Consider the following 461,373-nt stretch of genomic DNA (forward strand, 5'->3'; position numbering starts at 1 on the left):
TAAACCTGTTGACCATCAAACGACTCTTGTGGTAAATTCGTCAGTAAGATGTGGTATTTCTTTTGTTCGAGGGTTTGGCGTGTCAGCGCCTTCCCTTTTCTTTTTTCCTTTTTTTGCACATCCGTTTTTGCCATTCTTCCGCCGTCAGACGGCGGAAAATCAACCGTGGAACAGACAAGCGCTCATGGCCGATGTATACGTGTTCCACTTCCATCGTCTCTCCTTCTCCTAATGGATGGCCCATAGACTCCGAATCCCATTCGAAAAATGCTCATCCACAGTAAATTAATTTAAATATTCATTTTCCCACTTTTCTTGTTTTTCCACAGGACTCATTTCTGAAAGATCGTCATATCCATAGTGGATTTTCATTCGGCCTGTGTTATCCAAAATGTAAGTTAAATTCGTCCATGGTTCTTGTTCTTTGAATTTTTCTCTTAATCTAGAAAAACAGCTATACAACTCATTTTCTAACCTATCAAATTCATTCTCATCAACATCAAATAAATCTGTTATATCAAGGCTATATACCGGCTCTCCTTCTTTTTCTGGATAGTAATAGAAAAAGATTTTTTTATAACCTTCTCTAAATTCGGCGTATAACAGGATTTTTCTCCATGCCTCAGGAATCATATTAACTAATATATCTGCAATTTGTTGGTATATATATTCCATTTTATACGTTTCCATCTTACTTACCTCCTGAATAGTTAATTAGTCTCTCGGAATATTTTTTACCATTTATGGAGTAGTCGATTTTAAATTCTTTCGGTCTAACCGATTGTCCCTCATATATAGGCTTCACCCTAATCGTTACCTCTTTCCCCTCTTCTAAAGCTTTTTTCCATGTATTCTCTAGAGTTTTATACTCACTCCTATTTAGAGGACTGGTGAAAAACGGTTGTTTCTCTAGAACATGGGGGAGCGTGTGAAAGGCGATCCGGATGCGACAGGGCTTTTCTATTTGAGAAACGAGGCTGGTAAGCGGCCTGTTTCCTTAAATCACCGGCCTTTTAGTGTAGCATTCATAGGTACTAAGTTATCAATATCGCCAGACCCTTTAAATATACTTGCTATTAAATGACCACCTTCATCGTTTGATAGTCTATCTTCCCTTCCTACTACTTTTTGAGCGTACGAATTTCGGTTGGCTTTTCCTAACTCTAATTTAGCTTCAACACTAGAAATACGTCCCCTATCATCAGTAGTATATCTATATCCTTCTTTTGTTGTATACCCTACATTTGGCTTTAAGGTTTTTTTACGATTAACCCTTGTGTATTGTTCACCATATTTAACATTCTCTATTTCCTTAACCGCTTTCTCCGAAACCCCTTCACCCCGGCTCATTCGCTGGTACAGTTCGTTCGCGTGTTGGGCGAAGTGGGAGCTTCCTGCTGTCGCTAAAGTGGCTCCATGGGCGGCTCCCATAGCCGCGATGGCAGTGGCGGGGACTCCGGATCGCCGCTCCTACTCCCGTCCGGCTGCGGCTAAAGGGATGGACCCGGCTGTTTCGACTACTCCGGCTACAGTCGATACCGCGTGTCCTGTCATTTGTCCCAATCCATGGGCGACAAGGGAGCTATTATGACAGCGTGAACCTCAAAATACAACTGAGATGCAGAAGTTTTGATATATTTTGACTCTCGAAAACAAAATAGCAAACAAGGCTATATATCTAGTTCAATGGTTTCTAATTTTCTAAATACTCGATTTAGACATAACTATATACATGCTCATTGAAAACTTAACATTTGACTTCTCCTGCAACGAGCTTCCTCCCCCATGGCGCAGCCTGCGGGTTGAGCCTACAAGATTTTTAGAGGAAATGATGCAGCGCTTAGGGTGTGCAGGATAACGGAGAGGTTAACTCTTCATGTTGCATGTATATAGCATGAGCTCTGAGGCTAATGTTTCGGCTAGCTTTAGACACAAAACACGAAAAACAAAAACCCTGAAAGGCATAAAGCCAATCAAGGTTTTACACATACTTCGCGACGAAAATACTACAAAAGGCACTAGAAAAAAATATGTTTTCGAAGACACGTTAGCTCTAATACTTGGACATAATTAAGTCCAATCCCTCAGCTTAATAGCTCTGTGCAACTCCAATAATTTTGTTGCAATGTAAGCACTTAAACACAAAAACTGCGGTGTAATTACCGATATCATTCCAAAAAACATCGATATCATCAATCCTACTTTTAGTTAAATCATCTAATATCGACACGATGTAATCTTTTCCGTTCCCGTTTTGCGAGGCGTTATTAAAATCCTCTTGTTTCCACTCACCAACATACTGCATAAAATCCCCATCGCATACAGGCCAATCATTATATTGAATCCACGGTACTGGTGGATTTTTTTCTAACTCACTAATAATAGATTCAAATAATTCGTTTAGTTCCTCGCTGTTTTTTTCCGTAAAAGTATTTTTTAAATGTGTATACAACCTGTCTTTAAGGTATTGGGGAATTTGTACCGTAGTTTCTCCCTTTACTAAGCAATCTAGACAAACAGACGTAATTTCATCTCCTCTGTCAAAGTACTCTCCTTCTAAGCAATTCTCTTCTGTTCCGCAAAATTGACAGTTCTCTTCTGTAAACTCCGCATTGGTTTCTGGATTCATAAAGTACTTGAATTTGTACTTGTTAGCGTTCATATCTTCCCACCTCATTTATCAAATCTTCCTCTATCCCATTCGGACTCCCAATACTTTCTAACGTCCTTTCTAAACTGCTTCCTGTCAATGCCAGATTTCTCATTATAGCATGGATGGTTCTTTTTATAGTTTTCGCCAAATCGATGATCTGAGGCGTGCATTTCATGAAAAGGACCATTAGGATTTTGCCCCTCGTGGTGTATCTCGATTGGTCGATTATCTTTTTTGCTAATAGGTGCATTTCCACGTTTATTAGGTGCAAAAATTTCATTGTTAGGAATTCTGGTTTTCATGTTATCAGAAATACTATTACCTGTCCCCTTAGCAAGCCTCTCAGCTTCGTCCGTCCCCTTAACCGCTTTCACCGAACCCCCTTCGTTCCGGCTCATTCGCTGGTACAGTTCGTTCGCGTGTTGGACGAAGTGGGAGCTTCCTGTTGTCGCTAAAGTGGCTCCATGAGCGGCTCCCATAGCCGCGATGGCAGTGGCGGGGACTCCGATCGCCGCTCCTACTCCGGTGCCGCTAAGGGCAATGCCACCTGCTTCTAAAGCCATGAATCTAGCTGTTTCGATTGCCCTCGCTACAGTTGACATAGCATGTCCCGCCATTCGCCCCAATCCATATACAACAAGGTACTGGTTAGAACGCATGAACGTCGAAACACAATATAAATTAGCACATTCTTTTCGAACCCGTCTAAAATCATTTGAAAAAGGGATTCTAAAATAATGCGCCAATTTACAACTACGTCCAATTCCTGTTTTTTGCAGGCTAACGCACTTTTATTATGCTGTACAGATGCTTCACGCTGTCATTCTTCCAAACGGCGAATGGCTTCGCCCGTCCTTTTTGCCAGCCAACTGTTTAAAGTATTCAGCTTGTTTGAGTAGTCTCCTTACTTTTAACGTCCCCTGTGCTTGTTGTTTTACCATTCTCCTTTTCATCTTTTGATTTTGGGCATGCCAAAAAGGCTCATTCCTACTTATGGTTCAAGTTGGAACAAGCCTTTGAAAGTTTATTAAGTTTTTTACTGTTGGGTTTATTGGTTGTATTGTACGCCCTTGCTACTAGAATTATAAGCTACAATTTTCCTCCCATTTCTTCAAACCACTCGTCAAAAACATGCCCTGCTGTTTTCACTGGATCATTTGTATATTTTATCTCATAACTGTATTGAACTTCTAATTTATTCTTATGCACATCATAAATTAATTTCATCTCTGTTGGCATTTCTCTGTTATATTTTTGGCACAAGTCCTTAATTTTACGTAAATTTTCATTACAAATGTTAAGCATTGCAATTTGTCTTTCTTTTGAGACGTCATAAATATGCTTTGACTGACCATTCCCTTTTTGAACTACACTATTTAACTTGTGTTTTTCAACAATACAACCGTTTATTTTATAGAATACATCTGAACTAAATTGTCCAAATTCGTTTGAAGCATATATAAAAATCATATCTGCTTTGTTATTTACATATTCCAGACAAATCGTGACCATATCCGCTTGCAATTCTGAAAGGTAATCTTCAAACACTTTTGTCATTTTCAGACCTCCCTTAGTTTACCAAATTAACAACTTTAATCCTTCCATCTATTTCATAAGTTATGTTAAAACCAGACGGTCGAGGTGAATCCCCATCATAGTTTACTTTTACCTCAACAGACACATGTTTTGGAGGGTCTGCCTTTAGTGCTCTTACCCATTCATTCTCTAATTTTTTGTACTCACTTAGATTTACCTTACTTGACTGAGATACTAGGTTATCAAGCTCCGGAGAACCACCGAACCTGTCTCCTGCCAGATGGCCTGCATGGTCTCCTGGCTGTTTACCAGGCGTATTAGAGGTATGCGGTAATCGTTCATCTCTTGTAGTTAATTTTAGATCATTAGCAATAAACTTTTCAATTCTACCAAGATGATCTGTTTCATAATCATAATGGTGCTCACCAGCTTTATACTTTACATTCGGCTTTAGGCTACCTGCATTATCAAATGGATTGTCAACAAAAGTCTTGTTAGGAGCTTTTGATGTCCTCTTAGCAAGCCTCTCAGCTTCGTCCGTCCCCTTAACCGCTTTCCCCGACTCCCCTTCGCTCCGGCTCATTCGCTGGTACAGTTCGTTCGCGTGTTGGACGAAGTGGGAGCTTCCTGTTGTCGCTAAAGTGGCTCCATGAGCGGCTCCCATAGCCGCGATGGCAGTGGCGGGGACTCCGACCGCCGCTCCTACTCCCGTGCTGCTAAGGGCAATGCCACCTACTTCTGAAGCCATGAATCTAGCTGTTTCGATTGCCCTCGCTACAGTTGACATAGCATGTCATGCCATTCGCCCCAATCCATATACAATAAGGTGCTGGTTAGATCGCATGAACGTCGACACACAATATCAATTAGCACATTCTTTCCGAACCCGTCTAAAATCATTTGAAAAAGGGATTCTAAAATAATGCGCCAATTTACAACTACGACCAATTCCTGTTTTTTGCAGGCTAACACACTTTTATTATGCTTTACAGATGCTTCACGCTGTCATTCTTCCAAAAGGCGAATGGCTTCGCCCGTCCTTTTTGCCAGCCAACTGTTTAAAGTATTCAGCTTGTTTGAGTAGTCTCCTTACTTCTAACGTTCCCCGTGCTTGTCTTACCATTCTCCTTTTCATCTTTTGATTTTGGACATGCCAAAAAGGCTCATTCCTACTTATGGTTCAAGTTGGAACAAGCCTTTGAAAGTTGGTCTAAGCGTGTTTGTCAAGTTTTTATTGGTTGTATTGTACGATCCTGCTTATGATAAGTAAACGCGTATTTACAGCTTTTTTAATCCATCAAAAAAATTTTGGAAACTATCCGAAATTTTATATAAATTATTTTCTTCATTGGATTGGTCAAAATGCCATGAGTGATCCCAATAATAAACCCCTCCCTCTTCATGATCATTTACCAAAACAATCATTCCTGACCCAGGGTCACTTCCGATTATTATACAATTTTCAATTAAATCATCACGGTATTCATCGTGCCACACCTTCAAATCTACTTGTTTTATATCTGTATTTAATCCGTATAATACATTTAACGGAATGCTTTCATTTAACTCCTCAACAAAAAAAGAATAGTATCTTTCCCGAGGTTTTCCCCCGTTATATTGCAATAGAAAGTGCTTATAGTCCTTAGGTAATGAAAAACCAATATATTGTTCAAATTCATCTATCATTTGTATTGTTGCTTTCCCATAGCCGATAAAATCCATATTAATCATCTCCTTGTTTGTTTCTTTTTTTAGTTTTGGACATTCCACCTCTATGCGTAAATCTGCTGTGCAATATCCTATCCATTTCTTGCATGGTCGTTTCATCCTGGTGGTGATGCCATGTACTAACATCACGATCTATAGGGCCGTTAGGAGCTAGTTTATCCGCCTTAGCAAAGTCTTTGTCATAGCTTTCAAACTTTCCAATTTGAACTTCCTGTTTCACCATTCCCGCTCCTTTGAAATCTGGATAGCCCCCTAGATATGTCACAGAGTTTCCTTCCCAATCATGATAAGTCCATGTACCATTCTCATCAATTGTAATCTTTCCACCTTTTTTCTGCCATTTGTCAGGGTCAGGTGAATTTTTTGGTTTAGTTGCTAACTCTTCCTTGGTAAACTTCCTAGCTTGTTCTGCCCCCTTAACCGCTTTCCCCGACTCCCCTTCGCTCCGGCTCATTCGCTGGTACAGTTCGTTCGCGTGTTGGACGAAGTGGGAGCTTCCTGTTGTCGCTAAAGTGGCTCCATGAGTGGCTCCGGCAACAGCGATGGCAGTGGCTGGAGCTCCGATCGCCGCTCCTACTCCCGTGCCGCTAAGGGCGATCCCGGCTGCGGCTAAAGGGATGGACCCGGCTGTTTCGACTACTCCGGCTACAGTCGATACCGCGTGTCCTGTCATTTGCCCCCATTCGTAGGCGACGGGATGCGGACTGTGATAAGGACGGTGTGCCAGATTGTATGTCACGTCCTGTAAAGCCGCCTCTCCCGCTCCTCTCACAAACTCCACTGTGCTTTCAATGGGGTGTTTGGTCAATCCATGCCATGATTTTTCTGCATTCTTCGCTACTTGCCGAGCCGTTTGTTCGACTTTTTCTCCTGCATGTATTATATCATGAACGGTTTGTTTCGCGATATGCTCTGCTTTCTGTTCTATTTTGTGTATGCCGCGATCAGCGGTTTTCGCTAAAGCTTTGATTTCGTGTCCGAGTTTGTGCTCTATGTGGTGAGCCGTTCGATGAATCGCCTTCTCGGCCTTTTTTACATCGTGGGCCACATGCTGTACAGCTTGTTCCGCTTTCTTTTCTGCATGCTGAAATACTTCCTTGGCCTTATGGCCGATATGCCCCGCGTCTTTCGCTACTTCTTTGGCTGCGCGTTCAACTCTCTTTTCAATCTGATGCACCGCTCGATGCACGGCCTTCTCGGCTTTTTTCACATGGTGCGTTGCATGTTTGACCACTTGTTCTGCTTTCTTTTCCGCGTGATGAAACGCTTCTCTCGCTTCGCGGCTGATGTGCACGACATCTTTCTTTACTTCCTTGGCCGCGTGCTCAACTCTCTTTTCAACCTGATGCACCGCTCGATACACGGCCTTCTCGGCTTTTTTCACATGGTGCGTTGCATGCTTGACCACTTGTTCTACTTTCTTTTCCGCGTGATGAAACGCTTCTTTCGCTTCGCGGCTGATGTGCACGACATCTTTCTTTACTTCTTTGGCCGCGTGCTCAACTCTCTTTTCAACTTGATGCACCGCTCGATGCATGGTCTTCTCGGCTTTTTTCAAGTCGCTGGCCACGTGTTTGGCTGTATTTTCTATTTTTTTCTCTACATAGTGGCTCGCCTTGCTGAACATGTTGCCGATGGATTTCAAAAAGGACATATTCATTCCACCTGCCTCTTATATCAAAAATGAATTGTCTCACTATGATGTATCGGCAGGTTTTATACAATTATTTAGTATTTTTGCTAAATTTCTTCGTACTTTGCCCCATCCCCATCAAGTTGAGAATTTTGGTCTTTGTGCATCGTCAAAAGCATGGTATCCTTTCTAACGAACACTCTACGTTTAGAAAAGGTTTCTTTCATGGAAAAACAAATGCAAGCATGGATTCCAACCATTCGCCAGCTCTTTTCTCCCAAAGGAATAACCCGTCTCGTACGGAAAACAAGATTGATCCGGCGACAGCGTTCGTTAACGGCGGAAGCCTGTCTGACTCTCTGTGCATGGGGGATGGTTTGCTGTCCAAACAGGTGCCTAAGCGGTTGTGTGCGGCCTTGACGCTCTGGCATGGCTGTTCCCTTTCAAGCGAGGGCTTGAATCAACGTTTTACCGATCGGGCTGTGGCGTTTTTGCGAGAAGTGTTTTTCCTTCTTCTCCTGCATCAACGTCCGTTGCTTTGGTCCACGATCCAAGCCTATCACACGAGTCTCGTCTTAAAATTTTTCTACCGGTAGCCTTGACGGGTATGGGGAACACTCCTTCTTCCACCGCCGCCATTTGCCGGTGTCTGGCCAAGCCACCCCGACATGCAGCTGGCCAGACGCTCAACTACAAACTAAATCCTTCTACGTGCTTCAACAATCTCCCGCAATTCTTCAATCGATAAATTCCCTCTATGCAACATGGCATGGCAATTCGGGCAGACCGGACGCAAATCGTCAAACGGGTTCACCGTATATTGCTCACCAATCTCGCTCAGCGGAATGAGATGATGAACTTCGATAAATCCTTTCCCGATTTCTCCATAAACTTGCTCAAAGTCAAATTGACAGACGGAACAACGGTAGCCGTGTTTTTGCAAACAAAGCCTCCGCGCCCTTACATTTCGTTCATACCGATTCACAGCAACCAGCTTTTTCCCGCCTTCGCGCAGCGAGACATCCTCCAACTCGCTCGGCAATAACGTATCGCTTTGATGATCCATGTCCGTTTGTTCGTATCGACGCACCGCCTCGCGTAATTCAGGGCGCAATTGCCAAATATACTTATCGCGATGCTCTTCTCCTAAAAAAGGAATATGCCAATACCGTATTTTCCCGTCCTCACGAATGGGAAACTGAACATCAGGGTATTTTCGAATAATGCGTTTTCCCAATCTTCCTACTTGAGCATTGAAAGGGGAATGGCTCACTTTGTTTAAAAAACGCGCCAGCTCTTTCCCCGATGCGCGACAATCCGGAAAATAATACAATGTTCGGATCAGCTCCACATCTTCTTCATGGAATACACTTCGATCGTTTAACATGTCCAACCATTGATCAGTGGATATGGCCAGCGGCTCAGCATAAATTTTCATTGTCATCCCCCAATGTGCATACATATGATCAACCATTTACCTCCAAAACTAATATTATTATGGGGGTAACATAAATTTAAAACACAGCCCTCGTCGCAAGCTGCACACGCCATTTCAAGGATGTGACTGATACGACGCACCTCCATCTCGCTACAGTAGGCAAGATCCGTTACCGTCTGCATCGCTACAAAGAGCCGTATTGCCTAGATAACGCGATGGTGGCGCTGACTTCAACATCTACGAGCGAAAAACTCCTTCTTCTTTCCTTAGTTTGTCAAGCCCGAGTTCGACAGTTTTGAGGTCATTTTAGGCAAATGGAAATGACCAAAATGCTGTTATATCAAGGGTTTCGTAATGCGGATCCTAGGAAAAAACGCCGAATTTCATAGGCACACTATTTATTAATTTTTCCTTTTAAAAATAAGGTTTATACGTTATAATATAGGCATGTACATACGACGAGTCACACGCAAAAATAAGGATGGAACAACCGTTGCTTATCTCCAGCTTGCTCACAATGAATGGGATCCAAAGGCCAAATATGCGAAAGCGAAGGTGATTTATTCATTCGGGCGCGAAGATGAAGTGGATCGCGCCGTCTTGGAACGTCTGGCCAAAAGCATTTCGCGATTCCTTTCTCCTGAGCAGGCTTGGGAAGTCGAAACGTTGACAGGAGAAGCTTCCGATGACTTTCAATTCCAGTCATGCAAACACCTCGGCGGCGTCTGGCTCTTGGATCAGCTCTGGAGACAACTGGGGTTGGGAGAGATTCTCCACTCCTTGTTTACCTCCCGACATCACCAGATTTCGCTGGAACGGCTGATTTTTGCCATGGTGGCGAATCGCGCCCTTCATCCGTCAAGCAAGTTGGCGATGGAGGAGTGGGTGGAGAAAGATGTGTATATCCCTCACCTTCCTCAAGCCGCCAGCCACCAGTTGTACCGGGCGATGGATGAACTGCTGGCCGTGCAGCCGGAATTGGAACGTCAAGTGTTCCATGCTGTGGCCGATTTATTGAATTTGGAAGTCGACTTGATTTACTTCGATACGACTTCGTCGTACTTCGAAGTGGATCCCTCTGAAACACCGGAAGGAGAATCGCTTCGAAAACAAGGATTCTCGAAAGACAAACGCCCAGACTTGGTTCAAATCGTCATTGGGCTGGCTGTCACCCGGGAAGGAATCCCGATTCGCGCTTGGGTATGGCCTGGCAATACGATGGACATGACGGTCATCAAACAGGTGAAACAAGACTTGATTGGCTGGAAGCTTGGACGTGTGATCAGCGTCATGGACCGCGGCTTTTCCTCTGAAGAGAATTTGCGAATCTTGCAACAGGCCGGCGGACACTACATTGTCGGCGAAAAAATGCGATCCGGCAAAGCCGCCGTCGAAGAGGCCTTAAGCCGTCGCGGACGTTATCATGAAGTGGACGAGAATTTGCACATCAAAGAAATCATCGTCGGCGACGGAGAAGCGCGTCAGCGCTATGTTCTCGTGTACAATCCCAGCGAAGCCGAACGCCAACGCAAGGAGCGAGAAACGCTGCTCGAATCGCTGAAAGAGGAGTTAGAAGGGCTTCGCCAACTCCCAAACGAAGCCCATCATAAGGCGACCTGCCGGTTGCGTTCCCATCCGTCCTACGGAAAATACTTGCGCCAGTTGAAGGACGGAACCCTTCGCATCGACAAGCAAGCGGTTCGTGACGCGGAAAAGTACGACGGCAAATATCTCATCCGGACATCCGATGACACCTTGTCTGCCGAAGATGTCGCCATCGGGTATAAGCAGCTGGTGGATATTGAGCAGGCCTTCCGAACATTGAAGTCCACATTGGAATTGCGGCCTATGTATCATCGCTTGGAAGACCGCATTCGGGCGCATGTGCTGCTCAGTTGGCTTGCTCTCTTGTTAGTTCGGATCGTCGAGATCCGAACCCATGAATCGTGGCCGAACGTAAGGGACGAATGCGAACGTCTCATGCTTGGACATTTTTCTTCAAAAAACGGTGACCTTTATCAACGAACCGAACTGACGGCCAAACAGGCTCAATTCTTTGCGGCTCTAGGGCTGGAGCCTCCTCCGAAGATTCTAGGCATTCATCCTCGCACCTAGATACACGCCCAACGTATGCCCCAATGCCTCTCGTCCCTTTGGTATCAAGGGATGAGAGGCATTTTGTTTGCCTAGTGACTGTCGAACTCGGGTCAAGGATTCATTCAACAATGGACACAAAAAATCCTCCCGATTTTCGTCGGAAGGGTGGAAATGGTAGTAAAAGAGAAAAAAGAGCTCACTCCATACTTGTTGAGTGAGCTTCTTACATAAATAGTTTATTTAGCTTTTGATTTTAGCACTTCTTTTAACAACTCAATGGCATGTTGATCGGTTGGATCGTTTGTACCCAGCTCGCCACGGAAGGCTTTGTTGAGAATAGCTTGCTTTAATAAATCAAGTTTTTGTTCGACTTCTAAAACTATTTCTTTTTCAGTCTCTAATTTACTTAATAAATTGTCTACCTTATCAGCAATGCGTTTTTGTTCGTGGACAGGTGGTAATGGAACACTAAGCTCCCCTATAATTTGGGCGTTCGCTCCCGGCTGCGCAATTCCTTTTTTTACAACGGTTATTTGTTTCCAATACATTGGAGTTTTTAGATAATTCCATAGATATGGTGAATTCAAATCATCATTCGTAGTTAATCTAATCAAATAAGAAGCAAAAACTGAACAAGAAGGTACATCATCTATCAAAAAACTTTTGCCAGTTGTTGCCCCTGTTCTTGCAATAACGATATCTCCTTTATTCAGTTTATATTTTTCTAACAAATCTTCATCGATCTTACAATAAGGGACTGTTCCCCAGTCTACACTATCATTTTGTATATCCGTTATACGTAGGTATTTCGGACCTTCCTCTAAAGTCGATGATGATGCCGTGTATCCATATTGTAATCTTTTCAGGCAGGATTTTAACTTTACCCACACCCAATTCTCCGGCACTTCATATGGTTGTTCTTCCTTCAGGATAAGGTCTTTTTCTTTTATAGTATCGGAAGCTTCAAGCATACTCTGTTCATTAGGATCATTTGTACCTAATTGTCCCTTAAACGCCTTATCCAAAATCGCCGCCCGTCGAAGTTCAAACGACTCCTTCACTTCTTCAATCAACCGCTTCGCTTCATCAATTTTCGCAAAAAGCCGCTCGACCTTCTCAGCAATGCGTTTTTGTTCATTGAAAGGAGGTAAGGCTATAGGATAGGTTTCAACTTCTTTAGGTTTTGCCCTTGTTAAAGAACCACCTACCCCTGATACATTTGAAGTAATTAGCTTTCTAAAGTATGGTGCTTTCAAAAGGAATAGCAAGTATTTTGGATAAGTTGCTTTATTCTCACTAATTACAATCCATTCAGTAGAAGCTAATTGTCTATACTTCCCTCTGTTATTCAATACTATCCATACCCTATTAATTCTAGGATTAATTTTACATAAAAGAATTTCGTTTTCTTTAACAACCTGCTTATTTGATCCTATTTCTTTTCCCTTAATATATTCTGGTTCACCTAGGTCATAACTTGGTACACTATATAGTTCAAAAACTTCCTCACTATAATCCTGAGGATCGATATTTCTTTTTTTATCTTTATTTATTGATTTTAGTCTAACCCACACCCAATTCCCCGGCACTTCATACGGCTGTTCTTCTTCCGGCACTAACGCTTCTTCTAGCAGTTCTTCCAGCGATTTTTGTTTCGTTTTGCTCATTTTTTAAGCACCTCAGATGTTTCTGCTACTTTCAGCACTTCGTTCGTTGCTTGGTAGCTATTAGGTTGTTCGACCGCTTTTAGCTCGGCGATGACTTCGTTTAGCAGCGAAATCGCCAATTCTAATTTTTCCACCGCTTCTTCGGCGGAGTCGATCGGGTCTGGCAAGTTTTCGTAGACGGATAGGGATTCATCAGCAATTAAGCCAATATCTAAGCTGTCGCCTTTTTTCGCAATGTCTTCCCTTGTAAACACATTCCAGCGCTCGTCTTTGACTTGACGGCGGTCTTCTGCCGTATAGGCCTTGATAAATCCTGCAAAATGTTCTTTCGTCAACGGATTCCGCTTGCCGAAAGACGGCATGTTCGTCCGTAAATCGTACACCCATACTTCTTTCGTGTTGCCGACGTCGGTTTTTCCGCGGGTGAAGAATAAGACGTTCGTTTTCACTCCTTGGGCGTAGAAAATCCCGGTCGGCAAGCGTAAAATCGTATGCAAGTTGCATTTGTCCATTAAGTCGCGACGAATGTCGGCGCCGACTCCGCCTTCGAACAAGACGTTGTCAGGGACAACGACAGCGGCTCGTGCTTTTCCATTCGGTTTCAAAGCTCGGTAAATGTGTTGCAAGAAGTTCAGCTGCTTGTTTGATGTTGTAAAGGTAAAGTCTGTTCGTGTCGCCCGTTCGCCGCCTTTTTTCGTCCCAAACGGCGGATTCGTTAAGATCACGTCATAATTTTTCAAACGCTCACCAAGTGATGAGAGGGTATCGCCTAACAAGATTTCACCATGTACATCATGAAGCAGCGCGTTCATGACCGCTAAGCGATGCGTATCTCTGACCAGCTCTACTCCGGAGAAGGCCTTGTATTTTTGAAATTCAATTTCTTCTTGGGATAAGTCAAAATAATCATCCGTCTGCTCACGCACATGACGATCGGCCGCGATCATAAAGCCGAAGGTTCCCGCGGCAGGGTCATGGCAGCGCTCGCCCGGCTGTGGATTTACGAGCTCGACAATGACATCAATAAGGACGCGAGGCGTAAAATATTGCCCCGCTCCTGATTTGACTTCACTCGCGTTCTTTTCTAACAGTCCTTCGTACAAATCGCCTAAACCTTCTTGCTTCGCGTTATACCAATCTAAGTTATTGATGGATTGAACAATTTTTTCTAGGTTCTTTGGTTCTCTAATGTTCGATGTCGCGTCCGTATAAATTTGTTTTAATAATTCATTTTCCTCTTTTCCTAAATCAAGCAACAACTGTTGGTAATGCTCTTTTAGTTCGATCCCGTCTCTTGCCACTAACGAATCCCAGCGATAGTTTTCGGGAATGATATATTCTTGGCCGGTTTCTTTCATCATTTTTAAAAATAACAGATAAGTTAGCTCTGTAACGTATTGATGATAGGTAATTCCATCATCGCGTAGAACATTACATAAGTTCCAAAGCTTTTGTACGATTTCTCTGTTGTTCATCTACGCTTGCTCCTTCTTCGAATAGTTGTATAAGTTGTGATTAATTTCGCGAACAATGTGAGCCAATTGTCCGTCGAAAATTTTATTTAATTGTTGGAAGCCTCCGTGGCTTTTAAACGGCTCATAGTCAAACGCTTTTTCCGGATCGGGATGAAGAACGGATTCTTGCAGCAATTGCTTTTCAATGCGTTCGAGCCATTTCTTTTGCACCGGCGGCCATGCCTTCATTTGGTAAATCTTTTTCATGGCGTTTTTAATCCGTTCTTCATGGCTAATGAGCGGATCGCCTAGTGCTTGTTGGCGAATGAAGGCGATGATGTCCGCCGCGATGTCTTCGTTTTTCGCCTCCCGCCACGCCGCTTGCAGTTTTTTCTCGGAAAAGCCTTTTTGGTCCAGCTCAAGCAGCAGCTTTTTCAGTTCTTCCCTCGTTAGCTCGGTCGGCCGCTGGCAAACGATCATTAAAGCCGGAATTTTGTTCATATTGTTGCGAATAAATTCGCCGAACGACTGCAAGTAGTCGTCTGGCTTTTCTGCGTTTCCGTAGCCGCGTTTGACCGCGATCAGTTGATCCTCATGTCTGGAAATATATTGCTTATTTTCCCGGTAGCGATTTTCATCCATATAGCGGAACATCGACTTGTACTCTTTTAATTGTACAGGTAATTCCTCTGGCGGCAAGGCTTTTACCCAATCGATAAACTCATCGACCGTTTTGCCGCCGGACAGCACTTGAAAGTCTTGGTGTTGCCGATCGGACCATTTCCACTTTTTCCGCTGGATCTTGGCGATAAGTTGTTCTTTTTGATAGTGAAGATGTTCCGTTTTTTCTAGTCCCTCTAGTTCTTCGACTAACTGGGTCAGCGAAACATTCGGGCGCGTTACGACTGGTTTCATGCTCGTATACGGCTTTAAAGATTCATAAATCCCAACCGCGTCAAAAATTTTAAAATGGTCTTTTTGGATTTCTTCGCATCTTCTCGTCGCGCGTCCTAACATTTGTTCATACAGAATGCGCGAGCGGACACGCCGCAAGAAGACGAGATTCGTAATCGCCGGCACGTCCACCCCCGTCGTCAGCAAATCAACGGTAACGACAATAGTTGGATATTTTTCGTTTTTAAAGCGGCGGATCGCCCCGGAAGGATCTTTAATCGAACCGGTAATTTTCATCACCGCGTTGTCTTCGACTTCGCCGTATAGAGTTTCGAACTCTTCTTTTAAAAGGCGAACGACTAAGTCAGCGTGATCATCCGTAACGGCAAAAATTAATGTTTTTCCTTCATCATCCGGAGAAATATAGTTCGTCAATTCGCGAATGATGACACGATTAAAGCTTTCGGTAATGACTTTGGTGTTAAATTGCGACACGTCAATGTTGACTTCGTCTTCTAAATACTCTTGCGAAATCGTTCCTGTCACCGTGTCATACACATCGACCGTTTCCCCCTTCGTCCACGTGATCCCTTCTTTTTTCAACACCGTTTCAAATTGATACGGGGGTTCATGGTCGACTAAATAGCCATCCACTACCGCTTCCCGGTAAGAATACGTGAAGACCGGCGGCCCAAAAATTTCTGTCGTATGAAGCGCCGGCGTCGCCGTCAATCCGATGCGAACGGCATCAAAATAATCGAGCACTTTGCGGTATTTGCTGACGTAGTCTTGATGATCGCGAAATTGCAGTTCGACCTCATCCATTTCTTTATCTAGCGTATAACCGCGATGGGCTTCGTCTACAATGATGCAATCATACTGATCCACCGGCGGGATGTCTTCCGAGCGGTCGTTATAAAAAATTCGTTTTAACATCCCTTGTACGGTCGCGATATGCACTTTCGTTTCGTCGTCTGGTTTTTGATCGTATAACGATTGTAAACTATAAATTTCGGTGAACGTATGGAAACTTTCCATCTTGCTTTCTTTAAACGCGCTTTCTGCTTGTTCCGCTAGCGCTTTTCGGTCGACAAGGAATAAGATGCGGTTAAAGCGTTTCGCTTTAAGCAATCGGTAAATGAGGCCAATCGCCATTCTCGTCTTCCCTGTTCCGGTTGCCATGGCGATTAAAATGCTGCGTCTTTTCTCTTCGAGTGCTTTTTCAACCGCTTGAATGGCTTTCACTTGGTAAGGTCTTAATTTCAAATAATCAAACTTTTCATCACGCAAAAATTGTTCCGAACGCTCAATGTCCTGTTCCAATAGCTTTTTCAGCCCACTAGGGGTATACCATCCTTGAAGCGGACGCGGATGATTGGTTGATTTACGAGCGTCTAAAAACCAAATGCCTGATTTTTGTTCGAGTTGTTTTAAATACGGCCGCCCATTCGTCGCAAAGAGAAACGGAACAAAATAGTCTCCCCACGGCTCATGGATCACTTCGTTGCCATGTCGAACGACTAATTGGGCATATTCTTTTGCTTGTTCAATGTCCGCTGGAATATCTTTACTGGCGCGTTTCGCCTCGATGATGCCCACCAGCTCAAGACCAATAAATAGCGCATAATCGGCGTAACCGCGTTTTAAAGGCCATTCGGCAATGGCCATGTTTCGCCCTTTTTCCGGGCGAACGCCTTTGGAGAACCGCAACTTTTCAGAGTCCGCCTCCCACCCGGCATCTCGTAATTGTTGGTCAATAAGAAGACGGGTTTCCGCCTCCGTCAATTCAAAGTTCGCGATGGCACGTTGAGAGAATTCACGTCGTTTTTGCTTCTCTTCACTGCTAATATATAGCTGTTCTTTCCGTATCTTTTCAAGCTCCGTTTCCAATCGAGCGAGCTTTTCTTCGTATGATTGAACGATCTGATCGAACTCATCTGTTGTGATAGAGGTTTGCGGTGTCGGTTCGATATACTCCGGAGCTTGGAATGACCAATCGCCATACACTTCCATAAACCAAACGGCGATGCGGAACGCCATATGCAATAAAGCCTTTGCTTCGTTTACTTCTCCATAACTCGGATTATGTACCGCTTCATTCCCTTTCAACCGAATGACCGTCAATAAGTCATAGATTTCTTTCGGGATAATTTGCTCGTAAAACAGAACTCTTAGACGTTCTTGCTGATCCGTTCCCCGCTCTTCCCGAATTTCTTCTAAAGCTAAAATATATTTTGTAATCGTTTCCGCAAATTTCCTCAGTTCACTCATCGCCACGTTTGGATTTTGATATACGTTTCGTTCCACTGTTTCCCCCACGCGAGCGAGAACTTCCCATTTTTCTTCTAAAAAACGGAAATTGTGCGCCATCTTCAATTTTTCCTCCATACGCGTTGGTCGTTTCCCGAATCACTCTAATCCCTGACAAATATTCAGAAGACTATGCAGTTCCATTGTACCATAAAACTTTACAGCATTTCACATTTCATCATATATTCAGTTTCATTAGGAATAAATTTAGACAAAATAACAAACAACGGCTTTTCCTGTTCAACAAGGATTCCTCGATTTCGACAGTGACGCGGCAAACAAAATGCCTCTCATCCCTTGATACTAAAGGGACGAGGGGCATTGGGGCATACGTTGGGCGTGTATCTAGGCGTGAGGATGGATGCCTAGGATCTCCGGAGGAGGCTCCAGCCCTAGGGCCGCAAAGAGTTGCACTCGTTTGGCCGTCAGTTTGGTTCGCTAATCAAGGACGCCGTTTTTTGAAGAAAAATGTCCAATTTCATTTGCCTAAAATGGCCTAAAAACTGTCGAACTCGGATTCTTGGCACTTAAATTTCTTGAAAAATTATTCGTTTTTTAAATAAAAAACGTCCTGCCTTTGCCGCAGAACGTGTTAATTCAATTTGTTGTTCATAGACTCAAACATCTCTTTTATTTCTATAACCTTTTTTGGCGGTAAATGTAATTTCTCAGATATCTCCTCAACTGTCTTTCCTTCAAGTAATAACTTCACAACAGCTAATGCGTTTTCTGTATTTTTTTTATAACTTTGCTCTAGCCCTGAAATCATCAAGGACACCTCCTCTTGATTCGAATTTTCAATGAGGCTTATTATTTCTTCAGACTGTTCTTCTGGGAACCTATTGATTAGTATATGTTTTACCCAATTTTTAAATACCAAGAAATCTTCCCGCGGGATATATTGGAGGACTCGTGAAATGGTGTTTAATCTTTCAAAGATCTCTTCTTCATTCTTGACGGTACGATCGAGATAAAATATAGACGATATCAAGTTCTCGTTATTTATTAATTCATCTTTTTCCATTCGATTGACGTCCAATAAGATATATTTGAAATCTAATACTTGTTCACCAAAGAGTTCACCTTGATGGAAGTAGTCTTTAAATGCTAATGGAGCAGTCCATTTGTTTTGACCATTATACAATACAATTTGGAACAATGACAGGAAGTTTAAATTTTTTGCTCTTGAACTCCCTTTGATCTGTATTTTTTATTATATCCCTCCATAGCTCATACATGAGTCAGTCAAGACTTTGTGGAGAACATTTTTTCGGTCCACTACGGGCGTTGTCAATCACCGGTTGATAGACCATTTTGAGGAATTGTTATCGCAAGCGCTTTCGGACTCTCATCCCTCATCTAGAGATGGGTTTTTCTATCCATTTTTTACATCCATCCACCGTCCCGAAGCGCCGACAACGCTCGATAGGTCGGCGTCCCCGATGACCGCTGAAGACACGGGATGTTCTGGCGCATCACCTCCGCCAACAACCGCCCTGCCTTCCGTTTGGCCTGTTTGATCCGCTCCAGCTTCGGCGGGGCCGAGGCTGCCCTCTGGGGCTCTTCCTCCTCCAACTGCCCTGTTCTCCACCCTATTCCGTCGATTTGGGCCACCATCGCCTTCAGAAACGCCCAAAGTCCTTGATCCTTCCAGCTGCGGCGGGATTTCACCCGGTACGCGAACCGGCTCATCACACTCTCGGCGTGGCCCATCGGACGCATGCCGGCCGTCTCCACCCCTTGACTTCCACCAACAGCACCCGGCCATACCGTTGGGAAACAGGGGGGGCAGCGAAACAGGGGCCACCAACAGGGGAGCAAACACGTTTTGAAGAGTTCTCAACAATGGTTCCTCCAGCTCTTTTCATAAAGGCCATTCTGTGGTAAGACGTTTCATGGACTCTCTTCTTCCTGTTTTCGGTTGATGTCAACAATCACTATCATAGCAGGGAGAGAGTCCTTTTTGCATGAGATCCGCTTTTTCCTACCGCGCTTCGCTTGGTGGCCTCGCGAACAAAGGGAGGAGTGAATATATTTTCGGACGGTTTTCCGATCGATTCCCCATTCTCTCGCAATATGGGAAATACTCACTCCCTTTTCATACATCTCTTTGATCATGAAAGATTTCCCTTTCGTAATCATGAACCATAGCTCCTCTCATTGACACTATGGTTCTATTGCAAGTGGGGAATTTTATTCCGGCTATATTGAAGGTTTTATCATTGGCTTTAACAGACATTCCCCCTAAAGTAAAAAAGGAATCATACCGATTCCCTTATGCTTGAACATTCGTATTATTATCCGATTCCACTTGTTGATTGCATTCGTTTTCTAAATCCAACAGTTTTTTATCGTACATTTTAAAGAACGGCAAATATAGTAGGAAGGATATAATCACGTTGATGATCACCAATAGGATTGCTCTCCAATCTCCGCCAGTGGCCAAGTAAGCACCGATCGGTGCGGGCAAAGTCCATGGCGCTTTAACATACATTGGTTTCACTAAACCTACGGAAGTTGCAAAGTATGCAATGGTGGAAGTAACGATAGGAGTTATAATAAACGGGATAATTAATGTCGGGTTCAAAACAATAGGGATACCAAAAATAATAGGTTCGTTTATGTTAAAAATGCTAGGTACCACAGCTGTTCTTGCTAAATTTTTCATATACTTTGATTTTGCAAATATTAACATTGTGATTACCAGTCCCAACGTTGCGCCGGAACCGCCAATCCAGATAAACCATTGATATAAAGGTTCGGTAGCAACATGGGGAATTTTGCTTGCTCCTTGTGCAACCGCTTCAGCATTTTCAGCCAAATACATTTCCCAAAAAGGACGAGCCACCGAACCAACAATAGAAACACCATGAATACCAAAAGACCAGAAGAAGGTAATAAGAAAAACAGGAACTAAAACACCAAATAAACTGTCACCAACCTTAACAAGCGGTGAAGTAATGGTTTGGACAATCTCATGGAGGTTAACCCCCATTGCCACAGTAATAGTGGACATTAATACAATAACAACCGCAACCGGAATCAGCGCTTCAAAAGATCTGCTAACAGATACAGGTACCTGTTTCGGCAATTTTATTGTGATGTTCCTTTGCTTGCAAAATCTAAAGATTTCAACCGAAACAATCGATACCAATATTGTCACAAACAAACCTTGTCCGCCGAGATACTGCATTGGCATGACAAAACCCAGCTTTTCAACGACAGTAGGAGTAATGGTTAACAACAAAGCCGAAACGGCAATCAATCCACCGGATAACGGATCCACTTTATAAGAATTTGCCAAATTATATCCAATCCCGAAAGCAATGTAGAAAGACATAATAAACATTGTCATCCGGTAAGGTATTAAAATCTCAGTCGCATGTGCTGTCAACCATTGAGTAACCTTCCATTTTTCAGGCAAAGGAGGAAACGCAAAAACCAAAAAAAATGAACCGACAATAATAAAAGGAAGAGCAGAAACAACACCATCGCGAATGGCTAAAAGATGTCTTTGCTCTGCTAATCTTGCCATTGGATTTGAAACCTTTTGTTCAAGAAAATCAGTAAATTTGCTCAAAATTATCCCCCCATTTTAAACCCTTCTTAATCGAAATATTATTTCATTTACTTAATCAATTCTTTTAATGCTTTGTATAACGCAGGTCCTCCTAAAGGCGTATACGCTTGAGGCGGAATCGGCCGGCACGGGATTCCCACTTCATCTGCTTGCTTTTTAATATTGTCAAACCTGTGCCTGATCTGTGGAGCAACCATGCATACATCCCAGCCCAATCCAATTTCTTGCTGCACCTCGTTTGATCCGATAGCCTTCACCTCTAAATGTAATCCGTGTTTTTTCGCTTCTTTTTTCAAGGCATCGACAACAATCGCGCTTGACATACCCCCGGAACATACAAATAACACTTTCATTTGATCATCTCCCCGCAAATAAATGAAAAGGCTTTCTTAATTTATCTTTATTATAAAAGATATGAAAAAAAAATTCAATAAATCTTTATAAAAACATAGAATTTAATTTCATGATCTGCTATTATAAATTTAGTAAAGAAATTACATTGGGGGGGTTTACATGAATCTTGAACCAGAAATATTTAGTATCATTTCAAATGGAGGCGATGCCCGTGCAATTGCTTATGAGGCATTGCAACTCGCCTATGAAAAAAAGTTTGATTTATCTAAGAAAAAAATGTGTGAGGCACACAATATCTTGAATAAAGCCCACAACACCCAAACAAAACTGATTCAGGCCGAATTAAACAACGAACAGATTGATATGTCACTATTATTGGTGCATGCCCAAGATCACCTCATGACTGCTATCAGCGAAATGAGCCTCATTGAGCAGATAATAAAAATATTGGAAAGAATAAACGATCTGGAACAAAGGATAAATCTAGAAGGCCGGTGAAAAACCGCTGATTCCTTTCATCAATGGGAGAATGAGCGAAAAGCAGGACCGATGTCACAAGGCTTTTCTAAATGAGAAATAACATTGTAAAGCGGTATCCACGATTAAATCACCAGCCTCCCAGGAGGAAAATAAATATGAAAAAATTAGGCATTTCTATTTATCCTAACCATTCGAACATTGATGACGATAAATCTTACATTAAAACGGCATATGAATACGGATTCCGGCGGATGTTCACTTGTCTTTTATCCATCGATGCAGATAGGGAATTGGTTTTATTAAATTTTAAAGAAACCATAAATTTCGCAAAAAATTTAGGCATGGAAGTAATTTGCGACATGAACCCGAGGATTTTTGATCAATTGAACATTTCTTATGACGACCTTTCCTTTTTCGCTGAATTGAATGTTGACGGCATTCGATTAGACCTTGGCTTTACTGGAAAAGAAGAAGCATTTATGACATATAACCCCTATAATTTAAACATTGAAATTAATATGAGTAATGATACAAAATACTTAGAAAATATTTTGAGCTATAAACCAAATAAAGAACGTTTAATTGGGTGTCACAATTTTTATCCCCATCGTTATTCCGGGCTTTCTTATGATTTCTTCATAAAATGCAGCAAAAAATTTAAAAGATACGGTTTAAGAACTGCCGCCTTTGTTTCATCGAATGAAGCAACATTCGGTCCATGGCCTATTGTAGAGGGATTACCTACTTTAGAAATGCACCGCGGTCTTCCTATTGACGTCCAAGCAAAACATTTATTTGCCACCGGAGCAATTGACGATGTTATCATCGGAAACGCATATGCTTCAGAGCAAGAACTGAAATTGTTAAGCAACATAAATAAAGACATGATCACTTTAAATATAAAAGTGGAAGATACCACCTCAGATTTAGAAAGAAAAATTCTATTTGAAGAACCCCATTTTTATCGCGGGGATGTTTCCGAATATATGATCCGTTCAACCCAAAGCAGAGTGAAATACCGGGGATATCCATTCCCGCCCCATAATACAAGAGATATCAAACGAGGAGATATAATTATTGAAAGCGATTTATATAAACAATATGCGGGTGAGTTACAAATTGCCTTAAAAGATATGAAAAATTCGGGAAGATCGAATGTTGTCGGGAGGATAAGGGAAGAAGAGATCTTTTTAATCGATTATATTCAACCTTGGGGAAAATTTGCTTTCACAGAATGGAAATAAGTGATGAATTGAACTGTTGCAATTCTCCAATCCAAATTATTTTATTTCAAAAAATGAATTCCTGAAGCAATCTTTCGCCAACGAATTGTAGAAAGAACACGATGTTTTATTGATCAACCATGAAACAAATGTAGAGATAAGAACGAAAATTGAGAAGGGAGGTAAACAATGCTTGTCGTTGGATTAATGTCTGGAACATCCCTAGATGGAATTGATGCCTCACTAGTAAAAATCGACGGCTTTGGCACATCAACAAAAATAAAAGTGATTAAAAGTACTTTTCTCCCCTATGAACAAACTTTAAAAGAAGAATTGTTATCAGCAATGGACAAAAAAAGATCAAATGTGGAACAGATATGCAGTTTAAATTTTAAATTGGGCTATTTGTTTGCTGATGGGGTAAAAAAAGTTTGCAGAGAAGCGGATATCCCGCTTAGCCAGATCGATTTAATTGGTTCCCACGGACAAACTATATACCACCTTCCAAACCCTTTGCCTCCTTTAACAAAATCTAGTTTACAAATCGGAGATCCTTCAGTTTTGGCGTATGAAACGAAAACACTGGTCGTTTCAAATTTCAGAGCCATGGATATTGCAGCCGGCGGTGAAGGGGCTCCATTGATTCCCTATATAGACTGGTTATTATTCAGGAGTAAGAGGAAAGGAAGAATTCTGCAAAATATCGGTGGTATCGGGAATTGCACTGTTTTAAAAAGAAATGCGAAAAAAGAAGACATTATCGCGTTTGATACAGGACCTGGAAATATGATCATTGACGAATTATGTAGGACTCTTTTAAATATCCCTTATGATGCAAACGGAGAAATTGCTTCCCAAGGGAAAGTTCCTCATGATGTGATTGCCAAATTAATGGATCATGACTTCTTTAAAAAATCTCCGCCAAAATCGACAGGCCGGGAAGAATTCGGAAGAGAATTTACTTTAAAGATGATAAAAAATTTTTCTGACCTTTCTCCGAAAGATTTAATCGCAACTGCGACCTATTTTACCGCGTACTCAATCGCGGAGGCGTACAAAAGATTCGTGTTCCCAGAGGCTAAAATCGACGAAATCGTCGTTAGCGGCGGTGGCGGAAATAACAAGACTTTATTAAAAATGATTCAATCTTTGTTACCGGATAAAAAATTGATAAAGATGGATGATTTAGGAGTTACCGTGTTTAGTGCAAAATGAAAGTACAGAGTTCTGCAACAAAAAAGTGCAGAGCTTCATGGCATAAAAAAAGGCTTGCCAGCTCCTAAAATTCCCTCTACTGTTAAGGTTGTGAAGAACAAAACAGTGGAGGTAAAGAAAGGATGCTAGCAATGCCTGAAATTCATCATATCAAACATTTGCGTGAAAAGAAAGGGTTATCGCTTTCCGAAATTGTCCGCAGGACGGGATTTAACTGGAGAACAGTCAAGAAATATGCGGATGGAGACATTTCGGTCAGACAAAAAATAAAGAGAAAACGGGGAATGATGGAGGAAGAAGGATACGGTCAAATCATTGATGACTGGCTGGAGGAGGACGCCAAACTGCCAAGAAAACAACGGCGGACAAGCAAGAAGATGTACGAACAATTAAAGCAGGAACATGGCTTTAAAGGGTCTTATCGAACGGTTTGCGCCTACGTTCAAAAACGAAGACCTCAGCTTAAGCTGGAGAAGGAACAACGTTACGAGAGGCTGGAACACCCTCCGGGGGAAGCGCAGGTGGATTTCGGCACCATGTCCGTTGTGACGAAGGAGGGAAAAGAGGAAGACCGATCAATTCTGATTTTGAGCTTTCCGTACAGCAACGCCGCGTATGCGTATCCATTGCCGGCGGAAAACAGCGAATGTTTTCTTCACGGGCTCACTCAGCTCTTTCGACAGGCCGGAGGCGTCCCGAGAAAACTGCGCATCGACAATTTGGCGGCGGCGGTGGTTTCGATTCGAAAAGGAGGCGAACGTCAATATACTGAAGCATTTGAGCGATTCCGGCTTCATTATGGGTTTGACGTACAGGCGTGCAATCCGTATAGCGGACACGAAAAAGGGAATGTCGAACGGAAAGTTTACTATACTCGTCAACACTGCTTTGTCCCTGCTCCGTTGATCGAGGGGGATGAAGAACTGGCGGAGTGGCTGCATCGCAAGATGATCGAAGATCGAGCCCGCCCCCACTATGAAAAAGGGAGAACCATTGAGGAATTATGGCAGGAAGAACAAAAGGAGTTGCTTGTCCTGCCGGAGAGAGATCTCCCGATCTTCTCCTTCCACCACGCTAATGTCAATAAATACGGGGAAGTAACGGTGGATGGGGAGGCGTTTGTGGTTCATGGGATCCCGGTTCCCAACCGTGTCCTTGTCAAAAAGGAATGGGATCGTTTCATGGTTTTGTCCCAGGAAGGGGAGGTGTACCTGGAAGCGCCAAGGCCGTACACGAAAAAGCGACGGGAGCTCCCTTGGAAGGACATTTTGGCGGAATGGGCGCAAAAGCCCCGGGTGGTGGAGTATTCGCGGTTTCGAGTTTACTTGCCGGAGGCCATTAGGAAATACTTCATGGAACAACCGAAACAGACGGCATCACGCATTCGAGGAGTGCAGAAGCTGCTGGAGCGGTACACCGTCTATGAGATCGCCCAGTGGCTTGACAAGTATCAACGGTGGGATTTGACGCCCCATGAGATCGGGGTGTTGATGGAGGCGAAGCGTTCGGAGTATCCCGCGAAATGGGAAGAAGCCTATACCCCTTCCGTTTTAGTCGACTATGAAACCGATTTACATGTGTATGATCAACGTCTTTGTCCGTCAAAGGAAGGGGGAAGCCGGGCATGAAGATGGATTTAAAAGAGATTTGTAAAGCCCTGCATTTGGCGTACATCGCGGATCGATTCGAGGAGGTGGCCTACGAGACCAAGGAACAGTTTTTGCGTGATGTGTTGGCGTTGGAGCTGTCGTTCCGTCAGAAAGCAAAACAGGCTCGATTGATCAAGAAGGCGAAGTTCCGGGAGTTGAAATGGCTCAAAGATTATGAATGGTCGGATCAGATTCATTGGCCGACCACGACCTCGAAGGAAGAACTTTGCGACCTTCGCTTTTTGGAGCAAAAACAGAACGTCCTGCTTTTAGGTTCGCCGGGAACAGGAAAAACCCATCTCGCCACCGCATTAGGATTAAAAGCGTGTGAACGGGGCCATGAAGTTCGGTTTTTCCGTGTCGCCGATCTTGTCGCCCAGCTCGAAGAGGCGTTAAAAGACGGCACCCTCGGACGGCTCAAACGGCAAATCGACACATGCGAGCTGTTGATTTTGGACGAACTTGGCTATGTACCTTTCCAAAAGCAGGGATCGGAACTGCTGTTTCACATCATTGCCGATTGTTATGAACGAAAAAGTGTCATCGTGACATCGAATTTAGAGTTTGGACAGTGGAATCGAGTGTTTGGGGACAACCGCCTGACGGCAGCGCTGGTGGATCGTTTGGTCCATCACGCCCACATTCTCGCGTTTACGGGAGAGAGCTACCGCTTACGGCACGCGCTTTCTGCCGTTCAGTCGCTCCCTTCTCACTCGGTTGAAAGGTAAATTCATTGAGCCGGCAAGCCTATGTATTTTTTCTTGCAATTCTCTGCACTTTTTGCTTGCAAAAAACAGTTACCGCTGATGAAAAAGAAGCCGTTGGCTTTGCAGTATTGGCAAATGAATATATTCATCAACAAAAAACTAATATGCCAAAGGCCACAGGAGCAAAAGAATTCGTTTTACTGGGACAATTAACGTTTCCCCCTTACGGCGATCAGAAAAAGTTATTAACAAAAACTTTACTAACATAAAATTATCTGATACATTCCTACGTGAAAAGTCTTGGTATGTCAGAGCGTCCTATTGGAACGGCCGGATGGACACATCGAACAAGCGTAAGGGAAGCCTATCATCCTTGACTTGATCAGTGAAGGATTCTGTAGGATAGAGTATTTCTGTGTAACCTCGTACGGAATGACGAGCAATGGTAAAAGGCTTGCATCACTCGTCATCGTGATCGAAATATTATTTCAAAAAAATAAAAACCCCTTTCTTATTTATCCTGTTAGGGGCGCAAAATGTGAGATACAAAATTCTTGATAATATCTATTTTTGCCGTCCCAAGCGCTCATCGAAGCCTGTTTGAAATCCGGTAAATCAAGCTCTTTTTTTTTAATAGAGAATGGAGTTCCTTAGCAGTCAGAGAATGGGGCCAATGGCTATTGGAGCTGTTTTTTTTCGCGCGTACTTCCAGCTCTTGAATGCGACCGCTGAGTCGTTCATTTTCTGTGTTCAAGTGCTTGTTTTTTCTAACGCAACTGTTCGTTTTCTTGGATGAGCTGATGAATGAACTGGTTTTGTTGTTGGATTTTGCCCATGAGGCTCTCCATTGTCAATATATTTTGGCACGGGATTGCCGTTAACATCAAGATAATAATCCCTTTTACCTGTACTATTTGGATTCTATACATGATAATGATCTTTGCCTTCAAAACCATTTGCTCCTAGTTTTCCGGGATCAAATCTAACCTTCATTCCAGTTTCAGGATCGATAAACTCTTGTGATTTGGTATTTTGTTATTCCTTCTGGTGTAACATCTTTCCATCTGTTGTTGATTAATTCCTTAGGATCCTTTGGTAAGTTATTTTTGAAAAATTTTTATTTACCTGTATCCTTAATGGAAGAATTACTTGGCTTGAGTATACGGATCAATGCCTTCGAATTACTATAATAAAAAACACTCATCCACAGTAAATTTATCCTAAATATTTCATCCCCCCCTCTATAAATGTTCCTTTTTTTATACACGATAGCGTCCTGAAGATAAAGATTCAACAGCGATTTTCATTTCCTTATCGCTTGTGGCCACGTACCTCCTAGTAGTATCTAAATCACTGTGGCCTGCAAGATCAGCAACATAAGTAATAGGAAAACCTTTGTCAATCAAATCATGGCAAAAAGTATGTCGTAGCACATGCGGTGTAAGTCCTTCCATTCTCAAGTCATGTCGAATCTTAGTAAATAAGTTATTTACGCCAGATATGGTTAGATGGCCGCCTTTCTGAGAGACAAAGACTTTATTTGTATTCGGGACTTTAGTGTTCCTTTCACTTATCCATAGACTTAGGGCATGTTTTAGATCACTGTTCATGGGAATACGTCTAGCCTTTCCACCTTTACCATCACGTATATTGATATAACCATTTTCGAAATCAATATCTTCTAATTCCAACTCTACAACCTCACTTACCCGCATTCCCGCGTGGAGCATACAGTAGATAATCGCTCGGTTTCTTGCATAGCGCCACAGATTTTTCTTTTGCTTTTCCTTATCGTCGATGTAATGCAAAAGTTTATTTTTTTCAACACGTTCAAGCCAACGCGGCGATAGTGGCATTTGTTGTTTTTGCACTGAAAGAGAAGAAGCCGGATTATCCTTAATAGCACCTGTATCATAAAGATACCGGAAATAAGCCTTTAAGCTCTCAATTTTGTTGTTAACAGTAGAAATCGCGAGCTTTTTCTCTCCTGTTTTTGGGTTTTCAATACGCGCAATGTTTATTAGATAGTTCTTCCAGTCTTGAAGATCGACAGCAGATACGTTTTGGGGATCGAAGGGAACTTCACCCGTCATTTCTTCGTACCATTGCTGAAATTCTTTTAGTACGGTTTTGTATCGGCGGATGGTATGTTCACTTTTTCCTTGTTGCTGTAACCAATGAATGTATTTTTCCAATTCCCCTTCTCCCTTTCAAATCAATAAGAATATTTGGTCTACATATACTTATTTTCTTTCCCTCGCTACGATGTCCTTGAACATGTCCACGAATCGGCCGACGGTATCCCATCCAGTTCCAGCAAGCCATCTGACTAATTTTTCTTCAGCCTCATTTCATTCATGCTTCAATGCAGTTTAGCGCCCTTTTCAAGTCGCTGAATGCCATTTGTTCGTCTGTGTATTTTTTCATTCGCGTTTCATTTTCACTGAGTGTTCTCCTATCTTTCTATTCCTCTTGCATTTTCAAACAACCTCATTAACTGTCTGTCAGGCTCTCTGTTTACAATGGCTTTCTTTAACACATTAACTAAAAGCTGAATGTCAGTAATGGATCGTATTGAAGCACTTAATAGTTCTTCACCATCAATTCTGTTCCATTCAAGAGAATATCCATTTTTAAGAGCTAAGGAACGAATGAACTCACGTTGTGTTCGTCCATTTCCTTCTCGAAAAGGATGCAATACGTTAATCTCGGCCAAATAGTATGCTGCACGTTCGGAAAATTTCTCGAAGTCGTAACCCTTCAAATACTTTTCATTGGCTAACTCCTTAAACAATTGTTTGGCCGATTCCTCAATAAACTGGGCATTAGCAAAAGAAAAACCACCTTTCGTAATGTTTTCATCCCTAATATTTCCAGCAAAAGGATAAAGGTCGCTAAAAAGAAATTTGTGTATTGCTTGTAAGTGTTTTAAATCAAAATTCCCATAAATGGGTTTTAGATATAGCTTTGCTAATCGTTCACCTGTAATAATACGCTCTAATGTTTCGAGTTTTTTGGGGTCACGAATATTGAAATTATTGATCAATACTTCGGTCCCTGGATACCAGTATTTCGATCGCTTCGACTGCATCATTGGTTTTCAGCCAACTCTCTTGCCTTTTTTAGAAAGGCCGATCGGCTAATATCTCCCATCAATGCAGCTTTGATTAGTTTTTCTTCTTCTTCAGTTATTTGCAGACCCTCAAAACTCAACGACGCTTTTACCTCCGACAAAATTTGTTCAACTTTTTGGTTCATTTTCATCACAAATTCTCCTTTCCAAAAATAACCGAATTATCTTTGGTTTTTATATTCTAGATTATACCTAATTATCTTTCGTTTTTCAATTATTTCTAAACAAAAAAAAACAAAAGATAATTCTTAAAGTTAACCCTTATCAACTTTCTCATCCTGCCATCCCCTATCGCTGGAACACAATATTGCTTCTAGGACGCACATAGTACCCACCGCCGACTTGATACACATTATTTTTAGTTGAACCCGTGGTGCTAGATAAAATCGAGTAAGCATAAAAATAGCCCTTACCTGCGGATTCCTTGTAGAATGAAATACATCATCAACTCCTTTCTAAAAAATTATTTTTGACGATGAGACCGAGTTGCAAAATGTTCGTATATACTACGGGCATCATGAAACTTTGTCATGTCTAACTCATTATTCTCAAAGCTTAGACCGTGTTTGGTTTCTAATTTGATCACTACTTGTATGAATATTTTACCATTCAATAGCATCCTGTACATAATTAATTTTCCAAATTAGTTTTATAAATTTTCAAAGGAATGAAAACAAAAATAAAAAATCCCTTGAAGCCTTGTGGCTCAAGGGATTTCGCTTGATGATTCCGACTGGGCTCGAACCAGCGACCTCCACCCTGTCAAGGTGGCGCTCTCCCAGCTGAGCTACGGAATCGTATATTGTTGTCCGCTATCGAACACATTTTTAATTATATAGACGAGCATACACGTTGTCAATAACTTTTTTTAAAAAATCGCTGTTCAGTTTGAGAAAGGGAAAGCGGCCTTCCCCTAAGAGGCTGGTGATTTAATCGTGGATACGGCTTTACCATGTCATTTCTCAATTAGAAAAACCTTGTTACATCGGTCCTGCTTTTCGCTCATTCTCCCATTGATGAAAGGAATCAGCGGTTTTTCACCGCCCTTCTAAAAGGTTGGTGAAAACCCGCTGTTTGCCTTAATCGGCGATGGAACGTGTGAACATAGAGGCTGATGCAGCCAGTTTTTTCTACTTGAGAAACGATCCGAAGAAGCGGTTGCGCGAGTAAATCACCGGCCTCCTAAACAAACAATCGGTGGCGGAACGGTTCAAGCAAGAGCGGGGCAACGGCGCTGGATGGTTTCGTATTGCCCAGTGGCGCGGCGGCGCTATTCTTCGGCGAAGGCTGCCGTTTTGCCGGGAGGCGCAGGGATGGGGTTACGGCCGATTGAAGGCGCTCCATGGCGGTTTCGTGCTGAGGGGGAATGGGCGTCAACCGCTGGCTGTACGCAGTGGTTTCCCCTCCGTTTTGCGATGACAACGTTGAACGATTGGAGCGCCCTCGGCATCGGTCAGCGGAAAAACGGCGGCACGGCGACGGGCGGGGCTTTGGTTCACCGTCTTTTCGCGCTTTGTGTGATGACCATGTTCACCACTTCCGGGCGCGGCCGGCGTTGGCACTGGCGCAGGGATAGATTTGCGTGATGACCATGTCCATCACTTCCCCCACGACAACGGAGCTTTCGTTCGCCGCCTTTTAGCGCGCCGAAATCGACGGCCGTTCTTTCACAAACGACAGCGCCTGCTCAACATCGGCGATCAGATCGTTGACATCCTCAAGCCCGACGCTCAGCCGCAGCAAGCCGTCGGTAATGCCGCGCCGCAGCCGCTCTTCCTTCGGCATGGCGGCGTGCGACATTTTTGCCGGGTGCGACAAAATCGATTCGACCGCCCCAAGGCTGACGGCGAACACCGGCAGGCGGACGTGGCGGACGAACGTCCGGGCCGCTTCTTCATCGGCCAAGCGGAACGACAGTACGGCGCCAAACCCCGCCGCTTGGCTGCGTTGAATGTCATGGCCCGGATGGTTCGCCAATCCCGGATAATACACCTCTTCCACTTTCGGATGGCGGAGCAAATACTCGGCGATGGCCATGGCCGATTCGGACGACTGTTTCAGCCGAACGTGAAGCGTTTTTAGCCCCCGAAGCACAAGCCACGCGTCTTGGACGCCGAGGACGGCGCCAAAGGCGTTTTGCCATTTGTACAGCTGTTTGCCGAGCTCCTCGTCTTTCACGACCGCCAGTCCGGCGACGACGTCGCTATGGCCGGCTAAAAACTTCGTCGCGCTGTGGAGGACAACGTCGACACCAAGATCCAACGGCCGCTGCAGCGCCGGGGTCATGAACGTATTATCCAAAAACGTCAAACAGCCGTGCGCTTTCGCCAGCTCGACGACAGCGCGAATGTCGGTCACTTTTAACAGCGGGTTGGACGGCGTTTCCATATAAATGACTTTCGTGTTCGGCCGGATGTTTTCCGCCACCGCCTTGCGATCGGTCATATCGACGAACGTATAGTCAATGCCAAACCGGCTCAGCACTTCGGTGACGATCCGGTACGTGCCGCCGTAGACGTCTTCGGTTACGAGCACATGGTCGCCTTTGGACAGGAGCAACAACGCCGTGGAGATGGCGGCCATGCCCGAGGCGAACGCGAACCCGCGCACACCGCCTTCCAAGGCGGCGATCGTCTCCTCAAGCGCCTCGCGCGTCGGGTTGCCGGAGCGGCTGTAGTCGTATTTGCCAAACGAGTCGAAATCGAACTGATGGAACGTGGAGGCGTGCTGGATCGGCACGCTCACCGCCCCGGTTGCGCGGTCGACTTTCCATTCGTTATGGAGCAGTTTTGTCGAAAACGACCATTCCCGTTCCATCGCTCACACCTCTTTCATGTTTTTGAACGCTTGCGCCAAGTCGGCGATCAAATCATCGGCGTGCTCAATGCCGACCGAGAAGCGGAGCAGCCGGTTGCAGACGCCGTTTCGGATGCGGATGTCTTCCGGAATGTCCGCGTGCGTCTGCGTCGCTGGGTACGTGATGAAGCTTTCAACCCCGCCTAGGCTTTCCGCGAACGTAATAAGGCGCAAGCTTTTTAAAAATCCGTTCACCCACTTTTCATCGGCAATCCGGAACGACAGCATCCCACCTCTTCCTGGATATAAGACGTCGGTCACGTCTTCCTGTTCGCGCAAAAAGGCGCTGATGCGCTTGGCGTTTTCTTCATGCTGGCGCATCCTTAGCGCCAACGTTTTCATCCCGCGGATCAATAGCCAAGAGTCAAACGGGGACAAGACGGCGCCGATGGCGTTATGGTACTCGGCCAAGCGTTGACAAAGCGCTTCTCCCTTGGCGACGACCAAGCCGGCCAACACATCGTTATGGCCGCCTAAATATTTCGTGGCGCTGTGGAGGACGATATCGGCTCCTTGTTCGATCGGGCGCTGGAGCACCGGGGTGTAAAACGTGTTATCCACGATCAACAATAGCCCGTGCCGTTGGGCAAGCTGGGCGACCGCGGAAATATCGGTCTCGTGCATCAGTGGGTTTGTCGGCGTTTCCAAGAAAATCGCCTTCGTTTTTTCGCTGATACACGCTTCCACCGCATCGAGATCGGAAAAATCGACATAATGGAACCGAAGACCGTACTTGCGCCAGCCGCGCTCAAACAGCCGGTACGTGCCGCCGTAAAGGTCGGCCGATACGAGAAACTCATCTCCGCTCTCAAACAAGGCGAGCACCGTCTGAATGGCGGCCATGCCGGAGCTGAACGCATAGCCTTGATCGCCGCCTTCCAGCTTTGCGATCGCCTCCTCAACAATTTTGCGCGTTGGATTGCCGGTGCGGATGTAGTCAAACCCGGTCGATTCCCCGATGCCGGCATGGCGGTAGGCGGTCGAAAAATAGACGGGCGGGTTGACCGTTCCTGTCACGGTTTCGCTCCGGTTGCCGATTTGCGCTAACAACGTCTCCAGTTTCTCCATCTCATCTCTCTCCTTCTGCAAAAAAATTCCTCTTGCCCAACGACCGGCGGCCGCAGCGCCCAAACGCTTCGCTGCCGCCCCGCCTCACAGGTCGGCAAAACGGCCGCCGAAACAAAGGAAAATAAAAAAAGTCTTCCAAGAAGAAGACTTTTCCATACACATGGTCATGCTTCTTCTTATCTGCCGAATTGAATGCTCAATTCGCTGGATTTAGCACCTGGCCGCCGGGCGGCTGGTTGCTGAAGCTTCATTGGGCCAGTTCCCTCCGCTTCTCTCGATAAGAACAGGATGGGTATTCAATTTTGTTGCAATTTTATTTATTAAGAAATGTAACGCATTCCAGCGGTTTTTGCAAGTCTTTTTTTCGCTGCGCATCACTCGGCAAATTCACAAAAAATTCGAGCCCTTGATTAACATTTTTTGTACAAATATGTTACAATAACAGATGAACTTGCGCTTTCACTGGAGGATGGTCATGACAGCAGGAACGATGCGCGATTACGCGCTATATAGCGGGGAGCTTCAGGAGAAAATCGAACTGCTCGTCTATTTGCCAAGCAATTTTTCCCCGCTTTACAAATATTCTTTATTAATCGCTCAAGACGGCAAAGATTACTTTATGTACGGAAAAATGAAAACGGCTGTCGAAACGTTAATGGCCAACGGCACGATTGACCGCACGATCGTCGTCGGTATTCCGTATCGGAATGTAAACGACCGCTATGAAAAGTATCATCCATCGGGAACGAAGCACGGAGCGTATCTCCGCTTTCTAGCCCATGAACTCGTGCCGTTTTTGGACCGCGAACTGCCGACGTATCAAATGGGCAAAGGCCGGGCGCTCATCGGTGATTCGCTCGGCGGGACCGTATCGTTGACCGCCGGACTGTTGTATCCGCATACATTCGGAAAAATCGCCATGCAGTCCCCCTACATCGATGATTCGCTCTTGGCGCTCATTCGCTCATTCCGCGATCCGTCGCTGCTCGCCATTTACCATTCCGTCGGCTCGGAAGAAACGGCTGTAAAAACGACAGACGGACAAGTGCGCGACTTTGTGACCCCGAATCGAAAGGCGCGAGATTTGTTGGTCGAAAAAGGGTTTGCCTATACGTACCATGAGTTTGCCGGCGGCCATGCGTGGACGCATTGGCAGCCCGATGTGCCTCGGGCGCTATCGACGATTTTGACGCTGTAGCCGTCCAACGCTAACCATCTCAAGGAGGGGAATTGAAATGAAATACGGCATTGTCATCTTTCCGTCCAAACGAATCCAAGATTTCGCCAACTCCTACCGGAAGCGGTATGACAGCCATTACGCCCTCATCCCGCCGCACATTACATTGAAATATCCATTTGAGGCGGACGAGGAGAAGTTGAAGGCGATGGCAAAGGAGCTGCATCGCATCGCAGCGAAAACGCCTCCAATTCCGATTAAAGTGACGAAATTCAGCTCGTTTTACCCGACCAGCAACGTCATTTATTTGAAAGTGGAGCCAAACGACGTGCTTGAACGCCTTCATGAGCAGCTGCACAGCGGCTTGTTTTCCGGGCAGCCGGAGTTTGTGTTCGTGCCGCACATTACGATCGGCCGGGACTTGCCGAGTGGCGAATATGCGGATGTATACAGCCAGCTGAAGCTGCAAGACGTCCATTTTGAGGAAACGGTCGATCGCTTCCATCTCCTTTATCAGCTGGACAACGGGTCGTGGACCGTCTACGAGACGTTTATCGTCGGAGGAAAGGAAACGGTGTAGCCGATGAACATCGCCATTGGAACGAGCAAAGACCGGCCCCTTTATGAAGACGCGTTGCGCGTCCGCCGCCTTGTCTTCATCGAGGAACAGCACGTGCCGGAGGAAGAAGAAATCGATCAGTTTGAAGATGACGCCTTCCATCTCGTTTTATATGATGGTGACATCCCGGTCGGTGCCGGACGTCTTCGTTTCATCGACGAAGGGGTCGGCAAAATCGAACGGATTTGCGTCTTGCCTTCCTACCGGGGGCGGGGAGCCGGCCGCATGGTCATGGAAGCCATCGAGCAGCTGGCGACATCAAAAGGGGCGAAAAAAGTGAAGCTAAACGCCCAGACGCACGCGGAACCGTTTTACCAACAGCTCGGCTATACAACCGTGTCCGATGTATTTCTAGATGCCGGCATTCCACACGTCGCCATGGTCAAGCCGCTCGAATAGCGAACGAAAGGGAGCTTGCACGCGCAGAGCTCCCTTTCGCTTATTTTTTGTTATTCAACATATTGGCAATCGTATTCAAATCGATTTGCTTGCCGTTATGGACGATCGTTTTCACAATTTGATCCTCAAGTTCCTTTGGCACTTTCCGATTGGCGATTTGCGCCACCCGTTTCACGACTTGACGAACCGTTTTTTCATCGCTGAAGTTGGCGTTTTGCAGCGAGTTGGCGAGCTCAAAAATCTCTTTCATGTTGACGCCTGTTTTCTTTTCGATGTTTTTGAAAAACTGCTGATCCATAGTTCCTCCCCCTTCTTCCTGCTATATCGTATGACAACGCTCCTTCGGCGTGCACGTGACCGAAAGAAAATACGAGCCGCTCCGTGGCGCCGAAACGGCCCGTATCGACTGCGCGCGTCTGTTAAGCGACAAATGCCGCACCGACAATGATCAGCAAGATGAACAACACAACAATCAACACAAAGCCACCGCCATAGCCAAAACCGCCATAGCCGTAGCCGTAATACGGAAAGCCGTAACCGCAGAAGCCCATTCGGATGCACCTCCTTCTCCGTTTACTGTATCGTATTCATGAGCGCGCGCCAGCGTATGGGCGCAACCGCCATTTTGTCAGCCAAATCGGCGGAACAGCTCGGCAAATTCCCGCTCCTTCTTAGTAAACCATCGCTCAATGTAGTCCAAGTTGCCTTGCACCTTTTGGAGAAACCCGTTGTTCAGCTTTTCGATTTCTTGCAGCTGTTTGGTAAAATCGCTTCCCCATTGTTCAAACAGGCGGATGAACGTTTCATGTCCTTCTTTGCGCGAGGCGACCCAGCCTTCCAACGCTTTTTCCAGTTCTTTGCTCACGATGTTTCCCCCCTTTTCTTTCTGTTGTATGCCAAATAGGGGGGAAGTGGTGAAGGCGTTGCGGTTCTTTTTTGGCCGTTTTTTATCGGTTTCCGACAGCAGCCCCCATTTCAATTTTGTGCAGGGCAGAAGGGAGTCTGGATTTTGTAACACCTATCATATGTTTCTCCTATTTCATTTTTGTACAGGCAGTGGGAAATGAATGTCGGTTGGCGATGGCCAAAACGCCTGTTTGTATGGTATCCTATTCCTGTCGATGTTCTTTGAAAACTCGATATATGGGGCTGTGACAGGAAAGGCTCTGTCATGGAAAATATCCAAGCATCCATTCGTCTACCACGCCCACCGAAGTTGCGAAAACCAAGCGAAAATAGGGGCGTGGCAAGTCCGATGTACAAGTTTGCCATACGTGCAGGAGGCTTACGCCATTGGTACTGCCAGCCGTCGGGGCGACGGGGATAGGCTGCTCAATCATTGAAGGATGCCTTGAAGGGCGGTGATTGAAGGAAACAAGTCGCTTACCAGCCTCGTTTCTCAAATCGAAAAGCCCTGTCGCAGCGAAAATCGGCTTGCAAACGTCCCCTATTGTTCAAGAGAAACAACCGTTTTTCACCCGCCTTCTTGGCGTTCGCAGGAATCTCTTCAAATTTTGTCAAGTAAGGTGGAGTAGTTCAAAACAGTGGCAGAAAGAGGAGGAGGAAAAACGATGAAACGCATTGAAACGCTGGAACAATTCGAGGCGGCCATTTCCGGCAGCCAACCAACGGTGATCAAATTTTATACGACGTGGTGTCCGGACTGTGTGCGCTTGAACATGTTCATCGATGAGATCATTCGCGAGTACGGGCAATACGATTGGCTGGAGATCGACCGCGATCAATTCCCCGAGCTTGGCGAAAAATATCAAGTGCTCGGCATTCCAAGCCTGCTTGTCTTCCGAAACGGGGAAAAAATCGCCCATTTGCACAGCGCGAATGCCAAAACACCGGAAGACGTGCGCGCCTTTTTGCAGTCGTTGCCGGCGTAAAACGGCGCTGGCGTTTAGCCAGAAACGAGGGTGTCCCGCTCCGTTTGGGACACCCTCTTTACCCGTCGCCACCCCTAACAATGTCATTTATTAGCCGTTAGTATTCGATTTCATCGTAGTCTTTTGGCTGCCGTGTTAGCTGCGGATTGTCAAACATAAACGAAATCGAAATCTCTTCATCGGTCGTCCGCGTCCGTTCAGAGCGGCCGTCCGTTTTCAGCTGAATCCGGATTTCCTCGTCCGTAGTTTTTGTCCGCTTCTTTTCCATGCTCGGATCCTCCTTGACATTAGTTTCGCAATAGTGGTCCGACTTTTTCGATGAGCTCGGTCATTTTCGCCGCATGGGCTTCATACAGCGCCTTTGCTTCTTCCGAATTCGTCTGCAGCGCGTATAGCTCGAAGTCGGCCTGCACTTTTTTCATTGCGGCGAGAAGCAGCTTTTTCTCCTGCGGCTCGGCCACTTGAATTTTGTCATCGTACAAATCAATCGTCAGCTGCCCGTACGAATCGACTTGGGCGAGAAAGACGTTTTCGACCGCTACTCCTTGCTTATCAAGCTGTTCTTTCAGCCAGCCGCGGCCGAGTCCCATCGTCGCGAGCGGCTCATCCAAAATCATGCCGTCCATAATGACGGTTTGCGGCTCTTTTTCCCGCGGCGGGTTCGGAAACACATCGCCGACGGTGAGCGGTTGCTTTTCCCGCTTCAGCAGCACGTTTAAATCCCCGTTCGGCTCCAGCACCGCAAACTCAACATCGGCGACGCGGAACACATCCTTCTTGCGCAGCTGCTCGAGCAGCTCATCCACCGTGTACTTTTCCCGCTTTAAGTTTTCCTCTAAAATTTTGCCGTTTTTGATGAAAACCGTCGAATTTCCTTCGACGAAATCGCGGAATTTTTTATTGCGCAAAGAGATGCGGGCGATCAGAACCGGAAACAATGACCAAATTAAAATGCTTGTGATTCCTTCTTGGAGGGAAATATCCAAATCGGAAGACATCGTTCCAGCGATATCTCCAACCGTAATGCCGACAATGTACTCAAAAAAAGACAGTTTGGACAATTGTTTTTTGCCAAGAATGCGGGTGATCACAAACAATCCGATTAAAATGCAGACAGAACGAATAGCCACTTCCAACCAGATAGGCATCGATCATGCTCCTTACTTTCCATGGTATTGCGGCTCTTCGAATTCGAGCCGGCCGATCCGGCCTTTCAGTTCGGCGATCATCCGTTCGGCCGTGAGCATCGCTTCATGAAACGTTCGCTGCGCCGTTTCATCTTGGGAGGTGAGCGCCAGCTGTTGCAGGCCGGCATGAATGGCTTTTAAGCTCGCCAACGTTTGTTTCACTTGCGAAGCAACGGTCATGAACGTCCCTCCTATCCTTTCGGGCGGAACAAGAGCGCTCCGATGAATCCAAAGACGATCGCGGCGGAAATGCCGGCGCTCGTCACTTCAAACATGCCAGTCAACACGCCGACGATGCCGTGTTTTTCCGCCTCTTGCATCGCCCCGTGGACGAGCGCGTTTCCAAAGCTTGTAATCGGAATCGTCGCCCCGGCGCCGGCAAAATCGATAAGCGGCTCATACAATCCCAATCCGTTCAAAATAGCCCCTGCAACGACAAGAATGGTCAGTGTATGAGCAGGGGTGAGCTTAAACACATCCATTAAAAGTTGGCCAATGACGCAAATCAACCCGCCGACGACAAACGCCCAAAAAAACATCGCCAGCACGCTACGCCTCACCTCCATACTCGATCGCCACCGCATGGGCGATGCACGGAATCGTTTCATTTTGCTGGAACGACAACGGCGACAATAACGCGCCGGTCGCTACGGCCAAAATGCGCTTCAACTCGCCGCGCCGCATGCGGTTGAGCAAATGGCCGTAAACGACCACAGCCGAGCAAGCCGCCCCGCTCGCCCCGGACAGCACCGGCTGTCCATCGCGGTAAATAAGGAGCCCGCAATCTTGGTAACGTTCCTCGTCGATCTCGATGCCGTGCTGACGCAACAAATCTAAGGAAACTTGACGCCCGATTCTCCCTAAGTCGCCAGTGACAATCAAGTCATAGTGAGAGGCGTCGACTTGCATATCGCGCAAATGCGCTTCAATCGTATCGACCGCCGCCGGCGCCATCGCACCGCCCATATTAAACGGATCGGCCATTCCCATATCGACGACCCGGCCGATCGTCGCTGCTGTCACGCGCGGCCCGTCCCCTTTTGGGCTGACGATGGCGACCCCGGCGCCAGTGACGGTCCACTGCGCCGTCGGCGGCTTTTGCCCGCCGTACTCTGTCGGATAGCGGAACTGTTTTTCGACGGCGGTGTTATGGCTCGATGCCCCGGTCACTATATAGTCTGCCCCGCCGTAGTTTGTAATAAAAGCGCTGAGCGCCAGCCCTTCCATTGACGTAGAGCAGGCGCCAAAAACGCCGAGATACGGTGCGCCGAGCGTCCGGGCGGCGAAGCTGGTCGGCGTCATTTGGTTAATTAAGTCGCCGGCAATGAAAAACTGCACCTGTTCCTTCTGCAAACCGGCCTTTTCCAACGCTTGAAACGCCGCTTCCTCAAGCAAAACGCGGTGCGCTTTCTCATACGACACCTCGCCAAGCCATAAATCTTCGTGAAGAAGATCAAACTCGTCGGCGAGGCGACCATTGGCCTCAAACGGCCCCCCGACGACTGCCGTAGCAATGATGGCCGGTTTGTTGGCAAACACCCATGTGCGATGCCCTTTCAGCATTACAATCCCCCCCACTGGGTCGCCACCGTTTTGACAAGAGCGATAACAAACGCTGCGAATGTGCCAAACAAAATAACCGACCCCGCGAGTTTGAACATGTTGGAGCCGACCCCAAGCACGAATCCTTCGGTCCGATGTTCAATCGCCGCGGAAATGACAGCGTTGCCAAACCCCGTCACCGGCACAGCGCTCCCCGCCCCGGCAAACTGGGCGATGCGGTCATAAACGCCAAGCCCGGTTAAAATCATGGACAAAAAAACCATGGTCGCCACCGTCGGGTTCCCCGCCGTCTGCTCGGTGAAGTCAAAGAAATACATATAAAAATAAGAAATCGCCTGTCCGATCGCACAAATGGTCCCGCCGACGAGAAAGGCGCAGGCACAGTTGCGAACGATCGGGCGCTTTGTTTCCCGTTCTTTTTCGAATAAGTGGTACTCTTGTTGAACTGGAGTTAATTTTTTCCTCTTTTCATTCGCCATACCGACACCTCTTCTCTTATGTCTGCTCTTTGCTTAGCTTTTCGATGCGCCCGATTTCCCGCTGGAGATCGCGCTCATCCCAACGTTTTTTCTCCATCTTCGTTTTGAGGTCTTTCGTTTTCCAAAAAATTTTCAAATCACTCGAAGAGACGACATCATACCCGGGAAACATGGCGCGCAATCGTTCAGCAATCTCTTTTTCAATTTTCTTCCGCTTCCATCGTTTCAGATGAGGAATTTGATAAGCGACGAGCAGCCGCTCTCCGCTGTTGACCGCCACCACCTCACGGACGTCATCGCGCTGGCGCAACGAAGCGACCGCCCGTTCCGCCGGTCCTTGATCCAACACAGCCCCTTTTGCCGTCCCGAACGTTTGGGCGCGCATCCAATCCGCCCCTTGCAGCGACTGTTTTTGCTCTGTCTCCTCTTTTGCGCAACCGCTAGCGGCGAGCCAAACAGCCACCGCTGCCAACCACCATCGTTTCATCGCTACTCACCCATTCATTTTATGTACATTCGTCTAGGAGGCTGGTGATGTAGTGCAAAACATTACTGAATTCCATCTATTTCTCAATTAGAGAAACTTTCTTTACTAAATGAAAATACCGCCGATTTGTGTGTGACAGCCGTTTTTCATCGCCCCTCTAGAGTGGCGGCGATTTAAGGAAACAGGCTGCTTACCAGCTCCGTTTCTCAAATCGAAAAGCCCTGTAGCATCAGGATCGCCTTTCACACGCTCCCCCATTGTCGAAAAGGAACAACCTGTTTTCACCAGCCATCTAGGCGGCGGAACGGTTGCCATAGCTTCAACTGTTCCGCCAAAAAACAGCTCACTTGACGAAAGTTATTGCTGTTTATATTGTGGCTCTTCGTTTTGAATTTCTTGCACGCGCGAGTTCACTAAATCAATGACCGCTTGCGTTTGTTGAGCGGCTTGTTGATAAAGCTGTTTCGCGGTTTGGTTTTCCGTTTGCAGGGCAAACGTTTCAAAGTTCGCTTGAGCCGCTTTTAACCCAGCCAATGTTTGTTTCACTTGTGTTACAACCGTCATGATAAATGTCCTCCTTTAGCGGTGAAAATTGACGCTGACAGTGATTAGAATGGGGTTTCGCCGCCAAATTATAATTGTAATTTTTTTGTAAAACCTTTGACCTCTTCACATCACTAACAGCCGGAAAAAGATAAAAGCAAGTGGAGAGAAACGAAAGGTTTTTCTCCACTTGCTTTTAGGGACTGATCGGACAGCCCCCTCTTGCTGTTTATGACTTGGGGTCGACTTTGTCGGAATAACCGCGGCCAAGCGATGGATTGTTTAAAATGCCGGCCATCACGAAAATGCTCAACAAGGCGTGATACAGCTGCTCGTATTTGCCGAGATCGATATCCACACCGAACGTTTCGAGCGCCAAGACGACAAACGACCCGATTCCTAGCCAGAGTCCGTAATTTTTAAAACGTTCCACCGCTTCTGTCCCCCATTTTCCTTATCGCTTAAATCCACGAGAACGGTCTCCGTTCCCCTTCGTCCCGGCCGTGTTCGCCTTCATCGTGCCCTTTCTCTTCCCGCACGTCCTCCATGGCTTCGACCGCGTCTGCCCGATGCGGGAACAACCATGGGTCACGGATGCGACCGCGCGGCACAATAATGACGTCATCGGCATGAATGATCAGCTTATCCACATGAATGACCTTCCCTTTTTTCCGATCCGACATCCCCATTCCCCCCTTCCTTTCGCCTAGTGGCATTGTTAGACTATGCACGGAAAGGCTCTGGAGTATGGGCATCTCTCACGGATCGGCTTCATTTCTTTACCATCGGCGGTCGGCCGCAGCCGCAGCCCCGCGGGCGCCGTACTGGCTGAGTGGTCGAGGAAAGCGCCCATGTCGTCGGTTTGGGCGATACGGGGTTCGTTCGAACAGGCTTCATCATGGCTTTCATCCCCCCATCTGGCAAAAATGTAAGGCTATTTTTAGTGTATGACCGTTTAAGCCAAGGGTGCTGCTTATTTTTCTTTGTCTTGCCCGCGGCGGGATGACATCGCTTTTTCTTGCCTTAACGTGCGGAAAAACCAGCTATCCAGCCGCTCCTCTTCGGGGTCGCCGGCCTTTTCCGGCTCGAGCAGCTGCTCCAACCGGCGGCGCAGCTCTTCATTTTCCTTTGTCAATTGTTTCACTTGTTCATAACGTTGTTCGCTTTGATGGGCCAACTCGCGCAAAACGATATTTTCCGCTTCTATCTCTTTCAACCGGCGCCACAACTTCATCCATTTTTTTTCACCTTTCTCCATGCTCGGTTTTCCTCTCTTTCCCTTCTTTTTCCTTGTCTGACATAGATGTCGTTCATCATTTGTGGATGCATAAGTAAGATGTGTGATAGAAGAATCAAGTACAACTTTTGGTGAAAAGCCATAGATGTTGACAAAATCCGCTTTTGTCCCAACACACTTACCTAGAGGGTTCATAGTATACAGTAGCCCCACCCAATCAAAGGAACGGGGAAAAACGATCGAAGGATAGGAGGATACCAAATGGGTCATTACCATCATCGTCACGACAAAGAACGGTTGTGCATTCGAACTCGCAAAGTCTATGACTGGGTCACTCGACAAATTGACGTTCCGTTGCGGAGCTTCAACGGGCCGGAACTGGAAGACATCTTTCCAACGAGCAAATGCCCGCGTCAAGGGCTGCTATGCGACTGCATCGCCGAGCGGGGGCTTGATCCGTCCGAATTAACGATTCGTTGCTTCCTTTCTGACGCTCAAGGAAATCGGATTGACCCGGTCGTTGACCAAGATGCGCTCATTTTCCAAGAAATTGTTCAGCCCCAAGGGCGCCAGCCGGTCAACATCACACTGCCATCCGGCGACACCGTCACATTGCAAAAGGTCAAAGCCCTTATCAAAGGCCATGTCGTCGTCCAAATTGTGAGTGGAAACGGCGTTGTCGTTTGCGAGTCGAAACCGATCCCGTTTGCGACAGCGCAAACGTTCATCCTTTGCGCTCCTGAAGGCACGGAACTGGTCGGACACATTTCCTTCTTCGAATGCGACTCCAGCCTCGTCTGCACCGACAACTTCTCGCAGCTCGACGTCTCCATCACGCTTTGCTTAGAAGTGCAAATGGAAGCAGACGTCAAAATCGAAGTCGAAGCCCGGCTGTGCCAACCGCGCGAAGAGCTGGCAGAAGCGACCCTTTGCCCGACAGCCAAGTTTCCGTCGCAATGCCCGGAAGTCTTCCCCGCTCATTAATAAACGGCTTTTCTGCCCCAGCGAGCCTTTCTCGCTTGGCTGGCAGAAAAGCTTTTTTTCTGCCTCATGGATTCGGAAGCTTGAACGGATCGCTTTTGATAAACTCTCCGGCAAAAAAGCTTTTTTCTGCCTCACGGATTCGAAAGCTTGAACGGATCGCTTTCGATAAACTCTCCGACCAAAAAGCTTTTTCTGCCTCACGGATGCCATACATGTTTCGCTGCCTTTTTACATATGCATGGTAACAACCCGCATCTTAGGAGTCCGGTGATTTCGTGTAAACTGCTGCTGATCGGTCCCGTTTCTCAATTAGAGAAACTTTGCACAATCAGCTTTCTTTTTGAAATAAAAATGCCTCCAATTGGTGTGCGGCAGCGATTTTTCACCGGCCTTCTAGCAAAGCGAACGATAAGGAGGGCAAACAAATGGCTCATCACCGTTCGGATCGAGAACTCCAGCTGCAGCAAAAACTCATTCATTATCGTTCGGAATTGATTCAGTGGGAACAACGCTGGACCGAGCTGCAACAACAGCTAGAAAAGGAACGGCTTCGCACCGAGTATTGGCGACAAAAAGCAAAAGAATGGAAAACTTCCGTCTTGAACGAGTACGAACAAACTATCGCTCTTCTCCAACAAGAGCTGTTGCGCTGTCAAGTCGCACTCGAGGAACAAGCGCACCAGCCTGCTTCTTTCACGACCGATGAACTTCGTCTCCATGCCTTTTTTCGCTTTTCCGTCATGCTCCCTTCGCATCTGGAAGAGCCGATTTGGATCATCGGCGATCTCATCATGGACAACATCGGGACGGCAGCTGCAGATATCGCCTCGATTTGCCTTACCGTCACTCCTAAGCAAGCTGGCTCCTTAAGCGGAAAAATCGCTTCTTCTTCGCTGAGTGATCCAGACCAGCAACCGGGATGGGTTTTCGTTCATTCCGATTGGCAACGTTTCATTCGTGAAAAGGGAGAATATTGGATTCGCCCTGCCGCCCATCGTTCCCTCGCGCCACGGGAATCACTTATATTTCCTTCGTTTCAAATTCGCGTGAACCATCCGCTGTCTGCACCGCTCCGTGTAGCAGCCACCGTGTATTGCGCGCAATCGGAACAAGGGATCGAAGCCGTCAATCCGCTGATCATTCAGCCGCTCTCCTAAAGGGACGGTGATGGAAGGAAACAGGCTGCTTACCAGCCTCGTTTCTCAAATCGAAAAGCCCTGTGGCATGAGGATCGCCTTTCAAACGATCCCCCATTGCTCAAAAGAAATAACCGTGTTTGGCCAGCCTTCTAGGCCGACAAGCTCTGGCCAAGAGGCAAAACTCCATATTTGTCCCTTTCCTTTCCGCCTCGCTGTTCATACAGTAGTAATGCCAAGATCTCTAAAAGGCTGGTGATGGAAGGGAACAGACCGCTTTCTCGCCTCGTTTCGCAAATAGAAACACCTGTAGCACCGGTACACACGTTCCCTAGCGGTCAAGGGAAACAGCCGTGTTTCACCAGCCTTCTCAGCTCCGGTGATGGAACATCTGCGACCCAAGCCGCTTCTCCGTTCAATCCCCTGTACGGCGGATTCGGCAGTGCGATCATCGCAAGAACGCGGCTGATCTTCACCGGTGGCCAAGAAAGCATCTCCCAAGAAAGGAGGGAGCTGGAAATGACGGAACCATCCTTCTCACCCGATCTTCCCCAACGGCAGCTGCTGCAACTGTTGGTCGAAAAGACATTGAAAAAACATGGCGTCACAGCGAAGCAAGTACAGCTGACAGCAGAAGAAAAAGAACAAATTCGGCAAATGGTCCAGCAATTGCAAGCCCAAGTGCAACAGTACTTGGAAAGCTTAGAACAGCGCGTCACAGAACATGATGTCGATCCGAACACCCATACCCCAACAAAGAAGCAAGGGAGAAAGACGAAAAAGTAACGACGGCATCCATGGAATCAAAAACGGGCCACTCCCCTTGTCTATTGGCCTACACACCGAATGCCACAAACCGTATGATATACTACAACGACTAAAGGAGGGACTGGACATGAGCCATGTGATGTATAACCGCGCCTATCCATTGATGGAGACAACTGTTCACGAACCGCGGCGCTGGTGCGCCACCGATCCCACGATGACTCATCCGGTTTTCAATTGTGAGGACGCGACGACTGGAGCAGACGCCGAACAAAAGGCAGCGGAATACCAATTGTCAGAAGAATGGATTTACATTAAAGATTCTTGCGAAGTGAAAGTATCCACTACCGATACGAAAGCGGCTGTCAACTTGCAAGTAGCGCTGCAGCTTGCCATCATCGTGTTGCTGCAAATCTCGATTGCTGACAGCGAAGTAGCGGAAGAAGTCGCCGCTGAACTGCTGCAAGCTGTGAAAGTCAAACAAGTGTCGCGCCAAAAAACGGTCATTGAAAATTCCCGCAATGTCACTGTTGAAACGACAGACACCCAGGCCGCGATCAATATCCAAATTATGCTGCAGCTGCTGTTGGCGTTGCTTGTCTTCGTCGACATTTTATAAAAGAAAACGGGCGTCCCGGCAACGCAATGGGACGCCCGTTTCACACCTTCCGTAACTTTTTTAACTTTGCCTCCTTTGTTCCCACTGATCCATTCCCCATTGCACCAGTCCCGCCAATGCCGCAACGGCCAAGATGGAACATACGGGCTGAAACAACGCTGGCCACCATACGTACCCCAGCCATAAAAAGCCGGCGCTCCAAATGCCTGTGCACCAATAGCAGGACAACAGCTCCCCGACAAATCGCCGGACCGGCTCCTTTCTCACATACCAGACGATTTCTTTCGCCCCATCGGGCCCCACTTCCTCTGCCGCTTCGTAAAAAGGGCGCCGCAACGGAGCGGTGATCTGATCATAAACGAGAAGGCGGGTGAGACGGAAAGCGGCGAACACGAGGAGAAACATATCCATCAAAGACACTCGTTACAGCTCCCCTTTCCGTGTAAATCCAATCAAAATAACTTGCCGCACGTCATCGGCGTTCAGTTGACGCTCCCCTTCGTTCGTGGCGATTTTTACCCGTCCTTCCTCCCATTCGGTGACAATTCCTTCGAGCGGTTGGGTCGATTTCGTTTCCAAAAGACATTTCACCGGCGGCAAGTGGCTAGGCAAGGAAGCCAAAAACGCCAATTGCTCCGGAACGGTCATTTGCGAAAACGACGGTTTCCATTCCAGTTCGAATGGCTGTTGTTCCTCTTCTTTCTCCACAAGAACGGACTCCCTTCCACGTCGAACAAAGGATTGCTGCATCGAAGCGGTTGGAGGACGAAGTTTCGGCTGCACGATGTAAAGCAAAGGCTCGGTCTCCATCAGTTTTTTCTCTCGGCTCAATGGCTCTCCCCCTTTCTCTCTGCTTGCCTTATATATGTATGCACGGGTTGGGCAAAAAATTGCTTAATCCCAAACAGAAAAGCCGCCCCTCGCATCGGGACGGCTGCCGTAATTAATATCCTAAAATGTGGTACCCTGAATCGACGTGGATAATTTCCCCGGTGATGCCGCGCGACAAGTCGCTGAACAAAAACAGCGCCGCATCGCCGACTTCCTCTTGGGTCGTCGTCCGGCGGAGCGGAGCGCGCTCCTCGATCTGTTTTAAAATCGAGTTGAAATCGCTCACCCCTTTGGCCGACAGCGTGCGAATCGGACCGGCAGAGATGGCGTTGACGCGGATGCCGTATTTGCCTAAATCGTTCGCCAAATATTTGACGCTCGCATCGAGCGCCGCTTTCGCCACGCCCATGATGTTGTAGTTTTGCACGACGCGTTCGCCGCCTAAATACGTAAGGGTGACGATGCTGCCGCCTTCTGTCATCAGCTCTTTCGCCTCGCGCGCCACCGCGGTGAGCGAATAGGCGCTGATGTTATGGGCGAGCAAAAAGCCGTCGCGGCTGACGTTCATATATTCGCCGCTCAAATCGTCTTTATTGGCATAGGCGATGCAATGAGCGAGACCATGGATGACCCCGACTTGCTCTTTGATTTGCGCAAAGCAGCGGACAATATCGTCATCGCTTGTCACGTCGCAAGGCAATAAAAGCGAGCGTTCATCTTCCAATGTGTCCACGAGCGCCCGCACTTCTTTTTCAAACCGCTCCCCGGCGTAGGTGAACACAAGCCGAGCTCCAGCCGCATGAAGGGAACGGGCGATTCCCCAGGCAATGCTCCGCTTGTTCGCCACCCCCATGACGACGTACGTGCGCCCTTCCAATGATAAAACCATTCGTCCATCCTCCCAATTATCATTTATTCTTAGCACCAAGTGTTAATTCTATTATAGGGGATGCCGGCGGTAATGTAAATGAGTGTTGCGTTTTCCGTTCTTTCTGAATGACGGCGGTTTTTCCCACTTTGCAAAACCGAACAGATTCGCTAATATGGTATATGGTACCTGCCTTCCTACGCTCCTGCTTCCCGTTGAGGCGGAGCGCGGGAGGCTCGCGAAAAAATATTGATTCCCTTCATCCAAGCGGACCCGACATGTGTGGGGGGCAGATCGAGAGACTGGTGACAACACCTGATTCCCTTCATCAATGGGAGGAACGCATGAAAAGCAAGACCGAGGCAAAAAGGTTTTTCCTGGTGAGAAATGACATGGCAAAGCCGTATCTAGAAGGCTGGTGAAAAACCGCTGCCGCACACCAATCAACGGCATTTTCATTCAAAAAAAGAAAGTTGATTCTGCAAAGTTTCTCTAATTGAGAAATGGGTGAAACTCAGCAGTATTTTGCACGAAATCACCGGTCTTCTAGGATGAAATCACCCGCCTCGCAGATCGGCAACGGGAAGCGGGCATCTTCAAACCCTTTTACGCTTCCCTCTTTTGCCTCTCTCTAGACGATCACCATGCCCGTTTTTTGAGAGGGGAGAGTTTTCTAGCAAATTTTGCTCATATGGAGAGGATCGTTCCATGGATCATGACCGTTTATCCCGTTCGAAACTTGATTACCATTTGTTGTTTCTTTTGTTCTTACTGGCCATTGTCAGCGCCATCGCCATTCATAGCGCTGAACCGATGCTGCCCGAAAAGCTGCAAAACGTCAATTTCGCTTCGAAACAGCTGCAGTGGTACGCCATTGGCGCCGTGGTGATCGCTTTGACGATGATTATCGATTACGACCGATTGTTTCAAATCGCCTGGTATTTATATGGCTTCGGGATGTTGCTGCTGCTTGGCTTGGAGTTGAACGTTCCCGGATCGGTGACCATCAAGGGGGCAACAAGTTGGTACAGATTACCAGGGGGAAACTTTCAGCCATCCGAGCTGATGAAAATTTTTATGATCATCGTCCTTGGCCGCATCATCGTCAACCATCGGGAAAAATATCCCGAACCGACGATCAAGGATGACTTCAAGTTGCTTGGCAAAATCGCCGCCGCGGTTTTGCCGCCGCTCTTTTTGCTTGCCAAACAGCCGGACATGGGGATGTCGATGGTATTTCTCGCCATTACTAGCACGTTGGTGCTCGTCTCCGGCATCCGCTGGCGCATCATTTTCGGCATCGTCTTCTCCGGTGTGGCGGTGGTAGCGTCTGTCGTATTCATTTACTTCTATTTCCCTGATTTTTTCCATCGCTATATTATTGAGGAAGACTATCAGCTCAACCGCTTTTACGGTTGGCTTGCGCCTTATGAGTACTCGACCGACCAAGGATTTCAGCTCATTCGCTCGCTGATGGCGATTGGATCGGGAGAACTGTATGGAAAAGGGCTTGGTCATTTGCAAGTGTATTTGCCGGAAGCGCATACCGACTTTATTTTCGGCGTCATCGCTGAACAATTTGGGTTTGTCGGCTCAAGCATTGTCATCTCGCTCTTTTTCCTGCTTATCTATCGATTTGTTCATATTGCGCTTGAAAGCAACGATTTGTACGGCAGCTATTTATGCGCCGGCGTAGCGGGCATGATTACGTTTCAAGTATTTCAAAACATTGGAATGACGATCGGGCTTTTGCCGATCACCGGGCTGCCGCTCCCGTTTATCAGCTATGGGGGAAGCTCGCTGGCGACTTATATGCTGGCGATCGGCCTCGTCTTAAACGTCCATTCGCGAACCAAAAAATTTATGTTCGCAAGCGAGGAATAACCGCTTGCCGCCGCTCGGCAGGCGGTTTTGTTTTATCCAAAGTCCGTCTGAAAGGCCGGTGAAAAACGACTGCCACGAGCAAATCCATGACATTTCGCCAAAAAAGAAGGCTGATTTCGTCGGTCTTTTCTAACTGAGCAATCGATCGAATCGCAGGATTTTGTCCGAAATCACCGCCCCTCTGAACTTAGCCGCGGTTTTGGCCAATCCAGCTCCTAGGTGGCCGGTGCTGATGCGACAGGGCTTTTCTATTTGAAAAACGAGCTGAATAAGCGGCTTGCACCCTTCAATCCCCCGTCCGAGGATTTCCGACGACAACGGATATACTAGTTTTATCTCCATCATCCATCGAAAGGGGGCCTTCCCATATGATGCTGGACATCATCGGTGACATTCATGGCTGTTTTCGTGAATTCGCAGCGCTCATCGAACGACTCGGCTACCGATGGGAGGAGGGAGTGCCGGTTCATCCCGGCGGACGAAAACTAGGGTTTGTCGGCGATATAACCGACCGCGGGCCGGAGTCGCTGAAAATGATCGAGGTCGTTTCAGCGCTTGTGGAACGAAACCTTGCGTATTATGTGCCGGGCAATCATTGCAACAAGCTGTACCGCTTTTTTCTGGGCCGAAACGTGCAAATCACCCACGGTTTAGAAACAACGGTCGCCGAATACCGCGCCTTGCCGCCAAGCGAGCAAGAGAGAATTCGCCGCACGTTCATCCGCTTATATGAAGGGGCGCCGCTTTATGCCGTGCTTGACGAAGGGCGGCTTGTCATCGCCCATGCCGGCATTCGTCATGATCATATCGGCCGGTTGGACAAAAAAGTGAAAACGTTTGTCCTTTACGGGGACATCACCGGCGAGACGAACGATGACGGAACACCGGTGCGCCGCGACTGGGCCAAGCGATACCGCGGCGATGCCTGGGTCGTTTATGGACACACGCCCGTTCCAGTCCCGCGCTTTGTCGGCCGAACGGTCAACATCGATACCGGCTGCGTATTCGGCGGCGCGTTGACCGCGTTTCGTTATCCGGAAATGAATACCGTCTCTGTGCCGTCATCCATGCCGTACGTGCCGGAGAAATTCCGGGCGTTCTCGTAACAGCCCCCGTTTGTTCATCCGCCCGCGCCTTTGATCAGACGAACGAGATCATCGGGAAGCGGAGCGGCGAACGTATACAGCTTTCCCTCGAGCGGATGAACAAACGACAACGCTCGGCTATGAAGCGCTTGGCGGCCGATCATTTCCCGACTTCCGCCGTACAGCTCATCGCCGGCCAGCGGATGGCCAAGATAGGCCATATGAACCCGGATTTGGTGGGTGCGCCCGGTCTCAAGCCGAAGGGCAACATGTGTATAGCCAAAGAGCCGCCGCAGCACGCGAAAGTGAGTAACGGCCCGTTTCCCGTCCTCCCGCACTTCGCGGGCGATGATGCTGTCGCTCCGCCGCCCGATCGGCGCGTCAATCGTCCCTTCTTCCTCGATGATGACGCCATGGCAGATGGCCTCATACGTGCGTGTCACTTGCCCTTTTTGTTGCAGCGCCGACAGCAAATGGTGCACATGGCGGTGTTTGGCCACCAGCACAAGCCCCGATGTGTCGCGATCAAGCCTCGTCACCACATGAACGGTCGACTCGAGCTGCTGCTGCCGATAGTGGTGAAGAATCCCGTTCGCCAGCGTCCCGCCTGGGTGATGGCGCGACGGAATCGTCGCCAATCCGGGCGGCTTGTTGACGACAAGGACGTAGTCATCTTCATACACGATGTCAAGCGGCATCGCCTCGGGCTCCATCCAATCGCTTGTCCGCTCCAGCGGAAAAACGACGGACAGCCTCTCGCCGGCGCGGAGCACATGGCGGACGGTCACCGGCTGTCCGTTCACAAGCAGCGCCCCGCCGTGAAATTTGATATCGGTAAGCGCGGTGCGCGAAATGTGGTTCTCTTGCAAAAACTGACGCAGCAGCTTTCCGTCATGCTGTTCATCGATCAAAAACGTCATCGTCAACGGCGGCACAGTTTGTCACCTTTCTGCTTCCAAAATCAGAAGATGGCTTGCTTTCAACTCCGTTATCAATGCTGGGCTTTCCCAGCCAACGTGACGCTGAAGCTACAAATCGACGCCAGCGGTTGGCCCCTTTCCTAAGCCTTACGCTGAAGGCTTCGACTCCGTTGTGAAGGAGTCGCGCCCTCCGCCTAGAAGGCTGGTGAAAAACCGCTGTCACACACCAATGATCGCACTTTCATTCAGAAAAGAAGCCTGTTTCTACGAGGTTTCTCTAATTGAGAAATAGGTGGAAGCAGTAGTATTTTGCACGAAATCACCAGCCTCCTAGGAACAGAAACGTTTCTACTCCGTGATAAATGAGTCGCGCACCCGGCGCCAAAACGGAAACGGGCGAAAGCGGGCGAAACGCACTTTTTCATCCGCCACCCGGCATTGAATCGATTTCACTTCTTTGTGCAACAGCGACAAATGGTCGATGGTAATTTGAAAATCGACATGATTGACCGGCTTGAGCAAGCACGTATGGTGCGCCGGCAGCACGAGCGGCGAGCCGATCGTGCGAAAGACGCGATTGTTGATCGACGCCATTTCCGTCACTTGAATCGCTTCAAGCGACGGATGCAAAATGGCACCGCCGAGCGCCTTGTTATAAGCCGTGCTGCCGGTCGGCGTGGAGATGCATAGCCCGTCACCGCGAAACCGTTCGAACCAATCGCCGCGAATCTCAACGTCCATGACGAGCGTCCCGCTGACGCATTTCACCGTGCATTCGTTAAGAGCAAGGTATTTCGTTTCCTTCTCGCCACTAATATGGCGCACGGTCACTTCAAGGAGCGGATACTCGACGACTTGATACGGCGTTTTAGCGATGGCGATGACCAGCTTTTCGATCTCCTCGGGCACCCAATCGGCGTAAAAACCGAGATGGCCTGTATGAACGCCGACGAACGCCGTCTGATCCAACCGATGGCAGTAGCGGTGGAACGCATACAGCAGCGTTCCATCCCCGCCGACGGAAATGACCAAATCAGGCTCCTCTTCGTCGCAGCGCAGATCAAAATCGAGCAAATACGTTTTCATCTTTTGCGCCAAGGCGTTCGAGACGTCATCGCCTTTGGACGTAATGGCAAACGCGAGCGGGGCGTCCGTTCTTGTCATTGTCCTTCTCCTTTTGCCTCTTGTTTTCTGGAAAATGCCGCCTGCGCCTCTTGAATCTCAAAACGGATTTTAGACATTTCCTCATCCAGACGGTAAGCGGCCTCGGCGGCCCGCTGCAGCCGGGCTTTAATATCTTCCGGAAAACGGCCGCTGTATTTATAGTTTAGCGAATGCTCAATCGTCGCCCAAAAGTTCATCGCCAGCGTGCGAATTTGGATTTCCGCCAAAATCTGTTTCTCACCGCGGATCGTCTGCACCGGATAGCGGATGACAATATGGTACGAACGGTAGCCGCTCTCCTTTTTCTGCGTAATGTAGTCGCGCTCCTCAACGATAGTAAAATCGTTTCGTTGGCGCAAAAGTTCAACGACCGTCTTGATGTCGTCGACAAACTGGCACATGATGCGCAGCCCTGCGATGTCTTGCATCTCCTCTTCAAGACGGTCAAGCGGGATGTTTTTCTTTTGCGCCTTATCCAAAATGCTGGCAATCGGTTTCACTCGCCCGGTGACAAATTCAATCGGCGAGTGCGCCTCGATCATCTCAAACTGGGCGCGAATGCCCCGCAGCTTCACTTTCAGCTCCTCGACAGCCTGCTTATACGGGGCTAAAAACAAATCCCAATGATTCACCATCGTACCACCTGCCTCTATACGTTTGCATTTCCCGCGGCTCGGTGCCAACCCACAAGGAACGCCGCTGTCGTCCTCTTTTCCAGCCAGACGAAGAGCCGCACTTCTTGTTCGGTAAACATCCCGAACTGACGCGAATTTTTCATCCCCGGATAGGGATAAAACGCCGCCCATGGAACGTTTCCGTGAAAGTCCCGAACTGACGCGCGATGTTCATCCCCGGGTGGAGGGCGGATCACTGCCCATGGAACTTCTCTACAAAAAATCCTGTCAGCAAGCGGTCACTTTCATCCCCGGGGCGATGTTACATCGCTTACCATGAAAATGCCGAACTGACGCGGATTTTCATTCCCGGGTCGAGGGCAGATCACTGTCCATGGATCTTTTCTGTAAAAAACACCTCTTGCACGGCCTGTTCCAGCTCTTCCCCATAATTGGCATTGCCGCGAATGTTATCGAGCAAATAAGCGAGTTCCTCGTCAAACTGTTCGAGTTCGACGGCTTCCTCTCCGCTTTGCAGCCAAACGGGCTCCTTGGCGGCTAGCATCGCTTTCAATTCCCGCCACCATTGTCGGGGAATGGCGACGTAAAGAAAGCGGTCATTCGTTTCCAAAAGGTAAACAAACGCCAACCCGTCGGAATCCACGAGCATATGGCGCTTCGGGGCCACATCGGCGAGCGAAACGGGAAGATCAGCGCGCAGCCAGAGCCGCCCCGCTTTCCGCTCCGCGTGATGAACGGTCACTTTCTCGTTCATGCTTTCTCTCCTTCCACCTCAACCAAACCTCCGCCCTTTATTTTACCATATTCACCCTCTGCAAACGAAATAATTGATATTCAGCGAAAAACAAACGATAATAGAAAGAGACGATGTCCGAAGAAGGAGAACAACGATGCACCAAGAAGTAGAGAGGGAATGGAAAAACTTGCTGACGCGGGAAGAGTTCGCTGCCATCCGGGCCGCTTTCGGCTTGGATGACGACGCTTTCCGCCGCCAAGAAAACTATTACTTCGACACCCCTTCGTTTGCTTTGAAACAACAAGGAGCGGCTCTGCGCATTCGCGCCAAAGACGGTCGCCTGATGTTGACGCTGAAACAAACGCAAACGGACGGGACGCTGCTGGAAACGCACGAGCCGCTGACGCCGTCTGAAGCGAGCGCGCTTCTCAACGGAGCCGCCCCGCGCGGCGGAATCGCATCGCTGCTAGTAAATTTGGGCATCGATCCGCATCGTTTGCGCTGTTTCGGCTCCCTCGTCACCGATCGCGCCGAATGGCCATACGAAGGCGGTACGTTATGCCTTGACCATAACCGCTACTTGCATTGTGAAGATTATGAACTCGAATATGAAACCGATGACGCCGTGGCGGGTGAGGACCGGTTTTTGCGCCTGCTCGCTGCGCTTGGCATTCCCCGCCGTCCGGCGCCGAACAAAATCGCCCGCTTTTATGCTCAAAAGGATGAAATGGGGGAAAAGGAATGACGATTTCACCGTTGCAATTGCTTGTGGAATGGCAGGCGCTCGCCTCGTTTTCGCCTAATCGTTCCAGCCTCTCGTCGCCCGTCCCTTCGCTGTTTTCGAGCCTCTTGGCCGAATATATGAAAAACCAAGCCGAGGCGGCGGAAACGCTTTCGACTCCGGATGCAGGGCGCGCCAATGCCAGCGCGCCGAACAAGGAAACGGTCCCGTTCTCCGGGGCATCTTCCATTGATCAGCTTATTGCGGCGGCCGCGGAAAAGTACGATGTCGATCCACATCTGATCCGCGCTGTGATTCACCAGGAGTCCGGCTTTCGTCCTGACGCGAAAAGTCGAGCGGGAGCGCTTGGATTGATGCAGCTGATGCCGAGCACCGCCAAAATGCTGGGCGTGGAGAATCCGCTTGATCCGGCGCAAAATATCGACGGCGGAGTGAAATACTTGCGCCAGCTTCTCGACCGATATAACGGTGATGTCACGCTCGCCTTAGCCGCGTACAACGCCGGCCCCGGAAACGTCGATCGTTACGGCGGAGTGCCGCCGTTTGCCGAAACACAAGCGTATGTTAGACGCGTGCTCGACCGCTGGCGCATCTAAACGGCGGTCAAGTCGCTTTGTTTGAGCTGGGCGGCCGTTGCTGATAAAATAGCAATCAAGCGACAACGTATGATCTTCAAGCAAAAGGAGCATCCGCGATGGGAGAGCAATGGCAAACTCTTTATGAGGCGATTGGTGGAGAGAAGACGGTCGCTAGGCTTGTCGAAGCGTTTTATCGGCGCGTAGCTGTGCACCCGGACTTAAAGCCGATCTTTCCTGACGATTTGACAGAAACCGCCCGGAAGCAAAAACAATTTTTAACGCAATACTTAGGCGGGCCACCGCTTTATACGGAGGAGCATGGCCACCCGATGTTGCGGGCGCGCCATCTCCGCTTTGAAATCACGCCAACGCGGGCACAAGCGTGGCTTGCTTGCATGCGGGCAGCGATGGATGAAATCGGCCTGTCCGGTCCAGCGCGCGAACAGTTCTACCATCGGCTTGTGCTCACGGCCCATCATATGGTCAACACTCCAGATTCTCAGGACAGAAAGGAGCATTCCCTTGAATGAGAAGTTCGCTGGGAAAACGGCGCCGGCCTGTGCCGATTCCCAGCCGCTAGGCAACACGAAGAAACCGCTTGAGCTGTATCTCTTTATCGATCCTTTATGCCCGGAATGCTGGGGGCTTGAGCCCATTGTAAAAAAGCTGACGATCGAATACGGCCGTTTTTTTACACTGCGGCACATATTGAGCGGAAAATGGGCGACATGGCGCGCGAAAGGGACGAAGGCCGAAGCGTTAGCAAAAGCGTGGGAATGGATAGCGAACCGATCTGGCATGTCATGTGATGGAAGCGTGTGGCTCGAAAACCGGATTTCCAGCCCGTTTGCCCCGTCGCTCGCCATTAAAGCGGCGGAAATGCAAGGAAAACGGGCCGGTCTCCGCTTTTTGCGCAAACTGCAAGAGCAGCTGTTTCTTGAAAAGCAAAACGTCGCCGATTTGGAAGTGTTGGCCGAATGCGCGGCAGAAGCCGGGCTTGACGTCGATGAATTTTTGCGCGATATGCACTCGCCCGGAGCGGCAAAAGCGTTCCAATGTGATTTAAAAATCACGTCGGAAATGGATGTGGAAGAAACCCCGACGCTCGTTTTGTTTAATGAAAATATCGAGGATGAAGGCATTAAAATTTCCGGATGCTACCCGTACGAGATTTACGCCGAGTTGATCGCCGAAATGCTCGGCTTCCATCCCGAGCCGTCCCCTCCCCCTCCGCTGGAATCATTTTTAGGTCATTTTAAATTCGTCGCCACAAAAGAAGTTGCCGTTGTGTACAATTGGACGATCCAAGAAGCGGAAACGGAAATGAAAAAACTGCAGTTGAAGCAAAAAGTCGAGCGGGTGCCTGTGAAGCACGGAACGTTTTGGCGTTATATCGAAGAGTCCGAACCTTAACTCAAACCATGACACAAAAGAGCCCGGCATTCGCCGGGCTCTTTTGTGTTGTCAAGACAACAAAGGGGATGGGAGAAATTGTTCACGGTCAAACAAAGGGGTATCAGGTTTTTGTCTTCCGTTCACGCTTTTATCTTACCAAATGGACGAATCGATTGACAACCCCTTTGCTCGTTTGTTCACATGATTGTCATAATTTCGGCCGCTTCCTTCGCTTCGAGGCCAGTGATTGAAGGGGAAATACTGCTCTCCAACAATGTTTCGCAAACGGAAAACCTTGCAATGTCATCATTTCATTCCTTGTGATTTCTCACCAATCGAGCGAATCGGTTGTTTTTCACCAGCCTGCCCCGTTTCCCCACTCAAATCAGCGAAGCCGCTCTTTTTTCATCCGCCGGCCTGCAACATAGATGGACAGCATATAATGAAGGAAGACAGCCTAACAAGGGGGGCGTCTTCATGAAAGGGCGAATCGCTTTTTTCTTTTGGACGGCGGCCGTCATCGTCGCATTCATCTTGAACTTGCTCGGATTCATGCGGCTCATTCCGCTCTGGACGACAATGCCGCTGCTGTTTTGCTGTCTCCTTGGGCTCGTATCGACTTGGAACCGCCGTCATCAGTTTAAGGGATTGCCATCGAAACGAATGCGGCTGTAGCCGCATTCGTTTCAGTTCCCAAGCAGCCGCTCGAATTCTTCCAGTTTTTCGGCGAACACTTGGCACGCTTGGCGGATCGGCTCGGCGCTCGTCATATCCACCCCGGCTTTTTTCAGCACTTCAATCGGATAATCGGAGCTGCCCGCTTTTAAAAAGTCGATGTACCGCTTCACCGCCGGTTCACCCTCTTCAAGAATTTGCCGGCTAAGCGCCGTCGCCGCGCTGAAACCAGTCGCATATTGATACACGTAGTAGTTGTAATAAAAATGCGGAATGCGCGCCCATTCCAAGCCGATTTCTTTGTCGACCACCATGTCGCTGCCGAAGTACTTTTGATTCAAGTCATAGTACAGCGATGTCAGCGTCTCTGCCGTCAGCGCCTCCCCTTGCTGCTCCTTCAAATGGATCAAATGCTCAAACTCGGCGAACATCGTCTGCCGAAAGACGGTGCCGCGGAATCCTTCAAGGTAATGGTTGAGCAAATACAGCCGCTTTTTGTCATCATCGATCGTTTTCAATAAATAATCATTCAACAGCGCTTCGTTGCACGTCGACGCCACTTCGGCGACAAAAATCGAATAATGGGCGTATGGATACGGCTGCGTTCGGCGTGTGTAGTAGCTGTGAACCGAATGGCCGAACTCATGAACGAGCGTAAACAAATTGTTGACGTTGTCCTGCCAGTTGAGCAAAATGTACGGGTGTGTGCCGTACGCTCCCGAGGAATAGGCCCCGCTCCGCTTTCCTCGGTTTTCGCGGACATCAACCCAGCGATTCTCAAGTCCTTCTTTGACAATGGCGATGTATTCCTCCCCGAGCGGCGCCAACCCTTCCAGCATATACTGCTTCGCTTCGTCATACGTCACTTCCATTTTTACCTCTTTGACTAGCGGCGTATATAAGTCGTACATGTGCAGCTCATCGAGCCCGAGCGCTCGTTTGCGCAGCCGCACGTAGCGATGCAGCAGCGGCAAATGCTCGTGGATGGTAGCGATCAAGTTGTCATATACGCTCTCAGGAATGTTGTTCGCATCCAACGCGGCCTGCCGGGCGGATTCATAGCGGCGGACGCGAGCAAAAAAGTTATCCTTTTTCACCGCGCCGGCTAACGTATTGGCAAAGGTGTGTTGGAATTGATCGTACGTCTGGTACACCGCGTAAAACGCATCGCGGCGAACACGGCGATCCGCGCTTTCCAAAAAGCGGATGAAACGCCCGTGCGTGACTTCCACTTCCTCACCGTTTTCATCGACGATGGCCGGAAAGGTCAAATCGGCGTTATTCAACGCGCTGAACGTGTTGGACGCTGACTGCATCACCTCGGCCGCCTGCGCCAACAGCGCCTCCTCCTCAGCCGAGAGAACGTGCGGGCGTTGGCGCGTAATCTCATCCAAGGCATGAGCATACAATCGAAGCGGCTCGTACTGTTCCAAAAAGGCGCGCAACGTCGCCTCATCGATGGCCAAAATTTCCGGAACGATGAACGCCATCGCGCTGGACGCTTCGCTGTATAAACTTTTCGCCCGAGCGTCAAGCCCTTGGTAAAAGGAGTTGGTTGTGTCTTGATCATAGCGCATATGGGCGTATGTATACAGCTTGCCAAGCCGCATCGATACTTCGTCTTGATATTGCAGCGCCTCATACAGCAGTTCCGGCGATTCGCCAAGCCGCCCTTTGTACTCCCCGAGCTTCGGGATCATGGCTTTCACTTGACGGAACTCCTGCTCCCACGCCTCATCAGTTGGAAAAATGTCTTCTAGCCTCCATGTCTCTTCAATCGGAATCTCGCTGCGCGACGGCAGCGACTTCTTTGTCTTTTTTTCCTCCACCATGTCATCGTCCTCCTTCATATGATTGATACATGTATTATTATTCTCCATTTCTTGTTTCTTTTCCTGTTTTTTGCTCATGTTTTCCGCTTGGCGCCAACTCGAGCGCCCGCCAATACGCCGCCAGTGCCGGCGTGTCGCGGATCGTTTCGAGAAGTCTCCCCTCTTGCCGCAGCATGTCTTCCACGGTGGCCGGAAACGTGAGCGGCTTGACGAGGCGAAGCCGTTCCCCAGCTTCGCGCTGAAGATAGCCGAGCAGCCGCAGCCAATGCACATACTCAGCGACAGCCTGCCGGTAGTTGTCGCGGCCGACAAGCGGCAAGCGGCGGGGGACAAGCCGTCCGGTGCGGATTTTTTCATCCATCCAGCGCAAGAGCTGGGCCATCGTCATCGTCTGTCCCGGCGCGCGAAGAAATGGAAGCAGCATGTACGTCTGCCAAATGAACGGAGACGTCTCCCATAAATAGCCGCGCGGCAGCGGCCAGCCCGCTTCGACCGGAAACAGCGCCGGCACGATCCCCAATTGGTAAAAGTCGGAACAAATCAAGCGAGTCGCCCGATTCGGGTAAAGCGGAAACGTCCGGCGCCACTGTTTTTTCTTTTCGAGCCATTGCTCCCAAAACAGCGGGGGAAGCGGTGGATGGCAAGCGGCGGTCAAAGCGGTGAAATCGAGCGAGGAAAGCGGAACAGAGTCAATCGTGGCCAACGCGCGGCGGACAGACAATGGCAAGGGGCGGACGAGACGGATGAATCGTTTCGTTTCGGTGCTGTAGTACCATATATGAGGAAGAGAGGAGGAGGAAAAGCGATGAGCAAACAGCCATTGAAAGCGGGAAAGCGCGACATCTCCCGCCGGCGTTGACAAGCGCCGCAAATGATGAGCGCCCAACACCCAAAGCGGGCGAATGCCGAGGCGGCGATAACCGTCATTGCGCTCGTAAAACACGGATTCCTCGATCGTCGAGCACTGATACTCGAGGGCATAGAGATGCCACTGATGGCGGAACAGCACATCGGGGCGTTGGCGAATCGCAGGCAAATACGGTTCTAGCTTCGCTTCGATGCCTTGGGTGGTAAGCCATACAAACCAGTCGCGTTTTCCGATCAAGTGCCGCTCCGATTCCGGTTCATGCTCAGCCGGACAAGCCGTTCCTTTCCGATGAGCAAAATGCGGCAAGCGACGGGGGCCGGACCGCAGCACGACTTCCTGGCGGCAGGCAGGGCAAAAAAACGGCGCGCGGCGCTTCCAACCAGCCAGCCGCTCCTCGCTCCACCGTTCCGCTCCGACAAGCGACAACACTGTTCCGTCCGCTAAAAGAGCAACGAACAACCGCATCACTCCTTTGTCCATCAAAACTAGATGGCTGGTGATTTCATCATGGATACAGCTTTACACTGTCATTTTTTAACTAGAAAAGCCTCGTTGCATCGGTCCTGCTTTTCGCTCATTCTCCTATTGATGAAGGGAATCAGCCGTTTTTCACCAAGCCTTCTAGACAGGGGGCGAACGCCAATCCGACACACCACGACGGACAGCACTCGTTCCCGTCAAGACAACGGTTCGTTCCCTTCCATTGCGGATGAAAAATGACAAGCTTCCCGTGCCACGCAACGAACGGATATGCCGAAAACGTCATTATGCCTTTCACGGTTGCTGGTTTACGTGTTTTGTATTCGCCAGCCCCTATCCTTTTTCCTGCCATAGCGCAGCAAAAAACCTGCCCGAATGAGCAGGTTTTCCTTACGGCACGTTACAAGAGCGGAGACAACAGCCGAGACACCGATTCAGCAAGGCGAACGCGAAACGGGCGCCGCTGAAACTGTTCATAATCGAGCACGGTCGCATGGCGGAAGTCTTCCAGAAAATCTTGGACGAGCTTTTGAATGCTGTCAGTATAATACAAAAACGCGTTCACTTCAAAATTTAAATGAAAGCTGCGCATATCCATGTTCGCGGTGCCGATCGACGCGAGCTCACCGTCAACGACAATGACTTTGCTGTGCAAAAATCCTTTTTCATACTCATAAATTTTCACCCCCGCTTCCAACAGCTCAGGAAAATAGGAGCGCGAGGCGTAAAAAACGATCTTTTTATCCGGCCGCTTCGGCGCCAAGAGGCGAACATCAATGCCGCTCAACGCCGCCACTTTCAGCGCTGTTAAAATGTCTTCATCCGGCACAAAATACGGCGAAGCCACCCAAATCGACTGCTTGGCGGAAGTGATCATGGCAAAATACAGCTGCTTGATGACCTCCCACTTCTGATCGGGACCGCCGGCAATCAGCTGCACCCCGCCTTGCCCTTCTTCGTCGATCAACGGCGGTGACAAGTAGTCTGGCGTCAACAGCCGCTCGCCCGTCATATAATACCAATCTTGCCAAAAGATCAACTGCAGCGTTCGGACAGCCTCCCCGCGGATGACTAAATGCGTATCGCGCCAAAACCCGAAATATTCGTTCTTCCCCAAATATTCATCCCCGATGTTCAGCCCGCCGACAAATCCGACGCTTCCGTCGATGACGATAATCTTGCGATGGTTGCGAAAGTTGATTTGATTGCTCAAAAACGGCAGGCGCACGGGGGAAAACGGGATCATCTCGACACCGGCGGCGCGCAGCTCCTCAATATAGTCGCTAGATAATTTCCAGCTTCCGACCGCATCGTATAAAAAGCGGATTCGCACCCCTTGGCGAGCCTTTTTAATCAACAATCGCTGCAATTGTTGACCGATCTCATCATGCCGGACGATATAATACTCCAAATGGATATGATGAGACGCTTTTTCCAGCTCCGCAAAAATGGCGGCAAACGTCTCGTCCCCATTGGTCAGCACCGCGGTTTGCGATGCGAGCGAAACCGGGTGCTGACCGATGCGATAGGCCAAGCGCAACAACGGCTGCTGATGAGACGCCATCGGCAGCCGCTCGATGGCAAACGGCGACGGCTCTTGAAACCGAAGCAGCACCGCTTCATCAAAGTCTGCTTTTCTCTTGAAACGGCGCTGCTGCCAATAGTTGCGCCCAAACAAAAGATAAAACAAAAAGCCGACGAGCGGGAAGCTGCCCAGCACGGCAAGCCAAGCGATCGTTTGCGCCGGCTGGCGATTTTCCAACGAAATGACAAACGCAATAAAGACAACCGAACAAGAGATGAGCACGCTGAAAATACCGAGCAGCTTTCCTTCCCAAAATCCGTGTGTCAAGGTCAGCAGCGCACCGACAACGACAACAAGAATGGCGACTCTAGATGAATTTCTCAAAAAGACCCCCCCACCTGCTTTTCATAAGCAGCCGCCTAATTTCTCTTTGTTTCCCCGCCCCGCGGGCTGACTTTGGCCATTGACGCAGAAAACGCCGATTTCTGGCGCGAAATCGGCGAAAGAACCTTATCGAGCAGGAAAATACGTTTTCAACGTTTCGAGCGCATTATCGCCCATGATTTCTGTTCCATACTCTTCAAGGCGGTAAATCGTCAGCTGCGAGTCGCTTCCGTATTCCAGCAGAAGGCTGAGCACATTGTCGACTTCGTGTTCAGAGTAATGGTCGCCAAATTCGACAAACAAGTAGTACCGCCCCTCAAATTGGAACAAACGGTTCGACAATCCAGAAAAGTCAGCGCGGTACGCCAGCGAAAGGATATCCTCAAAATCATTGAAGGAAAGGATAAATTGCAGGACATCTTGTTCACCGCCATCTTCCAGAGCCGCCTTGGCCCCGAAATGGAAATGATGGCCGAACAGCGATTCCATTTTCTCATCAGCGGACAGCGTAAACTCGCGCCATTTTTCTTCCGGAAGCGGCAACTCCAGCTTGCTTCCATCCTTGGACAGCTGCGCTTTCGTCACCACCACTTCCAGCCCTTTTTCCAATGCCTGCACTTGAATCCAAAGCGGGCCCTCGAGCGAAAAGTCGCTTTCCCCATGGACTTCATCCATCATTTCCCAAAACAATTCTTCGCTCCGTTCGCGATTGTACCAAATTTCCTCACGGTCAAAGCCGCGCTCTTCTATATCAACGTAAGAAATATAAAATTTCACGGTATGTTCGTTAATACGTTCCATTTCCATTTTTCTCAACTCTCCCTTCTACACAAGAGAAATAAAAAGGGAAGGGATCCAAACCCCCGAAGACTATGCCAAACTGCATATCTTGTACTTTTATTTTATGATAAAAAACAGAGGAAGGGAAATAAAAAAACGCGTTTTTAAAAATTGGTTATGAAACCGGCCATGTCCTACTATAATGATGATGAACACGGACGGAATGAGGGACGCGATGATGGACGAATATATCGTTTCGATTTTGCTCATTATCGGCATTGATGTCATTCTCGGTGGGGATAACGCTGTTGTGATCGCCTTGGCGAGCCGCAACTTGCCGGAACGAAAACGCAACGCCGCCATTATTCTCGGCACCGCTCTCGCCATCGCTGTTCGCATTGTCTTGACCGCAGCCGTTGTTTGGCTGTTGACCGTGCCGTTCTTGCAGCTGGCGGGCGGCATCGTTCTCTTTTGGATCGCGCTCAAGCTGATTGGGAAAAAAGAAGAAACATCGGCTGTCATCAAAGCCGAACCCTCTCTCTGGAAGGCCGTTCGAACCATCGTTGCCGCTGACGTGGCCATGGGCCTTGACAACGTCATCGCTATCGCCGGGGCTGCCCAAGGTCATATCGGGCTTGTCATCTTCGGCTTTCTCTGCTCGGTTCCTATCATCATTGTAGGCAGCAAACTCATCCTTTATGCCTTGGAGAGGTTCCCGTTTCTCATTTATGTCGGCGGCGCCTTGCTCGCATATACAGCCGGAAAAATGATCGCCGCCGAAGAACGGCTGCGCCCGTTTTATGACCCGCGCTGGGAACTCCTCTTCCCGCTTTCCGCGGCCGTTCTTGCCGTTTTGCTTGGCTTTGCGGCCAACCATCGATCGCGCGCCGCATAACCCGAAACGCTCCATGGGCAATCCCTTGCCCTCCAGCTAGGAAGGAAACTGACCGCTTGCCGGCGCGTGATTTTCACAAAACGATCCACGGGCAATGCCTTGCCCTTCACCCGAGGATGAAAATCATCGTTCGCCAAGGCGTACAGGCACGAAAGTTCCATGGGCAGCGACTTCACCTAGGAGGACGAAAACGATCGCTCACCGATGCGTATGTTCACGAAAGTTGCATGGGCCACAATCTGCCATTCACCCCAAGGGGAAGAAGCAGGCGCCAGTGCGACATGTTCACGGAACAGATTATGATAAAAAACTTCTACATGGCGAACCATGTAGAAGTTTTTTATCAGCCGTTGACGAGCCGCTGTGCTTCACGCAGCTGATACGCGCGCACTTTGCGCGGCAGAAAGCGGCGGATTTCATCTTCATTGTAACCGACTTGCAGCCGCTTTTCGTCAATGATGATCGGTCGGCGCAAAATGCCCGGATTTTTTTGAATGAGCTCATATAAATCTTGAAGCGGCAAAGTTTCCAAATTAATGTTCAACTTTTGGAACACTTTTGAACGAGTCGAAATGATTTCATCCGTCCCCGTTTCCGTCATCCGCAAAATTTCCTTAATCTCCTCAACCGTTAGCGGCTCGGAGAAAATATTGCGTTCGACATATGGAATCTCATGCTTCTCGAGCCACGCCTTCGCCTTCCGGCACGATGTGCAGCTCGGTGATGTGTATAGCTTGACCACTTTGATCACTCCTTTTCACAAGGAATCCCTTGCTCCATCTGTCCGCTTTACGCGAGGACAGGCATCATGCGAAGCATTCGATGGCATAGCGGTACGGCCTACACCCGCCGATGCGGCCGTCAGCAGGTTTGCCAATCGCTTGCAAATTGAAATGACTTTAACATGATATATTATACAATAAATCCACAAAGAAAGATATAGTTTTTCCATCAACCATGGAATTTTCTTTCGTTCTACTTTCCAGCGCTCTAAAAATCGTCTACAATGAAAGAAGAAGAGGAAAAGGGAGGAAAAACGAATGGCCGGCTATTTCCTCGATTTTGTCATCGTGGCGGCGCTGATCGTCGGGGGCACCGCATTGATGGGAAACATCAGCCGTACGATGGGAGAGCGTTTGTTTGGTCGAAACAAAAAAAGGGCACACATTGAGGCCTCCCGTCACATTCAGCAAGGCTGGAACGCTGTCGGCGGGAAAAAATAACTGTTCTCGAGGTAGCGCGCGCACATGCGCCGTCTCCCACCGCTTTCCTTGCGGCGCAGAGACGGCGCTTTTTTGGCGCTCGCCTGCCGGGCGACCGTTTAGGCGTACATCGCCCGGTATCGTTTGTATTCTTCTTCGGAGCAAAGCACAAAATGCCCCGGTGTAATTTCGCGAAATTCGAGCTCTTCACCGTCTTTGTAGCCATGCTGAGACGGATCATAAACGATCCGCCGGCGCGTTCGCTCCGTTTCCGGATCCGGAAGCGGAATGGCGGAAAGCAGCGCCTTGGTGTACGGATGGATCGGGTTGCGGTACAGCTCTTCTGATTCGGCCAGTTCGACCATTTTGCCGAAATACATGACCCCGATCCGGTCGCTGATGTATTTGACCATCGACAAGTCATGGGCGATAAACAAATACGTCAACCCTTTTTCGCGCTGCAGCCGCTTCAATAAGTTCACGACTTGCGCCTGGATCGAGACGTCAAGCGCGGAAATCGGCTCATCGGCGATGATGAACTCCGGTTCGACGGCCAGCGCCCGGGCGATGCCGATCCGCTGGCGTTGACCGCCGGAAAACTCGTGCGGGTAGCGGCTCGCGTGCTCGCGGTTTAAACCGACCGTCTCCAGCAGCTCATAGACGCGCTGCATTCGCTCTTCTTTCGTTTTCGCCAGTCCGTGAATGTCAATGCCTTCGGCGATAATATCGGCGACCGTCATCCGCGGATTGAGCGAGGCGTACGGGTCTTGGAAAATCATTTGCATTTTCCGGTTTAACTCTTTGAGCTCTTTTTTGGATTTCTTGCCGTGCACATTGACGCCGTTAAACAGCACTTCCCCTTCCGTCGCCTCATACAGCCGGATGATCGTCCGCCCGGTCGTCGACTTGCCGCAGCCTGACTCGCCGACCAACCCGAACGTTTCGCCTTTGTAAATATCGAATGTCACGCCGTCGACCGCTTTGACGACTTCACCGCGGCCAGCCGGGAAATATTGCTTTAAATTTTTCACTTCCAACAGCTTTTGTCTAGCCACGCGGGGTTCCTCCTTTCCGAGCGACGATCTCGGTGAACCGTTTCATCCGCTCGCGCACGATCGCCGGCGGCTCGACGTTCGGCGCCATCTCATGCAATAGCCATGTCGCCGCATAGTGCGTATCGGACACTTGGAACATCGGCGGCTCGAGCTCATAGTCAATTTTGAGCGCGTACGGATTGCGGGGCGCGAACGCATCGCCTTTGGGCGGATTTAACAAATCGGGCGGCGAACCCGGGATCGAATACAGCTCCGTATCTTTATGGTCAAGGCTCGGCATCGAGGCGAGCAGTCCCCATGTGTACGGGTGTTTCGGATTATAAAAAATTTCGTCGACCGTGCCGATTTCCACGATTTTGCCCGCGTACATGACCGCAACGCGATCGGCCATGTTGGCGACGACCCCTAAATCGTGGGTGATGAAAATAATCGACATGCCAAGTTTTTTCTGAATGTCTTTCATCAGCTCCAAAATTTGTGCCTGAATCGTCACATCCAGCGCGGTCGTCGGTTCATCGGCAATCAAAATTTTCGGATTGCACGCCAAGGCGATGGCGATCACCACGCGCTGGCGCATCCCGCCGGAAAATTGGTGCGGGTATTGCTTTATGCGCAGCTCGGCGTTTTTAATGCCGACCAGCTGCAACAGTTCGATCGCCCGTTTGCGCGCTTCGTCTTTTGACAGCTTTTGGTGCTTTAAAACCGCTTCCATAATTTGCTTTCCGATCGTCATCGTCGGATTGAGCGACGTCATCGGATCTTGGAAAATCATCGAAATTTTCGCACCGCGAATCGATTGCATGTCTTTCTCAGACAGCTTCGTCAAGTCTTTCCCTTCAAATAAAATTTCCCCTTGCTTGATTCGGCTCGGCGGCGTTGGCAACAGGCGCATGAGCGCTTTGGACGTCACTGATTTCCCAGACCCCGACTCGCCGACAATCGCCAACGTTTCCCCTTTATACAAGTCGAAGGTGACCCCGCGGACGGCTTGCACTTCGCCGGCGTGGATGTCGAAAGAAACATGCAAATCGTTTACCTGCAAAATTTTCTCCATCGGTTTCACCCCTTCCGTTCCTTATTTGCGCATTTTCGGGTCCAACGCATCGCGGATTCCGTCAGCCACCAAGTTGAAGCTCAAAATGAGCAAGCTGATGACGACCGCTGGAATGATCATCAAGTGCGGATACGTTTGAATCGACTTATACCCATCGTTGACAAGCGAACCGAGCGACGCTTCCGGCGGGCGGATACCAAGGCCGATAAAGCTCAAAAACGCCTCGGTGAAGATGGCTGATGGAATCGTGAACATCGTCGTGATGATAATCGGGCCGATGACGTTCGGAATCAAATGTTTGAAAATAAGCCGCGATGTCGGCGCCCCGAGCGTCCGTGCCGCCAACACATATTCCATGTTCTTTAATTTCAACACTTGCCCGCGCACGATCCGCGCCATCGTCGTCCAACCGGTAATGACCATCGCCAAAGTGATGGAAATGATTCCGGGTTCAAAAATCAAAATGAACAAAATGACCACGATCAAATACGGAATACCGTTTAAAATTTCGATAATTCGCTGCATCACATTGTCGACGCGGCCGCCATAGTAGCCGGAAATGCCGCCGTACGCAATCCCGATCAATAAGTCGATCAATGCGGCCAGCAAGCCGATATAAAGGGAGATGCGCGTGCCGTACCACGTTCTCACCCACAAGTCGCGCCCTAAGTCATCCGTGCCAAACCAATAATACTCTTTGACACCGCGCTGTTTATACACATCAACGCCGTTGGCATCCCGGCCGTCAAACGGAAGCCAATGAACATGTTCAAGCACCGGGATTTTCGGCGGAAGTTTCGCATGCCGCAAGTTTTGCTCCTTGTACGTCCGGTCGCTCGCCATCGGGGCGATGATCGCCATCAGCGCTAAAAGAAGGATCATCACAAGCCCGACGATCGCTGCTTTATTTTCGCGAAGGCGAAGCCAAGCATCCTGCCAAAACGTCAAACTCGGACGATTGATCTTCTCCTGCTCACCGACGTTCGGCGGGGCGGGCTGAAACCAATCCGATGAAAGTTGTTCATAGTTTTGTTTCGCCATTATTTTTTCCCTCCCGCTAACCGGATGCGTGGATCGACAATCCCATACAACACGTCAACGATAAAGACAGCCAAAATCAACAAAGCCGAATAAAACAACGTCGTGCCCATAATGACAGGATAATCGTTCAGTTCGATCGAGCGAACAAACTGCTCCCCAAGGCCAGGGACAGCAAACAATTTCTCAATCACCAACGTTCCAGTCATTAAATTGACCGTCAGCGGGCCTAAAATCGTAATGACAGGAATGAGCGAGTTGCGAATGGCATGTTTGAGAATAACCCCCGCTTGGCTGATCCCTTTCGCTCGAGCGGTCAAAATATAATCAGAGCTCAACACCTCAAGCATCTCGGTGCGCATAAAGCGGGCGATGCTGGCGATGACCCCGACAGACAGCGCCAAGGTCGGAAGAATGGTATATTTGAAGCCTTCCCAAAACGCTACCGGGAGCAACTGCCATTTCACAGCGATAAAGTATTGCAAAAATCCCCCAAGCACAAACGATGGAATCGAGGCGCCCAAGACGGCAATGACTGTCGCCGTATAATCTTCCCAGCGATTGTGGCGAATCGCCGCGACAATTCCGAGAATCAACCCGACGATCGTCCCAAAAACGATCGCCTGAAACCCGAGCTGGGCCGACGGGCCAATTCGGTCGCTGATCAGTTCCGTCACCGGACGGTTGTCATATTGGAACGATACGCCGAGATCGCCTTTGAGCAAATTCCCTAAATAGAGCATGTACTGAACAGGAACAGGCTTATCCAATCCGTATTCTTTTAAAATCAACGCCTTTTGCTCCGGCGTCAGCTTTTCTTGGTTTTGCAGCGGCGAGCCGGGCAGCAGCTTCATCAAAAAGAACGTCAGCGTGGCGATAATGAACAATGTAACGACCATATAAGCGAACCGTTGAAGCGTATATCGCGCCATGGACGCACCTCCTCTACTTTTCTTGGAAAATCCCCCACACAACGGTAATAAGGATGTTCGCTCCCGGGTTTGGGGCAGCACGCTGTCCATGGATCTTTCTGTGAAAATGCCGCACGGGCGCGGGATTTTCATCCCCCGGGTGGAGGGCAAAATGTTGCCCATGGGCCTTTTCTGTGAAAATCCCTTCGGCAAGCGTTGATTTTCATCCCCGGGTAGAGGGCAGATCACACTGCCCATGGAACGTTCTGCGAGAACCACCCATACCTTCATCAATCGTTTCGATGTTGGGGCAGGGCAAGACGTTGCCCATGAGACGTTTCTTTGACCTCCCCACGCCGTTTGTCATCATTTTCATGACCTGCGCGCTTTTTTCTATAATCTTCGCTGTTTTTCGACATTTTTCGCTTTGGCAGGCAAAAGGAGAGTATATGCCTTGTGCATATACTCTCCTCCGCATTTTCAAGAGAACAATGGATTACTTGACATACGCCCATTTCAAGCTGTAGTCGGCGCCGACTAGGTGCGTGACGAAATCTTTGACGTATTCACGTTGCACATACGCAGTGCTGCGTTGATACAGCGGAGCGATCGGCATTCCTTCAAAGACGATTTTCTCGGCTTTCAGCATAGCATCCCAACGAGCTTGTGGATCGTTGGCAATCGTTGTTTGCGCGTCTTTGATTAACTTGTCATACTCGGCATTCGACCAGCCGGTTTCATTGTGCGGGCTTGTCGATGTCCAGAGCTGCAGGAACGTCATCGGGTCTTGATAGTCCGGACCCCAAGCGGAGTACGACAAATCATATTGCATATTGCTTTCAAGCTTCAGCTTTTGCGCAAACGGTTGCTGTTTGATGTTGATCGTCAAGCCCGGCAAGTTTTTCTCGAGCTGTTCTTTTACATACTCACCGATTTTCTTCGCGTTGTCGGTGTCATAGTTCAGCAGCTCGACTGTGAATTTGTCTTTGCCCAGCTCTTTTTTCGCTTGCTCCCACAGTTTTTTCGCTTCATCCGGATTGTAATTGACCAAATCGCCGTTCACATCGCGGAAGTCTTTGCCATCCGGACCAGTGACGAAGTCTTTCGGGACGGCGAACTTCGCCGGGATCGAACCGTTGTTCAGCAGCGTATCAACCATCGCTTGCGTGTCGATGGCCATCGCGATCGCTTTGCGGGCGTTGAGGTTGGTCATCGGTTCTTTTTTCGTGTTCATGCGCAGCCAGTAGAGCGACGGATCCAATTTCGTGTGGAAGTTTTTGTCGTTTTTGTACTTGTCAACGAACTCCGCGGTCAGGACGACGCGGTCCGCTTGTTTCGTTTCATACAAGTTGACGGCTGTCGCTGTGTCTTTGACGACTTTGACATTGACTTTTTCGAGCTTCACTGTGTCTTTGTCCCAATAGTTCGGGTTTTTCGTGTAAACCCATCCTTGTTCGTGCTTCCACTCGCTCAACACGAACGGGCCGTTGTACAGCGTTGTGTTGGTTTCAAGACCGTATTTTTTGCCTTGTGCTTTCACAAACTTTTCGTTTTGCGGCATGAACGTGCCGAACGCTGTCAAGCTGACGAAATACGGAACGGCGTTTTTCAGCTCGACTTTGAGCGTGTAGTTATCAAGAGCTTTGACGCCGACTTGGTCAAGCGGCACTCTGCCTGTGTTGGCTTCTTCCGCGTTTTTAATGTTGTACATAATGTACGCGTATTCCGATTTCGTTTTCGGATCGAGCACGCGCTTCCAAGCGAATTCGAAGTCGTGCGCCGTCACCGGATCGCCGTTCGACCACTTCGCGTCTTTGCGAAGCTTGAACGTGTACGTTTTGCCGTCGTTGCTCACTTCATAGCTTTCCGCTACTCCCGGCACCGGTTTGTTGTCTTTGCCTAAGCGGTACAAGCCTTCCATGACGTTGTTCAAAACGATAAACGATACTTGGTCGGTAGCGAGCGCCGAATCAAGCGACGGGATCTCCTGATTTTCAAGCAAATTCAGCACTTGTTCCTTCTTTGCCGCCGGTTTTTCATCGCCCTTACCACTTTGGGCATTGTTGTTGTCCTTGCCGCCACACGCCGCTAAAAGCGTCGACAGCGCCAGAAGCAGGACGAGGAAGAATGAAAATCGCTTTTTCACTAAAACCCCCCCTTTAAAGGTTATGTATTGTATTACAAATCTTCTGAACGATTCGATTTCAGAAGATTGTACTTACATGCTTTATTATACCTCGTGTTAGTATACTTGAAAAGAATTTTTTTATTTTCTTAAATAAAAATTTTCGAATTACTTGTAATCCAAAAAGAAGCACCGCATCCTTACCAAGATGGATTGTACCTAGTTTTGTCCCCTTTGTAAATAAAAAATTTCTGTCAATGATTAGGAAATCGCTTACAATATAACTTTTCTCCGGCTGCCGCGAACGCTTGATTCAGACTGATTCGACCGTTTTTATTTTTCTTTCTGTTTTTTGATATAATTTTGTCAACCAAGTTGACCACCTTATTTCGAACGCGAACCAAACGAACGCGGGATATGATAAAATAAGGACAACGACTAACAAGGCGAGGGGAAGGATGGATGAAACAGACCGCGGTTCGAACCGGATGGCTCATCGCCGCCATGATGGCAACCGGTGCGCTCATCGTCGCTTGGCAAGGGGCATGGACGGCTGTCGCCTTCATTAACGTCACCTTTTTGCTCTCTTTGGTGCCGCTGTCATTGGGGGGACTTTTGTTTGTTTATGAACGCGGGTTTTTCAGCGGATTTGCGTATGGATTCCAAAAATGGCGCAAGAGCGCGGGGACAAAGGCGGAGCGGTATCTTGAAGAAGCGGCCGCGGAGCAGGAAGCCTCACAACCGCCCGGCCCACGGCGTTTTGCGGTCACTTATCCGCTTCTTTTGTCCGGACTCTTTCTGTTTCTCGCGATGATCGCCGCCGGATACGCCGTGCAATAAAGGTTGCAACAGCTGAATGGTTTCCGTATAATATAAAGCAAATCGAAAACCAATCGGGCGATGAGAAAGAAAAGTACATATGGCGATGCCTTCAGAGAGCTTGTGGACGGTGCGAACAAGCGGCTAGCCATATGGAATGGGCTTTCGAGCTTCCCGCCGAACCGGCGACGCAGTAGGCGAGGACGTTCCTCCGCGTTACAGGAGGCCATGCGTGAGGCATGGGCTAAGCGATTGCGCTACGGGCGCAATAAGTAGGGTGGCACCGCGGTCCTACCGTCCCTATCCATGGGAGGGAAAGGACCGTTTTTATTTTTGGTTTAAGGGAGTGAAAAGCGATGAAAACGATTTTTTCTGGCATTCAGCCAAGCGGCGTTATCACCCTTGGCAATTACATCGGGGCGCTGCGGCAATTTGTCGAGCTGCAGCATGAATACAACTGCTATTTTTGCATCGTTGATCAACACGCCATTACCGTTCCACAAGACCCCGACCAATTGCAGCAAAACATTCGCCGCCTCGCCGCCCTCTATTTGGCGGTTGGCATCGACCCTGCGCAGGCGACGCTGTTCATCCAGTCTGAAGTGCCGGCGCACGCTCAAGCGGCTTGGATGCTACAGTGCCTCGTTTATGTCGGCGAACTGGAACGGATGACGCAATTTAAAGAAAAATCGGCCGGCAAAGAGGCGGTCAGCGCCGGGCTGCTCACGTACCCGCCGCTGATGGCCGCCGACATTTTGCTTTATAACACCGACATCGTCCCGGTCGGCGATGACCAAAAACAGCATATTGAATTGACGCGCGATCTAGCCGAGCGCTTCAACAAACGGTACGGCGAGCTGTTCACGATTCCCGAGGCGCGCATTCCGAAAGTCGGCGCCCGCATTATGTCGCTCGTCGAGCCGACGAAAAAAATGAGCAAATCCGACCCGAACCCGAAAGCGTACATTACACTGCTTGACGACGCGAAAACGATCGAGAAGAAAATCAAAAGCGCCGTCACCGACTCGGAAGGGACGATCCGCTACGATAAGGAGGCAAAGCCGGGCATTTCGAACTTGCTCCATATTTATTCAACGTTATCCGGTCAGCCAATCGAGGAGTTGGAGCGGCAATACGAAGGAAAAGGGTACGGCGTCTTTAAAGCCGACCTCGCCCAAGTGGTCATCGAGACGCTCCGGCCGATTCAAGAGCGATATCACCAATGGATGGAAAGCGAGGAGCTTGACCGCGTGTTGGACGAAGGGGCGGAAAAAGCCAATCGGGTGGCAGCGGAAATGGTGCGCAAAATGGAGCAAGCCATGGGACTTGGGCGTCGGCGGTAACGCCGGACAAAAAACGGGCGGGCGCTAAGCGCCTTCGCCCGTTTTTAATTCACCTTTGGTTCTTGCTCCATTTCCCACAACTTTTCGAAAAACGGCTGTCCCTTGATCAAGTGTTCGCATAGCTGCTCGTGGCGCTTGGACCAACCGTGCTTCGTTTCTTCATACAGCCGCGCCCACGCTTCTTCAAACGACATTTTTTGAATATCGGCGTATTTTTCCGGCGCCCATTCCGTATACCAATACCGCACTTCGGCGCCATTTTTTGTCGAATACAGCTGATCAAGCGCCATAAACAGCAGCTGCTTCAGCTGTCGCTCCTTGCGCGTTAACCCCCACATCAGTTCCGGCGCGGGAGATAAAATATGGTATTCTTTGTTGTATTCGGGCAGCGGATAGTCCCGTTCTTCGGCCTCGGCCACCATCTCATAGACAAGCTGTTCCTGCCGGGGGATCAGGCGGCTTTTGCGAATCGGAATATGGTAGCCGATCGTATCCACCGCCAAAATGCCGGCCCCATCGGTCACAATGAAACAATAATCCAACGGAATGCGCTCATGGTTTTTGCGCACATACGCCTTTTGATACACATCATCTAGCAACGGTTTGGGAAGATCAGACAGACTGTTTTCGATATAATGGAACAGAGCCGGGGTCACTTTTAGCAGCGGCACTTGGTCGAGCAGCTCGATTTGATCGTCCTTGCGCCATTCGTGAAAATGGCAGACGTTGTATCCGTTCTCTTCGCCTTCAAACCAATTCACCCAGATGTCATGCAAGCAAAGCATGTGATACCCCTCACTTCCAGACGTGTTTGTCCATCAGTATAGGCAGAGGGGCAGAATTTTATTCCATTTCGCCCTCTTTTCCCCACTACGAGCCGCGGCTTGGAAACGACAAACTTCCCCAGATGAAAAGCAGGCCGATCGGCAGCAAATAACATTCGGGCCGCTTGGCAATGTAAACCCAATAGTCGTAAAAGCCGCGCTCAGGAGTGATGAGGTTTAAATAGGCGATCGCCATCATGCCGCCGACGACGGAAAAACCGAAGCCGACCAAATAAAAAAACAGGCGGACCATCGGGCTTCCCTTCCTTCTTGTCCACTTTCCTCGTTTTACATATATGTCGGCTTTGTGGACAACATGACTGTTCGTTTGCCGCTCCGATGGACAACCTGCTTATTCAGCGTCGGCAAAGCCAGCTAAGGCAGCGATTTACCTTGCTTCTATCCCCATTAACTCCGTCAACGAATGCCCTCGCTCAAGACAGCGGCGAACGATGGCGTACCCCACCGCATAGCCGCCCATGTTCGGATACGAACCAAGCCCGTACAAAAGCCGGGCGCTAAGCGGATGCGAGGCGGAAACGTCCCGGTTGGGGGCGATGTAGCGGCGCCAAAACTGTTCGATTTCGCGTTCGCTAACGGTGAAGGGGGCCGCCGTTCATTAGGCTTGGCAGTTCTGCTCCGTTCAGGCTCTCCGTTTCTCAATTACCGATAGTTTTTAAAAATCAATGTCGCGTTATGGCCGCCAAATCCAAACGAATTGCTTAACACCGCCCGCACCTCTTGTTTCCGCGCTTCATTCGGCACATAGTCGAGGTCGCATTCCGGATCGGGCGTTTCATAGTTGATTGTCGGCGGAATGACGCCGTCGCGGATCGCCAATACGGAGAAAATCGCCTCCACGGCGCCCGTCGCCCCGAGCAAATGACCGGTCATCGATTTAGTCGAGCTGACCGCCAGCCGATACGCATGATCGCCGAACACTTCCTTGATCGCCGCCGTCTCATATTTGTCATTGTACTCCGTGCTCGTGCCGTGGGCATTGATGTAATCGATGTCCTCGGGCTTCAAGCCGGCATCTTGCAGCGCCTGCCGCATCGCCCGCACGCCGCCTTCGCCGCCCGGCGCCGGCGCGGTGATATGGTACGCATCGGCCGTCGCGCCGTAGCCGACAATTTCCGCGTAAATCTTCGCACCGCGGCGCAGCGCGTGCTCCAATTCCTCAAGAACGACGATGCCAGCCCCCTCTCCCATGACGAACCCATCGCGATGTTTGTCAAACGGACGGCTCGCCGTTTTCGGGTCTGGATTGGTAGAGAGAGCCGTATTCGCGCAAAAGCCGGCGAATGACATTTTCGTAATCGGCGCTTCCGTCCCGCCGGCGATCATAACATCGGCGTCACCGCGCTGAATGACTTTAAACGCATCGCCGATCGAGTTGGCTCCGGTCGCACAAGCGGTGACCGTGCAGGAGTTGATCCCTTTCGTTCCCAAGAGGATCGACACTTGTCCGGCCGCCATATCCGGAATCATCATCGGCACGAAAAACGGGCTCACTCGCCGATAGCCGCGCTGCTGGAAAATTTCAAACTGCTGTTCAAACGTCTCCATGCCGCCGATGCCTGAACCGATCCAGACGCCGATTCGCTCAGCGTTTTGTTCGTTAATTTCCAGTTTGGCGTCTTTCACCGCCATAAGCGCCGCCGCGACGGCGAATTGGGTAAAGCGGTCCATCTTCCGCGCTTCCCGGCGATCGACGAACAACGACGGGTCAAAATCTTTCACTTCCGCTGCCACTTTGGCCGGAAAGTCATCCGGATTCACGCGAGTGACGATATCAATGCCCGACTGACCGGCAACAATGTTTTTCCATGTTGTTTCCACATCGTTTCCAAGCGGGGTAACCGCCCCGAGCCCGGTCACGACGACTCGTTTTTTTTCCATCGCTCCGTCTCTCCTTTGTGCAAAATGTCTGCGAGCTCAACGTTCGAGGAAGGGAAACCGTCCGACCGTTCCACTGTCCCTACGCAAAATGTCTGCGAGCTCACCGCCCCCAACGCAAGGCGATCGCGCCCCACGTTAGCCCGCCGCCGAAACCGACCATGACGATGACGTCATCATCATGAATGCGGCCTGCCTCGAGCTCCTCAACGAGCGAAATCGGAATCGAAGCCGCCGATGTGTTTCCATAGCGGCGTATCGTCGTCGATATTTTTTCTTCCGGCAGCTCCAAGCGCTGTCGAGCCGCTTCAACAATGCGAATATTCGCTTGATGCGGAATGAGAAAATCGACATCCTCTTTCGCCAGTCCCGCTTTCTCTAGGACGCGAACGCTCGATTCCCCCATTTGCCTGACCGCAAATTTAAACACTTCTCGGCCGTTCATGACAATATATTCGTCCTTGTATAAATATTTTCCTCCTGTCCCATCGGCCCCCAATTCAAACGACAGCATGCCGCGCCCCGACGACACCGGTCCCATGACAACTGCTCCAGCCCCGTCACCAAACAACACAGCGGTGTTGCGGTCGCTCCAGTCGGTAATTTTCGACAATTTGTCTGCTCCCACTATTAATATATACCGATACACTCCCGTGTCAATAAATTGAGCGGCCGTTACCATCCCGTACATAAATCCGGCGCAGGCGGCGCTCAAATCCATCGCTGCCGCCTTCACCGCTCCCAACCGCTCTTGGATCATGCAAGAAACAGACGGAAACGGCCGATCCGGTGTAACGGTCGCCACTATAATCAAATCGATGTCCTTCGCCTCAATGCCGGCGTTACGAAGCGCCCGCTCCGCGGCAAAATACGCCATATCGGACGTATCGATGTGATCCGGGGCAATGCGGCGCTCCTCAATCCCTGTACGCGTCCGAATCCATTCATCGGATGTATCCATCATTTGTTCAAGATCAAAGTTGGTCAACACCCGCTCCGGCACGTAACGGCCGACACCGATAATTCCTGCTCCCATACCATCCATCTCCTTTTTCTTTCCAAAATATCCCCCATTGCCGAACGAATGAGCATGTACGATCAATCCACATCACCAATTATTATTACTTGGTACTAATTTTAGCGGAAACAGGGCGGCAATGCAATAGGAAAAACACCGTCCGCCAAGGGAGGGAACCCGTTCGCCCCCTTCTGGCGCACGTTCTCCATGCGGAAACAGCCCGCCACCACGAACCAAAAAGCAGCGGCGGTTGGACACGACAGCTAGGAGGGCGGTGAAAAACGGCCGGCTCCCTTACTCAATGGGGGAATGGGCGAAAAGCAGGATCGATGCAACAAGGTTTTTTTAGTTGAGAAATGACGTGGTAAAGCCGCATCCATGATGAAATCACCAGCCTCCTAGAAGGCTGGTGAAAAACAGTGGTTTCCTTTGGTCGATGAATAAAAGTGTGCGGTGTTGCAAGGCTTTTCTATTTGAGAAACGATGCTAGGAAGCGGTGTGCACGCTTTCATCATCATCCCCCTAGGACAATGGTCCAAACCGTTTTCCCCGCTTTCCCATACGATAACGATAAGGCGATCATCAAAAAAGGAGGAGATACGCATGGCCGACAGCCCAGCGCCAAAACCATCCAACAAGGCGACCGATCGTTTTTCCCGCCTGATGTTTCAACCTTTTCCGCCGCGGCGAGCAGAACGGCAGGAAGAGACGGGGGAAAATGAAGCGCTCCCGCTGCCTGACATTGACTGGGTGAAGCTGTTTGATCAAGTTGGCGCGCTGACCGATTCGCTGCAGCAACTGAAACCGCTGATGAGAAAAATGACATCGCTTGTTGAGCTATTCAAAAAATAATTCAAAAGGTGCCCACTATTTGGCAGCGGGTCGCCCTTTTTCCCTTCCCGTTCCTCTCCCGTTTTCGGGGCCTTTCTCTTCTTTATAAAATGGACAGCCTTTCAGCCGGACTGGTTGCTATTCAAAAAGCGGCCCAACGTTGGCCGGCTGTTCTCCGCACCGGTCTCTGTTTTCCCATCCAGTGCGCTCTTTGATCACGGAAGCTCATTGTGCTGATGAAAAAAGCGAGCGATTTGCGCCGCAAGTTGGGGCCGCTTTTCCGGCAGTTCATCGATGATGCGCACATGGCGGTTGGTCGCTTTCATCCATTGCTCATATCTTCGGCCGTGCAAGGCAAATGGATACGGGCTCACACCGGAGAGTTGCCAAACGATCACAGGAACATCGTGCGGACTCAAGAACAGGGCGGGAACGGCCTCCGGCACTTCTTCTTCTTTCATGCCATACGCGAAGGCGATCTCTTTCACCATCCGCCGGTACATGAGCGGATGGTCCCGTTCATGATCAAGCTGGGCGCGAACATCAAGGCAAGGATTGATCATGGCGACCGCCCGCATTTGCCTTGGCATGACACTAAGCAGCTGCGAAGCGATGAGCGCGCCCATTCCTTCCGCGACGAGATAAATGCGCGAATTGACAATTTCACTTTTCAGCACGGAGTAAACGAGCTGGCGCGCCAGCCGAACCGCCTTTGGACTTCCCCAATGCCTTCCGTACAAATGGGACGAAAAGACCGTGTACCCGCGTTCGAGCCACTCCTCGAGCCATTGCCGCCGCGTCGGATGTTCCAGCCAAAAACTCGTCCGTTCGTTCACAAAATGGTCGCCATCGCCGATGACAAAAAGGGCAAATCCATTTGGGCGCTCCGGTATATGAACGATGCACCATTGCTCATCAAGTTGAAAAAACCGCTGTTGTCCTGCCATCGTTTCCATTCACCCTTGTTTTGGCAATGCATAATGGTACAGTATACGATATGTCAGGCGAAAAAAAAACGTCCGGGTATATGCCTATAGGAGTCATTTATGATAAGATAGAACAAGGAATGAGACAAAGATGGGAGGAGCAAAAAATGCGCCTATTCTGGACGTTTTTTTGGACGTTTTTGCTCATGCAAATGGCCACCTACGTCATGAGCTCGATGCAAGGCATCAGCTACGATTTCGCGACCGGCGCGCTGCTCGGCGTGATCGTGACAGTTCTGATCATCGTGGTGGCAGCGCTGATTCCGGATGAACCAGCCGGAAATCACCATCATTAACCTTATGGCTTGCAAACGCATAGGAGCAAAGGAGAGGGTATCCGAAAAGGATCGGGATACCCTCTTTTGTTGCTCTATATACGTGCTGACTGTTTCTGCTGCACGATCGGTTGTATCGATCTTGAAGGCAGACCACCTTTTCGTTCGACCCCTTGTTGGCGAATGGGCCCCTAACAGCCCATCCGCCTTCTTACATCCGAAGCCGAAAAATCTAACAGGAACCCGGTTTTTCCCTGCTTTCTTCATAGCCACATATTCGAACGCCCCGGTTTCCGTCTCCGACCGTTCCCTTCCTTTCTCGAGTTGGCGATGAAGCGAGCCGCCCGATTGAACAGGGTCAGAATCATCCGGATGGCTATAGCGAAACGCGCCGGATGATCAGCCATTTCCGGGCTGCGGACGTTCCGTGCGCTCCTTTTCCAACCAAACGATCAGCCCCGGCAGCAACATGCCGCGAATCAAAAACGTATCCAGCAAAATGCCGATGGCCACAAGAAAGCCAAACACGAACAACAGCTGAACCGGCTGCGTCATCAGCACAGCAAACGTCGCCGCCAAAATGAGGCCGGCCGACGAAATGACACCGCCAGTGTGGGCGACCGCTCGCTCAACCGCCCCCTTGACAGAATGGGTTCGCCACTCTTCTTGAAAGCGCGACACGAGTATGATGTTATAGTCAATGCCAAGCGCCACCAAAAAGACAAACGCATAAATGGGCACGCGGTCGCTGACGGCGTTGATGTCAAACAAGCCATCGGCGAGCCAAATGCCAAGACCGAGCGCGGACGCGAATGAGACAAGAATCGTGCCGATCATATACAGCGACCGCTTAACCGATTTTGTCAGCGCGAACAGCAAAAGGAAAATGAGCACCGTCTCCAGCGAAACGATGACAGCGGTATCGCGATGGTTCAGCGCCCGCTCATCCACCTTCGCCGCCGTCTCTCCGGCGAAATAGAGACGTCCGTCAAGCCCGCTTTCGTTGAGAATCGTTTCTTTCCGCTCGATGATCCGTTCTAGCGCATCGAGCGTTTTCGCCTCGTACGGGTTTTCCCGAAACGTCAGCGTAAACGAGACGACCCGCCCGTCATCCGCCGTGCCGGCCGGGCGCACCTCACTGACAAGCGGCTGCTTTCCGAGTTCGTCCTGCAGCCGGGCAAGCTGTTGCGGGGACAGCGCCTCTTTTCCTTCATACAACACCGTTGTCGGCGCCAACTCCCCTTTGGCAAAATGCTTCTCGAGCAACTCATATCCTTGGCGCGACGGCATATCTTGCGGGAACGATTTGATCAAATCATACTCATAACGCAAAAAAGGCGAATGGCTAGCGAGCACCACCAACAGCGCTCCAATGACCGCTACAGTCAGACGCGGCTTGGCGGCGACAAAGCGAGCGACTGTTTCCCAAAGCGTCCGTCTTCCCCTCGCTTTGTTCTCACCGACGCGCGGAATGTTCGGCCAAAACGCTTTGCGCCCAAACAACGTGAACAAGGCTGGAATCAACGTCACCGACGCGATCATAATGACGGCCATCGCCAGGGCGAACGTGGGGGCGAAATTGCGGTAATCGCCCAATTTCGCGAAAAACAACACGAGCATCGCCGCCAACACGGTGCCGCCGGAAAACAACACGGGCAGCCCGGTTTCGCGCATCGCCTGCCTCATCGCTTCCCGCTTGTCCTCATGCCGTTTCAGTTCCTCGCGGTAGCGGGAAAAGATAAACAGCGAATAATCGGTGACCGCCGCAAACAACAAAATGGACATGATCGACACCGTTTGTTTCGAGATGACGAGCCCCCCTCGCCCTAACAGCCCGAGCAGCTGCCCGACCACCCCGTACACCATCCCGGCGACGACAAGCGGAATCAGCGCCAAGAGCGGCGAGCGGTAAATGACGATCAGCAGCACTAAAATCAATCCGACCGTTGACAAGAGGAGGACGACATCCGCGCGCGAAAACAAGGCGAGCGTATCGGCCGCAATGCCGGCCGGTCCGGTAATATACAGTTTCATAGCGCTCTTGTTGTTGACCAGCTGCCGAATGTCTTTGTTCAACGCCTCGATCTCTTTCGATTCCAACGATCCTTTATACGTCACAGGAACGACAACGGTTTTCCCGTCCTTGGCGAAAAAGCTGGCGGCCGCTTGCGGCGGAAGAGAAGCGACCGGAACAAGCTTTTCAATCGCCTCTTGATGCTGCTGTTGAATTTGCATCAGCAAACGCTGCAGCGCGTCTTTGGAGACCGGTTCCTTTTCTGAGCGAAACACGAAAATAGCAGGAATGCCGTCATCGGCCTGAAAATACCGATCGACTTTCGCCTGCGCCACCATCGACTGCGCCTCTTTCGGCACCGTTTCGATGCTGGATGCTTCGTATTGCTTCACGTTGGGCGCCAATGCGGCTAATGCCCCGATCGCCGCCAGCCACAACGCCAACGTCCACCACATGCCTTTTGTTGTCGCCACCCAATCCGTGACAGCGCGCAGCCATCTGCTCATATCCATTCCCCCGTTTTTCCTAGTTTGCGCAAAGTGACACATTCGTCACTTTCAGCACAATTTCATGATAAGGGGAAAGTGACACTGTTGTCAATTTCTGTTCAACACACCGTGCATAATGATTTCGCGAATGCTTTCCGCCCATTCCGCCAACGAAATACCGGGAAAATGAGGGACCGCTGCAGACTGGAAAATATACCCTAGAACCACCCGATCAGGAAGATGCGGTTTCATTTTCCCTTCCCGTTTTCCTCGCTGAATCACCGGCTGCACTTCGTCATACATCCGCTCGTGAAATTGCGCGAGACGGCGTTTGTTTTCCTTCACTTTCGGGTGAGTCTCGGGAATTTTCTTTCCGATGGCAATCATCTCATGTAGGTCATCGTGGTATAAAATCAAATCGAGCAAAAAGCGAAATTGCTCTTCAAACGCTGGAAAATCGTGAATGCGGGTGAGCTTTTCAAACACTTGTTCCATTTCGTCGACCATATAGGCGGTGATCAATTCCTCTTTGTTCTCGAAATATTTGTAAATGGCGCTGCGCGCGACTCCGAGCCGATCAGCGAGCAGGCCGAACGTAAATCCTTCGTATCCGTGTTCGAGAAGAAGTTGTTTCGTTTGGGCAAACAGTTCTGTCAGCGAAATCTTCCGTTCCCGTGCCACCCGGAAGCCCTCCTTTCGCTCCCCATTATACGCCCACCGCCCGACGAAGAAAAGAAGCCCCCACCACCGTTGGGGCTTCTTTTTCTCCGGCAGGCACATGTTCCTCTTTTACTTGCAGAGCCGCAGCCGCGCTCACGAAGACGGCCGGATGATGATCGTGCCGTCTTCGACATCGACCGTCACGGCGCTATGTTCTTTCACCTTCCCAGCGATCAACGCTTTGGCGAGAGGCGTTTCGATTTGCTTTTGCATAAACCGTTTGAGCGGTCGGGCGCCGTATACCGGGTCGAAGCCCGCTTCGGCGATGTATTGCTTCGCCGCTTCGGTCAGCGCGAGCTCGATATGCCGATCGGCCAAACGGCCCGACAATTCGCGGGCGAATTTGTCGACGATGCCTTTTACTTCGTTCATCGACAACGGCTTGAACAAGACGATATCGTCGATGCGGTTTAAAAACTCGGGGCGGAAATGGGCGCGCAATTGGCCAAGCACTTCGTTGCGCGTGCCCTCATCGATGCCGCCCTCTTTGTTTTCCAACAACAGCGGCGAGCCGATGTTCGATGTCATGATGACGACCGTGTTTTTAAAATCGACCGTCCGCCCGTGCGAATCGGTGAGCCGTCCGTCATCGAGCAACTGCAGCAGGATGTTGAACACGTCCGGATGCGCTTTTTCGATTTCATCAAACAACAGAACGGAATATGGCTTGCGCCGCACCGCCTCGGTCAGCTGGCCGCCTTCCTCATAGCCGACATAGCCGGGCGGCGCTCCGATCAAGCGGGAGACAGCGTGTTTTTCCATATACTCGGACATGTCCAAACGAATGAGTTGCTCCTCGCTGTCAAACAGTGCTTCGGCGAGCGCTTTGGCCAGTTCCGTTTTGCCGACGCCGGTCGGTCCGAGGAACAAAAACGAACCGATCGGGCGGTGCGGATCTTTCAAGCCGGCGCGCGCCCGCAAGATGGCATCGGCGACGAGCCCGACCGCCTCCTCTTGACCGATGACCCGCCTGTGCAGCCATTCATGAAGGCGAAGCAGCTTTTCCCGCTCCCCTTCGACAAGGCGGGTGAGCGGAATGCCCGTCCAGCGCGACACGATTTCGGCAATCTCTTCTTCCGTCACTTCTTCACGCAGCAATTTCCCTTCACTTTGCTCACTGATTTCTTGCTCAAGCTGTTTGAGTTGCTTTTCCAGCTGCGGAATGCGGCCATGGCGAAGCTCGGCCGCCTTGTTTAAATCATAGTCGTTTTCCGCCTCTTCCAGTTCGCGTTTGGCCCGCTCGAGCGCCTCACGCAGACGGCGGACGCGGTCAAGCGCTTCTTTTTCCTGCTGCCATTTTGCTTTCATGGCGTTCGCTTTTTCGCGCAAATCAGCGAGTTCTTTTTGCAATGCCGCAAGCCGCGCGCGGCTCGCTTCATCCGTTTCTTTGCTTAAGGCCGCCTCTTCAATCTCGAGCTGCATGACGCGGCGCATCACTTCATCGAGTTCGGACGGCATCGAATCCATTTCCGTGCGGATCGTCGCGCACGCTTCATCGACCAAATCAATCGCTTTGTCAGGCAAAAAGCGGTCAGAGATGTAACGGTCGGACAACACCGCAGCCGCGACGAGCGCGCGATCGTGAATTTTCACGCCATGGTGCACTTCGTACCGCTCTTTCAGCCCGCGCAAAATCGAAATCGTGTCTTCGACGCTCGGCTCTTGGACCAATACTTGTTGGAAGCGGCGCTCGAGCGCCGGGTCTTTTTCGATGTATTGCCGGTACTCATCAAGCGTCGTCGCTCCAATGCAGCGCAGCTCGCCGCGGGCGAGCATCGGCTTTAACATATTGCCGGCGTCCATCGCCCCCTCGGCCCGGCCGGCGCCGACGATCGTATGCAGCTCGTCAATGAACAAAATGATGCGGCCGTCGCTTTTTTTGATTTCATTGAGCACCGCTTTCAGCCGCTCTTCAAATTCACCGCGAAACTTCGCTCCAGCAACAAGCGCACTCATATCAAGCGCGAAAATCGTTTTGTCTTTCAAGCCTTCCGGGACGTCTTTGCGCACGATGCGCTGGGCGAGCCCTTCCACAATGGCCGTTTTCCCCACGCCCGGCTCGCCGATCAACACCGGATTGTTTTTCGTTTTGCGCGACAAAATGCGGATGACACGGCGAATTTCACTGTCGCGGCCGATGACCGGGTCGATTTTCCCTGCTCTGGCTTCCGCCACTAAATCGCGGCCGTATTTGGTCAATGCCTCGTACGTCGCCTCTGGATTCGGACTTGTCACGCGTTGATTCCCCCTTACTTTTGTCAGTGCGGCCAACAGCGCTTCACGCGTCACCCCAAACGGCGCCAGCTGCCGGGCGACCGGCTCGGCGCCGCGAGGCAACGCGAGCAGCACATGTTCAACCGATATGTACTCGTCTTGCATCCGTTTTGCTTCCGCTTCGGCTTCCTCAAGCAGCCGCGCCAAGGCGGGCGCAACATACAGCTGCCCGTCCGCCCCATGCACTTCCGGTTTTTGACGAAGCTGGTGGCGCAGCCAGTCAGCGGCCTTTTCCTTGTCAGCGCCCGAAAGCTCCAACAACCGCGGCGCCAGGCCGCCTTCTTGTTCAAAGAGCGCCAACAGCAGGTGCTCGACATCGAGCTGTTGATGATGCCGTTCTTTGGCGAGCGATTGCGCCGCCATGAACGCCTCTTGCAGTTTTTCCGTCAAACGGCTTGCATCCATGCCGTTCCCTCCATTTGACCTTTTTTGACTATAAATGATTATAGCGGATCCACCGCCCGGTAAGCAAACCAAAAGCCACTCCGCGATGGGAATGGCTTTTCGTTTCATCGGCCTTACGGCTTGCGCAAATACGTCCAATGCCGGTTATGGTTCGACGTTTCCGGAAACGTATCGCCGGCTTTTAGTTTCAGCTTTTTTGGATGTTTCACATTGTCTCCCGTTTCGCCGATCTCAATGTAAATGCCGTTGTTCGGCGCTTTGTCTCCCGGTTTAAAATGGCGCGGTTGACCCATTGGTTTCATCCCCCTTGCTTCGATTGCATTTGTTAGCATTCCCGGTTTCGCCGCTGTTCATAAGAAGGGAAATGATGGGGCCGCCGCACACGGAGCGCCAAGCCTTTGACAAGGAAAAAGTGTTCCCCTCCGGAAATCCTTTTTCCTTAGTAAGAGCGAAAAAGGAACTCCCGAAGCGGGAATTCCTTTTTCTATAGGATCGACACTAAAATCGCTTTTTGAGCATGAAGCCGGTTGCCGGCCTGCTCAAAGACGAACGAGTTCGGTCCGTCTATAACGCCGGCGGTCACTTCCTCGCCGCGGTGGGCCGGCAGGCAGTGCAAAAAGAGGTAATCGGGTTTGGCCGCTTTGACGAGCTCTTCATTCACTTGGTACGGCTGAAACACGCGAAGCCGCTCGGCGCTTTCGCTCTCTTGGCCCATGCTCGTCCAGACATCGGTATAAATCGCATCAGCCCCCGCCACGGCCTCAAGCGGGTCGTGGGTCACCGTGACAGCGGCGCCCGTTTTTTCCCCTATTTGGCGCGCCGCCTCCACATAGGCGGCTTTCGGTTCATAGCCGGGCGGACAGGCGATGGCCACATCCATGCCCACTTTCGCCGCGGCTGCTAGGAGCGCGTTGGCGACGTTGTTGCCGTCGCCGACATAGGCGAGCTTGAGGCCTTGGAACGTTTTTTTCACTTCATAAATCGTCAGCAAATCCGCCAGCGCTTGGCACGGATGGTCGTCATCGGTCAAGCCGTTGATGACCGGAACCGACGCGTATTCCGCCAATTCTTCGACCTTTTCGTGGGCAAACGTCCGGATCATCATGACATCCACGTATTGCGATAAGACGCGCGCCGTATCGGCGATCGTTTCGCCGCGGCCGAGCTGCAGGTCGTTGCCATTCAAGTAGAGCGCTTGGCCGCCGAGCTGGATCATGCCGACTTCAAACGACACGCGCGTGCGCGTTGACGGCTTTTCAAAAATCATCGCCATCGTTTTGCCGACAAGCGGCGTATACGGAATCCCTGCTTTTTGTTTCGCCTTTAAGTCGGCGGCGAGCGCCAACAAATCGAAAATTTCATCTGTGGAAAAATCAAGCAGCGTTAACACATCTCTTCCTTTCAGTGACATGACTGCATTCATAAAATCACCGCCTGTTCTGCCTGTTTTTTCTTTTCCAGCCAGCTGTAAATCGGCTGCACATCGAGCTGATCGACAGCGAGCGCCTGCAAGAAGAGCTTCAACGTCTCGGGCTCTGTGAAGACGAGCAATTGTCGGGACAATGCAGCCATTCGTTTCGGCGCCTCGCCTTCCTCTTTGCCCAAGTCGATCACCGCCAGCGCCGTATCGCGTTTCACCCACTCAGCAAACGGGAGCTCGGATACCATCACCAGCTGTTTCGCTTCGATTTCCGCCGCCAGCGCTTCATCGATGCCGCCGATGACGTACATTTCATTGGCGTTCGCTTTCTTTTGCAAGTAGGCGTAAAACGCCTTGTACGCCGCTTCTTCCTTCGTCGCGGCGATGCTGATGCCTTCACCGGTCGATTTCATTTCCGGCCCAACGGTCGGGTCAACGCCCGGCAGTTTGTACGTGGAAAATACGGGGTACTTCAACACAACGTACGGCATGACCGCCAATTTACGCATGTTTTCATCGACCATGTCGACAAGCGATTTCCCAAGCAATAATTTTGTCGCAATTTGCGCCAGCGGCACGCCGGTCGTTTTGCTGACGATCGGCACCGTCCGGCTCGCGCGCGGATTGACTTCAAGCACATACACATGGCCATCGGCAATGACATATTGAATGTTCATGATTCCTTTGAAGCCGAGTTTGTTGGCAATCCGGCCCGCATAGTCGATGATTTTCGCTTTTTCTTCGTCTGTGAGCGTCTGCGCCGGCAGCCAAGCGTAGCTGTCGCCGGAGTGGACGCCGGCTTTTTCGACATGTTCGATGATCGTCGGCAGCAACAGGTCCGTTCCGTCTGTCACGATGTCTGCCTCCGCCTCTTTCCCGTCCAAATACGCATCGATCAAAATCGGATACGTCAACTCACCTTGTTCGATCAACGCGGCAAGCTGGATCTCGTTCCGGACGATGAACATGCCGCGGCCGCCGATCACATACGACGGGCGAAGCAGCACCGGATAGCCGATCGCGGCCGCTTTGGCGACGAGCTCTTCGGCGTTGTTCGCCATCAAGCCGGGGACGTGCGGAATGTCAAGCTCCTCAAGCAACTGGTAAAAACGGTCGCGATCTTCCAGCTGGTCAATGATCTCGTAGGTGACGCCAAGCAGCGGCACACCGGCTTCCTCGAGTCCTTTGACCAAATTGATCGCCGTCTGGCCGCCGAATTGAACAATGATATGCTTGATTTGTTCGGCTTCCATGACATCGAGGACGCTCTCTAAGGTCAATGGCTCAAAGTACAGGCGGTCAGCGACGGCAAAATCGGTCGACACCGTTTCCGGATTGTTGTTGATCATCACCGTCTCATACCCTTCTTGTTGCAACGCGAACACGCTGTGAACAGAGCTGTAATCAAACTCAATCCCTTGGCCGATGCGAATCGGTCCGGCGCCGATGATCAGCACTTTCTCCTTGCCGCTCGCTTTCTTCCGCTCGTCTTCGCCGAAATACGTCGAGTAGTAGTAATCCGTTTCCGAATGGAACTCGGCCGCACACGTGTCAACCATTTTGTACGACGGCACGATGCCAAGCTCTTTCCGCTTGCGGCGCACGTCAAGCTCGGTCACGCCCCACGTTTCGGCCAAAAAGGCGTCGCTGCATCCTTTTTCTTTCAAAAAGCGGAAGGTCGCTTCATCAATCGTATCGATTGACGCAGCTGTCGCCTGTTTTTCGAGCGCCACGAGCCGCTCAAACGAGCGAAGGAAAAAGCGGTCGATTTTCGTCCATGTGTGAATGTCTTCGACCGTCACCCCGCGGCGGAGCAATTCCAAGATAGCGAAAAAGCGGCGGTCGTCTTTGTCAACAAGCAGTTGTTTCAGCTCATCGTTCGTTTTCGCCGCAAGTTCCGGCCAAAACAGCCCGTTGTTTTTGCCTTCAAGCGACTGCACCGCTTTTTGGAACGCTCGCTCCATGTTGCGGTCGATCGCCATCACTTCTCCGGTCGCCTTCATCTGCGTGCCGAGCTTGCGGTCCGCATGCGGAAACTTGTCAAACGGCAAGCGCGGAAACTTGACGACGACATAATCCAAGGCTGGCTCGAAGCTGGCATACGTTGTTTTCGTCACCGGATTGACGAGTTCGGCCAGCGTATAGCCGACAGCCAGTTTGGCGGCGATGCGGGCGATCGGATAGCCGGTCGCTTTCGAGGCGAGCGCTGACGAACGGCTGACGCGCGGGTTGACTTCGATTAAGTAGTATTGCTTGCTGTTCGGATCAAGGGCGAATTGAATGTTGCAGCCGCCGATGATCCCTAAGGCCGAAATGATTTTCACCGCTGAAGAACGAAGCATTTGGTATTCCTCATCCGTCAGCGTCTGCGACGGCGCGACGACGATCGAATCGCCGGTGTGGATGCCGACGGGATCAACGTTTTCCATATTGCAAACCGTGATGCACGTATTCGATTGGTCGCGCATCACTTCATATTCAATCTCTTTAAATCCGGCGACGCTCCGCTCGATTAAACATTGGCGAATCGGGCTTTCGGCCAAGCCTTTTTCCACCAGCGCAATGAACTGCTCCATGTTGTCGGCAATGCCGCCGCCCGTCCCACCGAGCGTATAGGCAGGACGAATAATGATCGGAAAACCGATTTTTTCGGCAAACGCGACCGCTTCTTCGACGCTTGTGACAATTTCGCTCTCCGGCACCGGTTCGCCAAGCTCTTGCATCAGCGCGCGGAACGCTTCGCGGTCTTCTCCGCGCTGAATGGCTTCAATCGGTGTTCCGAGCAGTCTCACCCCGTATGTTTCCAGCACGCCGGCTTCATGCAGCTGAAACGCCAAGTTGAGCCCGGTTTGGCCGCCGAATGTGGCCAGCAGCCCATCCGGCCGTTCCTTGGCGATGATCGCTTCGACGGCGTCGACGGTGAGCGGTTCGAAATAGACGGCATCGGCGTGGACGTCATCGGTCATGATCGTCGCCGGATTGTTGTTCACTAAAATGACGCGGTATCCTTCTTCTTTTAAGGCGATGCACGCCTGCGTGCCGGAATAGTCAAACTCAGCCGCTTGGCCGATGACGATCGGCCCCGACCCGATCAGGAGAATCGATTGAAGCGAGGAATCTTTAGGCATAGACTTTCTCTCCCTTTGCGACGGTTTGCAAAAACTCATCGAAAATATAGCCGGTATCGTGCGGCCCCGGATGCGCCTCCGGATGGTATTGCACCGATAAAATCGGCTTATGGCGATGGATCATCCCTTCGATGGAGCCGTCGTTGACGTTGATGAAGCGAATGGCAAGCGGTGTGGCCGCCAAACTGTCCTCTTTGACAACATAGCTATGGTTTTGCGACGTCATGACGACGTTTTGTTTCACCGCGTCCCACACCGGCTGATTCGCTCCGCGATGACCGAAGCGGAGCTTTTCCGTATCCGCCCCGTACGCCAGGGCGACAAGCTGATGGCCAAGGCAGATGGCGAGCGTCGGATACCGATCGATCAGCTGGCGAATAACGGGAAGTTGATGGCGCAGCTGTTTCGGATCGCCAGGGCCGTTGGAGAGGACAAGCCCATCCGGCTTGAGCGCCTCAATCGCTTCCGGCGTCGTATCGTGCGGCACGACCGTCACCTGGCAGCCGCGCGCAACGAGCGAGCGCAAAATCGATTTTTTATAGCCGAAATCGAGAAGCACAATATGCGGCCCCCCGCGGCCATACGTCTCCATTCGTTTCGTCGACACAGCGCGCACCGGGAACGCTGCTTCTTCACGGAAGACAGAGGGAACGGACGACAAGCTTAACTCCGTCATCATCGTCCCTTCGGTGCGGATTTCTTTGACAAGGGCGCGCGTATCGACGTGGGTGAGCAGCGGAATGTTCCAATGCCGCAAATATTCTGCCAGGCTGTATTTCGCCCCGTAATGAAACCCTTCACGGCTCGCCTCGTAGACGATGACCGCCTCCACATGCGGGCGCTTGCTTTCAAAGTCTTCTTCATTGATGCCATAATTGCCGATGAGCGGATACGTAAAGACGATCATTTGATTTTTATACGACGGATCGGTCAGCACCTCTTGGTACCCGGTCATGCCGGTGAAAAAGACGATCTCCCCGCTCACCTTTTCCGCCAGCGGAACGGCGAGCTCGCCGCTGAACGTTTTTCCGCTGGCCAGATGCAAGTACGCTTTCATTGGCGCCACCTCATCGTTTGATTTTTATAACCGTTAGGGAATTTTTATGCATGAACAGGAATAAAAACGAGCCCCTTCAACCATCAGGTGACAACACGGCCGACGCCTCCGCGTTTTTCAACACCGCTGCCAACATCTCGACCGCTCGATCGATTTCCGCTTTCGTGACGACAAGCGGCGGCAGCAGGCGGATCACCTTCGGTCCGGCCGGCAAAACGAGCAAGTCGCTTTCATGAATCAAAGGCAACAGCGGCCCGACGTCCATTTGACATTCCACACCGACCAGCAGTCCGAGCCCGCGCACGTCCGTGACGATGTCAAGCGGGGAGAGCGCCTCGTTTAACCGTCCGAGCAAGTAGCTCCCCTTTTCTTGCACCTCTTGCAAAAACGCCGGATCGAACACGACCTCAAGCGTCGCCTTAGCGGCGGCCATCGCGATCGGGTTGCCGCCAAACGTCGATCCGTGCACCCCAAGACCGAACGACTCCTGCAAAAACGCTTTGCCGATCATCGCCCCCACCGGAATGCCGCTGCCAAGTCCTTTGGCGACCGTCATGATATCCGGCTCAATGCCAAAATGCTGGTAAGCAAACGGCTTCCCGGTCCGGCCGATGCCGGTTTGCACTTCGTCAATGATCAGGAGCGCGCCGTATGTTTGACACAGCTCGGCCGCCGTTTGCAAAAACGCCGGGTCCACCGGGCGGACGCCCCCTTCGCCTTGGACGACCTCAAGCATCACCGCCGCGATCTCATCGCTCATGGCTTCTTTCAGCGCAGCCACATCATTGAACGGCAAATGGATAAATTCCGGAAGGAGCGGTCCGAATCCGCTATGCACTTTCTCCTGCCCGGTCGCGGCCATCGTCGCAAACGTCCGGCCGTGAAACGATTGCTGGAACGTAATCACTTTGTGCCTTCCCGTATGTTTGCGCGCCAGCTTTAACGCCGCTTCGTTCGCCTCGGCCCCGCTGTTGCAGAAAAAGACGCAATCTCCGGCGCTATGAGCGACAAGCAAGGAAGCGACTTCTTCCTGAATCGGGATCGTAAACAGATTCGATACGTGCCAATATTGATTGAGTTGCTTTTCAATCGCCTGTTGGACGTGCGGATGACGATGGCCGAGGTTGCAAACAGCAATACCGGAGACAAAATCGAGATATCGTTTTCCGTTGACATCGGTCACCACCGTGCCTTCCGCCGATTGCACAGCAATCTTCCAGCGGTTGTATGTCGGAAACAGCGCGCTCATGATGAGTAGACCCCCACTTCGTTTTCTTTTCGAATCGTTGTCCCGTGCCATGTCCCTTGCTCATAAAACGGCGTTTTGCCGCTGACGATCACCACTTCCGGCAGCGCATCGGACAAGGCGGAGAGCGCTGCCTTCACTTTCGGGATCATCCCGCCGGTGATGACGCCGGCTTCGAGCAACTGCTCGACCATCTCCGCTGTCGCTTCCTCGACGAGCGCGCCGTCTTGCAAAATGCCAGGCACGTTCGTCACAAAGGCGAGCTGGCTCGCGCCGATGGCTGCTGCCACCGCCCCGGCCGCCGTGTCGGCGTTAATGTTGTACGTTTGCCCGCTTTGGTCGATGCCAAGCGGGGAAATAACCGGGATGTAGCCCGCTTCAAGCATCGTGCGCAAAAGACGGGAACGAACCGTTTTCACCCGGCCGACATAGCCAAGTTGATTCAAGTCAATCGGTTCCGCTTCGAGCAGCCCCCCGTCCACGCCCGAAACGCCGACAGCCGGCAAGCCGCGCTGGGTGAGCATGGCGACGAGCTGTTTGTTCACTTGGCCCGAGAGCACCATTTCTACAACGGCAAGCACGTCTTTGGTCGTTTTCCGCAAGCCGTTGACAAACTCGCTCGGCACCGCCAGTTTTTTCAACATTCGCCCTATTTCCGGGCCGCCGCCGTGGACGATGACGACATTCATCCCTTGTTCGCGCATCGTTTTCACGCTGGCAAAAAAGGCGGGAGACAGCTCATCAAGCACGCTGCCGCCGCATTTGATCACGACCGTGTTCCCCATTTCTCTCTCCCCTTATGTCCGGTAGCTGGCGTTAATTTTCACGTAATCGTACGTCAAGTCGCAGCCCCAAGCGATCCCAACGCCATCGCCGATATGAAGATCGACGTCAATGACGATCATGTCGTTTTTCAGGTAGGCGGCCGCTTCCTCTTCGGAAAACGGCTGCGGCTCGCTCCCTTTCAACATCACGATCGGCCCGATGGCAACATCGACGTTGTCCGGGTTCACGTCGGCATCCGCATAGCCGATCGCGCCGATGATTCGCCCCCAGTTGGCGTCTGCGCCGTAAACGGCCGTTTTCACCAAGTTGGAGCCGACGATTTGCTTGGCGATTTTTTTCGCTTCGTCATCCGTTTTCGCGCCGCGCACGCGCACTTCAATAAGCTTTGTCGCTCCCTCGCCGTCTCTCGCAATTTGTTTGGCCAAGTCCTCGCACGTTTTTCGCAGCGCTTCGTAAAAGTTCCCCCAATCCGGATGATCGGGCGTCAGCTCGTGATTCCCAGCCAAGCCGCTTGCCATGACGATGACCATATCGTTCGTCGACGTATCACCGTCGACCGTAATTTGGTTAAACGAAACGTCCGTAGCCGCTCGCAGCGCCGCCTGCAGCACCGGCGGCGAAATATTGGCATCGGTCGTAATGAACGCAAGCATCGTCGCCATGTTCGGGTGAATCATCCCCGACCCTTTCGCCGCCCCGCCGATCGTCACCGTTTTGCCGTCCACCGTCGTTTGGTAACAAGCGCGCTTCATCACCGTATCGGTCGTTAAAATGGCGGTTTGAAACGCTTCGGCATCCGCCATCGCCGCTCCCGGGACAAGCGTTTCGATGCCGGCGCGGATTTTCTCCATCGGCAAATATTCCCCGATCACGCCCGTTGAAGCGACGGCCACACGATGCGGCGCGAGGCCGAATTGTTTCGCGCACAGGTCGCGCATTTCATACGCGTCGCGAAGCCCTCGCGCACCGGTGCAGGCGTTCGCGCAGGCGCTGTTGACGATGACCGCCTGCAATGTTTGCTCGACCGCAAGGCTTTCCTGCGTCACTTTCAGCGGCGCGGCCTGAAAATGGCTTTGGGTATACACCGCGGCGGCCGAAGCTGGCACGTCGCAGATAATGACTCCTAAATCGTTTTTCGAATAGCGCAGCCCGGCTTGCACTCCGGCCGCTTGAAATCCTTTCGGCGTGACGATCGTTCCATCGGCAAGCGCCGTCACTTGCGCCGTTTGTTTCGTCATTGTCATCGTTCGTTCTCCTTCCTCACGGATAGATCGGCAAGGATGGGAGGCCCTCCGCCTCATCCCACCCCATCATCAAATTGAAGTTTTGCACCGCCTGCCCGGCAGCCCCTTTCATCAAGTTATCGATCACCGCCACGACCGTCACCCGTCCCGTCCGCTCATCATAGGCGAGGCCGATGTCGCAATAGTTCGAGCCGTACACTTCTTTCGTTGCCGGAAACTGCCCCGGCTTGCGAATGCGGACAAACGGCGAATCTTCGTAACTTGTTTTATATAAATCTAGTAAATCGCTAAGGGAAAGCGGCTGTTTCGCCTTCGCGTACATCGTCGCCATAATGCCTCTTGTCATCGGGATCAAATGGGTGCTGAACGTGATCGGCTCCATCGCCTCGTTCCATGTTCCGAGCATTTGTTCAATTTCCGGAATGTGCTGATGGGTATTCACTTTATAAATTTTCACGTTTTCGTTGACTTCGGAAAAATGCGTCCCGAGCCCTGCTTTCCGTCCCGCGCCCGACACGCCCGACTTCGCATCAACGATGACCGAGTCTTCGCTGACCCATCCTTCTCTGACAAGCGGAGCCAGACCAAGCAGCGTCGCCGTCGGATAGCAGCCCGGGTTGGATAAAAGCTCGGCCTCGCGGATCGCTTCCCGGTTCCACTCGGTCAATCCGTACACCGCCCGCTCCAAATACGCGGCCGGCGCCGCCTCACGCCCGTACCATTGTGCGTACAGCGCGCCGTCTTTCAAACGGAAATCACCCGATAAGTCAATCACTTTCACTCCACGGTCAACAAGCGCCGGCGCCCACTCCCCCGACACCCCGGGCGGCGTGGCGAAAAAGACCGCGTCATACTTGGCGAGCGCCTCAATGTCCAGTTTATGCAACACCACATCATCGATATCACCGATGTGCGGGAAGCTTTCCGACAAATGAATCCCATCTTGCGACGACGAATAGACGTCACAGCGGTCAACGTGCGGATGCCCGTGCAACAAGCGAAACAGCTCCGCACCGCTGTATCCCGTCGCCCCGATGATGGCCACTTTCATGACGTTCCCCCTCACCCGTATGTGCCTCATGTAGTACCCATTATAATACTGTATAAAAATAAAATCAAATGTATATTTAATAATTTTTGAGGAATTTTTTTCTTTCTCATTCACCTCCCAACGGAGCGGCCAAACCTGCCCTAACTGCACTGATAGAATCCATTCTTTTATCCATCCCCCATTGACTCCAGCGTACAGACGATCACGAAAGATTCAACCAATGTTCAACAAGTTTTCAATCTTTCCACTATCCTTATATTGACTTCCCTCTTTTTTCCTGTACACTGTTATATAGCGACACATTCTACGCAAGGTTGTGATCCGATGAACGAGGTTGAATCTCGTGAATGGCAGAAATGGCTTCCATCACTTGGACATGATCTTCGCCTTGAGAAAGGAACGTACTTGTTTCAAGAAGGGGAAAAGGCAGACGAGATTTACTATATTCAATCGGGGAAAATCCAAATCAGCAAAATGGACATGGACGGGCGAGAGCTGACGCTGCGCATTTGCAGCGAGGGCGATTTGATCGGCGAGCTGACGCTCTTTTGCCCCGGCGCCCGCTACATGTTGACGGCGAAAGTGCTGGAAGACGGCGTCGTTTCCGCCATTAAGCGCGAGACGCTCGAACAAGAGCTCGCCAACAACCCGAAGCTGGCCATCGAGTTCATGAAATGGATGAGCCTCCATTTCCGCAAAACGCAAACGAAATTCCGCGATTTGATTTTGCATGGCAAAAAAGGGGCGCTCTATTCCACGCTCATCCGCCTTTGCAACAGCTACGGCGTGATGAAAGAAGACGGCATTTTGATCGACCTGCCTCTTACGAACCAAGAGCTTGCCAACTTTTGCGGCACCGCCCGTGAAGTCGTCAACCGCATGCTCGGCGACTTGCGGAAAAAAGGCGTCATCTCCGTGCAAAAAGGAAAAATTCTTGTCCACCATTTGCAATACTTGCGCGATGAGATCGCCTGCGAAGGCTGCCCGCCCGAGCTGTGCAGCATTGACTGACGGTCGGGTGCGGCAAAAAAGAAGGGGCTGACCTCCAAAGATCGCCTTACGCCCTTTGGAGACAGCCTCTTGAAACTTCAATCATGGTTGTCTTCTCCAAACAATTTCTCTCTCCTCCGCCGCTTTTTCTTGTCTCAGGTTGTTTTTGGCTTGCAAAAAATAGCGGCGGCCGTCTTCATCGTATTGGTACGTCACAAACGGTGCGCTTTCGCCTTCTCGGGTGATCGCGACAAGCGGATCAGCGGCGCTCCGTTCATACCGATACTGGCCGTCTTGGAAGCGGTTGCCGTTCACATTGTGCGTGATCGTTTCATCGCCTTTATATATCTAAGAGGCCGGTGAAAAACGGCAATTTCCCTTGATCGATGGGAAGAACGTATGAAAAGCGATCCCAATGCTACAAAGCTTTTCGATTTAAGAAACGATGCTCGAGAGCATGATGTGCCCTTTCGTCACCGCCCGTCTACATCCAGCTTCCCCCATCGCTCCGCGTTACACATTACTTGATGCCGTTAGAATAATTTAGGAACAACGTATTAGCAATTTCTTGTGGAATTTGTTGATTTACAAAATTGAGTGCCACCCATGATAGAACTGTTTGATCAATAAAACGCCAAGTTTTTAAAATCGGCAATAAATCCGCACCATTGTTCTTATTTTGAAGCCCTAAAACACAAATCCCATAACTTCTTTCTCCCCATATTGCCCATTTCATTGAAAGAGGTAGCCAAATAATGGTATAAGAATTGTATAACAACGCATCCGCCGGACTTTCCTCAGGGCCTAATTCAAGAACATCTAAAGGGCCGGTGAAAAACGGCTGCCACGAGCAAATCAGCGACATATCGCCAAAAAAGAAGGCTGATTTCGCTAGGCTTTTCTAACTGACTGTAGATGAGCATTTTTCATTACAGTAATTTCCATTCCCTAAGAGACAAACAGGGGACCCCTTAGGCGACATGGAGCTGTTTTTTGATCACATCAATGGGAATATCTTGCTTTGCGGCGTCATAGATGAACTCGACGACGCTGTGCCCTTTCCGAGACCGAAGAAGCTCCAGGCCGGAAGAGAGGTCTTGTTGAGATTCCGCGATGCTGTATACGCAGGCGAACAGCACCACAACCCAATACCGTTTCACCGCCCGAACGTGGCGAACACGGTCCACCTGACTTCAGCTGGTCTTTGGCCTGCCGGAAAACGCATTCGATCGTCCAGCGCTGGGCATCGTAACGCAAGATGTCTTCGTCACTCAGCTCCCGGTCGGTGCTCAAGACAACATGGAGATGATCTGGCGTCATCGGTTCATCCGCCTTCCAAGCCAGCAGCACCACTGCGTCATCGAGACCATGGATCGCTCCCTCGTAGCGATACACGCGGTAACGCTCCTTCCCCACCGTGACGAGGCGGGTGTCGTTGGGCTCGATATAGCGGGCGAACTTCTTCGCTTGGATGGCGATGCCTTTCGGATAGAGAATCCGGTTCGTCTTGAGCATGGCGATGACATGGAATCCTTGTTTCAGGCAGGCTTCGATGAGCGCTTGGGACGGATACCACGAATCCATGAGCACATACACCGGCTGAGCCCGTTTCCCCTTGAGCGAGGAAAGCATCTCGATCGCTAGGTCGATTTTGCTTCTTCCCGCCGCCTTATCATAGAGACGAAACGCGAACGGAAACGCTTGCGAGAAAGTATGCACCATCAGCCAAACAAGCGAATGCCCCCAGACCAATTGATGATCGCTGTGAGAGAAATGCCAGTCACACCCTTGAATGGCGTGGGCGGCCCGTGACGAAGGCTTCGTTTTTTGACAAATCGTATCATCGATCGAAACAAAAAGGGGTTGATTCTCCTGTTTGGCTAGGCGTTCGATCTGGCGAAGGATCCATTCTTGCAGCTTCTCAAGCAGTTTTTCCTCGTTCCAAGGGCTTTTCGTGAAAAAGTGGCTCAGTGTCGTTCGATGATTCGGGTGAAAACTCCAGTACCGGACATCCGTCAATGTCCCCGAAAATCCCTTGGTCGTCAAGGCGTCGACAAGATGAACGAGATGCTTGATGACCGGCTTCGAGAAATAAAGCGCCAATCCCAGCGTCATGAAAAACTTGTGGATTCCTTGATGATGTGCTAATCGATTCATGAGACATGAACCTCCTTGTGGGTAGTTGGTGGTACATCTATTCTAACCAAGGAATCGGGTTCATGTCTCCTTTTTTGTTTAGTTGTCAATTTATGTTAGCAAATTTGCTCATCTACAGTTATTTACTTAGAAATGAAAGGATTGTTCGGAAGCAAAAAACGCACTATCCGAAATATCCCGGACTATAATATTGATTCAATAGTCAAAGCGATTCGTGATCGGATCAGTGAGCATAGCGTGAAGGCTTAAAAAGATCTTACTCAAAGCGATTAATAAAAATACAAAATAACAGTATTCGATTTGCAAATATTTGTTTATATTGAAAAGAAACAATTAATTGAATTATGATATATTACAAAAAAGGTAAATTATAGAGGGAGGTTTTTATTATGAAACAATTAATCGTTGCTTTTCTATCTTTAGGACTAATTCTTGGTTTTTCTTTTGATTCTTTCAACAATGCAGAGGCAGCATCGAAGGTTAAAACGTATAAAAACTGTTCAGCTTTAAACAAGGATTATCCAGGCGGCGTCGCTCGCTCTTCTTCTGTCAAAAACAAAGGAGGTAAAACCAAATACAAGCCTTATGTTTCAAAGGCACTCTATGATGCTAATAAAAAGTTGGATCGAGATAAAGACTTCATCGCTTGTGAACGATAAGCATTCGTTTTCTAGTGCATCATCAAATACTTATTGCAAAGACCTTACATATAAAAAGCCCTTCTCGAATGAGAAGGGCTTTTTGCGTATACCTCTATTAAACATTTGTACTTCCAAAGTATGCAGAGCATCTTCAGAAACACTGTATACAGGCATTTTTATCATCATATGAGATATGAATGTTCGATATTTAAAAAATACCGGTAATTTGAATTTGAGATACAATGTCTTTTAATTTTTCTTCACCAATCAACGCATTATTTATAAAATCACTTACATTTGTATATTCTTGATGATTTAAATTATAGTACTTTGTAAGGCAAATGCCTACTTGAGTATTAGTTATTGAATAACGTTCACCCTTATAGATAAATTCTATATCATGTCCAATCTCTATAAGCTCTATTAATTTTTCTAAACTCATATTTTATCTTCCTACTTTCTTCTACCTTTATTCATTGGTTCTGCTTTCCCTCTTTTAGGTTTTTTTCCATCCCATTTCCATTTATGTCGATGTGGTCCCCAAGGATGATGTTTCGGATTTCCGTGATCGCTATAGTCCATGTCTTTTTTCGCTCTTCCCGCACTATCATAATATCTTCGTTGTATAACTTTTCCTTTCTCATCCCTTAAAGTTAAGCTTCCTTTTCTAGGGCCTGTTAGAGGTAAAGAACCTTTACTAGTCAAACTTTTTACTTTCTTTCCTAAATACCACGCTCCATAGGCCCCGACAACAGCAGCAGTACCAATTAACATTACTTGTCCAACACCAGGAACAAAATAAAGCCCTACAGCATACGCAAACTTCCCATCCGGATCCACCAACATCACCGGATTGTTATTCGCATACGCATACCCATTCTGCGTGAGAATATCATCTGTATCCCCTGGATCTGGATCCATCGAAAGGAACACGCCATGCTCTGGGTGGTAGTACCGGGCAATCAGGTAATAAAAACCCGTTTCTTGGTCATATTGGTACCCCGCATATCGGTATGGGTTTTCGTCGGCCAAGGCTCCGGATTGGGATAGAATATTCCCCCACGCATCGTATTGATAGCGAGCGACGATATTTCCTTGTTCATCCGTCAGGGCGATGACATCCCCATGTACGTTATAGTGGTAAAAGTATGTCGCCGTGCCCTTTTTCATGGCAAGAAGCTGACCGTTTTCTCCGTATATATACGATCTTACCACATTTCCACTCGCATCGGTTTCGTATAGAACATTTAAGCTATCGCCTTGGTAATGGTAGTTCGTCACGACGCCATTGACGTTCTTTTGGATGCGCCGGCCGTCTTCATCATATTTGTACGTCACAAAAGGAGTGCTTTCTCCTTTTCTTGTAATGGAAACTAATTGGTCCGCTTCGTTCCATTCGTATTGATATTTTCCGTCTTCTAAGCGGTTGCCGTTGGCATCATACGTGATCGTCTCGGTCCCAAAACGAATGAGCTGATTGGCAGCATTATAATCGGCGTTGGTGGTCGTGGACTGCCCATCCTTGGTTTTCACGATTTGCTTCCGGTTTCCGAATCCGTCATAGGCATACTCGATTTTCGTGCCATCTGGAAGCTGCTCTTCCACTAATTGGTCTAGGGCATCGTAACGGTAGACGGTCGTTTCCCCCGTTGGGGATTCCACTTTCGTCCGGTTCCCGTTTTCATCGTAACGGTACGTTTCCGATAAAATTTCTGTTCCGTCCGCCGTACCGACCGAAACGCTTTCCACTAAGCCGCGGTCATCATACGTAAAGGTCGAGCCGGCTCGGTTTCCTGTCGTGAAGGTGCGAACGTTTCCTCTCTCGTCATAGTCAAAGCGGTACGTATACGTTCCATCTTGGACGACCGTATTTTGATCCAATTTATTATATTGGTAATTGATCGTTTGGCTAAAGGACCCATGAGAGAACATGAACTGCTGCAATTTATCCGATGTGGTTGGGTACAGCCATTTTTGCAGCCCACCGCGGTCTGACAGTTCCACGAGCCGATTCGCTTGATCAAATGTTCTTGTTTTGGTGGTGCCATCTTTTAGATATTGAACAGAAAGTTCGTTTCCGTTTTTGTCGTAACTAAATTCGTAATACGGAACGTTGTTGTAAGAAATCGTTTTGACCCTTTCCGTTCCGTCATACGTCCATTGAATCGTGTTTCCTTTCGGCAAAACCGTTTTGATTTTATTTCCGTTGGCATCATATTCATTCGTTGTCACATCATTCAACGGACCGACGGTTTTAATGAGTTTACCGGTCGCATCATAAGAATAGGCAAATGTTTGAGACTGGCCGCCGCTGGTTCGAATGACTTTTGAAGTCATATTGCCATTTAAGTCATAATCGTAGTTGACGGAAGTACCGTTTGCTAACAACAGCTGTTTTAAGCGATCCGATAAATCATACGTGTACTCTTTCTTGTTTCCTTTCTTATCGTACTCGCTTAACAGGTTTCCTACGGCATCATAATTCTTTTTCGCCACATAGCCTTCTTCATCCACTTCTTCCGTGACATAATTTCCGCTTGCATCATACTTGTTTTTCGTCACCACGTTTCCTTCCATTAAACGGATCGCGTCAAACCATACCGTTCCCGTGTAATTGCCACGGAAGACAGCGGATATGTCGATTTTATCAATTGGCTTGGAAGGTTGAATCGAAACGGCGGCACGGTTCCAATCTTGATTGCTAGTAGGGAAATCGGCGGTATACGTTTGGGTCGTTCCATCCACAAAGTATACTTTAGCCGTAATGGAATAATCGCTTGCGCTCACTGTGCCATTGGCTTTGACATCCTGCGCTTTGGAAAGACCTGTGAGTGTCAAACGAAGCGGCGCATCGATTGACGTTTGACCGACGATCACCGTCTGCTTATATTCACTAGCCGACTGCGTGGTGCTGGTTCTTGTTAGTTTAAGAGAGCAAGCCCCATCGAACGATTCTGTACCATCTATACTTCCGCCCATGCCGCTCCAGTTGGTCAAGCTTCCTTCAAAGCTGCTGTTGGCGACCGGGTTATAGCTCGAAGACACTTGGGCTTCTTCCAACTGAATCTGATCAAACCACGCTTCCCCGGATGCGGTTGGCGATCGATGATCCACTTCTAAATAGACGCGCACCTTGGCCGCATCGGAATGCGTGGTAAACGTCACTTGCCGCTCTGTCCAAGGCCTTATGCCGGATAATGAACTGTAGCGATTATCCACCCACGCCAGCCGGCGGTTTTGGCTGTCCAGTTGTTCGATGTTGAAAAACGCGTTCGCCTTGGTCAAATTCGTTTTGATCTTCCCGCTCAGCGTGTACGTCGTATTCGGTTTCACCGAAATGACTTGTGTTGCCGCCACGTAGCCAAGTTCGTTGCCAGGGGAAGTGGAGTTCACGGTCATTTTTAATGTCTTTCGCCCGGCCAATCCATGATCAACATTCGCATCCTCCCACCATTGCCCAGCATCATAGGTGCTGGTCAGACTCCAAGCAGTCATCCCCTGTTCAAAGCTGGGATTAACGATGAGATTCGCCGCACTGCCGAGCGCATCACTTTCTTCCATCAGATTTCCATATGCATCATACTTGGCAAAGGAAGCCGTTTTGGCCGCTTGATCGATTTCCGATACCGGGTTTAAGCCATCATAAGCAATGGTGGTCTTGTCATTTTCCGTATCGATGATGGAGACGACATTGTTATGTTGATTATACTGATAGGTTTCCGTCCCATAACGATCCGTCGCGGTCAGCACATTCCCGTTCGCATCGTACGTATACGACTCCGTCGGCGTTGTCGTTCCCGCATCATTCGGATCGTACGATTCCTTTAGGTTGTTCCCTTCATACACATAGTTGGTGGTAATATTCAAGCCGCCTGCATCATCGACGATTTGAATCGGATTGGCTGCCTCGTTAAAAGTGTATTGCGTTTTTCGACCATTTGGCTTCGTCACGACCAACTGCCGCTTTGTTGGGTCATAGTTCAATGCATACGCGTGGTGTTCAGGATCGATCGCTTGGCTGAGTCGGTCGCCATCGTACACGAACTGATAGACAACCGGTTTTTCCACCGTATGCGTCGGCTCGAATACGTTCACAAGACGGCCACGGTCATCATATTCATATCTTGTGACTTCCCCGCCCGTCTGGGTTACTTTTGTTAACAAGTCGTTGTTATACTCATACGTGATTGTCCGATTCATTGGGGCGGTAATTTTCTGGATTCTTCCGCTTGCGTTATACTCTATACTTAGTTTTCTGCCCGATGCATCGGTAATCGACACTAGCTTTTCGTTGGAATAACTGTAGATAGTGGCATTCCCATGTCCATCCACGATTTTCGTTAACTTGCCATCACTTTTTCGAAAATGGATTTTCGTTTGATCTTTTGTCGTCAGTATATATTCATTGGTTGTTTCGCTTAACTCCAAGTAAACACCTGTCGGGGCTTTATACGTGCCGTCGGATAATTTCGTGAATATATGGAGTGTGCCATCTTCATCCGTAAATCTTGCTTCATTTCCTTGGGCAACGATATTCATTTCCGCATCGCTATGCCATCCTTTTCCGAACAATCCAACCGATGTGGATAAACTATTGTAAGTTCTTGTGATTCCAAGCCCCGGTCCTCTTCCGGAAATAGAAACATCGTCTTCGTCTATAATCAGATTACCGGTAGCAGCATTCACGCTGCCATACGGAACATCAATGATGGACCAGTAATCTTCCTTTCCTAAATACTCATTCGCCTCCGGAATTTTCACCGTCAATGCATTGCTAGAAAATACTGTTTCCCCATCCGCATTGTATGCACTGAGTCGGAAGTAGTAATTGGTGCTTGTGGCGTATTTTGTCCCCATTTTCGCATACATTGGAGAAGGATCTTTCGGAAGTTCCAATCCTTGTCCATCATGATGCAATGTTAAGGTGCTGGAATCCCCCTGTTGAATTTCCTCCGGAGTTGGCCAAATTCCTTTATTTTGCGTCGTCCAATGGTCCACGTCTCCTACATCAAATGCTTCATAGTAAAGTCCATTAAAAATCCATACTTTGTATCCTGTTGCACCAGAGATTTTCTCCCAGTCTAACATGACATAACCCGAGTTGCTTCCTAATTGGTTGCTGTAAGCAAACCCCGAAGGCGCTGGCGGCACTCGCAAGTTCGGAATACTAGGCATATACGCATCCGAAAAGACGGTTTCCCCTTGAGAGTTATAGGCGCTTACTCGAATCCAGTAGTTGGTAGCCGTTGCGTATTTTGTTCCTGCATTGGCATAGACCGGGGACGGGTTAACAGCTAATTCCGTGCCGAGACCATCGTTTAAATGCAACTTATATCTACCTGCTTGAATTTCCGTAGATGTTGGCCAATACTTTTTGTTTTTCGTTGTCCAAGAAGTGACGTTCCCGACATCTAGCGATTCATAGTAGGAGCCATTAAAAATCCAGATTTTATATCCCGTCGCTCCACTCACAGGATTCCATTTGAAGTCAATATATCCTGTTCCGTTTCCGTTTGTATAACTTACCCCCGTCGGAGCAGATGGTTTCGCCAAATCCGGAATGGTCGGCATATACGCACCAGACATGGCGCTTTCGCCTTGAGGAAAAATCGCACTGACTCGGAACCAGTAGTTCTTGCTATTCGGATAGCTTCCGCCTGAATTTCGATAGACCGGGGAAGGATCGACAGCAAGCTCCGTCCCTAACTGATCTTGGTGCAGGTCATATCTTCCGGCACTAATTTCAGAAGCGGTCGGCCAGATTTTTTTCCCTTTTGTACTCCAAGAAGTGACATTTCCTACATTAAACGCCTCATATGATTTACCGTTATAAATCCAAACCTTATAACCCGTAGCGCCAGGAACCGGATCCCATGATAAATTGATATATCCTGTGCCATCCCCATTACTGTAGGCCGTTCCTGTCGGCGTATTGGGAACGGGGATCGTATACGTAACGGACAAATATGGTTTATAACTGCTGTTCGTAGTGGAAACAACTTTTTTCCAATACGTTTGTCCATTGCCATTCGTATGAAGTTTAAATCCGTAATTTGGCTTTGTCTCTGATGCCCATTCTTTTACTGTATTCGTGACATCAAACTGCGCCCATTGGTCTCTTGCAACATCCACCTTGCCAATGTTGGTGGAGGAAGGCTTATTATTCCACGTTAACGTGCTCGCGGACCATGAGCTGTCTACCGCATCGAGCCATAGCCCTGTTGGCGTTGTCGTATAATACGAATGGGTGACATAGACATGGAACGTGGCATTTGTCACATTCATATATTTGATGCTTGATAAATCCGGGTGCAAAAATCCATAGCAAGTGCCTGTTGTTCCATCATAATACCCCACCTTTAAAACGTATTGTCCCTGCGCCGAATCCCACTTACTTGATGAGGAACTATAGTTGGTTGTCGGATAGGCGCTCATTACAAATGCATCAGCAGACACCTGAACGGAAGTACTCGGGTCAATATAAACAGGGTATACACGTTTAGGGTCTTTCAGCCATTCGGGATCGGCTTTAACCGTTAAAATGTACCCTTCATCATCTTTTTGCAGTTCATAACTTACATTCTCCGACCGTTGAGCTTCTCCAGAATGCTCATCAACATGGGAATCCACCATAAAAGGTTTCGGCAACTCAAAAACCTTTTCATGTTCTTTATTTGTCAATAAAATGGATCCATCATCTTGGATGTCTGCTTGTAAATCTGTTTTCAGACGAAATTTGAAAATATGATAGCCAGTAAAAGAATGAAGAACTAAATCTTCTTTCGTTGACTCGTTAAATGTAATATTTTGTAGGTCTATACTTGGAAAAATGTTTTTGTGTAGAATTTTGTTGTCTTTTTTCTGATAGATAGCCTTTGCATCCTTCGCCTTGATCGGCTTCACTTCATTCCCAGATGCCTCTAAAATCGAATAAGAGATAAAATGTCCATTGTAACGAAACGTAGCGTATTCTCCATTGAACATTTTTTTGTAAAAGGTAGTTTCCAAAACGGTGTTCTCCGTCTCCACACCGTTCTCATCACTCGCGGAGTCCGTTAAATTCGAAGATGTTTCCTCAAATAGCGGCTCTCCCTTTTTCTTACGATGAATCGGTTCAAAGTAGATCTTCTTGGTAAACGTCCCATCACCGTTGTCGTACACTTTGGTGTTAGCGGTTCTCATCTCCACGATTTCCCCTGGCTTGTGTTGACGTTTCGGGGCTTCCGGCACCTTGGGTGGCTCTTCTTTTGGCACTATACGGCCAACTCCTGATTGGATCGTTTCGGCGAATCCCTTTATCGGGATGCTTGACACCATTAAAGCCCATACAACCATCCAAACTAACCATCGTCGCAAACAAATGTTTCTCATATGCTCCCCTTCCTTATTTCCATTATTTTTACAATAAAATTGTATCTTTCCTCCTCCCTGCCATCCACCGTTTTCGACAGACAAAATTCGACATGACTTAGGGTTGGAACGTCCACAATCCGATAAATGAATGTTGAAATGCTTCCCTTCTTTAATTGATTTGGGAACGAGCATGGAAGAAGAGGAGGTAGGCTTTTGAAACGATCCATTGCAACACCGTGACAAGGAATTCATGCCCATTTTGCATCATGCTTGTGCAATGAAAAAGCCATATCGCCTAACCAAACAAAAACCCCAAACGGTCATTGATGTCTCCCGTTTGGGGTTCGTTCAAGAGTAGAGCACGATCATGGCAATGAAAAAGTACGCCGCGTTGGCGATTTCCAAGATGCCTAGTTTCATGATCGGCAGCGATTTTCCGTATAAGTAGACGGCGCGAATGGCGCTCGGCGCGTAGGCCAAAACGGCGAACGGCTCGCCGATGGCGATGAGACCGGCAATCAACAAGGCATGGTATCCCCATGACAGCCATTTGTATCGCACGTTTTTCTTTTCGCGAATCATCGTTTTGACGTAAAACGTGCTGCCAATGAAAAAGAGGAAGGAAAACGCGGCCAATTCGAACGCTTCCACCGTCAATTCCCCGCGCCCGACATAAAAGGCGCCCAAGCCGCCGACGCAAAACGATGCGATGGCCGCAACATCATTCCAGAAAGCGCGCTCGTTCTTTTTCTTGCTGTAGTAGATGTTTACTAGGAAAAACGGAATCATCGCCAAGCCAAAGAGAACAAGGGCCGGCCGCTGCAAAAGGGAAACGGCTAGGGACGGCGCGGCGATGACGCCATAGCGAATGGCAGCGGGCACGTACGGCTCGTTCCGCTTCGTTTTGACCGCCATCAAGAGCGGATACGTCGCCAAGTAGAGGGCAAGCCAAGCGAGAAAGAGCGGCGCGTGAACCCACGTGAGTCCGCCGGCGTATGCCCCGAGCCAAAACGGGATGATGAGCATCGCCCAAGCGCCATGTTGTTTAGGCATCACCCATTTGCTTTTGTTTGCCATCGCTCTCACCCCCCGCTCACTGGCGGAATAAAAGCGACTGTATCGCCCGGTTGAAGCGGCGCGTCGTCGCGGGCGTACTCCTCATTGACCGCGGTCATGACGCGGTCAAGCGGCAAGCCGTAACGCGCTTCCACTTCTTCTTTCAGCTTTCCTACGGTGTCGGGGACGTGCGGCCATGTCACTTGCCGCTCGCCGACTTGTTCGCCCAAATGGGCAAAAAACAAGAGACGGATCATCATTCATTCACCTCCGGCTTTCCGGACGGATAAGCTTTTGTTTCCAGTTGATCGCCAATCCATGCACTGCCATCTTCCCATTGTTCTTTTTTCCAAATCGGTACGATTTGTTTGATCCGTTCGATGGCGTAGCGGTTCGCTTCATACGCTTCCGCGCGGTGTGGCGAGGAAACCGCGATGACGACGGCGATGTCGCCGATCTCAAGGCGCCCGATCCGATGGGTGATCGCCGTTTTCGCTCCCGGCCATTGTTCGGCGATTTCCGTTCCGATTTGCGCCAGCATTTTCTCCGCCATCGACACGTACGCTTCATATTGCAAAAAGAGCGTCCGCTTGCCGTTCGTCCATTCGCGCACCGTGCCGGCAAACACGGCAACCGCGCCGGCTTCCGGGCGCATCACTTTTTTCATCACATCCTCGACCGAAATCGGCTCGGACGTGATGACAAACAACGATTCCGTCATGTCCCTCTTCTCACCTCATTCATCAACCATGGGATATATGCGGCCTCATCAGCCAGCGAAAACAAAGGGTGCGGCAACGGCCGGGAAAGCGGTTCCCAGGCGATGACGGCGCGGATGTTGGCGAGGTGCTGAAGCGACGCCCAATCTTCCTCGGAGCGCACAAGCACGACTTTCGGATGGAGCGCCTTCTTATAGCCTTCGACCAGCACGAGATCCAGTCGAAGCGGCGCATAAAGCGCCAACACATCATCCAACCGCCACAACGGGCGGCGGAGATGCAGCTGCAACAGCCCGTCCCCTTCCACCGCTGTCGCCACCGCCCCGGCCCGCTCATGACGGACGGAATCGACGCCTTCCGGCCGTGCCGGCTCGCCGCCATGGCCGTGATGCTTCACCGTCCCGACGCGCCATCCTTCCCGGACGGCGGCCGCCACCCATTTTTCGACGAGCGTCGTCTTGCCCGTATGTTTATAGCCGACAACTTGCCAGACGTTCATTCGCTCGATCCCTCATCATCATCGAGCAGCCATACGTCCACCTCGTCACCCTTAGCGAATCCTCTCGTCCCGCCCGGCAGCACCATCAAGGCGTTGGCCGCCGCGAGCGAGGTGACGATGTTCGACTTATCCATGCCGACCGGTTTGACGATCAGCCGGCCGTCAATCGCTTCGATTCGGCTGCGCACGAAGCGGGTGAACGGATTCGGTTTGGGAAAATCGGCGCCGAGCGTGGCCTTCACTTTTTTCAAATACGGCTTGGGGGAAAACAAGCGCGTCCGCACGACCGGGCGGACAAACAGTTCATAGCCGACGTAGCACGCCGACGGATTGCCGGAGAGGCCAAACAGCAGCTTGCCATTCCACTCCGCGACGGTCGTCACGCTCCCCGGGCGCATGGCGATTTTGTTAAACAAAACGTTCGCCCCCAGCCGCTCGTAAATGGCGGGCAAATAGTCGTAATCGCCGACCGAGACGCCGCCGGTCGTCATAAGCATGTCCACTTGATCGAGCGCCTCGCGCACGGCGTGAAAGCACGCGTCAAAGTCGTCGGCCAGCTGGCCAAAATAGATCAGCTCAGCGCCGCTTTTGAGCGCCTGTGCTTCAATCATGTAGGCGTTGCTGTTGCGGATTTTTCCCGGAACGAGCGGTTCAGAAACGTCAAGCAGCTCGCTGCCGGTCGCAAACAAGCCGATCCGCGGCTTTTTCGCCACCTTCACTTCGGCGTAGCCAAACGTCGCCAACAGCGCCGCCACTCCCGGATTGATGCGCGTTCCTTTTTCGACGAGCGGTTGTCCCTTTTTGGCATCTTCTCCTTGAAACGAGATGTTGTCGCCGGGGCGGAACGGGCGCTTAATCGACATATACGTTTTTCCATCCCGTTCATACTGTTTGGCCAGCTCCAACATGACGACCGCATCGCACCCTTGTGGAATTTGCGCTCCGGTCATCAGGCGCACCGCTTGAAACGGGCCGACGGGCTGTTTCGCCACTTGTCCGGCGCCAATCGTTTCGATCACTTCAAACTCGACCGGACGATCCAACCCCGCTCCTTCCGAATCGGCGGCGCGAATGGCAAATCCGTCATACGGGGAGCGGTCAAACGGCGGCACATCATGGTCAGCGCGCAAATCTTCGGCCAAATAGCGGCCATACGACTGGCGAAGCGGCACCGTTTCCTCTTCTCCCACTCCGGCGTAACGCATCACCCGAGCGATCGCTTCCGCTACAGGAATCGGGGTTCGTCTTTCGACCATGTCTCTCTCTCCTTTCGACTATATGGCTGGCGGCTATGGTCTCGTCCTTTTCACGTGGTTGCAGCGGTTTGATGCCTCCCGCCAGCATTTCATCACCGACACTCACAGCGGCGATATGCGCCAACATCCTTTTCCTCGTCTAGGGGGCCGGTGATTTAAGGAAGCAGGCCGTTTACCGGCCTCGTTTCTCAAATAGAAAAGCCTTGTCGCATCGGTATCGCCTTTCACACGCTCCCCCCATCGTTCATAGAGAAACAACCGTTTTTCACCAGTCATCTAGGGGGCCGGTGATTTACTCACGCAACCGCTTCTCGGAATCGTTTCTCAAGTAGAAAAACTGGTTGTATCAGCTTCTATGTTCACGCGTTCCATCATCGATCAAGGCAAACAGCGGTTTTTCACCAACCTTCTAGAGGATGTTGACAAGGCGACCGAAGGCGGGACGCGAAGTGCGCCAACATCCTTTCCCGCGTCTCGCCGAACAAAGCGGCCGACGGTGCGAGCTCTTGCCTCACTTTATCCGCCTAGCGGTATTGTTCCTGACTATAGTTTAGCACGTCTTGAGCCCGATGTTCGACTCGGTCGACCGGCTCTTTTGTCTTGATTGTACATAAAAACGAAAAGTGCCGTTGTGATGTTGATCACATTCGTTCTCCGTCTTCATTTTTTCGCTGCTGTGAGATGAATCACAACGTGGCCGCGGAAAACACGGTATGCTGAAGCTGTAACGATTGGATCAATGGAGGGATGATGAATGGAACAGCGGTTTACTGAACAATCATTGATTGGCGATATTGTCACTCAATTTCCGAAAGCAGCTGATTTGTTGAAAGCGCGGCGCATCGATTTTTGCTGCGGCGGACAGCGTCCGTTAAAAGAAGCCATCGAAGAGCGCGGACTGGATGGCGAAGCGCTCCTTCGCGAGCTGAACACCCTTTATGCGGAGGCGCAAAACAAGCCGACCCGAAACTGGAGCGAAGCGACGCTGACCGACTTGGTCGATCATATTATCAACACGCACCACCGCTATTTGAACGAGGAACTGCCGCAGCTCAGCCCATATGTCACAAAAGTATTGCGCGTACACGGCATGCACCACCCGCACCTTTCCCGCGTGCATAAACTGTTTCACGAGTTAAAAGCGGAACTCGAGCAACACTTGATTACAGAAGAAACAGAAGCATTCCCGCTCATTTTCCAATTTACTGACAACCCCTCGCCGGAAAACCGGGAGGCGGTCGAACAGGCTGTTCGCGAACTGGTCAATGAGCATGAGATCGCTGGCGATTTGATCAAAGACATTCGCGACATCACCAACGACTTCACCCCGCCGGAAGACGCGTGCGGCACGTATCGGCTCGTTTACAGCCGACTCGCCGCGCTCGAAGAAGATTTGTTTACCCACATCCATTTAGAAAACAACGTCCTCTTCCCGCGCGTGCTGGCGGCGGTAAGAGCATAAGCAAGCAAACCCTTCCCCCATTTCTAAGGCAAAGGCAGGCGCAGCGAGCGATGAACAGGCCGCTCTTCGCCGGAAAGAGCGGCCCTTCTTCTTTGTCATCCGCCAATATACGACATTTCAATTTTCTTCCGTTGCTTCGCCGTTTCTTCCGTCCGTTCTTCTGAATAGCGATCTGTCCGCTGGTTCCAAACCGCGGTGATCAACGACTTCAGTTCCTCTTTCGTCGCCCCGGCGCGCAGGTTGTCTTTCAACGACACGCCCTTCGATGCAAACAAACACGTATACAGCTTCCCGTCCGCGGAAATGCGCGCCCGCGTGCAGCTGCGGCAAAACGTTTCCGTCACTGAGGCGATAAAGCCGACTTCCACCTCCGTGCCGACGTAGCGGTAGCGGCTCGCCACCTCGCCGAAATACGCTTTTTCGACCGGTTCGAGCGGATGCATGGCGTTGATTTGTTCATACATCTCTTTTTTCGTCACAACATGGGAGTAATCCCAGCCGTTCGTTGTGCCGACGTCCATAAATTCGATGAGGCGGAGCGGAATGCCTTGTTCTTTGAAATAGGCCGCCATCGGCACGATTTGCGAGTCGTTCCACCCTTTTTTGACGACCATGTTCACCTTGACGCCGAGCCCTGCCGCCCGGGCGGCTTCAATGCCTTTTAACACCGGGGCGACGCCGATGCCGATGCCGTTCATTTTGCGGAAAATGTCATCATCCAACGCATCCAAGCTGACGTTGACGCGCTTTAGTCCGGCTTCTTTCAGCCGCTGCGCCCATTTCACTAAATGAACGCCGTTGGTCGTCAAGCCAATATCGCGCAGGCCGGGAATCGCAGACAGCCGCGCCACAAGCGCATCCAAATCGCGCCTTAAGAGCGGCTCGCCGCCCGTCAAGCGGATTTTTTCGACGCCCAGCTCGACAAAACATTCCGAAAGAAGCGCCATTTCCTCGACCGTCAACAGCTCACCTTCCGCCAAAAAGCGAAAATTCGGCCCGAACACGTCGGCCGGCATGCAATAGACGCAGCGAAAATTGCATTGGTCGATCACTGATAACCGCAAATCGCGAAGCGGGCGGGACAGGCGGTCCATGACGTTCGTTCGGTTGCGCTCGCCCATCGCACTCCCTCCTTTCTGTTTCGTTCGCCGCACGATATTGACAGGCGGCTTTGTTTATCTTAATTAGGCGAGAAGACTCCCACTTCAATGAAGCGAAGCGGCGCATTAAACATCTTAAAGAAAAGTAAAGCTGTAGACCTGAGTGTCTTATGCTCTAAAGTGGACACGCCTCAAAGAATAAGGATTGCTTGAAGCAGTCAAACTTCTTTGGAAGCCTCCACTTCAAATTTTCGCTAGAAAATTAAGTGGGGGTCGTTCACTCCCGTAAACGACCGAGTTTCGTCGCAAAAGCCAATAAACTGAATGACAATCCGATCGTGACCGCCACCCATGCCCACGCGAACTCCATCCGCCCCGATTCCATGGCCATGTAGACGGCGGTCGGGATCGTTTGCGTTTTTCCCGGAATATTGCCGGCGAACATGAGCGTTGCGCCAAACTCCCCGAGGCTGCGGGCAAACGACAGCACCGCTCCGGATAATAACGCGTGTCTGGCAAGCGGCAGCGAAATATGCCAAAAGACTTGGCGCTCATTCGCCCCATCGATGCGCGCCGCCCCTTCAATGGTTGGATCGACCGCTTCAAGCCCGGCTTTGGCCGCCTGATACATGAGCGGGAATGACACGACCACGGCAGCCATCACCGCGGCACCGGGCGTAAACAGTACGGTCGTATGAAACGACGCTTCGATCCACCGGCCGATGGGGCTATGGCGGCCAAACAAGACGACGAGCAAAAAACCGACGACCGACGGCGGCAACACGAGCGGCAACATAAACACCGTCTCCACCACCGTCTTGCCGCGAAACCGGCGGCGCGCCATCCGCCTCGCCGCCGCTGTCCCTAAGACCGCGACAATCAAGCCGGCGAAAAGTGATACTTTAATCGATAACCAAACCGGTGACCAAAACGTTGTCATGGGTCAGCCTCTCTTTGTTCCATCTCCATCCTAACGATACGAAAACAAATAGATAAACGCTGTGATGCTGCTCACATTGATTGTATCATACGGGCGGGGAAATCCGGCTTAGAAAAATTTGTGACAACCTGCACAAAAAAAGTGACAAACGGTGATTTTTTTCACGCTGTCCCCACTGTGAGGTTTTTTACAATAGAAATAGCCGAACAAATGGAGGTGTCAATCATGCAACGGCTAAGCCAACCAGTGGAGAAACGCGATTTTTCCCTCTTGCGCTCATGGCTGCAATCGTCGAAAAAAGTGATTCCGCTCCGCAAACATTCGTTTTTGTTTCAAGAAGGAATGCCCGCCAATGAGCTGTATTTGATTCTTTCCGGCAAGGTGCAAGTAAGCAAAATTTGCCCCGATGGAAAAGAAATGTGTTTCCGCATTTGCGGAAGCGGAGAAATCGTCGGCGAGCTGACGCTGTTTACAAATGATGCCCGCTATTTATTGACCGCCAAAGTGATTGAACCGGGGGAAGCAGCGGTGATGAAGAAAAACGAACTTGAAGACCAGCTGCTGATCAATCCGACCCTTACCCTTGAATATATGCGCTGGATGAGCAAGCATGCCCGGCGGACGCAGACGAAGTTTCGCGACTTGATGATGAACGGCAAAAAAGGGGCGCTCTATTCGACGCTCATTCGCCTATGCAACAGCTATGGGGTCTCGCTTGGAGATGGAAGCATTTTCATTGATTTAACATTAAGAAACCAAGACTTAGCCAACTTTTGCGGCACGACACGCGAAAGCGTCAATCGGATGCTCAATGCATTAAAGCAAGAAGGGATCATTTCTATGAGGCGAGGGAAAATTACCGTCCACGACTTAAACTATTTAAAAACGGAAATCCAATGCGAAGACTGCCCACCGGATATTTGTTGCATTGAATGAGCACGGCGCTTTCATTTTAGAGCCAACTCCCCCGCTTCGCTAACGCTTGAAGTGGGGGCTCCTTACCAATATGTAACTACCCCTCAAACAAGCGGATTTTCTCGCCGACTTTCGCCAATAACGGCTTTTCTTTAAGGGTAAATGTGTCCCCGTTCGTATTCGGATCGCCAGGTTTAAGCGCCTTCGCTGAGAAAACGACATAGCTTGGCACGCCGTTTTGGAAGTCGTTCATGTCGTTGTATTTATACCATTCATTTTGGATGAGCACATATTCGCGATCCACTTCCTTATCGGTCGGATAACCGTTTTTCGGCTTGACGATGATCACGCCGTGCATGCCGTTGGCGATATGTTGCAAGACTGGCTTCGTGCCGCAATGATACATAAACACGCCCGGGTTGTTTGCGGGGTAAGTGAACGTTCCCGATTTGTTCGGCATCACGTCAATAAAGTCTTTTGACGGTGCAGCGTGGACAGCGTGAAAGTCCATGCTGTGCGGGATGACTGGGTCCATATTTTTCAGCGTAAAATGGATCGTATCCCCTTCATTGACAACGACGAGCGGCCCGGGCGCCTGGCCGTTAAACGTCCACGCTTTGTAGATTTTTCCTTTGTCAATTTCAATATCGGTAATTTGCGCCGTCATTTCGATGTGGACGTCATGCGGTCCGATCCGCTCCATTTTCAACGGCACCGGCGCTTGATTCACTCCTTTGTGCGCCGCTAAAACGTTCGTCGCCTGCTGTTGTGTGGCGGCCGTTTCACTTTTGCTTTCCACCTTCACCTGCTCTCCCCCGTTATTGCACGCCGCTAAAAGCGAGGCCGCCAACACGATCGATAACAACGCGGATCCATTTCGGTTCATCGTTCTTTCCTCCTCTTCTAACGGAATCGGTTTACACCTTCAGCGTACGCCATTTCGGCTTCCCCTCTAGTGATTTGTATCACCAAGGAACACGCATATTTGAAGGGTTTGTGAAACGTTGAACAATATGTTTATCGCTACTGTAAAAACGATAAAGAGCGTGCCCACGTTGGCTAACGGAAAACGGGCATTTCGTTTTCCGAATCGTCATCAGTCCCCCCTTCAGTCCATCATGCCTAGTGAACAATAAAAAGAGGCCAAAAGCGGATACTTTTGACCTCTTTCGATGGTTACGATGCGTACCGTTTCGCCGATTCGCCGGCTTTTTTGCCGAAGACGATTCGATTCAATAAGAAGCAGATCAAGGTAAACAGGCTGAGAAGCATAAACCCGAGCACGTAAGAACCAGTCACATCTTTGATGATGCCCATTAAAATCGGCGGAAAAAAGCCGCCCAGTCCGCCCCAGGCGCCGACAAGGCCGGTGACGGCGCCCGTTTCGGCTGGGAACAGCTGCGGCACGAGTTTGAACACCGCACCGTTGCCCAGCCCAGACATCACGGCCACAAACAAACAAGCCGCTGTCATCACCCAAATATTTTCCATTCCAAACGCGATCACCAACGCGCCGATTGTCATTCCAGCGTAGACGAACGTCAACACCCGTTCAGCACCGATTTTATCGCCAAGATAGCCGCCGACTGGCCGCGCAAGCGTAGCGAGTACAGTAAACCCAGCCGCGCGCATCCCAGCATCCACCGGCGTCAACCCATACAAGTCAACGAGCAGCGACGGCAAGTAAATGCCGAAAGCGACAAACGCCCCGAACGTAACGAAGTAAAAGAGCGACAACGTCCACGTATGTTTATATTTCAATACCGACAGCGATTCACGCACCGTTTTTTGTTGTTTCGGTTTCGGCATATCCGGTGTGAAAAACCAAACGAGAACGAGCATGACGACAACGGGGATGATCATTCCCCAAAACGCCCACGAAACGCCGAAAGCGGCAGCGATCGATGGAACCGAAAAACTGGCGACCGCTGTGCCGAAGTTGCCCATCGCGTTAATCCCGAGCGCTGTTCCTTGCTTTTCCGGCGGAGTCAAGCGCGACACGAACGTTAACGAGATCGCGAACGACGTCCCGGCCATCCCGATGAAAAACGCCCAAAACAGAAGCATCGCATACGAATCCGCAAACCCTGCGCCGATGAGCGGAACGATTAAAAACAGGAGCAGCAGCGAAAACAGCCTGCGCCCGCCGATCCGGTCCGTCCAAATGCCAAGCGGCAACCGCATCACCGAACCGAGCAAAACGGGAATGGCGACCAAAATGCTTTTTTGCGTCGATGTCAGCCCGTACATTTGTTGAAACGTACTCGCAAGCGGCGAAAACACGGCCCACACGGCGAATGAAAACATCATGGCGAACGTCGTAATCGGCAGCAGCGCCTTTTGTTTATTCATGAAAAGCCCCTCCCTCATCTTCTTCGAAAATATTTGGTTTTATTTGTACTTCCATCATACACAGGTGAAGGAAACGAATTTGTGAGGTTGATCACATGCTTGTCTGTTGTCACCATTTTGTCACCGTCGTTGCCACGGTTTTGTCACCAACAAAAAAGTCCGTCCCCTAAAAGGAACGGACATGATCGGGCAAAACGGTTTTCCCATACGAACGAGCAGAAACGCTGTTGGGGCGCACACACGTCTTTCCAAACAGCCTGTTCCCTCACCCGCTCGCCCGTATCTCTTGCCTCATAAACAACCAATAAGCGATCGCAAAGCAGACGAGAGCGGCGGCAATCAAGGCGGTCGCTTGCGGCCAAATGAGCAAGACACTTTGCGAGAACGGCAGCGGGGCGGCAACAGCGCCGGCCGTTTGTTCCACGGTGACGATCCCTAGCGTCCGAACGTCCAGCGAAAGCAAAGCGGTCGTGGATTCGTTGAACAAGTAGCTCGGCGACAATCTCATGAGACCAAGCACCAACTCTTGACGGCCGACCGCCTGCTCAACGGACGTAATCGCATCAGACTGCAAAAACGACTTCGCAACTACTTCCACGATCATCGCGTAAAAAAGGTTGAAAAACAGCCAAACGGCCAGCGCTGACAACGCGGATGTCGCCGCTTGGCGGAAGACGACGGAAAACAAAATGCCAACATTCAGCCAAAAGGCGATATACACAAGGCATAACAACAAAAAGCAGACCATGCGGGCAAACTCTTCGAAAGTAGGCGGAATCCCCAAGACCAAAATGCCTAATGCCGTCACAAGCAGGCCGAGGGAAAGAAACAACACCGCATTCAACAACAACGCCGCGACAAACTTGCCGTTGATGACGTAATCGCGTGGGATCGGCTGCGCCATGAGCCGGCTCAACGTCCCGCGATTCCGCTCCGAATTGATGGCATCAAATCCAAGCGCGATGCCGAGCAGCGCTCCGAGAAAACCGACAAACGTCACAAACGATGGCAGCGTTCCGTCCGAGACAGTGAATAATTTTAAAAACAAGTAGGCGCCTTTTGCGATTTCCTTGGCCTCTTCCGACGAATCGAGCGCGTCCCGAATCGTCGTCATCGCCGTATACAGCGACCCGAAGCAAGTGAGCAAGATGAGAGCGATCAAAATGATCATGCGCCAACTCGTCAAATAATCGGCCAGTTCTTTTTTGACAATGGCCGAAAAGGCGCTGCTTGCCCCTCTTGTCCGCTTCTTCTCATCAAGCGCCCCCGCCTTCAGCCGTTTTCCCCATCTTTTTGCAATTGACTGTAGATGAGCAAATTTGCTAACACAAATTGACAACTAAACAAAAAAGGAGACATGAACCCGATTCCTTGGTTAGAATCGATGTGCCACCAACTATCTACAAGGAGGTTCATGTCTTAGGAATCGATGAGCACATCATCAAGGAATCCACCAATTTTTCATGACGCTGGGATTGGCACTTGATTTCTCGAAACCGGTCATCAAGCCTCTCGTTTACCTTGTCGATGCCTTGACAACCAAGGGATGTTCAGGGACATTGACGGATGTCCAGTACTGGAGTTTTCACCCGAATCATCGAACCACGCTCAGCCATTTTTTCACGAAACGCCCTTGGAACGAGGAAAACCTGCTTGAGAAGCTGCAAGAATGGATCCTTCGCCAGATCGAACGCCTGGCCAAACGGGAGAATCAACCCCTTTTTGTTTCCATGGATGATCCCATTTGCCAAAAAACGAAGCCTGCGTCACGGGCTACCTGCGCCATTCAAGGGTGTGATTGGCACTACTCGCACAACGATCATCCATCCGTCTGGGGGCATTCGCTCGTTTGGCGGATGGTGTATACCCGTCTCTATGATAAGGTGGCGGGAAGAAGCAAAATCGACTTGGCGATCGAGAGGCTTCTTCGCTCAAAGAAAAGTGGACTCGGCCGATGTGCGTGGTATCCGTCCCAAGCGCTCATCGAAGCCTGCCTGAAACAAGGATTCCATGTCATCGCCATGCTCAAGACGAACCGGATTCTCTATCCGAAAGGCATCGCCGTCCAAGCGAAGGAGTTTGCCCGTTATATCGAGCCCAACGACACCCGCCTCGTCACGGTGGGGGAACGAGCGTTACCGCGTGTATCTCACAAGAAATAGATTTTGGTGGAAATGGCACATTCCATCCCCTCGTCGGCCTCCACATGGCTGGACGCGTTAGTGAAATCCCACACATTTGTGATAAAATCACTATCATCAAACAAGATTATTTCACTTTTTCAAGTGTAAAACGGTTGATTCTATATACTTAGTCACAAAGAACATCAATATCTTCTTGATTGTGACTAGTGAGCAAAATCGTCCTTCCCTCTTCCCTAAACTTTCGAAGCGAATTGCGGATCGTTTCGACGCTATCAGCATCTAAAGCATTGAATGGTTCATCTAAAATTAATGTTTGTTGATCTTCCATAATGGCTTGAGCAATGGCCAGCTTTTGTTTCATTCCAAGTGAATAATGTTTTACCTTTTGTGGTGATTCTGGATTTAATCCAACCATTCTCATCGTTTGCTTGATTTTGTCATCATCGATTTGGTTTCGAATGAGGGCTAACGCTTTTAAATTTTCAAATCCTGTCTTCCCCGCTATATATCCTGGCCGATCAATGATAATTCCAAAATTACTGGGAAAGCGCTTATTCGTGCCCAACACTTCCCCGTCCACAATCACGCTACCTTGATCAGGGAGTAGAAACCCACATATAAGTTTAAAGAATACGGACTTTCCCGAACCATTAGGGCCAATAATTCCATAAATTTTCCCTCTTTCCACCGAAAAATTCACATTTTCTAAAATCGTTTCCCCTTTAAATGATTTACTCACTTGATTGAGTTGAATATGCGCCAACATTCTCACTCCTTTTTAGAAATGAAGATCTTGCTTGCGAAAAACATACAGCAAGAAAACAATCATTAAAACATTCCATAACGCTAAAATCGCACTGATGCGATACACCGAGCTATCGGTAAGTAAATACGACATGCTATTTAATCCAGATGGAACGATCCCCCAATTGTTAAGATGCGGTAACATAAAAAATGAAAGTAAAGCGATCCCAACGAAACTATAAAACGTTTCTTTGCTTAACCAAGCAATAATAAACACAAAGAGCACATAAAATGATAGTTGAAGATAACCATTGACAAAAAAATGATAAACGATTTTAAGCACGGTGACCGAACGCTCAATAGAGACATAGAAATCAAAAGAGAACCCATTCAAAAAAGAAATGAATAAGGCTAGTAAAGCTAAGGCGAACAAATATACCCCAATATATAACATTATCTTGCAATACCAACCCCAAAACCATCGACTGGTAGACTGATAACGCAAAAGCTTGTAATATCCCATTTCTGACAATTCCTTCTGCAAATACAGTTGAACCCAATAAACCAGTCCAAAATAGAGAATCAAATAGCATAAAAATGGCTTAAAATAAAACGCCTGATTTGAACCGCCTATAAACATGAAAAGAAACTGATCCCAAATCGTTGTTCCTTCTTTTCCTCTCATACCCGCCCATAATGACATGACAATCAAAAGGATAGCCGCATAGTCATTCCAATTGTATAATTTTAAATTCAAATCTAATAGGTTAATAACCAAGATAAGTAGGATCATCCCCACTGTGACCACTACAATCGATATCCATATAGTTCCGAATTGCATAACTCCCGAATGCAAAATCAAGTAATTGCATAAATTGAGTAAGGAATGGGGAGGAAGAAGTTTAAATGACACACCAGCATAGACCCATATAAGAACGGCAGCGAATACGACTATCCTTTTGTACTGCCATTTCACATAAAGAATAGCCAACAGAAGGTGAAAACAACTCACACTCAAAACAAGCAACGCTAAATGCAGCAACAATGCCAAAAAAGGACTAGTTATCAATTTTTGTAATATTTGCGTTTCGCTCAAAAACGCGTCCATCTTACTAAACGGGCTCCAGCCAGCAAAATGAGGAGCACCAATTGACAAAACTCCGCTCACTGCTCCCCAGACGATGATGGATACGCCGACAATTTGTATAAATTGAGCTAATGTTGCATATACCCAACTTCTGTAAGAACCAAATCGTATGAAGATCGTATAATCAAAGTTAGATGTAATAATTACTAAAGAATGATAGAGAAAAAAAGGCAAAACAAAGTAAATGATTAGATAAATATTGCCAAAAGAACTATGCACCAGATCCCATTTATTCAACTGCAGTTTGCTTTGAAGGGAATGAATATACATCTGCTCTTTGGCTCTTACACCATATATGTAAATCATCACTCCAAAGAGAATCCACTTGACTTTTAGTAATTCATTAAAAAAATTGCTCCATTTATTGTTTATCATTCTAATCATGATACTGATGCAACCTTTCTTTTAGATAAACGATCAATATAACAACAATAAGGCATAAAACCCCGAAAGGCACGAATGCCGTCCATAAAGGTTGCTGTGATATGCTAAAAGGAAAAATAGCATAAGTCGGAGAAAATTGGTCATATCCAAGAACTTGAGCAATAAAGTTTCCCAGCAAATAATAGATGAATGGAATGGAAAGCGCTACAAACGCCTTTTCTAAAATCATGTCGAGCAACAACCCCATTGTCGCATACATCATCCCATTTAGACCAACCCATAATGAATAAAGGATCCCATATGGCAACGTCCCTAAGACCAGTAATTGCTCGAATGTGGTATGAGGAATTGGATTGCCATCGGTTGGATACAAACGAACGATCCCTAAATGAGGTTCAACATACATACAAAAAACAAATGGAAGAAATACAATGAAAAACGCGATCAAAAAGGACAAAATCGCATTGGCGATTAGTTTGCCAAAAAAGTAAGTTGTCAAAGAGGTACGGATCCGCACATAGGGAAGAAAATAATTTTTTTGTTCACTTGGAAAAGAAATCGCGTACACAAGAATCATGATAATGGGAAAAAGTAACGGCACAAAATTGGAATTTACACGCAGGAAAAGATCCAACTGTCTATAATAAACATAACCATCCTTTATCAACGCAAATTGAATGGAAGGCAGAACTAACACCAATGCAGCCCAAACTACCCATTGTCGCCAAGTAAAGGCTTTCAAAAATTCAACTTTCACTTGATGGCCTAACATGTTCGACACCCCTTCCCATATACTTCTATACGAGGAGAAACATGATCATGCACGTGTTCTGCAACTGTATTATATCACTTAGTACATATGAGAACAAGGGGGATTTTGGTATTTGCTAATTTCAGACAGTACGAACCCGTTACACACTCGAAACCGATCGAGCTTATGATCGGATCCCCTCTTATATATACATGCGACATGAAGAGCCAACCTCTCGGTTATTCTGCATATCAGTGAAATCGTTGAACAGTTGAACATTAGTAAACGAACTGTCGAACACCACGTATCATCCATTTTGCGAAAGCTGAACGTCAAATCACGGTCCGGAGCGGTAGGAAAAGCGTTTATGCTTGGATTGCTTCAGTAACCGCGGTTTTAGGGGAGAGTCGAAAAAAGAATACGTTTGATCAAGCACCACTCCTCCAATCAGCCAAATGGCTATCTCTAAACATCTTAAAGAGATTCGACAACGCTAGGCAGATAACGTTAAGAAAATGTGATCGGTAAAAATCGAACATTCTGACTATAATAAAGAAACCTTGAAAGAGTTTTGACTCATTCAAGGTCATTGACCATCTACTATTCTATTTTGTTTTTACAGCTTCCCTTAATTGTTCTACTACACTTTTTAGCCATTGGATTGGAGTCACTCCAAGGGCAGGAAAATATACCCCGTCTGCACAGTGTTGTATGTATTCATTCTTTTCATCATCTGAATACTCGCTATTAATGAATTCCGTTAAAAATGCAATCGCAGACTCAAGATATTCCTTACTTTCTTCTGTTAACAATTCTTGTAATGCTTCCTCAGGCGAATCAATGTCTTGATGAAACGTTCCAGCTAGAAACTGAAAAACTGGATCTCCCGGATTATTTTTGATCAGCAAGCATCTTACCCTCCATTCCGTTATTGAGTTGGATAACCAGTTAAAATAAAATTCCCTGCCCCATCTTTCTTTAATACTATCTTAGCATTTGTCATATTTTCAACTGTCGTCGAACCTCTTTGTACCCCGCGGCCAATAATTTCTGTACCTTGATAAGGCAGAACCAAAGTCGATTTCGCTTTTGGATTGCTTAACCATTCTTGGATCATTTTCTGGTTATTTGGATCGTTTAAAACTTCGCTGGCTACTCTTTCAGCCGTAGCTCGATCTTTGAAAGTCGATGCCCCTTTTATTTTAGGATTATCTTTTAAGCGTTGTAATAACTCTTCATCTGTCTTCCCAACATGTCTGGCAATTAGATGCCCGCCCCGAGCCTCATGTGCAGCTAATCCTCCTCCAGGAGCTAGAGGACTAAAATCTTTAGGTTTAACATTAGTCGTCCCCTTCTCAATCACATTATCGACTTTCTGAATCATATGGCGAGATACATCTTTCGCCTCATTCATCAACATCCGAGGCGCTGAACCCACTCCGGCATATACCGGCTGCATTGAAATGGAAGCGATGCTCTGCACTAATTGGTCCCATTGCGTCTTGAACAGGCGAGCGGTTTCCACCAATGGCGCTTTGATGACTTGATGGTAGATCCTTTGGAAGAACACTTTCACTTTATCATAACGCACGACATGCTTCACTTTCGACAGGGTAGAGGCGGTGTCGATCGCTTTCGCTCCCTTGGTCGCCGCTTTTCCTGCCATGCCGACTCCTTTTGCGGGAGGAGCAATCGACGCAATCAACATTCCTCCTGCCAACAGCCGATCACCAAACGATAGGCGCTCTCCAGTGACTGGGTCGTACTCCCCGAACACGCGTTGCAAGTCGTACCAACCAATCAGTTCTAATCCGAATTCCTTCATGTTGTCGGCCAGCGTTTGGTCGGCTTGACGCATCGCTGCGGCGGTGCGATACAACAGCTCTTCGGCTTCATTAAGCTTTTCTTCATAACGCCTCAGCCAATGAACGAGTTCATCCCTCAGCTCTTCGATTGCGGACGTGCTGACGCCGGGGAGATTCATCGCAAGGGAAGAGAGCTCCCACGATAACGTCATCCGCGCCCGCTGACACGCATCTTCCGCATCGGGAATATGTCCAGCGACTGTTTCTAGCTCATCTGGCTTTACATGAATCATTGCCCGCACTGCACCCTTTCATAATCATGATCCAACACGCTTGACATGTAAGACATTCTTTCTTCACTCTCCGCTTATGCTTTGTATAAATGGTAACATAAGCTAATATAGTGTAAATTATGATTTTATTGGCTCTTCACCACAAAATGTACTTGACAATCAAGTTGTTTTCTGATCAAGGGTACAAAAAATGCGAAATTTCCTGTATGGTAAAGGTAACCAAACCATCAACCATGGAGGAAATTTCGCATGCCATCTCCGTTTATCAAAGATTTGATCACTTTACCAAGCTTTCTTATTCAAGGAGAACGAAAAGAGGAAGAACGATGGATTTTTGAACGTTCCCTCCCTCCTCATTGTCCGATCTGCCCGACTTGCTTCGGACGAACCATCAACATGTCATCGAAACGGAAACAATGGATTCATGGCTATACCAATACGGTCGGTTTATTTTGGATTGAACTTCCCATCGAAAGACGGCGTTGCCAAGCCTGTTTTCTGACGTTCACCGTTTCTGATCCGGGACTTCCGTCTCACAGTATCGCGACGGAATCGTTTCAACATTGGGTCGCCCAGTTATGCATCGGAAAAACGATTCAAGAAGTCGCTCGCTTGTTACCACTCGCCTACACGACCGTAGAACGCTGGTTTTATCAATATACCCCGGCTCTTTTACCAACATCGAATCCTACCGTCGTATGTGTGGATGAATTCGCTTTCCGAAAGGGACATGATGACGGAGTAGCGGTGATGGACACACAGACTCGGAATGTCCTTTCCATTGCTTCTGGAAAAAATAAAGAAGCCATTGTGGAGGCGCTTCAACCCGTCGCCTCCAAAGTGAAGTATGTGGTCAGCGACTTGGCTCCTGCCATGAGAAAAGCCATGGAAAAGGTATGTCCAAAAGCCATCCATGTTCTTGACCACTTCCATGTGATTCAGTTATTCACCGATGCACTGGAACGTTGTCGCAAATCCCTTGCCAAAGGCGGAACCAAACACGGAAGCGTTCGCCGCGTGTGCCGATTGTTAAGCCAACGTCCAGAAAAATGAACAGAAGAAGAGAGACAGGAAGTTCGACAATGGTGCCAAGAAAGTGCTTATTTACGTGATGTCTATCAAGCCCTTCAACATTTCCGTTACGTATCCAAAAGCCAAACAAGAAAGCAAGCCGAAACTCGTTTGACCCAATGGTTTGACCGGTACCTTTTTAGCGACTGTGCCGCCGTACGCCGTATTGCCAAGGCACTCATCACCCGAAGAGACGCCGTGCTTTCTTGCATCGTTTTTTCTTACTCCAATGGTCCAATGGAAGGAATCAACAACAAAATAAAATGGATCAAAAGGCGAGGATATGGGTATCGAAATATCCAGCGTTTTACTTTGCGTGTCTGTCTAGAGACCTCTATCACATTTTAACGTAAAAATCAAGTACATCTTTTGGTGATGAACCGTTTTATTACCATTTTTTACAACGTGTCTAGTGATTATTTATACCTAACCTGTAGTGCTAATCGAGTGTCAGCGCTCAACCAGCCCAAGTGTGACCATGACAATTCGTTCATTCTTGGATAATGAATGTCTTTCTTTGTCAAGCGCAAAATCAAACATAAACAAAGCGGGTGCTCCCTTCGAAAAGAGAAAGACAACCTAACATCCAAATGTGATGTTGATCAATCGTTGGCCTAGCAACAATTTGTTCCTTTGTTTCGCAGCGCCTTCGGAATATAGATGCAGTACGGTTCGCTTTCCAAATAGTCGCCCGTTACGGCGTAAGCGCGTGAACGCGAGCCGCCGCACACGTGGCGAAATTCGCAGACGCCGCATTTTCCTTTGTATTTGTCCGGATTGCGCAAGTCTTGGAAAATCGGCGAATGCCGGTAAATGTCGGCCAGCGGCGTTTCCCGGATGTTCCCGGCTTTGACCGGCAACAGCCCGCTTGGATAAACGTCGCCAATATGGGAAATAAAGATGAAGCCGTTGCCGTCATTCACCCCTCTCGGCGCGCGGCCAAGCCCGTCGACTTGCCCAGTTAATCCTTTATTCAAGACATCTTCGTAGTGAATGCCGTTGTTCGCCGTTTTTCCTTCGCGCATTTTCGCCTGCAGCACAACGCGGCGGTAATGCTGGGCGGCCGTCGTTTTAATGTCAAACGGAACGCGTTTGCTCGTCTCATACAGCCAGCGGAACACTCGCTCATGCTCGACGGGGGAAATCATGTCCGATTCTTTTCCTCTTCCGGTCGGGACGAGGAAAAAGACGCTCCAAAGAACGCATTTCAGCTTCTCAACCAATTCCGCCATTTCATCAAGCACATGAACGTTGTACCGCGAAATGACGGTGTTGATTTGCACGGGAATGTCGAGCTCATGCAAGTATTGAATCGCACGGATCGTCAAAGCAAACGAGCCGCTCGTGCCGCGGAAATGGTCGTGAATCTCGGCGTTCGGTCCGTCAAGGCTGAACGCCCAGCGCGCCAAGCCGACTTCTTTCGCCTTGCGGATCGCCTCTTTCGTCACGTTAGGCGTCGCGCTTGGCGTCATTGACACGCGCAACCCTTTATCGATCGCATATTTCGCCAAATCGTACACATCCGGCCGCATGAGCGGATCACCGCCGGTAAAAACGAGCATCGGCTGATCCATATCGTAAATCTCGTCAATGAGCTTTTTCCCTTCCTCAAACGTCAACTCGCGCGGGTCGCGGTGATATTGTGCCTCGGCGCGGCAATGAAGGCATTTTAATTGACACGCCCTGGTCAATTCCCAAATCACAATAAACGGATTTTCATTGAAATCGCGCATCCCATTCCCTCCTTGGCCTCCATTGTACCGCAATGGCTGGACGCGTTATGTGATATCCATCACATCTACAGCCAACGGCGGTTCAGACAGGCTTCGATAAGCGCTTAGGACGGATACTAGGAATCCATGAGCACATACACTGGTGTTGAAAGTTTATTTTTAATAATTTATAATAAAATTGCAAAAAATGAGAAATGGGGGATAGGAAATGAAGAAAATGAAATTTTTTAAATTCGGACTTGCCACAGCCTTGTCCGCTTCTTTGATTTCTTTTTCTTCAGGAGGAGTTTTTGCAGAAGAGAATAAAGACAGTGTTTCAAAATTGTAGGAAAATGCCATCCATTATAGCAATGAAGCAAACTTGAAAGCAGTAGTAGAAACCGGAAAAGTGACGGCTCAAGGATCAATCTCTATATCCACAGTAGGGACAGGCTCCACGTATATTTATGTTTCAGAATCTTCGGCATCCTCGTCGATTAAAGGAATTTCTCCAAATGCGTATCCTGTTAGTGAAGTAAAGGCTGTTGGAAAAACGACGAGTAAAGTTACTCTTTCATCTCATGGAGTGACTACGACGTTAATGCTTAATGGAAACTCTCTAGGTACTAAGCAAGATACTGGGTTAGGAAAAACTACTGATACAGCAACAGTTTCTCATTATCCAGTAAGTATTCCTTCTGGATGGGAATATCGAGCTACTTCCCATCACACATTATCAACTTCTACTAATATTTATATGGCTGATACAGGAGATAGTATAAGATTTTAATAAAAAAACCAAAAGCTCAAAATGCTTTGACATTTTGAGCTTTTTCATCAAGGTGAAAAACGGAAGGTGGAAAATGACAAAATGAACCGAAAAAAAAGCTATTTCATTATAGCACTCATCATGCTTTCTGTATTACTGTTTTCAGGATGCAATAATTTTTTAAAAAAAGAAAAGAGACAACCCTTGCATACAAGTGATACTATCTCTTTCCATGAAAATGAGCATTTTATTATACCCAATAATGCGCAGGAACAGCTTGGATTTATTCCTGATACCGCAACTTCATTTACAGTTGATTCGAAACTGAAAAAAAAGTGGATGATTGATAATGAATCGGTTGATATTATTTCTTTACAATCTGGAATGAAACAATTCACGTTCAACTTTATCATTGATAGTCTAAAAGATAGAGATCGTCACTTTCGACTGTTTATTTTCCATAATCAAAAATTTACCGAATTTTTGATTAACAACAAAAAATATACGTATTATGATATTCATATGAAAGGAAACGGATCCTTAAAAATTCCGATTCGTGTTCAAGTATCAAATAATTATGATTTTAGTGAGTATTTGCCTATTTTAATTGATAAAGATCAAAAACGATTTTTTACGGAAAACATACCTGTAACGAAGGTATTAGTGAGTAAAAGAAATAAAAATGATTTCTCTGAAATATCATCACATATAAAATTGGATCATGTTCAAAAGATATTTAAGAAGGAACCCAGTAAAAGCAACAAGTTTGGTCTGCCATCTGTTGTTTTGTTAAATGATCGTTTCACTCCTTTAGAGGTAGAAGAGGCTAATAAAGCACGGTATGTTCGAATTGATCAAAGTCCCCACAACATGGTAGAGGAGATCATGTTTTTTGATATGGAAGGAAATATATATGGAGTAACAGGAAAACAATCTCGTTCTTATACGTTTGAACAACCAAAAGATCAGGATTTTATCATCCCTATTCCAAAAGAAATCATTTCATCTAGCAAAGAGCGGTCTTTCTTGTTAATTAACAACAATCCAAGGGAAGAGAGTTTCATTCATCTAAATGATATAAAAAAAGGCAAAAGCAATATTTTCCTAAACTTTGCCAATCTTTATGAAATACGATAAGGTTAGAAGAAAAGAGTGGATGAAAATGAATAAAGTTTTTCGTTTACTCGTAGAAGATCTAGAACAGGAAAAAGAGAAAGCGGTCAAACAAGCGGAAAAACAGAAAGCCATCGAAATCGCGAAAAACTTGCTTGACGTCCTGCCGATTCACGAAGTCGCGAAACGAACGGGGCTGACTGTCGCCGAAGTGGCAGAGTTGGCGAAGGAAATGGATCAAAACCAATCTCCAGTCCAATAACGCAAAAGAGCCGAGGTCGTTCGGCTCTTTTTTCGCACTGTTGCCGTTTCAGCATTGACCTTTTATTGACGACGATGGAACGCTATTGGACAGGCAAAATCATTTTTCATCATGAGCGTCTTTCTGTATCAAGTACATTGGGTGGTGAAGAGCCGGGTGGTCAAGGATCGCTCTTCCGATCAGCAAAAGATGGATCCTCCCATCTTATCGATACTCTTCCTCGGTATTGACATTGCGCCATACGGTTTCATCGGCGGCAAGCGGTTGGGCGTCAACATAGCGGACGCGGGCGCCGTCAAGAAGCGAACCCATCCGTCGTTCACCGGCATCAAGCAGCTTGGCGATCAGCGGGCGAAGCCGCCGGTGGTATAGGGCAACCAATGGCTCCGGGCGGCCGTCATGGAGCGGGACGACGGCGTCAAAGGACGGATCGGCATAGGCGGCGAGCCGTTCCGTTACGTCCTTATTCATATACGGCATGTCGCACGGCAGAATGAACACCCAATCGGATCGGCTCTGTTCCATGGCGGTGTAAATGCCGGCAAGCGGCCCAAAACCGCGGTAACGCTCCACATCGAGCAGCACCGGGATGTCCGTTCGCCGACGAAACTCGCCGACAAGCGCCGGATGGCTAATGAGATACAACTCATCGGCGATCGGAGCCAGCGCGGCGACAGACCAAGCGAAAAACGGCGCGCCTTGATGCAACGCGAACGCCTTTGGCCGCCCGAACCGGCGCGACTGGCCGCCGGCCAGCACCACTCCAGCAATCGTTTGTTTCATCACACTCCCCTTTCCGGAGCCTGCTATTGTCAAAAGTTGATCATTCATATCTTGCTGTTTTTTATGAAATGCAGATTAGGGAAGGAATTTTGCTGTTCCTGTTATTTACGGTCATCATTGAGATAACCATACTCTCCAGTGAGCAGCCGTCCAACGTCGCTGGCTCAAGTTTAGCATTGCGGATTGACGGGACTCCAGATAGATCGATAACCCTACAAAAGCTTGCATCCGTGAACAAAATTCTATTAGCAACGGATTTGAACGCTCATGATGCCGCAACTCCTTGGATGCCAAAACTTCCTTCGACAATGGATACCAAATATCCTTCTCATTTTTATGTAAGAATTCTCTTGAAAATAAAAAAAAATAGTATGTATAATTATAGAAGTATTATAGGAGGTAGTTGAATTTGAAAAAGAAATTAGCTTTATCCAGTTTATCGGTCGGTTTATTGGTGTTCGGTGGAGTAGTACAAGCAGGGACTAGGGAGTGAAAAACATGTTACATCATCAATTGATGGTCGAATTAAAAAGGGCACTTACAAAAAAAAATATATTGTTTTGGCTAGGTCTGATTGTTTTGCTGCCAACAGCTAGGTTTTATATGGTGAAAGACGGGTACCAGTTTTATAAACCTATCGAAGTATTTCATGAAACAGTGTCAGGTATTATTCCGTTGCTCTTTCCTGTTATCGCTATCATCATTTATTTACCTTCTTTTTTACAGGAACAAAGAAACAAGTTTATTACGTATACCCGTACTAGAGTTCCATTGCATACTTACATAATTAGCAAAGGGTTGATCAATGCTCTGCTAACAGGGCTTGTCATATTTTTGCTCATTTTTCTTCCGTTCGTTTTTATCGTGTATTTTGAACAGAAATTAGGAATCATTCATTATAGCTCTTCTAACGAACATATGCGAATACCTGCTGTAACTTTCTCACAGTTTTTATCGTACGGAGAGTTCACGTACGGGCTTGTTTATTCTTTATGGGTTGCCCTAAATGGCGTCGTTTATTCTACCATTGCTTTTCTGTTATTGTTAAATGTCAGCAATCCATTCGTCGCTTTATCCATCCCGTTTCTGTTCTATCAGCTTTTTAACTTTGTGACCGGTTTATTGAATTTCGCTGTTTTCTCGCCGCTTAGTACAATTTTTCCTTTCAATATTGAACAGCAACCTTTATGGACCGTGTTCGTTCCGTTTTCGTTGTTACTCATTATTTTAACTATAGTTTTGGTATTTTCGATACGAAATGAGAATGAATGGATGATCTAAGTTATGAAACGCGAGAATATGGAGAATATGATTAGTATAAAATGGATAGGTGTAGGTGCTGTCTTTTATTTTTATGGCGCAATGCTTAAAAGCGAGATCATTCAAACGGCACATCAACAGCGATTACACTTCAACAACTGGGATGTGTCTTTGCGCTTGTTAACTGATCCCTATCTCATTCTTTATTTCGTTGTTCCCATTGCATTATTGTTTTTCATAAAGTCGATTGTAATCGACTTTGATTATCAAATTTTAATTCGTTTAGGGTCGTTCAAGAAATGGATCTATTATTCCTTCAAAAATTTCTGGCGAATGGCTTTTCCATTGCTGTTTCTATGGGGGTTTATGTCTTTATTTATGGCAATTGGATTTCCCCATTCGTGGGAATGGAGTGAGGTTAGTAAGATAGCATCTTCTACTAATACACTTGACAAACTTGTGTATTTCTTTCACAAACCTATATTTGCCTTCATAGCACAATTGCTTTTGTTGCTCTTTACCTTTTCACTGTTACATATCGCTTTTGCGATCATATACGTATTAACGAAAAAAAAGAATTTGATTCTTTTTCTGTAACTATTCAGCCACATCATAAAGTGAGCTGAATATTTTTTGCTTTTCCTGTCCATGATGTGAATATTGATAGACAAGGAGGTGAATCGCATGTTGACGGTACAACAAGCTGTATTTACAGTTGAAAGCTTAATCAGCAAAGCCCAACAACAAAAGCAGCTCATTACTCACCAACAACAAGTCATTGAGCAACTGTTGAAAGAAAACAAACAGCTACGCAAAGAAAATGAACAACTGAAGTACCGTGTTCAAGAGCTGGAAGCACGCACGAAAAAAAACAGCTCCAATAGCCATTTGCCCCCATCTTCTGACCGTTTTGAGAAAAAGCGTTCCTCCCGCGAGCCGTCTGGCAAAAAGCTTGGTGGGCAAGAGGGACATGAGGGGAAGACGCTCCGTCAAGTGGAACATCCACATCATCGTGTCGTCCACCGTGTGCATACGTGTCAAGGATGTGGAGCTTCTTTGCGTGAAGTCAAACCGTTCAAAGTCGATATCCGTCAAGTGTTTGATGTCCCTCCTGTGGCGATCGAGGTGACACAACATGAACGTGAAGTGAAATCGTGTCCACATTGTCGATGCGTGCAACAAGCCGAATTCCCATCCCATGTCACGAATCATGTGCAATACGGTCCACGGCTCACGGCGCTCGTTGTTTATTTACATCATATCCAATTGATCCCGTACAAGCGTTTAAGTGATACAATCGAAGCGTTATATCAACACTCGATTAGTACGGGAACTCTTGCCAATATGGTGAAACGAGGACGCGAATCGTTGGAATCCAATATGGACATCATCGAAGACGCCTTACTTGAATCCAACATCCTGCATGTCGATGAAACGAGTTTGCGCATCAATGGGAAACTCGCATGGGTGCATGTCGCGTGTACATCGAGATATACATACTTGGCTCCTCACGCTTCTCGTGGAAAAAAAGCGACCGATGATATCGGGATTCTTCCCCGATATGAAGGGACGATGATGCACGATGCGTTCGGTACGTATCCGAAATACACACATGCCACCCATGCCCTTTGTCATGCCCACCATTTGCGTGAGTTAAAAGGATTCATCGAACAGGGGCATACGTGGGCGATGCGCATGACCACGTTTCTGTTAGCCGCCAAGCAAGCCGTCGAAGCCCATCACGGTGCACTTTCCGAAGAAGAAGCGAGACGGTGGGAACGAGTGTATGATCGCATCCTAGAAAGAGCACAACACCGATTAGAAACGATGACGCCTCTTCCGAAAAAAGCACTCGCTTTTGTTCGACGCCTTCAAAAACGAAAGGAAGAAGCGCTGCGTTTCTTACGTGAAGTACATGTTCCCTTTGATAACAACCAAGCCGAACGCGATCTTCGCATGGTCAAAGTCAAAGAGAACATTTCGGGTACGTTTCGCGAAGAAACATTCGCGCAGTCGTTTTGCATCGCAAGAAGCATCGTTTCCACACTGACGAAACACGAAAAAAACGTGTGGGATTCGTTATGTCTTCTGTTGGCAGGCGAAACGATCGATCGAGTTCTTTCCGCTACCTAGGGCATTTTCTATGACCGAAATGCCCTATTTGTGCTGGGCTTTTTTATACACTAGCACTGGGGTGAATAGTTACCTTTTTCTTAGTGTTTTCTTTTTCCTGTACAGCGGTATAGGGTTTAAGCTATTGCCGACTAAATTTGCTTTCTTGTCACCTGTTTGCTTTTTATCAATCACTAATGGGGTACGTGCTTTTCATTCTCCGCTCCCCATTTTTAGTATCGTGATCATTTTTTTGGTTGTTTGTATATGGTTTTTGAAATTTTTGGACTTAAATAAAAAAATATACATTCATTCTATCAAATCATCTATGCCCATTGTTGCTTATTTTTCTATTTGTGTCATGGGGATCGGAGCAACAGCTCGATCATTAGCTCAATCCTCTGCTGTGACAATTTGGGATGTCTTCGCGATGTCTTTTATTGGGGTTAGTGCTGATCGTTTTGCCTATATTCCGTTTTTCTTTTACTCAGTGGTATTTTTCGGATTGGTTTATTTAATTCAACTGCTTTTTCTAAGCAATGAGATTGAGCAGTTAGGATATTATAAAATTATTCGTTTCAAGAGCTTAAGGAAATGGTTTTGGAGCTGGATGACAAAGTTAATGGCAATAAGCGGTTACTTCTTATTCATACTGATTATTCTTTCGCTAGCATTAGCTGTTTGTTTTGGAGCCAACGTCGGTTTTTCGCTAACTCTGCTTCCCAATCCTCTACATGAAGTGATTTATCACTTCCTTGTTAATGGTTTTTTACAAGTCATTTTTTATATAAGTCTTGTCTTTATATTTTCTTGGATCAATAAAGAATCAATATATGGAGTTGTTCTGACCAGTATACTAATGCTTCTCATGTTGCCTGGGATTAATTCAAAAGGGATCATACCTGTAGGATTAAATAGCATTATTTATTTGGAGGACGATTCTCCTTATTATCTAACCCTTATTTTAGTTGCGGCGAATGTGATTTCATATTCTATTACTGTAGATGAGCATTTTTCATTACAATAATTTCCATGCCCTAAGAGACAAACAGGGGACCCCTTAGGCGACATGGAGCTGTTTTTTGATCACATCAATGGGAATATCTTGCTTCGCGGCATCGTAGATGAACTCGACGACGCTGTGCCCTTTCCGAGACCGAAGAAGCTCCAGGCCGGAAGAGAGGTCTTGCTGAGATTCGGCGATGCTGTATACGCAGGCGAACAGCACCACGGCCCAATACCGTTTCACCGCCCGAATGTGACGAACACGGTACCCATCGAGCTTCAGCTGGTCTTTGGCCTGCCGGAAAAAGCATTCGATCGTCCAGCGCTGGGCATAATAACGCAAGATCTCTTCATCGCCTAGCTCCCGGTCGGTGCTCAAGACGACATGGAGATGATCTGGCGTCATCGGTTCATCCGCCTTCCAAGCCAGCAGCACCACCGCGTCATCGAGGCCATGGATCGCTCCCTCGTAGCGATACACGCGGTAACGCTCCTTCCCCACCGTGACGAGGCGGGTGTCGTTGGGCTCGATATAGCGGGCGAACTTCTTCGCTTGGATGGCGATACCTTTCGGATAGAGAATCCGGTTCGTCTTGAGCATGGCGATGACATGGAATCCTTGTTTCAGGCAGGCTTCGATGAGCGCTTGGGACGGATACCACGAATCCATGAGCACATACACCGGCTGAGCCCGTTTCCCCTTGAGCGAGGAAAGCATCTCGATCGCTAGGTCGATCTTGCTTCTTCCCGCCGTCTTGTCATACAGACGAAAGGCGAACGGGAACGCTTGCGAGAAAGTATGCACCATCCGCCAAACGAGCGAATGCCCCCAAACGGATTGATGATCTTTGTGCGAGTAGTGCCAATCACACCCTTGAATGGCGCGGGCAGCCCGTGACGAAGGCTTCGTTTTTTGGCAAATCGTATCATCAATCGAAACAAAAAGGGGTTGATTCTCCTGTTTGGCGATTCGCTGGATGCGATGAAGGATCCATTGCTGGAGTTTGCGAAGCAACGTCTCTTCATCCCAAGGGCTTTTCGTGAAAAAATGGCTGAGCGTGGTTCGATGATTGGGATGAAAACTCCAGTGATGGACATCGGTCAATGTTCCCGAAAATCCCTTGGTAGTCAAGGCATCCACAATATGAACGAGATGCTTGATGACCGGTTTCGAGAAATAAAGCGCCAATCCCAGCGTCATGAAAAACTTGTGGATTCCTTGATGATGTGCTAATCTATTCATGAGACATGAACCTCCTTGCGGGTAGTTTGAGCACATCTATTTTACTCAAGGAGCTGGGTTCATGTCTCCTTTTTTGTTTAGCTGTCAATTTATGTTAGCAAATTTGCTCATCTACAGTCTATTATTGACTATTTATTGAAGCAAAGTGTAAAGATATAAAAACATCAATATGGGTGGGATGGAATATGTCAATGATGATTTCCTTAAAAAATGTAAGTAAATCTTATAAAGGATTAACACTGTTTCAAAACGTCAATTTGGAAATCGAAAAAGGAAGTATATGTGGGATTGTGGGCCCGAATGGCTCGGGTAAATCTGTTTTATTTAAAATGATTTGTGGATTTGTATTTCCAGATGAGGGGAGCATTGTTGTCGATGGAGTAGAAATCGGGAAGAGCAAAAGATTCCCAGATAATATCGGAATTATTATCGATCGTCCTAGATATATAGCTAATAAAACTGGTTTTCAAAATTTAAAGGAATTGGCCATGATCAGAGGAAAGATTAGTGATGAAAAAATAGCAGAAACAATGAAAAAAGTTGGATTGCAACCACAAGCAAAGCAAAAAGTGAAACATTACTCTTTAGGAATGAAGCAGAAGCTAGCAATTGCCCAAGCGATTATGGAAGACCAACAAATACTTATATTAGATGAACCATTCAATGCACTGGATGCTGAAAGTGTCAATACCATTCGCCATTTACTATTATCTTTCAAAAATGAAGGGCGTACCATTTTGTTGACAAGCCATAATCAAGAGGATATAGATATTTTATGTGATCGAGTTTTTCGTATCAATAGATACCGATTAGAACCTGTTGTTTCATAAAGCATAAATTATGAAATATGGTGAAGCTGACCCGAAAAGTTTGCTTTTTACCGTCCTTTTAACAAATTGGCTCATAACATTGGCCTTCTTTGTAATATAATAAATTATATACTTGCATCATAACTGCCATCGCCTTCGGCGGCGATGGCGAGCGTCGCCGCCCGCAGTTGAACATGTTCAATCCCCACGAAAGGAGAAATGGCGGTTGGAAGAGCTTGTTGGCTTTTGCGCGCAATGCGGCAAGCCGATCCATTGTTTGCATGGTTTTTTAAACGGAGTGGTCAGTCGCGAAACCGAGATGTTGTACTGCTTTCCATGCCATGACAAGCAAAAGGAAACCGAACACGCTACGCCAGATAAATGCCACCAGTGATTGAAAACGTTCACAAATGAAAGGGAGCTGACCCAAACATCTGCTAACAAGCGGACTTTTGGAGCCAGCTCTTTCTTTTTTTCATCGTATATTGATCATGAACGATTCCGACTAAATCTTAGAAGGCCGGCGAAAAACCGCTGTCACACACCAATCGGAGGCATTTTCATTCAGAAAAGAAAGCTGATGCTGCGAGGTGTCTCTCATTGAGAAATGGGTGGAACTCAGCGGTATTTTGCACGAAATCACCAGCCTTTTCGGTTTCTCCTTAATTACAAAGAAAGGAAGTTCGATTTTCGCCAAAACAATGCGGCTGTCGCGATTAACATGACCGTACGGACTATGCACTCCTTTTCCTAGACGGATGCAAAGGGACAATGACCCAAAACACTATGTTCAAATTTCTGTGAATCATTTATAATTATGAAAGGGGAACGATGATCCTCATGTGTTCTGCGCTACAATCCCATCCCTTTCCTCAACCACTTACTCTACACACTCGTTTCCCCAGTTCTCAAAAGAAAGGAGCGATTCACCACCACACGCTTTTGCAAGGCTACTATATATTAGAAGGGAGGATTTTCTTTGGAAGCGATATTGAACCAAATTTTGAACAAGCTCCAAGTAATCGAACATGAAGTAAGCGATATCAAAACAAACATGGCAACGAAACAGGAGCTTGAAGAAGTGAAGCATAGTTTCACCAAAGAGTTTGAAGACATTAGAGCCAACATGGCCACCAAACAGGAGCTTGAAGAAGTAAAACAAAGCTTCTCAAAAGAACTGGAAGATATTAAAGCTAACATGGCAACGAAACAAGAACTTGAAGAAGTGAAGCATAGTTTCACCAAAGAGTTTGAAGACATTAGAGCCAACATGGCCACCAAACAAGAACTTGAAGAAGTGAAGTATAGTTTCACAAAAGAGTTTGAAGACATTAGAGCCAACATGGCCACCAAACAAGAACTTGAAGAAGTGAAGCATAGTTTCACAAAAGAAATCGAAGACATTAAAGCCAATATGGCTACCAAACAGGAGCTTGAGGACATCAAAGCCAACATGGCTACCAAACAGGAGCTTGAGGACGTAAAGAACAACCTAATGAAAGAATTAGATCATGTCAAAGCCAATATGGTCACGAAGCAAGAGTTTGTTTTCGTCCAACAAGCAGTGCTTGAAACGAATCAAATCGTTAAGAAGATGGAACAAAACATGGAAAAGCACGAACGGATTTTAGATCTTCTTTCTAGGCGTTCGATTGAACAAGAAGCAGTAATTTCCAGCATTCGCCTGATTAAGACCACATGATCAAGGATGAAGCATCTCTCCTTGTCTTTTTGAGGCGCGGCCGCCTTTATAGTTTTAAGGAAGAAACGTCTCCATCGGAATGCACTCAACCATTTGGCGAACTACATGATCCATATTTATCCATAAGAATAATATCACTTGGCAATGTGAGATTATCTATGATACACTCTGCAAAAATATGATGATATGTCATAAAAGAATCGGCCTTTTTCGATGATAGTGGTTATGGCGACTTCTATTCTGTTAGAAAACGAACGATTCTATTTCGTGTCAAAAAGGGCTAATCCCAAAACGCATTCGCGTTTTGGGTCAGCCCCGTTTTTGTTATTCTTCCTCTGCCAAATTCGCCACCGGCAGCTCTTCCCCTTCACTGTGCGTAGGCTTGCGCAAATGGAACATCGCTTTGATGGCAAAGACAAGCAAGGCGACGACGCCGCTCAAAAAGATCGTATCCGGAACGGCTCGGAGCAGCAACAAGTTTTGTACAATGTCTTGCTGCAGGAACGAAGACGAGCGCGACGCCCAGTAACCGCGGGTAAACGCCTCTTTCATTTGCAAAATCCCGACTGGAAGGAGCGTGATAACAACCATGCCGGCGAGTCCGATGTTTAACATCCAACATGAGAACTTCAGCCATTTGTCATTCCATGCTTCCGGTTTGACGATGTTGCGCAGTGAGTAAAGAAGTACAGCAATGGCAAACATACCGTACACGCCCATCATCGCCGCGTGGCCGTGAGCCGGCGTTAAGAATTGTCCGTGTTCAAAGTAGCTAACCGCTGGCAAGTTGATCAAGAAACCAAACACACCCGCGCCGACTAAGTTCCAAATCGCTGTGGAAATCAAAAACCAAAACGCTGCTTTATACGGGAAGTTGACTCCGCCGTCACGCATCATTTTATATTGTTCGTACGCTTCCAAAATAAGGAGCGTAAGCGGAATGACTTCGAGCGCCGAGAACACCGCGCCAAGAGCGATCCATACTTCCGGCGAACCGTTATAATAATAGTGGTGACCGATGCCGATGACACCGCTGCCTAATAAAATCGTAAATTGGAAGTAAAGCGCCCGAACCGTCGAATGTTTCGTCACGAGCCGCAGTTGAACAAGCAAGAACCCGATGACGACAACGGCGAACACTTCGAAAATGCCCTCTACCCATAAATGGATGATCCACCAGCGCCAAAAGTCAGCCATCGTAAAGTTCGTATCTGGTTTCATAAAGAACGCGAAGATGTAAAAGAACGGAACGGCAATGGCTGAGTAAAACAGCAAGTGGATGAGCCCGCCTTTGTCGCTTTCCCGCTTCAGCTCGCGTTTGACGCCGCGGAAGACGATGAACAGCCAAAGGAGCATGCCGACCACCAAAATGATTTGCCAGATGCGGCCGAGCTCAATGTATTCCCAACCTTGATGGCCAAACAGGAACCATTCGTTTCCTAAATAGCCGTTGACGCCGAGCCATTGGCCGATCATGCTGCCGGCGACAAGGACAACAAGCGCCCAGAAGAGCAAATCAACGAGCAACCCTTGCTTTTTCGGTTCTTGTCCACCGACGAGCGGGGCGATGAAAATCCCCATGCCAAGCCATGCGGTCGCAATCCAGAAAATCGCCAGCTGCAAATGATACCCTTTGGCTATGTTAAATGGCAATACGTCGTGAATCCATTTGATACCAAAGAAGCTGTCCGGTTCTGTATAGTAGTGGGCAAGCAATGCCCCAAACATCGTTTGGACGAAAAAGAGCGCTGACACGATAACAAAATATTTGCCTGCTTTCACTTGCGACGGAGTCAGCGGGTGCCGCCGCAAATCGATGGTCGGAAACTTCCCTTCGGCATACGCTTCTTGCATGCTTAATTGGTAGCGATGGAATACGTACAAAATGATCCCGATAAACAAAATCAAAATCGTGACGCTCGCACCGCTCCACCATACCGCGGAAAACGACATCGTATTGCCGGCGTCCTCATAGTACGGCCAGTTGTTCGTATATGTGATCTCGTCGCCAAGTCTTGGTGTACTCGACAACCAGGCGGTCCAGAAGAAAAAGTCGGCAATCTGTCGGATTTGATCGCCATTCGCAACCCAAGCGCGATCCGCTTTTGGCATGTCGCTTTCTTTGATTAATCCTTTTTTCAATCCCCAACCATCGCCATTGGTGAAAACATCGCGGTAATAGTCGCGCACTTTTTCCAACCCGTAGACTTGCGCATCTGTCAGGACAAGCACATCGGTTACCGGGTTGTAACGGTTTTTCCGCATCTCTTTTATCACTTGTTCACGGATGATCGACTTCTCATCGTCCGTTAAATCAGCAAACGGTTTGTTATACCGCTCTTTCGCTTTGTAATCTTGCATGCCTTCCGTGTACACTTTCAACGCTTCCGCCGTATAGTCCGGCCCCATATACGATCCATGGCCAAGCACCGTGCCATAATCCATCAATCCGTATTTTTGGAAGACGGCTTGCCCGCCGACGATCGTTTCTTTCGTCATCAACACTTGGCCGCTTTCACTGCGCACCTCTTTCGGCCTTGGCGCCATTTCTTTAAAGATCCAATACCCGCCGACAAGCAGCACGGTAAAGCTGATCAAAATAGTGAAAATGAGAATTGATTTAAGAAAACTGTTTGTCGTTTGCCGCCTAGGCCAGATGTTAGGGCGGACCGTTCGGTTCACTTCCATGTGAGGCAACCTCCTTCTCGTTTGTTCGCCCCCATTGTAGCGCGCTGATCGTTTGGCGGTTTGTGAGCCGGGACAAATGTCAACGATGATTTATATCACAGCTTTTCGGTGTAGGAATTTATACAATGAAAGCAGAATGTGCTGAACGACGCAAGTTTTCAAACAGAGAACCGATCGAGTCCCCGCTTGGCCATTGTTATCATTTTGTCACATTTTTATGTAGGGAGAGAACGCCATGGCGCACCATTGGATGAAAGACCGCTTAAAAGCCGTTCCGTTGTTTCGTGAACTGTCGGATTACGAGCTCGATTCGCTTGTCGCCATTTCCCATGTGCGCGTCTACAAGCCGCGGACGTTTGTCTTTATGCAAGGCGACCCGTTAGAGCGCGTCTATTTCATTCATTCCGGCACAGTGAAAATTTACAAAACAGATGTAAGCGGAAAAGAACAAATCGTTTCGATTTTGCAGACAGGGGAAATGTTTCCGCACGCCGGCTTTTTCTTAAAAGGCGCCTACCCGGCTCACGCCGAAGTGATGGAAGAAGCGACATTGATCGCGATCTCCATCCATGATTTTGAACAAGTGCTGATGGCCAGCCCTGAGCTATGCATGAAGCTGTTTCGCGTCATGGGCGAAAAAATTGTTGACTTGCAAAACCGGCTCGAAGCGCAAGTGCTTCATAATACGTACGAACAAATCGTGCTGCTTTTGCTGCGGCTGACGCGGACGAATGCCGTCAAACAAGGGAAGTGGCACCGTCTCACCGCCCATGTGACAAACCGTGAGCTGGCCAATATGATCGGCACCGCCCGCGAAACGGTCAGCCGGACGTTGAGCCAGCTGAAACGGAAAGGGTTGATCCATGTCGACAAACACGGCTTTTATTTGATCGACCAAGAAGGGCTTGAGCAAGAAATCTTTTTCTAATCCCCTTTTGTCTAACATGCGGTTTATCGTGAAAATGGGGATGAATGCCACCCTTATCCTCAATTGAGAGTCAGATGGCAAGGAAATGACTGTACATCGCACGTTCGGAACAAACCATCTATCGTTTTCGAACCGGAGGCAGACATATCGTATTCCGACCGCGTAGTTGTGAGCTATATCACAACATTCCATAATGAAAATGATTATCATAATAGCAAAAAGGAGGGAATGTGGATGGCCACAACGATTGAACTCGATGTACGCGAAGATTTGCGGCAAAAGCGGGAACCGTTTGAAAAAATTATGAACGCCATCAAGCCGCTGCAGCCGGGCGATACGTTCATTTTACACGCCCCGTTCAAGCCGCTGCCGTTGTTTCCAATTATGAAAGCAAAAGGATTTACGTACGAAGTGGAACAAATCGAAAAAAAACATTGGAAAGTAACGTTTGTGAAGCAGGGGGAATGACCGATGATCCTCGATAACCGCGGACTCGAGCCGCCGCAGCCGATGATGCGGACGCTCGCTGCCCTCGCTAAGCTGAACCTTGGCGAGACGCTAACGATCATTAACGATCGCCGACCGATGTTTTTGTACGAGCAGCTTGACGAGCTTGGCTACCGGCACGAGACGCTCGCGCGTGAAGACGGCAGCTTTGAAATTCGGATTACGAAAGGATGAGCGCCATGTTTCCGGCCCGCACCGGAACGGAGACGGACATCCGCCTTCCGTTTTCCTTTATCATTTTCGCCGTGCTGGCGTTCGCCGCATCACAGCTTGTGCTGCTGGCGGCTGTTCCCGCAATGAGCGGCGGCGCGTTCCGACTGCCGCTCGTGTGGGCGGCGGCCCATTTGGCCTTGCTCGGCTTCGCCTTAATGGCGGCGATGGGGGCGATGTACCAGCTCGTTCCGGTCGCCTTTTTGACACCGATTTGGAGCGAGCGGCTCGGTTTTTGGCAGTTTGCGATCACCGCTCTCGGCATCGTCACCGTTGCCGCCAGCTTAGCATTGGCGCCAAACGAGACGTTCCTCCCTAGCTTGCTTCTGCTGTTCGGCATCGTGCTGTTTGTCTGGCAAATGGCGATGACATTAAAGCAGCAAAAAAACAAAACGATCATGACGCTGTTTGTCGCGACTTCCTTGTTGTTTTTGCTGTTGACGGGCGCCGCCGGGGCGTTGCTTGCCTTTCACTTTTTCGCCGCCACAGGCGCCAACAGTCATGAAACGGTGTTCGGCCTGCATGTGCTGTTTGGGCTATGCGGCTGGTTTACCCTGCTCATTATGGGCTTTTCGTATAAAATGGCGCCGATGTTTTCCCTCGCCCACGGCTTTTCGATGCGGCCGGCGCGCTACGTCTATGCACTGTATACGAGCGGAATTGCGGTGGGGCTGATCAGCCTGTTCCTGCCGGGCCAGACATGGCTAGCGGTCGGCTCCTCTTTGCTGGCGGCTGGATTCGCTCTTTTCGCTTGGCACATCTATGCGATTTTGCAAAAACGGATGAAAAAAGCGCTCGATCGCCCGTTTCGGTTTTCGTTATCCGCCATCGTCATCGGCCTTGGGCTGCACGTTGCCGCCTTCGCCGCCATCGTCATCGGCAGCGGACGGCTGCTTGGCATCATTGTTTATCTATTCATTGTCGGCTGGATCGTGTTTAGCATCATCGGCTATTTGTTCAAAATCGTGCCGTTTTTATGGTGGACCCATCGCTACAGTGAAAAAGTCGGTCAAGAAAATGTACCGACGTTAAAACAAATGATGAATGAACGGTTGATCACCGTTCAGTGTCTTCTGTTCGCTGTTGCCTTGGTGCTCGCCGCGGCGGCGCTTTTGTTCACCAACACTACGCTGTTTGCCGCCTTCCAAACGCTATTTGCTGGACTCAGCATCTTGTTTGCCGGCACGATTTTAGCGGTCTTGCGCAAATAACGACATCGGCCACCAGCGGCCCGGCGCATCGATGAGGGCGCTTTGACAGCCAATCGCCTCGTTTGAGAAACAGTCAGGCATCATGTCTTTTTGGCTAAGAACAAGTGCTGGAACATCGCGTCTTCCTAGCCTTTTGGAAATGACAATCAAGGAGGGAATCAACATGGATATTCTTGAACTCGCCATTCATCAGCTGAAAACGGTCATTGACCCGGAGCTTGGCATTAACGTAGTCGACTTAGGGCTGATTTACCGCTTGCAAATTCAAGACGGCCAAATCGATGTGCTCATGACGCTCACAACCCCCGGCTGCCCGCTTCATGACTCGATTGCCGGCGGCGTCAAGCGGGCGTTGGAACAAATCGACGGCATCCACGACGTGCGTGTCCAATTGACGTGGAACCCGCCGTGGACGCCGGAGCGAATGAGCGAAGAAGCGCTGCGGCAGCTTGGTTATTTTGCCTAAACCGCTTTACAGAAAAAGCAAGCGACAAAGGAAAAATCGACCTTCCCTTAACGATCGTAAGTTGAAGAAAGCGTAAGCCGCGATGCCTGCGCGTGACAACTTGAGAACGGATGAAAACAGCAGAAAACGAAAAAGACACGGAAGCGAAAGCCGTTCCGTGTCTTTTGCTTCTTCTTGTCCTGGTTCGCCAAGCCGGAGACTCCGGTTGGTCCTCACTGCCCATCTCCTTCTTCCTTCACCCGCAACAGGCGCATGCTGTTGAAGGTCACGAGCAATGTGGCGCCCATATCAGCGAACACCGCGAGCCAAAGGGTGAGCCAGCCGGGGATGGCGGCAATGAGCGCTAACGCTTTTAACCCTAAGGCAAAGGCAATGTTTTGCTTGATGATCGCAAGCGTCCGGCGACCGAGGCGAACGGTGTATGGCAATTGGCGCAAGTCGTCGGCCATCAGCACGACGTCCGCCGTTTCCAAAGCGGCATCCGTCCCCGCTCCGCCCATGGCCACGCCGATATCGGCTGCAGCCAAAGCGGGGGCGTCATTTACTCCGTCGCCGACCATGGCCGTTATGCCATAACGTTGTTTCAGCTCGCGGATCGCCGCCAGCTTCTGCTCGGGAAGCAGCCCGGCGCAAATGGCCGACACGCCCGCTTGGCGGCCGATGGCTTGGGCGGTTTGTTTATGGTCGCCGGTTACCATGGCGATCTCTTTGACCCCGAGACGCCGCAATGCCGCAACGGTCGCCGCGGCGGACGGCCGCGGTCGATCAGCCGCCGCGATCAATCCTAACAGCCGACGGGCCGTGCCGATCGCCATCACCGTTTTTCCTTCTTGGCGGAAGGTGGCGATTCGCTGTTCCGCTTCATCCGGCAAACGGCCGAGCACCTCGGCGAGCAAGGATGGGCGGCCAATGTAGTACGTTTCGTTTCCGACGACCGCCCTCACCCCTTGACCCGTCAACGACTGAAATTCATCTACCGGCACGTCAAAAAACGGCTCCCTATCTTCTTCCACCAAGCGGACGATGGCGGAAGCGAGCGGGTGCTGCGACCGTTTTTCGATGGCCGCCGCCACCGCCAGCAGTCGTTCACGCCTTCCGTCATACACGACGACATCGGTTACGGACGGTTTCCCTTCCGTTAACGTCCCGGTTTTATCAAAGGCAACCGCTCGCAGCCGGCCGATTTGTTCCAAATATCTCCCGCCTTTGATGAGCACGCCGCGCCGGGCTGCATGGCCGAGAGCGGTGACAATTGCCACCGGTGTCGAGATGACGAGCGCGCACGGGCAGCCGATGACGAGAACAGCGAGGCCGCGATACACCCAATCAAGCCAATTACCGCCCACGACAAGCGGTGGAATGACGGCGATAAGCAGGGCCACAATCATAATGAACGGTGTATAATAGCGGGCAAACCGATCGATGAACGCTTGTGATGGCGCCCGCTCCGCCTGCGCCTCTTCAACGAGATCGATCATTTTCGCCAACATCGTTTCATCGGCCCGCTTCGTCACTTGCACTTCTAGGAATCCTTCCCCGTTCAGCGTCCCGGCGAACACTGCATCGCCGACCGTTTTTTCCGCCGGCATGCTTTCACCGGTCATCGCCGCTTCATTGACCGTGGACGCCCCATTGACAACAACGCCATCCAAAGGAATTTTCGCCCCTGGTTTCACGATCATGACCTCTCCGAGGCGAACGTCTTCGACCGGAACGGTCACTTCCTCCGCACCGCGCCGGATCGTCGCTTGAGCGGGCGCCATTTCCAGCAGCGACGCGATCGACCGCCGTGCTCGATCCATCGAGTAGCGCTCGAGCGCTTCGCTTATGGCAAACAAAATGACAACGACCGCTCCCTCTTGCCATTCACCGATCGCCGCCGCACCGAGAATGGCGATCGTCATTAACGTGTTCATGTCCAACTGCCAGCGGGCCAAATTCCGCAGCCCCGTCCAAAACAAGGAATAGCCGCCGAGCGCGATCGCCGCCAAATACATCGCGACCGCCATTCCCGCGCTGTCCGCCGCATCGGCCACAATGCCAATCAGAAGCAATACAGCAGAGACGAGGACGTTTTGGTTCTCTTTCTTCTTCCAAAACGGCTCCCGCTGGATAGTGCGCTCGCGTGCTTCGCGAATTTTCAGGCGTTCAAACGCTCCGGCTTGTTCCAGTTCTTCCACCGTCGCCTCGCCCCAAACCGTGAGTTTGGCGGCGCCGAAGTTGACTTTCGCTTCTTTGACGCCGGGCAAAGCTTTGACGTTGCGCTCAAACTTGGCGGCGCAATTTGCGCACGTTAACCCTTGCACGCGGTATGTTTTGGCCTCGATCCGCTCCAATGTTTGTTCATTCGCCACGGTGATCCTCCTCTTTCTGATGGGCGAGCGCGACAAGCAACAGCTCGCGAATATGGTCGTCATCGAGCGAATAAAAGGCGAGTTTTCCCTCTTTCCGATATTTCACGATGCCTTGTTTATACAAAATGCGCAAATGATGCGACGTCGTTGCCACCGTCGCCCCGATGACGTTCGCTAAGTCGCAGACGCACAACTCTTCCTCGCCGCAAAGCGCATAGACGAGTTTCGCCCGGTTTTCGTCGGCCAACGCTTTGAAAAACGGCACAATCGACACCATGTTTTCCTCATTCAGCCGGCGCTGAATCCGCCTGACCTTCTCCTCGTCATAACAGTAAACGTCGCAGACGTCTTGGCGATGCATTCCGTTCCTCTCCTTGCCAACATTCAAATAGTTGCTTGAATATAGAATATCATATCCTCTTTTGATATTCAAATATTCATTTGAATGAAAAAAGTTCCCTTATGACAAAAATCCGCCTTCGTCGCAGCAAAAGGCGGATTTCGGCTGATGAACACACCGCAGCAATGAGGCCCATTGCCGTCGGTTTCAACTTATAGAGGCTTGGCGAAAAAACGCCGCCACGAGCAAATCAACGGCATTTCGCCAAAAAAGAAGGCTGATTTCGCAAGGCTTCTCTAACTGAGAAACAGATGGAATAGCCGTATTTTGTACGAAATCACCGCTTCTATAGGGGGCTGGTGATTTAATGGCGTATACAGCTTTACCATGTCATTTCTCAATTAGAAAAACCTTGTTGCATCGATCCTGCTTTTCGCCCATTCCCCCATTGAGTAAGGGAATCAGCGGCATTTTCAGTCAGAAAAGAAAGCTGATTCTACGAGGTTTCTCTCATTGAGAAATGGGTGGAATCAGCAGATTTGGCACGAAATCACCGGCCTCATACGTATTCGCGAAACCAACGCACCGTCTCCAAAAACGCTTCGCGCGTCACTTTATGGCCGGCGTGCGGGTCGGTGATGAATCGCAGCCGGTCCTCGTTCCCTTCATAAAGTGGTTTAATTTGCTGATAAAACTCATATGTATAAGCATACGGGACGACTTGGTCGGCTTTTCCGTGCCAGATGAAGAGCGGCCGCCCGGCGAGCTTTTCCGGTTGTTTCGATAAATCATAGCGGGCAAGCTTTTCTTTTTCCAACGCCAACAACGTCGGCGGCATCGGAATGTCGATGTGGCGTCGCTTCCCTTCTTCAATCATGGCATCAAAAAAGGCGCTAAAATTCGGGCAGCCCATCAGCGCCACTGCCGCCCTCACCCACGGATAGACGGCGAGCGCTCCGAACGTGACGATCCCGCCCATCGACGTTCCGGCAAGCCCAATTCGTCCCGAGTCAGCCAGCCCGCGGCTCACAAGGTCGTTTTTCATCTCATCGATTTCGCTGATCGTGCGCACCACAATGTCCCAAAACGACAACTGCAATTTCCGTTCGCTCAACCGTTCGTCCCGCTCGCCGTGAAACAGCGCATCGGGAAGCACGACCCGATAGCCCGCCTCCGCAAGCAAATAGCCGAAATGCAAATTATGTTCTTTGGCGCTCGTAAAGCCGTGAATAAAGAAAATGAGCGGAAGCGGTTCGTCCCGTTTTTCCGGCTGAACGACATGAAGAACAGGCACGCCGGCCAGCTGTTGTTGTTCAATGATCACCATCGCTACACAAACTCCTTTTCTTTTTCTATCGTTGTATAGTGTACCATATGGACAGCGATTTTGGAAAAGAGTTACACTAGGTAATGAGAAAACCAAAAGCAAAGGAGTCAGACATGAAGCCATATTTAATTGCTCTGGATTTGGATGGAACATTGTTGAGGGAAGATAAGACGATTTCCCCGCTGACCAAAGAGGTCATCCGCCGCGCCATTGACGCCGGCCATGTCGTCGTCATTGCCACCGGCCGGCCGTACCGGGCGAGCCGCATGTATTACGAGGAACTGAACCTCACGACACCGATCATCAATTTCAACGGCGCGTTTGTCCACCACCCGCGCCAACCGTCATGGGGAATCCGCCATGTTCCGCTGCCCTTGCCTGTTGTGAAAGACATCGTCGAACTTGGGGAAACGTATCGAATCAAAAACATTTTGGCGGAAGTGATGGATGACGTCTATTTTCACGAACATGACGAAGTGTTGCTCGACATCGTCCGCCTCGGCAACCCGACGGTGAAAATCGGCGATTTGCGCCGCTCGCTCAGCAAAGACCCGACGAGCGTGCTCGTGTATACAGAGAGTAGTCATGTCGAACAAATTCAATCATATCTGTCCGACGTATATGCCAACGTATTGCACCATCGGCGTTGGAATGAGCCATGGCATGTGATTGAAATCATCCGCCATGGGGTGCATAAAGCGGCCGGCTTACAACAAGTCGCCGATCACTTCGGCATCCCTCGGGAGCGAGTGATCGCCTTTGGCGACGAAGACAACGATTTGGAGATGATTGAGTGGGCCGGATTGGGCGTCGCCATGGGCAACGCCATCGAACCGCTGAAAACGATCGCCGATGATGTGACGAAAACGAATGAAGAAGACGGCATCGGCGTGTATTTGCAAGACATCTTGGACCTATAGCTCTCCGCCCTTTCGTCGCATTCAGCCGGCGTTGGGGACAGCGGTTGGTCCCATTTCCTAACTACCGTTCCGTGAAAATCGCGTTGGCAAGCGGTGATTTTGGAGGGCAGATCCCTTGCCATCGATCGTTTCCGTAAAAACACCGTGTCGATGGGTTCCGATTTTCATCCTTGGGCGATGGCCAAACCGTCGCCCGGGGACCTTTTTCCAAACAGACCGGACACGCTTGAAACGGCGCTTTTCGTTTGTAACGAATTTCCTTACTACTGTTCCCTGGCCGCGGTTACACTATACGTGACGCAACGTGCGTCTTCATTTTTTAAAGGGGGAATCCGTCATGGGCAAACGAAACAAATCAAAGCGTTTCGTCCAGCAAAGCGTCGATGCAGTCGAACGGCATGACAAACGAATCCCTTACCATTTGACGTACGCCGAGGCGGAAGCGCGCAAAGCGGAAAAAGCGGTGGAAACGTCGCTTGGGGGCGTGTAGCAATGGGCAATCGTCTATTTCAAGAGGCGCGCAAAGCGGTCGCCCAAGCGAAGCAAGCGGCCAGCGGCGAAATCGACATGAGCGTCGACCGCGCCATCGCCATTGCCAAAAACGCGTTGTCTTCAGCTTACGCGCATTCCAATACGGCGGAAAAAGCGCAGTTGCGTCAATTTCAAGCTGAGCTTGATGAGCTCACCCAATAACCGCTGCGGGCTTCCCGCAGCTTTTTTTCCCTCGTCCCCGATTTTCCGTTGTATTCCGAACCGAAACCGGCTACACTGAACATAGAAACATGAATCGCTGTTCACCTGCGGAAACGGTCGGTTCAGCCGATCGAGCCGCGAGGAACGCGGAAGGAGAAAAGAGGAGGACGAACGATGTCCATTCAAATCATCACCGACAGCGGCGCGGATTTGCCGCAATCGTACATCCGCGAACATCATATCGCCTTTTTGCCGCTCGTCGTCCATTGGAACGGCCAAGACTACGAAGATGGGGTGACGATCGAACCGAAACAAGTGTATGACGCTATGCGCCAAGGACAGGCGGTGAAAACGGCCCAACCGAGCCCGCTGGCGATGAAGGAGCTGTTTTTGCCGTACGCCAAAGAAAATCGGCCATGCGTGTATATCGCCTTTTCCTCGAAATTATCCGGTACATACCAGACCGCCATGGCCGTCCGCAGCGAACTGCTTGACGAATACCCTGAGTTTCGCCTGACGATCATCGACTCGAAATGCGCTTCGCTCGGCCAAGGGCTTGCCGTCATGAAAGCGGCCGAGTTGGCTGAACACAACCCCCCATACAACTTGCTTTGCGAAACGATCGAGGCGTACTGCCGCCATATGGAACATATCTTCACCGTCGACAATCTCGACTATTTGGCGCGCGGCGGCCGCATCAGCAAAACCGCCGCCGCCTTCGGGGGCTTGCTCAACATCAAACCGCTCCTCCATGTCGAAGACGGCGCCCTCGTTCCGCTGGAAAAGCTGCGCGGGCGGAAAAAAGTGTTGAAACGGATGGTCGAGTTGATGGGCGAACGCGGCAACGATCTTCAAAAACAAACGATTGGCATCAGCCATGCCGATGACGAAGAAACAGCGCTTGAACTGAAGCGGATGATCGAAGAAACGCACGGCTGCAAGCGCTTTTTCCTCTCCGACATCGGCAGTGCCATCGGCGCCCACGCCGGACCGGGGACGATCGCTCTGTTCTTTCTGAATCGATACATTGAAATCTGACGCGAAACGAAACAGAGGCGCCTGTCCAGAACAGGCGCCTCTCCCTTCTCATTGACGACAGCCCACGCTCGCCCTATCCTCCTGCGTCCCCCCATCGCTTAAAGCCTCTCCCTTCTCATCGATGACAGTCCTCTATTCATGATCCGCAAGCGAGCCAGTGATCAAGGGAAACCTTTCCATAATTTTTCCATCAACTCCCTCTATAGTTCCTGTGCATTTGCCCATACTAATCCTACACGATCGGAATGCAGGGAGGGCTGGTCCATGCCAAACACAAGCGACAACGACAAAAAAGCGCGCGACAACCAAGCGAAGCGCCATGAAAAAAACATGATGCGCGAGAAAAACCGGGAAGCCGGGAAGTTCGCGTATTCGAAGAAGACGGATCATCTATAAGCGAACTGACAAAAAGGCGGGCAAACGACCGCCTTTTTACCTTTGTCTTTCCATGTGCTTTTCCTCTTCGTTGACTTGAAACTGACTCATCGCCGCACGCAATTCATCTGTCAACTCGCGGAGCGTTGTTGCTTTTTCCTTCATCCGTTCAAATGCGGCAAGCTGTTCAGTCATCGATGCGGCGATTTGTTCACTGCCGGCAGCCGATTGTTGAACAACGGCACTAATACTTTCCACATTTTTGAACACTTGTTCCTCACGCCATTTTAAGTCGGAAAACGCATCGGCAAGTGCTTGGAGATCAGCGGAAATGCTTGTGACGGTCTCATCAATTTTCGCAAACGCCTTTGTTGTTACTTCGGCCGACTCCGATTGCTCACGCGCCATCTCCATCCCGTTGGTCACTGCATCGGTGACGGACGCAACACCGCGCTCAATCAATGAAACGGTCGCAAAAATTTGCTTCGTTGCTTGAGCCGATTGTTCGGCTAGCTTTCTCACCTCATCAGCCACAACGGCAAATCCTTTCCCCGCTTCACCGGCGCGGGCTGCTTCAATCGCCGCGTTGAGTGCCAACAAATTCGTCTGTTCAGCGATCTCAGCGACTGAGGCTGCCATTTGTTGAATGTGGCTCGCATATCCAGCCAATTGTTTTGTCGCCTGTTCAATCAAGCGAGTTGCTTCCACGCTTTGGTGAATAAGGCGCATTTGCTGATCCATGGCTGCCCGGCCGCTTTCGACCGCTTCTAACGCCGCGCTGCCATAACGGACCGTTTGCTCGGTCCTCTCTGCCGTTTTGGCAAACGTTTCATCCATTTTTTCGATTTGTTCCACCGCTTGCTGTAATTCTTCGGCGATATTTTGCGTCCCCGTGGACAGTTCATTGACCGACACCGTGACTTGTTCATGAAGGGAAGTGAGCGTTTGTTGCTCAGCTTCCATCTCTTGAGCAAACTGTTCGACTTGTTTACTTGCTTTCCCAACTGATCCTAGCAATTGCTTTAGTTGCTCCACCATTGCGGCAAACGCCTCGTTTAATGAGCCGAGCTCATCCTTGGCCCGATAATCGACACGAGCGACGATCAAGTTTCCGCTCGCAATTTCCCCCGCATTGGCCGCCAACTGTCGGAGCGGAGACGTAATCGAACGAGTAAGACGCCAGCTCGCCAATCCGGAGATCAGCATCAACAAGACGCTGCCGATCACAGCCGTCCCAATGACCGTTTGAATTTGTTGTTTCAAATCACGCTGGACGGCCTGATAATGGTCATTCGTCTCCCAGCCGAGAACAACGACATCGTTGATCGCCCCTTCAATGCGCATGGCTTGGCGCCGCACCTCTGCCGCATCCTTTTTCGCGAACGCTGTTCCGACCGCCTGTTTCACAGCGGCAAATTTCGTGCCCGCTTTCTCGACCAAAGAACGAAAACGCGGTTGTTCAACCGCTGTTTTGAGCTTCTCCAACCGTTGATCGACGATGTGAAGCTGCGCCAACGCCTGTTGTTTATTCCCTTCCGTCATATTGTAGGAAGCGCTGTTTAAGCTTTGCTTTGCCCCCTTCATATCAGCTTCCAACTGTCTTACTGAAAGCAGCACCGGAACGATATCCTCGTTTTTCTCCTGAATCGATAACATGGTGGCAATGATGTAACCGATGATGCCGATGGCGGCCACGAGTGCAACGAAAGCATGCAGCCATAGTTTTTGGCGAATCGTCATGGTCCTCCCCTTCTCTTTTTAGTTTGTTGCGATTTGTCCGTCGATGATTTTTTGCGCCCAACTGTCAACCAGACGTTGCTTTTGTTCATCCCACGGAATGACCCGGATCGGTGCCAAACCGACTCCGTCTTTGGCCAATCCTAACGTGACCGTACCCTCGGGCCATTGTTTTTCCTTCACATAATGCTTGATCACTTGATAAAGCGCAACATCAATATTTTTCACCATCGAGGTGATCACCGCTTTTTCCGCGTAAATATATTGATCGCTGTCGACACCGATCGCATACTTTCCACGCGCTTCGGCCTCGCGAAGCGCGCCAATGCCGGTAAACCCAGCCGCCGTATAGATGACATCGCACTGCTTAGCAAACAGCTTCTTCGCCCATTGTGCGCCAAGATCAGCATTGCCAAAATCACCTGCATAGACGGTTGTCACCTTTGCTTGCGGCTTGACAGACCGCACCCCTTTCTCAAATCCGTCAGCAAACTTCCGGATTAACGGCACATCGGCTCCGCCGATAAACCCGACATGATTTGTTTTCGTTGCCAACGCCGCTACCACTCCAGCCAAAAAACTTCCTTCTTCCTCTTTAAAGGTAATCGATGTCACATTAGGCAGCGTCGATTCCGCATCAATCAGAATAAACCGTTGTCTTGGGTATTGTTTCGCGACGTTTTCCAAATCGTTTTGCACCATAAATCCCAGCCCAATGACCACGTCATTGCCGGCGGCGACCAATTCTTTCAACCCTTGCTCATATGTCTTTGTTTCACTAAGCTCACGATAGTCAAACTGAACACCTAATTCGTCCCGCGCCTTGATCAAACCGCGAAACGCGGCATCGCTGAACGACTGATCCCCCAGTCCGACGTCTGACAACATAATACCGACTTTTACTCTTTTTTTCTGCACAGCTGGGGCATGATCGGAACAGCCAGCTAACAACACCACAAGTGCCAACAAGAAATGCCATAGTCGTCTGTAACGATTCATCTCCCTGTCTCCTTCCCATGATGTCCATTAACATATATCGGCGGAATTGGAGGATGTTTTAGCGTTTTAACCAAAAATGACTCATCACCACAACATGTACTTGACAGACGGTTCACTTCTCTGAACAAGTGTATGCAAAACATGATTGGTTTCCTGTTCTTTCTTGGTTGCATAAGTAAGGTACGTGATGAAAAAATCAAGTACAACTTTTGGTGAAGAGCCCCAAAAATCTTCTTATTGTTCTCTTCTTCCATTTGCTGATGGTTGTGTTCGCTGCCCCCTTTTTCTATAATGAAAGTACATCACACGCCCGGGAGGTTTCGTATGTCGAAGGAAAGTTCGTTTGATATCGTCTCGAAAGTCGATTTGGCTGAGGTGGCGAACGCTATCAACATCGCGATGAAAGAAATCAAAACGCGTTATGACTTTAAAGGAAGCAAAAGCGACATTTCGCTCGAGAAAGACGAGCTCGTTCTTATCTCCGACGATGAGTTTAAGCTGGAGCAGCTGAAGGACGTGCTCATCGGCAAGCTCATTAAACGCGGGGTGGCGACGAAAAACATCCAATACGGAAAAATCGAGCCGGCCTCAGGCGGCACGGTGCGCCAGCGCGCCAAGCTTGTCCAAGGAATCGACAAAGAAAACGCGAAAAAGATCAACACGATCATTAAAAACACAGGGCTGAAAGTGAAAAGCCAAGTGCAGGATGACCAAATCCGCGTCAGCGGCAAAAGCAAAGACGACTTGCAAAAGGTCATCGCCGCCATTCGCGAAGCGGATTTGCCAATTGAGGTGCAGTTTGTGAATTATCGTTAAGCGGATGAGGGAATCCTCGATCCGCTTTTTTGTTTTACAAGCATGATCGAAGGGCGTGATTTCAGAAAAAATGGGGGTCTTCCAATCCTTTCTTTTGGGAGAAATAAGAACCGCACCGTTTTCTGTGCTTACCGATCGCCGAACGAGCGATGGCTCAATGTTCAGAGGAACAGCTGTTCTATTGTTTTCATGAGGAGGCCAATAGCATCGCCATCATTGTCAAACATATGAGCGGAAATATGGTGTCGCGCTGGACAGACTTTTTGTCATCGGATGGGGAAAAACCGAACCGCAACCGCGATGATGAGTTTATCAACGATTTTCATACGCGCGAAGAAGTCATGGCCTGCTGGGAAAAGGGGTGGTCCGCTTTGTTTCAGACGCTCAGCGAACGGCAAGAAACGGATTTGTTGCGGACGGTCACGATCCGCGGTGAGCCCCATTCTGTCATCGAAGCGATTGAGCGACAAATGTACCATTATTCGTATCATATCGGACAAATCGTCTATATCGCGAAACAGCTGAACGCCGAGCGCTGGAAAGCGTTGACGATCCCGAGAAAAAGAAAACGCTAGCCTCCCCAGCAAAAAGCGGGGGCGTGTCAAGTTTTTTCAGACACGCCCTCGCTCATCCGGCAATGGTTTATTTTTGCTGCATCTTAAACTGCAAAAACAACTCATTATAGTAGGCGAGCATACGTTTCCCTAAGTTTTCGTACACTTCCAAGCGCCCTGCCGCATCCAAATCCGGGTAAAAGCGCCGGTCATTGGCGATGTCTTTTGGCAAATAGCGAAGCGCCGCGCGATTCGGCGTCGAGTAGCCGACATATTCGGCGTTTTGCGCCGCGTGTTTCGGGTCAAGCATAAAATTGATAAACGCGTGCGCGCCTTCGATGTTTTTCGCTGTTTTCGGAATGACCATGTTGTCAAACCATAAATTGGATCCTTCCTTGGGCACGACATAGTCCAACGCTTCGTTTTCGGAAATGATTTCCGCCGCATCGCCCGACCAGACGACACCGACCGCCGCCTCTTCGTTGGCAAGAAGCAGTTTGATTTCATCGCCGACAATGGCCTTTACATTCGGCATAAGCCGGTCGAGCTTTCGTTTCGCCTCTTGCAGATGCTGCTTGTTCGTATCGTTGAGCGAATAGCCGAGGCTGTTTAACGCCATCCCCATCACTTCGCGCGCCCCGTCAACAAGCAAAATTTGATTGCGCAAATCCGGGTCCCATAAGTCGTTCCAGCTGGTGATCGTTTTGCCGCCCAGCATCCCGCGGTTGTAGACGATGCCGACCGTCCCCCAAAAATACGGCACCGAATAGCGGTTATGCGGGTCAAACGACAAATCGAGAAACCGCGGTTCAATGTATTTCAAGTTCGGCAGTTTACTATGGTCGAGGGGCAAAAGCAAGTTTTCCTCGATCATCTTGCTGATGGCGTAATCGGACGGAACGGCGACATCAAACGTCGCGCCGCCTTGAGCGATTTTCGCCATCATCGCCTCGTTCGAATCGAACGTTTGGTAAACGACTTTCCAGCCGGTTTCTTTTTCAAACTTCCGGATCAGCGCCGGGTCGATGTAATCGCCCCAGTTGTACACGCTGACCGTCTTGTCGCCTCCATATCCTTCCGCTTCGTTGAGCCGATGGGTCATGAACATCAGGGCGAACGCGGCGATGAATATAGCGGCAAACCCTTGAACGAGCCGTTTCATCTACTTTCGCCCCCCTATTCCGTACATGCGGCCGCCTTTTTGGCTGAACACGTAATAGCCGACGACCAGCAACATCGTAAACAAAAACAACAGCGTTGACAGCGCGTTGATCGATAAGGAAATGCCTTGGCGCGCCCGTGAATAAATTTCGACCGACAACGTCGAGAACCCGTTTCCTGTCACAAAAAACGTCACGGCAAAATCATCGAGCGAATACGTGAGCGCCATAAAAAACCCGGCCCAGATGCTCGGCGTCAAAAACGGGAGGATCACCCGCGACAGCACTTGCCGCGATCCTGCCCCCAAATCGCGCGCCGCATCGATCCATGTCGGGCTCATCTCCTCAAGCTTGGGCAGCACCATCAGCACGACAATCGGCACGCTAAAGGCGATATGGGACAACAGCACGGACGCAAACCCCAGCTTGATGCCGGCCAGCGTAAACAACAATAAAAACGAAGCGCCGATGATGACGTCCGGGCTGACGATCAGCACATTGTTGAGAGCGAGCAGCGTATTTTTCATCCGCTGCCGCTTGACATAGTAAATGGCCAATGCCCCGATGACGCCCAAAATCGTGGCCACCGCCGCCGACAATAACGCGACGACCAGCGTATTGAGCACAATGATCAACAAACGGTCATCCGATAGCACCTCGCCATACCATTTCAACGTGAAGGATTGAAAATCGTGCATCGTCCCGCCGCTGTTGAACGAATAATACATCAAGTACCCAATCGGCGTGTACATGATGGCAAACACAAAAAGCAAATAGACGCGCCCCCACCGATGTGTGCGTTTCATCGACTTCCCTCTTTCCTTCCGCTTCCTGTCAAGAAGACAATGACCGCCATCGCGATCATGAGCACAACGGCAATCGTCGCCCCCATCCCCCAATCTTGGGTGACGAGAAAATGCTGCTCAATGGCCGTGCCAAGCGTAATGACGCGATTGCCCGCAATGAGGCGCGTAATCATAAACAGCGACAACGCCGGGATAAACACCGCTTGGCAGCCGGCCTTCACCCCACTGAGGGTGAGCGGGAACACGACGCGGCGGAACGTTGTCCACCCAGACGCGCCCAAATCGCGGGCCGCATCAATGAGTGACGGCGGCAATTCTTCCAGCGCATTAAAAATCGGCAGCACCATAAACGGAATAAAAATGTACACCGAGACGAACACAAAGCTGAAATCGGTGAACAACAGCTGCCGTGCCCCGACGCCGATCGCCTGCAAAAAAGCGTTGGCCAGTCCGTATGTGCCGAACAGCCCTAAAAACGCATACACCTTCAGCAGCAAATTCACCCACATCGGCAAAATGAGCAACAGCAGCCATAGCTGCTTATGCCGCGTTTTCGTCAGCCAATACGCGGTCGGATAGCCGATCAACAAGGAGGCGAGCGTAATCAGCAGCGCGTACCAAAACGAATACGCCATCATTTTCAAATAAATGGGCGTCAGCACCTTTTCATAATTGGCCAGCGTCCACTGTCCATCGATATCCAAAAACGACTCATACACGAGAAAGACGAGCGGCGCAATGACAAACAACACCAGCCATGCCGCATAGGGGATCAAATACCAGTTTCGCCATGCTCGTTCCATCCTTCGTCCCCTTTCCTGCGCTCGGCTCGCATGACATGAATCGCTTCTGGTTCAAAGCGAAGCCCGATCGTTTCCCCGACCTCCGCTTTTTTCGTTGAATGAACGAGCCATTCATTGCCGTTTTCATCATAGCCGCAAATTTCATAATGAACGCCGCGGAACAGCAGCGAATCGACGCGAATGACGATTTGGCTGTCTTCCGGTGCGGCGAGCTCCAAATCTTCCGGGCGAATGACAACATCAACCGGTTCGTTGGGCGCAAAGCCGCGGTCAACGCAGGCAAACTGTCGGCCGGCAAATTCGACGAGAAAGTCTGCGATCATGCGCCCCGACAAAATGTTCGATTCGCCGATGAAATCAGCGACAAACCGATTGACCGGCTCATCGTAAATCTCTTTTGGCGTCCCAAATTGCTGAATTTTCCCTTTATGGAGGACAAAAATATAGTCGGACATCGCCAGCGCTTCTTCTTGATCATGGGTGACGAAAATAAACGTGATCCCCAGCCGGCGCTGCAATTCGCGAAGCTCGTACTGCATTTCCGTGCGCAGCTTCAAATCCAGCGCCGAGAGCGGTTCATCAAGAAGCAGCACTTCCGGCTCGTTCACGATCGCCCGGGCAATCGCGACGCGCTGCCGCTGGCCGCCAGACATTTCCTGAATGCGGCGGCGTTCATACCCTTCCAAGTTGACAAACCGGAGCGCTTCCTTCACCTTTTGGCGAACGTCCGCTTCTTTCATTTTTTTCACCCGCAAACCAAAAGCGACATTTTCAAACACATCCAAATGCGGAAACAAGGCGTAATCTTGAAACACCGTATTGACTTGCCGCTTGTTGGGCGGGACGTGATTCATCGGCTTCCCGTGAAAATAAATCGTCCCTTGCGTCGGTTCAATAAACCCGGCGATCAGCCGCAAAATCGTCGTCTTCCCACATCCGGACGGACCTAGCAGCGTATAAAATTTGCCTCGCTCCATCTCAAAACTGACATCGTCCAATACCGCTGTCCCATCGTATTCCTTCGTCACATGGTCAAAGCGGATGATTGCTTGTCCGTTCACTTTCAGCCCCCCATCTTCATCATATCCATCATTCCTAATTAGAACACAGCAGGGATGAAAGCGCAACGGAAAACAATGTCGGATCCCTTGATTGGAAACACGCTTTTTGATCGTTCAGATTTCACGATGATTTCTCCGTTTCAGATCCGCCGCTTGGGCGTGTAAGCGATACGATGCGCGAGTCAGGAAATCGCTCTTGATGAACGTGGGAAGCGATCAAATAAGCCGCCTCGTGGTCCTGTTGGATCCATTCGGTCAACCGATCGCGGCTCACCATATCAAGAGAATTGAAGGGCTCATCCATCAGATACAATTCCACTGGACGTGCCAACGAAATCGCAACATGCAACTTTTGCCTTGTGCCTAGTGAATACTGGTCCACCGGAAGCGCCAGCATCTCCTCCATCTTCAACAAGCGGCACAATTCTTTGGCTTTATGAGTGTACTGTCGATCCAACTTCCATAAAAGGCGGAAGCATTCAATATTTTCATAGCCAGTCAACTTCGAAAACATCACGGTCTCCGAAGTCACATAAGACAAATGGGCGCGCATGTCGGAAAGCTGAATGGGACGGCCTTTATAAAAAGCTTCATAGTGCAGCTCGCCTTTAGTGAGCAATCCCGAAATAATATGCAAAAGCGTCGTTTTCCCCACTCCGTTTGGGCCTGTGAGGAGCACCTTCTCTCCCGGGAAAATGGAAAATGAAAATTGCTGAAAAATCGTTGTTCCCCCATCATAGCGATACGTCAAGTTTTGTAGCGAAAACAACGGATCCATCCTTTGTTCTCTCCCTTATTTTCTCTACTGTAGATGAGCATTTTTCATTACAATAATTTCCATGCCCTAAGAGACAAACAGGGGACCCCTTAGGCGACATGGAGCTGTTTTTTGATCACATCAATGGGAATATCTTGCTTCGCGGCATCGTAGATGAACTCGACGACGCTGTGCCCTTTCCGAGACCGAAGAAGCTCCAGGCCGGAAGAGAGGTCTTGCTGAGATTCGGCGATGCTGTATACGCAGGCGAACAGCACCACGGCCCAATACCGTTTCACCGCCCGAATGTGACGAACACGGTACCCATCGAGCTTCAGCTGGTCTTTGGCCTGCCGGAAAAAGCATTCGATCGTCCAGCGCTGGGCATAATAACGCAAGATCTCTTCATCGCCTAGCTCCCGGTCGGTGCTCAAGACGACATGGAGATGATCTGGCGTCATCGGTTCATCCGCCTTCCAAGCCAGCAGCACCACCGCGTCATCGAGGCCATGGATCGCTCCCTCGTAGCGATACACGCGGTAACGCTCCTTCCCCACCGTGACGAGGCGGGTGTCGTTGGGCTCGATATAGCGGGCGAACTTCTTCGCTTGGATGGCGATACCTTTCGGATAGAGAATCCGGTTCGTCTTGAGCATGGCGATGACATGGAATCCTTGTTTCAGGCAGGCTTCGATGAGCGCTTGGGACGGATACCACGAATCCATGAGCACATACACCGGCTGAGCCCGTTTCCCCTTGAGCGAGGAAAGCATCTCGATCGCTAGGTCGATCTTGCTTCTTCCCGCCGTCTTGTCATACAGACGAAAGGCGAACGGGAACGCTTGCGAGAAAGTATGCACCATCCGCCAAACGAGCGAATGCCCCCAAACGGATTGATGATCTTTGTGCGAGTAGTGCCAATCACACCCTTGAATGGCGCGGGCAGCCCGTGACGAAGGCTTCGTTTTTTGGCAAATCGTATCATCAATCGAAACAAAAAGGGGTTGATTCTCCTGTTTGGCGATTCGCTGGATGCGATGAAGGATCCATTGCTGGAGTTTGCGAAGCAACGTCTCTTCATCCCAAGGGCTTTTCGTGAAAAAATGGCTGAGCGTGGTTCGATGATTGGGATGAAAACTCCAGTGATGGACATCGGTCAATGTTCCCGAAAATCCCTTGGTAGTCAAGGCATCCACAATATGAACGAGATGCTTGATGACCGGTTTCGAGAAATCAAGCGCCAATCCCAGCGTCATGAAAAACTTGTGGATTCCTTGATGATGTGCTCATCGATTCATGAGACATGAACCTCCTTGCGGGTAGTTTGAGCACATCTATTTTACTCAAGGAGCTGGGTTCATGTCTCCTTTTTTGTTTAGCTGTCAATTTATGTTAGCAAATTTGCTCATCTACAGTTCTCTATTCTTTTTCCACTATGATTCAATCGCTTTGCATTTACACCTCTCACCCATGAGACACCGTTGCCTCCAAGCCGGCGGAGAGAATGAGCAGCACAACCGCCACCAAAAACAAAAAGAGGATATCGCGTATATAGAGCGGTTCCGTTTTTTCCCCCCTCGCTCTTTTCTTCACAATGTGAAGAAATCGCCATGTTTCATATCCTAATGTACAAAACAAAAGATGTCCCATTATTTCCGGAATGGCATGGGGGAAAACTCCTGTCATCAACGGATGCCAACCATAGCCTTTGGCGACTCCTTTCACGATCACTCCGAGCATCGCAGCATGATAACCAAGATAAAGAGTATTAGCCATTCCTAACGTCAGCCATCCGCCGACCATCAAAATGACCCCAACCATCAAGTTGTGCCCGAAAGTAGCCCAAAACGCCATCGAAGTCGGATGAATGACAAGTTTTTGCGAAAAAATCCCTGCCCCCAATGCAAAGCAGACAACATACACCCCTAGTGACAATAGAAAATACGGGAAATGAGTGTGAATGGCTCGCTTGATCATCATCAATGCCCCCTCACATGCGCCGCGCATATCGAGAACTGTGCCACAATACAAGGTAAAGCATCACGACAAACAAACCGCTGTACCACGCCCAACTCCAACCTTTCAAGAGCATAAAAAAGGCCGAAACGAGCGATGAAAAGATGGTGATGTAAATTAACAAGCGATGAAACGAATGATTTCCGGCTGCAATCAACATATACCCTGCATAATCACGCGGAGATGTCAATGCCGCTTGTTCACCGCTGGCTAAAACAAGGCAGAACACTTCATAATCGGTGCGCAAAATCCGTTTCACAACAAACGGATAGGCTGGCAGCATCAGTATCGCTCCGATTACCGCCCACACCCCTCGATGCACTCCCGATAATCCGATATATTCGATAAACAGCCATCCGCATGCGATTAGGCATGGGTAACTCCCTAATCGCTCAAGCAGCGTCCATTTCGCTTCAATTAACGATCCAAGGGGAGGCGGAGAAAGAAGCCGAAAAACAAGGAGACGCTCCATTTCGCTTTCAAACTGAAAAATGTCTGGAAAGGCATCGGTCATGGCTCGCAACGTCCCTGTCATGACCAAGTATACTTCGAACAGAAACAAAAACAAAAGGATCGCTCCGTTGTGAACGGCCGCCAACAGCGGCAAATTCGCTCCAGCAACCAAGAACAATTCCCCTGGCAGAAACAGCGTCCAAGGCGGCTTGGCCAACTCCTTTGCTTTGCGCATGAACAGACAAAGATCCTTATATAAAATCGCATTGTTCGTGCCGCGAACCGCTAATACCTCAATGGCACGCAGCTGCCATGAATACAGCTTATCCATCGCCTTGCTGGAATGAGAGGCACGAAGAAAAGGAAAACAAAGCAGAGCCAACAGTACAAACCCAGCTCCAACAAGTGATAAAGCAGTGCTTGAAAAGGACCATCCTTCCCCTAAGTGGGCCATGCGTTGATAAAATTGCTGTTGCCAGTGAGCAACGTAATCATCCATATGCGCAAGATAAGAAAGCGACAACCCATACATCCGAACCGCTTGGCGGGACAATTGCAACAGCGGCATTATCGCCGCAAGCACAGCATACCCGAGCGCCAATGAGGCCATGCGAAAGAACAAAGCTGAACATACACGCGCCGCTCTAGTTGTTGAACCGCGCATCATATGCGATATGACATACAGAAGCAGCATCATCGCTTGCCCAAGCCATACCCACACCGCTCCTACCACCCCAAACTTGGCGATCAAGCCGACAGAGGGAGGGAGAAACAACGGCGATAGACGCAGCAAAGACACCGCATAGTGAAGGCCTAGCAACCGCCTCCATACGTGATCATCCCGCACACTAGACAACCGCAAATAGTCAAAATGGTAGCGGCGCTCCAACGCCTCTTTTGACTCCAGCGAAACCCCGATTAGAGGACCGACCGATAAAAAGAAAAGAATCAACATCGTCACAACAGGACGAAACATCATTGTCGATCGAAAACAGATCACTGCAACGAGCGCCGACGAAATGAGCCATTTCGTCGCTTCCAACAACAACAGTGTCGTCCGCGGGGAAAACGGTGATTTTCGCTGTAAAGGGGCGATACTGCTTCGCTGTTTTTGGAGATACCATAGCCATACGAGTCTCACGGCTCTTCCCCCTTTCATCTCATAGGAACGGCAGGGGGCCTTTCTCCCCCTGCCGGTTTCCATGTTACCATGCAATAGCCGCTTTTTGTTCCCGCTCAGCCACTATTTTTTTCACCGTTGCTACAAACGCTGACCAGCCAATTTCCAAAATGGCATCGACTCCGCCTGACAAAATCGCAGTAATTCCAAGAATCATCGAAACGAGCGTGGAGCCGGTCAGCACGATCGAAACAACAGTTGTAGCAACTGCTTGCGACACGCCGAGCGTTCTGGCAATAAGCGTGAACTACTCGTATTTCAAATCCGATCGGACTTTATTTTATTTTCCGCAATAAACGCGAATAAACGATCCCATAAACAAGAACGGCCGCAATCAATGCGATTTTTCCCCACATTGGCATCTTAGCCGCTTTTAAACCAAAGGCAAGGACAATAAACAACACAAACGGCAGGCTAATGAGAATAAAATACGGCCACGACCATCGTTTCATCTATTTCACTCCTGTCTGTGACGCCATTTCTATTAAATTCCTTGTTAACATCATCCATTTTTTATTATACACTTTGACTCTTAAAAAAAAATTAAAAAAAAAGAGAAATGAGTTGACGTTTTTCGTCTTTTTTTAACATATTTCGACATTTTTTGTGCTATCGAAACAAAAGGCTCTTCACTAAAAGTTGTATTTCATGACATGCCTTAACTTATGCATCCACGAAAGAATAGGAACAAATCATTTTTTGCCTACACCTGTTCAGAGAAGTGCACGTTATGGTGATGAACTAAGCAAAAAAGCGATTGGTAAGAAATTGGTGTCAGCGCAAGGAGATGTTCAATAGCCAAAACACAATAGAGGTCGGTGGACTTAGTGCAACATACTACTGATTTCACCTATTTCTCAATTAGAGAGACTTAGTGGAATCCACTTTCTTTTCTGAATGAAAATGCCGGCCTGACGCGAGATTTTCATGCCTGGGTGGAGGGCAAGTCGCGCTGCTCATGGAACTTTTCTGAATGAAAATGCCTCTGATTGGTGTGTGACAACGGTTTTTCACCAGCCTCAATCGGAAAACAGCGCATGGCTTCGTTGAACATCGGCCACTGGAGAATGTCTTTCCCTGCTGAACGTTCGATTGGCAAGCAAAGAGAAAACACCGATTGCCCGCATGGCGGCAGGTGTTTGTAGCGCTATTTCCGATTTTTGCAATCATACAAGAGTTCCTTCTCCCTTGATCGGGCAAATCTTTGGCAAATTTCTTGCTTCACTGTATTGAATAATTTCAAAAAATACATTAAATTATATAGTAATCACCCAAACGGGACGATACAATTGGATACGAATTTTCTTATCAAGAGAGGGGGAGGGACTGGCCCGGTGAACCCTCAGCAACCTGGCGGGCGGCCAAGGTGCTAAATCCAGACAGGCAGCAGCCTGGAAGATAAGAAGAAGCGAACGGAAAGTCTTCTTCTTAGAAGGCTTTTTTCTTTTACTTGCCAAGAAACGGGGGAAATGGAACGTGGGATTGCTTGATGAGTTGAAACAACGCGTGCTGATCGCCGATGGGGCGATGGGGACGCTTCTCTATTCGCATGGCGTTGACCGTTGTTTTGAAGAATTGAATCTATCGAAACCGGAAGACATCGTCCATATTCACGAAGCCTATATCGCGGCAGGCGCCGACGTCATCCAGACGAATACCTACGGCGCCAACTATGTGAAACTCGCCCGCTACGGCTTGCAAGATGAGGTGCCGGCCATCAACCGGGCGGCGGTGCGGCTCGCTAGGCAAGCCGCCAACGGTCGGGCGTACGTGCTCGGGACCATTGGCGGGCTGCGCACGTTAAACAAAAGCGCCGTGCCGCTTGATGAAGTGAAGCGGACGTTCCGCGAGCAGCTGTTTGTCTTGCTGGCGGAGGGAGTGGACGGCGTGCTGCTCGAGACGTATTACGATTTAGAAGAGTTGGAGACGGTGCTCGCCATCGCCCGCAAAGAGACGGACTTGCCGGTCATCGCCCATGTGTCGCTCCATGAAGTGGGCGTCTTGCAAGACGGCACGCCGCTCGCTGACGCCCTCGCCCGCTTAGAAGCGCTTGGCGCCGATGTCGTCGGGCTCAACTGCCGGCTCGGGCCGTACTATATGCTTCAATCGCTCGAGGAAGTGCCGCTGCCAACGCGCGCCTTTTTATCGGCGTACCCGAACGCGAGCCTCCCCGACTATCGCGATGGCCGGCTCGTCTATGAGACGAATGCCGAATACTTCGAGGAAACGGCGAAAGCGTTTCGCGACCAAGGGGTGCGGCTGCTCGGCGGATGCTGCGGCACGACGCCGAACCATATTGAAGCGATGGCGCGGGCGCTGCAAGACCGGACGCCGGTAACGGAAAAAACGGTCAAACGACGCGCCGTGCCGGTGTCGGTCCAATCCGACATTCCATCATCAGCGACGCCGCTTCCCGAACTTGTCCGCGCCCGCCGCTCGGTGATCGTCGAGCTCGATCCCCCGAAAAAATTGGGCATTGACAAATTTCTCGCCGGGGCGAAAGCGCTCCATGACGCCGGCATTGACGCGCTGACGCTGGCCGACAACTCGCTCGCCACGCCGCGCATCAGCAACGCCGCCGTCGCGGCCATCATCAAAGAGCGGCTCGGCGTCCGCCCGCTCGTGCATATTACGTGCCGCGACCGCAACTTGATCGGCCTGCAGTCACACTTGATGGGCCTGCATACGCTCGGCATCACCGACGTGCTCGCCATTACCGGCGACCCGTCAAAAATCGGCGACTTTCCGGGAGCGACATCGGTGTACGATTTATCGTCGTTTGATTTAATCCGCTTGATCCGCCAGTTTAATGAGGGATTGTCGTATTCGGGCAAACCGCTCGGACAAAAAACGAACTTCTCGATCGGCGCGGCGTTCAATCCGAATGTCCGCCATTTGGATAAGGCCGTTGAGCGGATGGAGAAAAAAATTCAGTGCGGCGCCCATTATTTCTTGACTCAACCGGTTTACTCGGAAGAGAAAATCATGGCCGTGCACGAAGCGACGAAACATTTGAATGCGCCGATTTACATCGGCATTATGCCGCTTGTGAGCGCGCGCAACGCCGAGTTTTTGCATCATGAGGTGCCGGGCATTACGCTGTCCGACGATATTCGCGCCCGCATGGCCGCCTGCGGCGACGACCCGGTGCGGGCGGCGCGCGAAGGAATCGCCATCGCCAAAGCGCTCATTGATGCGGCGTTCGACTTGTTTCACGGCATTTATTTCATTACGCCGTTTTTGCGCTACGACATGACGGTGGAGCTCGTCCGCTACATTCACGAAAAAGAAGCGGCCGCGAAAGAAAGGAAGGTTGTGCATGGCTGACCTCATCTTCGAACAACAGCTGCAGCGAAAAATTCTTGTCATCGACGGCGCCATGGGCACCATGATCCAAAGCGCCAACTTATCAGCCGCCGACTTTGGCGGCGAGGCGTATGAAGGGTGCAACGAATACTTGACCATCACCGCCCCGCACGTCATCCGCCGCATTCATGAAGCGTACTTGGAAGCCGGCGCGGACATCATTGAAACGAACACGTTCGGGGCGACGCGCATCGTCCTTGATGAATACGGACTTGGCCATTTGGCGCTCGAGCTGAACATCGAAGCAGCGAAGCTCGCCAAACAAGCGGCCGAGGCGTTCGCGACGCCCGACTGGCCGCGCTTTGTCGCCGGTTCGATGGGGCCGACGACGAAAACTTTGTCGGTCACGGGCGGAGCGACGTTTGACGAACTCGTTGCCGCCTATGAAGAACAGGCGCGCGGACTGCTTTTGGGCGGCGTCGACCTTCTCCTTTTGGAAACGTGCCAAGATGCCTTGAATGTCAAAGCGGGATTCATCGGCATTTCCAAAGCGTTTGAAGCGGTCGGCCGCCGCGTGCCGCTCATGATTTCCGGCACGATCGAGCCGATGGGTACAACGCTTGCCGGGCAGGCGATCGATTCGTTTTTCATCTCGATCCGCCACATGAAGCCGATCGCCGTCGGCTTAAACTGCGCGACCGGCCCGGAGTTTATGACCGATCATTTGCGCACGCTCGCCTCGCTTGCCGACACGGCGGTCAGCTGCTACCCGAACGCCGGCCTGCCGGACGAAGAAGGGCATTACCATGAAACACCGGAGATGCTCGCGGAAAAAATCCGCCGCTTTGCCGAAAAAGGATGGATCAACATCGTCGGCGGGTGCTGCGGCACGACGCCGGACCATATCCGGGCCATCGCCGAAGCGGTGCGCCACATTCCGCCGCGGCCGATCCCGTCCTCGTTTGACACGCACGCCGTCTCCGGCATTGAAGCGCTCATCTACGATGAAACGATGCGCCCGCTTTTTGTCGGTGAGCGGACGAACGTCATCGGCTCGCGCAAATTTAAGCGCCTCATCGCCGAAGGCAAATACGAAGAAGCGGCGGAAATCGCCCGCGCCCAAGTGAAAAACGGCGCCCATGTCATCGACATTTGCCTCGCCGATCCGGACCGTGATGAGCTTTCCGACATGGAACAGTTCGTCCGCGAAGTCGTCAAAAAAGTAAAAGTGCCGCTCGTCATTGACTCGACCGACGAGCGTGTCATCGAGCGCGCCCTCACGTATTCACAAGGAAAGGCGATCATTAACTCGATCAACCTCGAAGACGGCGAAGAGCGCTTTGCCAACGTCGTGCCGCTGCTGCACCGCTACGGCGCCGCCGTTGTGGTCGGGACGATCGATGAACAAGGGATGGCGGTCACCGCCGAACGGAAGCTCGAGATCGCCTTGCGTTCGTATGACTTGCTCGTGAACCGCTACGGCGTGCCTGAGCGCGACATCATTTTCGATCCGCTCGTCTTCCCGGTCGGCACCGGCGATGAGCAATACATCGGCGCGGCGAAAGAAACGATCGAAGGAATCCGCCTCATTAAAGAGCGGCTTCCTCATTGTTTAACGATGCTCGGCATCAGCAACGTCTCGTTCGGCTTGCCGCCGGCCGGGCGCGAAGTGCTGAACTCGGTCTTTTTGTACCATTGCACGCAAGCCGGGCTCGATTACGCCATCGTCAACACCGAGAAGCTCGAGCGGTTCGCTTCGATTCCGGAAGAAGAAGTGCGGATGGCCGAGGCGCTTCTTTTTGCCACCAGCGACGAAACGTTAAACGCCTTTATTGAATTTTACCGAAGCAAAATCACCGCCGCCAAGCCGGTGCAGACGAACTTGAGCTTGGAAGAGCGGCTCGCCCGCTACGTCATTGAAGGATCAAAAGACGGGCTCATTCCCGATTTGGAACAGGCGCTGGAAACGTACTCCGATCCGCTCGCGATCATCAACGGCCCGCTCATGGCCGGCATGGACGAAGTCGGACGGCTGTTTAACAACAACCAGCTCATCGTCGCTGAAGTATTGCAAAGCGCAGAAGTAATGAAAGCGGCCGTCGCCTTTTTAGAACCATATATGGAAAAGAAAGAAGGAAGCACGAAAGGAAAAGTAATCCTGGCGACGGTGAAGGGCGATGTGCATGACATCGGCAAAAACTTGGTCGACATTATTTTAAGCAACAACGGCTATGAAGTGATCGACCTTGGCATCAAAGTCGCCCCCCAGCAGCTCATCGAAGCGGTGCGCGAGCATAAACCGGACATCATCGGCCTGTCGGGCCTGCTCGTCAAATCGGCGCAACAGATGGTCGTCACCGCGCAAGACTTGCGGCAAGCCGGTGTTTCGACCCCGATTTTAGTCGGCGGCGCCGCCTTGACGCGCAAGTTTACGGAAAACAAAATCGCGCCCGAATACGACGGCATCGTCTTGTACGCGAAGGACGCCATGGATGGGCTCGCCCTTGCCAACCAAATCCAGCAAGGCGAGATCGACTATCAAAAAAAAGAAACCGTTGGACACGAACCGGCGCGAACGGCGGCTGTCGCCGCGGCCGCCAAATCCAACGTTTCGACCGACGTCCCGGTCTACGTGCCGGCCGATCTCGACCGCCACGTGCTAAGGAATGTGCCGCTTGACCACGTGTTGCCGTACGTCAACTGGCAAATGGTGCTCGGCCATCATCTCGGCTTGAAAGGAAAAGTGAAGCGGCTGTTGGAAGAAAAAGACGAAAAAGCGCTCGCCTTAAAAGCGGTCGTCGATGAGCTGATCGCCGCCGCCAAAACACACGACTGGATTCAGCCGGCCGGCGTCTACCGCTTTTTCCCGGCGCAAAGCGACGGCAACCGCGTGTACATTTACGACCCGATCGACCGGCAAACCGTGCTTGAGACGTTTGACTTCCCGCGCCAGCCGCGGGCGCCGCACCTTTGCCTCGCCGATTACTTGAAATCGAAAGAGAGCGGGGAAATGGACTATGTCGGCTTTTTCGCCGTCACCGCTGGGCACGGCATCCGCGAACTCGCCCAACAGTGGAAAGACGAAGGCGAATTTTTGAAAAGCCACGCCATTCAGGCGTTGGCGCTCGAGATCGCCGAAGGGTTCGCCGAACGCATCCATCAAATTATGCGCGACCGCTGGGGCTTCCCAGACGACCCGGACTTCACGATGGAAGAGCGCTTCGCCGCCAAATACCAAGGCCAGCGCTACTCGTTCGGCTACCCGGCCTGTCCGAACTTGGAAGACCAAGAAAAGCTGTTCCGCCTCCTTCATCCGGAAGATGTCGGCATCCGCTTGACCGACGGCTACATGATGGAGCCGGAAGCCTCCGTCTCGGCGATCGTCGTCGCCCATCCGGAAGCGCGTTATTTCAATGTGCTGTAAAGAAAACGAGCTGGCTCAAACGAGTCAGCTCGTTTTCCTCTCTTCGTTTTTCACGCAACAAACCTCGGCCATGCCTTCGTCTCGGAACAAAAAATATTCATAAGCAAACCTTGTCCTCACCTCTAACACAAAAATGACAGATTAAGGAATATAGGTTCCAAAGAAAAGTTCCATGGACAGCGCGATCTGCCCTTCACCGGGAGATGAAACTCCGTGTCAGTTCGGCATTTTCACAAAAATGCTCCTAGGAGGCTGGTGATTTCGTGCAAAATACTGCTGAGTTCCACCCATTTCTCAATGAGAGAAACCTTGCAGAATCAGCTTTCTTTTCTGAATGAAAATGCCTCCAGTTGGTGTGTGACAGCGATTTTTCACCGGCCTTCTAGTAAAAAAATGAAAACATTTGTGATACGAGGGTTATTCTGTGGTAGTCAAGTAGCAATCGGACAAATATCTGTGAGAGTTTTTAATTCGTTTTAAAAATTGCAACACAGTCTCTTCATCTGCAGGATCATCTTCGAAATGGACAATCTCAATAATTTTTCGGCTGAACTCTTCGAACTTTGGTGGCTGATTGCCGTTTTCATTCGCTATCTTAATGGCTTGATTGAACTCTTTAGCTGTCTTCATTAAGCGATCCACCTGACTTTTGTTTAATTTACGAGAAATGACCCAATCCCAAATAGCAAATGTTTCCGGATCAACGGCAAAATCTCGTAATAGGTCAATATAAAATTCAAGCCGTTCTACTCTCTGTTCCAAAGATTCCTGTCTCAAGAATATCACTCCTCACTTCAGCTTTCGATGACATTAAAACACTACCAACACGAAGAAGTAAGCAATGGTTCGAGCAGCCGAGAGACGTGAGTTCTCATACGCGAGGGTGACTGGTCAACATGCGCGGTCCGGGGGCATCCCGAAGAGTCCCCCCACGATCCTACAATGAACGGAGGGGATCTCATGAAACTCTACGTCGGGATTGACGTGAGCTCGACAGATTTGTACACGTGGATCATGAATCAAGAAGGAAACACCTGCGCCCAATTCAAGGTGGACAACCATCTCCTTGGCACGACCTTCCTTCGCAATCAAATCCTCCTGTGGGCCAACCAGCGCCACCATTCTATCGGGATGGAAGCTACTTGGGTCTACAACTGGCATCCGGCGATGCTTTTCCACCAACTGGAGGAACTCAAGCGGTAGAATCTCAAGGTGTTTGCCATCAATCCAAAGCTTATTCGCAAATTCAAAGAGGCGTACACCGACTTGGATAAAACGGACGGCCTCGATACGCAGATCATTGCCGATCGGCTTCGCTTTGGCCGCTTGAACGTGACGGCTGTCATGCACGAGCCGTTCATTGCGCTGCAGCGACTGACACGCATGCGTTATCATCTCGTCCATCAGCTGACTCGAGAAAAGCAATACTTCCTCCAACACTTGTTTGACAAGTGCAGTTCGTTCAGTCAAGAAGTCGACAGCTCCGTGTTCGGACATACCATTTTAGAACTGCTTATCGAGTCGTTGAGCGTTGATGAAATCTCTCAGATGGACGTGCAACTGCTCGCTGGCTTCTTGTGCCAAAATACCGCAGGACTTTCCTCTTTGCTCATTATTTTATCTTTACTCAATCAAAAAGTAAAGGTCATCTCCCCCCAAAGACGTTTATGGCAAGAAACGAAAAAACGGAAGAGGAAAAGAGCATGTTCCGTAAATTCCCAGATGCTGAACAGCGCGGTCAACCGCCCGAAACAAAGCGCTTTCGGTCAGGACGCTTCCCCACCCCTTTGGCTGAAGGCGGCAGCGTTAGATGCCAGCCTCTGCCAAAATGATCCGTTTCATCACGCCAATCAACGAACAAGATTTGCCGCCTTGAACCCGTTCCTTCGGCTCAACGGCTATCGCCTCACCGCTTCAGAAAAAAGCATATACCATGCGTCGTGACCGGCAAACGATCTGGATGGAAACGTCGGCAAAAAAGTGATCACTGTCGACCCCTTCATCGCCTCGTTGCACATATTTCCGCCCCTCCGTTCCATACTAACGATGACAATACCCGCCAAGGAGGAGAACATATGGTCACAAAGCAACAAGCCACGCTGCCGCCGCAGCACCAGACGCGCCAGCCGGGCCTGCAAACGGAGATGAACCCGCAGCCGGTCACGATCAAAGACTCGTATCAAGGAAGCGGCAAATTGGCGAATAAAGTCGCCATCATCAGCGGCGGCGACAGCGGCATCGGCCGGGCGGTCGCGGTTCATTTCGCCAAAGAAGGAGCCGATGTCGTCATTTTGTATTTGAACGAACACGAGGACGCCGCGGAAACGAAACGGCTCGTCGAACAGGAAGGAAAACAGTGCTTGGCGATCGCCGGCGACGTCGGCGATGAAACGTTTTGCAAAGAGGCGGTGAAACAAACGATCGAGACGTTCGGCAAGCTGGACATCGTCATCAACAACGCCGCTGAACAGCACCCGCAGCCGAACGTTCTCAATATCACCGCGGCACAGCTGGAAAAAACGTTCCGCACGAACGTATTCGGCTACTTTTTCCTAACGAAAGCGGCGCTCCCGCACTTAAAAAACGGCAGCGTCATCATTAACACCGCTTCCATCACCGCCTATGAAGGCAATGAACAGCTGATTGACTATTCAGCAACAAAAGGAGCGATCGTCGCCTTTACCCGCTCGCTGGCCAAAGCGCTCGTCGGCCAAGGCATCCGCGTCAACGGCGTCGCCCCAGGTCCGATTTGGACACCGCTCATCCCGTCGACATTCCAAAGCAGCCAAGTCGCCACGTTCGGCGCCAACACCCCGATGAAACGGCCCGGCCAGCCGAGCGAAGTCGCCCCGTGCTACGTCTTTTTGGCGAGTGACGAATCATCATACATGACCGGGCAAATGCTTCATGTCGACGGCGGCCAATTCATTAGCGGCTGATGGCAGCCGCCGCTGACGACAAACCTTTTACAAAATCGCGTTACCTTTTCTTACAAAAATATGGCACGATGGGAAAACATCGCGTACGATAAAGCTACGATGTTCCCTACTTCTTGACAAGGTGCCCCTCTTCTCTCTGCCCGTCCCGGATGGGGCGGGTGTTTTCTTTGACCGTGAAAGGCGAACGGAGCATGCCCCTGACCGATCTTTGTGTGAATCGTGCCCATCTCTCTTTGGGCGTGCGTTGCCTATGGCAGAGGTTTTGTTTTTGAAAAGGAAGGGACTGAATAAAAGGACGTGCCGGCGGCTATCTCGTCGTAGCGCCGGATTGGAAACCGATTACATGGACTGAAGAAGAGAGAAGCCGAGGGCAGGCATGGGGAAACAAAACCGTCGAAACGTTCCATACTTACGGAACGCCGAATGTCCGAAACGAAGCAAAACAATAACCTGTTCAGCTCCTCTTCCCCCGACCGCCATCGGTGAAAGAGGAGCTTTGTTGTCTCCCTTCAATCTTCGGCCGCTGCCGACTGTCCCCCTTGTTTCACTGCTTTTACTTCGTAATGCCCTACTTCTACATGAAGAATAAACTCCGGTTTGGGCTCATTTCGTTTCGCTTTATGACCGGCGATGTGCGCGTCGCTTTTCTCCCACTTTTTCCAATGTTCTTCCGATTCCCATGTGATCAGAAGCACGACTTCCTCATCACCACGACGCGTTTTTTTTACTAAAATTTTTAAATCAACAAATCCTTCTTGCTGCTCGATGATTCCTGGTTTTTGAAAGCGTTCAACCACTTGGTCAGCGAATCCTTCCGCCACTGTAATTTTGCGCATTTGCACAAACATGAATCCTCTCTCCTTTTTTGGATGGTCATTCCTTTCCTACTTCGCCATTGCCTTCATCATCGCGTTCAGCGATTTGGGCATCATCGGACTTGTGGATCCCCAACATCATGTTCAACTCATCATCATGAATGTCAAACGACTGAATGAATTCGTTGATCACCATTTCGATCGCTTTCAATTCCCCCGTCAACACAGGATGAATCGATTGAAGCTCTGGCGACTGCAACTGCTGCTTTAAGGTCTCACGCTTGACGTATAACCTTTGTAAAAAATCGAGCACCCGTCCCCGTCGAAATGTTTTGGCGCCGCGATGAGGCCCCATGCGCATATGGGGGCCTTTCCAAGGGGGATGACCTTCGAATGAATGCCCATCCCCGGGGAAAAAATGTCCATGCATTTGCTCATCTTTCCTCCTTTCCCATCGTTTCTTTCACTCTCGCCACCGATCGTAAGACACTGGCAAGCACTTCATCTTGCGGAGCAAACTGTTCATTCAAGTAGCGGTTTCATTGCCGGACCAACTCCCATCCTTCATGGTGATCATATCGACGCCTCAGTTCCATCCTTCTCCCCTCCTTTCTGTATACAATTGTATATAAAAATATACAAAAGATCAAATTCTTCATCTCCTGACCGCTAGGAGGCTGGTGAAAAACGGTTGTTTCTCTTGAGCAATGGGGGAACGCTTGAAAGGCGATCCTGATGCGACAAGGCTTATCTATTTGAGAAACGGGCTTGATAAGCGACTTGTCCCCTTAAATCACCGGTCTCCTAGGCTTTATGATTTTCGTTTGCTCACCATGATCATCCGAGAGTACTGATTTTGGCAAACAAAAAAAGACAACGGTTATCTAACCGATGTCTGTAAGAACGAGAATATCATTGGTGTTTACGCACATCGTTTTGAAACGAGCCAATTTTGTTTTTAAGGTTGGCCGCATCAGTCGTAAACAAAATATAAGTATTCGCATGGGTGCGAATGACCAATCTATCGGTTTCCCCGTATGGCGTACCAATTCTGATCGCTGTCTTCTCCTCCCCAGCATAAGTATCGTCAAGTGTTACTTCTACAATATCAGAGAGAGGGATTTCTATGTCCGATAACAGCCAACGAATCACTAAATGATCATTCGATTGTTCTACTTGTATCCCTGCCATACTGTTCCCCTTCCTTTTGGTTCAAAAATGCTGCTTACCGATTGATTCCATTGTATAGTATAATGAATCTCCTATGCAAACATTCTTTAGCCTATCACAATGTTTCTGGTAGGTGAGCCTTAACCAATGCTTGCTTTACAACCAATACAAGATGATAATACAATGAGAATACTGAATGATTATTACTATGATATGTCAGTCCTTTTATAGATTTAAGACTGATTATTTAATAAAGGGAGAGAAGTCATGAGTCGCTCGCTTGTCATAAAAGGAATTGTGGCTGGCTTGGTGTCAGGCATATGGCTTGGCTTGTTTTTTAAAATGCTTGAGGCATATTGGAACATCAAACTGTATACACTGCTTCTAAATATCGATTATGTCCCCGTTTTCAATCGCTTTGCCTTTTCGGAAGCGGTCGAGTTTTCTTTTCATCTACTTATATCGATCGTATTGGCAGTAAGCCTTTTCTATGTTGCGGTCAAGCAACAGTGGACCACTCAGCAAATGTTCATCCGCCTTCCTATTGTTTGCTTTTTGCTTGGTCTTATCCTTTATCCGACAACCGCCCTGTCAGAGCGAACGCCGCCCTTGACCTCAGGCGTGGCGCTCCTTTGCTGGCAAATTGGGCATCTTTTCTACGGAGTCATAGTAAGTTTTTTTCGCTAGAAAATTAAGTGGGGGTAGTTCACCAATACTGAAAAAGAAGGTGACGGTCATGAAGGATCTTCACGAAACGCAAGCAACGGAGGAATATCCGAAAAAAGATAACGAGCAAATTTTTTCGCCCATTGAAGATTTTGAAAGAATCGTAACAGGCGGAGCATGGAAACGAGAGAGCTTGAAAGTAAAATCCGCACCCAAATGGCTTCGGTATTTCAGTTATCTTATATTAGGCTTTGTGATCGTCATCCCTTTGATTGTCTGGATCTTGAATGCATGGTGATGAGGCAAGGTTTCTCAAATGGAGAAAGGCAGATCGCGCGCTGATTGTCTTCACACATCACCGGCCTTCTAGAGGGCCGGTGATTTACTCGTGGGCCCAGCTTTTCCATCTCATTTCTCAACTAGAAAAACTTTGTTGCATCGGTCCTGCTTTTCACGCGTTCCCCCATTGATGAAGGGAATCAGCGGTTTTTCACTGGCCTTCTAAGCTCTATGTAGAAATAGAAAAAGATGCCCGCCCATGCGACGTGCGACGGACACCTTTCCCCAACAGCGCTTCCGTGATCTAGCGCCTTGCACACGACCCCCGCTCGACAAGCCGGTGCGGGATGATGATGCGCTTGATCGGTTCGGCTTCGTTTTCGATTTTTTCCATTAAACTTTTCGCCGCTTCGTAGCCGAGCTGGAAAATGCCGATGTCGATTGAGGTGAGCGGCGGGCGCGACATTTCGGCGAGCAAGGTGTTGTTAAAGCTGACGATCGACACGTCTTCGGGGACGCGCAGGCCGATTTCATCGAGCGTCTTCAGCATCCCGAGCGCCATGAGATCGTCGGCGACCACCAGCCCGGTCGGCGGCTCGGGCAAAGAAAGCAGCTCTTTCATCGCCTCTTGGCCGCCTTCTTGCAAAAACTCCTCATGGATGACGTATTCCGGCCGGTACGGCAGCCCCGCTTCACGAAGCGCCTCTTCATAGCCGGTTTGGCGGTCGATGGTCACCAAATATTGCGGATTGCCCCCGACAAAGGCGATGCGTTCATGGCCGTGGGCGATTAAATAGGTCGTGGCGTCCTTTCCCGCCTGCACGTTGTCGTTGTCGACATGGGTCACTTGTTCCGCCTTTTGGTGCGGCTTGCCGATGACGACGAATGGGAAGTCATGTTTTTGCAAGTATTTCATCAGCTTGTCGTTTTGCCTTGAATAAAGCAAAATGACGCCGTCCACGCGCCGCCCTTGCAGCATCTCGACGACCCGCTCGTAAATGTCGCTCTCTTTTTCCCCGGTCGACATTTGCAAGGCGTACCGCTTTTCATGGGCGGCTTTGCTGATGCCGCGGATCACTTCCGGGAAAAACGGGTTTTGCAGCGCTTGGTCCGCCGAGCTCGGCATGACGATGCCGATCACTTGCGTTGCTTGGCTGGCGAGGCTGCGGGCGATAAAATTTGGATGGTAGCCGAGCTCTTTCATCGCCTCGCGCACCCGCTGCTTCGTTTTCTCGCTGATGCGCGGGCTGTCGGCGATGACGCGCGATACGGTCGACGGCGCGACATTGGCCCGCTTGGCGACATCTTTAATCGTAACGGTCATAGACTCCCTCCTCTCTCGAAAGTTGGTGATTGAAGGAGCGTGTTGCCTCCCCCACTTATTTCTCAAATAGAGAAACCATGCGGCATCCGCTTCTTAGTTTCAAATCACCTGACGTCGGTTAGGGTTTTTTCGCCACCCTCCTAGGAGGCTGGTGATTTAGTGCAAAATACTACTGATTCCATCCGTTTCTCAATTAGAGAAGCTTTGCAAAATCAAGTTTCTTTTCTGAATGAAAATGCCGCCGATTCGTGTGTGACAGCGATTTTTCACCGGCCTTCTAGAAAGGTGAATGCATCGCGGCTTTCTTTATTCATCTGCCCGTTTGGCTCGTTTTTTCACCATGTATAAAAACAAGAGGAATAGCGCGTAAACCGCGACTAGCGCGGCGATAAACGGGATGTTGATTCCCGTTTTGTCCCGCAGTTTGTACACTTCCGCCGTTTCGCGGTCCAATACAAGATCGTAGCCGTCCTCATCGCCGCGGACGAGATCGTCCAATAAAAAGCCGCGCAACTCTTTGTTTTTCGGCAGCTGATCGTTCGTCAAATGAACGTGCTGCGTTTTGCCCGTATTGTTGATGGCGATGACAGTGGTTTCATCCCGGTAGCGCCGCTTGAACACCGCCATGCCGTCTTTTTCATACAAGAGCGTAAAATCGCCGCGCCGCAACGACGGCAGCTGCTGACGGAGCGGGCCGATTTTTTTCAAGTAATCGATGATTTCCGGGTCGGCGCGGAAGTCCATCAACCGGCGGTTGTCCGGATCGGGGCCGCCGTTCATCGCGATTTCCGTCCCATAATACATGATCGGGATGCCCGGGGCGGTGAACAAATACGTCATGGCCAGTTTGATACGCGAAATCGGGTTGTTGCGGTTGTCAATCGCTAGCTTCGTAAACCGCACGGTATCATGGTTGTCCAAAAACGTCCCGAGCCAATACGGGCGGTCGTAAAACGTTTTGTTGTATTCCCAGACATCATAGAGCGGGCGGAGCGAAGCATCGCGCCTCGCAAGCGACTGCTTCACCGCGCCATAGAGCGGGTAATCGACAAACCCGTCGATGCCGTACTTCCCGTAATCGGCGATATAGCGCGGATCGTCGCTCCACACTTCACCGAGAAGGAAAACGTCTTTTTTCACCGCCTTCACTTCTTTAGAAAATTCTTGCCAAAACGATTTCGGCACATGCCGCACCGTATCGAGCCGGTAGCCGTCAATGTCGGTCTCTTTGATCCACCATTTGGCGGCGTCAATGAGGTATTTTTTCACTTCCGGGTTTTCCTGCGCCAAATCGGGAAGCCCATACACCCAGCCGTTTTCTACTTGCTTTTGATTGTTCCAGTCAAAAATCTCTTTCTTCGGGTGGAACCAATCTTTTTTCGCCGGATCATGGAGCCACGGATGGTCGTAGCCAACATGGTTGGCAACAAAGTCCAAAATGACTTTCATGTCGCGCCGGTGCGCCTCTTTGACCAGCGTTTTCAAGTCATCGAGCGTGCCGAAATGCGGGTCGACGCGATAAAAATCTTTGATCCAATACCCATGATAGCCGCCCGGCATGTTTTCAAAAATTGGCGTCAGCCAAATGGCGGTAAACCCCATTTCCTTGATGTAATCGAGCTTCGCGGTCACTCCTTTTACATCCCCGCCAAAATATCCTTTTGGGTCGTTGACATTGACGTCTTGGTCGTTCGTCGGATCCATATTGTTGAAACGGTCGACCATGATGAAATAAATCGCTTCGTCTTGCCACGTCCGTTCTTCTTTTTCCGCCGCCGCAGCCGGCATGGCATAAAAAAGAAGGAACGGAAGGATGAACAGTACACCAAGACGGTTCCCCATTTCCGTTTCCCCCCTTTACTGTGAAAATGTCGAACTGACGCGGGATTTTCATCCCCGGGTGGAGGGCAGATCGCGCTGCCCATGGAACTTTTCTATCCGTTTAGCTGTGTGGAAACGGGTAAGCCCACTATTTATGATAGCGGTTCTTACCCTTTTGTGCCACCCGCTGTTAAGCCAGAAATCAAATATCGCTGCAAGAACAAAAAGACGATGGCAATCGGAGCGGCAATCAAAATCGAGCCGGCGGCGAAGCGAGTGAAGTTGTTGGCAAACCGGTCGCTGATGAAATTGAACAATCCGACCGCCAGCGTAAATTTGTCCGGATCGCGCAAGACGATCGACGGCAGCAAAAAGTCGGTAAACGGCGCCATGAAGTTAAACAAGGCGACAACGGCCAAAATCGGCTTGGCTAACGGGAGCATGATGCGGAAAAAGACGCCGAAATGACCGGCGCCATCGATGCGCGCCGCCTCGTCCAATTCGCGCGGAATCGTGTCAAAATAGCCTTTCACAAGCCAGGCGTTAAACGGAATTTGCCCGCCGACATAAATGAGAATAAGCCCCCAGAGCGAATCGAGCAAATGGAGCATGTCAAGCAAAATATACAGCGCCACCATCGCCATGAGCGAGGGGAACATTTGCAAGACTAAAAACAAGTACAGCCCCGTTTTCCGCCCGACGAATTTGTAACGCGAAAACGCATAAGCGATGAGCGCCGTGAAGAAAACGGACAGCGCTGCGTTCACCGCCGCGACAAACAGGCTGTTTTTATACCAAAGCAAATAATCGCTTTGCGGGCTGGTAAACAGCCATTTGTAATGCTCGAGCGTCCATTTTTCTGGAATGAGCGATGCCGAGTACAAACTTGTACCCGGATTGAGCGACATGCTGATGGTCCAAAGAAGCGGATAAGCGATGACGACAAACATGAACGCGATAAACAAGTAAATGAGCGTGACTTCGATATGCGATTTCCATTTGCGCTTCATTAAATGTTCCCCTCCTCTTTAAAGGAACGGGTGCGCCGGAACTGATAAACAGCAAACCCGCACACAATCAAGCCGATGATGAGCGAAATCGCAGCCGCCATATTGTAGTTGTTCGTCGTAAACGTCAAATCGTACACCCACGAAATAAGAATGTCCGTTCCGCCGGCGTTTTGCCCGCGCACGGCCGGACCGCCATGGTTGAACAAATAGATGATGTTGAAGTTATTGAAGTTCCCCGCGTATTGCATGATCAACAGCGGAGCCGTGGCGTACAGCACATGCGGCAAGGTGATCGATTTAAACTTTTGCCAGCGCGTCGCCCCGTCGATATCGGCCGCTTCGTACCAATCGCGGGAAATGCTTTGCAAAACGCCGGTAAATAACGCAAACACAAACGGGAAACCAAGCCATGTCTGAATCAAGATGAGCGCCACTCTCGTCCAAAACGGGTCGGTCATCCACGGAACCGACAACCCAAACAAACTCAGCACCTCACGGTTGATCGCCCCGAATTTATCGTTAAACATCGCGGCAAACACCAAAATCGTGACAAACGCCGGCACGGCCCACGGCAAAATGAGCACCGTGCGGATGAATCGTTTCAACTTAATGCGCGGATCGTTGACGAGCAGCGCCAAAAACAGCCCAAGCGCGATTTGCATCGTCGTCGCTACGACCGTCCAGACGATCGTCCACGCGAGGACGCTGAAAAACGTGCTTTTCCAAATCGGAATGGAGACTAAGTTTTTGAAGTTGTCAAATCCGACCCAATTCAACAAATGCCGCGGCGGTGAATGATACAAGTTGTAGTCCGTAAAGGCGAGCGACACCATGAACAGCAGCGGCAGCACAACGATAAACAAAAGCATGACAAGCCCAGGCGTGACAAAAATGTACGGAAATCCTCGGTCCCATGCGTTCCGGCACGACTCAACAAGCGAGGGAAACGGCTCGCCGCGCTGCCGCCGGCGGGCGTCGTTGCGGGCGTCAATGACGTTGGCAACGTGCAACGCAACGGCAAAAGCGATGATGATCACGGAAACAAGCCCTTGAATCAACAAGAAAATCGAATGATCGAGCATCGGGATTTCGCCGAGGGTCACCAGCCCCCACAGCCCGATATTCAAAAAGTTATAAAAGGTGATAAGGAACGCCGCTTCGATGATGAGGAACAAAATTCCTTTGATATAGCGGCGGTTGTACAATTGTCCAAGGCCGGCAAACAGCAATGACAGCGCCATCGCCACCGCCGGCCGATGACGGACGTTCGCTTCCGGCATCGGAACTCCCTCCTATCGATGGATAAGAACGGTGGATAGGGATGATCCTATCCACCGCCATATGACGTGTTATTTTCCAGCACCGCTGGCCGCGATTTTGTCTTGAATCGTTTTGACCGCTTCGCTGAGCACCGCTTTCGGGTTATCGCCTTTCGCGATGAATTGCAGCGCGTTGCCCATCGGCTCCCATACTTGCGACATTTCCGGCACGTTCGGCATCGGTTCGCCGTATTGGATTTGCTCAGCAAAGCCGGCGATCAGCGGGTCGTTCGTGATTTTTTCGTTCGTCAACGCTTTTTCGTTTGCTGGCATTTCGCCGGCCACTTCATAGTAGTGAAGCGAGTTTTCTTCGTTCGTCACAAATTTCATGAAATCGACTGCCCACGCTTTGTTTTTCGAATAAGCGGACAACATCCATGTTTTGACACCCACAAACGATTTCGGATGTTCGCCGTTGTCGAGCACCGGCAGCGGTGCCGTTGCCAGCTTGTCGCCTAACGCTTCCTTGTACGAAGCAATGTTCCACGGACCGGTGATGGCGACTGCCACCTTTCCTTTTGTAAACAGCCCGTTCATAATATCGCTGGTGATTTCTTTCGGGATGTAGCCGTTTTTAAACCACGATCGGACGAGCTCTGCTCCCTTGACGGCTCCGTCGTTGGCCAAACCGATGTCGCTCGTATCGTATTTGCCGTTTTCATTTTTGAACACATAGCCGCCGTAGCCGGCGAAGAACGGATAAACGAAGTAGAAGTTCGCCGCTTCCATTAAAAAGCCGTATTGGTCTTTCGCCGCATTCGTTTTTTCTTTAGCGATCTTCATCAACTCATCCATCGTTTTCGGCGCTTCCGGCACTAAATTTTTGTTATAGAACACGCCGTATGTTTCCACAACCGCCGGCACACCGTACGTTTGTCCGTCATACGTCACCGCATTGACAGCGGTCTCGCTGTACTCGCCTTTCGCATCGCCAAGATCAACCGGATCGGCCAGCCCTTGCAGCACAATGTCGCCGATGCGGTCATGCGGCTGGTAGAACACGTCCGGCCCTTTGCCGGCTGGACCGTCAAGCGCCAATTTTTTTGTTTGATCCAGCATTTTGACAGCAACCATTTGGATTTGGATGCCGGTTTTTTGTGTATACTTTTGAAAAATATCTTTCAACGCTTGTTTTTGTTTTTCATCGTCGTTCACCCAAACGACCAGCTTTTCCGGTTTCTTCGCTTCTTCGGTCCCATTGTTGGTCTGTTTTGGCTGCTCCGCATCCCGCTTCGGCCCGCAGGCGGAAAGCAGACCGACCAAGAGCACCGTCATGAGAAACAACGACAACGCTTTTCTCATAATCCCCCTCCTAAACAAGAAAGTTTGAGAACACGGCCACAGTGCAACCATCAGGAAATCGTTTGCACAAATAAACAACGACATTATCGATGAAAACGATTGCACCGCTCATTTCTATTATATCGCCTTTTTTCTATTTTACAAGCTCTTTTTCTATAAAATTTGACTTTTCTTCTCTTCTTGTTTTACTCTTTTTTTAAAGAGGAAATGATGCAAACGATTGCTTTTGTAAGGAGGATGCCCCGTGTTCAAAGAGGCTGTTTACCATCGTCCAACGGACAATTTCGCTTATGCTTATGACGAACGAACGCTTCATCTTCGGCTTCGGACCAAAAAAGGGGATGTCGACAAGGTGGAGCTGCTGCACGGCGACCCATACGAATGGCGGAACGGCGCTTGGCAATTCGAAACGATGCCGATGAAAAAAACAGGAAGCGATGAATGGTTTGACTACTGGCTGGCGGAAGTGCAGCCGCCATACCGACGGCTGCGCTACGGATTTGTGCTCCACGCCGGGGAGGAGACGCTCGTCTATACGGAAAAAGGGGTTTATCTGACGCCGCCTGCCGATGACACCGCTTACTACTTTTGTTTTCCGTTTCTCCATGAGGTCGATTTGTTCCATGCCCCCGAGTGGGTGAAAGACACCGTCTGGTATCAAATTTTTCCAGATCGATTCGCCAACGGCAACCCGGCCATCAACCCCGAGGGAGTACGGCCGTGGGGAAGTGAAGATCCGACGCCGACCAGCTTTTTTGGCGGCGACTTGCAAGGAATCATCGACCATCTCGATTACCTAGTTGACCTTGGCATCAGCGGCATTTACTTGACGCCGATTTTTCGCGCACCATCTAACCATAAATATGATACCGCTGACTATTTGGAAATCGATCCCCACTTTGGGGATAAAGAAACGTTGAAGACGCTTGTCCAACGTTGCCATGAAAAAGGCATCCGCGTCATGCTTGACGCCGTATTCAACCATTGCGGCTACGAGTTCGCGCCGTTTCAAGATGTGCTGAAAAACGGGGAATCGTCGCCGTATAAAGATTGGTTTCACATTCGCGACTTTCCGCTGCAAAGCGAGCCGCGGCCGAATTACGACACGTTCGCGTTCGTCCCGCAAATGCCGAAGCTCAACACCGCCCATCCGGACGTGAGACGCTACTTGCTTGATGTCGCGACATATTGGATTCGCGAATGCGATATTGATGGCTGGCGGTTGGATGTTGCCAATGAGATCGACCACGAGTTTTGGCGTGAATTTCGCCGCGCGGTGAAAGCTCAAAAACCGGACGTATACATCCTCGGAGAAATTTGGCATGATGCGATGCCGTGGCTGCGCGGCGACCAGTTTGACGCCGTGATGAATTATCCCGTTGCAGACGCGGCGCTTCGCTTTTTCGCCAAAGAAGAGATAAACGCCCGTGAGTTCGCCGAGCGATTGATGCGCGTGCTTCATTCGTATCCGGCCACCGTCAATGAGGCGGCTTTCAACTTGCTTGGCAGCCATGATACACCGAGAATCCTCACCGTTTGCGGCGAGGATGTCCGCAAGGCAAAGCTGTTGTTTCTGTTCCAGCTGACATTCACCGGCTCACCGTGCATTTATTACGGAGATGAAATCGGCATGACGGGCGGAAATGATCCCGGGTGCCGAAAATGCATGATCTGGGACGATGACAAGCAGCATCGCGGCCTGTATGAGCACGTCAAACAGCTGATTGCGCTCCGCCGCCAATACCGGGCTTTGCGTCGGGGCCATATCGCCGTTTTGCATGCCGATGAGCAAACAAATCAATTGGTTTATGAAAAAACAGACGGGGACGAAACCGTTGTCATTATCATCAACCGCAGCAACCAGGCAGCCGACATTCCACTCCCGTTCAACGCCAAAAAGAAACGGTTGGTCAACCTGCTCACCGGCGAACGGTGGGCGGCCGAAGCGGATGGCCTTTCCGTCTCGTTGCCGGCGTATGGGTTTGCGCTCTATGCCGTGGAGAAGTAGCCGTTTTACCGAGAAGATTCCCCCGAGATAAAGAAAACGAAACGATTGCCATAGTGAAAAAATCAAAGGGCGCCGAGTCTGACGCCCTCCTTGCACGCGCAGCCGCTATTCTTTAATGCTGATGATATTTTTCGGTCCGCAAGCTCTCGTCTAACCTAACAAGCAACAGTCATTCTGTAATCACAATGCCGTAATGTTCAAACCAAACATGCACTTGGCCAAGGTAAGCGAGCAGCTGCGGGCCGGTCATCAGCTGGCCGAACCATGGCACTTGGAACGATTTCCCTTCCGATTCAATGAGCGCAGTCAATTTTTCTCGGTCGAACAGCTCATGCAAAATGGAAGAGCGATCGCGGAGCAGCTGCTCCAGCCATTGTTTGACGAGTTTCGTATAGTAGGGATGATGCGTTTTCGGATACGGGCTTTTCTTCCGGTAGAGCACCTCCGTGGGCAACAGCCCTTCGAGCGCCTTGCGCAAAATGCCCTTTTCGCGGCCGCCATACATTTTCATCTCCCACGGGATGTTCCAGACATATTCAACGAGCCGATGATCGGCAAACGGCACGCGCACCTCAAGGCTCGCTCCCATGCTCATTCGATCTTTTCGGTCAAGAAGCGTCGTCATAAACCAAATCATATTTAAGTAAAACCACTCGCGCCGTTTGGCGTCTTCAGCGCTCTCCCCCTCAAGGCGCGGCACCTCGGCCATCGTTTCTTCATAGCGCATTTGCACGTAATCGTCGAGCCGAAGCTTTTGCCGCCATTCCTCTTTTAACAGGCCGATGCGCGCCTCAATCGATCGCATCCACGGGAATCCTTTGCGCGCTAAATCATCCGGGCGGTGAAACCACGGATAGCCGCCGAAAATTTCATCGGCACATTCCCCAGACAAACTGACGACAAATTGCTCACGAATTTGCTTGCAAAACCAAAGAAGCGACGAATCAATATCCGCCATGCCGGGAACATCGCGGACGATGACGGCATCCCGCAAATGGCTGAACAGTTCGTCTTGAGTGATCACACAACGATGATGAATCGTTTGAAATTGGCTTGATACTTGTTCAATAAACGGCGCATCCGTATTGGGCTGAAAATCGTTTGCTTGGAAATAGCGATCGTTTCCTTCGTAATCAATCGAGTACGTATGCAGCGGCCCCCGGCCATCGGCAGCAAACGCCGTCGCCGCGATGGCCGTAATGGCGCTCGAGTCGACACCGCCTGATAAAAACGTGCATACCGGCACATCGGAAACCAATTGGCGCTTGACCGCATCGGTCAATAAAAAACGAAGTTTCTCCACCGTTTCGGCAAACGAATCGCGGTGGATGTCGCTTTCGACGTTCCAATACCGCCAACGGCGAAGCCCGGAGCGAGAGAACGTGAGCGCGTGCGCCGGACGCAGTTCTTGAATGCCGCAAAACACCCCGTGCCCCGGCGTCCGCGACGGCCCGAGACCGAATACTTCCGCCAGCCCTTCGCCGTTGATTTCCGCTTTTACTTCCGGATGGGCCAAAATCGCCTTGATTTCCGATCCAAACAGCAGCCCCCCGTCTGCTTGGCGATAAAACAGCGGCTTGACGCCGAGTCGATCGCGCGCCATAAACAGCTGCTCGCGCTCCTCATCCCAAACGGCGAAGGCAAAAATGCCGTTGAGCCAGTCGACGCATTGCTCTTTCCATTCCATATAGGCAGCAAGCAGCACTTCGGTATCGGAATGGCCTTCAAACGTATAGCCTTTGCCCAGCAGTTCCCTGCGAATCTCTTCTGTATTATACAGCTCGCCGTTATAGACGATCGTATACCGGTGCCCACGTTGGTGCCGGGCCATCGGCTGCTTGCCGCCCGCCGGATCTACGACGACGAGCCGCTTGTGGCCAAAGGCGACATGAACATCCAACCAAATGTTGGTATCGTCCGGTCCGCGCTGAGCCAGCGTCTCGGTCATGTGAGCAATGACCGCCTGCTCGCGGCGCAAATCGCGGCCGAAATGGACCCAGCCAGTGATGCCACACATATGAATCAATCCTTTCCTGATCGAAAATGGCAAACAGGCGTTCCCCGCCTTCTCCATTTCCTTTCCCGTCTCGTTTTTCACGGCATTGGTCAGCGATCGCCCGTTTTGACGACACGACCGCCCATTTTCCATCGGCATGGTTTCATTTTATGCAGCGTCTTTTCGTTCGTTGAATTGTCCAATCATGGCCACCGCACGAATAAACAAACAAAAAAATGGAAAAAACGAACACAAGGAGGAGGAAACGCCGTGACGATCCAAGAACGACTGCAATCGATTGCTGAACAACCGCGGGCTTATGTGCATGGAACTGCCGAGTTGGTCAATGACGAATGGATCTTTTTTGATGACGAATCCGACGAAGCGTCTTTAGTGGAGGAAGTCGCGGAACAAGGGATCGAACTGTTCCGCGGCGGGCATTGGTTATCCGGTCAATGGCAGGAAAACGGCGCCGTCGCCACCGATCTTGGCGTTTTTCCTGTTCGCCATGGCGATCGCCTCCGTTTTCGCAAGCCATTGACCTATGCGTATCAACAGTGGCTTCTTTCCCTATCTGACCCATCCTTTTTCCAGTTCGTTCATTGGCTGAACGGCCTAGGTTTTTCTCTTTACGATTGTTTGTATTGCTATAATGGCTTGCTGTTCGGCCGCCCTATCGGTGTGAACTTTATCATTTATGATAACAGCGAGCAAATCGGCAGCGTCCACCATTATTATGAGCGCGGAAAACGGGCGAGCGACCGCTTTGAAATCACCTTCAACAGCGGAAAGCGGGCCATTTGCGCCCAGATGGGCTGACCGGCAGCCCGCCTTGGGAGCGTGCGAAACCTTCCGTTGCGCCGCTTTGCCCGATGAGCGGGCTTCGGCCGTTTGGGCGGCAGCATGACCGCTAGACGATTTATTTCCGAACTCCGGCCACATACGGAGTCGCCTCTTCCGCCATCAGCGGCGGGCATAGCGCGTACCCTTGCGCATACGTGCATTGCAAATCGCGGAGCCGATCGAGCTGTTCGGCCGTTTCCACCCCTTCCGCGATCGTCTCGAGCCCGAGCCCTCGTCCCATCGTGATCATCGCTTTGACAATCGCCTCATCCGACGCGTTCGTATGCAAGTGCTCAATAAACGCCCGGTCGATTTTCAAAATGGTGGCCGGCAGCTGTTTTAAATAATGAAACGACGAATATCCGCTGCCAAAATCGTCGACAGCGATCCCAACCCCTAGCCGCCTCAGTTCATCCATAGTTCGCAGCGTGCTGGGGAGATGGCGCAACATCGAATGTTCGGTCAGTTCAAGATGCAGGCAAGACGGCGGCAGCTGCGACTGTCTGAGCGCCTGTTTCACATCGCCGACAAACCGTTCGTGCTGAAACTGGACGGCGGAGACATTGACAAACACCGCTAGATCATCGTTGCCTGTCATCTTCTGCCATCGTTTCGTTTGCAGGCACGCCGTCCGCAACACCCAGCGGCCGATTTCATGAATGACCCCGGTTTCCTCGGCCAGCGGGATAAACTCATCCGGACGCACGAGACCGAGTTTCGGATGACGCCAGCGAACGAGCGCCTCCGTCGCCTTCACCGCCCCTGTATGTATGTCCACGATCGGCTGATAACAAAGAAACAGTTCATTTTCTTCCACCGCCTTGCGCAAATAGCTGTCCATTTCGAGCCGATGCAGCGCCTCCTCATTCATTTGGGCACTGTACCGCTCGACCCGGTTGCCGCCGACCTTTTTGGCCCGATTGACTGCGATGTCCGCGTGGCGCAACAGCGCCTGCTCATCCGCTCCATCGTCAGGAAAAACTGCGAGCCCGATGCTCGCGGTAATAAAAAATTCTTTTTCGCCATACACGGTCGGCTTCGCGACTTCCCGCACAACGCGGAGCGCCGTTTCCATCGCCCCTTCTTCCGTTTTGAGCGAAAAAAACAAGCAAAACTTGTCGCCGTGAAACCGGCCAAGCGCGGCGCCGACGGGCAAGACGCGTTGAATGCGCTCGACAAGCTGGCGCAAAACGCCATCACCGGCGTAATGGCCGATGCTGTCGTTGATCCATTTAAACCGATCCAAGTCGATCAACGCAACGGCTGTTTTTCGTTGCTTCCGCCTCGCTTTCTCAAGCTGCTCAGCCAGCAGCTCTTCCCACTTCGTCCGATTCGGCAAATTCGTATCGGGATCGTAATACGCCAAATAGGCGATTTTTTCTTCCGCTTTTTTTTGCTCCGTAATATTGTGCCCGATCCCATAAATGCCGACCTTTTTTCCATCGATGATGATCGGGATGTTTTTGATTTGAAAAAGAAGGCGCTCCCCTGCTTTCGTTGGGATTTCCAGCTGATACGTTTGCACCATCCCGCGCAGCGCCCGATAAAAATAACGGATGACGCGCGGGATGTCGCTCGGTTGAATATACTTGAGCGAGTTCGTATGCAAAATCTCCTCTTTCCGGTAGCCCAGCACGCGCTCAAAGGCTGGATTGACGCTCGTAAAATACCCATGCAAATCGGTCGAATAGACAATATCTGTATTATGTTCAAACAACGACTTATACCGTTGCTCCGACATTTGCAGGCGGGCATGGAGGCGCTCCATATCACGCGATGCGGTGGCCATCAACTGGGCCAAGGCCATCACCCCATCAGGCGGCGTCGGCAACGGCGCTGGCAGCCCACTGTCTGCCACTGCCGATGTTTCCGACAGCGAAACCGCAGCAAACACGGCCGGTCGCACCGGAGCATAAGCGTCTTTAACGATCACTTCCACCGCGGGGAATAATGCCGCTGGCTGCAGAGCCGCCGCCATGCCGTCAAACAAGGAACGTGTATACCCGCCCAGCGCCGCGCTATGATACAGCCACATTCCGCCGGTTGGCTGCTTGGCGGCTTGTCCAGCCAAATCGCGCCCACTCCAGTACAGCGACGGGGCATGCACATAAGAAAACCGCACTTTTTCCCCTTCACGGACGCGGCCGCGCACGACAACCGCCCCGTCTTGATCAACCGCCACAATCGGCAGGCAAACATCCTGCCCATTCCGTTCCACTAGAAACGGGAACTCCACTCCCGACAGCGGCAAACGGTCAATGAACTCTTTTCCCAAGTATCGTTCCAAATAAAGCGACGCCTTTTGTCCCTCCAGCTCCACAAGCCGCTGGCCGCGGCTTTTCGTCACGGTGAACGCCAACCCAACCGGCTCCCACAAAAACGGCGCAAAGCAGTGGCTGCGAAGCGCCGGGCCACTGAACGAAACAGCGACTCCCCCGCCCTCCAACCGGCCGTCACGCGAAACTAGCACGCTATGTTCCGGCAGCGCGCACCCAACGATGACCATCCGCTCATTCACCAGCGGCACATGGCGAAGCAAAGAAGGCAAATCCGCGCGGCGATCGGTCAGCAGCAGCAGCCAAGCGGTATCGTCACGAAGGATCGCCTCGGCCACCAACGCTGCCAGCTCTGTGGGACGGGCGAATTCACTCGCCGGCAGCTCCAGCATGGAAACGCTGGAAACGGCCAGTGAAGCGGCACCGATCGTGAGTGAAGCGTCCCCCACCATAGCCAGCGGGCTAGTCATCCCGATCACTTCGGATTGCGGCCAATGGTGAGCCAGCGCCTCAATCGCGCGGCGCACGTCCGTTTCATCATGGCCAGCAACTTGTACAAACGGAGGCTCGTCCGCTAAGAAGCGATGCTCCCTAAGCCAATCATGCAACTCCTCTACGCGGCGGCAGCCAAAAAACCGCATCAACGATCAGACCCCCTTTCATTGGACATCCGGAAAAGCCCGAGTGGAGCCGATCGAACAATCAGGCGAGCAAGCAGCCCCACCTCTCATGCCCCACGCTTCTCAACCAAGCAACCGCCAGAAGGCCACCATCCCAACCGTTCATTATGAAAAACCGCCCCCTCGTCCATTTCTCTGAAATAGTCGACTCGTAAGCGCCGGGCAGAGCAGTCAGCCGGGTCGCTTCGAACAAAAACCGCTTGAGAACCGCCGTTTTTCGTCACAGTTATTCGGACAGAAAAGATCCATGGTCAACGTTTTGCCCTCCACCCGGGGGAGGAAAATCCGCGTCAGTCCTGCATTTTTACAGAAAAGATCCACGAGCAAGGTTTTGCCCTCCATCCGGGGAGGAAAATCCGCGTCAGCTCGGCATGTTCACGGAAAGTTCCATGGGAGACGTTTTGCCCTCCATCCGGGGAGGAAAATCTCGCGTCAGTTCAATATGTTCACGGAAAGTTCCATGGAGAGCGCGACCTGCCCTCCACCCGAGGATGAAAAGGGCCGCTTGCCAACATTTTTTCACAGAAAATTAGGAAAATAAAAAGCAGCGTTCCCTTTCCCCCTTTCCGGCGCGGAAAGGCCGCTTCTCCCTCATCTTCATGGGCAGCCAAGCTGCAGCCGGCGGATCGTTTGGCGATCGCCGGCGGACAGGAGCGGGCTTTCTCGCCGTGAACAGAAGCCGCCGGTTGATCCCGGCGCGGCGAAAAAGCGGCTGACCGAAAAAGCGATCTCCCTTCAAGAAAGACGCAACATATCGTGTGGCAGAGAAGGAGCCGTTGTTTGTCTATGGCGATGAGAGAGGGCGTCCCGGCCTTTTGGGATACCCCCTTTGTTGCGCCTAAAACAAGTCAAAACCGAGCGGCAGCATCAACCCTAAAAACAGCGTGACCACGAGCGCAACGATCCATTGCGTCCATCCTGCCGCCGTGCGTTTTCCTTTTTTTTCTGCCGCTAATACCATTTCCATCGCCCCAATCACCCACAGTCCGGCGAGCGCCTTCAACCAATAAAGCGGTGAAATCGTCGTGATGCCATGCAACAGCATCAACCCTGTCGCCAGCGTAATAAGGTAAAACAGCCGCAACACCATTTGCACAACCTTCGCCTTGCCTGCTCCCCGCCGCACCATCGATACGGCGATGAGAAACAGCACGATCGTGATCAGCCAGCTCGTAATATGAGCATGCGTCAATGTCCATCCCTCCAACGTTTCCATGTTCATCCCCATCATAGCATGGGCGGCGGATCATTGACAAACACGATGACAGCCGAACGCGTCGTTTCCCGCTTCCCGAACCGCGAGCGGCGACTGGAAAGGGGCGGCTTTTTGCGGCCGTGGCAGCAGCACAGCCGGCGCTTGGTCGCCGTCGGCTGCCTACGCGCAAGTTACTCGCCCACTTGGTTGCGCAGCGTGCCGATTCCTTCAACCGTGACCTCAACGACATCGCCCGGTTGCAAAAACCGCGGCGGATTCATCCCTTTTCCGACTCCCGCCGGCGTGCCTGTGGCGATCACGTCGCCCGGTTCAAGGGTGATGCCTTTGGAAATCGTCTCAATGATCGCTTCCAGCGAAAAAATGAGTTGCGTAGTGCTCGCCTGCTGGCGCACTTCGCCGTTGACCCGCGTTTCAATCCGCAAGTCGTTCGCGTGTGGGAGCAGCGATTTAGGCACAATCCACGGCCCCATCGGACAAAACGTATCCAAACTTTTTCCGAGGAAATACTGTTGGTGCCGCTCTTGCAAATCTCTGGCGGTCACATCATTGATGATCGTGTATCCAAATACGTAATCGAGCGCTTCCTCGCGGCGGATCGCTCGCCCCCGTTTGCCAATGACCACCGCCAGCTCCCCTTCGTAATCAACTTCATCAGTGACATCGGCATGGCGCAAAATCGTTTCACCATGGCCAATCACCGTCGTCGGCGGTTTTGTAAACACAATCAAATGTTCGGGAATCGCGGAGCCGCCGAGCTCAAGGGCGTGATCAGCGTAGTTTTTCCCAATGCAAAAAATGTTTTTGGCCGGCCGTGGAATCGGGGCCAACAAACGAACGGCATCAAGGTGAAAGACGTAGTCGGGCTTCGGCTGGCGAAGCGCCCAATCAACGACCTCTTGCGCCCGCGCCAAAAATCGCTCTCCTTGCGCGATCGCAGCCAACATCGAAGCCGGTATCGTCTCCGTTCCGCTCATGGCCCGCTCCGCACCGCGCAAATGAATCACCGTCGTTTCCCCTTCTGACACGGCTCCAACAAACGATTCTCCGTTGACAACCGCTGTGACAAGCTTCATATCCTTCTTCCTTTCCATAATCCGTCTTCCGTTGCCCTAGCAAAAACGCGGGTCAGCGCCCTCGACCGTTTCTGCCTGTGGCAAAGCTTCCACGTTCTCCTATTCGCCATCGAAGCCAAAACTCCTGTCTCTTGTAGAATTTTGTCTAAATTAGGAAATTTATCACTTATTTTCTCGAATCTCTTTCTTTTTTCGTCGTTCTATGTATAATAATGTTTAACTTCCCCTCTCGCCGTCCGCAACTTTAGGAGGCTGATGATTGGCTGGCGCAACCGCCTCTCCGAATCGGTTCTCAAGTGAAAAAACTTGTGCCTCAGCCTCTATGTTCGCGTTCCAGCATCGATCAAGGCAAACAGCGATTTTTCACCAACCTTTTTCGGTGCGCGCTGGACGTTTTTTGTCTACGACGGCATGCCTTAACCGACATTCCAACGAATTGATGGTGAAGGAAATGGTTCTCCTGCTCATTGAAGAAAAGCGGCAACAGATGATCGAGCTCGCGCTCACCTACGGACTAACGGCAAAGGAAACGATCGAATGCAGCCAACAACTCGATCAGTTGATCAATGAATATTTGCGCCAGACCGGTGAGTCGAAGCAATCTTGTCCGCCCGTTCAATAACGGCGGGTTTTTTATTGGCTCGGCCGGCGGCGAAACGGCGGCCGTTTTCCGTACGTCGCCCATCGCCAAACCCATTCGGCGGGTCCAAAATAAAACGACTGAAACCAAGGGCGGCTCACCCACACTTGCAGTGCATACAATCCAACGGCCAGCAGCGCTCCTTGCCATTCCTCCACCCTTCCATACCACCCAAGCCCGTAGCTGTAAAACAACGATGTGCAGATGAGCGACTGAAGAAGATAATGGGTGAGCGACATTCTTCCCGCGTCTTGCAGCCAGCGCCACGCCGGCCGTCGATTGGCTTTCCCGCCAACCAACACGGCGGCCGCGGCGTAGAACCCCGCCAAAACCGTGCCGCCAACGTTGTCGTGGATATACATCGTCAACGCGTTGGCCCCAGCCCAATACGGAATCGTTTTTAACGTCAGACCGAGGCATAGCGACACGACCATGAAGCGGCGCAACGTCGCGGCCGGATAGCGTTCGGCCTCAAGCCAGCGCTCTTTGGCGGCATAGGCGCCGAGAAGGCAAAACGGCCATACCGCCAAAAGCGTAAATAGAAGCCCACCATCGCTATTGAGATACAACCAATCGTGCCATCGTTGCCAAAACACATCGCGAAACGTTCCGCTTTGGTAATGGCGAAGAGCAACGGACGCCTCCGCCGCGCGGTCATTGGCTGCCCCCATCCAACCGACCACCATACTTATGGCCAGCAACAAGGTCATGAAGCTGTGAAAAAGAAAAAAACTAACAAATGCTGTCGTCCGCCACCAGCGTGAAGGGACGTTCATGAACAACAGCAATATCAGCCCAACAAGCGCGTACGGAAGTAAAATGTCGCCAAACCATAGGCCGAACGCATGAATGGCGCCGAACGCCAACAAAAGAAGGAAGCGGCGCAGCAAAATCGGAAGCGGCCGCTTCCCGCGCTCGCGCAATCGGTGGTAAAGGACGACCGTGCCGAATCCGAATAAAAAGGCAAACAGCGGGTAGGTGCTCGCTTCAAACAAAAGATCAATCGCTGCGGCAACCGCGCGGTTGAGGGCGCCGTCGCCGACGTCTTCCACATATAACGCCGGCGACGAGAAATAGCGCATGTTGACAAGCAAAATGCCAAACAAGGCAAAGCCGCGCAAGATGTCAGCCGCCGCGATCCGTTCTGCCGATAAAGGTGTCACCAAATCCCTTCTTTCTATCTTTTCGCTATGCCGAAGGAGGCGGCTTACTGAGTGGGCAATCTCATGTGATCGCCAAACGTTTCGCCCTATTACGGAACAGTCGGCACCCTTGCACCGCCAAACCCTCCGCCACCTATCATGATCTCCTGCCGTTTTCTCTAAGGTTGGTGATTTAGGAAGCAGGCCGCTTATCAGCCTCGTTTCTCAAATCGAAAAGCCCATCGTCTTCCACACGCTCCCCCTCATTGCTTAAAAGAAACAACCGTATTTCGCCAGCCTTCGATCTCTGTTGTCAGAGCAGCCCGCGCACGTCACGCCATCAGTTGACATAACGTCCTGTTTTTCCCATCTAATCCCAATATTGACGGCGCAAATGCACTTTTTGAATTTTTCCAGACGCGGTCTTCGGCAGCTCATCCACAAACGTTACACCTGTGATCGCTTTAAAATGGGCCAACTTTTCCCGCGAAAAGGCGATCAACTCTTCTTCGCTCACCGTATGCCCCGGTCGAACGACGACGAACGCATGCGGCGTTTCCCCCCATTTTTCATGCGGCACGGCGATGACGGCCGCTTCAAGCACGGCCGGATGTTCATAAAGCGCCCCTTCGACTTCAATCGAGGAAATGTTTTCTCCTCCGCTAATAATAATATCCTTTTTCCGGTCGACGATATCAATATGCCCGTATTCATCGACTGTCGCCATATCCCCTGTATACAGCCAACTGTCACGAATCGTTGCAGCTGTCTAGTTGTTTCCTTTCACCCCGGCATCAAACACATCGGGATCTACCGTATTCGTGACGCTGCAAAACGTGTTTGTTTGCAAAAAGTCACCCGTATTGCCGCCGCCGGCACCGGAGTTGGTTTTCGCGGTACTTTTCGGAGCGATTTGCAGCACATCTCCCATGTTTACGGTGCCGTTGCCGCTGACGTTGGTCACTTTAATCCCGCCGATGACGATCGCTGGCATCGCCTTTCCCTTCCTTTCTGTCCCTTCCCTTTTTTTATTATATGCCGCAATGATACCGGCTCGTCGGACACCTGCCCGGCGCTGAACCGAATTTCCCTTCTTTACATACAATACGATAGCGATGCCATCGGAAGGAGGAAAGTGCTATGCCCTCATTTATCAGCGGACCGATTAAAATTACCCATGTGAGCGGAGATGGAACGGTCAACTTCGGGGACGTATTGCAAATTGCCCCCAAGAGCACAGCGAAAGCCCACACAGGTTCAGGTGGAAGCAACAACGGAGATTTTATGCAGACGAATACATTTATTAGTTTCACCAATACCGGCGATCCGGACGTCTCCGACTCGAACAATGCCGCAAACAATTGAGGGGAACGTTTTTCGGTGCGCGCCCATACATTATGGATAAGGACGCTGTGAAAGGAGCATGCCCCCATGCCGGCTTTTGTCGGGATCGTGAAACTGAACAGCATTGGAAGCAGCGGCGTGTTCCATATCGGCGATGTGTTTGCCATTTCTCCGCAAAGTGTGACCAAAACGTTTGCCGGTGCCGGTTCGTTCAATACGGGCGACGGGCTCCACGTTTACAACTATTACAGCAACACGAACACGAACGACGCAGATGTCGCTGACGAAAACGTCGTCGGAAACGTATAAGGAGGAAGAGGGGATGCGTTTTTACATCAGTCAAAGCATTTGCATCCACCAGCTGCGGATCGGCTCAGTGACCAATTCATCGGTTTTGCAAATCGGCAGCGCCGGAAGCATCCAAGCGCTGTCGACGCTCGCCAACACGGGGGGCTTCTCCGAGCCGGCGCCGCAGGCCATCGTGCCGCTAGGAACAGCGGTGCAGCCGTCCGCTCCGCTCGTTCCTCTCCATTCCGCCACCCGCTAAATTCAACACAAACAGTGATGATGGCAAAAGGCCGTCCATATATTGAAGTAAGAGGGGACTTGGAGAGGATGATGGCGCCCGATGAGTGTCTATGACTATTTCGCCCAGCTGCACCGCTATTTAGTATGGCAGACGAACAAGATGCGCGCGTTGGAACGCCGGCTTCGCACCCTTGAAGCCCGGCTGCAAGAAATCGAAGCCCAGCCGCGCACTTCGATCGAACGAATCGAATATAAATTTGATCAACTCAAAGTCGAAACGCTGGAAGGCACGCTGAACATCGGCATCGCACCGCCCGGGGCCGGCGGGACGATTGAGGACTTGGCTGTAGAGCCGGTTAAAACGGTCGTTCCTAAACCGGAACCCGTGCTGATGCGAGCGATTCAGGAGAGGGTGGCGGCGTACCTAGGCAAAGAAGCGCCGGAAACGCTAAAGCAGCTTGAGCAGCGATACGGCCGCCGCCTCGATGATCCGTACCGCCAATTTATTTTGCAAGACATCAGTCGGCAAACGGAAGAGCGCATTCGTTTTTATTTGCAGGAAAAAGCCGCCAGCGGCTATATCCCGACCGCCGACCGCGATGAGGCAACTGAAAACGAAATTTTTCAGAAAGTCAAAGCCGATATTGAACAGTCGCTCGATATGTTTTTGAAACATTTGCCTTCAGGAGGAGAACAGACATGAACTATACGGTCATCAACCGCGATGTACACGTCGGCGCAATCCGCCTCGTGGCTGTTACGAGCGCCTCGCTGTTTTTAATCGGCGATGCTGATACGATTCACTTGGCTTCGGCGTTTGACACGCCGCCGGAGTCGCTCATTATCGGCCCGTTCGTTCCGCTCGTGCCGGCTCGAGGGGAACAATCGTGAAACGGACATCGGTGGTGCAAACGTTTCACGCAGAAACCCTCATCATCAGTTCGGTACTGCAAATCGGCGATTCCGAGCGGATTTCCGCCCGTACACGCGCCTTGGCCGTTCAGCGTCAATATGAGTTGTTTTTCGGAGCAGAAGGAGAACAAGTATTCCCGATTTTCACTAAACCGATCCCGCGCTGGCTTTCACCGCCGCCGATCACTGTCCGCCAAACGATCCACGAATCCCCGGTTCTTTCTGTCCGTGATGTACGCATATTGGCGATTTCTTCATCCGCCGTCGTCCAGATTGGCTCCACTTCAACGGTTGAGGCGGAAGCAAGAATAAAACATATACGCGAGCTCGCCGCTCCGGAGCTAGGGGCGTAAACGAACGAGCCCGGAACGAACCGCCAGCCGCACGCTCCGGCACTAGGCGCCAACAGCGGGAACCGATTCCTTTTCGACGTCGCTATGCCTTGGCTGAGGAGGTTTGAACATGCCTTCATTCGTCGGTCCGATTAAAATTAACAGCGTCGGCAGCGGCGCTGTTGTCCAAGTGGGCGATTGTCTGTATATCGCACCGAAAGTCGCCACCAAAACGCAAGCAGGATCCGGTGGATTCAACACCGGCGACTTTGTGATGACGAATAACGCCATTAGCTTTACGAACGCCTTTGACCCGGACGTGGTGGATCAAACGGTCGCGGCCAACAACTAAAGAGGGGCTCGCCAGGCCCCCTTTCCATTTGTAACGTCCAGCCATGAACGATGCCGGCCAACGAGGCGCTATTGGCTGCCGCAACCATTACATCACTTCCAAACATACGCGCGTGCCGCGGCCGGATGGTTCGGCTGGCTCGACAATTAGCTTGCGCGGCAGACGGTGGCGGATTTCCGGAACATGGCTGATGACGCCGACAGCCAACCGCTCGGTATGCAGCTTTTCCAAGGCGGAGATTACAGTCTCCAGCCGTTCCGGATCGAGCGTTCCAAACCCTTCGTCCAAGAAAAAGAAGCGAAGCGGGTATTCGCCGCGCAGCTGAATTTGCGCCGATAGCGCCAAGGCCAGCGACAGCGAGGTCAAAAACGTCTCTCCGCCTGAGAGCGTCGTCACCGGCCGTTTGACGCCGCCGTTGGCATCATCGCGAATGAGAAATCCGCCTTGTGAATCAAGTTCCAGTGAGTAGCGGTGCTGCGTCAGCCGCTGCAACCGCTCGGCCGCCATGATGGTCACTTGCTCCAGCTGTTCCTCCGCCATGAATTCGACAAAGCTATTGCCGCGCAACAACGATTGCAGTTGCTGATACTTGGCGATTTGCCGGTCAAGTTCCGCCCGTTTCGCCTCAAGCTCGACAAACCGGGCATGCTTGCTCCTCAGCTCCGTCACCTTTCCCCGGATGGCGCCGAGCTGTTCGGTCAACGTTTCCATTTGCGCTTTCAGCTCGGCATAGATGAGCTGCATCATTTCCCATTGTTCCGCGCTCACCTCCACCCCGCCAATCGCCGCCTCCAGCTGGGCAAGGCGATGTTGAGCCTGTTCCATTTGCCGCCAATAGCGGCGAATCGCTTCTTCCCATTCCCGGCGTTGCTCCGCCGGCACCTTGGCCGCCTTCACTTCTTCGCGATCGGTGAAAACGGTATCGGCCAGCGCCTGCCGCCAACGGGCAAGCGCTTCTTCCACCCGCTTCGCTCCCTCTTCCGCCGCATGCTTGGCAGCGTTTCTCTCGCTTTCGAATGTTTGATATTGGCGCTGGGCATGCTGCCAAGCCTCATAAGCTTGCTGTTCTTTGCTCTTTAACCGCTGCCATTCCGCTTCCACCGCTTGCAACTGCATGTGGGCTGGATTCGAACCGGTCTTTTCTTTCCACTGTTGCTCGTATTCGTTCCACAGCTGCTGCTTGGCGTCAAGCAGCGACTCAAGGCGCACCCGCTCCGTTTCGAGCCGCCGCTGCTCTTGTGCCGCCGTCTCTTTTTCCCGCTGCTTTTCTTCCAAAAACGGCACGCTATCGTCCAATCGCTTTTGCACCTCACGCCATTGTTTCTCCCGCTCGCGCAAGCGTTCGTAGACGTCATCGATTTCCTCTAATGAAAACGACGGATAGGCGCGCCGCCACTGCCCGATCAGCCGCTCGTATTCCTCTTCGAGCCGCCGTTTCTCGGCTTGCAGCGCCTCGAGATCGGCGGCCAACCACCGGCACGCGTTTTCCGCTTCGCGCCGCGCCGCCTCCGCTTCATGCCATTTCGAGAGCGCTTGGTAAACGGATTCTTTGCCGGCGATCACATCTTGTTCAAGCGCGCGCACCTCGACAGAAAGATCTGCGACCTCATCCGCAGGGGCGCTTTCCGTCAAGGCCGGCGGTGCGCCCTGGCTAGCTGCAAGCTCAGCGAGCTGTTCCAACTGCGCCCTCAGCGACAGCAGCGTCTGTCGTTTTTGCTCGCACTGCCGCCATTCCTCCTCGAGATCTGGCAACCGGGTTGGTTTTCGATGAGGCATCACAGCCGGACGCGGGTGCTCGCACGACCCGCACACAGGACACGGTTCGCCCGGACGGAGGCCGTCGGCAAGCAAGGCGGCCAACTCCGCCGTCCGCGCCTCCTCCGCCTGCTTTCGCTCCATCTCGATCGCTTGCTGCAACCTATGCGCCCGCTTTTCTATCTCTTGTTGCCGCCAACAGACGGAGCGGTATGTGTTCTCCACGAAACGGAACAGCTCGCGAAGCTTCATTTCCGCCGCTCTAGCTCGCTGTTCTTTCTTCGCTTTTTCCTCCTCCGCTTGACGCCAAGCGGATTCTTTTTGCCGAAGCTGGGCGTCGAGGCGGGCAATGGCCGCGGCGGCTTGCTCGATTGGCTGCTTCTCGGCGTGCGCCCGCTCGACCTCGTCTTTGTCGGCCAGCGCTGCCGCCAGTCGCTTTGCCTCTTCCTTCAGCTCCTGTTGCCGCGTTAAGCCCCGCTCATACCATGCGGACGCTTCTTCGAACCGGCGTGCCGCCGCTTTCTCCTCAGCGAGCAGGCGCTCCCGTTTCTCGCGCAAGCTCGCCCATTCGCGCTTGAGCGCTTCCATTTGCCGTTCGAGCTCCTCAGCCTGCCGAAGCCGCTCCGTCTCCGCCAACAGCTGCGGCTCGCGCTGCGCTTTTTCCTGCCGCGCCTGTTCATAGGCGCGCGCCGCATCCTCATAATGGGTGCGGGCTTCTTCAAGGCGCCGCGCCAACTCTTGATCGCGGCGAAATGCCTCGGCCCGCAGTCGCTCCGCCTGTTCGCACTGTTCCCAATACGGCCAAATGCGCTCCGCTTGTTCGGCGCGCTCTTTTTTCTCTTCCAACTCGCGAATCCCGGCCTCGCGCCGTTTCCATTCGGAGAGCTCCCGTTCCACCGCTTCTTTTTCCTGTTGCCACGCCCATAAAAGTCTTGTTCGTTCAACCTCCGCTTCCACCTGGGCCAGCTCTTTTTTCCGCTTGGCAAACAGCGCCACCAGCTCGCGCTCTTTTGCTTCCGCCTGTTCAAGCGCCGCCTTGGAGGCGTCGCCAAGCCCCGCCTGTTCCGCCTCGATCTTTTCCCGCTCTTGTTCGGCAGCCGCAAGCCGCGTCTTCAACTTTTGGTTCAACCGATCGCCATACCGCTCAAGGTGAAACAAACGCTGCAGCATTTGCCGCCGCTCCACTCCTTTGAGCGACAAAAATTCGGCGAACTTCCCTTGCGGCAAAACGACCGCCCGCGTAAAATCATCCATCGTCAACCCAAGCAACCGTTCAATTTCTCGATCGACATCGGACAGTTTGTCAGCGAGGACGATCGGCTCCGCTTGATGTTCGATCAGTCGGCAAACAGCGCTGCGCGCCCGCCACTCGTCCACTTTTTTCAAGCTCCGCTCCACCGTATACCGCCTAGTCCCGTTGGCATTTTCCAGCTCGAAGGTAAATGAGACAAACAGCTCCTGCTCGGCATGGTTGATAATGGCCTGTGTGCGGTTGGCCGCTCGCTCAACACTGCCAAACAAGGCGAGCGTCATGGCATCCAAAATCGTGGACTTGCCGCTGCCGGTCGGCCCAAAAATACCGAATACCCCGCCCGCACACAGCGCGGTGAAATCAATCGTCTGTTTTTCACGAAAGCTATGAAGCCCAGCGATCGTCAGCGAGATCGGCTTCATTCTCCTTCACCTTCCTCTTCTTCTTCCACCGCCAGCTCCAAAAATAAGCGAACCAACTCGTCATCAGGAGAGTGCCCACCGGTTTGCCGTTCATAGAAGCGGCGAAACATTTCGGCGAGGGACAGCGGCTCACGGCTGACCGCGGACGCTTCGTTTTCGCGCGGCTCGTCTCGCAGTACCGGACGGATGTAGATCAATCCCGGGTGGAGCTTGCGCAGCCGCTGAATGTCTTCCATCGTCAACGGTTCCGTCACATAAAGCTCGAGATCGATCCACCCCGACCGGTCCCGCCCTTCCTCGCACCACCGGTACACTTGGGCCAGACCTTCTTTCGCCTGCCAGCGAACGAGCGGTTTTCCAGCAGACAAGGGAATTTCCGAGACATTGGCTTGGCCGCCCGGCTGGACATCCACAATTGTAACCGATTTCGCATGCCCTGCCTCGGAAAAGCTGTAAGCAAGCGGCGAGCCGGCGTAACGCGCCGACGTTCTCGCCCGCCTGACGTCCTGCGGCCGGTGGAGATGGCCAAGCGCCACGTACTGCGCAGAAGCCGGCAAGCTCTCCGCGGCCACCGTATAGGCGCCGCCGACTTCAATCGGCCGTTCCGAATCGGACGCATGGCCGCCGGCGACGTAAAGATGGCTCATGGCGACATTGACCGTTTCAGCGGTGAACGAAGCGGCCATGGCTTCGAACAAGGCGCGGACGCGGTCGTCGTACCGATCGCGCAGCGCCGTTTCGTCATGCTCCGTCGACAGCAGCTCAGCGAGGCGCGATTCGGACGGATACGCCAGAGGGGCAAGCACCATCGTTTCGCCGCAAGATGGAACGTCGATTCGGCAAACCGAAGCCTGCGGTCGTCCAAATAGGAAAATACGATGCTCTAGAAGAAGCGAACAAGCGGCGCTAATGCGCTCCGGGTGATCGTGATTGCCGCTGATGACCGCGATCGGCCGGCGGCCTTTATCCGACAGCCGGGCCAAGCTTTCATAAAACAGCTGCTCGGCGGCTGCCGGCGGGTTGACGGAGTCAAACACGTCCCCCGCCATCAACACCACATCGATTCGTTCGGCTGAAACGAGTTCCACAAGCTCATCAACGAACGCTTCTTGTTCGGCGAGCCGACTCCGCCCTTCAAGCGTTCGCCCGAAATGCCAATCGGCCGTATGCAAAATGCGCATCTTTCTCTCTCCCCCTTGGCTATGGCTTTTGGCCCGATCGACGCCACGTTTTCTTTCCGTCGCCGCGCTCTTTTCCCCGGTCGTTTCCGCCGTTAGTCAACAGCAATCGCACACCCGCCGGAAAATGAATACAAATAGCATTCCGAAACCGGCACCCGCCAGATTTGCTCAATCGCCCGACGATACAAGCGCATCTGCTCCCCGTAACGCCCGAGCAGAAATCGAGCCGCTTCTTCCAGTTGTCCGCCAAAGCGATCCACCACTTCGTCGGTCTTATAATCGAGCATCACATAACCGCGTTCATCCGCAAACACGCAGTCGATCACCCCTTGCACAAGCACGCGGCGGTCGCCCTCCATCCCTAGGCGCCCATAAAGCTCAGCCGCCGGAATTCCCAAACTGAACGGCACTTCGCGGTGCACTTCACGCGCTTCACGAAGGCGTCGGCCGATATCGGTGGCGAAAAAGGACAAGATCGCTTCGCTGTCCACCGCTTCCGCTTGTTCGGCGGCCAGCAGCTCGTTTTCCACGAGGCGGGCAATCTGGCTGCGGATCGCTCGCTCATCAAGCGGAGCGCGCCAATCGAGATGTCGCATCACGACATGAAGCGCCGTCCCTTTTTCAGCGGGCGTTAATGTTTTGGCCTGCATGAAGCGCGGACGGGAAAACACCGGCGCCGTCCCTTGGCGCGGCCGCCATTCGTCCGCCTGCTCCCCAAACAGCGCGCGCTGTTCTTTGAGCTCAGATACGGATTGTTTGGCGCGCACCGCTGTTTCTTTTTCGTAAGGATACGTCCACATGAAGCGCCGCTTGGCCTCTCCCTCCCACTCCTCGCCGGCTGGAACGGGAAGTCCTTCCTTTAGAGCCGGCAATAGGTGAAGCTCTGTCTCATCCGCTGTCGCTTCGCTGCCGTGAAGCTCGGCGGCCGGCACGATCACGATGCGCCAGACAGACGGGTGGGAAGCGATCTCCGCAGGCGCCGGTTCTCCCACAAGCTCGCAGCCGGCGCGGTGGCGGATGAGGGCGCGCCCGATCCAGTCCAAATACGAGCGAGCCGATGCCCGCATGTCGTCAGGAAGAAGCCAGCCGTCTTCCGCCATCGCCCCTCTCCACTTTTTCAGCTCCTTGTCCGCGTCAGGAACGGAAGCGATGAAATACAGCTTTTCTTTCGCTCGCGTCAGCGCGACGTATAAAATGCGCATCTCCTCCGCCAGCAGCTCGAGCCGCTTTTTTTGCTGAATGGCCATAAACGGCAACGTCGGGTAGCTGATGCGCAGCCGCGGATGGACATAGCGGGCGGCAAAACCAAGCTCTTTGTCGAGCAAATACGAATGATGCAAATCGCGCGTATAAAACGGCCGCGCGAGCCCGGCCAAAAAGACGACCGGAAACTCGAGCCCTTTGCTGCTGTGGATCGTCATGATCCGCACGACATCTTCCTGCTCGCCGAGCGGCCGGGCGGAGCCGAGATCGTCACCGCGCTCTTGCAGCCGTTCGATGAAGCGAAGAAAGCGAAACAGCCCGCGAAACGACGCCGATTCATACTGGCGAGCGCGATCATACAAGGCGCGCAAGTTGGCTTGGCGCTGTTTTCCACCCGGCAGCGCGCCGACAAAATCGTAATACTGTGTATCGCGGTACAGCTGCCAAATGAGGTCGGCCAATGAACGGCGGCGCGCCATCGTGCGCCAGCTTGCCAGCCGCTCGAGAAAAACCGCCGCCTTCCGCTTCGCTTGTTCCTCCTCATCCGTCTCGGCCGGCTTGTTTTGGAAAGACTGCAGCGCTTCATAAAACGTGCCTTTCGGAGCGGCCAAGCGGATCATCGCCAGCTCGTTTTCGTCAAAACGAAACAGCGGCGAACGGAGCACAGCCGCCAGCGGAATATCTTGATCCGGATTATCGATGACCCGTAACAGCGACAGCATGGTGGATACTTCCGTCGCCTGAAAATAGCCGGCAGACAGGTCAGCCGCCGCGGGAATGCCTTGCGCCTGCAACTGCTCGATCATCGGCGATGCATTGGTCATCGAGCGGACAAGAATGACGATATCGCGGTACATCACGCGCCGCGGTGCACCGGTAGAACGGTCGTACACCCAAAACGGCCGGGCAATGAGCTCTTTCACCTTTTTGGCGATCCAGCGCGCTTCCAGCTCGGCGGCCGCCAATTCAGCCGCTTCCTCTTCTTCCTCTTCCTCGGTCCGCTGCCGATTGATGACCACGACTTCCGGGACGGCATCGCTCCCGTCGGGGTAATCGGCGCCGTATTTCAGGCGCGCGGCTTCATCGTAAACGAGCTCCCCAACGGCTTCGCCCATGATTTGCGAAAAAAGAAAATTCGTTCCGTCCAATACTTCCCGGCGGCTGCGGAAGTTGCTCGCTAGATCGATTTTCATGCCCCCGGCTTCTCCGTCCGCCGTAAACCGTTTGTATTTATCCAAAAACAGCAGCGGTTCGGCCAGCCGAAATCGATAAATCGACTGTTTGACATCGCCGACCATAAACAAGTTGCCCGTCCGCTCGCTTCCTTTCTTGACCAATTGCAAAATAGCTTCTTGGACAAGGTTCGTATCTTGATATTCGTCGACAAGCACCTCATCAAACTGAGCTTGGTACTCGAGGGCGGCGGCGGTGGGCTGCCATTCGCCCGTCTCTGGATGGCGGTGCCGCAGAACGCGCAAGCAATAATGCTCCAAATCGGAGAAATCTACGACCCCTTTTTCCCGTTTGGCTTCCTGAAACCTAGCAGCAAAACGGCGAACGAGCGCGGCGATCGTTTCCACGATCGGTTTCATTTCCTGCATGTGGCGGAGCCAAGCGGACGGAGGAAGCGAAAATACATGGTCGCGCAGCGCTTCGATTTTCTTTTTCGCCTGCTCGCGCAACGCCTTCACTTCATCGATCAGGTGCGCTTCGTATCGTTTGCTGCTGCACGACGGCAAGCGTCCGAACGACAAGGATTGCAACGCCTCGTGCAGCTTGTCCCACGGTCCGGCCACCCTCATTTGCAGCCCGGAAACGAGCGCGGCGTCTTCGCGCAACCGTTCCGTGTACGGCTCGGGACCGCCCGGTGCTTCCGCCAGCTCCAGCGCCTTTCGGATCAATCGCAAAGCCGCCGTCAGCTCCATTTCTGCATGCTGAGCGAGATAGCGTGCCGGCGCCAACGTTCTCACGTCCGCTTCAGCATCAACATCATACATTGACGCCAAGCCGGCAAGCCATTCGTCCGGCTCAGGATGAGAGCGAGAAAACTCATAAAGCGAGAAAATCATTTCCTGTAGCTCTGCATCGCTCCGATCGCCCGTATACGCATCGACGACCGCCAAAAAGCGATCATTGTCCGCCTTTCCATATTCTTCTTCAAGCAGGTCTTCAAGGACGTCTTCCTTGAGCAGCTCGATCTCCGTTTCATCAGCGATGCGAAACGACGGGTCTAAATCAAGCAAATAGTAATATTTGCGAATGACATCCAAGCAAAATGAATGAAGCGTCGAAATCGAAGCGCGGGGAAGCAGGCTGAGCTGGCGCCGCAAGTGGAGAGAATGCGGGTGTTTCGCCAGCTCCCGTTCGAGCGCTTCGCCGATCCTTGCCTTCATCTCAGCCGCAGCGGCATTGGTAAACGTGACGACAAGCAGGCGGTCGATATCCACCGCTCCTTCTTCCGCCGTCACTTTTTGAATGATCCGTTCGACAAGAACGGCCGTTTTGCCAGAACCGGCCGCCGCGGCAACGAGAAGATCGCGGCCGCCGGCGGTGATCGCCTTCCATTGTTCTTCCGTCCATCGGCTTCCGGCCGGCTTCGGGCGAATCGCCATGTTCATCGCTCGTCCTCTCCTTCCGCTACTTTTTCCAAGACCGCTTCCTTCGTCTGCGGAACTAGTTTTCGATATTCATTGCCCGGAAGCGCCTCGTCAAACTGGCACACCGGCTTGAACGGGCAAAACTCGCACGCCGTTTTCTCTTTCAGCTTATATGGAGCAATCGATACAACGCCATCGGCGATTTGCCCGCCGATCTCGACAAACAAGCGGCGGATATGGCGACGAAGCGCCGTAAAATCCGATTCACTCGCCACCGATGAGCGCGAATGGATCGATCCGCTTTTGGTGATTTGCGCGGGTACAATCAGCGACCATTGCCCGTCTTCAAGCTTGCTGTCCATCAGCCGGATCGCTTCCACGTCCGCGAGCAGCAGTCCGCGCATCCGAAACGGTTCAAGCAACTTTTGCGCCAGCTTCACTTCGTCATCGACCCACTGTTTCGCTTGAACGATCGGATTGTGAATATGGAAATAAAGCACTCCCGCCGGAAGCGCCGGCTTTCCGACCAATTGTTCGGCATACGTCAATACAATGTCCAAATACGTGAACATTTGCAGCGCCAGCCCATAGTATACTTCCGCTATATCAAGCGCTTTGGCACTCGATTTGTAATCGATGATGCGAAGCAGCACCCCTTGGCCGCTTTCTGCTTTGTCAATGCGGTCGATCCGCCCGACGAGTTCCATCGTCGTTCCGTCGCGGAGCCGAAAGCGAAGCGGTGGCAAATCGCCGCCCGGTCCAAACGACAGCTCCATCCCAACCGGAACGAAGCCGCTCGCCCGCGCGTGCTCGCTTAGCACGTACGCCGTGCGGGCGACCACGTTTTGCAGTTTCCGTTTCATATATTGATAGCGAGATGAGCTTGCTAGCACTTGCCGCTGAATGAGCGGGGCAATCCGCTCAACAGCCTCGGCCGACAGCCGCTCGCATTCCAGCTTTGATAGTTTGCTCCATTCGACATGCCGTTCACGGAGCTGGTCGGCGATTTGCTTGATGGCAGCGTGAAACAACTGCCCGACATCGGGAGCCTCAAGCCGAAAAACATGGCGCTCTTTCAAACGCAGCCCGTGCGAGGCAAAGTGAGCGTACGGGCATTTTTGAAACTGTTCCATGCGCGAGACGCTCGCTTGAATCTTTGTTCCGTACAGCCGCTCGCTCCACCGTTTTTTCAGCGGCGCCGCTTTGTTCGTATAAAAGAGAGCGGAAATGGCATGCTGCACGTCTTTGCGCCACTCCGGATGGCGGACGAGCGCGTTATACACTCCCCACCACAACGGATCGATGCGATAATTCCGCTTCCACACCCGCAGTTGGCTGACCAAATACGTTTGCGTCGCCCTCCGGACGGTGACGAAGGATTCCGCCTCCTCCTTGGGGACATCGAACGGGTCGTTGCTGCATAACTTCACCGGCGCCAGCGGGAACAAATTCTTCAATTGTTGAATGAGCGGGGACGGCATCAGCGCCTTTCCTTCACCGTCAGCGAGCGGATAGGCGACGTACAGACGGCGGCGCGGGGCCACGAGCGCCAAGTAGACGAAAAACGGATCATAAAACAGCTGCTCCCGACTTCCGGGGGCTAGCGACACGCCGAGCGCGCGCAATTGTTCGCGCTCGATCTCGGCCATCAGCCCTTCTTCCTTCACTTTGGCCGGAATGACGCCCTCGTTGACGCCAATGACAAACGCGTACTTGATGTCAAACAGCCGCGAACGATCCAGTTGGGCGATAATCACTTGATCGAGCGCCGGCGGAACGAGCGAGAATTCGAGGCGATCGAGCCCGGCTTCAATGATTTTGGCAAACTCGGCGAGCGGAAGAGACTCGGTTCCAAGCATTTCCACATATTGATCGAGCAAGTCAACGACCGCGTTCCACGCTTGTTCGTGCTGACGCGCCTCGATTAAGCGCCCGGCCGCTTCGGCTTCGGCGCTCATTTTCTCGAGTTTTTTTGGAATCTGCAATTCTTCGAGAAAGAGATATAACGCCGTGCAAAGCCCGCGTCCATCCGCAGCCCGGCGCAAGCGGCGGTCAAGCCGGCGAAGCGGGGCGGTCAACACCTCGCGCCACCGGTTCAACTCATCTTCAAACTGCCGCTCTTCGTCAGTCTGCGGCACATTCAACCCGTCAAGCGCTTGATAGCGGCGGTACGTCCAACGTTCGCCGCTCGTCCACTGATCCCCTTTCACTCCATGGGCAAGCACGTAATTTTCCAGCTTGTCCGCCGCCTCGCGCCACAAGGCCGCGTCTTCGTCAGCCGGAAAAAGCAAATCGGTTTTCACCGCCCGAAACACCGCCTCGTAGCGCCAGCGCGTCACGACGGTTTCGAGCGCGGCGCGTACGAGCTCAATGAGCGGATGGTAGTGCATCGGCTCTTTCTCGTCCATGAAGGACGGGATGCCAAAGTCAAAAAATACCGTTTTGACCACATCGCGATATGATTCAAGATCGCGAATGATCAAGGCAATGTCGCGATAGCGCGCTCCCTCATCGCGGACGAGGCGAATGATTTCGCGGGCAACCGCCTCCACTTCCGCCCGCCGGTTGGCTGCTTCGTAAATGCAAACCGCATCGGTCTTTTCCTCATACGGAATCAACGGACGATGGTGAAATTGCCTTTCCAAATGGGCAAGCGCGCTGCTTTCATGCCGGCGGTTTTCCGTAAGCACGACCGGCTCTTCGATCAATACGCCGCTGCTGAGCGCGAGTGCGCGCAGCTGTTGATACGTTTGCGCCGGCAAATAAAACAGATCGAGCGCATCCGGCACGCCATCGTCATATGGCCGGTCAATGGTCAAAGAAACGGTGACGCGTCGGCAATGGCGGAGAAGCTGTTCGATGACCGCGTATTCCTGCGGCGCAAAATGATAGAATCCGTCGATATAAATCTCAGCGTCACGCAAATAAACGGAGTGCGGAATTTGTTCAGCGAGCAAGCGCAAATAATCTTCGGAATCGAGATAATGGCCGCTCAGGCTTCGTTCGAGCTCGCCATAGACGAGCGCGACATCGCTTAGTTTGTCGGCGAGCAGCCGCCGTCCCGGTTGATTCGACTCGGCCGTAAGCGCCTCGGCGTGGCGGCGGAGCTCCCCCGGCGTCAGGCAATATCGTTTGCATTCGGCGATCATGTCGTGCAGCTGCTCAATAAACCCTTGTTTGTCCGCCGCGCGTCCGAACAGTCTAAGCTCCTGCCGGCGCTGTTCAATAATGTTGCGGAGCATCATTTGCACGCCAACATCATGCACGTGATAGCGGTTCATGCCGCCGGTTTCTTGCAGCACGCGCCAAGCGAGGCGCGTGAAACTGAACACTTGGGCACGGATCATCCCGTCCGTCCCTTCTGTATGTATGAGGGCGTATTCGCATTGAAACGTCATTTGTTCCGGAACGAGGTAAACGATCGTTCGTCCTTGCGGGCTTTCTTTCAGCATGGTTTGTATTTCGCTCAGACAGGCGGCCGTTTTCCCGCTCCCCGACCGCCCGAGCAAAAACCGAAGCGACATGGCTCTTACCACCATCCGTTTCCTTTATTTTCTTTATTTTAGCACATACGTTCGCTTTTAGAAAGAAAAAAAGCGCAGCCTCATCCAGCGTGACATACTCCCGCCAGCTACGCTGACACTTTTTCAGGGCCTTTCTTTTTAAGATGGTCATCTCCCTTTCACTATTGTTTCGAAGTGAGAGACGTCTTCCGTTGGTTCGTTAAAACTGGAACGCGAACTCGTTCAGCGGCCAATAGCGAAGATCGACTTTGCCGACGATTCGGCTGATTTTCACGAAGCCGAAATGCCGACTGTCCCAACTGCCCAAACGATTATCGCCAAGGACAAACACACAGCCAGGCGGCACCCTCGTTTTTCCTGTCACTTCCTCAAGTGTAAAATCACCGGTCAGCTTGCCCCCAGCTAATCTTTGCTTATACGGGCGCAAATACGGCTCATCCATCCGTTTCCCATTGACATACAACACATCGTTTTTATACTCAATCCGGTCGCCCGGCAAGCCAATGACGCGCTTGACATAGTCTTCGTTTCTCGTGGCGTGAAAGACGATTACATCAAACCGATGAATCGGACCGATGTCATAAGACAGCTTGTTGACAACGAGCCAATTGCCGTTTTCTAACGTTGGCATCATCGATTTTCCTTCAACGATATAAGGACTGAACACAAACAAACGGAGCGCAACCGCAAGGCAGACGGCTGTCATCCACAGCCACCGGTGCCCTTGTTTCTCTTTCCGTTCTGTCACTCTCCGTCCCCCTCGCTTTCGCGTTTTTCCGTCAGTGAAAACCTCGCTTCGACCCGCTTTCCGGCATACCAAAGAAGGAAAACGGCTGCGGTGATCATCGCCGTCCGCAGCGGCTGGTGGACGAGCGCCACCAAGTCGTAGCCGATGAAACTGATCGTAAACACCATGATCATCTTTCCGAGGAGCACAGCCAGTATAAACTGCTGCCGACTGATGCGCGACAGCCCGGCGACAATGTTGACAAGCGCCGACGGAGTGAACGGAAAACAATACAGCAAAAACAGCGGCCCGAATCCGTGCCGTTCAATCCAATGCATAAATTGGCGCACCTTCGGATGACGGCGGACGAAATGAAAAAAGCGCTTCTGCCCCACTTTCCGCGTCAGCCAAAAAACGAGGAGCGACCCAAGCGAGGCGCCGAACCAAGAAATGAAAAATCCTTTCCACAACCCAAACGCCGCTGCATTGGCCATGACAAAAACAACCATCGGCAAAATCGGAAAAAATGATTCCAAAAGCGTCACCGCGATGCCGGGAAGCAAGCCGAAGGAGCGATACTGATCAAGCAAAGCAAGAATGTGATCGAGTGTGAACCATTGTTTGACGGTTTCCATGTCCATGTATCTTTCCCCATTCACATGCTGTTTATATGTCTATTTTACACCCCTAGGCGCCCAATTGGAACTCACCTTTGCAAAATTACGTCTGTTTTTCCTGCTGCATGCGGAATATGTACTGGAGCTTGCGTTCTCGCGCTTCCATCCGTTCGGATAACTTCGTCCGCAGTTGGGCGGTCCGGTGCAATTGATTGATAAACGACTTGCAGGAAACATCGAGGGAGACACTTTTTCCGTTGCGGAAATACACGATGGTCTGTTCATATTTGGCAGGCTCGTATCGATAAACGTGCATGTGCGAAAGCCAAACGCAGCGGAAATCTCGTGGAGAAGCGGTTGGGAATACGTAAATTTCATTGGACGGTTCGATGGCGATCGGCGCCTTATGGGTGATGCCGATAATGGCCTTGGTTCCCTCTTTCCTCCCCCGGTAGCTACTTCCATAATAATCACAACTCTGTTTGACGATATCGGTCGGCGTTTTTTTCACAATGTACTCACCATCTTCCTCGATGACTTTCGCATACACGTCGCTGTTCAAAAAGTAGGGGAGAATCGCCATCGTATATCGACTGACGATGAACTGTTCAAGGACAATGAACTCGTTGATCTTCATCGATCCATCTCCTTTCCTATTCGCTCGCTATTTTCTATCATAACACAAGTAGTTATATTTTTCTATATTTTGAAAAAAGTTAAGACTTTTCATCAAAAATTGTACTTGATTTTTTCATTACACATCTTAACTTATGCATCTACGAAAGAACAGGGGAAATCAATCATTTTTTGCCTACACCTGTTTAGAAGGCTGGTGAAAAATGGTTGTTTATTTTGAGCAATGGGGGGATCGTTTGAAAGGTGATCCTGATGCGACGAGGCTTTTCTATTTGATTGAAAAACGGGCTTGATCAGTGGCTTGCCCCCTTAAATCATCGGTCTCTTAGAGAAGTTCACTGTCTGTCAAGTACACGTTTTGATGACGAACCAAAGTTAATGAAAAAACCCATGACGCTGGTCATGGGTCGGTTTAGGCGTTTTCAAACGTTTGACCGATTTCTTTCATCGCCAAATATTCATTCGCTTGTTCCAGCGCCGTATGTTCGCCGACAGAGTCGCCCGCGTACGTTTCCTCATTCATTCCCCATTGTTCAAAATGGAGATCGGTGCTGACGCGGAATTCCGCCGGCATTACCTCCGGCAGCTCGCTTTTGTCCTTTTTCATCGCATCGCCTCCTACCTATATAACATGCGCCGTCTTTTTCCTTTTATGCGCTGCACTTGCAGCCAAACCAAAAAAATGAGGTTGTCCCGAAGGATCAGGACAACCTCTTTCGCAGTGATCGGCGCATCGCTTTGTGTTTCATGCGATGCTATCTTGAAGGCAGACAACCGTTTCGGTCAGTTTCATTCAAGCCTTTGTAAACTGTTCTTCCTCGGTCGATCCTTTCAACGCGACGGTCGACGACTGGCCGCCGGAGATGACTTGGGCGACTTCATCGAAATAGCCGGTGCCGACTTCGCGCTGATGGCGCGTAGCCGTATACCCGTACTTCTCAGCGGCAAACTCGGCTTGCTGCAGCTCAGCGTACGCCGCCATGCCGCGCTCCTTGTAACCGCGCGCCAGTTCGAACATGCTATAGTTGAGGGCATGGAACCCGGCCAAAGTGACGAACTGGAATTTGTATCCCATTTTCCCAAGCTCTTGCTGGAACTTCGCAATCGTTTCATCATCCAGCTTTTTCTTCCAGTTGAATGATGGCGAGCAGTTGTACGCCAACAGCTTGCCCGGGAACTTCTCGTGAATGGCTTCGGCAAACTGCCGTGCTTCCTCCAAGTTCGGTTCGCTCGTTTCGCACCAAATGAGATCCGCATACGGCGCATAGGCCAAACCGCGAGCGATGGCCTGATCGAGACCAGCTCTCGTGCGGTAAAACCCTTCCGTCGTCCGCTCGCCGGTAATAAATTCTTGATCGCGCGGGTCGATGTCGCTTGTGATCAAATCGGCGGCATTGGCATCGGTGCGGGCGATCAGCACCGTCGGGACACCCATGACGTCAGCGGCAAGCCGCGCCGCAATCAAGTTACGCACCGCCGTTTGCGTCGGCAACAGCACTTTGCCCCCTAAATGGCCGCATTTTTTCTCCGATGACAACTGATCCTCAAAGTGGACGCCAGCCGCTCCCGCCTCAATCATCGCTTTCATGAGCTCAAACACGTTCAGCTGGCCGCCGAACCCAGCCTCGGCATCGGCAACGATCGGCACGAAATAATCGATATCGCCGCTGCCTTCCAAATATTGAATTTGATCTGCGCGCTGCAATGCTTGGTTAATGCGTTTCACAACGTGCGGAACGCTGTTGGACGGATACAAGCTTTGGTCCGGATACATATGCCCGGCGAGGTTGGCATCGGCCGCCACCTGCCAGCCGCTTAAGTAAATGGCTTTCAGCCCCGCTTTCACCTGTTGCACCGCTTGATTGCCGGTCAGCGCGCCGAGCGCATGAACGTAATCTTCCGTATTTAACAGCTGCCATAACTTCTCCGCTCCGCGCCGAGCGAGCGTATGCTCAATATCAAGCGAGCCGCGCAACTTAATGACATCTTCCGCGCTGTACGGACGGACAATTCCTTTCCAGCGCTCCTCGTTTTTCCAGCTTTCCTCCAATTGACGAACACGTTCAGCAAATGACGCCATTTTCCTTTCCCCCATTCTTTTTGTTATAATACATATATTTATTTACAACATTATTATATAACAGAACTAGAAAAATGCAATCCTTTTTTGCAAAATTTTTTTCATTAGGAAAATAGACGCACAATGTTCATAAACATGGTGTTTTTGTCGCTCCTCGTTTTGGTATGATCGATCATGAAGGGAGGATCATGATGAAAAAACTATATATCATTGTCGCCAGCCTCTTGCTTATTGGCATCGGTGTTGGCATTATCTATTTCACGGTCTACCAACCAGCTTCAATAAGCCTGCCGAAGAACGTGACGATGGAAACGGCGTGGGGAGCTCCTTATTCCTTTGACGGCTTGCCGCCCAAAGTTCGACTCATCGAATTCATCTATACGAACTGCCCGGATATTTGCCCGAATACGACGATGCAAATGGCCAAACTGCGCGACCGGCTGCAAAAAGCCGGAGTGTTCGGGCGCGATGTGGAATTCGTCACGATCACTATCGACCCGGCGCGCGACACAAAAGAAAAACTGCAAGCATACGCAAATGCATTTGGCGTAACTGGCGATGGGCAAGGATGGGTGTTTTTGCGCGGCAGTGAAGCGACGACAAAAGCGACGGCGGACGCTTTCCACTTCCAATACCGTGACCCGGGAAACGGCATGATGGTGCATACGTCGCTCGCTTACTTGCTCAATCGCGACGGACGGGTCATCGAACAGATCGACATGGGGGGAGCGTCACGATTTCGTGTTGATGATGTGTACGAAACGATTATGGATGAATTGTCATAACGATTTTGTACAGGTATAAAAAAAAGAGGGCATTGTCTGCCCTTTTTTCATTGAACGCCGAACCTTTCACATCAACATCGAATAGCAACTAAGCACGACAACCGCCGCAAGCACGACAACAATAACATTCGCACCGAGCCAAGCGGCCGTCACCGCCGCCGCAAAACCGATCACCCCAAAAAGAACGTCGTCTTGAATGAAAAAAATATCAGGGATAATCAGCGCGCCAAGTGCAGCATACGGCACATTTTTCAGCACCCCTTGCCAAAACGGCGGCAGCTCGACGCGCCCAAACAGCACGAACGGCAACATGCGCGGCAAATACGTGACGATCCCCATGCCGAGAATCATCCAAACGATCGCGTTATTCATCCTCATTCTCCCCCTTCTTCGCCAGCCACTCGACGACGACTGCGGAAAGAAGCGTCGCCAGCACGATCGACCAGCCTTTAGACAGGTGAAAGACAAGCGTGCCGAGCGAGTTGAACACGGCCGCTAATCCTGCCAGCCATACCGTTTTCCGCTCCTTTTTCAGCGCTGGGACGAGCAAGCCGATAAACATGGCGTACAAAGCGACCGACATGCTCTCTTGTAAGCTTTCCGGCAAACTCGCCCCGACAGCATAACCGATGCCGGAGTTGACGACCCAGCTGCCGTACGCCATCATGATCAACCCAAACATATACGAAGCGCTGACCGTCCCCTCTTTCATGGCCGCAACGGAAAACGTTTCATCGGTGATGCCAAACGCATACAGCGCCTTTTTCCAAAGCGCATCCGCCTCCGCTTTTTCGTTGAGCGAAGCGGACATTAAAAAATGGCGAAGGTTTAAAACAAATGTTGTTAAAATGATTTCAAATATGCCGGTACCGACGGAAAGCAAGCTGAGGGCAATATATTGCGAGGCGCCGGCAAAAACAACGACGCTCATCAGCACCGTTTCTGCGAGCGTCAGCCCGGTCGTCTTAGCGAGCAGGCCAAATGTCAGCGCGATCGGCATATAGCCGATGGCGATCGCCACCCCCGCCTGCACCCCTTGGCGAAACGGCGCCATTTTCCCGGCCGTCCATGTCGTTTCCATCCATCCATTCCCCCGTTTCGCTAGTTTCATATGTTTATTGTCTAAAAATCGCTGTCATTTCGCAACCCGAACATAGGTCAATTCTTTTATCCTCTTAACTAGAAAGCCGGTGAAAAGCCGCTGTCACACCCCGATCGGCGGCATTTTCATTCAAAAAAGAAAGCGGATTCTACCAAGTTTCTCTAATTGAGAAATGAGTGGAATCAGTCGTTTTTGCACTAAATCACCAGCCTCCTAGGAAACTCCCGCTTTGGCACAAAGCGGGAGTAGGGGAGAAAATCCATCTATGATATAATCGAATTGGTTCATTATGTGCGCAATTGAAAAGGAGTGGGCTATTGTGTCAGTAAAACCGTACGTATTGACCGAACGCGGCGTTCTCCGCTATGAGCAGGTGACGTATCCGATGGAAGAGCGCGGCTTGCAGTTCGGCGATGGCGTCTACGAAGTCGTGCGCCTATACAATGGAACGTACATCTGGTTAGAAGAACATCTCGATCGTCTGTATCGTTCGGCGGCCGCTATTCGCCTGTCTGTCCCGTTCGCTCCCGAAGAGCTGGCCGCGCGGCTCGAGGAGCTCCGCCGCTTGAACGATGTGCACGAAGATGCCATTTTATATTTGCAAGTGACGCGCGGAAGCTTTCCCCGCGCCCATGCTTTTCCGGCGGAAAACCGTCCGAACTTGTATGCCTACATCGAGCCGATGGCGCGGAAAAGAAACGAAATGACGCGTGGCGTGCGCGTCATTGTGACCAAGGATGTCCGCTGGGAGTATTGCTATATTAAAAGCTTGAACTTGTTGCCAAACGTGCTGGCCAAGCAAGAAGCGGTCGAGCGCGGGGCATTCGAAGCGATTCTCCACCGCGATGGCATCGTCACGGAAGGAAGTTCGTCGAACATTTTTCTCGTCAAAGCTGGGACGGTATATACCCATCCTGCCACCGAGCGGATTTTAAACGGCATCGTCCGCACGAAAGTGAAGCAGTTTTGCGGAGAGCTTGGCATCCCGTTCATGGAAGAAGCGTTTTCGGTCCACGACCTCGCCCAAGCCGATGAGCTGTTTTTAACGAGCACCACCTCATCCATTATTCCGATTATCCAAGTGGACGACACCACGATCGGCAGCGGCCAGCCGGGAGCCGTCACCCAATCGTTGCAAGCCGCCTACCAAACGGCAACGCAGCCGGCCGCGCGCAACGCCTAGCGGGCCCACCAATGAAAAGCGAGGTGTCCCGCTCCTCTCGTTCGGGGCACCTCGCCTCGTCTATTGGCTGAGGACCGCGCGATCGCTCGCAAATTGACTGCCGCGAATGCGTTGAAATTCAGCAAGCAGCCGTTCGACGGTCAGCTCCTCCTTTTCCTTTCCTTCGGCGGCAAAGATGATTTGTCCGCCGTCCATCATAATGAGCCGGTTGCCAAGGCGAATCGCCTGCTCCATGTTATGCGTCACCATCAGCGTCGTCAAACGGTGTTTGGCGACGATTTCCTTCGTCAATTCAGTGACGAGCTCAGCGCGCGCCGGGTCGAGAGCAGCCGTATGTTCATCAAGAAGAAGCACATCAGGCTTAGTAAACGTCGCCATCAATAACGAGAGCGCCTGCCGCTCGCCGCCGGAAAGCAGTCCGACTTTCGCTGTCAGCCGATCCTCTAGCCCTAAATGAAGCGTTCGCAACGTCTCGCGAAACCACTCGCGCTTTTGCTTCGTCACCCCGAACCGGAGCGTGCGCCGCTTCGTCCGGTTGTAAGCGAGGGCAAGATTTTCCTCAATCGTCATATGCGGGGCGGTGCCGGCCATCGGGTCTTGGAAAACACGGCCGATATAACGGGCGCGCGCATGTTCCTTAAGCGATGTCACATTGCGGCCGTTGATCCATACTTCCCCCGTGTCGGGAGACAGCCGTCCGGAAATGATGTTCATCAGCGTCGATTTCCCGGCGCCGTTGCTGCCGATGACCGTGACGAAATCACCGGGGGAAAGCGTCAAGTCGATGCCGCCTAAAGCGATTTTTTCATCGGCCGTTCCTTCGTTAAACACTTTTGTAATTCGTTTCAGCTCCAGCAACAGCCTCCCCCCTCTCCAGCTGCTCGGCTTTTCGTCTTTTTCTCCGCTTTTCTTTTTGGGCCGCCCAGAGGTTGGGCACGATGAGGGCCGCCATGACAATGAGAGCGGTAATCAGCTTCACATCGCTCGTCTCCAAAAACTCGACCCGCAAAGCGAGCGCCAAAATCAGGCGATAGACGATGGCCCCGCCGATCACTGCCCACGTCGCCCGAACAACGGAGTGAGCGCCAAACAGCGCCTCGCCGATAATGACGGAAGCTAACCCGATGACAATCATGCCAATTCCCATGCCGATGTCGCTAAATCCTCCGTACTGGGCGACGAGCGCCCCGGAAAAAGCGACAAGCGCATTCGACAGCCCAAGCCCGAAGATGATGAGGCCGTCCGTATTGGCGGAAAAGCTCGCCACCATCGGCTGATTGTCCCCCGTGGCCCGCATGGCAATGCCCAACTCCGTTTTCAACAACCAGTCCACCATTCCTTTTACCACGACCGCCACCGCCGCCATCGCCACGAGCACCGCCCACGTTCGCGGCGCGAATCCTGTGAAGGAAACGGCTCGGTTGAGCACATCATCCCATCCGGCCTGCTGCCAAGCGGCTGTCATTTGCTTGATGACCGTCTCCTCTTGAAGGAGCGGAATATTTGATTTTCCCATGATGCGCAAATTGATCGAATACAACGCGATCATCATTAAAATACCTGACAAGAGCGGATTGATCTTCCCTTTTGTATGCAAAAGTCCTGTCACGACTCCGGCGGCAAATCCGGCCAATAGCGCCGCGGCCGAAGCGGCAAACGGATTCGCTCCGTTGACGATCATCACGGCGGCGACCGATGCGCCGGTGACAAAGCTGCCGTCAACCGTCAAATCGGGAAAGTCCAACACGCGAAACGACAAATAGACGCCAAGCGCCATCACAGCGTAAATCAAGCCGGCCTCCACCGAACTGAACATGGCCGTCCACACACCATTCACCCGCCTTTTGACGGCAATCCCCCTTCGTCGAAGGGGGAAGCCGCTCGTTTATTCAATGTATTCCGCGATCGAATCCCATTCCGGATTGAGTTTAATCCCCATTTCTTGGGCCGCTTTTTTGTTGATGACCAGCTTCAGCTTTTTCGGATACTGCACTGGAAGCTCGGACGGCTTTTTGCCGTCTTGCAAAATTTGCGCCGCCATTTCCCCGGCTTCATATCCGATGTCGTAATAGTCAAAGCCATAGGCGGCAAACCCACCGCGTTTGACAGAATCAAGCTCGCCGACGAACAGCGGGATGTCGTGTTCATTGGCGACTTGAATGACCGATTCGAGCGCCGACACAACCGTGTTATCCGTAATGATGTAAAAACAGTCGACCTTGCCGACCAGCGATTCAGCCGCCTGCTTCACTTCCGCGGACGTGGATACCGATGCGGGCACGATCTGCAAATCCGTCCCTTCCATCGCTTTTTTAACTTGCTCGACTTGGGCGACCGAATTTTGTTCGCCGGCGTTGTACACCATGCCGACGCGATGGCCTTGCACATACTTGTCAATAAACTGCACCGTTTTCGGAATCGCGTCAGGGTGGGTATCCGTCGTTCCTGTGACATTGCCGCCCGGCTGTTCCATCGATTGCACGAGCTGGGCGCCAACCGGATCGGATACCGATGTAAAGACGATGGGAATGTCTTTCGTCGCATTGAGCGCAGCCTGCGCGCTTGGGGTTGAGTTGGCAAAGATCAAGTCCACGCCATCGGAGACAAAATTGTTGGCGATCGTTTGGTTGGTGCTTTGATCGCCTTGGGCGATTTGCACGTCATACGTAACGGACAGCCCCTTGTCTTTTAACGCTTGCTGGAATCCTTTGCGCGCCGCATCGAGCGACGGATGCTCCACGATTTGCGTCACGCCGATTTTGTACGTTTTTTCCTTCTGTCCTCCGCCTTCCCCGTTTCCTTGGCCGCTCCCTGTTTCCTTTGCTCGGCCACAGCCGCCGAGCAGAAACAAGCCGGCTGCACAGACGATGGCGAACCGCCGAATACGCTTGCCCATATGATCTAGTCCCCCTATGTAAAATAATTCGAAACTATCACATATTTAAAATTATAAAAAATAATAAAATTATTTTCAATATACTATTGCCGGAAATGAAAAAAAGAGAGGCCCAGACGCGCGAGCCCCTTCTTTGCCGCGTCACGGACCTCCCGGCGCTTTCCGCGCCAACCGTCAAGCGCGAGAAGCGACGAATTGCTCCTTCAATATTCTGCGCAAAATTTTTCCAGTTGTGTTTTTCGGCAGTTCATTCAAAAACTCAATGGCGGTCGGCACCTTATATTTCGCCAGCCGTTCGCGACAATAGGCGATCAATTGCTCGGCGGTCAACTCCGGATTTTTCGTGACTACAAACGCCCTTACCGCCTCGCCGTAATCCGGGTCGGGAACGCCGATCACCGCCGCTTCGACCACATCCGGATGGCTGTACAGCACCTCCTCGACTTCACGCGGGTACACGTTATAGCCGCCGACAATGATCATCTCTTTTTTCCGGTCTACGATGTAAAAGTAGCCATCCTCGTCCATGCGCGCCAAATCACCGGTGTGCAACCAACCGTCGCGCAAGGCGATGGCTGTTTCCTCCGGCATTTTATAATACCCCTTCATGACGTTCGGGCCGCGGACGACAAGTTCGCCCACTTCGCCGACCGGCACTTCCTCACCGTATTCGTTCACCACTTTGTTGATCACGTTCTTAATGTTCGTCCCGATCGACCCCGGTTTGCGCGGCCGGTCGAGCGGGTTAAAGCAAGTGACCGGCGACGCTTCGGACAGCCCATACCCTTCGGAAATGATCACATTGAATTTTTCTTCGAAGTTTTTCAACAGCGCAACCGGCATGGAAGCGCCTCCTGAAATGCAAAGACGAAGCGTCCGCAGATCGTCGGCACTCCCCTCCTTATACTGGTAAAGAAAGTTATACATCGTCGGCACGCCGGCGAAAATCGTCGCCCGCTCTTCGCGAGCAAGCGCAAACAATTGCGCCGGACTGAACTTCGGCATGATGAGCACCGTTCCCCCGTTCATCAGCGGAGCATTGAGAGCGACGCTCAGACAAAACACATGGAACATCGGCAAAGCGGCAATGACGCGATCGTGCTCATTGATGCCTAAATAATCGGCTATATCTTGGGCGTTGCTGTATAAGTTTTTATGGGTGAGCATCGCCCCTTTCGGTTTTCCTGTCGTTCCCGACGTATACAAAATGACGGCCACTTCGTCATCGGCAAGCTCAGGGCCGGTGAATTCCGGGCTGCCGGCAGCCAATACGGCAGCAAACGTTTTCATCTCTTCGGTCAACGGAACTGCTTTTTCCTTTCCTTGCGGCGTTTCACAAACGATTGCATGGGAAAGCAGCGGCAGCCGCCGCTTTGCCTCGGCGAACAGCGGCGCGAGCAAATCAAGACCGATGACGGCTTTTACATCGCCGTTTTGCAAAATATAGCCGATTTCCTCCGGGGTGTAAATCGGGTTAATCGGGATGACGGTCGCGCCGAGTCGCAGCGCCCCGTACAAGCCGATGACAAACTGCGGCGAGTTGCCAAGCAGCAGGGCAACGTGATCGCCGCGGCGAATGCCAAGCTGTGCCAACCCATCAGCGAATTGTGAAACAGCGGCGTTAAGCTGCCGATAGGTGCAGCGCTCCCCTACAAACACATACGCTTCCTTGTCCGGCAATTGCTTTGCGATTTGCGCTAATCGTGCAGGTAAGTTCATGCGAAGCTCCTCCCCCAAAATGAATGAATGACCATTCATTTTACAAGTAAAAAAATTCGAACTATACCTATTATAAAAAAAAGAGCAGCAAAGGACAAGAGAAAGCGTTTCCTTTGCTGCTTCTCTAAAAGGCCGGTGATTGAAGGGAGCGAGCCGCTTATCAAACCTGTTTCGCAAATAGATAAACTTTGTCGCATCAGGAGCGCCTTGCAAACGTTCCCCATGACTCAAGAGAACCAACCGTTTTTCAATAGCCTCCTAAAACCGGCTTGGCTACGGTGCCCATACGAGCCCGGTGCGAGCTAGGCGAATGACGCCACCAAATAAGCGGGCAGCCTCCTCGACAAGCTGCTCATGACGGCCAACGTGCGGCAAATGCGTCAGCCACAATTCGCCGACTTCTGCCCCTTTGGCGATAGCCGCCGCCTCCTCGCTCGTCATGTGCCCGGCCGCTGCCGCATGTTGCCCAGCGTAAAAGTTGCACTCGCTGATCAGTAAATCGGCGCCTTGCGCAAACGGCACAAACTCCGGCAAATAGCTGGAATCAGCGGTATACACAACGTCCTTGCCGCCGGCGCTAATCCGCATCGCGTAGCACGGCACCGGATGGGCGGTTTTGAGAAACGACAGCGCAAACGGACCCACCGTTACCGTTTCTTGCGGATCATACGCTACGCCTTCGGTGATGCCGCTGTGGGTCAAGCGGACAAACGCCTCCTCGTCTTCCGCATGGCCATAGATCGGCAACACGGGCAAATCGGCGCCCAAATTTCGATGGATGAGGCGCGCGTATTGAAGCGGTCCAATATCGGCCACATGATCGTAATGATAGTGGGAAAGGACAACCGCATCCAACTGCCGGACATCGACCTCGTTTTGCAGTTTGGCAAGCGCTCCGCTTCCACAGTCAACAAGAAGGTGAAACCCATCATGTTCGAATAAATACGCTGATGTCGCTTCATTGGCAGCGGGAAATCCTCCCCAATAACCGATGACCGTCACTTTCATCGCCGTTCTCTCCTTTCTTTCGTTTTATTTCCATCATACACAACGAAGCCTATTTTTTCATCTTTCATATTTTGTTTTAAAACAACTATTGACATTCTAGGTTGTGTTATAATACAATAAAACCAACAAGACAACGGAGGGGATCGGAAATGTTGGCTAAAGTGTTGGAATTTTTCAGAAACTTACCACCAAAAAAATGTCTGCACTGCGGAAAAGAGATGGATGAGCAACATGAATGCTACGGCAACACGTGCTCGGACTGCCTTGGCGCCGCTTACCGCCAATAGGTGAGCGGACGCATCCCTTGCGTCACACATTGTGCCGGCTGCCCCGCCGGCAAACGGCTGTTCCCCGATACAGCCTGTCTTTTGCACACGCCTCCATCATAGAGGCGTCTTTTTTTTTGCATGATATCCCCCGACATGATGAGCATAAAAATCTCCAGCATCCGATAAAGAAGGGTTGATCCAAAAGGTGGTTTGCCTTCAAGATCGGCACAACCGATCCGTAGAAGCCCAACACGCAACGAAAGAGGGGTATCCCGCTCCTTGTGGGATACCCCTTCTTCACTTAGCAAATTTCGCTCGTGACCGAACAATGAATACGGTCGGTTCAATAGCAAAAAAGGATAGCATTTAAGAACAAATGAGAGAAACGAACTTCCCTCATCCTGCTGGTGCGAATCAAAGCACAGATCACACTCAGCCTTACATGGCAGGCTCCTCTGCAGCCGTCCGATAACGCCGCCGGTACAAAAAGTGAAAATAAAGCAACGTTCCAGCCGCAAAAATCACCGCCACAATTCCTAACTTCGTCGCTTCTTCCCACATCACCGCAAAATCGCCACTTGAAATGACCGCTCTTAGCCCGCGAATCGCATGGGTCATCGGCAGCCAAGGATGCAACGATTGCAATTTATACGGAACAAGCTCAATCGGATACGTTCCAGCGCTTCCGATCAGCTGGGCGATCAGCAGCAAAATAGCGAGAAAACGGCCGGGATTATCAAACAAGGTCACAAGAAATTGAATGATCATCATAAACGTCAGGCTGATGATCCACGTAAACAACAAAAAGCGCCCAACGCTTTGCACGTGCAAATCGAGTCCATACAGCAACCACACATCAGCCAAGAGTGACTGGAATACCGCGGCCACCACCAAGACTCCCCATTTTCCGAAAAACCATGCTATTCCAGAAGTCGGGCGATCGACTGGTTCACGCAGCGGAAAGACGATGGTCAACAGCAGGGCACCGACAAACAGCCCTAATGACAAGAAGTAGGGCGCAAATCCCGTTCCGTAATTAGGAACATGATGGAGCGGCTGCTTTTTCTTTTGCACAGGATCGGCGATCATATCATACACGCGGTCGTTCGCTTGAACGTGGGCGGCTTGTTTCGCCCCCTCGTTCAGGCGGTCTTCCATCTTTGCCGCTCCTTTTGTTAGTGAATCTAATCCGTTGGTAAGCGCTTGGCCCCCGTTAGAGAGCTTTTTCATTCCATGGTGAAGCGAATTCACTCCTTGGGCTAGCTCTTTTGTCCCATCATTCAGCCTCTTGGCCCCACCCGCCAACTGATGCGTACCAGATACAAGTTTGTCTGATCCGTTTGCAAGCGCTCCAACTCCTTGCGCCAATTGGTCTGTTCCGGCAGCCAATCGCGCAGCGCCGCGGTCAGCACGGCCAAGCTGCTTGGCGAGCTCTGTTGCTCCCGATCCTAATCGTTGATGAGCGGCCGATAATTGAGAGGCTCCGGACGCAAGTTTTTGCTGACCATCTACGAGCTTGTCGATCGCATCTTGCACAGCTTGTTGCCCGTTGACAAGCGATGCCGTTCCACCGGCAAGGCGAGCGGCCCCGTCTTGCAGCTGTCCAGCTGTATCAGCAAGTTTTCCTACACCGACCGCCACCGCTTTACTTCCCTCAACAAGCGGCTGCAACTGTTGTGACAGTGCCTGTAAAGCTGCCTTTTGATTCGGATCGACCGCTTTCTCAGACAACGCCTGCAGTGCCGCAGCATACTGCGCGAGCCCTTCGCTTACTCGGTCAGCACCAGCTGCTGCTTCTCCCGCTTTCTGCCCCCACTGCGCCATCCCTTGAGATAGTTGCTCGGCACCAGAACGCAGCTTCGTTGTTCCATCCGTCAGCGCCGGAAGACGAGATTGCAGTGTTTGTAACCCCGTTAATGATTGATTGAGCCCCTCGGCCAACCGGGTAGCACCGGCCTGAGCTTGCTGCTCTCCGTCAGCCAACCGGTTTGCGCCGGCCGCTAATTGGCCAAGACCAGCTTGGAGAGCGGATGCGCCATTTTTCACTTGCGAAGCGCCGCTACTAGCCGCCTGAAGGCCTTGATCAAACACGATCGATTTATCCGCTAACTCCGTTAAATATCTTGATAGACTTCCCGTTCCTTCTCGAAGCTTCTGCATTCCGGCTTCTAAACGTGCACTTCCTTGCTCGGCGGCGTCTACTCCTTTTGTCAGACGGCGGCTTCCTTGTTCTGCTGATTGCAAACCTTCATGCAGCCGCTCAGCGCCATCCGCCGCTTCTTTCAAACCTTTTCCCGCTTCTTTCATTTTCGTCAACATGGCTTCGGCATACGCTTTAGTGACATTTTTGCCGATCTCCCCTTTGATGGCTGAAACGGCAGAATCGCCGATTTTCCCGACGAGATAGTTCGCTCCTTCATTGACGATGTACTTAAGGCGAAGCGGTTGGGGCGCAGCATCTTGCACCGTCGTAGCGTGCTCAGAAAAATCAGCTGGAATCATTATCGCCATATAATAGTCGCCGTTTTGCAAACCGTTTAACGCCTTATCGCGATTGACAAAATGCCAAGAAAATGAATGGGTTTTTTTCAACCGCTTCACCACATCGTCACCGAGATGAAGAGAATGGCCATCGAGGTTCGCTCCCCGATCTTCATTGACGACCGCCACGGGCAAGCGGTCCAAATGACCATACGGGTCCCAAAACGCCCATAAAAACGACCCGCTGTAAAGAAGGGGGATAAACAAAACAGCAACAATGGGAATCAGCACTTTAGGACGAAACAAAATCGCCCGCCATTCTTTGGCCAGCATCGCACAAATCCCTCCTTTGTACAAATGACCAATTTGTCTATTTAGTCAAACACGAGAAATAAAGAATGGATCATCTATTTTGATAATCCTTGCAAAAAATACAGCGTGAACAATTCGGCAATTTGTTCTTTGCTCAGCGGCTCATGCTCCTTTTCCCAATCGACGATCAGGGCGATGTAAGTTTTCAGCATCACAAACGCCGTAATTTCCGAATCACAAGGGCGGATTTCGCCTTTTTCCACCGCCGCCTCGATTTTACATCGAATGAATCGGACCATCTCGCGATCAAACTTTGCCAATACTTCCTGCACCGCCGCCGTGCCGATGCTGCGCACTTCTTGAAGCAGCTTGGCGGTCAGCTGATGGCGTTGGCGAAATTTCAGAATGCGATACAAGGCGCGGGGAACATTTTCGGAAAACGGCAACGATGGATCCATCGCCTGCTCGGCTTCGGTTTTAATTTGAGCGATCAAGGAAGAAATAATTTCATCAAGAAGCTCCTCTTTGCTTTTAAAAAACGTATAAATCGTTCCTTTGCCGACGTTGGCGAGCCTAGCGATTTGTTCCATCGTCGTCGCTTTATAGCCAAAAGCGGAAAATGATTGGGCCGCTGCAGAAATGATTTGTCGTTTCCGGTCGCTTGCCATGAGCCTCATCCTTCAATATGACTAAATGAACATTTTGGTCAATTCGTATCCTTATCTTATCATAGCCAGCGTTTCCTGTAAAGGGGGAACGGATAGACAACGAGGGTGTCCCGAAAGGATCGAGACACCCTCTTTCGCTGCTCTATATAAGTGCTGACTGCTTCTGCCGCACGATCGGTTGTGCCGATCTTGAAAGCAGACAACCTTTTGAGTCAGCCCCTCTCTCATCGCTATATAAGCACCAAGCGCTTCTCGGACACACTATATGCTATATAAGCAGCAAACGTTTCTCGGCCGCACTATATATTGTGACGATCGTGAAAATACCTAAATAGGAAAATGGATCGAGGGATTTTCATCCTTCCAAAATGTGATGAATTTTTTCCGTCATGCGAGTTGATCTTCAAGAGCGCCTTTTCGATCAGCCCCGTTCCCGCTGCGAAGAAGCCGCCGAACGGCGCGGCTTCATCGGCTGCAAGAAGATCGTCCCCTCTCGCCTGCACACCGCTGAACGCTCCTTCTCTCCGGGGTCTAGAGGGCGAAGGCTTCTCGGTTCAAAGTGAGAAAACAGCGCCCCTCCCTAAACCGTTCGGCCCCGGTCCTCGATTACTCAGCGCGTTTGCTCCCCGCTTCCATCATTTGAACGGACTGCTGTTTTTCCCAATACTCAAGCACATCGCGGACGGCCTTCTCCGCTTGGTCAATGCAATCGGGCAGCCCGAGCCCCTCATAGGAACTGCCTGCTAAAAACACCCCCGGCAGCGCGGCGGCCATCTGCACTTTAATGTCCGCCAACCGCTCGCGATGACCGACCGTATACTGCGGCATCGCCCGCTTCCACCGCGAAATGACGGCAAACTGCGGCGGGCCGTCGATGTTCATCACTTTGTTTAAATCATCGAGCACAACGCGAACGATTTCATCATCGGGCTGATCGACGATCTCTTCGTCGCCCGGCCGTCCGACATAGCCGCGCAAAAGCGCTTGGCCGGGGGGCGCGGTATGCGGCCATTTTTTATGCGTCCACGTGCATGCGGTCAGCGTGTAATCGCTGCGGCGCGAAACGACAAACCCGGTGCCGTCAATGTCCCGACGAATCGCTTTTTCCGGAAAGGCGAGCGCGACCGTTGCCACCGATGTGAGCGGCACTGACCGGAACGGGGCAAAAAACGGGTAGTCGGCGAACAGATCCGGCACCGTGTGATGCGGGGTAGTGATGATGACGCTGCCCGCCTCCCACGTTTCACCCGTGCTCAACCGCAGCCGGTACGTCGAGCCGAGGCGGGTGATCCGCTCAACGCGCACCCCTTTGATGACACTGCCCGGCTCGAGCCGTTTTTCCACTTCTTCAACGAGCGATTGCAAGCCTGTTTTTAACGTCTGAAACGCCCCTTTTCGCTCTCTCTGCTCCTTCGGCGTCGTCCGTCTCGCTCCGCGAACGAGGCTCCCGTATTTTTGTTCAAGTTGGAAAAATTGCGGGAATGTCGCCATTAAGCTCATGTTGTCGATGTCGCCGGCATAAATCCCCGATAACAGCGGCTCGATCAAATGGTCGACCACTTCGTCGCCTAAACGGCGGCGGAAAAAGCGGCCGAGCGGCATATCGCCCTCGGTTTTCACCGGCGGCAGCACGAAATCAAGCGCGGCTCGCAGCTTGCCGAACGGAGAAAACAAGCCGGTCGTCAAAAACGGGGCGAGGCGCGTCGGAATGCCCATCACCGCCCCACCTGGGATCGGATACAGTTTGTCATTGACCAAAATATACGACGTTCCCGTCGCATTGTGAACGATCTCGCGCTCAAGCCCGACCTCTTGCACTAAGCGGAACGCGCTCGTTTTCCGCGCCAAAAACGAATCCGGCCCGCGCTCGATGACAAAGCCATCGCGAATGACCGTCTGCACTTTTCCGCCGAGCCGGTGCGTCGCTTCGACGAGCTTGCACGTCAGCGGGAGACGTTGGTTTTTGATCGCTTTTTGCAAGTAGTAGGCGGCGGCTAGGCCGGTAATGCCGCCGCCGACAATGACCACCGTCCGTTGTCCATCACTCATCGCGATCGCCTTCTTTGGCCAGCCGATTGAGCACGACCGTCGCCAACGCGTCGATAAATAGCGGATCGGTATTCGGCATTTTTGGACGATAATAGCGGGCCCCGATTTCCTCGGTCACCTGTTTACATTCAATGTCATTATCGTACAATACTTCCAAATGATCAGAAACAAAGCCGACCGGCGCATAGACGAATGAAGTATAACCGTAAGTTTGATGAAGCTCGCGCGTCAAATCCTGCACATCCGGACCGAGCCAAGGTTCCGGCGTTTGTCCAGCGCTTTGCCAGCCGACGGCGTAATGGGCGACCCCGGCTTGCTCGGCGATGCGTTTGGCCGTGTCTTCAAGCTGCGCAGGATACGGATCGCCGGCTTGAATGATTTTTTCCGGCAAGCTATGGGCGGATACGATCAGTACGGCCCGCTCGCGCTCATGCTCCGGCATGGCCGCAAAAATCGCCTCCACTTGCTCGGCCCAATATCGCAAAAACTTCGGTTCGTCATACCATTGATCAATCGTATAAATCGTCGGCCCGCCCAGCTGCTCGGCTGTTTGTTTCGCCCGCTCGTTGTACGAGCGAACGCTAAAGGTTGAATAATGCGGGGCTAAGACGATGCCAACCGCTTCGCTGATGCCGTCCTCATGCATGCGCCTGACGGCATCCTCGATGAACGGTTCAATATGTTTGAGACCCAAATACACGCGAAACTCGACATCATCCTGCACCTCGTTCAGCCGCTCTTCCAGCCGTTTCGCTTGCGCCTCTGTAATGGCAGCGAGCGGCGACAGCCCGCCGATCGCCCGATAGCGCGCTTTTAAATCATCGATCTGTTCCTGAGGCGGCTTGCGCCCATGGCGAATGTGCGTATAATACCGTTCGATATCGCTTTCTTGATACGGCGTGCCGTACGCCATCACCAACAGCCCAATCGTTTTGTTTGCCATCGTATTGCACCTCTTTTAGTTCCGTGAAGTATAGTCATGGATAAAAGCGGTCAGCCGCTTCAATGTCGCCGGCTCAACATCTGGAAAAATGCCGTGTCCTAAGTTGAAGACATAGCCTGGCCGCTCCATTCCTTCGTCCAAAATGCGCTTCACCCGCTCTTCAATCACATCCCACGGCGCGAGCAGCACGGCCGGATCCAAATTGCCTTGAATCGTTTTCGTCACCCCTTGACGACGCGCGTCGCGAATCGACAGCCGCCAGTCAAGACCGATGACATCCAATGGCAAATCATTCCACTCGCGCACCAAATGGCTGGCGCCGACGCCAAACATGATGAGCGGCACCCCTTCTTCGCGCAAAGCGGCAAAAATGCGCGCCATCGCCGGTTTGATGAACGTGCGGTAGTCATCCGCATTGACCGCCCCGACCCAAGAGTCGAAAATTTGCACGGCGCTCGCCCCGGCTCGAATTTGCGCTTTCACATAGCGGATCGTCATCGCCGCAAGCTTGTCCATCAAGGCAAACCACGCGTTTGGTTCAGCGTACATAAACGCCTTCGTTTTATGGTAGTTTTTCGACGGGCCGCCTTCAATCATGTAGCTGGCGAGCGTAAACGGCGCGCCGGCAAAGCCGATCAGCGGCACATCGAGCTGTTCGTTGACAAGCAGTCGAATCGTTTCTAAGACGTATGGCACATCGCGCTCCGGGTCGATCTCTCCAAGCCGCTCCACATCATGAAGCGAGCGGATCGGGTTGGAAATGACGGGACCAACGCCGCCGCGAATTTCCACGTCCACACCGATGGCCGGCAGCGGTGTCATAATATCTTTATATAAAATAGCGGCATCGACGCCGTATTGCTCCACCGGCAGCCTAGTGACATAAGCGCAAAGCTCCGGCTGGTGCGTAATCTCAAACAAGGAGTACTTTTCTTTCAGCGCCCGGTATTCCGGTTGCGATCGTCCAGCTTGCCGCATATACCAAACCGGCACATAGGCCGTTTTTTCGCCGCGGCAGGCGCGCAAAAATGTATCGTTCATTCGTCTCGTCATCTTCATCCGCCTTTCTTTCACCCAGTCCAATCAGCCGTTCCTTATCGTTTTTGCTCATTCGCATTGCGTATCTCTTTTTCACTATACCGCTTTCGATGTCCAATGTATAGAGAAGGAAACGAACTGTCAAAAAATCGACCGATTTTTCAACCTGTGCCTATTATAGCAAAACGCTGTTCCGACAGCACGGGACAGCGTTTTTCATTAGATGAGAACCATGGCGACAACGGTCGTGATCGCCAAACCGATAGCAACCGGCGGCAAGTTGCGGCGCGCCAGCTCAAACGGATCAACGCCGCAAATCGCGGCAGCCGGAATGAGCGCCCACGGAACGAGCGTACCACCGCCAACCCAAATGGCCGCGACTTGGCCGAGCGCGGTTAATGTCGCCGCTCCGCCGCCAATCGCCACCGAAAACAAGTGCGCGATCGAGCCGGCGAGCGAGATGCCGGACAAACGGCGACACCATCACATCGTTGATGCCGGTCACGGCCAGCACTTTACTCATCGCCACAATAGCCGACGCCAGCGCCAAAAACGCCAGCCGGTGGCGTCAAGCCCGCTTGGGAGCCGCGTGCCGCCTCGCCGTCCACAACGCGATGATGGTTCCTACAAGCCAAGTCGCCACCCAAAGCCCGCGCGGCGAAACGGCGGCGAGCACAAGGTGAAACACGGTGTTTTGTCCAAACAACAAAACGAACAACAACCGAACCGCCGCCGCGGCCGGCTGGGTCGATGGGACGGGATAAAGCCGCGGCCATAGCGAATGGCGATGACGATAAAACAGCGCCGCCAATTGCAGCGCGGTCGCATAAAGAAACAAATACACGATGGCCGCTTGGGCGTATTCGTTTCCAATGAACGCAAGAAGGACGCCGCCGATCGCGGTTAGACGGATATACAAACCGGCATATCCACCAGCGCGGAAGAACGTGCGCACGTATAAGTGAAAAAAGACGTGCGCCCTCCCGTACGGAATGAGGCGAAGCGCCGGATCAAGCCAGCGCCGCCGCTTCGCTTCCTCCTGCCATCCGGGAACATCGACAAACATACTGGCCAAGCGGTAAAATTTGTTTTTCGCCCGCTGTTCATCACGAATAAGCCGCTCCCACTTCCACCCTTTTCCCTTCGTCAGCCGCCAGACGTAGACAGAAACGCCGGCGATACACAAAGCGACCGCCACCAAAAATGGCCACGGCGCTGACGCCAGCACAAGACCGATCGCAACCGCCGCCAAGCTGAAGCGGACAAACGCACTCCAGCGCCCAAAAGACGGATCAGCGATTCGACTTCCTCTCCAGGCAGCCCACAAATTCCATAGTTTCAGCCCCGTGAGGATGAGCAAAAACAGCGGCCAAGGCAGCGGCGAAAAACGGGCATGAAGAGGTCCAGCCAGCAACAACAGCAGACAGAGGCCGTAAACGTGCCAGACTAAAGAAAACCAAAACGCCCGTTGAATATACGGGCGCAGCTGCCGTTCCGCTGGAAGCAAAAACACAAGATCGGCCTCGCAAAACAGCGTGCGCACCGTTCCAGACGAAGCCGCCCATCCAAACACCACGGCGGCGATGAGCGGATACGGAAACGAGCGCGGAAGTCCCGCCGCCCAACGCTCATACCCCACGGCCAAGCCCGCCAAAACGATCAGCAAGCCGACGAGCAAATGGCTGTTCAACATGTACCGCCAATAGCGACCCTTTTTTTGCCAATCAGCCCACAACCGCTGCCGCCAAAGCCGGCCGGCATCCATCATGATTCATCATCCTTTGTCAATTCGAGATACAGGTCATCGAGCGTCGCCTCATTCCGTCCGCATTGGCGGCGGATGTCGTCAAGCGTCCCTTTCGCCCGCACGCGGCCTTGATGCAAAATCACAAACGAATCACAATATCGCTCGGCGGTCGCCAAAATGTGTGTCGACAACAAAATGCCCGCTCCCTTCGCCTTTTCCCGCTTCATCCGTTCAAGCAGCGCATAAATGGCAAGCGGGTCGAGGCCGAGAAACGGCTCGTCGATAATGTACAGCGGCGGCTCAAGCAAAAACGCGCAAACGATCATCACTTTTTGCTTCATTCCTTTGGAAAAGTGCGCCGGGAACGAGGAAAGCCGGCGCTCGAGCCGGAACTCGCGAAGCAAGGGCGGAAGGCGGCGCTCATACTCGTCCTCGCTTAGCCCGTACGCCATCGCCGCGAGACGCAAATGCTCTTCAAGCGTCAACTCTTCATACAGCACGGGGGTTTCCGGAATAAACGCAAACTGTTTTCGATACGCTTCCGGTTCGGTTTCGAGCGTATAACCGTTGATGGAAATAGCGCCGCGGCGCGGATCGAGCAAACCGATCACATGTTTGATCGTCGTGCTTTTGCCGGCCCCGTTCAGCCCGATTAAGGCCACCATTTCGCCGGGCTTGACGGCAAACGTCACGTCTTCCAATACGTTTTGCGCTGTATAGCCTCCGTATAAATGCTCCACGTGCAAAAGCGTCATCGTCTCTCCCTTTCTGCTGTGATCATGGCTTTTGTCCCCATTGTACCAAACAACCGCCTTGTTTACCAAAAAAACCCCCGCATACATCCCCAGCTTTCAGACATGATAAAAAACGAAGAGGGGATGAGGCGAAGCCAAACGTAGATGAACCGATCCATAAGAAATGGGGTGTTCGTCAAAGACACCGCAGTGAGCCGAAAACGATGGTGACCGTTTTGCAGCCATGACTACCTGTTGCCAAATGCAAATGGCAGCGACCCTCTCAAAGGGGATGGTCACGTTGAACAAAGGAAAACGCTCACGCTGACACGAGTTTCGCCGCAAATGGGGTGTTCATCAAACGCACATCGGACCGATTTCCCTCTCCCCTTTTCACCGCCGGGATGTAGCCGTTTTCACGGGATTACATCCCGGTTTTTTTATGGTACAATGAGGGAAAAGGAAAGGGGGCCATTCCAGTGGATAATTGCATTTTTTGCCGCATTGTGAACGGCGAGCTGCCGGCGGCGAAAGTGTATGAAGATGAACACGTGCTCGCCTTTTTGGACATCAGCCAAGTGACGAAAGGGCATACGCTGGTTATTCCGAAAGTACATACGGAAAACGTATTTACGCTCACTTCGGACGTCGCTGGCCGTTTGTTCAGCGTCGTGCCGGCGATCGCTAACGCGCTCAAGCACGCATTTTCCCCCGTCGGGCTCAACGTGTTGAACAATAACGGCGAGCAAGCGGGCCAGACGGTGTTTCATTACCATCTCCATCTCATTCCGCGCTACGGCAAAGGCGACGGATTTGGGGCGGTTTGGAAATCGCACGCGAGCGATTACACCCCAGCCGATTTGCAGACGATCGCCGCCGCCATTCGCGAGCAGCTCGGCTGATTTTTCTGCCGGCTGTGGCGCACAAAAAAACGGAAGCAACACGCGGCTTCCGTTTTTATTTTCTCCCTTGTTCGATTACGTTTTGCAAGTCTTTATCTTTAATCTCGACATCAGCTTTTTTTACCAACTCATCGACCTTTGACTGCATCGTCGACGGATCGAGCTTGCTTCGCTTCACTTCAAAGGCGATTTCATCTTTCATCTCGGCAAATGATTTTTTCTTCTCTTTATCCGTCACTTTAATGATGTGATAGCCGTAATCCGTTTTGACCGGGTCGCTCACTTCGCCGACATCAAGCTTGTAGGCCGCTTCCTCAAATTCTTTCATCATTTTCCCCGGGCCAAACCAACCTAAATCGCCGCCGTTCGACGCTGATCCCGGGTCTTGCGAGTATTCTTTCGCCAGTTTGGCAAAATCTTCGCCTTTGTCTAGTTTGGCTTTCACTTCTTTCGCCGTTTTTTCATCTTTCACTAAAATATGGCTGGCGCGGATTTTCGGCTTATAGTTGTTGTAATAGTCCTTCAACTCTTTCTCCGTCACTTTTACATCTGCCACAGCCGCTTTGGCCCGCAGCAAGTCAAGTTTGACCATCTCACGGATCACTTTTTCGCCGTTTTGCTGCACGGCTAGATCGTACTGTGTGCCATAAGCGTCTTTAATCCGCTCGATTTCCCGATCAATTTCCTCATCGGTTACTTTGTATTTTTTGCTCAATACTTTTTCGTCGATTAAATCGCGGAGGACGGATTTTCCAACGCGTTCTTTCATTTCATTGTAAAATTCGTCTTTTGTAATATTGCCGTTTTTCGTCTCCACGACCACCTCAGAATCGCCGTTATTGCAGGCCGATAAAGCCATGACCGAAACGACGGCGGCCGTCATCATCCACTTTTTCATCCGCTTCACAACTCCCATTTCATTTTTCCGCCTTTCGCCTTTGCTGTTCGAGCCCGCAGCGGGCGAAACGGCTTGTTCGCTTTAGCCACGACAATTACTATACCATATTTCCAAAGAAAAAAAAACCTCTTTCCGGCTCCGTCATCCGCCCATAACATGCCCGTTTGCCATACATATGATGAGGGTGAAGCGCCGCGGCGGGCTCCCCCCTGCCGAAAGGAGGTGTTACGATGAGCGCACCTGCACCTTATGCTGGAGGCTTTGCGTTAATTGTTGTGCTGTTTATTTTGCTCATTATCGTCGGCTGCGCCTGCGTCATCTACTAAGCCAAAAGAGGGTGCTCCCCCGCTCGGGCACCCTCTTTTAGCGCGTTCCCCCTGTCAGTCGCAGAAACAGCCGTTTGGTTATGTAAACAACACTTCCAAATATGAGGAAATCAATAACATGGTGGTCAGCACATTGATCGTCCGAAACACGGCCGGCTGCTGCTCCTCGGGAATGTCGCGCTGCGCGCACAGCAAATAGGTGAACCGGTTCACGAAAAACAAAACGATGACTGCAAGAGGGAGAAAATAATAATCAAGCGTCAAAGCGAGTCCCCCTTTCTTTTTCGCCAAACGCCGCCCATGGCTTTAACTTTACATCGTTCGTCGCCCGAAATCAATCGTTTTCTGCTTCGCGGGCAGACGGATTTTTTGGTTGGTCCGTGCGCGCAAATCCGGTAAAATAAAGATAAACAAGCGTACGTTGATGTCTGTCAAAGGAGCGCGATGTATGGAATCGTTGGAAAAGCGAGTGGCCAAGCTGGAGTTTCACCAGTCACTGTTGATGGAAATGGTCGACGAAGCGAAAAAACCGTTTTACGCCTTGGTCATCCGCGCCGACTTAACGAAAGAAGAGGTCGACGCGTTCTTGGCCTTTTGCCAAGAGCTCGCCGACCAATACGAACAGCAGAAAGCGGAAGGATTAACGATCTTCACTCCCTTGCTCGTCCAGTTCGCCGGGATGCTGCCTCCCAACCTCCCGCTCGAACAAACGGTTGACGCTCTGCTGACCCAGCAACTGTTTGTGCCGCTAATGACGGAGCTGAAAGCGCTCATTCGCGCCGTCAGTTAGCTTGGCCGGCCAGCTCCTTCTCGCGCTCTTCTGCCTTTGCCTTACGTTTGACGAGCCTGCCGTCCTGCTCCTCAAAATCTTCTTTAATGTTTTCGAACGTCCGCTCAAAAATTTCCATAAAGTCATCGCCGTAAATGTGGCGGACGATGCACATCATTTCTAAAATTTCTGGAAACTTCCCGTACAATTCTCGCAACGGCAGCGCTCCGTTAAAGACGGCATTTCTGCTCGGATCATACGTCTCCATCAATCTCATCAGCACTTCTTCCCCCTTTTCCGTCAGCTCAACGTAGGTGTTGCGCTTGTCATCCTGTTTTTTCGAGAACGAAAGCAGCCCCTTCTCTTCCAGTTTTTTAGAAAAATTAAACGCGGTCGATACGTGCATCACGCCAAACTTGGCGATTTCGGAAATCGAAGCGCCCTTAAAATGATAAGCGATCCACAAAATGTGATGCTCGTTGATGTTCAAATCAAACGGCTTAATCCATTGTTGCCAATCTTTCTCAATCGACTTCCACAGCGCTTTGCTCAGCTGGGCGATCCGTTGGCTGAATAGCATCGCCTCTTTGACGGAATAATGCTGTTCTGTCCCTTTCATCGTTCCACCCACTCTTCCCTCATCATATTTTTATTACCTATTATATCAATAAAACAAAAAGGAATAAAGACAAAAATATTTATTTTTATGACTTTTTTTGCATATTTATAGTAGTAAAGCTTGAGGCATTTTCCGCACACAGGAGGAGAAAGCAATGGCGTATATACAATGGCTACTTTTCGCAACGGGGTTCTTATTTTTCTGTCTCTTTATAAACACGTTTGTCTCGCTATGGAAAGCGCGGGCGTACCCGCCAAAAGCGCTGTTGAAAGAGCAGGCGATGCGCTATATTGGAATAGCGTGCGCTTGTCTGCTCATGGCTTGGCTGCTTCGCCATGTTTGAGCTTTGTTCTCACCGTCTTCCATCGCCGTTTGTTCAGCAGGTTATCAAGAATTTGCGATCTCCATGTCGCGTCTTGATCACCTAGAAGGACGGTGATTTCGTGCAAAATACCGCTGAGTTCCGCCCATTTCTCAATGAGAGAAACCTCGCAGAATCCGCTTTCTTTTTCTGAACGAAAACGCCGCGCTGGCGCGGACTTTCATCCCCAGGTGGAGGACAGATCGCGCCGCCCATGGATCTTTTCTGAATGAAAATGCCGCCGATGGGTGTGTGACAGCGATTTTTCACCAGCCTTCTAAAGCTGACGCGGTGACAAAAAGAGCGAACAATGCCATGGAAAACAAACTCGCAACTTATATATAACTGTAGATGAGCAAATTTGCTAACATAAATTGACAACTAAACAAAAAAGGAGACATGAACCCGATTCCTTGGTTAGAATAGATGTACCACCAACTACCCACAAGGAGGTTCATGTCTCATGAATCGATTAGCACATCATCAAGGAATCCACAAGTTTTTCATGACGCTGGGATTGGCGCTTTATTTCTCGAAGCCGGTCATCAAGCATCTCGTTCATCTTGTCGACGCCTTGACGACCAAGGGATTTTCGGGGACATTGACGGATGTCCGGTACTGGAGTTTTCACCCGAATCATCGAACGACACTGAGCCACTTTTTCACGAAAAGCCCTTGGAACGAGGAAAAACTGCTTGAGAAGCTGCAAGAATGGATCCTTCGCCAGATCGAACGCCTAGCCAAACAGGAGAATCAACCCCTTTTTGTTTCGATCGATGATACGATTTGTCAAAAAACGAAGCCTTCGTCACGGGCCGCCCACGCCATTCAAGGGTGTGACTGGCATTTCTCTCACAGCGATCATCAATTGGTCTGGGGGCATTCGCTTGTTTGGCTGATGGTGCATACTTTCTCGCAAGCGTTTCCGTTCGCGTTTCGTCTCTATGATAAGGCGGCGGGAAGAAGCAAAATCGACCTAGCGATCGAGATGCTTTCCTCGCTCAAGGGGAAACGGGCTCAGCCGGTGTATGTGCTCATGGATTCGTGGTATCCGTCCCAAGCGCTCATCGAAGCCTGCCTGAAACAAGGATTCCATGTCATCGCCATGCTCAAGACGAACCGGATTCTCTATCCGAAAGGCATCGCCATCCAAGCGAAGAAGTTCGCCCGCTATATCGAGCCCAACGACACCCGCCTCGTCACGGTGGGGAAGGAGCGTTACCGCGTGTATCGCTACGAGGGAGCGATCCATGGTCTCGATGACGCAGTGGTGCTGCTGGCTTGGAAGGCGGATGAACCGATGACGCCAGATCATCTCCATGTTGTCTTGAGCACCGACCGGGAGCTGAGTGACGAAGACATCTTGCGTTACGATGCCCAGCGCTGGACGATCGAATGCGTTTTCCGGCAGGCCAAAGACCAGCTGAAGTCAGGTGGACCGTGTTCGCCACGTTCGGGCGGTGAAACGGTATTGGGTTGTGGTGCTGTTCGCCTGCGTATACAGCATCGCGGAATCTCAACAAGACCTCTCTTCCGGCCTGGAGCTTCTTCGGTCTCGGAAAGGGCACAGCGTCGTCGAGTTCATCTATGACGCCGCAAAGCAAGATATTCCCATTGATGTGATCAAAAAACAGCTCCATGTCGCCTAAGGGGTCCCCTGTTTGTCTCTTAGGGAATGGAAATTACTGTAATGAAAAATGCTCATCTACAGTATATAAGTTGAAATTTTGTTTTACATCCCACTGATTACTCTGATATTGGCTTGTATTTAGATGAAACCCACAACGAAAACTCGGAAATTCTTTATTGCAACTTATATAGCAAAAAACCCGACCAACGATGATCGGGTTTTTTTGCCGCTCACACGTGCGCTGTCACGTTCATCCGCCGGAAGATGGCCGCGGCGATCGGATAGACGATGGCCATCGCCGCCGCATTCAACGCCGCGGTCGGCAGCACAACGGCGACAAACAGCGCCGAGAACGCCGTTCCTCCCGGCAACCCGACAAGCAACAGCGCCGCCGTCAAAAACACGGTCCCGGAGATGACGGTGCCGACCGCCGCGAGCACGACGGCCCCGATCACCGTTTGACGATAGTTCCGAAGCACCGCCACCAAGGCGAAAACGACAAAGGCGGTGATGATTTTATCGATGATATTCGGAAGCTGTCCGCCCGGGAACGTTGTTGTCATGGCGGAAATGAAGCCGGTGGCGACGCCGACAAGGCCGACGGCTTTGGCGCTTGGAAACAACAAAATCGCCAAAAACATCATCGCCAGCATCATGTCCGGCTTCATGCCGGCAAACAGCCCGGGAATGACCGCGTGCAGGACAGCCCCGATTCCAACTAACAGCGCCATCGATACTAATGTTCTTACGTTCATGCTCATCTCTCCTCATCTCTCCTCGTCTATTTTCTTGCTTGAGAATGTTTCTATCATTATATCACTTTGCTGTGTAAAAGTGAAGAAGAAATTTTCAGGCAAAACGACGGCGGAAGTCGTTCATAAACGAGGCGAGCGCCTCGCACGCCTCGAGTGGCACCGCGTTGTAAATCGACGCCCGGCAGCCGCCGACCGACCGATGTCCGCCAAGGCCGATAAACCCGCGCTCCTTCGCTTCGGCGAGAAACGTGTTCGTCAACTCTTCGCTCGGAAGCGTAAACGTGACGTTCATGAGCGAGCGGCTTCCTTTTTCTGCATGCGGTTGATAAAAGCCGCCGCTTTCGTCAATGGCGTCATACAGCACGGCCGCTTTTTGCCGGCTGCGCGCTTCCATCGCTGGGACGCCGCCTTGTTCTTCGACCCATTCGAGCACGAGCGACAACATATAAATCGCAAACGTCGGCGGCGTGTTGTAAAGGGAGCGGCTCTTCTGGTGCGTGCGGTAATCGAGCATCGTCGGCAGCCCGTCGGGAATGCGATCGAGCAGATCGCGACGAAGAATGACGACCGTCACGCCGGAAGGGCCGAGATTTTTTTGCGCCCCGGCGTAAATCAAGGCAAATTTGCTGACATCAAACGGCCGGCTCAAAATGTCGCTCGACATATCGGCGATCAAATCAACGGGCACATCAGGAAATTCCTGCCATTGCGTGCCGAAAATCGTGTTGTTGGACGTAATATGGACATAGGCGGCCTGTTTGGGCCACTTGACTTCATCCAATGAAGGAATGTACGTATAGTTGGCGTCCTTGCTTGAGGCGACGACTGTCGTTGCCCCGATTTTTTGCGCCTCTTTCAGCGCTTTTTCCGACCACGCGCCCGTTAACACGTAGCAGCCGATTTGCCCTTCGGCGAGGAAATTCATCGGCACCATCGAAAATTGCAGGCTCGCCCCGCCTTGCAAAAATAGCACATCATAGTCGTCCGGAACGTCAAGAAGACGCTTGAGCCGTTCGCTTGCCGCTTGGTGAACCGCCTCATATTCCTTGCTTCGGTGGCTTAACTCCATCACCGACATGCCGGTGTCTTGGAAGTTGAGCAGCTCCCGCTGAGCCCGTTCAAGCACCGGCAGCGGCAGCGCTGACGGGCCGGCGTTAAAATTGTATGCGCGTTTCATCGTCATCCCCCACTTTGCCTCCTGGTAGTCCATCGATATTATTATCCTAACACGATTCGAAAAAAAAGAAAGGGAATTTTTCGAAAAAAGCGCTTTCAACATCATAAAAAAAGAAAGCCCTTGTCGATCACAAGGACTTGGCCTGCTTCCGCCGCTCCCGCTCTTGGCGGATGCGTTCCATATAAACTTCCCCTTCTTTTTCAATGAACGCTTCGTCCATTTCCCGCTCGCGCGCCGCTGTTTTGACGGTCATATAGCCGCTGAACAGAATGCCGGCCACCACGATATACATCCACCATGGCAGGCTAAGCATCTCCATCCCCCTTTTCGTATGCTTGTCTCACTAAACTATACGCACGAAGGAGCGGTCATATGCATAAAAAGAGGCGGACATGCCGCCTCTTTGGTTGGGACAACGCTTATGCTTCGGTTCGCTTTTTCTTTTTCTGCTTTGCTTTCCTCCATTGCTGTCGCAGCTCTTTCAGCTCTTCTTTCGCTTGCTCGTATTGGGTGACGGGGACGATTTCGATGATCGGTTCGATCAAACTCATCCCTCCTTTGCGTGTCGCTACTTCTCTTTACCCGCTTTTTCCGATGTTGAAACAGCCAAAAACGCCGGCTTGTAAAACGAACGGTTGTCAAGAGCGAAAATGCGCTCGGTAAATTCGCCCGGTTTCACTTTTTCCAGCGCCCGATCGATCATCATCATTTTCGCGTCCAAATTGTCAATATAATGAAGAACTTCCGCTTCTTTGACGAGCGGCGGCTTCGGGCTGCCCCACTCCGCTTTGCCATGGTGGGCCAAGACAAGGTGCTGCAAAATGACGACTTCCTCGCCTTGGATGCCGAGCTGCTCGGCCGCCTTGCTGATTTCGCTGACCATGATCGAAATATGGCCGAGCAAGTTGCCTTCAAGCGTATACGCCGCCGAGACCGGGCCGGACAGCTCGATCACTTTGCCAAGGTCGTGCAAAATTACCCCCGCATACAGCAAATCTTTATTCAGCGATGGATACAGACGGACGAGCGCCGCCGCAAGCTCGAGCATCGACACAACGTGATACGCGAGTCCGGAGATGAATTCGTGATGATTTTTGGTCGCCGCCGGATACTCAAAAAACGGCTTTTCGTATTTCTTCAGCAAATAACGCGTAATGCGCTGAATGTTTGGATTTTCCATCGCAAATATGTATTCCATTACTTTCGCTTTCATTTCCTCGCGGGCAAGCGGGGCGGTCTCTAAAAAATCGTCAACACGCACCGCATCGCCGGGATGAGCCGGGCGGATCGAGCGGATGCGAAGCTGCAGTTTGCCGCGGTAATTATGAATGTCGCCGACCACTTTGACAATGCATTCCGGCGCGTACCGCTCCTCATCATCGGGAGACACGTCCCAAAGTTTCGCTTCAATGTCGCCGCTTTTGTCTTGCAACATCAGCGTCAAAAACGGCTTGCCGCGTTGCTGGCAATTCCTTTTGTCGCTGATTTAATGAGCAAAAACAAGTCGACTTGTTCCCCGACTTCATAGTGAATAATCCCTTTCGCCACGTTCGTTCTCCTCCGTTTCTCTTTACGTATCCTTTAGTATACCATAACGGGGAAACGGCAAAAAAGAAAGCCTTGCCGGCCCGGCAAGGAACGATTCGATGTTTTTATGCCTTCTCCGATCGCTTACTTTTTCGTCAGCTGAATAGCCTGTTTCATATCCTTGAACACGTTCATTCGCCCATACATAAGCACGCCGCCGCGATACACTTTCGCGCCAACCAAAATAAGCAGCGCCATCGTCGCTACCAACAAGGCGAAGCTGAGCGCCACCTCCCACGCCGGTACTGAAACGAGGCCGATGCGTAAAAACATGAGCATCGGCGTGAAAAAAGGAATAAACGAGGCGCCGACAACAAACGGCGATTCCGGCATGTTCAGCCCAACCATGGCGATCATAAATGCGGCGACAACCATCAGCATGACCGGGGTAATCGCCGGCTGCACATCTTCAACGCGGCTGACAAGCGAACCGAGCACGGCAAACAGCACCGCATACAAAAGATACCCCAACAGGAAAAAGAGGAGTGCGTATCCCCATATGGACAGCGGCGTCTGATCCAGCCCGAGAAAGCGCCACACTTCTTGGCCGTTCGCTTTCAAAGCGGCGAACCCAACGGCGAAAAACACGAAAAACTGCGTCAAGCTAACAAGCGCCACGCCGATAATTTTGCCAAACAGCTGCTGAACCGGGTGAACGCTTGACACTAAAATTTCCATGACGCGCGACGATTTTTCCGTTGCGACCTCAGTGGCGATCATGCCTCCGTACATGAGAACAAACATATACATCGCGATCAGCAGAACGTAAACGAGCGAACGCGCCTCGTTCAGCTCCTTTTCACTTTTTGCGTTTTTTTCCAGCGCCACTTTTTGAAACGGAACGGGCTGATATAGAACGGCCAATTGTTCCTTTGTCAGGCCGATTTTGGAGGCGGCAAGCGCCGTTTTCAGCGCGTTTACCCCGCGTTCCAGCTCTTCAGACGTTCGATTGTCGGCGATCGTATTGGCATAATAAAACGCCTTCGGCAATCCTTTTTCATCCGTGGACAGTACGAGCAATCCGTCCCACTTTCCATCTTTCACTGCCTTTTTCGCTTCATCTTCCAGATTGGTAATTTTCGTTAACGTGATTTCTTTGTTATTCACTTGCTTTTCAAGCGCTTTGTACAGCGATGGTGTACGATCGATGACGGCGACATGGGCCGTTTCATCGCCGGTAAACGCCTCGCTGATCGTCTGCACATTGGCCAACCCGATGATCAACAGGCAAGTCAAAGCGGTGGTCACTAGAAACGCCTTTGCCCTCAGCTTCGTTACGTATGTATGCCCCATGACGAGCCAAAATTTATTCATACGCCGCACCTACCTTTTCGATAAAAATGTCATTCAACGACGGTTCCTCAAGCGCAAACAAACGCACGGCCACCTTCCCCGCTGCATGAGCAAAAATCGCTTGCGCTGTCTCCTCGCTGGCGATTTGCAGCCGCACTCCTTCGGCCGTCCGCTTGCACTGAAGCACGCCCGGGAACCGTTCCAACTCTTCCAACGGCCCTTCCCCATGAATGACAAGATTTTTCTTGCCAAAGGAACGTTTCAATTCGCGCAGCCGGCCGGCCACCACCGCCCGTCCGCGGTGCAAAATGCAAACATGTTCGCACAGCTCTTCGACGTGTTCCATTCGGTGGCTGGAAAACACGATGGTCGCACCGTTTGTTTTCAAATCGAGCACCGCTTCTTTCAACAGCTCGACGTTCACCGGATCGAGCCCACTGAACGGCTCGTCTAAGATGATAAGCTTCGGCCGGTGCAATACCGCGGCAATAAACTGGAGCTTTTGCTGGTTGCCTTTCGACAGTTCCCCGACCCGGCGATCGGCGTAATCGCGAATATGGAAACGCTCGAGCCAACGATCGATTTCAGAAAGCGCCTCCGCCTTTTTCATCCCGCGCAGCTGCCCTAAGTAAACGAGCTGTTCTTTCACCTTCAATTTCGGATAGAGCCCGCGCTCTTCAGGCAGATAGCCGATCAAATGGCTTTTGGAATAATCGATCGGCTCCCCTTGCCAGCGGATCGTGCCTTCTGTCGGAGCAAGGAGGCCCAATATCATGCGGAACGTCGTCGTTTTTCCGGCCCCGTTCGCCCCGAGCAACCCGAACATATTTCCTTCGGGAATCGCCAATGTCAACTGATCGACCGCCGTCGTCTCTCCAAAGCGTTTCGTCACTGCTGCAATCTCTAGCGTCATTTACACATTCCCCCTTTTGAAAAACAACCTTTGCTATTGAAGCTGGTGATTTCATTCATGGATATAACTTGTTTCATGGGTCCTGCTTTTCGCTGGTGCTCCCATCGATGAAAGGAATCAGCCTTTTTTCACCAACCTTCAATACTAAACGTCCCATCTTGATCACCTGACAAGCTGGCACGGCGACAAGAAAAGCAAACAATACCATGTAAAAAAATTGAAGCTTAATATATTTTCATACTATATAAGTTGAAATTTTGTTTTACATCCCGCTGATTCCTCTCATATCAACTTGCACTTAGATGAAAACCGCAACGAAAAATCGGAAATTCTTTATTGCAACTTATATACTACTCAAATATAAAAAAATTCTAAGAGGCCGGTGATTAAGTGAAAAATACTGCTGATTCCACCTATTTCTCAATTAGAGAAATCTGATAGAAACAGCTTTCTTTTCTGAAGAAAATGCCGGCCTGACGCGGGCTTTTCATCCCCAAGTGGAGGGCAAACCATTGCCCATGGAACTTTTTTGAAGAAAATGCCGCTGATTGGTGTGTGCCAGCGGTTTTTTCGCCAGCCTTCTAAAGCATATTGGTTTATCACCACAACGTGCACTTGACATGGGTGACTTCCTTTCGTGTCACTATGTATGAAAATCGTTCATTTACTGTTTTTTCTTTACAGGAGAAAGTATAGCATGTTTTTTTGAAACAGCCAAGCACAACTTTTGGTGAAGAACGAAACAATTGTTTTTGCTCAGCGCTGAAGAATATACTCAGTTTTATCCTTAAGGGATGAAATCATCAGTTATGACCTTGTTTTTTGTAGGAAAAACAAATTTTTTGGTGATACACTACTTATTGTTACGTTTACCAACGAAAAAAGTTTCACAGACAAGCAGGATTTTTCGCAGCCAAGCGCTAATGAAAAAAGTGAATCATCATTCATTGAAAGGGGGGGGAACGGATGCCGACATATACGTTGACCGCTTTTGAACGCGATGGAGAGAAGTTGCTCGATGAGACGTTTGAGGCCGCCAATGATGAAGAGGCGAAAAAAATCGGCGAGCAGAAGCTGCGCGAACGCGGCTGTTGGGAGAAAACCCACCGCTGCGTCAACGCAAGCGGCAAACTGATTTTGTTTCACCGCTAAATGAAGAGGCTGAGCCAAACGGTTGCCTGCTTGCAAGATCGACACAACCATCGTGCGATCGAAGCAGTCCGTACGGGATAGCCATAAAAGAGGGTGTCCCGATCCTTTTGGGACACCCTCTTTCATCGCTATATATAGGCACTAACCGCCCCGCCACACTATATGATGGTCTTTCCTGAGGGGAGATCGCCTTTTGGGCCAGCCCCTTTTTCGCTCAGCCAAACAAGGCGGCCATGATGGTCAATTTTTCTTCTGTATATTCCATAACATGTTCGTTGTACACTTTCGGCTCTTTCGGGTTCGCTTGGCGGGTGATTTTTCGCGTTTTCGGATCGACGAATTTGCTGGACGCCCCGCAGCCGAGCCCGATGATCGACTGCTGCTCTTCCATGATCATTATGTTGTAAATGCTCTCGTTTCCCGGCAACGCGTAGCCGACATTTTCGAGGTTGCCGAGAATGTTTTTTTGCCGGTACAAATAATACGGCAAATAGCCGTGCTGGCGCGTCCACTCTTCGGCCGCTTTCATCATCGCCTGTATTTCTTCGCGACCGGCGACTTTGTACTTTTGTTTGTTTTTCGTCATTTCCGAAGCGCGCTTAAACGACAGCGTATGAACGGTGAGCGACTCCGGCATGAGCCGTTCCGTCTCCGCGAGCGTATGCGTAAACTCCGGCAGCCCTTCACCCGGCAAGCCGATGATCAAATCCATATTGATGTTGTTCATCCCCATTTGCCGCGCCAAGTGAAATTTGTTGATCGTTTCCTCAACAGTATGATGGCGGCCGATCGCTTTTAACGTCTCTTGGATATACGACTGCGGATTGATGCTGATACGGTCGATCCGCCATTTTTTCAAGACGTCCAGCTTTTCTGGTGTAATCGTGTCCGGCCGCCCGGCTTCAACCGTGATTTCGCGGACGCGATCGACATCTGGAAATACGTTGTACATATGGGCGTACAGCCGGTCCATTTCCTCAGCCGTGATGCTTGTTGGCGTCCCGCCGCCGTAATAAATCGTCGTAATCCGGATGCCGCGTTCGCGCAAAAAGCGGCCGACCGCTTCCATTTCGTAATGAAGCCCGGCCAAAAAATCATCAACCGATCCTTGACGGCCGTTGATCGCATACGCCGGGAACGTGCAGTACGCACATTTCGTCGGGCAGAACGGAATGCCGATGTAAATGCTCACTTCATCGGCCAACTCGTACAAGTCCGGCACCACCGTGAGCTGGCGGTCAACGATCGCTTGCATGAGGTCAATTTTTTCTTTTGTTACTAAATAGTCTTCCACTAGTCTCCGATGCGCCTCTTCTTTCGTCATCCCGGAACGCAGCAGCTGATGAAGCAGCTTCACCGGACGGACACCGGTTAAAATGCCCCACGGCTGCACGATGCCCGTATAGCGTTCAAGAAGCGTTATATACACATGGAAAACCGCGTTTTTCACCTGTTTTTCGCGCGCTTTTCCATCGGCTTCGACCGGCGCCTCATGCTCATGCCTAGCCTCCTCGACGCGCCCGGACGTCCTGTCCGCCAGCGTTCCAGAAACGGTGATGCGGCCGTTCTCGTTCACAGTCAACGAAACGACAACATCCGCTTCCGGCAGCGGCGCAAACGAAAGCGCGGGCGCTTCGAAAAACAGCTCGGTCATCACTTCGAGCGGGCGCTGAAACCGTTCCGGGTTCGGCAGTCCTAGAATGTTGATGCGCACGTTCATCACCTTTTCCGTGAAAATCCCCACCACTGGGTGAGTGCTGTATACGCTCCTGATCCGTGCGGGTATACTGAAAATGGCCAAAGAAGGCAATAGGAAAGCAGAGGTGCCCGATTTTCGGACATCTCGTATGATCTGGCTGCCTGTTGGCTATACTAGATAAGTTGTGGTTGGCGGAACGACTCTTTGCGGGAGATCATGCAAAAGATGATCACCAACATTCGTCGAGCCGTGGCGATGAGGGCTTTTTTCTTCCCGCATCGGGCCGCCAACGACCAAAATTTTCGGGACAAGGGATGTGTCTTGGATCGAGCTGCTGACCATGCCGCCTCGCATAACGCTGATCGAAGATGGGGATTGCCTTTAGTCGTACGCGTGCTCTTTCGCTTTCCGGCGCTTTCATGGTTGCCGGGGGACAACCCCGTCCATGAAGCCACCCGTTCCGGCGTTTCAAAGACGCTCATGTCGGTTCCCATCTCGGCGATGATGACGGCGGCGGTTTGTTTTTTGATTCCAGGCATGGTCATCAGTAAGTCCACTTCCTCCCGATACGGCTCGAGCAGGCGGTCGATGTGCTGGTCGACTTCTTCGATTAACTGCTCCAATTCCTCCACGTGTTTCCACAAGAGGCGAAGGAGACGGAGCTCGTGTTCGGTCAAGGTGCCCAGCAGCGAATCATACACCGCCTGCTTTTTCGTTTTGAGCCTGCCGCGCAGGCATTGATCCAGCTCGTCCTTGTCCACGTATCCCTTCTCGAGCAGCCGGGCAAGGATGTTTCGTCCGGAAACGCCGAAGAGATCCGAGAGGACGGAGCCCAGTTTGACATTGGAAGACTCCAGCACTTTTTGAATCCGGTTTTTCTCTGAACTCAACTGTCCGACCCACTTTTTGCGGAGGCGGGTAAAATCCCGCAATTCGCGAATATCCGCTGGGGGGACGAAACTTTTTTCAATGAGTCCATGGCGGAGCAGCTTGGCGATCCACTCGGCGTCAGAGACATCGGTTTTTCTTCCCGGGACATTTTTGATCCGCTGCGGATTGGCCAGTGTCAAGTCGACATAGCCCTCGAGGAAGGCAAAGACCGGTTTCCAATACACGCCGGTGGATTCCATGGCGACATGGGTAACGCCATGTTCTTCGAGCCACTCAAGCAGGTCGCCAAGTCCTTTCGAGAACGTGGAGAAGGTTTGAATGTCCTTTTGAATGTGTCCATCTTCTTCCCATAGCGCGCAGGCGACGATGGTTTCGGCATGAACATCCAATCCTGCGCAGCGAGGATAGATGACATCCATGATGAAAATCCTCCTTTTCGATGATCGAGTGCGCAAACAGCGAATCCACGGGAGAAATGCGGCAGTTTTCCGTTCGTCGTCACCTTTCCTCTATCACAGGAAAGGGCGGACAATGGGTGGTGCACCCAGTGGATTCAAACACTTTTCCGTACAGGGTCTAAGCCACCATTAAGCATAACGTCCTGTTGAACTGTTTGCGCCTATTCTTCATTATGGGAAGAAAAGGGGGATTTTCATCCCTGGGTGGAGGGCAAAACGTTGCCCATGGATCTTTTCCGTGAAAATGCAGGCCTGACGCGGATTTTCATCCCCGGGTGGAGGACAGATCGCGCTGTCCATGGACCTTTTCTGTGAAAATGCTGAACTGACGCGGATTTTCATCCCCGGGTGGAGGGCAGATCGCTGCCCATGGAACTTTTCTGTGAAAATGCAGGACTGGCGCGAGATTTTCATCCCCGGGTGGAGGGCAGATCACGCTGTCCATGGACCTTTTCTGTCAAACTTCTTTCAGTGTAGCGAACCGCTGTTTCGTTCGTCAAGCGGAAGAATGCTCCTTTCCCGCCCGGCTGTTGCCAACGTTTCTGCCTGCGCAGCTCGCCAATAAACGCGGCCAGCTAAAAAAGTTCACATGTCGACGTCTTTCTTTCGCCATGTATGAACATCGTTGCGTTACGAAGGATAGTAGGTTTTCAAACCGGCAACTACAACTTTCGGAAAAGAGAAAAAACACGCCCCGAACCGACCGGGGCGCCTTGCTTTGCTTCTTCCTTGTTTTGTTTTTAGAGGGGCGGTGATTTCGTATAAAATCCTTAGATTCGCTCTATTTCTCAGTTAGAGAAGACTAGCCAAACCAACCTTCTTTTTTAGCAAAATGCCGCTGATTTGCTCGTGGCAGCCGTTTTTCACCGGCCTCTTAGAGGGACGGTGATTGAAGGAAACAGGCTGCTGACCAGCCTCGTTTCTCAAATCGAAAAGCCCTGTGACATCAGGATCGCCTTTCACACGCTCCCCCATTGATCAAGAGAAACAACCGTTTTTCACCGGCCTTTTAGCTTTTGCAAAAACTCGATCCGCTGCTGTTTGCGGAAATGCTCTTTCACCATGTAAGCGACGCCGAGCTGTTCGTTCGAGCGCGTCACCCAGTCAGCTACCCGCTTGACTTCAAGCGGCGCATTGCCCATCGCCACACCAAGCCCTGCGGCTTCAATGGCCGGCAAATCATCGAGGCCGTCGCCAATTACCACCGTTTCTTTCAACGAAATGCCGAGATGTTGGGTGAGCCGGCGCAGTCCAGCCAGCTTTGACACGCCTTGCGGGACAATTTCCATTTTGCCTTCAGACTGCATAATCATATCAATGGACGGAATGGCGGATGCAAGCAAGCGGGCTGCTTCCTCTCGCTCCGCATCGTCGGCAAAGTAAACATCGATTTTGGGCACGGCCATCGGTTCATCGATCAACACATCACCGAGCGAATCGACAAACTGGGTCGGATAGAAAAAGGGATCGCTCGAGGAAAGAACGGTCTGCACGACGAGATTCCGCTTCACTTTTTTCCGGTTGCCAAGCGAATACCGTTCGTGCATCAGGCGAATGTTGCAAGGGAAGTTTTCCAAAATCTGCACGATATTAAACGTCCGTTCTTCCGGGATGACGGCGGCAAACAGTCGATGATCGAGCGATTTGCCGATCAGCGCCCCTTGAAACGTGATCAGCATTCCATCGAGCCGCAACGCCTTCGCCACTTTGCGAGCGGAAAGAAAATTTCGGCTCGTCATCAGCGTCACGTAAACCCCTTTTTTTCGCACGTAGTCGACCGCCTCTTTCGTTTCCCGCGACAGGCGGCCGTTATTTTTTAAAATCGTTCCGTCAATGTTCAGCGCCAGCAGCTTATACACGGCTGTCTCCCCCTTTGTTCGTCCCTCTTTTCAGTCAGCCTAAAGCGGCGCCGCCCGTTGTCCGCTGCGGCGGCTTTGCCGTTCTGATCATTTTCATGACTATGATAAACCGGACAAAAAAAGAACACCCTGTAGGGTGTTTTTCAACCGTCATCTTTCTTCGCTTTGACCATATCTGTCTCCGCTTGAATGCCCTGTAGGGGGTTTTCAACCGCCCCGCCGTTTTTCTTTTCCCGTCATAGGAGGCTGGTGATCCCATCGTGGATACGGCTTTACACTGTCATTTCTCCTTCGAAAAACGTTGTGGCATCGGTCCTGCGTTTCGCTCATTCTCCCCTTTGCGTGAGGGAAGCAGCCGTTTTTCACCGTTCTCCATAGGCAGCGCGGGAGCGAAAACGAGGCGGGCCGATTCGTTTTTCCGTTCCGTCCGCTCAATCGCCTTCCATCATCGAGCGGTGCAATTCTTCGAGCGGTTTCATCGCGATGTGCTGAACTTCGGCGAGCGTCATGCTCATTTGCTGTTCGAGCGCCATCAGCCGGGCGAGCTTGGCGTTTTGTTGGACGAGCGCCATCGCCTTTTGCGCCTGCTCGATTTCATCGGGCAAAATGGCGGCCCCGCGCATTTGTTTTTCATGCAATCGAAGCTGAATGTCGCGGAAATTGGCAAACATCCGATAGGCGGCTTCATCACGGCGGATGTCTTCGTACGCCTGTTTCAGCTCCCGAAACGGTTCACTGTCGCGGATCGCCTGCTCAAGCTGTCGAGCGAGCGCCTGAAGAGATAGTGACATAAGCGAGCGCCTCCTACTTGAAGATCGGTTTCGTTTTAGCGTATGCACGAACCGGCGTTCATATGATTCTAGGGTTACCAGCCTCGATCGCGTTGACGCCGTTGATCGTCGCTGTCAACGGGGAGCGATAGACTTGAGCGGTTACAGCCATAAGCCGATGGCTCCTTGAACCGCGCCGATCAGCCCGCCGAGCAAGGCGCCTAGATAGGTGATCATGCTCAGCTCACGGCGGGCAATCGATAAAACGATTTCCTCAAGCCTTCTTAACGAAAAGGACTCCACTTGCTCGCGCACGATGTCCTCAAGCCCGAGCCGCGCCACCATTGCCTCGATTTGGCCGCTGAGCAGGCGAAGCGCCGTTTCCGTCGCTTGCGGAACAAGTTGTTGGAACAGCCGCTGCTCATACGGGGCGATGAGTTCAGCGATCGGACGATGCAGCCAGCCGCTGTTCAAGACGAGGCGGCGGGCAACCGTCCGCACCGCCTCATGAACGCGCTGGCGGCCGATCATTTCCTCCACCGCCTCTAGCGGCGTGTCCATCCATTTGTTCCATTCCGCAAAGAGAAGGCGGGCAAGCGCCTCTCTTGTCCCGGCATGCCGCAAAAATTTGCCGAGCTCCACCTGCGCTTTATCAACGAGCTGAACATTGCCAAGCAGCATTTGCAGCACGCCTCCCATCATGCCGCGCTCCTGAAAAAAGCGGCGGATCATGCCGGCGAGCTGCTGCTTTCCTTCCTCGCTCTGCATGTACTCAAGCACCCGGTCGGCCAAATAGTGTGCGAGGCCCTCGAGGCGCGCTTCCATCGTCTCCTTCAACTCTGGCGGCAGCCAATCGCGAATCGGCCGCCGTCTCCACGCTTCTGCCCACCGTTCATACGCGCGGTCCGCTTGCCCGGCAGCCCACTCGCCGAGCCGCTCGGCAGGCGAAGGAACGCCAAGGCGCTCAAGCCATTGAAGCGGCGTTTCTTGGCGTGAAAGCCATCGTCTCAGCCATGTCCGCCCCTGCTCCGCCACCTCGGTCGCGAAAGCAGGAGCGGTCAGTTTGCGCCGCAGCCCTTCCGGCGTCACCAAATGCTCCGCGACCGTCTTCCCTAGTTGTTCGGCGAGTTCCCGTCTTCGCTTTGGAATTAATCCGGGGGTGAACGGCAGCCGTCTTCCTAAGACGTACAGCGGTTCATACGGGCGAAATAACATCACAATGGCGATAAAATTGGTCATTCCGCCAATGAACGCCCCGATGGCGATCATCAGCACCCAGTACGCGAACGAACCCATCGTCTTCCCCTTTCTTCTCCGCCGTTGTCACCAAGCGGCGGCCGGCATCATACGATAGCGATATAAACGTTTGCCTATTTGTTCATTATAGAGCTTGCGTGATGAATGCGCAAATGAGGGACTGCAATGGAGAAACAACCGACGATGGCTGTCTTGACGGAAATCAAAGACAAAAATGAACAAGCCCGCTTTGGTTCCATTCATCGTTTTTGCGAGGAGCTCGAACAGTACGGAAGCGAACGCGGTCTCTTCGTTTACGTCACCTCGCCGTCGCTTTATTTGCAGCGCCTCGGCTATCAGCGAAGCAACGGCGCGTGGAGCAAACAAGACGTTCCTCCCGCCAACGTGATCTACAACCGCCTGCACTCGCGCTCGTCGGAGCATTCTCCGGCGTTTGCCGAACTGCTCACCCGGCTTGCGGAAGAAGGCGGGGTGATGTTCAACCGCCGCTTTCTGCATAAGTGGGAAGTGCATGGCTATATTGAACGACACCGCCATTTGCGCCCGTACTTGCCCAAAACCTCGCTATGGAACGATCCGGGAGAACTCGAAGCGTTTCTTTCCGCCTTCCCAGCGGTCTTTCTCAAACCGATCCACGGCAGCCAAGGACGGGGGATTTTGCGCCTTGAACGCCAAAACGGCGGAATAGGCCTGCGCCGTTCCACGGCGGCGGCCTCGGCAACGATTGACCAGCCGATCGATGTCTTCGTTTCCGCCTTATGGCAACAAACAACCGCGCCGATGATCATTCAGCAAGGGCTTGAGCTGCGCTCGCTGGACAGCCGCCCGGTCGATTTTCGCTTCCTTTGCCATCGAACCCGCCACAACGCTTGGCGCGTCACTTCCGCCGTCGCCCGCGCGGCATCGCCCGACCAGTTCGTCGCCAACCTCGCCCGCGGCGGAGAACTGCTGGCCGTCAATGCGGTCTTGCAGGAGTGGTATCCGAAATCTGTAGCCTTTCAACAAAAACAGCTCCTCAAAGAAATCGCCCTTGAGGCGGCGGCAGCGCTGGCGCTAGAAGCCGACGGGATGTACGGGGAGCTGGGCATCGATCTTGCTGTCGATATCCACGACCATCCTTGGATTATTGAAGTGAACAGCAAGCCGTCCAAGCACGTGGAAATGGTTCCCGCCGCGAAGACGATCCGGCCATCAGCCAAGGCGATCGTCAACTACAGTTTGACATTGATAGAAGAAAAGGAGTGAGCCGCTTTGCTTTCCCTCGGCTTTGTCGCCCTTGACAAGCAGCAAGACCGTCCCTACTGCACAGAACTGGCCAAGCGCGCCGGACGCTTCGGCATCTCCGTCTGCCGTTTTTCTCCGCTTGATATCGACCCGCAGACGGAACAAGTCCACGGCCTTGTTTTTCAGCCCGAAACGAACGAATGGACGCCCGCTATGTTCGCCATTCCGCCGTTTCTTTATGATCGTTGTTTTTACGGCTCTGACGACCGCTCCAAAAAAGCAAAGCCCATCATGCAATGGCTCAAGCAGCGGCCGGATGTCACGTTTTTAGGCTACGGACTTCCCGGAAAAGGAGAGGTGTATGAGGCGCTTGCCGCCCACCCGCTTCTCTCGGCGTACATTCCGCCGACCTCTCCCCTTGAAGGCGCCGAAGATGTGCTGCACTGTCTTCGACGCCAGCAGGCGATCATCGCCAAACCGGTGCATGGCTCCGGCGGGCGCGGCATTTTCGTGATGCGAAAACAAGGAGCCGCGTTGTCCAGCGAAGACGGCTGGGGACAACACCAAACGATCATCACCCGCCGAAACGAGCTTGAGCGGTTCGTCTCCTCGCTGAACCGCTGCGGCCGCTATGTGCTGCAACCGCTTCTTCGGCTGTCCACTCCGGCCGGTGAACCGTTTGATCTTCGCTTTCTTTTGCAAAAAAACGAAGCGGGAGAGTGGAGGGAACGGGCACGGGCGGTTCGGGTCGGCCGGGCGGGGGCGTGGGTGGCCAACGTCGGCGCAGGAGCAGACATCCGGCCCTTTTCCGATTGGCTTGACCGGCTTACGATTCCGAGGCGCGCCGTCGTGATGGATGGCATCGAAACGATCATTCGGGCGTTGCCGGCATATATGGAGGAGCGATTCGGCCCACTGTTTGAAATCGGTTTGGATCTCGGCGTCGATGACAAAGGGGCGGTTTGGATTTTGGACGTCAACTCAAAGCCGGGAAGAAAAATCATCAGCGTTCTTCCGCCGGAACAACAAGACTGTATTTATGAGGCCCCGCTTCGCTACTGTTTGTTTTTGGCCCGTGAGGTGAACAAGCGGTGACGTACACCTTGGTCATTGACGAACAGACAACCGGTACCGTCGTGCTTCCCGCTTCGCTTCCGCTCGCAGGACAAACGATGGCAGCGTTTGGCAGCCTGTTCGTACCATGCCGAATCGTCTCTTCGGCCTCGCTCACGAACGAAGCCGTCATCGCCCATGACGTCGCGCGGCGCTTACGGATCCCGTTTGCCGCCGAGGTCCATGTCTTTTTGACAGATGAGGCCGTTCATTTCGGCCCGCTTGTCGGCATTTTCACAGCCGGCTTCACCACATCGCCCAACCGCCCGGTCGGAACCCGCAGCCTCTTTTTCGCTAAACTGTTGGCGCAACAAAAACAAGTCGGGGGATTCGCGTTTTTGTTCGGCGCCCCTCATATCGACTGGAACAACGGCATGGTCAACGGCTACTTTTACACAGAGCGCGGTTGGGAACGTCATCTCGTGCCGCTGCCAACCGCCGTTTACAACCGGCTACCGAACCGGCGCATCGAAAACGCCCAACCGTTCCACACGATCACGGAAACGTTGCAAACACGGTATGGCATCCCTGTGTTTAACGGCCATTTTTTCAACAAAGCCGATATTTACCGGCGGCTGTCGACTCATCCGCAAGTCAAGCCGTATTTGCCGGCGACGGCGGCCCATATCACAGCCAAGACGATCGAGCAGTTCCTTCACCGATACGCCGAAGCTTATATCAAACCGGCCGACGGCAGTTTAGGGCGCGGCATCTATCATCTGGCGAAAAAAAGCGGAGCGTATGAGTGCCGCTTTCGCGAAGAGCACGGCGACGTCAAAACGTTGACCTTTCCTACCGCGATGGCGGTATGGCATCATTTGTTGGCCGCCGCTCCGCTTCATCGCTGCGTCATTCAGCAGGCCATCCCGCTCCTGACTGTGCGCGGTCGACCGGTCGATTTCCGCGTCCATACAAATAAAGACGGCCAAAACGCATGGCAAGTCAGCGCCATGGCCGCCAAAATCGCCGGAAAAGAAAGCTTGACCACCCACATCCGCAGCGGCGGCACTGTGAAAACGCTCGAGGAAATTTTCCCCGACCCCGGCGAACGGCAAGCGCTCATCAGCCGTCTATGCGACGCCGCCTTAACGCTCAGCCGCTGCCTTGAGGAAACGCTGGATGCCTTCATCGGCGAAATCGGCTTTGACTTTGGAATCGACCGCGACGGAAACGTGTGGATGTTTGAAGCCAACTCAAAACCGGGACGTTCGATTTTTCACCATCCGAAGCTTAAAGAAGCGGACGAACAAACGGTGCGGCTGCCGCTTGCCTACGCCATCCACTTGAGCAAAACCGCCATCACCGCCCCAGAGGCGCTTTGGCCATGATAACGATCGGCTATCAAAGCGATACCGGTGCATGGGTCGGCGAACGGCTGAGCGAGCCATATCGGTTTGGCAGCGGCCGCCTTGTTCCCGCCGCTTCCCTTCCCGACCTCACCTTTCCCGTTCGCGAACGGGCCGGGCGGGTCGGACCACTTGTTGGCGTTTTGGTGAGCGAATCGTCGATTCCCGCTTTGCTTGTCGGGAAAAAAAGATGGCTGGAAACGGTCGTCCGTTCTGTTCATGACGCCGGCGGCATTGCCATCGTCACGACCGCCGCTGGCGTGAAGGAAAACACCGTTTCCGGCTTTGTGCTCGTGCCGGCGTCCGGACGCTGGATCAAAGCATCCACCCCGCTTCCTGATGTCGTCTACAACCGGGTAAAAAGCCGAGCGGAAGAAAGCGACAAGCGGTTCCAAACGGCGGCCGCCCGGTTCGATGCGGGCGGAATTGCCTTGATCAACCGGTCGTTTTTCCGCAAGTCGGATGTGTATGACGCCCTGCGCGCTGATGGCCGGCTTTGGCCGCATTTACTGCCAACCGCGCCGGTCCGGACAGCCGATGACGTTCGCGCATGGCTGAACCGCTATAGCTGCGTTTACGTCAAAAAAGACGATGGCGCGAAAGGAAACGGGCTATTTCGCCTCACCGTCTTGCCGGACCGTTCCGTTTTATGCGAACATCCCGGTGGGCGAAAGCGGCTTCGTTCCCTCGAAGCGCTCGCCCCGTTGCTTGAATCGGGCGGCTACATCGCCCAAGCGGCGGCCCGAACGGACACGTGGAACGGCCAGCGCTACGACTTGCGCGTGCTCGCTCATTGGCGGCGCGGCCGCTATACAATGACCGGCGTCGGCGTCCGTTTAGCCGCGAGACGGGCGCTAACAACCCATGTTTTTCACGGCGGGACGATTCTTCCCTACGCCGAGGTCGAAAAGCGGATTGACGAGGCGTCGCTTGCCCAACTGATCGCCCTAAGCGGCGAGCGATTGAGCGAACGGTTCGGATTTGTCGGCGAATTTTCCGCCGACATCGGCGTCGGCCCGAACTATGAACTTTACGTGTATGAAATGAACGCCAAACCGATGTCCTTCGATGAACCAGACATTGAAAAACGGCGGCTTGAACGGCTTAATGAACTGTTTGCTTCATTCGCTCAGCTTGCACCATAGCTAACAACGCGCCGCTTTGCTGGAGCGCTTGGTGAAACAGGCGATCGGAGGCCTGCCGGGCCGCGCCGCTCAGGCGGCCGCAAACCCGCTGGCATAATTGCGCCTTTGTCCACTCCGCGGCGGCGAGGGCTTCCAGCAGCTCAAGGCGGCCGCTGTGATCCGCCTCCCCTTCCGCGCTCTTCACGGCGCATTCTTGGCCGGCGATGAGCCGGTACATGTATTCCCAAAATTGGCGCTGGCGCCTTGCCTCTTTCAAGTAAGCTTCCCATTCTGTTTCTTCCTTGTCCAAGTCAGCGAGCCGCTGGGCTGTTTCTTCGGCCGCGGCGATCGTTTGAAGCAATTGTCGGATGATCATCGTCATTTTCCATCACTCCTTCCCGCTTGTCCTCTACTATCCATATGAACGAAGCGGATAGACGATGACGACTTCGGACAAACTAGAAAAAACAAAAAGGAAGGAGAGAACGATGGAACGGAAAGAAACGGGGCGCCAAGATGCCTTATATGAAGGAAGAGATGAGTATGAGTGGGACATCGATCGCATGATCAATGAAGGAATGGCCGGCGGCATGGTCTACGGCCACGGTGAACAAGTCAACATCGAAGAAGCGCGCGATCTCGTCAAAGAGGAACCGCCTCACGAGGCCGGCGATTGACCGCTCCGACTTCCCCCAAGGGAAGTCGGATTTTGTTATAATGGATGCAAAACGACAGAAAGGATGGCGCGCGATGCTTAAAGAGCTCGAGTCGCTTTATGCTGGGGATATCATCATCAACGGCCAGACGGAGCAGCCGGAAGCGTATGACTGGTTTTATACGGCAGACGGGGATGAAATCGGCATTGCCAAACAGCGGTTGACCGACCGGGAGCGGCGGCTGCTGTCGCTCTTTTTCACACCGGCCAGCGGGCGGCGCACACCGGAAGGAGAAGCGGAACGGGCATGGAAGCGATGGATCGCCTGCGGTGACCCGGCGGCGCTCGTCCAACTCACCGCGCCGTACTGCCGGTTTATTCATTTCACTGCGAACCGGCCGATCGTCCCTAGAGACGATTTTGCCGATGCCCTGCGCGGCTTATTTTCCTCGCCGATCACGATCGTCTGGGAGCAAGATCATCGCGGGGTCATCGTCGAAGCGAAGCCGAAACGGACCGCTGAGCGGCCGCCGCTTGTCGATATGGCCGAAGCGCTCGCCGCCGATTTTTATGCCGCCATCCACGTGCTGATCGGCCCGATCCGCCCCGCCGATGGCCATCTGCGCGAATCGTTCCTTCTCGAAAAAGAATGTTTCGCCGCCGCTCGGCGCTTTTGGCCGAAACAAACGGTGTACGAATGGGAAGACGTCATCTTGCTTCCGCTCGTTGCAGGCGAAACGGACAGCGGAAACGTCGATCGCCTCTTTTCGTTTCTCAACGAGCTGGAGGAAGATGACCTCCAAGCGATCGAGACGTTTTTCCAGTGCAACTTAAACGTCTCGATGGCGGCGAAAGCCCTTTACATGCATCGCAACAGTTTGCAATATCGCATCGAGAAATGGACCGAGCAGACCGGTCTCGATATCAAGCGATGTAACTATTCACCCCAGTGCTAGTGTATAAAAAAGCCCAGCACAAATAGGGCATTTCGGTCATAGAAAATGCCCTAGGTAGCGGAAAGAACTCGATCGATCGTTTCGCCTGCCAACAGAAGACATAACGAATCCCACACGTTTTTTTCGTGTTTCGTCAGTGTGGAAACGATGCTTCTTGCGATGCAAAACGACTGCGCGAATGTTTCTTCGCGAAACGTACCCGAAATGTTCTCTTTGACTTTGACCATGCGAAGATCGCGTTCGGCTTGGTTGTTATCAAAGGGAACATGTACTTCACGTAAGAAACGCAGCGCTTCTTCCTTTCGTTTTTGAAGGCGTCGAACAAAAGCGAGTGCTTTTTTCGGAAGAGGCGTCATCGTTTCTAATCGGTGTTGTGCTCTTTCTAGGATGCGATCATACACTCGTTCCCACCGTCTCGCTTCTTCTTCGGAAAGTGCACCGTGATGGGCTTCGACGGCTTGCTTGGCGGCTAACAGAAACGTGGTCATGCGCATCGCCCACGTATGCCCCTGTTCGATGAATCCTTTTAACTCACGCAAATGGTGGGCATGACAAAGGGCATGGGTGGCATGTGTGTATTTCGGATACGTACCGAACGCATCGTGCATCATCGTCCCTTCATATCGGGGAAGAATCCCGATATCATCGGTCGCTTTTTTTCCACGAGAAGCGTGAGGAGCCAAGTATGTATATCTCGATGTACACGCGACATGCACCCATGCGAGTTTCCCATTGATGCGCAAACTCGTTTCATCGACATGCAGGATGTTGGATTCAAGTAAGGCGTCTTCGATGATGTCCATATTGGATTCCAACGATTCGCGTCCTCGTTTCACCATATTGGCAAGAGTTCCCGTACTAATCGAGTGTTGATATAACGCTTCGATTGTATCACTTAAACGCTTGTACGGGATCAATTGGATATGATGTAAATAAACAACGAGCGCCGTGAGCCGTGGACCGTATTGCACATGATTCGTGACATGGGATGGGAATTCGGCTTGTTGCACGCATCGACAATGTGGACACGATTTCACTTCACGTTCATGTTGTGTCACCTCGATCGCCACAGGAGGGACATCAAACACTTGACGGATATCGACTTTGAACGGTTTGACTTCACGCAAAGAAGCTCCACATCCTTGACACGTATGCACACGGTGGACGACACGATGATGTGGATGTTCCACTTGACGGAGCGTCTTCCCCTCATGTCCCTCTTGCCCACCAAGCTTTTTGCCAGACGGCTCGCGGGAGGAACGCTTTTTCTCAAAACGGTCAGAAGATGGGGGCAAATGGCTATTGGAGCTGTTTTTTTTCGTGCGTGCTTCCAGCTCTTGAACACGGTACTTCAGTTGTTCATTTTCTTTGCGTAGCTGTTTGTTTTCTTTCAACAGTTGCTCAATGACTTGTTGTTGGTGAGTAATGAGCTGCTTTTGTTGTTGGGCTTTGCTGATTAAGCTTTCAACTGTAAATACAGCTTGTTGTACCGTCAACATGCGATTCACCTCCTTGTCTATCAATATTCACATCATGGACAGGAAAAGCAAAAAATATTCAGCTCACTTTATGATGTGGCTGAATAGTTACCAAGCGATTTAAAGGGGCGGCGGCGATGTATCTCGCTATTTTGCATCGCCGCCGTCCGTAACGTTGGGCAGGCTGCCGAAAATGGGCCGCCGTTTTTTGTGCATGTTGTCCATTTACGAATGTTTCTATTTTTCTATACTCTAAAGCTAGAGGAAACCGATTTCAACAAGCGGGAGGATTGGCCATGGCAGAGCTCATTTTGGATCATATTTACAAAATTTACGACAACAACGTCACAGCTGTCAAAGACTTTAACTTGCATATCCAAGACAAAGAGTTTATTGTCTTCGTCGGCCCGTCCGGCTGCGGCAAATCGACGACATTGCGGATGATCGCCGGCCTTGAGGAAATTTCCAAAGGCGATCTTTACATCGATGGCAAACGAATGAACGACGTGCCGCCGAAAGACCGCGATATCGCGATGGTGTTCCAAAACTACGCGCTTTACCCGCATATGAGCGTTTATGACAATATGGCGTTCGGCTTAAAATTGCGCAAATTCCCGAAGGCGGAAATTGACAAACGCGTGCGCGAAGCCGCCCGCATTCTGGGGCTTGAACAATATTTGGACCGCAAACCAAAAGCGCTCTCCGGCGGGCAGCGGCAGCGCGTTGCGTTAGGGCGGGCCATCGTTCGCGATGCCAAAGTATTCTTAATGGACGAGCCGCTCTCGAACTTGGATGCCAAACTGCGTGTGCAAATGCGCTCGGAAATCGCGAAGCTCCATCAACGTTTGGAAACGACGACGATTTACGTCACTCACGACCAAACGGAAGCCATGACGATGGCCACTCGCCTTGTCGTCATGAAAGACGGCGTCATTCAGCAAGTCGGAACGCCGCGCGAAGTATATGAGAAACCGGAAAACATTTTTGTCGGCGGCTTTATCGGTTCGCCAGCCATGAACTTCCTGCGCGGAACGCTGCAAGACGGCAAGTTTGTCGTCGGCCAAACCTCGTTCGGCATTCCGGAAGGGAAAATGAAAGTGCTCCGTGAACAAGGATATGTCGGCAAAGAAGTCATTTTAGGGATCCGTCCGGAAGACATTCACGATGAGCCGCTCTTCTTGGAAGCCTCACCGGCCACGAAAGTAACAGCGCACGTGGAAGTCGCCGAGCTGCTTGGGGCCGAGTCGATGATTTACTTCAGCATCGATGGCCAAGAAATGGTCGCCCGTATTGACGCCCGCACGGAAATTAAGCCGGGGCACCGAATCGACTTGGCGCTCGATATGAACAAAGCGCACTTCTTTGATGTCGAAACCGAGCGGCGCATCCGGGCGGCGAACGAAAAGTAACCCCCTTTGTTTTCCTATACACTCGGGCGTTCCTCCAGCTGGGACGCCGTTTTTTTTTTTTTTGCCAGTCGGCGCTATGACATCACTCGACCGCTTATTCTTGAATAAATCGCACTTCCTCCGCCTGGCAGCGCGGACAATAAAACAGATGGACACATTCATGATTCGTGTATGTACGTGCGTAACCGTCGAATTGTTTCATCATATCCGCATCCATATACGGGCTGTAATCATCAAAATAATCGGTCACCTTTCCTTGATCCTCCATTGGCTGCCGGCAGCTGCTGCAATACACCGTTACTCGGCGCAGCCCGTTGCAAAGCGGACAAACGTTCATGCTGCTTCCTCCTCTAAAGGGTCGGTGATTTCGTACGAAATAATGCTGTTCCATTTGTTTCTCGATGAAAGAAGCCTAGCGAAATCAGCCTTCTTTTTGGCGACATGCCGCTGATTGGCTCGTGGCAGCCGTTTTTTCCCAAACTTCTAAGCTGTTCTTGGTCAAGGGGCCATCCCGCTTTCCCCCTGCCTAATGGGATGATCGGTGCGAAATTTCGATCACCCGTTTGACGCTACCAGCTGTTCCTTTAATAAGCTGCCATTTTGTTTTCCATGGCATGGTTCGCTCTTCTGTCACCGCACCAGCTTGTCAGGTAATCAAGACGGGACATGGAGATCGGAAATGGTTGATTACAACCTATCTATTCCCTAATCGCAGCGATGATAAAACGTAAAAAATTCCCATATCTTTTGAACGAATAACGAGACAAAAACGTCCCAAACTATGAGTACCGCCAGCGGAACAGCCAAATCCGTTGCAACGGGACAGCTGGCGAAACAACAGATGGGCGGTGGGTTCAGCCAAGCTTGGCAGCGCGCTTTACGGCGTGCAACGCTGGTGCAAATCCAGCCAACCCAGCCATCAAAATTCTTTCACGAGGAGATGATCTAACTATGGCACGCAACAATACCAACAACCAACTGTTAGTCGCTGGTGCTCAACAAGCGATCGATCAAATGAAGTATGAAATCGCCCAAGAATTCGGCGTAAACCTTGGGGCTGACACGACTTCTCGCGCGAACGGTTCGGTCGGCGGCGAAATTACGAAACGCCTTGTTGCCATGGCTCAACAACATCTTGGCGGCCAATTCGGCCACATTCAATAACAGCACGGCCAACAACTTGATATAGATGGCAAACGAGGGTGTCCCAAGATCGGGACACCCTCTTTCGTTGCTATGTTCCTTTATTGCAACCGATTCCGTTCCGGCTGGCGCGGTTCGTTGGCCTTATCTCGCTCGACGAAAAGAACCTTGCGAAAAACGGCGGATTAAACGCCTCCCGCTTGTTCGGCGAGCGGTGGGCTCATGGAGACGAGCACTTTGCGGATGCGCCGATTGTCCACCTGACGAACGGTGAACGTCAACGGCCCGTACTGCAGCGTTTCGCCAACGGACGGAATGCGCTCAAACATCTCGAAAATCCAACCGCCCAACGTATGGGATTCGCTTTCAGGCACCTCGATGTTCATTACCTCGCAAAATTCATCCAACGGCAGCTCAGCGTTGAACTCAAAGCTGTGCTCATCGATTTGGCGCACCGTTTTCACCGCTTCATCATGTTCATCCCATATTTCGCCGACGATTTGCTCGATGATATCTTCAAGCGTGATCAGGCCAGCCGTGCCGCCAAACTCATCAACGACGATGGCCATATGCACCTTGCTTTTTTGCAGCTCCGGCAACAAGTCGGACACTTTCATCGACTCAACGACAAACAACGGTTGACGGAGCAAATCGCGGATGCGCACTTCCCGCTTCCGCACCAGTTCGCCGAAAAAGTCGCTTTCCGACAAAATCCCGATCACATTGTCAATGTCGCCCTCGTACACCGGGATGCGCGAATATTTTTCCTCCAAAAACACGTCGCGAATTTCTTCAATCGACTGGTTCACTTCCACCGCGACCATATCGGCGCGCGGCGTAAAAATTTCTTCGACTAAAATTTCATCAAAATCGAGCGAACGTTGAATGAGCTCTTTTTCTTTATTGTCAATAACCCCTTCCTCTTCGCTCAACTCAACCATCACTTTAATATCTTCCTCCGTGACCGCTGGCACGGCGACCCCGTTGGCAAAGCGCCGAGCGATCCGCTCTTTTAAAACGTGAAAGGAAGCGGTAACCGGCGTCATCCATTTCATCAACCCGTAAGCGAGGCTCGCGTACCGAACCGCCAGCGATTCTGCCTGCTCTTTCGCCATCGATTTTGGCAAAATTTCACCGAAGACCACCGATAACACCGTCATTATCGCAATTCCACTAAGCAAACCGATCCGTTCCCCAAAAAGGGAAACGGCGATATCAAGAAACAACGCGATGGCTACTACACCCGTCAACCGGTTGGCAACGGCCAGCGCCAACAACACGCGGTCAAGTTGGCCAAACACCGCTTGCAAGCGCTTATTTTGCGGATTGTCTTCCACGTACTGGCGCAATCGGGCTTTGCTTGCTTGAGAAAACGCAGCTTCCGCTGAGGCAAACAGGACGTTTGCGAACAAGAACAGGAAAAACCATCCGAATAACCTTAACGGCCACTCTTCCAATGAATCTTCACACTCCTAACGGAAACATGACTATGTTCATTCATACCCATTTTTTGGCCGAAACATGCTTGCGCAAACACCATTCGCAGCGCTGAAGCAATCAAAAGACGCTTCCCTTTAAATATAACAAATTTTTTGCCAACTGACTATAGAGAGGGTACGAAACTTCCATGTCCATCCAAAACTAACGGGGCGGCTGACCAGTTGCCGCCCCTGTTCATCCTAAGTAGCGATAATAGATCGTTTTCGCCTCGTGCACGTCTTTCGTGCCATGCACGAGCGCGCGGCCGTCGGCGAACACGACAAGCCGTTTGCCGCCGCCAAGCGACACGGCCACAAGATACGGATTCGCTTCCGTCTGCAGCCCTTGGCGGCGAAACATCTCCGCCAGCTCATCGATCTCGTACTCGCGCTGGACAGGTGGGCGGATTTGTACCGAATCGCGTCCGCACAACACTGCCGCCTTTGTCCGCTGGTCGTAGGAAAGAAACGGGTACGATGGGTGGCGTCCGCATGTCGGACAATCCTCCTTTTTCACCGCGTCAATGCGAACGGCGGCGTATTCATTCGTCCAAAGGTCAAAGGAAACAAGTTTGCCGCGAAGCGCCGCCCAATCCTCCACCAACATTTTCAACGCTTCCGCCACTTGATAGCTGACCACCATTTGCACTGCTGGACCGATGATCCCCGCCGTGTCGCACGTCAATCCTCCTTGCGGCACCGTTTCAAGCAAACAGTACAGACAAGGGGTGCGGCCCGGGATGAACGCGCAACTGAGGCCATAGCTGCCGACGCAAGCGCCGTAAATCCACGGGATGCGATATTTATAAGCCACATCGTTGAGCACAAGGCGCGTATCAAAATTGTCGGTCGCGTCAATCCATACATCCGGGCGCTGTTCAGCCGCGATCGCTTCGAGCTCTTCCGGCCCGGCGTCGCCAACGATCGCCTCGATCTCGACCTCGCTGTTGATCTGTTCAAGCCTCCGCTTCGCGGCGATCGCCTTCGGCAGCCGTGCGATCGCATCGGCTTCACTGTAGAGCTGCTGGCGCTGCAAATTGCTCCATTCCACATAATCGCGGTCAATGATCGTCAATTTGCCGATGCCGGCGCGCACGAGCGCCTCGGCGTTGCCTGCCCCGAGCGCGCCGGCGCCGACTATTACCACATGCTTCCTCCGAATGTTGGTTTGCCCTTCCTCGCCGATGGGCGCAAACAACTGTTGTCGGGAATAGCGTCCATTCAAACAATGCTCATTCCTTCCATCGGGCTGCTTGCTGACGCGTATCGCTTTTTCGGGATGCGTCCGGCTTCATAGCCGAGCCGTCCCGCCTCCACCGCCAGCTTCATGGCCCTCGCCATTTTCACAGGATCCGCCGCGCCAGAAACGGCCGTATTGAGCAACACCCCATCCGCACCAAGCTCCATTGCCAGCGCCGCATCCGCCGGGCTGCCGATCCCGGCGTCAACGATCACCGGCACCGTCGCATGTTCGATAATGAAACTCAAGTTGAGCGGATTGACGATGCCTTGCCCTGACCCGATCGGCGACGCTCCCGGCATAATCGCATGGCAGCCGAGCTCCTCGAGCCGCCTAGCCAGCACGACGTCATCTGATGTGTACGGCAGCACGATAAACCCTTCTTCCAACAGCTTCTCTGCCGCCTTCAACGTTTCGACCGGATCAGGAAGCAACGTTTTGTCGCAGCCGATCACTTCCACCTTAATCATATCACATAACCCCGATGCTTTGGCCAGTCGCGCGATGCGCACCGCCTCTTCCGCCGTTTTTGCCCCAGCGGTATTCGGGAGCAGCTTGTAGCGGGTGACATCGAGCTGTTCCAATACATTCGGCTGCTCCGGAGAAAAAATGTTCATCCGCCGAACGGCGAACGTCAAAATTTCCGCTCCTGACGCTTCCACCGCCGCTTTTTGCACTTCCCAACTCGGATACTTGCCAGTGCCAAGCAATAGCCGCGAAGAAAACGAATATGGGCCAATGTTCAGCATCTCAACCGCCTCCTACAAAATGAACAATTTCGATGCGATCGCCATCGGCGAGCGCGGTTGTACCGTACTCATGTTTTTCAATGATGCGCACATTGACTTCGACAATCGCCAGCTTATTGGTAAGCTGGAAATAGGAGAGCAAATCGCTCACCGTTTTGACTTCATCGGGCACCGTGACCGTTTCCCCGTTGATCGTTAACGTCATTTGACCCCCTCCGTTTCTTCGGCATGACGCGTCAGCGCGAACGGCGACAAATCAAACGCCGGCTTCTTTCGCTCGACCAAGTCAGCCACAATCGCTCCGGTGACGGCGCTAAGCAAAATGCCGTTGCGGTAATGACCGGCAGCCACGAATACTCCTGGCCGCTCAGGATGTTCTCCAATATACGGCAATCCATCTTTCGTCTGCGGCCGAATTCCGCTCCATGCGTCGACCCATTCCGCTTGTTCAACGGCCGGAAGCAAATGAGCGGCTTGAAACAACAAGCGAGCCAGACCGCCAGCCAAGATGCGGCGATCATACGTGCCGGGGGTGGATGTGGCCCCGATCAGCAAGCGGTTCCCCGCCTTCGGGACGATATAACAGCCGTTTTTCGCAAACACTGTCGTTCGCAACAAAGGGACGTGCGCCCGCACCATGAGACACTCCCCCTTAACAGGGAACATGGAGAGCGAAAGCCCCGCCTTGGCGCCGAGCCGAGCCGCCCACGCTCCAGAAGCAATGACGACCGCCTCAGCGGCGAATGTGCCGACGGCCGTATCGACGAGATGACCGCCGCCTCCGGAGCGAATATCCAGCACTTCCGCATATTCATATAGATGAACGCCAGCGGAAACGGCCGCCGACACAAGGGCGGCGGCTAGGTTGGGAGCGCTCACCTGCCCATCGCCCGGAATCCACATCGCCCCTGTCAGCGCCTCGGCATGAAGCTGCGGCTCGATCTCCCGCACTTCCTCGTTGGTAAGCCAGTGCACCGGTTCGCCCCTCTCGCGCCAAAACGCGTAGTGACGGCGCAAATCGTCCGCCTCTTCCTCCGTTGTCGCCGCTTTGATCAACCCTTTTTCCACCAATTCAATGTCCATCCCGGTCCGCTCTTTCAGCTCGGCAGCCAATGACGGCATGAGCGCCCGGCTTTGTAAAGCGAGCGGGACGAGCGGGCTTGGCGCGGAAAATTCCGATTGCGCTCCGAGCATGCCAGCAGCGGCGCTTGATGCCTCTTTGCCCGCCTTCCCTATGTCAAATATGGCAACGCGATGCCGCCGCTTAGCGAGCTCCCATCCGACAGCGGCCCCAATCACTCCCCCGCCGATCACAATGACATCATACGAAGACGCTGTCACTCGATCCTCTCCCCCTTTACGATCTCAGCGAGCTGTTTCGCTTCCCGCACAGGATCTTCCGCCAAAAAAACCGCCGACAATACCGCCACTCCCGCCGCGCCGGCTTTCAGAACGGAACGCGCGTTGCCGGCATGAATGCCGCCGATCGCAATGATCGGAATTTGCACAGCCCGAACGACGTCCGCCACCCCATCCAACCCGCGCGGCGCTAGACCCGGCTTGCTTTCCGTCGGAAACACATGGCCGTACAAGCAAAAATGAGCACCAGCCTGTTGGGCTTGTTTCGCCTCGATCGGTCCATGCACTGAACAGCCGATCTCCAAATCCGAGAACGTGCGGCGAACGGCGCGCACCGGCAGGCTGTGATAAGCGAGTTGCACCCCTTTGACGCCGTAGACCGCGGCCACATCAACCCGGTCATTGACGATAATTTTTTGCGCCGGCACCCCTGCCCGCAACAGCGCGACCACAAACTCTGCCACCTCGCGCGCCGTTTTTCCCTTTTCGCGGACGTGAATGGCATCGGCATACGGATGAACGCGTGCACAAATAGCAGCCAATTGCGCTGCTGTCTGCCGGCCCGTGGAAACCAAATGAAGGACACCCATCTTCATCCCTGACTTTCTACCGCACATCGCGGATAGGAATATACGGATAGTGGATCCCGACGTAATAAGCGGCAAACAGGAACGCAGCGAACAGCGCGACAAACCAACCATCGTATTTGCTAAATCCGATCTCATAATAAAACGTGCGCGGACCGCTTCCGGAAAACTGTTTCGCTTCCATCGCCACCGCGATGCGTTGGGCGCGGCGGATGCTTTGCGACAACAGCGGAATGGCGTAGCGCTTCACTTTGCCAAGTCCGCCCTGGCGCGGCACCCCTCGCACCTTTAACGCATGGCGAATCGTTTGCAGCTCCTCGAGCATGATCGGCAACAGCCGCACCGCCGCCAAAAAGCTGTAGGCATACTTTGGTTTCAGTTTCAGCTGCTGCATCAAGGAGTAAAACAACGGCACGGGCCGGGTGGTCAACGCAAAGATGAGTCCAAGCAGCCCGAGCGCCAAGGCGCGAAATCCTAGATGCAGCCCGCGCCAAAAACTCTCCGCTGTAATATGGATCAGCCCCCAGCGGAACCATGTGGTCGTTCCTTCTCCGAACATCATCATCGATGAGGCGCTGGAAAAAAAGATCAGGAAAAACGGCAAAAACATCCAGAATAAAACGTTCGCCGGATACCCCGTGCCAAAACAAAACAAAAGGAAAAGAGCTAGCGACAAGTTAATGAGCACATTCGGATTGTGAATCAACAGCACGGCCAAAAAGAGCACGACAAGCACCGCGAGCTTCAGCGTCGGATTCGCCTCATAAAGCCATGTTTCCCGATGCGAGATTTCCCACTTCATCGTCCCATCCCCCTCTTGGCAATCGCCAACCGGCAAACGTCCAACGGCTCGTCGCGGACAAGCGCACCGTCTTCAATCACCCAGCGCCTTGTGGCAAAACGGCGGACAATGTGCTCATCGTGCGTCACCATGATGACCGCCGCTCCTTGCTGGCGCTGCGATTCGAGCCGTTCGAGCAAAGCGAACGTATTTTTCGCATCCTGTCCGAAGGTCGGCTCGTCGAGCAAAAGAAGGCGCTGGCCGGCGATGACGGAAGACGCTACGCTCAGCCGCCGCTTTTGCCCGACCGACAATTGGTACGGGTGCGTATCCTGTTGCTCGATCAGGTCAAACTCGACCAAAAAGCGGTGAACCAACGCTTCGATTTCCGCCGCCGGGCGCCCTTGGAGCTTGAGGGAATAAGCGAGTTCATCGCGGACAGAATGGGTGACAAACTGCCATTCGGGATTTTGAAACACAAACGCGATATCGCGATGCAGCGGCTGCCGCTCGCTGATGTCGTCTCCAAACAGCTGATAGCGTCCTTCGGTGCGAATGAGTTGCATCAAAGCATGCAGCAACGTGCTTTTGCCGGCGCCGTTTTTTCCCGTGACAGCGATCCACTCGCCGGCTCTCACCGCCGCCTCGGAAACCTCAATTTTTGCCTCTTTCCTCCTAAAGCCGCGAAACTGAGAAAGGCGAAGCAGCTCCTCGCCCTCTTCGCTGACCGCGCGCCGCTCCGGCCATCCGTAGTCGTCCCAGATGCCTGGATACCAAATGCCGTGGGCGCCAATGGCGTGCTTATAGCGGGAAAACACCGTTTTCGCCTCACCATCGGCGATAATTTGACCATCGCGCCCCAGCAAAATGATACGGTCAATAAAATCGAGCACATGGTCAATTTTATGTTCGACGATGATGACCGTCTTCTCCCGACCGACTTGTTTGACCGTTTGCCACACCGCTTTCGTTCCTTCCTCGTCAAGCAAAGCCGTCGGTTCGTCCAAAAACAGCACATCCGGCTCCAGCGCCAATACAGACGCCAAAGCAAGACGCTGTTTCATTCCTCCCGAAAGCGTATGAATGTCGGTGTGCGGCGCAATGGCCAAGCCGACTTGATCCAACAGCGCGCGAATGCGCTCCGGCATCTGCTCGCGCGGCACGTTTCGATTTTCCAAGGCAAACGCGATCTCCTCATCCGCATACGGCATACAAAACTGAGCATCCGGGTCTTGAAACACGTACCCCCAGCGTTCCGGCCGCTCGAGACGCTCGGCTTTCATCGGCACGTCAATCGAATTGGGAATAAGGCCGGCCATCACTTGCAATAGCGTGGATTTGCCGCATCCCGACGGGCCAAGGAGGAGCACTTTCTCCCCTTGAGCGATCGAAAGCGACAAATCGCAAAACAACAGCCCGGCGCGCCCGGGAAATTTCAGGCGCAGCCGCTCGATCGATACCGCTTCTTTCATCTTTCTTCGCCGCCTTATCGATTCAATGCGTCATAGTCGTCTTGGGAAGCCGGCCGCCACATTTGCGTGACCCCGGTTTTCTCAAGCGCCTTGGCCAACGAGACAGCGAACGCGCCGGCAATCACGATGGCACCGATAAAGCGCGCCAGCAAAAAGAGCGCCATGTTCCATGGGGCGAGCGCGTCAATGTAGCCTTTGTAAAAGTCCATGATGAGCGAACCGACCGTCGCGCCGACCGCGCTTAGCGAGACGACGAACACGTCAAACCGCCGATAGCGGAACGCCGCAAACACAAGCTCGGCAAACAACCCTTGAACAAATCCATAAATGAGCACTTCAAGCCCCCATTGCGACCCCATGATCAGCTCGCCGGACGAAGCCGCCGTTTCGGCAAGCAGCGCCACCCCGGGCTTGCGGATGAGCAAATAGGCGAGCGATGAGGCGATAAACCACATCCCATACATCAATTGATCGGCATGGAAGCCAAACACTTTCACCATATCGTACAGCGGCCCCCATACTTTGTAAATCACCCCGAACACAATCGCAATCACAATCGTTGTTAAAATGTCGGCCAGCTTCAACCCTTTTGCCTTCCGTTCCATCTCAATGTCCCTCCTTTGTTCGTTTTGCCCACGTCAACGGCTTGCCGCCAGCCGCGCAGACGGCCAGCGTTCGAGCCGGTACGCCATGTCCCAAAATTCATACTCATATTCGCTGCTGATTAAGAAATGCTGCTCCATCCGGGAGCGCTCCTCCTCGGTGACCGCCTCAGCGATGGCATCCAAGCGCGCGATCTGTTCTTCGACAAGCGAACGGAACCAGTCGGAACTGTATGTGCCAATCCATTTTTCGTAAATCGGATCGTTCGGCTGGCACGTTTTTAAGCGTTCACCGATTTCATAGTACAGCCAATAGCAAGGCAAAATGGCGGCGATGACATCGCCTAAGTGCCCTTCGTACGCCGCCCGGTACATATGCGAAGTATACGCGTACGCCGTCGGCGCGGGAACGAATGCTGCCCGCTCCGCTTCCGTAATGTTAAGCAGCTCAGCGAACGTTTCATGCAGCGACAACTCCGCCTCGCAGGTGCTCTGCGCGTGATGGGCGAGCCGGGCGGTCGCGGCCAGATCCGGCGCCTTGGCGGCTCCGAGCGCCTGCACACGGGCAAAATGGCGCAAGTAATACGCATCTTGCATCACATAATAACGGAATTTTTCACGCTCAAGCGTTCCTTGGCCGAGCTCCTGAACGAACGGATGGCGAAAGCTCGCCTGCCAGATCGGGTCGGCCGCTGCGCGCACTCGCTTGGCAAAAGACATGGTTTCTCCCCCTTTTTCATCGAAATAAAAACGCCGCTTCCTTTACGGATCGGCGTAAAGAAAGCGGCGTGGGCTCACCGTTTGGCTAGGCAAAAAGGACATAGCCCGCCTTCGTGCAGCTCCTCCACTTCCCTACGCTGGCATTACCCAGATCAGGTGCTAAGGGTCTCAAAGGTACACTTTGATCTCAGCCTTTCTAAAGGCCCCCCTAGTGGATCGCAATGATGCTATTTCCTTGTTTACATTTATCATATCACGGCCGTTCCCGTTGTCAACCGTTTTTTCCGGCCAACGTTGCGTCGGCCACCGCCATTCGCTATGATAAAAGCGCAACGATTGACTACCGGATAGGAGTGAACAGAGTGGCAAACGTCATTTTGAAACGGCAGCGAAAAAAACGGCTTGAACAAGGCCATCCATGGATTTTCCAAAGCGAAGTCGACCGCATCGAAGGCGACATCACGCCGGGCGACTTCGTTGACGTTTATAACCACCAAGGCTATTGGCTGGCGAAAGGGTACATCAACCCCGCCTCGCAAATCATCGTCCGTGTGCTGACGCAAAACCCCGATGACGAATTGGATGAGCGCTTTTTTGTCGAGCGCATTCGCCAAGCGTGGGCGTATCGTGAGCGGATGATCCCCGGCGTTCGCTCCTGCCGCGCCATCTACGGCGAAGCCGATTTTCTGCCGGGGCTGATCGTCGACAAATACGAAGAAATCCTTGTCGTGCAAATATTGACGCTTGGAATGGAGCGGCGCAAAGACTGGATTTTACGCGGCTTGCTGGAAGTGTTTTCCCCCAAAGCCGTCTATTTGCGCAACGATGTGTCCGTTCGCGAGCTTGAAGGGCTCAAACAAGAAAAAGGCTTTTGGTATCAACAAGCGGAAACCGAGGTCGTGATCGAAGAAAACGGCGTTCAATACATCGTCGATATTGAAAACGGCCAAAAAACCGGCTTTTTCTTCGATCAGCGGCAAAACCGCGCCGCGCTCCGCCCGCTGATCGGTCCGGAAACGACTGTGCTCGATTGCTTCACCCATACCGGGTCGTTCATGTTGAACGCCTGCCTGTACGGCGCGAAACATGCCACCGCTGTCGATATTTCCGAACACGCTATCGAGACGGCGAAACGCAATGCGGCCTTAAACGGCTTTACAAACATCGACTTTGTCGTCGCCAACGCCTTCGACTATTTGCGCGAATCCGTGCGCGCCGGCCGACAGTGGGATGTCGTCATCATCGACCCGCCCGCGTTCGCCAAATCGGCCTATGCCGTTCCAAAGGCGCTGCGCGGCTATAAGGATATTAATTTAAACGGGCTCAAACTCGTCAAAGACGGCGGCTTTTTTGTCACTTCGAGCTGCTCATACCACGTCCGCCCGCACCTGTTTCAAGAGATGATCGCCGCTGCGGCGTTTGACGCCAAAAAAGTGCTCCGCCAAGTGTATTGGGGCGGCGCCGGCTACGATCATCCAAAACTGCTCGCCGCTGAAGAAGGAGATTATTTAAAATTCGCTATTTACGAAGTCCGCTCCCGGCGATAACGATATCAGTGTCATTTTATTTTCCGCAGCATTGTTCGCTCTTCTTGTCACCGTGCCTGCTTGTCAGGTGATCAAGACGGGACATGGAGAGCGGAATTTCTTTATTACGAACAATAGCCTTCTCCGAAACGAGCTTCCTCCTCATAGCCCAGCTCACAGACTGAGCACAGGGGTTGGGGGGAAACGAGGCAGCACCTAGAAGGCTGGTGATTTAGTGCAAAATACTACTGATTCCATCCGTTTCTCAATTAGAGAAGCCTTGCAAAATCAAGTTTCTTTTCTGAATGAAAATGCCGCCGATTCGTGTGTGACAGCGATTTTTCACCGGCCTTCGAGAAGGCTGGTGATTTAAGGGGGCAAGCCGCTGATCAAACCCGTTTCTCAGATGGATCAGCCTAGTCGCATCAGGAGCGCCTTTCATGCTCAAGAGAAACAACCGTTTTTCACCAGCCTCCTAGAAACCGTTGCTCCCCTCGGCGCCCCTTCCCTACGCCTTGTTTCCTTGGCGCGGCGGAAACGGCTGCTCTTTGCGCAGCACAACCAAATAAACGAACATCGAAACGAGCACGGAACAAGCCGCTGATAAGTAAATGGCCGGATAACCAAACCAATGGCTGATCTGGCCGAACACCATCGCCCCAATGCCAACTCCTAAATCAAAAAACGAGAAAAACGTCGCGTTCGCCATCCCTTTCCGATGAACAGGCGCCCGCTCCACCGACCACGCCTGCAGCCCCGGCTGCACCATGCCAAACCCAAAGCCGTACAGCACCGCCGCAGCCAATAACGCCCATTCCCCCGGCAGCCAAGCGAGCAACAGCATCGCCAACAAAATGAGCCCGGTACCGGGGAGAAAGACAGCCCGATGCCCTTTCCGGTCATACCACTGACCGGCGAACGTCCGCGTTACCATTAAAGCGAGCGCGTAAAGCAAAAAATATAGCTGCAAGCCGCCGATGTTTTTTTGCGCCGTATACAAAGGCAAAAAGGAAGCGATGCCGCCAAAGGTCACCGTTAAAAAGAAAAGCAGCACGGATGGAATCAAAGCCGTCTTTTCGTAAAGATCCCATTTGCTTTCCTTTTGGCCATGCTTGGCCTCCGCTTTTTTATATGTAATCGCCGCGGCAAAGGCCAAAGAAGCCACACCAAGCGCCGCACAAATCAGAAATAAGCGGTTGAACGGAATAGAGGCCGCCAACGCAAGTCCAAGCGACGGGCCAAAGGCGAGGGCGATATTTCCCGACAGCCCGTAATACCCCATCCCTTCCCCGCGGCGGCTCGCCGGAATGATATCGGTCGCTACCGTGCCGGATGCCGTTGTCGAAAACCCCCAGCCAATTCCTTGGATCACCCGCATGAAAAAGAGAAAGAAAATGCTCGAGATCAGACTGTAGGATCCGACAGAAATGACAAAAATGAGCAATCCGAGCAAAAACACAAACCGCCGTCCTTTCGTCTCCAGCGCATGGCCAGCGAAAGGCCGAACGACGAGCGCCGAAAAAGTAAAAATCCCAACAACGAGGCCAATGAGCTGATCATTGCCACCTAAATGCTCGACAAAAAGCGGGATGGTCGGCAGCGTCATTTGAAATCCGAGGAAAACAAAAAAGTTGGCGAGGCAAATGAACAGGAAATTGCGCGTCCAAATTTTCTCTTTCTGCTCCGTCACCACCGGTTGTTGTTGCGCACCCATATCTCTCCCCTTCCTATCTTTCGTATCCCTCAATATTTGTCAGTATAACATACTGGATGCGTTTGTGTAAGCGAAATGATTGATTCCTTTCTGTTTTCGAAAAAGGCGGAGAAAAACCGCGCTTCCCCTGATCGCCATCGGGAAGCGTGTGAAAAATGAAGCCGATGCCATAAGGGGTTTCCGCTTTGAAAAACGATGCAGGGAACGTGTATGCGCTCGGTGATCACAGCCTTCTAAAAGGGCGGAGAAAAGCTCCCTTGCTTGACCAATGAGGAACATAGGAAAAGATGAACCGATGTGACCAAACTTTTCAGTTGGCGAAACGATATTGCTAAGCGCCCCATTCCTTGACATCCCCTTTCCCCGAAAAAAACAAAAAGGATCTGCGGAAAAACAGATCCTAAACAACGGCTAAACGGATAAAGGCCGCTCCATCCTAGGACGAAAGGTGCGTAAAAACAGATCCTAAACAACGGCTAAACCGTTGATCCGAACCCATTACGTTTCCTTGCTTGCCATTGCAGGTGCCGGCCGCAAACGCCTCACAACGCTTTGAATCCAACGAACCAAAATGAGGCCTCCGTTCCTTCGACCGCAGCGGCGTTTTACCATCCTTTCCGTTGGCGCAACGCCAAAATTTGCGCCGTATGATGCTTCCCATGCCATGCATACAACGCCGTCAATACGTAAAGCGGCATCTCCTTCGCCGCTCCTTCCGGCCGAATGGTGCGGTGAAAATCGGCTTCGGTCATCGCTTCCAGCAGCGCTGCCCACCGAGCGTGAAGCCCGTCAAGCAATACGAGCGAAGGTTCGATAGCCAGCGAGCGCGCCTCCGCCGTTTTAGCCCATTCGCTTTCGGCAAATGGTTTTACCAGCGGGTGTTCCTCCGTCAGCCCCCATTTCGTGCGCAAAAACGCGTTCATGCTCGCGTCGGCCAAATGGTGAACGACTTGGGCGATCGTCCACCCGCCGTCGCGGTAGGGAGTGTTCAACTGCTCTTCATTCAATCCGCTCACCGCCTCCCGCAAAGCACCGGGGTGTTCACGGATCGCTTTGATCCACTCTTCTACCTCTTGGCCGCAAAATGCCGCCGGCGGTTGAAACGTTCCGATAGGATAACGGATCGGGTCGATGGTCGTCATCTTTCTCCTCTCCTTTCTATGATGCCGGTGATTTAAGGAAACAGGCCGCTTACCAGCCTCGTTTCTCAAACAGAAAAGCCCTGTCGCATCCGGATCGCCTTTCACACGCTCCCCCATGTTCAAGAGAAACAACCGTTTTTCACCAGCCTTATAGACATCCATTCGACGCCGACCGAACCAATTCCTTCTCATTCTTTCCAGAGATAAACCCGCGCTTCATACGGCTTCATCATAAAACGAGTGGCGTTTTTATGCGGCCGAACCGGATAATTGCTCAGCGCCAAATGGTCCGATTGGAGGCGAATCGGGTCATAACGATACAGAGCCGGCCGCTCCGACAAGTTGACAATGACAAGCGCTCGCTCGCTGCCAAGCGTCCTTGTATATGCATAAATCGAACGGTGATGTTCCAGCAGCAAATCATACGTTCCGTAAACAAGCAGTTCATGTTGTTTACGAAGCTCGATCATTCGCCGGTAAAACGACCAGACCGAATGGGGATCGCGCCGTTCGGCTTCGACATTGATCGTCCGATAATTATCGTTCACCTGAATCCACGGGGTGCCCGTGGTGAATCCAGCGTTCGGCTCGGCAGACCATTGCATCGGTGTGCGTGAATTGTCGCGACCTGTTTTCCAAATCGTGCGCATGATCTCGTCATGAGCGCGCCCCTTGGCCCGCTCCTGTTCATACATCCGCAAAATCGCGACATCGCGATAATCGTGAATATGAGGAAACTGAACATTGGTCATGCCAATTTCTTGGCCTTGATAAATGAACGGCGTTCCTTGCATGAAAAAGTACAGCGCGCCGAGCGCCTTCGCGCTTTCCGCCCAATACTCGCGGTCATTCCCCCATGTCGACACGGAGCGGGGCACATCGTGATTTTCCAAAAAGAGCGCATTCCAGCCCCGGTTTTCCAGCCCTTTTTGCCACTTCGTCAATGTTCGCTTCAACCGCCGAACATCGATCGATCCATCAGCTTGGCGTTGCCATAACCCTAAATGTTCAAACTGAAAAATCATATTGAACACACCATGCTCTTCTCCGACCCATTGTTCGGCTTCCTCAACCGTCACGCCGTTCGCTTCCCCAACGGTCATTACATCATAATGTGCAAACGTTTGCTCCTTGAGCTCTCGCAAATAGTCCATAATCCCCGGCTGATTCATATGGCCGGCAAACGACGGCACGTATTTCAGCCCTTTCGGATTCGGCAAATCGGGAAGCCCTGGTTTTTTCTTAATATGGGAAATGGCATCGACGCGGAAACCATCGATCCCTTTCTCCAACCACCAATTGACCATGTCATACAGCGCCCGACGCACCTCATCGTTTTCCCAATTCAAATCCGGCTGCTTGACATCGAAAATGTGCAAATAATACTGTCCCGTTTGTTCATCGTATTGCCATGCCGAGCCGCCGAAGATGCTCTCCCAATTGTTCGGCTCGCGCCCGTCTTTGCCGTCGCGCCAAATATACCAATCGCGCTTCGGGCTGTTCCGCGATGAGCGCGATTCGATGAACCACGGGTGCTCATCGCTCGTATGGTTGATGACCAAATCCAAAATGATTTTCAACCCGCGCCGATGGGCTTCGGCGAGCAGCTCATCAAAGTCGGCCATCGTTCCGAATTCATCCATAATCGCTTGATAATCGCTAATATCATATCCATTATCGGCATTCGGCGAGCGGTAAATCGGGCAAATCCAAATAATGTCGACCCCAAGCTCGACAAGATAATCGAGCTTCTCAATGATGCCGCGAAGATCGCCAATGCCGTCGCCGTTGGAATCCATAAAACTGCGCGGATAAATTTGATAGGCGACGCCCTCTTTCCACCACGTTTTCTTCAAGGCTGCTCCTCCTTTGTGCACACGTTTTCACTATTAACTGTACAACACATCTCCGCCGTGCACAACTCTCTTTTCCAAAAAAACAGCCGCTTGGCGAGAGCAGACCGACTCCCGCCAAGCGGACGACGTTTTCCCATTTCATCGCCGAGCAGCCAAACGTTCCTCATAAAGCAAAGCCCGCCAAGGACGTTCTCACGCCCGAAGACCGCCCATAACGACTCCATATGAGCGATGCCATTTAGGAGCGGCAACACCATCGTCGCCTCTCCGACATACGGTTTGGCATCAGCGATCGCGCCGGTCAAATGATAGGCTTTGCTTGCAAACACGACAACGTCAAACGGTCCATCGGCCTCCCCCGCAACGATCAGTTTGGGTCTCAACACAGCGTCACCGTGCACGCTACGGATGACAAGCCCCCGTTCTTCCAACTCTCGTTTTCTCCTCTCGCGAACAAGAAAGGCAACATCCACCCCTTTTTCCAGCAGCCGTCCGCCGAAATAGCCGCCGACAGCCCCCGCTCCAACAACGAGAACGCGCATCGTATCCCTCACTCCTTCCTTCCCCAAGCGATCTCGTAGCCTGCCGCACGTCCATGGAAACGCCATGACCGTTGTCAAGAAGAAAAAAGGAAGAAGAGGACGTGCCTCTTCTTCCTTCGAGGCCGCTAGCAGCAGCGCGACACTTTGCCGCCTTTGGCATTGTAGCGCGCCTCTTGCGCCTCGCAGAAAAACTCTTTTCGCGACTTGATCGGCTCGCCAGGATGATGGGTTTTCATATGTTCGACATATTTTTCATAGCTTGGCACGCCGACAAGCAAATCTAGAAACTGGCGGCGATAAGCCAAAACGTTTTTCAGCCATTTAGGCATAGTGCTTCGCTCCCTCTCCGTCGCGCGGCACGTACGGCGCTTCTTTGAGCGGCACGTGTTTGTTTTGCAGCACCTTGATCCAAATATTGAGCGCGGAAATCAGCATAGCAATGACAACGAGCATGAAAATCGCGCACAATGTCGCATCAATGTAGTCGTTCATAATAATTTGCCGCATTTGCGCCTCATTCGTTGCCGGCGCTAACATTTTGCCTTGGCTCAAGCTGTCTTGGAACAGTTTCGCATGCGACAAGAAACCAATTTTGACATTTTCATGGAACAGTTTTTGATACCCGGCCGTCAGCGTGACGACAAGCAGCCACGTCGTCGGCACGAGCGTCACCCAGACATACGCTTTTTTCCCCATTTTAAACAGCACCGTCGTAGCAAACAGCAAAGCGATGCCGGCCAACATTTGGTTGGCGATGCCAAACAGCGGCCAGAGCGTGTTGATGCCGCCGAGTGGGTCGACGACGCCTTGGTACAGGAAGTAACCCCACGCCAGTACGCAAAGGGTCGTGGCGATCAAGTTCGAGACGAGCGAATCCGTTTTGCCGAGCGGTTTGTAGAACGTCCCCATAATGTCTTGGATCATGAAACGGCCGACGCGCGTGCCAGCGTCAATGGTCGTCAAGATGAACAGCGCTTCGAACAAAATCGCAAAGTGGTACCAGAACGCCATGAGCGTCTTGCCGCCGATGACGCTTGATAAAATGTGCGCCATCCCGATCGCCAACGTCGGCGCCCCGCCCGTGCGCGACAACACCGTTTGCTCGCCGACGTCTTTCGCCAGCTGCGCAAGCATATCCGGCGTGACGGTGAATCCCCATGACGATACCACTTTTGCCGCCTGCGCCACATCGGTTCCGATCACAGCCGCCGGGCTGTTGATGGCAAAATAGGCTCCCGGCGTCAAGACGCAAGCTGCCACCATCGCCATCACCGCCACGAACGACTCCATCAGCATCGCGCCGTAGCCGATCGGGCGCGCATGGCTTTCCCGCTCAATCATCTTCGGCGTTGTGCCGGACGACACGAGCGCGTGGAATCCAGACACCGCGCCGCAAGCGATCGTAATGAACAAGAACGGGAACAGATTGCCGGCAAACACCGGTCCGGTGCCATCGATAAATTTCGTCACTGCCGGCATTTGCAAATCCGGCATCACAACGAAAATGCCGAGCGCCAGACCAATGATCGTGCCAATTTTCAAAAACGTGCTCAAATAGTCGCGCGGCGCCAACAAGAGCCACACCGGCAAAGCCGAGGCAACAAAGCCATAAATGATCATTAAGATGGCGATCGTTTCCCCTTTTAACGTGAACATGGCGGAAAGCGTCGGATGCTCCGCGACATATTGCCCCGCTACAATCGATACAATGAGCAGCACAAATCCACCAAGCGATGCCTCCGCGACGCGTCCCGGACGGATGAAGCGCATGTAAATGCCCATCAAAATCGCAATCGGAATCGTCGCAGCGATCGTAAACATCCCCCACGGGCTTCCGACAAGCGCTTTCACAACCACGAGCGCCAACACCGCCAATAAAATAATCATAATGCCCAAAATGCCAAACGCAGCGATAAGCCCCGTGACCGGCCCCATTTCTTCCTTAATCATTTCGCCGAGCGACTTCCCGTTGCGGCGCATCGAAGCAAACAAAATGACAAAGTCTTGCACCGCTCCGCCAAGAACGACGCCAATGACAATCCAAAGCGTTCCCGGCAAATACCCCATCTGCGCGGCCAAAATCGGCCCGACAAGCGGCCCGGCGCCGGCGATGGCGGCGAAGTGATGCCCGAACAACACCCATTTGTTGGTCGGAACATAGTCTTTTCCGTCATTGAACACTTCCGCCGGCGTTTTCCGGCTATCATCGAGACCAAACACGTTGCGGGCGATAAACCGGCTGTAAAAGCGATAGGCGACCGCATACGTACAAACGGCAGCGACAATCAGCCACATGGCGTTGACCGATTCGCCGCGGCTTAAAGCCAAAATGGCGAACCCTACGGCCCCTAGAACCGAAGTCAGGCCCCATAACAAAATCGATTTCAGCCCCTTCACACGTTTTCCCCCTTTGATGCAATTAAAATTCTCCCCATTCTCATTATATTCATTATTCTGAAAAATTGGAAGAAGTTTTTCCCGTACACATGACCTATTTGGCCTAATAGGCAAGGATCTTCATTCCACTATTGCAAAAAAGCATAAAATAGAAAAGGAAAGCGAAAAATGTAATTGCGCGCCTCTGGACTGATCCTTCTGCTTTCGCTCGCTCTTCCTTGTTCTGCTTCATCGCGAAACAACCAACGCAGCGGTCACAAAACATTATTTTAGCAAAGGGTCGAGAAAGTGAAAGCCATCGAAGCATTGTTATGGAGCATCGCCTTGCCCGGTTTCGGGCAACTGTTAAACAAAAAGTATGTCAAAGGAATCGCCATGATTTTTTTAGAGCTGCTCATTAACACGCAATCGCGGTTTAACGAAGCCATTCGGCTCAGCTTTTTAGGGCGCACCAATGAAGCGGCGGCCATGGTTGACATCGGCTGGCTCATGTTTTATCCTTGCTTGTACTTTTTTGCGATGTGGGACGCGTTTAAGGATGCCGGCGGCGGCCAAACACCGTATTCGTTTTTGCCGTTTGTTTTCTCCGCTTACTTTGTGACCGTCGGTTTAATGTATTCGTTCGATGTCAAAGTTGCGGGCATCTTTTTCGGGCCGATTTGGCTGCCCATTTTATCAGTCATTCCTGGATGGGCCGTTGGACGATTGCTGCAAGTCGTTCTGTTGAAATGGTGGCGGCCGTCTACTCGATAATCGCTCCATCAGAAAAGCCGCCAATCATTCGTTGGCGGCTTTGGGCTGCGGTTCTTTGGCAGTTTTTTGTTTTTTCCACGTTCCAAAGGCAATGACAGCGACAACGACGAGCAACTCAAACCCGTATTTGATCACAGGGTTGGCAAAGTACTCTTTCAAAAACGGCTCGCCAACGATCATTTTCGCCGCCGTCCAAGCAAGGACACCAGCGCCGATCGTAATGATGATCGGGAAGCGCTCAATCCATTTTAAAATGAGCGTACTGCCCCACACCATGATCGGAACAGAAATGAGCAGCCCAAGGACAACAAGGAGAAAACTTCCATGAGCGGCACCGGCGACCGCCAACACGTTATCAAGCCCCATCAACGCATCGGCGATAATGATCGTGCGGATCGCCCCCCATAAACTTCCCCCGGCTTCGACATCGTCGTGGCTTTTTCCCTCGATCAGCAGCTTATACGCGATCCAGACAAGCAGCACACCACCGACTAGCAAAAGGCCCGGAATTTTCAACAGCCAGAGGACAAACATCGTCGCCAACGCCCGAATGACGACGGCGCCGGCCGTCCCCCACACCACCGCCTTCTTCTGTTGGTGCTTCGGCAAATTGCGGGCCGCGAGTCCGATGACAATCGCATTATCTCCTGCCAGCAAAAGGTCAATGATGATAATCGACAGCAACGCGGCCCAAAACTCAGGTGAAACCCATTCCATCTGTATCCTTCCTCCCCTACAATTGATATTTTTCTCTTAAGGAAGCAGGAGCGATCGCGATGATGCGCTGCAAAACGAACAGCAAAACAGCGAAATCATCGATCCAACCCACTACTGCCAGCCAATCGGGAATGAGGTCAAACGGCAGCGCCACATACAACAGCAGCAGGCCGATGGAAAACACTTTTTTTCGTATCGGCACTTCGCGCGACGTAAAAAACTCCACCAAAAACGGAAGAAACCGACGGATTCGAACCACTAAGCGAAGCCGCTTCCAAACGTTGCGCATTCCATCCCCTCCATCTCTTTCTTTTCGGAGCCACTCCCCGTCCATTTTCGTTTACGATTATCTTCCCCCTTTCGTTTCCGCCCATGAAAAAAGACCTTTACCATGGCTGGTAAAGGTCTTAAACAAAAACAGACCTTTACCGCCGCAGGTAAAGGTCTCGCTAACAACGTCACCGTTGCCAACAAAGCCGAGGGCGAGAACCGCGCCCTGAACTGACGACTTTGCTGTTAAAGCTACTCCCCTTTAACAAAACGATATCGCGTTGTCTAATTTTATCATAATCGACATTGATACGACCTGTCAATCCATTTGTGCCGAAACATCCCGCAAAAAGGCGATGTTTCCGCACCGATCAAGCGCCAACATGGCGATGTGCGTTTGCCGCCCCCGTTTGTCGCCTTACTGCCCAGCGGTGAATTTCAGCCCTATCATCCCGATGAGAATCAATAATAAAAAGAGGATCCGCGGCGCGTTGACAGGTTCATCCGCTAGTGTGGGCGATCGGCGGCAAACTATGCATGAACGAAAAAATGGTATTTACTCGTTTACGTGCCCATCTTTCAAACCAGCCCAAAACGCAGCAACGATCGACAGAGCGACGATGATCATCGGCGCATACATGAGCAAAAATGTTTCCATCATCCTTTCCCTCCTTCCCATTTTCCTTTCACGTATGCCTTGTTAAACAAAAAGAGACGCATAAGCAAATAAAGTGACGGAATTAACAACAATAGACCAGCAAGAAACGCAACGATCAACGCCATAGCCATCGTCTCATTCGTAAACCCGTCATAAATGGTCAAATACGGGTATAGCAAATACGGATAATGTGAAATGCCATAGGCGTAAAAGGCGAACGCGTATTGAAACAACAACGCAATAAACGCCCAGCCGAACCGCCGTTGCCGCCAAAGCAGCCAAACGGTCATGACAAAAAACAAAAAGGAAATGACCAGCATCCACGCCACGTTCCATAGGTTGGCGTAATGTTCGGGATTATGGTAGCGGAGCTGATAAATAATGAGCAGCGCTGACAACATCGTCGGCCCGCTCCAAAGAAGAGCGTAGCGGCGCAACAGCGCCCGCGCCCGTTCATCCTTGGCCGCGTCCGCATAATACGTTAAGAAAACGGCAGAAATGTAAAGAACGCTCGTCACGCTTAACAGCACAATGCTCCATGACAACGGGCTTGCAAACAGCTTCCCATAATCAAGCGCAACAGCTGAGGCGCCTGCCTCTACAAACCCGCCTTCGGAAATCGTCAACACGATAGACAGCGAGGCCGGGATCAACAGCCCTGTCAATCCATAAGCGATTAAATACCAGTTCCGTTCCGTCCCCCCATACGTATGAAACGCGTAGTACGAGCCGCGAATAGCTAACAAAATGATCGAGATGCTCGCCGGGACAAGCAAAATAGAACCGTAATAATACGCCGTTTTCGGAAAAAAGCCGACCATGCCGACAAAGAAAAAGACAAGAAAGACGTTCGTCACTTCCCAGACAGGGGAAAGATAGCGCTGAATGATGCGGTGCAAAAGATGCTGTTTGTTTGCCCAATGACTATAGGCGCTAAAAAACCCAGCCCCGAAATCAATCGAAGCAACGAGAATGTACCCAAACAAAAACAGCCATAACACCGAGATGCCAATGACTTCGAGCGTCATGGCGCCACCTCCCCGTTATTGGCCCGCTCTGCCAGCTCCCGTTCAACCGGGTTGCGGCGGAACATACGGACGAGCACTGTTGCGCTTGCAATTACTAACACCATATACAAAAGGCAAAACAACACAAGCATCGTATCAACATGCGCAGACGATGTCGCTCCTTCCGCCGTTTTCATATAGCCGCGCAACATCCACGGCTGCCGCCCGACTTCCGCTAAGTACCATCCCGCCTCAATCGCGACCATCGCCAGCGGCCCTCCCGCCACCAGCAGTCCAAAAAACCATTTTTTTACTGTCCATTTCCAGCGAAACATCGATCCGAGCCAATACGCGGCTGCGACCACCATTAAAAACACCCCGATCGTGACCATCACATCGAATAAATAATGAATGGATAGCGGCGGACGCTCATCTTCCGGAATATCATTCAACCCAGTCACAACCGCCGCGGGATGGTTATGAGCCAAAATGCTAAGGGCGTATGGAATTTCCAAGGCATATTTCACCTTCCCGTCTTCTCCAAGCGCACCGAACAGGATCAACGGTGCATGGGAGCCCGTTTCAAAATGCCATTCGGCGGCCGCCAGCTTTTCCGGCTGGTATTCGGCTAAAAATTTGCCCGATAAGTCACCAACCAATGCACTGGCTACCGAAAAAATAAACGCCGTTTTCATCGTTAAATGAAGCGCCTTGCGATGATAAATGTGACGATTGCCTTTCCATAAATGCCAAGCGGCGAGCGAAGCAAGCACGAATGCTGACGTCATATACGCCGTCGCCAGCACATGGGCGACTTTCGTCGGCATCGCTGGGTTGAACATCGCCGCGATCGGATCGATGTTGACAAGCTCGCCGTTTTTCACCTCAAACCCTTGCGGCGTATTCATAAAGGCATTCACTATCGTAATAAACATCGCTGATGCCGAAGAGCCGATCGCCACCGGGATAAGCAAAAGCAAATGTTTTTTCTGATTTTCAAACCGATCCCATGTATACAAATAAATACCGAGGAAAATCGCTTCAAAAAAGAAGGCGAACGTCTCCATAAACAGCGGCAAGCTGATCACTTGGCCAGCCAGCTGCATAAAGTTCGGCCATAAAAGCGACAGCTGCAAACCGATCGCGGTTCCTGTCACCACGCCGACCGCTACGGTGATGACAAAGCCGCGCGTCCAGCGGCGAGCGAGCAAAATGTAATGCATATCGTTTTTGCGAATCCCAATCCATTGGGCAATCGCGATCATCAGCGGAACTCCAACACCGATCGTGGCATAAATGATATGAATCGTCAGCGTCAATTCCGTCAAAATACGGCTAAGCAGCACCGGATCGTAGCCGTTCACGATTTATCCCCCCTTACGAAAACAAACGGCCAATCAAGGAAAGCAAGACAACAGCTGCAACAGCAAAGCTAACGAACGCAAGCGTTTTTTCGTGTCGCTTCCACATATCCATCCTCCCGACAAACCATCAATGAATAAAGACTTTGTGATAAGTTTCACAAAATCATCTACTGCTTATTATTTCATAAAATGATGGGCACTGTATGAACTAATTTCGAATAATTTGTGTCGTTTTTCACATATTCATCGTGACAAACAAAAAAGCAGGATGCCCCTGCCTTTGTCACAAATATTTTCGATGCACCGTCTTCCCGTCATACGTAAACAACATCGACTTTTCCTCGACGACCGTCTCCATATGAACTGGACGGCCCCACAACTGATAAAGGTACGGGAGCACCTTTTCCAAATACTTCAGATCGAGTTCGATCCCTTCATACCAATGTTTTAAATACAACTCGCCGTTGCGCATATAATCGCCGTCATTGACCGTGATATACGGGAATCCGCCGTTGACTCGCATGCTGACGAGTTGATCGCGGATAGGCTCCCAGTTTTTGTCGACGATTTTATATTCTTTTCCTTGTTTCTGGAACAAATACATATCTTCGCGCATGACGAGCTCTTTCGTCAAATAGTTGCGCAGAAACGAAATGTCCGACTCCAGTTCGCGCACTTCAAAAATTTTCGCCCGCCCCGACCCCGGCTTGACGCCGTATTTTTTCATCTCTTCGGTCGGGTTGTTCCAACGCTCTTCAATGTCTTCGAAAATTTTCAACCCTAAATAGTACGGGTTAATGCCGGTGCGCGACGGCTGCACGACGTTGGCGTTCAGTTTCGCAAATTCAATCGCCTCATCGCTCGTCAAGTCCATCTCGCGCAAAATGCGCTGATGCCAATACGTCGCCCAGCCTTCGTTCATGATTTTCGTCTCGAGCTGCGGCCAGAAATACAACATTTCTTCGCGCATCATCGTCAAAATGTCGCGCTGCCAGTCCTCCAGCTCACGGCTGTATTCTTCAATGAACAACAGCACATCTTTTTCCGGCTGCGGCGGAAACTTGCGCCGTTTTTTGCGCGGCGGCGTTTTTGGCTTGTTTCGCTCATCAAGCGACCAGAGATCGTCATACGGCGTTGGCGTTTTCGCCTCCTCTTCTTCTTCATACACTTCCGTATCTTCCCACGTCCACGACAGCTTCGGACGCAAGAGCGAGGGATCGATATGCTCTTGAATCGCCAAGACAGCGTCTAAAAATTTCTCCACTTCCAGTTTTCCGTATTGATGTTCGTAATGCTTGATTCGCTCTGCTGTCGCCGCCATGCTTTCCACCATATCGCGCTTTGTGTTGCTGAAGCGGACGTTGTTTTTGAAAAAGTCGCTATGCGCCAACACATGGGCGACGATCAGTTTGTTTTGGATCAGCGTATTCGTATCAAGCAAAAACGCGTAGCAAGGGTCCGAGTTGATGACGAGTTCGTAAATTTTGCTTAACCCTAAGTCGTAATGAAGTTTCATTTTGTAAAACTGTTTGCCAAAGCTCCAATGGGAAAATCGCGTTGGCATGCCGTAGGCGCCAAACGTGTAAATAATGTCCGCCGGGCAAATTTCATAGCGCATTGGATAAAAATCAAGGCCAAATCCTTCGGCAATTTCCGTAATCTCCGCAATCGCCCGCTCCAGCTCTTTCAGCTCGTCCTGCCGCATCCAATCCCCCCTTTTCTTCTTACCACAATGTATGAGGGAAACGGCGGTTTGATACGTTCGATCGTTTGGCATGAACGCGCAGCGCCCCATTTTCATTTGGGGACCGTTGGCTTATAATGGTCATATACAAGAAATTGCGGCAAAGCGTGGTGGTTATTTGCAACATTATTTGCACCATCTCATCGACCATTTCGGCTATATCGGCATTATGATCGCGCTCATGCTCGGCATCGTTGGGCTGCCGATTCCTGATGAATTGCTGCTGACTTATGCCGGCTACCGCGTATCGACCGGTTCGTTTTCCTATCCGCTCACTTTCCTTTTTTGCTGGCTTGGCGCCGTTATAGGCATCTCGCTCAGCTACACGCTCGGGATTACGCTTGGGTTACCGTTTTTACACCGATTTGGTCCTAAGCTCCATGTGACGGAAAAACGGCTCGAGCAAACGAAAGCGCTGTTTGCGAAACTCGGTCCAACTGTCCTGTTTATTTGCTATTTCATCCCCGGCGTTCGGCATCTGGCCGCTTTTTGGGCCGGGACGAACGCCTACCAATGGCGGAAGTTTGCCCTATTTGCCTACAGCGGAGCCATGGTGTGGGTGGCGGTGTTTTTGACGATCGGCGCTTATTTTGAAAGCCGCTGGACGGCCGTCAAACAATACCTCCACGCCTATCGCCCGTTTTTTCTTCTCGCCTTCGTGATCGCTTTCAGCTTCGTCCTCTTCTGGTGGTGGGCGCAACAAAAACGAAAAACACCGGACTGAACGCCGGTGTTTTTCGTTTTTCGGCTCCTGCTATACGTGTTTAGTCGAATCACGGCGATACGTCTCCATGAGCAGACCGATGAACAAGCCGAACCCGAACATCACCATCGAAGCGCCGATAATTCCAAGGCTGACAATGGTAAGGAAAAAGTCTTTGTTGTAAGCGTTTGCGATAAAACTGAGCAAAAAAAGCGCTGTTCCGACCGTTAAGCCGACGGACGCCATCCATTTGCACATGTTGGTCATTTGTTGTCCTTCATGTCGTTGATTCATTCTCATCATCCCCTTACTTAGAGGATACTATTCTTGTCACAAAATTGCAATATTTTCTTTTCTTTTTTCTCCTCCGTTTCGGGTATAATTTATATTTTACCTTCTGTCACAACATTTACAGGGCAACAAAAACGGAGGGCGTCATACACTAACAATGACTCCTTCCCGATAAAGGAGGCATGCCGCTTGAACACCGTCGACTACGATAAGGCGCTCTATTACACACATCGCTCGGAATGGGATAATTTGCTGATTTTAATGGTGCGCACGCCCGATGATATGCTATCCAAAAAAATCGAAAAGTTCCTTCACGCTTATAATTTCGAGCATGATTACTCGATCATTCAAGAGCGGCTCCACGCTCTGTTGCGCTACATCGATCATGCCCTTGAAGTCAGCGAACAACAAACGGGGACGGAGGCGTACGCCCATTTTTACTCCTAAAGCAAGCGGGGAATTGGTTTTTCGTCCAATTCCCCCGCCGCTGTTTGTCCGCCCGTTACGGAGCGTAAGAAGGCGACACCGCGCGCAAGACGTCGTGCACTCGCCGCATGACGGCACCCGTCAGCGCGGCCAACTTCTCCTCGCTGTCTTGGAGCGATGTCCCTTTCACACCAAAGTACGCTTTCATTTTCGGTTCCGTCCCTGACGGACGCAAACAAAACCACGAGCCATCCTCCAATACGTATTTCAACACGTTCGAAGCCGGAAGGGTGAGCGCCGTTTTCTCTCCGGTGACTGTGTTTGTCCGCTCCCTTGTTTTGTAATCCTCGATCACCGTCACCTTTTTCTCCGCGACCTCCACCGGCGGCTGCTGCCGGAACGAAGCCAAAATCGCGGCGATCGCCTCCGCTCCTTCTTTCCCCTTTAACGTGAGCGATTGTTGCCCTTCACGATAGTAGCCGTATTTGGCAAACAATTGAAGAAGCCCTTCATACAACGACAGCCCTTGCTGCTTGTAAAAGGCGCACACTTCCGCCGCCAGAACAGCCGCCTGCACGGCATCTTTATCGCGAACGAAGTCGCCGATCAAATACCCGTAGCTTTCTTCATACCCGAACTGGAACACATACTGTCCCGTCTGTTCGTATTCCTTGATTTTTTCCCCGATGAATTTGAACCCGGTCAGCGTATCGACCGTCTCCAAACCGAACGAGGCGGCGATCGCCCGCCCAAACTCGGACGTAACAATCGTCTTTAAGACGACCCCATTGGGTGGAAGCAACCCCTTTTCTTTGCGCTGCGACAGTAAATAATGAAGCAGCAGCGCACCCGTTTGGTTGCCGGTTAAGACGATGTACTCCCCTTCCCCATTTTTTACCGCAATACCGAGCCGATCCGCGTCCGGATCAGTGGCGATGAGCAGATCGGCGTTCACTTGTTCGCCAAGCTCGATCGCCATGGCAAACGCTGCATGCTCTTCCGGATTGGGCGAAGCGACGGTTGAAAAGTTCGGATCCGGCTGTTCTTGCTCCTTGACGACAAAGACGTTTTGGTAACCGAGCTCGGCGAGCGCGCGACGCACCGGCTTGTTTGCCGTGCCGTGAAGGGGCGTAAACACGATCGTCATCTTTGTTTCTTTGGCCAGCTCCGGATGCAGCGAAATCGTTTTGACAGCGTCAATGTACGCGTCATCGATTTCTTTGCCGATAATCCGAATCAGTCCTTTTTGCTTTAATACTTCCTCATCCTCAACACAAACAGCGAGCTCATTCTCGACTTCATTGACATAACGGATGACCTCATCGGCGACAGCGGGCGGCAATTGTCCGCCGTCTTCGCCGTACACTTTATAGCCGTTGTATTCCGGCGGATTATGACTCGCGGTGATGACGATGCCGGCAAACGCCCGCAAGTGCCGAACGGCAAACGACAGCTCCGGCGTCGGGCGCAATTCGTCAAACACATACGCTTGAATGCCGTTTGTGGCCAACGTTTTCGCCGCCTCCATCGCGAATTCCGGCGATTGATGCCGCGAATCATAAGCGATCACGACACCGCGCCGCTTCGCTTCATCGCCAAACGATTGTATGTATCGGGCCAATCCTTCCGATGCTTTCCGGACCGTATAGATGTTCATGCGATTCGTTCCGGGGCCAAGTTCCCCGCGCATGCCGCCGGTGCCAAACTCGAGATTTTTGTAAAAGCAATCTTCAAGCCACCGTTCATCGTCGCGACGCTGCTCTAGGCGTTGCCGCAATTCCGGATGCAACTGCGGTTCGCGGAGCCACTGTTCGTATTTTTGTCTCCATTCCATCCATTTTCCCTCCCGTTTTTCTTTCTCCTGTTTATGTATTCGTTCCCATCATACAATATACCTGCCAAAAGGAAAAGGATGCCTCGACAATAAAGGCATCCTTTTTCTACGGCTATCCTTGTGGCTGCGACGGCTCAGAAATGTTGGTCAACGCTTGTTCCGCCGCTTCATTTGAAGCGCTGTTCGTCGCGATGTCCCCTAAAGCAACGATGCCTTGAAGCTGGTTGTTTTCAACGATCGGCAAGCGACGAACTTGATGCTGCGCCATGACGTTAGCGGCATCTTGAACACTCATGTTCGGCGTGCCGGTGACGACTTGATTCGTCATCACCTCAGCGACTTTGACGGTCGCCGGGTTTTTCCCTTGGGACGATACGCGCAGCGTAATGTCGCGGTCGGTGATCATCCCTTTCACTTGCCCGTTTTCCACAACCGGAAGCGCGCCGATATTTTTTTGGCTCATAATTTGCGCTGCTTCTTGCACCGTTTGATTCGGCGAAATGGTCGCGACGTTTTTCGTCATAATGTCTTGCACTTTCGTTCCGCTGTTGTTCGTCAATGTGATCCTCCCCTTTCACCGATTAGTTTGGCTCGTTTGCCGAACGATATAGGTAGAAAATAATGCCGTTCTACCCTTTCTTGTTGATGGACGCGTCGATTTCGGTCGATTATAATGAAGCTGAGCCGCAATCGCAAAGGAAAAGGTGAACGGCATTTCTTGCGCGCGAACGAAAGAAGGTGAACGGGAGTGAAAAAGGAGACACGCGCGGAAAACTTGCTGCTGGCCGCTTGGGTGACAGCGCTGGTCGCCACGCTAGGGAGTTTGTATTTTTCCGAAGTGCTCGGCTTTATTCCGTGCGACTTATGTTGGTTTCAGCGCATATTCATGTATCCGCAAGTCATCATTTTAGGGATCGCCATCGTCCGCAAGGAGTTTTCCACCGCCCGTTACAGTTTGGCGTTATCGGTGATCGGTGGCTTGATTTCGCTCTATCATTACGCTTTACAAAAAATACCTTTTTTTCAGCATTACGCCATCCAATGCGGCCGCATCCCGTGCACAGGGCAATACATGAACTGGCTAGGTTTCATTACCATCCCGTTTCTGGCCCTTACCGCTTTTTTGATCATCGCATTGCTAAGCGTTGCCGTGATGCGCCAGCAAAAAAGGAGGAACAACGTTTGAAAAAACTGGTGATCTGGGGTGGGTTGATCGCTATTTTGTTTGCTGTTATTGCTTGGATGACAAAGCTGGAGCAAAAAGAAGAAGCAGAAGGAAATCCATTCCATAAAAGCCGTTTGCATCCGGCCACCGTCGATCAGCTTGATGACCCAAACTACCGCAACATCGTTTTGCCCGCCGAGCTCAAACGGGAGTTGGCCGCGGGCAAGTCGCTGACCGTCTACTTTTACAGCCCGTTATGTCCGCATTGCCAGCGGACGACTCCCATTGTCGTACCGTTGGCCAAACAACTCGGCATTGATTTGCAACTGTTCAACTTGCTTGAATTCGAAGAAGGTTGGGACGACTACCGCATTGAAGCGACCCCGACGATCGTCCACTACGAGGGCGGCAAAGAGACGAAGCGAATCGAAGGGTACCATGATGAGCAAACGTTCCGTGAGTTTTTCTCCTCCATTTCCCGGTCAAAATAAAGAGGAGCTGCGCCTTTCGGCTAAGCTCCTTGTCCGTTTACATCACCCACTCGCTGGCCGCAGGAACGTACTGGCTGCACGGGAACGCGCGCTTTTTGGCGAATTGGTTCGCGTGGAAAGGGAACGTGATGCCATAGCGGGCCAAAATGGTTTGATTGCGGACAAACAACCATTCATACGGCTCGCATTTCCCTCGCTCCCCGATCCACTCGATCACCGTAATGAGCGACTGCAATGCCGAGATGATGTGGAACGCTTCCTTCATCGTCCCGTTGTATGTAACACGCTCGTGGTCCAGCGAAAGAATGCCCCATTCCTCGAATTGCCGGATTTGTTCGTCATCAAAGTAATAAGGGAAAATCCCGCTGTAAAAGTAGTTGAGCAAATAATGCATGTAGTTTTCTTGCTCTGGAGTTACCGCATACATCATTTTCAACGTTCATCCCACCTTTTCTCGCCGCCATGCTTGCGTTTTCCATCGTTCAGACGGATACTATGAGTGTATCATATTCGCTGCGGGGATTGAGGTAGAAAGTGTTTCCACGACTACAGGGAACTGGGAGGTGCGACAACGTTTGTGGAAACGAAAAGGGGACTGGCTCGAATGCATGATCCCGCGTTTCTGGAGCGGGTTGACCATTGAACAGTTGCTGAAAGAGGTATGGGCTGCCTCGAAAAAACTCGCCCATCGGTGGCGAATGGAACAGGGAGTCAAACTGAACGGCCAAGCGGTTTCATGGCGGACGGAACTGAAAGAGCGCGACCGCCTGCAGCTTTACGCCTACGAACCGGAGCCGTCTTTTCTCATTCCAGAATACCGGGAGCTTTCCGTGTTATGGGAGGACGACCATTTGCTCGTCTTGAACAAGGAAGCCGGCCTAGACGTTCATCCGTCCAAACCGGGACAGACAGGCACGCTCGCCAACGCTGTTGCTTTTTATTTGCAATCGCAAGGAATCTTGACCAAAGTCCGCCATATCCATCGGCTTGACCGCGACACCTCCGGAGCGATTTTATTTGCCAAACATCCGCTTGCCGGAGCGACGCTCGATCGACTGCTCGCCCGCCGCGCCATTAAGCGGACGTACGTCGCCCTTGTTCACGGCCATTTGTCGCCAACATCGGGGACCATTTCCGCCCCAATCGGCCGCGACCGCCATCATCCGACGCGCCGGCGCGTCTCAAAAACCGGAGCCGTGGCGGTGACCCACTATCGCGTGCTCAAAACGTTACCGTCGACCTCGCTCGTTGAGCTGAGCCTCGACACCGGGCGGACGCACCAAATTCGCGTCCATTTGGCGCATCTTGGCCACCCGCTTGTCGGCGACGTGCTGTATGGCGGTCAGCCATCGTTCCATCGCCATGCGCTCCATGCTGTTAAACTGACATTCCGCCACCCGTTTACCAACGAAGAAGTCGTTTGCCTCGCGCCGACGAGCGACTTTCCGGTTGATCTCTCGCCCCTCGCTCGCGAATAGAGCGGTGAAAAAGCGGCGATGGGACCTCACCGCCGGCGGATGCCATAAAACGAGAGCCGCTCCCCAAAGCGTTCACAAATTGAGGGGAACGGCGAAGCAGCTCTTTCCATCACGGCCGGCTCGCCTTCTATAAGGCCGATGAAAACGATTGGTCTCCTTTGGTCGATGAATAAAAATATGCATTATTGCAAGGCTTTTCTATTTGAGAAATGATGCTGAGAAGCGGTTGCGCGAGTCAATCACCGCCCCTCTAGAAGGCTGGTGAGAAACTGCTGTCACACACCAATTGGCGACATTTTCATTCAGAGAAGAAAGCTGATTCTGCGAGGTTTCTCTCATTGAGAAATGGGTGGAACTCAGCGGTATTTTGCACGAAATCACCGCCCTTCTAGATTTCGCTTGCACGGCAGAACGGCAAAAGGCAGACGGCGTTTCCGTCTGCCTTTTCTGCCTTACCAATGCAATGGCTCTTCTTCCGCCCGTGCCGGCTCCCCGTTCTCCTGACCCGGCTCTGGCTGCTCAGGCTCTTTTTTTACCACTTCCAGTGTCTTCACATGATGGCCGTCCATTTCTTTCACTGTAAACAAATAACCATCGATTTCCACGCTGTCGCCGGTTTGAATGTCATAATGCTTCGTCAAAATCCAGCCGCCGATCGTATCCACGTCATCATCGTCGATCTCCAAGCCCAGCAAATCATTGACTTCACTAATCAATACCTTGCCATCGAGCACAAATCCCTCATCCATTTTTTGAATCAATGGCGTCTCATCAATGTCGAACTCATCCTGAATTTCCCCAACAATCTCTTCCAAGATGTCCTCGACTGTTACAAGTCCGGACGTACCGCCATATTCGTCCACTAAAATCGCCATATGGATGCGCTCTTTTTGCATTTTCACAAGCAAATCATGAATCGCAATCGATTCAATGACTTGAATGATCGGGCGGATGTAATCTTTCATTTGTTTTTCGTTTGACGGGTTGGCGATAAAGTCCGTAAATACTTCTTTCACGTTAATAAGGCCGAGTACGTGATCCTTATCGCCATCAATGACGGGATAACGCGTATATTTTTCCTCGCGGATGATCTCCAAGTTTTCCTTGACGCTTTTGTTAAGATCTAATGCGACAATTTCCTTGCGCGGCACCATGATTTCTTTCGCCACGCGGTCATCAAAGCGGAAAATGTTGCTGACGTAGCGGTACTCCGACTGATTGATCTCCCCGCTTTTGTAGCTTTCCGACAAAATGAGACGCAGCTCCTCTTCCGAGTGGGCCAGTTCATGCTCCGCCACCGGCTTGAGGCCGAACAGACGCGTCACCAGCCGCGCCGAATGATTGAGCGTCCAAATGAACGGATACATGATGTTATAAAACCAGATGAGCGGCTTAGCGGTAAACAGCGTAATCGCTTCCGCTTTGTGAATGGCGAACGTTTTCGGCGCCAATTCGCCAACGACGACATGCAAAAAGGTGATGAGCGAAAAGGAAATGATGAATGCTAAAAAATGCGATACAGATTCCGATAAGTGGAGGCGTTCAAACAGCGGCAGCAACATCCGCGCCACCGTCGGCTCCCCCAACCAGCCAAGGCCAAGTGAAGTAAGGGTAATGCCCAGCTGGTTCGCCGATAAATAGCCGTCCAAGTTCGAAATCACCTTTTTCGCCGCAACCGCCCGTTTGTTCCCTTCATTGACCAACTGATCAATGCGCGAACTGCGCACTTTGACAATCGCGAATTCGGAAGCGACAAAAAAGGCGGTGCAAGCGATCAGCAATGCCACCAACAGCAAACTGGCTATGTCCAATTCGTCTCCGAGCGCGGATGAAGCGCCCAGATTACACCTCCTGCACAGTAAAGTTTCTACAGCACACTGATGCCACGTTAGGCCGCCAACAACAGGCGGCCCATCACTTACGACTCTTCATTATTGCTCCCTTGGGCAAAAATCAGCACATACTTCAACAGCTCAAATACCGAGATCAGCGTTGCCGCCACATACGTCAACGCCGCCGCGCCGAGCACTTTGTTCACGCCGCGCGTTTCGTTTGGAGCGATGATCCCTTCAGCGAGCATAAACCGTTTCGCCCGCGCGCTCGCATTAAACTCGACCGGCAGCGTAATAACTTGGAACGCCACCGCCAGCGAGAAGAACAAAATGCCGAGACCGATCAATGAAAATTGATGGAGCAAAAACCCAACGAGCAGCAAAAACGGAGCCACGCCGGAAGCCAAGTTCACAACGGGAAACATCCGGTGGCGGAGAACAAGCGCCGCGTACCCTTGCTGATGCTGAACGGCATGCCCGACTTCATGGGCGGCCACCGAAATGGAAGCGATCGATCGCCCGTAAAACACCGGTTCCGAGAGACGGACGGTGCGAGAGATCGGATCGTAATGGTCGGAAAGCCGCCCCGGCACGACCTCCACCGGCACATGGTGCAAGCCGTGACGGTCTAAAATCAGGCGCGCCACTTCTGCCCCTGTCAACCCCGATGAGGCCGGGACTTCGGACCAAGCATTGAAGTTGCTCGACACTTTCCACTGCGCCCAAAGCGAGATCAAGAAAGCGATAAAAATGAAAATATCCATCGGATGGAATAGCATCGCAGCCCCTCCGTTTTTTCAATGATGATCAAATGTGTATACTATTATTTATTGTACTTGTTCATCAATTCATACGTCAAACATGCCGCTTTGGTTTCGTTCCTCACCAAAAAAACAGCGCCGGCGTGGGCGCTGTTTAGACGATCGTTTCGTCAAAAATTGAAATTGTCCGGGTCAGGGCCAATCCGCTTGTTCGCGTTCAATGCATCGATTCGTTTCATTTCCTCATCGGTCAATGAGAAATCGAAGAGATCTGCGTTTTCCTTTATGCGTGCCGGCGTCACCGATTTCGGAATCGTGACAACGCCGTTTTGCAAATCCCAGCGCAGCACGACTTGTGCCGGCGTTTTCCCGTATTTCTTCCCAATCTCCACGATCGTCGGTTCGTTTAAAATTTCCCCGCGCATGAGCGGCGACCATGCTTCAAGCTGGATGCCGTTTTCCCGGCAAAACGCGTGCAGCTCTTTTTGCGTCAGGCGCGGATGGTACTCGACTTGGTTGACCATCGGCTTGATTTCGCAATCAGCCAACACATCTTGCAAATGATGGATTTGAAAATTGCTGACGCCAATGGCGCGCACATACCCGTCTTTATATAGCTTTTCAAGCGCCTTGTACGTCTCTTTGTATTTCCCTTTCACCGGCCAATGGACCAAATACAAATCCACATAATCGAAACCGAGCTTTTTCAAGCTTTTGTCAAACGCCTTTAGCGTCGTTTCGTACCCTTGGTCGGTGTTCCATACTTTCGTCGTCACAAACACTTGCTCACGTGGGATGCCGGATTCGCGGATCGCTTGCCCGACCCCTTCTTCGTTTTCGTAAAAAGCAGCCGTGTCAATATGGCGATAGCCCATTTCCAACGCGGTGCGCACCGCGCGTTTCACTTCCTCGCCCTCTTTGACTTTGTAGACGCCAAGGCCAACCCACGGCATGCGCACGCCGTTATGTAATACCGCGCAATCTTGCAAATGGTTCACGTCGCTTCCCCCTCCAACATCGGTATAGTTTTATTATGGAAAAACGGTGAAGAAAACGCAAAATATATGCACCCAAACATCCCTGATCCGCTGCCGCCAAAAAAGCGAGGACGCGCTCCCTCGCTCCCTATTACAGTTTCCGCTTCACCTTATTTCATTCTTCACCATCAAAAGGAACCGGAGCTCGGCCGCTCGTTTCCCAAAAAACGCTTCCCTGCCGCGCTCGGTTCATTTGCGGCAAGAAAGCGCCCATCTTCCCCTCTCCAAACGAGCCCAGCTCCTTGCTGCCCCTTCCCCGCCTTTGGCGGACGGGGGGAACGCTCGTTTTGAGCATCGGTCGGAGAGGCTAGTGATTTAATCGTAAATACCGCTTGGCAATACGAGAAAAACGTTGTTTGATCAGTTCTGCTTTTCCCGCGTTCCCCTATTGGAAGGGAATGAGCGGTTTTTTTCACCAGTCTTCCAAGGCGCCCCGGGATGGGATGCGTGACATTTTTTCCTTTGGCTACTGCCCCGCTTATTGGACGGCGGTCATACGGGCAGACTCGGCTTCATTCCGATTCGGGTGAAATTCATTTTCCATTTTCGACACAACGACCGTAGCTACAGCGTTGCCAATAATGTTCGTAATCGCCCGCGCTTCCGACATGAAGCGGTCGACCCCAAGCAGCAAGGCGATGCCTTCAACTGGAATCATCGGAAACGCAGCCAAAGTCGCTGCCAACGTGATAAATCCGGACCCCGTAACTCCAGCTGCCCCTTTCGAAGTAAGCATCAGTACACCGAGCAAGGTTAATTCTTGCCAAATGCTCAAATCAATGCCATAAGCTTGGGCGATGAAAATGGCCGCCATCGACAAATAAATCGATGTGCCATCCAAGTTAAACGAATATCCGGTTGGAACGACAAGACCAACGACCGACTTCGAGCAGCCGTATTTTTCAAGGCGTTCCATCAGCCGCGGTAGCGCCGATTCAGACGAAGAAGTGCCAAGGACAAGCAGCAGCTCTTCTTTGATATAAGCAAGGAACTTGAAGATGTTAAATCCGTAAAGCTTGGCAATCCCGCCGAGCACGACGAAAATAAAGAGCGCCATCGTAATGTAAACAGACCCCATCAGTTTGCCGAGCGACACGAGCGAACCGAGGCCGAACGTGCCGATCGTGTACGCCATGGCGCCGAACGCTGCGATCGGCGACACTTTCATCACTAGGTTGACCACACCAAAGAAAATGTCAGCGATTCGTTCAAAGAGTGAAAGCACCGGTTTCGCTTTTTCCCCTAAACCGGCCGCTGCCAACCCAAACAGGACGGCGAAAAACAGCACCGGGAGCAATTGGCCGCTCGCCATTGCGGCAACGACGTTGTCCGGGATGATGCTGAGCACGAAATCGACAAACCCGTGGCTCGTCTCTTCCGCTTGCTTCGTATATTGGGAAATGTCGCCGCCTTTTACCGCGTCAGTGTTAAACCCAACCCCTGGCTTGATAAGATTGACGACCACAATCCCAATCGCCAACGCAAACGTGGTGACAATTTCAAAATAAATGAGCGCCTTGCCGCCGATGCGGCCCACCTTTTTCAAGTCGCCCATATTGCCGATTCCGATGACAACGGTAAAGAAAATGATCGGGGTAATCACCATTTTGATCAGCTTAATAAAGCCATCGGCCAGCACTTTTAATTTCGTTCCGAACTCTGGAAATAAAAATCCGACAATAATCCCGAAAACAATGCCAAGAATGACTTGCACGGTCAAATTTTTCAGTTTGCCCCGCATTCCCCTCGCCCCTTCCCCTTTTTTGATAACGTTTTCAACACTATGATAAAGAAAAGTCAGGGAAATCAAAATATTATGGTGATAATGGTCGTTTTGGTCATTTTGGTCTTGAAGCGCAAAAAGCTGGCGAAAAACCAGTTCGCTCGATTGACAAGATGTGAGGTTTCACGGGTCGACCGGAAAGTTTGCCTATCTGCAAAAGCCGGCACAGCATACGGTGTGACAGCAGCCGCCAGCGCGTAGATAGAGCAGAGAGAGGATCCCTCCCTTAGGTGTGGCAGAGAAGCGGCCAGTGCTGATGGATAAGCGAGGAGCTGGCCCAAAAGGCGATCCCCCCAAGAAAGACACAACCTATCCCGTGACAGGGAAGCGGCCGGTGCTGATGGATAAGCGATAAGCGAGGGTGCCCCGATCCTCGGGACACCCCCTGTTGGAGCACAGAATTTCCTCTCCCGCCATCAGCCTTCGAAAAAAGCATCATCGGCCAAGCCTTATTTCGGCTCGCGAATGTCATCGAGCCACCGCGAGCCAAACTGTCGTGTATACGCCTCGTACAGCGGGGAAAATTTCTTCTCCCATTCCTCTTTTTCTTGTGCCGTCAACCAGTAGACATGAACATCTTGGCGTCTTCGCAGCTGGGCGAGCTCCTTCTCGTTTTGCTCTTTTGCCTTTTGCCAGTTCCATTCGGTCGCTTCCCGCATCGCTTCCATGATGTTTCGCTGAATGTCCGCAGGCAAATGATCCCAAAATGACTCGTTCACCATCACCACATAGCCGAGATAGCCATGATTGCTAATGGTGAGATATGGCTGAAACTTATAGAACCCCTTCGAATATAAATTGGAAATGGTGTTTTCTTGCCCGTCAAACTCATGTTGCTCCAACGCCCGGTACACGTGATCAAACGAAACAGCGACCGGTTCGCCGCCAAGCAAGCGAAACTGCTTCTCGATCACTTCGCTCGGCATAATGCGAAAGCGCAGCCCGCGAAAGTCATCGGGCTTGATGAGCGGGCGTGCCGTACTCATCATTTGCTTGAATCCGTTGCTCCAAAACGCCAGCCCTTTGATCCCCTTTGTCTCGAGCAATCGCAGCAATTCCTCTCCCACCTCGCCGGTCAAGACGCGGCGCACATGGTCATCATCGCGGAACAAAAACGGCAAATCAAGCACTTGCCATTCCGGGATGAGCTCCGTCACTTTCGAAAACGACGGAGCAATCATTTGCACATCGCCGCGCAATAAGGCGTCCAGCTCTTCTCCATCCGAATAAAGCGAACCGTTCGCGAACACCTCCACTTTGACGCGGCCGTTTGTCTTTTGCTCAACAAGCTCGGCAAACTTTTGCGCCGCCAGCCCTTTCGGCGTATTTTCAGCAACCACGTGGCTGAAATAAACGATAATTTGCTTTTCAAGCCCTTTTTGCTCATCGTCATACACGACTTGCTCCTTTACGGCCTGGCGGCTGACAACCCAGCCGACAAGAACGACAAGGAGAAGGAAAAACAGGCTCCACCACTTCCATTTTCGCTTCATGCTCAACACCATTTCCTTTTTTTCGATCGTTGTTCCTTACCGATGATGTCGTGGTTTTTGACGATCTCGGTAGTGATTTTGTGTAAGTAATCATTTCTTGCATTTGTGATTTTCTCGTGTAGTCGTGCAACTTTAATACGTTGCTTGTTCCAATTAGAGCCACCTTTTGTACGTCTAGAAAGAATTCGTTGTGCTTTTGCTAATTTTTCTTCTAATTTACGGAAGAATTTAGGATTTGCATAAGTTGTTCCATCAGACAAAATAGCGAAATCCTTTAATCCTACATCAATGCCAACGGCAGAATTGGTTTTAGGTAATTCTCGAACTTCTGTTTCAACTAAAATAGATACAAAGTATTTACCACTTGGATTTCGTCTAATGGTTACATTTAAAATGCGACCTTCAACTTCTCGACTTTTAGCAAAACGAACCCATCCAAGTTTTGGTAGTTTGATTTGATTACCATTAATAGCAATATTGCCATTAGTATATTTGGTTGTATAGGATTGCACTTTATTTTTTTAGACTTAAAACGTGGTCTATCACTTTGTTTCTTGAAGAAACGAGAATAAGCGTCAGCAAGATTTTTTAATGACGATTGAATCGCAATACTATCTACTTCTTTTAGCCAAGTTAATTCTTTTTTTAATTGTGTTAACTGAGCAGAACAAGAATTATAAGTTAGACCTTTTCCTGTTTCTTTGTAAGTGTTATCCCATTTTACTAAAAAATAACACAAATCGGGAACAACCAAATGTTTTATTAATTACTATTTGCTGTTCTTTGTTTGGATAGAGTCGAAACTTATATGCTTTATTTACAATCATTGATTTTTCACCTCCTTTAATATATACTAAAAGTATATACTTAATTGAAATATATGTCAATGGTATATACTGAGGAGGATTGTAAAATGGAACGTATACCAAAATTAATTAAATTCCCTGTCGATTTAGTAGTACGAATCGAAGAATACAGAAAAAAACATAATATCTCAACTTTTGCAGGTGCAGTTTATGAACTTATCCGCAAAGGTTTGGATAAGTAATGGAATCCATTTCTGAAAACCACAGTAAGCATTTACTTTTGTGTCATTTGATATTTGTTTGTAAGTATCGAAAAAAGTTATTATTAAAAGTTGGTAATGATATGAAAACTGAAATCGAATCGATATCTAATCGTTATGGTTGGCAAATGATTGAACAAGAGATAGACAAAGACCATATCCACATCTTAATTCGTTACTCTCCAAAATGGAGCGTTCTTGAAATCGTTAGGTGATTCAAACAACTCCCAACTTATCGGATATGGAAAAAACACAGTGAATATCTGTCTCGACATTTTTGGAAGGAACACACTTTTTGGAGTGACGGTTACTTCGCATGTAGCATTGGAAATGTTAGCAAAGAGATTATCCAAAAGTACATTCAAACACAAGGTGGTTAAGGCTTACATCCCCTAGCCTAAAGGCGTAGGGGTTTTACGCCCATTCATATAAATCATCATCCACGTTTGTCCGAGAAAGAGGGCCATGCTATGAACCGGCTGCCGATTCGTTGGAAGATTACCATTTTCATTTTTGTCATTGTCACTTTTTCAATGTCGCTAAGCGGGTTGTTCATTATCGGCGATTTTTTCCAGACGAAAGAAGACGAATTGCGGCAGCGCGCCTTATTGACGGCGCGCACGGTGTCTGAATTGCCGGAAGTGAGGCAGCACATCGTTGGGTCCAAGCAAAGCCGGGCGCTCGTGAATCCCATCGTCGAGCGGGTAAGGGTCGTTCATAACGCCGATTATATTGTTGTGCTTGACATGAACAAAATCCGCCTTTCCCATCCGCTTCCGGCCATGATTGGCACCGTCTCCCGCGGAGCCGATGAAGGGCCGGCGTTCGCGGAGCATACGTACACATCAAAAGCGCGCGGAGAAATCGGGACAGTGGTGCGCGCCTTCGTCCCCATCATGAATCGCGATCATGAACAAATTGGCGTCACCATCGCCGCTTACCGATTGCCGACGTTTTGGGAAGCGATCGATACGTTAAAAGAAGAAATCGCCATGGCGGTCGTTCTGTCGCTCGCCGCCGGCGGGAGCGGAGCTTGGCTGCTCGCCTCCCACATCAAGCGCCAAATGTTTGAGCTTGAGCCGCATGAAATCGCCAAGCTGCTCGTGGAGCGGACGGAAGCGTTTAACGCCATGCACGAAGGCGTCATCGCCATCGACAGCAATGAAAACATCACCATTTTTAATGACCGGGCGAAGCAAATGCTGGGCGTCGAAGGGAACGTGATCGGGCGGCCAATTCGTTCCGTCATTCCGGATACGTACCTTCCGGAAATCTTGGAAGTGAACAAACCGATTTACAACAAAGAACTGCAGCTCGGCAACTTAACGATTTGGAGCAATCGCATCCCCATCAAAGTCAACGGGAAGACGGTTGGCGCCATCGCCATTTTCCAAGACCGCACCGAAGTGAAACGGCTCGCTGAAGAACTGACGGGGGTCAAAGCGTTCGTCCACGCCTTGCGCGTGCAAAACCATGAATACATGAACAAGCTCCATACGATTGCCGGCCTGATCCAGCTCGGCCATATTGAAAAGGCGCTCGAATACGTCTTTCAAGCGACCGAAGAGCAAGCGGAACTCACGCAGTTTTTAAGCCGCAACATTAAGGATGAAAGCATTTCCGGGCTATTGTTAAGCAAAATCCGCCGCGGCAAGGAGCTCGGCATTCGGGTGACGATCGATCGGCACAGCCGGCTGCACCGCCTCCCGCCGCACCTTGATCACCATGATTTTGTCGTTCTTCTTGGCAATTTAATTGAAAACGCCTTCGACGCGTTCCAAGGAGTCACCGGCCGGGAGAAAGAAATCTACATCAGCATCGAACAAAACGACGAAATTTGTTCGCTTTCGGTTGAAGATAACGGCCAAGGCATCGCAAGCGAGCATATCGACCGCATTTTTGACGAAGGCTTTTCAACAAAAGGCAAGAACGGTCGCGGCATCGGTCTCTACTTGGTAAAACAAATTGTCGAGAAAGGAAACGGACAGATCGATGTCCAATCAGCGCAGGGCGAAGGCACCGTTTTCACGATGACCTTTGAGATGGCACCGGCTTGATGCATGGGTGACCGCCGTACGTGACCTGCACAAAACAAAGGAGGAAAAAGCGATGTACCGCGTGTTGTTGATCGAAGACGACCCTATGGTGCAAGAAGTCAACCGGCAAATGATCGAACAAGTGGACGGGTTCACCGTTGTCGGCCTCGCCGGAAACGGGGAGGAAGGGCTTCGCCTCATCCGTGAACTTCAACCTGATATCGCCATGATCGATATTTATATGCCGCAGTTGGATGGCCTTGAAACCGTAAAACAAATCCGGGCTCAAGGCTATGCAGTCGATCTGATCGCCATCACTGCGGCCAGCGACATCGAAACGGTGCGCCGCATCCTGCAAAACGGCGCCTTTGACTATATTGTCAAACCGTTCAAATTCGAGCGGCTCAAACAGGCGTTAGAAAATTACCGCGCCTTCCGTCAATCATTAGCGGAAAAAGAGTCGCTCACCCAAGCGGAGCTTGATGCGCTGCGGCAAACACCAAAGCAGCCGGCCGTCTCAACGGCAGAACTTCCGAAAGGATTAAACGAAGTGACATTGGAAAAAGTGATCGCTTATTTGCGCCAGCACCGCTTCCCCGTCTCCGCTGAAGAAGTGGCCGAGGGAGTCGGCATCGCCCGCGTCACCGCCCGCCGCTATTTGGAGTATCTCGAAAAAAGCGGAAACGTTATGCTCGATGTGCAGTATGGCGGCGTCGGCCGCCCCGTCAACCGCTATCAGCTGAAACGGACGTAGCTCAGCCCGTCATTCGCACAATCAGCCGCGCCGGCAACTCTTCTTGCGTTCGCGGCACATTTCCTGTTTCAAGCCAATGATGGAGAAGGCGAAACGCTTTTTCCCCAAGCGCAAAGTGGGGAAGCGCCACGGTCGTCATGCCGAGCATTTCGGCCAACGGATCGTTATCAAATCCAATGACAGCCAGCTCCTCGGGAATGTGCACACCGACGCGCTGCGCATGCAGCACGATGCCCGCCGCCACTTGGTCGCTCGTCACAAGCAGGGCGCTCGGCCGTTCTTTCATGTCCATCCACCGCTCAATCACACGCTTGCCATCTTCAAGAAATAGACAGCCGTCAAAAATCCACTGCGGTTGCGGAATCACGCCGACGCTGCCCAGCACATCCCGATACGCCGCTGCCCGCGCTTGGCTGTTCGGTCCCGTCGTTCTTCCGATGCAATAGCCGATCCGCCGGTGCCCCTTGTCCAACAAATAGCGAAGCGCCTGCGCAAACGCCTGGTAATGATCGATATACACCGTGAAAAAATCGTGTCCGACGGCTCGTTCACATAAAACGATCGGACCGTCTTCGCGGTAAACGGCAAACACCTCCCAGTCGGCCTCGTGAGAACAGACGATCAGTCCGTCCATTTGCTTCATCCGCAGCCGCTCTAACGCTTCTAACTCCCTCTTTACCTCGTAGTTTGTTTGGAACAAAAGCAGCTGATAACCGCAGCGAAGCGCCTCCTTGGAAATTCCTTCAATGACCGCCGAAAAATAAGGATGATGAATGTACGGAAGCATCACACCAACGATTCTCGTCTTTCCTTTCGCCAAATGGACAGCCTGAATGTTTTTCGTATAGTTCAGCTTCTCGACCGCTTCCCAAACCGCTTTCCGCTTTTCCTCGCTCACGTACGGATACCCGTTTAACACCCTCGATACCGTAGCCACCGACACGCCCGCTTCTTTCGCTAAATCGCGGATGTTCGCCACAATTCCACTCCTTCCGAAAAACAGCTTGACTTGAAACGCGTTTCATCTATTATGCTGGTCTCGCCATTCAGTATACAGGAGGTGGAACGCCAATGCTCAATGGATTGGCCATGCTTGTCTTGCTTGTCGCGATCATTTGGGGAGGAGCCCATGTCGCTCTCAGCGCCAAAGAGAAACAGAAGACAAACCACCATAAAAAATAAGGAATTGAACCCGTTTGTTTCCGCTGTTTCAACTGCTATAATGAATGGTATATGGAAAGCAAGGAGGAATCAAGATGTTTCGATATTGGCAATCGCTCATTTCCATCGTTGCCGCCGCTATCTTGCTTGCCGGCTGCGGTGCGGACTCCTCGCCGCCCGACAAAGCCGAGGCAAAAGCCAAACAAACGGCAAGTTCCGGCGAACACCGCACTCATCCGCAAGCAACAGAGCCTGCGAACCAAAACTCCACCGCTGCTAGCGGGCAGCACTCAACCGGGAATGGACAAGACAAAACGGCAGGGAAGGAACCGGCATCTTCCCGGTCAACCACTTCCCTTTCCTACCAAAAAGGGAAGCAAATCGTCACCGGAACAGCCACGTTGACCGTCAGCGACAACCAGCATTTCTCGCTCTACGTTCTGGACGGCTGGACGCTTGATGCAGAGGAACCAAACGCCGACGTTCTCCTTCATGGCAAGACATTCGCCCGCATCCGTCTCCTTCATGACAAGGAGATCGACTACGAACAATTGGCCAAGGAACACGCCCAAGCGGTCAACAGCAGCGCCGCGCGCCGACAAGCCGCGCAGCTCCCTGCCCCGTTTCAAGACGCCGTTTGGTACACCGCCCAAGCCGATGGCGTCACCGTCCACGTCATCGCCAGCGCTCAGCCAGCGCCACTGCTGCTTACGGTCCATGCTCCTGATGGCGAAGATGCGCTCGGCGCTGTCCTTGCCATGGTCGCCACGTTGCAACGACAATAATCGTTTGGCGGGAGGCCATCGCCCTCCCGCCGCCAAAAGAAAAACCCCCTTTGCCAGAGAAGAGGGTCAAACTAGCTGTATGCTTTTTTCTTTGCGAAAAACGTTTTCATCGCATGAAAAACGTCCGATTTTTGCCTAAGGATATAATACCGGAATTTTTTGTCTTTACTATAGATGAAGATGAGCATTTTTCATTCCATTCATTTCTATGTCCTGAGAGACAAACAGGGGATCCCTTAGGCAACAGCGAATGCCCCAGACGGATGGAGGATCTTTGGGCGAGTAGTGCCAATCACACCCTTGAATGGCGCGGGCAGCCCGTGACGAAGGCTTCGTTTTTTGGCCAATCGTATCATCCATCGAAGGAACAGTGGTTGATTCGTCCGTTTGGCGATTCGCTGGATGCGATGAAGGATCCATGGCTGAAGTTTGCGAAGCAACGTTTCTTCATCCCAAGGGCTTTTCGTGAAAAAATGGCTGAGCGTGGTTCGATGGTCAGGATGAAAACCAAGTAGAAAAGCTTTGTCGCATCAGGATGGTCTTTCAAACGCTCCCCCATTGCTTATAAAGAAACAACCGTTTTTCACCAGTCCTCTAGAAGGCCGGTGATTTACTTGCTCAACCGCTTTTCCCAATCGTTTCTCAAGTAGAAAAAACTTGTTCCATCAGCCCTGATGTTTACACTTCAATCATTCATCAAGGCAAACAGTGGTTTTTCACCAACCTTCTAGAAAAAAAATTCTCGGAGTACATGTCCAACAGCTTTTGAAAAATGTGGTCAAAATGTGGTCAAAAGCTATTTTTGCACTCCGAGAAAAGAATGATTTTCAGTCAGTGTTTTACTCAAAAGTACTGTTATTTCAACCGTTTTTCCAACTCTTCCTTCAGCTGCTCATAGCCCGGCTTGCCCAAAAGGGCGAACATGTTCTTTTTGTACGCTTCGACACCCGGCTGGTCAAACGGGTTGACGCCAAGCAAATAGCCGCTCATGGCGCACGCTTTTTCAAAGAAGTAGACGAGGTAGCCAAACGTGTATTCATCGAGTTTCGGCAAGGTGATGACCAAGTTCGGCACACCGCCGTCCGTATGGGCGAGCAATGTCCCTTCGAACGCTTTCGTGTTCACGAAATCAACCGTTTTTCCGGTCAAATAGTTCAGCCCGTCGAGGTCGTTTTCTTCGGCCTCAATGATCAGCTCATGGCGCGGCTCCTCGAGTTTCAACACCGTTTCAAACAAGTCGCGCCGACCTTCTTGAATGTATTGGCCGAGCGAATGCAAATCGGTCGAGAAATCAGCGGAAGCCGGATAAATGCCTTTTTGGTCTTTCCCTTCGCTTTCGCCAAACAGCTGCTTCCACCATTCGGCGAAATAGTGCAACGCCGGTTCATAGTTGACGAGCAGCTCGATCGTTTTCCCTTTGTTGTACAAAATGTTGCGGATGGCCGCGTATTGGTAAGCGGCGTTTTCCTCCAGCTCCGAGGAGCTGAAATCGTCGCGCGCTTTGGCCGCGCCTTCCATCATGGCGTCGATGTCCGCGCCGCTTGCGGCAATCGGCAGCAGCCCAACCGCCGTCAACACGGAATAGCGGCCGCCGATGTCGTCCGGAATGACAAACGTTTCATATCCTTCCTCATCGGCCAGCGTCCGCAGCGCCCCGCGCTTGCTGTCGGTCGTGGCGTAAATGCGGCGGCGCGCTTCCTCTTTGCCGTATTTGTCCTCAAGCAGCTTGCGGAAAATACGGAAGGCGATCGCCGGCTCCGTCGTCGTCCCCGATTTGGAAATGACGTTGAGCGAGAAATCTTTTCCGTCGAGAAAATCGATGACGTCCTTCATATACGTCGAGCTGATGTTGTTGCCGACAAAAATGATTTGCGGCGTTTGCCGCTTCTCTTTCGGCAAAGCGTTGTAAAACGAATGGTGCAGCATCTCGACCGCGGCGCGCGCGCCAAGGTACGAGCCGCCGATGCCGATGACAAGCAGGACATCGGAGTCCGATTGAATGGTTTTCGCCGCTTGTTTGATGCGGGCGAATTCGTCTTTGTCATAGTCGACCGGCCAGTCAAGCCACCCTAAAAAGTCGCTCCCAACGCCGGTTTTTTCATGGAGCGAATGGTGCGCGACTTTCACGGCATCGCGCAAGTAAGTCAGTTCGTGTTCGCCAAAAAAGGCAAGCGCTTTGGAATAATCAAACCGAATATGGGTCATCCATTCCCGCCTCCCCTTCAATGTTCATTGCCTTCTTTCACTTTAGCCGAACGGACAAGGGAAATCAAGCGGCGCTCCTCCTTGGAAACGGATTCAGCTTTGACAATTTTCGCCGCGCCGGTGTCCTTCAGGCGCGCTAACTCCCATCCCGCCATCATCCCGCGTTGGGGCGCTCCTCTCGCGCCCGAGCAGCCGGCTCGGCCCATGTGAAAAACGCCGGCTCGAGACGGGTGCCACCGCCAAGCCGGCGCCTTGATCCATCAACCTACGACCGCGGCGCCCCGTTACAGGGAGGCGCGCAAAATCGCGAGCACATCATCGCGGTTCAACGTTTTGAAACGGCCGAATTCGCCAAACGCCATCGCTTTATCGGCCATGAGCTCCACATTCTCATCATTGATGCCGTAATCCGCCAATCGCGACGGCGCCCCAAGGCTCGACCAGAACGCGCGCAGCCACTCGATGCCTTCAAGCGCCACATCGCGTTCCGTTTTGCCGGCCGGATCGACATCAAAGACGCGCACCGCGAGCTGGGCAAAACGGCTGACGTTTTCATCGAGCACATGCTTCATCCAATTCGGGAACAAAATCGCCAACCCCCCAGCATGCGGAATGTCGTACACCGCCGAAACCGCGTGTTCAATGTTATGCGTCGCCCAGTCGCCGCGCACGCCCATTTGCAAGAAGCCGTTTAAGGCGATCGTGCCCCCGTACATGATCGTTTCGCGCAGCTCGTAGTTTTCCAAATCGTCGATCAGCTTCGGCGCCGTTTCAATCACGGTTTTCAACACCGCTTCGCACATCCGGTCTTGAAGCGGCGTGTTTGGCGTATGGTGGAAATATTGCTCAAACACGTGCGACATCATATCGACGATGCCGTACACCGTATGGTCTTTCGGAACGGTTATCGTATATGTCGGATCCAAAATGGAAAATTGCGGGAACGTAAACGGGCTGCCCCAGCCGTATTTTTCTTTCGTCTCCCAGTTCGTGATCACTGAGCCGGAATTCATCTCCGAACCGGTCGCCGCCAGCGTAAGCACGGTGCCAAACGGCAGGGCGCCGGTGACCGCCGCTTTTTTCGTGATAAAGTCCCACGGATCGCCAGCAAATTTCGCGCCGGCGGCAATCGCTTTTGTGCAATCGATGACGCTGCCGCCGCCAACGGCGAGCAAAAACTCAATCCCTTCTCGGCGACAAATGTCCACCCCTTTTCTGACAGTCGAAACGCGCGGGTTTGGCTCCACCCCCGGCAGTTCAACGACGTCAGCGCCAATCTCTCCCAACATCTTCATGACTTCCTCATACAATCCGTTTCGTTTGATGCTGCCGCCGCCATAGACAAGCAGCACTTTTCGGCCATAGCGCGGCACCTCTTCTTTGAGCCGTTCGAGTTGCCCTTTTCCGAAAATGAGTTTCGTCGGATTGTGGAAGATAAAATTTTGCATATGTATCGTCCTCCTTTTGCCTCCATTATGGCGGCATCTCTCATCCTTTGTAAAGCTATTTGCCTGCGCAGGCCGCCGTGCATATTTTTCGCCGCTTCGATTCATGCTATTAGTGAATGGATGGAATCCAATACGTTTCCAAAGGAGGCAGACAAACATGGGAGCTTTGCAGCGCATTGCGCTATTGTTGACGATTATTGGCGCGATTAACTGGGGACTAATCGGCTTTTTCCAATTTGACCTTGTCGCCGCGATTTTCGGCGGCCAGAACTCGGTTTGGTCGCGCATCATTTACAGTCTGGTCGGCATCGCCGGGCTGATCAATTTGGCGCTGCTGTTCAAGCCAGCCGAAGAGCTCGGGCGCACCGAGCCAAAAACGACGCGCACATAAAAAACCGTTGGGGACGCTCACCGCTTGGCGGTGGGTGTCTTTTTCTTTTGGCCACCCCACGCGCAAGCGCCGCGCCTGTTCAACCGAGCAAGGCGCGCGGCTTGGCGAGGCAAGCCTCCCTTTGACCGCGGGAGAACGCGCGGCCGAAACGGCGGCACCCACTTTACGGTTTCGGCCCTTCTTCTCGTTTGGACTGTTCAATCCACTCGCGCAGCTTTTCCTTCAACGGGCGAAACCCCGAACCGAGCGGCATTTTGATGCGCACATGGCGCTTTGTCTTCTCTCGATTCGGTTCGAGCGCCTTTAACGACAGGCTCGCCCGTCCCGTCTTCCCATCGACATCGAGCACTTTGACGGTCACTTCATCACCAACACTGACATAATCGCGCACATCTTTGACAAATTGATGCGAAATCTCCGAAATATGGATCAGCCCTTGCGTGCCGCCCTCGAGCTGGACGAACGCGCCGTACGGCTGAATGCCCGTCACCTTCCCTTTCACGATCGCTCCTCGTTTTATCGTTGACAAGCGAAACACTCCTATTGGTTAAATGTCATCGTTTCTGTATTATAACATAACCAAACTGCCAAACCCAACCGAGACGGGGCGAAACTAACGCGACCAAAGGGACGACCGAAGACTGCCGACCTTCGCAAGCAGACAAAGGGGCAAAAAACGGAAGACAGGGCCAGAAAAAAAGAAGCTTGCCGAAGCACAGACCTCCTCCCCCGAATCGGGCTGACCCAAAAGGCTATCTGCCTTGGAGATAAGCACAACCTATCGCGCCGCAGAAGCAGTCAGCACGTCTATACAGCAACGGAAGAGGGGGCTGACCCAAAAGGCAGTCTCCCCCTCAAAAAAGACAAAATATTCGTGTGACGGGGCGTCGGCTAGGTACGTATAGCCCGATGAGACAAGGTGTAGCCCAACTCCCACAGTTTAGACTGTTGAGACGGCCAAGCCGCATTCCCCTCGAAACAGGGATGGAAGAAAAAATGGCGTTGCCAACCGCGGTTCTCAAATTGAAACATCTTGCGGGCCCATCAACCAATCCCGTTCTCGCCAATGGAACCACTTTGACCAAACGTTCTTTCTCTTCTCCACCAGCTCGATCGACTTCGCCAGTGTCCTCGTTTTTCACCCGTTTTCGATATCTCGAATGAACGGATGGCGCAGCGCCAACTACAAGCGGGCCAAAAACCGTTTCATTCGCTTCAACGCTTCCTGCAGCTGCTCCAGCGATGAAGCGTATGAACAGCGAATATAGCCTTCCCCGCTTTGGCCAAAGACGTTGCCCGGAACGACCGCGACTTTTTCTTCCAACAACAACCGCTCAGCGAATTGTTCGGATGTCAACCCGGTCGGCTGAATGGACGGAAACGCATAAAACGCTCCGCCCGGCAAGTGACACGGCAGCCCCATTTCATTGAGCGAGGCGACGAAATAATTGCGGCGGCGGCGATAGCTATTCCGCATCTCGGCTACGTCCCGCTCCCCGCTGCGAAGCGCCTCCAGCGCCCCATATTGCGCCATTGTTGGCGCACACATCATCGCATACTGGTGAATTTTCAACATCGCTTGCAGGAGCTCTTCCGGCGCGGCGGCGAACCCAAGCCGCCAACCGGTCATCGCGAATCCTTTCGAAAAGCCGGAGACTAAAATCGTCCGCTCACGCATGCCCGCGACGGCCGCCATGCTCGTATACTCCCCTTCGTATGTCAGCTCGGCATAAATTTCATCGGCGATGACCAACAAGTCATGCGCTTGTGCGAGGCGAGCCAAGCCATCAAGCTCGGCGCGGCTGAGCACCGTCCCGGTCGGATTGTTCGGCGAGCAAACGATGACGGCCTTCGTCCGGGCGGTGACTGCCTGCTCCAGCTGCGTCAGGTCAAGCCGAAATCGATCGGCGCCGGATGTGCGCACCGCCACCGGCTTGCCGCCAGCTAAAACCACCAGCGGCTCGTAAGCGACAAAACTCGGCTCGATGAGGATGACTTCATCGCCCGGATTCACGATCGCGCGCAGCGCCAAATCGAGCGCTTGACTCGCCCCCACCGTCACGAGCACTTCCGTTTCCGGACGATACTCAACCCGAAACTTGCGGCGCAAATAGGCGGCGATCTCTTGACGCAGTTCAGGCAGGCCAGCGTTCGCTGTATAGGACGTATAGCCTTGCTCGAGCGCCAAAATGCTCGCTTCCCGGATGCTCCAGGACGTGACAAAGTCCGGCTCGCCGACGCCGAGGGAAATGACGCCCTCCAGACTCGAAGCGAGGTCGAAAAAGCGGCGGATGCCGGACGGCTTCAACTGGGCGACCGTCTCCGACACATACGTTTTTCGTGTTTGCGGCTTCATGGCGACACCACGATGCGGCGATCTTGGTCTCCTTGCTCAAAGACAATGCCATCGTGCTTATACTTTTTCAAAATGAAATGGGTGGTCGTCGAAATGACGGAATCAAGCGTTGACAGCTTCTCAGACACAAAATGGGCGACTTCCGCCATCGACCGCCCTTCAATGACCACGGACAAATCGTAAGCGCCCGACATCAAGTATACCGATTTCACTTCCGGAAACCGGTAAATGCGCTCCGCCACTTCATCAAAACCGACGCCGCGCTTCGGGGTTACTTTCACATCGATCATCGCGGTCACCCCTTCATGACCGTCGGCCTTCCGCCAGTCGACAAGCGCCGTATATTGAACGATCACTTTTGCTTCTTCCAGCTTTTTGACGAGCCTTTCCGTCTCCTCAACCGGCAACTCGACCATTTTGGCCAACACTTCCATCGGCGTGCGGGCGTCTTTTTCTAATATTTTGACAATTTCTAGCTCTTTGTCACTCAATGTCATGTCCAATCCCTCCGTCGCAAACGTTTCTCATCATCGACCATCTGCCCCGCTTGGTGCAGGCCCGCCCTAGAATGTCGGTGATTTAAGGGGCAAGCCGCTGATCAAACCCGTTTCTCAATATGGATAAGCCTTGTCGCATCAGGAGCGCCTTTCACACGTTCCCCCATGGTTCAAGAGATGCAACCGTTTTTTACCAGCCTCCTAGAAGGCCGGTGAAAAACCGCTGCCGCACACGAATCGGCGGCATTTTCATTCAAAAAAGAAAGCTGATTCTGCAAAGTTTCTCTCATTGAGAAATGGGTGGGACCAGCAGCGTTTTACACGAAATCACCGGACTCCTAGGCAACGAGGGGACGCACATGAAACTGTCCCACCACCGCGGGGCGAATGGCCTCGTCCTGTCGGCAGCGGTCCGTCACACCGGCGGCGAACAAGACGCTGCCTGTTTCAACTCGAGCAACCGCCATGCCAGCTGCAAACAATCATAAAAAGGAATGGTGTGGTCAAAAGCGAATTCATATATCGACTGGATGCGGGCCGCGAGCAGGCGAGGGTCATCCGTGTCATATACGGCTTGAAGCACATCCACCGCTTCCACCTCGTACGCATCGCTTCCGCAGCCAAACGGATCCCAAGCGCCAACCGCCTCAAGAAGCCGCTGATTGAGCAGTGGTCCGTCCATGCGCCGCCATCCACCTTCTTTCTGGAAATATGATATAACTCATTATAAGCCATTTATCGAAAAAAAAGAAGGGAGACGATGTCATGTTTTCATTTGATCAAGTCGTGGACCGTCGGGGAACGCAATCGTTGAAATGGGATGACGCGAAGCGGGTGTTCGGCCATGACGAAGTATGGCCGATGTGGGTCGCTGATATGGATTTTCCAGCCCCGCAAGCGGTGCAAGACGCGCTGCGGGCGCGCATCGAACACGGAATTTTCGGTTACACGATCGTCCCGGACTCGCTGCGGGAGGCGGTGTGCGAGTGGCTTGAAGGCCGCCACGGCTGGCGCATCGATCCGGAGTGGCTCACGTTTGCCCCCGGCGTCGTGCCGGCGGTCGCCGCCGCCATTGAAGCCTTTTCCGAGCCCGGGGATGGCATGATCGTCTTCTCCCCCGTCTACCGACCGCTGTTCGATCTCGTCCGCCGTCACGGCCGCACGCTGCTCTTCAGTCCGCTCCGTCTGACGGAAGAGCATTACGCTATCGACTGGAATGACTTGGAAGAGAAGCTGCCGAAAGCAAAACTGCTCATCCTTTGCCACCCGCACAACCCGGGCGGCAAATCGTGGACTGGCGAAGAACTCAAGCAGCTCGGGGAGCTGTGCTTGCGGCATGGCGTCTTCGTCCTTTCCGACGAAATTCACGCCGATTTGACGTTTCCGCCGCACCGGCATGTGCCGTTTGCTTCCCTCTCCCCCGAGTTGGCCGCGTGGAGCGCCACGTTCCGCGCGCCGACGAAAACGTTCAATCTTGCCGGCTTGCAGGCGGCCGAGGCGATCATTCCCGATGAGGCGCGGCGCCGGGCGTTCCGCCGCGTTCAACAGCGACACGGGTTTTTTACGTTGAACACGTTCGCCGTGGTTGGCGCAGAGGCGGCCTACCGCCATGGCGGACCATGGCTCGATGAGCTGCTTCGGTATGTGCAGGCCAACATCGACGCCACCGCAGCCTACTTGGCCGCCGAGCTGCCAACGGTGCGCCCAATCCGCCCCGAGGCGACGTATCTTGTCTGGATCGATGTCCGCCGCCTCGGCCTGTCCGAAACGGAACTGAAGCGGCGGCTCTTGGAGAAAGGACAAATCGCCGTCGAGTTCGGCCGCAAATTCGGCCCGGAAGGAGACGGCTTCATCCGCTTGAACGTCGCCTGCCCACGGCCAACGCTCAACGAAGGGCTGCGGCGGTTGGCGGCTGCGCTCCGCTAACGCCGGCTGACGTCTGTCTGGGTAAGCCGCTCCCTCCGCGGACGTTTTGTTCACCAAAGGGAGCCACCAGGCGGCTGCCTGTGATACATAAAGCGAAACGTCAGCGGTATATTCATAACGGGGAGCGGCTCGAACAGATCCTCAATTAGAAAAATCTTGTTGCATCGGTCCTGTTTTGCACTCATTCTCCTACTGATGAAAGAATCAGCGGTTTTTCTAAAAGGCTGGTGAAAAAACGATGTCACCACCAATCGGCGACATTTTCATTAAGAAAAGAAAACCGATTCTGCAAGGTTTCTCTAATTGAGAAATAGGTCGAACTCAACGGTGTTTTGCACGAAATCACCGGCACCCTAAATTGTTTTCCCGAGCCAAAACGGTGTTCGAGACGCCGATTTGGTTCAAGACGACTTGATTTTCCCACAGGCGATGCGGCCGCCTGCATCCCCCGCCGGTTGGGTCATGCCGTCATCCTTTTTGGCATGAATGACAATTGATGTCCCCTCTTTCGTCAGCAGCGATCCTTTCGCTCCTTTTTTCAGCGTCACATGCGGCGCCGTCAATTCAACGTTGACCGTGCCGTCGTCTTTGACAATAATGTTTGGCAAATCCCCAGCGTGCGCACCTTCCGGGTGGAGAAGGCCGTGTTTTTTTCCATCGGGATTGTAATGGCCGCCGGCCGACTGAAAATCGGGCGGCTGACAACTTCCTTTTTCATGAATATGAATGGCGTGCTCCCCCGGTGGAAGGCCTTGCAAATCAAGCTTCAAGCGCACCCCCCCTTCAGACTGCTCGACCAACTCGATCGTGCCGATCGGATCGCCGTCGGCGTTGATCATTTCCACTTTCCGGCTCATGCCTTCCTCTTTTCCGCAGCCAACCAAGGCGAGCGCCATGGCCGCGGCCAACCATCGTCTTCCGCACAACACTCCATCCCCTCCAACTCTTGGCAACTACTACCTGCCAGTATCGCCGGGGAAGGAGCGATTTATACGTCCTTTGTCCGCTCAGGCTCGTCCGTTTTTCCAAGCAACTCCCGCTCGAGCCGCTTCGCTTCGTTCTCTTGTTTCCGCGAAATGACGATGATCAGCCGCATCGTAAACACCGCCATCAAGAAAAAGACGGCAAACGAAATCGCCGCAGGGATATATTCGCGCTTATCTTCAGGGAAATACAAAAACAAATTCAACACCGATGGCCATATCATCTCAAAGACAACCTTTCCTGCCTGAATTTCCCGCTTCTGTCCAAGGCGCGAGCTTTCGGCCGCCGGCATCGTTCCGCTCGAAGGCAAGCCGCACCGCACCATCCTTGACGCCCGCGTTTAGGCCGAAGCGTTTTACTCCCCCATAGCTTATCACATCCGCCGGCCGCCGCCAACCCGCCCGTTGTTTCCATCTCTCAGCCAAGCAGCGCTTCATCGGCAAGCGGCCACCGTCTCTAGCAGCGGCGCTTTCCTTCGACGGGCGTGGCTGCGACGCATTCCGAACCGGATCGTCTACAAGGCAAATTTTTTTCGCAGCTGGGTGAAATCGATTCGTTCTCCGAGCGTAGGCGGCTTTGTCTTCACCAAATACTTTTTGTCGTTTTCAATGAGGCGGAAAATCGTGTAGGCGGTAAAAGCGTCATCGAGCGCACAATGCGCGTTTCCGATCCCTTCGTTGCCGTACTCCTGAACCGCCTTGCGCAAAGCCGTTTGGTTTTTGTTTCCAAAAAACCGCTTATACTCCAAAGCTAAATCGCGGTGCTCGCCCGTAAACGGAAAGGCCACTTGCGCTGACTGGCAGTTTTCCCGAAGCACTTTCATATCCATACTTCCCCATGTCACGACCGTCGTCGGACGCTCACGATCATATTGCCGAAGCAACGTAACGAGTTCATAAAAGCTGATGCCGCTGTCGATTTGTTCTTGGGTGATGTTGAGAAACGATTTGCATCGGTCGGTCAGCTGCGGAAAACGGAGCGGTTTCACATAAGCGGAAAACTGGTTCACAATTTGTTCGGCAACGACCGCGACAAGGCCAACTTCGATGATTTCCGGGCAAAATCCGTTTGGCTCCGTTTTCGTCTCCGGCATCGTAAACTCAAAATCAAGGAACAAATATTGCGGGATGTCCATCGTCGCTTCCCTCCTTTCCTGCATAGCTGCGATCTGTCTTACTATTATTATATCACGAGGGAACGATTGTTTATTTCTTTTTTCAGAAAATGACGAAAAAGGGGCGGATGACGGAGGAATCCACTCCCCTCACGCCGAAAACAGGAATGTTCCCCTAGGCGAAGCGAAGCCGCCGCCCCTGTTTTCCAGCGAGATGCTATGATATGATGAAAAAAAGGAGGCGGATGTTATGAAAAATGTCATCATTCATCAAATTGTCACCTACATTTTCACGGAAGAACAGCTGCGCGCCTATTGGGAGGGACAAGCATCGGTTCTTCCTTTCGATGAGTTGACGCCAAAGCAATATATGGAACTCGCCGAGGACATGCTTGAACATTCCTCATCCAGCCAGCTCAAGCAGCATGTGCTCGGCGGCGGATGGCGCACAGAAGAAGACGCACGGGGGAAAGTGATCGCCGAAGATGAATCTCGTGAAACGATCCATGTGGAAATCGTCGACACCGATGCGGCGGCCGAACCATCGCGGCGAATGCTGATCGATCGAGTGCGTGAAATCGCCTGCCCGCACTGTTCATTCACCTTTTATGTGCGCGATGCCATCGGCGAGAGCGGCGACTGGACATGCCCATCGTGCGGCAACGGCTTCCACGGCGCGCCATCATCAACACCGTAAAGGAGGGGACCATGATGAGCCATTCTGCCGCTGACGTCTCACAATTTCAATACTATTTGGCCATTGCCGTGTTTCTCGCTACATACGCCATCATCATTTCCGAAAAGGTCAACCGCGCCGTCATCGCTCTGCTCGGCGCCGCGCTCATGGTCATTTTCGGCATCGTTGACACCGAAAACGCCTTCACCCACCATATTGAATGGGGCACCATCACGCTGTTGATCGGCATGATGATTTTAGTAAGCATCACAAGCAAATCCGGTTTTTTTCAATACATGGCCATTAAAGCGGCCAAGCTGGCCAAGGGCAGCCCGATCCGCATTTTAGTGATGCTTTCGCTGTTGACAGGACTGCTGTCGGCGTTTTTGGACAACGTCACCACCGTCTTGCTCGTCGTGCCGGTGACGTTTTCGATCACGCGGATGCTTCACGTCAACCCGGTGCCGTACTTAATCTCCGAAGTGCTGTTGTCAAACATCGGAGGCACGGCGACCTTGATCGGCGACCCGCCGAACATTATGATCGGTTCGGCGAACAAGCATCTCGATTTCAACGCTTTTTTATTGAACTTAACGCCAATTGTCATCGTCATCGCCATCGTCACAGTCGCGCTGCTCGCCTTCGTTTACCGCAAGCAGCTGCAAACCGATCCAGCGTTAATTCAAACATTGATGGAGCTTCGCGATGCCGACTACATTCAAGACGCGAAGCTGATGCGCAAATCGGTCGCCGTGCTCGGGCTGACGATTCTTGGCTTTATCCTGCATTCGGCCATTCATGTCGATGCGGCGGTCATCGCCATGGCCGGAGCGATCGTGCTCATGCTCATCGCCGTGCCAGAGCATGAAATAGAAGAGATCTTTCATTCGATCGAATGGGTCACTATTTTCTTTTTCGCCGGTCTGTTCGTCTTGGTCGGCGGACTTGTTGACATCGGCCTTATCAAGACATTGGCGGAAAGAGCACTCGATGTCACCGGCGGCGACATTTCCACGGCTTCGTATTTCATCCTTTGGCTGTCCGGGATCGCTTCAGCGACGATCGATAACATCCCGTTTGTGGCGACGATGATTCCGCTCATTCAAGATATGGCTGTCGGCATGGGCTTATCCCCAGACTCGCCGCAGATCGACGTGCTTTGGTGGGCCTTGTCGCTCGGCGCCTGCCTCGGCGGAAACGGAACGCTCATCGGCGCCTCAGCCAACGTCATTGTCGCCGGCATCGCTTCGCGCGAAGGGCATGGATTTACGTACATGGACTTTTTGAAAATCGGGGCCCCGCTCACGCTCATTGCCTTGCTCTTGTCGCACGGCTATTTATGGCTGCGCTATTTATAACAAATGGAAGGAGCGAAATCGAAATGGTGATTTCGCTCCTTTTTTGCTGTCCGCTCATATTGTAATATCGATTCCATTGTTGGAAAGGAGGCGCAAACAGCCATGTTTGCTTATTTCCCAAGGCTGCCGGCCGGCCCGTACCCCCCGATCGACCCGACGCTCTTTTCCCAGTCAGCCGCCACCGCCCAGACGTTGATGAACGACGGTGCCGCTGTTTTGAAAAAACTGGCCGAATCGCGCTCGTTTGCCGCCGCGGTCATGTCGGCCGCCCAAGAAGGAAAAACGGATGAAGTGAAGCGCCTGATCCGTTCGCTTGGCATCCGCTCGCAAACCGAGGTATATTTCAATCCCGACGGCATCCGCCTGACGCTCTCGCCGCCGCCCGGCGCGTTCCCGTGCTGCCAGCTCGTTGTCGGCTTGCGCTGGAACGTGTTTCCACCTTCACACCGATAGCCTTTGCCAGCACGGCGGCGGGGGAAACGGGGGAAATGGTTGGCAAGACGCCGCTTTTGGCGCTCATCACGTCGGCCGCCATTGGACGATGAGCGGCCATCCGTTCAAAGGCGCCGCACCCGATGCGACAACACCGCTTCCACCCGCGACGCTGGAAGCGGGCTGTCGTCGGCGTCTTGCCACACTAGAAACCGTTTTCGCACAAAACGATGTGTACCAACGTTCACCAACGAAAAAAGACGGCGGTCGTCCCATCCCCGTCCAATATCTCGGCGAACTCACCGGCCTCTTCCGTTTCCATGGCGCATTCGATTGCGTGCGCTGATCGATGATAGCCCCGACAAGGATCGAGACCAACGAAGTCAACATCGTCAGCTTAACCGCCTTGGAGTCTAAAAGGCGGTCGAAAACAGCTGTTTCCCCTGCTCAATGGATGAACGTGTGAAAAGAAGCACTGATGATACAAGGTTTTTCTATTTGAGAAACGATGCTAGGAAGCGGTATGTACTATTAAATCACCAGCCTCCTAAAAAGCGCAGCACTTGTTTTTCAAAGTAGACGAAAAAGATCCCGTCCATCCGCGCCTCTTCTTTCACGCATTGCCGTTTTCATCGATCGGCTGCCGCTTCCCGATTTCAGCCGGGGTCCGCAAATCGTAGCCATCATCGTTTTTGCTCGTATGGATGATGTCTTCGTTCGCTCCGATTTTGCTTGCCCGCTTCAGTTCCTCATCCGGCATAAACCGCTCCATCGCCATCCTCCTTTCGCTTCTTTCGTCCTTGTCGGCTTTGATTCAGTTTTCAGCTTAGAGGGGCGGTGATGTCGTACAAAATACTGCGATTCCATCTGTTTTTCAGTTAGAGAAGCTTGGCGAAATCGGCGTTTTTGTTTGGCGAAATGCCGCTGAGTTGCTCGTGGCAGCTGTTTTTCACCGGCCTTTTAGGGCAGCGCTTTTGCTTAGCGTCTTGGGAAGAACCGGAAACCCCGGTGGAAGCGGTGGACCTTTCGGGCAGCGCTTTTCCTTAATATCCCCCGCCACTCACCCCATCATTCCCGGAAAAAAGGATTGACAGCCTAGCGGTTGTTCAGTACGATTTTGTTAACAAACATAAAAAGGGGGTTTACATATGAAACAACGGACTTCGCTTCGCCCGCTTGACATGACGCTTGCCGCGATGTTCGTCGCCTTGATGGCCATCGGCGCCAACATTACATCGTGGGTGCCGTTTCTTGTTGTCGGCGGCGTACCGATCACGCTGCAGACGTTTTTCTGCGTCCTTGCCGGCGCGGTGTTAGGGCGGCGGCTCGGCGCGGTGGCGATGACGGTGTATATGTTCGTCGGCCTAGCCGGCGCGCCGGTGTTTTCCAAGCTTAGCGGCGGATTATCAATCATTTTCCAACCGACATTTGGCTTTATTCTCTCCTTTATCGCCGCTGCGTATGTGACCGGCTGGATCATCGAACGCGGCCCGCAGCCGGCACCCACCGTCCGCTTTGTCACCGCCGCGCTTGTCGGGATGGTCATCAACTATGTCATCGGCACGAACTGGATGTATATGGCGTACAAATTATGGGCGGAAGCGCCAAAAGGGCTGTCGTACGAAATGGTATGGGGCTGGATGCTTGTCCCGCTGCCAAAGGACATTTTGTTATCGATCGTCGCCGGCCTGATCGCTCCAAAGCTTTGCCGGGCGATCGGCCGCTCCTCTTCCGCGAGCCGGCCGGCGGCATAAACGAAACGCGCCTGTTGAACAACAGGCGCGTTTTTCGTTAGAAAAATAAATTGAACACTTGGTACAGAAAACCAGCTATGAGCGCAGAAATCGGGAGCGTAATCACCCATGTAATCACAATCCGGCGAGCGACGCCCCATTTGACTCCTTTCACCCGCTGCGCGGCGCCCACTCCCATAATAGCCGAGGAAATGACGTGGGTTGTGCTGACCGGCAAATGAAACGTTGTCGCTGAAAAAATGACGAGCGCGGACGATAAATCCGCGGCCGCCCCGTTGATCGGGCGGATTTTCATGATTTTTCCGCCGACTGTTTTAATGATTTTCCACCCGCCGACCGCCGTTCCCAGCCCCATGGCCGTAGCGGCGGCAATGCGCACCCACTCCGGAATGTCGGTCGTCGCGTGATATCCGCCGGCGATCAGCGCCATCGTAATAATCCCCATCGCTTTTTGAGCGTCGTTCGTTCCGTGCGTGTACGCCTGCAAAGCGGCGGTCACGATTTGAAAGAGGCGAAATCCTTTGGTTGTACCGTATAAGTTCGCATTTTTAAACAGGAATCGAAAAATTGTCATGATGACAAAACCGACACCCAGCGCCAAAAACGGTGACAAAATCAGGGACTCTAAAATTTTCAAAAAACCTTGGTAATTTAAAATGCCGATTCCGGCCGCCGAGACCGCCGCGCCGGCAATCGAACCGATCAGCGCGTGGGAAGAGCTGCTCGGGATCCCATAGTACCACGTGATTAAGTTCCACGCGATCGCGGACGTCAACGCCGCCAAAATGATGATCGGCCCGTTTTCCAACGCAAACGGGTCAACGATGTCCTTCGTAATCGTTTTGGCTACGCCGGTAAACGTCAAAGCGCCGATAAAGTTCATCGCCGCAGCCAGCAAAATAGCGCGCCGCGGCGTAAGCGCCCTCGTTGACACCGAAGTGGCAATGGCGTTGGCCGTATCATGGAAGCCGTTGATGAAGTCAAACGCCAGCGCAAAAATCACGATGCATATCGTCAAGACAAGAATCATATCCATAAAAACAACGTCCCCTTTTATGCGTTGCGCATAATAATCGTCTCAATCGTATTGGCGACATCCTCACAGCTGTCGGCAATTTCCTCGAGCATTTCATACAGCTCTTTATACTGGATGAGTTTAATCGGATCTTTTTGGGAGACAAACAAGTTTTTGATGGAAGCGCGCAAAATTTCGTCACATTTCGTTTCGTAGTCTTTGATCTTGATGGCGTGCTGGCGCATATCGAGCAATTTTTTATGCGAAAGCAGCTCTAGCGCATGAACGATTTCAATCGTGCTTTGGTAAATATAGTCGAAAAATTTCCCCATATGTTCGTCAATGTCGGTAAACGAGAACATTTCAAAACGGGCCGAGCATTGCTCGAGGCCATCGAGCACATCGTCCATTTTCATCGCCAGCTGGTGAATGTCTTCGCGCTCGATTGGGGTAATAAACGTTTTATTGAGCTGGACGACCAATTCATGGATGAACGAATCCCCTTTCCGTTCATACTCCTTCATCACCCGCGCGAACTCTTTCAAATCGCCGACGTTGCGGATTTTGTATTCGACAAAATATTGGGCCGCTTCCTTCACATTTTCCGAAATCGTGAACAACATATCGAAGAAAACGTCCTTTTTTGGCGAAAAAATCATGGCCGGAACACCCTCCATTGATGGAATGAAAGTCACCGCTACTTATTGTAGCAGCTTCAAGTTTGTTTACAATAAGAAAAAAGAAACTTTACGCAAAATTTACATGACCTTTACATTTTGTTCGCCTTTCCAGCTGCGTATTACATAGCGTGCCAAAAGAGCGACGAAGCTATGCATGTCCGCTTTCGTTCGTCGATCATGCTGTCGCGCGGCTTCAGGCAATACCCGCCCGTATCAAACGTCACCCCTTTGCCGACGAGGGCGATCACGTCCTCCCACCGTTCTTTTCCTTGGTATTTGAGAACGATCAGCTTCGGCGGCTGCGCCGATCCTTGATTCACCGCCAAGAGCGCGCCCATGCCGAGCCGCTCCATCTCTTCTTTTTCCAAAATTTCATAGTCCAAATCGTACCGGGTAGCGAGCTTCACCGCATAATCAGCCAAATCGGACGCCGTCAACAAATTCCCTGGCGTATTGACGAGTGTGCGCGCCGAGTTGGTCGCCTTTCCGTACACCGAGCCGACAACCAAGCTCGTCTTGATGTCCGCTGCATCGGCTGCCGTATAGACGGTAAGCGACGCCAGCGTTGCATCCGGTTCTGCTTTTTTCTGCTTGTAGCCGGGAAACTCATACGTGGCCAAATAGCACGCTTCGGCCAAGGCATGGGCCGCCTCGTTCGCATCGACCGCTTCGGTCGTAAACGTGTCGAGCACAACGGCCGCCGCAGTCCGCTTCGCCTGCTTGAGCGCGCGAAAGAGCTTGCCAAATCCTTCACGCAGCCGCGCAAACGTCAGCTCCTCTTGTTTGCCAAGCCCGACAAAATACAATCGCCTCGCTCCAGTGGGCAAAAAAGGATGGATGACGGAAAGGCGCCCCCATTTCGCGGAAATGTCGCCTTCCTTTTGCAGCTCGGCCAGCCGCCCACCAAGGCGGGCATCATACGCTCCGGCCAGGCCGCTCCTTCAAACAACCCGATCACAAGCGCGTCCTCATTCGTTTCGGGCGATGGAAACGGTTTTACAGTAAACATCGTTTCCTCCCCTTTCGTCATGGCTTTCATGTTCCATTATATCGAAATGGGGTTATTGTTTCGAATCCCTAATGAATAGCTTGCCTTTTTTCTGCCGGGACCGCCCCACCGTGGTTTTCTTTCTGGCCACACTGCACACGATAGAAGGAAAACGCGGCCAGCAAATAGAATATCACATTAACGGCTCTTCGCGAACCGCTCCTAGGAGGCTGGTGATTTCGTGCAAAATGCTACTGATTCCATCTGTTTCTCAATTAGGGAAACCTAGCAGAACCAGCTTTCTTTTCTGAATGAAAATGCCACCGATTCGTGTGCGACAGCGGTTTTTCACCGCTCCTCTAGGAGGCTGGTGATTGACTCGCCTTTCTCCAGCAGAAAAACTCGTGGCATCGGTCCTGCTTTTCACCCGTTCCCCCATTGATGAAGGGAATCGTCGGTTTTTTACCCCGCTTCCAAAAATATGGTAAAAACAGTTGTTTCTCTTGAGCAATGGGGAGCGTGTGAAAGACGCTGCTGATGCGACAAGGCTTATCCATTTGAGAAACGGGTTTGAGAAGCGGCTTGCTTCCTCAAAATCATCGGCCTCCTAGGCGGGCCTGAATCCAACGGCCTTTTCCGAGGAGGAAAAGCGCAATGGATGAGGGTGAAACGCGCCGCCCCAGCATTTCCAAGGAGGAACAACGCCATGAATATTGTCTCCCTTTGCCCAAGCAACACGGAATTGCTCGCTTACCTTGGCCGGCTCGATGACGTCATCGCCGTCGACCAATCGTCCGATTGGCCCCCGGAGGTCAGGCGGCTGCCGAACGTCGGGCCGGATTTGCGCATTGACATCGATCAAGTCGAAGCGCTGAAACCGGACCTTGTCGTCGCTTCGCTGAGCGTTCCCGGGATGGAGCGCAACATCGAGGAACTCGCGCGCCGCCGGCTGCCCCATCTCGTTCTGGCGCCGAATACGCTCGATGACATCGCCTCCGACCTTCTTACGTTAGGTGAAGCCATTGGTGAAACGCAAAAAGCGGCTGATCTCGTCCGCCGGTATCGCGAGTTTCTCGCTGAGTACCGCGAACGAGCCGCCGCGGCCGAACCGGTCCGCCTGTATTGGGAATGGTGGCCGCGGCCGATTTTTACGCCCGGCGGCGGCAACTGGCTGAGCGAGCTCAGCGAACTCGCCGGCGGGCGCAACGTGTTTGCCGACTGCCCGCAGGCGAGCATTCAGACGGAATGGGACGAAGTCGTCGCCCGCAATCCAGCGCACATATTGCTCGTCTGGGTGGGGGTGCAGACAAAAAAAATGAGGCCCAGCGCGGTCACGCAGCGCCCAAAGGCCAACGAAACGGACGCCGTCCGAAACGGGCGCATCCATCTTCTTGAAGAAGCGCTCTATTGCCGGCCGTCGCCGCGCTTGCTAGTCGGATTAAAAAAATTAGCGCCGCGTTTGCATCCGTCGCTCTTTCCTCCCGCCGACGACAGCGACCCGCTCCTCGGGCGCTGACAGGCGGGGGGCCTGCCAATGATTCGATTGTCCGCCCCACCGCGCAGTCCATCGATGCCTGCTTAGCTTTTCGACTGCAAATATTGCTGGCGAAACACTTGCATCGTTTCATCTTCGTTGAGCCGCTTCAACTCTTCCTCCGACAAGGTGCCGTCCCCTTTTTGCACCACATAGACGTGAACTTTCCTTTTTCCCCAATATTTATAGACATCTTCGACGGTTTCGTAATATAAGTCGATGCGATTCCCTTTGATCGCCCCGCCTTTATCGGCCACGACGCCGAAGCCGTAGCCGGGAATAAACAAAATCGTGCCGATCGGGAAAACGCTTAAATCCGCGGCAATCGTCGAGTAAAGGTCGCGTTTGACGCGGACGCCGGAGTATGTAATGCCATACTCAGGATGATCGGGCGTTTTGCCGGTTGACTCGGCACCAGCTGTGTAGCCGGTCGCGATCACTTCCACGGACGGATATTTTGACCAATCAAAATGGTCTTCGAGGCGTGGCGGGGAGTGCTGACTGTTTTTCGCGCGCTCCTTCAGTTCCCAAACAGGCGGGCGACCCACCGAGAAAACGTTTGGAAAGGAATGGAGAACCGTTTTCGCCTCAACCCCTGAAACGGATTGAAACGTTGCGGTCAACGCGGCAAGAAACAAGAGCGTCATCGCGGACCGGCGCACAAACTGCCTAAACCTATTCAATGCTCTCAACTCCTCTCACACCTCTATTTATCTCCATCCGAAATCGAAATATTCATTGGCAGCGAAAGCGGTTTTTCACCGGCCTTCTAGGCAAAATGCCATTGCGCAGTACCGGCCATAGCAAGAAAGCCGGCCAACAGCAGGCGGCCGACTTGAACGCTTCTCGAGTTTCCAAGCACAAAAAAATGGCCGTCGCCAGCCGCTGCAAAACGGCGCGAACAGCCAAACCGACACCGCACCCGTTCCCGCGTGCGGAAATCCGTTCCCTTTTCCCGATGGGAAGCTGAAACCGGCACGCCCACAAGGCGGCCGGTCGTCAAAACATCCGGTATCCTTTCGCTCGCAGCGTGCGAATCGCCCATCCGGCGCAAAGAGCGCCGGCGAATCCGCTCGCCAAAATCAAGACGTCGGCCGCCGCCAACGAAGCGGCTTTGCGCCCGAGCGCGGCAAACGCCGCCGCCGGCGCGGTGAAATAGCGCGTCCATGGCACATCGTCAATGATGAGCGCAGCGATCACCGGAAAGCATACGGCGACAATCCACGTCATCCGCAACACCATATTGAGCAAAAAACTAATGCCGAAAAACAAGACAAAAAATAAAAGCATGGAAATTAAGACAAGGGGCAAACTCATCTGCATCCGCCCTCTACCTCCCTTACACCCTTTTTCAGTGTACTGGATGGGCGGATGCCAAGTCAACGCCTGTTCTCTCCCTCTTTCTCGCTTCCTGTCCCTTGGCAGCAGTAGCACGTTTCCGAACCGCCAAGCAGCAACTGCACGTACCCGTGCCCATCACAATAAGGGCAAGCTGTCCTCGTCATCATCGATGTTCCCCTCCATTTCGTTTTTATTAACATATCAAAATTTTCTGTAAAAATAAACGGCGGTTTTTCGCCGTTTCGCTTCATGTAAACGGATACATCGATGACTTGCTTTCATTTTCTTCGTCATTCTTTCCCTTTCAGCGATTCAAAGTAGAGCCGATACTTCGTGTACCCGAACGGATCGCCCGGGTTGAGACCATTGTGCGGCGGCAGGAACGCGAGCGGCTCAAGCGCGAGCAAATACCGAATCAGGCCGGAAGTGTCACGGTCGGCCTGAAGCGCGGCTCTGCTCAAGAAAGCAGCCGCATCCAGCTCTTCGGTCTGCACGATGATGCGCTCCGATCGCGGCCGGAGCAAAAAAATCGCCATGTTGTCGCTGATGTTTCCGTTGATGACGCCGGTGCGCACACCAAGCAGCGCGACGGGTTCCGAGCGGATTCCCGTTTCTTCCCACACTTCGCGAACAGCCGTTTCATCGAGCATCTCCCCCGGTTGCACAAAGCCGGCCGGCAGCGACCATTTTCCTTTCAGCCCGCTGTATTTTTTCTTGACGACGAGCCATTCCCCCGCTTCATTGATGACCAAGCCCGCTGCGGCGATCCAAACGTTTCCGCGTTTGCTGTCCATCGTTCTCATCCTTTTGTTTCATGATCGTTGTTTACGTTGGTAGTTCGACAGCCAGACGGCGAATCCCTGTTTTTGGCGCACAAAAAAGGCGATCTTCCCCTCAAGAAAGACCGAACTCGTGTGGCAGAGAAACGGCTGGTGCGTCTATCGCGATGAGGGGAGTGTCCCAGTCCTTTTGGAACACTCCCCTCACTCCCGCAAAACCGCTGCCATCGATCGGGCCGATGTCAGCGAGTCGCCTCGCCATCTTTAACGGTTGCCAGCGCCGCGCAGCCGCCGAGCTTGCCGCTAGGCAGCTTAACCAATGTCGCACCGCTCCCGCCAACCGTTTTAGAAAAATTTAAATTTCCCTTTTTTCATCACGAGCGACGAACCGCCGATCAAATACAGGGCGCGGTTGTCGATCACTTTTTTCATGAAGCTTGCTTTCGTTCCCCACAGCTTTTTGCCGAAGACGACGCCGATGGCATCATCATGGCCGAGCGAACAGACGGTTCCTTTAATGTCAGGCTTGAACGGCTCGAGCTCTCCTTGCCCGCGGATGAGCACCGCCAAGTTTTTCGCGCACAGCGCGCCCTCCTGCATGGCGATCTGCGCCGTCGGCGGATACGGGCGGTTCGTTTCCTCATCGATGACGAGCGAACAGTCGCCGACGACAAAAATGTCTTCATGGCCTGGGACGCGCAAATATGGGTCAACCTTCACGCGCGCCCGCGCCGCTTCAAAGCCGGACTCCTCAATGACGCGGCTGCCGCGCACGCCAGCGGCCCAAATGACCGTGCCGGCTTTGATTTCTTCGACATCATCACCCTTGGCGACGATGATGCCATCCGGCGTGCATTCTTTGATGGCCGTGCCGATTTTGAATTCGACGCCTTTGCGTTCAAGCTGGCTGACCGCGTACTCGACGAGCTCCGGATCAAAGCCCGGCAGCGCGGTCGGCGCCGCCTCGACGCAAATGATGCGCACTTTGTGCGGGTCGATGTCATACTCCCGGCACAGCTCCGGCATCCGGTTGGCGAGCTCGCCTAAAAATTCGATGCCCGTAAACCCAGCGCCGCCGACAACAATCGTGAGCCGCTCCGGTTTTTTGTCCTCTTCGGTATTGTACGTCGCAAACTGGTATTCGATATGCTCGCGGATTTGCCGCGCGGCATCGACATTGGCGATCGAAAACGCGTATTCTTTCAATCCTTTGATCCCAAACGTTTCCGATTCAAAGCCAAGAGCGATGACAAGGTAATCGTATGTCAATTCCCCGTCTGCTAGCAGCACTTTTTTCTCATCCGGAACGATTTGAGTGACCGTCGCTTGAACAAACTTCACTTTGTTCCGATCGATGACATCACGGATCGGATAGCGGACGCGGTCGTGATGCAACGTTCCCGCTGACGCCTCATGAAGCCATGTCGTCTCATAGTGGTAGTCATGTTTGTTGACGAGCGTAATGTTCGCCTCATTCACCCCGATCAGCTTTTGCAGACGAACCGTCGTCATCAGCCCACCGTAGCCCGCGCCTAAAATGACAACGTTTGGTTTTCTCACTTGAATCACTTCCACCCTTTTTCGTTTTTTATAGCTTTTGCTGCCGTCCCCGTTTTTATCGCACAAAGTTTGTGAAAAAGTTCACGATAACGGACAAAAAAATGTCGAGGGACTGTCACAAAAAATTAACAATCTGTCCACCAACCATATTAGTCCTTTTTCTTCCCCATTTCAAGTGTTTTTTGCGGCAAGACGGAAAAATTCACCGCTGCCCTTCCGCAGCCAACAGACGGTGGGCGTCATCTTTTGCCCATGCTGACATAAGATGCTAAAATAAGAAGGGAAGAAAAATCAAGCTTTGCTGGAAGCGAAACCGAAAACGGCAGCGCCGCCTAGGCGGTTCGCAGCCGACCGCGGCGCGGAACGGAAACGCTCCTGAAACAGGTGGAGAGCAGGAGCCGCGGTGCGAAAAAGAGAAACGGATCATTTCATCACAATCAAAGGAGGTATGGCAGTGAAGGAAGATCGTACTCTTTATGATGTCACGATCATCGGCGGCGGGCCGACCGGCATGTTTGCCGCGTTTTATGGCGGCTTGCGGCAAATGAAGGTCAAAATCATCGAAAGCCTTCCTCAGCTCGGCGGGCAGCTTTCCGCGTTGTATCCGGAAAAATACATATACGATGTCGCCGGATTCCCGAAAGTGCGCGCCCAAGAGCTGGTCAATCAGCTGAAAAAGCAACTGGAGCTGTTTTCACCAACCGTCTGCCTGAACGAATCGGTCGATGTGCTTGAAAAGCAGGAAGACGGAACGTTCAAACTCATCACCAATGAACAAATCCACTATTCGAAAACGGTGATCATCACCGCTGGAAACGGCGCCTTTCAGCCGCGGCGGCTGGAAATCGAAACCGCTTCCCGTTATGAAGGGAAAAACTTGCATTACTTTATCAACGATTTGGAGCAGTTTTCCGGAAAACGGGTGCTTGTCTGCGGCGGCGGCGACTCGGCGGTCGACTGGTCGCTGATGCTCGAACCGATCGCGGCCAGCGTCACGATCGTGCACCGCCGTGACAAGTTCCGCGCCCATGAGCACAGCGTCGAACAGCTTATGAAATCGGCCGTGCGTGTGAAGACACCGTTCGTGCCAGTGGAACTGATCGGTGACGAACATGCCATCCACCAAGTCGTGCTTGAGCACGCCAAAGACGGAACGAAAGAAACGGTCGATGTGGACGCCGTTATTGTCAACTATGGCTTCATTTCCTCGCTTGGGCCGATCAAAGATTGGGGATTGGAAATCGAGAAGCATTCGATCAAAGTGAATTCCCGCATGGAAACGAACATCCCGGGCGTCTATGCCGCCGGCGATATTTGCACGTACGACGGAAAAATCAAGCTGATCGCCTGCGGCTTCGGTGAAGCGCCGATCGCCATCAGCAGCGCCAAAACGTACATCGATCCGACAGCGCGGATGCAGCCGGCGCACTCGACCTCACTCTTTTAGTTTCGTTGTGTGCCGCGCTTCAGTGCGACCATGACACGACAAAGCGAGACAGACCCAAAAAGGGGTCTGCCTTCAAGATCGGCACAACCGATCGTGCGGCAGAAGCAGCCAGCACGTATATAAGCAACGAAAGAGGGGATCCCGATCCTTTTGGGACACCCTCTTTCTCATTTTGGCGGCGCCGTCTGTTCGCTTTACATCGTTTCATCGCCAGACAGCGATACCGATGACGGCTGCTGTTCATGTTCGGCTAGCCGAGCGGCCAGCGCTTCGTTTTCCTTGAGCGCTGCTTTCAGCTGTCGCTGCAGGCTGAACAGGCGAACCCAGCCCAACATAGCGACGACTAAAGCGCCGAGAACCGCGGAGCCAAAAATGACGATGATCAGCGGCAGACGTGTTTCTCCAACCAAATAACGGATGGTCACTTTGTCAACGTTGGCCACCGCGAGCAGGGCGACGATCAGCGCCAACAAGAGGGCCAACACTACATTCACTTGCCCTTTCACTCGCCTTCCCCTCCCTTTCTCCGGGTTTGTCCGCCGCGGTTTCCGCGGTCAGCACTGCTCCGGCGTGCCGGCGTTCGTTGCCGTGCGGAACGACGAACCGCAGCCGCACGTCGCGATGGCGTTCGGGTTATGGATCGTAAATCCGCCGCCAAGCAGCGACTGTTTGTAATCAATGACCGTGCCGCGCAAAATTGGCGCGCTATCGCGGTCGACCAACATTTTAATGCCGTGCTGTTCAAATTCGACGTCGTCCGCGCGCCGCTCATGCTCAAAGCCCATGCCGTACGACAGCCCGCTGCAGCCACCGCCGTGAACCCCTACGCGCAAATAGGCGTTTTCCTCTTCCTGCTCCTTCATCATGTCCTTAATTTGAAACGCTGCCGCTTCCGTCAGCGTGACAATGGCTTCCGCCATCTCGATCCCTCCTTCACTATCAGGTCAAGCGAGGCAGGCGACCCGCGTTCGGGAAAGCTACCCCAACCGGGCGACTCAACGCTCACCGACCTTCCGCTTACTGTTATTATACCGTTTTCCAGCACAAATGCTCAACCGTTCTGCCCGCCCCGGTCATAGTACACCCCTGTGCACACCGTTTCGGCTGGGCCGGTCATGCGCACGCGCCCGTCCCATCCCCAAGTGATCACCAAATCGCCGCCGGCCAAATGGACGACCGTTTCCACTCCGCGCGCCGTCTTCCCGTTGAGCACAGAAGCGACGACAGCCGCGCACGCGCCCGTCCCGCACGCCTGCGTCACGCCGGAACCGCGCTCCCACACACGGAAGTGAAGCTCACGATCACTCACGACTTCAACAAATTCGACGTTCACTCCTTCGGGAAAACGCGGATCGCGTTCGACAAGCGGCCCCAGCGCCTCGACCGGCGCTTGGCGGATGTCATCAACATAAAAGACCGCGTGTGGATTGCCCATCGAGACGGCGGTGAGCGCGTACTCGCGGCCGCCGATGACAAACGGCTCAGCGACGACCTGTTCCGCCTCCGGTCCGATCATCGGTATGGCGCTCCGCTGCAGGCGCGGTTCGCCCATATCGACGGTGACGCTCACCACCTCGCCGTCTTGGACTGCCACTTCTGCTTCAACCAGCCCGGAAAGCGTTTCGATCAAAAAGCGGCGCTCCTTGACAAGGCCATGCTCATACGCGTATTTTGCTACACAGCGCAAGCCGTTGCCACAATTTTTCCCTTCCGAACCGTCGCTGTTGAAAATCCGCATTTTGACCGGCGCCCGCTCCGCAGGACCAATGAGAATTAAGCCATCCGATCCAATGCCGGTGTGAACGTTCGAAACGCGGCGGGCGATCGCCGGCAGCTCGTCTTCCGGAAGCGTTTCGCGAAACAAATCAACGTAAATATAGCTGTTCCCTAATCCATGCATTTTCGTAAACGTAAACGACGGCAATGTTCGTCCCTCCCGAAAAAGTCTGGAATTGGATGTATAAAAACAACGCCCCTTGGCCACAATGGAAGTATCCCCCGTTTTTTCATATACATTGAAGAGGATGCCGCCATTGGGCATCCTCCTTTTTTCGTTACAGCATCGGATGTTCTTCGAGATGCCGATAAATCTTTTCCACGAGTTCATCCGGCGTTTCGGCGCTGACAAACTCACCGTTGACGAGCGCAAACAGCGTTTCCGCACAGCGCGTGCAATAGCTTAGGCAACTGTATTCGATAATATCGAGATTCGGGTCTTTTTCAAGCTGTTCCATCGCCTCGTACGACCCGCTGGCTAAGTTGCTGATGCAAAATTCGATGATTGGCAAAACCATGCGCATGTTCACCTTCCTGTTTCCCATCGTAGCCGTTTTGCCGCGCGCCGTCAATGAACATGCTTGTCGGGCAAGGAGTGGGCGGAAAAATTATTGTTCTTTTGTCACAATTTCGTTATACTTTTTTATGGCATAAGCGGCTTACGAAACTGGACAAAAGGGGATTTTTAACCATGAGACAACTTGTACTGCTCGGCGGAGGATACGGCAATATGCGGATTTTGCAACGCCTCCTCCCAGATCATGTGCCAAACGGCATTCATATTATCCTCATTGACCGCGTTCCATACCATTGTTTAAAAACGGAATATTACGCCTTGGCTGCAGGAACGGTCAGTGACCACCATATTCGCGTCCCGTTTCCGGAACATCCGCAGCTGACGTACGAGTTTGGCGAAGTCGTCTCCATTGACCTTGACAACCAGATCGTTCACCTGAAAGACGAGCGCAGCGTCCGTTATGACGAGCTGGTGATCGGATTGGGCTGTGAGGACAAGTACCATGGGGTGCCAGGCGCTGATCAATACACCTACAGCATTCAATCGATCGACAAAGCGCGCGCCGCTTACGAAGCGCTGAACAACTTGCCGCCCAAGTCGACCGTCGGCATCGTCGGCGCCGGCCTGAGCGGCGTGGAGTTGGCCAGCGAGCTCGCCGAAAGCCGCCCTGATTTGCACATTAAACTGTTTGACCGCGGCGAGCGCATTTTGCCGATGTTTCCAAAACGGCTGAGCGATTATGTCGAAAGCTGGTTCGACGAACACAAGGTTGAGATCATTCGCCACTCCAACGTGACGAAAGTTGAGCCGGGCGTGCTGTACAACCACGATGAACCGGTGCCGTGCGACGTCATCGTCTGGACGGCCGGCATCCAGCCGAACCGCGTCGTCCGCGAACTCAACGTGGAAAAGGACAAGCAAGGCCGCGTCATCTTGACGAAACGGCACCATATCCCCGGCTATGAAAACGCCTACGTCGTCGGCGACTGTGCGAGCCTACCGCATTCGCCGAGCGCCCAGCTCGCCGAAGCGCAAGCCGAACAAATCGTCCAAGTGCTGCAAAAGCGCTGGAACGGCGAAGAGCCGCCAAGCGAATTCCCGCCGATTAAGCTGAAAGGCATTCTCGGCTCGCTCGGGAAAAAACACGGCTTCGGCCTTGTGGCAGACCGCCCGCTCACTGGACGGGTGCCGCGCCTGTTAAAATCGGGCGTTCTTTGGATGTATAAACACCACAACGGCTATTAAGCCTTGCGCGGCTGTCCATAAAATGGCAGGCGCAAAGCAGCAGGTTCAGTGAGAACGCGTGCTGGCAACCGACACCGACCCATCATCGTCGAAATCTTATGGCCGATCCGGCAGCGGACCAAAGGGTTAGGCGATATTTCTAACGACAGTATGAGCAGCTCTTGTCGCCGACCGGGCGGCTGACCAAACGCGAAGGCGGCGGGGACCTCCCCGCCGTCCGTTCGCTTTCCTCCCCATGCGCCGCCGCTATAACGAACGGTAGCCGTATTTTTCCATTTCTGCGCAAATGGTCTTCAGCCGCGGATTGCCTTCCGCCACCACCGTTCCTTCGATCACCACGACCGGATACACCCAATCTTCTTCAACGATCGTTTGCGCCAACGCCCGTTTTCGTTCATCATCGGCAGGAGGGTGAAAAATATCGACGTAGACCATCCGGAACGGCTGATCGGGATACTTGCGGCGCAACGCCGCTTCGAGCCACTCATACGTCTCTTTCGATGACGGCAGCTGCACGCAAGCCGGGCAAAGGACGTCAGCCCCGTAAACACAAATTTCAACCGCTTGAAACGCCATCATTGTCACCCTTTATGCAAGCAAAATTTATCATTAGATTTTTTCCCCTGTCACGATTATAATAAAAAGTAAGGAAAGGAGTCGATGGAAATGACGGACCAAGAAATCAAAGAACAAGTGCAAGAAGTGTTGGATAAACTTCGTCCGTTCCTGCTTCGCGACGGGGGCGACTGCGAGCTCGTAGACGTAGAGGACGGCGTGGTCAAGCTCCGCCTTCTCGGCGCATGCGGCAGCTGCCCGAGCTCGACGATCACGTTAAAAGCCGGGATCGAACGCGCGCTGTTTGAAGAAGTGCCGGGCGTCGTCGAAGTAGAGCAAGTATTCTAAAGCGGAACATCCGAACAGCTCGCCGCTGTTCGGATGTTTTTTTGTCCTCCTACGGCATCCGACGACGAGAAAGCGTAACGGACCGCCCCGTTTTCGTTCCCGCTCCAAAGACAAAGACCCTTATCGACCCTCGGCGTGCGCGAAGAGGAGGCGGACGGCGGTCGGTTCTCCCAACGCCGAAAAAACCCTCACGCTTCCAGCGCGAGCTTGTAGACGCGGCTGCCGTGCGGCTCAACGGCCAGCTTGGCGACTTCGCAACCGGGAAAATGCGGCCGCAGCCGCTCGGCAAGACGAGCGCCGTCCCCTCGTTCCGCAAAAACGAGCACCGTCGGCCCCGCCCCGCTTAGCGCCGCGCCGATCGCCCCGTATTCGAGAGCGAGCGCCTCCGCCCGCTCAAGCTCGGGAACGAGCGGTTTCCGGTACGGCTGATGAAACAGATCGGCCGCCATCATGCGGCCGGCAAGCCGCCAGTTTTTTGTCAGCAGCGCCGCAACGAACACATTGCTGATGGCGCTCGCCTCGACGGTCCGCTGCCTCGTCCATTGTTCAGGCAGCTGCCCGCGCGCTTTTTTCGTCTCCAACTCATAGGCTGGGATCAATGCCACCATTTCAATGTCCACATCGGGAAGATGAACGACATCCACACCTTCCTCGCGGTAGCAGCCGATGACCAGCCCTCCGTACAGCGAAGCGCCGACATTGTCCGGATGGCCCTCATAGCGGGTGGCCAGTTCCATCTTTTGTTCGCGCGACAATCCTAGTTCAAGTAGCGCATCGGCCAGCTCGATGCCGGCGACGACCGCCGCCGCGCTGCTGCCGAGCCCGCGTGTGAGCGGAATGTCGCTGGACACTTCCACTTCGCAGCTCGGCAGGCGCCGGCCGTAAACATCCGCCGTTTCGGCCGCCGCTTGATACACCAAATTGTCGGTTCCGCGCGGGATGCCGCTCACCTCGGCCGTTTTCGGCACAAAGGACCACGCCTCCGCCAAGCGGACATCAAGCGTTAAGTAACGGGAAACGGCGAGCCCGATCGAGTCAAACCCGGGTCCTAAGTTCGCCGTGCTCCCCGGAACGACGATCTTCAACATCTCGTCTTCTTTCATGCGCGGACAACCCCTTGCAAATGCTCTAAGACAACTTGTTCATCGTTCGGCAGCACGATCGGTTCGATCGCCGCGGTCTCCAAGGCGATGGCCGGGTCTTTCAAGCCATTGCCAGTGAGAACGGCGACAACGAGGCTGCCGCGCTCGATTTCATTCCGCTCGCGCTGCTTGATGACCCCGGCGATCGCCGCGCATGACGCCGGCTCAGCAAAAACGCCTTCCGTGCGGGCAAGCCGCTGATAGGCCGCCAAAATCTCGGCATCGCTCACTTCATCGATTTTTCCGCCTGATTCGTTCGCCGCCTCGACCGCTTTCTGCCAGCTCGCCGGATTGCCGATGCGGATCGCCGTCGCGATCGTTTCCGGCTGTTCAATCACTTGATTGCGGACGATCGCCGCCGCCCCTTCCGCTTCAAAGCCGCGCATTTGCGGCAACCCTGTTCCTTTTGCTTCGTGATACTCCTTAAACCCTTTCCAATAGGCGGTGATGTTGCCGGCGTTGCCGACCGGAATGGCGAGCACGTCCGGCGCGCGCCCAAGCTGATCGCACACTTCAAACGCTGCCGTTTTTTGCCCTTCGATCCGGTACGGGTTGACGGAGTTGACGAGCGTAATCGGCGCCGTTTCGCTCAGCCGACGCACCATGCTGAGCGCTTCGTCGAAATTGCCGTCGATCGCAAAAATCTCCGCCCCGTACATGGCGGCTTGCGCCAGTTTGCCAAGGGCGATCTTTCCGTTCGGGATGACGACAAGGCAGCGCAGCCCAGCGCGCGCTGCATACGCGGCGGCGGAAGCGGACGTATTGCCGGTGGAGGCGCAAATGATCGTATGGCTTCCTTCCTCTTTCGCCTTCGCCACCGCCATCACCATGCCGCGATCTTTAAACGACCCGGTTGGGTTCGCTCCTTCCACTTTGACGTACAGCGTAATCCCGAGCTCTTCCGACAACCGCGGCAACGGGATGAGCGGAGTGTTTCCTTCACAAAGCGACAGCCTTGGCGTTGCTTCAGTCAGCGGCAAAAAGTCGCCGTACGCGTCAAGCAGCCCTCTCCATGTCATCACCGTTTCTCCCCTTCCACCCGATACGAACTTTGCACCCGCTCGACGATTTCCAAATCGCCCAGCTGCTGCAAAATCTCTTCGTAGTCTTGCTGCGAAGCATCATGCGTGACGATGACGATTTCGGCGAGGCCGTTTTCCTTCATCGGCAGCTGCAAAATCTTTTCAAAGCTCACTCCGCGCTTGGAAAACAGCGTCGTAATTTTGGCAAACGCCCCCACTTGGTCTTTCACGTGAATGCGCAAAAAGTATTTCGAGAAAATTTCCGTTGGAGCTTTCAACTGTTTTTCATATTGCGGCGCAACGGCATAGCGACCGTTGACGCCAAGGCGCATATTTTTCATCACCGCGACCAAGTCGGAGACGACCGCCGTCGCCGTCGGCAAGCTGCCGGCGCCCGGCCCGTAGAACATCGTTTCTCCGACCGCTTCGCCGTAAACGTACACAGCGTTATATTCATTCTGGACGGACGCGAGCGGATGCGAATCGGGCAAAAACGTCGGCTGAACGCTGACTTCCACCTTGCTTCCATCGCGCTGGGCGATGCCGATCAGCTTCATCGTATAGCCGAGCCGCTTCCCGTAATTTAAATCCTCCTCCGTCACTTCTGTGATGCCTTTCGCGTTAACATCGTCCAAATCGATATCCATGGAAAAGCCAAGGCGGGCCAAAATCGCCATCTTCCGCGCCGCATCGAGCCCTTCGACGTCCGACGTCGGATCGGCTTCCGCGAACCCGAGCGCTTGCGCTTCGGCGAGCGCCGCTTCATAAGAGGCGCCGTTTTGCGCCATGTTCGTCAAAATGTAATTCGTCGTCCCATTGACAATGCCCATGAGCTTCGTAATCCGGTCCGACGCCAGTCCATCCACTAAGCTGCGCAAAATCGGAATGCCGCCGGCGACGCTCGCTTCATAGAACAAATCGCAATGATGCTCCGCCGCCACCCGGAGCAACTCTGAACCGTACACCGCCATTAAATCTTTGTTCGCCGTCACCACATGTTTTCCTTGGCGCAACGCCCGCAGCAGCAGCTCCTTCGTCTCCTCAATGCCGCCCATCACTTCGATGATGACGTCCACCTCCGGATCGTCGATCACCTCGGCGGCGCTCGTCGTCAGCAGCGCCGGATCGACCTCGACATCGCGCGGTTTGTTGACGTCGCGGACAAGAATTTTCTTCACCTTGACTGGACATCCGACTTGATGCATCAGCTTCTCCTGATGGTTTTCAATGATTTTGACCACGCCGCTGCCAACGGTCCCTAATCCTAACAAGCCAACTAAAATCGGTTTTTCCATCTTCCCCGCCCCTTCTGTTTACCCACAGTAGACATTTGTATTTTTATAGTAGACATTATAAAAGACGGCCAGCCGTTTGGCAACAAAAATTTTTGCGGCGACCGATTTACCGGCGCCAGCTGCCTCCCAACGCAGAAAAGTTATGACGGCCGATTCACCGGTGTTAACGGCGGCCGCCCTTCAAGCACAGCGATGATGTTGTCGCGCGCCAACGCCATCATCGCCCGCCGCGTTTCGTACGTGGCGCTGCCGATATGCGGCAAGGCGACAACGTTCGGAAGCGAAACGAGCGGATGGGCGGGATCCACTGGTTCTTTTTCAAACACATCGAGCCCGGCCGCCGCGATCTCTCCATGAACGAGCGCCTCATACAGCGCCTGTTCATCGACGACCGCCCCGCGCGCCGCATTGATGAAAACCGCTGATCGTTTCATCCGCCGAAACGCCTCGCGGTTGAACAAACGACGCGTCTCCGGGGTGAGCGGCGTCAAGCAGACGACAAAATCGCTCTCCGCAAGCAGATCGGCAAACGGCCGGTAGATGGCGCCAAGCTCCGCTTCCGCTTCCGGGCGGCGGGAACGGTTGTAATACAGCACGTTCATGTCAAACCCTTTCGCCCGCTTCGCCACCGCCTGGCCGATGTTTCCCATGCCGACGATGCCGATCGTTTTATGGTGGACATCGGCGCCCGCAAGCAAAAATGGGCTCCAGCTTTTCCATTTCCCTTCTTTCAAAAATTCAGCCGCTTCGACGAGGCGGCGAGCGGTGGCTAACAGCAGCGCGAACGTCAAATCGGCCGTCGTATCAGTCAGCACGTCCGGCGTGTTGCATACGACGATGCCGCGCCGAGTCGCTGCCGGCACATCAATATTGTCATAACCGACCCCCATGTTGGCGACCACTTTCAGCTCCGCTCCCGCTGACAGCACCTGTTCACCAATCGGATCGGACACCATCGGCAAAAGGGCCGCCGCCCGCTTTGCTTTTTCCACGAGCACATCGTTTGGCACCGCCACGTCCTCATGCGGCCACATCTCCACTTCAGCGATAGCCGAAAGCGGGGCCACAACATCCTCTGGCAGTTTGCGCGTAATAAAGACGCACGGCTTCGTCATGATGCCACTCCTTCTTCGTTTTTTCTAAATCTTATCACAACTCCGGCGGAAAAAAAACGGGAAGTTGTCCCCCCATAGCCCCGCCCATCCTTCCGTTTTCCAGCGGCCAAGCGCGCCGGGACTCACCTTGAATGAACGAAAGCACCGCTTCTGGCAAGCAGACGCCAACCAGTCCTCCCGCCTCACCCGGCGCTCAAATGAAGCCAACGGCGGTCAACGAAACAGCGGGCGCCAGCGCCGCGGCCCCCGCTCTCCTTTCTACGCCGGCGGCAGCCACTCGACCGCCGGCAGACGCACGCGTTCGGCGATGCCGGCAATCTCGGCAAACGAAGCTAAAAATCGCTCATACTCGTGCGAGCCGCCGAGCAGCCGCCGCAATTCCTCCTCGCGGCGCGTTCGTTCCTGTCCATCCGCTGTCAAATAGTACGCCTCCACACACTCGAAATACGGAAGCGGAAACAACAAGCGGGCGTAAACAAGCCGCCAAGCAAACGGCGACAGCGGCGACACGTGCCCGTAGTCTTGGAAAAACCGGCGCACCTCCTGCCGGCATTCCAGCCCGTGCCGCCGATACAAATCACGCACCCATTCAGCCAAATCGCGGGCGCAATGGTCGTACACCCAATCGGTCGGCAGCTTCACCTCGGCCCCTTCGATCCAGCCAGCCTGAGGCAGCCGCTCGTGGCAAAACGCGGCGTAATCAACGCGAAGCGGCTCCTCATCGAGTTCCGTATCGGCCACATATTGGACGGCGTTTTCCGCCAACCCTACATAATACGGGAACGACTCGATAAACAGCCGGTCAAACGGCGACGCCGGGCCGTTTGCCACCATGTTCGTCCAAAACGCCTCCATTTGGTCGATCCGCTTCGCCCACAGCTCCCGCCATTGGCCGATGCGCCGGCAAACCGTAATGGGCAGCGGGCAAGAGCGCCCGTATTCGTGCAGCAAAGCAAGCTCTCGGCCGAGCCGGCGCAGGCGCACGGGCGGAAGCGGCGCGCGGATGAGCGCCATCGGCCGTCCCTCATAGACGGCAAGATACGTTTCGGCTTTTGTTTTCACCAGCTCCCCGACGCCGTTCACCCCTTTGGCCCGCAAATAGCGGCTGATGTGCTGGCGCTCTTCCATCTCCGCTTCGCTCCGCCCGTCAGCGGGAACGAGAAGAAAGCGTTCTTGCTGCCCCCAGATCACGGTCTGCCTCCCTTTTGGCTCCAGCCGCTCAACGCGCACTCCATACTCGCTATGCACCCATTGTTCCATGGACCTTCCTCCTTATTCGCGTCCATATTGACTCGAAAACCGCTTGCCCCCTCTTCATCCCCCAACCGTTTCCGCATTGGGGAAAAAGCGCTTGCCCTTCCTTATCTCTCCGTCCGCTTCCTTGTTGGCCGAAACTTGCTTTCTCCTCCCCATCTCCACGCTCGTTTCCGCATTGGGGAAAAAGCGCTTGACCTTGGATCCCGTTCTAGCGACGCTGCTCGGCCGAGCAGCCCCCATTTCTTCTCCAACCGGCCGCCGACAGTCGTCTCGTCCGGCGGAAAGCGAAAAGCCTCACCGCTTTGTTTGGCCGCCGTTCAGCGCCGCGCAGCCAAACAGCCGAAGCGAGCTCGATTCTCTGCCCGTCAAGGCAGCCTTTTAGATCGGCCACCAAAGGGGCTATTGTTTATATATGCGGCCGGCTGAGCATTTTTCTTTATATGACGGACTGTTTTATGAGATGATACATATATATAAAACGACTTTTCAAAAGAAACAGGTGACATGTGATGAGCGAAGGCATGATGAATCAGTTGGAACAAACCGCTCGGCGTTGGCTCGAGGAGCGGGGCGTAACGGTGGAAAAAATCGCCGAACTCGTCTATTATTTGCAATCGAAATACCATCCGGATTTGACGATGGACGAGTGCATCGAAAACGTGAACCGCGTCATTTCAAAGCGCGAAGTGCAAAACGCCATTTTAACCGGCATTCAGCTCGACCGGCTCGCTGAGGCCGGACGGCTCGATGAACCGCTGCAATCGATCATCCACCGCGATGAAGGGCTGTATGGCGTCGATGAAATTTTGGCGCTGTCGATCGTCAACGTCTACGGATCGATCGGCTTTACCAACTACGGATACATTGACAAACAAAAACCGGGCATCCTGCAATACTTAAACGATAAATCAACCGGCAAATGCAACACGTTTTTAGACGACATCGTCGGTGCCATTGCCGCGGCGGCGTCAAGCCGTTTGGCGCACCGGGCCGCCAACGCCGAATAATGGATCGCCACGCCCCGGCACGCTCGGCTGATGGCCGTCTTTTCCCGCGCATCCGATGATAAGCAAACGCCGCTTTGCCAAAAAAGGCAAAGCGGCGTTGTTTACAGGCGCTCCATCCACTCTACCAGCGAATCGGCCGTATACGTCGGCTGCCGCTCATAGCGGGCGAGCATCTCTTTCGTCGTCACGCCCGTATGGACTAAAAGCGTATCGATGCCGGCGTTCATGCCCGCTACTATGTCGGTTTCGTAATAATCGCCGATCATGAGCACGTCCGCTTTCGGAACGCCGAGCACGTTGAGCGCCTGCTCCATAATGATTTTTTCCGGCTTGCCGATAAACGTCGGCTTCACTTGCGTTGAAACGGCGACGACCGATGTAATGGCCCCGTTTCCCGGCAATAGCCCGCGCTCGGTCGGCAAAGCGATGTCCCCGTTTGTGGAAATGAACATCGCGCCGTTGCGGACAGCAAGGCAAGCGACGGCGAGCTTCTCGTATGTCAGTTGCCGGTCGATGCCGATGACGACGACATCCGCGTCCTCGCCGGCAAAGCGAAACCCTTTGTCCGCCAAAGCCGTGCGGATTCCTTCTTCGCCGATGACATAAACGGACGCGCCTGGCTTTTGTTCAAAAATGTAGTTGGCGGTTGCTTGGCTTGTCGTAAAGACGTGCCTCTCTTCCGCCGGCACGCCGAATGACCGCAGTTTTTCCGCCACCTGCGCCGGCGTGCGCGATGAGTTGTTGGTGACGAACAAATACGGAATGCCGCGGCGGTGCAGTTCATTGACAAACTCGCGCGCTTCGGCGATACATTCCGTGCCGCGGTACATCGTTCCATCCAGATCAATCAAATAGCCGTTGTAACGTTTCATAACCTCTGTTCCTTTCTTTTCCATGATAGGCGGCCGCCGCGCCAGTCTGTTCGGATCGCCTTGAGCCGGCGAGAACGCCGCGCTTCCTCTCCCAATGCTCGCGCTGCCGCAAGCCCGCGGATCCACCGCTTCTGTCTTTCCCCATTCCGCCGCGCCGGCGTCCAACGCGAAGACAACCGGCGCACGCCGATGGATGTCGCCGTCCGATCAATTGCGAAACGCCGACACCGGGCCGAGCTCGCTTTCGAGATAATCGCGCACCGCTTTCGGGTACGCTTCCAACGCCGGCAAATGGGCATCCAAGCTGGCGCGCAGTTTGGCGTGATCAACAGCGGTGTAGTCGTGAACGAGCATTTTCCGGTGAGCGATGAACGCTTTCAGCTGTTCGGCGTCCGCCGGGGCAATCACCCGTTCATCAGTCAAAATGTCAATAATGTCATTGTAGCTGCCTGGGTCGCGCATAATAAAGCCGTCAATCATGGCATTGCCGACGTCCAAAACGGCTTCGATGAGGACATGAGCGATTCGCTCGAGCGCCAGCCGCTCTAACGGTTCTTCCCAATGCCGCTGCGCCTTGTAACGCTCGAGCATTTGCTCGATGCAGCGCAGCCGATCTTCCAGTTTTTTGCGGTCAACAAAATACATCGCTGTTCCCTCCTTCGTCTCGTTTGCCCTGCTGAAAAAAGACGGAATCCCCACCGTCCGGCCAGTGGCGGGACGGACATCGCCACTTCTTCCTCCGTCCGCTCCCGTTTTCGACGCTTGTTTGCTATGATGATAACGAAGGGAGCGAAAGGGGGAGCAAAAGATGAGCGAACGGTTTTATTTGTATGACGAAACGGTTGAAGCGGCGGTGCGCTTCGTCAGCTTTGCCGGCGAAAACCGACGGTTCGATTTGGCGCTTGTGGAAACGGACCGGTTTTACGGAAAATGGCTCGTGCTCGACTTGCAGAGCAACCGCTTCGCGATTCTCGGCAATGATGATTTGGCCGAGCCGGGCTATTTGGAACGCACATACGAGCTAAAGATCGAAGAGGCCGACGAGTTGCGCGCCTTTTTGCGTGAATGTCTTTCATAACCTTCCTCGGTTTGGGGCATCTTATGAACCAACCCGGCAGCAAGGAAGGTGAGGCGAATGGCGGAACGGGAAACATATGCCGATGTTTCCACCGTCGAGAAACAGCGCAATTTCTTAACGGCCGAGGAATTTCCCGAAGGGCCGTACGGATCGCCGTACCGCGCGGACGCGCCGGTCGAAAATAAAAGCACACCGTGGCGGGAAGGGCAGCGACCTTACAGCGCCTTCAACTATGAATTCAAATCGCTGCACCAAAACATTCCAAGGCGCGATCCGGCCGCGCACCCGCCGCACGACGACCCACGCGAAAGCGAACAGTTCCCGTACAACGAAGGGGAATGACGAAGCAGCCGCCCGCCCCGGAGCGGCTGCTTCGCTTGTCCGCCCGTCAGCGCCGCGACATGGCGGCTTCACCGCTTCACTTTACGGAGCACAAAATAAGCGCAGCCGAAGTTGCAATATTCATACAAATATTCCGACAACGTGCTGATTTTCGTATCATGCGTCGCTTTTTGATTGTGGTCGTCAAAAAATCCGCGCAGCCGCAGCTGATTGTATCCCCAGTCGCCGACAATGTAGTCATACTTCGCCAAAATATCAGCGTACCGGGCGCGAAAGGCTTCTTCGTTAAAGGCGTTTTTCACATTTTCCACCAGCTCGTAACAATGGTTGTTGATGCAAATCACGGGAGTTCACCTCGCCTTTCCACTTCCATCATAAACGATGCACGACACCCAATCAATGACGGTTATGAAACGCCGCGACGCGTGCCACCCTAAAAGCGAAGGGGGTGCTGACGATGAGACGACCATGGTGGGCCGCTCTGTTCGGAACGGCTCTTGTCTTGAGCGGCTGCGCACAAACCGCCCAAGACGACAATACCAAAGTCTATAAGCGAAGCGGGAATACCATCAACGTCACCGACCGCAACGAACTGTACAATGAAAACGGAGTGCCCAACGGCGATGACACGCCGATGAACAACTTCGGCTACGTCCGCCATCAAAAAAGCCCGATTGCTGGCGACGCCAACGGCTATAACGACATGCCGTCCTTCAACCGCGAAAAAGCGGCCGATTTGATCAGCAAACTGTGCACCCAGCTGCCGGGTGTCAAGGACGTCGCGACGCTCGTCACGGATGAGGAAGTGCTCGTCGTTTATGACGCCGACACGAACAACCGGCAGCAGACCGCTGACCAAGTCAAAAAGACGGCGCTGTCTGTCGTGCCTCGCTACTATCACGTCTACATCGCCGACAATCCGCAGCTGATGAAAGACATTGAACGCTTCGGGCGCCTAGACTCAAACACGCGCAACATCGATCAGATTCTTGACGCCACCATCCAGCGGATGTTGAAATATCCGCAAGGAGCGAAGCTAAGTGACGGCGAAAACGAAAACGGCGAAATGATCAACGAAATGAACGACCGACTCGATCGCGATTTCCGCGACGGAACGCCGCGGACGACAAAAATGGGGCAATAACCCTCACGCTTTTCGATCGCCTAACCGCTTGCCGCGGAAAGAAAACGGTCTGCCTTTTTCCAAAAGAGGCACGACCGTTTCTTTTCGCCTATTCGCCGCCCGCGGGCGCCAGCCGCTTGAACCTAGGCCTTCAGCTGCCGAGCTTTCGCCGCTTCGTTCACCTGCTCATCGGCATGATACGAGGAGCGGACGAGTGGACCCGCCTCGCAATGACTGAACCCTTTGCTTAATGCGATCTCTTTCAGCTCCCGAAACTCATCGGGATGGTAGTACTTCACCACTTTCAAATGTTTTTTCGTCGGCTGCAAATACTGACCGATCGTCAAAATGTCGACATGGTTGGCGCGCAGATCGTCCATGGCCTCGATGATCTCCTCTTTCGTTTCCCCAAGGCCGACCATGATGCTCGATTTCGTCGGGATGTCAGGCTGCAGCTCTTTCGCCCGCCGCAAAAACTCAAGCGACCGTTCGTACGTCGCCCGCGCGCGCACTCTTGGCGTCAAGCGGCGCACCGTTTCAATGTTATGATTCAAAATGTCCGGTCGGGCATCCATCAGCGTCTTCAAGTTTTCGTACACCCCGCCCATGTCGGACGGCAGCACTTCAATCGTCGTAAACGGGTTTTTTCGCCGGATGGCGCGCACCGTTTCGGCAAACACGGCCGCACCTCCGTCTTTCAAATCATCGCGCGCCACCGCGGTGACGACGACGTGTTTTAAGTTCATGATGCGCACCGATTCGGCGACGCGTTCCGGTTCCTGCCAGTCGAGTTCGGTCGGCAAGCCGGTTTTGACGGCGCAAAAGCGGCAGGCGCGCGTGCAGACGCTGCCTAAAATCATAAACGTGGCCGTCCGCCGCACAGCCCAGCATTCGTGAATGTTCGGGCACTTCGCTTCCTCGCAGACAGTATGTAAACGGTGTTCCCGCATCAACTTCTTCAATCCGACGTAGTTCTCGTTCGTATTTAATTTGATTTTCAACCAATCCGGCTTGCGGATGTGTTCTTCTTTCGTCGCCATCGTTCTCACTCCAGTTAGATCGTTATTCATTTCTCATTATAATGAAAAGCTCGCGAAAAGACAAAAAAATCGCCGTCCGACTGCCTTCCTCCTTTTTACACCGCTTGCTTCTTGGCGCCAAAGGGCGAGTGCGCTTAGTCCTACAAATTTTGGCATTGATGAATTCCTTCTTTCTCCCCAAACTAAAGGATAGGAGACGAGCGGAAAAGGGGGGATCCACGTGCACCGATGGCTACTGGCCCTATGGGTGGTGGCGATATTGTTCATCGCCGCCGGCGCCGCGGCCGCAGCTGAAAATAATGAAGAAGACGTTTATGAACGACGCATGGAGCTGTATAAAAAAGCGGAAGCCGTTTCACTCATTCCATGGTATTACTTTGCGGCCATTGACCAATACGAGCGAAACGTCCGCCAAGTGCGCCGCGATTTGCCCAAACCAACCGGCGTCCTTGGTATTTACATCAGGCCGGATATATGGGCTGGGCCGCTGAACAAAAACTCGCATGATACGAATCCGTTCACCATCTCCCAGTTTGGCGGCCTCGGGATAGATGGGAACGGGGATGGGAACGCGCGCGCTGACGACGATGAAGATGTCATCATGGCGATGGCCCGCTATTTGCAGACGTACGGCATTGATCACCGCCAGATCAAAATCGCGCTTTGGAACTATTACCAGCGCGCCAAGACGGTCGACCTGATTTTAGGAAAAGTAAAAATTTATAAAAAGTATCAGACATTACAATTGGACAACCATGTGTTTCCTCTTCCGCTGCGGGCGAATTACAGCTACCGCGACACATGGGGTGACGCGCGCGGCTGGGGTGGGCGCCGCATCCATGAGGGAACAGACATTTTCGCTGGCTACGGGGTTCCGGTCCGCTCGACGTGCTACGGCATCGTCGAATTGAAAGGCTGGAACAACTACGGCGGCTGGCGCGTCGGCATCCGCGACATCAACAACACGTACCATTATTTCGCCCACTTAAACGGGTTTACCGCCCAGTTACGCGAGGGGCAAATCGTCGAGCCGGGAACGATCATCGGCTCGGTCGGCAGCTCCGGTTACGGCCCGCCCGGCACGGCCGGAAAATTCCCGCCCCATCTTCATTACGGGATGTACAAAGACAACGGCTACACCGAGTGGGCGTTCGACCCCTATCCACATTTGAAAGCGTGGGAACGGGCCGAGCGGCAGCAACAAAAACGGCGCTGATCGCCCGTTCGGCCGATGGGCCGAACCGTGGCGCAGCGCCGTTCACCTCGTTCCGTGAGCGCGTTGCTTTTTCACTTCACCGCCATGCAATGGCTCTTTCGCTTCGCCGCCTCACCCATGGCGTCAATGCCCGCCCAAATACGCCTGCTTCACTTGCTCGCTCGCCTGCAACTCAGCCGCCGTTCCCGACAACACGACGCGGCCCGATTCGAGGACATAGGCGCGATCGGCGATCGAGAGCGCCATATGGGCGTTTTGCTCGACAAGCAAAATCGTCGTTCCCGACGCATTGATTTCCTGGATGATGCGAAAAATCGTCTTGACAAGCAGCGGCGCGAGCCCCATCGACGGTTCGTCAAGCAAAAGCAGCTTCGGACGAGCCATGAGCGCGCGGCCGATGGCAAGCATTTGCTGCTCGCCGCCCGAGAGCGTGCCGGCCAATTGCTTGCGCCGCTCCTCAAGGCGCGGAAACAGCTGAAAAACGTTGGCAAAATCTTGTTGAATGCCGACTTTGTCTTTGCGCAAAAACGCACCGAGCTCCAAATTTTCCTCGACCGTCATGTTGGCAAACACGCGGCGCCCTTCCGGCACGTGGGAAATGCCTTGCTTCACGATCGTCTGCGCCGCCTTGCCGGCGATCGAGGCCCCTTCGTAGACGATGTCGCCGTTTTTCGGCTTCAACAGCCCGGAGATGGTTTTCAGCAGCGTCGTTTTTCCCGCGCCGTTTGCGCCGATCAGCGTGACGATTTCGCCTTTGTTTACCTCAAGCGACACGCCTTTTAAGGCATGAATATTGCCGTAAAACACATCGATGCCATTCACGTTCAGCATGTCACGACACCTCCTCGCCAAGGTAAGCCTCGATCACTTTCGGGTTGCTGCGCACTTGTTCCGGCGTGCCTTCGGCGATCAGCTGGCCGTGATCCAACACGTAAATGCGCTCGCATATGCCCATCACAAGCGACATGTCATGCTCAATCAACAAAATCGTCAACGCAAACCGTTCGCGAATAAACGCGATCAGCTTCATCAATTCTTTCGTCTCTTGCGGGTTCATGCCGGCGGCCGGCTCGTCAAGCAAAAGCACCTTCGGCTGCGCCGCCAGCGCCCGGGCGATCTCGAGCCGCCGCTGCTGCCCGTACGGCAAGTTTTTTGCCTTCTCATGCTTGACGCTATCAAGCTGGAAAATGTTCAAGAACTCGATCGCCTTCTCTTCCATTTCCTGTTCGCCGCGAAAATGGGAGGGGAGGCGGAAAATGGAGCTCAGCATCGAATGGCGGGCGTGCGCATGGTAAGCGACTTTCACGTTGTCCAAAACCGACAGCTCGCCAAACAGGCGAATGTTTTGAAACGTGCGGCTGATCCCTTTGCGCGTAATTTTGTACGGCGGCAATCCGTTCAACGTCTCACCGTCCAGCATAATCCGCCCTTCCGTCGGCACATACACGCCCGTCAGCAAGTTAAACAGCGTCGTTTTTCCCGCGCCGTTCGGGCCGATGAGCCCGATGAGCTCCCCTTGATGCAGCTCCATCGTCACGCCGGAGAGCGCCTTCAGCCCGCCAAACTGGATGCCGACGTTTTCCGCTTTAAGCAACGGTGTTTTTGCCGCCATGGTTCACTCCCCCTTCCGTCTTCCGCCATTTCCAAAGCGAAGACAGCTCTTTCGTCCCCATCAGCCCGGTTGGGCGGTACAGCATAACGAAAATCAGCACGAGGCTGTAAATGATCATCCGCGTTTCCGGATAGTTTTGCAAGAACGTCGAAACGATCGTCAGCAACACGGCGGCGATGACCGAGCCGGACAAACTGCCGAGGCCGCCTAAAACGACGAAAATCAAAATGTCAAACGACTTTAAAAAACCGAAATTCGACGGCTGGATGATGTAAAAATGGTGCGCATACAACGCTCCGGCGATGCCGGCGAAAAACGCGCCGATCACAAACGCTGCCACTTTGTAATACGTCGTGTTGATCCCCATGGCATCGGCGGCGATTTCATCCTCGCGAATCGAGATGCACGCCCGTCCGTGCGTCGAGTTTGTGAAGTTGGCAATCACCAAAAGCGTCACCAACAGGCAGGCGAACACCCACGGCCATGTCGTCATGTGCGTCACCGTCATGCCGCTCGCCCCGCCAACGTAATCGATGTTAAGCAAAGCAATGCGGACAATTTCGCCAAACCCGAGCGTGGCGATCGCCAAGTAGTCCCCTTTTAAGCGCAAGCTCGGCACGCCGATGATCAGGCCAGCGAGCATCGCCGCCACCCCGGCGGTCAAGACGCCGACCGCAAACGGCAGCTGCAGCTTCATCGTCATAATCGCGGAGGCATAGGCGCCGACGGCGAAAAAGCCGGCATGTCCGATCGAAAACTGCCCGGTGATGCCGATGATCAAGTGAAGGCTCGCGGCCAACATGACATTGATCGCCATGAAAAAGAGGGTATTGACATAAAAGATATTTAACATTCCGCTGGCAATCAGCCACTCAACAACCGCGAAAAAGGCGAAGGCCAGTATGACGGAACCCCAAAATCCACGCGTCCGCTTCCAAGTTGCCATTGTCCCTACCATCCTTTACACTTTTTCTCGTACGTTCTTGCCAAACAATCCGGCCGGCCGGAAAATCAGGATGAGAATCAAAATGACAAACGCCACCCCGTCGCGCCAGAGTGAATAACCAAGCCCGCTCACGAGCGATTCAATGACGCCAAGCAACAGCCCGCCGACCATCGCCCCCGGAATGATGCCGATTCCGCCCAACACAGCGGCGACAAACGCTTTCAAACCGGGAAGAATGCCCATCAACGGCTCGATTTTTGTATAATAAATGCCAAAAATGACGCCGGCCGCCCCCGCGAGCGCCGAGCCGATGGCGAACGTGGCCGAAATCGTGTTGTCAACGTTGATTCCCATCAACCGAGCCGCTTCCGCATCATGGGACACAGCGCGCATCGCTTTCCCGATTTTTGTCCGGTGGACGATAAATTGAAGAAGGATCATCAAAACGAGGGACGTGCCGAGGATGAACAGCGACTGGCTGCTGATAACCACCCCAAACAGCTTCAAATTCCGATCCGGGAGCAGCGTGCTCGGATACGCTTCCGGCTGCGCCCCGCGCAAATAAATCGTCACGTACTCGATGAAAAGCGAAACGCCGATCGCCGTAATCAAGACGGCAATGCGCGTCGCATTCCGCAGCGGCTTGTACGCGATCCGCTCAATCACCATCCCCAGCACCGCGCAGGCTGCCATCGCCAATAGCAGCGCCGGAAAGAAGCCAATGCCAAGCATCGTCACCGCATAAAACCCGACGAATGAACCAACCATAAAGACGTCGCCATGGGCGAAATTAATGAGCCGGACGATGCCGTACACCATCGTATAGCCGAGGGCGATGAGCGCATAAATGCTGCCGAGCGAAACGCCGTTCACGAGCTGTTGAATGAGTTCCATGTCTGCACGCTCCTTAACGAAAACTCGTCATTCATCAAAAGAAGCGCCGGACAGGGGAGCTGTTCCTCCCCCGTCCATGCCGCCTCTCCTTACGGATTGACCTTGGTTTTAAATTGCTGCTGCCCGTCTTTGTATTCCAAAATAACAGCCGATTTAATGGGATCGTGTTTTTCATTAATAGTGAATATACCGGTTACTAATTGTAAATCTTTCGTTTTCGCCAGCGCGTCTTTGATTTTCACCGGATCGGCGCTGCCGGCCCGTTTGATGGCATCCGCCAAGAAGTATGCCGTGTCATAGCCGAGCGCATTGAACGCATCCGGCGCTTTGTTGTATTTCGCTTTAAAGGCTTTCACGAACTCTTGAATTTTCGGATCCGGGTCGCCAGACGAATAATGGTTTGTGATGTACGTATTGTTCAGCGCATCCTTGCCGGCAATCTCCACCAGCTTCGGCGAATCCCAGCCGTCGCCGCCCATGATCGGCACGTTTAGGCCGAGTTCGCGCGCCTGCTTGACGATGAGGCCGACTTCTTCATAATAGCCGGGCAGGAAAATGAATTCCGGATTCGCCGATTTAATGCGCGTCAGCGTAGCGCGGAAGTCGGTATCTTTCGCCACATACGCTTCTTCAGCAACAATTTTGCCGCCGCCGGCTGTAAACGTTTCTTTAAATGACGCAGCCAGCCCTTTCGAGTAATCGCTCGCGCTGTCGATCAAAATCGCCGCACTTTTCACTTTCAAGTCATCCAATGCGAATTTTGCCGCCACCGTTCCTTGGAACGGGTCGATAAAGCATGTCCGGAAAATGAAATCATTCACTTTTCCGTCTTTGGTAGTAATCGTCGGGTTCGTACCGGACGGCGTAATCATCGGCACTTTATTGTCATTGGCGATTTGCACTTGAGCGAGCGTGTTCGTGCTCGTCGCTGAACCGATGATCGCCACGACTTTGTCTTGGCTGATCAGCTTGATGGCGCCGTTCGTCGCTTCGGCCGCTTCCGATTTGTTGTCGACTTTGACGAGCTTTAACTTTTTGCCGTCAATTCCTTTTTTATTGATTTCATCAAACGCCAGTTCCAGCCCTTCGGCGATCGACTGACCGTACGAAGCGACACCGCCGGACAGCTCAAGGTTGGCGCCGACTTTAATGACATCGCCGCCTCCGCCGCCAGCCGACCCGCCGCTTTGTTGATTGTTGCCGCAGCCAGCCATAAGGCCCGCCGTCAGCATCAAGGAAGCTACAATCCCTGCTGTTCTTTTTTTCTTCACTTTCATTCCCCCCATTGTTCAAAATGTTCGGTCATGAGAGCGCCCCTCGCTTTCCTTTGCCGCGCCCTCCAACGGCTGCTTGATGTCCGCCATCTCTCCTTCTATTCCCTCCCCCTTTCCTAATTCTTATGTAAATAATAAAACTATTTTCAATTTAATATAATATTACAAAATTTATAACCACTCGTCTAGTTCTTTTCTGTCGAAAAAAGAAAAAAGCGGTTTCCTCTAAGTCGAGTTGGAAAACCCCTGCGGCCACCGCTCGCCGCAACATTTTACTTGTATAATATTTCCATGTTTCCATCAAAAACATTCTCGTTTCTGGCCGACGTTTCTAGGGGGGCGGTGATTGAAGGAGAAATACTGCTCTCCGACAGTGTTTCCCAAACCAAAAAAACGTTGCAACATCATCATTCCATTCCTTGTGACTTCTCCCCAATCGAGCGAATTTGTTATTTTTCACCAGCCTCCTAGGCGCTCATCCGCCGCCAGCAAACAGGGAACGGCTACCGCGGCGGCAGTTCAAAGGAAGGGCCGACGGAACCCCCGCCTTTGTTGTAAAACTGCGGCACTTCTCCGGGGATAAAGCGCATGACGATCGGCATATCGGTCGTGACGGTGGAGATTTTCGACGCAAACGGAATAATGACTTGAATATCGACCGCAATATGGATATCAATTTCAATAAAAAAACTGTTAATGTCATAGGCGTGGATTTGTTTTGTCACTTCTGAATTGACATTGCCGACGATTTGAAACTGCACGGGGATGCGCGGACCCAAATTCGCGAGCAGCGCATTGTTGGTCACTTGTCCAAGCGGAATCGAATAAATGATACCGCGGCTGTCGCCGGCCCCCGACTCCACTTCGGGAAGAACGAGGCGCTCAATCCGTCCTTCGGTCGCCGCTTTCAAGCTTGCCATGACATGATCGTCCGTTTCGGATAAAATGCGGTTCATCACCGCCGTATCAAAGTCGACGGACACAATCTTGCCGTTTTCGTCCTGCCGAACCGTAACAAGCCGCTGAAACTCGGGATTGTCCTTTTGAAACTGTTGTTCAATCGCATTGTTAATCACCAAATTGGCAATTCGTTTCGTTTCGGTTTCCGCGATTTCCATCAGCACTGGCTTGATGCTTCGATTCACAATCCAAAGGCTGGCCGCCATCGAAAACATAAAAAAAACGAAGGTCAATAGCAGCACATAACGGAACGGGAGCGGGCCCCTCCGCCCAAACCGGGGGCGCAACAACATCAAATCCCTCCTTTACAAGCTATATGTATGCTTGTAAGGAGGGATTCTTTCACCGCATTTTCAACAGCGCCTCTTTTCCTTTCATTCCCGGTTCGATGCCGAGCTCGCGGGCGGCGATCGTCACCGACTCAAGCGGCGCCGCGAGCAGCTGCTCGATCGTGCGCACCCCGACCGCCCGTCCGGCGATAATGCCGCGGTCGCGCAATTTTTCGTTCAACAACGCGACATCGAGCGCGCCGCACATAATATATCCTTTGTCGCTCGCCACCGCCAACAAATTCGTTTTCGGCAGCTGCACGGACACCGCCATAAACGGATGTCCGTCAATGATGATCGGCTTGATTTCCACCATCGCCGCAGTCACTCTCCTTTCCATCCTTCAATGTATGAAGGACAGAACGAGAAGTGCCTGACTACTGAGCCAGTTTCCACGCGAGAACGTCGCGCAAAAACTCAGGCATGTAATACGTTTTCTCCGCCGCCCGCTGAATTTGCGGGTAAAAATGGCCGATGGCAAACATATCGGTCGTCGCCACCTCGTACGTCCGCTCCGGATCGAGCGGTTCGCCGTGAACCGCAACGCGGCGGATATGCCACCCCCCATCCTCTTCCCATTCCGTCTCGAGATCGACACCGTCATACACCATTTCCCCCATCACTTCACCGCGGAAACCGAACCCCTTAAACCGCAAATGCTTCATCCGTTCCGTATGGGCTTCCAGCATAATTTCTTTGAGCTCCGCCCCGCGCAGCTTCACTTTGCACGGATTGAGCGGATGGGGGCAAATGCGGTGCAAATCTTTTTTTGTCACCGGCCCTTTCGACAGCGACTCAAGCAGCACGCCGGAATTGACCATGCCGATGTCTGCTTGGCACCATTCCCGCAAGGCGGAAGCCAGCACATGGGCGAGCGGCGACGGAGCGAACCAGTTGATCGGCAAATCTTCCTCCAGCTCGGCGACCCGTTCCGCCTCAAGCTGCGCCAAGCTTTCTCGCTCAAGGCGGCGAAGGCGGCGCTCCATCTCTTCGGAGCGCGGCAAGGTCGCGACATCGACGAGGGCGGCCGACGTCCGCGCTAAGCGCCCGTCTTCCACCTCGAGCTTAACGACGCCGACGTATTGTCCATATTTTCCAGCCGCGCACAGAAGCGCGCCGTTGACTCGCTTTCCTTCCGGGAACAGATGATGGGTGTGAGCGCCTAAAACAACATCGATGCCCGGAATCTCAGCGGCCATTTGTTCATCATCGTGCACGCCGAGATGGGATAGGACAACGACGCAGTCCGCCCGCTGCTTCACTTCCGCCACCGCCGCCCTTAGCGTCTCAAACGGCGATGCAACGGTCCAGCCGAGCGATTCGTAAAACTGACGAAACGGAGCGGTCGCGCCAACAACCCCGATGCGAAACGTCTCTGTCGCCGAAATGACGGCATACGGCAGCGCCCACGGCGGCCGCGTGCCGTCACGGCGGAACAAGTTGGCCACCACCACCGGAAATCGCGCCCGCTCATACAACGTATCGAGATCGCGGTAATCGAGCGTGATCCCTTCATTGTTGCCGATCGTCACCGCGTCATAGCCAAGCTCGTTGAGCAGCTCAACGTTCGCTTTGCCCCGCGTCGCCTCGGTGATCGGATGAACGCGGTCGACAAAATCGCCGACATCAAACAAAAGCATCGCCTCGTTGCGCGCGCGATGCTCCTTTCTGCGCTCTGACAAAAAGCGGGCGATTTGCGGCCAATGTTCAAAATGGCTGTGCACGTCATTGGTATGGTAAAGATAGACGATTTGCTTCAAAACGCCCCCTCCTCCACTACGCTAGGCTTTCCAAGACAAGTCGAATCCCTAGGACAATCAGCACGAGGAGCAGCACGACCACCAACGTTCGGCTCGGCATCCGCTTGTTGATCCATGCCCCCGTTTTCGCGCCGATCCATACGCCGGGGATGAGGGCGAGGGCAAACGTCCATTTCACATTGCCCATCGTCACATGCGTCAGCGAACCGACGAGTGAGGACAAAAAAATCATCAACATCGATGTGGCGACCGCCACATGGGGCGGAAAGCGAAACAGCACGATCATCGCCGGCACCATCAACGAACCGCCGCCAATGCCAAACAGCCCGCCGAAAAAGCCAACGACAAAGGCGATGGCAATCGCCGCCCACGGCTGGTAGTCATAAACGGAAACCTCCCCGTTTCGGTCGGTGTACGCGCGGACGACTTTCCGCCGCCACCATGGCCCCGGCTGCGCCTGTTCCACCGCCGTTTGTTCGCCTTCGTTTTCTTTCGCCGCCGCCGTTTCTGCCGCCGAGCGTTTCGTTTTCTTTTGGCTCAGCGCCAAAAAAAGCGACATGGCAATCAAAAACAGACCAAAATACAGCGAAAAATGCGCCACGCTCAGCGTATTGTTCACCCAAGCACCGACGACCGCTCCCGGGACGCTGCCGAGACTAAACAGCAGCCCGCTTCGATAATCGACCATTTTGTCTTTCATGTACGACAACGTGGATGACAGCCCGTTGAAAATAATGACGACTAGCGATGTGCCGACCGCGACTTGCGGCGTCACCGCCGCCAGCCAGCCGAGCGCGCCGAAAAACAACAGCGCCGGCACGATGATCACCCCGCCGCCAAGGCCGGCCAAACTGCCGACCGTTCCAGCGATCAAGCCGAGCGAAACAAGCAACAAATACGCCATATAGCCTCACCCCCCTTGCTTTAAAACAAACCAAGCTGCCGCGGCGCAAGGCCGTTGTACTCCAAGCCGAGCAACTCGATCAATTGCTTGGCATTGTCGGCGGCATCGCCGCCGGAGTTGTTGTTAAACAGCACATAAATGTGGTCCGTTTTCGCTGCGAGCGCTCGAATGCGATCTGCCCATTCGCGCAGCTCGCGCTCATTGTAGCGATACAAATAACGGACGGCCCGCCAGTTCTCGCCGGCCGTCGCCTTGTTCCAGCCGTGCACGTTGCGGCCGTGCAGGCGAATCAGCGTCTTTTCGCGATGAGTCGGATGCAACACAATCGGCACCGACCCTTCCCCTGCCTGCGGCTCATCGCAAATCGCGTGAATCCAGCCTTCCTCTTCCATAAAGCGAAGCGTTTTGGCGCGAAAGCGCGGCGAAAACCAAGATTGATGGCGAAATTCAAGCGCCGCCGGCACTTCCCCCATCCGCGCCTTCACCGAGCGCAAGTACGCGACATGCTCGCGCCGGCAGTCAAACCACGGCGGAAACTGAAACAGCACCATCGCCAATTTTCCCGCTTCTTGAAACGGCGCGATCGATTCCAAAAACGCGGCAACCATCTCTTCCTTGCTTTCATATGGAATCGGGCCGCGCTCATGTCCGGTCATCCCTTGATAGGCCTTCACGATAAACTGAAACGACGGCGGCGTCTCGCGAATCCATTTTTCCACGTTCGCCCGCGGCTGAATGGCGTAAAAATACGAATCGACCTCCACCGTCGGAAAATGCGCCGCATATTCCGGCAATTTATCTTTCGCCGCCAAACCGGGCGGATAGAGGCTGTCATGATCGCCCCAGCCGGTCAGTCCGATGTAAATCATGGTCATCACCAATTCACTCCATTTCCCAACTATCTTCACTATATCACAAGTGCAACTGCCTTAAAATCAAAACGCCTGCTGTCCATGCGGCCGACAATGGCGAGGGAGGCGTTGGAATTTGTCCAGCCGTACCAAGAGAAAAACCATGATTGAAATGAATCCAAAACTGCTCTACAATGATATTCGCAAAAAAATTCTAACAATACCATAGTGGAAAGGCGGCGATCTCCATTGATCCATCTCTATTCATTCATGATGTTATCTATTTTTTTGATTGTGCTGCCGGGGCCCGATACCGCGATTGTTACAAAAAACACTATTTCGGTCGGGAAAATCGGCGGATTGAAAACCGCTTTTGGAGTTTGTTGCGCCCTTTTTATCCATACCGCTGCGGCGGCTTTAGGGCTTTCAGCCGTCATTATGCAATCTGCCCTGCTGTTTTCGATCCTGAAGTATGTGGGTGCTGTGTACTTAACGTATTTAGGTGTTAAGGCATTATATGGAGTCATGAAAAAAGGGGAAACCCTAGGTGCGGAAAGGGACATCAAAGGCGGAGGACAACACACTGCCTGCTTCAAGCAAGGGTTTCTGACCGATTTCTTAAATCCGAAAGTGGCGGCCTTTTTCTTCACCTTTTTGCCGCAATTCGTAGCACCGGGCTCGCACTCCTTTGTTCCGTTTCTCGTGATGGGGGCGGCTTATACAGCGATGACCGCTATATGGTTTTTGTTTTACATTTCCTTCGTCCATTGTATTAGCGATTTCATGAAGCGGCCGAAGACGAAGAAATGGATCGAAGGAATCACAGGCGCGGTGATGATCGGGTTTGGCATCAAATTGGCGCTTGAAAAAGTCCAGCGCTAAACAGGAAGACGGAGCGCGGCGGAACAAAAGCGACCTAGCATGAGAGAAGACAGGGGAGCGCCCAAAAGCGAACGCTCCCCCGTTCGATCCCGCTTCATCACGGTTGGATGAAGATGCGGATCACCGGCGACTTGAACATCACCGCATCAGCCTTCCCATTCCAGTTATAAACATCTTGGAAGGAAAACAAGTCGCTGTCGCCCCACGCCCGATGAGCATGAACATAAAATCCCTTCACATCAATATACGTTTGCGCGCGATCGGAAGGTACGGTTTCCGAATACACATATCCAAAGTGGCGGCTGCTTTCCTTGCGCAAGGAATTTTTCATCATATACCCTACAACAGAAGATTGGTACGGCTTCCTACTATGTTGTATGCTGACGTGAGAGCGATCCTGATATGTCTTGTAGGAGCTGTAAACGTGGTGATAATCGACAACCGCATTTTCCGTCGTCAAAATCCCGTAAAAATCCGTCCCCTTTTCTTTCGGATCGATCAGCCATTCATACGACAAGACGACGGCGTATCGATGCTCTTCTCGATTGAGTGAGGAAACAGAGAGGGTCAATTTCATGATGTTCTTTTGATGATCGGTGTAAATCGTTGATGTGGTGCATAACTTCTGTTTCTCGATATGGCATTGGATCATTTGATGATCCGCCTGTTTCTTAAAAATCTCCTTCACCGTTTGTTCATCGGGCTCATTCCATTGATTCGCCGCGCGTCTCGCACGAAAAAAATCGATCTCCTGTCCATCCATATGGCGAATCTCTTCTTTCGTCATCCCCAGCCAAAAGAAAGTCGCAACCTCCTTATTTTTGAGCTGTCGGTTGACTTTATTGAGGCTTTCCGGCTCTCTAATGAGGCTCTCGATCTCTTCTTGGTCAAACCCTTGCCTTTTTGCCTCCCAATGATGAGCTTGTAAACTCATCTCCTGATGATCACAGCCAGCTAGCATGGTACACAACAAAACATAACGGAGGATCCGTTTCACCGATACCCCACCCTTATCGTATCCATTCGCGGCAAATCAGACGCAGTACCATTTTTACCTGTCAAAGCAACGGCAACACGAAAAACGCGAATCCCTCCTCGAAGCCCGGTGAAAAACCGCTGTCACACACGAATCGGCAGCGTTTTCATTTCAGGAAAGAAAGCTGATTCTACAAGGTTTCTCTAATTGAGGAAAGAATGGAATCGGCAGTATTTTGCCCTAAATCACCCACCTTCTAGAAAGTGCCCCACGACGCGGCAAACAACGTATTCGGGGGCGCTAAGGGCGCCCCCGAAGATAAGCGGAAAGAGCAAGAAACCAGCCGCTCCGGTTTGTGTCAATCATTGTGGGTGCGAGGCCCGCAACGGCGCGCTAACCCCTTGATTTATCCAGCTTATCCGATGCTTCCTTCCATTTCAAACTTGATCAAGCGGTTCATCTCGACGGCGTATTCCATCGGCAGCTCGCGAGTGAACGGCTCGATGAAGCCCATGACGATCATTTCCGTCGCTTCCTGTTCGGAAATGCCGCGGCTCATCAAGTAGAACAGCTGCTCTTCCGACACTTTCGACACTTTCGCTTCGTGTTCAAGCGAGATGTTGTCGTTTAAAATTTCGTTGTACGGAATCGTATCCGATGTCGACTGGTTGTCAAGAATGAGCGTGTCGCATTCGATGTTCGAGCGCGAACCGGACGCTTTGCGGCCGAAATGAACCATGCCGCGGTACGTGACTTTTCCGCCTTGTTTCGAAATCGACTTCGAGACGATCGTCGAAGACGTATTCGGCGCCAAGTGGATCATTTTCGCCCCGGCGTCTTGGTGCTGTCCTTTGCCGGCGATGGCGATCGACAGCGTCAAGCCGCGCGCCCCTTCGCCTTTTAAGATGACGGCCGGGTATTTCATCGTCAGCTTTGAGCCGATGTTGCCGTCAATCCATTCCATCGTCGCGTTTTCTTCGCAGACGGCGCGCTTCGTCACCAAGTTGAAGACGTTGTTCGCCCAGTTTTGGATCGTCGTGTAGCGGCAGTACGCGCCTTTTTTGACGATGATTTCCACGACTGCGCTATGGAGCGAGTTCGTCGTGTAAATCGGCGCGGTGCAGCCTTCGACGTAATGGACGTGCGCCCCTTCATCGACGATGATGAGCGTCCGCTCAAACTGCCCCATGTTTTCCGAATTGATCCGGAAGTACGCTTGCAGCGGCGTTTCGACTTTGACACCTTTTGGAACGTAAATGAACGAACCGCCCGACCAAACCGCCGAGTTCAAGGCGGCAAACTTGTTATCGGTCGGCGGCACGACTTTGGCGAAATACTCACGGAACAAGTCTTCGTTTTCTTTCAGCGCCGAGTCGGTGTCTTTAAAGATGACGCCGAGTTTTTCCAAATCCTCTTTCATGTTATGGTAGACGACTTCCGATTCGTATTGGGCGGAAACGCCGGCCAAATATTTTTGCTCCGCCTCTGGAATGCCGAGTTTATCAAACGTCGCTTTAATTTCTTCCGGCACCTCATCCCACGAGCGGCCCGATTTTTCCGTCGGCTTGACGTAGTAGGTGATTTCGTCAAAATCCAAGCTCGACAGGTCGCCGCCCCATTGCGGCATCGGCTTGCTGTAGAAGATGTCGAGCGCTTTTAGGCGGAATTCGAGCATCCATTGCGGCTCGTTTTTCATCCGCGAAATTTCTTCGACGACTTCGCGCGTCAGGCCGCGCTGGGCGCGGAAGACGGAGACGTCCTTGTCAACGAAACCGTACTTGTATTCCCCGATTTCCGGTGCTTTTTTCGCCATCGTGGTTCACCTTCCTTCATGTTCGTGGCCATGTAGCCCTTTTTCGAGCGCTTTCCACGCCAACGTCGCGCATTTGATGCGGGCGGGAAATTTGGAAACGCCTTGGAGCGCCTCGATGTCGCCAAGGTCAACGGAATCGTCGTACGCTTTGCCTTGGATCATGTCGGAGAAAATGTGGGCGAGCCGAAGCGCCTCCTCCACCGTTTTTCCTTTGATCGCTTGCGTCATCATCGACGCCGACGACATCGAAATCGAACAGCCTTCCCCTTCAAACTTGACATCGGCGACTCTGCCGTCTTCCACTTTCATTGTCAAGTGGATGCGGTCGCCGCACGTCGGGTTGTTCATGTTGACATCGACATTCGTGCCCTCAAGCACCCCGCGGTTGCGCGGGTTTTTATAATGATCCATAATGACTTGGCGGTAAAGCTGATCCAACGGATGGTTAGAAGACATGGCTGAAGTACTCCTTCGCTTTCTGTAATGCAGCGATAAACCGGTCGATTTCCTCTTTCGTGTTGTACAGATAGAAGCTCGCCCGGGCGGTCGCCGTCACGTCAAGCCACTTCATGAGCGGCTGGGCGCAATGGTGGCCGGCGCGAATGGCGATGCCTTCGGCGTCCAAAACGGTCGCCACATCGTGCGGGTGCACGCCGTCGATGTTAAACGTCACCAGCCCCGCCCGCTCCTTCGGTCCATAGACGGTAACGCCTTCGAGATCCGCCATTCGTTCAAGCGCGTATTGCGCCAGTTCATGCTCATGGGCAGCAATCGCGTCCAAGCCGACTTGCTCGAGGAAATCGATCGCCGCGCCGAGGCCGATGGCGCCGGCGATAATCGGCGTCCCACCTTCAAACTTCCACGGCAACTCTTTCCACGTCGAGTCGTACAGTTCGACAAAATCGATCATTTCACCGCCAAACTCGATCGGCTCCATTTGCTCCAATAATTCTCTTTTTCCATATAATACGCCAATCCCGGTCGGTCCGCACATTTTATGGCCGGAAAACGCCAAAAAGTCGCAATCGAGTTCTTGGACGTCGATCTTCATATGCGGAGCGCTTTGCGCCGCATCGACGACGATGATCGCCCCGCGCTCATGGGCGATGCGGGCGATCTCGCGAATCGGATTGATCGTGCCGAGCACGTTCGACACATGGGCGATGGCGACGATTTTCACAGCGGGCGTCACCGTGGCCTCGACATCGTTGAGATCGATCGTGCCGTCTTCCTGCAGCGGAATGTATTTCAGCGTCGCGCCCGTTTGCTTCGCCAGCTGCTGCCATGGGATCAAGTTGCTGTGATGTTCCATGTACGTGATGACGATTTCATCGCCTTCGTTGACATGGGCGCGCCCGTAGCTTGAGGCGACCAAGTTGAGCGCTGATGTCGTCCCGCGCGTGAAAATGATTTCTTGCATCGAGCGGGCGTTAAGAAAACGCCGTGCTTTTTCGCGCGCCCCTTCGTACGCGTCGGTCGCCTTCGTTCCGAGCGTATGGACGCCGCGGTGAACGTTCGAGTTGTACTCGCGGTAGTAGCGGTCAAGAGCCTCAATCACCGGCAGCGGCTTTTGCGATGTCGCGGCGCTGTCAAAATAGACGAGCGGGTGGCCGTTGACATTCTGATGCAAAATCGGAAACAACGCGCGGATTTCGTTCACCTTCATGATTGAACTTTCCTTTCAATCACTTCAATTAATTGATTTTTCACGCCGTCAATCGGAATCGCTTCGACGACCGGCGCCAAAAAGCCGTGAATGATCAGACGTTCCGCTTCCCGTCTTGGAATGCCACGGCTCATTAAGTAATACAACTGAATCGGGTCGACACGACCGACCGACGCCGCGTGGCCGGCCATGACGTCGTCTTCATCGATCAACAAAATCGGGTTCGCATCGCCGCGCGCTTTTTCGCTTAACATGAGCACGCGCGATTCTTGCTCGGCGTTTGATTTTGATGCGCCGTGCTCGATTTTGCCGATGCCGTTGAAAATTGAAGTCGCGCTGTCGCGGACGACGCCGTGTTTCAAAATGTACCCTTCCGTATGCTTTCCGTAGTGGACGACGCTGGTCGTAAAGTTTTGTACTTGCTCGCCGCGGCTGACGACAACGGTTTTCGTATCGCCGAACGAGCCGTCACCGACGAGGCGCGTGATGTTTTCCGACACCGTGTTGCCGTCATTCATCAGCCCGAGCGCCCATTCGATCCGCCCGTCGCGCCCGGCGATGCCGCGCCGGTTCACGTACGTCGTCACGCCGCTCGCCAAATGGTCAACGGCGGCGAAAAAGACGCGGGCGTTCGCGTTGGCGAACACTTCGGCCACAATATTGGCGGACGCTTGACCGTTGCGGTCCGCTGACAAATAGTTTTCCACGAACACCACGCGGCTGTTGTCTTCCGCCACGACGATGACATGGTTAAACAAGGCGATGTCGTCTTCATCTTGAATGTAAACAGCCTGAAGCGGCGTTTCAATTTCAACGTTTTTCGGAACATACACGAATACGCCGCCGTTCATGAGCGCGGCATGAAGCGCGGCGAGGCGGTGCTCATCCGGCTTGACCGCGGTCATCCAATAGCGCTCAAGCAAATCGCCGTGCTCGCGCGCCGCCGTCAAAATGTCGGTGAAAATGACGCCCTTTTCTTTCAGCTCTTCAGAAAGCGACACATACGCCGGCGTATGGTTGCGCTGCACGTACAAGTTTTTCGTTTCTTTCCCTGCTTCGATGAGCGCCTTTACGGCGTCCGGCAAATCATCGAGGCTGGCGTACGCCGCGCTCTCCACCGTGTGACGGGCGAAGCCGTGAAAGTTCCATTTCTCGATCTTCGTTTTGTCCGGTTTCGGCAGCGGCAGCCGCTCCGCGCGTTCCAGCGCCTCGAGACGCCGCGCCGTCAGCCATTCCGGCTCGCCGCGCCCGCTTGAGAACGTGCGGATGTAGGTTTCATCGAATGGAATTTTCGTTTCTGTCGCCATAGTCCTCCTCCTAACGCTTACGCTTCTTGCCCGACCGTTTCGTCTTCGATGCCAAGTTCTTTTTTGATCCAGTCGTATCCTTCCGCCTCCAGCCGCTGCGCCAGTTCCGGACCGCCGGATTTGACAATGCGCCCTTGCATCATGACGTGCACATAATCCGGAGTGATATAGTTCAGCAGCCGCTGATAGTGGGTGATGATCAAACAGCCGAAATCGCTGCTGCGCATCTCGTTGACGCCTTTGGCGACAATTTTCAGCGCGTCAATATCCAGCCCGGAGTCAATCTCGTCCAAAATCGCGATTTTCGGCTCGAGCATCATCAATTGCAAAATTTCGTTCCGCTTTTTCTCCCCGCCGGAAAACCCTTCGTTCAAATACCGGTGCGCCATATCCGGATTCATGTCAAGAAAGGCCATTTTTTCATCAAGCTTGCGGATGAATTTCATGAGCGAAATTTCATTGCCTTCGCCAAGACGGGCATTGATCGCCGCCCGCAAAAAGTCGGCGTTCGTCACCCCGCTGATTTCGCTCGGGTATTGCATCGCCAAAAACAGGCCGGCGCGCGCCCGCTCGTCGACTTCCATCTCGAGAACATCTTGGCCGTCCAAGGTCACCGTGCCCTCCGTCACCTCATATTTCGGATGACCCATAATCGCGGAAGCTAACGTCGATTTCCCCGTTCCGTTCGGCCCCATAATCGCATGGATCTCCCCGCCTTTGACTTCCAAATCTACCCCTTTTAAAATCTCTTTTCCTTCCACTGACACGTGAAGATTGCGAATCGTCAACACTGCCATGCAGCATACCTCCAATTTCTGCTTGAAAGTCAGCGCCGCCCGTTTTGATCATCTAGCGGCCGTTCATTCTCAATTTATTCTCATTACAATTTTATAACAAATGAAAAGTATTCGCAACTGTTCCGCCTCTTCGGCGCGTGATTCCTCCGGCGAAACATCGGTACCACTTTTTATATTTTACACGAAAATGCCCGTTTGTACGAGCATTTGCCATAAAGAACGGGCAAAATCTCCCCGCCGCTAGCCCCGGAGCGGTTCAACGTCCGCCCTCTTTTCCGTTGGCCGACTGCCCATCCATCTTGCTTTCACTCGTCCCCCCCACGCGCAATGGAAACAGCGTTTTTTCACCGGCCTTCTAAGAGGCTGGTGATTGAATCGTGGATACCGCTTTACGAATGTTATTTCTCAATTAGAAAAATCTTGTTACATCGGTCCTGCTTTTCGCTCATTCTCCCATTGATGAAAGGAACCAGCGTTTTTTCACCAGCCTTCTAAGCGCGAACCCAATCGGCGAGGCCCCCGCTTCGTTCACCAACCGACCTTCTCACTAAAAAAGACCCGTTCAAATTGCCGATTTTCTCGGTTTACAGGAGATACCAACTGATCTTCTCACTAAAAAAGACCCCGTCACCGGAGTCTTAATGGGCGGTGCGCAGCTCGCGGAGGCATTCTTGGACGAGCGTCACCGCTTGGCTCATCGCCGCCCCGCCGCCAAACGCCGCCGCCACCGCGCACGCTTCCAAAACTTCTTGTTCCGACGCCCCTTCATCAAGGCATCCTTTCGTGTGGTAAATCGTGCAATACTCATCTTGCGTCGCCAAGCTGATGCCAAGCGCGATCAGCTGCTTTTCCTTTTTCGACAGCGCCCCCTCGGCAAAGCACGCTTCCGTAAAGGCGTTAAATCGCTCCGCTACGTTCGGGAGTTTTTGGGTGAACGCCCCGAGCCCTTCTTTGTAGTGGCGAAGCGCCGATTCGACCGATGACGGTGTGACGTGGTTCATTTTCGTTTTCCTCCTTTGTCCGTTTCTGCTGTTAGTATGCATGCAGGAACGGCAAATTAAACGGCGAATCATATCGGAAAAAGGAGGAGACCGCCACGGCGTTGGCCGGTGTTTTTTGTGCCGGCCGCAGCCGGTTCAATCATCGCCATCTAGGAGGCTGGTGATTTCGTGCAAAAATACCGCTAAGCTCCATCCATTTCTCAATGAGAGAAACCTCACAGAATCAGCTTTCTTTTCTGAATGAAAATACGCCTCCAATTGGTGTGTCAGCGGTTTTTCACCGGCCTTCTAGGCGATGAGCACTGCCCTTGGCGCAAGCGGGAGGGCTCAAGCCGCTGACCGGCCGTTGTCGCGCGCTGCACGGCTTCACCATTTCTCCGCCCGTTGCCATGTTAGAACCGCTGACGAAAAATAACGGGAGCGAACCGCTCCCGTTATTGATTGTTTTCCGCCGCTGGAATGACGGCACCGTGGTATTTTTCTTTGATGAAATCTTGAATTTCTTTCGATTGCAGCACTTCGACCAATGTTTTGATTTCCTTCCGGTTTTCATCGCCTTTGCGCACGGCGACAATGTTCACATACGGATTGTTTTTCGGCGACTCCACAGCGATCGGGTCTTTCGCCGGATCCAAGCCGGCGTCCAGCGCATAGTTGGCATTGATCAGCACCGCATCGCCTTCGCCGTTTTTGTAAATTTGCGGCAGCAGCCCAGCGTCGACATCGGCCTTAAACTTCAAATGCTTCGGATTTTCGACGATGTCGTTCACCGTCGCTTTCGTTTTATCGACGCCCGGTTTCAGTTTAATGAGCCCTTTTTCTTGCAGCATCGACAAAATACGGCCGTGGTCGGCGACCGAGTTGCTCATGATGATCGTTGCGCCGTCCGGCAGCTCTTCGATGCTTTTGTATTTTTTCGAGTACAAGCCGATCGGCTCAATATGAATGCCACCGGCGTTAACGAATTGGTAGCCATGCTCTTTCATTTGCGACTCTAAATAAGGAATGTGTTGGAAGTAGTTGGCATCAATTTCTTTGTCGGCCAACGCTTTGTTCGGCAAAATATAGTCTTGGAACGTAATGATCTCCAAGTCAATGCCTTTTTTCTTCAAAATCGGTTTCGCTTTTTCCAAAATTTCCGCATGCGGCACGTTCGAGGCGCCGACTTTCAGTTTTACCAATTTGCCGTTGCCACCCTCATCGGCGGCGTTGTTGTTGCCGCCGCAAGCCGCCAAGGCGAACACCAAGACGGAAGCGAACAGCACGCCAAGCCATTTTTTCATCGATTTTTTCCTCCTTTTATCGTTTATCTATTTTGGAAGTGACAATGTCACCGATCCACTGAATGACAAAGACAATCACAAGCACCAACACGGTCGCGACAAACGTCACATCGTTATGGCTGCGCTGAAATCCTTCCAAATACGCCAAATTCCCAAGTCCACCGGCGCCGACAACGCCAGCCATCGCCGTATAGCCGACAAGCGACACCGCGGTGACGGTAATCCCCGAGACAAGAGCTGGCAACGATTCCGGCAAAAGCACCTTCCAAATGATCGTCCACGTCGAGGCGCCCATCGCCTGCGCCGCTTCAATGACCCCTTTGTCAATTTCGCGGAGGGCGATCTCAACCATGCGGGCGTAAAACGGCGCCGCACCGATGATGAGCGCCGGCAGCGCCGCGTTGGCGCCGAGCATCGTCCCGACGAGCCATTTCGTAAACGGAATAAGCAAAATGATCAAAATAATGAACGGAATGGAGCGGAAAATGTTGACGAACGCCGCGATGACCGTATTGGCCAGCCGGTTCTCCCATAGGTTTCCCTTTGCCGTTAAAAATAACAGCAGCCCAAGCACCACTCCGAGGACGAACGTGGCGGCGACCGCCATGCCGGTCATGTACAGCGTCTCGACCGTTGCCGCCCACATCGTTTCCCATTGCACGTTCGGCAGGAGGTTAGCGAGCATCGTGAATCACCTCCACCGCCACTTGTTGGTCTTGAATATAGTCGAGCGCCCGACCGATTTCATCCGCCGCCCCGTCGATGTGCACAAACAGCACGCCGTAGGCGCCTTGATGGGTTTGTGAAATTTTTCCTTGTAAAATGTTGACATCAACGGCAAATTGGCGGACGACTTGCGTAATGAGCGGCTGTCCAGCGGCGGCGCCGACAAACGTCAACTGCGCGATCACCCCGTTCGGGTAGTGGCCGAACAGATGCGAGACAGCTTCTTCGGTTTCCTCCGGCTCGACCAGCTGCTTGACGAACCGTTTCGTAATCGGCTGCTGCGGGTTCCGGAACACGTGCAGCACGTCGCCTTGTTCGACGATTTTGCCGCTTTCCATCACCGCGACGCGGTCGCAAATTTTGCGAATGACGTGCATTTCATGGGTGATGAGCACGATCGTCAGCCCGAGCCGCTTGTTGATGTCAACGAGCAAATCCAAAATCGCGTCCGTCGTCTGCGGATCGAGGGCGGACGTCGCCTCATCGCAAAGCAGGACTTTCGGATTGTTGGCGAGCGCCCGCGCGATGCCGACCCGCTGCTTTTGCCCGCCGCTCAGCTGCGACGGATACGCCTCTTCCCGCCCGGTGAGACCGACAAGCTGGATGAGCTCATCGACGCGCTTTTGCCGTTCCTCTCTCGGAACACCGGCGATCTCGAGCGGAAAAGCGATATTTTCCCTGACGGTGCGCGACCAAAGCAAGTTGAAATGCTGGAAAATCATGCCGATTTCCTGACGGGCGTTTCGAAGCTCCCGACCTTTCACGCGCGCCATGTCGCGGCCGGCGACGATCACCCGACCGCTCGTCGGTTTTTCCAATCCGTTTAACAGCCGAATGAGCGAACTTTTTCCGGCCCCGCTGTAGCCGATAATTCCAAAAATTTCTCCTTCGCGAATCTCAAGCGACACGTTGTCAACGGCTGTCACCGCACCGTTGGCCGCTTGGTATACTTTCGTCACCTGTTCAAGGGTGATCATCGTTTCACCTTCCTTTCTTGCCGTGCGCTTCCCGTTCGCCAGCAGGCGCAAGCCCCGCCGCCGAGCGCGCCCGCGCAAGCAGCCGAAGCGGGCTGTTCACGCCCAGCGCCCAAGCAAGCGCAAAAAGAAAACCTTTCTGCCCGCGGAGAACAGAAAGGTATTGTCTACCATTCCGTCTCTTATCTCTCAAAGCAGGCTGCTTTGTGTGAATTGGCACCATTTCAGCGCAAGCGCTGACGGTTGCCGGGCTTCATTGGGCACATCCCTCCACCTCTCTTGATAAGAGCACAACGCAAATGTATTCAATTTGGTTACGAATGTGATTGTATCATTGGATGTCGAATCGTGTCAACCTATTTTTTATCCAACATGCCGATACGGCTTGGCCAAATGGAGGAGCGACTCCAGCAGCAATAAATGGCGGAAGCTTCCCGATACGTGCACTTCTTGCAGCCGGACGAGCTGCTGCAGCTTCAGCTCACCGCTCAGCAAGGAGGCGAGCGCTTCCTTCGAACCGCGCACCGTCAACGTGTTTCGTTCATCGTTCTCGCACTCAACGATGGCCGGCTCTTTGCCAAGCAAGACGGAAGCGGCCTCCCCGTCGCTTTCAAACCGAACGCATAACTGCTCGTCCGGCAAAATCGGCAACAAATGACGCAACATTTGCATCCGCTCGATGAACCGTTCCACAAACTCACGCACTTCCATTGACCATCACCCCCATGTCCTTTGTTCTCTATTTCCATATGTGGGGGCAAGAATCCTTTACAAAAATCTCGACAGCCTGTTGACGAACGGACGCCGTTTTTGTCATTTCCCAAGAAATGTGTCAAACGGAGTCAAAAAAAGGGGGACAGTCAACGCGGCAGCCGGGCTTGCAGTTGCTCATACAAATCGGTGACGGAAGGGAACGCATACCATTTGTCGGCCATCGCTCCGTCAACAAAAAGAAGCAAGCATGGAACGCTGGAAATTTGCCACTCCACAGCCTGCTCAGGAATATAGTTGATATCCGTTTCGTAAAACGGCAACGTCGGGAATAGCTGCTCGATAATCACGAGCATCCGCCGCGCCAATTGACATGTGCCGCACAGCGGGGTATACAAATACAGCGCCAAAAGCGGCTCGTTCTCGATCGTTTTTCTGAGCTCATTGCGATCGATCGCGTTCACCCGCTTCCCCCCTTCATCAACCATTCCATTCGCACCTCAAAATCGGCGCGCAGCAACACTTGCGCCAAATGCCAAAGCGGAGCGGCCGCCACTTCCCGGTACGCCCGGTCAATATAAATATGTTCGGCTTCGGGAAACATGCGGCGAAACTGGCGGCGCAGCTTCTCCCCCGCCTCATCGGCGTCGGCAAGCACGTATACATCTTGGCCTTCGAACTCGTCGGCCAACTCTTCCAAGCGGGCATCGCTGATCGTCCCGTTCGTACACACGATCACGACCGGTTCATTCAACACCGCCGCCACCTTTTGTTTATCCGATCTCCCCTCGACGATGATCACCTTTTCCACTTGTCGCATATCCGCCCCACCTAACTCCACCAATGTTGTGCTCTATTGTATGATCGATGCGAGCCAAAGGTTGAAAAAAAGCAACGGCCATCCACCGTTGCCTTTCAACACCAGCCCGCTTCCCCGTCGCAGTCGACATATTTTTGCCCCGGCTCAACGGTAGCGGTCACGTCTTTGTAAACTTTTCCATTTTGCACTGTATAGCCGCTTTTTAACGGAACGGTCTCCGGAAGCGGAACATGGCCGATCAGCTCCCCTTCCGCATACAAATCAAGCGTGCGGCCGTTCCATTTGCCGATTACCCGATCGGTCACATCGATGCGCGCCGATTGCAGCGCCATCTTTCGCACCCCCTTGTTTCATTTCTTCCATATGTATAGGGTGCCCGAATTGAGCCGAAAATGACGGCCATGTTTATCCTTCCGTCACCATCGCTTCATATTGTTCCGCTGTCAATAATTGGTCAATCTCACGGGTGTCGCTCGGTTTCACGACGATCATCCACGCTTTCTCGTACGGCGATTCGTTGACATACTCCGGATGATCGTTGAGCGCCTCGTTTACTTCGACGACCGTTCCGCTGACCGGCGCGTACAGCTCCGAGACGGTTTTCACCGACTCAACGCTGCCGAACGGCTCGTTCGCTTTCAGCTGCGCGCCCACTTCCGGCAGTTCGACAAAGACGATATCCCCCAACTCGGATTGCGCGTAATCCGTAATGCCGATGCGCACGTGTTCGCCTTCGACGCGCACCCACTCATGCTCTTTCGTATAGCGAAGTTCCTTTGGCGTGTTCATCGAATCCCTCCATTGCGACAAAAAAGTGTGCTCCTCTTCATCATAACCGATTTTCCGCGAAAACTCACCGTCTGTCTGTTCGGCCGGCGAAAAATTTTTGGGCTTCGCACCCGCCCTGTCGAAAACCGTTGTCTACGCCGGCCGCCCGAACCGGCGGAACAACCCCCGTTTGCCCCTTTCACTGTTGCCGTTCCGCCGTGCCCGGATGGCGAACTCATTACCGATTCACGGCCGGCGCCTGTCCAAAAAACGATTCATACGCCGACTCGCGAAACCCGACGATCACCCGCTCGCCATCCGTCAAAATCGGCCGCTTCACCAGCATTCCGTCCGAAGCGAGCCAATTGAGCATCTCGTCTTCCGATGCGCCGTCAAGCTTGTCCTTTAATCCGAGCTCGCGGTATTTCAACCCGCTTGTATTAAAAAATGTTTTCAGCGGCAGCCCGCTTTTCCGATGCAGGTCGGCGAGCTGCTCTTTCGTCAGCGGCTCGTCGACCAAATGCACCGTTTGCACCTCAATGCCGTGGTCATCCAACCATTTTTTCGCCTTCCGGCACGTTCCGCACTTTGGATACCAATAGAGCGTGAGCGTCATCGTCCTCCCCCTTTCCGCTGAATTCGCTCGGATGATCCGATGTTTGGCGGCGCCCGTTCCCAACAGCGAGAACAAGCGGCCAAAGGCAGCGAACCGTCCGCTTCTGCCTGCAGTTTCCTCGAAACGACAAGAAGTACCAGGTCGGACCTGGTACTTCTCATTATCACACAACTTACCGCGCCGCTTCAACGCTCACACAACATATCGTTCCGCTTCAATGAGCGCAGCGGCCGTTTCACGTTTTTTCGCGATCACGTTGATCGGCGTATGGCGCGTCAGCCGGCGGAGCGCGGCGAGCATCATCCGCAGCGTGTCACCTTGCTCCACAGCGACGAGCGTCTCTTTCGCATGGGCTTCAATTTCATTGAACGCCTCTTGGCAGAAAATTTGCGTGTACAGCACTTTTTGTTTGTTTTTCTCCTCACCGCTCGCTTGAATCGCTTTTTCCGTGCGCAAGAGCGCCGATTCCATCGCGTAAACGTTCGAAACGATGTCAGCGATGTTGACGAGCACTTCTTGCTCTTCTTCAATGCGCTGGCCGTATTTTTGCGCCGCCAAGCCGGCGACCATCAAGGCAACTTTTTTCGCTTGGCGCACCAAGTATTTCTCTTGTTCCAGCGCGCCCGAACCCGGCTCTTCAGCGGCCATCATCATGAGCTCTTCCTGCAGCTGCTGCGCTTTTTGGAACAGCGGCAGCTCGCCTTTTACCGCTTTTTTCAAGTACATGCCCGGCACGAGCAGGCGGTTGATTTCGTTCGTTCCTTCAAAAATGCGGTTGATGCGCGAGTCGCGGTAGGCGCGCTCGATTTCGTATTCTTGCATAAAGCCGTAGCCGCCATGGATTTGCACGCCTTCATCGACGATGTAATCGAGCACTTCCGTGGCAAAAAACTTGTTCAGTGAGCATTCGATCGCGTATTCGGCGATCGATTTGGCCACTTCTTTGCCATCTTTCGCTTTTTCGGCATCAAGCAAGCCCATCCGCTCATCGAACAAGCCGACCGTGCGGTAGACCGAGCTTTCGGCGGCATACAGGCGCGACGCCATCGTCGCCAATTTTTCCTGCGTCAGCGTAAACTGCGAAATCGGACGTTTGAATTGTTGGCGCTGATTGGCGTATTTGACCGTGATCTCAAACGCCCTCTTCGCGCCGCCGACCGCCCCCAACCCGAGCTTGTAGCGGCCGATGTTCAAAATGTTAAAGGCGATGACATGGCCTTTGCCGATTTCGCCGAGCACGTTTTCTTTCGGCACCGGTACGTCTTGCAAAATGAGCGTCCGCGTCGATGAGCTTTTGATCCCCATTTTCTTCTCTTCCGGACCGGTTGAAACGCCCGGGAAATCGCGCTCAACGATGAAGGCTGTAAAATGTTGGCCGTCGACTTTCGCATAGACGACAAACACATCGGCGAATCCGGAGTTCGTGATCCATTGTTTTTCGCCGTTTAAAATGTAATGTGTGCCTTCCGCATTGAGCTTCGCTGTCGTTTTCGCGCCGAGGGCGTCCGAACCCGAGCCCGGCTCCGTCAAGGCATAAGCGGCGATTTTTTCGCCGGTCGCCAAATACGGCAAGTATTTTTGTTTTTGTTCTTCCGTGCCAAACAACACGATCGGCAGCGAACCGATCCCGACGTGCGCCCCGTGCGAAATCGCAAAGCCGCCGGCCGGCGCCATTTTTTCGGCAATGATGGCCGAGCTGACCTTATCTAAGCCCAAGCCGCCGTACTCTTCCGGAATGTCCGCGCTCAACAGGCCGAGCTCGCCCGCTTTGCGGAGCAGCTTCACCGAGCGGTCAAACTCGTGATTTTCCAGATGTTCAAGCTGCGGAAGCACCTCGTTGTTGACATACTCTTCCGTCGTTTTGGCGATCATTTGATGTTCGTCGGTGAAATCTTCGGGCGTAAACACGCGCTCCGCCGGAATGTCTTCAATTAGAAAGCTGCCGCCTTTGATCGCTTCTTCGATTGTTTTGGCCATCGTTCATTTCCTCCCTCAAAAGATGATTGATGATCCGGGCGGCAACGCCGCCCGGGAAATGGACGTTCCTTGCAGCCGGGCCGCTCCTTCGGGCCACGGCCACCCGTCCGCTACAGCAGTTCAAACACGCCGGCTGCGCCCATGCCGCCGCCGATGCACATCGTGACGATGCCGAACTGCACGTTGCGGCGCCGCATTTCGTAAAGCAAAGACAACGTCAGCTTCGCGCCCGTGCAGCCGAGCGGGTGGCCGAGCGCAATCGCCCCGCCGTTGACGTTGACGATGTCCTCATCCAACCCAAGTTCGCGGATGACTTGGATCGATTGCGAGGCGAACGCTTCGTTCAACTCGATCAAGCCGATGTCAGACAGTTCCAAGCCCGCAAGCTTCAACGCTTTCGGCACCGCGGCGATCGGGCCGATGCCCATCACTTCCGGCGGCACGCCGGCGACCGCAAAGGACCGGAACTTGCCGAGCGGCTTCAAGCCGAGCGACTCCACTTTTTCACGGTCCATCACCATCACTGCCGCCGCCCCGTCGCTCATTTGCGACGCGTTGCCGGCCGTGACCGTGCCGTTGACCGCAAACGCCGGACGCAGTTTTGCGAGCGTCTCCATGTTCGTGTCCGGACGCACGCCCTCATCTTGCGCAAAGACGACGGTTTCTTCGACGAGTTTGTTGTTTTCGACTTTGCGCACCACCACTTCCACCGGCACGATTTCCTCGTTGAACTTGCCTTCCGCAATCGCCTTGGCGGCGCGCTGATGGCTGCGCACCGCGAACGCGTCTTGATCTTCGCGGCTCACGCCGTATTTTTTCGCCACTTGCTCAGCCGTGTGCCCCATTGACATGTAATATTCGGGCGCTTCTTCCGCCAAGCGGGCATTGGGGCGGACGACATGGCCCATCATCGGCACCATGCTCATCGATTCGACCCCGCCGGCGATGACCGTGTCGGAATGGCCGAGCATGACCCGTTCCGCCGCGTAGGCGATCGCCTGCAAGCCGGACGAGCAATACCGGTTGATCGTGATCGCCGGCACCGTATACGGCAGCCCGGCGAGCGCGCCGATGTTGCGGGCGATGTTCAAGCCTTGCTCCGCCTCCGGCATGGCGCAGCCGATAATGAGATCATCGATGTTTCCTTCATAATTTCCTGCCCGTTTCAACGTCTCTTTGACGACGAGCGCCCCTAAATCGTCCGGCCGCACATGGGCGAGCGTTCCTTTTTTCGCTTTGCCGACCGGTGTCCGCGCTCCTGCGACAATGACCGCTTCTCTCACGCCGATCCCCCCTTGATCGTCCCCGCCTTAGTTGCGGAGCGGTTTTCCTTTCACAAGCATATGCTGCATGCGCGCTTGCGTCTTCAGTTCGCCGATCAGGCTCAAAAACGCCTCGCGCTCCAAATCGAGCAAATATTGCTCATCGACTTCCGTTCCGTACGGCACGTTGCCGCCCGCTAGGACGTACGCCAACTTTTTCGCGATTTTCAAATCGTGCTCGCTGATGTAGCCGGAATGGAACATCGACTGCGCGCCCAGCAGCATGGCCGCATAGCCGCTTTCGCCGGCCACCGGCACTTTCTTCCTTACAGGCGGCCGGTATCCTTCCTCATACAGCGAGAGCACAGCCTGTTTCGCTTCATGCAAAAGATGGTCGCCGTTCATCGTAATGCCGTCGCGGTGATTCAAGAAGCCAAGTTCGCGCGCTTCTGCCGCTGATGTTGACACTTTCGCCATGGCGATCGTTTCAAACACGCCAGCCGCAATCTTGACGTAGTCGACGTCCACGCCGCGCGGCAGGCTGTTCAACCGTTTGATGTACAGCTCCTTGTTGCCACCGCCGCCCGGAATCAAGCCGACGCCGACTTCAACGAGCCCGAGGTATGTTTCCGCCGCCGCTTGGATGCGCGAAGCCGCCAAGCTCACTTCCGCCCCGCCGCCGAGCGTCATGGCAAACGGCGCGACGACGACCGGTTTCGGATTGTATTTCATGCGAAGAAGCGCTTGCTGGAACTGGCGAACGGCAAGTTCCAATTCAAAAAAGTTTTCGTCTTGCGCTTCCATGAGCATCATCGCCAAGTTCGCGCCAACGCAGAAGTTTTTCCCTTGGTTGCCGATGACCAATCCTTTGTAATTGCGGTTCACTTCCTCAAGCGCCTCGTTGATCATGAAAACGATGTCCGCGCCGATCGCGTTGTTCGGCGAATGGAACTCCAAAAGCGCCACGTCATCGCCGAGGTCGATGAGGCTTGCGCCGGCGTTTTTCTTGATGACCCCGCGCGTTTCTTTCAGCCGGCGGATGTGGATGACTTTTTCGCTTTCTTCTACTGTTTTATATCCGCCCGGCGCATAATAGAACAGCTGGCCGTTTTTCGTTTGATAGAACGAGGTCGCTCCGTCGGCGAGCATGTCCGTAATCCACGCCGGGATGTCGCGCCCTTCCGCCTGCATTTTGCGCACCGATTTTTCAAGGCCGATCGCATCCCATAGCTCAAACGGACCTTGCTCCCAGCCGAACCCCCACTTCATCGCCCGGTCGATCGCGACGATGTCGTCGGCGATCTCCCCGACAAGCCCGGCCGTATATAGAAGCGTCGGCGCGATGATGTTCCATAGAAGCGTGCCGGCGCGGTCGCCGTCGTCATAGACGAGCGCTTGCAGCTTGGCGGCCGTTCCTTTCGCCTGCTTCGCCATCTCCACCGCCGGAGTGACCAGCTTTTTGCGCGGCTCGTACTGCATCGTGACGTAGTTCAGCTCGAGAATGTCTTTTCCTTGCTTGAGGAAAAAGCCTTGTCCGGATTTGCTGCCGAGCCAGCCGTTGTCAAGCATCGTTTTCATCAACTCCGGCACGCGGAACGCCTCTTTTTCTTCCCCTTCGACGTTTTCATATACGTTGTTGGCGACATGGACAAACGTATCGAGCCCGACGACATCAAGCGTGCGGAACGTCGCGCTTTTCGGCCGGCCGATGAGCGGCCCGGTGACCGAATCGACTTCACCGACGCTGTAGCCCCCTTGCATCATCTCGCGGACGGTAACAAGCAGTCCGTACGTGCCGATCCGGTTGGCGATGAAGTTCGGCGTATCTTTCGCCAGCACGACGCCTTTGCCGAGCACGTCTTCGCCGAACGATTTCATATAGGCGACCACAGCCGGATCGGTATGCTCCGTCGGGATGATCTCCAGCAGCTTCAAATAGCGCGGCGGGTTGAAGAAATGCGTGCCTAAAAAGTGTTTTTGGAAGTCTTCCGAGCGCCCTTCGGCCATCGCGGCGATCGAGATGCCGGACGTGTTCGAGCTGACGATCGTCCCCGGCGTCCGCACCTCGTCCACACGGGCGAAGACTTCTTTTTTCACTTCCAGCTTTTCCACGACCGCTTCAATGATCCAATCGACTTCCGCGAGCCGGTGGAAGTCATCCTCGAAGTTGCCCGTTTCAATTAAAGCGATGTTGTCTTTGGACATGAGCGGCGCCGGTTTTTGCTTGAGCAGCCGCTCGAGCGCCTGATTAACGAGGCGGTTGCGCACTTGTTTATGCTCGAGCGTCCAACCTTTTGCCTCTTCCTCTTTCGTCAACTCGCGCGGCACGATGTCCAGCAGCAACGTCGGAATGCCGACGTTCGCCAAATGGGCGGCAATGCCGGCCCCCATGACGCCGGACCCTAGCACCGCGGCGCGCCGAATGCGTTTTGCCATTTCGCTTCCCCCTTACACCATTGAATGAATCGTCATTCATTTTTTGTGAAAAAAAATATCGTTGAAACCGCTATCTATAACTAAATATATAGTATGTTAGTAATTTTCGCAACCTATTTGCCGCACATTTTTCTCACATCGTCCGCAAACAGCTGGCTCATACTAAGAACGAGGAGGTGAACCGCGATGGCCCGCTTGAAAAAGAACCCGTCCGAACGCGGGGTCAGCGCCGCGAGCGTCAAAGGCAACGCCGGTCCGACCGTAGAAGCGGATGGCGGGGGCAAACGGACAAGCCAAAACCAGCAGTACAAAAAGCACAACATGCAAGAAGGCTGACGCCGATGCGCCAGCCTCTCTTATTTGCGGATGATTCCTTTGATGACAAACGCCACGTTGGCCGGCCGCTCAGCCAGCCGGCGCATAAAGTAGCCGTACCAGTCCGTGCCGTACGGAACGTAGACGCGCATCGTATATCCTTCGCGCGCCAGCTCGATTTGTCGCTCGGGGCGGATGCCATACAACATTTGAAACTCAAATTGGCTGTTTGGAATGTTGTATTCCTTGACGAGCTGTTTCGTATATTCGATGATGGCATCGTCATGCGTCGCCACCGCCGTATAGTTACCGTTAAGCAAATGTTGCTTGATGATCTTTTTAAAATTCTCATCCACATCCTTTTTGTCTGGAAACGCCACCTCGGGCGGTTCTTTGTACGCCCCTTTGACAAGCCGCAAGTTCGGGCGGTACGGCTTTAAATCTTCAATGTCTTGTTCCGTCCGATACAAATACGCCTGCAGCACCGTGCCGACGTTGTCGTATTCTTTTTTCAACGTTTTAAAAATGTCGAGCGTCTTCTGGCAGCGCGAATAATCTTCCATGTCAATCGTCACAAACACGCCGCGCTCTTTCGCTGCGTCCAAAATGCGGCGCATGTTGCGCATCACGAGCTCATCGGAAATATCCAGCCCCATCGAGGTCATTTTCAACGACAGCTGCGAATTCAGCTTCTCCCGGCTGATCGCCTCGATCGCTTCCAAGCAATGGCGCGCCATCTCATTCGCTTCCCGCTCATTGTCGACAAACTCGCCTAAATAATCGACCGTCACCGCCAAGCCTTTTTCGTTCAACTGGCGGATGACACGCACCGCTTCGTCGATCGTCTCGCCGGCGACAAATCTGGAAGCGCCGAAGCGGAGGCCGTATCGCTTCGCCAGCTTCGTCAACGTTTTATTTTTGGACAGAAACAAGAACATATCTCGCATCAGCTGCTCCACCATTGCAAGCCCCCTTGTATGGAAACGCATTCACCATCATTATTGTACCACGTTTCCGACCAATTGAATATGTTTTTTCTTCGCCATTCATGTTTTATATGTGCATAATTTTCCACACACCGGACACGCTAAAAAGCGAATGAAGGAGAAAGGAGCGAAACGAAGATGCAGCAACAGCCGCAAATGAATCCACAGGCGGCGATGCCCGCACCGCCGCAGATGGTGTCAACAAAAGACGCGATGTATTTTGCCGACATGATGTCATGGAACTTGCTGGCGGCGAAAAAAGCGCACTTTTTCGCCGCGCAATGCCGCGATCCTGAAGTGGCGCAGGCGATCGAGCGCGCCGGGCAAATGCACGAACGCCATTATGACATGATATTGCGCCACTTGCAAAATCCGCCGCAGCCACCGGTGATGTGAAAGGAGGCAGAACGAATGAACACGAAACAAGTGCAAAATCCGGAAACGCCCGTTCCGAAAACGCCGCAAATGAACGAGCGGGATTTTTTAAACGATATGCTCGCGACGGAAAAATACATGACCTTGTCGTACAGCGTCTTTTTGCATGAAGCAAGCCATCAAGCATTATATCAGGATATGATGAATATTTTTACGGAAACGCAAAACTGTCAACGCGAGCTGTACGAACTCATGTTTAAAAAAGGGTGGTACAAGCTCGAAGCGGCCGATGCCCAAAAGCTTCAGCAAACGTACCAGCAGTTTCAAGGATATCAGAGCCAGCTGCCGCATTCGTCCCATACAAAGCAATAACAAATGAAACAGGGATGTTCAAGCATGGTCAAGACATCCCTGTTTTGTCCAACATGGTCTTCTCTTCACCAATCGCTTGCCCTCCGTCTATCTGTACTTTATGAAAGATGAAGGGCATTCGACTAGAACATGATGGGCCGCCAAGTGTGGTATAGCGAACGTTTCCGTTAGTCGCTGTCTTTGCACCTGTTGGTGGATGAAGACGTAAATTTTTTCATGGCTATATAAGTTGTAATAAAGAATTTTCATTTTTTGTTAAGGGTTTCATCTAAATACAAGTTGATATGAGAGGAATCAGTGGGATGTAAAACAAAATTTCAACTTATATAGAAGGTCGGTCAAAAAAACGCTCATTCGCTTCATCAAGGAGAACACATGAAAAACAGGATCAAGGCGACAAGGTTTTTCTAATTAAAAATGACATTGCATAGCTGTATCAAAAAATGACCAACCTCCTAGAACGCTGGTGATTTACTCGTGGATACGGATTTACAATGTTATTTCTCAATTAGAAAAACCCTTGTTGTATCGGGCCTGCTTTTCGCTCATTCTCCCATTGATGAAGGAAATCAGCGGTTTTTCACCAGCCTTCTAGGCAAAGGGGGAAAGGAAGATGGCCTCACCAACCGAATCGATATGCAAGATCTTGACGTTATTGAAGCGCTCGCGCGATTTTCAAACTAAGGTGTACCAAAACCAGTCATCGGGACAGAGCGTATCAGTATTTTATATCGAGTCATTGGTTGATATCGATATGATGGTCAAATATTTATATCCTTATTTGATTCATTATCCTTTTACTTCGTTGCAGCATCTCGCCGATGTTCTACCTTTGGAAGACGCACACCTTTCTTCCGCTCCTCGCGACGTCCAGCAAAAATTGCTTGAGGGCTATTTAGCCATTCAGCTGATCGAACAAGACGATCTCGTTCTCTTAGTCAAAGCGCAAAAGAAAATCGAGCGGACATTGACGATTCCTGAGGTAGAATTCAGCGTCGTAGGTCCGAAAGAATCATTTATCGAATCGTTGGAAACAAATTTGCATTTGGTGCGCAAACGCATTCCGAGCGAGCGATTAACCGTCAATTTATTCCGGGTCGGCTCGCTCTCTCAGACGAAATTAGCTGTTGTATATGTGGATGGCATCGCTGATCCAGAAAATGTGCAAACGGTTATACAACGTATTCAGACCATAGAATTCGACGAGGTCATTGACAGTTCATATATTGTTCAAATCATTTGCGACAACCGGCATTCATTATTTCCTCAACTGCTTGATACCGAGCGCCCGGACCGCGTAGCAGCCGTGCTCGCTGAAGGAAAAGTGGCCGTGATGGTGGACGGTTCGCCACATGCACTCATCGGTCCTACAACTTTGGTTGAATTTTTTTCTTCTTTTGAAGATTATTTTTCAAACTGGATTATCGCTTCTTTTTTTCGTCTGATTCGTCTGTTTTCTGTCGCTTTTTCTATTTTGATTACACCGATTTACGTAGCGACCTTAAATTATCATTATGAACTCATTCCAAAAGATTTGCTTGGCACTCTAATCACGTCCCGAAAGGAAATTCCATTTCCTCCGATTATCGAAGTGCTGTTTCTTGAGTTGACGATTGAGTTGCTTCGCGAAGCGGGAGCTCGACTGCCGACCAAAGTCGGCCAAACGATCGGGATCGTCGGCGGGATCGTCATCGGGACTGCTTCCGTGGAAGCGGGGTTGACGAGCAACGTCCTGCTCATCTTAGTCGCCTTGGCGGCCTTGGCTTCCTTTACCACTCCCGTATATAAAATGGGCAACACCATTCGTTTGCTTCGCTTTCCATTTTTGCTGTTTGCAGAAATGTGGGGGCTGCTCGGGGTAGCGTTTTGCTTTTGCATTTTGATGACGCATCTTTTATCCTTGACTTCTCTGGGGCGACCGTTTCTTTCTCCTTTGTTTCCGCCACGTTGGGGTGATTGGAAAGATGCGTTCATTCGTCTCCCGTTTTCCGAGCAAGCAAAAAGACCCCTTTCATTGCGCCCAAAACAACCGCTTCGCTTTAATAGCGACAAAGCCAAAGCGAAACGAGATATAGAGAACATAGATGAATAGATCAAAACTGGAGGAGGGCAGATGTCATTGATCACAGAACGATCAAAAATTTCCCCATTTATGGTTTTTTATATTATTATGTCCATGCAAATCGGGGTGGGCGTCCTTGGTTTCCAACGGATTATTGCTCAAACTGCCGGCCATGATGCATGGATTTCTGTCTTAGTCGCCGGCGCCGGAGGGCATTTAATTTTAGCATTAATGTATTGGATATTACAAAAAGCCAACGGTGATTTCATCCATCTGCACCATCAATTATTTGGCCGATGGCTTGGCAATGTCTTGTTATTGGCTTTGACCATCTATTTCGCTTCGATGTCTTTCGTCGTACTGCGAACGTACATCGAAGTGATCCAAGTGTGGATGTTTCCGGATTTGCGAACATGGGAATTTGCGCTAGCCTTTTTACTTCTATGCTTATATATCACGCGCAACGGGTTCCGCGTCGTCGTGGGCGTCTGCTTTTTTTGTCTCATTATTCCGTTTTATTTGCTTTTTACCTTTGGATCTGTGTTGGAGTACACCAATTTCCGTCAGCTTCTCCCGGTGCTGGATCATCCTTTGCCCTCGATACTTAAAGCGGCCAAAGAAATGACCTTAACGATGCTGGGCTATGAAACAATACTGCTCTTTTATCCTTTTTTAAAAAACGGGCAACAATCCAGCAAATGGGGACATGCTGCTTTGCTGTCAACTACCCTGTTTTACACGCTACTGACCGTGCTGACTTTGGCGTATTTTAGCGAAAAACAGCTGCAGCGCCAAGTGTGGGCGACACTAACGATGTGGAAAATGGTCGAAATGCCTTTTATCGAACGGTTCGAGTATATCGGCATCGCCAACTGGCTGCTTGTCATTTTGCCTAACGTTTGCTTAGGATTATGGTGCTCTTCGCGCTTGTGTACACACATTTTCCCAATCCAACAAAAATACGCGCTGCTTGTAATCACCTGTATTTGTTTCGCCGCTATTATTGCCGTTCAAGATCGAACCGGAGTAAATACGATCAACGAAGTTATAAGCAAAGTAGGATTTTATTTTCTTTATGCATGGATACCGTTTTTGGCGATACTCACTTATGTTCGCACCAAAAGGAGAGATGCACAATGAAGCGAACAGCGCTGCTTTGGATCGCTCTAGTGGCTGCCCTTCTCTCTGGCTGCCTGCGCAAAGAAATTTTAGATGACATTAGCATCGAAAGCGCCATCGGATTGGACGACGCTGGTGCCAGCAAGATTAGAGGCACCGTTCTCATTCCAATTTATAAGAAAGAGGAAACTACCAATAAAACACTCACTAGCGTGTCGATCAGTGTCAATGATCTGTTGGAAGAGCTCCAGCACCAAGCTTCCGAACCGTTAGTCAACGGCAGCATTGAAATCCTATTGTATGGAAAGCGGTTGGCAGAAAAAGGAATTTTTCCTTTTGTTGATCATTTTCATCGAGACGCAAGTATCGGAACGGGACTTTACTTAGCAGTGGTTGACGGAACAGCAGAACGGCTGTTGAAAGGGCATTACGGGCGGCAAGGGAACGCAATCTACTTGTCGAATTTGCTGAAACATAATATTGAACAGCGTGACATTCCAAAGACAAATTTGCATTTATTCTTGAAAGCCTACTACGCTGACGGCCAAGACCCTTTTTTGCCTTACATTCGCCGAGCGGGGAAAAATGTTTATATTCAGGGAATCGCTCTATTTCGGGGCGATCGAGTTGTCGATTACATCCAGCGAAACGATTTGTTTTTTTTCAAAATTTTAACCGATGCTTATACGGAAGGGACACATACGTTACGCATCGATCACAACTTGTACATCTCTATTAAAAATATTGCTACCAGCCGCAACATTTCGTTTTCCGGTTCTCAAACCCAACCACATGTCCACATTCATTTGTCTCTTGAAGGAGTGGTCCGGGAATACAAACCAACGCCTTTTTCGCCATCGATCCGTCCGCTCATTGAACGGCAATTTGAGAAGGAAATCAAAAAGAAAACAAGCGAGCTGATCAAACGTTTTCAGCAACAACAGATCGATCCTATAGGAATCGGAGAATGGGCCAAAAGCCACTACCGCCGATTCCGTTACCGCGATTTCTATCGCCGATATCGCGATTTGCCCGTCCATGTCACCGCCGACGTCCGCATCCGTGACACCGGCATTATTGAGTAACCTTCCCGACCGCCGCGAACCGTTCACAGCCCCGCTTCCAAGCCGGCAGGCGCCGCCCGAGTTCGCGAACAAAAACGCCCGCGCCGCAAGCGAGCAGATGGCCCCTGTTTCACCGCACACCTCGCCAACGCCATGTGACTTTCAGCGGTGATAACTAGCGACAACTAGGGGCGCCAACAGCGATCTCCCCTCAAGAAAGACACAAAGCGTGACAAAGAAGCGGCTACTTATCTGGCGATGAGAGAGGGTGTCCCGATCATTTTGGGACACCCCCTCTGGCATCGTTTGCTTAATACCACCAGCCGGGATACGGAGGATAAGGCGGGTACGGGTAAAACGGGCGCGGAGCCAAGGCGCCGCCGAGCAGACCGCCCAGAAATCCGCCGACAAATGGGGCGCCAAACAGCAAGCCTGGAAACGGCATCGTGTTCCTCTCCTTTCATTACGGAATGGAAGGCTTTACTTTATTCATATGTACCGAACAAAAAAGCGGGTGGGCCGTCCGCCCACCCCTTTTCATTTTCTTACCACCAAATCGGGCCATACCAATACGGATAGAAAAACGGCGGGAACAACGCGCTGCCAAGCAGGCCCCCTAAAAACCCACTAAAAAAAGGAGCGCCAAAAAACGGGAACCCATACGGCCGCCAAAACCACCACGGACGCCAAATGCGCTCATCGGCCACCTGAAAATGACTCATTCGCCTTCCTCCTTTCACTCGCTTTAGTCCCACTGTATGCAGGAAAATCGCCCGCTGCCTAGGCTAGTACCTAGGAGGCAGGCGATTTCATCTTGTTTATGGCTTTACAATGTTCCATTTGCAAAACCTTGTTGCATCAGCCTCTATGTTCACGCGTTCCATCGCCGATCAAGGCAAACAGAGGTTTTCACCAACCTGCTAGGGGGCAGGTGAAAAACCGCTGTTTCCCCCGTTCGCTGAGTGAACAGAGGAAACGCAGGAGCGACACTGCCGGGGCGGTTGGCAAAATAGTGCTGCGTCATGCCCCCTTCCATCGGGCTGCCCCAAAAGGTTGTCCGCCTTTGAGATAGGCACCACATATCGTGGGGCCGAAGCAGTCAGCACGTATATATAACCGAAGAGGATGTCCTAGCCTTTTTCGGACATCCTCATGCATTCGAAAACGAGCGCAAACGGAGGGAAACCAAATAAGCGAAATGAGTCAGCGAAGGGAAAAGTCGTTCAGCCTAGCGGCGCCATGCCAGGCCGTCCGGATCCCACCCGACGCCCGCTCAGCCAAGCTCCGCCCGCGCTTGCTCGTACAAACAGACGATCGAATCATACAAAATGCGCACCGCCTCCTCCATTTCCGCTTCGCTCATCGCCAGAACCGGAATGAATGTCAACACCGGGCCGAGCGGGCGAATGACAAGCCCTCTTCGGCGCGCCTCAAGAATGATCCGATGTTCCAACATCGCGGCGCGCGGAAACACTTCTTTCGTTCGTCGGTTTTTCACGATTTCAATACCGCACATCAACCCTTTTTGCCGAATGTCGCCAACGATCGGGATGTCATACAGCCGCTCAAGCCAACCAGCTAGGCGGCGCGCTTTTCGCTGCACATCGTCAAGCAAGCCGCGCGCTTCAATGAGCTCGATATTTTTTAACGCCACGGAACAACTCAGTTGATTCCCCGTGTATGTATGGCCGTGGTAAAACGTTTTGTCTTCCTCCACATCGCCGAGAAACGCCGCATACACCTCTTCAGTGACGAGCGTTGCCGCGAGCGGCAAATATCCCCCGGTAATCCCTTTGCCGAGACAGACAAGATCGGGGGCGACCTCTTCTTGTTCGCAAGCGAACATCGTTCCGGTGCGGCCAAAACCAACGGCGACCTCGTCGCAAATAAGGAGCGTCCCGTATTGGTGGCAAAGCGCCTCCACTCCTTTCAAAAACCCGCGCGGATGAACAATGATTCCCGCCGCCCCTTGAACGAGCGGTTCGACAATAACGGCGGCAATGTGTTCGTGCTGGCTGGCAAGCACACGTTCCAACTCATTCAAACAATGGCGGACAACGTCTTGTTCGCTTCCGTACTCCTCCATGCGATACACATACGGCGCCGGCACTTCGATTCGCTCAAACAGGAGCGGTGCGAAAATGCGGTGGAACGTCTCCATGCCGCCAACGCTCACCGCTCCGACCGTATCGCCATGGTACGCTTCTTTCAATGAGACAAACTTGTTTTTCGTCGCATACCGAACCGGATCGAGGTTTTTCCAATATTGATAAGCGATTTTGAGGGCAATTTCCACCGCGGCCGCCCCGGTATCGGAATAAAACACTTTTGACATGTGCGGCCAATATTCAAGCAGCCGTTTGGCCAACGAAATCGACGGCACATTCGCCGAACCAAGCAATGTCGAATGGGCGATCTTCTCCAATTGCTCAGAAAGCGCCGCATTCAGCTCCGGATCGTTATGGCCGTGGACATTGACCCAAAGCGATGCATACCCATCCAGATAGCGGCGACCGTTCACATCATATAAATAGCTGCCTTTGCCGCGCTCAATGATGAGCGGCCGCTCGTTGACGTACTGCTTCATTTGCGTGAACGGGTGCCAAACATATTGTTTGTCCCATTGTTCCAATTGCGCATAACTATACACCAACGCCCAGCACCTCCAGCAGTGGTTTCGCCTTTCCTTGTTCGATCCATTGGACCGCTAAAGATTCCAGCTCCGCTCTAGATACCGTCGGCAGGCGCGGCACCGTCGCCAGCACCGGCAGCTGCAGCAAAGCGGCGATCGTTTCGACATTGTTTTGATGGATGATCTCTCGCTCCTGAAACTGATTGAACACAAGACCGAGCAAACGAATGTGTTGTGCGTCCGCATACGCCGCCGTCGTCACCGCGTGGTGAATCGCACCGAGACTTGAGAGCGACACGAGAATCGCCGGCAGCTCATAGTCACGAACAAAATCGCTCGTCATGTACCATCGTCCGCCGCGCTCGCACCACGGAACAGCCAGTCCCCCCGCTCCTTCAACAAGCACGACATCATAGCGTTGCCGCAGCGCTGCCAACCGTTCAGCGATCCGCTCAGCCTCGATAGAAGTGCCGGTCAGCGCCGCTGCCAAATGCGGGGACATCGCCGGCTCCATGCGGTACATTCCTTCAAAACGCGAAAGCTGAACTACTTGTTGATACCAATGCTGCTCGGCAAACGAAATTCCATCGTCAGCCATCCCGGTTTGGACCGGCTTGAACACGCAAGTTGAACAACCAAGACGCTCTAGCGCCAACGCGATCAATGATGTCACGACCGACTTGCCGATTTCAGTCCCTGTTCCCGTTATGAACAACGCCGTTCCCATCGTCGATCATCCCCCTAACCGCTCTGTTGTCATGACCGGCCGAACGCGAGGCCAAACACGCGCAGCGACAAGCGAACAGGCCGCACAAAGAATGAGATCCCCAGGAATCGGAAGCAACACGCCAAACCAAATCGTTTGCCCGATGGTCAACGGTTTTTCCACGATCCATTTCATCGCGCCGTACAACCAAAGGCCCCCGCATAAATACACGACGACCAAGGCAGCAAGATTGGCGGCAAACAATTGCCCCCCTTTCGTCCAACGAAAACGTTCGATCAGCCATCCGCTTGTGTACGCCCCAGCGATAAATCCAAGCAAATAGCCGAAAGTGGGCTTCCAGATGTAACCGAGCCCTCCCCCTTCAGCAAACACCGGTACCCCCGCCAATCCGACCAACACGTACAACAGCTGGCTGAGCGCACCGATTTTCGGCCCAAGCAAGCACGCGGCCAAGTACACCGCAGCGATTTGCAACGTAAACGGCACATACGGCACCGGAATTTTGATCATTCCGCCCACGGCCGTCAACGCCGCAAACAGCGCCGCCCAAATCCAGGAACGAATGTGCATCTTTCCCCTCCTCTCCCATTATTGCTTCTATTTTATCGGAACGGCTTCTATTTTGTAAACCGTATTTATAATTCGGTTTACATTTAAGGTATAAAAAAGCGAAAGCACAGTGGACCCGAGTTCGACAGCGACTAGGCAAACAAAATGCCCCTCATCCCTTGATACCCAAGGGACGAGAGGCATTGGGGCATACGTTGGGCGTGTATCTAGGTGCGAGGATGGATGCCTAGAATCTTCGGAGGAGGCTCCAGCCCTAGAGCCACAAAGAATTGAGTCTGTTTAGTCGTCAGTTCGGTTCGTTGATTAAGGTCGCCGTTTTTTGGAGAAAAATGTCCAAGCATAAGACGCTCACATTCATCTCTTACGTTCGGCCACGATTCATGATGGAGGTAAGCTACGGTGATTCCATCCTTCTTTTTGCGTGTAACCCGTCGCATGTACATATGTATGTAATGATATTCAGCTCTTTTAAAAGTTAAAATAAGAAAGTCGTTTGCCTATGAAATGCGGTGTTTTTTCTAGGTCCGCATCACGAAACCCTTGATATCACAGCATTTTGGTCATTTTCATTTGCCTAAAATGATCTCAAAACTGTCGAACTGAGGTTTCGCAAACACACAAAACTTTATTGCACTAATTTAGAGTTGCCGAAATATGGTTTATGATCACAATATCACTTGACAAACAATGCGGTTTCCTGTACAAAGATGCTCCAAAATCATCCGTTTACTTATTTTTTCAAAAAGTGTAAATAGGGATATGCAAAAAATCAAGTACAACTTTTGGTGAAGAATCCAAAATCTTTATAGCCATCATTTCTAAAACGTTTATTCACTTAAGCAGCAACGAGTTTTCTTCGCCTTGATCAGGATCAGTTAGCTTTAATAAAGCGGATTCTAAATTTGAATCAACATTTTGTTGCTTTTTAAGAGTCAATATATCCCCGTCAAAAATTAGCTTTCCTTTATTTATTACCAATATTCGCTCACATAAATCTTCCACAATATCGAGTCTGTGCGAAGATAACAAGATCGTTTTATCATTACTCATAAATTGCAACAGGAAGTCTTTTGTTTTTTTGGTTGATAGGGCATCAAATCCTGTCATAGGCTCATCTAGCAATAACACTTGCGGGTCTGGCAAAAGCCCAGTAATTAGAGCTAATTTATTTTTCATGCCAAATGATAATTCTTTGGTGTAAATATGTCTCTTCTCACTCAAATCAAATACTTCCAACAGAAAATCGGCACGTTCTATAATTTGTTTTTTGAGCATGCCGTGTAGCCTTCCAACAAACAACAACGTTTCCTCAACCGTTAGCATATTATATAGATATAAATCTGAAGGAATGTATACAAGCTTTCCTGTCACCTTTCGGACACCCTTGGTAGGCTGTAGTAAACCAGCTAAACATTCAAGCGTGGTTGTTTTTCCCGCTCCATTATGTCCTAAGAGCCCAACAATTTCTCCTTTATTCAGTGTAAACGTTATATTTTCGATTGCGAATGAATCAGCACCTTGGTATTGAACACTCACATTTTCAAGCGATAATTGTCCCATTATATTTTCCATCCTTTCCACCAAGGATATCTCATTACTATGAGTAAAATCACGCTCCACGATAAACTTGTTAGCAGGATACATCCGATTGAATACTGAAAGAATGTTTGCTCGTTTAATCGATGAGCATACAAAAAAGCACCCGAAGTACCAAAAACAGTTATATTTATCAGTTCATAAATCCGCAAAATAATTGACTCCAAAATATTCGCCTTATCAGAAGTACCGATCCTTGATTCATCTTCCCAATCAAATCGTGGAAATATGACATTAGCAACAAGAAAACTTAAACTCGATACAATAGATATTAATAATAAACTAACAAAACCAAATGTGATAACTTTTACATTCGCTTTAATAGCAATGGTAAATATTAAGGAAACCATAAAATTAATAAGCAGTAGAAATAAAAAGTGCAGAATAAATTTAGCCTGAAATAATTTGAATGGATTTTTCAAATGAATCAATAGGACTTTGATCATTTTCCCTTCTGCGTCAATACTTGTTACACGGGTTACCATATTGCCAGCAAAAGCGGTGACTAATAATTGAAAAACAACAATGGTCGAAAAAGATACCGCATCTATTCTAAACCATCCAAGTTCACTAACAGCTAGGCTTATTCCAAAAAACAATGCAGCTAAAGTGAGAAACAATTTCAATTGTGGTAACACTAGCTCGCGATTGCGAACGAGAAGAAGTAGATCTTTATAAAACAAATTTCCTAATTTAGAGTTAGTTTTTTCAAATAAAAGATTAGGGATAGTAAAATTCCCTCTTTGAATCGAATCTGTTCCGAGAATTGCTCCTTTAAACTTCTTATGAATCCACAATAATACATAAATACCGAATAAAAGGAGGATGATAAATGGGATATACAAACCTTGTAGCACCCAATTAGTTGGGAAATATAAACTAGTGATCAATCCGGTAAACCATTCGAACGATTGGAATTTTTTAAGGATAGTTTTCATTGCTGAAGAGTTGTAAATAATATAAAACGAAAAGTAGCCAACCAATGCTGTAATCCCTAGCCTTACGAAATAAAAAGGCAAAGAAACAAACCAACTCCTAGCTTTTGATGATTTTTGTTGCTTTAGTAAACCGGAAAGCGACATAATGAGCATTCTTGTGATTAACGCTAACCCAATCACGAGAAAAGTATCTAATATATAGTACATTATATGGATGTGATACCCTATGAAAACATGATTAAAAGCAAGGGAAGCACCAACAAAAAAAGGAAGCGTAAAAAAAATGATATTCAGGAAAAATGCATCTACCAACTTGGCTAACCTGATTGAAATCATATCATTGTTATGTATGGTTAAAAATTTATAATCGTTTGAGTAAAACGCTCTTAAAAAAACTTCTCGGTATGAATGCGTGAGCAACCTCCAGAATAGCGCTAAATATAAAAATGACAGAGTAACTTCAACTTGTTCCTTTGTCGGTTGAAAATCGTTTGATAACATCAAATAAAATAAACCTTTTAAGAAAAAATAAATTATCATTCCAATCGCAAAAGGTATGATCAAAAAAAAGGATAATAATTTTCTTTTTGTAACAACTATATACGGATTCATTTGGTTTACAATCCATCGAAAATGGAGAATGTGCTGCATTTTGATAAGCCTTAAGAAGTTCATCATCCTCATCATATGAACACCTCACTTGCATTCTAAGGCGTGGAATCGTCCATCAATAGTAGACGATTCCACGAATTTTAGGTGATTACCAACTTACAGCCGCAGCTGCTCCCGCCTCTTCGATCCGTTTTTTAATGAGATACACAAGGGCTGCGTATCCCATTGCGATAATTCCACCGCCAGCTAAAATGACACTAACAATTGTCCAAATAGATGCACCTGCATTGACAAGATCAACTACCTTCCATGCAGTATCTTTCGAAATGCCCATCGAAGCCACTAATTCAAATAGGTTCATCACCACAACGTGTACTTGACAGACGATGCACTTCTCTGAACAGGTGTAGGCAAAAAATGATTGGTTTCCTGTTCTTTGGTGGATGCATAAGTAAGATGTGTGATGAAAAAATCAAGTACAACTTTTGGTGAAGGACCTTCAAATACTTATTTTCCTATATTTCTACCTTTTTATCTAAAATCTACTAATATTTTAACATAAATTTTGGTAGTGTCAAGTTTGTGTAATGTAAGATAGTGTATCTCTGAAATAGATTTTGGAAAGGATAGGGGTTAGTTTCCTTCGTGGAATAGAATCAATATTCAGTTTTATATAGAAAGAGAAAATCTCCTTATCTTATCGGTTTTATATTTACATTATTTGATTGGTTTTGACGTTTTTCAAGCAAATCACCGTCCTGCTAGAAGGCTGATGAAAAACCGCTGTCACATACCAATCGGCGGCGTTTTCATTCAGAAAAGAAAGCTGATTCCACTAGGTTTCTCTAATTGAGAAATGGATGGAATCAGCAGTATTTTGCACTACATCACCGACCTCCTAGGTCGTTTACCAAAGGCCGTTTACTCTAAAGACGAGAGCCGATCCGTCCAATGCCCGATATGGCTGTCTTCGTTTGCAAGCAAAAACGCCAATAAGCGGACCGCTTCAGCGATATGTGCTCCTTTGTTTAGCATGATACATTGCGCCTGCTTGCCGAGAAACACATCCGAAAGTTCCGGGCGCGACGGAACCCCTTTTTTCGCCATTTGCTCCAGCACTTGTGTCGCCCAAATGACCGGGATGTGGGCCGCCCGGCAGAGCGACAACATCTCACATTGCATAGCAGCGAGATGTTCAAATCCGATCTCCAGCGCCAAGTCGCCGCGGGCGATCATCACTCCGAACGCCGGCAGCTTCAGTCCCTCAAGCAAAATACGGACAAACTGGTGCAGCGCCGCGCGCGTTTCAATTTTGGCAATCACCGGCAAAGAACCGGCGCCCTGCTCGGCCAGCAAACCGTGGAGCTTCCGTACATCGTGCGGAGCCTGAACAAACGACAAACCGACGATGTCGGCCCATTTGGCGATGAACGGGAGCCATTCCAAATCGCGGTCAGTGAGCGGTGGAACAGCCAAATGGCAGAAAGAATCAGGAAGATGGATACCCGTCCCTTGCTTGATCGCCTTCCGTTTTCCGCCATCGGCAATGACTTTGGCTTCTACATGCCCCTCCCCTACCTTGACAACCCGCGCCGTAATACGGCCATCATTGAAATAAAGACGGTCCCCGGTTCGTACATTACGCCACGCCTTCGGCAACGTTGTCGTCAGTTTCACTCCATGGTCACTAGACGAGGAGAAGAGCGCCGCTTCGTGGAAATAAATATGCAACGGTGTGCCAGCTGTAACGAGCGCGCGTTTAGGCAGACACAAAGCAGAAGAAAGCGTGAAAGAAGTCGATCCGCGTCGCAATTTCATTCCGCTTTGGACGTATGCCGTCTGGAAAAGACGAACGACAAAGCAAGACGGAGCGATCGATCTCATCACCTGCAACGACCGCTTTTTGCCGCGCACGTCGGTAAAAAGCAGCTCATCCCCTTCTGCGACTGCCTCCTCATCGTCTGCCGTCAACTTCCAAACAAAGGAAACTTCGCGCGGCAGCGAAGACAACGATGGAACGGCAGAAAACGAAAGGAGGCCGGTCAATGGCTCGGCGGACTCACCGTATTGATTTTCTTTCACTGTTAGCTTCATCGGCCCATCCTGAACCGCCAAACGGTCAATTCGAACTTTTGGACCCGGCAAATCCATATAGATGCGGCATCGCCTTCCCTGCGGAGCTAGCATTCTCTCTGTCTGTCGAATGATCGCGATCAATGCCTCCCATGTGTCCGGTGAGCTGTAAGCGCAATTAATGCGGGCGATGTCCATTCCACAAAGAAGCAACCGTTCAATCAGTCCAGGTTCATCGACCCATGCAGCATCCATCGTTACCATGATGCGAGTTGGCCGATCGGAAGAAGAACTTCCCAACACCGCAGCAGCCCGTTGGCGAATGAGCTCGTGCGCTCTTGTTTTCGTCACTTTTTGCCATGCTTGCCCGCTTTGTGTAGGCAGATGCCAACAAGCCAATATCCGTTCCAGCACGTCAAGAAAATGGCCTTCCTGTCCTTCTAACCGCCATCCGTACTCCGCCAGCGTCTCTCTTACATCGGCGGGCATATGCTCCCGCGCGTAGATATAAGCGAGCAGCTGATCCCGGCTTTCCTCATGGAACACCTGCGGCATATGACTACGCTTTTGTTCCACCCACTCAGCCATCGCACGATAAAACGCGGCCAACTGCTTTCCAAAATCGGGCTTATCATGCATAACCGGCACCAACCTTATGAAAAATGGGGGGTTACTTTGTATATATTCGCCCTTCCTCTCCATCAAGACAGAAAAAAACCGGCGCTTCGCCGGTTTCGCGTTTTTCTCTAAAAAAGGGGATTGCATTCATAGATGGCTTGTTCAATTGAAAAAAACTTAATCAACCACGGGGTGGCTTCTCATCCAACCTCATCGATTTCCGGAGGATCGGCGTTGTTCACCGTTTTTCCAAAAGGACGATCATGGAAGTGGGTATGCCAATTTCTCAAATAGAAAAGTCTTGTCCCGTCCATACTGCTCTTCACCCGTTGTCGCATCGATGAAGAGGACCCGCGGGTTTGCATCCGCCTCCCAAAACAGCCCGACAGCCGGCTCAGGCAGCCTTCCCGCTTCATCGATGAAGAACGATTTTCATTCCGCATTGGCAAAGCCATGAATGCTTCAACCGCCGCAACGGCTGGCCGCATTGTTGGCAAATGATCGTCTTGTTCAATCGATCTTCTCCCCTTTTCCATCGCGTTACTTTTATTATAATCAAGGACTAATTTAAATTCAATATAAAATAATAATCAATTTAAAATAAAAGCAGATGATTTGGACTCTGTTTCCATCTATGCTACAGTAAAGGTAGTCCCAATATTCAAACAAAGGAGGAAGCAGCCATGTACGATATCGCCATTATCGGTGCTGGCCCAGCGGGAGCGAGCGCCGCGATCTTCGCCGCCAAAGCCGGAAAGAAAACGGTGTTGTTTGACAACGACAAAGGCATGACAAAGCGCGCTTGGGTGGAAAACCATTACGGTGTTCCGGAAATCAGCGGACCGGACTTGGTCGAAACGGGAAAACGGCAAGCAGCCAAATTCGGTGCCGAATTGGTGGAAACGCAAGTGACGAACGTGCAAAAAACAGACAGCGGTTTCCGCCTCGAAACGGACAGCGGCTCCTATGAGGCGAAACACGTCATTTTCGCCACTGGCGTCGCCACCGACCTCGCGGAAAAAATCGGCCTGCGCACAAAACCGGGCACGGAGCCGCGCATTAAAACAGTGATTGACGTCGACGCCAACGGCAAAACGAACATCGACGGCATTTGGGCAGCCGGCACCGTGGCAGGCGTCAGCGTCCATACGATCATCACCGCGGGCGACGGGGCAAAAGTCGCCATCAACGTCATCAGCGAGTTGAACGGCGAACGGTACGTCGATCATGATGTATTGAAACCATAACACAAAAAGAGGGCGTCTCATAGTAGAGACGTCCTCTTTTCCTTGGCTGATCCGTGTTTGGCAGCGAGCGGCACTCCGCTTCCTCACCGGCGCCCCGATGGCGCGGTTTCTATAGCTGAGACTGCCGCCGAATAGGCTATTTTCTGGCCGATGCTTCGATATTGGCAGAAAACTTGGAAAAGTCACTTGAACCCTGTCCGCGTTTTTACTGACCAATGCTTCGATATTGGCCCTCGAAAAACAAGAGCGGATCGCCCGGTTCGTCTTTCATGATAATATCGGTGACTTCGCCAAAATACAACGTATGATCGCCAGCGACGTGCGCGCTGTGGACGTTGCATAAAATATTCGCCAACGCCTCCGCTAAAAGCGGATGGCCGTTCACCCACTCAAACGAAACGGGGCGCTCTTCTTTCAACTGGCCGGCAAACAAGCGCGACAGCTCTTCCTGATCGCGGCGCAAAATGTTGACGGCAAATTTTCCTGTTTGCTTGACAATGTCATGCATTCGTGCTTTATGACCAATCGAGACGACGACCAGCTTCGGATCGAGTGAAACGGACATAAACGCATTCGCCGTCATCCCTTTCACTTCCCCTTGAAATTCCGTCGTCACGACCGTCACGCCGGTCGCAAATTTTCCCATCGCTCTGCGAAACATCCGATCATCCATCCGTTCTCCCGTCCTTCCCTTTTCATGATCAGCCATCCTGCGCCTTCCGCTGGCGTGTAGGCGGCTTTTCCTTCTTGATGTTTCTACAGTCCGGCCGCTTCGTCCGGCATTTTGCTCCTATTCATGCTAGGATGCGGGCAAATCTACCCCCATCATAGCAGAAACAAAGGAAAGAAACAACGACGGTATCCAGCTGTCATCGGCGGCCTGCCGCTCCAAGGTACGCTTCCGCCACCCGCTCATCGGCAAGCAGCTCGGCGGCCTTTCCGTGCATCACGATCTGACCGCGTTCCAACACATACGCCTCATCCGCGATCTGCAGCGCAGCCCGCACGTTTTGCTCGACAAGAATCATGGACGTCTGAAATTGATCACAGAGCTGCGTCAGCATCCCCATCACTTCCTTGACCACAAGCGGAGCCAGCCCTAACGACGGTTCGTCAAGCAAAAGCAGCTTCGGTCTCGCCATCAACCCGCGGGCGATGGCCAGCATTTGCTGCTCGCCGCCGCTTAATAGTCCTCCCGGACGGTCGAGCATCGTTTGCAGTTTCGGGAACAGTTCAAGCACCCGCTCATAGTCGCGCTTCACTTCCTGTCCGTCGCGGCGGTGACGGCGATACGCCCCCAGCAGCAAGTTATCCCTCACGGACAAACTGTCAAAAATTTGCCGCCTCTCCGGCACAAGGCAAATGCCCTGGTCAACGATTTTCTCCGCCTTTCCATAGGGAAGCGGTTTCTGTTCAAAAAGAATCTCCCCTTCGGTTGGAGCGTAGACGCCGGCCATCGTGCCGAGCAGCGTGCTTTTGCCCGCCCCGTTGGCGCCGACAATCGCCACGATTTCTCCTTGGCCGACGTGCAAATCGATTCCTTTCAATACGTGCAAATGGCCGTGGTGGACATGAACGTTGCGAAGCGTCAGCATCAAACCGCCTCCTCTCCCAAATACGCCTTGATGACATCAGGGTGCCGCGCAATCTCTTCCGGTGCTCCTTCGGCGATTTTTTTGCCGTAATCGAGGACGACGATCCGGTCGGCGATCGCCATCACCGTTTCCATATCATGTTCCACGAACAAAAAACTAAAGCCTTGTTCCCTCATCATCAGCAACACGTCAACGAGCTGCTTCGATTCTTGCGGGTTCAAGCCGGCCATCGGCTCGTCAAGCAAAATGAGCGAAGGACGGGATACAGCCGCGCGGGCGATCTCCACAAGCCGCTGCATCCCATATGGCAGCGTGCCTGCTCGCTCCCAGGCGAGATGGGCCAAGCCGACCTGCTCGAGACAGAAAAACGCCTGTTCCTGCGCTTGCTTTTCTTCTTTCACCGTACGCGGCAACCGAAAACCGGCGCTCACGATTCCGCTCTTCAACCGTGAATGAAATCCGACCATCACGTTTTCCAATACCGTCATATCGGCAAACAGCTGCAAGTTTTGAAACGTCCTTGTCATTCCCAACATCGCCAGTTCGTGCGGTTGTTTGCCGCTGACTATGGCTCCTTGAAAACGAACGAAACCACTTGTCGGCGGAACAATACCGCTGATCATATTGAACAAGGTCGTTTTGCCTGCCCCGTTCGGCCCGATCACCGCGACGATGTCTTCTTTTTTTACGTAAAAAGACACGTTCTGCACCGCCTGAATGCCGCCAAATGACTTCGACAATTGCTCCACTTCGAGCAACATGGCGCTCATCCCTGCTCCCCTCCAATCGAACGGGCCTTATGGCTGTCGACAGCCGTCGCCCGCTCAGATTGACGCCAACTTGTTTTCCAACACCGCCTCAATCCTTGGGGCGCGACACCTGTCAACCCGTTCGGCATGTAAATCAACATGATGACGAGCAACAAGCCAAAAAAGACAATTTCAAACTCTCCACCGGCATTCGGCAACAACAACGGAACAACCGCTTTGAGCCATTCTCCTAAGCAGACATATACGGCAGCGCCGACGAGTCCTCCCCATACACTGGCTGTCCCTCCAATGATCACCATGATTAAAAAGTAAATCGAAGGAATGATGCCGAATAAATCCGGATTGATAAACGTAACGTAATGGGCGTATAAGCTCCCCGCCACCGAAGCGTAAACAGCGCTGAGTATAAAAATTTGCAGCTTGTATTTCGTAATGTTCACCCCAAGCGAGCTTGCCGCCACTTCGCTTCCATGAATCGCCCGCAGCGCCCTTCCGACCCGGGAGCGGACAACATTGCGGGCAAACCATCCCCCGGCCAGAACAAACGACGAAACGAGGTAGTAAAACTGCCAATCGCTTTGCAGCGGAATCCCGGCGATACGGATTGGAGGGATGCCAAAAAAGCCATTCAGCCCTCCTGTGATCCCTTTCCATTCTTTAAAAAATGTAAACATAATGACGCCAAAGCCTAACGTCGCCAATGCCAAATAATGTTCACGCAGCCGAAAAACCGGAATGCCGACGACAAGCGCCACCAAAGCGGCCAATGCCGCACCGGCAACCAACGCCAACCAAGCCGGCCATCCTGCGTGCGCCGTCAAATAGGCGGACGTGTAAGCCCCCATGCCGTAAAACGCCGCCTGGCCGAGCGAAATTTGGCCCGCATACCCCATCAACAGCGTCATCCCTGTGCCTACGAGCGCATACAGCCCGATGAGAACAAGGGTGCTTAGCACGTAGTTATTGCCGAAAACGAGCCAGGGGAGACCGAGCCAAACGACTGCGCCGGCAAGCCAAAGCCATCGTTTTCGTCCATCCGTCATTCGTTGACCGTGCTCCATCCATCCGTCCCCCTTATACCCGCTTTCCTGTCATCTTGGCAAACAGCCCGTTCGGCATGAAAAACAGCACAAGCAGCAACAGCCCAAAGCTGATCGCTTCTTTGTATCCCGAGGACAAGTATCCTTCCGCAAATGATTCAAGCAGCCCGACGAGAAACGCGCCGGCGATCGCAGCCGGGGCGTTCGTCAATCCCCCGACAACAGCGGCAATAAACGCCTTCAGCCCAATCATCATCCCCATATCATAAGAAGCGCCGGAAATCGGGGCGATGACGATTCCCGCGAGCGCCCCCAGACCAGCGCTGGCGGCAATCGCGCCAAGCGACATTTTGCGGATGTCAATCCCCATCAACCGAGCGGCAAACGGGTTGATGACGCAGGCGGCCACCGCCTTGCCGATGTACGTTCGGTGAAAGAACAGATGCAAGGCGGCAAAACTCGCGAGCGAAAGGATGATCGCCCAGACGCTTTGCCATTGGATGACCGCTCCAAACGCCTCAAGCGCCCCATGGCCCGTAAAAGGGCGCAGCGCGTACGGATTCGTCCCCCAAACGAGCAGGGCAATTCCGCGGAATACAAACGACGCCCCGATCGTAATGATAATGAGCACCGCGACAGGCGATCGGCGCGCCGGCTGAATCGCCAGCCGCTCAAACAGCGCGCCGATTGCCATCACCGCCACAATGCTGAGCCCAATCGCGAGCACAAACGGCACGCCGTCGTTGACGAGCGTAACGCAAAACAGCGCCCCTAACATGGCGAAATCGCCTTGAGCCAAATTTAAAATGCCGGTCACGCTGTACGTAATGACAAATCCGAGCGCCACCAACGCGTAAATACTGCCGACTGTCAGCCCAGAAAACAACAGCTGCACAAACTGGCTCCACGCTTCCATGCCCCGTCCCTCCTTCAACGGTTAGATGGAACAAAAGGGAATTAGCGACCTCATTCCCTGTTTACTGCTCCGCGAGCACAAACTTTCCATCCTGAATTTGCACCATCACTAAACTGTCGGCGTCAAGCCCTGTATGGTCGTCTTTTGACATATGGAAGACGCCTGAAATGCCGATAAATTTTCTTGTATTCTCCAGAGCCGACCGTATTTTCTCTTTCTCAGTGCCTCCTTCTTTGATCGCGTTGGCCAACAAGTGAAACGCATCCCACGCATGTCCGCCAAATGTGGTCGGCGCATAGCCGTACGCTTTTTCAAAATCTTGTTTGTATTTTAGCAGCGTTTCTTTTTGCGGGTCGCTGTCCGGAAGCTGATCCGCCACTAAAATGCGCCCGGCGGGGAACCATACGTCGTTGGCCGCCTCACCGGCCAAGTCGATAAAGCTTTTCGTGCCGATGCCGTGGCTTTCCACAATCGGCGCCGCAATGCCCAACTGGCGGATGTTTTTCGTGACGACCGCCGATTCCTGCGCCGTTCCCCATACGATAATGGCTTGCGGATTCGCTTTTTTCACCTTTGTCAACATCGCTTTGGCGTCATCGACCGTCGCCTCAAACTCCTCTTCGATGACGGCTTTCACCCCATATTCCGGGGCATAATGCACAAACTCTTCATGTCCGCTCGTTCCGTATGCATTGGCGACGTTCAGCCAGGCGACGTTCAGCCAGCGTTTCTCTTTTAAAAAACCAAGCAGCTTCTGGATGACGATATTGTCTCCTTGAGCGGTTTTAAATGTCCAATGACGTGAGGATCCATCGCTTGGATTGACGATTTGTTTGCTTGCTGCGAGGGAAATGTACGGAATGCCTGCCTTTTCGATTTGTGGGATCATGGCTAAGGAGTTTCCGCTGATCGTGCCGCCGATGATGGCTGTCACGTTGTCTTGCTCGATGAGTTTTTTCGCGGATAATACGGCCTCGTTTTGGTCGGACTTGTCATCATAGGCGATCAGCTTGATTTTCTTTCCATCTATGCCGCCTTGCTCGTTCCATTGCTTAACAAGCATTTTGACCGTCTCCATCTCCGGCTTGCCGAGCGGCGCCGCTCCACCTGAGGCCGAGAAAATGGCGCCGATTTTGATTTCGTCCCCTCCATTTCCAGATGTCGTTGTCTTCCCGCAAGCGACAAGGAGCACGAGCAACAATGCTGTCATGAAAAGAGACATTCTCCTTTTCATGTTGATTTCCCCCTTTCTTATTGATAACGTTTTCAAAACCCTTGTGGAAGGTGCCCCAAAAGAATGGGGACACCTTGTTTACCTCCCTATAGGAGAACAGCATCACTTCTCTCGAGTGTCTGCCGAAAACCATCCTTTGGGGTCAGACTCGTGGTCAGCGCCGCTGCTTGAACGCCTCGGCGGTGTTTAGTTTATGCTGGCGGACGTATTGTTCGATGTCATGCGCCGGCGCCTGTTCCCGTAGCAGGCGGATGATCTCTCGATGCTCTTCGATCGATGCTTTCGCCCGCTGAGGAACAAATGTGAATCCGTACAAGCGGATGCGCCTCATCCGCTGCCAAATTTGCTTGATTTGCTCTTCAAGGTAGGCGTTGCCGCAATGGGCGTAAATCAAAGCATGAAATTCATAGTTCAGCTCGCTGAACCGTTCCAGCTCCAGCTCTTCAAGCGCCCGCTCCATCCGTTCGTTCAACCGCTCAAGCTCGTTGATCGCCTCCTTCTTCAAATTGGCGGAGCCAAGCGCGGTCGCATAGCCTTCCAGAACCGCCAGCACGGACAACGTCTCCACATATTCGTTTTCGTTAATGGTGCTGACCACAGCACCTGCATAAGGCTTGAACTCGACAAGCCCTTCCGCCTCAAGCTGGCGGATCGCCTCGCGCACCGGGATGCTGCTTAACCCGAGCTCGCGGGCGATTTGGTCGATGACGACGCGGTATCCCGGGCCATAAACGCCGCTTTCAATGCGGGACAACATATACTCATACGCCAACTGTGTTTTGTTTTTCGCCTTCGTTCCCATACGTCTATCATAGACTAGATCATATAGGTTGACTAGTCGTCATGCCTGTTCGGCAGACAAGGCGGTCCGTTTCCCCCCCTTGCCAAACGCGGGGATCGGCGGGTCGCCGACCGCAACGTGGACGACCTGCACTTCCGTATAGAAATCAAAGCTGTAATGCCCGCCTTCGCGGCCAATGCCGCTGTATTTCGTCCCGCCAAACGGGATGCGCAAATCGCGGACGTTCGGCGAGTTGACCCATGCCATCCCGCTTTCGATCGCTTGGGCGACGCGGTGGCCGCGCTTTAGATCGTTCGTCCAGACGTATGCCGCCAATCCGTATTTCACATCGTTCGCCAGCCGGATCGCCTCTTCTTCATCCGCAAAGGACATGACCGCCATCACCGGTCCGAAAATCTCTTCCTGCGCCACCTTCATGCCGTTATGGCAGTTCAGCAGCAGCGTCGGCGGCACAAAATTGCCGTTTTCCAACCCGTTCGGAACACCGGGGGCATAGACGTCCACCCCTTCTTGCTTGGCGATGTCTATATAGCGGTTCACCCGCTCCCAATGATCGCGGTGAATCAGCGGCCCCAGTTCGGTCGCTGGGTTCATCGGGTCGCCGATGGCGATGCGGTCGACGCGCTCTTTCAGCCGGGCGACAAATTCGTCGTAAATCGCCTGCTCGAGCAAAAGCCGCGAGTTGGCCGTGCACCGCTCGCCATTGAGCGAAAATACACCCCAAACGGCCGCATCAAGCGCCCGTTCGAGATCCGCATCGGCGAACACGATGAGCGGTGACTTGCCGCCAAGCTCCATCGATGTTTTTTTCAACGTCGCGGCGCTGTTGCGGATGATGTCCATGCCGGTCGTCGTCTCGCCGGTAAACGAGATGAGGCGCACGTCCGGATGGGCGACCAACGCGGCGCCCGCCGTTTCGCCAAACCCGTGCACGACGTTGAACACCCCACGCGGCAGCCCGGCTTCATCGATGATTTCCGCCAGTTGATTCGCCGTCAACGGCGACCATTCGGCCGGCTTCAAGACGACCGTGTTGCCAGTCGCCAGCGCTGGAGCGACTTTCCACGTCTCGAGCATAAACGGTGTATTCCACGGCGTGATGAGCCCGGCCACGCCGACCGGCTTGTGGACGGTGTAGTTTACAAACTGACCATGGACGTGGTACGCTTCGCCGACAAGGCGCGTTTTCACCATTTCCGCGTAAAAGCGGAAGTTTTCCGCCGCGCGGGCGGCCTGTTTTTTCGCTTGGCTGATCGGAATGCCGGTATCAAGCGCCTCTAAATAGGCGATGTCGTCCGCCCGCTGTTCGATCAACTCCGCGATGCGGAACAGATAACGAAGCCGTTGCTCCACCGGCATCGTCCGCCACGGCCCGTGATCAAACGCCTCTTTCGCCGCCCGGACCGCCGCGTCGATGTCTTCCTTTCGTCCTTCGGCCACTTCGTTGATCGGTTCGTTCGTAAACGGATTGATATTGGTGAAATACAGACCGGCTGCCCCTTCCACAAACTGCCCATTGATATAATGAAGCACTTTTGGTTGCACTGCCATTCGTTTCCCCCCATCACCGCTGCGCTCGATAACGCGCATGAATGTTGTTGTGTTTATACGTCCCCGCCTCGCTGAATTCATACAGCTCAAGCGACAGCGCCAAATAGCGTTTGGCAAACAGCGGGGCGAAATGGTCTTTCATCACGGCAAACAGCTCGTCGCCGACTTCTTTTTTCACCTGTTCCGGACGCCCGGCGCCAATTTTCAGCGTCCCGTGCACAAACGCATCGTCTTCGGCCCCGTCAGCCACATAGTACTCGTCAAGCCGAATGGCGCGCGAGCGGATGCCGCCGACGGGAAACCAATCGCTCCGCTTGATCAGCACACGGTGAACTTTTTCAAGCAAGCCGCGAATATCGGCCTCTTCGCCGAGATTGGCCGTGTATTCTAAGACAAAGTGCGGCACGATCCTCTCCCCTTTCGCTCTGAACGCCCGATGCCACGCTTTCTGCCGGGCGCTGCCTGCTATTCAATGTAATTGACAAGGCAAAACAAAGCGTTGGTCATCGTCTAGCTTGATCACCGCTACCCTGCTATTCAATGTAATTGACGAGCCGGCCGATGCGCTCGATTTCCGTCACCACTTCATCGCCGGGCTGGACGTTCACCGCCCCTTTCGGCGTGCCGGTCAAAATCAAGTCGCCAGGCGCGAGCGTCATGAATTCGGTGATGTACTCGAGCAAATGCGGGATCGAAAAGATCATATCGCCCGTATCCCCTTCCTGCACAACCGTCCCATTGACATACGTCCGCAAACGAAGCGCCATCGGATCGCCCACTTCCTCATGGCTGACGATCCATGGACCGAGCGGCGTCGTTCGATCGCGGTTTTTGACGCGGAAATTCGGTCGGTAATAATTTTCCAAGTAGTCGCGAACAGCATAATCGTTGGCAATCGTGTAACCGCAAATGTAGTCGTACGCCCGCTCTGCTTTTACCCGGCGGGCCGGGCGACCGACGACGACCGCGAGCTCGCATTCATAATGCATCACGTTGACGCCGTCGGGGCGAACGGTTCGGCCGCGATGGCCGATGAGCGTGTTTTTCCCTTTGAAAAATAAAAGCGGCTCTTTCGGCGCGGCAAACGACAGTTCCCCCGCATGATCGGCGTAATTCAATCCAAGCGCCACGATCGTGCGCGGCTCGACCGGGGGAAGCCAGATGACGTCGCTCTCAGCGGCCACCGTCCCATCCGGCAACAGAAGGCGGCCGTCGTCAAGCGGCACCGCGTCGGTCACCGTTCCGTTCCACGCCACGCGCGCCCGCTTCATGCCCCTCCTCCCCCTTCTTCGGCAATGATCCGATTTTCCAACACACCGATTCCGTCCATTTCGATGCGCACCACATCTCCTGCCGCCACGAGCGGCGCGTCAGCCGGCCAGCTGAAAAACAGCACATCGCCCGGGTAAAGGGTCATAAATTCGGTCACCTCGGCCAGCCATTGTTCAGGGGGGTGCCGGAACCGGCGGAGATCAGCGCACTGAACGAGCTGACCATTGACATATACGCGCGCCATTAACGATGACAGCGGCACCGTTTCCTCTTTCGGCACGATCCACGGGCCGACCGGGGTGAACCCATCGCGCGCCTGCTCCTTTATTGCCGGTCGGTACCGCTGTTCGTGCGGAATCGACAGGTCATTGATGATCGTGTAACCGAATACAAAATCGAGCGCCTGCTCGCGCCGCACGCGCGCGGCGGTTCGCCCGATAACCAGACCGATCGCCGGGGCGGCGCGAAGCCGTTGGACACCGGGCGGGAGAACGACCGGCCGGCGATGGGCGTTGATCGTATTGGCCGGCTTCATATACAGCACAGGCCCTTTTGGTGGCTGCTCGTACGGCGGAGCGGTCATGGCCTCGGCCATCCCTTCCCATTCCCATCGGTCATTAAGCGCCACCCCATACAGAGCGCCAACGTCCGGCGCTTCCCACTCCCATTCGTCAATGGGCGCGGTCCGTCCCTCCAGCGTCATCGTTCCGCTCCGCCAATCCGCTTTCGCCTCGAACAGATGCCGTCGGCCAGCCAAGCGCAACCGCACGTTCATGATCGCCCTTCCCCCTTTCATATCGATGACCAACGCCGACGCTTCCCTACATCCTAGGCGGCAAGGATCACTCCCCCACCTTCCTCAGCAAGCGCGCTCATTGCGGCGTCTCGGCGAGCAACCCGTATTTGACGAGCGTGCGGCGGATTTTCCGCTCGTTCTCTTCGCTTGGCAAATCGAGCGGCAGCCGGAGCTTCGGAGTGATTTTCCCCATCATGCCGAGCGCCGCTTTCACCGGGCCCGGGTTCGTTTCGATAAACAGCACGTCATTGAGTTCCATCAATTCAAAATGAAGATCTTGCGCCCGCTTGACATCGCCGGCAAACCAAGCGTCGTGCAGCTCGGCTACTTTTTGCGGCACGACGTTCGCCGTCGCGCTGATCGACCCGGCGCCGCCAATCGCCAGCATCGGATAGCACAACAGCTCGATACCGGAAAACAGCAGGAAATCACGCCCGCAATGCCATAGCACCCGGTTGACGTGCTCAAAGTCTTTGTTCGACTCTTTCACGCCGATAATGTTCGGACAATCTTCCGCCAGCCGCGCCAATGTTTGGACCTCCAAATTGACCGCCGTCCGGCCAGGGATATTGTAGACGATGATCGGGATGTCGACCGCCTCGGCCACCGCCTGAAAATGCTTGTACAGCGCCTGTTGGGATGGACGGTTGTAATAGGGGACGATGACCATCGCGGCATCAGCCCCGATTTCTTGGGCGAATCTCGTCAGCTCGATCGTCTCCGCATGGTTCGTCGACCCCGTCCCCGGCACGAACGGCACGCGCCCGGCGACCGCCTTCTTCGCCGCTTCCATCACCTGCTTTCGTTCTTCCAGCGTCAGCGAGCTCGGTTCTCCTGATGTTCCCGTCACCGAAATGCCGTGTGTGCCGCTTTCGATATGCCAGTCAATGAGCGCCGTCAGAGCTGCCAGATCAACGTTTCCCTCTTCATCAAACGGCGTGACGACCGGCGCGATCGAGCCGCGCAGCCGTTCTTTCACTTCGCGGTATGCCATCCCCTTGCCCCCTATCGCCTTCATTTTTCTGAATCTTGCTTATATTTTACATACAATCATATATAAAATCAACGATAAAATCATATATTATTTTATCGTGGAGAAACCGCCGGAAACGCTATATTTCTTTCGATAGATGAAATCCGCTTTCTAAATCAGGAAGGTCGGTTTCCGCTTCGCCAACATCGGTTCATTCGGCTCGACCGGCTGGCCGCTGTGAACGTCAAGGACGATGGACGCCTCTTCAAACCAGCTGTCCGGCGCTGCATGGCCCCAGAACGTTTGCCGGCGCGGATCATCCAAATCCCAGCGGATCGGCGGAAAATCAGGGTCACTCGTCAAATAATCACCGTTGTACAGCTCGATTCGATGGCCATCCGGATCGCGCAAATAGACAAAGAAGGCATTCGACAATCCGTGACGGCCCGGCCCGCGTTCAATGTTCGCTGCATATCCGGCCGCTGCCAGCACATCGCACGCATGGATCAGGCTGAGCGGATCCGGCAGCCAAAACCCAATATGGTGAAGGCGCGGCCCTTTTCCGTTCATCAGCGCCAAATCGTGGACGTTTTGCTTCCGATGCAGCCATGCTGCCCAAAGCTTCCCATCCTCTGTTTCCGTATATTCTGAGCAGGCAAAGCCCAGACCCCGGACATAAAAGTCATATGCGCTCTTTACATCCGTCACCGCGCAGTTGAAATGATCGATGCGCTGCACGCGGGCGCCTCGGTGCAAGTCATACCGCTGCAACAACCGCTCGGTTTTCTCCATATGGACAAAAAACTCAAGCGGCAGTCCGGACGGATCTTGCACGCGAAACGCCTTGCCGACGGCGCGCTGGCTTCCCGCTTCGAGCCATTTCGGCTGCAGCGTTTGCGCCGCAAACCATTCATAAAGCGCTTCCAATTCCTGCTCGGAACCGACTTTGTAGCTAAGCGCTTCGACCGCAGGGCGGGGCGCCTTTTTCAAGAGAAGGCTATGATGATGATATTCTTCAAGTCCCCGCAAATACAGATGATCTTCATCCGCTTCCGTCACGACAAACCCAAGCACCCGTTCGTAAAAATCGCGGGCGGCGGCCAAATCGGTCACATGCAACACCGCGCGGGCGCAGCGAATAATGGAAAATGCCATCGCTCTCTTCCCCCTTTCGCAACCTTCCTTCATCTAGCGTTGGGTGGCCGACAGAAAGAAGCCGTCTTTTCTGATGGCGAACATGGAACAAAACGTTCCTTGTTGCTGGCCACATCCTTTCACTTCAAACATCTCGCAGCACGCCCAAATCCGCCTGGCTTGCGCGCCACTGAACGCCTGTTTTCGCGCGGCGGCAACCTTAGAAGGGCGGTGACAAACGACTGTCACACACGAATCGGCGGTATTTTCATTCAGAAAAGAAAGCTGATTCTGCAAGGTTTCTCTAATTGAGAAACGGATGGAATCAGTCATATTTTGCACGAAATCACCAGCCTCTTAGGAAACGCCGCAGCCGCGCACCCTCCGCTGTTCCCCGATCCGTGTTTGAGAACGTGCGAATGAACGGTCAATGCTTGGTGTCAGCCGGAATGAACACGCTTTTGGCGCCGCGCAAAAATTCGCGCACGAACTGTTTATACGGCTCTTTTTCGTAGCCATCGAAATACGCCATCCCCATCCGAACGGGGTCGCCGAAAAAGTAATATTCGTAATGCGTCTGCCGGGCGCCGAACGCGCTCATCGTGAGATCCCAGGCGAGCCGGAACAGCTGGACGCGCTCATAGCCGTCCACCGTCGCCCCTTGCATCGCCCGGCGGACGATGTCGCCAATTTCCTCGTGCTGAAAATCTGCCTCCGTCGGAATCGCCATCAACCCCGATGCCCCTAAAATGCGGATGATCTCCGCTAGGCGCGGATAAATGCGCGGATACCAGTTGCGCGCGGCATCGAGCGCAGCAAAATCGGGCGTCATCGTTCCCCAACGGTCTCGCTTCGCATTGTGCTCGGCCCGGTACAAATGGCTTTTCATCGTCTCGAGGACGAGCATGATTTCCGCCCCTTTGTCTTTCACATGCTGGAACTCGCCGATGCCGATCGCTTCGATGAGGCAAAGGGTGACACCAAGCAAAAACTCCGTTTTGACGATGTTTTTCGCCACGACTTGATGGGACATATGAACAACTGCGTTCGTTTCCCGGAACGTCCGGTTGCAAATCGATGAATTGCCGCACACAAACACGCGCTCCCACGGCACAAACACGTTTTCAAACGAAACGATCGCATCGCCTTCCTCAAAACGCGATGCCAGCGGATGATCCCACGCGCTCCTCCCGTAGTCAAACGCCTCGCGGCAAATGAACTTCACGCCTGGCGTATTGTTCGGAATGGCAAAGGCAAGCGCATATGGGTCTTCGCCGGATGTCGCTTTTTTCACGGTCGAGGGAAACACTAAAATTTCATCGGTGATCCCGCCTTGCGTCGCCAATAGGCGGATGCCGCTGACGATGATCCCGTCTTTGCGCCGTTCCACCAAGTGAAGCGGCACATCGGCATCGTTTTGTTCGTGCAGCGCCTTGGCGCGGTTCATTTGCGGATGGATGAGCGTATGCGTCAAGCTGATGTCGTGTTCCCGCGCGTATTCATAGTAGTTTTTCGCATTTTCGGCAAATATCGAATCGTCTTCGGCAAACAAATCGTTGGCGATGCCCATCGCCATGACTTCGGCATTCAAATAATCAGGCGAGCGCCCCATCATTCCCGCCGACATCCGCGCCCACTCTTGCGTCGCCTCGCGGCGGGCGATAAGCTCATCGATCGTAGTCGGCTGAATGAAAGTCATTCCGACCAGCTGCCCGGTTGTCGGCGACCGGTACAACATCTTCTCCGGCTTTTCGTATTGCCGATCGTAAAGCGCCGCCATCGAGCGGACGACGTTGCGGAATGCGGGATGAACGGTGACATCCTCCACTTTTTCCCCGTGGATGTACACGCTGCTTTTCGCCTGCTTGAGCCGCTCCATATACTCCTTTCCTGTTTTGGCCGGCATTTTCATCCCCTCCGTTTTCGGGTATAATAGCTAAGGAAACGCTTTCATTCTGAATGTTCAAAATTAATATAACATATGATTTCATATATGAAAAATACAAAAACAATAAACGTACCGATATGAAAAATGTATACAAGCGGACGCGGCAGGCATTCCCCTTTCTCCACCAGCGCCATTTCCCAAAAACCGAAAGAGAATCCGCGAACGAAAGGAGACAAACGCATGATCGATGTGAAACAGCTGAAATACTTCGTCACGATTGCCGAAGAGGGACAAATCACCAAAGCGGCGCAAAAGCTTCACATCGCCCAGCCGCCGCTCAGCCAGCAGCTGAAGCAGCTCGAAGAAGAGCTCGGTGTTCTTTTGTTTGACCGGAAGGCGAAAAAAATGGAGCTCACCCCACCGGGCAAAGCGTTTTACGAAAAGGCGAAACAACTGCTGCGCCAGCTTGATGACGCCGTGGCGGAAGTAAAAGAAATCGAAGACGGAACGGCGGGAACGCTGTCGATCGGCTGCGTCAAATCGTGTTTTTCCTATTTGGCCCAAGCGATCCGTCACTTCCACGAACAAGTTCCGAACGTGACCTTCCATCTTCGGGAGGGGGATACGTTTTCCATTTGTCAGCTGCTTCAAGAGCGGCACATTGACATCGGCATCGTCCGCCTGCCGATGAATGCAGCTCATTACGACGTCATCCAGCTGGCGAGCGAGCGTTATGTCGGCGTCTTGCCGGCGCAATGGAACAACGGGCGAGCCGCGCTATGCATGCGCGATTTTGCCAATTGGCCGCTTCTCCTTCTTCACCGGGTGCACGGCGCCGGGCAGTACGAGCGAGTCATCGAGGAATGCCGCCGCCATGGCTTTGAACCGAACGTCTTATGCGAATGCCCGGATGCGACGATCTTGCTTTCCCTTGTCGCCCAAGGCCTCGGAGCCACCATTGTGCCGCAATCGACCGTGGCCTTGTTTCGCCTCCCCGGCATCGACGTATTCGAGATCACCGACTCGTCGATGACCGCGGAAGCCGCGGCCATCCTCGACCGACAACGGTATTTGCCGAAAAGCGCCCGCCGCTTCCTCGCTGTGCTCCAAACGATTGCCGCCAACGGACAGCAGGAAGAAAACGGACCGCTTCTTCGAGCGTAGACTCGTGAGGGAAAGGAACCCATACGATTCTAGTCAATGGGGCTGGGCTTTTCGTTGATGCGTTTGCGGAACCAAGGAAAAGGAACGATGCGATTCTAGCTAATGGCCGGCTTTGCAAAAAATGAGGCGCCATTGGGCGCCTCATCACAATCCGGCCGATCGCTGCAGCCGCTTGGCTATTGCGAAAAAGTCTTCCGCCGAAATCCCTGGGGCGAATTCTTCCGGCACTTCGTCCAAATCCGGGATCGTCCCTCCTTGGGGAGCTCCTTCCACCACCTCGAGCGGCTTTCCATCGCTCGGATGCGTGCCCCGCCAAATGCGGGCGATTTCTCGGTAATAGCGATCGCTGAACGTATAAAGCCGGCGGTGGACGCCTTGATCCTCATACTTTCTCGCCTCGTCGAACACACGGTTATCCAAGTTCGGGATCGGGAGCATCTTCGTCACATCCACACCGGTCGCCACTTCCAACGCTTTCGCATACGCTAAAATATGGACGCCCCCGCGTACGAGCAAGTAGCCGATCATCTCGCGGGCCGTCGGGTGATCGGTCATTTCATAGACGCGCATTTTATGCGTGCGCGCTCCGCACTCAAGGAAAAAGTTATGAAGCAAATCTAAAATCAAGTTGCCGCTGTTGAACACGTACTCTCCCGTCCACGCCTTCCCCATCGAATCGCCGGGAAACGCCGTCTGCGCCGTAGCGATGAAATGATACGTATTGCGCTTGTCTTTCGCGTCCTTCATCGGCGCTGTATCCGGGTCACCTAGGTGGGTGGAGCCGGTCAAACAAAGGTTGATCGCGTTAGACACGAGCTCGACATGGCCGAACTCTTCGGCAGTAATGCTTGCCACCAGTTCGTAAAACGGGCGAAGCTTGTTTTTTTGCCGAAAATTGAATGACTGAAACAAATAATTGTTCAACGTCGACATTTCCCCAAAGCGCCCGCCAAGCAGCTCCTGCACGGCCGCCGCTGCATTGGGATCTGCGTACTTCGGCTTCGGCAACTCAATCGCCAACCGGTCGATTCGCTGAAAGACCACCGCCTTTTCCTCCTTTTTCAGTTATGGCCGAGGCGAACGGAAACGACTTGCGCCAAGCGGACATAATAAACCGCCTGATGCGCGGCAATAACGAGATGATCCGGCTTCACATCCCTCACGATCCCTTGGATCGAGCCGCGGACGGTTTCTACCACCACCTCTTGGCCGCGCACGCCTTGCAAAGTATGGTATACATACGGATCGATGAGCGCGAACAACTGTGGAGAGGCATACGATTGGTTCACATGCAATTCCTCCTTTGCGCAAAATCAAAATGGCTTCTTTATGATACGTATGACGCCGGCGCCCAAACATGACAACAAAAGCAAGCGACGAAGGCCAAAATCTTCCTTCGCCGCCAGAGAATCTAGAGTGATCGTGATTTAATCGTGCATGCCGCTTCCCATCCTCATTTCTCAAATAGAAAAACCTTGCCGCATTCGGTACAAGTCATCGAGCGATTACGGAAAACGGCGGTGTAGCCCTTCTCGAAGCTATACTAGGGAGCTGGTGATTTCCTTTTATCAAGCCCGTTTCTCAAATAGAAAAGCCCTGTCGCATCAAGATCGTCTTTCAAACGTTCCCCCATTGCTCAAGAGAAGCAACCGTTTTTCACCAGCCATCTAGAAGGTTGGTGAAAAACTGCTGTTTGCCTTAATCGGCGATGGAACGCGTGAACATAGAGGCTGATGCAGCAAGCTTTTTCTACTTGAGAAACGATCCGAAGAAGCGGTGGCGCGAGTAAATCACCAGCCTCCTAGAATCTCCCGTAAACAACGGACGCGCGGCGTCAGGGACAATGGCCATCATATCGTTCGATTTCGCTGCCGGCAACCAACCGTCGCGCCCCCGTTACGCCGCCAAAAACTCGCGCAGTTTCGGGACGCGCGGAACGATCAGGCGGTCAAACAACCAGATAAACAAGAGAGACAACGCAAACAAAGGCATTACGATGGCGGCGGCGATCATCCCGCCCCAGACGGTTTTCACCGTTTGTGGGTCCCGCACCCGCGCCGGTGCTCCTAATCCTTTTGGCTTCCGCTTCCGCCACATGACCCAGCCGCTTACAGCTAAGAAGATAAGCCCAAGGCAAAAAACGAGATTAATCAGCTGGTTCGCCAGGCCAAACAACCGTCCTTCATGAAACGCAATACCAATCGTGATCGCTTTGGCCAATGCGCCATAGTCCGAAAAGCGAACATCGCTCAGCACCCGGCCTGAATATTGGTCAATGTGCAAGGTGGCGTTATCCCACGGCTTGGTTTTCGACGTCGCCACCGTAAACACCCCTTTTGGGCCTTGCGGCAGCGAAATCGTGAACGGCTTTTTCACCTTTTTTTCCTCGGCAATCGCATACACGTCATCGAGCGACAACGAGGTCGTGTTGCGCCCGTGAACAGAAGGCACCGGCAGCTGCTCGGTCGCCCACGGCACATCTTGCGCCACTTCTTTCGTAACCTTCGATTCCGGTTTGGGCCCGAAGCTGAACGCAAACGGCGGATAACCGGTGTTCGTCGCTGTTGCCACCTGATTGATCGCTTCTCCCATGATCCCTGTCCACGGCATGCCCGTCACAATGAGCAACAAAATCCCGCCGCTCATCCATATCCCCGTCACCGCATGCCAGTCGCGCCAAGCCAAACGTTTTTTCGCCCGCCAGCGCGGCCAAAACGTTCCGAAAACCGAGAATGATTGCCGCGGCCACCACAAATACAGCCCGGTCACTAACAAAACGAACCCCCAACAAGCCGCCAGCTCCACAAAGCGGTTCGCCAATGTTCCGCCAATGAGCAGCTCGCTATGAATTTTTTTCGCGATTTCCGTCCAATTCTCATCGGCGCGCAAGGTACCTTGAATCTTCCCGGTATACGGGTTGACAAAGGCAAACACCATTTCTCCTTTGTCCATCATCCCGATTTTCACGGTCCGCTTCGCTTCTTTTTCGAGCGTCACGGAGACGATAGGGTAATGCGGGTATTGTTCTTTGACCCGCTCCGTCAATTCAACCAAAGGCAGCCGCTTTCCTCCGATTTTGTCCACCTCATACAAATGGCCATACAGCGCCGATTCGATCTGTGGCTTAAACAAATAGACGGCCCCACTCAGCGCCAAAATGATCAAAAAAGGCGCAAAGAAAATGCCGGCATAAAAATGCCACCTCCAGACTGCCATATACATCGGCCGCTGCCTGTCCACCGGTTTCGCTGCTTGTTCCACAGTTTTCCCTCCTGCTTTCTTTTTCAGCAAGGAGTATAGAACAAAAGAATGTCCAACCGGTGAGCAATCGGTGAAAATCTTGTGAAATCAGATGGAGCGGGTCCATCGATCCCGCTCGTCATCCGATCAGCCCGAGACGCAGCGCCTTCGCCACCGCTTCCGTCCGGTTTTTCGCGTTGAGTTTCCTTAAGGCGTTCGAAATGTAATCCCGCACCGTAAATTCGCTCAAATAAAGCTGATCAGCGGCTTCGGCCGTCGAGGCTCCGTCCGCAAGCAGCTTCAAAATCTCCATTTCTCTTGGCGACAGAGATTCCGTCATTCCTTCCCATTCTTTTTTTGGCGCCTCGATCCATTTCAGCAACAACTCCCCCGCGCTTTGGCCAAATTTCATCAGCGCGGGAAACAAGCGGCGGTCAACCTCAAAGAAACGGCCTGGCCCGCGATCGAGAACGACGCCCCCAATCATTCGCCCCTCTGTCGGCACATACACCGGAACGATCACCAGCGAAGCCAACTCGAATGACTCGACATAGACGTTAGGAAACTGTTCGGCTGCCCTCGGCACGTAAATGGGGCGAAAATGGCGAAATTCATGCACTTCCGCTTTCAATTTTCCGACGCTTTCTTTCAACATCGGAATATTGTCCAATTCGACGCGCAACCGCTGAATGTGTTCATGGTCCACCCCATGTCCGGACAGCCCGATGGCTGTGCTCTCCTGATTGACAAATTGAAACAGCGCGCAGCGGTTGAAAGGAAGAAAATAGGAGAAACCAAAACAAATATGCCTAGCCGATTCCATTAGCGTCTGCGCCCGCAAAATCCATTCATTGAACAAAATGACGGCGTCTTTCCACAATGACTCTGTTTTCCAAGCAAAATCGCGGCTCGTTTTGAATGATTGTTCATTCACTTCATACAACAGCCATTCATTCCATTTGAAAAACAAATAGCGCACGGCCGGGTGCAAGGCGGAGGCCGCTAGCGCATGTGCCTTCAACACTTGATGAACCGTATTTTCCATTACATTCAAAGAAAAGATGATCATCTCCGGATGAAACGCTCCGATGCGTTCGAGCTGCTCATCCGTTGGATGCTCGCCCCCGTACGGGAGCAGTCTTGCTTGGACGAATTCGCAAAGCGCGGAAAACACCTCTTTCACCCGCACATTCCGCTTGCCAAGCGCTTTCCCGATCCGCTCCCATTCCCGATTCAACTCCCTCTCATACCTATGCAAGATGCCGGCCGCTTCCTGCAGCAAACGAAGCAAATGATCGTTTAATTCCTTCGACATCCCCATCCCCCCGCATCCCCGTTAGTAATCGGTTGCTTTGATCATCTACTTTTTCATTCGAGCGGTTAATTCCTTCTTTTGTTCACCACATTTTTTGTCTATAAAGGCGGAAAGAAAAACCCGACAAACATAGGGATTTATAAATATATTGAATTATCATAAGATTTTAACATAAAAAATAAAGCGCTTACAGCGCGAACCATTGAATAACGGGGGTGGAGAAATCATGGACATGGCAACAAAATCGGTCATCATTGGGGGGCGCACGGCGAAAAAGCCGCTGCTCGCCGCACTGCTTGGAGGGTTTCTGTTTCTCAGCGCTCTACTGTCCATCTTTGGATTGACGGGCGTCGCCTACGCCGTGCCCATCAGCGGGGTCGGTGAATTTACTGTCCAATTTAACAAACTTACTGGCAGCGGTTTCAAAATGTACGGTGGAGTGGCGGAAGCCGGCAATGCGCCGCAGACACCCGTCTTCGTCAATGAGATGGAAAAAGCAACTATTCAAGGTCTGCGGATTTCAAAAGACTTTCCAGCGCTCGGTATTCGCGTCATCATTGCCGCCAGCGAACCCGTATCGATTGACGGGCTTGTGCAAAAAGCAACACAAATCGACGGCAACATCTCCTTCGGCAGCTTGACCATGAAAGAAAGCTACGTTGGCAATACGAACAATCCCGTTGAAAAAGCGGCGAAAGAATTCACACAAGGAGCGGACAGCATTACGATCGAAAACGGTGACATCAAAACGGTTTATTTGTTCCAACAAAAAGTCACTCTTCCGGGGATGAAAGTGTACTTTGAAAAACTCAATTAAAAGGATGAGAAGCCGTGAATGTGATTCGTTCTGCTTGGCGTGGGTTTCGTCAATGGCAAAAACGGCGGCCGTTTTTGGGGGCAACGTTTCTCTTGCTGTCAAGCGTTGTGATTTTATGGGTTCCAGCACAGCTTTATGAAATTTCCCTTGTCCCTGGCAGCATGGTCTTTGCCGGTTTTTTCCTCGGCGGCATGGTTGGGTTGATGGGCGTTTTGGCCTACGCCATGCCGCGATTGTCCACCTTGATCGGCATCATCGGCATGTTCAGCGCGATTTTATCGATCATGGGTGCGTTAGGCGGCTTCTTAGTCGGCACGATTCTCGGCATCATCGGCGGGGCGCTTTGCATCGCCTGGCGGCCGCAATGGGCCGATCCTGCCGCCCCGCTGGCCCATCATGAAGCCGCTGCGGACAAAGAAGCGACCGCCGCCACCTCATGAAAAGCAAAACCGAACGCGGATCGACCGTCCCGTTCGGTTTTGTTTTGTCATCGCCGCCAATAAAGGCATATATAGATGAATGAGATCGACCACTTTCCACAGAAGAAGGAGGACCGCCATGAAACACCTCTCTCCCGAGCGACTGCACGTCACCCAGACTGCTGGAATCACCCAGCTGTCACCGGTGAACGGCCGTCTGTACACCTTAACCCACTCGGACACGACTGGCGCCTTATTCCTCACCGTCTCCCGCGCATTTGTCACTGATCAGCTCACTTCTCAACGCGATGAAGTGCTCGGTGAATGGAAACAAGCCGGGCAACAGCTAGTATTGTTTCTCTATGTATTCGTTGGCAACCAGCAAATGGGCCGGCAAGAAAATGCGCGCCGAGCGAACGTATTCAAGAAAGAATTGCCGTTGGCACTCGAAGCTATTCGCTACGGCGACCGCGCTTTTTTTCACACGCACCCGTTTTGTGATTGGTGCCCGATTTTCATTCATTTCACTTCCGAATACCCGGAGCTCAACCGGACGGAATATTATGGAACTCCGTATTTGTATCGCTGACAACCACTTCGGTGCCGGGGCTATGCATCGCCGCGTTTTTGGACAGCCGACAAACCTCTCTCTGTTTCTCAAAACGTAAACTATCGGACCAACGGTATTGCGCGCATTGCAAGAATTACCTTTAAGCATGGCGCTCAAAGTGAGTGCCACTCTACACTCCCCGCCTCGATCATGATAATGTTCACCCCGTCGGTGACTATTTTTACTTTTTCAAGCGATGGAGTGGCGGAAATAAGCACCACTTCCAATATTTCATCAACATCAAAGTCTTTAACGCAATCTGTTTCAAAATATGTTACATCTTCAAAAACAATGAATCCTTCAATCATTTCCGGATCTTTCGTTTCGTCATAATCGAATGGTTGCCATTTGCATAACTTCGTTTTAAGAGATACTCTTTTGGTGGTCGAATCATATTCCACCTTATTAATTAAACTCCCATGCAAATGATATCTTTTAAGAATCAGATATTCTCATCATTTCTTCCCCCTTGTTCATCACAATATTTTGGCTGTTGAGTATGTAGTTATTTCATGATGGCCGAAAAACAGAGGTGACAAGCTTTTTTCCAGCCGTTACAGGGAAAAATCGTGATGGATGAACTTTTGGCAATAGCAAACGAATGAGAGTGCGGGCGGGTTTTTATAGTCATCTTAAACGATTGGTGATTTACATTATTTGGATCATTACGTATCTTTGTATTGCATTGCTATAATCTTATTGACATCCAGATTAAATTAAACGATATCCTTTGCCTATCGGTTGGCAACCGGACGAAGAAAATCGTCAACAATGGAACAACTACAACGACTACGTACACGTATGACGCCGCCGACCAACTAACAGCCGTTAACGGACAGGCATACACATATGATGTGAACGGGAATTTAACGAACAACGGCAACAAAACGTTTGTGTATGATGACGAAAACCGTCTCATTCAAGTAAAAAACGCATCGGGCACTACGATCGCAACCTATACGTATGACCATCAAGGAAGACGCATCAGCAAAACAACATCAAGCGGTACGACTTACTATCACTACGATGGCGACTCGATTCGTCTGTTGTATGAAACAGACGCCAATAACAACATCGCAGCGGAATATACATGGGACGCATTGGGCCGCCCGGTCACGATGACGAAAGCCGGAGCCACTTACTACTATCATTTGAACGGCCATGGAGATGTCGTGGCATTGACGGACGCAAGCGGAAATGTCGTCGCGCAATACGAGTATGACGCATGGGGTAACATTCTGTCCAAAACCGGCGCGATGGCAACAGCGAACCCATACCGTTATGCCGGGTATTATTAGGATGAGGAAACCGGACTATACTACCTAATGGCACGGTATTATGATGCGAATATGGGGCGATTCTTGACAAGAGATACAGTCGATGGGGTTGAAAATGAGCCGCAAAGTTTGAATCAGTATGTGTATACGAAAAATAATCCATTGATGTATGTGGATCCAGATGGGAACTTTGCCATTTCCATTGATAGAATACAGTATGCATTAAAATATGGTCTAAAAGGTTGGCTTGCTTCATATTTTGGTTGGGCTACCGCGGATCAAATTGTAGCTGGGAGTGTAGCAATTCTTGATAAAGTTTCTAAAGCTGTACAGGAAATAATAAAAGGCTATAAAGCGGGTAAAGCTATAAGTACTGTTTTTAAGAATGCTCTAAATGAGGTGTTAATTGGTAGAGCGTACAAACATGAAATTCTTAAAGTAATTAGAAACCAAGCAAGGAAAATAGGAACAAAAGTGGCTTTAAAGGGGGTAACGAGAATCGGTTTTTGGTGGACAGATATTGCCTTATTTTCTGGATATACTGTTATAGGCTATTATAAATATAAACCCGTGGTGCTAGATAAAATCGAGTAAGCATAAAAATAGCCCTTGCCTGCGGATCTCCTGTAGAATGAAAGTGCGACCAAACATTCGAAAGGAGAATCCCCATGCAAGAGCACTTTCATTTTACAACAGACAAAGCGAAAATTCAAAAACAATATGCAGCCATGTTCTTTTTTGTTTCTGCCCAGCTGTCACACATTCAATGCTATCTTCAACGCCGCAATCGTCATTTGGCGAAACAAGAAGACGCAGTGATCATTGCCATTCATCTGTTAGGAAAGTTGCTTGGCTTCTCTTCCGAACGTGCATGGCATCGCTTTGTGACTGGGAACTTGTTCACGGATGGACGTTTTCTCGAACGTTCTCGATACCATCGCCGTTGCCGATCGCTGCGCTTTGCGATCAAATGGATTCGTCATGAACTGGCGAAACGTGGGCAACACCATGCCTATGCGGTCGTAGATAGCATGCCAATCGAGTTGTGCCATGCCGCAAGAATGTACCGTGTCAAACGATTTCAAGGCATCGCTGACATTGGATTTTGTGCATCGAAAAAGCAGTGGTACTATGGGTTTACGTTTCATCTTCAAGTGACAGATCAAGGGCTACCTATGGGATACGTGGTAACCGAGGCGTCCTGTCACGATCGAACTGCAGCTGAAACCGTCATGACTCAAATTCCTCACCCCTATAACTTGGGTACAAGGGATTCATCAGTAGTGAATGGCAAAAAAAGTTGTATGAGGCGTACCAAATCGCTTTTTGGACTCCATCTCGCAAAAACCAGAAACACCGCCCATCTGAGTCATGGGAGACATGGCTCAAACTAAAACGGAAAGTCATTGAAACGGTATTCTCCGTCCTTGTTGACCAATATCGTATGACAGACATTCGTGCGAATTCGATTGCGGGATTTGAAGTAGCACTCGACGGCATCTTGTTGGTGTATTCGCTTGTAACACTCGGGCTAGTTGAGCGCTAGCGCTCAACTAGCACCACGGGTTTCTTATAGTAAATTCACATTCTTTAAGATATATATATGTCTTTTGGCCGAAGCGTTCAAAGAACAAAATATGTTCAAGAGGTATTAGCTGAATTCTAGATTTTCTTAATATTATTAATTTATTATCATGAATTTTTAGATTCATTAGTATTGCCCCCTAGCAATAAACAATAAAAAGGTAATATAAACAAGCAACATCAAGATAATGCATATCCCCAGACTTCATTTGAATAGTAATTGTCTGAGGGGGAACAGGTTTATCATATTTAATTTCTGCAACTATTTTCCCACCATTATTTTTGATAAAAACCCTCTTATCTGCAAAATCTTTGTGGATAGTAAAAATTTTATTCTTTTCAGGAATTTCAATTTGAAGTTTAGGATTAGTTTTTATAATAGTTTTATCAAAAACCCAAAAATCACCAAGATTTATAGATTTACCCTCCCATTTTGATCTTATCATTGTCTTAATAGAGATTTTTTCTTTCACTTTACAAACTAAATTATTACTAGTATCGAATGCTTGTACATTAACGAATACAGCATCGTTTGAAATAAAATCAATTATTTTCTCAAGTTTATTTCTATAGATTCTTTGTATAGATCCTACTCTATTATGATTTTCATCAAATATATCTATAATCTTGGTACTTCCCCTGAGTATAGGCATTTTAAAGACGAATGTTTCCATCTGAACACTATAATCCTTTCCGTTCATCTTTTTATTTATAAAAATTATTTACAAAATAAATGATTAAACGGTTAGATACGTATACTTCCAACAATGAACTGATAAAAAGAGTGATAATTATAGATGGTAAAGTGTATTTAAATAAAGATATATATAGATTTTTAACCTCTTGTTTACTTACCTTTCCTATAAAATAACCAAATATTATTTTGAACTGGCTAATAGAAAAACAAAAGAATAACGCACAAGCAATCAATTCCCCAAGACCATGTGCAAAAGAGCAAGAATAATATATTAGGGGATTAATTCCTGACAAAGACGGTCCTTGACCAATAATAATGAATATTCTAAATATAAGAATAAATGTAATCCCTGTTATAGAAAATAAAAGAAATATCAGTATATTCAAAGGGTTTATAAGAAAAATATGCAATGCGTCAGAGAATCCTAATACCTTGATCTGAGGAATCTCATTATTTGATTTTATTAAAATGTTCGTTATTTAAAATGGTAAGAAAGGCTATTGAAAAGAAAACAATCATTTGTTTTTTATTCCATATCAAAACTTTAACTCTCCTTTAAACTGTACTATTTATTACTTTTGTAGTTTTGATTGAATCAAGAATAGAAAATATCCAGTTTAACAAGAATACTAGTATGCCCAATATATTCCCTGTAAAAAGAATAGAAACTATATTAACTATTACAAAAAACAATCCCTTTAAAACCCTACCTAGATATAAATGTCCTAAGCCTGGAAAAATAAATGACAAAATAGCTGAAACCCATACTTTTTTCATCAAAAACCACCCTTTTATCACATTTTTTACAATTTGAATTTTAACAACAATATACTGTATATGTCTACCTGATTAACAATAAATTTATAAATCATTAAATTGTTTTTTGTATTTTTGTAAAAAATAACTTTGTATAGTTTAGAAATAACAATAGAGGTGTATTCAATATCAAAAATTCCTTTATTTAGTTAAAAATCAAAGAATTCTATTTTTTAAACATTCAAATTGGAGGTGATAAAAAAAATTTAGGAGGTTTTGTAGAATGTTATACAATTATTTTGTGTCGGGTACCGGTGTAGTAGGCGTTGCAAAGCAAATCGCAGATGTAATAGTGAGAAAGTTCAACATTACGGGAACAGTTACTGATTTAATTAATAGCCTGGTATTTAAACTTAAAGTTATTTACAGAGCTCATGATGGTGATTTTTCATGGCGTGATTTAGGTGGAGCAATTTTAGATTTAGGCCAATTAATTCTTACGTTTGTTCCTGCCGGAAAGTTAACTGCTATTGTATCAGCGCTTTGGGACATAGCAACAATCCTGTAATAAAACAAGGGAGCCACATGGTGGTTCCCTTGTTTATTACAGGAAAATGCAAAATATCATTTCTTATTGAACAATTAAAGTTATATAGAGTATTGTAATAATAGTTGTGGTGTTAACGAATCTATCCCGAAAATTAGTATTTTCATCATTTGCTGGTGCCGCAACGCGGCATGGAACTCCATCCTGAAATAACTATGGATAACTTTTACTGTTATTTCATTCATCGATGTGCCAATTTTTATGGCATGGTTGTCTGTTAAATAACTCTGTTGATATTTGATTTTTTCAAACTGAAAGCATAAACGGATGAAACCTATTTTCTTTGTTACAAGAAATGAAACAAAAAATTAACAAATAAAGGAGTAAACCTATATGAGTTATTTAAACTATGATTACAAGAAGAAAAAAAAGAAAAATGGAAATCAAATTGTCTCTATCAGAGATATAGGTGAAAACTCATTATTAGAAGTGGAATTAAAAGACAATGAAGTTCAATTAGTTGTTTATTGGCGTAATGATAAGACAGTAGGATTTAAAATGCCGAAAGAAATGTTTGAGAATATTTACAAAGATCTAATGGAGTCCAATTAGATAGAAAAAGAACAGAAGAATCTTATTAATCCTAGTTAATAAAAAAATAACTTTCTGTAGATGAGCATTTTTCATTACAGTAATTTCCATGACCTAAGAGACAAACAGGGTACCCCTTAGGCGACATGGAGCTGTTTTTTGATCACATCAATGGGAATATCTTGCTTTGCGGCGTCATCGATGAACTCGACGACGCTGTGCCCTTTCCGAGACCGAAGAAGCTCCAGGCCGGAAGAGAGGTCTTGTTGAGATTCGGCGATGCTGTATACACAGGCTAAGAGCACCACTGTCCAATACCGTTTCACCGCCCGAACGTGGCGAACACGGTCCACCTGACTTCAGCTGGTCTTTGGCCTGCCGGAAAACGCATTCGATCGTCCAGCGCTGGGCATCGTAACGCAAGATGTCTTCGTCACTCAGCTCCCGGTCGGTGTCGAAGACGACATGGAGATGATCCGGCGTCATCGGTTCATCCGCCTTCCAAGCCAGCAGCACCACCGCATCCTCGAGGCCATGGATCGCTCCCTCGTAGCGATACACGCGGTAACGCTCCTTCCCCACCGTGACGAGGCGGGTGTCGTTGGGCTCGATATAGCGGGCGAACTTCTTCGCTTGGATGGCGATACCTTTCGGATAGAGAATCCGGTTCGTCTTGAGCATGGCGATGACATGGAATCCTTGTTTCAGGCAGGCTTCGATGAGCGCTTGGGACGGATACCACGAATCCATGAGCACATACACCGGCTGAGCCCGCTTCCCCTTGAGCGAGGAAAGCATCTCGATCGCTAGGTCGATTTTGCTTCTTCCCGCCGTCTTGTCATACAGACGAAAGGCGAACGGAAACGCTTGCGAGAAAGTATGCACCATCAGCCAAACGAGCGAATGCCTCCATACTGATTGATGATCTTTGTGGGAGAAATGCCAGTCACACCCTTGAATGGCGTGCGTTGCCCGTGACGAAGGCTTGGTTTTTTGGCAAATGGTATCATCAATCGAAATAAAAAGGGGTTGATTCTCCTGTTTGGCGATTCGCTGGATGCGATGAAGGATCCATTGCTGGAGTTTGCGAAGCAACGTCTCTTCATCCCAAGGGCTTTTCGTGAAAAAATGGCTGAGCGTGGTTCGATGATTGGGATGAAAACTCCAGTACCGGACATCCGTCAATGTCCCCGAACATCCCTTGGTCGTCAAGGCGTCGACAAGATGAACGAGATGCTTGATGACCGGCTTCGAGAAATCAAGCGCCAATCCCAGCGTCATGAAAAACTTGTGGATTCCTTGATGATGTGCTCATCGATTCATGAGACATGAACCTCCTTGTGTGAATGGGTTTGAGCACATCTATTTTACTCAAGGGGCTGGGTTCCTTTTTTGTTTAGTTGTCAATTTATGTTAGCAAATTTGCTCATCTACAGTAAAGGAGTTGTTATGTTTATCTTATTTGCGGCAAGTATGGTGCTGTTATCGGGGATAGCTCTTCTTTATTGGACAATAAAGCACTTAAATAACGAGATTCATAAACAGAACGAATATATAAATGATCCCACTCCAGAATCTTTTAATAAAGTTGTTATAATGTATTTTTTAAATATAATCCTAAGAATGTTGCCAGTAAACATTATAAAAGGAATATTAGTCATATTTTCGATCGGTTTAATATTTTTGTCAGCATTCTTTTTTTCTCTACTGTAGGTGAGCAAATTAACTAACATAAATTTACAGCCAAACCAAAAAGGCGACATGGACTCGATTCCTTGGTTAGGACAAGTGCAGCTCTTGGTGGAGCTAGAGCTAAGGCCGCCTCCGAAGATTGTAGGCATCCATCCTCGCGCCTAGATACACGCCCAAAGGATGCCCAAATGCCTCTCGTCCCTTTGGCATCAAGGGATGAGAGGCATTTTGTTTACTTGGTCACTGTCGAACTTGTATACAATGCAAGGCAAAAAACACGGTGCAAACCGCGCAAAATTTTTGCCCATTCGCTGGGCTTCTTTCGCATTCTTGAAAAAGCAAAAACGACCGCAAACACGGTCGCATCAAGAGGTTTACCATTTTTCATCCGAAACAGCAACATGTTGGAAATGGAGACGGTGGGAGTCGAACCCACGTCCAGAGGCATCGCCACTTAAGCATCTACGAGCGTAGTCGGTATATTTCGCTTCGCCGTCCGTTCCGCCTACCGACAGGCCTCCCGGCGGCTAGCCTGATTCGTCTCTTCCCTCGTCCTCAGGCGGCGGATTTGGGCGTAGCCCGCTTCATATGAACCCCTCGGACGCCACGCGGGCGATGGCGGGAGGAGCTAGCTGCAGCAATTAAGCAGCTAAAGCGTAGTTTTGTTTGCCAGTTATCTTTAGGTGACGTTTTTACGAGGACGTCCCCCTCGGCTCGCCGCTTAAGCTCGACCTACCCCTGTCGAATCCGGATCGTCCCCGCGGTGCGAAGAGATCGGAACAGCTTAAGCCATGGATAACTGGCTGTTGCACTTTTTATTATACCATGGCTTTGCGCATTTTCAATGGGAATGTTTTCAATGTCGGTGAAAACCAACGTTTTTTTCCAAAAGGATGGAATTCGCCAGGAAAGAAGAGCCGATGTTTCAAGGCTTCCCCACTTGAGAAACATCGGTTTTGACTTTTTCACACGCCGCTTGCTCCCTACAGCTTTTGCCGCTCGCGGAACACCCGCTCGATTTCGCGCTGCGCTTCTTTCCGTTTCATGTCTTCGCGCTTGTCGTATTTTTTCTTCCCTTTGGCGACGCCAAGCTCCACTTTGGCGAAGCCGTTTTTGATGTACAATTTCAGCGGCACGAGCGTATACCCTTGCTCTTTTGTGTAGCCGATCAGCTTGTTGATTTCGCGGCGGTTGAGCAAGAGTTTTCTCGTCCGCAGCGGATCATGGTTGTAGCGGTTGCCTTGTTCGTACGGGCTGATATGCATGTTATGGAGAAACACTTCCCCTTTTTCCACTTTGGCGAATGAATCTTTCAAATTCACCCGGCCGTTGCGGATCGATTTGATTTCCGTTCCTTGCAGCACAAGGCCGGCTTCATACGTCTCTTCGATGAAATAATCATGGTACGCTTTTTTGTTTTGGGCGATTACTTTTCCTTCGCCTTTGGGCATCCGTTTTCTCCCTCCTCATCGTAGCGTTTCTTATTTTATCAAAAACGAAAAAGAAGGAAAAGCCGCCTGTTCGGCTTTTCCTCACCGTTTTTTCTTTTTCTTCTTTTTCGCTTTCGCGCTGCGGTTTGGGCCGCTTTGCGCTTTCGGCTCCGCCTTTTTCTTTTGTTTTTTCCCTTCGATGACGACCGGAGCGGCTTTCGCTTTCGACGGGCGGCGTCCTTTCATGCCGACGACTTCAAAGTCGACGATCCGCTCGTCTTTGTTGACGTTGATGACGCGGACGGTGATTTCATCGCCGATGCGGTACATTTTCCCGGTCCGCTCGCCGATCATCGCATAGCTGCGCTCGTCGTAGCGGTAATAATCGTCCGTTAAATAACTGACGTGCACCAATCCTTCGATCGTGTTCGGGAGCTCGACAAACAGGCCGAAGTTCGTCACCGAGCTGATGATGCCGTCAAATTCCATCCCGATTTTGTCTTCCATAAACTCCGTTTTCTTCAAATCATCGGTTTCCCGCTCAGCCTCGACGGCGCGCCGCTCCATGTTGGACGCGTGTTCGGCAATGTCCGGCAGCTTTTCCGCCCATTTTTGCTGGGTGTCAGCATCCATCTGGCCGTTGATGAGATACGTCCGGATCAGCCGGTGAACGATCAAATCCGGATAGCGGCGGATCGGCGACGTAAAATGGGTGTAAAACTCGGTTGACAGCCCATAATGGCCGAGGCTTTCGGCGTCATAGCGGGCCTGCTTCATCGACCGAAGCATGACGGTCGAAATGACCATCTCTTCCGGTTCGCCGCGCACCGCTTCGAGAATTTGCTGGAGGGCGCGCGGATGGATGTGGTTGCCCGTTCCTTTCACGACATAGCCGAAGTTCGTGATGAACTCCAAAAAGCGCTGCAGTTTTTCCGGTTTTGGGTCTTCGTGAACGCGGTACATAAACGGCACGTTCAGCCAATGGAAATGCTCGGCGACCGTTTCGTTTGCCGCCAACATAAACTCTTCGATGAGCCGCTCGGCGACCGACCGCTCGCGCAAGACGACATCGTACGGTTTGCCGTTTTCATCAACAAGCACTTTCGCTTCTTTAAAATCGAAATCGATCGCCCCGCGCTTCATCCGCTTGGTGCGCAAAATATCAGCGAGCTCGGCCATCAGCTCAAACATCGGCACGAGCGGCGCGTATGTTTCCCGCAACGCCTCGTCTTTATCGACCAAAATTTTATTGACATCGGAATACGTCATCCGCTCGACGGTGCGGATGACGCTTTGGAAAATGTCATGGCGGACGACTTCGCCTTGCGGGGTGATTTCCATTTCACACGACAGCGTCAACCGGTCGACTTTCGGGTTGAGCGAGCAAATGCCGTTCGACAGCCGGTGCGGAATCATCGGGATGACGCGGTCGACCAAATAAACGCTCGTGCCGCGCTCATACGCTTCGCGGTCGATCGGCGACCCTTCCTCAACATAGTAGCTGACATCGGCGATATGGACGCCAAGTTTGTAGTTGCCATTCTCAAGTTTTGTCACCGTCACCGCATCGTCCAAGTCTTTCGCGTCTTCCCCGTCGATCGTCACGATCATCTCACCGCGCAAGTCACGGCGCCCCTCCAAATCTTTTTCCGTAATGACGTCTGGAACACGGTTGGCGTGCTCGATGACGTCATCTGGAAACTGCAGCGGCAAACCGTGCTTATAGATGACCGATAAAATATCGACGCCCGGGTCGTTTTTATGGCCGAGAATTTGGACGACTTCCCCTTCGGCGCTCATCCGCCCTTCCGGATACGAGGTGAGGCGGACGACGACTTTATGCCCTTCGACCGCTCCGTTCGCCGCGTTTTTCGGGATGAAAATGTCATTGACGATCCGTTTGTCATCGGGGATGACAAAGCCGAAATATTTGCTTTCCGTGTATGTACCGACGACTTCTTTCACCCCGCGCTCCAAAATGCGGACGATCGTCCCTTCGCGGCGCGCTCCGGATGAGTCGGCCTGAACGCGAACAAGCACCGTGTCGCCATGCATGGCGTTTTTCAATTCGGACGGCGGGATGAAAATATCATCCATTCCCGGCTCTTCCGGGGTGACGAAGGCAAACCCCTTCGGATGGCCCGTCACTTTGCCGCGCACGAGATTCATCCGCTCAGGCACGCCGTAGCGGTTGCTGCGCGTCCGGACGACAAGGCCTTCCTCTTCCATGGCGACAAGCGTTTTAACCAGTTCCTTAAATCCATCCGCATCCCCGATGCCAAAGGCTTCTTCAAGCTCCTCAACAGTGAGCGGCTTGTACGCTTCATCGCGCATAAACGCCAAAATTCGTTCAGCCAACGCCTGATCCATCGGCCTTTCCCTCCTTTCCAACGCTACCAAGCTAACGACTCCAAAAAGGCATAAATATCGTCATGCAGCTGTTCTTTTTCCTGATCCAACGTGATAACATGGCCGGATTGCTCATACCATTTGATTTGCTTGATTGGCGCTCCGATTTCGTTATAAATAATATTGGCGCTGTCCGGGTTGATCATTTCATCATGGCGCGCCTGAACGACAAACGTCGGCGCGTAAACCAAGTCCAAATGGTCGCGCACCTCGGCAATCAATGCCTGCAACGCTTTCAATGTGCTCATCGGCGTTTCCTTGAAACGCTCCATTTCCGCTTCAATTTGTTCGGGCGATTTTCCTTCGCGCTTTTTATACTCGCGCGCATACTCGAGCACACCTTCATACATCGTTTCTTCGCTTTTGATGTACATCGGCGCGCACATCGTCACAATGCCTTCTATAGGTACAGTGTAACCTAATTTTAACGAAAATACGCCTCCAAGCGACAATCCGGCGACGGCGATTTTTTCATAGCCTTTGTTTTTCAAAAACTGATAGCCGTTCATGACGTCTTGCCACCAATCATCCGGACCGGTATGGACAAGCTCTTCCGGCGGCACGCCGTGCCCTTTGTAAATCGGCGCGTGGCACGTGTAGCCTTTCGACTCCAAGAATCGCCCAAGCATCCGAACGTCAGCGGAGTTGCCGGTGAACCCATGCAAAAGCAACACAGCGCGCTCCCCAGCCTCAAAGAAAAACGGTTTGGGTGGAACTAGTTTCATCATCGTTCTCCTTCCTCTCTGGATGAAATAGAAAAGGCAGCCCGTTTTCGTGTCAGGACCGCCCCCGCTTTTCGCTTATGCTCATTCAAGATAGGCAATGACAAACGACAGCACAAAAAACAACACGGCCAATACGATCGTCACGCGCTGAAACAACGCATCGAGTCCGCGCGCTTTTTGCTTCCCGAACAATTGCTCGGCACCGCCGGTGATCGCTCCCGACAGCCCAGCGCTGCGGCCCGATTGCAGCAGCACGACAACGATCAGCGCAACCGACACAATGACAAGCAGCGTCACAAGCAAGGCATGCATGCCTGACACCTCCAACGACCTACGTTGCAATAGTTTTACTATACCATACATCGCTGTTGGCGGCAACTGCCTCACCTGTCTCCACACGTCGAAAGGCATAGATTCGCTTTTTTTACAAAAAACACAATAAGGGAGACGCTCAAATGGAGAAAATCGATGAAATCATTGACGAATGCGTGGCAAAAATCGCAATGCATCTGACTTGATCAGCCTAGAAGGCTGCGGATGTAAGGGGGCAAGCCTCTTCTCTTATCAAGCCCGCTTCTTAAACAGATAAGCCTTGTCACGTCAGGAGCGCCTTTCAAACGTTTCCCCATTGCTCAAGAGAAACGACCGCTTTTCATCAGCCATCTAGAAGGGTGGTGATTTCGTACAAAATACGGCTATTCCATATGTTTCTCAGTTAGAGAAGCCTTGCGAAATCAGCCTTTTTTTAGCGAAATGCCGCTGATTTGCTCGGGGCAGCCGTTTTTCACCTGCCATCTAGGAAGCTGGTGACTTCATCGCGGATACGTGTTTACCATGTCATTTCTCAATTAGAAAAACCTTGCTTCCATCGATCCTACTTCTCATGCGCTCTTCCATTGATGAAGCGAATCAGCGTTTTTTCACCAGCCTACTAGACAGCCGAACCGAAGGACGGGCGGCAAAAAACTCCCCGCCTCTCCCTTTGCATAGATCCTCCATCCGCTTGACCCTCCATGCCTTGGGCGCGGTATGATCATTGTCGTCCGCAGCCGAAATACGTTACAATGAAAACAAATCGGCAACGACGGGAGGGACTCCAATGGCAAGACCAGACGAACGAGTCGTCATCGCGATTGACGGCTACCAATTCAAACGGGCGCGGGAGGCGAAGGAAGGAAAAATTTTCGTCACCTCGCCGATCGGGGCGAACTTTACGTTTGACGTCAACGTCATGCGGAAGCTGCTTGAGGCGATCGACCGCGACCCGGCGCTCGTGGAACAGTTCGGGCTTCCTTCACCGGGAGCAAACGAATAACAAAGGAACGGCGGCTGGCCGTTCCTTTTTTCCTTATGCGCGCGTCATCCACGCTTCCCGCTCGCGGCCAAACGGATCGTCTTCAACATGGCTCGCAGTTGAAAAGACAAACGCCGGTTTGCGCTCGTTCGTATAGACCGGCCACTTCTCTGGCAAATGCGCGCCATTCGGGTCGCCGGTGCGGGCGAACGAAAGCCAAGCGTAATGCATTTCGTTGGCGATCGCCTCCGCACTCCGGCCAATTCACCGAAAATCGTGATGTTGTCCGGATCGCCGCCAAACGCCTCAATGTTCTCCTTCACCTAGCGCCCAAGTTCGACAGTTTTGAGACCATTTTAGGCAAATGAAAACGGCCAAAATGCTGCAATATCAAGGATTTCATGATGCAGATCCTAGGAAAAAACACCGAATTTCACAGGCACACGACTTTTCTATTTTAACTTTTAAAAGAGCTGAATATCATTACATAGATATGTACATGCGACGGGTTACACGCAAAAAGAAGGATGGAATCACCGTAGCTTACCTCCATCATGAATCGTGGCCGAACGTAAGAGATGAATGTGAGCGTCTTATGCTTGGACATTTTTCTCCAAAAAACGGCGACCTTGATCAACGAACCGAACTGACAGCCAAACAGGCTCAATTATTTGCGACTCTAGGGCTGGAGCCTCCTCCGAAGATTCTAGGCATCCATCCTTGCACCTAGATACACGCCCAACGTATGCCCCAATGCCTCTCGTCCATTTGGTATCAAGGGATGAGAGGCATTTTGTTTGCCTAGTCGCTGTCGAACTCGGGAACCCGATTCCTTGAGTAAAATAGATGTGCTCAAACCCATTCACACAAGGAGGTTCATGTCTTAGGAATCGATGAGCACATCATCAAGGAATCCACCAATTTTTCATGACATTGGGTTGGCGCTTGATTTCTCGAAACCGGTCATCAAGCCTCTCGTTCAAAATGTGCTCATGGATTCCTAGTATCCGTCCCAAGCGCTCATCGAAGCCTGCCTGAAACAAGGATTCCATGTCATCGCCATGCTCAAGACGAACCGGATTCTCTACCCGAACGGCATCGCCGTCCAAGCGAAGGAGTTCGCCCGCTATATCGAGCCCAACGACACCCGCTTCGTCACGGTGGGGAACGAGCGTGATCGTGTCTACCGCTATGAAGGTGCGCTCAACGGTCTTGATGATGCAGTGGTGCGGCTGGCTTGGAAGGCGGATCAACCGATGACACCCGAACATCTTCATTGCATCTAGAGCACCGATCGGGAGCTGAGTGACGAAGACATCTTGCGTTACGATGCCCAGCGCTGGACGATCGAATACGTTTTCCAGCAGGCCAAAGACCAGCTGAAGTCAGGTGGGACCGTGTTCGCCACGTTCGGGCGGTGAAACGGTATTGGATCACCGTGTTGTTGGCTTGCGTGTACAGTATAGCCGAATCTCCACAAGACCTCTCCGCCGGACGGGAGCTTCTTCAGTCTCGGAAAGGGCACAGCATCGTCGAGTTCATCGATAACGCCGCAAAGCAAGAGATTCCCATTGATGCAATCAAAAAACAACTCCATGTTGCCTAAGGGATACCCTGTTTGTCTCTCAGAGAATGGAAATTACTGCAATAAAAATGCTCATCTACAGTTACCATTAGAGACTCCATATCGAGCCACCAAACGGTTTTTCAGTAAACAAAAGGGAGAAAATTTGCTTTGGCTGAATGAACGTGCAAAAACGTGTCTAAATTTCTGTAGATGAGCAAATTTGCTAACATAAATTGACAGCTAAACAAAAAAGGAGACATGAACCCAGCTCCTTGAGTAAAATAGATGTGCTCAAACTACCCACAAGGAGGTTCATGTCTCATGAATCGATGAGCACATCATCAAGGAATCCACAAGTTTTTCATGACGCTGGGATTGGCGCTTGATTTCTCGAAACCGGTCATCAAGCATCTCGTTCATATTGTGGATGCCTTGACTACCAAGGGATTTTCGGGAACATTGACCGATGTCCATCACTGGAGTTTTCATCCCAATCATCGAACCACGCTCAGCCATTTTTTCACGAAAAGCCCTTGGGATGAAGAGACGTTGCTTCGCAAACTCCAGCAATGGATCCTTCATCGCATCCAGCGAATCGCCAAACAGGAGAATCAACCCCTTTTTGTTTCGATTGATGATACGATTTGCCAAAAAACGAAGCCTTCGTCACGGGCTGCCCGCGCCATTCAAGGGTGTGATTGGCACTACTCGCACAAAGATCATCAATCCGTTTGGGGGCATTCGCTCGTTTGGCGGATGGTGCATACTTTCTCGCAAGCGTTCCCGTTCGCCTTTCGTCTGTATGACAAGACGGCGGGAAGAAGCAAGATCGACCTAGCGATCGAGATGCTTTCCTCGCTCAAGGGGAAACGGGCTCAGCCGGTGTATGTGCTCATGGATTCGTGGTATCCGTCCCAAGCGCTCATCGAAGCCTGCCTGAAACAAGGATTCCATGTCATCGCCATGCTCAAGACGAACCGGATTCTCTATCCGAAAGGTATCGCCATCCAAGCGAAGAAGTTCGCCCGCTATATCGAGCCCAACGACACCCACCTCGTCACGGTGGGGAAGGAGCGTTACCGCGTGTATCGCTACGAGGGAGCGATCCATGGCCTCGATGACGCGGTGGTGCTGCTGGCTTGGAAGGCGGATGAACCGATGACGCCAGATCATCTCCATGTCGTCTTGAGCACCGACCGGGAGCTAGGCGATGAAGAGATCTTGCGTTATTATGCCCAGCGCTGGACGATCGAATGCTTTTTCCGGCAGGCCAAAGACCAGCTGAAGTCAGGTGGACCGTGTTCGTCACATTCGGGCGGTGAAACGGTATTGGGCCGTGGTGCTGTTCGCCTGCGTATACAGCATCGCGGAATCTCAACAAGACCTCTCTTCCGGCCTAGAGCTTCTTCGTTCTCGGAAAGGACACAGCATCGTCGAGTTCATCTACGATGCCGCAAAGCAAGAGATTCCCATTGATGTAATTAAAAAACAGCTCCATGTCGCCTAAGGGGTCCCCTGTTTGTCTCTTAGGGCATGGAAATTATTGTAATGAAAAATGCTCATCTACGATAAAAACTCTAGTGCCGAGGCTTCAAATCGGCCAGGGTTTTTCTCCTTGATCTCATTTATAATTTGAACAACAAGATTCTTAACGTTAACATCAACTTTCGAAACGACTTTAGCATATGCTTTGCGTGAAGGAGCATCGTTGAGTATTCTTTTATGCAAGATTTTTACCCATCCCTTTGCATGAGGCAACATAGAAGGCAGCGATTCCGCAAAGTTTTTCAAGGATTCTTCTGCACCAAACACCTTATCATATGATTCAATCGCATGTATTAATCCAAACATAACCTCATCGCACTCTGTTGAGTCGTCAAACCCTAAACACAAATGTTTGATATGTTCAGCCTTTTTCATGCCCACAATATTAACAATTGCTTGTTCAAATTGCTGTATTTCTTGCTCTGTTCTGAGTAGACGACTATCTATTAGTTTTTGTGTTTCATGAGCAAGATCCATTGTTTCGCTCCTCCTTTATTTATTAAATAAATCTGGATACATATCCTTATTCATTCGAATAACATCTTTTAAACTTTGTCTAATTTCTCGGGTATATAATCCATCGTTCTTGTATATTCTCCTTGCATCCCAAGTGTCATGCGCTAGGGCAGCCCTTGGAGATAGGTTTAAATATTCCTGAAGCCTCTGACCAATCATTCCGTAAGTAGCCGTTTTCCGATGTCTTCCACCGACTCCAAGATGTGGATGCTCCATATTCATACTTACACCATCATTTTTATGAATACCTGCTTTAGTTTTGATATATTTTGCGGATGGCATATGATGAGGTGTAATATTATCCCCACGACGTCCGGCATCTATTAACTCTTCATAAGTGCCGACCTTCCCTTCTTCTGGAAGAAGAGTTTTCCCCTCTCTCTTTCCAACTATCTCCTTCTCAACTTTCTTGATCATGTTGAGGGACGCATCTTTCGCCTCACTCATCCACCCTCGAGGCGCCGAACCCATTCCCGCATACGCCGGCTTCCATGAAACGGAGGCGACGCTTTCCGCTAATTCGTCCCATTGCTTTTTGAACAATCGAGCCGTTTCGGCAAGAGGGGAGCGGACGGTTTGGCGAAAGGCGATGTCGCCGATCGCTTTCATTTTATCATGGCACACGACATGTTTCACTTTCGCAAGGGCGGAGGCGGCATCGATCGCCTTTGCGCCCTTGATCGCCGCTTTTCCGGCGACGCCGGCTCCTTTAGCCGGAGGCACAATCGATAACAGCAACATCCCGCCCGCCAGCAGCCGATCCCCGATCGACAGGCGCTCGCCGGTGATCGGGTCGTACTCGCCAAATACGCGCTGTACGTCATATCAGCCGAGAAGCTCTAAACCGAATTCCTTCATGTTGTCGGCCAGCGTCTCGTCCGCTTGGCGCATCGCGGCGGTAGTACGCTAGATCAGTTCTTTGTTTTTATGAGATTTTCGAGGGCACACGAGCAGTGAACTTCGTTTTTAAAACAAAAACCTTGAAAGGCTTGTCGCCAATCAAGGTTTATTTGTGTTTTCCAATTCAACACAGAATTTTATCCATTCATTTTCTCATATACCTACAAGTTATCAATTCCTTCTTGAAACATATCTATTATATAATCATCAAATGTATCATAGCGAACGGAAAGTTCTTTCCCTCCTCTAACCCAACTATACACTTTTTCGTCACGAACATCCGCCGAATACATACATCGAACAAATTCTCCTGAATCTTCGATAACAATTAGTTTCTTATCTAGCCCTAACTTTCGCCATCTTTCTGTTGCTTTTACTACAGAAGCACCAAGATTTCCTTCAATACCTAAGATTTCAACCCCACATATACCCCCTGAGCCATATTCCTTTAGAAAAGCACGATAACTTTGAGGGAACTGTAAACCGAGTATTTCTTCAGCTTTTCGGATCTCCTCCTCTGATGCGCCTCCGAAAAAATCCCTTTCCTCTCCATACTCTTCGACCATTTTTTTTATTTTCTCATTCATCACATTTTTCCTCCCTTCTAATCTTCATTTGCACGCATTTTCCAATAGTTGCTTCTAAAATTATTATATTGTTTTTCAAGCAACGGATCATTTCTAAAGCTATTTCCGTCCTCTACCAAGCCGTGTAATTCTCTGCTGAACTTATCATGTATAGATTCAGCAATCTCAACCATTCCCCTAGGCTCTTTTTGAATCAGATGATGAAGTTCAATTTTACTTTCTTTTCCGTCTTTAACAACATAAGGAGATTTCCCCTTCGCCATCAGTTCTTTATTAGTCAACCCGACTGCTGCAGGATCTTTCGGCACATAATTTTTATCAATCTCTATTTGGTAAACTCTTCTTGACACATCTACTTCCTTACCCGCAACTTTAACTGTTCCTTTTACTTCTACAACAGAATATTTATCAGGTAACCAATCCAATTGGATTTTTTCTGAAGATAGCTTAGTAGCTTTTAGTCTCGTAGTTACTTTCCTCTTCGTTGTACTACTAATTATCCCTTTTCCAATTGCTTCCCCTTCAACTCTCTTGATCATATGGAAAGTAGCATCTTTAACTTCATTCTTGGACCCACTCATCCACACCCGAGACGCCGGGCCTACTCCGGCATATGCCGGCTGCCAAGAAACGGAGGCAATGCTTTCGACGAATTCATCCCACTGCTTCTTAAACAGGCGGGCGGTTTCCGTCAACGGCGCTTTGACGACTTGATGGTAGATTGTTTGGAAGAACCCTTTTATTTTATCACCGTGCACGACATGTTTCACTTTCGACAAGGTGGAAGCGGTGTCGAGCGCCTTCGCTCCCTTGATCGCTGCTTTTCCGGCTATGCCGGCGCCTTTGGCCGGTGGAACAACCGACAATAGCAACATCCCGCCTGCCAGCAGCCGATCTCCCGCTGACAGGCGCTCCCCAGTGACCGGATCGTACTCGCCGAATAGTCGTTGCACGTCGTACCATCCGAGAAACTCCAACCCCAATTCCTTCATATTGTCGGCGAGCGTTTGGTCCGCTTGGCGCATCGCGGCGGCGGTGCGATACAGAAGTTCTTCGGCTTCGTTCAGTTTGTCTTCATAACGCTTCAGCCAATGAACGAGTTCATCCCTCAGCTCTTCGATCGCGGGTGTGCTGACGCCCGGGAGATTCATCACAAGGGAGGAGAGCTCCCACGATAACGTCGTCCGTGCCCGTTGGCACGCATCTTCCGCTTTGGGAATATGTCCGGCGACCGTTTCCAACTCATCCGGTTTCAACCAAATCATGTGATCACAACTCCTCTATCATTCGACGAAGACGGGCGATTTCCCTGCTGATTTCATCGACCCATTCATCCGCCGTCGCCTCAATCTGCGCCTCGATTTGCTTTAAATCGGCATAGACCCACTCATCCGCTTCCCGCGCCTCCCCTTGCCAGTACGGAATAGATTCATCGTTGGCGCGATGAAAGCTGCGAATGCCACCTTGAAATTCTTCCATCGCTTCATGCACTTGCCCTTGGTAAGACCGTAAAATGGAGATCGCTGTTTCGTATGCTCTCCTCCCTCTATAAATATTGATGTATCAAGGCTTTGTGGCCTCTCAGGGGTGTCAAAAAAATATTTTTCGACAAAATCCATTACATCCTTTTTCAGTTTTGTGGATATCTTACAGACCTAGGGTGCGCTTCGCGGCCACTGCTGGGTATTTTTTACTGTAGTGGGGAGAAGCGTATTCGATGCACCCTTGGATCTCTGCATCGCTGATGAGGACGAACCCTCCCATGTCTCCGGGCGTCTTCGCGCCAACATTCCCTCGTTCGGTCTCTTCATCAGGCAGAGGCCAGCTAAGCTCCTTAAGGGACTCAAGGTCGAATGGATGATATCGCGCCAGCTTCTCCGGTGTCATCCTGTTGTCAAGAGAATTCCGTTTTACGCGAGAAGACAGGCACTAGGCGGCCCGGACTTGAACATGGGCGAAGACATCTTGCCTCATTCGTTCTCCATCAAACGCTTGCTTCTTCGTGCAGATGGTCAACAACACCTTGAGCAGTTTGCCGCACAACACCACGATCGATTGTTTTTTGGACAGCGGATTCACCGCTCGGGTCGTGTAATCATTATGCAACTCGCGAAACGCCTCATTATGGCGGATCAGGGGGATCATCGTCCGAAACAGAACCGAACGCAGCCGTTTTCGTCCTCGTTTCGAGATCCGTTTTTGCCCTTTGTGCTGGCCGGAGGAGTTCTCCTTGAGCGTCAGGCCCGCGAATTTGATCAGTTGCCGCGGGTCCCGGTAGTGGGCAAAGCTCCCGATCTCGGCCAACAGGTCAACGATCGTGGCATCTCCTAGGCCATCCACCGTTTTCAACCACTGATATTCCACGGTCGTTTGCGCCAATGCCGTCAGTTCCGCATCCAGTGCGGCGATTTCCTCCTCCAATTGGCGATATCGGCGGACGAGCGCGGCGATCTCCAAACGGGCCATCTGCTGTCCTTCCGTCACGCCAATGGAATGGCTCGCGGCCTCAAGCAGCTTCCGGATTTTCGGTTTCTGGGGCGCTTTCAGCCCTTCACGTTGCCGGTAGATCTCCACAAGCTCCTCCACGGTGCGGCCGGTGATCTCCTCCGGAAACGGGGTGAGTTCCAGCACGGCCAGCGCCATTTTCCCAAAGCTGGAGAAGACGGCGGAGAACTCAGGAAAATACCGGTCGGTCCAACGGATCATCGCGTTGCGCACGGCTGTATGCTCTTTCATGAACTTCTCCCGCAGTGTGCTCCCCACGCGTAAATCCGCTTCGATGTCGCGAAGGAGCCGAGGGAAGCTAAACCGCCCGTCTTTCGCCAGTCTGGCAATGACCCGTGCGTCTTTGGCATCGTGTTTCGTCGGCAGATTGTCATCGAGCTCTTTCGATCGGCGCACATGCGCAGGATTGACCATGACCAACGGGATCCCTTTTTCCTCAAGGAAATAGGCCAGGTTCAACCAGTAGTGCCCGGTCGGCTCGATCGCCACGATGACCTTGGTTTTCCCAAACTCGTTCATCGCTTGTCGAATGCGCTGATCCAGCTGCTCAAAGCCTGATTTCGACTGGATGACGGGAAACGATGTCTGGAGCACGCGTCCCCGGGCATCGACGAAGCAGGCGTAGTGCTTTCGTTTGGCGATGTCCATCCCTACCACGAGTGTTTCATCCGTGACTTGATCGATCTTGTGATTTTGTGTACAATTCATCTGAAGTCCTCCTTGGCATGAATTCAGGGTCCATTGGTTGGTTGACACCCCTGCATCATACCAAGAGGGCTTTTTTTGTTCAAGTCCTCGGAAAAGCTTCTAACAGGAATGCTCTTTACTTGTATACTCAATATCTGGTTTTAGTACCTTTTTACGACCATCTTTAGTGTAATGATCTCCATAACTCACTTTAGTAGGAACTTTTGGCGTCCCCTTGGCACCCTTCTCAACCACTTCCCCCTCAACTTTCTTGATCATGTTGAGGGACGCATCTTTCGCCTCACCCATCCACACCCGAGGCGCCGGCCCCACTCCCGCATACGCCGGCTGCCATGAAACGGAGGCGACGTTTCCTACTAATTCGTCCCATTGCTTCTTGAACAATCGGGCTGTTTCGGCAAGAGGGGAGCGGACGGTTTGGCGAAAGGCGATGTCGCCGATCGCTTTCATTTTATCATCGCGCACGACATGTTTCACTTTCGCAAGGGCGGAGGCGGCATCGATCGCCTTGGCGCCCTTGATCGCCGCTTTTCCGGCGACGCCGGCACTTTTAGCCGGAGGAACAATCGATAACAGCAACATCCCGCCCGCCAGCAACCGATCCCCGATCAACAGGCGCTCGCCGGTGATCGGGTCGTACTCGCCAAATACGCGCTGCACGTCATACCAGCCGAGAAGCTCTAAACCGAATTCCTTCATGTTGTCGGCGAGCGTCTCGTCCGCTTGGCGCATCAACTACTAAACCAGCCCTGTTATAAAATAGAAAAACCTTGAAAGGCTTCTAGCCAATCAAGGCTTTCTAAATAAGTTCTTAAATACTACCTAATACTTCGTCCACTGAATCACTAAACAATTCCGGATCTTCTCTTTTTATATCTTCCAATAAGTCTTTAATAATATTTCTTGCTTTTATATCAATATCCCGCAGGACCTTTGCATAAATCATACGCACTTGAGGATGATTTAATATTCTATAATGCAAGATTTCGATCCATTCTCTCCCACAATCTATAATGATTGGAACAGAGTTAGCAATTAATTTTAATCCCTCCTCTATTTTATTCTTATATAAATGCTCAATAGTATGCACTAAGTTAAACATTACCTCATGGTTCTCAGTATTATCATCAAAAGCTAACATTAAATCTTTAATAATCGAAACCTCATCATATTCATATATATTTTTTAGAGCTTGCTCAAATTCTTCCACTTGTTTTTCTGTCTCAAGCAGACGGTTATGGTATACCTTTTTTATTTCCGACTTAATGTCCAAAAACATTCCCTCCTTAAAATAATTACTTTCTAAATAATTCGGGATACAATTCTTTATTCAATTGAATTACATCTCTTAAACTTTTTCTTATTTCCGAAGTGTATAGCCCATCCTCCATATAAATTCTTCGAGCATCCCAAATATCATGTGCTAGTGCGTCTCGGTAGCTAAGATTTAAATAATCGTTTAATCTTTCTCCAGAAAGTCCATAAGTATAAGTTCTACGATGTCTTCCCCCAGTACCAGGATGCGGTTGTTCCATATTCATGCTAACACCATCATTTCGCTTTATACCGACTTTCTTTATTTTTTCGGCAGATGGCATATGGTGTGGGGTGAGATGATCAAACGCTTTACCTTGCTTTATTAATTGTTTGTAAGTTCCTATTTTTCCCTCACCCGGCAATAAACCTTTTTTTCCGTCCCCTTGGCACCCTTCTCAACCACTCCCCCCTCAACTTTCTTGATCATGTTGAGGGACGCATCTTTCACTTCGTTCATCCACACCCGAGGCGCCGCCCCCACTCCCGCATACGCCGGCTGCCATGAAACGGAGGCGACGTTTCCTACTAATTCGTCCCATTGCTTCTTGAACAATCGGGCTGTTTCGGCAAGAGGAGAGCGGACGGTTTGGCGAAAGGCGATGTCGCCGATCGCTTTCATTTTATCATCGCGCACGACATGTTTCACTTTCGGGCGGAGGCGGCATCGATCGCCTTGGCCCCCTTGATCGCCGCTTTTCCAGCAACGCCGGCACTTTTAGCCGGAGGAACAATCGACAACAGCAACATCCCGCCCGCCAGCAGCCGATCCCCGATCGACAGGCGCTCGCCGGTGATCGGGTCGTACTCGCCAAATACGCGCTGCACGTCATACCAGCCGAGGAGCTCCAGACCGAATTCCTTCATGTTGTCGGCCAGCGTCTCGTCCGCTTGGCGCATCGCGGCGGCAGCGCGATACAGAAGTTCTTCCGCTTCGTTCAGTTTGTCTTCATAACGCTTCAGCCAATGAACGAGTTCGTCCCGCAACACTTCGATGGCGGGCGTGCTGACGCCGGGGAGGTCCATCACCAGGGAAGAGGGCTCCCATGACAGCGTCGTCCGCGCCCGCTCGCAAGCGTCTTCGGCATCGGGAATGTGCTTCGCGACCGTTTCCAACTCATCCGGTTTCAACCGAATCATGTGATCACAACTCCTCTATCATTCGACGAAGACGGGCGATTTCCCTGCTGATTTCATCGACCCATTCATCCGCCGTCGCCTCAATCCGCATCTCGATTTGTCTTACATCGGCATAGACCCACTCATCCGCTTCCCGCGCCTCCCTTTGCCAGTACGGAATATATTCATCGTTGGCGCGATAAAAGCCGCGAATGCCACCTTGAAATTCTTCCATCGCTTCATGCACTTGCCCTTGGTAAGATTGCAAAATGGCCATCGCTGCTTCGTAAGCCCTCCGCTTCATTTCCTTTTCAATCGACTCTACCATCGATGACACTTGTATTCCCTTCCCGGTTAAAGTGGCGAAATAATGTCCAATATCAAGCTATCCCCTGCTGTTTCAAATAAAAACTTTACATCGTCCCTCCATTGAACCCTCCCTCTAGTTTTTGTTGATATCTAACAGTCTATGGTGCGCTTCGCGGTCACTGCTGAACATTTTTTACTGCAGTGGGTCGGTGTGTATGCGATACACCTTGGATCTCTGCATCGCTGATGAGGACAAACCCTCCCATGTCTCCGGGCGTCTTTGCGCCAACATTCCCTCGTTCGGTCTCTTCATCAGACAGAGGCCGGCTAAGCTCACTCCCTTTAAATAAGTCCCGTTTGCACCACATTCTCGATCCCTTCAGCTTTCATCATTTTGTCCATTCGCTACTCAAGAAATACGATTTTCTTTTATGCCGAAACAACAGTAGGTTTTTTCAATACATCCTGATAAAAACCCTGCTATTATATTTTTTCATCCAAAAAATAATCACACTCTACACCTGCTTATCTCACATTTCGCACCCTAACAGGGTAGAAAGAAAGGATGTTTTATTTCGTTTTTTAGAATACCATTTCGACCAACACAACGAGCGATGACAATCCTTTTTTTACCATCGCTAGTCGTTCCGTATGACGTTACACGTAAATGCTCTCATCCATGCCCAATCCCTGCAGGATCCTTCGCTGATCAGGGGTGAGCGGTTTCCCTAACGCGCGTTGGATGTGCCCATCCGGCAGCTCCAGTAGGACGACTTTCACATACCGGAACAATTGAAAAATCGCCTGCCCGGTGGGTCGGGTCAGTTTCCGACCTCCTGCGCCCTTGAATGGGCGTTCCGGGGGGATGAACGGACGCGCCCGGCGCTGGAAGAGGCGGGAAATGGCCAAGGCCAACAGAAACAGGGAGAGCACCTCGGGATTCCACGTTTTGTCCGACATGTTGCCGTCGTGCACATCGCCGGAAAACGGGATGCCGTCTTCGTTGCCGATCAGCCCGAAACCGATTGGTTTTTGCCAACGATGGTGCCGGTTGTAACCATGTGTGATCTACAGGGCCTCTGACGAGACCGATTCATACGCGCCGTAAACGGTCTTGTCCGTCGTATCGGAGTGGAAGACGCGAAGAGAGAGGCCTTCTTTCTTGTCGATCTGCACGAGGCAAGACGAAAGGACTTGATGGATATTGTCATACGGCTGATCGTCGCTGGAGAATAAGTATTTCTAGAATTCGTTCGATAAATTTGCCAATTTCCCGTGTACTCATGCCACTTTGATACATCTTGATGATGGCTTCCTCCAACCAGCCGGTATGTCGTTGGTAAGGGGCAAACAGCTGCGTTTGAAATTCTCCGTTTCGGTCTCTAGGGACCAAAAGACCTTCAATCCGGCCCTATTGCGTATCTAGATTTCGTTAGTAATAGCCGTTTCTCATGTTTGGCGTTCCAGCCTGTTCGATTTCGAGGAAATGTTTGATTTCTTCCCGCATGATCCGTTCTCATTTTTCTTTTACAAACTGACGAATGGTATTTTCCAGTTGATTTGCCCAGTCTACATTCGGTATACTTTTAGATATAGGTAGGGTTCTCCTTTCTCTAAGATTTTTGGTCCAATCATAGAATACCCTACCTTTTTTCTTTTGTTCTAGCAAAATGCTTTACACAAAATTTTATACATCATCTTAACTTTGATTTAAGTTATGCAAAATAGTACGTATGAACCAAGTAAGTCTATCACTGTTCATTTTCCTCATAGCATGTTTTCTAACAAACTCTTGAATATCATCCCAATGATCAAGTTGAAGAATTTGTTCTAACTCTTGCTGAAGTTTTTGTCGATATTTCCTCTCTTCAGTTAAACGAAATTCTTTGACTAGTGTTTCTAATTCTTCATAGTTAGCACTGGGGGTAAAATAACATTCAAGAAAATATTTAAAAGTATCGTACTTCAGGTCCTCGTTCAATGATATCACCCTTTATTTAACAATAGGAAATGCAGTTACTATTCTGAATCCTAGCTCCTGTGTTGAATCCCTAATCAATACTACTCTAGGAGGCTGGTGATTTAGTGCAAAAACGACTGATTCCACTCCTTTCTCAATTAGAGAAACCTTACAGAATCAGCTTTCTTTTCTGAATGAACATGCCGACGATTAGCGGTGACAGCCGTTTTTCACCGCCCTTCTAGAATTGGTTAGGTTATAAACGACATATTTTTTATCTCTAAGAACCCCTTTTCCTATTGGATGATTGTGTGATACATCGAATATTTTTCTTCCCGCATCAGATTCATTTAGCCATTTAGCAATATCATCGGCATTCTTGCGCAAGTTTTCCTGAATAGCTTTAATGGCTATCTGCTTATTAGTAAACGTAGTAGCTGCTTCTACATCTTCTTGAATGGATCTTTTAATGAGTTCTTCATTTGTTTTTGACACATGTCTATCTAAAGTATGTCCGCCAGCAGCTTCCATCCTATCAAGAAAATCAACATCGATTTTCCGTATTAGATCTGGATCTGCTGCATCTATACCCTTAGCACCCTTCTCAACCACTCCCCCCTCAACTTTCTTGATCCTGTTGAGGGACGCATCTTTCACTTCGTTCATCCACACCCGAGGCGCCGCCCCCACTCCCGCATACGCCGGCTGCTAGGAAACGGAGGCGACGCTTTTGACTAATTCGTCCCATTGCTTCTTGAACAGGCGGGCGGTTTCCGCAAACGGCGCTTTGATGACTTGATGGTAGATCGTGTGGAAGATCGTCTTCATGGTATCATCGCGCACGACATGTTTCACTTTCGCAAGGAAGAGAGTCCTTTTTGCATCTTTTTGCTTACTTCCCCCGCCCCACCGAAGGAAATCCTCCTCTTTTTGAATAGAAGGGGAACTTCTTTCTCCTACAAACATTTTCCTCATACTATAACTGTTTGCGTAAACACTTTGCATATCTCTGTACTTTCATTTTGTGGAAAATAACTTCTTCCTTTACTACGTCCAAATCCTGTTTCTGACAGGCTAACACACTTTTGTTATGCTGTACAGATGCTTCATCTTCCAAACATCCAATGAATTCCAGCCTTGGATGCCCGTCCTTTTCGTCAGCCAACTGTTTAAAGTATTCAGCTTATTTGAATAGTTTCCTTACTTTTAACGCTGTCTGTGGGACGTTACTACCTAAACGTTTCAGCTCGTCCACCTGTGCCATTAGAACTGCCTTTTCCTGTGCTTATTTTGCCGTTCTCCTTTTCATCCTTTGATTTTGGACATACCAAAAAAGCTCATTCCTCCTTATCATTCAAGTTGGAATAAGCCTTTGAAAGCTGATCTAAGCGTGTTCGTTGAGTTGTTTAATGTTTGGTTTGTTGGTTGTATGGTACGATCCTGCTGTTAATGATGTAAACCTCATGTAATTGCATCCCGTTTAGAAACTATTTTTTCTCTCTTTCCACCGTCTCTAAATATCTTTTTAAATGTTTTTTTCCAGAGTTACTTTTAGGCATAATGCCAAGATACTTATATTTCCAAATAGTCTTTCTTTCGTGCAAGTCTGCATTTGAAAGATCATCATAATTAAAATCAATTTTAAATTTTCCTGTATTGTCCAAGATTAAAGTGAAATTGGTCCAAGGCTCTTGAGTGTTATCTTTAAACTCTGTCCAGAGCTTCTGAGTAAGATCCATTAATTGATTCAATTTTTCTGAATATTCATGTTCACTTACTCTAAAAATTTCAGGAATATCATGACTGTAAACAGGTTTATCACTTCCTTCAGGATAGTAATAAAAGTAAGCAGTTCGAGAGCCTTCAACAATCTCACCATATAGATAAACCTTAGACCACTCCTCAGGAATAGTATCAACAACAACTTCTGCTATCTCATGGTATAGGATTCCTAATTTTTCTTCATTCATCTAACTTCCCCCCTAGTACATTATCAAATCGCCTAATTTCCCAATCATCATCACCAATTTTGTACTTAATATCAAAACTTATTGGGCGGTGAGAATCTCCCTTATAATTTGGCTTTATCTTTACTTTCACTTCATCGCCTTGTTTAATTGCTTCTGCCCAAGTATTCTCAAGTTTCTTCCATTCACCCTTATTGAGATTCCCATTCATTGGTACAAGATTATCGAGATCACCTGAACCTTTAAAAATACTTGCAATTAAATGCCCACCTTCATCATCTGGCAATCTGTCTTCCCGTCCTGCAACTTTCTGAGCATAATTATTTCTTTTTCCATGTCCTAACTTGAGAGTACCTTCAGCACTGGAAATCCGTCCATTACTATCTGTTTTATAAGTGTATCCCTCTTTACTTGTATACTCAATATCTGGTTTTAGTACCTTTTTACGACCATCTTTAGTGTAATGATCTCCATAACTCACTTTAGTAGGAACTTTTGGCGTCCCCTTGGCACCCTTCTCAACCACTTCCCCCTCAACTTTCTTGATCATGTTGAGGGACGCATCTTTCGCCTCACCCATCCACACCCGAGGCGCCGGCCCCACTCCCGCATACGCCGGCTGCCATGAAACGGAGGCGACGTTTCCTACTAATTCGTCCCATTGCTTCTTGAACAATCGGGCTGTTTCGGCAAGAGGGGAGCGGACGGTTTGGCGAAAGGCGATGTCGCCGATCGCTTTCATTTTATCATCGCGCACGACATGTTTCACTTTCGCAAGGGCGGAGGTGGCATCGATCGCCTTGGCGCCCTTGATCGCCGCTTTTCCGGCGACGCCGGCACTTTTAGCCGGTGGTACAATCGATAATAACAACATCCCGCCCGCCAGCAATCGGTCCCCGGCCGACAGGCGCTCGCCGGTGATCGGGTCGTACTCGCCAAATACGCGCTGCACGTCATACCAGCCGAGAAGCTCTAAACCGAATTCCTTCATGTTGTCGACGAGCATTTGATCTGCCTAATGTGTTACTGTAGAAGTGAATTATCGAACCATCCACGTTATATTTAAAACAGAAAAACCTTGAAAGGCTTGTGGCCAATCAAGGCTATCTTTATTATTTATAATCAACCGATCCTATATATTTAAGATTTCGAGTCTCCTTTACCGTACCATCGTATTTAAAATCATAGAGTAATACAATAGAATTTACTTTTTCTATTAAATCACCATTATTTAGATTTAAGAACTTGGGGATTATTACATTATCATATGAAAAACCCTCGAGTAGGTTTTCAAAGCTTTGGGAAGGTTCATTATAAAAGTGTGTTTCTTTAAAATCCTCATCATAGTATTCAATTTTAAATTCTTTTTCAAATTCAGAAGGTATAGCGTCACCATCCTCATTATATTTAACTAGTAAATATTCTTGAAATTCCTTAGCGGATTTAAAATGACCGACCCATAGCGATACAAAACCTTTACTTTCCATAAACATTTTCCCCCTTCATTTATGGTCTTAATCCTTCGGGTAACGCGTCTACACCGCCTTCAAGTCTATAATGAGCCCAATTTTGAAGTCTCCTCTTAAAAGTGGCATAATCTAGTGAAGTGTCAATTATCTCTAATAATTCATTATGAGCTTTGGTGGAACCTTTTCCCCCATGGATTCCTTTTGGATTAACAAATTTTACATCTTCTATGGCAGTTCTTAGCTCCTTGATTTGTTCTGCTGTAATTCCCCAGCGTTTAAAAATAGGAGCTCGAGATACTAAATGCCACTCATGGAATCCTCCTGGATGTCTAAGTCTACTTTCAATAGCCTTCCTCAATTTAGGGTCAGACCATACTTCATCCAACTCATCAGGAGTCAGTGAATTGAACCATTTATTAAACTCTCCATTTTTTACTGATGGAACGGAATCAAGCTTCCCTATCCCCTTCTCAACCACTTCCCCCTCAACTTTCTTGATCATGTTGAGGGACGCATCTTTCGCCTCACTCATCCACACCCGAGGCGACGGGCCCACTCCCGCATACGCCGGCTGCCATGAAACGGAGGCGACGCTTTCTACTAATTCGTCCCATTGCTTCTTGAACAATCGGGCTGTTTCGGCAAGAGGGGAGCGGACGGTTTGGCGAAAGGCGATGTCGCCGATCGCTTTCATTTTATCATCGCGCACGACATGTTTCACTTTCGACAAGGTGGAAGCGGTGTCGAGCGCCTTCGCCCCCTTGATCGCCGCTTTTCCGGCGACGCCGGCACTTTTAGCCGGAGGAACAATCGATAACAGCAACATCCCGCCCGCCAGCAGCCGGTCCCCGATCGACAGGCGCTCCCCGGTGATCGGGTCGTACTCGCCAAATACGCGCTGCACGTCATACCAGCCGAGAAGCTCCAAGCCGAATTCCTTCATGTTATCGGCGAGCGTCTCGTCCGCTTGGCGCATTGCCGCCGCCGTTCGATAGAGCAGTTCTTCCGCTTCGTTGAGCTTTTCTTCATAACGCCGCAACCAATGAATCAGTTCGTCCCGCAGCGCTTCAATCGCGGGCGTGCTGACGCCGGGGAGGTCCATCGCAAGGGAAGAGGGCTCCCATGACAGCGTCGTCCGCGCCCGCTGGCACGCATCTTCGGCATCGGGAATGTGCTTCGCGACCGTTTCCAACTCATCAGGCTTCAATCGAATCATAGTGGATCACAACTCCTCTATCATTCGACGAAGACGGGCGATTTCCCTGCTGATTTCATCGATCAATTCATCCGCCGTCGTCCCAATTCGTGTCTCGAGTTGCTTTAAATCAGCATAAATCCACTCATACGCTTCCCGCGCCTCCCCTTGCCAGTACGGAATAGATTCATCGTTGGCGCGATAAAAGCCGCGAATGCCACCTTGAAATTCTTCCATCGCTTCATGCACTTGCCCTTGGTAAGATTGCAAAATGGCCATCGCTGCTTCGTAAGCCCTCCGCTTCATTTCCTTTTCAATCGACTCTACCATCGATGACACTTGGATTCCCTCCCCCGTTAAAACGGCGAAATAATGGCTAATATCAATCTATTCCGACTGTTTCAAATAAAAACTTTACATCGTCCCTTCATTGAACCCTCCTATAACCTGGGTGACAAAGGATTCATCAGTAGCGAATGGCAAAAAAAGCTGTATGGAAATTACCAAATCGCTTTTTGGACTCCCTCTCGCAAAAATCAGAAACATCGTCCATCCGAAGCATGGGAGAAGTGGATCAAGCAAAAATGGAAATTCATAGAAACGTTGTTTTCCGTCCTCGTTGACCGGTATCGTATGACAGACATTCGTGCTCACTCAATTGCGGGGTTTGAAGTGGCACTCGATGTCATTTTGTTGGTGTATTCGCTTGTAATACTCGGGCTAGTTGAGCGCTAGGGTTCAACTAGCACCACGAGTTATTACCTATATTTTTTGAATTACGATTTCGCAAGATCCCTCTTCTAAAGAGTTCAATTCATCATAATGGATATGGGTACCTGTCGGTACTTCATTTTGTGCTAGTGTAAGTAAATGTTTAGCCATGGATATCAAACCATCTTTATTAGCTCGTATTATGATTGTGTTTCCATTTATTTCAGTCTCAATTATGAAATTATCCTCCCATACGAATTGGAAGCCTGAATCATTCCTATACTTTGGAATTTTAATCTGAATATCCATTTTACTCCTCCAAATAAATGTGAAGATTTTGGTCTACTTTCATTTTACCAGGCTTACTAGGGTTAGGAACTAGAGTTTCAAAATTCATGTGTGGTCCTCCCCCATGTTTACCCAGTATATCACCATCTCCCATTCTTACAACTCGTGTTCCGTCCGTGGATACGAAGCGTCCATTCCCCATATCCTTATACCCCGGTCCTAAAAACTTTTCTGCTGCTTCAAGAGCATCATTAATTTTCATCTTCATTCCATTTTTAAGACGAAGTTGATTAAGACTAACAGGTTTATACGTATCCTTAGTAACAGTTTCACCTGTACCTTTCCCAACCACCTCTCCTTCAGCTTTCTTTATCATATGAAAAGTGGCATCTTTAACTTCATTCCTCGCCCCACTCATCCACACCCGCGGCGCTGGGCCCACCCCCGCATACGCCGGCTGCCATGAAACGGAGGCGACGCTTTCTACTAATTCGTCCCATTGCTTCTTGAACAATCGGGCTGTTTCGGCAAGAGGGGAGCGGACGGTTTGGCGAAAGGCGATGTCGCCGATCGCTTTCATTTTATCATCGCGCACGACATGTTTCACTTTCGACAAGGTGGAAGCGGTGTCGAGCGCCTTCGCCCCCTTGATCGCCGCTTTTCCGGCGACGCCGGCTCCTTTAGCCGGAGGTACAATCGATAACAGCAACATCCCGCCCGCCAGCAGCCGATCCCCGATCGACAGGCGCTCCCCAGTGACCGGATCGTACTCGCCGAATAGTCGTTGCACGTCGTACCATCCGAGAAACTCCAACCCCAATTCCTTCATATTGTCGGCGAGCGTTTGGTCCGCTTGGCGCATCGCGGCGGCGGTGCGATACAGAAGTTCTTCGGCTTCGTTCAGTTTGTCTTCATAACGCTTCAGCCAATGAACGAGTTCATCCCTCAGCTCTTCGATCGCGGGTGTGCTGACGCCCGGGAGATTCATCACAAGGGAGGAGAGCTCCCACGATAACGTCGTCCGTGCCCGTTGGCACGCATCTTCCGCTTCGGGAATATGTCCGGCGACCGTTTCCAACTCATCCGGTTTCAACCGAATCATGTGATTACAACTCCTCTATCATTCGACGAAGACGGGCGATTTCCCTGCTGATTTCATCGATCAATTCATCCGCCGTCGCCTCAATCCGCGCCTCGATTTGCTTTAAATCGGCATAGACCCACTCATACGCTTCCCGCGCCTCCCCTTGCCAGTACGGAATAGATTCATCGTTGGCGCGATAAAAGCCGCGAATGCCACCTTGAAATTCTTCCATCGCTTCATGCACTTGCCCTTGGTAAGATTGCAAAATGGCCATCGCTGCTTCGTAAGCCCTCCGCTTCATTTCCTTTTCAATCGACTCTACCATCGATGACACTTGGATTCCCCCCCCGTTAAAATGGCGAAATAATAGCTCATACTAGCCGTTCCTGCTGTTTCAAATAAAAACTTTACATCGTCCCTCCATTGAACCCTTTCTTTAAATATACTTAAGGGTTAGCGGACAAATTGTTTCATCCGTGGAACGATAATCACAAAAATCGCCGTAATCAGCCCGAAAACGAGAACTCCAAACAGCCAGAGCAAACTCGATGAATCCGCCGCTTCCTCCTCATTCAATGCGGGTCGAGACGAGGAGGTCAGCTCCTTCGCTGACGAAAACAGCTTTAGCTTTTCTGCTTTCGTCGCGATCGTATTCGTTTCCCATTCCGGCGATAAAAACAACTGCGCTTTTGTCCGCTCAAAAGCGGAAGGCGCCGGTCGCTGAAATGTCAACGGCAACTGTTCTTTCGGCAGCTCTTTTTTCTCGTTTAAAAGCGACTGCTCGCGAATATAGTCCGTACGCAATTCAATTTGTTGCTTCTCATATCGGTTCGGTTCCACCGCCGGCCATTCCTCCGCTTCCACGCCCTTTCCCTCTGTCACTAAAAACAATAGGATAAGAAGGAAAGGGAGCCATCCCCCCCTACCCTTCATGTGTCTCCGCCTCCTTTGGTTGGATGAGGCGATGTTTCAAAAACGGAATGGCCGCCATCAATAATGAAACGACTCCGATCGGTATCACGGCTGAATAAAAACTTTGTTGGTCGCCGTATTGAATCGATATATACGTTTTCGCAATCGGATGCTCGAAATGAAAGTTGGGCAGCACTAAATCGAGCAATGGGGTAATGAAGAAAAGCACAAGCCCAACTCCAAGGATCCAACCGGTAAACGGTCCGATCCAAAATGCCAATCGAACGATTGCAGAACAGAAGAATAACAAAACGATCGTCAGCACACTCCACTTGATGGCTCGAACCTCTTGCATTGGATAAATTTTCAGGCTATAGATATTGATGATTAACCCCACTACTACATTCATCATGAGCAATAGAGCAAGCTGCAACATAAAAGGACTATTAGAATAATAATGAAGGAAGAAGCCGATGAGCATGCCACATAGCAAGACGATGATCAATACTACGACCGGCGGTGTGTACGTCGCTTGTTCCTCCGGCAAATCGCCGCTTATTTGCACAGGGTTTGTTAAATAATCATAAACATAGCCGTTCGCCTGCTGGTCAACCATCGTGTTGTTTAAAAGGCGATAGACGTCGTTTCGAATTTGCTTTGTCGTATTCACATTGGCCGTCCATTTGCCGTTTAATTCGTCCGCTTTCGCCTGAACCGACCCTACTTTTTGATGCAGTTCATTCGTATAATCGGCAATGCGGTCTTGACCTTCCGCAATTGAGGCAATAAGGTTAGAAATTTGGCGCACATCTTGCATCGTGTTTTGCTGCATCGTGATGACAAATTCTCCGTCGCTTCCTCGCCAAACCAATTCAGCTTGTTCTCCCTCGTTTACCGCCTCTTGTAGTTGCGTTGTCACTTCGCTCATCACATCACTGAGTTCCTGCAGCTGACCTATGATCATCTCTTGCATGTTTTGTACGTTCTCATCGTATGCTTGTATATATCCAAGCGTTGTCTCTATAAAGGATTCCGTCCTCTCTTCAGCTGCTTCCGCCTCTTTTAATGAAGACGCTAAGTGTTGTTGCAGCTCGTAAAAATAAGGCGCTTCGCTCTGCACATCTGATAGCATTTGGAAAATGGCATCTCTTTGATTCCAATTCATCAAGAGCTGATCGACCAATTCTTCGTCAAAGTGGGTAGTTTGTTGCACGGCTTCATCAAACATCGACAACCATGCAAAGTAGTCTAGAAGATCCGCTACATTTCGAGTTTGAATCAACGCTGCAAAATGCGAAGCCAATACTTGTTTACGGCTTTCCGGCAACGCCGGCGACGCAAGAACCGTCTGTTCCTTCTCCTTGATTTGCTGCACTATATCGTCTATGGAGTTGACTTCGCCTTCGGTTGATGGCTCGTTCAGCTGCTTGGCGAGTTGCTCGTATTTTTGCTGCCATTGCTGCTGCAAAGCGAGTTGTTGTTGCCACGTTTGTTCCGCTTTTTGTATTTCCGCTTCAAGGTGGCTGATCGAACCTTCTATATTATTCCATATTTCTTGCGGACTCTGCGGTTTTGCCGCTTGCCATTGTGTTTTCAAGGTTGCAAATTGTTGCTGCAACGCTTCCAATAGCTTCGCATCGACTGGTGGCGGCGCTTCAATTGGTGCCGGGTGCTTTGCGCCTGCTTGTTCCGAAGAAGGCGATTGTAGCTTTTGCCGAAGCGCAATGAGCTGTTGCTGCAATTGATCAAGCGTCCGATTGTTGACCTCTTTTTGATACTGACGAACGAAGTCTTTTTGCCATGCCAGCAACTGCTGGAATTGTTCATAAGCTGTTGATTGTTTCAGTTGTTCATTGAAGTTCAGTAGTGATGTGTGGCTTTTGGCTACCGTGTCTCGCAAAGTTGTGATTGATTCGAGCAAATTTTGCCCTTGATATTGAAAATCCGGCTTCACTTTCCATGGCTGCCCGAGCATTGTAGCTATTCGTTCGTTAAACGTTTTTTTGTATTCATCAATTCCCTCTTGCAGAAGCACACTTTGCCGCTGCTGATATTCCTTATATTGACGAACACTGTCAATAAAAGCGGCGACTTCCGCTTCCGCCTCCTCCAACCCTTGCAAAGTGCCAGCTGAAGAATCTTTGGCGTTGTTCGATACCTCGAGCAGTTGCTGTAACATCCCTTTTTGTCTTTTGATCTCTTCAGCAAGTTTGGCTGAGCCAGGGGTATAAAAAGCGTACATTGTCTTCTGGAACGCGATTTCCTTTTCTAAGATGTCGTTGAATTTCTTCCGAATCGCCCCTATCTCTTGCGCTACGTAGCTCCAATAAAGGGTCGACATTTTCTGGTTCATCATGGTTTTGGCTGCTTCGAGTTCTCTTTGCACCCGCTCTCTGTTTTTCGCATCCAAATTCGGCTGAATTTTATACTGCACGGTTGCTTTTAACGGCTGCTTGTCAGTAAACGATAAAATGTTTTGAGAAAAATCAGAAGGCACATACACGACTGCGTCGTATTCGTTGTTTTTCAGCCCATTCTCCGCTTGGCTGCGGCTCACCACCGACCAGCGATAGCTCGAACGGTCGGCAAGGGCGGGAACGATCTCCTTGCCGAAAGAATACGTTTTTCGATCGTATTCCGCCCCGATATCTTCGTTCACGACCGCAATGTGATTGGTCGCCTTTTCTGTTGTTTTCAATGGGTTTTGGCCAATGAAAATAAAGAACAGCACGGGAAGGCTGATTATGAAGATGATCAATCCGATCAATTTCGCGGTTTTCCACTTTCCATTCATGTCCGTTCTCACCTGATCCCCTTATTCGACTTTTGGGATTTGGATCTTTTGGTCTTTTCCGCCGACGACAAAATAGCCAAATCCCGGTTCAATTTCTTGTTCGTTTCTTGTAAAAGGCAATGCAAACAAGCTTTGCTCAGATTTTTTTGTTACGAGAATAGCTTGGCGAATTTGCTTCAGCTCCCCTGTCAAGGCATCAAAACCCTTTACAAACTCACCGGCGTTTCCGGCAACAAAAACATGAAATCCAAGATGACTGTACTGTTTCATCATGTTGGCAATCCGGCTTTGCATGATGCTGTCGGTCTCTTGTTGAAGGCGCAAGAGACTGTCGGCGATCAAGGCAATCGGCGGCCATGCGTGTGCTGCCGTACGGCCTTCGTTTACCGCTTTAATATACGCACTCTCCCGTTTTTGCAGCACAGCATTCGCTTCGTTCAGCCACTGCGTTAGTTTCTCTTTTGCTTCCATATAGGTGACGCCGTCCCGGTTCGCGTAGGCAGCGAGTCCCCGATCAATTCCATCCAACAAGCCGATGCTTTCCGGCTCTTGGACAAGCAAAGCCTCTAAAATGACCTTTACAACGTTTGTTTTTCCTTTTCTTGATTGTCCGACAATCAAGCAGTGCGGATCAGTCCGGATGTTGATCGCCACTGGTCGGACCGTCTGCTCATCAAGTCCGATATGAATGAGTCCTGATGCCTGGTTTTTAACATACGTGTTTGTAAAGACGGCGAAAGGCAACCGCGGCGGAAGCATTGGAATCGGTTCTGGCTTCGGTATGTGTTGATATGCTTCTTTTAATCTTTCAATTTCTCGTTTGACATTTTCGAGCACTTCAATGTCGTCTTCGCCGTCAGCCGGAAGATACATTTGCGTTAAGGCTGCATGCTCTTTTTTCACGAGCGCCCTGCCCGGAATCGGCTCGACCTCATACGGCGTTCGCCCAATCAACGAAAATTTTTCAGAGCTGTCAATAAAGTAATGAACAATTTTCGTTTTTAAATTGTTCGTGAGCGGGGGACGAATTCCGTTCACTCTCGTCGCCGTCAATATTACGAAAATTCCGAGCGATTGTCCGTCTCGCGCATATTGAATCAACTGCGTTTCAAAGTCAGGCATTTCCTCTTTTACAACATCAAAATTGTCAAGCGCCACTATAATAACGGGGAGCTTTTCTTCCGACAGCGCATTATATAATTTAATCGAACTTACTTCTTTTTCCATAAATCGCTGTTTACGCCGCTCCATTTCCTCTTTCATAAATTTGATAAACTTTTCCATTTTCTTTTCATCGTCCAACCGGAAGTAGTCGGCTGTATGCGGCAACTGACGCAGCGGCAATAACGCGCTGTTTCCGAAATCAAAAATGTAATAATGAAGCTGCGCTGGGCTGTATGCGGCCGCAAAGCTTAGAAGCAGCGTCATCGCCGTCGTCGATTTCCCGTATCCTGCCGAACCGAAAATGCCGATATTTCCGTCTTCGATCCATTGATACAAATAATCGGATTGACTTTGCAGTTCGGGCTCGTCTTTTAAGCCGATCGGAAAAGCGGCGGCCTCCGCTGTCACTGACGCCGGGCGCGCCAAGCGAGGCGCAAGCGGCGGAAGCCACGGGCTTGGCAATTTTTCAATGTTGAATTGTTTTTGCGTTTCAATGATTTGCTCGACTACCATTTCAATTTCTGTTTTTGGCTTTTGACGGCTTCGTTTCCGATCGGCCGCCACATTCGACACCGGCACAAGACCTAAATCGGTCACGATATGAATTTCGTCCTCGGCCTCGACTCCCTCTTCCGCATACGGCGCGCCGCTCCATGCGGATTGAAACAGCTCGTATACTTCGTTATTTCCGACTTGCAAATAAGCTCTTCCTGGCACTGTGATCGCTGCGGCATCACCATTTTTCAAAATTTCTTTGCTGTCGTTTGCATCTTGCATTTTTAAGCTGATGCGGAAGCGGGCGTTGCTCCAAATTTGCTCATCGATAACGCCTCGCGGCTTTTGCGTTGCTAAAATAAGATGAACACCCAAGCTGCGGCCGATGCGGGCGGCGCTCACTAATTCGCGAATAAAGTCCGGCTCTTCGCTTTTCAATTCCGCAAACTCATCGGCGATTAAAAATAAGTGCGGCAAAGGCTGTTCCGCCTTTCCTTGTTTGTACAGTTCCATGTAGTCGTTAATATGGTTGACTTCATAGCGGTCAAAAAGGCGCTGCCGTTTTTTCAGTTCGCTGTTAATGGACGCGAGCGCCCGGGCGCTGAAGTTTTTGCTCCCATGAATGTTCGTAATCGTGCCGAGCAAATGCGGAATGTTCTTAAACGGCTGCGCCATGCCGCCTCCTTTGTAGTCGATGATTAAAAAGGCGACTTCATGCGGGTGGAAATGCACGGCTAATGATAAAATGTACGTTTGCAGCAGTTCACTTTTTCCCGATCCCGTCGTTCCGGCGACCAACCCGTGCGGCCCGTGCGCTTTTTCGTGCAAATTTAACTCAACGACATCTTTCCGCCCCTTTAATCCGATCGGCACGGCAAGCGAGCGGGACGTTTGGCGCGATAACCAGTTTTGTGCGATCTTCAGTTCGTTCACACGGCGCGCTTGCATCATTTCTAAAAATGTCACCTTTTCTGGAATCGAGTTATTCATGCCTTTTTGATGATCCAATGAGCGAAGCATTCGCGCAAATGATTCATTTCCTTCCGCTGAATGCTCATCCAGCTGAAACGGAATATGCGCCGCCTTCCGATGCTGAATGACAATCTCTCCTTCCCGCTCGTTAATGTATTGCACGAGCGTATGAACGTTTTCCGTTAAGCTCTCTTTCGTCTCTGAAGCAAAAATAACAGAAATGCCAATGTCCTCGTTTTTTTCTTCCAAATACTCTAAAATCACGTGTTCCGCGATTAACGAACGGTCAGCCACGATAAATACAAAATGAGGGGAGAACCGTTTTTTGTCTTTTTCTTCATCCAAGTCGCGCTCCCGCAGCATCTCGTATATGGACGACAACAATTGGTCGCGCGTCTGCTCGTTGTAAACAAGCCCTTTGGCGAACGAATTCGGCAATTGAAAGTGCGGAAGCCATTTCATCCATTCCCACTGCTTATAATCGTTCTCTGAAAAAATCGCCACAAACCGCACATCGTGGTAGCTGTGGAAAAAAGCGATTTGGCCCACCAACTGCTCGATTTCGCCGTTCACAATGGATCGTTTCCCGACCATTCCGATCGCTCCGCGTGATGCATCAATCGGAAGCGGCACATGTTTAACGGTTTGATATACCCGGGCCATGCGCTGGGCCTGCTCCAACAAATCATCCATTTCCCGGTTCGCCAGATCGCCCATATTCACTGACACTTCATATGCGGCCGGCACGTCGGCCGTTCCGATTCGCACATGAAGGAAATCGGCGCTCTCCGCCGTCCGCTCCCAAATGCGGCTGTTCACTTGCATGACGAACGATTTCATCTGCTCAAAGGATGGAAAATGATAATATAATACGTTTCTCTGTTTCTCGGACAACGCCTGAAGTTGTTCTCGCTTTTGTTCCAAGTAGTTCGTATAAATGCGCTGGCGCTTTTCTTTTCTCGTTTTGCGCGTCTTTTTTTCCCGCCTATATTGCGCCGTTGATGTCACGATCGTCGTCGCAAACATGACAAGTGAAATCAGAATGAAAATGCCCCGCGGCTGAATGAGCGCCACCGCCCCCATTACCAGCAGCATCATAAGCGGCGGCAATACCATCAGCCATAAGCCGCGCGGGTCGCTGTCCCCGTCTTGACTTGGAAATGAAATGCTCACTTTTTCTCTGGGCAACTCATAAATCATACGCGGCGTCCGACGGTATATCGGATATTTTTTCTTCATTTCAGAAAGAGGGGGCATCGTTTCGGTCAACGATGAAACCACCTCTTCGCTGCTCGTCACCGCCAGCAAATCATCTTCGATCAAAACAAACTGCATATATGGGCATAAGAGCACATCGCCGTTTCGCAACGGCGCCGCATCGGCTAGCTGCACCCCGTTTAAAAACAATCGGGCATTGCCGGGAAGAACGACCCATTTCCCTTGATGCTTTCGCAACGAAAAGCAAGCATTCGCTGTCTGAATGTCTGCTTGAGGATCATTGGCGACAAGCACCTCGCTTTGTTGTCCGACATAATAAATCGATTTCCTATGTTCTGTGCTCCAGGCGATTGTCATTTGCCTCTCATCGACGTTAACCGTAATGGAACACCCTAGCTTTAGCTCACCGATCTGCCGGTCCCCTTGTAGAACGGCGAGCGTCGAGCCGTCCGATTTCTTTTCGATCTGGATATATCCGTCGCGAAATGAAAATGCTGAAACAGTCACGTGATGCTCTAACTGATTGCCGATGACAATGGTCTTCTCTTCGTTTGTCAACGAAAATCGTTGACAATATGTTTCATACAAAATCCATAGTTGACTCATACAATCCTCTCCTACAATGTCCACAGCTGCGCATTTCTATTTTTTAGATTCTTGATGGTTGATAGCAGGCGATTCATGAGACGATGGCGTCGTCTCGCCAGATAAATTAGTCGCTGGCGTTGAAGCCGGCAGCTGCTCTCCCCTTGTTCGTTCTTCCTCCAGTGAAGTTTCCGTCTCTTTTCTTTCTCTCTCGTATTCTTCAATTTCTTGGTCAATGTCCTCCAATTTTCGCTGCTTTTCGGCTCCTGACAACTCTGTATCTCCTTTCATTTGCTCGCGGTATTTTAATAGAGCGTACACGATCAAATCCCGGTCCTCCATCGTCCGCGCCAATTCAAGCGCTTCCTCGTTTTGGCCGCGTCCGATGTAAATCCAATACAACATATATGGTTCATCTGTTTTAAGGGTAATATTGTTCAATACCGTTTCACGCTGCTTTTCGGTGAGAGATTCCGTCATGACATAAGAAAAGGCAAGTTCGTACTGAATGACATACGGCATATCTTCAGGCGCATAATCTTCCAAGGCGGTAATGACATCGCTATATTTATTTTGCAAAAACCATTCTGTACCTTGGATATATGCCTCTTGCTTCGGCTGCGCAAGAAAGAACGAATAAAGCACATAGATGATCGCAGGAATTAACAGTCCGATGGCAGAAAAAAATATGTATCTTTGCGCGTTCCATCTTTTTTTGGAAATGTGCACTTGTGACCGTTCTTTTTCCTCTTCTTCATCAGCCCATTTCTCCAAAAACGCTAACAACTCATCAAAATGATCGGCTTGCCATAATTCTTTCGCCATCGGCGAACATTTCAACGTTTCATGAAACTTCAAATATTCGTCAAATCGATATTCCCCTTCCGTCAGAGCGAGCACTGTCGCTTTCACTTCACGAAGAAGGCGCTCGTCATTCCACTCATCAGGTGGCAAGCTTTCCTTCACACCCACATGGAGAAAAAAAGGCTCCAACGCCCGGTTAAACACAAGATTTTCTGGACAGACGATAAGAATCAACCGGCGAGCCGAATGATGCTTCACCTTAGAGACGAGCTGAAGAGCAGCTCTGATGCGAGAGAGCAGCGACATTTTCTTCACCGCCGCAAACGGCAAAAACGATGAAGGTGGTTGAATCACCATTCTTACTTCATCTTCAGATACGTTAATGTCCCGTTTGATGCAAGGATCCGCTTCCTTGATAATCTCTAGTTCTAGCGGATGCTGCATTTTCAGCTTGGCACGCTGAAAGACGAGCACATACGGTTGATCGCCAGTCATAACGGCGTCTACCTGTATTTCCAAATACGTCCTTTTTTCGTTCATAAGCAAAAATGCCCCTTATCTCTTTGTCGATGTTACAAAACTACAATGCGGTCCCCGTTGGTAATACCGCTCGCCTGCAGTGTCGCGCAGCCTGGGAAGACTGCCTGCTTATTTTCAACACGCACCCAGCAGCCTTCTCGCGGTGGCGTCGATATATTTTTTATCTGCCAAACAATCTCTACTATCTTTTTAATTGAATACAAGTCAGATAAGCGGAGGTCTAGTGTATCTTGTGTATAATAGCGAAGGTCAACCGTAACTTGAATATACATAGCTGTCAATCCTCCGATTCTATACATGCTCACATAAAAAATGAGCTTCCCTGTTGCCAACAGCCATTCTCCTATCTGTTCAATGTTTACATAATCTTAGGAGTAATGGCCATGACAGTTAAGGTTTCAAGATGGACAGCATGGAATGTTGTATTTAGCATGCATACAGAAAAAAGCGCCATAATCTTTTGTAAGATTTATAGCGCTTTTTTCCGAATGTCTCTTTATCCGCGAATTTGGCTGGCAATTTGCTGATCGGTTTCTTCCAAAATCGTAGCGGAATTGTGCAATTGCTGTGCCACTTCGTTTAATAGAACCGCCATTTTTTCGAATGATGGACGCAACTCTTGATATTGTTGGATAAATGCTTCACTCGAAGCACCTTCCCAAATCCCTTGAAGCATATGGCTCATTTGATCCAATCTTGCAATTAGTTCGGTGACATTCGAACTCTCGACATTATATTGCCTAGCAACACCACGCAACTCCTCCGGTGTAAGACGAATCACACCTGCCATTTTTCAGTCCTCCTTTAACGGGATCTCTTCTCTTCAATTTTAAACAAGAAAATCATGATTGATCAACAACATAAATACATTTATATAAAAATGAGTATTTTATACCACATTTTATCAACAAAAATCTGTACTTTTTTCATATCCATGTCAACAAAACCTTCTGAAAATAAAAAAACAGCGACTATAGACCTATGTCGCTAGGCTCTAAACAGTTATCTAAAAGCACTTTTGCGTTTCTTTCATTATCCCTGAGAAGTTTTATCCCTTTATTTCTCGTACGATCACATCGTAATACAAAGTAATGTTCTGTCCCCTCATATCGTTGATCATATTCGTATAACGCAGGGCCGCTGTTTTCATGCTATATTGATACATCTCATTCTGCCATTCGTTCTGCCTTTGATATTGGTCGATCACTTTATTGGTTTTATCAGCAATTTTCCCCTGCATGTCCTTCATGGCATCACGGACTACTTGCACTAAATCCCTGTCGCACTCCTTCATTCGATCCAACAGTTGAATAAACCCTTTCGCTTTGTACACCAAATCTTGTTCGATGTCAAACTGGTAAACTATATTCAATTGTCCCATGCCTAACATCCCTCTTTACTCATATCTCAAATCAAAGATATTAGCGATCTGCTCCTCTTTTTCAACCAACTGTTCAACCGATTGTTTGATGGAAGCGATGAGCTCTCTCCCTTTGGCCATCTCCCCTTCGTGGTACGCCAACATTCCTTCAAACCCATCGGCAATCATTGGATCCAACGGCGGAATCGACTGGTGCACCTCAATCCGGCGCAGTACGTATACTTGTTGCGCGTCATAGGTAAAAGACCCCAACAAATGCTGGTAGGCGCTCGGGTTTTGTTCCATGTCTTCAATGCTTCTCATGAGGTCCCGCTTTCGCCTCTCAAAATCTTCGACATACTCTTGCACATAAAGCTGTTTCATGTCGCGCAGCACCGCCTCTTTTTCCTCCATGATCCGCATCCCTTTCTGGTACATGCGCACCGCCAATGACAAGTTCAGGCGGATCTCTTCCGTCCCAACCCGTTGGATCAGAATCATATTCCCGTCCTCATCATACGCTCTCCCTTTCGACCGAGCGAGGGCGTTGATCACTTCATGCAGCGAATGCGCCTGGA

The 461,373-nt window shown here is 51.2% G+C and carries 450 protein-coding genes, 1 tRNA gene, 1 other RNA gene, 34 pseudogenes, 4 riboswitches and 1 other annotated feature (2 of these 491 cut by a window edge); of the genes and pseudogenes, 144 read left to right on the plus strand and 342 right to left on the minus strand.

Features of this window, described 5'->3' with window-relative positions; translation table 11 throughout:
- The 12 genes and pseudogenes from NST29_RS13295 to NST29_RS13350 form a co-directional block, all read right to left on the minus strand.
- Window positions 1-134 carry the start of a transposase gene (locus NST29_RS13295; protein ID WP_235597991.1) on the minus strand. Its footprint begins 151 nt before the window's first position, so 134 of the gene's 285 nt are visible here — the first part of the coding sequence; the start codon lies at window positions 132-134; its stop codon lies off the left edge, out of view.
- Window positions 83-244 (minus strand): hypothetical protein, encoded by a 162-nt coding sequence (locus NST29_RS13300; RefSeq protein ID WP_235597992.1) that lies wholly within the window; start codon window positions 242-244, stop codon window positions 83-85. The genes NST29_RS13295 and NST29_RS13300 overlap by 52 nt, the downstream gene beginning before the upstream one ends.
- Window positions 245-285: 41 nt before the next feature.
- Complete coding sequence (locus NST29_RS13305) at window positions 286-690, minus strand: immunity protein YezG family protein (RefSeq protein ID WP_061912489.1); 405 nt, start codon at window positions 688-690, stop codon at window positions 286-288.
- A gap of 1 nt (window position 691) precedes the next feature.
- Window positions 692-964, minus strand: a complete 273-nt coding sequence (locus tag NST29_RS13310; RefSeq protein WP_082799315.1) for a DNA/RNA non-specific endonuclease — start codon at window positions 962-964, stop codon at window positions 692-694.
- A gap of 50 nt (window positions 965-1,014) precedes the next feature.
- Window positions 1,015-1,299: pseudogene (locus tag NST29_RS13315) on the minus strand (DNA/RNA non-specific endonuclease); the annotation flags it as partial.
- Window positions 1,300-2,089: 790 nt separating this feature from the next.
- The gene (locus NST29_RS13320) at window positions 2,090-2,662 is read right to left on the minus strand and encodes a CbrC family protein (protein WP_160331371.1); all 573 of its coding nucleotides are present in this window, start codon (window positions 2,660-2,662) and stop codon (window positions 2,090-2,092) included.
- An 11-nt stretch (window positions 2,663-2,673) separates the two neighbouring features.
- Window positions 2,674-3,255, minus strand: a complete 582-nt coding sequence (locus NST29_RS13325; protein WP_160331372.1) for an HNH/ENDO VII family nuclease — start codon at window positions 3,253-3,255, stop codon at window positions 2,674-2,676.
- Between the two features lie 210 nt (window positions 3,256-3,465).
- Window positions 3,466-3,594 carry a hypothetical protein gene (locus NST29_RS13330; protein ID WP_255358714.1) on the minus strand — a complete coding sequence of 43 codons (129 nt, stop codon included), beginning with the start codon at window positions 3,592-3,594 and terminating at the stop codon, window positions 3,466-3,468.
- 148 nt (window positions 3,595-3,742) lie between these two features.
- The gene (locus tag NST29_RS13335; protein WP_033022794.1) at window positions 3,743-4,210 is read right to left on the minus strand and encodes a hypothetical protein; all 468 of its coding nucleotides are present in this window, start codon (window positions 4,208-4,210) and stop codon (window positions 3,743-3,745) included.
- 13 nt (window positions 4,211-4,223) lie between these two features.
- Window positions 4,224-4,976 carry a DNA/RNA non-specific endonuclease gene (locus NST29_RS13340; RefSeq protein ID WP_324696892.1) on the minus strand — a complete coding sequence of 251 codons (753 nt, stop codon included), beginning with the start codon at window positions 4,974-4,976 and terminating at the stop codon, window positions 4,224-4,226.
- Between the two features lie 491 nt (window positions 4,977-5,467).
- A complete protein-coding gene (locus tag NST29_RS13345; protein WP_033019067.1) occupies window positions 5,468-5,911 on the minus strand; it encodes an SMI1/KNR4 family protein in 444 nt (147 codons plus the stop codon).
- Between the two features lies 1 nt (window position 5,912).
- The gene (locus NST29_RS13350) at window positions 5,913-7,577 is read right to left on the minus strand and encodes an HNH endonuclease (protein WP_324696888.1); all 1,665 of its coding nucleotides are present in this window, start codon (window positions 7,575-7,577) and stop codon (window positions 5,913-5,915) included.
- 38 nt (window positions 7,578-7,615) lie between these two features.
- On the opposite strand from NST29_RS13350, the gene NST29_RS13355 reads away from it, so the two are divergent.
- Complete coding sequence (locus tag NST29_RS13355) at window positions 7,616-8,146, plus strand: hypothetical protein (RefSeq protein ID WP_235207649.1); 531 nt, start codon at window positions 7,616-7,618, stop codon at window positions 8,144-8,146.
- A 101-nt stretch (window positions 8,147-8,247) separates the two neighbouring features.
- Here NST29_RS13355 and NST29_RS13360 read toward each other — a convergent pair whose 3' ends face one another.
- Complete coding sequence (locus NST29_RS13360; protein WP_033022785.1) at window positions 8,248-8,988, minus strand: HNH endonuclease; 741 nt, start codon at window positions 8,986-8,988, stop codon at window positions 8,248-8,250.
- A 447-nt stretch (window positions 8,989-9,435) separates the two neighbouring features.
- Here NST29_RS13360 and NST29_RS13365 point away from each other — a divergent pair, with 447 nt between their 5' ends.
- Window positions 9,436-11,103: an IS1634 family transposase gene (locus NST29_RS13365; RefSeq protein WP_172418601.1), complete on the plus strand. Its 1,668-nt coding sequence runs from the start codon at window positions 9,436-9,438 to the stop codon at window positions 11,101-11,103.
- Window positions 11,104-11,321: 218 nt separating this feature from the next.
- On the opposite strand, the gene NST29_RS13370 is transcribed toward NST29_RS13365, so the two are convergent.
- The 8 genes and pseudogenes from NST29_RS13370 to NST29_RS13405 all read right to left on the minus strand — a co-directional run bounded on the left by NST29_RS13370 (window position 11,322) and on the right by NST29_RS13405 (window position 21,343).
- On the minus strand, window positions 11,322-12,752 hold the full coding sequence (locus NST29_RS13370) for a restriction endonuclease subunit S (RefSeq protein WP_033843350.1): 1,431 nt from the start codon (window positions 12,750-12,752) through the stop codon (window positions 11,322-11,324).
- Complete coding sequence (locus NST29_RS13375) at window positions 12,749-14,227, minus strand: N-6 DNA methylase (RefSeq protein WP_033843349.1); 1,479 nt, start codon at window positions 14,225-14,227, stop codon at window positions 12,749-12,751. Before NST29_RS13375 ends, NST29_RS13370 begins: the two co-directional genes overlap by 4 nt.
- The gene (gene hsdR / locus NST29_RS13380; protein WP_033843348.1) at window positions 14,228-17,470 is read right to left on the minus strand and encodes a type I restriction-modification system endonuclease; all 3,243 of its coding nucleotides are present in this window, start codon (window positions 17,468-17,470) and stop codon (window positions 14,228-14,230) included.
- 532 nt (window positions 17,471-18,002) lie between these two features.
- Entirely contained in the window at window positions 18,003-18,569 is a 567-nt protein-coding gene (locus NST29_RS13385) for an Rpn family recombination-promoting nuclease/putative transposase (protein ID WP_051962643.1), read from the minus strand.
- A gap of 227 nt (window positions 18,570-18,796) precedes the next feature.
- Window positions 18,797-19,153, minus strand: a pseudogene (locus NST29_RS13390) (UPF0236 family protein); the annotation flags it as partial.
- 279 nt (window positions 19,154-19,432) lie between these two features.
- Window positions 19,433-19,552, minus strand: a pseudogene (locus NST29_RS13395) (helix-turn-helix domain-containing protein); the annotation flags it as partial.
- A gap of 133 nt (window positions 19,553-19,685) precedes the next feature.
- Entirely contained in the window at window positions 19,686-20,990 is a 1,305-nt protein-coding gene (locus NST29_RS13400) for a PTS sugar transporter subunit IIC (RefSeq protein ID WP_033843345.1), read from the minus strand.
- 47 nt (window positions 20,991-21,037) lie between these two features.
- Entirely contained in the window at window positions 21,038-21,343 is a 306-nt protein-coding gene (locus tag NST29_RS13405) for a PTS sugar transporter subunit IIB (protein ID WP_033843344.1), read from the minus strand.
- A gap of 160 nt (window positions 21,344-21,503) precedes the next feature.
- Here NST29_RS13405 and NST29_RS13410 point away from each other — a divergent pair, with 160 nt between their 5' ends.
- The 6 genes from NST29_RS13410 (at window position 21,504) to NST29_RS13435 (ending at window position 26,887) form a co-directional block, all read left to right on the plus strand.
- Window positions 21,504-21,842, plus strand: coding sequence for a PTS lactose/cellobiose transporter subunit IIA (locus tag NST29_RS13410; protein ID WP_033843343.1), 339 nt, complete (start codon window positions 21,504-21,506; stop codon window positions 21,840-21,842).
- A gap of 137 nt (window positions 21,843-21,979) precedes the next feature.
- A complete protein-coding gene (locus tag NST29_RS13415; RefSeq protein ID WP_061912399.1) occupies window positions 21,980-23,068 on the plus strand; it encodes a DUF871 domain-containing protein in 1,089 nt (362 codons plus the stop codon).
- 168 nt (window positions 23,069-23,236) lie between these two features.
- Window positions 23,237-24,262, plus strand: coding sequence for an anhydro-N-acetylmuramic acid kinase AnmK (anmK, locus tag NST29_RS13420; protein ID WP_339232253.1), 1,026 nt, complete (start codon window positions 23,237-23,239; stop codon window positions 24,260-24,262).
- Window positions 24,263-24,384: 122 nt separating this feature from the next.
- A complete protein-coding gene (gene istA, locus NST29_RS13425) occupies window positions 24,385-25,890 on the plus strand; it encodes an IS21 family transposase (RefSeq protein ID WP_033019222.1) in 1,506 nt (501 codons plus the stop codon).
- Entirely contained in the window at window positions 25,887-26,639 is a 753-nt protein-coding gene (gene istB / locus NST29_RS13430) for an IS21-like element helper ATPase IstB (protein WP_033019214.1), read from the plus strand. Before istA ends, istB begins: the two co-directional genes overlap by 4 nt.
- Before the next feature lie 5 nt (window positions 26,640-26,644).
- A complete protein-coding gene (locus NST29_RS13435; protein ID WP_339232255.1) occupies window positions 26,645-26,887 on the plus strand; it encodes an anhydro-N-acetylmuramic acid kinase in 243 nt (80 codons plus the stop codon).
- A 392-nt stretch (window positions 26,888-27,279) separates the two neighbouring features.
- Here the strand turns inward: NST29_RS13435 and NST29_RS13440 are convergent.
- The 5 genes and pseudogenes from NST29_RS13440 to NST29_RS13460 form a co-directional block, all read right to left on the minus strand.
- Window positions 27,280-27,502 (minus strand): annotated as a pseudogene (locus tag NST29_RS13440) (IS66 family transposase); the annotation flags it as partial.
- Window positions 27,503-27,877: 375 nt separating this feature from the next.
- The gene (locus NST29_RS13445; protein WP_033843338.1) at window positions 27,878-28,813 is read right to left on the minus strand and encodes a tyrosine-type recombinase/integrase; all 936 of its coding nucleotides are present in this window, start codon (window positions 28,811-28,813) and stop codon (window positions 27,878-27,880) included.
- Between the two features lie 260 nt (window positions 28,814-29,073).
- Window positions 29,074-29,664, minus strand: coding sequence for a Fic family protein (locus NST29_RS13450; RefSeq protein ID WP_339232257.1), 591 nt, complete (start codon window positions 29,662-29,664; stop codon window positions 29,074-29,076).
- A 44-nt stretch (window positions 29,665-29,708) separates the two neighbouring features.
- Entirely contained in the window at window positions 29,709-29,882 is a 174-nt protein-coding gene (locus NST29_RS13455; protein WP_156102697.1) for a hypothetical protein, read from the minus strand.
- Window positions 29,883-30,475: 593 nt separating this feature from the next.
- Window positions 30,476-30,548: transfer RNA gene (locus NST29_RS13460), tRNA-Val, on the minus strand.
- A 569-nt stretch (window positions 30,549-31,117) separates the two neighbouring features.
- Between NST29_RS13460 and NST29_RS13465 the strand changes: the two genes are divergently transcribed.
- The gene (locus tag NST29_RS13465; protein WP_339232259.1) at window positions 31,118-31,327 is read left to right on the plus strand and encodes a hypothetical protein; all 210 of its coding nucleotides are present in this window, start codon (window positions 31,118-31,120) and stop codon (window positions 31,325-31,327) included.
- A gap of 62 nt (window positions 31,328-31,389) precedes the next feature.
- Here the strand turns inward: NST29_RS13465 and metC are convergent, their stop codons facing one another.
- Both metC and NST29_RS13475 read right to left on the minus strand, forming a co-directional pair.
- Complete coding sequence (gene metC, locus NST29_RS13470; RefSeq protein WP_033018792.1) at window positions 31,390-32,568, minus strand: cystathionine beta-lyase; 1,179 nt, start codon at window positions 32,566-32,568, stop codon at window positions 31,390-31,392.
- Between the two features lie 3 nt (window positions 32,569-32,571).
- On the minus strand, window positions 32,572-33,675 hold the full coding sequence (locus NST29_RS13475; RefSeq protein ID WP_339232261.1) for a methionine biosynthesis PLP-dependent protein: 1,104 nt from the start codon (window positions 33,673-33,675) through the stop codon (window positions 32,572-32,574).
- Between the two features lie 173 nt (window positions 33,676-33,848).
- Window positions 33,849-33,959, minus strand: a riboswitch (SAM riboswitch).
- Window positions 33,960-34,144: 185 nt separating this feature from the next.
- Between NST29_RS13475 and NST29_RS13480 the strand changes: the two genes are divergently transcribed.
- From NST29_RS13480 to NST29_RS13490, 3 genes are read left to right on the plus strand one after another with little or no spacing between them, the layout of a single operon-like run.
- Complete coding sequence (locus tag NST29_RS13480) at window positions 34,145-34,873, plus strand: alpha/beta hydrolase-fold protein (RefSeq protein ID WP_033018794.1); 729 nt, start codon at window positions 34,145-34,147, stop codon at window positions 34,871-34,873.
- Between the two features lie 37 nt (window positions 34,874-34,910).
- Complete coding sequence (locus NST29_RS13485; protein ID WP_033018796.1) at window positions 34,911-35,432, plus strand: YjcG family protein; 522 nt, start codon at window positions 34,911-34,913, stop codon at window positions 35,430-35,432.
- A gap of 3 nt (window positions 35,433-35,435) precedes the next feature.
- On the plus strand, window positions 35,436-35,870 hold the full coding sequence (locus NST29_RS13490; protein WP_033018798.1) for a GNAT family N-acetyltransferase: 435 nt from the start codon (window positions 35,436-35,438) through the stop codon (window positions 35,868-35,870).
- 40 nt (window positions 35,871-35,910) lie between these two features.
- Here the strand turns inward: NST29_RS13490 and NST29_RS13495 are convergent, their stop codons facing one another.
- From NST29_RS13495 to NST29_RS13505, 3 genes are all read right to left on the minus strand, one after another.
- Window positions 35,911-36,168 (minus strand): stage VI sporulation protein F, encoded by a 258-nt coding sequence (locus NST29_RS13495; protein ID WP_033018799.1) that lies wholly within the window; start codon window positions 36,166-36,168, stop codon window positions 35,911-35,913.
- A gap of 121 nt (window positions 36,169-36,289) precedes the next feature.
- Window positions 36,290-36,421 (minus strand): YjcZ family sporulation protein, encoded by a 132-nt coding sequence (locus NST29_RS13500; RefSeq protein WP_081897181.1) that lies wholly within the window; start codon window positions 36,419-36,421, stop codon window positions 36,290-36,292.
- 77 nt (window positions 36,422-36,498) lie between these two features.
- Window positions 36,499-36,735, minus strand: a complete 237-nt coding sequence (locus NST29_RS13505) for a hypothetical protein (RefSeq protein ID WP_033018801.1) — start codon at window positions 36,733-36,735, stop codon at window positions 36,499-36,501.
- 706 nt (window positions 36,736-37,441) lie between these two features.
- On the opposite strand from NST29_RS13505, the gene NST29_RS13510 reads away from it, so the two are divergent.
- Complete coding sequence (locus tag NST29_RS13510) at window positions 37,442-37,762, plus strand: thioredoxin family protein (protein ID WP_033018803.1); 321 nt, start codon at window positions 37,442-37,444, stop codon at window positions 37,760-37,762.
- Between the two features lie 97 nt (window positions 37,763-37,859).
- On the opposite strand, the gene NST29_RS13515 is transcribed toward NST29_RS13510, so the two are convergent.
- From NST29_RS13515 to NST29_RS13565, 11 genes are all read right to left on the minus strand, one after another.
- The gene (locus NST29_RS13515) at window positions 37,860-38,030 is read right to left on the minus strand and encodes a hypothetical protein (RefSeq protein WP_165570915.1); all 171 of its coding nucleotides are present in this window, start codon (window positions 38,028-38,030) and stop codon (window positions 37,860-37,862) included.
- A gap of 19 nt (window positions 38,031-38,049) precedes the next feature.
- On the minus strand, window positions 38,050-38,910 hold the full coding sequence (locus tag NST29_RS13520) for a DUF421 domain-containing protein (RefSeq protein ID WP_033018804.1): 861 nt from the start codon (window positions 38,908-38,910) through the stop codon (window positions 38,050-38,052).
- Between the two features lie 12 nt (window positions 38,911-38,922).
- Entirely contained in the window at window positions 38,923-39,129 is a 207-nt protein-coding gene (locus NST29_RS13525; RefSeq protein WP_033018805.1) for a DUF1657 domain-containing protein, read from the minus strand.
- 11 nt (window positions 39,130-39,140) lie between these two features.
- A complete protein-coding gene (gene spoVAE / locus NST29_RS13530; protein ID WP_033018807.1) occupies window positions 39,141-39,497 on the minus strand; it encodes a stage V sporulation protein AE in 357 nt (118 codons plus the stop codon).
- Between the two features lies 1 nt (window position 39,498).
- Complete coding sequence (spoVAD, locus tag NST29_RS13535; protein ID WP_339232264.1) at window positions 39,499-40,512, minus strand: stage V sporulation protein AD; 1,014 nt, start codon at window positions 40,510-40,512, stop codon at window positions 39,499-39,501.
- A complete protein-coding gene (spoVAC, locus tag NST29_RS13540; RefSeq protein WP_033018810.1) occupies window positions 40,512-40,991 on the minus strand; it encodes a stage V sporulation protein AC in 480 nt (159 codons plus the stop codon). The genes spoVAD and spoVAC overlap by 1 nt, the downstream gene beginning before the upstream one ends.
- Window positions 40,992-41,007: 16 nt before the next feature.
- On the minus strand, window positions 41,008-41,478 hold the full coding sequence (locus NST29_RS13545) for a YhcN/YlaJ family sporulation lipoprotein (protein ID WP_033018811.1): 471 nt from the start codon (window positions 41,476-41,478) through the stop codon (window positions 41,008-41,010).
- 357 nt (window positions 41,479-41,835) lie between these two features.
- Window positions 41,836-42,042 (minus strand): DUF1657 domain-containing protein, encoded by a 207-nt coding sequence (locus NST29_RS13550; RefSeq protein WP_033018813.1) that lies wholly within the window; start codon window positions 42,040-42,042, stop codon window positions 41,836-41,838.
- Window positions 42,043-42,250: 208 nt separating this feature from the next.
- Window positions 42,251-42,454 (minus strand): hypothetical protein, encoded by a 204-nt coding sequence (locus NST29_RS13555; RefSeq protein ID WP_033018815.1) that lies wholly within the window; start codon window positions 42,452-42,454, stop codon window positions 42,251-42,253.
- Between the two features lie 28 nt (window positions 42,455-42,482).
- Window positions 42,483-42,704 carry a hypothetical protein gene (locus tag NST29_RS13560; RefSeq protein ID WP_033018817.1) on the minus strand — a complete coding sequence of 74 codons (222 nt, stop codon included), beginning with the start codon at window positions 42,702-42,704 and terminating at the stop codon, window positions 42,483-42,485.
- A gap of 290 nt (window positions 42,705-42,994) precedes the next feature.
- Complete coding sequence (locus tag NST29_RS13565) at window positions 42,995-43,279, minus strand: hypothetical protein (protein WP_033018818.1); 285 nt, start codon at window positions 43,277-43,279, stop codon at window positions 42,995-42,997.
- 240 nt (window positions 43,280-43,519) lie between these two features.
- Between NST29_RS13565 and NST29_RS13570 the strand changes: the two genes are divergently transcribed.
- Complete coding sequence (locus NST29_RS13570; RefSeq protein WP_033018820.1) at window positions 43,520-44,242, plus strand: hypothetical protein; 723 nt, start codon at window positions 43,520-43,522, stop codon at window positions 44,240-44,242.
- Between the two features lie 64 nt (window positions 44,243-44,306).
- On the opposite strand, the gene NST29_RS13575 is transcribed toward NST29_RS13570, so the two are convergent.
- Window positions 44,307-44,456 carry a hypothetical protein gene (locus NST29_RS13575; protein ID WP_165570916.1) on the minus strand — a complete coding sequence of 50 codons (150 nt, stop codon included), beginning with the start codon at window positions 44,454-44,456 and terminating at the stop codon, window positions 44,307-44,309.
- Between the two features lie 211 nt (window positions 44,457-44,667).
- On the opposite strand from NST29_RS13575, the gene NST29_RS13580 reads away from it, so the two are divergent.
- The 3 genes from NST29_RS13580 (at window position 44,668) to NST29_RS13590 (ending at window position 46,762) form a co-directional block, all read left to right on the plus strand.
- Window positions 44,668-45,399 (plus strand): hypothetical protein, encoded by a 732-nt coding sequence (locus NST29_RS13580; RefSeq protein ID WP_033018822.1) that lies wholly within the window; start codon window positions 44,668-44,670, stop codon window positions 45,397-45,399.
- A gap of 498 nt (window positions 45,400-45,897) precedes the next feature.
- The gene (locus NST29_RS13585; RefSeq protein WP_033018824.1) at window positions 45,898-46,164 is read left to right on the plus strand and encodes a hypothetical protein; all 267 of its coding nucleotides are present in this window, start codon (window positions 45,898-45,900) and stop codon (window positions 46,162-46,164) included.
- 145 nt (window positions 46,165-46,309) lie between these two features.
- On the plus strand, window positions 46,310-46,762 hold the full coding sequence (locus tag NST29_RS13590; RefSeq protein ID WP_033018858.1) for a spore coat protein: 453 nt from the start codon (window positions 46,310-46,312) through the stop codon (window positions 46,760-46,762).
- Window positions 46,763-46,822: 60 nt separating this feature from the next.
- On the opposite strand, the gene NST29_RS13595 is transcribed toward NST29_RS13590, so the two are convergent.
- From NST29_RS13595 to fabI, 3 genes are all read right to left on the minus strand, one after another.
- Entirely contained in the window at window positions 46,823-47,173 is a 351-nt protein-coding gene (locus NST29_RS13595) for a DUF1360 domain-containing protein (protein WP_235207587.1), read from the minus strand.
- Window positions 47,174-47,185: 12 nt separating this feature from the next.
- A complete protein-coding gene (locus NST29_RS13600) occupies window positions 47,186-47,593 on the minus strand; it encodes a CotO family spore coat protein (protein WP_051985059.1) in 408 nt (135 codons plus the stop codon).
- Between the two features lie 112 nt (window positions 47,594-47,705).
- The gene (gene fabI / locus NST29_RS13605; RefSeq protein ID WP_033018829.1) at window positions 47,706-48,482 is read right to left on the minus strand and encodes an enoyl-ACP reductase FabI; all 777 of its coding nucleotides are present in this window, start codon (window positions 48,480-48,482) and stop codon (window positions 47,706-47,708) included.
- 687 nt (window positions 48,483-49,169) lie between these two features.
- Here fabI and NST29_RS13610 point away from each other — a divergent pair.
- Together NST29_RS13610 and prpE are read left to right on the plus strand one after the other, a co-directional pair.
- Window positions 49,170-50,345: an FtsW/RodA/SpoVE family cell cycle protein gene (locus tag NST29_RS13610; RefSeq protein ID WP_033018830.1), complete on the plus strand. Its 1,176-nt coding sequence runs from the start codon at window positions 49,170-49,172 to the stop codon at window positions 50,343-50,345.
- A 368-nt stretch (window positions 50,346-50,713) separates the two neighbouring features.
- Window positions 50,714-51,451, plus strand: a complete 738-nt coding sequence (prpE, locus tag NST29_RS13615; RefSeq protein ID WP_033018833.1) for a bis(5'-nucleosyl)-tetraphosphatase PrpE — start codon at window positions 50,714-50,716, stop codon at window positions 51,449-51,451.
- A 14-nt stretch (window positions 51,452-51,465) separates the two neighbouring features.
- Here the strand turns inward: prpE and NST29_RS13620 are convergent, their stop codons facing one another.
- The 4 genes from NST29_RS13620 to NST29_RS13635 form a co-directional block, all read right to left on the minus strand.
- Entirely contained in the window at window positions 51,466-52,365 is a 900-nt protein-coding gene (locus NST29_RS13620) for an RluA family pseudouridine synthase (RefSeq protein ID WP_033843317.1), read from the minus strand.
- Between the two features lie 333 nt (window positions 52,366-52,698).
- Window positions 52,699-53,514, minus strand: a complete 816-nt coding sequence (locus NST29_RS13625) for an NAD kinase (protein ID WP_033018836.1) — start codon at window positions 53,512-53,514, stop codon at window positions 52,699-52,701.
- The gene (locus NST29_RS13630) at window positions 53,511-54,149 is read right to left on the minus strand and encodes a GTP pyrophosphokinase family protein (protein WP_033018860.1); all 639 of its coding nucleotides are present in this window, start codon (window positions 54,147-54,149) and stop codon (window positions 53,511-53,513) included. The genes NST29_RS13625 and NST29_RS13630 overlap by 4 nt, the downstream gene beginning before the upstream one ends.
- A 364-nt stretch (window positions 54,150-54,513) precedes the next feature.
- Complete coding sequence (locus NST29_RS13635) at window positions 54,514-54,903, minus strand: hypothetical protein (RefSeq protein ID WP_033843316.1); 390 nt, start codon at window positions 54,901-54,903, stop codon at window positions 54,514-54,516.
- Between the two features lie 136 nt (window positions 54,904-55,039).
- Here NST29_RS13635 and NST29_RS13640 point away from each other — a divergent pair, with 136 nt between their 5' ends.
- The 5 genes from NST29_RS13640 (at window position 55,040) to NST29_RS13660 (ending at window position 58,275) form a co-directional block, all read left to right on the plus strand.
- Window positions 55,040-55,630, plus strand: a complete 591-nt coding sequence (locus tag NST29_RS13640) for a CYTH domain-containing protein (RefSeq protein WP_033843315.1) — start codon at window positions 55,040-55,042, stop codon at window positions 55,628-55,630.
- Window positions 55,627-56,223: a lytic transglycosylase domain-containing protein gene (locus NST29_RS13645; protein ID WP_033843314.1), complete on the plus strand. Its 597-nt coding sequence runs from the start codon at window positions 55,627-55,629 to the stop codon at window positions 56,221-56,223. Before NST29_RS13640 ends, NST29_RS13645 begins: the two co-directional genes overlap by 4 nt.
- A gap of 98 nt (window positions 56,224-56,321) precedes the next feature.
- Window positions 56,322-56,735 carry a globin gene (locus NST29_RS13650; RefSeq protein WP_033018842.1) on the plus strand — a complete coding sequence of 138 codons (414 nt, stop codon included), beginning with the start codon at window positions 56,322-56,324 and terminating at the stop codon, window positions 56,733-56,735.
- Window positions 56,728-57,618, plus strand: coding sequence for a ClpXP adapter protein SpxH (gene spxH, locus NST29_RS13655; protein ID WP_033843313.1), 891 nt, complete (start codon window positions 56,728-56,730; stop codon window positions 57,616-57,618). Before NST29_RS13650 ends, spxH begins: the two co-directional genes overlap by 8 nt.
- 459 nt (window positions 57,619-58,077) lie before the next feature.
- Window positions 58,078-58,275 carry a hypothetical protein gene (locus NST29_RS13660; protein WP_033843312.1) on the plus strand — a complete coding sequence of 66 codons (198 nt, stop codon included), beginning with the start codon at window positions 58,078-58,080 and terminating at the stop codon, window positions 58,273-58,275.
- An 11-nt stretch (window positions 58,276-58,286) separates the two neighbouring features.
- Here NST29_RS13660 and pepF read toward each other — a convergent pair whose 3' ends face one another.
- The 4 genes from pepF to mecA all read right to left on the minus strand — a co-directional run bounded on the left by pepF (window position 58,287) and on the right by mecA (window position 64,171).
- Window positions 58,287-60,107 carry an oligoendopeptidase F gene (gene pepF / locus NST29_RS13665; protein ID WP_033843311.1) on the minus strand — a complete coding sequence of 607 codons (1,821 nt, stop codon included), beginning with the start codon at window positions 60,105-60,107 and terminating at the stop codon, window positions 58,287-58,289.
- A 37-nt stretch (window positions 60,108-60,144) separates the two neighbouring features.
- Window positions 60,145-61,434 carry a competence protein CoiA family protein gene (locus NST29_RS13670; RefSeq protein WP_033844813.1) on the minus strand — a complete coding sequence of 430 codons (1,290 nt, stop codon included), beginning with the start codon at window positions 61,432-61,434 and terminating at the stop codon, window positions 60,145-60,147.
- A gap of 421 nt (window positions 61,435-61,855) precedes the next feature.
- Entirely contained in the window at window positions 61,856-63,364 is a 1,509-nt protein-coding gene (gene cls / locus NST29_RS13675; protein ID WP_033843310.1) for a cardiolipin synthase, read from the minus strand.
- Window positions 63,365-63,490: 126 nt separating this feature from the next.
- Complete coding sequence (mecA, locus tag NST29_RS13680; protein WP_033018849.1) at window positions 63,491-64,171, minus strand: adaptor protein MecA; 681 nt, start codon at window positions 64,169-64,171, stop codon at window positions 63,491-63,493.
- A 208-nt stretch (window positions 64,172-64,379) separates the two neighbouring features.
- Between mecA and NST29_RS13685 the strand changes: the two genes are divergently transcribed.
- Complete coding sequence (locus NST29_RS13685; RefSeq protein ID WP_033843309.1) at window positions 64,380-65,039, plus strand: TerC family protein; 660 nt, start codon at window positions 64,380-64,382, stop codon at window positions 65,037-65,039.
- Window positions 65,040-65,382: 343 nt separating this feature from the next.
- On the opposite strand, the gene spxA is transcribed toward NST29_RS13685, so the two are convergent.
- On the minus strand, window positions 65,383-65,781 hold the full coding sequence (gene spxA, locus NST29_RS13690; RefSeq protein WP_033843308.1) for a transcriptional regulator SpxA: 399 nt from the start codon (window positions 65,779-65,781) through the stop codon (window positions 65,383-65,385).
- 298 nt (window positions 65,782-66,079) lie between these two features.
- Between spxA and NST29_RS13695 the strand changes: the two genes are divergently transcribed.
- Window positions 66,080-66,262, plus strand: coding sequence for a hypothetical protein (locus tag NST29_RS13695; protein ID WP_033843307.1), 183 nt, complete (start codon window positions 66,080-66,082; stop codon window positions 66,260-66,262).
- 98 nt (window positions 66,263-66,360) lie between these two features.
- On the opposite strand, the gene NST29_RS13700 is transcribed toward NST29_RS13695, so the two are convergent.
- The 5 genes from NST29_RS13700 to NST29_RS13720 all read right to left on the minus strand — a co-directional run bounded on the left by NST29_RS13700 (window position 66,361) and on the right by NST29_RS13720 (window position 72,445).
- Window positions 66,361-67,296, minus strand: a complete 936-nt coding sequence (locus NST29_RS13700) for an ATP-binding cassette domain-containing protein (RefSeq protein ID WP_033843306.1) — start codon at window positions 67,294-67,296, stop codon at window positions 66,361-66,363.
- Entirely contained in the window at window positions 67,289-68,350 is a 1,062-nt protein-coding gene (locus NST29_RS13705; RefSeq protein ID WP_033843305.1) for an ABC transporter ATP-binding protein, read from the minus strand. The genes NST29_RS13700 and NST29_RS13705 overlap by 8 nt, the downstream gene beginning before the upstream one ends.
- A gap of 21 nt (window positions 68,351-68,371) precedes the next feature.
- Window positions 68,372-69,391 carry an oligopeptide ABC transporter permease gene (gene opp3C, locus NST29_RS13710; RefSeq protein ID WP_033843304.1) on the minus strand — a complete coding sequence of 340 codons (1,020 nt, stop codon included), beginning with the start codon at window positions 69,389-69,391 and terminating at the stop codon, window positions 68,372-68,374.
- Complete coding sequence (gene opp3b / locus NST29_RS13715) at window positions 69,391-70,320, minus strand: oligopeptide ABC transporter permease (protein WP_033843303.1); 930 nt, start codon at window positions 70,318-70,320, stop codon at window positions 69,391-69,393. Before opp3b ends, opp3C begins: the two co-directional genes overlap by 1 nt.
- Window positions 70,321-70,795: 475 nt before the next feature.
- Window positions 70,796-72,445: a peptide ABC transporter substrate-binding protein gene (locus NST29_RS13720; protein ID WP_033843302.1), complete on the minus strand. Its 1,650-nt coding sequence runs from the start codon at window positions 72,443-72,445 to the stop codon at window positions 70,796-70,798.
- Between the two features lie 441 nt (window positions 72,446-72,886).
- Here NST29_RS13720 and NST29_RS13725 point away from each other — a divergent pair, with 441 nt between their 5' ends.
- Together NST29_RS13725 and trpS are read left to right on the plus strand one after the other, a co-directional pair.
- The gene (locus NST29_RS13725; RefSeq protein ID WP_339232271.1) at window positions 72,887-73,264 is read left to right on the plus strand and encodes a DUF3899 domain-containing protein; all 378 of its coding nucleotides are present in this window, start codon (window positions 72,887-72,889) and stop codon (window positions 73,262-73,264) included.
- A 51-nt stretch (window positions 73,265-73,315) separates the two neighbouring features.
- Window positions 73,316-73,548, plus strand: a binding site (T-box leader).
- 51 nt (window positions 73,549-73,599) lie between these two features.
- Window positions 73,600-74,586, plus strand: a complete 987-nt coding sequence (gene trpS / locus NST29_RS13730) for a tryptophan--tRNA ligase (protein ID WP_033843300.1) — start codon at window positions 73,600-73,602, stop codon at window positions 74,584-74,586.
- Window positions 74,587-74,630: 44 nt separating this feature from the next.
- On the opposite strand, the gene NST29_RS13735 is transcribed toward trpS, so the two are convergent.
- The 5 genes and pseudogenes from NST29_RS13735 to NST29_RS13755 all read right to left on the minus strand — a co-directional run bounded on the left by NST29_RS13735 (window position 74,631) and on the right by NST29_RS13755 (window position 78,345).
- Window positions 74,631-75,371 carry a YjbA family protein gene (locus NST29_RS13735; RefSeq protein WP_033843299.1) on the minus strand — a complete coding sequence of 247 codons (741 nt, stop codon included), beginning with the start codon at window positions 75,369-75,371 and terminating at the stop codon, window positions 74,631-74,633.
- An 85-nt stretch (window positions 75,372-75,456) separates the two neighbouring features.
- On the minus strand, window positions 75,457-75,663 hold the full coding sequence (locus NST29_RS13740) for a hypothetical protein (RefSeq protein ID WP_033843298.1): 207 nt from the start codon (window positions 75,661-75,663) through the stop codon (window positions 75,457-75,459).
- A gap of 135 nt (window positions 75,664-75,798) precedes the next feature.
- Window positions 75,799-75,996, minus strand: a pseudogene (locus tag NST29_RS13745) (DUF2268 domain-containing putative Zn-dependent protease); the annotation flags it as partial.
- A gap of 77 nt (window positions 75,997-76,073) precedes the next feature.
- Window positions 76,074-77,312 (minus strand): beta-ketoacyl-ACP synthase II, encoded by a 1,239-nt coding sequence (fabF, locus tag NST29_RS13750; protein ID WP_033843297.1) that lies wholly within the window; start codon window positions 77,310-77,312, stop codon window positions 76,074-76,076.
- Between the two features lie 100 nt (window positions 77,313-77,412).
- A complete protein-coding gene (locus NST29_RS13755; RefSeq protein WP_033018513.1) occupies window positions 77,413-78,345 on the minus strand; it encodes a beta-ketoacyl-ACP synthase III in 933 nt (310 codons plus the stop codon).
- Between the two features lie 585 nt (window positions 78,346-78,930).
- Here NST29_RS13755 and NST29_RS13760 point away from each other — a divergent pair.
- Window positions 78,931-79,179: a hypothetical protein gene (locus tag NST29_RS13760; RefSeq protein WP_033843296.1), complete on the plus strand. Its 249-nt coding sequence runs from the start codon at window positions 78,931-78,933 to the stop codon at window positions 79,177-79,179.
- Window positions 79,180-79,373: 194 nt separating this feature from the next.
- On the opposite strand, the gene NST29_RS13765 is transcribed toward NST29_RS13760, so the two are convergent.
- A complete protein-coding gene (locus NST29_RS13765; RefSeq protein ID WP_033843295.1) occupies window positions 79,374-80,114 on the minus strand; it encodes a hypothetical protein in 741 nt (246 codons plus the stop codon).
- A 137-nt stretch (window positions 80,115-80,251) separates the two neighbouring features.
- Between NST29_RS13765 and NST29_RS13770 the strand changes: the two genes are divergently transcribed.
- Window positions 80,252-80,440 carry a YjzD family protein gene (locus tag NST29_RS13770; RefSeq protein ID WP_033843294.1) on the plus strand — a complete coding sequence of 63 codons (189 nt, stop codon included), beginning with the start codon at window positions 80,252-80,254 and terminating at the stop codon, window positions 80,438-80,440.
- 378 nt (window positions 80,441-80,818) lie between these two features.
- Here the strand turns inward: NST29_RS13770 and NST29_RS13775 are convergent, their stop codons facing one another.
- From NST29_RS13775 to argC, 11 genes are all read right to left on the minus strand, one after another.
- Complete coding sequence (locus NST29_RS13775; protein WP_339232276.1) at window positions 80,819-82,939, minus strand: MMPL family transporter; 2,121 nt, start codon at window positions 82,937-82,939, stop codon at window positions 80,819-80,821.
- A 90-nt stretch (window positions 82,940-83,029) separates the two neighbouring features.
- Window positions 83,030-83,602, minus strand: coding sequence for a TetR/AcrR family transcriptional regulator (locus tag NST29_RS13780; RefSeq protein ID WP_033018507.1), 573 nt, complete (start codon window positions 83,600-83,602; stop codon window positions 83,030-83,032).
- A 132-nt stretch (window positions 83,603-83,734) separates the two neighbouring features.
- On the minus strand, window positions 83,735-86,320 hold the full coding sequence (gene clpB, locus NST29_RS13785) for an ATP-dependent chaperone ClpB (RefSeq protein WP_339232280.1): 2,586 nt from the start codon (window positions 86,318-86,320) through the stop codon (window positions 83,735-83,737).
- Window positions 86,321-86,433: 113 nt separating this feature from the next.
- Window positions 86,434-86,613, minus strand: coding sequence for a YjzC family protein (locus NST29_RS13790; RefSeq protein WP_031405116.1), 180 nt, complete (start codon window positions 86,611-86,613; stop codon window positions 86,434-86,436).
- 191 nt (window positions 86,614-86,804) lie between these two features.
- Window positions 86,805-87,743: an ornithine carbamoyltransferase gene (gene argF, locus NST29_RS13795; protein WP_033843291.1), complete on the minus strand. Its 939-nt coding sequence runs from the start codon at window positions 87,741-87,743 to the stop codon at window positions 86,805-86,807.
- Entirely contained in the window at window positions 87,740-90,868 is a 3,129-nt protein-coding gene (locus NST29_RS13800) for a carbamoyl phosphate synthase large subunit (protein ID WP_033843290.1), read from the minus strand. Before NST29_RS13800 ends, argF begins: the two co-directional genes overlap by 4 nt.
- Window positions 90,861-91,925 (minus strand): carbamoyl phosphate synthase small subunit, encoded by a 1,065-nt coding sequence (locus NST29_RS13805; protein ID WP_033843288.1) that lies wholly within the window; start codon window positions 91,923-91,925, stop codon window positions 90,861-90,863. Before NST29_RS13805 ends, NST29_RS13800 begins: the two co-directional genes overlap by 8 nt.
- Before the next feature lie 76 nt (window positions 91,926-92,001).
- Entirely contained in the window at window positions 92,002-93,174 is a 1,173-nt protein-coding gene (locus NST29_RS13810) for an acetylornithine transaminase (protein WP_033843287.1), read from the minus strand.
- The gene (gene argB / locus NST29_RS13815) at window positions 93,171-93,956 is read right to left on the minus strand and encodes an acetylglutamate kinase (RefSeq protein WP_033843286.1); all 786 of its coding nucleotides are present in this window, start codon (window positions 93,954-93,956) and stop codon (window positions 93,171-93,173) included. Before argB ends, NST29_RS13810 begins: the two co-directional genes overlap by 4 nt.
- Before the next feature lie 12 nt (window positions 93,957-93,968).
- A complete protein-coding gene (argJ, locus tag NST29_RS13820; protein ID WP_033843285.1) occupies window positions 93,969-95,201 on the minus strand; it encodes a bifunctional ornithine acetyltransferase/N-acetylglutamate synthase in 1,233 nt (410 codons plus the stop codon).
- Window positions 95,202-95,217: 16 nt separating this feature from the next.
- Entirely contained in the window at window positions 95,218-96,252 is a 1,035-nt protein-coding gene (argC, locus tag NST29_RS13825) for an N-acetyl-gamma-glutamyl-phosphate reductase (RefSeq protein ID WP_033843284.1), read from the minus strand.
- Window positions 96,253-96,576: 324 nt separating this feature from the next.
- Here argC and NST29_RS13830 point away from each other — a divergent pair, with 324 nt between their 5' ends.
- Window positions 96,577-97,263, plus strand: coding sequence for a Crp/Fnr family transcriptional regulator (locus NST29_RS13830; protein WP_033843283.1), 687 nt, complete (start codon window positions 96,577-96,579; stop codon window positions 97,261-97,263).
- An 81-nt stretch (window positions 97,264-97,344) separates the two neighbouring features.
- Here NST29_RS13830 and NST29_RS13835 read toward each other — a convergent pair whose 3' ends face one another.
- From NST29_RS13835 to NST29_RS13845, 3 genes and pseudogenes are all read right to left on the minus strand, one after another.
- A complete protein-coding gene (locus NST29_RS13835; RefSeq protein ID WP_033843282.1) occupies window positions 97,345-97,557 on the minus strand; it encodes a hypothetical protein in 213 nt (70 codons plus the stop codon).
- 205 nt (window positions 97,558-97,762) lie between these two features.
- Window positions 97,763-98,107 carry a hypothetical protein gene (locus NST29_RS13840; protein ID WP_197055016.1) on the minus strand — a complete coding sequence of 115 codons (345 nt, stop codon included), beginning with the start codon at window positions 98,105-98,107 and terminating at the stop codon, window positions 97,763-97,765.
- Window positions 98,108-98,213: 106 nt separating this feature from the next.
- Window positions 98,214-99,399 (minus strand): annotated as a pseudogene (locus NST29_RS13845) (IS701 family transposase).
- 389 nt (window positions 99,400-99,788) lie between these two features.
- On the opposite strand from NST29_RS13845, the gene NST29_RS13850 reads away from it, so the two are divergent.
- Window positions 99,789-100,058: an excalibur calcium-binding domain-containing protein gene (locus NST29_RS13850; protein WP_033843280.1), complete on the plus strand. Its 270-nt coding sequence runs from the start codon at window positions 99,789-99,791 to the stop codon at window positions 100,056-100,058.
- Window positions 100,059-100,248: 190 nt separating this feature from the next.
- On the opposite strand, the gene NST29_RS13855 is transcribed toward NST29_RS13850, so the two are convergent.
- The 7 genes from NST29_RS13855 to glp all read right to left on the minus strand — a co-directional run bounded on the left by NST29_RS13855 (window position 100,249) and on the right by glp (window position 110,923).
- Entirely contained in the window at window positions 100,249-100,482 is a 234-nt protein-coding gene (locus NST29_RS13855) for a hypothetical protein (protein WP_033843279.1), read from the minus strand.
- A gap of 11 nt (window positions 100,483-100,493) precedes the next feature.
- The gene (locus tag NST29_RS13860; protein WP_231559798.1) at window positions 100,494-107,294 is read right to left on the minus strand and encodes a DNRLRE domain-containing protein; all 6,801 of its coding nucleotides are present in this window, start codon (window positions 107,292-107,294) and stop codon (window positions 100,494-100,496) included.
- A 447-nt stretch (window positions 107,295-107,741) separates the two neighbouring features.
- Window positions 107,742-108,470, minus strand: a complete 729-nt coding sequence (locus NST29_RS13865; RefSeq protein WP_033843278.1) for a YwiC-like family protein — start codon at window positions 108,468-108,470, stop codon at window positions 107,742-107,744.
- A gap of 5 nt (window positions 108,471-108,475) precedes the next feature.
- Complete coding sequence (gene moaD, locus NST29_RS13870; protein WP_031405156.1) at window positions 108,476-108,706, minus strand: molybdopterin converting factor subunit 1; 231 nt, start codon at window positions 108,704-108,706, stop codon at window positions 108,476-108,478.
- Window positions 108,706-109,170 (minus strand): molybdenum cofactor biosynthesis protein MoaE, encoded by a 465-nt coding sequence (locus NST29_RS13875; RefSeq protein ID WP_033843277.1) that lies wholly within the window; start codon window positions 109,168-109,170, stop codon window positions 108,706-108,708. Before NST29_RS13875 ends, moaD begins: the two co-directional genes overlap by 1 nt.
- Complete coding sequence (gene mobB, locus NST29_RS13880; protein WP_033843276.1) at window positions 109,167-109,667, minus strand: molybdopterin-guanine dinucleotide biosynthesis protein B; 501 nt, start codon at window positions 109,665-109,667, stop codon at window positions 109,167-109,169. The genes NST29_RS13875 and mobB overlap by 4 nt, the downstream gene beginning before the upstream one ends.
- Window positions 109,664-110,923 (minus strand): gephyrin-like molybdotransferase Glp, encoded by a 1,260-nt coding sequence (glp, locus tag NST29_RS13885; RefSeq protein ID WP_033843275.1) that lies wholly within the window; start codon window positions 110,921-110,923, stop codon window positions 109,664-109,666. Before glp ends, mobB begins: the two co-directional genes overlap by 4 nt.
- Before the next feature lie 754 nt (window positions 110,924-111,677).
- Here glp and ric point away from each other — a divergent pair.
- Window positions 111,678-112,385, plus strand: coding sequence for an iron-sulfur cluster repair di-iron protein (ric, locus tag NST29_RS13890; protein WP_033843274.1), 708 nt, complete (start codon window positions 111,678-111,680; stop codon window positions 112,383-112,385).
- 95 nt (window positions 112,386-112,480) lie between these two features.
- Here the strand turns inward: ric and moaA are convergent, their stop codons facing one another.
- Complete coding sequence (gene moaA, locus NST29_RS13895; protein WP_339232288.1) at window positions 112,481-113,506, minus strand: GTP 3',8-cyclase MoaA; 1,026 nt, start codon at window positions 113,504-113,506, stop codon at window positions 112,481-112,483.
- 256 nt (window positions 113,507-113,762) lie between these two features.
- Window positions 113,763-114,425 (minus strand): molybdate ABC transporter permease subunit, encoded by a 663-nt coding sequence (gene modB, locus NST29_RS13900; protein ID WP_033843272.1) that lies wholly within the window; start codon window positions 114,423-114,425, stop codon window positions 113,763-113,765.
- A gap of 225 nt (window positions 114,426-114,650) precedes the next feature.
- Here modB and NST29_RS13905 point away from each other — a divergent pair, with 225 nt between their 5' ends.
- Window positions 114,651-115,361 (plus strand): Crp/Fnr family transcriptional regulator, encoded by a 711-nt coding sequence (locus NST29_RS13905; protein ID WP_033843271.1) that lies wholly within the window; start codon window positions 114,651-114,653, stop codon window positions 115,359-115,361.
- An 85-nt stretch (window positions 115,362-115,446) separates the two neighbouring features.
- On the opposite strand, the pseudogene NST29_RS13910 reads toward NST29_RS13905, so the two are convergent.
- The 3 genes and pseudogenes from NST29_RS13910 to NST29_RS13920 form a co-directional block, all read right to left on the minus strand.
- Window positions 115,447-116,226, minus strand: a pseudogene (locus NST29_RS13910) (multicopper oxidase domain-containing protein); the annotation flags it as partial.
- 290 nt (window positions 116,227-116,516) lie between these two features.
- Window positions 116,517-117,692, minus strand: a complete 1,176-nt coding sequence (locus NST29_RS13915) for a nitrate/nitrite transporter (RefSeq protein ID WP_339232290.1) — start codon at window positions 117,690-117,692, stop codon at window positions 116,517-116,519.
- A gap of 265 nt (window positions 117,693-117,957) precedes the next feature.
- Complete coding sequence (locus NST29_RS13920; RefSeq protein WP_156102693.1) at window positions 117,958-119,031, minus strand: ABC transporter permease; 1,074 nt, start codon at window positions 119,029-119,031, stop codon at window positions 117,958-117,960.
- A gap of 32 nt (window positions 119,032-119,063) precedes the next feature.
- On the opposite strand from NST29_RS13920, the pseudogene NST29_RS13925 reads away from it, so the two are divergent.
- A pseudogene (locus tag NST29_RS13925) lies at window positions 119,064-119,821 on the plus strand (IS701 family transposase); the annotation flags it as partial.
- A 181-nt stretch (window positions 119,822-120,002) separates the two neighbouring features.
- Here the strand turns inward: NST29_RS13925 and NST29_RS13930 are convergent.
- From NST29_RS13930 to NST29_RS13940, 3 genes are read right to left on the minus strand one after another with little or no spacing between them, the layout of a single operon-like run.
- A complete protein-coding gene (locus NST29_RS13930; protein ID WP_051962801.1) occupies window positions 120,003-120,599 on the minus strand; it encodes an ATP-binding cassette domain-containing protein in 597 nt (198 codons plus the stop codon).
- 15 nt (window positions 120,600-120,614) lie between these two features.
- Window positions 120,615-122,111, minus strand: coding sequence for a permease (locus NST29_RS13935; RefSeq protein WP_081897178.1), 1,497 nt, complete (start codon window positions 122,109-122,111; stop codon window positions 120,615-120,617).
- Window positions 122,104-122,883: an ABC transporter permease gene (locus tag NST29_RS13940; protein ID WP_033843269.1), complete on the minus strand. Its 780-nt coding sequence runs from the start codon at window positions 122,881-122,883 to the stop codon at window positions 122,104-122,106. Before NST29_RS13940 ends, NST29_RS13935 begins: the two co-directional genes overlap by 8 nt.
- A gap of 235 nt (window positions 122,884-123,118) precedes the next feature.
- Between NST29_RS13940 and NST29_RS13945 the strand changes: the two are divergent.
- Window positions 123,119-123,250, plus strand: a pseudogene (locus NST29_RS13945) (LuxR C-terminal-related transcriptional regulator); the annotation flags it as partial.
- A 217-nt stretch (window positions 123,251-123,467) separates the two neighbouring features.
- On the opposite strand, the gene NST29_RS13950 reads toward NST29_RS13945, so the two are convergent.
- Complete coding sequence (locus tag NST29_RS13950; protein ID WP_008879021.1) at window positions 123,468-123,770, minus strand: contact-dependent growth inhibition system immunity protein; 303 nt, start codon at window positions 123,768-123,770, stop codon at window positions 123,468-123,470.
- A gap of 20 nt (window positions 123,771-123,790) precedes the next feature.
- Complete coding sequence (locus NST29_RS13955; protein WP_033022767.1) at window positions 123,791-124,960, minus strand: RNase A-like domain-containing protein; 1,170 nt, start codon at window positions 124,958-124,960, stop codon at window positions 123,791-123,793.
- A 249-nt stretch (window positions 124,961-125,209) separates the two neighbouring features.
- Here NST29_RS13955 and NST29_RS13960 point away from each other — a divergent pair.
- Window positions 125,210-126,379: pseudogene (locus NST29_RS13960) on the plus strand (ISL3 family transposase).
- A gap of 266 nt (window positions 126,380-126,645) precedes the next feature.
- Here NST29_RS13960 and NST29_RS13965 read toward each other — a convergent pair.
- The gene (locus tag NST29_RS13965) at window positions 126,646-127,764 is read right to left on the minus strand and encodes a TIGR04053 family radical SAM/SPASM domain-containing protein (RefSeq protein WP_033022769.1); all 1,119 of its coding nucleotides are present in this window, start codon (window positions 127,762-127,764) and stop codon (window positions 126,646-126,648) included.
- A 361-nt stretch (window positions 127,765-128,125) separates the two neighbouring features.
- Here NST29_RS13965 and NST29_RS13970 point away from each other — a divergent pair, with 361 nt between their 5' ends.
- The 3 genes and pseudogenes from NST29_RS13970 to NST29_RS13980 form a co-directional block, all read left to right on the plus strand.
- Window positions 128,126-128,533: a hypothetical protein gene (locus NST29_RS13970; RefSeq protein WP_153017128.1), complete on the plus strand. Its 408-nt coding sequence runs from the start codon at window positions 128,126-128,128 to the stop codon at window positions 128,531-128,533.
- A gap of 66 nt (window positions 128,534-128,599) precedes the next feature.
- The gene (locus NST29_RS13975; RefSeq protein WP_235597959.1) at window positions 128,600-129,649 is read left to right on the plus strand and encodes a hypothetical protein; all 1,050 of its coding nucleotides are present in this window, start codon (window positions 128,600-128,602) and stop codon (window positions 129,647-129,649) included.
- Between the two features lie 4 nt (window positions 129,650-129,653).
- Window positions 129,654-129,887, plus strand: a pseudogene (locus tag NST29_RS13980) (transcriptional regulator); the annotation flags it as partial.
- A 204-nt stretch (window positions 129,888-130,091) separates the two neighbouring features.
- Here the strand turns inward: NST29_RS13980 and NST29_RS13985 are convergent.
- Window positions 130,092-130,670, minus strand: a complete 579-nt coding sequence (locus tag NST29_RS13985) for a molybdenum cofactor guanylyltransferase (RefSeq protein ID WP_033018165.1) — start codon at window positions 130,668-130,670, stop codon at window positions 130,092-130,094.
- 26 nt (window positions 130,671-130,696) lie between these two features.
- Between NST29_RS13985 and NST29_RS13990 the strand changes: the two genes are divergently transcribed.
- The 5 genes from NST29_RS13990 to NST29_RS14010 all read left to right on the plus strand — a co-directional run bounded on the left by NST29_RS13990 (window position 130,697) and on the right by NST29_RS14010 (window position 135,069).
- The gene (locus NST29_RS13990; RefSeq protein ID WP_131385633.1) at window positions 130,697-131,077 is read left to right on the plus strand and encodes a hypothetical protein; all 381 of its coding nucleotides are present in this window, start codon (window positions 130,697-130,699) and stop codon (window positions 131,075-131,077) included.
- Window positions 131,078-131,168: 91 nt separating this feature from the next.
- Window positions 131,169-131,951 (plus strand): ABC transporter permease, encoded by a 783-nt coding sequence (locus NST29_RS13995; RefSeq protein ID WP_033018164.1) that lies wholly within the window; start codon window positions 131,169-131,171, stop codon window positions 131,949-131,951.
- Between the two features lie 3 nt (window positions 131,952-131,954).
- A complete protein-coding gene (locus NST29_RS14000) occupies window positions 131,955-132,527 on the plus strand; it encodes a hypothetical protein (RefSeq protein WP_339232295.1) in 573 nt (190 codons plus the stop codon).
- An 87-nt stretch (window positions 132,528-132,614) separates the two neighbouring features.
- Window positions 132,615-134,063, plus strand: a complete 1,449-nt coding sequence (locus NST29_RS14005; RefSeq protein ID WP_033019592.1) for an IS66-like element ISGst1 family transposase — start codon at window positions 132,615-132,617, stop codon at window positions 134,061-134,063.
- Window positions 134,064-134,187: 124 nt separating this feature from the next.
- Window positions 134,188-135,069: a hypothetical protein gene (locus NST29_RS14010; protein ID WP_339232296.1), complete on the plus strand. Its 882-nt coding sequence runs from the start codon at window positions 134,188-134,190 to the stop codon at window positions 135,067-135,069.
- Between the two features lie 33 nt (window positions 135,070-135,102).
- Here the strand turns inward: NST29_RS14010 and NST29_RS14015 are convergent, their stop codons facing one another.
- On the minus strand, window positions 135,103-136,290 hold the full coding sequence (locus NST29_RS14015) for an IS701 family transposase (protein WP_339232299.1): 1,188 nt from the start codon (window positions 136,288-136,290) through the stop codon (window positions 135,103-135,105).
- A 185-nt stretch (window positions 136,291-136,475) separates the two neighbouring features.
- Between NST29_RS14015 and NST29_RS14020 the strand changes: the two genes are divergently transcribed.
- The 3 genes from NST29_RS14020 (at window position 136,476) to NST29_RS14030 (ending at window position 138,801) form a co-directional block, all read left to right on the plus strand.
- On the plus strand, window positions 136,476-137,120 hold the full coding sequence (locus tag NST29_RS14020) for an ABC transporter ATP-binding protein (protein WP_061912273.1): 645 nt from the start codon (window positions 136,476-136,478) through the stop codon (window positions 137,118-137,120).
- A 205-nt stretch (window positions 137,121-137,325) separates the two neighbouring features.
- Window positions 137,326-137,493: a hypothetical protein gene (locus NST29_RS14025; protein ID WP_172418623.1), complete on the plus strand. Its 168-nt coding sequence runs from the start codon at window positions 137,326-137,328 to the stop codon at window positions 137,491-137,493.
- A 585-nt stretch (window positions 137,494-138,078) separates the two neighbouring features.
- Window positions 138,079-138,801, plus strand: coding sequence for a repeat-containing protein (locus NST29_RS14030; RefSeq protein WP_033019174.1), 723 nt, complete (start codon window positions 138,079-138,081; stop codon window positions 138,799-138,801).
- 324 nt (window positions 138,802-139,125) lie between these two features.
- On the opposite strand, the gene NST29_RS14035 is transcribed toward NST29_RS14030, so the two are convergent.
- Window positions 139,126-141,489, minus strand: coding sequence for a nitric-oxide reductase large subunit (locus tag NST29_RS14035; protein ID WP_033019176.1), 2,364 nt, complete (start codon window positions 141,487-141,489; stop codon window positions 139,126-139,128).
- Window positions 141,490-141,724: 235 nt separating this feature from the next.
- On the opposite strand from NST29_RS14035, the gene NST29_RS14040 reads away from it, so the two are divergent.
- The 5 genes from NST29_RS14040 to NST29_RS14060 all read left to right on the plus strand — a co-directional run bounded on the left by NST29_RS14040 (window position 141,725) and on the right by NST29_RS14060 (window position 144,811).
- Window positions 141,725-142,417, plus strand: coding sequence for a Crp/Fnr family transcriptional regulator (locus tag NST29_RS14040; protein WP_033019177.1), 693 nt, complete (start codon window positions 141,725-141,727; stop codon window positions 142,415-142,417).
- 234 nt (window positions 142,418-142,651) lie between these two features.
- The gene (locus tag NST29_RS14045) at window positions 142,652-142,885 is read left to right on the plus strand and encodes a DUF2249 domain-containing protein (protein WP_033019179.1); all 234 of its coding nucleotides are present in this window, start codon (window positions 142,652-142,654) and stop codon (window positions 142,883-142,885) included.
- Between the two features lie 3 nt (window positions 142,886-142,888).
- Window positions 142,889-143,098, plus strand: coding sequence for a DUF2249 domain-containing protein (locus NST29_RS14050; protein ID WP_033019181.1), 210 nt, complete (start codon window positions 142,889-142,891; stop codon window positions 143,096-143,098).
- A complete protein-coding gene (locus NST29_RS14055) occupies window positions 143,095-144,345 on the plus strand; it encodes a hypothetical protein (RefSeq protein WP_081917018.1) in 1,251 nt (416 codons plus the stop codon). The genes NST29_RS14050 and NST29_RS14055 overlap by 4 nt, the downstream gene beginning before the upstream one ends.
- Before the next feature lie 163 nt (window positions 144,346-144,508).
- On the plus strand, window positions 144,509-144,811 hold the full coding sequence (locus NST29_RS14060) for a metal-sulfur cluster assembly factor (protein WP_033019186.1): 303 nt from the start codon (window positions 144,509-144,511) through the stop codon (window positions 144,809-144,811).
- A 212-nt stretch (window positions 144,812-145,023) separates the two neighbouring features.
- Here NST29_RS14060 and NST29_RS14065 read toward each other — a convergent pair whose 3' ends face one another.
- From NST29_RS14065 to NST29_RS14075, 3 genes are all read right to left on the minus strand, one after another.
- Window positions 145,024-147,165, minus strand: coding sequence for a heavy metal translocating P-type ATPase (locus NST29_RS14065; RefSeq protein WP_033019191.1), 2,142 nt, complete (start codon window positions 147,163-147,165; stop codon window positions 145,024-145,026).
- A complete protein-coding gene (locus tag NST29_RS14070) occupies window positions 147,155-147,526 on the minus strand; it encodes a metalloregulator ArsR/SmtB family transcription factor (protein ID WP_033019194.1) in 372 nt (123 codons plus the stop codon). The genes NST29_RS14065 and NST29_RS14070 overlap by 11 nt, the downstream gene beginning before the upstream one ends.
- 538 nt (window positions 147,527-148,064) lie before the next feature.
- Window positions 148,065-148,832: an alpha/beta fold hydrolase gene (locus NST29_RS14075; protein WP_033019196.1), complete on the minus strand. Its 768-nt coding sequence runs from the start codon at window positions 148,830-148,832 to the stop codon at window positions 148,065-148,067.
- A gap of 113 nt (window positions 148,833-148,945) precedes the next feature.
- On the opposite strand from NST29_RS14075, the gene NST29_RS14080 reads away from it, so the two are divergent.
- The 5 genes from NST29_RS14080 (at window position 148,946) to NST29_RS14100 (ending at window position 151,879) form a co-directional block, all read left to right on the plus strand.
- On the plus strand, window positions 148,946-149,752 hold the full coding sequence (locus tag NST29_RS14080) for a Cof-type HAD-IIB family hydrolase (RefSeq protein ID WP_033019201.1): 807 nt from the start codon (window positions 148,946-148,948) through the stop codon (window positions 149,750-149,752).
- Window positions 149,753-150,089: 337 nt separating this feature from the next.
- Window positions 150,090-150,242: a hypothetical protein gene (locus NST29_RS14085; protein WP_165570920.1), complete on the plus strand. Its 153-nt coding sequence runs from the start codon at window positions 150,090-150,092 to the stop codon at window positions 150,240-150,242.
- 2 nt (window positions 150,243-150,244) lie between these two features.
- On the plus strand, window positions 150,245-150,445 hold the full coding sequence (locus NST29_RS14090; RefSeq protein WP_031405196.1) for a DUF3813 domain-containing protein: 201 nt from the start codon (window positions 150,245-150,247) through the stop codon (window positions 150,443-150,445).
- A 174-nt stretch (window positions 150,446-150,619) separates the two neighbouring features.
- The gene (locus NST29_RS14095; protein WP_033843249.1) at window positions 150,620-151,483 is read left to right on the plus strand and encodes a DegV family protein; all 864 of its coding nucleotides are present in this window, start codon (window positions 150,620-150,622) and stop codon (window positions 151,481-151,483) included.
- A gap of 264 nt (window positions 151,484-151,747) precedes the next feature.
- The gene (locus tag NST29_RS14100; RefSeq protein WP_008879040.1) at window positions 151,748-151,879 is read left to right on the plus strand and encodes a DUF3941 domain-containing protein; all 132 of its coding nucleotides are present in this window, start codon (window positions 151,748-151,750) and stop codon (window positions 151,877-151,879) included.
- 36 nt (window positions 151,880-151,915) lie between these two features.
- Here the strand turns inward: NST29_RS14100 and NST29_RS14105 are convergent, their stop codons facing one another.
- A complete protein-coding gene (locus NST29_RS14105) occupies window positions 151,916-153,598 on the minus strand; it encodes a methyl-accepting chemotaxis protein (RefSeq protein ID WP_051962632.1) in 1,683 nt (560 codons plus the stop codon).
- 18 nt (window positions 153,599-153,616) lie between these two features.
- Window positions 153,617-154,594: a BMP family ABC transporter substrate-binding protein gene (locus NST29_RS14110; protein ID WP_033843248.1), complete on the minus strand. Its 978-nt coding sequence runs from the start codon at window positions 154,592-154,594 to the stop codon at window positions 153,617-153,619.
- Between the two features lie 324 nt (window positions 154,595-154,918).
- Between NST29_RS14110 and NST29_RS14115 the strand changes: the two genes are divergently transcribed.
- Both NST29_RS14115 and NST29_RS14120 read left to right on the plus strand, forming a co-directional pair.
- Window positions 154,919-155,410, plus strand: a complete 492-nt coding sequence (locus tag NST29_RS14115) for a YajQ family cyclic di-GMP-binding protein (RefSeq protein WP_033843246.1) — start codon at window positions 154,919-154,921, stop codon at window positions 155,408-155,410.
- Window positions 155,411-155,532: 122 nt separating this feature from the next.
- Window positions 155,533-155,985, plus strand: a complete 453-nt coding sequence (locus NST29_RS14120; protein ID WP_051962631.1) for a DUF1572 family protein — start codon at window positions 155,533-155,535, stop codon at window positions 155,983-155,985.
- Between the two features lie 67 nt (window positions 155,986-156,052).
- Here the strand turns inward: NST29_RS14120 and NST29_RS14125 are convergent, their stop codons facing one another.
- From NST29_RS14125 to NST29_RS14170, 10 genes are all read right to left on the minus strand, one after another.
- Window positions 156,053-157,126 (minus strand): ABC transporter substrate-binding protein, encoded by a 1,074-nt coding sequence (locus NST29_RS14125; protein ID WP_033019225.1) that lies wholly within the window; start codon window positions 157,124-157,126, stop codon window positions 156,053-156,055.
- The gene (locus NST29_RS14130; protein ID WP_033019228.1) at window positions 157,127-157,930 is read right to left on the minus strand and encodes an ABC transporter permease; all 804 of its coding nucleotides are present in this window, start codon (window positions 157,928-157,930) and stop codon (window positions 157,127-157,129) included.
- A complete protein-coding gene (locus NST29_RS14135; protein WP_033019229.1) occupies window positions 157,927-158,733 on the minus strand; it encodes an ABC transporter permease in 807 nt (268 codons plus the stop codon). The genes NST29_RS14130 and NST29_RS14135 overlap by 4 nt, the downstream gene beginning before the upstream one ends.
- Window positions 158,703-159,794 (minus strand): ABC transporter ATP-binding protein, encoded by a 1,092-nt coding sequence (locus NST29_RS14140; protein ID WP_033019231.1) that lies wholly within the window; start codon window positions 159,792-159,794, stop codon window positions 158,703-158,705. The genes NST29_RS14135 and NST29_RS14140 overlap by 31 nt, the downstream gene beginning before the upstream one ends.
- A 121-nt stretch (window positions 159,795-159,915) precedes the next feature.
- Window positions 159,916-160,572: an ABC transporter ATP-binding protein gene (locus tag NST29_RS14145; RefSeq protein WP_033019233.1), complete on the minus strand. Its 657-nt coding sequence runs from the start codon at window positions 160,570-160,572 to the stop codon at window positions 159,916-159,918.
- Between the two features lie 89 nt (window positions 160,573-160,661).
- Window positions 160,662-161,807: an IS701 family transposase gene (locus NST29_RS14150; protein WP_339232312.1), complete on the minus strand. Its 1,146-nt coding sequence runs from the start codon at window positions 161,805-161,807 to the stop codon at window positions 160,662-160,664.
- 208 nt (window positions 161,808-162,015) lie between these two features.
- Window positions 162,016-162,528: a stage II sporulation protein M gene (locus tag NST29_RS14155; RefSeq protein ID WP_339232314.1), complete on the minus strand. Its 513-nt coding sequence runs from the start codon at window positions 162,526-162,528 to the stop codon at window positions 162,016-162,018.
- A 13-nt stretch (window positions 162,529-162,541) separates the two neighbouring features.
- Window positions 162,542-164,161 carry a hypothetical protein gene (locus NST29_RS14160; protein ID WP_033843239.1) on the minus strand — a complete coding sequence of 540 codons (1,620 nt, stop codon included), beginning with the start codon at window positions 164,159-164,161 and terminating at the stop codon, window positions 162,542-162,544.
- A gap of 64 nt (window positions 164,162-164,225) precedes the next feature.
- Window positions 164,226-164,438 (minus strand): uberolysin/carnocyclin family circular bacteriocin, encoded by a 213-nt coding sequence (locus tag NST29_RS14165; protein WP_033843238.1) that lies wholly within the window; start codon window positions 164,436-164,438, stop codon window positions 164,226-164,228.
- A 37-nt stretch (window positions 164,439-164,475) separates the two neighbouring features.
- Window positions 164,476-164,652 carry a hypothetical protein gene (locus tag NST29_RS14170; protein WP_172418625.1) on the minus strand — a complete coding sequence of 59 codons (177 nt, stop codon included), beginning with the start codon at window positions 164,650-164,652 and terminating at the stop codon, window positions 164,476-164,478.
- Between the two features lie 850 nt (window positions 164,653-165,502).
- Window positions 165,503-165,605, plus strand: a riboswitch (SAM riboswitch).
- Window positions 165,606-165,676: 71 nt separating this feature from the next.
- On the opposite strand from NST29_RS14170, the gene NST29_RS14175 reads away from it, so the two are divergent.
- Window positions 165,677-167,527 (plus strand): bifunctional homocysteine S-methyltransferase/methylenetetrahydrofolate reductase, encoded by a 1,851-nt coding sequence (locus tag NST29_RS14175; RefSeq protein ID WP_033843237.1) that lies wholly within the window; start codon window positions 165,677-165,679, stop codon window positions 167,525-167,527.
- Window positions 167,520-170,930 carry a methionine synthase gene (gene metH / locus NST29_RS14180; protein WP_033843236.1) on the plus strand — a complete coding sequence of 1,137 codons (3,411 nt, stop codon included), beginning with the start codon at window positions 167,520-167,522 and terminating at the stop codon, window positions 170,928-170,930. The genes NST29_RS14175 and metH overlap by 8 nt, the downstream gene beginning before the upstream one ends.
- Window positions 170,931-171,347: 417 nt before the next feature.
- Here metH and NST29_RS14185 read toward each other — a convergent pair whose 3' ends face one another.
- Complete coding sequence (locus tag NST29_RS14185) at window positions 171,348-171,707, minus strand: DUF1878 family protein (RefSeq protein ID WP_197055014.1); 360 nt, start codon at window positions 171,705-171,707, stop codon at window positions 171,348-171,350.
- Window positions 171,708-171,890: 183 nt separating this feature from the next.
- Here NST29_RS14185 and NST29_RS14190 point away from each other — a divergent pair, with 183 nt between their 5' ends.
- The 3 genes from NST29_RS14190 to NST29_RS14200 all read left to right on the plus strand — a co-directional run bounded on the left by NST29_RS14190 (window position 171,891) and on the right by NST29_RS14200 (window position 173,869).
- A complete protein-coding gene (locus NST29_RS14190) occupies window positions 171,891-172,133 on the plus strand; it encodes a hypothetical protein (RefSeq protein WP_339232316.1) in 243 nt (80 codons plus the stop codon).
- A gap of 9 nt (window positions 172,134-172,142) precedes the next feature.
- On the plus strand, window positions 172,143-172,874 hold the full coding sequence (locus NST29_RS14195; RefSeq protein ID WP_339232318.1) for a transposase: 732 nt from the start codon (window positions 172,143-172,145) through the stop codon (window positions 172,872-172,874).
- A gap of 131 nt (window positions 172,875-173,005) precedes the next feature.
- Window positions 173,006-173,869, plus strand: a complete 864-nt coding sequence (locus NST29_RS14200) for an SDR family oxidoreductase (protein ID WP_033019728.1) — start codon at window positions 173,006-173,008, stop codon at window positions 173,867-173,869.
- Between the two features lie 509 nt (window positions 173,870-174,378).
- On the opposite strand, the gene NST29_RS14205 is transcribed toward NST29_RS14200, so the two are convergent.
- The 3 genes from NST29_RS14205 to NST29_RS14215 form a co-directional block, all read right to left on the minus strand.
- Window positions 174,379-174,717, minus strand: a complete 339-nt coding sequence (locus tag NST29_RS14205; RefSeq protein ID WP_033019720.1) for an antibiotic biosynthesis monooxygenase — start codon at window positions 174,715-174,717, stop codon at window positions 174,379-174,381.
- A gap of 25 nt (window positions 174,718-174,742) precedes the next feature.
- Window positions 174,743-175,045, minus strand: coding sequence for a hypothetical protein (locus NST29_RS14210; protein ID WP_235207600.1), 303 nt, complete (start codon window positions 175,043-175,045; stop codon window positions 174,743-174,745).
- Window positions 175,046-175,596: 551 nt separating this feature from the next.
- Complete coding sequence (locus tag NST29_RS14215; protein ID WP_033019716.1) at window positions 175,597-175,875, minus strand: hypothetical protein; 279 nt, start codon at window positions 175,873-175,875, stop codon at window positions 175,597-175,599.
- A 246-nt stretch (window positions 175,876-176,121) separates the two neighbouring features.
- On the opposite strand from NST29_RS14215, the gene NST29_RS14220 reads away from it, so the two are divergent.
- Window positions 176,122-176,541 carry a DUF1422 family protein gene (locus tag NST29_RS14220; protein ID WP_033019715.1) on the plus strand — a complete coding sequence of 140 codons (420 nt, stop codon included), beginning with the start codon at window positions 176,122-176,124 and terminating at the stop codon, window positions 176,539-176,541.
- Between the two features lie 49 nt (window positions 176,542-176,590).
- Window positions 176,591-176,818 (plus strand): hypothetical protein, encoded by a 228-nt coding sequence (locus tag NST29_RS14225; RefSeq protein WP_033019713.1) that lies wholly within the window; start codon window positions 176,591-176,593, stop codon window positions 176,816-176,818.
- A 285-nt stretch (window positions 176,819-177,103) separates the two neighbouring features.
- Here the strand turns inward: NST29_RS14225 and NST29_RS14230 are convergent, their stop codons facing one another.
- The 5 genes from NST29_RS14230 to NST29_RS14250 form a co-directional block, all read right to left on the minus strand.
- Window positions 177,104-178,123, minus strand: a complete 1,020-nt coding sequence (locus tag NST29_RS14230) for a LacI family DNA-binding transcriptional regulator (protein WP_033019711.1) — start codon at window positions 178,121-178,123, stop codon at window positions 177,104-177,106.
- A 306-nt stretch (window positions 178,124-178,429) separates the two neighbouring features.
- Window positions 178,430-179,965, minus strand: coding sequence for an alpha-amylase family glycosyl hydrolase (locus NST29_RS14235; protein ID WP_339232322.1), 1,536 nt, complete (start codon window positions 179,963-179,965; stop codon window positions 178,430-178,432).
- A gap of 146 nt (window positions 179,966-180,111) precedes the next feature.
- Window positions 180,112-180,954, minus strand: coding sequence for a sugar ABC transporter permease (locus tag NST29_RS14240; RefSeq protein WP_033019707.1), 843 nt, complete (start codon window positions 180,952-180,954; stop codon window positions 180,112-180,114).
- Window positions 180,954-182,234 carry a sugar ABC transporter permease gene (locus NST29_RS14245; RefSeq protein ID WP_033019706.1) on the minus strand — a complete coding sequence of 427 codons (1,281 nt, stop codon included), beginning with the start codon at window positions 182,232-182,234 and terminating at the stop codon, window positions 180,954-180,956. The genes NST29_RS14240 and NST29_RS14245 overlap by 1 nt, the downstream gene beginning before the upstream one ends.
- Window positions 182,235-182,303: 69 nt before the next feature.
- The gene (locus NST29_RS14250; protein ID WP_033019704.1) at window positions 182,304-183,575 is read right to left on the minus strand and encodes an extracellular solute-binding protein; all 1,272 of its coding nucleotides are present in this window, start codon (window positions 183,573-183,575) and stop codon (window positions 182,304-182,306) included.
- A gap of 244 nt (window positions 183,576-183,819) precedes the next feature.
- Here NST29_RS14250 and NST29_RS14255 point away from each other — a divergent pair, with 244 nt between their 5' ends.
- Window positions 183,820-185,583, plus strand: a complete 1,764-nt coding sequence (locus NST29_RS14255) for an alpha-glycosidase (protein WP_033843229.1) — start codon at window positions 183,820-183,822, stop codon at window positions 185,581-185,583.
- Window positions 185,584-185,752: 169 nt separating this feature from the next.
- Here the strand turns inward: NST29_RS14255 and asnB are convergent, their stop codons facing one another.
- Window positions 185,753-187,600, minus strand: a complete 1,848-nt coding sequence (asnB, locus tag NST29_RS14260) for an asparagine synthase (glutamine-hydrolyzing) (RefSeq protein ID WP_033019752.1) — start codon at window positions 187,598-187,600, stop codon at window positions 185,753-185,755.
- Window positions 187,601-187,849: 249 nt separating this feature from the next.
- On the opposite strand from asnB, the gene NST29_RS14265 reads away from it, so the two are divergent.
- A complete protein-coding gene (locus NST29_RS14265) occupies window positions 187,850-188,398 on the plus strand; it encodes a DUF2777 domain-containing protein (RefSeq protein ID WP_339232325.1) in 549 nt (182 codons plus the stop codon).
- A gap of 100 nt (window positions 188,399-188,498) precedes the next feature.
- Here the strand turns inward: NST29_RS14265 and NST29_RS14270 are convergent, their stop codons facing one another.
- From NST29_RS14270 to NST29_RS14280, 3 genes are all read right to left on the minus strand, one after another.
- The gene (locus NST29_RS14270; RefSeq protein WP_339233000.1) at window positions 188,499-191,339 is read right to left on the minus strand and encodes an EAL domain-containing protein; all 2,841 of its coding nucleotides are present in this window, start codon (window positions 191,337-191,339) and stop codon (window positions 188,499-188,501) included.
- 877 nt (window positions 191,340-192,216) lie between these two features.
- Window positions 192,217-192,570 carry a YisL family protein gene (locus tag NST29_RS14275; RefSeq protein WP_033019750.1) on the minus strand — a complete coding sequence of 118 codons (354 nt, stop codon included), beginning with the start codon at window positions 192,568-192,570 and terminating at the stop codon, window positions 192,217-192,219.
- Window positions 192,571-192,764: 194 nt separating this feature from the next.
- A complete protein-coding gene (locus tag NST29_RS14280; RefSeq protein ID WP_033019690.1) occupies window positions 192,765-193,667 on the minus strand; it encodes a fumarylacetoacetate hydrolase family protein in 903 nt (300 codons plus the stop codon).
- Between the two features lie 439 nt (window positions 193,668-194,106).
- On the opposite strand from NST29_RS14280, the gene NST29_RS14285 reads away from it, so the two are divergent.
- The gene (locus NST29_RS14285) at window positions 194,107-194,289 is read left to right on the plus strand and encodes an aspartyl-phosphate phosphatase Spo0E family protein (protein WP_172706163.1); all 183 of its coding nucleotides are present in this window, start codon (window positions 194,107-194,109) and stop codon (window positions 194,287-194,289) included.
- An 11-nt stretch (window positions 194,290-194,300) separates the two neighbouring features.
- On the opposite strand, the gene NST29_RS14290 is transcribed toward NST29_RS14285, so the two are convergent.
- The 3 genes and pseudogenes from NST29_RS14290 to NST29_RS14300 all read right to left on the minus strand — a co-directional run bounded on the left by NST29_RS14290 (window position 194,301) and on the right by NST29_RS14300 (window position 196,443).
- Entirely contained in the window at window positions 194,301-195,470 is a 1,170-nt protein-coding gene (locus tag NST29_RS14290) for a DUF418 domain-containing protein (RefSeq protein WP_033019747.1), read from the minus strand.
- 349 nt (window positions 195,471-195,819) lie between these two features.
- Window positions 195,820-196,209 (minus strand): annotated as a pseudogene (locus NST29_RS14295) (AMP-dependent synthetase); the annotation flags it as partial.
- Between the two features lie 9 nt (window positions 196,210-196,218).
- The gene (locus NST29_RS14300) at window positions 196,219-196,443 is read right to left on the minus strand and encodes a spore germination protein (RefSeq protein WP_033019685.1); all 225 of its coding nucleotides are present in this window, start codon (window positions 196,441-196,443) and stop codon (window positions 196,219-196,221) included.
- 146 nt (window positions 196,444-196,589) lie between these two features.
- Here NST29_RS14300 and NST29_RS14305 point away from each other — a divergent pair, with 146 nt between their 5' ends.
- The 7 genes from NST29_RS14305 to NST29_RS14335 all read left to right on the plus strand — a co-directional run bounded on the left by NST29_RS14305 (window position 196,590) and on the right by NST29_RS14335 (window position 198,917).
- A complete protein-coding gene (locus NST29_RS14305) occupies window positions 196,590-196,814 on the plus strand; it encodes a spore germination protein (RefSeq protein WP_033019684.1) in 225 nt (74 codons plus the stop codon).
- Between the two features lie 66 nt (window positions 196,815-196,880).
- Complete coding sequence (locus NST29_RS14310; RefSeq protein WP_033011654.1) at window positions 196,881-197,102, plus strand: spore germination protein; 222 nt, start codon at window positions 196,881-196,883, stop codon at window positions 197,100-197,102.
- Window positions 197,103-197,115: 13 nt separating this feature from the next.
- Window positions 197,116-197,340, plus strand: coding sequence for a spore germination protein GerPB (locus NST29_RS14315; protein ID WP_033019681.1), 225 nt, complete (start codon window positions 197,116-197,118; stop codon window positions 197,338-197,340).
- An 81-nt stretch (window positions 197,341-197,421) separates the two neighbouring features.
- The gene (locus NST29_RS14320) at window positions 197,422-198,024 is read left to right on the plus strand and encodes a spore germination protein GerPC (protein ID WP_033019679.1); all 603 of its coding nucleotides are present in this window, start codon (window positions 197,422-197,424) and stop codon (window positions 198,022-198,024) included.
- Window positions 198,021-198,212: a hypothetical protein gene (locus NST29_RS14325; protein WP_033019677.1), complete on the plus strand. Its 192-nt coding sequence runs from the start codon at window positions 198,021-198,023 to the stop codon at window positions 198,210-198,212. The genes NST29_RS14320 and NST29_RS14325 overlap by 4 nt, the downstream gene beginning before the upstream one ends.
- Window positions 198,209-198,586 carry a spore germination protein GerPE gene (locus tag NST29_RS14330; RefSeq protein ID WP_033019675.1) on the plus strand — a complete coding sequence of 126 codons (378 nt, stop codon included), beginning with the start codon at window positions 198,209-198,211 and terminating at the stop codon, window positions 198,584-198,586. Before NST29_RS14325 ends, NST29_RS14330 begins: the two co-directional genes overlap by 4 nt.
- A gap of 109 nt (window positions 198,587-198,695) precedes the next feature.
- Window positions 198,696-198,917: a spore germination protein gene (locus tag NST29_RS14335; RefSeq protein ID WP_033019674.1), complete on the plus strand. Its 222-nt coding sequence runs from the start codon at window positions 198,696-198,698 to the stop codon at window positions 198,915-198,917.
- An 87-nt stretch (window positions 198,918-199,004) separates the two neighbouring features.
- Here NST29_RS14335 and NST29_RS14340 read toward each other — a convergent pair whose 3' ends face one another.
- The 9 genes from NST29_RS14340 to aceA form a co-directional block, all read right to left on the minus strand.
- On the minus strand, window positions 199,005-202,346 hold the full coding sequence (locus tag NST29_RS14340; protein WP_339232329.1) for an SbcC/MukB-like Walker B domain-containing protein: 3,342 nt from the start codon (window positions 202,344-202,346) through the stop codon (window positions 199,005-199,007).
- Complete coding sequence (locus NST29_RS14345; protein WP_033843220.1) at window positions 202,343-203,527, minus strand: exonuclease SbcCD subunit D; 1,185 nt, start codon at window positions 203,525-203,527, stop codon at window positions 202,343-202,345. Before NST29_RS14345 ends, NST29_RS14340 begins: the two co-directional genes overlap by 4 nt.
- 92 nt (window positions 203,528-203,619) lie before the next feature.
- Entirely contained in the window at window positions 203,620-207,348 is a 3,729-nt protein-coding gene (gene addA, locus NST29_RS14350) for a helicase-exonuclease AddAB subunit AddA (RefSeq protein WP_033843219.1), read from the minus strand.
- The gene (gene addB, locus NST29_RS14355; RefSeq protein ID WP_339232331.1) at window positions 207,345-210,851 is read right to left on the minus strand and encodes a helicase-exonuclease AddAB subunit AddB; all 3,507 of its coding nucleotides are present in this window, start codon (window positions 210,849-210,851) and stop codon (window positions 207,345-207,347) included. Before addB ends, addA begins: the two co-directional genes overlap by 4 nt.
- A 199-nt stretch (window positions 210,852-211,050) precedes the next feature.
- Window positions 211,051-211,599 (minus strand): signal peptidase I, encoded by a 549-nt coding sequence (gene lepB, locus NST29_RS14360; RefSeq protein ID WP_033019664.1) that lies wholly within the window; start codon window positions 211,597-211,599, stop codon window positions 211,051-211,053.
- Window positions 211,596-212,219, minus strand: coding sequence for a TVP38/TMEM64 family protein (locus tag NST29_RS14365; RefSeq protein WP_033019662.1), 624 nt, complete (start codon window positions 212,217-212,219; stop codon window positions 211,596-211,598). Before NST29_RS14365 ends, lepB begins: the two co-directional genes overlap by 4 nt.
- Window positions 212,220-212,298: 79 nt before the next feature.
- A complete protein-coding gene (locus NST29_RS14370; RefSeq protein WP_033019659.1) occupies window positions 212,299-212,832 on the minus strand; it encodes a competence protein ComK in 534 nt (177 codons plus the stop codon).
- A gap of 411 nt (window positions 212,833-213,243) precedes the next feature.
- Window positions 213,244-213,438, minus strand: coding sequence for a hypothetical protein (locus tag NST29_RS14375; RefSeq protein ID WP_033019657.1), 195 nt, complete (start codon window positions 213,436-213,438; stop codon window positions 213,244-213,246).
- Window positions 213,439-213,624: 186 nt separating this feature from the next.
- The gene (gene aceA / locus NST29_RS14380; RefSeq protein WP_033019654.1) at window positions 213,625-214,911 is read right to left on the minus strand and encodes an isocitrate lyase; all 1,287 of its coding nucleotides are present in this window, start codon (window positions 214,909-214,911) and stop codon (window positions 213,625-213,627) included.
- Between the two features lie 191 nt (window positions 214,912-215,102).
- Between aceA and NST29_RS14385 the strand changes: the two genes are divergently transcribed.
- Entirely contained in the window at window positions 215,103-215,696 is a 594-nt protein-coding gene (locus tag NST29_RS14385) for an SCO family protein (protein ID WP_033019653.1), read from the plus strand.
- Window positions 215,697-215,762: 66 nt separating this feature from the next.
- Here NST29_RS14385 and NST29_RS14390 read toward each other — a convergent pair whose 3' ends face one another.
- Both NST29_RS14390 and NST29_RS14395 read right to left on the minus strand, forming a co-directional pair.
- Complete coding sequence (locus NST29_RS14390; protein WP_033019651.1) at window positions 215,763-216,068, minus strand: AzlD domain-containing protein; 306 nt, start codon at window positions 216,066-216,068, stop codon at window positions 215,763-215,765.
- Window positions 216,061-216,777 (minus strand): AzlC family ABC transporter permease, encoded by a 717-nt coding sequence (locus tag NST29_RS14395; protein WP_033019650.1) that lies wholly within the window; start codon window positions 216,775-216,777, stop codon window positions 216,061-216,063. Before NST29_RS14395 ends, NST29_RS14390 begins: the two co-directional genes overlap by 8 nt.
- A 340-nt stretch (window positions 216,778-217,117) precedes the next feature.
- Here NST29_RS14395 and dat point away from each other — a divergent pair, with 340 nt between their 5' ends.
- A complete protein-coding gene (gene dat, locus NST29_RS14400; protein WP_033019648.1) occupies window positions 217,118-217,981 on the plus strand; it encodes a D-amino-acid transaminase in 864 nt (287 codons plus the stop codon).
- 60 nt (window positions 217,982-218,041) lie between these two features.
- Here dat and NST29_RS14405 read toward each other — a convergent pair whose 3' ends face one another.
- From NST29_RS14405 to NST29_RS14425, 5 genes are all read right to left on the minus strand, one after another.
- Window positions 218,042-218,839, minus strand: coding sequence for an ABC transporter ATP-binding protein (locus tag NST29_RS14405; RefSeq protein WP_033019745.1), 798 nt, complete (start codon window positions 218,837-218,839; stop codon window positions 218,042-218,044).
- Window positions 218,805-219,797 carry an ABC transporter permease gene (locus tag NST29_RS14410; RefSeq protein WP_033019743.1) on the minus strand — a complete coding sequence of 331 codons (993 nt, stop codon included), beginning with the start codon at window positions 219,795-219,797 and terminating at the stop codon, window positions 218,805-218,807. Before NST29_RS14410 ends, NST29_RS14405 begins: the two co-directional genes overlap by 35 nt.
- Window positions 219,798-219,866: 69 nt before the next feature.
- Window positions 219,867-220,877: an ABC transporter substrate-binding protein gene (locus tag NST29_RS14415; protein WP_033019646.1), complete on the minus strand. Its 1,011-nt coding sequence runs from the start codon at window positions 220,875-220,877 to the stop codon at window positions 219,867-219,869.
- 174 nt (window positions 220,878-221,051) lie between these two features.
- Window positions 221,052-222,596: a fatty acid--CoA ligase family protein gene (locus NST29_RS14420; protein ID WP_033019645.1), complete on the minus strand. Its 1,545-nt coding sequence runs from the start codon at window positions 222,594-222,596 to the stop codon at window positions 221,052-221,054.
- 273 nt (window positions 222,597-222,869) lie between these two features.
- The gene (locus tag NST29_RS14425) at window positions 222,870-223,604 is read right to left on the minus strand and encodes an MBL fold metallo-hydrolase (protein ID WP_061912279.1); all 735 of its coding nucleotides are present in this window, start codon (window positions 223,602-223,604) and stop codon (window positions 222,870-222,872) included.
- Window positions 223,605-223,753: 149 nt separating this feature from the next.
- Between NST29_RS14425 and yhfH the strand changes: the two genes are divergently transcribed.
- Window positions 223,754-223,891, plus strand: a complete 138-nt coding sequence (gene yhfH, locus NST29_RS14430; protein ID WP_082799297.1) for a protein YhfH — start codon at window positions 223,754-223,756, stop codon at window positions 223,889-223,891.
- A gap of 420 nt (window positions 223,892-224,311) precedes the next feature.
- Here yhfH and NST29_RS14435 read toward each other — a convergent pair whose 3' ends face one another.
- The 8 genes and pseudogenes from NST29_RS14435 to NST29_RS14470 all read right to left on the minus strand — a co-directional run bounded on the left by NST29_RS14435 (window position 224,312) and on the right by NST29_RS14470 (window position 233,866).
- Window positions 224,312-226,687: a YhgE/Pip domain-containing protein gene (locus NST29_RS14435; RefSeq protein ID WP_061912280.1), complete on the minus strand. Its 2,376-nt coding sequence runs from the start codon at window positions 226,685-226,687 to the stop codon at window positions 224,312-224,314.
- A 74-nt stretch (window positions 226,688-226,761) separates the two neighbouring features.
- Window positions 226,762-227,334 (minus strand): TetR/AcrR family transcriptional regulator, encoded by a 573-nt coding sequence (locus NST29_RS14440; protein WP_033019642.1) that lies wholly within the window; start codon window positions 227,332-227,334, stop codon window positions 226,762-226,764.
- Between the two features lie 606 nt (window positions 227,335-227,940).
- Window positions 227,941-229,383, minus strand: coding sequence for a protoporphyrinogen oxidase (gene hemY / locus NST29_RS14445; protein WP_033019640.1), 1,443 nt, complete (start codon window positions 229,381-229,383; stop codon window positions 227,941-227,943).
- Window positions 229,376-230,326, minus strand: coding sequence for a ferrochelatase (gene hemH, locus NST29_RS14450; RefSeq protein WP_033019638.1), 951 nt, complete (start codon window positions 230,324-230,326; stop codon window positions 229,376-229,378). Before hemH ends, hemY begins: the two co-directional genes overlap by 8 nt.
- 15 nt (window positions 230,327-230,341) lie before the next feature.
- On the minus strand, window positions 230,342-231,379 hold the full coding sequence (gene hemE, locus NST29_RS14455; RefSeq protein ID WP_033019742.1) for a uroporphyrinogen decarboxylase: 1,038 nt from the start codon (window positions 231,377-231,379) through the stop codon (window positions 230,342-230,344).
- Window positions 231,380-231,583: 204 nt separating this feature from the next.
- Window positions 231,584-231,893 (minus strand): annotated as a pseudogene (locus NST29_RS14460) (hypothetical protein); the annotation flags it as partial.
- A gap of 39 nt (window positions 231,894-231,932) precedes the next feature.
- Window positions 231,933-233,132, minus strand: a complete 1,200-nt coding sequence (locus NST29_RS14465) for an ABC transporter permease (RefSeq protein ID WP_033019634.1) — start codon at window positions 233,130-233,132, stop codon at window positions 231,933-231,935.
- Window positions 233,129-233,866 (minus strand): ABC transporter ATP-binding protein, encoded by a 738-nt coding sequence (locus NST29_RS14470; protein ID WP_033019632.1) that lies wholly within the window; start codon window positions 233,864-233,866, stop codon window positions 233,129-233,131. Before NST29_RS14470 ends, NST29_RS14465 begins: the two co-directional genes overlap by 4 nt.
- A gap of 458 nt (window positions 233,867-234,324) precedes the next feature.
- Here NST29_RS14470 and NST29_RS14475 point away from each other — a divergent pair, with 458 nt between their 5' ends.
- On the plus strand, window positions 234,325-234,747 hold the full coding sequence (locus NST29_RS14475; RefSeq protein WP_033019631.1) for an HIT family protein: 423 nt from the start codon (window positions 234,325-234,327) through the stop codon (window positions 234,745-234,747).
- 55 nt (window positions 234,748-234,802) lie between these two features.
- Here the strand turns inward: NST29_RS14475 and NST29_RS14480 are convergent, their stop codons facing one another.
- Window positions 234,803-235,645: a peptidylprolyl isomerase gene (locus NST29_RS14480; RefSeq protein WP_033019740.1), complete on the minus strand. Its 843-nt coding sequence runs from the start codon at window positions 235,643-235,645 to the stop codon at window positions 234,803-234,805.
- A gap of 230 nt (window positions 235,646-235,875) precedes the next feature.
- On the opposite strand from NST29_RS14480, the gene NST29_RS14485 reads away from it, so the two are divergent.
- Window positions 235,876-235,971: a YjcZ family sporulation protein gene (locus NST29_RS14485; RefSeq protein ID WP_081897173.1), complete on the plus strand. Its 96-nt coding sequence runs from the start codon at window positions 235,876-235,878 to the stop codon at window positions 235,969-235,971.
- Window positions 235,972-236,049: 78 nt separating this feature from the next.
- Here the strand turns inward: NST29_RS14485 and NST29_RS14490 are convergent, their stop codons facing one another.
- Window positions 236,050-236,235 carry a hypothetical protein gene (locus NST29_RS14490; RefSeq protein WP_033019628.1) on the minus strand — a complete coding sequence of 62 codons (186 nt, stop codon included), beginning with the start codon at window positions 236,233-236,235 and terminating at the stop codon, window positions 236,050-236,052.
- 184 nt (window positions 236,236-236,419) lie between these two features.
- Between NST29_RS14490 and NST29_RS14495 the strand changes: the two genes are divergently transcribed.
- Window positions 236,420-236,761, plus strand: a complete 342-nt coding sequence (locus tag NST29_RS14495; RefSeq protein WP_033019625.1) for a YhaI family protein — start codon at window positions 236,420-236,422, stop codon at window positions 236,759-236,761.
- On the opposite strand, the gene NST29_RS14500 is transcribed toward NST29_RS14495, so the two are convergent.
- Window positions 236,754-237,359 (minus strand): HTH-type transcriptional regulator Hpr, encoded by a 606-nt coding sequence (locus tag NST29_RS14500; protein ID WP_172418675.1) that lies wholly within the window; start codon window positions 237,357-237,359, stop codon window positions 236,754-236,756. The genes NST29_RS14495 and NST29_RS14500 overlap by 8 nt on opposite strands.
- A gap of 154 nt (window positions 237,360-237,513) precedes the next feature.
- On the opposite strand from NST29_RS14500, the gene NST29_RS14505 reads away from it, so the two are divergent.
- Window positions 237,514-237,702, plus strand: coding sequence for a hypothetical protein (locus NST29_RS14505; RefSeq protein WP_033020183.1), 189 nt, complete (start codon window positions 237,514-237,516; stop codon window positions 237,700-237,702).
- Between the two features lie 481 nt (window positions 237,703-238,183).
- Window positions 238,184-239,369 (plus strand): annotated as a pseudogene (locus tag NST29_RS14510) (IS701 family transposase).
- A gap of 211 nt (window positions 239,370-239,580) precedes the next feature.
- Here NST29_RS14510 and NST29_RS14515 read toward each other — a convergent pair.
- The 7 genes and pseudogenes from NST29_RS14515 to NST29_RS14545 all read right to left on the minus strand — a co-directional run bounded on the left by NST29_RS14515 (window position 239,581) and on the right by NST29_RS14545 (window position 245,075).
- Window positions 239,581-240,105 (minus strand): tryptophan transporter, encoded by a 525-nt coding sequence (locus NST29_RS14515; protein WP_033020173.1) that lies wholly within the window; start codon window positions 240,103-240,105, stop codon window positions 239,581-239,583.
- Window positions 240,106-240,199: 94 nt separating this feature from the next.
- Window positions 240,200-241,282 carry a 3-phosphoserine/phosphohydroxythreonine transaminase gene (serC, locus tag NST29_RS14520; protein WP_033020185.1) on the minus strand — a complete coding sequence of 361 codons (1,083 nt, stop codon included), beginning with the start codon at window positions 241,280-241,282 and terminating at the stop codon, window positions 240,200-240,202.
- Window positions 241,283-241,409: 127 nt separating this feature from the next.
- Window positions 241,410-241,595: a sporulation YhaL family protein gene (locus NST29_RS14525; RefSeq protein ID WP_033020174.1), complete on the minus strand. Its 186-nt coding sequence runs from the start codon at window positions 241,593-241,595 to the stop codon at window positions 241,410-241,412.
- A gap of 106 nt (window positions 241,596-241,701) precedes the next feature.
- Window positions 241,702-241,827: a hypothetical protein gene (locus tag NST29_RS14530; protein WP_033020175.1), complete on the minus strand. Its 126-nt coding sequence runs from the start codon at window positions 241,825-241,827 to the stop codon at window positions 241,702-241,704.
- Window positions 241,828-241,850: 23 nt separating this feature from the next.
- Window positions 241,851-242,830 (minus strand): annotated as a pseudogene (gene yhaM / locus NST29_RS14535) (3'-5' exoribonuclease YhaM).
- Between the two features lie 123 nt (window positions 242,831-242,953).
- Window positions 242,954-244,183, minus strand: a complete 1,230-nt coding sequence (locus NST29_RS14540; RefSeq protein ID WP_033020180.1) for an ABC transporter permease — start codon at window positions 244,181-244,183, stop codon at window positions 242,954-242,956.
- A complete protein-coding gene (locus NST29_RS14545; RefSeq protein ID WP_033020182.1) occupies window positions 244,176-245,075 on the minus strand; it encodes an ABC transporter ATP-binding protein in 900 nt (299 codons plus the stop codon). The genes NST29_RS14540 and NST29_RS14545 overlap by 8 nt, the downstream gene beginning before the upstream one ends.
- A gap of 966 nt (window positions 245,076-246,041) precedes the next feature.
- Here NST29_RS14545 and NST29_RS14550 point away from each other — a divergent pair.
- Window positions 246,042-246,227, plus strand: a complete 186-nt coding sequence (locus NST29_RS14550; RefSeq protein WP_033018764.1) for a YhzD family protein — start codon at window positions 246,042-246,044, stop codon at window positions 246,225-246,227.
- Window positions 246,228-246,441: 214 nt separating this feature from the next.
- On the opposite strand, the gene NST29_RS14555 is transcribed toward NST29_RS14550, so the two are convergent.
- From NST29_RS14555 to NST29_RS14580, 6 genes are all read right to left on the minus strand, one after another.
- Window positions 246,442-247,947 (minus strand): coproporphyrinogen III oxidase, encoded by a 1,506-nt coding sequence (locus tag NST29_RS14555; protein WP_339233001.1) that lies wholly within the window; start codon window positions 247,945-247,947, stop codon window positions 246,442-246,444.
- Window positions 247,948-248,099: 152 nt separating this feature from the next.
- A complete protein-coding gene (locus NST29_RS14560; protein ID WP_033842531.1) occupies window positions 248,100-249,236 on the minus strand; it encodes an IS110 family transposase in 1,137 nt (378 codons plus the stop codon).
- Between the two features lie 831 nt (window positions 249,237-250,067).
- Window positions 250,068-250,238, minus strand: a complete 171-nt coding sequence (locus NST29_RS14565; protein ID WP_160331364.1) for a hypothetical protein — start codon at window positions 250,236-250,238, stop codon at window positions 250,068-250,070.
- A 35-nt stretch (window positions 250,239-250,273) separates the two neighbouring features.
- Window positions 250,274-251,134, minus strand: a complete 861-nt coding sequence (locus tag NST29_RS14570) for a Cof-type HAD-IIB family hydrolase (RefSeq protein ID WP_033018642.1) — start codon at window positions 251,132-251,134, stop codon at window positions 250,274-250,276.
- Window positions 251,135-251,565: 431 nt separating this feature from the next.
- On the minus strand, window positions 251,566-251,925 hold the full coding sequence (locus NST29_RS14575) for a YlbF family regulator (protein WP_033018644.1): 360 nt from the start codon (window positions 251,923-251,925) through the stop codon (window positions 251,566-251,568).
- A gap of 141 nt (window positions 251,926-252,066) precedes the next feature.
- Window positions 252,067-253,200: a DUF445 family protein gene (locus NST29_RS14580; RefSeq protein WP_033018646.1), complete on the minus strand. Its 1,134-nt coding sequence runs from the start codon at window positions 253,198-253,200 to the stop codon at window positions 252,067-252,069.
- Window positions 253,201-253,326: 126 nt separating this feature from the next.
- Between NST29_RS14580 and NST29_RS14585 the strand changes: the two genes are divergently transcribed.
- From NST29_RS14585 to NST29_RS14600, 4 genes are read left to right on the plus strand one after another with little or no spacing between them, the layout of a single operon-like run.
- Window positions 253,327-254,406: a YheC/YheD family protein gene (locus tag NST29_RS14585; protein WP_033018647.1), complete on the plus strand. Its 1,080-nt coding sequence runs from the start codon at window positions 253,327-253,329 to the stop codon at window positions 254,404-254,406.
- 6 nt (window positions 254,407-254,412) lie between these two features.
- Window positions 254,413-255,480, plus strand: a complete 1,068-nt coding sequence (locus NST29_RS14590; protein ID WP_033018648.1) for a YheC/YheD family protein — start codon at window positions 254,413-254,415, stop codon at window positions 255,478-255,480.
- Window positions 255,477-256,826, plus strand: coding sequence for a YheC/YheD family protein (locus NST29_RS14595; protein ID WP_033018650.1), 1,350 nt, complete (start codon window positions 255,477-255,479; stop codon window positions 256,824-256,826). Before NST29_RS14590 ends, NST29_RS14595 begins: the two co-directional genes overlap by 4 nt.
- Window positions 256,823-257,989, plus strand: a complete 1,167-nt coding sequence (locus tag NST29_RS14600) for a YheC/YheD family protein (RefSeq protein WP_033018651.1) — start codon at window positions 256,823-256,825, stop codon at window positions 257,987-257,989. Before NST29_RS14595 ends, NST29_RS14600 begins: the two co-directional genes overlap by 4 nt.
- Here NST29_RS14600 and NST29_RS14605 read toward each other — a convergent pair.
- Window positions 257,949-258,350 (minus strand): hypothetical protein, encoded by a 402-nt coding sequence (locus tag NST29_RS14605; RefSeq protein WP_033018652.1) that lies wholly within the window; start codon window positions 258,348-258,350, stop codon window positions 257,949-257,951. The genes NST29_RS14600 and NST29_RS14605 overlap by 41 nt on opposite strands.
- A 106-nt stretch (window positions 258,351-258,456) precedes the next feature.
- Here NST29_RS14605 and NST29_RS14610 point away from each other — a divergent pair, with 106 nt between their 5' ends.
- Together NST29_RS14610 and NST29_RS14615 are read left to right on the plus strand one after the other, a co-directional pair.
- The gene (locus tag NST29_RS14610; RefSeq protein ID WP_033018653.1) at window positions 258,457-258,645 is read left to right on the plus strand and encodes a hypothetical protein; all 189 of its coding nucleotides are present in this window, start codon (window positions 258,457-258,459) and stop codon (window positions 258,643-258,645) included.
- A 73-nt stretch (window positions 258,646-258,718) separates the two neighbouring features.
- Complete coding sequence (locus tag NST29_RS14615) at window positions 258,719-259,579, plus strand: helix-turn-helix domain-containing protein (protein ID WP_339232338.1); 861 nt, start codon at window positions 258,719-258,721, stop codon at window positions 259,577-259,579.
- A 50-nt stretch (window positions 259,580-259,629) separates the two neighbouring features.
- On the opposite strand, the gene NST29_RS14620 is transcribed toward NST29_RS14615, so the two are convergent.
- Entirely contained in the window at window positions 259,630-261,078 is a 1,449-nt protein-coding gene (locus NST29_RS14620) for an IS66-like element ISGst1 family transposase (RefSeq protein WP_033019592.1), read from the minus strand.
- Window positions 261,079-261,353: 275 nt separating this feature from the next.
- On the opposite strand from NST29_RS14620, the gene ugpC reads away from it, so the two are divergent.
- Window positions 261,354-262,466, plus strand: coding sequence for a sn-glycerol-3-phosphate ABC transporter ATP-binding protein UgpC (ugpC, locus tag NST29_RS14625; RefSeq protein WP_033018654.1), 1,113 nt, complete (start codon window positions 261,354-261,356; stop codon window positions 262,464-262,466).
- 94 nt (window positions 262,467-262,560) lie between these two features.
- Here the strand turns inward: ugpC and NST29_RS14630 are convergent, their stop codons facing one another.
- Window positions 262,561-262,803 (minus strand): hypothetical protein, encoded by a 243-nt coding sequence (locus NST29_RS14630; protein ID WP_033018655.1) that lies wholly within the window; start codon window positions 262,801-262,803, stop codon window positions 262,561-262,563.
- Window positions 262,804-263,417: 614 nt separating this feature from the next.
- Here NST29_RS14630 and NST29_RS14635 point away from each other — a divergent pair.
- On the plus strand, window positions 263,418-263,630 hold the full coding sequence (locus NST29_RS14635) for an alpha/beta-type small acid-soluble spore protein (protein WP_033018657.1): 213 nt from the start codon (window positions 263,418-263,420) through the stop codon (window positions 263,628-263,630).
- 164 nt (window positions 263,631-263,794) lie between these two features.
- Here the strand turns inward: NST29_RS14635 and NST29_RS14640 are convergent, their stop codons facing one another.
- The 10 genes from NST29_RS14640 to tenA form a co-directional block, all read right to left on the minus strand.
- On the minus strand, window positions 263,795-265,066 hold the full coding sequence (locus tag NST29_RS14640) for a hemolysin family protein (protein WP_033018658.1): 1,272 nt from the start codon (window positions 265,064-265,066) through the stop codon (window positions 263,795-263,797).
- 217 nt (window positions 265,067-265,283) lie between these two features.
- A complete protein-coding gene (locus NST29_RS14645; RefSeq protein WP_033018659.1) occupies window positions 265,284-266,312 on the minus strand; it encodes a thiazole biosynthesis adenylyltransferase ThiF in 1,029 nt (342 codons plus the stop codon).
- Window positions 266,309-267,076, minus strand: coding sequence for a thiazole synthase (locus NST29_RS14650; RefSeq protein ID WP_033018661.1), 768 nt, complete (start codon window positions 267,074-267,076; stop codon window positions 266,309-266,311). Before NST29_RS14650 ends, NST29_RS14645 begins: the two co-directional genes overlap by 4 nt.
- Window position 267,077: 1 nt before the next feature.
- Window positions 267,078-267,281: a sulfur carrier protein ThiS gene (thiS, locus tag NST29_RS14655; RefSeq protein ID WP_033018662.1), complete on the minus strand. Its 204-nt coding sequence runs from the start codon at window positions 267,279-267,281 to the stop codon at window positions 267,078-267,080.
- Window positions 267,278-268,417 carry a glycine oxidase ThiO gene (gene thiO, locus NST29_RS14660; protein WP_033018663.1) on the minus strand — a complete coding sequence of 380 codons (1,140 nt, stop codon included), beginning with the start codon at window positions 268,415-268,417 and terminating at the stop codon, window positions 267,278-267,280. The genes thiS and thiO overlap by 4 nt, the downstream gene beginning before the upstream one ends.
- Window positions 268,414-269,025, minus strand: a complete 612-nt coding sequence (tenI, locus tag NST29_RS14665) for a thiazole tautomerase TenI (RefSeq protein ID WP_339233002.1) — start codon at window positions 269,023-269,025, stop codon at window positions 268,414-268,416. Before tenI ends, thiO begins: the two co-directional genes overlap by 4 nt.
- 16 nt (window positions 269,026-269,041) lie before the next feature.
- Window positions 269,042-269,824, minus strand: a complete 783-nt coding sequence (locus NST29_RS14670; protein ID WP_033018665.1) for an energy-coupling factor transporter transmembrane component T — start codon at window positions 269,822-269,824, stop codon at window positions 269,042-269,044.
- Window positions 269,821-271,275 (minus strand): ATP-binding cassette domain-containing protein, encoded by a 1,455-nt coding sequence (locus tag NST29_RS14675; RefSeq protein ID WP_339232342.1) that lies wholly within the window; start codon window positions 271,273-271,275, stop codon window positions 269,821-269,823. Before NST29_RS14675 ends, NST29_RS14670 begins: the two co-directional genes overlap by 4 nt.
- Before the next feature lie 14 nt (window positions 271,276-271,289).
- Window positions 271,290-271,880 (minus strand): ECF transporter S component, encoded by a 591-nt coding sequence (locus NST29_RS14680; RefSeq protein ID WP_339232344.1) that lies wholly within the window; start codon window positions 271,878-271,880, stop codon window positions 271,290-271,292.
- Window positions 271,881-271,913: 33 nt separating this feature from the next.
- Entirely contained in the window at window positions 271,914-272,597 is a 684-nt protein-coding gene (gene tenA, locus NST29_RS14685) for a thiaminase II (RefSeq protein ID WP_144972971.1), read from the minus strand.
- Between the two features lie 112 nt (window positions 272,598-272,709).
- Window positions 272,710-272,817: riboswitch (TPP riboswitch) on the minus strand.
- Window positions 272,818-272,959: 142 nt separating this feature from the next.
- On the opposite strand from tenA, the gene NST29_RS14690 reads away from it, so the two are divergent.
- Window positions 272,960-274,144 carry a class I SAM-dependent rRNA methyltransferase gene (locus tag NST29_RS14690; protein ID WP_339232345.1) on the plus strand — a complete coding sequence of 395 codons (1,185 nt, stop codon included), beginning with the start codon at window positions 272,960-272,962 and terminating at the stop codon, window positions 274,142-274,144.
- Window positions 274,145-274,631: 487 nt separating this feature from the next.
- Here the strand turns inward: NST29_RS14690 and NST29_RS14695 are convergent, their stop codons facing one another.
- The 6 genes and pseudogenes from NST29_RS14695 to NST29_RS14720 form a co-directional block, all read right to left on the minus strand.
- Window positions 274,632-275,837 (minus strand): MFS transporter, encoded by a 1,206-nt coding sequence (locus NST29_RS14695; RefSeq protein WP_339232346.1) that lies wholly within the window; start codon window positions 275,835-275,837, stop codon window positions 274,632-274,634.
- Between the two features lie 605 nt (window positions 275,838-276,442).
- A complete protein-coding gene (locus NST29_RS14700; RefSeq protein ID WP_339232349.1) occupies window positions 276,443-276,979 on the minus strand; it encodes a YfiT family bacillithiol transferase in 537 nt (178 codons plus the stop codon).
- 188 nt (window positions 276,980-277,167) lie between these two features.
- A complete protein-coding gene (locus NST29_RS14705) occupies window positions 277,168-278,835 on the minus strand; it encodes an alpha-glucosidase (protein WP_339232352.1) in 1,668 nt (555 codons plus the stop codon).
- Between the two features lie 164 nt (window positions 278,836-278,999).
- Window positions 279,000-279,377: pseudogene (locus NST29_RS14710) on the minus strand (2-dehydropantoate 2-reductase N-terminal domain-containing protein); the annotation flags it as partial.
- A gap of 125 nt (window positions 279,378-279,502) precedes the next feature.
- Complete coding sequence (locus NST29_RS14715) at window positions 279,503-279,706, minus strand: YbdD/YjiX family protein (RefSeq protein ID WP_033018677.1); 204 nt, start codon at window positions 279,704-279,706, stop codon at window positions 279,503-279,505.
- On the minus strand, window positions 279,699-281,774 hold the full coding sequence (locus tag NST29_RS14720) for a carbon starvation CstA family protein (RefSeq protein WP_339232353.1): 2,076 nt from the start codon (window positions 281,772-281,774) through the stop codon (window positions 279,699-279,701). Before NST29_RS14720 ends, NST29_RS14715 begins: the two co-directional genes overlap by 8 nt.
- Window positions 281,775-282,062: 288 nt before the next feature.
- Between NST29_RS14720 and NST29_RS14725 the strand changes: the two genes are divergently transcribed.
- Window positions 282,063-282,527 (plus strand): hypothetical protein, encoded by a 465-nt coding sequence (locus tag NST29_RS14725; protein ID WP_061912282.1) that lies wholly within the window; start codon window positions 282,063-282,065, stop codon window positions 282,525-282,527.
- Window positions 282,528-282,551: 24 nt separating this feature from the next.
- On the opposite strand, the gene NST29_RS14730 is transcribed toward NST29_RS14725, so the two are convergent.
- The 5 genes from NST29_RS14730 to NST29_RS14750 form a co-directional block, all read right to left on the minus strand.
- Window positions 282,552-283,244, minus strand: coding sequence for a TerC family protein (locus tag NST29_RS14730; protein ID WP_033018681.1), 693 nt, complete (start codon window positions 283,242-283,244; stop codon window positions 282,552-282,554).
- Between the two features lie 16 nt (window positions 283,245-283,260).
- Window positions 283,261-283,533 carry a DUF1232 domain-containing protein gene (locus NST29_RS14735; protein WP_339232354.1) on the minus strand — a complete coding sequence of 91 codons (273 nt, stop codon included), beginning with the start codon at window positions 283,531-283,533 and terminating at the stop codon, window positions 283,261-283,263.
- 638 nt (window positions 283,534-284,171) lie between these two features.
- Window positions 284,172-285,200: a cytochrome d ubiquinol oxidase subunit II gene (locus NST29_RS14740; protein WP_033843198.1), complete on the minus strand. Its 1,029-nt coding sequence runs from the start codon at window positions 285,198-285,200 to the stop codon at window positions 284,172-284,174.
- Entirely contained in the window at window positions 285,197-286,543 is a 1,347-nt protein-coding gene (locus NST29_RS14745) for a cytochrome ubiquinol oxidase subunit I (RefSeq protein ID WP_339232356.1), read from the minus strand. The genes NST29_RS14740 and NST29_RS14745 overlap by 4 nt, the downstream gene beginning before the upstream one ends.
- 283 nt (window positions 286,544-286,826) lie before the next feature.
- Window positions 286,827-288,248 carry a SpoVR family protein gene (locus NST29_RS14750; protein ID WP_339232358.1) on the minus strand — a complete coding sequence of 474 codons (1,422 nt, stop codon included), beginning with the start codon at window positions 288,246-288,248 and terminating at the stop codon, window positions 286,827-286,829.
- A gap of 157 nt (window positions 288,249-288,405) precedes the next feature.
- Between NST29_RS14750 and NST29_RS14755 the strand changes: the two genes are divergently transcribed.
- Complete coding sequence (locus NST29_RS14755) at window positions 288,406-289,011, plus strand: DedA family protein (protein ID WP_033018768.1); 606 nt, start codon at window positions 288,406-288,408, stop codon at window positions 289,009-289,011.
- Window positions 289,012-289,041: 30 nt separating this feature from the next.
- Here NST29_RS14755 and NST29_RS14760 read toward each other — a convergent pair whose 3' ends face one another.
- Window positions 289,042-289,290 (minus strand): hypothetical protein, encoded by a 249-nt coding sequence (locus NST29_RS14760; RefSeq protein ID WP_033018686.1) that lies wholly within the window; start codon window positions 289,288-289,290, stop codon window positions 289,042-289,044.
- Between the two features lie 180 nt (window positions 289,291-289,470).
- Here NST29_RS14760 and NST29_RS14765 point away from each other — a divergent pair, with 180 nt between their 5' ends.
- On the plus strand, window positions 289,471-289,728 hold the full coding sequence (locus NST29_RS14765) for a YhdB family protein (protein WP_033018687.1): 258 nt from the start codon (window positions 289,471-289,473) through the stop codon (window positions 289,726-289,728).
- A 55-nt stretch (window positions 289,729-289,783) separates the two neighbouring features.
- Here NST29_RS14765 and NST29_RS14770 read toward each other — a convergent pair whose 3' ends face one another.
- A complete protein-coding gene (locus tag NST29_RS14770) occupies window positions 289,784-291,541 on the minus strand; it encodes a phospho-sugar mutase (RefSeq protein WP_033018689.1) in 1,758 nt (585 codons plus the stop codon).
- 112 nt (window positions 291,542-291,653) lie between these two features.
- Window positions 291,654-292,100: a CBS domain-containing protein gene (locus NST29_RS14775; RefSeq protein WP_033018691.1), complete on the minus strand. Its 447-nt coding sequence runs from the start codon at window positions 292,098-292,100 to the stop codon at window positions 291,654-291,656.
- Between the two features lie 189 nt (window positions 292,101-292,289).
- Between NST29_RS14775 and NST29_RS14780 the strand changes: the two genes are divergently transcribed.
- Together NST29_RS14780 and NST29_RS14785 are read left to right on the plus strand one after the other, a co-directional pair.
- On the plus strand, window positions 292,290-292,727 hold the full coding sequence (locus NST29_RS14780) for a disulfide oxidoreductase (RefSeq protein ID WP_033018692.1): 438 nt from the start codon (window positions 292,290-292,292) through the stop codon (window positions 292,725-292,727).
- On the plus strand, window positions 292,724-293,197 hold the full coding sequence (locus tag NST29_RS14785) for a thioredoxin family protein (RefSeq protein WP_033018694.1): 474 nt from the start codon (window positions 292,724-292,726) through the stop codon (window positions 293,195-293,197). The genes NST29_RS14780 and NST29_RS14785 overlap by 4 nt, the downstream gene beginning before the upstream one ends.
- A 37-nt stretch (window positions 293,198-293,234) precedes the next feature.
- Here the strand turns inward: NST29_RS14785 and NST29_RS14790 are convergent, their stop codons facing one another.
- A complete protein-coding gene (locus NST29_RS14790) occupies window positions 293,235-293,633 on the minus strand; it encodes a YhcU family protein (protein ID WP_033018695.1) in 399 nt (132 codons plus the stop codon).
- Window positions 293,634-293,772: 139 nt separating this feature from the next.
- Here NST29_RS14790 and NST29_RS14795 point away from each other — a divergent pair, with 139 nt between their 5' ends.
- Complete coding sequence (locus NST29_RS14795) at window positions 293,773-294,675, plus strand: RluA family pseudouridine synthase (RefSeq protein ID WP_033018697.1); 903 nt, start codon at window positions 293,773-293,775, stop codon at window positions 294,673-294,675.
- 452 nt (window positions 294,676-295,127) lie between these two features.
- Here NST29_RS14795 and NST29_RS14800 read toward each other — a convergent pair whose 3' ends face one another.
- The 6 genes and pseudogenes from NST29_RS14800 to NST29_RS14825 all read right to left on the minus strand — a co-directional run bounded on the left by NST29_RS14800 (window position 295,128) and on the right by NST29_RS14825 (window position 302,408).
- On the minus strand, window positions 295,128-296,486 hold the full coding sequence (locus tag NST29_RS14800) for a hemolysin family protein (RefSeq protein WP_033018699.1): 1,359 nt from the start codon (window positions 296,484-296,486) through the stop codon (window positions 295,128-295,130).
- A 107-nt stretch (window positions 296,487-296,593) separates the two neighbouring features.
- On the minus strand, window positions 296,594-297,286 hold the full coding sequence (locus NST29_RS14805) for a zinc metallopeptidase (RefSeq protein WP_339232361.1): 693 nt from the start codon (window positions 297,284-297,286) through the stop codon (window positions 296,594-296,596).
- Window positions 297,287-297,438: 152 nt separating this feature from the next.
- Complete coding sequence (locus tag NST29_RS14810) at window positions 297,439-298,266, minus strand: aldo/keto reductase (RefSeq protein ID WP_033843188.1); 828 nt, start codon at window positions 298,264-298,266, stop codon at window positions 297,439-297,441.
- 517 nt (window positions 298,267-298,783) lie between these two features.
- Entirely contained in the window at window positions 298,784-300,046 is a 1,263-nt protein-coding gene (locus NST29_RS14815; protein ID WP_339232362.1) for a dicarboxylate/amino acid:cation symporter, read from the minus strand.
- Between the two features lie 491 nt (window positions 300,047-300,537).
- A complete protein-coding gene (locus NST29_RS14820) occupies window positions 300,538-301,581 on the minus strand; it encodes a TRAP transporter substrate-binding protein (protein WP_339232364.1) in 1,044 nt (347 codons plus the stop codon).
- 2 nt (window positions 301,582-301,583) lie between these two features.
- Window positions 301,584-302,408, minus strand: a pseudogene (locus tag NST29_RS14825) (RNA-guided endonuclease TnpB family protein).
- Between the two features lie 86 nt (window positions 302,409-302,494).
- On the opposite strand from NST29_RS14825, the gene NST29_RS14830 reads away from it, so the two are divergent.
- The 4 genes and pseudogenes from NST29_RS14830 to NST29_RS14845 all read left to right on the plus strand — a co-directional run bounded on the left by NST29_RS14830 (window position 302,495) and on the right by NST29_RS14845 (window position 305,437).
- Window positions 302,495-302,629, plus strand: coding sequence for a hypothetical protein (locus tag NST29_RS14830; protein ID WP_255358700.1), 135 nt, complete (start codon window positions 302,495-302,497; stop codon window positions 302,627-302,629).
- A pseudogene (gene tnpA / locus NST29_RS14835) lies at window positions 302,629-303,027 on the plus strand (IS200/IS605 family transposase). The gene NST29_RS14830 and the pseudogene tnpA overlap by 1 nt, the downstream one beginning before the upstream one ends.
- A 90-nt stretch (window positions 303,028-303,117) precedes the next feature.
- Window positions 303,118-304,704: a sensor histidine kinase gene (locus tag NST29_RS14840; protein WP_033843185.1), complete on the plus strand. Its 1,587-nt coding sequence runs from the start codon at window positions 303,118-303,120 to the stop codon at window positions 304,702-304,704.
- Window positions 304,705-304,756: 52 nt separating this feature from the next.
- On the plus strand, window positions 304,757-305,437 hold the full coding sequence (locus NST29_RS14845) for a response regulator (protein ID WP_033843184.1): 681 nt from the start codon (window positions 304,757-304,759) through the stop codon (window positions 305,435-305,437).
- A 1-nt stretch (window position 305,438) separates the two neighbouring features.
- Here NST29_RS14845 and NST29_RS14850 read toward each other — a convergent pair whose 3' ends face one another.
- On the minus strand, window positions 305,439-306,416 hold the full coding sequence (locus tag NST29_RS14850) for a LacI family DNA-binding transcriptional regulator (RefSeq protein WP_033843183.1): 978 nt from the start codon (window positions 306,414-306,416) through the stop codon (window positions 305,439-305,441).
- A gap of 277 nt (window positions 306,417-306,693) precedes the next feature.
- Here NST29_RS14850 and NST29_RS14855 point away from each other — a divergent pair, with 277 nt between their 5' ends.
- Window positions 306,694-307,383 carry a hypothetical protein gene (locus NST29_RS14855; RefSeq protein ID WP_033843182.1) on the plus strand — a complete coding sequence of 230 codons (690 nt, stop codon included), beginning with the start codon at window positions 306,694-306,696 and terminating at the stop codon, window positions 307,381-307,383.
- A gap of 252 nt (window positions 307,384-307,635) precedes the next feature.
- Here NST29_RS14855 and NST29_RS14860 read toward each other — a convergent pair.
- The 4 genes and pseudogenes from NST29_RS14860 to NST29_RS14875 form a co-directional block, all read right to left on the minus strand.
- A pseudogene (locus NST29_RS14860) lies at window positions 307,636-307,889 on the minus strand (IS701 family transposase); the annotation flags it as partial.
- Window positions 307,890-308,238: 349 nt separating this feature from the next.
- Complete coding sequence (locus NST29_RS14865; RefSeq protein ID WP_339232366.1) at window positions 308,239-309,588, minus strand: glucose-6-phosphate isomerase; 1,350 nt, start codon at window positions 309,586-309,588, stop codon at window positions 308,239-308,241.
- 17 nt (window positions 309,589-309,605) lie between these two features.
- Complete coding sequence (locus tag NST29_RS14870) at window positions 309,606-309,746, minus strand: hypothetical protein (protein ID WP_165570912.1); 141 nt, start codon at window positions 309,744-309,746, stop codon at window positions 309,606-309,608.
- A 126-nt stretch (window positions 309,747-309,872) separates the two neighbouring features.
- A complete protein-coding gene (locus NST29_RS14875) occupies window positions 309,873-311,036 on the minus strand; it encodes an iron-containing alcohol dehydrogenase (RefSeq protein WP_033018715.1) in 1,164 nt (387 codons plus the stop codon).
- 157 nt (window positions 311,037-311,193) lie between these two features.
- Between NST29_RS14875 and NST29_RS14880 the strand changes: the two genes are divergently transcribed.
- Window positions 311,194-311,427, plus strand: a complete 234-nt coding sequence (locus tag NST29_RS14880) for a DUF378 domain-containing protein (RefSeq protein ID WP_033018716.1) — start codon at window positions 311,194-311,196, stop codon at window positions 311,425-311,427.
- 163 nt (window positions 311,428-311,590) lie between these two features.
- Here the strand turns inward: NST29_RS14880 and yugI are convergent, their stop codons facing one another.
- From yugI to NST29_RS14900, 4 genes are all read right to left on the minus strand, one after another.
- Window positions 311,591-311,956 carry a S1 domain-containing post-transcriptional regulator GSP13 gene (gene yugI / locus NST29_RS14885; RefSeq protein ID WP_033018717.1) on the minus strand — a complete coding sequence of 122 codons (366 nt, stop codon included), beginning with the start codon at window positions 311,954-311,956 and terminating at the stop codon, window positions 311,591-311,593.
- 654 nt (window positions 311,957-312,610) lie between these two features.
- Entirely contained in the window at window positions 312,611-313,783 is a 1,173-nt protein-coding gene (locus tag NST29_RS14890; protein WP_033018718.1) for an aminotransferase, read from the minus strand.
- On the minus strand, window positions 313,780-314,280 hold the full coding sequence (locus NST29_RS14895) for an Lrp/AsnC family transcriptional regulator (RefSeq protein ID WP_033018719.1): 501 nt from the start codon (window positions 314,278-314,280) through the stop codon (window positions 313,780-313,782). Before NST29_RS14895 ends, NST29_RS14890 begins: the two co-directional genes overlap by 4 nt.
- A 415-nt stretch (window positions 314,281-314,695) precedes the next feature.
- Window positions 314,696-314,962 (minus strand): DUF1871 family protein, encoded by a 267-nt coding sequence (locus NST29_RS14900; RefSeq protein WP_033018720.1) that lies wholly within the window; start codon window positions 314,960-314,962, stop codon window positions 314,696-314,698.
- An 83-nt stretch (window positions 314,963-315,045) separates the two neighbouring features.
- Between NST29_RS14900 and NST29_RS14905 the strand changes: the two genes are divergently transcribed.
- On the plus strand, window positions 315,046-316,206 hold the full coding sequence (locus tag NST29_RS14905) for a MalY/PatB family protein (RefSeq protein ID WP_033018721.1): 1,161 nt from the start codon (window positions 315,046-315,048) through the stop codon (window positions 316,204-316,206).
- Window positions 316,207-316,607: 401 nt separating this feature from the next.
- Here NST29_RS14905 and NST29_RS14910 read toward each other — a convergent pair whose 3' ends face one another.
- The 3 genes from NST29_RS14910 to kapD all read right to left on the minus strand — a co-directional run bounded on the left by NST29_RS14910 (window position 316,608) and on the right by kapD (window position 318,325).
- Window positions 316,608-317,102 carry a superoxide dismutase family protein gene (locus NST29_RS14910; RefSeq protein WP_033018770.1) on the minus strand — a complete coding sequence of 165 codons (495 nt, stop codon included), beginning with the start codon at window positions 317,100-317,102 and terminating at the stop codon, window positions 316,608-316,610.
- A gap of 92 nt (window positions 317,103-317,194) precedes the next feature.
- Window positions 317,195-317,410, minus strand: coding sequence for a hypothetical protein (locus NST29_RS14915; protein WP_081917008.1), 216 nt, complete (start codon window positions 317,408-317,410; stop codon window positions 317,195-317,197).
- A gap of 294 nt (window positions 317,411-317,704) precedes the next feature.
- Entirely contained in the window at window positions 317,705-318,325 is a 621-nt protein-coding gene (gene kapD / locus NST29_RS14920; protein WP_033018722.1) for a 3'-5' exonuclease KapD, read from the minus strand.
- A 229-nt stretch (window positions 318,326-318,554) separates the two neighbouring features.
- On the opposite strand from kapD, the gene NST29_RS14925 reads away from it, so the two are divergent.
- The 4 genes from NST29_RS14925 (at window position 318,555) to NST29_RS14940 (ending at window position 321,116) form a co-directional block, all read left to right on the plus strand.
- Window positions 318,555-319,001, plus strand: coding sequence for a hypothetical protein (locus NST29_RS14925; RefSeq protein ID WP_033018723.1), 447 nt, complete (start codon window positions 318,555-318,557; stop codon window positions 318,999-319,001).
- Between the two features lie 14 nt (window positions 319,002-319,015).
- Complete coding sequence (locus tag NST29_RS14930; RefSeq protein ID WP_033018724.1) at window positions 319,016-320,338, plus strand: ArsB/NhaD family transporter; 1,323 nt, start codon at window positions 319,016-319,018, stop codon at window positions 320,336-320,338.
- Between the two features lie 102 nt (window positions 320,339-320,440).
- Complete coding sequence (locus NST29_RS14935) at window positions 320,441-320,791, plus strand: hypothetical protein (protein ID WP_033018725.1); 351 nt, start codon at window positions 320,441-320,443, stop codon at window positions 320,789-320,791.
- Between the two features lie 88 nt (window positions 320,792-320,879).
- Entirely contained in the window at window positions 320,880-321,116 is a 237-nt protein-coding gene (locus tag NST29_RS14940; RefSeq protein ID WP_324698940.1) for a hypothetical protein, read from the plus strand.
- A 267-nt stretch (window positions 321,117-321,383) separates the two neighbouring features.
- On the opposite strand, the gene NST29_RS14945 is transcribed toward NST29_RS14940, so the two are convergent.
- Window positions 321,384-321,542, minus strand: coding sequence for a hypothetical protein (locus NST29_RS14945; protein ID WP_172418677.1), 159 nt, complete (start codon window positions 321,540-321,542; stop codon window positions 321,384-321,386).
- Between the two features lie 376 nt (window positions 321,543-321,918).
- Here NST29_RS14945 and NST29_RS14950 point away from each other — a divergent pair, with 376 nt between their 5' ends.
- Window positions 321,919-322,524 (plus strand): biotin transporter BioY, encoded by a 606-nt coding sequence (locus NST29_RS14950; protein WP_033843158.1) that lies wholly within the window; start codon window positions 321,919-321,921, stop codon window positions 322,522-322,524.
- A gap of 37 nt (window positions 322,525-322,561) precedes the next feature.
- Here the strand turns inward: NST29_RS14950 and NST29_RS14955 are convergent, their stop codons facing one another.
- The 3 genes and pseudogenes from NST29_RS14955 to NST29_RS14965 form a co-directional block, all read right to left on the minus strand.
- Window positions 322,562-323,560: an inorganic phosphate transporter gene (locus tag NST29_RS14955; protein WP_033018727.1), complete on the minus strand. Its 999-nt coding sequence runs from the start codon at window positions 323,558-323,560 to the stop codon at window positions 322,562-322,564.
- A gap of 17 nt (window positions 323,561-323,577) precedes the next feature.
- Complete coding sequence (locus NST29_RS14960) at window positions 323,578-324,198, minus strand: DUF47 domain-containing protein (RefSeq protein WP_033018729.1); 621 nt, start codon at window positions 324,196-324,198, stop codon at window positions 323,578-323,580.
- A 191-nt stretch (window positions 324,199-324,389) separates the two neighbouring features.
- A pseudogene (locus NST29_RS14965) lies at window positions 324,390-325,228 on the minus strand (M17 family peptidase N-terminal domain-containing protein); the annotation flags it as partial.
- Window positions 325,229-325,913: 685 nt separating this feature from the next.
- Here NST29_RS14965 and NST29_RS14970 point away from each other — a divergent pair.
- Window positions 325,914-326,723: a cobalamin-binding protein gene (locus tag NST29_RS14970; protein WP_033018730.1), complete on the plus strand. Its 810-nt coding sequence runs from the start codon at window positions 325,914-325,916 to the stop codon at window positions 326,721-326,723.
- 62 nt (window positions 326,724-326,785) lie between these two features.
- On the opposite strand, the gene NST29_RS14975 is transcribed toward NST29_RS14970, so the two are convergent.
- From NST29_RS14975 to NST29_RS15000, 6 genes are all read right to left on the minus strand, one after another.
- The gene (locus NST29_RS14975; protein ID WP_033018731.1) at window positions 326,786-327,424 is read right to left on the minus strand and encodes a 3D domain-containing protein; all 639 of its coding nucleotides are present in this window, start codon (window positions 327,422-327,424) and stop codon (window positions 326,786-326,788) included.
- 86 nt (window positions 327,425-327,510) lie between these two features.
- The gene (locus NST29_RS14980; protein ID WP_033018732.1) at window positions 327,511-327,744 is read right to left on the minus strand and encodes a hypothetical protein; all 234 of its coding nucleotides are present in this window, start codon (window positions 327,742-327,744) and stop codon (window positions 327,511-327,513) included.
- Complete coding sequence (locus NST29_RS14985) at window positions 327,741-328,064, minus strand: YuiB family protein (RefSeq protein ID WP_033018733.1); 324 nt, start codon at window positions 328,062-328,064, stop codon at window positions 327,741-327,743. Before NST29_RS14985 ends, NST29_RS14980 begins: the two co-directional genes overlap by 4 nt.
- Window positions 328,065-328,120: 56 nt before the next feature.
- Window positions 328,121-328,246, minus strand: coding sequence for a YuiA family protein (locus NST29_RS14990; RefSeq protein WP_160331355.1), 126 nt, complete (start codon window positions 328,244-328,246; stop codon window positions 328,121-328,123).
- 126 nt (window positions 328,247-328,372) lie between these two features.
- Window positions 328,373-328,876 (minus strand): NUDIX domain-containing protein, encoded by a 504-nt coding sequence (locus NST29_RS14995; RefSeq protein ID WP_033018735.1) that lies wholly within the window; start codon window positions 328,874-328,876, stop codon window positions 328,373-328,375.
- 330 nt (window positions 328,877-329,206) lie between these two features.
- Window positions 329,207-330,430 (minus strand): NAD(P)/FAD-dependent oxidoreductase, encoded by a 1,224-nt coding sequence (locus NST29_RS15000; RefSeq protein ID WP_033018772.1) that lies wholly within the window; start codon window positions 330,428-330,430, stop codon window positions 329,207-329,209.
- A 439-nt stretch (window positions 330,431-330,869) separates the two neighbouring features.
- On the opposite strand from NST29_RS15000, the gene NST29_RS15005 reads away from it, so the two are divergent.
- Window positions 330,870-331,868 (plus strand): NAD(P)/FAD-dependent oxidoreductase, encoded by a 999-nt coding sequence (locus tag NST29_RS15005; RefSeq protein ID WP_172706235.1) that lies wholly within the window; start codon window positions 330,870-330,872, stop codon window positions 331,866-331,868.
- 194 nt (window positions 331,869-332,062) lie between these two features.
- On the opposite strand, the gene NST29_RS15010 is transcribed toward NST29_RS15005, so the two are convergent.
- The 4 genes from NST29_RS15010 to NST29_RS15025 form a co-directional block, all read right to left on the minus strand.
- Window positions 332,063-332,374, minus strand: a complete 312-nt coding sequence (locus tag NST29_RS15010) for a LapA family protein (RefSeq protein WP_033018738.1) — start codon at window positions 332,372-332,374, stop codon at window positions 332,063-332,065.
- A 48-nt stretch (window positions 332,375-332,422) separates the two neighbouring features.
- Entirely contained in the window at window positions 332,423-332,788 is a 366-nt protein-coding gene (locus tag NST29_RS15015; protein ID WP_033018739.1) for an iron-sulfur cluster assembly accessory protein, read from the minus strand.
- 131 nt (window positions 332,789-332,919) lie between these two features.
- Window positions 332,920-333,792 carry a diaminopimelate epimerase gene (dapF, locus tag NST29_RS15020; RefSeq protein WP_033018773.1) on the minus strand — a complete coding sequence of 291 codons (873 nt, stop codon included), beginning with the start codon at window positions 333,790-333,792 and terminating at the stop codon, window positions 332,920-332,922.
- 130 nt (window positions 333,793-333,922) lie between these two features.
- A complete protein-coding gene (locus NST29_RS15025) occupies window positions 333,923-334,162 on the minus strand; it encodes a YuzB family protein (RefSeq protein WP_033018740.1) in 240 nt (79 codons plus the stop codon).
- A 173-nt stretch (window positions 334,163-334,335) separates the two neighbouring features.
- Between NST29_RS15025 and NST29_RS15030 the strand changes: the two genes are divergently transcribed.
- Window positions 334,336-335,406 carry an NAD(P)/FAD-dependent oxidoreductase gene (locus NST29_RS15030; protein ID WP_033018741.1) on the plus strand — a complete coding sequence of 357 codons (1,071 nt, stop codon included), beginning with the start codon at window positions 334,336-334,338 and terminating at the stop codon, window positions 335,404-335,406.
- A 246-nt stretch (window positions 335,407-335,652) separates the two neighbouring features.
- Here the strand turns inward: NST29_RS15030 and NST29_RS15035 are convergent, their stop codons facing one another.
- Entirely contained in the window at window positions 335,653-335,982 is a 330-nt protein-coding gene (locus tag NST29_RS15035) for a YuzD family protein (RefSeq protein ID WP_061912062.1), read from the minus strand.
- An 84-nt stretch (window positions 335,983-336,066) separates the two neighbouring features.
- On the opposite strand from NST29_RS15035, the gene NST29_RS15040 reads away from it, so the two are divergent.
- Window positions 336,067-336,309, plus strand: a complete 243-nt coding sequence (locus NST29_RS15040; RefSeq protein WP_011232431.1) for a NifU family protein — start codon at window positions 336,067-336,069, stop codon at window positions 336,307-336,309.
- A 188-nt stretch (window positions 336,310-336,497) separates the two neighbouring features.
- On the opposite strand, the gene thrB is transcribed toward NST29_RS15040, so the two are convergent.
- From thrB to yutH, 5 genes are all read right to left on the minus strand, one after another.
- Complete coding sequence (gene thrB, locus NST29_RS15045) at window positions 336,498-337,412, minus strand: homoserine kinase (RefSeq protein WP_061912063.1); 915 nt, start codon at window positions 337,410-337,412, stop codon at window positions 336,498-336,500.
- On the minus strand, window positions 337,409-338,470 hold the full coding sequence (gene thrC / locus NST29_RS15050; RefSeq protein WP_061912064.1) for a threonine synthase: 1,062 nt from the start codon (window positions 338,468-338,470) through the stop codon (window positions 337,409-337,411). The genes thrB and thrC overlap by 4 nt, the downstream gene beginning before the upstream one ends.
- Window positions 338,470-339,768, minus strand: coding sequence for a homoserine dehydrogenase (locus NST29_RS15055; protein ID WP_033018745.1), 1,299 nt, complete (start codon window positions 339,766-339,768; stop codon window positions 338,470-338,472). The genes thrC and NST29_RS15055 overlap by 1 nt, the downstream gene beginning before the upstream one ends.
- Before the next feature lie 140 nt (window positions 339,769-339,908).
- A complete protein-coding gene (locus NST29_RS15060; protein WP_033018746.1) occupies window positions 339,909-340,883 on the minus strand; it encodes a D-glycerate dehydrogenase in 975 nt (324 codons plus the stop codon).
- A gap of 258 nt (window positions 340,884-341,141) precedes the next feature.
- Complete coding sequence (yutH, locus tag NST29_RS15065) at window positions 341,142-342,143, minus strand: spore coat putative kinase YutH (protein WP_033018748.1); 1,002 nt, start codon at window positions 342,141-342,143, stop codon at window positions 341,142-341,144.
- Between the two features lie 506 nt (window positions 342,144-342,649).
- Between yutH and NST29_RS15070 the strand changes: the two genes are divergently transcribed.
- Entirely contained in the window at window positions 342,650-343,147 is a 498-nt protein-coding gene (locus NST29_RS15070) for a phosphatidylglycerophosphatase A (RefSeq protein WP_033018750.1), read from the plus strand.
- A gap of 101 nt (window positions 343,148-343,248) precedes the next feature.
- Here NST29_RS15070 and NST29_RS15075 read toward each other — a convergent pair whose 3' ends face one another.
- Both NST29_RS15075 and NST29_RS15080 read right to left on the minus strand, forming a co-directional pair.
- Window positions 343,249-344,019: a TIGR01457 family HAD-type hydrolase gene (locus tag NST29_RS15075; RefSeq protein WP_033018774.1), complete on the minus strand. Its 771-nt coding sequence runs from the start codon at window positions 344,017-344,019 to the stop codon at window positions 343,249-343,251.
- 207 nt (window positions 344,020-344,226) lie between these two features.
- Window positions 344,227-344,664 (minus strand): DUF86 domain-containing protein, encoded by a 438-nt coding sequence (locus NST29_RS15080; protein ID WP_033018752.1) that lies wholly within the window; start codon window positions 344,662-344,664, stop codon window positions 344,227-344,229.
- 163 nt (window positions 344,665-344,827) lie between these two features.
- Between NST29_RS15080 and NST29_RS15085 the strand changes: the two genes are divergently transcribed.
- Window positions 344,828-345,097, plus strand: coding sequence for a DUF3055 domain-containing protein (locus NST29_RS15085; RefSeq protein ID WP_033018753.1), 270 nt, complete (start codon window positions 344,828-344,830; stop codon window positions 345,095-345,097).
- A gap of 57 nt (window positions 345,098-345,154) precedes the next feature.
- Window positions 345,155-345,439 (plus strand): hypothetical protein, encoded by a 285-nt coding sequence (locus tag NST29_RS15090; protein ID WP_033018754.1) that lies wholly within the window; start codon window positions 345,155-345,157, stop codon window positions 345,437-345,439.
- 68 nt (window positions 345,440-345,507) lie between these two features.
- Here NST29_RS15090 and NST29_RS15095 read toward each other — a convergent pair whose 3' ends face one another.
- A complete protein-coding gene (locus tag NST29_RS15095) occupies window positions 345,508-345,783 on the minus strand; it encodes a YutD family protein (RefSeq protein WP_033018755.1) in 276 nt (91 codons plus the stop codon).
- Between the two features lie 113 nt (window positions 345,784-345,896).
- Between NST29_RS15095 and NST29_RS15100 the strand changes: the two genes are divergently transcribed.
- Window positions 345,897-346,583: a YhcN/YlaJ family sporulation lipoprotein gene (locus NST29_RS15100; RefSeq protein WP_033018756.1), complete on the plus strand. Its 687-nt coding sequence runs from the start codon at window positions 345,897-345,899 to the stop codon at window positions 346,581-346,583.
- A gap of 122 nt (window positions 346,584-346,705) precedes the next feature.
- Here NST29_RS15100 and lipA read toward each other — a convergent pair whose 3' ends face one another.
- Window positions 346,706-347,602 carry a lipoyl synthase gene (lipA, locus tag NST29_RS15105; RefSeq protein WP_033018758.1) on the minus strand — a complete coding sequence of 299 codons (897 nt, stop codon included), beginning with the start codon at window positions 347,600-347,602 and terminating at the stop codon, window positions 346,706-346,708.
- A gap of 220 nt (window positions 347,603-347,822) precedes the next feature.
- Between lipA and NST29_RS15110 the strand changes: the two genes are divergently transcribed.
- Window positions 347,823-348,818: a M23 family metallopeptidase gene (locus NST29_RS15110; RefSeq protein ID WP_033843146.1), complete on the plus strand. Its 996-nt coding sequence runs from the start codon at window positions 347,823-347,825 to the stop codon at window positions 348,816-348,818.
- Window positions 348,819-348,941: 123 nt separating this feature from the next.
- On the opposite strand, the gene NST29_RS15115 is transcribed toward NST29_RS15110, so the two are convergent.
- The 10 genes from NST29_RS15115 to NST29_RS15160 all read right to left on the minus strand — a co-directional run bounded on the left by NST29_RS15115 (window position 348,942) and on the right by NST29_RS15160 (window position 358,366).
- Entirely contained in the window at window positions 348,942-349,649 is a 708-nt protein-coding gene (locus tag NST29_RS15115) for an ABC transporter ATP-binding protein (RefSeq protein WP_033018759.1), read from the minus strand.
- A 1-nt stretch (window position 349,650) separates the two neighbouring features.
- Complete coding sequence (locus tag NST29_RS15120; RefSeq protein WP_339232375.1) at window positions 349,651-350,430, minus strand: ABC transporter ATP-binding protein; 780 nt, start codon at window positions 350,428-350,430, stop codon at window positions 349,651-349,653.
- Entirely contained in the window at window positions 350,405-351,376 is a 972-nt protein-coding gene (locus NST29_RS15125; RefSeq protein ID WP_033018761.1) for a branched-chain amino acid ABC transporter permease, read from the minus strand. Before NST29_RS15125 ends, NST29_RS15120 begins: the two co-directional genes overlap by 26 nt.
- Before the next feature lie 15 nt (window positions 351,377-351,391).
- Window positions 351,392-352,270 (minus strand): branched-chain amino acid ABC transporter permease, encoded by an 879-nt coding sequence (locus NST29_RS15130; RefSeq protein ID WP_033018762.1) that lies wholly within the window; start codon window positions 352,268-352,270, stop codon window positions 351,392-351,394.
- An 89-nt stretch (window positions 352,271-352,359) separates the two neighbouring features.
- Window positions 352,360-353,541, minus strand: a complete 1,182-nt coding sequence (locus tag NST29_RS15135) for an ABC transporter substrate-binding protein (RefSeq protein WP_061912152.1) — start codon at window positions 353,539-353,541, stop codon at window positions 352,360-352,362.
- 506 nt (window positions 353,542-354,047) lie between these two features.
- A complete protein-coding gene (gene yunB, locus NST29_RS15140) occupies window positions 354,048-354,794 on the minus strand; it encodes a sporulation protein YunB (RefSeq protein ID WP_033018592.1) in 747 nt (248 codons plus the stop codon).
- A gap of 52 nt (window positions 354,795-354,846) precedes the next feature.
- The gene (locus NST29_RS15145; RefSeq protein WP_033018585.1) at window positions 354,847-355,149 is read right to left on the minus strand and encodes a DUF1805 domain-containing protein; all 303 of its coding nucleotides are present in this window, start codon (window positions 355,147-355,149) and stop codon (window positions 354,847-354,849) included.
- Between the two features lie 61 nt (window positions 355,150-355,210).
- Window positions 355,211-356,593: a bifunctional UDP-sugar hydrolase/5'-nucleotidase gene (locus NST29_RS15150; protein WP_033018584.1), complete on the minus strand. Its 1,383-nt coding sequence runs from the start codon at window positions 356,591-356,593 to the stop codon at window positions 355,211-355,213.
- Between the two features lie 16 nt (window positions 356,594-356,609).
- Window positions 356,610-357,497, minus strand: coding sequence for a sulfite exporter TauE/SafE family protein (locus NST29_RS15155; RefSeq protein WP_033018583.1), 888 nt, complete (start codon window positions 357,495-357,497; stop codon window positions 356,610-356,612).
- Window positions 357,498-357,517: 20 nt separating this feature from the next.
- Window positions 357,518-358,366: a DUF72 domain-containing protein gene (locus NST29_RS15160; protein WP_033018588.1), complete on the minus strand. Its 849-nt coding sequence runs from the start codon at window positions 358,364-358,366 to the stop codon at window positions 357,518-357,520.
- A gap of 252 nt (window positions 358,367-358,618) precedes the next feature.
- Between NST29_RS15160 and NST29_RS15165 the strand changes: the two genes are divergently transcribed.
- The gene (locus NST29_RS15165; RefSeq protein WP_200878267.1) at window positions 358,619-359,230 is read left to right on the plus strand and encodes a LysE family translocator; all 612 of its coding nucleotides are present in this window, start codon (window positions 358,619-358,621) and stop codon (window positions 359,228-359,230) included.
- Window positions 359,231-359,327: 97 nt separating this feature from the next.
- Here NST29_RS15165 and NST29_RS15170 read toward each other — a convergent pair whose 3' ends face one another.
- The 19 genes from NST29_RS15170 to NST29_RS15260 form a co-directional block, all read right to left on the minus strand.
- Window positions 359,328-360,227 carry a hypothetical protein gene (locus NST29_RS15170; RefSeq protein ID WP_108209737.1) on the minus strand — a complete coding sequence of 300 codons (900 nt, stop codon included), beginning with the start codon at window positions 360,225-360,227 and terminating at the stop codon, window positions 359,328-359,330.
- Window positions 360,228-360,621: 394 nt separating this feature from the next.
- Window positions 360,622-362,019 (minus strand): Fe-S cluster assembly protein SufB, encoded by a 1,398-nt coding sequence (sufB, locus tag NST29_RS15175; protein ID WP_033018579.1) that lies wholly within the window; start codon window positions 362,017-362,019, stop codon window positions 360,622-360,624.
- Window positions 362,020-362,025: 6 nt separating this feature from the next.
- Window positions 362,026-362,475 (minus strand): Fe-S cluster assembly sulfur transfer protein SufU, encoded by a 450-nt coding sequence (gene sufU, locus NST29_RS15180; protein WP_033018575.1) that lies wholly within the window; start codon window positions 362,473-362,475, stop codon window positions 362,026-362,028.
- Window positions 362,465-363,685 (minus strand): cysteine desulfurase, encoded by a 1,221-nt coding sequence (locus NST29_RS15185; RefSeq protein WP_033018574.1) that lies wholly within the window; start codon window positions 363,683-363,685, stop codon window positions 362,465-362,467. The genes sufU and NST29_RS15185 overlap by 11 nt, the downstream gene beginning before the upstream one ends.
- On the minus strand, window positions 363,682-364,992 hold the full coding sequence (gene sufD / locus NST29_RS15190; protein WP_033018572.1) for a Fe-S cluster assembly protein SufD: 1,311 nt from the start codon (window positions 364,990-364,992) through the stop codon (window positions 363,682-363,684). The genes NST29_RS15185 and sufD overlap by 4 nt, the downstream gene beginning before the upstream one ends.
- 17 nt (window positions 364,993-365,009) lie before the next feature.
- Window positions 365,010-365,789, minus strand: a complete 780-nt coding sequence (gene sufC, locus NST29_RS15195) for a Fe-S cluster assembly ATPase SufC (protein WP_033018571.1) — start codon at window positions 365,787-365,789, stop codon at window positions 365,010-365,012.
- Between the two features lie 638 nt (window positions 365,790-366,427).
- Window positions 366,428-366,790, minus strand: coding sequence for a carboxymuconolactone decarboxylase family protein (locus tag NST29_RS15200; protein ID WP_033018570.1), 363 nt, complete (start codon window positions 366,788-366,790; stop codon window positions 366,428-366,430).
- Window positions 366,791-367,224: 434 nt separating this feature from the next.
- Window positions 367,225-368,073, minus strand: a complete 849-nt coding sequence (locus NST29_RS15205) for a MetQ/NlpA family ABC transporter substrate-binding protein (protein WP_033018569.1) — start codon at window positions 368,071-368,073, stop codon at window positions 367,225-367,227.
- Window positions 368,074-368,089: 16 nt separating this feature from the next.
- Window positions 368,090-368,758, minus strand: a complete 669-nt coding sequence (locus tag NST29_RS15210; protein WP_033018567.1) for a methionine ABC transporter permease — start codon at window positions 368,756-368,758, stop codon at window positions 368,090-368,092.
- On the minus strand, window positions 368,748-369,776 hold the full coding sequence (locus tag NST29_RS15215) for a methionine ABC transporter ATP-binding protein (protein ID WP_033018562.1): 1,029 nt from the start codon (window positions 369,774-369,776) through the stop codon (window positions 368,748-368,750). The genes NST29_RS15210 and NST29_RS15215 overlap by 11 nt, the downstream gene beginning before the upstream one ends.
- A 176-nt stretch (window positions 369,777-369,952) precedes the next feature.
- Window positions 369,953-370,062, minus strand: a riboswitch (SAM riboswitch).
- 74 nt (window positions 370,063-370,136) lie between these two features.
- Entirely contained in the window at window positions 370,137-370,484 is a 348-nt protein-coding gene (locus NST29_RS15220; protein ID WP_033018560.1) for a hypothetical protein, read from the minus strand.
- A gap of 149 nt (window positions 370,485-370,633) precedes the next feature.
- Complete coding sequence (locus NST29_RS15225; RefSeq protein WP_033018558.1) at window positions 370,634-370,948, minus strand: thioredoxin family protein; 315 nt, start codon at window positions 370,946-370,948, stop codon at window positions 370,634-370,636.
- Window positions 370,945-371,304 (minus strand): toprim domain-containing protein, encoded by a 360-nt coding sequence (locus tag NST29_RS15230; protein WP_033018557.1) that lies wholly within the window; start codon window positions 371,302-371,304, stop codon window positions 370,945-370,947. The genes NST29_RS15225 and NST29_RS15230 overlap by 4 nt, the downstream gene beginning before the upstream one ends.
- A 95-nt stretch (window positions 371,305-371,399) precedes the next feature.
- Complete coding sequence (locus NST29_RS15235; protein ID WP_033018556.1) at window positions 371,400-371,636, minus strand: YusG family protein; 237 nt, start codon at window positions 371,634-371,636, stop codon at window positions 371,400-371,402.
- Window positions 371,637-371,709: 73 nt separating this feature from the next.
- Window positions 371,710-372,093, minus strand: a complete 384-nt coding sequence (gene gcvH / locus NST29_RS15240; protein ID WP_033018554.1) for a glycine cleavage system protein GcvH — start codon at window positions 372,091-372,093, stop codon at window positions 371,710-371,712.
- Between the two features lie 217 nt (window positions 372,094-372,310).
- Window positions 372,311-372,688 (minus strand): arsenate reductase family protein, encoded by a 378-nt coding sequence (locus tag NST29_RS15245; RefSeq protein ID WP_033018553.1) that lies wholly within the window; start codon window positions 372,686-372,688, stop codon window positions 372,311-372,313.
- Between the two features lie 192 nt (window positions 372,689-372,880).
- Window positions 372,881-374,665: an acyl-CoA dehydrogenase family protein gene (locus NST29_RS15250; RefSeq protein WP_033018551.1), complete on the minus strand. Its 1,785-nt coding sequence runs from the start codon at window positions 374,663-374,665 to the stop codon at window positions 372,881-372,883.
- Window positions 374,666-374,775: 110 nt separating this feature from the next.
- The gene (locus tag NST29_RS15255) at window positions 374,776-375,948 is read right to left on the minus strand and encodes an acetyl-CoA C-acetyltransferase (protein WP_033018550.1); all 1,173 of its coding nucleotides are present in this window, start codon (window positions 375,946-375,948) and stop codon (window positions 374,776-374,778) included.
- A 27-nt stretch (window positions 375,949-375,975) separates the two neighbouring features.
- Window positions 375,976-378,363, minus strand: a complete 2,388-nt coding sequence (locus NST29_RS15260; protein ID WP_033018549.1) for a 3-hydroxyacyl-CoA dehydrogenase/enoyl-CoA hydratase family protein — start codon at window positions 378,361-378,363, stop codon at window positions 375,976-375,978.
- 186 nt (window positions 378,364-378,549) lie between these two features.
- Between NST29_RS15260 and NST29_RS15265 the strand changes: the two genes are divergently transcribed.
- The gene (locus NST29_RS15265) at window positions 378,550-378,699 is read left to right on the plus strand and encodes a YuzL family protein (RefSeq protein WP_081897172.1); all 150 of its coding nucleotides are present in this window, start codon (window positions 378,550-378,552) and stop codon (window positions 378,697-378,699) included.
- Between the two features lie 20 nt (window positions 378,700-378,719).
- On the opposite strand, the gene NST29_RS15270 is transcribed toward NST29_RS15265, so the two are convergent.
- Window positions 378,720-379,637: a proline dehydrogenase gene (locus tag NST29_RS15270; RefSeq protein ID WP_033018587.1), complete on the minus strand. Its 918-nt coding sequence runs from the start codon at window positions 379,635-379,637 to the stop codon at window positions 378,720-378,722.
- A 165-nt stretch (window positions 379,638-379,802) separates the two neighbouring features.
- Between NST29_RS15270 and NST29_RS15275 the strand changes: the two genes are divergently transcribed.
- The 5 genes from NST29_RS15275 (at window position 379,803) to NST29_RS15295 (ending at window position 384,677) form a co-directional block, all read left to right on the plus strand.
- Window positions 379,803-380,060 (plus strand): hypothetical protein, encoded by a 258-nt coding sequence (locus NST29_RS15275; RefSeq protein WP_033018548.1) that lies wholly within the window; start codon window positions 379,803-379,805, stop codon window positions 380,058-380,060.
- 15 nt (window positions 380,061-380,075) lie between these two features.
- Complete coding sequence (locus NST29_RS15280) at window positions 380,076-380,411, plus strand: spore coat protein (protein ID WP_033018545.1); 336 nt, start codon at window positions 380,076-380,078, stop codon at window positions 380,409-380,411.
- A 613-nt stretch (window positions 380,412-381,024) separates the two neighbouring features.
- Window positions 381,025-382,503, plus strand: coding sequence for a spore germination protein (locus NST29_RS15285; RefSeq protein ID WP_033018544.1), 1,479 nt, complete (start codon window positions 381,025-381,027; stop codon window positions 382,501-382,503).
- 21 nt (window positions 382,504-382,524) lie between these two features.
- Window positions 382,525-383,613, plus strand: coding sequence for a GerAB/ArcD/ProY family transporter (locus NST29_RS15290; RefSeq protein WP_033018543.1), 1,089 nt, complete (start codon window positions 382,525-382,527; stop codon window positions 383,611-383,613).
- Entirely contained in the window at window positions 383,610-384,677 is a 1,068-nt protein-coding gene (locus tag NST29_RS15295; protein ID WP_033018542.1) for a Ger(x)C family spore germination protein, read from the plus strand. Before NST29_RS15290 ends, NST29_RS15295 begins: the two co-directional genes overlap by 4 nt.
- A gap of 289 nt (window positions 384,678-384,966) precedes the next feature.
- Here NST29_RS15295 and NST29_RS15300 read toward each other — a convergent pair whose 3' ends face one another.
- The 10 genes and pseudogenes from NST29_RS15300 to NST29_RS15345 all read right to left on the minus strand — a co-directional run bounded on the left by NST29_RS15300 (window position 384,967) and on the right by NST29_RS15345 (window position 394,443).
- On the minus strand, window positions 384,967-385,101 hold the full coding sequence (locus NST29_RS15300) for a hypothetical protein (protein ID WP_255358742.1): 135 nt from the start codon (window positions 385,099-385,101) through the stop codon (window positions 384,967-384,969).
- A gap of 100 nt (window positions 385,102-385,201) precedes the next feature.
- The gene (locus tag NST29_RS15305) at window positions 385,202-385,378 is read right to left on the minus strand and encodes a hypothetical protein (protein ID WP_165570910.1); all 177 of its coding nucleotides are present in this window, start codon (window positions 385,376-385,378) and stop codon (window positions 385,202-385,204) included.
- Window positions 385,379-385,929: 551 nt separating this feature from the next.
- A complete protein-coding gene (gene bioA, locus NST29_RS15310; protein WP_033018539.1) occupies window positions 385,930-387,309 on the minus strand; it encodes an adenosylmethionine--8-amino-7-oxononanoate transaminase in 1,380 nt (459 codons plus the stop codon).
- Entirely contained in the window at window positions 387,299-388,015 is a 717-nt protein-coding gene (gene bioD / locus NST29_RS15315) for a dethiobiotin synthase (RefSeq protein WP_339232381.1), read from the minus strand. Before bioD ends, bioA begins: the two co-directional genes overlap by 11 nt.
- A 6-nt stretch (window positions 388,016-388,021) precedes the next feature.
- A complete protein-coding gene (locus NST29_RS15320) occupies window positions 388,022-388,585 on the minus strand; it encodes a biotin transporter BioY (protein ID WP_033018537.1) in 564 nt (187 codons plus the stop codon).
- A 206-nt stretch (window positions 388,586-388,791) separates the two neighbouring features.
- A pseudogene (locus NST29_RS15325) lies at window positions 388,792-388,968 on the minus strand (transposase); the annotation flags it as partial.
- 448 nt (window positions 388,969-389,416) lie between these two features.
- Window positions 389,417-390,145 (minus strand): ABC transporter ATP-binding protein, encoded by a 729-nt coding sequence (locus tag NST29_RS15330; RefSeq protein WP_051985126.1) that lies wholly within the window; start codon window positions 390,143-390,145, stop codon window positions 389,417-389,419.
- Window positions 390,145-391,803, minus strand: a complete 1,659-nt coding sequence (locus tag NST29_RS15335; RefSeq protein ID WP_061912684.1) for a hypothetical protein — start codon at window positions 391,801-391,803, stop codon at window positions 390,145-390,147. The genes NST29_RS15330 and NST29_RS15335 overlap by 1 nt, the downstream gene beginning before the upstream one ends.
- A gap of 76 nt (window positions 391,804-391,879) precedes the next feature.
- The gene (locus NST29_RS15340) at window positions 391,880-392,092 is read right to left on the minus strand and encodes an uberolysin/carnocyclin family circular bacteriocin (protein ID WP_033843117.1); all 213 of its coding nucleotides are present in this window, start codon (window positions 392,090-392,092) and stop codon (window positions 391,880-391,882) included.
- 560 nt (window positions 392,093-392,652) lie between these two features.
- Window positions 392,653-394,443, minus strand: coding sequence for a pyruvate kinase (locus NST29_RS15345; protein ID WP_153017176.1), 1,791 nt, complete (start codon window positions 394,441-394,443; stop codon window positions 392,653-392,655).
- Between the two features lie 662 nt (window positions 394,444-395,105).
- Between NST29_RS15345 and NST29_RS15350 the strand changes: the two genes are divergently transcribed.
- Window positions 395,106-395,669 (plus strand): FAD-dependent oxidoreductase, encoded by a 564-nt coding sequence (locus NST29_RS15350; RefSeq protein WP_033843116.1) that lies wholly within the window; start codon window positions 395,106-395,108, stop codon window positions 395,667-395,669.
- Between the two features lie 205 nt (window positions 395,670-395,874).
- Here NST29_RS15350 and NST29_RS15355 read toward each other — a convergent pair whose 3' ends face one another.
- The 15 genes from NST29_RS15355 to hpaB all read right to left on the minus strand — a co-directional run bounded on the left by NST29_RS15355 (window position 395,875) and on the right by hpaB (window position 409,658).
- A complete protein-coding gene (locus NST29_RS15355) occupies window positions 395,875-396,342 on the minus strand; it encodes a flavin reductase family protein (RefSeq protein WP_033844772.1) in 468 nt (155 codons plus the stop codon).
- A 196-nt stretch (window positions 396,343-396,538) separates the two neighbouring features.
- The gene (locus NST29_RS15360) at window positions 396,539-397,264 is read right to left on the minus strand and encodes an ABC transporter ATP-binding protein (RefSeq protein ID WP_033020426.1); all 726 of its coding nucleotides are present in this window, start codon (window positions 397,262-397,264) and stop codon (window positions 396,539-396,541) included.
- A complete protein-coding gene (locus NST29_RS15365; protein ID WP_033020429.1) occupies window positions 397,264-398,034 on the minus strand; it encodes an ABC transporter ATP-binding protein in 771 nt (256 codons plus the stop codon). Before NST29_RS15365 ends, NST29_RS15360 begins: the two co-directional genes overlap by 1 nt.
- Entirely contained in the window at window positions 398,031-399,095 is a 1,065-nt protein-coding gene (locus NST29_RS15370) for a branched-chain amino acid ABC transporter permease (protein WP_033020431.1), read from the minus strand. Before NST29_RS15370 ends, NST29_RS15365 begins: the two co-directional genes overlap by 4 nt.
- A gap of 13 nt (window positions 399,096-399,108) precedes the next feature.
- Window positions 399,109-399,990 carry a branched-chain amino acid ABC transporter permease gene (locus NST29_RS15375; protein WP_033020432.1) on the minus strand — a complete coding sequence of 294 codons (882 nt, stop codon included), beginning with the start codon at window positions 399,988-399,990 and terminating at the stop codon, window positions 399,109-399,111.
- Between the two features lie 61 nt (window positions 399,991-400,051).
- The gene (locus tag NST29_RS15380) at window positions 400,052-401,224 is read right to left on the minus strand and encodes an ABC transporter substrate-binding protein (RefSeq protein ID WP_033020433.1); all 1,173 of its coding nucleotides are present in this window, start codon (window positions 401,222-401,224) and stop codon (window positions 400,052-400,054) included.
- 154 nt (window positions 401,225-401,378) lie between these two features.
- Window positions 401,379-402,026 (minus strand): GntR family transcriptional regulator, encoded by a 648-nt coding sequence (locus NST29_RS15385; protein ID WP_033020435.1) that lies wholly within the window; start codon window positions 402,024-402,026, stop codon window positions 401,379-401,381.
- A gap of 39 nt (window positions 402,027-402,065) precedes the next feature.
- Entirely contained in the window at window positions 402,066-403,577 is a 1,512-nt protein-coding gene (gene hpaE / locus NST29_RS15390; protein ID WP_033020437.1) for a 5-carboxymethyl-2-hydroxymuconate semialdehyde dehydrogenase, read from the minus strand.
- A 13-nt stretch (window positions 403,578-403,590) separates the two neighbouring features.
- Window positions 403,591-403,983 (minus strand): 5-carboxymethyl-2-hydroxymuconate Delta-isomerase, encoded by a 393-nt coding sequence (locus NST29_RS15395; protein ID WP_033020439.1) that lies wholly within the window; start codon window positions 403,981-403,983, stop codon window positions 403,591-403,593.
- 127 nt (window positions 403,984-404,110) lie between these two features.
- The gene (locus tag NST29_RS15400) at window positions 404,111-404,848 is read right to left on the minus strand and encodes a fumarylacetoacetate hydrolase family protein (protein ID WP_033020441.1); all 738 of its coding nucleotides are present in this window, start codon (window positions 404,846-404,848) and stop codon (window positions 404,111-404,113) included.
- Entirely contained in the window at window positions 404,845-405,624 is a 780-nt protein-coding gene (locus tag NST29_RS15405; RefSeq protein ID WP_033020442.1) for a fumarylacetoacetate hydrolase family protein, read from the minus strand. Before NST29_RS15405 ends, NST29_RS15400 begins: the two co-directional genes overlap by 4 nt.
- A 97-nt stretch (window positions 405,625-405,721) precedes the next feature.
- Complete coding sequence (gene hpaI, locus NST29_RS15410; RefSeq protein ID WP_033020443.1) at window positions 405,722-406,639, minus strand: 2,4-dihydroxyhept-2-ene-1,7-dioic acid aldolase; 918 nt, start codon at window positions 406,637-406,639, stop codon at window positions 405,722-405,724.
- Window positions 406,640-406,789: 150 nt separating this feature from the next.
- Window positions 406,790-407,773, minus strand: coding sequence for a 3,4-dihydroxyphenylacetate 2,3-dioxygenase (hpaD, locus tag NST29_RS15415; RefSeq protein ID WP_033020445.1), 984 nt, complete (start codon window positions 407,771-407,773; stop codon window positions 406,790-406,792).
- A gap of 33 nt (window positions 407,774-407,806) precedes the next feature.
- A complete protein-coding gene (locus tag NST29_RS15420) occupies window positions 407,807-408,094 on the minus strand; it encodes a hypothetical protein (RefSeq protein ID WP_131385718.1) in 288 nt (95 codons plus the stop codon).
- Window positions 408,095-408,179: 85 nt separating this feature from the next.
- On the minus strand, window positions 408,180-409,658 hold the full coding sequence (gene hpaB / locus NST29_RS15425; RefSeq protein WP_033020446.1) for a 4-hydroxyphenylacetate 3-monooxygenase, oxygenase component: 1,479 nt from the start codon (window positions 409,656-409,658) through the stop codon (window positions 408,180-408,182).
- 222 nt (window positions 409,659-409,880) lie between these two features.
- Between hpaB and NST29_RS15430 the strand changes: the two genes are divergently transcribed.
- Window positions 409,881-410,804, plus strand: coding sequence for a LysR family transcriptional regulator (locus NST29_RS15430; RefSeq protein WP_033020450.1), 924 nt, complete (start codon window positions 409,881-409,883; stop codon window positions 410,802-410,804).
- 144 nt (window positions 410,805-410,948) lie between these two features.
- Here NST29_RS15430 and NST29_RS15435 read toward each other — a convergent pair whose 3' ends face one another.
- From NST29_RS15435 to NST29_RS15450, 4 genes are all read right to left on the minus strand, one after another.
- Window positions 410,949-411,848, minus strand: coding sequence for a manganese catalase family protein (locus NST29_RS15435; protein ID WP_033020451.1), 900 nt, complete (start codon window positions 411,846-411,848; stop codon window positions 410,949-410,951).
- Between the two features lie 17 nt (window positions 411,849-411,865).
- Window positions 411,866-412,093 (minus strand): YuzF family protein, encoded by a 228-nt coding sequence (locus NST29_RS15440; RefSeq protein ID WP_033020452.1) that lies wholly within the window; start codon window positions 412,091-412,093, stop codon window positions 411,866-411,868.
- Window positions 412,094-412,700: 607 nt separating this feature from the next.
- Window positions 412,701-414,065: a PepSY domain-containing protein gene (locus NST29_RS15445; RefSeq protein WP_033020454.1), complete on the minus strand. Its 1,365-nt coding sequence runs from the start codon at window positions 414,063-414,065 to the stop codon at window positions 412,701-412,703.
- A gap of 118 nt (window positions 414,066-414,183) precedes the next feature.
- A complete protein-coding gene (locus tag NST29_RS15450; protein ID WP_033020456.1) occupies window positions 414,184-415,359 on the minus strand; it encodes a response regulator transcription factor in 1,176 nt (391 codons plus the stop codon).
- 226 nt (window positions 415,360-415,585) lie between these two features.
- Between NST29_RS15450 and NST29_RS15455 the strand changes: the two genes are divergently transcribed.
- The 3 genes from NST29_RS15455 to NST29_RS15465 all read left to right on the plus strand — a co-directional run bounded on the left by NST29_RS15455 (window position 415,586) and on the right by NST29_RS15465 (window position 417,184).
- Window positions 415,586-416,176 carry a DUF6230 family protein gene (locus tag NST29_RS15455; RefSeq protein ID WP_033023366.1) on the plus strand — a complete coding sequence of 197 codons (591 nt, stop codon included), beginning with the start codon at window positions 415,586-415,588 and terminating at the stop codon, window positions 416,174-416,176.
- A gap of 14 nt (window positions 416,177-416,190) precedes the next feature.
- Window positions 416,191-416,616 carry a DUF6114 domain-containing protein gene (locus NST29_RS15460; protein ID WP_033023367.1) on the plus strand — a complete coding sequence of 142 codons (426 nt, stop codon included), beginning with the start codon at window positions 416,191-416,193 and terminating at the stop codon, window positions 416,614-416,616.
- Window positions 416,617-416,734: 118 nt separating this feature from the next.
- Window positions 416,735-417,184 (plus strand): staygreen family protein, encoded by a 450-nt coding sequence (locus NST29_RS15465; protein WP_033023370.1) that lies wholly within the window; start codon window positions 416,735-416,737, stop codon window positions 417,182-417,184.
- 134 nt (window positions 417,185-417,318) lie between these two features.
- Here the strand turns inward: NST29_RS15465 and NST29_RS15470 are convergent, their stop codons facing one another.
- Window positions 417,319-417,606, minus strand: coding sequence for a hypothetical protein (locus NST29_RS15470; protein ID WP_231559793.1), 288 nt, complete (start codon window positions 417,604-417,606; stop codon window positions 417,319-417,321).
- Window positions 417,607-417,885: 279 nt separating this feature from the next.
- Between NST29_RS15470 and NST29_RS15475 the strand changes: the two genes are divergently transcribed.
- The 3 genes and pseudogenes from NST29_RS15475 to NST29_RS15485 all read left to right on the plus strand — a co-directional run bounded on the left by NST29_RS15475 (window position 417,886) and on the right by NST29_RS15485 (window position 420,028).
- A complete protein-coding gene (locus tag NST29_RS15475) occupies window positions 417,886-418,503 on the plus strand; it encodes a hypothetical protein (RefSeq protein ID WP_231559792.1) in 618 nt (205 codons plus the stop codon).
- A 12-nt stretch (window positions 418,504-418,515) separates the two neighbouring features.
- Window positions 418,516-419,076: pseudogene (locus tag NST29_RS15480) on the plus strand (RHS repeat-associated core domain-containing protein); the annotation flags it as partial.
- 74 nt (window positions 419,077-419,150) lie between these two features.
- A pseudogene (locus NST29_RS15485) lies at window positions 419,151-420,028 on the plus strand (IS982 family transposase).
- Between the two features lie 178 nt (window positions 420,029-420,206).
- Here NST29_RS15485 and NST29_RS15490 read toward each other — a convergent pair.
- Window positions 420,207-420,740 (minus strand): hypothetical protein, encoded by a 534-nt coding sequence (locus NST29_RS15490; protein ID WP_033843115.1) that lies wholly within the window; start codon window positions 420,738-420,740, stop codon window positions 420,207-420,209.
- A 578-nt stretch (window positions 420,741-421,318) separates the two neighbouring features.
- Window positions 421,319-421,540 carry a DUF6677 family protein gene (locus NST29_RS15495; protein ID WP_081897170.1) on the minus strand — a complete coding sequence of 74 codons (222 nt, stop codon included), beginning with the start codon at window positions 421,538-421,540 and terminating at the stop codon, window positions 421,319-421,321.
- A gap of 262 nt (window positions 421,541-421,802) precedes the next feature.
- Between NST29_RS15495 and NST29_RS15500 the strand changes: the two genes are divergently transcribed.
- The gene (locus NST29_RS15500; protein WP_061912640.1) at window positions 421,803-422,087 is read left to right on the plus strand and encodes a hypothetical protein; all 285 of its coding nucleotides are present in this window, start codon (window positions 421,803-421,805) and stop codon (window positions 422,085-422,087) included.
- A gap of 372 nt (window positions 422,088-422,459) precedes the next feature.
- Window positions 422,460-422,678: a hypothetical protein gene (locus NST29_RS15505; RefSeq protein ID WP_061912639.1), complete on the plus strand. Its 219-nt coding sequence runs from the start codon at window positions 422,460-422,462 to the stop codon at window positions 422,676-422,678.
- A 116-nt stretch (window positions 422,679-422,794) separates the two neighbouring features.
- On the opposite strand, the pseudogene NST29_RS15510 reads toward NST29_RS15505, so the two are convergent.
- From NST29_RS15510 to secG, 6 genes and pseudogenes are all read right to left on the minus strand, one after another.
- Window positions 422,795-423,938: pseudogene (locus NST29_RS15510) on the minus strand (IS701 family transposase).
- Window positions 423,939-424,757: 819 nt separating this feature from the next.
- Window positions 424,758-425,109: a transfer-messenger RNA gene (gene ssrA, locus NST29_RS15515) on the minus strand.
- 223 nt (window positions 425,110-425,332) lie between these two features.
- Window positions 425,333-425,800, minus strand: coding sequence for an SsrA-binding protein SmpB (gene smpB / locus NST29_RS15520; protein WP_033017718.1), 468 nt, complete (start codon window positions 425,798-425,800; stop codon window positions 425,333-425,335).
- An 81-nt stretch (window positions 425,801-425,881) separates the two neighbouring features.
- Entirely contained in the window at window positions 425,882-428,149 is a 2,268-nt protein-coding gene (rnr, locus tag NST29_RS15525; RefSeq protein ID WP_033017717.1) for a ribonuclease R, read from the minus strand.
- Between the two features lie 23 nt (window positions 428,150-428,172).
- Entirely contained in the window at window positions 428,173-428,916 is a 744-nt protein-coding gene (locus NST29_RS15530; protein WP_108209725.1) for a carboxylesterase, read from the minus strand.
- A gap of 78 nt (window positions 428,917-428,994) precedes the next feature.
- Window positions 428,995-429,225, minus strand: a complete 231-nt coding sequence (gene secG, locus NST29_RS15535; RefSeq protein WP_033017713.1) for a preprotein translocase subunit SecG — start codon at window positions 429,223-429,225, stop codon at window positions 428,995-428,997.
- Between the two features lie 787 nt (window positions 429,226-430,012).
- Between secG and NST29_RS15540 the strand changes: the two genes are divergently transcribed.
- Entirely contained in the window at window positions 430,013-430,228 is a 216-nt protein-coding gene (locus NST29_RS15540) for a hypothetical protein (protein WP_033017712.1), read from the plus strand.
- A gap of 33 nt (window positions 430,229-430,261) precedes the next feature.
- Here the strand turns inward: NST29_RS15540 and NST29_RS15545 are convergent.
- A pseudogene (locus tag NST29_RS15545) lies at window positions 430,262-430,472 on the minus strand (carboxylesterase); the annotation flags it as partial.
- A 288-nt stretch (window positions 430,473-430,760) separates the two neighbouring features.
- Here NST29_RS15545 and NST29_RS15550 point away from each other — a divergent pair.
- The 3 pseudogenes from NST29_RS15550 to NST29_RS15560 all read left to right on the plus strand — a co-directional run.
- Window positions 430,761-430,937 (plus strand): annotated as a pseudogene (locus tag NST29_RS15550) (transposase); the annotation flags it as partial.
- 256 nt (window positions 430,938-431,193) lie between these two features.
- Window positions 431,194-431,813: pseudogene (locus NST29_RS15555) on the plus strand (transposase); the annotation flags it as partial.
- Window positions 431,814-432,137: 324 nt separating this feature from the next.
- Window positions 432,138-433,281: pseudogene (locus tag NST29_RS15560) on the plus strand (IS701 family transposase).
- A gap of 56 nt (window positions 433,282-433,337) precedes the next feature.
- On the opposite strand, the gene NST29_RS15565 reads toward NST29_RS15560, so the two are convergent.
- The 20 genes and pseudogenes from NST29_RS15565 to NST29_RS15660 all read right to left on the minus strand — a co-directional run bounded on the left by NST29_RS15565 (window position 433,338) and on the right by NST29_RS15660 (window position 448,207).
- Window positions 433,338-433,796, minus strand: a complete 459-nt coding sequence (locus NST29_RS15565; RefSeq protein ID WP_033018466.1) for an Imm30 family immunity protein — start codon at window positions 433,794-433,796, stop codon at window positions 433,338-433,340.
- Between the two features lie 15 nt (window positions 433,797-433,811).
- Window positions 433,812-434,789, minus strand: a pseudogene (locus NST29_RS15570) (pre-toxin TG domain-containing protein).
- Window positions 434,790-434,896: 107 nt separating this feature from the next.
- Entirely contained in the window at window positions 434,897-435,322 is a 426-nt protein-coding gene (locus NST29_RS15575) for an SMI1/KNR4 family protein (protein ID WP_008881169.1), read from the minus strand.
- Window positions 435,323-435,339: 17 nt separating this feature from the next.
- Window positions 435,340-436,587, minus strand: a complete 1,248-nt coding sequence (locus NST29_RS15580; protein WP_033021440.1) for an HNH/ENDO VII family nuclease — start codon at window positions 436,585-436,587, stop codon at window positions 435,340-435,342.
- A gap of 4 nt (window positions 436,588-436,591) precedes the next feature.
- Window positions 436,592-436,882 carry a hypothetical protein gene (locus tag NST29_RS15585; protein WP_033021442.1) on the minus strand — a complete coding sequence of 97 codons (291 nt, stop codon included), beginning with the start codon at window positions 436,880-436,882 and terminating at the stop codon, window positions 436,592-436,594.
- Between the two features lie 369 nt (window positions 436,883-437,251).
- Window positions 437,252-438,535 (minus strand): IS110 family transposase, encoded by a 1,284-nt coding sequence (locus NST29_RS15590; protein WP_033021446.1) that lies wholly within the window; start codon window positions 438,533-438,535, stop codon window positions 437,252-437,254.
- A 219-nt stretch (window positions 438,536-438,754) separates the two neighbouring features.
- Window positions 438,755-439,267, minus strand: a pseudogene (locus NST29_RS15595) (pre-toxin TG domain-containing protein); the annotation flags it as partial.
- Window positions 439,268-439,346: 79 nt separating this feature from the next.
- The gene (locus tag NST29_RS15600) at window positions 439,347-439,808 is read right to left on the minus strand and encodes an Imm30 family immunity protein (RefSeq protein ID WP_324698867.1); all 462 of its coding nucleotides are present in this window, start codon (window positions 439,806-439,808) and stop codon (window positions 439,347-439,349) included.
- A 22-nt stretch (window positions 439,809-439,830) separates the two neighbouring features.
- Window positions 439,831-440,989 (minus strand): annotated as a pseudogene (locus NST29_RS15605) (pre-toxin TG domain-containing protein).
- A gap of 4 nt (window positions 440,990-440,993) precedes the next feature.
- Window positions 440,994-441,305 carry a hypothetical protein gene (locus NST29_RS15610; RefSeq protein ID WP_033023410.1) on the minus strand — a complete coding sequence of 104 codons (312 nt, stop codon included), beginning with the start codon at window positions 441,303-441,305 and terminating at the stop codon, window positions 440,994-440,996.
- Between the two features lie 629 nt (window positions 441,306-441,934).
- A pseudogene (locus tag NST29_RS15615) lies at window positions 441,935-442,498 on the minus strand (hypothetical protein); the annotation flags it as partial.
- Window positions 442,483-442,871, minus strand: a pseudogene (locus NST29_RS15620) (transposase); the annotation flags it as partial. The pseudogenes NST29_RS15615 and NST29_RS15620, both read right to left, overlap by 16 nt.
- A gap of 105 nt (window positions 442,872-442,976) precedes the next feature.
- Complete coding sequence (locus tag NST29_RS15625; protein ID WP_033023414.1) at window positions 442,977-443,258, minus strand: hypothetical protein; 282 nt, start codon at window positions 443,256-443,258, stop codon at window positions 442,977-442,979.
- 189 nt (window positions 443,259-443,447) lie between these two features.
- Entirely contained in the window at window positions 443,448-443,903 is a 456-nt protein-coding gene (locus tag NST29_RS15630; protein WP_324699052.1) for an RNase A-like domain-containing protein, read from the minus strand.
- 42 nt (window positions 443,904-443,945) lie between these two features.
- Window positions 443,946-444,080, minus strand: coding sequence for a hypothetical protein (locus NST29_RS15635; RefSeq protein WP_324698862.1), 135 nt, complete (start codon window positions 444,078-444,080; stop codon window positions 443,946-443,948).
- A 644-nt stretch (window positions 444,081-444,724) separates the two neighbouring features.
- Entirely contained in the window at window positions 444,725-445,207 is a 483-nt protein-coding gene (locus NST29_RS15640; RefSeq protein ID WP_033023420.1) for an antitoxin YezG family protein, read from the minus strand.
- Window positions 445,200-446,210 (minus strand): DNA/RNA non-specific endonuclease, encoded by a 1,011-nt coding sequence (locus NST29_RS15645; RefSeq protein WP_324698860.1) that lies wholly within the window; start codon window positions 446,208-446,210, stop codon window positions 445,200-445,202. The genes NST29_RS15640 and NST29_RS15645 overlap by 8 nt, the downstream gene beginning before the upstream one ends.
- A gap of 106 nt (window positions 446,211-446,316) precedes the next feature.
- Window positions 446,317-446,691 (minus strand): immunity 22 family protein, encoded by a 375-nt coding sequence (locus NST29_RS15650; protein ID WP_033843104.1) that lies wholly within the window; start codon window positions 446,689-446,691, stop codon window positions 446,317-446,319.
- Window positions 446,692-446,710: 19 nt separating this feature from the next.
- Entirely contained in the window at window positions 446,711-447,889 is a 1,179-nt protein-coding gene (locus tag NST29_RS15655) for a pre-toxin TG domain-containing protein (protein ID WP_108209727.1), read from the minus strand.
- Window positions 447,890-447,895: 6 nt separating this feature from the next.
- Entirely contained in the window at window positions 447,896-448,207 is a 312-nt protein-coding gene (locus tag NST29_RS15660) for a hypothetical protein (RefSeq protein ID WP_033017775.1), read from the minus strand.
- Between the two features lie 96 nt (window positions 448,208-448,303).
- Here NST29_RS15660 and NST29_RS15665 point away from each other — a divergent pair.
- Window positions 448,304-448,603: pseudogene (locus NST29_RS15665) on the plus strand (transposase); the annotation flags it as partial.
- Between the two features lie 27 nt (window positions 448,604-448,630).
- Here NST29_RS15665 and NST29_RS15670 read toward each other — a convergent pair.
- The 11 genes from NST29_RS15670 to NST29_RS15720 all read right to left on the minus strand — a co-directional run.
- Window positions 448,631-448,888: a hypothetical protein gene (locus NST29_RS15670; RefSeq protein WP_033017774.1), complete on the minus strand. Its 258-nt coding sequence runs from the start codon at window positions 448,886-448,888 to the stop codon at window positions 448,631-448,633.
- A 1-nt stretch (window position 448,889) separates the two neighbouring features.
- Window positions 448,890-449,969 carry a pre-toxin TG domain-containing protein gene (locus tag NST29_RS15675; RefSeq protein WP_081916984.1) on the minus strand — a complete coding sequence of 360 codons (1,080 nt, stop codon included), beginning with the start codon at window positions 449,967-449,969 and terminating at the stop codon, window positions 448,890-448,892.
- A gap of 4 nt (window positions 449,970-449,973) precedes the next feature.
- The gene (locus NST29_RS15680) at window positions 449,974-450,285 is read right to left on the minus strand and encodes a hypothetical protein (RefSeq protein WP_033017773.1); all 312 of its coding nucleotides are present in this window, start codon (window positions 450,283-450,285) and stop codon (window positions 449,974-449,976) included.
- Window positions 450,286-450,404: 119 nt separating this feature from the next.
- Window positions 450,405-450,884, minus strand: a complete 480-nt coding sequence (essA, locus tag NST29_RS15685) for a type VII secretion protein EssA (RefSeq protein ID WP_033017771.1) — start codon at window positions 450,882-450,884, stop codon at window positions 450,405-450,407.
- Window positions 450,874-453,657: a type VII secretion protein EsaA gene (esaA, locus tag NST29_RS15690; RefSeq protein ID WP_033017770.1), complete on the minus strand. Its 2,784-nt coding sequence runs from the start codon at window positions 453,655-453,657 to the stop codon at window positions 450,874-450,876. Before esaA ends, essA begins: the two co-directional genes overlap by 11 nt.
- A 21-nt stretch (window positions 453,658-453,678) precedes the next feature.
- Window positions 453,679-458,112, minus strand: coding sequence for a type VII secretion protein EssC (gene essC, locus NST29_RS15695; protein WP_033843095.1), 4,434 nt, complete (start codon window positions 458,110-458,112; stop codon window positions 453,679-453,681).
- A gap of 36 nt (window positions 458,113-458,148) precedes the next feature.
- Window positions 458,149-459,435, minus strand: coding sequence for a type VII secretion protein EssB (gene essB, locus NST29_RS15700; RefSeq protein ID WP_033021723.1), 1,287 nt, complete (start codon window positions 459,433-459,435; stop codon window positions 458,149-458,151).
- Window positions 459,436-459,467: 32 nt separating this feature from the next.
- Entirely contained in the window at window positions 459,468-459,707 is a 240-nt protein-coding gene (locus NST29_RS15705; protein ID WP_033021730.1) for an EsaB/YukD family protein, read from the minus strand.
- Window positions 459,708-459,931: 224 nt separating this feature from the next.
- Window positions 459,932-460,225, minus strand: a complete 294-nt coding sequence (locus NST29_RS15710; protein ID WP_033021724.1) for a WXG100 family type VII secretion target — start codon at window positions 460,223-460,225, stop codon at window positions 459,932-459,934.
- 258 nt (window positions 460,226-460,483) lie between these two features.
- Window positions 460,484-460,816, minus strand: a complete 333-nt coding sequence (locus NST29_RS15715; protein WP_061912391.1) for a hypothetical protein — start codon at window positions 460,814-460,816, stop codon at window positions 460,484-460,486.
- Window positions 460,817-460,831: 15 nt separating this feature from the next.
- Window positions 460,832-461,373: the 3' end of a DUF6792 domain-containing protein gene (locus tag NST29_RS15720; RefSeq protein WP_172418683.1), read on the minus strand. Its footprint extends 1,390 nt past the window's final position; 542 of the gene's 1,932 nt are visible here — the last part of the coding sequence; its start codon lies off the right edge, out of view; the stop codon is at window positions 460,832-460,834.

Source organism: Geobacillus sp. FSL W8-0026 (genome assembly GCF_037966255.1).
GTDB lineage: Bacteria > Bacillota > Bacilli > Bacillales > Anoxybacillaceae > Geobacillus > Geobacillus icigianus.

What these genes read in the sequence shown, in the direction of transcription:
- NST29_RS13300 (WP_235597992.1), bottom strand. Translation starts at nt 244, where the DNA reads ATGGGCCATCCATTAGGAGAAGGAGAGACGATGGAAGTGGAACACGTA.
- NST29_RS13305 (WP_061912489.1), bottom strand. Translation starts at nt 690, where the DNA reads ATGGAAACGTATAAAATGGAATATATATACCAACAAATTGCAGATATA.
- NST29_RS13320 (WP_160331371.1), bottom strand. Translation starts at nt 2,662, where the DNA reads ATGAACGCTAACAAGTACAAATTCAAGTACTTTATGAATCCAGAAACC.
- NST29_RS13325 (WP_160331372.1), bottom strand. Translation starts at nt 3,255, where the DNA reads ATGTCAACTGTAGCGAGGGCAATCGAAACAGCTAGATTCATGGCTTTA.
- NST29_RS13330 (WP_255358714.1), bottom strand. Translation starts at nt 3,594, where the DNA reads ATGGTAAAACAACAAGCACAGGGGACGTTAAAAGTAAGGAGACTACTC.
- NST29_RS13335 (WP_033022794.1), bottom strand. Translation starts at nt 4,210, where the DNA reads ATGACAAAAGTGTTTGAAGATTACCTTTCAGAATTGCAAGCGGATATG.
- NST29_RS13340 (WP_324696892.1), bottom strand. Translation starts at nt 4,976, where the DNA reads ATGTCAACTGTAGCGAGGGCAATCGAAACAGCTAGATTCATGGCTTCA.
- NST29_RS13345 (WP_033019067.1), bottom strand. Translation starts at nt 5,911, where the DNA reads ATGGATTTTATCGGCTATGGGAAAGCAACAATACAAATGATAGATGAA.
- NST29_RS13350 (WP_324696888.1), bottom strand. Translation starts at nt 7,577, where the DNA reads ATGAATATGTCCTTTTTGAAATCCATCGGCAACATGTTCAGCAAGGCG.
- NST29_RS13355 (WP_235207649.1), top strand. Translation starts at nt 7,616, where the DNA reads ATGATGTATCGGCAGGTTTTATACAATTATTTAGTATTTTTGCTAAAT.
- NST29_RS13360 (WP_033022785.1), bottom strand. Translation starts at nt 8,988, where the DNA reads ATGAAAATTTATGCTGAGCCGCTGGCCATATCCACTGATCAATGGTTG.
- NST29_RS13365 (WP_172418601.1), top strand. Translation starts at nt 9,436, where the DNA reads ATGTACATACGACGAGTCACACGCAAAAATAAGGATGGAACAACCGTT.
- NST29_RS13370 (WP_033843350.1), bottom strand. Translation starts at nt 12,752, where the DNA reads ATGAGCAAAACGAAACAAAAATCGCTGGAAGAACTGCTAGAAGAAGCG.
- NST29_RS13375 (WP_033843349.1), bottom strand. Translation starts at nt 14,227, where the DNA reads ATGAACAACAGAGAAATCGTACAAAAGCTTTGGAACTTATGTAATGTT.
- hsdR (WP_033843348.1), bottom strand. Translation starts at nt 17,470, where the DNA reads ATGGCGCACAATTTCCGTTTTTTAGAAGAAAAATGGGAAGTTCTCGCT.
- NST29_RS13405 (WP_033843344.1), bottom strand. Translation starts at nt 21,343, where the DNA reads ATGAAAGTGTTATTTGTATGTTCCGGGGGTATGTCAAGCGCGATTGTT.
- NST29_RS13410 (WP_033843343.1), top strand. Translation starts at nt 21,504, where the DNA reads ATGAATCTTGAACCAGAAATATTTAGTATCATTTCAAATGGAGGCGAT.
- NST29_RS13415 (WP_061912399.1), top strand. Translation starts at nt 21,980, where the DNA reads ATGAAAAAATTAGGCATTTCTATTTATCCTAACCATTCGAACATTGAT.
- anmK (WP_339232253.1), top strand. Translation starts at nt 23,237, where the DNA reads ATGCTTGTCGTTGGATTAATGTCTGGAACATCCCTAGATGGAATTGAT.
- istA (WP_033019222.1), top strand. Translation starts at nt 24,385, where the DNA reads ATGCTAGCAATGCCTGAAATTCATCATATCAAACATTTGCGTGAAAAG.
- istB (WP_033019214.1), top strand. Translation starts at nt 25,887, where the DNA reads ATGAAGATGGATTTAAAAGAGATTTGTAAAGCCCTGCATTTGGCGTAC.
- NST29_RS13455 (WP_156102697.1), bottom strand. Translation starts at nt 29,882, where the DNA reads ATGAAAATGAACCAAAAAGTTGAACAAATTTTGTCGGAGGTAAAAGCG.
- NST29_RS13465 (WP_339232259.1), top strand. Translation starts at nt 31,118, where the DNA reads ATGGGCGTCAACCGCTGGCTGTACGCAGTGGTTTCCCCTCCGTTTTGC.
- metC (WP_033018792.1), bottom strand. Translation starts at nt 32,568, where the DNA reads ATGGAACGGGAATGGTCGTTTTCGACAAAACTGCTCCATAACGAATGG.
- NST29_RS13475 (WP_339232261.1), bottom strand. Translation starts at nt 33,675, where the DNA reads ATGGAGAAACTGGAGACGTTGTTAGCGCAAATCGGCAACCGGAGCGAA.
- NST29_RS13480 (WP_033018794.1), top strand. Translation starts at nt 34,145, where the DNA reads ATGGTCATGACAGCAGGAACGATGCGCGATTACGCGCTATATAGCGGG.
- NST29_RS13485 (WP_033018796.1), top strand. Translation starts at nt 34,911, where the DNA reads ATGAAATACGGCATTGTCATCTTTCCGTCCAAACGAATCCAAGATTTC.
- NST29_RS13490 (WP_033018798.1), top strand. Translation starts at nt 35,436, where the DNA reads ATGAACATCGCCATTGGAACGAGCAAAGACCGGCCCCTTTATGAAGAC.
- NST29_RS13495 (WP_033018799.1), bottom strand. Translation starts at nt 36,168, where the DNA reads ATGGATCAGCAGTTTTTCAAAAACATCGAAAAGAAAACAGGCGTCAAC.
- NST29_RS13500 (WP_081897181.1), bottom strand. Translation starts at nt 36,421, where the DNA reads ATGGGCTTCTGCGGTTACGGCTTTCCGTATTACGGCTACGGCTATGGC.
- NST29_RS13510 (WP_033018803.1), top strand. Translation starts at nt 37,442, where the DNA reads ATGAAACGCATTGAAACGCTGGAACAATTCGAGGCGGCCATTTCCGGC.
- NST29_RS13515 (WP_165570915.1), bottom strand. Translation starts at nt 38,030, where the DNA reads ATGGAAAAGAAGCGGACAAAAACTACGGACGAGGAAATCCGGATTCAG.
- NST29_RS13520 (WP_033018804.1), bottom strand. Translation starts at nt 38,910, where the DNA reads ATGCCTATCTGGTTGGAAGTGGCTATTCGTTCTGTCTGCATTTTAATC.
- NST29_RS13525 (WP_033018805.1), bottom strand. Translation starts at nt 39,129, where the DNA reads ATGACCGTTGCTTCGCAAGTGAAACAAACGTTGGCGAGCTTAAAAGCC.
- spoVAD (WP_339232264.1), bottom strand. Translation starts at nt 40,512, where the DNA reads ATGCTGAAAGGGCATCGCACATGGGTGTTTGCCAACAAACCGGCCATC.
- spoVAC (WP_033018810.1), bottom strand. Translation starts at nt 40,991, where the DNA reads ATGGCGAATGAAAAGAGGAAAAAATTAACTCCAGTTCAACAAGAGTAC.
- NST29_RS13545 (WP_033018811.1), bottom strand. Translation starts at nt 41,478, where the DNA reads ATGAAACGATGGTGGTTGGCAGCGGTGGCTGTTTGGCTCGCCGCTAGC.
- NST29_RS13550 (WP_033018813.1), bottom strand. Translation starts at nt 42,042, where the DNA reads ATGACGGTTGTAACACAAGTGAAACAAACATTGGCTGGGTTAAAAGCG.
- NST29_RS13560 (WP_033018817.1), bottom strand. Translation starts at nt 42,704, where the DNA reads ATGTCGGATCGGAAAAAAGGGAAGGTCATTCATGTGGATAAGCTGATC.
- NST29_RS13565 (WP_033018818.1), bottom strand. Translation starts at nt 43,279, where the DNA reads ATGGAGAAAGGTGAAAAAAAATGGATGAAGTTGTGGCGCCGGTTGAAA.
- NST29_RS13570 (WP_033018820.1), top strand. Translation starts at nt 43,520, where the DNA reads ATGGGTCATTACCATCATCGTCACGACAAAGAACGGTTGTGCATTCGA.
- NST29_RS13575 (WP_165570916.1), bottom strand. Translation starts at nt 44,456, where the DNA reads ATGTATGGCATCCGTGAGGCAGAAAAAGCTTTTTGGTCGGAGAGTTTA.
- NST29_RS13580 (WP_033018822.1), top strand. Translation starts at nt 44,668, where the DNA reads ATGGCTCATCACCGTTCGGATCGAGAACTCCAGCTGCAGCAAAAACTC.
- NST29_RS13585 (WP_033018824.1), top strand. Translation starts at nt 45,898, where the DNA reads ATGACGGAACCATCCTTCTCACCCGATCTTCCCCAACGGCAGCTGCTG.
- NST29_RS13590 (WP_033018858.1), top strand. Translation starts at nt 46,310, where the DNA reads ATGGAGACAACTGTTCACGAACCGCGGCGCTGGTGCGCCACCGATCCC.
- NST29_RS13595 (WP_235207587.1), bottom strand. Translation starts at nt 47,173, where the DNA reads ATGGATATGTTTCTCCTCGTGTTCGCCGCTTTCCGTCTCACCCGCCTT.
- fabI (WP_033018829.1), bottom strand. Translation starts at nt 48,482, where the DNA reads ATGGTTTTATCATTGGAAGGGCGCACGTACGTCGTCATGGGGGTGGCG.
- NST29_RS13610 (WP_033018830.1), top strand. Translation starts at nt 49,170, where the DNA reads ATGGATCATGACCGTTTATCCCGTTCGAAACTTGATTACCATTTGTTG.
- prpE (WP_033018833.1), top strand. Translation starts at nt 50,714, where the DNA reads ATGATGCTGGACATCATCGGTGACATTCATGGCTGTTTTCGTGAATTC.
- NST29_RS13625 (WP_033018836.1), bottom strand. Translation starts at nt 53,514, where the DNA reads ATGACAAGAACGGACGCCCCGCTCGCGTTTGCCATTACGTCCAAAGGC.
- NST29_RS13630 (WP_033018860.1), bottom strand. Translation starts at nt 54,149, where the DNA reads ATGGTGAATCATTGGGATTTGTTTTTAGCCCCGTATAAGCAGGCTGTC.
- NST29_RS13635 (WP_033843316.1), bottom strand. Translation starts at nt 54,903, where the DNA reads ATGAACGAGAAAGTGACCGTTCATCACGCGGAGCGGAAAGCGGGGCGG.
- NST29_RS13640 (WP_033843315.1), top strand. Translation starts at nt 55,040, where the DNA reads ATGCACCAAGAAGTAGAGAGGGAATGGAAAAACTTGCTGACGCGGGAA.
- NST29_RS13645 (WP_033843314.1), top strand. Translation starts at nt 55,627, where the DNA reads ATGACGATTTCACCGTTGCAATTGCTTGTGGAATGGCAGGCGCTCGCC.
- NST29_RS13650 (WP_033018842.1), top strand. Translation starts at nt 56,322, where the DNA reads ATGGGAGAGCAATGGCAAACTCTTTATGAGGCGATTGGTGGAGAGAAG.
- NST29_RS13660 (WP_033843312.1), top strand. Translation starts at nt 58,078, where the DNA reads ATGAAAGGGCGAATCGCTTTTTTCTTTTGGACGGCGGCCGTCATCGTC.
- pepF (WP_033843311.1), bottom strand. Translation starts at nt 60,107, where the DNA reads ATGGTGGAGGAAAAAAAGACAAAGAAGTCGCTGCCGTCGCGCAGCGAG.
- mecA (WP_033018849.1), bottom strand. Translation starts at nt 64,171, where the DNA reads ATGGAAATGGAACGTATTAACGAACATACCGTGAAATTTTATATTTCT.
- NST29_RS13685 (WP_033843309.1), top strand. Translation starts at nt 64,380, where the DNA reads ATGATGGACGAATATATCGTTTCGATTTTGCTCATTATCGGCATTGAT.
- NST29_RS13695 (WP_033843307.1), top strand. Translation starts at nt 66,080, where the DNA reads ATGGCCGGCTATTTCCTCGATTTTGTCATCGTGGCGGCGCTGATCGTC.
- NST29_RS13705 (WP_033843305.1), bottom strand. Translation starts at nt 68,350, where the DNA reads ATGGAGAAAATTTTGCAGGTAAACGATTTGCATGTTTCTTTCGACATC.
- opp3C (WP_033843304.1), bottom strand. Translation starts at nt 69,391, where the DNA reads ATGGCGAAACAAAACTATGAACAACTTTCATCGGATTGGTTTCAGCCC.
- opp3b (WP_033843303.1), bottom strand. Translation starts at nt 70,320, where the DNA reads ATGGCGCGATATACGCTTCAACGGTTCGCTTATATGGTCGTTACATTG.
- NST29_RS13725 (WP_339232271.1), top strand. Translation starts at nt 72,887, where the DNA reads ATGAAACAGACCGCGGTTCGAACCGGATGGCTCATCGCCGCCATGATG.
- trpS (WP_033843300.1), top strand. Translation starts at nt 73,600, where the DNA reads ATGAAAACGATTTTTTCTGGCATTCAGCCAAGCGGCGTTATCACCCTT.
- NST29_RS13735 (WP_033843299.1), bottom strand. Translation starts at nt 75,371, where the DNA reads ATGCTTTGCTTGCATGACATCTGGGTGAATTGGTTTGAAGGCGAAGAG.
- NST29_RS13740 (WP_033843298.1), bottom strand. Translation starts at nt 75,663, where the DNA reads ATGGTCCGCCTGTTTTTTTATTTGGTCGGCTTCGGTTTTTCCGTCGTC.
- fabF (WP_033843297.1), bottom strand. Translation starts at nt 77,312, where the DNA reads ATGGAAAAAAAACGAGTCGTCGTGACCGGGCTCGGGGCGGTTACCCCG.
- NST29_RS13755 (WP_033018513.1), bottom strand. Translation starts at nt 78,345, where the DNA reads ATGGGAGCAGGAATTATCGGTGTCGGCCGTTACGTGCCGGAGCGGGTG.
- NST29_RS13760 (WP_033843296.1), top strand. Translation starts at nt 78,931, where the DNA reads ATGGCCGACAGCCCAGCGCCAAAACCATCCAACAAGGCGACCGATCGT.
- NST29_RS13765 (WP_033843295.1), bottom strand. Translation starts at nt 80,114, where the DNA reads ATGGAAACGATGGCAGGACAACAGCGGTTTTTTCAACTTGATGAGCAA.
- NST29_RS13770 (WP_033843294.1), top strand. Translation starts at nt 80,252, where the DNA reads ATGCGCCTATTCTGGACGTTTTTTTGGACGTTTTTGCTCATGCAAATG.
- NST29_RS13775 (WP_339232276.1), bottom strand. Translation starts at nt 82,939, where the DNA reads ATGAGCAGATGGCTGCGCGCTGTCACGGATTGGGTGGCGACAACAAAA.
- clpB (WP_339232280.1), bottom strand. Translation starts at nt 86,320, where the DNA reads ATGGATGCAAGCCGTTTGACGGAAAAACTGCAAGAGGCGTTCATGGCG.
- NST29_RS13790 (WP_031405116.1), bottom strand. Translation starts at nt 86,613, where the DNA reads ATGGGTCAACCGCGCCATTTTAAACCGGGAGACAAAGCGCCGAACAAC.
- argF (WP_033843291.1), bottom strand. Translation starts at nt 87,743, where the DNA reads ATGAATGCAGTCATGTCACTGAAAGGAAGAGATGTGTTAACGCTGCTT.
- NST29_RS13800 (WP_033843290.1), bottom strand. Translation starts at nt 90,868, where the DNA reads ATGCCTAAAGATTCCTCGCTTCAATCGATTCTCCTGATCGGGTCGGGG.
- NST29_RS13805 (WP_033843288.1), bottom strand. Translation starts at nt 91,925, where the DNA reads ATGAAAGCGTACTTGCATCTGGCCAGCGGAAAAACGTTCAGCGGCGAG.
- NST29_RS13810 (WP_033843287.1), bottom strand. Translation starts at nt 93,174, where the DNA reads ATGAGCGCGCTGTTTCCGACATACAACCGCTGGAAGATTGCTGTGCAA.
- argB (WP_033843286.1), bottom strand. Translation starts at nt 93,956, where the DNA reads ATGGGGAACACGGTCGTGATCAAATGCGGCGGCAGCGTGCTTGATGAG.
- argJ (WP_033843285.1), bottom strand. Translation starts at nt 95,201, where the DNA reads ATGACAATGACGAAACAAACGGCGCAAGTGACGGCGCTTGCCGATGGA.
- argC (WP_033843284.1), bottom strand. Translation starts at nt 96,252, where the DNA reads ATGAAAGTGGCCATCATCGGGGCGACGGGATACAGCGGTGCGGAGCTG.
- NST29_RS13830 (WP_033843283.1), top strand. Translation starts at nt 96,577, where the DNA reads ATGAACGAGGTTGAATCTCGTGAATGGCAGAAATGGCTTCCATCACTT.
- NST29_RS13840 (WP_197055016.1), bottom strand. Translation starts at nt 98,107, where the DNA reads ATGTCGCTGATTTGCTCGTGGCAGCCGTTTTTCACCGGCCCTTTAGAT.
- NST29_RS13850 (WP_033843280.1), top strand. Translation starts at nt 99,789, where the DNA reads ATGAAACAATTAATCGTTGCTTTTCTATCTTTAGGACTAATTCTTGGT.
- NST29_RS13855 (WP_033843279.1), bottom strand. Translation starts at nt 100,482, where the DNA reads ATGAGTTTAGAAAAATTAATAGAGCTTATAGAGATTGGACATGATATA.
- NST29_RS13865 (WP_033843278.1), bottom strand. Translation starts at nt 108,470, where the DNA reads ATGGCAAACAAAAGCAAATGGGTGATGCCTAAACAACATGGCGCTTGG.
- moaD (WP_031405156.1), bottom strand. Translation starts at nt 108,706, where the DNA reads ATGATCCGTCTCTTGTTTTTTGCCCATTTGGGCGAACAAGTCGGCGAG.
- NST29_RS13875 (WP_033843277.1), bottom strand. Translation starts at nt 109,170, where the DNA reads ATGACGGAATCGTTGTTTGTCATCACGTCCGAGCCGATTTCGGTCGAG.
- mobB (WP_033843276.1), bottom strand. Translation starts at nt 109,667, where the DNA reads ATGAACGTCTGGCAAGTTGTCGGCTATAAACATACGGGCAAGACGACG.
- glp (WP_033843275.1), bottom strand. Translation starts at nt 110,923, where the DNA reads ATGGTCGAAAGACGAACCCCGATTCCTGTAGCGGAAGCGATCGCTCGG.
- ric (WP_033843274.1), top strand. Translation starts at nt 111,678, where the DNA reads ATGGAACAGCGGTTTACTGAACAATCATTGATTGGCGATATTGTCACT.
- moaA (WP_339232288.1), bottom strand. Translation starts at nt 113,506, where the DNA reads ATGGGCGAGCGCAACCGAACGAACGTCATGGACCGCCTGTCCCGCCCG.
- modB (WP_033843272.1), bottom strand. Translation starts at nt 114,425, where the DNA reads ATGACAACGTTTTGGTCACCGGTTTGGTTATCGATTAAAGTATCACTT.
- NST29_RS13905 (WP_033843271.1), top strand. Translation starts at nt 114,651, where the DNA reads ATGCAACGGCTAAGCCAACCAGTGGAGAAACGCGATTTTTCCCTCTTG.
- NST29_RS13915 (WP_339232290.1), bottom strand. Translation starts at nt 117,692, where the DNA reads ATGAATAAACAAAAGGCGCTGCTGCCGATTACGACGTTCGCCATGATG.
- NST29_RS13935 (WP_081897178.1), bottom strand. Translation starts at nt 122,111, where the DNA reads ATGATTAGAATGATAAACAATAAATGGAGCAATTTTTTTAATGAATTA.
- NST29_RS13940 (WP_033843269.1), bottom strand. Translation starts at nt 122,883, where the DNA reads ATGTTAGGCCATCAAGTGAAAGTTGAATTTTTGAAAGCCTTTACTTGG.
- NST29_RS13955 (WP_033022767.1), bottom strand. Translation starts at nt 124,960, where the DNA reads ATGATTCATGTAAAGCCAGATGAGCTAGAAACAGTCGCTGGACATATT.
- NST29_RS13965 (WP_033022769.1), bottom strand. Translation starts at nt 127,764, where the DNA reads ATGCGCGATTTCAATGAAAATCCGTTTATTGTGATTTGGGAATTGACC.
- NST29_RS13985 (WP_033018165.1), bottom strand. Translation starts at nt 130,670, where the DNA reads ATGAAACAAACGATTGCTGGAGTGGTGCTGGCCGGCGGCCAGTCGCGC.
- NST29_RS13995 (WP_033018164.1), top strand. Translation starts at nt 131,169, where the DNA reads ATGTTACATCATCAATTGATGGTCGAATTAAAAAGGGCACTTACAAAA.
- NST29_RS14000 (WP_339232295.1), top strand. Translation starts at nt 131,955, where the DNA reads ATGAAACGCGAGAATATGGAGAATATGATTAGTATAAAATGGATAGGT.
- NST29_RS14005 (WP_033019592.1), top strand. Translation starts at nt 132,615, where the DNA reads ATGTTGACGGTACAACAAGCTGTATTTACAGTTGAAAGCTTAATCAGC.
- NST29_RS14015 (WP_339232299.1), bottom strand. Translation starts at nt 136,290, where the DNA reads ATGAATAGATTAGCACATCATCAAGGAATCCACAAGTTTTTCATGACG.
- NST29_RS14020 (WP_061912273.1), top strand. Translation starts at nt 136,476, where the DNA reads ATGTCAATGATGATTTCCTTAAAAAATGTAAGTAAATCTTATAAAGGA.
- NST29_RS14035 (WP_033019176.1), bottom strand. Translation starts at nt 141,489, where the DNA reads ATGGAAGTGAACCGAACGGTCCGCCCTAACATCTGGCCTAGGCGGCAA.
- NST29_RS14040 (WP_033019177.1), top strand. Translation starts at nt 141,725, where the DNA reads ATGGCGCACCATTGGATGAAAGACCGCTTAAAAGCCGTTCCGTTGTTT.
- NST29_RS14045 (WP_033019179.1), top strand. Translation starts at nt 142,652, where the DNA reads ATGGCCACAACGATTGAACTCGATGTACGCGAAGATTTGCGGCAAAAG.
- NST29_RS14050 (WP_033019181.1), top strand. Translation starts at nt 142,889, where the DNA reads ATGATCCTCGATAACCGCGGACTCGAGCCGCCGCAGCCGATGATGCGG.
- NST29_RS14055 (WP_081917018.1), top strand. Translation starts at nt 143,095, where the DNA reads ATGAGCGCCATGTTTCCGGCCCGCACCGGAACGGAGACGGACATCCGC.
- NST29_RS14060 (WP_033019186.1), top strand. Translation starts at nt 144,509, where the DNA reads ATGGATATTCTTGAACTCGCCATTCATCAGCTGAAAACGGTCATTGAC.
- NST29_RS14070 (WP_033019194.1), bottom strand. Translation starts at nt 147,526, where the DNA reads ATGCATCGCCAAGACGTCTGCGACGTTTACTGTTATGACGAGGAGAAG.
- NST29_RS14075 (WP_033019196.1), bottom strand. Translation starts at nt 148,832, where the DNA reads ATGGTGATCATTGAACAACAACAGCTGGCCGGCGTGCCTGTTCTTCAT.
- NST29_RS14080 (WP_033019201.1), top strand. Translation starts at nt 148,946, where the DNA reads ATGAAGCCATATTTAATTGCTCTGGATTTGGATGGAACATTGTTGAGG.
- NST29_RS14085 (WP_165570920.1), top strand. Translation starts at nt 150,090, where the DNA reads ATGGGCAAACGAAACAAATCAAAGCGTTTCGTCCAGCAAAGCGTCGAT.
- NST29_RS14090 (WP_031405196.1), top strand. Translation starts at nt 150,245, where the DNA reads ATGGGCAATCGTCTATTTCAAGAGGCGCGCAAAGCGGTCGCCCAAGCG.
- NST29_RS14095 (WP_033843249.1), top strand. Translation starts at nt 150,620, where the DNA reads ATGTCCATTCAAATCATCACCGACAGCGGCGCGGATTTGCCGCAATCG.
- NST29_RS14100 (WP_008879040.1), top strand. Translation starts at nt 151,748, where the DNA reads ATGCCAAACACAAGCGACAACGACAAAAAAGCGCGCGACAACCAAGCG.
- NST29_RS14105 (WP_051962632.1), bottom strand. Translation starts at nt 153,598, where the DNA reads ATGACGATTCGCCAAAAACTATGGCTGCATGCTTTCGTTGCACTCGTG.
- NST29_RS14110 (WP_033843248.1), bottom strand. Translation starts at nt 154,594, where the DNA reads ATGAATCGTTACAGACGACTATGGCATTTCTTGTTGGCACTTGTGGTG.
- NST29_RS14115 (WP_033843246.1), top strand. Translation starts at nt 154,919, where the DNA reads ATGTCGAAGGAAAGTTCGTTTGATATCGTCTCGAAAGTCGATTTGGCT.
- NST29_RS14125 (WP_033019225.1), bottom strand. Translation starts at nt 157,126, where the DNA reads ATGAAACGGCTCGTTCAAGGGTTTGCCGCTATATTCATCGCCGCGTTC.
- NST29_RS14130 (WP_033019228.1), bottom strand. Translation starts at nt 157,930, where the DNA reads ATGAAACGCACACATCGGTGGGGGCGCGTCTATTTGCTTTTTGTGTTT.
- NST29_RS14135 (WP_033019229.1), bottom strand. Translation starts at nt 158,733, where the DNA reads ATGGAACGAGCATGGCGAAACTGGTATTTGATCCCCTATGCGGCATGG.
- NST29_RS14145 (WP_033019233.1), bottom strand. Translation starts at nt 160,572, where the DNA reads ATGGATCCGTTGTTTTCGCTACAAAACTTGACGTATCGCTATGATGGG.
- NST29_RS14150 (WP_339232312.1), bottom strand. Translation starts at nt 161,807, where the DNA reads ATGACGCTGGGATTGGCGCTTGATTTCTCGAAACCGGTCATCAAGCAT.
- NST29_RS14155 (WP_339232314.1), bottom strand. Translation starts at nt 162,528, where the DNA reads ATGATCAAGCGAGCCATTCACACTCATTTCCCGTATTTTCTATTGTCA.
- NST29_RS14170 (WP_172418625.1), bottom strand. Translation starts at nt 164,652, where the DNA reads ATGAAACGATGGTCGTGGCCGTATTTTATTCTCATTAGCCTGCCGTTT.
- metH (WP_033843236.1), top strand. Translation starts at nt 167,520, where the DNA reads ATGGCTGACCTCATCTTCGAACAACAGCTGCAGCGAAAAATTCTTGTC.
- NST29_RS14190 (WP_339232316.1), top strand. Translation starts at nt 171,891, where the DNA reads ATGAAACTCTACGTCGGGATTGACGTGAGCTCGACAGATTTGTACACG.
- NST29_RS14200 (WP_033019728.1), top strand. Translation starts at nt 173,006, where the DNA reads ATGGTCACAAAGCAACAAGCCACGCTGCCGCCGCAGCACCAGACGCGC.
- NST29_RS14205 (WP_033019720.1), bottom strand. Translation starts at nt 174,717, where the DNA reads ATGTTTGTGCAAATGCGCAAAATTACAGTGGCGGAAGGATTCGCTGAC.
- NST29_RS14210 (WP_235207600.1), bottom strand. Translation starts at nt 175,045, where the DNA reads ATGCGCATGGGGCCTCATCGCGGCGCCAAAACATTTCGACGGGGACGG.
- NST29_RS14215 (WP_033019716.1), bottom strand. Translation starts at nt 175,875, where the DNA reads ATGGCAGGGATACAAGTAGAACAATCGAATGATCATTTAGTGATTCGT.
- NST29_RS14220 (WP_033019715.1), top strand. Translation starts at nt 176,122, where the DNA reads ATGAGTCGCTCGCTTGTCATAAAAGGAATTGTGGCTGGCTTGGTGTCA.
- NST29_RS14225 (WP_033019713.1), top strand. Translation starts at nt 176,591, where the DNA reads ATGAAGGATCTTCACGAAACGCAAGCAACGGAGGAATATCCGAAAAAA.
- NST29_RS14230 (WP_033019711.1), bottom strand. Translation starts at nt 178,123, where the DNA reads ATGACCGTTACGATTAAAGATGTCGCCAAGCGGGCCAATGTCGCGCCG.
- NST29_RS14235 (WP_339232322.1), bottom strand. Translation starts at nt 179,965, where the DNA reads ATGGGGAACCGTCTTGGTGTACTGTTCATCCTTCCGTTCCTTCTTTTT.
- NST29_RS14240 (WP_033019707.1), bottom strand. Translation starts at nt 180,954, where the DNA reads ATGAAGCGCAAATGGAAATCGCATATCGAAGTCACGCTCATTTACTTG.
- NST29_RS14245 (WP_033019706.1), bottom strand. Translation starts at nt 182,234, where the DNA reads ATGCCGGAAGCGAACGTCCGTCATCGGCCGGCGGTGGCGATGGCGCTG.
- NST29_RS14250 (WP_033019704.1), bottom strand. Translation starts at nt 183,575, where the DNA reads ATGAGAAAAGCGTTGTCGTTGTTTCTCATGACGGTGCTCTTGGTCGGT.
- asnB (WP_033019752.1), bottom strand. Translation starts at nt 187,600, where the DNA reads ATGTGTGGCATCACTGGCTGGGTCCATTTCGGCCGCGATTTGCGCCGC.
- NST29_RS14270 (WP_339233000.1), bottom strand. Translation starts at nt 191,339, where the DNA reads ATGCGGTTTTTTGGCTGCCGCCGCGTAGAGGAGTTGCATGATTGGCTT.
- NST29_RS14280 (WP_033019690.1), bottom strand. Translation starts at nt 193,667, where the DNA reads ATGAAGCTTGTCACAGCGGTTGTCAACGGAGAATCGTTTGTTGGAGCC.
- NST29_RS14285 (WP_172706163.1), top strand. Translation starts at nt 194,107, where the DNA reads ATGGTGAAGGAAATGGTTCTCCTGCTCATTGAAGAAAAGCGGCAACAG.
- NST29_RS14300 (WP_033019685.1), bottom strand. Translation starts at nt 196,443, where the DNA reads ATGCCAGCGATCGTCATCGGCGGGATTAAAGTGACCAACGTCAGCGGC.
- NST29_RS14305 (WP_033019684.1), top strand. Translation starts at nt 196,590, where the DNA reads ATGCCCTCATTTATCAGCGGACCGATTAAAATTACCCATGTGAGCGGA.
- NST29_RS14310 (WP_033011654.1), top strand. Translation starts at nt 196,881, where the DNA reads ATGCCGGCTTTTGTCGGGATCGTGAAACTGAACAGCATTGGAAGCAGC.
- NST29_RS14315 (WP_033019681.1), top strand. Translation starts at nt 197,116, where the DNA reads ATGCGTTTTTACATCAGTCAAAGCATTTGCATCCACCAGCTGCGGATC.
- NST29_RS14320 (WP_033019679.1), top strand. Translation starts at nt 197,422, where the DNA reads ATGAGTGTCTATGACTATTTCGCCCAGCTGCACCGCTATTTAGTATGG.
- NST29_RS14325 (WP_033019677.1), top strand. Translation starts at nt 198,021, where the DNA reads ATGAACTATACGGTCATCAACCGCGATGTACACGTCGGCGCAATCCGC.
- NST29_RS14335 (WP_033019674.1), top strand. Translation starts at nt 198,696, where the DNA reads ATGCCTTCATTCGTCGGTCCGATTAAAATTAACAGCGTCGGCAGCGGC.
- NST29_RS14340 (WP_339232329.1), bottom strand. Translation starts at nt 202,346, where the DNA reads ATGAAGCCGATCTCGCTGACGATCGCTGGGCTTCATAGCTTTCGTGAA.
- NST29_RS14345 (WP_033843220.1), bottom strand. Translation starts at nt 203,527, where the DNA reads ATGCGCATTTTGCATACGGCCGATTGGCATTTCGGGCGAACGCTTGAA.
- addA (WP_033843219.1), bottom strand. Translation starts at nt 207,348, where the DNA reads ATGAACATGGCGATTCGCCCGAAGCCGGCCGGAAGCCGATGGACGGAA.
- addB (WP_339232331.1), bottom strand. Translation starts at nt 210,851, where the DNA reads ATGTCGCTTCGGTTTTTGCTCGGGCGGTCGGGGAGCGGGAAAACGGCC.
- NST29_RS14365 (WP_033019662.1), bottom strand. Translation starts at nt 212,219, where the DNA reads ATGGACATGGAAACCGTCAAACAATGGTTCACACTCGATCACATTCTT.
- NST29_RS14370 (WP_033019659.1), bottom strand. Translation starts at nt 212,832, where the DNA reads ATGAAGATCAACGAGTTCATTGTCCTTGAACAGTTCATCGTCAGTCGA.
- NST29_RS14375 (WP_033019657.1), bottom strand. Translation starts at nt 213,438, where the DNA reads ATGAAAAAGGACAAAAGCGAGCTGCCGGAGGTAATGCCGGCGGAATTC.
- aceA (WP_033019654.1), bottom strand. Translation starts at nt 214,911, where the DNA reads ATGGCGTCATTTGCTGAACGTGTTCGTCAATTGGAGGAAAGCTGGAAA.
- NST29_RS14385 (WP_033019653.1), top strand. Translation starts at nt 215,103, where the DNA reads ATGAAAAAACTATATATCATTGTCGCCAGCCTCTTGCTTATTGGCATC.
- NST29_RS14390 (WP_033019651.1), bottom strand. Translation starts at nt 216,068, where the DNA reads ATGAATAACGCGATCGTTTGGATGATTCTCGGCATGGGGATCGTCACG.
- NST29_RS14395 (WP_033019650.1), bottom strand. Translation starts at nt 216,777, where the DNA reads ATGGAAACGACATGGACGGCCGGGAAAATGGCGCCGTTTCGCCAAGGG.
- NST29_RS14410 (WP_033019743.1), bottom strand. Translation starts at nt 219,797, where the DNA reads ATGTTCAGTTCGGTGGAGGCCGGCTTGATTTACGCTGTGATGGCGCTT.
- NST29_RS14415 (WP_033019646.1), bottom strand. Translation starts at nt 220,877, where the DNA reads ATGGGCAAGCGTATTCGGCGGTTCGCCATCGTCTGTGCAGCCGGCTTG.
- NST29_RS14420 (WP_033019645.1), bottom strand. Translation starts at nt 222,596, where the DNA reads ATGAACTTACCTGCACGATTAGCGCAAATCGCAAAGCAATTGCCGGAC.
- NST29_RS14425 (WP_061912279.1), bottom strand. Translation starts at nt 223,604, where the DNA reads ATGAAAGTGACGGTCATCGGTTATTGGGGAGGATTTCCCGCTGCCAAT.
- yhfH (WP_082799297.1), top strand. Translation starts at nt 223,754, where the DNA reads ATGTTGGCTAAAGTGTTGGAATTTTTCAGAAACTTACCACCAAAAAAA.
- NST29_RS14435 (WP_061912280.1), bottom strand. Translation starts at nt 226,687, where the DNA reads ATGCTGGCCAAAGAATGGCGGGCGATTTTGTTTCGTCCTAAAGTGCTG.
- NST29_RS14440 (WP_033019642.1), bottom strand. Translation starts at nt 227,334, where the DNA reads ATGGCAAGCGACCGGAAACGACAAATCATTTCTGCAGCGGCCCAATCA.
- hemY (WP_033019640.1), bottom strand. Translation starts at nt 229,383, where the DNA reads ATGAGTGATGGACAACGGACGGTGGTCATTGTCGGCGGCGGCATTACC.
- hemH (WP_033019638.1), bottom strand. Translation starts at nt 230,326, where the DNA reads ATGGCAAACAAAACGATTGGGCTGTTGGTGATGGCGTACGGCACGCCG.
- hemE (WP_033019742.1), bottom strand. Translation starts at nt 231,379, where the DNA reads ATGACGAGACGAATGAACGATACATTTTTGCGCGCCTGCCGCGGCGAA.
- NST29_RS14465 (WP_033019634.1), bottom strand. Translation starts at nt 233,132, where the DNA reads ATGATGGATGCCGGCCGGCTTTGGCGGCAGCGGTTGTGGGCTGATTGG.
- NST29_RS14470 (WP_033019632.1), bottom strand. Translation starts at nt 233,866, where the DNA reads ATGACGCTTTTGCACGTGGAGCATTTATACGGAGGCTATACAGCGCAA.
- NST29_RS14480 (WP_033019740.1), bottom strand. Translation starts at nt 235,645, where the DNA reads ATGAAAAAGTGGATGATGACGGCCGCCGTCGTTTCGGTCATGGCTTTA.
- NST29_RS14485 (WP_081897173.1), top strand. Translation starts at nt 235,876, where the DNA reads ATGAGCGCACCTGCACCTTATGCTGGAGGCTTTGCGTTAATTGTTGTG.
- NST29_RS14495 (WP_033019625.1), top strand. Translation starts at nt 236,420, where the DNA reads ATGGAATCGTTGGAAAAGCGAGTGGCCAAGCTGGAGTTTCACCAGTCA.
- NST29_RS14500 (WP_172418675.1), bottom strand. Translation starts at nt 237,359, where the DNA reads ATGAAAGGGACAGAACAGCATTATTCCGTCAAAGAGGCGATGCTATTC.
- NST29_RS14505 (WP_033020183.1), top strand. Translation starts at nt 237,514, where the DNA reads ATGGCGTATATACAATGGCTACTTTTCGCAACGGGGTTCTTATTTTTC.
- NST29_RS14515 (WP_033020173.1), bottom strand. Translation starts at nt 240,105, where the DNA reads ATGAACGTAAGAACATTAGTATCGATGGCGCTGTTAGTTGGAATCGGG.
- serC (WP_033020185.1), bottom strand. Translation starts at nt 241,282, where the DNA reads ATGAAACGCGCATACAATTTTAACGCCGGCCCGTCAGCGCTGCCGCTG.
- NST29_RS14525 (WP_033020174.1), bottom strand. Translation starts at nt 241,595, where the DNA reads ATGCTTAGCCTGCCATGGTGGATGTATATCGTGGTGGCCGGCATTCTG.
- NST29_RS14540 (WP_033020180.1), bottom strand. Translation starts at nt 244,183, where the DNA reads ATGAATAAATTTTGGCTCGTCATGGGGCATACATACGTAACGAAGCTG.
- NST29_RS14545 (WP_033020182.1), bottom strand. Translation starts at nt 245,075, where the DNA reads ATGACGCTAGAGATTGCAGCAGTGACGAAACGCTTTGGAGAGACGACG.
- NST29_RS14550 (WP_033018764.1), top strand. Translation starts at nt 246,042, where the DNA reads ATGCCGACATATACGTTGACCGCTTTTGAACGCGATGGAGAGAAGTTG.
- NST29_RS14555 (WP_339233001.1), bottom strand. Translation starts at nt 247,947, where the DNA reads ATGAACGTGCGCATCAACATTCTAGGACTGCCGAACCCGGAACGGTTT.
- NST29_RS14560 (WP_033842531.1), bottom strand. Translation starts at nt 249,236, where the DNA reads ATGGATGTCATCTATCCTCGCTGCGCAGGATTGGATGTTCATGCCGAA.
- NST29_RS14575 (WP_033018644.1), bottom strand. Translation starts at nt 251,925, where the DNA reads ATGTCACTATCTCTTCAGGCGCTCGCTCGACAGCTTGAGCAGGCGATC.
- NST29_RS14580 (WP_033018646.1), bottom strand. Translation starts at nt 253,200, where the DNA reads ATGGGTTCGTTCGCGTACTGGGTGCTGATGATCGCCATCGGGGCGTTC.
- NST29_RS14585 (WP_033018647.1), top strand. Translation starts at nt 253,327, where the DNA reads ATGGAGAAACAACCGACGATGGCTGTCTTGACGGAAATCAAAGACAAA.
- NST29_RS14600 (WP_033018651.1), top strand. Translation starts at nt 256,823, where the DNA reads ATGATAACGATCGGCTATCAAAGCGATACCGGTGCATGGGTCGGCGAA.
- NST29_RS14605 (WP_033018652.1), bottom strand. Translation starts at nt 258,350, where the DNA reads ATGACGATGATCATCCGACAATTGCTTCAAACGATCGCCGCGGCCGAA.
- NST29_RS14610 (WP_033018653.1), top strand. Translation starts at nt 258,457, where the DNA reads ATGGAACGGAAAGAAACGGGGCGCCAAGATGCCTTATATGAAGGAAGA.
- NST29_RS14615 (WP_339232338.1), top strand. Translation starts at nt 258,719, where the DNA reads ATGCTTAAAGAGCTCGAGTCGCTTTATGCTGGGGATATCATCATCAAC.
- NST29_RS14620 (WP_033019592.1), bottom strand. Translation starts at nt 261,078, where the DNA reads ATGTTGACGGTACAACAAGCTGTATTTACAGTTGAAAGCTTAATCAGC.
- ugpC (WP_033018654.1), top strand. Translation starts at nt 261,354, where the DNA reads ATGGCAGAGCTCATTTTGGATCATATTTACAAAATTTACGACAACAAC.
- NST29_RS14630 (WP_033018655.1), bottom strand. Translation starts at nt 262,803, where the DNA reads ATGAACGTTTGTCCGCTTTGCAACGGGCTGCGCCGAGTAACGGTGTAT.
- NST29_RS14635 (WP_033018657.1), top strand. Translation starts at nt 263,418, where the DNA reads ATGGCACGCAACAATACCAACAACCAACTGTTAGTCGCTGGTGCTCAA.
- NST29_RS14650 (WP_033018661.1), bottom strand. Translation starts at nt 267,076, where the DNA reads ATGCTGAACATTGGCCCATATTCGTTTTCTTCGCGGCTATTGCTTGGC.
- thiS (WP_033018662.1), bottom strand. Translation starts at nt 267,281, where the DNA reads ATGACGTTAACGATCAACGGGGAAACGGTCACGGTGCCCGATGAAGTC.
- tenI (WP_339233002.1), bottom strand. Translation starts at nt 269,025, where the DNA reads ATGGGTGTCCTTCATTTGGTTTCCACGGGCCGGCAGACAGCAGCGCAA.
- NST29_RS14670 (WP_033018665.1), bottom strand. Translation starts at nt 269,824, where the DNA reads ATGAAGTGGGAAATCTCGCATCGGGAAACATGGCTTTATGAGGCGAAT.
- NST29_RS14675 (WP_339232342.1), bottom strand. Translation starts at nt 271,275, where the DNA reads ATGAAAGAAGCGGTATCGATCGAGCGGCTGCGCCTGAAATTTCCCGGG.
- NST29_RS14680 (WP_339232344.1), bottom strand. Translation starts at nt 271,880, where the DNA reads ATGGAACGGAAGGCAAAAGGGTTGAAGCTGGCCGACATTTTAACAACG.
- tenA (WP_144972971.1), bottom strand. Translation starts at nt 272,597, where the DNA reads ATGTCTTTTGCCAAGCGAGTGCGCGCAGCGGCCGACCCGATCTGGCAG.
- NST29_RS14695 (WP_339232346.1), bottom strand. Translation starts at nt 275,837, where the DNA reads ATGGGTGCGCAACAACAACCGGTGGTGACGGAGCAGAAAGAGAAAATT.
- NST29_RS14700 (WP_339232349.1), bottom strand. Translation starts at nt 276,979, where the DNA reads ATGACGACCATCGACCCGATCCGTTATCCTATCGGAACGTTTCAACCG.
- NST29_RS14715 (WP_033018677.1), bottom strand. Translation starts at nt 279,706, where the DNA reads ATGCCTAAATGGCTGAAAAACGTTTTGGCTTATCGCCGCCAGTTTCTA.
- NST29_RS14730 (WP_033018681.1), bottom strand. Translation starts at nt 283,244, where the DNA reads ATGGAATGGGTTTCACCTGAGTTTTGGGCCGCGTTGCTGTCGATTATC.
- NST29_RS14735 (WP_339232354.1), bottom strand. Translation starts at nt 283,533, where the DNA reads ATGCGCAACGTTTGGAAGCGGCTTCGCTTAGTGGTTCGAATCCGTCGG.
- NST29_RS14740 (WP_033843198.1), bottom strand. Translation starts at nt 285,200, where the DNA reads ATGACGCTCGAAGTCATTGGCATCTCGGTGTTATGGCTGTTTTTGTTT.
- NST29_RS14750 (WP_339232358.1), bottom strand. Translation starts at nt 288,248, where the DNA reads ATGCGGCAGGACGAGCTGAAAGAGCTGGAGCGGGCGATTGCGGAGATT.
- NST29_RS14760 (WP_033018686.1), bottom strand. Translation starts at nt 289,290, where the DNA reads ATGAGAATGAATCAACGACATGAAGGACAACAAATGACCAACATGTGC.
- NST29_RS14770 (WP_033018689.1), bottom strand. Translation starts at nt 291,541, where the DNA reads ATGGAATGGAGACAAAAATACGAACAGTGGCTCCGCGAACCGCAGTTG.
- NST29_RS14805 (WP_339232361.1), bottom strand. Translation starts at nt 297,286, where the DNA reads ATGCTATTCCATCCGATGGATATTTTCATTTTTATCGCTTTCTTGATC.
- NST29_RS14815 (WP_339232362.1), bottom strand. Translation starts at nt 300,046, where the DNA reads ATGCGGGGCAAACTGAAAAATTTGACCGTGCAAGTCATTCTTGGCATT.
- NST29_RS14820 (WP_339232364.1), bottom strand. Translation starts at nt 301,581, where the DNA reads ATGAAGCGAAAATGGAAGTGGTGGAGCCTGTTTTTCCTTCTCCTTGTC.
- NST29_RS14830 (WP_255358700.1), top strand. Translation starts at nt 302,495, where the DNA reads ATGGAACGTATACCAAAATTAATTAAATTCCCTGTCGATTTAGTAGTA.
- NST29_RS14840 (WP_033843185.1), top strand. Translation starts at nt 303,118, where the DNA reads ATGAACCGGCTGCCGATTCGTTGGAAGATTACCATTTTCATTTTTGTC.
- NST29_RS14845 (WP_033843184.1), top strand. Translation starts at nt 304,757, where the DNA reads ATGTACCGCGTGTTGTTGATCGAAGACGACCCTATGGTGCAAGAAGTC.
- NST29_RS14855 (WP_033843182.1), top strand. Translation starts at nt 306,694, where the DNA reads ATGTTTCGATATTGGCAATCGCTCATTTCCATCGTTGCCGCCGCTATC.
- NST29_RS14865 (WP_339232366.1), bottom strand. Translation starts at nt 309,588, where the DNA reads ATGACCCATATTCGGTTTGATTATTCCAAAGCGCTTGCCTTTTTTGGC.
- NST29_RS14870 (WP_165570912.1), bottom strand. Translation starts at nt 309,746, where the DNA reads ATGATGGCGGGATGGGAGTTAGCGCGCCTGAAGGACACCGGCGCGGCG.
- NST29_RS14875 (WP_033018715.1), bottom strand. Translation starts at nt 311,036, where the DNA reads ATGCAAAATTTTATCTTCCACAATCCGACGAAACTCATTTTCGGAAAA.
- NST29_RS14880 (WP_033018716.1), top strand. Translation starts at nt 311,194, where the DNA reads ATGGGAGCTTTGCAGCGCATTGCGCTATTGTTGACGATTATTGGCGCG.
- NST29_RS14890 (WP_033018718.1), bottom strand. Translation starts at nt 313,783, where the DNA reads ATGAAGCCGCAAACACGAAAAACGTATGTGTCGGAGACGGTCGCCCAG.
- NST29_RS14895 (WP_033018719.1), bottom strand. Translation starts at nt 314,280, where the DNA reads ATGACATTGAGTGACAAAGAGCTAGAAATTGTCAAAATATTAGAAAAA.
- NST29_RS14900 (WP_033018720.1), bottom strand. Translation starts at nt 314,962, where the DNA reads ATGGACGGACCACTGCTCAATCAGCGGCTTCTTGAGGCGGTTGGCGCT.
- NST29_RS14905 (WP_033018721.1), top strand. Translation starts at nt 315,046, where the DNA reads ATGTTTTCATTTGATCAAGTCGTGGACCGTCGGGGAACGCAATCGTTG.
- NST29_RS14910 (WP_033018770.1), bottom strand. Translation starts at nt 317,102, where the DNA reads ATGGCGCTCGCCTTGGTTGGCTGCGGAAAAGAGGAAGGCATGAGCCGG.
- kapD (WP_033018722.1), bottom strand. Translation starts at nt 318,325, where the DNA reads ATGGACATCCCGCAATATTTGTTCCTTGATTTTGAGTTTACGATGCCG.
- NST29_RS14925 (WP_033018723.1), top strand. Translation starts at nt 318,555, where the DNA reads ATGAAAAATGTCATCATTCATCAAATTGTCACCTACATTTTCACGGAA.
- NST29_RS14930 (WP_033018724.1), top strand. Translation starts at nt 319,016, where the DNA reads ATGAGCCATTCTGCCGCTGACGTCTCACAATTTCAATACTATTTGGCC.
- NST29_RS14935 (WP_033018725.1), top strand. Translation starts at nt 320,441, where the DNA reads ATGTTTGCTTATTTCCCAAGGCTGCCGGCCGGCCCGTACCCCCCGATC.
- NST29_RS14940 (WP_324698940.1), top strand. Translation starts at nt 320,880, where the DNA reads ATGAGCGGCCATCCGTTCAAAGGCGCCGCACCCGATGCGACAACACCG.
- NST29_RS14945 (WP_172418677.1), bottom strand. Translation starts at nt 321,542, where the DNA reads ATGGAGCGGTTTATGCCGGATGAGGAACTGAAGCGGGCAAGCAAAATC.
- NST29_RS14950 (WP_033843158.1), top strand. Translation starts at nt 321,919, where the DNA reads ATGAAACAACGGACTTCGCTTCGCCCGCTTGACATGACGCTTGCCGCG.
- NST29_RS14955 (WP_033018727.1), bottom strand. Translation starts at nt 323,560, where the DNA reads ATGGATATGATTCTTGTCTTGACGATATGCATCGTGATTTTTGCGCTG.
- NST29_RS14960 (WP_033018729.1), bottom strand. Translation starts at nt 324,198, where the DNA reads ATGATTTTTTCGCCAAAAAAGGACGTTTTCTTCGATATGTTGTTCACG.
- NST29_RS14970 (WP_033018730.1), top strand. Translation starts at nt 325,914, where the DNA reads ATGAATATTGTCTCCCTTTGCCCAAGCAACACGGAATTGCTCGCTTAC.
- NST29_RS14985 (WP_033018733.1), bottom strand. Translation starts at nt 328,064, where the DNA reads ATGCAGATGAGTTTGCCCCTTGTCTTAATTTCCATGCTTTTATTTTTT.
- NST29_RS14990 (WP_160331355.1), bottom strand. Translation starts at nt 328,246, where the DNA reads ATGACGAGGACAGCTTGCCCTTATTGTGATGGGCACGGGTACGTGCAG.
- NST29_RS14995 (WP_033018735.1), bottom strand. Translation starts at nt 328,876, where the DNA reads ATGGACAGCAAACGCGGAAACGTTTGGATCGCCGCAGCGGGCTTGGTC.
- NST29_RS15005 (WP_172706235.1), top strand. Translation starts at nt 330,870, where the DNA reads ATGGCAGTGAAGGAAGATCGTACTCTTTATGATGTCACGATCATCGGC.
- NST29_RS15015 (WP_033018739.1), bottom strand. Translation starts at nt 332,788, where the DNA reads ATGGCGGAAGCCATTGTCACGCTGACGGAAGCGGCAGCGTTTCAAATT.
- NST29_RS15025 (WP_033018740.1), bottom strand. Translation starts at nt 334,162, where the DNA reads ATGGTTTTGCCAATCATCGAATTTTGCATCAGCAACTTAGCCAGCGGG.
- NST29_RS15030 (WP_033018741.1), top strand. Translation starts at nt 334,336, where the DNA reads ATGAGACAACTTGTACTGCTCGGCGGAGGATACGGCAATATGCGGATT.
- NST29_RS15035 (WP_061912062.1), bottom strand. Translation starts at nt 335,982, where the DNA reads ATGGCGTTTCAAGCGGTTGAAATTTGTGTTTACGGGGCTGACGTCCTT.
- NST29_RS15040 (WP_011232431.1), top strand. Translation starts at nt 336,067, where the DNA reads ATGGAAATGACGGACCAAGAAATCAAAGAACAAGTGCAAGAAGTGTTG.
- thrB (WP_061912063.1), bottom strand. Translation starts at nt 337,412, where the DNA reads ATGAAAGAAGACGAGATGTTGAAGATCGTCGTTCCGGGGAGCACGGCG.
- thrC (WP_061912064.1), bottom strand. Translation starts at nt 338,470, where the DNA reads ATGACATGGAGAGGGCTGCTTGACGCGTACGGCGACTTTTTGCCGCTG.
- NST29_RS15055 (WP_033018745.1), bottom strand. Translation starts at nt 339,768, where the DNA reads ATGGAAAAACCGATTTTAGTTGGCTTGTTAGGATTAGGGACCGTTGGC.
- NST29_RS15060 (WP_033018746.1), bottom strand. Translation starts at nt 340,883, where the DNA reads ATGACGAAGCCGTGCGTCTTTATTACGCGCAAACTGCCAGAGGATGTT.
- yutH (WP_033018748.1), bottom strand. Translation starts at nt 342,143, where the DNA reads ATGGAACAATGGGTGCATAGCGAGTATGGAGTGCGCGTTGAGCGGCTG.
- NST29_RS15070 (WP_033018750.1), top strand. Translation starts at nt 342,650, where the DNA reads ATGAGCGAAGGCATGATGAATCAGTTGGAACAAACCGCTCGGCGTTGG.
- NST29_RS15075 (WP_033018774.1), bottom strand. Translation starts at nt 344,019, where the DNA reads ATGAAACGTTACAACGGCTATTTGATTGATCTGGATGGAACGATGTAC.
- NST29_RS15080 (WP_033018752.1), bottom strand. Translation starts at nt 344,664, where the DNA reads ATGTATTTTGTTGACCGCAAAAAACTGGAAGATCGGCTGCGCTGCATC.
- NST29_RS15085 (WP_033018753.1), top strand. Translation starts at nt 344,828, where the DNA reads ATGAGCGAACGGTTTTATTTGTATGACGAAACGGTTGAAGCGGCGGTG.
- NST29_RS15090 (WP_033018754.1), top strand. Translation starts at nt 345,155, where the DNA reads ATGGCGGAACGGGAAACATATGCCGATGTTTCCACCGTCGAGAAACAG.
- NST29_RS15100 (WP_033018756.1), top strand. Translation starts at nt 345,897, where the DNA reads ATGAGACGACCATGGTGGGCCGCTCTGTTCGGAACGGCTCTTGTCTTG.
- lipA (WP_033018758.1), bottom strand. Translation starts at nt 347,602, where the DNA reads ATGGCGACGAAAGAAGAACACATCCGCAAGCCGGATTGGTTGAAAATC.
- NST29_RS15115 (WP_033018759.1), bottom strand. Translation starts at nt 349,649, where the DNA reads ATGCTGAACGTGAATGGCATCGATGTGTTTTACGGCAATATTCATGCC.
- NST29_RS15120 (WP_339232375.1), bottom strand. Translation starts at nt 350,430, where the DNA reads ATGGCGGCAAAAACACCGTTGCTTAAAGCGGAAAACGTCGGCATCCAG.
- NST29_RS15125 (WP_033018761.1), bottom strand. Translation starts at nt 351,376, where the DNA reads ATGGCAACTTGGAAGCGGACGCGTGGATTTTGGGGTTCCGTCATACTG.
- NST29_RS15130 (WP_033018762.1), bottom strand. Translation starts at nt 352,270, where the DNA reads ATGGAACTCATTCAACAGCTCGTGAACGGCGTTTCGCTCGGCAGCATT.
- NST29_RS15145 (WP_033018585.1), bottom strand. Translation starts at nt 355,149, where the DNA reads ATGGTGGAAATCAAGCCGATCATCATTGACGGACATCCGTTTATGGCG.
- NST29_RS15155 (WP_033018583.1), bottom strand. Translation starts at nt 357,497, where the DNA reads ATGGCGTATTTGTTGCTTGTTTCGCTCGGCTTGATCGCTGGAACGGTC.
- NST29_RS15160 (WP_033018588.1), bottom strand. Translation starts at nt 358,366, where the DNA reads ATGATTTACATCGGACTGACCGGCTGGGGCGATCATGACAGCCTCTAT.
- NST29_RS15165 (WP_200878267.1), top strand. Translation starts at nt 358,619, where the DNA reads ATGATGTTATCTATTTTTTTGATTGTGCTGCCGGGGCCCGATACCGCG.
- sufB (WP_033018579.1), bottom strand. Translation starts at nt 362,019, where the DNA reads ATGGCGAAAAAAGCACCGGAAATCGGGGAATACAAGTACGGTTTCGTT.
- sufU (WP_033018575.1), bottom strand. Translation starts at nt 362,475, where the DNA reads ATGTCTTCTAACCATCCGTTGGATCAGCTTTACCGCCAAGTCATTATG.
- NST29_RS15185 (WP_033018574.1), bottom strand. Translation starts at nt 363,685, where the DNA reads ATGAAGGTGAACGAAATCCGCGCGTTGTTTCCGATTTTGCATCAGAAT.
- sufD (WP_033018572.1), bottom strand. Translation starts at nt 364,992, where the DNA reads ATGGCGACAGAAACGAAAATTCCATTCGATGAAACCTACATCCGCACG.
- sufC (WP_033018571.1), bottom strand. Translation starts at nt 365,789, where the DNA reads ATGGCAGTGTTGACGATTCGCAATCTTCACGTGTCAGTGGAAGGAAAA.
- NST29_RS15200 (WP_033018570.1), bottom strand. Translation starts at nt 366,790, where the DNA reads ATGAACCACGTCACACCGTCATCGGTCGAATCGGCGCTTCGCCACTAC.
- NST29_RS15205 (WP_033018569.1), bottom strand. Translation starts at nt 368,073, where the DNA reads ATGAAAAAATGGCTTGGCGTGCTGTTCGCTTCCGTCTTGGTGTTCGCC.
- NST29_RS15210 (WP_033018567.1), bottom strand. Translation starts at nt 368,758, where the DNA reads ATGCTCGCTAACCTCCTGCCGAACGTGCAATGGGAAACGATGTGGGCG.
- NST29_RS15215 (WP_033018562.1), bottom strand. Translation starts at nt 369,776, where the DNA reads ATGATCACCCTTGAACAGGTGACGAAAGTATACCAAGCGGCCAACGGT.
- NST29_RS15220 (WP_033018560.1), bottom strand. Translation starts at nt 370,484, where the DNA reads ATGGAAGTGCGTGAGTTTGTGGAACGGTTCATCGAGCGGATGCAAATG.
- NST29_RS15230 (WP_033018557.1), bottom strand. Translation starts at nt 371,304, where the DNA reads ATGCGACAAGTGGAAAAGGTGATCATCGTCGAGGGGAGATCGGATAAA.
- NST29_RS15235 (WP_033018556.1), bottom strand. Translation starts at nt 371,636, where the DNA reads ATGGCGCTGCAATCGGCGCGCATCGATGTGACCGATCGGGTAATCGGC.
- gcvH (WP_033018554.1), bottom strand. Translation starts at nt 372,093, where the DNA reads ATGAACACGCCAAAGGAACTTCGCTATACGAAAGAGCATGAGTGGGTG.
- NST29_RS15245 (WP_033018553.1), bottom strand. Translation starts at nt 372,688, where the DNA reads ATGACGCTCACGCTCTATTGGTATCCAAAGTGCGGAACGTGCCGGAAG.
- NST29_RS15250 (WP_033018551.1), bottom strand. Translation starts at nt 374,665, where the DNA reads ATGGCCAAAACAATCGAAGAAGCGATCAAAGGCGGCAGCTTTCTAATT.
- NST29_RS15260 (WP_033018549.1), bottom strand. Translation starts at nt 378,363, where the DNA reads ATGGCAAAACGCATTCGGCGCGCCGCGGTGCTAGGGTCCGGCGTCATG.
- NST29_RS15265 (WP_081897172.1), top strand. Translation starts at nt 378,550, where the DNA reads ATGGCCCGCTTGAAAAAGAACCCGTCCGAACGCGGGGTCAGCGCCGCG.
- NST29_RS15275 (WP_033018548.1), top strand. Translation starts at nt 379,803, where the DNA reads ATGCAGCAACAGCCGCAAATGAATCCACAGGCGGCGATGCCCGCACCG.
- NST29_RS15280 (WP_033018545.1), top strand. Translation starts at nt 380,076, where the DNA reads ATGAACACGAAACAAGTGCAAAATCCGGAAACGCCCGTTCCGAAAACG.
- NST29_RS15285 (WP_033018544.1), top strand. Translation starts at nt 381,025, where the DNA reads ATGGCCTCACCAACCGAATCGATATGCAAGATCTTGACGTTATTGAAG.
- NST29_RS15290 (WP_033018543.1), top strand. Translation starts at nt 382,525, where the DNA reads ATGTCATTGATCACAGAACGATCAAAAATTTCCCCATTTATGGTTTTT.
- NST29_RS15295 (WP_033018542.1), top strand. Translation starts at nt 383,610, where the DNA reads ATGAAGCGAACAGCGCTGCTTTGGATCGCTCTAGTGGCTGCCCTTCTC.
- NST29_RS15300 (WP_255358742.1), bottom strand. Translation starts at nt 385,101, where the DNA reads ATGCCGTTTCCAGGCTTGCTGTTTGGCGCCCCATTTGTCGGCGGATTT.
- NST29_RS15305 (WP_165570910.1), bottom strand. Translation starts at nt 385,378, where the DNA reads ATGAGTCATTTTCAGGTGGCCGATGAGCGCATTTGGCGTCCGTGGTGG.
- bioD (WP_339232381.1), bottom strand. Translation starts at nt 388,015, where the DNA reads ATGGGAACGGCGTTGTTCATAACGGGAACAGGGACTGAAATCGGCAAG.
- NST29_RS15320 (WP_033018537.1), bottom strand. Translation starts at nt 388,585, where the DNA reads ATGCACATTCGTTCCTGGATTTGGGCGGCGCTGTTTGCGGCGTTGACG.
- NST29_RS15330 (WP_051985126.1), bottom strand. Translation starts at nt 390,145, where the DNA reads ATGGGACAATTATCGCTTGAAAATGTGAGTGTTCAATACCAAGGTGCT.
- NST29_RS15335 (WP_061912684.1), bottom strand. Translation starts at nt 391,803, where the DNA reads ATGAGGATGATGAACTTCTTAAGGCTTATCAAAATGCAGCACATTCTC.
- NST29_RS15340 (WP_033843117.1), bottom strand. Translation starts at nt 392,092, where the DNA reads ATGAACCTATTTGAATTAGTGGCTTCGATGGGCATTTCGAAAGATACT.
- NST29_RS15345 (WP_153017176.1), bottom strand. Translation starts at nt 394,443, where the DNA reads ATGCATGATAAGCCCGATTTTGGAAAGCAGTTGGCCGCGTTTTATCGT.
- NST29_RS15350 (WP_033843116.1), top strand. Translation starts at nt 395,106, where the DNA reads ATGTACGATATCGCCATTATCGGTGCTGGCCCAGCGGGAGCGAGCGCC.
- NST29_RS15355 (WP_033844772.1), bottom strand. Translation starts at nt 396,342, where the DNA reads ATGGATGATCGGATGTTTCGCAGAGCGATGGGAAAATTTGCGACCGGC.
- NST29_RS15360 (WP_033020426.1), bottom strand. Translation starts at nt 397,264, where the DNA reads ATGCTGACGCTTCGCAACGTTCATGTCCACCACGGCCATTTGCACGTA.
- NST29_RS15365 (WP_033020429.1), bottom strand. Translation starts at nt 398,034, where the DNA reads ATGAGCGCCATGTTGCTCGAAGTGGAGCAATTGTCGAAGTCATTTGGC.
- NST29_RS15370 (WP_033020431.1), bottom strand. Translation starts at nt 399,095, where the DNA reads ATGGAGCACGGTCAACGAATGACGGATGGACGAAAACGATGGCTTTGG.
- NST29_RS15375 (WP_033020432.1), bottom strand. Translation starts at nt 399,990, where the DNA reads ATGGAAGCGTGGAGCCAGTTTGTGCAGCTGTTGTTTTCTGGGCTGACA.
- NST29_RS15380 (WP_033020433.1), bottom strand. Translation starts at nt 401,224, where the DNA reads ATGAAAAGGAGAATGTCTCTTTTCATGACAGCATTGTTGCTCGTGCTC.
- NST29_RS15385 (WP_033020435.1), bottom strand. Translation starts at nt 402,026, where the DNA reads ATGGGAACGAAGGCGAAAAACAAAACACAGTTGGCGTATGAGTATATG.
- hpaE (WP_033020437.1), bottom strand. Translation starts at nt 403,577, where the DNA reads ATGGCAGTGCAACCAAAAGTGCTTCATTATATCAATGGGCAGTTTGTG.
- NST29_RS15400 (WP_033020441.1), bottom strand. Translation starts at nt 404,848, where the DNA reads ATGAAGCGGGCGCGCGTGGCGTGGAACGGAACGGTGACCGACGCGGTG.
- NST29_RS15405 (WP_033020442.1), bottom strand. Translation starts at nt 405,624, where the DNA reads ATGAACGTGCGGTTGCGCTTGGCTGGCCGACGGCATCTGTTCGAGGCG.
- hpaI (WP_033020443.1), bottom strand. Translation starts at nt 406,639, where the DNA reads ATGGCATACCGCGAAGTGAAAGAACGGCTGCGCGGCTCGATCGCGCCG.
- hpaD (WP_033020445.1), bottom strand. Translation starts at nt 407,773, where the DNA reads ATGGCATTTTCCATTATTCGCTGCGCCCGCGCGGTGTTGCATGTGACC.
- hpaB (WP_033020446.1), bottom strand. Translation starts at nt 409,658, where the DNA reads ATGCCGGCCAAAACAGGAAAGGAGTATATGGAGCGGCTCAAGCAGGCG.
- NST29_RS15430 (WP_033020450.1), top strand. Translation starts at nt 409,881, where the DNA reads ATGATCGATGTGAAACAGCTGAAATACTTCGTCACGATTGCCGAAGAG.
- NST29_RS15450 (WP_033020456.1), bottom strand. Translation starts at nt 415,359, where the DNA reads ATGTCGAAGGAATTAAACGATCATTTGCTTCGTTTGCTGCAGGAAGCG.
- NST29_RS15455 (WP_033023366.1), top strand. Translation starts at nt 415,586, where the DNA reads ATGGACATGGCAACAAAATCGGTCATCATTGGGGGGCGCACGGCGAAA.
- NST29_RS15465 (WP_033023370.1), top strand. Translation starts at nt 416,735, where the DNA reads ATGAAACACCTCTCTCCCGAGCGACTGCACGTCACCCAGACTGCTGGA.
- NST29_RS15490 (WP_033843115.1), bottom strand. Translation starts at nt 420,740, where the DNA reads ATGGAAACATTCGTCTTTAAAATGCCTATACTCAGGGGAAGTACCAAG.
- NST29_RS15495 (WP_081897170.1), bottom strand. Translation starts at nt 421,540, where the DNA reads ATGAAAAAAGTATGGGTTTCAGCTATTTTGTCATTTATTTTTCCAGGC.
- NST29_RS15500 (WP_061912640.1), top strand. Translation starts at nt 421,803, where the DNA reads ATGTTATACAATTATTTTGTGTCGGGTACCGGTGTAGTAGGCGTTGCA.
- NST29_RS15505 (WP_061912639.1), top strand. Translation starts at nt 422,460, where the DNA reads ATGAGTTATTTAAACTATGATTACAAGAAGAAAAAAAAGAAAAATGGA.
- smpB (WP_033017718.1), bottom strand. Translation starts at nt 425,800, where the DNA reads ATGCCCAAAGGCGAAGGAAAAGTAATCGCCCAAAACAAAAAAGCGTAC.
- rnr (WP_033017717.1), bottom strand. Translation starts at nt 428,149, where the DNA reads ATGGATCAGGCGTTGGCTGAACGAATTTTGGCGTTTATGCGCGATGAA.
- NST29_RS15530 (WP_108209725.1), bottom strand. Translation starts at nt 428,916, where the DNA reads ATGATGAAACTAGTTCCACCCAAACCGTTTTTCTTTGAGGCTGGGGAG.
- secG (WP_033017713.1), bottom strand. Translation starts at nt 429,225, where the DNA reads ATGCATGCCTTGCTTGTGACGCTGCTTGTCATTGTGTCGGTTGCGCTG.
- NST29_RS15540 (WP_033017712.1), top strand. Translation starts at nt 430,013, where the DNA reads ATGGCAAGACCAGACGAACGAGTCGTCATCGCGATTGACGGCTACCAA.
- NST29_RS15565 (WP_033018466.1), bottom strand. Translation starts at nt 433,796, where the DNA reads ATGGATCTTGCTCATGAAACACAAAAACTAATAGATAGTCGTCTACTC.
- NST29_RS15575 (WP_008881169.1), bottom strand. Translation starts at nt 435,322, where the DNA reads ATGAATGAGAAAATAAAAAAAATGGTCGAAGAGTATGGAGAGGAAAGG.
- NST29_RS15580 (WP_033021440.1), bottom strand. Translation starts at nt 436,587, where the DNA reads ATGATTTGGTTGAAACCGGATGAGTTGGAAACGGTCGCCGGACATATT.
- NST29_RS15590 (WP_033021446.1), bottom strand. Translation starts at nt 438,535, where the DNA reads ATGAATTGTACACAAAATCACAAGATCGATCAAGTCACGGATGAAACA.
- NST29_RS15630 (WP_324699052.1), bottom strand. Translation starts at nt 443,903, where the DNA reads ATGAACGAAGTGAAAGATGCGTCCCTCAACAGGATCAAGAAAGTTGAG.
- NST29_RS15640 (WP_033023420.1), bottom strand. Translation starts at nt 445,207, where the DNA reads ATGAATGAAGAAAAATTAGGAATCCTATACCATGAGATAGCAGAAGTT.
- NST29_RS15645 (WP_324698860.1), bottom strand. Translation starts at nt 446,210, where the DNA reads ATGCTCGTCGACAACATGAAGGAATTCGGTTTAGAGCTTCTCGGCTGG.
- NST29_RS15650 (WP_033843104.1), bottom strand. Translation starts at nt 446,691, where the DNA reads ATGGAAAGTAAAGGTTTTGTATCGCTATGGGTCGGTCATTTTAAATCC.
- NST29_RS15655 (WP_108209727.1), bottom strand. Translation starts at nt 447,889, where the DNA reads ATGATTCGATTGAAGCCTGATGAGTTGGAAACGGTCGCGAAGCACATT.
- NST29_RS15670 (WP_033017774.1), bottom strand. Translation starts at nt 448,888, where the DNA reads ATGGATATTCAGATTAAAATTCCAAAGTATAGGAATGATTCAGGCTTC.
- NST29_RS15675 (WP_081916984.1), bottom strand. Translation starts at nt 449,969, where the DNA reads ATGATTCGGTTGAAACCGGATGAGTTGGAAACGGTCGCCGGACATATT.
- essA (WP_033017771.1), bottom strand. Translation starts at nt 450,884, where the DNA reads ATGAAGGGTAGGGGGGGATGGCTCCCTTTCCTTCTTATCCTATTGTTT.
- esaA (WP_033017770.1), bottom strand. Translation starts at nt 453,657, where the DNA reads ATGAATGGAAAGTGGAAAACCGCGAAATTGATCGGATTGATCATCTTC.
- essC (WP_033843095.1), bottom strand. Translation starts at nt 458,112, where the DNA reads ATGAGTCAACTATGGATTTTGTATGAAACATATTGTCAACGATTTTCG.
- essB (WP_033021723.1), bottom strand. Translation starts at nt 459,435, where the DNA reads ATGAACGAAAAAAGGACGTATTTGGAAATACAGGTAGACGCCGTTATG.
- NST29_RS15705 (WP_033021730.1), bottom strand. Translation starts at nt 459,707, where the DNA reads ATGTATATTCAAGTTACGGTTGACCTTCGCTATTATACACAAGATACA.
- NST29_RS15710 (WP_033021724.1), bottom strand. Translation starts at nt 460,225, where the DNA reads ATGGCAGGTGTGATTCGTCTTACACCGGAGGAGTTGCGTGGTGTTGCT.
- NST29_RS15715 (WP_061912391.1), bottom strand. Translation starts at nt 460,816, where the DNA reads ATGGGACAATTGAATATAGTTTACCAGTTTGACATCGAACAAGATTTG.